Source organism: Anaerobacillus sp. ABA4_114, assembly GCF_056159065.1.
Map to the genome: position 1 here is coordinate 2,988,111 of NZ_JBSWUM010000001.1, position 461,373 is coordinate 3,449,483.

Consider the following 461,373-nt stretch of genomic DNA (forward strand, 5'->3'; position numbering starts at 1 on the left):
TTTTGAAGGCAGCTGAGGCTGCAGGTAAGCAAGTTTCAATAGGTTCCGAGTTTCTAAGTGGTACGCCTGAGCTCGACTGGATCTCTCTATCTTCCTTCACGCGCGCTGAATTAAACGATTACCTGAACAATGCGTACAGCGTTTTTCACACCTATGATAGCTTCAAGCAGTTTAACGTTCATACCTTTGAAGCTTACAAGGAGTATATCGAGACGCACCCTGTCAGTGATCCTGAACCACAGTAAAACCGATTAACAGGACCTTCATTGTGAAGGTTCTTTTTATGTTCTAGACGCCTACGATGTTTTCATAGACAAGTAGACGCTCTCCACTTCATGTTAAACTAGACCTAGAACATAGGTTTTCTTCCATTTTAGAGAGAGAACCTTAGTTTTGATTAGTAAAAAGGAGCTGTTGACTATGAGCGAAAAAGGCTGTATCAAATGCGGAAGTACCGATGCTGGGGAGAAAGAAGTGGCGATGACCGGAGCAGGCGTTGCCAAGTTTCTCGATGTACAAAACAATAAATTCAAGGTCGTATACTGCAAGAACTGTGGATACTCTGAATTCTACTCGAAGGACGCCTCGAAAGCTGGAAATGTGTTAGACTTTTTCTTCGGCGGTTAAGTCTTTGTAATGCCTCACCTAGAGTGCTCTACTAACGACCATAACAAACTGTGAGGTGATTTCTCTGATCGACTTCTTTAAACGGTACATCACTTCAAATACTGCCGGAAGATTACATATTATCTATGAGGTCACGCTTGCTTCACTCGTGATCTATTCCATTATTGTGGATACGAACTACAGCTTAGACTGGTTTATCTGGGGAATCTTTGTGATTGATTACTTCACGCGTCTTATCATTAGTGATAACAAGGTTGAATTCGTGAAATCGAATGTGTTGGAGTTGATCGCTATCATCCCTCTAGGCGAGATCTTCCAATCCGCAAGATTAATTCGCCTCTTCCGAGTGATTAGACTGCTTGCGATCATCAAGAAGCGGAAGTCGTCCTTGAACGAAGTGTTCAGTCGATTGAACATCGACCGCTACATCATACTTCTCATCGCATCGATGTTCATCGCATCACTCCCGATGGTGTGGTTAGAACCTGCCTTCGAACATTACGGGGATGCATTATGGTGGGTGATCGTAACGACCACGACTGTCGGGTATGGTGACCTTTATCCTGTAACAGGCATCGGTCGAATCATCGCGATCTTCTATATGCTTGTCGGAATTTCATTGATAGGGATCGTAACGGGTACCGTCGCTTCCTTAATCACGAAACAGAAGAAGACGACGCTACCGCCTGAACTCGAATACGTTCATAACAAGATCGAGGAGTATCCGGTGCTGACGGATGAAGATTACGATGAGATGGTAAAGCAAATCAAGAAAATGAAAGAAGGACCTTGAAAGGTCCTTCTTTTTTCATTTTCATTATCCTTTTTTAATCCAGAATTTCAGTACGCCGTCTTCTTCGGTATCTTGAAGAAGCTCATGACCACCGGATTTCACCCATGCTGCGATATCACTTTTTGCGCCTTTGTCAGTTGCATGGACTTCAAGTACGTCACCAGAGTTTAGTTCCTGGATGCTTTTCTTTGTCTTCACGATTGGCATCGGGCATGCGAGGCCCTTTGCATCAAGCGTTTTTGTCGCTTCCAGATTCATGCTGAAATCCTCCTTATTTTTCTACGTCTTCTTTCCACTCGAGCATACCGCCCGTCATGTTCTGCACATTGTAGCCCTTCTCTTCAAGGAACTGATATGCTTTTCCGCTTCGTCCTCCAGAACGGCAAACCATGATGTGCTCTCTAGACTGATCGATTTCATCCAAGCGATCTTCTAGTTCTCCTAATGGAATGTGCGTTGCACCAGCTATCTTACCTTGAGCAACCTCTTCGTCCTCACGCACATCGATGATGCTTACGTCCTCATTGTTCTTCACTTTCTTCGCTACTTCTTCTGGTTTAATTTCCTTCATCATTTGTACCTCCTTGAATTCGTATTATTGCCATTTCACTACTACCCTAAGTGGTATTCATTCAACTAAAATTTAACCAACCCTGCGGAAGATTACAGCGCCATTATATACCCTATAGGGTATATTGTCAAACAGAGATACTAGTACTATTTAAGTGATTCATCACTGATTTCAATAATGCGATAACCCGTATAGGTACTGGATAAACGTCATTTATTAAAAAAGCTCAAAGCCTTTTGCTTTGAGCCTTGGTAAAGACGCCATGTCTTAAAAGCAGCTACAAGTAGTGAACATTGGCAGCTGCCTTTATTCATGAACGCTTCTATCCGTTTTTACCTTTTCAAATAAATCACCATAAGACAATCCAGTTATGTTTTCGAAGCTTTGTTCAAAATCACCCGACTCACTCGTTGCGTCGATGATCTCTTTTATCACTTCTTCCCCATTTTCTTCAATCACGTACGTAACGGTGAAGTAGCTCTGCCTGTACACGTCCGTCATTTCTCTGGCCCCTGCTTCCTCCCACTGTTCGTGCGTGATGAGCTGATCGAAGGGGACGAGTTCATAGTCCCACGTCTCCACGTTACTTCCTTTGTTCGCTACATAATCCGCTACGCCTTCTTGGAACCAAAGTGGATAGAAATGCAGCCCAGCGTTCGTCACTTCGACTTTACGATCTAACGCATAATGCGTGTATTCGTGCTTAATCTTACGTTGAAAATGATAAAGCGTTTTTTCATCACCTTCTACTACGCCCTGTTTATTATCAACGAGCACACCAATCATCATCGAAAAGCGATCATAGAAACCTTCCACGTGACTCAATTCACTCAATCCATTAAATTCTTCTTCATTCGTAAACAGAATAAGGTCGACGTTTCTCTCATCCACTTCACCGATTAACGATTTTGTTGTCGTTCTTGCTTGCTTGAGTGTATCTTTTACGAGTGGAAAGAGATCTGTATCTTCACCTTCTACATAAATCGTGACGTCCCGATCCACCATTTCGTCCCTCGACTGCTTTGCTTCCTTCTCCAACTCCCCATCGAAGTTTAACGTAACGATCGCTTCAACGGCATGATAGTAGGACACAGTCTCACCGGCACTCTCTTCAATGAAACTATGAATGAAGAAAACGGCAGCTCCTACGAGTAGCAGCGTGAGTGTAAGAACACTTGAGATAACAATCATCACGATTTTTACTGTTGAATTCATGTGACACCTCACGTCTTTAATACATCTCTAGTAATTCTATCACACTTACAATTTACAATTTGTCCTTATCCTAGGATAACTAATAGATTAGACCTTCACGATAGAGCAATATCGATGGCAAGCCTTTCACCTTTTTCAGCACAATGAATAGTATATACAAGCAGTATTTGAAAATATATGAAGGGGAGAAAAGGATGGCTTCTCGGAAAAAGCATTATAAAGAGGCTTCTACACATAAACACTGTAGTCGCTGTGCACCGAAGAACTGCTGTTGCAAAGATTCCTTGCTTGGTCTTTGCAAATTCTGCGGATGTAAAAGGTGCAGGTGTAAACCAAAGTGCAAAGAGAAATGCGAGTTTGAGTTATTAAACTTAGATGCATCGAAGGATGTTACGGTAACACAAGGAGATTTAGAGCTAGGAATCGAACAGGGGGACGTGTCCCAAAACAACTCACAAGGGCAATCTGGATCGAACCTTGGGCCACAAACCCAAACTAATTCACAAGGTCAAAGTGGATCCACGCTAGGAGATCTTACCCAAAACCCTACTGAATCTCAAACGCAAAACATGGCTGAACAGACGCAAAACCCTACTGAAACGCAGAGTTTAACGATGGAAGGACAAACCTTGACTGGCCCTACTCAAACACATACAAATGGGTCTCAGACGACAGGTGCTCAAACGCTTCAAGCGAATCCAACAAACAACAGTTCCGCCGACGTGACGCAAACAGTTAGTGGTGTAACTGTCAATGTTCCAGTCACGTTAGAAGTTAGCTGTGGATGTGACAAGAAGAAACACGGTCATAAAGGGTGCGGCAAGGATGTCGACTGTTGCGCCAAATCGATGGGAGATATCCTGAACCAAGTCCGAATCTTACAACCAACATTTCTTGAAACAATCGACATTTATTTAACCGACTCACCTTCACTAGAAGAAAATCCAATTCCGAATCAAACCATTACGAATGTGGATGATTGTGCAACTGTTTCATATGCTACAGGCCCAGTCGTGACAACACCTTCTTCAACAGCACAACTTTGCAAGGTCGCAGGTTTTTCTGCAATCGACAACGGCGCAAGTCCGAACTTGTATCAATTCTTAACGAATTACGCTGCGACTTGTACAACCAATACTTCGAGCTCAGACTGTGGATGTTACGAAAAAGACTGCTATAGCTGCAGCCGCTCATCATGTAAATGCAACGCTTGTGCAAATGGGATAGGCGACCAGCTTAGACCACGAATTGGTACAAATGTAAACTTAACCATCGACGGCGCACCAGATGAAATAACAGACGTGACTGTATTAAATATATGCGATTGCCTTGGTTTCTTCACCAGTGAAACAACCAATACGATTTATGTCTTCTCTCTATGTGCAATCACCCAGTTCACTCCTGTTGAGAGTGCAACTCCACCAGCAGCTCCTCCATCAACGAATTTCACACAGCGAACAACCAACATTTGCAATTCACTTTTTGACTAATCAGCTTAGGGTACTCGTTTGAGTGCTCTATTATTTTTTGTCGTGTTTCTTCTGTGCCTTCGCAATTTGTTCCCATACACTTTTCTGAATCTGCTCACTCAGCTTTTTTCCATCGATATCAGAATTGTTTGATTCAGTCCGGTCTGTGACAACCTCTCCATCAACAACTTTGTAATGGTGTGACGTCGTAATGGTCTTATTCGTCGTTTGGTTAAACGTACCATTTGTCATATTTTCTTTGTTTACGGTTAGTAGGTTATCAAGCTCTTTTTTGAAAGATGCTTTCAATTCATTCAGCTCTTCTTCAAATTGGGAAAGCAACTCTTCTCTCAACCTTGCAAACTCCACCTCTAACTCTTTCGCATCCACTCTCATCACCTCAACATCTCATGTATTCACCTACCCTATCGTATGAATGATTAGCTGTAACGTTCATCTTTTCTGGAGGGACATGGGGACAGGTTCCTTGTCCCTCTCACCTGTTACATCAACTGGGACATGGAACCTGTCCCTCCGTCCCTACACACAAAAAGAGGATGCAATCTGCACCCCCTTTCACATTGATTCTATCTATATCCTACTTCGCGTACGTCTCCTTAATCACCGGTACTGACAACGCCCCAAGAACAAGCAAGATTCCTGAGATCAAAATCATGAACGGCATGGAAGAACCGATTAGTGGGAATAAAACGAAGCTTAATAGTGAAGCGATAATTTGCGGCAAGCAAATGCTTCCGTTAAACAGGCCAAGGTATGTACCCATGTTGCTTCCCTTCAAGGCGTTCGTTAAGATCGTGAACGGGAACGTCATCATCGCTGCCCAAGCGATCCCAATCAGTGTGAACGAAATAACCAATGCCCATTGATCTTGAATGAAGAAGACCGAGCCGAATCCGATTCCACCTAACAACAAGCTGATCGAGTAATACGGCTTTCTCTGATTGTTCGGAATGCGAGACAACACGAGTGACCAAACAACTGCGCCGATCGATTGAACCGCTGTCATAATACCGAACCAGTTCCCTGCATCCTGGTAAGCAGGGCTTGACGGATCACTTGTATTCCACACGTTAAGCGCAATAGCGCCTGTTCCATACGTCCATAAATACTGGAATCCCATCCAGCAGAACAATTGAACGAGTGTAACGGTCCAGAATACTTTTGGAGCGCTTCCAAGTAATTTGAAAAAGCTTACTTTTTCCTTCGTCGATTCCTTCGTAATGCCATGATACATCGCATATTCGTCTGGATCATACTCACGCACTTTGATAACCGTAATCAAACTACATACGATGAGAATTACCGCACCAGCGTAAAATGAAATGACAACGGATTGAGGCACGACTCCTTTTGGTGCACTATTCGATACACCAAGGAGCGTTAATCCGAACGGGAAAATACTCGCAAGTACGGCACCACTGTTCGATAGAAAACTTTGAATCGAATACGCAAATCCTTTTTGTTCCTTGTTGACCATGTCTCCAACCATCATCTTAAACGGCTGCATCGCCATGTTTGACGAGAGGTCCATAAACAGGATTGCAATCGCACCGAACGTCATCGCCGTAACAGCACTAAATCCAAAACTACCGGAGTTCGGCAATAAACACATTACGATGACCGCAACTACCGCTCCAACTAAAAGATACGGAATCCGTCGACCGAGCCTCGGCATCCATGTACGATCCGAAAAGTACCCGACTAGCGGTTGAACGATTAATCCAGCCAGCGGTGGCAGGATAAAGAAGATTCCTAAATTATGCGGGTCCGCACCAATCGTTTGGAAGATACGCCCCATGTTGGCACTTTGCAGTGAGAATGCCATCTGTACGCCTAGAAACCCGAAGCTGATCAACCAGATCGTCGTGATCGGGAGAAACGGCAGTTCTTTTTGATACCTTTGGTCATTTGTTTGTTCTACTGTCTCTTGTAGCATGATTTCCTCCTATACGTGCACGAACAGCTGCGAAACGAAATGTGTTTATTATAGATTTGTGCAATCGCTTGCATTAAAGATTAAAAAAGTAGGCTGATTCCACATTGATCGACTGACTGCGTGCAATGAATCTATCCTTTTACGTCACTGGAAAATTATACTTTCACAGTATATACCAAAGTAGTGCAGTTAAGCAACCGTTTGCACAAAATCATAAAAAATTATTTAAAACGATTTCTTTTTAGATGAAAGTGAGGTTTTATAAGCTTTGTGACTTTTGCTTCAATACCTAATACTTAATTTCGCTTCATGTACCTCTTTTCTCATCATTACTTACTTATTATTAGTATTTATGGGTAAAACCATAAACAACACACTAAAAGGAGGTGGAATCATGACAAACTACTATTTAAATCCACAAAAGAAAATTAGTCACTTATTCGAGAGAAAGCGTATAGATTTTTCTAAGCCAAAGAAAAACTTAAAAGCGGGTGATAGAATATTAATCTATATTACTGGGTCTAAAGAAATTGCAGGAGAAATTGTAATTGCAAATACTCCTACCTACCGTCCAGAGTTACAAACATCCCCGGATCATCAGGAATTCGCATGGTTTTCAGAAATAAGTGATGGAGAAATTTTTGAGAACCCTATGAATCTTGGAGATCCTGCTGTTCGAAATGAGCTTGAAGAGTTGAAGGGTAAAAATAAAGATAAGTGGTCGTGGATTGTGGCCTTAGGGACAAAAAGGATTTCGCAAAACGATTACCTTCTTCTTTCCGGTAAATACACCCCTTTAGAATCTGAAACAAAAATGAATGCTAAAGAGATATGCAATCAGCTAGATGAAATGATTTTAGAAGATGTGCTCCAAAAAACAGATTCACATGAATTAGATCAACTCAATCCGGAAGCAACGATTGAAACTAAAAACGCCTTCATTAAGGTTAGAAAAGCTAGCCAAAAAACGATTAAGACACTCAAGAACATGTACACTCATACATGCCAAATCTGCAAAAGCAATTATAACAACCCTTATGGAGTTAACCTCTCAGAAGCCCATCACATAGAGCCGTTCTCAACTTCTCTTAATCATCACCCTTCTAACATCGTCATTCTTTGCCCTAACCATCATAGATTAATGCATCAAGCCAACGCCAAATTTGATCGGGATCGACAATTATTTGTCTATGAGAATGGTTATAAAGAACATCTATCCATTAATTATCATTTATAAAAGAAAAATAAAGTGACCAGGCTGAAAGTTGACCAGCCTGGTCATTAGGTAGTAGTACCTTTTCAATCTCTATAGAATAAGAAATATCCACTAGTTTACATCAGAGCTTATTTCAATCACAGCTCTACTTCTTCCCCATACCCCATAACAAGAACCTTCGTATTCGTTCCCGCCAACTCATGCGCAAGCTCATCATCTCTCCCCATCATGCTTTGAACAACAGGAAATGCATCTAGCAATTTATCTAGTGTTTCAGGTTGAGCAGCTGTTTCTTTCGTAGGAAAGGTATGACTCGGAATAACCGTTTCCACATTCAATAGGTTTTTCACCGCGTACGCCGCTTCCCTAGGTCCCATGGTAAACTGACCGGAAGATGACAGAATTGCGATGTTCGGTTCATACACATCCTGGATTAGCTTCATATCCATCATGAGCGCGGTATCTCCTGAATGATAGACGGTATGGTCATCTGTAAAAGTAAACACATAACCTGCCGACTCCCCCGCATAGATCGGCGTCCCTTCTGTTTCCTTGTAGCTCGAAGTATGCTTCGCCTGTACCATCGTTGCTGCCACATCATCTAGCTGAAGCGTTCCACCGAAATTGAGTGGGTAGGCATTCTGAACACCGTCTTGCATCAAAATCATCGCTAGTTCATACTGCGCGACAACAGTACATTCCGGATTATGTACAAGCAATTTCTCAAGCCCGCTTGCATGATCGAAATGCCCATGCGTCAAAAACACCGTATCGATACTTTTCATAAATTCTTCAGTTTGATAGTCATCCGGACACCCAGGGTTCATATCAAAGAATGGATCGACCAAATACCGCTTTCCACCTTTACTTGTGAACAAGTACATCGCATGACCAAGACGAGTGAGTTTCATACGAATTCCTCCTTTGATTAATACCTTCAGACTGAAAATCCTTTTTTGGACTCGGGGACAGTTTCATTGTCCCTCCCACCTATTGTATCAACCGGGACATGGAAGCTGTCCCTACTTCCAAAGTTAATCAGGCTTTTGTTGAAAGCACCACAAACCCACATCGCAGAAATAACACCGAGGTTACAACTTCTTTTTGAGCACGTCAAACAAGAGTATAAGAAAGTAAGATTGGAGAAGAAGGTAGAGATACAGTGCAAATTTTGTTGAATGGAAGAAAAGGAGAATAAGAGATAAACTAAAATGACCTTCTTATCATAGAGAAGATCATTTTAGTTTCTTTATTTATAAAATTAGTTATTTTCTTGGTCACATGTAGAAAACGTTACACATAATTAATCAGCACAGTTCTAAAACCATTTTATAATGAGGCTTGTAGCAAGTGATTCTTCGTTGCTTTCACTAAATCTTTATTATTATTATTTTTACCTTTTGCAATTCTATCTAATTCTTCCATCTTCCTTTCGTATTGTTCCACTGTCATAATGCCTTCCTGTAAGGCCATTTTTAATGAGATTTTATGCAGGAGTAATTGATCATCTTTAACCACTTTTATCAACTCCTTTTTTATCCTTATATATAATTTAATATAGTATATGATTTATGCGAAACAAACTTTATTAATTTTTAGTGAACCTTATGACTCATCGCTAGATACTGAAACCTCGCTATAAGAAGATGTTCCCATCATTGCTATACCTCTCATGTGAACCTCCATAGCACCTTGTATGAGGGTTGCATATAGCTCCCCAATTGCAATAACTTCTTGCTTCATAGGATTTAATGCATCAATTGTGAGTACTCCCCATTCAGCAATAGGAATACAAATTATTGCCTTACATTCACTCCTACTGTCTTCATTTGGCTTCCAATCATCGTCCTCACTTACATCATCACGGATTATTGTAATCCCTTTTCTAAATGATTTACCCGCTATAGACCAATTCAAATCTAAGCGTCTTGTTCCTATATAATCTTCAGGAAATTCTGATGACCCTTTCAACAATACTAAACCAGATTCATCTTCTATCCATAACCCACACCTATGTCTATCTCCAGGTTTAAATTTAACATCACTAGATAGACCATCAATTATCCTCTGAAGAAAACCATTAATTTTACTATCTATGTCTTGAGTGTCATCAATTCTCATCGAATTTAGATCTAACATATACTTTTTAATATTTTGAAGAGCTGTGGTAACTTGGGATGCTATGTTTCTGGATTGTTCTTCACTTTTTTCCATTTCTCTTAGATTATCTTGTAAACATATTAGCCGGTTCTCTTTTCCCAATGCATCTGAGAACCTTTTTGCACCAAGTACAATCCACCATACCATAATCCCCATACCCACTAGCATGATTAAAGAGGCAGTTGTAAAGAACCATGATGGTAAATTTTCAAAAAGCTCTTTTGGAAACATAAGAATACCTCTCAAACAATACTTATTTTGTTCAAGATATTACTTCTATATAATCCCCCAATCACCTTCCATTATTTTGAAAAAATTTTTTGTTTTTTTAAGCGAAAAGATCCCAAATAAGCCACTTTCTGAAAGATGGATTAGATTATTTTATTAGTTTTTCAGTGAAAAATCCTCTTAACCCTTGCTCTAATTCTATTTCTGCAAAATAAAAACTTACTTCCGATTAGTTGTTCATCTTCAACCTCACTTTAAACCCAACATTTCTAAATAGACATCAAATGTTCCATGAAGTCGTGCTTCCATATGTTCACTTTTACCAGCTTGATTTATTCATTTATAAATAGTCTACATCCCACTGAAAACTTCTCTGAGTTCTTCTTCTGACACCCAAAATTCTTAACAACTCTTTTTAAACCGTTCAAATAGCACTGAATTATTATGCTATGTTCGCACAATTGCTTAATCCGAGGGTAAATTTTAGATTATTTTCTTCATGGAACTAGTGGATGTTGGGACGGGATCATTGTGCCTCACCTATTGTATCAGCTGGGACATGGAACCTGTCCCTACGTCCCACGTTGTACTTCGATCTAACCCTTCCATCAAGTCATAATAAAAAACGCTCAAATGTCTGAGCGTTCCTGGATCGTCCTTTAGTAATTTGTTTGTTCCATTAAGTATGAATATGAACTACCACAACTACTTCTTCTTCCTCCTAAAACTACTGAACGCTAAAAAGAGTACAAAGAAAACAGCAATCCAGAAAGCAGTATCCACGCTACCCCACCTTTTAATCGTTGATTTACTTTATATACGATTGAAAAAGGATTTTGTTTCACCACTTCATCAGCTTCTCAAAAAATCACACCATCTCTACTAATAAGAAGACTTCTTTGATTCTTTTAAGTAAAATAAGTATGACAAGTATTTATAAAAGAAATGAAAAAACCTACTGAAAAGGGGGATTACCATTGCAATACGAGGTAGACACACCAGAACAATATTTCGAAGCGCTAGAAGACGATTGGAGAAAAGACAAGCTGCTGAAGATCAGACAGTTCATTTTACAAAGCGGACCTGAACTTCAAGAAGGCATTCAATACAAAATGCTTTGTTACGGCGATGAGTCATTCAATCTCTTTCATCTAAACGCACAGAAATCTTACGTTAGTCTGTATGTAGGTAATGTAGAGAAAATCGAGAATGCCAAACAGCTCCTTAACGGGTTGGACTATGGTAAGGGCTGTGTGCGTATCAAAAAATCTGTGACGTTAGATGACAGCGGGCTTGAGGATTTTGTGAAGAAAACGATTGAAACATGGAAGGCCGGCAAAGACACTTCTTGTTAATGTGGTAAACGACAAAATCTGAAGAGCCCGGAATGGCACCATGCCTCCAGGCTCTTCTTTTTTCTATCTTCTATTCACTCTCCATCACAACCTCATCCATCACCAACTCATCACCCACTCCGAAATCGTTACCGGCAACTTTCCTTTGTACTCTGGATCGTTCGAGTGATAACGAATCACATCAGAATCCGTCACAGCAGCATAAACATACTGCTCGTTGATCATGATGATTCCGCCATTTGAAGCCGCGATTCCTCTCACAAAGCCTTTTATCACTTTTGTTTCAAGTCCATCGTGATCTTCAACTTCCATATAGACATTGAAATTATTTAAATACAGCTCATAGTCGTTCCCAACCACATCTTTAAAAAGTTGATCTTCTGATTCAGAGAGAACGCCTTGCTCGATGAGATCTGTCTCGATCTTCACATCCCCTCGCTCATACTCTCCGTTGAAGAACGTTCCGACACCACCCCAGATCATGCATTCATCACTTTGTTCGATCGTGATGAGGTCCTCTGAAAAATGAAACGTAAGCTCACAATCGATTTCAGACGTCTTGAATGTTGCACTGTCCCCTGAAATCACCGCCTCCCCTTCCATACCCCCAACATTCGCACCTGCGATGACATTCAGCGTGAATCGAAAACGCTCTTCCGTTACGTCTAGTATGTTGAGATGTCCCGTGTAATGGAGGATGTTCCTAGTCCATTTGCCTGTTAAGTCACCTGGCTTCACTTCAACAGCTGGTTCTAAGGTTTCCTCTTCCACTCGCTCATTTTCCTCGACCTCAGACACCGCAGGTACTGATTCATCATCTAAAAACTGATCAACCACAAACCCTCCCACTCCAACTAGTAAAACAATAAGCAAAACAACGAGCGTTTTTTTCAACGACCACTTCCTCCTTCCACCATAGCTCTATTAAAGCTATGTACCTCACCAACGAAAATGCAGGTCTCATGGATTCCAAGGATAAAATAGTTCTTTATACCTTTCACCTCCATTACCTGTTTTACAAGTACCAGTAGGTTTTGTAAGATGAAAGCTACTTCAATCGCAAAAAAGATGGTCCAGCACAATGCCAGACCATCTAGTTCCTATTCCCTAACTTATGAATTGCTCTCTCTCTAAACGGACGATCTTCCACCATCGCCTTCAAGAAATCATGAAAAACATTCCGAATCCACAACAACTCATACCGCTTCTCATCTTGAACGAACACTGAAAGCGCGACAGAATCTTCACCATCACGTTGATACATCGCCGACGTAAGCGTAAACGCCGTGGATCCTCCCTTAAACCAGCGTCGCTTTCCGCTCTCGCTTGCTCCTCCTAGGATGCGGTCAATTAATCCCTTGTCATCGACCGATAAATCATCCGAATCCCCTACTCGCATCATGAAGGTTGCGTATTGCTCGGTTGTAGAAGAAGGCAACTTGTCCATCAGAACGCGCTGAATGGTCATGTCGTTGATGGTCGATAATTCCTTGAGATAAGGTGCCGCCTTTTCGTTCAACACGTTATGTAACATCGTATTGGCTAAGCTCTCGAATTCATGCTGCTCCATCTCTTTCATTGCCTGGGCAATCTGACCTTTCTTCCATCCATGCTCAACCTTTAAATAAGCAGGAACCAACATCGCTGAACTGATCGCATAGATCGGTGAATGAGGATTGAGCTCGTACTTCGTAAGCGTGTGATTGATACGATTAGCTCCTAACGTATGAAAAAGAAAATCCGTACATGCATTCGAGCTAAACTGCATCATCCCCTGTGCGATTTGAAACAGGGTAACTTCTTCTCCAATGTTATGCTCTTTCTTCCATTTTGGATGAGCTCCTCCATCCGTATTCTCGAAATAGAGGGCGTTTAGATCCTCTACTTTAACCTTCTCATCAAGCATCACTTTCTTTTCTCTTACCGCTTCAACGAACGTTAGAAGGTAGATTAACTTAACGGTACTCGCTAGCGGCATTTCTTTCTTTTCGTTGAAGGTGAGCAGCTTACGCTTGTTTTCTAGTAACGTTACTGAGCAGGCGTCTCTGTGCTCCTCGATGTAGGTGAGGAGGTCTTCTTTTGTTTTTGATGCGTTTTTCTTTTTTACGAAAAGTAGCATGAAAATAGGGGTAATGATCAAGAGGATCAGCACCCCTACAATAAGTGTGAATAGTAGTTTCATAATAAACTCCTTTTTATCTGAGAACATAAATCAGAATGTTATTAGTTTATAGTTGGGTTAGTAACGAAGCCATTCCCTTAAAGACTCGGTGCGCTTTACAAAAAGTGGGTGTCTCGGTGCTCCGCTCTTGGTTGTTCCGAGGCACCACAACCGAGCATCTTCTTGATGAGCTAACCGAATAAAGTGGTCTACTCGTTTCTTCCTTGCATTCACTCCCCAAGCACATATGATATCTTTGTGTTCTAGTAATAGGTTCATTAAGTAGTCATCATTTTCAAGCCCAATCGGGTCATTGTGAACCCATAACTCTCTTGGCTTTGTCGCTCGCAGTGCATATAAATTTGCAACTTTTATTCCAGCATTCCCCAATCTCTACCAAATGTTATACAACGTCGAATCGTTGGGTCATCTTTTTCTGCATCTGCGGTTGAAGAGTTTAACATAATAAAAAGTGCTGGACCGAATTGAGGCTGTTCTACTTCAGAAGGTCTTTCAAGAACATATCGATAACTTCCACACGAACTTATAATTGCTCCCATTTTTAAGCCTCCCTATGAGAATGTACGCAACCTCTTCCATCATGCTTTGCTCACCTTTCCTATTCCCCTCTTTTTCTCTTTGAGTGGCACCCCTCTCTCAGTACTTGATGTTACGTTTCACAATGGATCCTTTTCTCAGTCACATTGTTTAGTAACCCCAACCCAACTCCCACCATTTTACAATCCCTGTCAATATAGTAATTTCACATCTATTTGAAAATCCCTTTGCTCTTTTATGAAATGTCGGTAAACAGTGATAAATAAAAAAAGCCTAGTATGGAAACCTACCACACTAAGCTCCAATCAAGAATCGAATAGCAGGGTGCTAATGGGACTCTTAAAGAAGTTTTTTAAATTGAGCTACAACATTTTCAACTGTGAAACCATATTCTTCGATAAGTTTGTCTCCAGGTGCGGATGCGCCAAATTGATCAATCGCTAACACGGACCCGTTGTCACCGACATAGTGACTCCAGCCTAATGAAGCACCCATCTCAATACCAAGGCGTGCCTGCACATGCTTTGGAATAACGCTTTCTTTATATTCTGGTGATTGCGTTTCAAAACGGTCCCAGGAAGGCATACTCACAACGGAAACATGAATGGATTCTAGTGCCAACATTTTTTGCGCCTCAACCGCTAATGAAACTTCAGATCCAGAAGCTAAAAGAAGACCAGCGATTTCACCTTTCCCTTCCGAAATCACATATGCACCTCTTTTCAAACCTTCATAAGCCTTTTCCTCAGCAGCAAGCGTGGGTAATCCCTGTCTCGTAAGAATGAGAGCAGTTGGCTGATCCTTACTTTCTACAGCAAGCTTCCATGCTGCAGTTGTTTCATTTCCATCCGCTGGTCTGATTGTACATAGTCCCGGCAAGGCACGTAATGATGCTAACTGTTCGATAGGTTCATGCGTTGGGCCATCTTCACCGACCGCAATACTATCATGCGTAAACACATACGTAACAGGCAGTTTCATTAAAGCTGAAAGACGGATCGCTGGACGAAGATAGTCTGAGAATACAAAAAATGTTGCTCCGAAGACTTTTACTCCTCCGTGTAAAGCCATCCCATTGAGCGCTGCACCCATACCGAATTCACGAACGCCAAACCAGATGTTTCGCCCACGATAATTCGCATGAGTAAAATCAACTTCTTCTTTAATAAGCGTCTTATTAGATGAAGCTAAGTCTGCCGAGCCTCCAAATAGCTGAGGAGTATGTTTCGCTATCGCATTCAATGCTTCACCACTTGAAGCGCGCGTAGCCAGCGTATCTTCCCCAACCTTATAAGAAGGAACAGCAGCATCCCATCCCTCTGGAAGCTCACCATTCATAGCGGTTATTAATTCTTTTGCAAGATCTGGATAAGCTTTTTCATAATGAGAAAAGATTTCATTCCACGATTTTTCCTTTGCTTCCTGGGATTTTTTCAATTCTGCAAAAAATGATCTTACTTCTTCTGGAATATAAAACTCTTCCTCATACGGCCATTTGTAATGTTCTTTTACTAATTGAATTTCATCTTTTCCAAGTGGAGCACCATGTGAAGATGACTTTCCGCTTTTATTGGGAGAACCATAGCCGATCATGGTTTTCACTTCAATTAAAGTCGGTTGTTTCGTATTCGCTTTCGCTTCTGTAATCGCATTCTCGATCGCTTCTAAATCATTTCCATCTTCCACTCGGATGACCTGCCAATTATAAGCCTTGAAGCGTTCTTCTACACTTTCACTAAATGACCGATCAAGGTCGCCATCAAGGGAGATATCGTTTGAGTCATACATCACAATCAGTTTGCCTAACTTTAGATGACCTGCCAATGAAGCTGCTTCAGCTGAAACACCTTCCATCAAATCCCCGTCTCCGCAAATGCTGTAGGTATAGTGATCGATCAAATTAAACGCTTCACGATTATATGTTGCTGCGAGGTGTTCTTCTGCCATCGCCATTCCGACTGCCATCGCAATCCCTTGTCCTAATGGTCCCGTTGTTGCATCGACGCCTGGTGTATGATCAAATTCAGGATGTCCAGGCGTCTTGCTTCCCCACTGGCGGAATTCTTTCAAGTCATCCATCGAAACGTCATAACCAGTTAAATGCAGCAAGCTATAGAGGAGCATAGAACCATGGCCAGCTGACAATACAAAGCGATCACGATTAAACCAATTCGGGTTACTAGGATTATAATTCATAAACTTCGTCCAGAGGGTATACGCCATTGGCGCGGCCCCCATCGGCATACCGGGGTGTCCGGAACCTGCATGTTCAATTGCATCGATTGAAAGAGTTCTAATGGTATGAATGGATAGCTGGTCAATAGTTACTGGTGATTCGATCATCATCATTCCTCCTAATAGTCTGGGTTTTATATGATTATCTAGTAAACTGCTAGGGTCTTTTAACTAGTGATCGTTATCACTACAACAAACTTACATTTCGCTTGTAATAAATTGCATGTTCATTTCATTCTTGAAGGATGAAACGAGTGAATGTGTCTCCAATTTCCCATTTGCTTTTTTCTCTACACCTTTTAACAAATGACCATTTGTGATACCTGTTCCAACAAAAAAGCAATTTTCCGTTTTGACGAGATCATCGAGTCTTAGTGCTACTTCTGGATTTGTAATCCCCATTTTTATACAACGATCAATCTCTCCTTGGTTTTGAGGAACGAGCCTCGCTTGAAAATCTCCGCCAAGGCATTTTAACGCAACCGCTGCTATAACCCCTTCTGGTGCTCCGCCAGTGCCAACCAAAAGGTCGACATTCTGATGGTCGATTGCTGTTGAGATAGCACCCGTTATATCTACGTCGGAGAATAATTTTACTCGGGCTCCTGACTCGAATACCTGTTTCATTAAGTACTCATGCCTAGGTCGATCCTGGATCATGACTGTTAGGTCTCTCATATCTTTTCCTAATGCCCTTGCGACTGCTGCCATATTTTCTGTTAACGGAGCATTAATATCGATACAGCCTTTTGCTTTCGGACCTACCGCAATTTTTTCCATATACATATCAGGAGCATGAAGTAAGCTGCCTTTTTCTGCTGCAGCGATAACAACTAATGAATGATCCTGACCGGTTGCCATCAATGTTGTCCCTTCAACAGGATCGACTGCTATATCGATGTCAGGACCATATCCTGTTCCTACGTCTTCCCCGATATACAACATTGGTGCTTCATCCATTTCCCCTTCACCGATTACAATTTGGGCGTTCATCGGAATCGTGTTTAATTGATTCCGCATTGCTTCCGTTGCGGCTCCGTCCGATTCGATTTTATTCCCTCTTCCGATCCACGGATAGCAAGCAACGGCTGCTTTCTGTGTCACGAGAAGAAATTCATCTGTTAAGAGCTGAATCGCATTCACCTTTTGGTTATTCATAATAGCCATCAAAATCCCTCCAGATTTTCAGATTACATGTCACTCTATTTCAATGAATGAAAACACCAACATTGCTCATTTAGGTTAAAAAACTTGATGAGAGGCTGTAGTGGAAATCTAACTTTCGATTATTTTCATTTTATTATATTTAATATTATAATTCTACACTTTTCTTTTAATTATTTTCATTTATTTTTATTTGTTTGCTTTCGATAGTTACAAAATGCTAAAAAAAGCTTTCAGTTGGAATCGCACCAACCTGAAAGCTTTTTATCTTTACCTTTTTTTAGAAACGCTAAGGTTTTCTACATATATTCAATATTGAACTCTTTCAATTTCTCAGCAGCTTCTTTAGGAATATCATCATCTGTAATAATCATGTGTATGTCGTGTAGAGCTGCGAATGAAGCGATAGACTTCTTGTTAAACTTCGTATGATCAAGGAGCGCAACAACACGATTTGAAGCATTCACCATCATTTTCTTCAACTCGACTTCATACATGTTAAAATCCGTAAGTCCATTTTCAAAGTCAAAGCCGCTGGCGGAAGTAAACATCGTATCGATATTAATCTTGTTTAATAGATCTCCGGAGATTGTACTTTCTAACGCACTTGAACCCGCTCTTAAGACTCCGCCGATTACAATGACGATAAAGTCTGGATTATCACGAAGTTCTAATGCTGTATAAATGCCATTCGTTACGATTGTTAAACGTTTTGGCGAATGTTTTATTTTTCTCGCAAGCTCAAGTCCAGTCGAACTTGCATCAATTAAGATGCACTGATTTTCCTCGATTAATTGCTCCGCCTTCGTACTGATGTAATGCTTTTCTGCTTTGTTAACTTTCTCTCTAACTGAAAAATTAACCTTATTATCCTCTAGATCATTTAATACAGCCCCACCGTGCGTCCGCTTTAAGAAACCGCCTTTCTCCATATCCTTTAAATCATTTCTTAGGGTAGCCTCAGATACCTCTAATTCTTTCGATAATTCCTTAACCGTTATTCTTTGTTGATTTCCTAGCAGCTCAAGAATTTTGTTCCGTCTTTCTTCCATAAACAACTTCACCGTAGTACCACCTTCTTAACGTTTTCATTACCTCATAGTACCACAAAGCCATCTGTTTATGAAAGTAAATAAAAACAAACGAAAGAAATTCCGAAAACCCTTCGTTTAAATCCTTATGAATCGATCATGCGCTATCCTTAATGCACGACGTTTAAAAGCACCGTTATAGTAAAGACACTTACCACGGTAGACACCAAGGTAATACTTGAGACCAAATTTGGTTCTGTCTTATATTGTAATGCGAATAACACCGTCGTTGCAGCGGAAGGCATTGCACTAGCAACGATTAGGACCTTTCTTAATAAGGGGTCTAAGTCCATGATAAATACGGTGATCACATAGGCAGCAATCGGTGAAAGGATCATACGCATTGTAATTCCATATGAAATTTCAGACCATTGAAATTCCTTAAGCTTAAGGTTAGCTAGCTGCATTCCCAGTACCACCATAACAAGTGGGATTGCAGCATCCCCCACTAGCGCAATAACAGATAGTAAGTTTTCACCAATCGTGATATTACTTATGTTTAATATTAAAGCAGCGAATAAAGCATACGTCGGCGGCATTTCAAATACTGATTTAATCGCCGTCAAGATTCCCTCTTTCCCTTTAGCCGCATAGTAAACTCCAAAAAAGTTCATGATGATTTGTTGGAGAACCATAAAGATAACCGCTAAGGCAAACGCTTCTTCTCCAAACGCAAAAAGAATGATTGGAGTACCATAATTTCCAGCGTTCATAAATGCCGTTGATAAAATTAAGCCATTTTCCATTGAGGCTGTATGTCTTTTGATACGGGCATAAACTTTATTAATAAGCACGAGTGTTGCTAATAAAATAAATGAAAAAACAACCATTTGAAAATACGTTTTATCCAAGTTCGCTTTATAAATTGTATTAAAAACCAAACATGGAATTAAAACATATAAGGCAACAGTTGAGATCGAGGTAATATCTAAATTTTTCCACTTTTGAATCACATACCCAAACCCAAATATAAGTAAAACCGGTAGCATCACACTAATAAAGATCTGCATATCCTACTCCTTTTCGCGAAAAAGCTTTAAAAAAGCAATGTACAGCAGAAAACGAAGCTGTACATTGCTCGAAATGGCTTGTGGCAATTATGCCTGTTGTGTTTGGAGCATCTTCTTTAACACATTATCTAATTCTTCCTTCTCAAATACATCTTTCCAATCCGATCTGAAAATCTTTTCCTTTCCATAATCAATCGCAATTTGACATGCATCTGAAAATGGATTTGTTCCACGGAAGGCTACCGCTAAGCCAATTTGGATATGGCCTAGAAGAAATGATCTTGCGGCGGGCTCTGGAATACCCATTTTTACTACTTCATCTAGCGTTTCTTTTAAGATAACAGCTGTCGTACATGCTACAACTTCTGCTGCTGTCGGCTCAAGTATCGCCATTTGTTCAACTGTAATACGATGACAAGTTTCAACAGGCGCATACATATCAATTGCAACCTGCTCACCGATGCTGTACTTCTCTTCTTCTCCATGGAATAATGCAGCCACGATATCTTGTTTTGCTGCAACGCCACCAAATGCATCTTCATGCTCTTCCCGAGTGAATTTTTCTACAAATACAGAAGGGTGGCATGGGTGTGCAACTACATAAGTTATCTCGTTTTTCAATTCTAATTCATTCGCGTACGCAGCAGCAGGGTCTAGTGTTAAAAGAACTGCGCCGCTTTTCATATTCGGAACAACATCTCGAGAGATTCTTCCTAATAATACATCAGGAACTGCAAGAATAACGACGTCACTTTGCTTCACTGCTTCTTCTGTATCCGCAACCTCAAAACCCCGTTCTTGAATCGACTGAATTCCAGTTTCGGATTTTTCACAGAACAACAAGTTGTATTCTTTATGTTTTGCAAGGTTATTTGTGACTCTTGTACCCATCTTTCCGCCTGCACCAATTACTGAAACTGTTAAGCTCACTATATATTCCTCCTCAAGTAGTCCATGCTCATTTTTATCCACTCTTTTTCGGTCTGGATCGTCTTCTCAATTGTTTCGTCGAAATTAACCCATAGTTCAATAATCGTATTAAATTCTTTCTTACTCTTACGAAGAACACTACGATACATATAATCGAAATCTAATAAACCTTCTCCTAATGGAGCGCCGCTATAATAAAACCCAACCCATCCCTCGTTACGTTTGAAGGCAAAATCCTTAACATGAAGATTCACTACGTATGAAGCCGTTTTATCAATGACGTCTTTAGGAAGTTCTAATGCAGCTACAGTATTAGCTGGATCTAAGCAAATACCTATGTATGAACTATCAATTCGTTTAATCAAATCAACCAATTGATCTGTTTTGATTTGTTCATACGTTTCAAGCCCAAGCGTCACCCCTGCTGTTTGAAAGTCTTCTAACACTTCTTCAATCCACTGAACAGCTTGATCAAGATTAGCAGGTGTGAAATCCTTACTGAAATACATTGATCGCAGCAATGTAACATTTAATTTTTTGGCAAGGGCAAGGTACTTTTTCAATATAGCCGGATGAATGCCTCGCGTCCCAAGCTCGAGCTCGAGCCCGAGCGACCTTGCATAGGAAGCAATGTCAGCTAACTCTTCATCGTTCATTTCTTCGATCGGTGGATAATCACAGATTTGAAAGACATCTCCACCATACTTCTTTGTTTCTTTCAGCATGTCTTTTAACGACACCTTCTTATCAGCTAACTCTGACCATTGCCAGAAAAAAGCATAAGTACTTAATCCGATTTTCATGAAACTCTCCTCTTCTATTCACAGGTTCGTAATGTCACGACTTATAGAAAAAGCATGGTTAGCTGAGGAATAAAGCTGATCAATAACAAGTCAACAATCAGAACCACAAAGAACCAAATTAATGCTTTCGCGAGCTTTTCTAACTTAACATTTGCAATTTGAGCTGCGATAAATAAGTTAACCCCTACTGGCGGTGTACACATACCTAGTGCAAGGTTCACAACCATGATAATTCCAAAATGGACAGGATCAATTCCCATGCTAATTGCAACTGGTGTTAGGATTGGAGCTAAGATAATAATAGAAGCGCTCGTTTCCATAAACATTCCAACGATAATCAACAACAGGTTAATTAATAGAAGGAATACGATTGGATTACTACTGAGTTCTACGAAGAAATCGGTGACTTGCGCTGGAATTCCTTCTCGACTAAGAATCAACCCAAACAAACCTGCAAACGCAATGATGCTCATCACGATTGATGTTGTTATGGCCGCTTCACTTAATGCCTTCATCAGCACTTTAGGCGTAATTTTCCGATAAACAAAAACACCGATAATAAAAGCATAAACAACAGCCACCGCAGCAGCTTCCGTTGGAGTAAAGATGCCGCCATAGATTCCGCCAAGTATAATCACAGGCATCAATAGGGCTAGCCCAGCACTCTTGAATCCGTCCCATCTTTCTTTAAATGTTGCTTTGTCGTCACTAGGATAGCCTCTGCGTACGGCAATAAAGTAAACCAGTATTAGTAAACTGACGGCTATTAAGACACCCGGTAATATACCGGCTATAAATAAATCGCCAATTGATGTTCCAGTCGCAACACCAAAAACGATTAAAGGAACACTCGGTGGAATAATGACACCTAGTTCGCCTGAAACCGCAGAAATGGATCCAGCAAAGTTACGATCGTAGCCCTTTTTGATCATCGCTGGAATCAAAATTCCACCAATTGCAGCTGTTGTTGCTGCACTCGAACCTGAGATTGCCGAGAAAAACATGGCTGTAACAACAGCGACCATCCCAAGACCGCCTTTAAAATGCCCCGTTAAGGTATTAGCAAACCTTATTAATCTCTCAGAAATGCCTCCGACTTCCATTAATTTACCGGCTAGAACAAAGAATGGTACAGCCATTAACGGAAAGGAGTCAATTGAAGTAAACGCTCTCTGAACCAATATTAATAGTGGAATATCCCCAGTCCACCAAACAGCTGCAGCCGAAGCTAACCCTAAGGCAATCGCAATCGGAACGCCGAGCAGAAAAAATACTAGGAGAGAACCAAATAACAAACTAGCCATTTCGATTCACCCCTTTGAACAATTCGATTACTACGACACCTGCGTTAAGTGCCATTAACAATGCGCCTATTGGAATGGATGCATATGGAATGGACATCGGGATTTGCATGGCAGGTGAATTCTGGATTTGAACTTTATCGATCATCTCCATCCCTACAAAAATTAACATGACAGAGAAAACAATACAGATGAGATTCACGATTATTTTCAGCCACTTTGTTAATGCCCCTGGGATAAATTCATGGATCACTTCAACAGAAATCAACCCTTGATGTCGTAATGCAACTGCTGCACCTAGAAATACCGCATAGATCGATAAATATCTAGCTAACTCTTCAGACCATGATAATGAGGTACTCAAGACAAACCTCGAAAAAACCTGAGCGATAATGACAGCAGCCATGACCCCTGTCAATAATCCGATTATAATTAAGATGACTTTATTAATCTGGTCCATTACTTTAACGAAAGATAGCATACATCACCTTCTTACTAAAGGGTAGAGAAGCTCTACCCTTTCATTGATAGCCAAGATCATTAGTTACTTTCAACAATCTGGTTGTATAAGTCTTCTACATCTTTCTTGTGTTTGTCCACTACTGGTTGAACAGCTTCCTTAAATGGTGCCTTATCTACTTCGTTAAACTTCATTCCAGCTTCTTTAAGTTCCTCGATATATTTCTCTTCGTTTTCATCACCAACCGTATAATTCTCTTCTTGTGCTGCTTTCGCTGCATCAAGAAGAATCTGCTGGTCTTCTTCAGACAGTCCATTCCAAATACCTTGATTGATCATCATGGCTGTTGGAGAATAAACGTGCCCAGTAAGAGATACATAATCTTGTACTTCATTAAGTTTTGAAGAGTAAATGATAGAAGTAGGGTTTTCCTGTCCATCAATCACACCCTGTTGAAGAGATGTGAACACCTCTCCCCATGCCATTGGCGTCGCATCTGCTCCAAGTTTATTAAACGCTTCCTGGTGAGATTTCACTTCCATCGTTCTGATCTTTAGCCCTTCTAAATCCTCAGGTGTTTCAATCGGATGCTGACTGTTCGTAATATGACGGAAACCATTTTCTCCCCATGTAAGAAGTTTAAAGTTTTGATCACTTAACTTATCAGCTAATTCTTCACCAACAAGTCCATTCATCACACTTCGAGCATGCTCTTTATCTTCGAAAATAAATGGTAAGTCGACTACCGATACTTCAGGAACAAAGTTAGCGATGACACCAGTCGAAGTCCAAACACCTTCTAGCGTGCCGATGTTTACTGCCTCAACCATCTCTCGTTCTCCACCCATCTCACTGTTAAAGTGCAGATGTACTTCTACATTGTCTGTATTGGCTTCAACTTCCTCTTTGAATTTATTTAATGCAGCTGCAAATACAGAGTCTTCCGTTTGAGTTGTTCCCATATTTATCGTGGTAGCATCAGAACTGCCGGATCCTGATTCACCTTCATCAGAAGAGGCCTCGTTTGCTCCTCCTCCGCATGCAGCCAATACCATTAAACTGAAAACTATTAAAAACATTAATTTAAAAGATTTAATCATCTGTCTACCCCCTGTAAATTAGTTAGAATACGTTCAAAAGACCGAAAATTAAAACTTTAGTGCTTACGAACAACACTGGTTAACTGTGAAAGACGCTCACAAAAGTGAATCACACGTTTTAAGAATCTTCTCAAATGAAGTCATGTCCCATGCTGCTCGTCCAATAAATAAACCGTTTACATTTTTGTCTTCAAAATAGGAAAGGTAATTGTCTAGATTCACACTGCCCCCATATAAAATCGGTACCTGGCTGCCTGTTTCCTCAAACAAATCCACTAAGATCTTACGGATTTCACCGTGGATGTAGGAGACATAATCGGAATCTGCAGGGATGCCATTTTCCCCTATTGCCCAAACTGGTTCATATGCTAAGAGCACGTGTGATAGTTGTTCTTTGTTTAGACCTTTTAGAGTCAGCTTGATTTGTTTAGACAATGTTTCTACTGAAATGTTATTTTCTTTCTCGTCTAGCTTTTCGCCAATACAGATAAGCGGTTTCATATTTGCATTTAGCGCAGCATGGACTTTCTTATTAATCGCTTCATCCGTTTCATTGAAATACGCTCTTCGTTCAGAATGACCGAGCTCAATGATATCCATGCCGATCTCTTCGAGCATCAATGGTGAAACCTCACCTGTATAAGCTCCTCGTTCCTCCCAGTGCATATTTTGTGCACCGATTTTGATTGGTGAATCTTCAATTTCACTCTTAATCGGGATGAGTGAGGTATGAGAAGGAATAATAAACAATTCTAGCTTCGAATGATCCAGCTGCTCGCTGACCTTTTTCAATTCCCTCGTGTATGACAGTCCTTCTTCTAAGGTTTTGGTCATTTTCCAGTTTGTGCCGATGTAGAACTTCTTCATACTACTGCATACTCCTGAATCCAATCGTGCATTGCGTTAAAAATGATCCAAACTGAAGTAGCGCCAGCGTCTTGATGCCCAATCGCTCGTTCACCAAGTGATTTAGCTCTCCCAAGTCTACCAAGGTAGCCTTTCGTAGCTTCGACTCCTTCTTTCGCGCCTTCAGCCGCATTCGCGAGACCTTTTAAAAGTGTGTGATTTGCATTTGCACTATCTCGTAATCTCTCTACTGCCGGAGTCAGACCATCAACCATTGTTTTATCTCCAAGCTGTGCTTTCCCTCGCTTTTTAATGGCTTCTAACGAGGTCTCAAACGCATCCGCAAGTGTCTCAATCGTTAATTCTGTAACATCTTGGTACTTATTAAAACCGCTTAGGAACATTGTCCCAAATATAACGCCAGAAGCGCCGCCCATCGTCATAATCATCGCTTTACCAGTTTCTGTAAAGACTTGATTCACCGTTTGAAATTCCTGATTATTTAATTCATTGATTGCCGCTTTGAAGCCAATCTCCATCCCAATTCCATGATCGCCGTCACCAATCGCACTATCGATCTCAGTTAAAAATGGTTTGCTATCAATAATTTGCTGTCCAATGTATTTAAGCATGTCGACCGTCTCGTTTACGGTTAAATAATTTTCCATTGTTGCTCCCCTTTCATAGTCAATTTGAACTTATTTCTTCATATAGTAAGGGGAATACGCAGGCTGATCATAATACTCTTTCAATTCATCATCTAAGAGTAAGAGAGAAATCGATACTCCTCCCATTTCCTGTGAGGTACAATAGCTGTTCACATCATTATGATGAATCTTAATTCCCTTTTGTTGTAACACTTCATTCACTCGACGGTTCACAATCATCAGTTCTAATTGGGTAGTAGCCCCCAGCCCATTAACTAACACACAAACTTCGTCGCCTTCTTGATAATGGAAATCGTTCAATAAAGATTCTAGCATACGGTCTGTTAACTCATCCGCTTTCATCATTTTGGTTCGTTCAATTCCAGGCTCACCATGAATTCCCATACCGAATTCGATCTCATCATCAGCCAAATGAAACGTTGGTTTTTCAAGGCCTGGGATCATCCCTGGACTTAACGCAACACCGATTGAACGGGTGTTGTCGGCAGCCTTTTGCGTCACCCTCGCTACCTCATCAAGAGACAAGCCCTGATCTGCTGCGGCTCCAGCAACCTTGATGACGAACACATCTCCCGCAATCCCGCGACGATCTTCATACCGTTCTAACGGAGCAGATGCGACATCATCACGAACCAAAACGGATTTGCATGTGATTCCTTCCATTTCAGCTAATTCACTAGCCATATCAAAGTTCAAAATGTCACCTGCATAATTTCCGTATACATGTAAAACACCCTTACCGGAATCAATTGCTTTCGTCACTTCTAGCACATTGTATGGAGGCGGAGCTGCAAACACATTCCCCACTGCAGCCCCATCAGCAAGACCTTCTCCAACAAAGCCTAGAAAAAGTGGTTCATGTCCACTTCCCCCGCCAATTAGAATGCCAACCTTCTCCTTCTTTTCCTTCAAGACGATGCCGTTTGTCGTTTCTAGCTTCTTGTACATCTCACCGTGCGCATTCATAAATCCTTCAAGCATTTCCTGTATGAGGTTTTCATTATTATTGATAATTTTCTTCAAGCTACTTTCCCCCTAACAACCTGGCATTAGCACTCATGAAACTTAAAAGATCCATTACCTTATAGCTTCGCGTTGTGAATTTCATTTTCTTTATCAATAATTTGCTGAACCTTATGACTCGACTTAAATTGAACATCCAAATAAGCACGGACAATTTTCTTCCCAGCTTCTGGACCAATAACTTGAGAACCCATCGTTAGAATTTGAGCATTGTTACTCAGCTGTGCTCGTTCTGCTGAATACACGTCATGACAAGTTGCTGCGCGAATACCTGGTATTTTATTCGCAGCGATTGCGACACCAAGACCCGTACCGCAAATAATAATGCCACGGTCTACTTCGCCATTGTTGATCGCACTCCCAACTTCAAATGCGACTGCTGGATAATCGACTGCATCACAACTATGACAACCAAAATCTACCACCTCAACTTCAAGGGTGTTTTCAAGATATTTCTTAATTTCTTCCTTGAATTCAAAACCATTATGGTCAGCACCTAATCCAACTTTCATCATTCGTACCCCTCCATTACCTAGTAAAATTTAACGATGGAACCCTAAATTCTAAAAAAAAGAACACCACTTATTGTAGACATTCAAAAATGTAAGGGTTATCATAACGTTAGTATACAACTGGCATGCCACTTTTGGCAATAGGTAATTTTATAATTTTCACACAATACGAGCAGATGACGCTTGCCAGCACATCTTACATTAGGAGGGCTTTATTAGTCGTTGATACCGTTTCTAGAAACATGTTCAGGATTAAACCAAAACATGAGAATACTTCTATAAAAGAGGTAGTTAAGTGTTAAGATGAAGATATCTTAACGTAATAGCAGTCATAAAATCTATAAGCGCAGTTTTAAAAGGAGAGATTGACTTGAGCCAATTAACATTAAAGGAAAGAGCCTATCAGGAAGTACGAAGGCTGATTATAACAGGGGAAATAAAACCCGGTGACTTCTTATCCGAACGTTCCTTGGTGGAAAGGTTGGAAATGAGCCGCACTCCAATTCGTTCAGCATTGGACCGGTTGGAGATTGAGGGGTTTATTAGACAAGCGCCTAAACAAGGAGTAGTTGTACAGGAAATATCAATAAACAGAGCATTTGATATATATGAATTACGTATTGCCATTGAATCTCATGTCGTCAATAAACTATCGCAGCAATCGATTCAGGACGATGAAGAAAAACGAATTGAAGAAATTCTAAAACAGCAAAAAGCATTAATCGATAACGAGATTTATAATAACGCTTCATTTCTTGCATTCCTCTCCCTCGATTTTGAATTCCATAACGAATTAATCAAAATTGTCGATAACAAAGAATTCATTCAAATTATGGATCAGATACAGGACAAACTACTATTGATCGCAAGTAACGTGTTCCGAAAACAAGAGAATCGCATGCTGGTTTCCTATGAAGACCACTTACGAATTTTTAACTATATCATGAGTGGACAAAATAAAGAAGCCGTTGAAGAGATGGTGAAGCACTTAGAGTATGGAAAGCAAATCTTGATGGCATAGTTAATTCCTTTTCACAAACAAAAGGAGCATTCATTACCTAAAAAATGAATGCTCCTTTTAACTAATTATCTTTACCCTGCATCATGAGAACCGTGCCCGCGATTCTTGTTAAGACGATAGCTTCCGAGCTAAGGGTTCTCCTACTTTATCTCCAAAACTCATTCTCCCTACCTTTGGGATATACATCGACAAGAATAATGACCTCCCGAAACTGAACAGAACGAAGCTTAACCAGATCCCCGTATTCCCTAGGATTGGCACCGTCAGCCAGATTGTCGGCAGGAACAGTAGCAAGGCGAGTAGAATCGAGTCTCGAACTGGTGCCGCTTGGGTTGCGCCTGAGAATAGCCCTTCAAGCTGTAGACCCCAAAAGCCGAGAATGGGGAAAATGACGATCCACATAAGCTGGTCATTTGCTGCCGTCTGCACTTCCCCTATCGTTGTAAAGAGGTTCACGATTTCCTGGCCCCATAGCACCATCAAGAGGGAGAGAAAAACAGCAGATCCCATTCCCCATTGTGCTGATAAGTGATAGGCACGCGTGTAAAGCAGTCGATTTCTACTTCCAATCGACCTTCCGACGAGGATGCTTGATGCATTAGCAAAACCTCCAAACAAATAAGCCATCATATAATGGATTTGCAAAAGGATGGCATTGCCCGCGAGGATTACTTCGCCTAAACTCGCTCCTTTTGAGGTGAAGATGATCGTCATCGTCAGGAGGCATACTGTACGGAGAAACAAGTCTCTGTTCACCTTGAACATCTTTTGAAGCGGTTCAAGCTCAGACAGCATCCTCAACCGCATTTCCTTAAGTCCAGGTTTGATCGAGCGATAGATGACAATCGCACCAAACATGACGGCGGTTATTTCAGAAATCAGTGTTGCGGTAGCTACTCCGACTACGCCCATTCCAAATCCGAGTACAAAGACAATGTCCAGAATGATATTTAGAACATTCATCAGCACTTGGGTCGCGAGTGCGAGCCGGACTTTACCCATTCCGATCAGCCAGCCGATGATTACATAGCTTGCGAGAATGAAAGGTGCCCCCCAGATCCTAATGGAAAAGTAAGATGCAGCAATGTCTGAAACGGCTTCACTTCCTCCCATGATCGTTAAGGAGAGATGCAGGATTGGCGCCTGCAGCACGAGAAAAAGGAAACCGAACAGAATGGCAATGATCATCGGTCTGAAAAAGGTTAACAGCATCTCTCTTTGATCCTTAAGTCCTTCTGCCTGTGATGTAAAGCCGCTCGTGCTAACCCTCAAGAATCCTAGTAGCCAGTACATCGTATTAAAGATAACTGCCCCGATCGCTACGCCCCCAATGGAAACCGGATCCGGCATCCGTCCGACAACTGCCGTGTCCACCGCACCGAGTAGCGGCGTCGAGATCCCAGAAATGACGAGCGGAATGGCTAATAGGAGATATTCCTTATGACTGCAGGCTTTTTTTATTTCTACCGATGGTGATAATAGATTCATAGCATGTTCCTTCTTTCACAATTCTTCCCGTCCTGCACCGTCACTCCAACGATGCGGCGTCTAGCAAAGCCTTTGTATAAGGATTTCTTTCTGGTTCATAAAGATCCCCTAGCTCAAACTGGTCAACCTTGGATCCTTCCTTTAGAACGATGATTCTTTCACACAGATAGGTCACCGCTCGAATATCATGCGAGATAAAGAGGATCGTGATGTTTAATTGCTGCTGTAATTCTTTTAACAGAGTAAGAATCTGAACTTGAACCGTAACATCGAGACTCGCAGTTGGTTCATCGCAAATGAGGAGGGAAGGCTGGAGGCTGATCGCCCTTGCGATACTCACCCTTTGCTTTTGACCTCCGCTCAGTTCGCCTGGGTACCGATCGGCTAAGCTACTTTCGAGACCAACCAGTCCTAGTAGTTTCCCTGCTATGTCTTTATCTGAAAGACCCTCGACTTCGATGAAAGAAGGTGTGAATTCTTTGTAATTCTTCAGCGGTTCTAGGAGGCTTTTCCAGATTGGAAGCTTGGGGTTTAAGGCACTAGCGGCGTCCTGGAAAATCATCTGGACATTCTTGCGGTAGTCTCGCTTAGAGGCACGCTTCTTAGGAGCGATCGGACTTCCTTGAAAGGTAACCTCACCCTCCTGATACGCTTCAAGACCAACTAAAATTTTGGCTAATGTACTTTTTCCGCTTCCACTCTCACCGACGATCCCAAGAGACTCGCCTTCTTTTAGCGAAAAAGAAAGCTGCTTCAAAGCCTGCAGATTCTTTGAATACTGTTTTGATAGATTGTCAACTACGAGAATACTCATACGGAATAGACTCCTTCAGCGGTCGATACTTGTCGTTCCTCTGGTAGTGACAATAACGAGGAACATAGCTTTTTTGTGTACGGGTGTTGAGGATGGAAACGAATCTGCTCTGATGGTTGCTCTTCCACAATCACTCCCTCGTACATCACGTGAATTCGGTCAGACCACTTATACGCTTGTGCAAGATCATGAGTGATCATCAGGACGGCACAGTCCGTTTCTCTGCGTGCTTTATCAATATACTTCAGCACCTTTTCACCATTCATCAGATCTAATGCAGTCGTCACTTCATCACAAATGAGAAGGTTCGGCCTAAGAGCGAGTGTCATCGAGATGGCTGCACGCTGCACTTGTCCACCGCTCAATTGAAAGGGATAGCTAGTAAAGACCCGCTCAGCATCCAAACCGGTTTCCTCCAGAACAAGAAGAGCTGCTTCTTTCGCTGCCTTTTTGGAGATGCGCTGATGCGTTCGAATGGTTTCGATCATTTGCTTTCCGATTTTGATATATGGGGTAAAGCTTCCTCGGTAGTCCTGAAATATTAGTCCGATCTCTTTACCAAGGAGTTGGTGATGCTCTTTCGCACTCAGCTTCAACAAGTCTCGTCCCTTATACAAAATCTCTCCGTCCACTTTCATCTCTTCTGGTAGAATTCCGAGGATCGCTCTCGCGGTCAAACTTTTCCCGCTTCCACTTTCCCCGATCAAAGCAGCTACTTCCCCCTCCTCAATTTCCATATTGATGCCTTTCAGTAAGGGTTCGCCGCTTCTTTCAATGGTTAAGTTGTGAACCGTTATGAAACTGTTCCTCACGTTCGGCCCCTCCCTTTACGAATATCAAAATGATCCTTCAGACCATCTCCTAAAAGGTTAAAACAAAGCACTGTTAACATGATCGCAATCCCAGGATACACCATTAACGATGGCTTCACCTGAAAGTAACTTCTGCCGTCATTGAGCATTGCTCCCCATTCTGGAATCGGCGGCTGTGCGCCTAAACCGATATAGGAAAAAGCAGAAACGAGAAGGATTACTTTTCCAACATCAATGGCTGCCATAACAATGATATCGGGGATAACCTGAGGTAGAATGTGCATGCGGATCGTCTTCAACGCACTCGAATTCGACGTTTGCGACACGAGAACATACTCCTTCTGTTTTTCCGAGAGAACAAGTCCACGGACAACACGCGCATACACAATCCATCTGACGAGTACGATTGCAATCAGGAGATTCGTCAGATTTGGTCCAAGGATACCCGCAATCGCAATCGCCAGGATGAAATCAGGAAATGATAAAATTCCATCTACGATTCTCATAAGAATAGCATCCACTTTTCCACCTATGTACCCGGAGATGAGACCAACTGGTACGCCAATCAGAATGGCTACGACGATCGCAACGGTACCTAGTCCGATGGTCAGCTTCGCACCATAGACAATTCGAGCAAGGATATCCCGGCCAAGCTGATCCGTACCAAGCCAATGGGTCGAAGAAGATGATTGCAGTCTATTCCCCATATCGACTAGAAAAGGATCATGAGGGACAAGCGACCCACCGATCAGCGTCACACATGTGATGATGACGGCGAGTCCAATACCAAGGATTAAATTGATGTTTCCAAGAGACCATGACGTTCGGATAGCTGCTGTTTTCATCACACTGACTCCTTTCCTTTCGTTAGTTGAGGGTTGATGATCATGTACATGAAATCCACCACCAAATTGGATAGAACAACAAGAAAGCCAATGATCAGAATATAGCCCTGGATCACAGGATAATCCCGCTGCATCACTGCGTTAACGATCAACTCCCCCATCCCGGGCCATGAGAAGAGGATCTCGATAACGGTGACACCGCCAAGTAGACTTCCGATGCTTAACCCGAACATCGTAACAAGCGGAATTAAACTCCCCCTTAACGCATGAGAAAAAATGATTCGTTTCTTCCCTAACCCCCGTGCTTTAGCGGCTTCAATGTACGGGCTTTGCAAGGTAGCGATTAAACGCTCACGTAACAGCCTGATATAAATCGGAGCCATGGCAATCCCAAGTGTGACAGAAGGAAGAATGAAATGAGCGAGTGTTGCCTTCCCCATAACAGGCAGAATATTGAATTGCACAGAGAAAACGTAAATCAACATGAGGCCAAGCCAAAAACTAGGAATAGAAGCCCCCGTCAAAGCGGTCCACCTGCTTATATGATCCGGCCAACGCCCTTCGTAAATCGCTCCAAGCATCCCCATCGGCACGGCGATGAGAAAGAGCACGACCAAACCCCCGATCGATAAAGAAAGCGTTGCAGGCAGCTTTTCCATAATCAGGTCCAAAACTGGTCGTTTGGAAATCAAGGATTCACCGAGATCCAGCTGAAGAACTCCCATGACCCACTCGCCATACTGCTCAAGGATCGGCCTGTCAAACTTGTATTCCTTCATCAAACGTTCCTCATCTGCTTTTGTCGCAGCAATGTCGTCCACGTTCAACATCGTCCTGATCGGATCACCAGGCGTAATCTTCATTAATAGAAAGGTTATAAAAGAGAGAACCAACACCATAATCATCAATTGAAGCATTCTCGACCCGATAATGAGTAGAAATTGTTTCATACTGTTCACCTCAAAACAATGAATGATCGTTGTACGAGAAAAGTGAAAGCATCAAAAGATACTTTCACTCTTCTTTTATTCAACATCCATTTCATTTGTAATCAAATAATACTCTTCTGATCCCGGCTTCCAATTCTTCACCCGATCATTCACACCGACAATAATATGAGGATGAAGGATAAAGGACTGCGGTACTTCTTCTTGAACGATTTCAACCGCTCGTTTCTGCAAGTCATTTCGTTGTTCAGGATCAGCTTCCTTGTTCAGCTGCTTCGTTAAGTTATTCACCTCAGGGATGTTAATCTGACCTGGATTTAAAGAACCGTCAGGCAAATAAGATACATTTAGAAAATAGCCACCGTCTCCTCGAGGCGCCGTTAAATTGGAATACGTAACCATATCCCATTCTTGCTGCTTCTCCCAAAGGTAACTATCAATGTTTTCAACGGTCATGACGTTGACCTTGATCCCAAGATTAGCAGCCTCTGACTGGAAGTATTGCGCCATCATTGGAAGTTCAGGTCTCCCTTGATACGTTGCTAACGTCAATTCGAGCTGCTTTCCATCCTTCTCAAGTTTTCCTTCCGCATTCTTCTCATAGCCTGCTTCTTTTAACAGCTTCTCTGCTTTCAGAGGATCATGGGCTGCAGGCTCTTTCTCACTCGCAAACTCGAAATCTGGGTTAAATGGTCCACTGGCAGCTGTAGCGTGACCATTCATGATTTCCTCAACAGCGACCGGCCGATTCACTAACAGATCAAGCGCATGTCGCACCTTCACATCCTGCAGCTCAGGTTTGGCTGAATTATAGAGAAAGAAATGAACTCGTAAACTAGCAACCGACTCGACGCGCAAGTCATTCTGACTCTCGATGGGCTCCAATGATTCTGGAGGCAAGTGGTATGCGATATCCGCTTCCCCTGATTGAAGCGCTAGCGCCCGAACGTTTCCATCGGAGTTGAACGTGATGTTGACTTGATTCAAGTTCGCCTCTCCATCCCAATACTCCGGATATTTCGTTAGTTGGATTTTTTCTTCAGAGGAAAAGCTCTCTACTTGGAAAGCACCCGTAGCAATCGGCTTCTCACCGATATTCTCAGCATCTGTCTTTATGATCGATGCATTGGTGTGAACGAGCTCTGATAAGAAAGCAGGATACTCTTCTGTTGTCTTAAACGTGATTTGCTGTCCATCCGCTTCCATCTCCTCGATCTTCAAAGCGGAAGCTAGCGATTCATTCACTTCAATCGCACGCTCAAACGAAGCCTTGACCGCTTCTCCGTCCATTTTGGAGCCATCATGAAACGTCACATCATCTCGTAACGTAAATACCCATGTTGTTTCGTCCTTCTGCTCCCACGATTCTGCAAGCCATGGCTGAATCTCAAGATTCTCATCGATCTTAACAAGCGTTTCCGCGATTCCGGCACGTACCCCCATCCAGTCTTGATGCGGATCGATCGTTTCTGAGGCAAAGCTGTATAGCAGCGTTAATGATTTATCTTCTGGGGTTGACTCACCTTTCTCTTCTCCCTCAGTCCCTACCTCATTGTTGCAAGCTGTGATAACCAATAGCAGAGCCAGTAGCAGGCCCCCTAAAACCTTCTTTTTTTTCATCAATGCACTCTCCTTCAGAATGAACTTCTTATGTAGCACCCGTCACGATTCAGTGAACGAATCAAACCAAAATGATTACGATTTAAAAAACAAAAAAGTCCCCCCACACTTAATGAACAAGTCCCTCTCACAAATCGTAATCTTTACTATTTACATTAAACTACTATACTTCTCTGATACCCTTCCGTCAATAACTAGTTTTGCTTTTCTATTTAAACAGCGGCTTTTTCTTTGTTAGTTGTAATTGAGAAGCGTCTTCTAGATTCGTTAAGTACATGCCGGCACATATAAAAAGCATAGCTTTTGAAGGCTATGCTTTTTAGTAAGTGGTTAAAAACCATCATCTATATAATTCGTTACTTCCTTAAACACATGAGTAGGATTTTGAGTTAACCATTTTAGTTCAATTTTACTAACTCCACTTTGATGTTCAATAACGACCAACTCATTACCCCTATCAATCCGGAGCCTTACATCTTTCATCCGATAACTAGTAATCCCACTAGCACGATCCAAATGAGTACTGTCTAACTCTGTTGAAACCTTATTTGAGAACCTCCGCAACATCCTCCAAAGCGTTACTTCTTCCTTTGTTTTCATAAATAACTCTGGAAGTTCTCTTGCATTTTCTAATGTATTGAGCGAAGTAAGCGTATAAACAGAGATTCCATACCCAACTGGGCGTATCACTTTATCTAGCATGTTCCATGCTTCTACTTCAAACCGAACATATTCTTCTGAACTAGTTTTAGGAAGTTCTCTAATCTCAGATCGTTTCAAAAAGTTTACGTTCACGATCTTCCCATAACAGGTGACACCATTCTCTTTAGCTGCACCTTTTTTTGGATAGAGCGCAACATACTTTGCTTCTTGCCACCCTTTTTTAAGTTGCTTAACAGGGACATGATAAAACCGATGCTGGATATGAGCATTATAATTTTTCTCCCTAGGCACCATGCCAACTAATACTTTCTCGTCTAGAGAAGAATGCCATTCTTCTAATGAGCCACGCGGTAGAATTCCCTCTTGCTGAATTTCTTCAGGACTTTTCTCTATGAGATTTTCAATAAATTGCTCGACCAATTGCGTAGATTGAGGCAAGAATGGCAATCCACCAATGTTTACTTTATTGATACTCTTATAAAAATCGTGCTCTACATAGATCTCCTCATCAAACCATGGGAACAAGACATATGCACCGAATGCATACCGTTCATACGGCCCCTCTTCTTGCACGACAAGCGCATCACGATAACGGTGCATTGTGTTAATATCGTCTTCTAATGGGCCTGGCGACTTATAATTCCGCTCATAGTAGCTTCCATTCACCGCAAAGTCTACTCTATATTTCGCATCAAAAATGTAATGGTACTTGTGATTCTTACCCTTCTTCTCAATCTTAAGAACCGTATCTGGCATTTGCGTTACGGTTGGCAATTTGCCGTCTTTCATTTGAAACTCTAGAATGATCTTCTCGTTCGTTAACGGATGCTTGAATTCTCTACTTGCTGACTTATCTTTCACTAGATTTACAAATAAACCATCACGATTTACTTTAATAATATCTTGTTTAACTGGTATGTACTTCTTACTCAATATCTGCCCAATCTTCAAGAATGTCCAGTATTCATAAAGTAGCGCAACATCTTTTACAGACATTTGATAGAACTTACCATCAAGCGCTAATCCCCGAGATAAGATTAAGAAGATTTTATATGAATCGCGATAACCAGGTGCCATTTGCATGACTAAACTCATAACCGACCGATCTAGCTCTCCTATCTCTCGCCAAAAAAGGGTGCGGAGCTTTCTCTCTAACTCCCTTTTCATCGCATCGACTTGTCCTAATAACTCCTCATCAATCTCAACATTTCTCCAACCTGGGTCAGCAACTTTCTTCCGTAAATCGTCTAACTTGTTTAGTAGACGATTCATCATCCATTTCACAAAACGGTTTTCATGAGTGTCATACGATAGAACCTTCTTAGTGCCTATCCCTTTCGTTGGCATATACGACTTCCTACCAATCTCAATTCCGTTAGGGACTTCCTGCAGGAGATGAGGTCTTTTTCGCAAGTAGCTTCTACCTCTAGAATCAACTCGTCGCAACCGATCCCCTCGAACGTGCTCATGAATCGTCTTCAATTCATGATGAGGCTGAGTTTCAATCCGTTTAAGCGCATGAAGAAAATCTTGAAAATGCGATTGAATTAGGCGATAAAACTCGGCTAACGTAGGCTTTTCCTCTACCTTTGTCACTGCACCCACATACGTCTTTTTTACAAAATGATAAGCAAGATTATAAACTTCATCGTTCACTTCTTTGAGTAACTTTGTATAATCTTCCTTATAATTCAGCTTTGATGGGAAGACTTCAATCGTGACTTCTACTAGCTTATTATCACCATCATAAATCTCAAATGTAGAATACCCTACTTCATTTTTAAACTGGAGGTTCCCCATCAGAATGGGATCTCTACCAGCCTTCACCATACTAATCGCTCGCCTCAAAGCCGGGTGTTCATGATGGAAACGGAGAGACTTTCCATGCTTTGAAAAAGCAACGAGCTGATAAACGACGTTTTCAAAAAATATCGGTGCATGCTCATCCTTTTCAACTAATTCACCGCGCTGAACATCAAACACTTGAACAGACTGAAGGTTCTTTGCCGTTACCTCTAGCTCCATCTTTTCATCTTGATAATAAGAGCGCTTGTGATACTGCATGAGCGTTTCATATCGTTCATGATAAGGTTTTCCTTTTAAATAAAGAGTAAGATAGTCTGTTTCAATGACAACAAGCTCAACTTCTTCACGATTAAGTCCAGAAGGAAGTGAAGCCATCTTCACGGAACCTCCTTATCATTTCAAGCAGCTTTTGTTCTGACTTTGGATAACTAGGCTTTTCTGATCCAACCAACAGATGATCAAGTTGGTCATCAGAAACCCGTTTACCTGAAAGCAAAGTATAAAGATCTTCTAAAACATGAAGGACTCTCGCATCACTACCTGCTAGACGTGGTAGGATCTTCTGAAGCACTTGATAATCAAATGCGTTTTCGAACGACATTAAGCCTCCTTGCTCATTATAAATGCAGTAGAAACAAACCTCATCTCGTACTCGATAACCAACGTGTGCCCCAATTCGCTCTAGGAGTTTGTTAATGTCGACAAGCAGATCTGTCGCTTTATGGACAATGTCTTTATTGTCTTCATAAGCATCCTTCAAATGTAAGTACTTCCCACTAAGCAATTCAGTTTGAACCTCAAGCTGCTCAATCTCTTCTACAGTTTCTAAGAATGAAAAGTTATTTAAATTCACTCGATTAAACTCAATCGTATTTGCCCGATCCAACACTTTCTTACTAAAAGGATGTGTCGTCTCATCCATATTCACCGTACCTACAACAAACAAGTTTTCTGGAATACCTAAATGCTCTCCTAACGTTTCTTCTGGTAGCACAGAAGTGGTAACAAGTCTCCCATTCTCCCACCGTCGACTTTCCATAACGCTAAGAATATCACTGAAATAATACTCGACTCGCGCAAGGTTCATTTCATCTAACAATACAAAGTAAGGCTTTTCTCTATTATTAGCCGCTTCTCGTATCACTCTAGTTAAAGGTCCTTCTTGAAATTCACCCTTAATGTCAACATAACCTAATAGATCTGATCCGTCGCTCCAGTCTGGACGCACAGGAATTAGAGTGAATTGACCATTCTCTTCGGTTGCTCCTACGCTTTCTGCGAACCACTGAACGATTTTTGTTTTACCAGTTCCCGAGATTCCAGATAAGATGACGAATGGCTTAGTTTTTAGAGATAGGAAGAGGTTTTCTACTTCTTCTTTTTCGTAGTGGAAGCCTTTGCTGGATATGTAAGAGTTAATATGTGAAACTAGTTCTTGATTAGTGTAGTTAGGACTATCACCAATTGGCAAGTCACTATCCTTAGTTCCTTTAATATTTATGTAACTCTCGTAGTACCCTACCATCTTTCTTAGATCCTTAGTTAACTTTTCCTCTGATGGTAAATCACTAAATGAGTATGAAATATATGCTGCAGTAGATTCTACATAATCTCTGGCTTTCTTACTTTCACCTAAGTAATAATTATTCCCTTTTGAGACCTCTTCCATTGAAATATGTTTCTGAATCTCCCTATTTATTCTTTGCATGTCTTCTTTTGAAGTTTCTGTTACTCCTTGCGCTAAAGTTAAATAGACATGCTTCATGTCTTCACTAAATAAGTAGACAATGTAATATCCTTTTTGTGTTGTCTTTGTCACTCTGTTATTCATGATGGCTAGCCATGGTACTGTTGCCCAGTTACCTTGTCCCACAGATCCTTTAACCGTATATGTATCCTCATCGAGAAATGGTAGTTTATAGATTGCTTCTACTAAATCATTCCTCACAACCTTACCTAGTGGGTGGTTTGCAAATTTACTACTTCTTGCATCGACATAATTTTGCATAATTTCATTCAAGAGAGGTCTAATGCGCTCTTCCATTACTGTATTCAACTCCTCATCTAGTAGTCCAGCTGTTTCCATCCAAGACAACATGTATCTTGTTCGTGTATCAGCAACCGATTCTACCATCAGATTATCGCCTCTTGAATTTTGAACAATTAGCATCCCTAATTCCTTAATCGCTCTTATTTTCTCATCCTTAGTGACTTGAGAAATATTAGACAGGAGCTTTAGTACCAGATTGAAATAATTATGTTCTTTCATCTGATTTCTCAATATCGCTTTTCTAGCATTGCTATCGCGATATTCTTGGATAAGCTTTTCATTAGCTTTGTAATTATTATTTAGAAAACCTAACAGTTTGAGTCCTTGTCTTGCTCTCGATTTTAATCGTTTCGTTTTATCCTCTGTAAAATGATTGTTAAGCTGTTGGGGATTTACTTCACCAACAGAAATTTCTTTTAGTAGAGTTAAGGATTGATCTAAACTTGCTTCTGGGAGTTGATCTGTAAAGTAATTCTCCAAAGCAATTGCTAGCTTGCCTTCTTTTTTAGTCTTTTTAACGAAAGGCAATTGAGAAAAAAGAGCCATAATGAAAGCAGACCGGCCTTTAGCTTTAATAAAATCATTTGAGGCTGCCACCCTTGCTCTCTTAAATTCCTCCCATGCTTCTAAAATGAAAGCTGTTGATATTAGTTCCCAAGGTTTTTCTTTTATTCCATTTTCGAATTTTTCTTTTGAAGCTCTAGTTTCAATATAAAATCCTTTTTCATCTACTTGTGTGATTCTATTAATTTGTGCTGTTCCTAGAGTTTCAACAACTTTGACTTCGCTTAACTTTTTAAGCACTATTTTTTCAAGCATCTTTTCACCTTCTTATTACTTTTCCATATTGTAACAGACATTTAGAAACTATCCTAAGACCCTAGATTTAATAAGCTTTTTGTAACCTACATTATCCCATAACGATAAAAACTTCGCTTTCCTAATAAAGAAAAGCGAAGTTAAAAAGAAGTTGGTAGTATTGTCCGGCTTAGTAACTGTACCATTATTGATTGATTAGAATTGATTTATTTTCAACACTCTGTTCTTTTTCTCGTTTTTCGATTATTTTATTGAAATACTCTGTATACTCAGAACGACCACTGTAAGAAATCATCAAATACTCAATCGCTCTTGTCATTCCAATATACATCAGAGCTGCTTCTCGATTTTTATCCTCTTCAAGAGCGAAAGGCATATTATCTGCATTGACAATGAACACTGCTTGGAAATCAAGTCCTTTACTACTATCAAAGGTTGATAACTTAACAGTTCCGTCGTCTTTTTGATACAACCGTTTGGATTCTTTACTTTCTGTTATCCATGTATAAGGTATTTCTTGCTCAGAGAAGATACGTTTTAGAGTATCTACTATCTCAACTTTATAAGTGCGCTTCACTCTATACAAAACAAGCATCTCTTCATAAGGAACCTTCTTTTCCACATGTAATTTTCGCATTGTCTTTGCAACATACCTGGCTTCGTCTTGCCAGTTTGATAGTCGAACTAATGCTGGTTCTGGTCCTTTCCTGCGTGTACTTTGAGGTGGAATAATCTCCTGACCTTCTAACTGACCTGAGACAACTTTTTTTGATTCTGCATGTGTTTGAAAGAATTCCCAAGCAAATTGAATAATTTGTGATGTATTTCGATAGTTGATTTGTAGGATCTTTGATCGTCCTCTAAAATCAAGCCCAATATTTTGCAAATAATTGCGCCCCCGTTGATAGATGGTTTGAGCACGATCTTCTACTAATAACATAGAAGAGGTTTCATCATTTAATAAAAGACTAACAAGCTTTAGCCAATCGGCTTCAAAGTCCTGACCTTCATCAATCAAAATAGCATCATATTTAGGTAATATGGATTCTCCCTTTTCAAGTTTCTCAATTATTATCGGGAGCTTAGCTTCAGAGATTCGCAGATCTTTCTTTAACCATTCATGAAAATTCCTTACATTAATTCCTTCAAAGCGATCTTCCGTTTCCATTGCTGCTTCAAATAAATCTGTTGGTTCTTCCATTTTCGCACGAACCATCGCTTCAATTGATCTGGATAGAGAAATATTGTAGCAGAGAATTAGAATCTTCCAGTCTGGATGTTGTTGCTTAATTAATCTAGCTCGACTCGCAAGAATAAGTGTCTTTCCACTACCAGCAACTCCACGTATAAGCCGATTACCTTCACCTATTTGTTTCGCTAGCTTTTCTTGGTGAAGATCCATAGTTTCTAAATTATGTAGAGATAGTAACAACTGATCTCGATATGGAGCAGGTTGTTTAAACTCTCGGCTAATCCGTACTTCTGGAAACAAGTGATAGCGTATTCCTTTTATTTCCTCTTCTGATAGTGGTTCTTTTAATCGAAATGAAATGGTAAACATATTTAATAATTTCTCAACTAATTGCTCTTCATTAAATTCGTCTTGATCTGGATCAATCTCACCTCTTGTTAATAAAAAGGTTGGATCAATCACTTCATATAGATCTGATTTAATACATTGGGTTTGTGTCAAACGAGTAAACACTGTCCCGTAACCGCAAGGGAATTTAAGATTACCTTGATACTTCCCTTCTTGTTGAGTAAGGTTACTATCCTTTTTTAGTAGATTTTGAATTGTAAACATGTAATCTCTCGCCTGTTTTAGGGGAGACTTCACCGTAACCATGCCATCATTACTACTATTAATAACCCATTCATCATGTGTTAGGCGATGAAGAGTACTTAACGTATAATCCTTAACTTCTAATACAAGTAGTCCTAAATAAGGTCCAATTATCAAAAAATCTGGGCGTTTCCCTTTTATTTCAGGTTCATAATAAACAATATAATCATCATCCAAGTATTCCTTTAATGTGTTGAAGAGCACACGTTCTCCTCTAGTGGCAGTTGTCCGTATTGTATCAGGTACAGTGATGGCCAAATCTTTTCTCCCTCCACGAAAGCAATAGGTATAATATGGTATTATACCACTTTTTTCATGAACCTTGACCTAGATAATGGAAAAAGAAGGCAGAGAGTTCTCTGCCTTCTTTTTCTTTTGTATATTAGCTAAGCTGTATGATTCTAATTAAGCTCTGATAGATCTCCGACCACCTTTCATTTAAATGAATACTCTTTATTTCTATTGAGATATTCTCACTCCACTCATAAACTTCATCAACTACTCTACCGTTATAAGGATAAAGCAATATCCCCCGTAACTTTTGGTTCTTAGACTGATGCATTAAATAAGTAAACAACTGATACATATGCCCACTTCTGAATGAGCTTTTATTATAGTAGGTCTGAAAGATCTCTCGATAAAACTTAGCATCGATAATAACCTTCTCTTTTCCATTCTTATGAGTCATTGATACATCTGTCCTCATCCCTGGAAGAAGAGCAGTGTTACCTTTGAGTTTCCATTGCAACTTTTCCGATTGAACATGATATTCATTTTGTTCTAATTGATAAAAGCGAAGCAAGAACTCCTCGAAGATCCGATTCAAATCTGAATCTTGCAAGCTGGCAGTGAATAGAGACCATTCACCACTCTTATGAGATAGCAGCTGTAATTCATATAACATCTTTGCAAGGTGAATCATGGGTTTGTAATACAAGTTATTTCGATTAGATATTAGATTACTAAAGATTTTCTTATTCAAATGAATGGTTGATACTTCAGGTAGCCGCTCCCAAATAAGGTAGCTTTCTTTTCTAGTAGTCTCTTGAACGAGACGGTTCTCAAACAACCCCTGAAGTGTTTGCTTCATTATTTGGTTACTGATGATATCCCTTGAATAATCATCTTTTTCACAAACGACCATCGGCTTCTTTTCCAAAATATTAGCCATGGACTCTGTGAGTAGAAGTCTTCCACCTAGTCGATTTGTTTCTTCGACGTGACTGATATAACCCTTACTTAATCCTCTTCGGATTAGTGCTTTCGCTTCTTTGTTAAATCGCTCTGCCAAAAAGTCATAATTTATGATTTCTTCATCGACATCATTCATACTCTGGATTAATTCTGGCATGTTGTTGGCGTAGCTCAGCATACAGAACAAATTTCTTATTGGAACCTTGAATTCTTTGTTCACTTAAATTCCCTCGATCAATGACTCTACTTCTTCAGGACGATCAAAATAATATTCTTCTAATAGAGGTAGAATCTCAAACTGTATAATTGTTTGGAACCAATGCTCTTCGTCTCTACTATTTAATGTAGAAGTGAAAAAGGAGTGCCCAATTTCATATCCTCTTCCCAGTTGGAAATCACTAGCGATCTTAGCGTTTAATTTCTGTGCAGCTGAAGCGATTCGTTCCACCATTTCTTTAGAAACACCTTTTTTCTCCATATACGTTTTCCACTTTTCATTAAAAGCTGGAGTAAGCGTATAGAACGCAAACCTTCTTCTTAACGCAACCTCTAACTGGGCAAGCGACCGATCAGCTGTATTCATTGTCCCAATTAAATACACATTAGCTGGAACCGTAAATTTCTCTTTGGAGTAACCCATTGTGACATATTCTTCTCGTTTGTCGCGTTCAATCAACATAAACAACTCACCAAATATCTTAGATAAGTTACCTCGATTAATTTCATCAATGATGAAGTAGTAATCTTTCTCAGGATTTTCCTCAGCTCGTTTACAAAAATCATAAAAAACACCGTACTCTAGAGAAAAGCCCTTATCTCCAGGGCGGTACCCCATCACAAAATCTTCGTAAGAATAAGTCTGGTGAAACTGAATCATCTCTACTCTCGAATCATCTTTCTCTTCCATAAGAGAATATGCTAGACGCTTTGACACAAACGTCTTTCCTACACCAGGAGGTCCCTGTAAGATGATGTTCTTCTTGTAATTTAATAAGTTTGCTAGCTTGTCATAAGCCTTCTCTTCCATAAATACTTCATTGAGGAAATCATGCTTCGTATAGGACTCGTCCTCTGTTTCTTCATACTTCATCTCAATCGCCTGCTGAAGCGAATCTTTCAAACTCCACTTGTACTGTTGCAGATCTGTATACTCACCCGTGAAAAGTACTCGTTGGTATTCCTCTTCATTGATATGATCACTAGATATAGGTGTACCCAGTTCTTTAAGAATCCGTTTGCTGAGAGAGACCATCTGAGTAGTAAACGAAGTAGGGTGAATACCAAGAGATAAGGAAAGGTCCTTCGAAGAACCCTCTCCCCCTAATTCATGCATTTTAAAAAGGTAAGTAAAATCGCTTTTCTTAAAAACTTCGTGAACATTCATGAGTTCAATCCATTTTTCTTTATTAAGCTCAATGTCACGAATATTAGATGTTACATCAGATGTCTCTTCATTTAATATAGTAGATACTTCAACTAACTTTTGCTTAAAGTCTTCATACGTAAATTGAGTGACATCTTTAATCGTATCAATCTCATGTTCTCCTGCTCGTGCATGCTCTGATCCAAACATTAAACCATAACTTAACCCTTGGTCTCCGGAGATGCTCAAAAATAACTGAGGAGCTATTTTGTGATTATTGTACTTCTCTTCATAAACTGCAATCCAACAGCGCGAGCCTCCAAAATTTTGATTCCAGCTAAAGTCGTTCAACACTTTTCCAGGAGTAAACGTAAATCCGCTGAGTTCTTCAAAATGAGTAGTACACTCATGAACCTTCCGCAACTCTTCCTTCACCTTTTCTTTTATTTTTATGTTATATAGTTGAAACATGATGGTGAAGTTATTCCAGGAATTAAGAATGTTAGTATCGTATTGCTCATTAACTTCTGTTTTTATTCTTTCTAAATCAGCTATAGTAACATCCTTGTTATTAAGTATTGCTTCAACCAGTAGGTACTTAATTCTATTAATCTTCTCTCCATTAAGGTAAATCTTCCTTAGGCTTTCCATTGACTCTCTATCGAATTGTTTAATCGTCTCTAATAGAGATGCAGGTTCTTTCTTAAAGTGATGGAGATTCTGAGCGACTCCGTAAACATACTCCACAGCAGATTCAAGAACGATTTTGTCATACTGGGTACTACAAAAGAAAAAGTCTTGAACATCAAGCATAGTAAGACTGGAATAGTTTTCTTGTAACTTCTCTAGTACCTCATTACAAAATGTTAGGTATTCTACATAGTTCTTACTAACCGTTCCAAATTTACTTTCAATGCCATAAGCCTTCTTTATGTCTTTAAAAACTTCTTCTTTATAGATGGGGTACATTGTGAAATCATAAGCAGCCAGGAGATAACCGAACAAAGGCGCACCTAATGAAATTGTTGGTTTAAATGCTTTTCCTTTTTCACGAAATTGATCTATTCTGTCTGTTAACGGCATGGAAATATCATAGAGTCCGTTCCAAAGAGTCGCCACTTCTTCAGGCTTTGCGTCAGCATACTCCGTCAGGTCTGCTGTGTTACTCCAGTGGACAAAGCTTCCTGTCGTGGGATTTTCCTTTTGTAATTTTCGTGCGATATCTCCGACCGATTGAGGTGTAATTTCAATGTTTCTGATGTATTCATTTAGTTCTGATAGGATTTCGAATTTATAGGACTCATCATAAGTGGCTGTTTGTTTAAAGGATAAGTATCTTTTGTAAGCTATTTCGGTGTAGTTATTTGTTGAAAATAAGGTTTGGTTTAAATTCATCTCGACTCTCCTTAAACATTTTATATAAATTGACCTTTTCCAAGTTATGTAACTAGTTTAACATGTTTATGGGAATACCAATTCTCTTCATTCAGCCAGTATACTACTATATCTGTTCCCTAAAATGCTGGCATTGCTTTTTTAGATTAATCACAAACACCGTCCCCTTGATTTCCGTGACTATTCAAACAGTACCTGTCACCACCTGGTAGATGTTTGGGGAAGGGCCATTTTACTCTAGAACAGCTTTTCAAAGAACAATGCATCCAGAACCGTAGAGTTTTTTTCAATTCTCTTGATAAAAGTTTCACTCTCCTCCACTATAGAGAAAAAAGATCAACCCGTGGCTGATCTTTTTCCATACTACCTTATGCTCTAATCTGATATTAAAAGACAAAGCGGCTTCGAACTCTCCTTCACGGCTTTTAGAAATCTTCCTTCTTCCCCCAACCGTGATTGCAAACTCAATATAGGCTTAGCTTTCAGTGAATGATCAATCACAAAAGATACATATTTCATTCGCCAAATTTTGAATCTAGACGTCTGATTATGAGTACTCATCATTCACCTCTGTTCATGATAATTCCAATCTAAAAAACTATAAACCTACGATGCTGTAGCTAAACGAGCGCCCAACTGTACTCCGAGTGGAATCGATGCCCTGGTGATTAAAATAGATAAAAACAAATACATCCCACGAGCTTTTCCACGAAAAATGAACAGACCGACTAGAAATCCCAGCGCCCAGATAAGGAGAATCACAAAAAACTCGGGTGCAACCCACGTTTTATCAGTATAGTTCTCGGCAATCGCCCCACCAGCAAAAAAGGTAGAGATCAGCACTGCTATCACGCCGCTAATAATCGAATTGATGATGTAAATGATGTTTATTTTCATCAAGACCACACCCTTTCTTCTTCGGATCGATTTCCAAAAGATGTTACAAAAATATTAACATAAATATCCAGTTAGGATTGCTGGCGATGAGACACAGGGACAGGTGTTTCGTCTATATGCATTGGATCGAATCATGCGCTTCATTTGTAAATAGAATTAACGTGGTAAGCAGGTTAGTAACACTCACCAATAAATTCCATCATTTTTAGACTTTTGAGTGGGACAAGCAACCTGTCCCCATGTCTTTGAGTCGGAATCACAAAAACCGCATTTTCCAGGTGTTTACTAAAGCGGGAAGTTTGCTCTCCCACTTTTTTCATATGGGGAAAGACTTCGTCCTTAACAATCGTAAACATGTCTTCCGCTTTTTCTTCTTTAAAATTTGTCCACCGTAAACGCTCTTGTTCTTTTGTATAAATAAGGTTTTCCACTCGTTTTCCTGTAATTAAGGCTTGTCTTTCTTTCCGTTGTTGGGTATCATCTAACCCTTTGATAAATAGTAAGTAAGTAAACTGTTCAATTACAGTTAAAGGATTAGTTATTCCTCCTGTCCAAAAATGTTCCCATATTTTATCAATTTTATTTTTTTATTTCCCCTGTAATCATCGAGTTGCTCCTCCTAAGATGTATTCAATACACTAACACTAAAAAATACTCTATTAGTTCTATTTTACCATTACATACCAGTTTTCTAGTAGTAGAAAGATTTAACTTTTCACTAACTCAATAAATTACATGAGATAAGGGTTGAATACCACTCCAGTCCTTCCCTTATCTCTTGGCAATCTATAGACTATAATTCCTCTTCCTGTAATCCTCCTAGATTTTCTATCATTGGGATGAGTATAGGAGAAATCATTCGGGTGATTTCCTCCACTTTATTAGTTGGATCCTCATTATCCTCTTCCGTTTCCGTACTATTGATAATTCCTAGCCCAATCAAGACCATCCCATATTTGTATTTATTCTTGATTAATTCAACATCTTGAGACCTTGATTTTAGTTCCGTTGTGAGATGGATATTATCCATGTTGATGTGGAAGTCATAGCCACTTTCTCCATTGTTTTCGACTTTCAGGGCAGATTCGTTATTAAAATTTTTCTTCTCCCACTCTTCACGAGTAATTTCGAAGATATTAGGTAAAGCAAGCTTCGATTGCTCCTCCCTATTCTTTTGGTCATTAGAACCTGACCCCTTCTTTCGTTTACCTTTCCCGCCATTACTTGTGTTTTTCTTATCTTCTTCAGCAACTAGTTTGAATATTTCTCGGAAAGGTTCGTATCTACTTTCATCCGTAACTACCAGGGTGTAGGTGTATTCTTCATTCACCTTTGCATCGTCTGGAAGCCTCACATTCAACGTAGCAACTCCATCGTGCAAATTAATATTATACGTGCCTACTCTCTCGCCATTCAGTAGCAAAGTGGCTTCTCCTGGTTGTCTGCTACGATCAAAATAATCATTAGTTGAATCGGTTTCAAAAGGTATTCTTGCTCTAACATTCTTCGGTACTGTTCTGGTATAAAATTTATTTCCTTTTTGTCTCAGCTTGAAAAAGGTTGGAAATTGTTTTCCCTGGTAGTCTTCCGATTCACCAGTTTTCTCTAAGTTGAAAGGGTTTGATAGTCTTTGACCCGAAATGAAGAGCTTTGATAAGGTCGGAGATTTTTTCATAATATCATCAAGAAGGTTAGTTAATGGTTTGTCATCACTCAGTTTGTTTGCCAAAGCTTCTTTCCTTCTCTCTTCACGAAGTGATTTCAACATCGCATGATTTTTCACTAAATGGCTCAACTCATCTTCAATCAACTTGCGAAGCTCCCCTTCTCTTAATCTATCACGACTATTCATAAACAGGTCTTCTCTGGAACGACCATCCAATTGTGTACAATCCACAATGATCAATAAAGAATTGGCGAGTGCCCCCATTCCGACGGATTTCCTAGTAAAAAACGCTTTTGGAATATCCCCATGCGTTTGACCATTGACTGTAAATATAATGCCTTCACCTTTTTTATACTTCTCTTCCTTACCTTCTTTGAAGGCAATAATTGAAAGTTTCATTTCTTGCCCTTTAATAGTTATTCTAGATGAGAGCGGAAACCCTTCTTCAATGTTGCTTCTCTTATCCTCTGTTAACCGGACATTCAAACCGGATAAAGTGGTTTCCAATGTATGCCCTTTATAATCTCTTCTTTCATAAAAACGAATGGGCATAGCTAGTGTTGGCATTAGCATCGATAACCTGTTGTAAAGGTCAAAGAGAATATTCGTAGTAAGACCTGGAACCTTATATTCAAACAGCTTAATAAATGTTCCATATTCCATCGCTTCTCCAAATGCGCTATCTTTAGAGGGGAGCAGCTCTAATTCGTTTGCTTTAAACCCTAAAATATTACCTCCTGGAGCAAGGTACGTGTAGACAGAGCTCCTTTTCCCCTTAGTAGGAGGTTCCCTTCTAACAACAGTTACTCCCCACTCTTGAGAAGAATCATCTTTATTTAGTTGTGGGTGTCTCTTTGAAATGACCAATTGCAGGTTATTGTCCCCGCAAAACTGCAATACGCCAGAACCACCCATATTGAACTTTCCTTGCACAAATGGGATCCTCAATTTATTAGATTTATTTAGAGAAAGAATAGTATTAGGAAGGCTTTTTGGAGATTGCCCCTCGCCTTTGTCAATAATCGTGTAATTCGGTTTGGATTTCTTACCCGTAGCCACAAAATTGATATTTTCCGCTAGCTTGGTTCTTTCTCTACTATCCAGGTTAGAGAGTTTTCCTTCGGGGATTTCAAAGAAAGTCGATAGAGCTGCGTCCACATCTTTGGGAGCAAAGTCCGATGTAGGGTCTACTACATTAATAAAACATTCTTTCATTAATACAGCATCTACGGAGTTGATCAACTTTTCCACCAAAGCAGCATCCGGAGAGCTCTGTTGGTTCCCTATGACGGAAAAGTTGTTTTCATTATCGCCATAACTCCTCCAGTGTTTGCTACCCCATAAATCCATTTCCTTCAAAAAATCAATTACTTCTTTTTCGGACTCGCATTTCGCTAAATGAATCGCCATAGTCTTAATGTCAGTATCCGTCTTTGTAATCATATTAATTCCTCCCCCTAAATTGCAGATTACTTTTCTTGTTCAAATGCTACAGAAATTTCCATATCCCGATACAATTGATGATAATCCTGCACCCTTTTTTCCTCAGCTTCCTTTAATGCTAGCTTATAGGCCTTATCCGTGTTTTCAAATGATTCCCCAATTTGCTTTTGCTTTTCATAAGGTAGCGCTGGAACCAGTACATCTGCGATTTCTTTTATACTGATCACTTTTACAGCAGTTCCCTTTTGTGAAGAATTCAAGTAGTATTGACCGACCGGGCTCTCCAAGTAAGCCTTCAAAAACTGAGGATGCGTATTGTCCATCGGTCGTAGGCCAATGAAGTTATGAGACAGAATAGCACCCTCTTTTACTACGGAGACTACTGCAATCTTAATCGCCGCACCTCGTGCTGAAACGAGAATATCTCCCTTCTGGACAGAGTATTGTTCGGCTTTTCTTCTATCATTTAAAGGTACTTTTTGTAACTGATCCCACAATATATCTCCATCTTGAACGTCTGTAAGTTGTATCACTTTATATCTTGTGCCTTCTTCCTCTTGTTTTGCCTTCGATGGCATATTCATCCCTCGATAAATTTCAGCTACATCGTGTAATGCTTTCTTTGGCAACTCAGATTTCAGAAAACTTTTCCTATTCACCGTGACTTTTCCGATAAGAGAATCTACATCATCTATATCGAAGTATCTATGAATATTCAAAGAACCTTCTCGGATATCGGAATTACTAACAAACTTACTATATCCCGGGATTTCCTTCCCACTAATAAAAGTTTCTATAATTTTTTTTGTATCTTGATCCCGTAAATAATTGCGGCCTCGCTCTTTCTTGAATTCTGCGGAAGCATCGATAAAGAAAATGTTCTCCTTCCTCTCTTCTGTTTTAGCTTTATTTACAATCAACAAAGCCAGAGGAATGGCCGTAAAGGAAAATAAATTGGAAGGTAAACTGATAACCCCTTCAATCAAATCGTTCCGAATTAATTCTTCTCGAATTTTCCCTTCTGCTCCACCGCGGAATAATACTCCATGAGGAACAATGAACGCTGCTTTACCTTGTTCTTTCAAAGACGCAATAGCATGTAAGATGAACGCCATATCTCCACTTTTTTTAGGAGGAAGCCCATACACGAAACGACCATAAAGTTCGTTTTTTACTAACTCGGGCTTCCAAGTCAAACCGAATGGAAAATTCATGGTTACATAATCAAATGCTTTCAAACCGTACTCATCTGTGAATCTTGGTTCTGTTAATGTGTCTCCTACCTCGTACTCAAAACTCTGAACCTGATGCATAAACAAATTCATTTTACCAATGGCTGCCATATCTTCATTAACATCTTGGGCATACACGGTTACATTTTCTCCAGCTTGTTTTGCCTGTTTATAAGCCTCCAACAGTAACAACCCCGTTCCAGCTGTACCGTCATATACACTCTCTTTTTGTACACCTAACAACTTTGAAAGTAATTCATTGATGGACCGTGGAGCAATCAATTGCTCCGCTTTAGAGCGCTGTTCTTCCAGAAAATGATACAAGAAGTTTTCAGTAATTCGTGCAATACCTTCTGCTTCAGGATCATGGTATTTATTCAGGACACTTACAAACTGAAACAACACCCCTTCATCTAATTTCTGAATAATTTCCATGTTGAAGGTCCCTTGAAGAACAGGAAAAGTGTGCTGGGCAATTTCCATAGCTTTGATTAAACGGGGCTTTATGTTGTAACCACTTCGAGTAACTTGCGACCAGGATTCATGCTCACTGACCTCCTCCCGGTGAAGCTTTTCAATCACAATGAGTGTCAAAGATCCCATTGTCATATGAACACTTTCTTCCAACGTCAACTCTTCATTTTGTAGAATATCCATCCCTTGCCATACAGCCTTTTGAAAATTCATTTCTTTCATGGTTTTTCCTCCAATATTTTTTCGAGTAATTTGATTACCTCTTAATTCAAGACGAAAATTGTCTTTTAATCCCTTTCACCTCGGCAAATGCCTGTTGCAAAGCACCTATGGCAGCTTGACCACGACTATATACAATAGAAGTTTTTTGCTTTTCAGCAAACATTTTGTCTTCCCATGTATTCTTTTGAGAGCAAGCATCTACTGACAAAATAATGCAAATACATATTTTCAAAGAAGGGAAGTATTCGTTTTCTTTCTTAATCTCCAACTGGTGAATCACTTCAATGTTCATTTACTTACTTTTTTTATTCAAAGACTTGTTGTTATTGCCAACTATCAATAATACTTTATTCAATATAAACTCTCACCCTTTCAACAATAAAAGTAATTACATTACTTTAGGTAACAATTTAAAAAATATCACCGACATTTTTTGGTTACTTGAAGTATAATCGAAAACCCTAATAAAGTCAACTACTTTTTAAGGTAATTAAATTACTTTATTTAGGGACCTGTTTGCTAGCCGGAGTTTTCGCTGATTAGTGACATTAGTTTTGCTTATGGAAATATAAATAGCCTGCCATAGTAAGTCACAGGCTTAGCATCAAATAAAACTAAAGCTATGATTACAAAACGTACATAAGGGTCCATAACTTTCAAATTCTACCCCTTCAGAAACGCCGCATTTAGGACACATAAGATGAGACACAGGGACAGGTTCATCGTCCCAATAATTATCTAGAGGGACAAAGGGACAGGTTCATCGTCCCAGCTTTCCTACTTTCCCCCACGCCCCTAACGAACACCATAACCATCCTTCATATCTAGATGTATTGCCCCATCTTGTTGCACCTCTGCATAGAAAACTTCGGATGGTGAAGTAACTCCCGCTCGATCCATTTGTTCAGTCAACCACTTCTCATCCAGATTCAACAGAAATAAGTTCTTAAAGTTAACGACACCATCTGAGATGACTTCCGTCGCAATAGGAAACTGCTTTGGTTTACTTGAAACATTCATGTCGTTTCTCGTTACGAACTGATGAGGATTGGTTTTTAAAACAGACAGCTTTCCATTCGTTTCAAATATCGCAAGATCAACCTCAGATAATTGGAAGACATCTTTTTCTCTTAGAAGCGTTCGTAGTGTATCAATATCCAATCGGGTTTTGCGAAGAGCATGTTCCATGATCTTGCCTTCTCTAATGACGATGATCGGCTCCCCTGTCGTCACCTTACGTGCACCTTTAAATTTGATATCGATAAACCCAATCAGTATCGGGATCGCAAGCCATGCCACAAGCACAATTACCCCTTGGAATAAACTTAGTTCCTTATTCACCACGATATCCGCAGCAAGAGATCCAATTGCGACAGATGATACCCAATTAAAGAACGTCATCTGACTGATTTCTTTCCTGCCGGCTATTCTCGCAAGCGCAAATAGCACAACGAATGTAACTCCTAATCGAAGTAATAACTCTGACATACTCATAGTAAATCACCCTTCTATCGTGAACCGTCCACACCCTGGATAGATTGAATAATATCTATAGGTACTATCTGCTATATTCTAGCTGACTATTCAAACAGTGCCTGTCACTACCCGGTTTGACTTAAACATTGTCGATGAAATGCAATAACATTAAACCAAATAAAAAAACAACAAAAACCCCGCTCCATCTAAATGGAACGGGGCACAAACACTCTATATCCTACACCTTCTCTTCCAACTTCCTAATAGACTCCTCTTTCACATCCTTAAACGCCCTCAACATCACAGAAACCCCAATAATGCCTACATAATCAGCACCTTTATTGAATGCCTTCTGTGCACTTTCCGCATCTCCAGCAACCGTTCCAATTCTATAATTGCTCTCTTTAGCTGTCTCATACAACCGCTCCACAACCTTCTGCACGTCCGGATGCTTTGGTCCTTCTTCTTTATAATTCATATTCACTGAAAGATCCGTCGTCCCGAGGAATGCAAGGTCGATTCCTTCTACATCCATAATCTCCTTGAAGTTCTCTGCAGCTTCCTTCGTTTCGATATGAGGGATTACCAGAATGTTATCGTCGGATTCGTCGAGAAAAGCTTTACCTTTATCCATCCCAAAACGTGCTGCGCGGTGGGAGTAAGCTGCACCTCTTATACCGAGGGGTGGAAACTTTGCCATCTCGACTGCTCGCTCGGCGTCTTCTTTTGTGTTGATCATCGGAACCTGTATGCCAAGAGCACCACGATCCAGTGCTTTTTGTATGCTTGAAGGGTCATAGGAGACTCTGACGATTGGGACGAGATTGACAGAATCAGCTGTTCGAATCATGTTTTCGAGCTCGGAAGTGCTGAACGCGCCGTGTTCGTCGTCAATCACGACAAAGTCATACTCACTGTACCCGATCATTTCAACAATGTTCGGAGCGTACATCCCGATAAAACATCCTATGACACGTTCTCCACGCTTTAGCTTGTCTTTTACCGCATTGGTCATACCATCCCTCCTTTCGTTTCGTCTTTCAGCCAGTCTCTCATCGCTCGAGTTACTTCTTCAGGTGCTTCCATGCTGCTCAAGTGTCCACAGTTTTCAATTGTGACGAGTGATGATTCTTGAATAAGTTCATGCATTTCCTTATGAAAGTCAGGTGGGCATACAGCATCACCTTCACCAACGAGCAAGAGCTTTGGACACGTTACGAGCTTTAGCCGCTCTCTCGCATCCGTTCTCGTTCCAACTGCTTTCAGCTGACGAATATAAGCCTCCGGGCCAATGTCCTCTGCCATCTGAATGATCGTATTTGTTAGTTCACGGTTTGTGAGTGAAGTTGGATGGATCAGGTTAGGGAGTAGATCTTGTACGATCTCCCTAAACGCTCCATCCTCTACTCTTGTGATCAGCTTTTCCCATGACGCTAGTTGAGCTTCCGTTGGTGCGTACGGATTCGAATCTAGCAGTGCGAGTTTTCTAATCCGCTCTGGAGCAATCCGAATAATCTCCATCGCTACGATTCCACCTAGCGAGAGGCCTGCGAGCGCAAATTGTTCTGGGGCTTCCTCTAGTACAGATTCCGCTAGGTCCGTAATCGTTTCATACTGTGTTAGGTCAGGGATCGTGATGCTTGCGGTCACATCGGTAAGGTGCTCCTTCTGATGAGCAAAAAGTCGTTCATCACAAAGCGTTCCTGGTAGGAGAACAAGATGTTCCATCGATTTATTTCTCACCAGCTCGAAGCTTTTCTGCCATCTGTTTTTCGAGCTCTTCATAATGATTAGGCTTGATCATTTTTCCTTTTTCATCAGCGTTGAAGCCATGCTTCGCTGCGTTTTTGATTACCTGCGGGGACCAATATGGGTCTTTCCCATCGAAGACTTCGTGCTGTTCTAGAATTCCCAAGCACCACGCGTCTTCATCGCTTACGTTTTCAAACCCACGCCATAAGCCTGGAGGGAGTGAAATGAGGTCCCATTCTTCAATGATGGTTTCACCTTCGATTTCGTCTTCACTATTTCCCCAGTAGAAGCGCCACTTTCCGTTCAGCGGCATGAACGCCTCGATGTAGTCATGAGAGTGAAACGCTGGTCCATTACCAGGAGGAGCTTTGACCATCCCGATTTGAAAGCCGTGTGGTTCCGTGATTTCAGGCTCATACTTATCGTTTTCACTCGCCGTATCGCCGATGAGCGCATAGTTCAAACGGTTGTGTCCTGGGATAATGCTATCGATAAACATCAGTGGTATCGCTTTTGATTTTAGTTCATCAAACCGTACGATCCAGTTGTTCTCCATGTCTTCATTCGATACGCCTTTCTTCACCTTTGGTTGCTGCGTTTGCATTGTAAAACCATCCTTTCAAGATTTAAGAGTTTTATAGTTTAAACGAGACTAGCTTTAGTTCCGTCATCTCTTCAACAGAGTACTTGATGCCTTCTCTTCCGCTACCGCTGTTTTTCACACCGCCGTAAGGCATTTGATCAACGCGGAACGTTGGGATATCGTTCACCATGACGCCACCGACTTCAATATCCTGCGCTGCCTGGAAGGCTTGCTGGATAGACGTTGTGATGACACCTGCTTGGAGACCATACTCTGAATCATTGACGAGCGCGATTGCGTCATCGAACGACTCGTAAGGCGTGATGTTCACAATCGGTGCGAATGCTTCCTTACAGCTCACGGATAATTTCTCAGAACCATTTACAATAACGGTTGGTTCCATGATGCCGCCATTTCGTGTTCCGCCTAACGCAATTTGTGCGCCTTTTGATTCTGCTTCTTCCAACCAGGAAGAGATGCGTTCTGCTTCACGCTCAGAAATGAGTGCTGATACATCTGTTGCTTCATCCAACGGATCACCGATAAGGAGGGAATTCGCATGAGTGATGAACTTTTCAAGAAACGTCTCGTACAACGCTTCGTTCACATAAATCCGTTGAATAGAGATACACACCTGACCGGCATACGCGAAGGCTCCTTGAACACATCGCTTCACAACGTCATCTAAGTCATCAGTGCTCTCAACGATAACAGCGGAGTTCGATCCAAGTTCAAGTGTGACTTTCTTTAACCCAGCTTTTTCTTTTAGCGATAATCCGACTTCATAGCTTCCGGTGAACGTTACCATCTTGATGCGGTGATCTGTCACGAGGACGTCTCCAATCACGCTACCTTTTCCTGGCACAACGTTAAGTGCTCCAACTGGGAGACCTGCTTCTTCAAATAGCTTTGCGGTAAAAAGTGCGCTGAGTGGCGTTTGGTTTGCAGGTTTTAACACAACCGCGTTTCCAGCCGCAATCGCAGGGCCTAGTTTATGTGCAACAAGGTTAAACGGAAAGTTGAACGGTGTGATTGCAGCGATGACCCCAAGCGGTTCACGGATCGTGAACGCAACGCGCCCCTTCCCGCTTTTCGCCGCATCCATCGGAATTGTTTCGCCACTGATGCGCTTCGCTTCTTCAGCCGCAAATTTATACGTTTCAACCGTTCGCTCGACTTCTGCTCTTGCTGCTTTCAAAGGTTTAGCCGCTTCACTCGCAAGGATGCGAGCGGCTTCTTCGGAACGTTCCTTGAATAAAACGGAGACCTTTTCTAGAATCTCCGCGCGTTCAAGGGACGTGAGCTTCTTCATTCTCTTCGCTCCTCGTTCCGCACTATCGATTGCTTTAAGAACCTCTTCACGGTTCGCTTGGGGAACGGTTGCGATCACCTGTCCGGAATATGGAGATCGAAGCTCAACCGTTTCTTCACTGTCGATCCACTTTCCATCAACGTAAGCCTGCTGAACGGAATAGGTATTAATCACGGTTACTCACTCCTTCGTACGCGTTCATATAGATTGAGAGAATCGCCTCTTCGCTCAAGTTGTAGGGCGTATTTGAGAGAAGGCGATCAATGTTTGATGCTTGATTTGCGAGGTTAGGTAAGTCTTCCTTTGAAATACCAAGCTCAGAAAGCGAGGTTGGTAGATTGAGTTTACCTAGTAATCGGTACAAGTAAGACACGACAGCTTGTAGCGCATCATGAGGGTTCTTGGATAAGTCACCGAGCTGTAAAAAGGACGCCACATCGACTATTTCGTCCATGCACGTTTCTCCCGTGACTTCAAAAACGAACGGCATAAGTAGCGCATTCGCAACGCCATGTTCGATGTGATACTTCCCACCGAGTGGATAGGCGAGTGCATGAACGGCTCCAACCCCAGCATTCGCAAGCGAAACCCCCGCAAGCATACTCACCCAGCTCATGCCAATTCGTCCTTCAAGGTTTTTCCCGTTATGAACGGCGGTTGCGATGTTAGGTGTGAATAGCTTCATCGCTTTTTCGGCATACATCTTCGTGAGTGGTGTAGCATTCACAGCGACGTAGGATTCGATCGCATGTGTGAACGCATCAACCCCTGATGCTGCCGTTACTCTTGAAGGACAGGACAGTGTGAGCGCTGGGTCCACGATCGCCACGTCTGGTAAAAAGCTCGGGCTCACTAATCCGCGCTTCACTTCTTTTTCCGTATCTTCAAAGATCGCGTTCTTCGTAACTTCTGCACCTGTACCAGATGTGGTTGGAAGAAGCACACAGGAAATTGTTCTTTGCTGCACGGTTTTCTCACCGCTGAAATAAGCTGAAAGATCATCTTCATCCGCAAGTGCTGCAGTCGCTTTTGCGACGTCGAGGGCACTACCGCCTCCGATGCCAACAATCGCATCGCACCCTTCTTCTTTTACATGCGCGATCGCTTGTGCGAGAAGATCAAACGTCGGTTCACCTGCTATTTCAGTAAAAGTCGTTGTGCCGACCCCAATCAATCGCACAACCTCGACTGTACGATCCACTAGCCCTACTTTCTCAAGTCCTTTGTCACTGATTACCGCAACCTTCGACACGCCAAGCTTTTCAAGTTCATCACCGAGTGACGCGAACGCATTCACACCGAAGCGTACATTTCCAGGCATCATAAAGTCCTTGTATGCCGCGTTCGCCATCTGTTTCTGGAGTAAGTAAGTCGTCATGAGTTATCCTCCTTTATTTTGAATCCGCATTCAGAAAGTATCGTTGAAGATCTATGCTTCGCACTCTTCCCCTGAGTGGAGATAGATTTGACGAAGAACATCAAGTCCATCGAACGTAATCCATTCTTCTACTACTTCTTCATTTCGTACTTTTAGATGAGAGATGCCTTGAATCGTGACCGGGGCACCACTCGGTTGCCCGAAATACCCAATGCCTTCATGAAGTCCTTGAAGCGTCCACCTTACCGCAACGTCCCACTCACCTTCTAGCTCACCATCGTTACACGTAACCCGCTCAACGATGACCTTCGACGTTGGAAACGAAGCGAATAAGCTGATGAGCATACTTTGGATCTGCTGGTGACCGATTAGGTCCTGATCACAGATTGCATGAACAACCGCGGTTTCACTGTAAAACTGTGTTACTTCATTAAAACGGCGTCGTTCATAGATGCTGTTGAAGAACTTCAGTATGAAATCGCCAATTTCAAATCCTTCTTCATCTGACGTATACACGTTAGGTGAAAACTGCCCATTCATCGCTTCACTTGCACTCGGTAAGGACGTTTTCTTTGATTGAGAAGCGAGCTTCTTCGCGACGTCAACCGGGTCATACCCTAGCTGCTTCACGATCGACAAGTTATCTCGAACGAGCCATTCCTCTACGATGCGATTGGAATGAACAAAACAATCTACCACTGTTCTAAAAAAGACGCGTTTTCCTGTCGCAAGACCAAACGATGAATCACCGAGGTTCGTTGCGTTTGACGCAATGCGATGCGATGATAAAAACCCTTCTCGATCATTCCCTGACCAGATGACGTTCTCCCCAATGAGCTTCCGGTCCGGAAACGCATGAAGCGTTTGAAGGGTACCTGAAACCACAGCATTAATCCCCTGTACTGTCACCGACCCAGTATGCATGGACACGTTGTTGTGATACGTATCATAAATCACCCCGATTCCTTTCTCTTCCCAAATGCGGTGAGTAATTTTAAGGATGTAATCAACAAAATCTCGATAGTCGCTGTCGAACCCTTCCATGCTCTGACTTCGTTTTTCATTCTTAGAAAATTCATTGTAATCGGAGTAGCCAACGCGTGTTACTTCACTTGAATCACCATAGTGAACGATACCTTTAACACCTTTTTGAGGCTTTTCTTTTGTTACGTGATCCACATCATTCATCAATCAAACTCCTTTCTTCCTTCTTTTCTGAATCCGCATTCAAAACAGTCGTTAGATGGCAGTCCATCCTCCGTCCACCTTCAACGTTTCACCTGTTACGAAGTTCGCCATGTCCGATGCGAGATACACGACAGCTCCTGTTACATCGGACGGCTGTGCTAGTTTCCCTAGCGGAATGCGATTCATCACATCTTGATGAAACGCTTCATCTTCAAACATCTTTGAGGTGAGTTCCGTTTCGATAAACGTTGGCGCGACGGCATTGACCTTCACATTATGCGGCGCCCATTCAACCGCAAGAGCTTTCGTCATCTGTACGGCCCCACCTTTACTTGAACAATATGCGGCACGTTTTACGTATCCGACGAAGGCCATTTGCGACACGATCGTGATGATCTTTCCTTGTTTTTTCGGTACCATGTGATGACCTGCTCGCTGTGCACAGAAAAAGCTTCCCTTAAGGTTCGTATCAATCACCGCGTCCCAGTCTTCCTCTGTCACTTCAAGCGCTGGTTTTGCGATATTCACACCCGCATTGTTTATAAGTACATCGATTCCATCCATCATCTCGACCGCTTGATCGACCATATCGCGAGCGTGAGAAGGTTGCTTCACATCCGCAACAACGTAGTGACAATTTGAATGGTACTCACGAAGCTCGTTCACACACTCTTTTAGCGTGTTTTCATTTCTCCCTGTTACGACGACGACGGATCCTAGTTTCGCAAACGTTAGTGCGATATCTTTCCCAATACCCTTGCTTCCACCCGTTACGAGTACCTTCTTACCTTTTAAATCATCTAGCATATAACGCCTCCTCTACGTTTGACATGTACCTGTCGTTTTTCTTGGAATAAGCTCTGGTTCTAATACAATCTGAAATGGAGATGTTACATCAGTACGTTCTTCGATGAGACCCATTAGCTTGTCTAATGTGAGCTTCGCCATCTTTTCCTTTGGCTGGGTGATGGTGGATAACCCGATGTAGCGATTCTTCGCAAGGTCGATATCATCGAACCCGATGACGGATAGCTCTTCAGGAACTTGAATGTTCTCGCTTGCAGCTGCATCCAGAATCGCGAGTGCCATCTGATCAGAAGCAGAGAAAAACGATGTTGGCCGCTTCTTTTTATTCAGCAGCTTTTTCGTAAACTGATACACTTCATCGTACGAGAACTCCTGGGTGTACATATACTCTTCACGAAGCGGTAAACCGTATTGTTTTAGCGCATCTTTAAATCCTTCATTTCGTAAATGGGTTGTCAGGTATTTTGACGGGCCAGCGATATAGCTGATCTCTCTATGGTTAAGGTGATAGAGATGTTCAACCGCGAGCTGTGCCCCGCGGTAGTTGTTCACCGCGATGTAGTTGACGTGATCGTGCTCCATCATACTGTTGTAGAGGACGATCGGAAACCCATTGTCATAAAGCTCTTTGATCTTCACGTTATCTTTGTCGGCTGAAGCGATGATGATGCCATCGACCCTTTTTCCAACGAGCGTTTGAATGTATTTATTCAAGTTTTCTTCATTGTGATTTGTGTTACAAAGAATCACATCGTACTCCATTTCTTGTGCCTTTGTTGTGATGACTTTCGCAGATTCCGAGAAAAACGGATTTGTTATATCACCTACGATGAGTCCGATCGTTCGGGTCTTTTTACTCGCAAGACTTCGAGCGATTTCGTCTCTCGTAAATCCTAGCTCGTTAATGGCAGTCAGGACTTTTTCTTTTGTAGCGCTTTTGATATAGGGATAATTATTTAAAACTCGCGAGACGGTGGACTGCGAGACGCCTGCTTTTTTTGCTACATCGTACGCACTAATTCTACCTTCCATGGCTTCATAACCCTTTCGTCTACAAGGAATAGGCCGTTTCCTATCTCTTGCGTTAGTATGTCTCTTCTTATGATGTTATCTAAATTTTCAAACAAATACAAATGCAAGAATCACAGCTGGATGACGAACAAGATGATTGTTTGAACAACGAAAAATCCAATCAATGCATACGAATAGCGATCCATCGTTCCAGGTAAAATCGATACGCCGTTCTCATCTTTATCTGCACCTTCAGCTAGGAGCTTTGCACGTTGCCCGAAAAGCGTAAATTCCTCAAAGTTTACTTTTTGTTTCCTAAAGAGCAGGCTTGCACCATAGCCGATCACAAGTGTTAACGCACACCCGATCGGATAGTTCCACAGCCAGTTGACGACACCCATTTTTCCGATGTACGCCGTGAGGGCAATACCTAGCACAAACCCAATTGCAACACCTTTGTCAGTCGCCCTTTTCGTTAGCATCGCAAGTAAGAACATCGCTAAGATTGAACCTGAGAAGTAAGAAAGATAGCTTCCTACAACTTTTAAAATGGAAGCTGACGTTCCACCGAATGCGAGAAGCGTAAAGACGATCAGCAAGAGCCCGAACACAAATGTGAAAATCATGGAAACGCGAAGCGAGGCCTCTTCTCCCTTAGTGACGAACTTCTCGTAAATGTCTTTTACAAATACCGTTGTAACCGAGTTTAAAACAGAGTCAATACTCGACATTGCTGCCGCAAAAATTCCTGCCATCAGTAATCCTAATACCCCGACTGGAATTTGACCCGCTATGAACGTGATCATCACATTATTGGAGTTCGCAAATTCTTTTCCGTCGTATGCGATGTAAAGAAGCACACCGACGATCATGAACACGAAGAACATGATGTTCATCACAAACCCACTGATGCAGATCGAACGCTTAACTTCCGTAACGGATTTAGCAGCTAGCATACGTTGCGTTTGTGTCTGATCTGTCGCGTAGTACTTCAGCCAGAGGAAGAAACCACCGATCAGCGCTACCCAAACACCGTTTTCAAGCTGAAGATCAAGGGAAAAATCAAGCGCGTCTAACCTACCATCCGCTTTCGCCTGCCCCATCGCTTCAAAGAAACCAATATCAAGGTTTGCGAGAATGATCCCAATCGTAGCGATTAATCCTCCCCACAGCACGACCATCTGAATTGCATCTGTCCAGATAACGGCTTTAATCCCACCAAGTAGGGTGTACAAAATCGATACCGTTACAACGATTGGCACGACGGTCGTGAGGGACCAACCCGTGAACTTCTGAATGATGAGCGCAGGAATAAATAGAAACGATCCTACTTGAATGATGTTCGAAAGCACAAAACCGATAACAGCAAGTAACCGACTGATTCCTCCGAGACGTAGCTCAATGTATTCGTAAATCGATGTGACATTCAAGTTATAAAAGAATGGTAGAAACACCGAGAGCGCAACGGCGAGCACGAGCGGAATACTAAAGTTCAGCATGAATGCGATCAAACCTGAATCGTATGCCCACCCTGGTCCACCGATAAAACCGTTCGCACTAACGGTGGTTGCTGCGATCGATAGTGCGATCGGCAAGGTTGCTACGGATCTTCCACCAATAAAATAATCTGCCTGTGTGTCAATGTTTCGACTTAATCGAAAACCCATGTAGATCAGACCGAGCATGTAAATAACGACGATCGCTATATCTATGGGATTCATGTATGTACCACCGCTTCCTTAGGTTGATTGTAGTGACTACCGGATGAGATACTGTCTTTTCGTTAAGCGATCAAAGATGTCGATATCGAGCTGCAGTAAATAGTCCACGATGTCGATGAGCACCCAGTTTTCAACAAGGAGATCACCATCTCTCCGCCACCAGTCCATCACACGCATAGAGACTTTCTTATTCGGTGCAGGGATCCCAAGCCAACCTGCCCCTGTATGTGTTGCTTCAACACTCGGCCAGCCTGTTGATGCGACATACGTCTCATCAGCGAATCGTGCTGCGTGATTATGCCCTCCAACGCGGTCGGGTAGTGCTTTTACAAAAGGACCTTGATGAAACTCTTTAAAGCCGCTTATCCCTTTTGTTGAGCCAATTCCCGCAGGTCCATACCACATGAAATCATCTGCCCAGAACGCTTCTAATCCTTGTTTCTCAAGACCTGAGGAAGCTTTCTTAAGACCTTTGAAGATCATATCCTCTACGAGCTGAAGCGACTTCTGACTCTCCTCTTCATCGGACTTTCCTAGTAAAACCCCATCGTACGTCGATGGACCTGGCACTGTGATTTCAGGTGCTAGTGTTGGAATAAACCGGAACCCAGCCTGCCTCATCACATCGAGCATATCGACCAGCATGCGCGTTTCCACAATCTTGCCATCTTTGATTTTGTGAAATTCACCAAATCGGACCCACGTCGCGCCTAAGTGTGGCGGAATGTCCACCCACTCTTTCGTAAACGTGCCGACCATGTTTCCAGTCGTGCTCACCCATGCGTTTCCTTCGTATTCCCCGGCCATGACGATGTACGGCTGCTTTTGTAAATCTGGAAACGCTGTGACTAATGGCTTGTAAAAGACCTCACTGATTTCTTCTATACCTGTGAGTTTGTTGAACGGATGGTTCGTATGCATAACGGCGTCTTCGTGGTAGTAGGTTCTGAGGATGTCTGGGATGGTTTCTGGAGTTGCTTTGTAAAGGTGCTTTGAAAACTCGTGAATCAGCTGTTTGTTTTGTACGTCAGTAACACTCATGCACTCACTCTCCTATAAAACTATTTTGAATGCGCATTCAATAATGATTAGGTTCTTTTCGATTATGGAGGGTCATATCATATTTTACGCTCTTGAACGTTTTGAATGCGGATTCAATATATTGCAAAAAATTAACGCCTTTCATCAAGAGCGATTCATTAATTGGAATTATAAAGGATTCAAATATAGGAGTAAACCTTTTTGTTAGAATTTTTTAAATATTAGGTACAATGGTAGGGACAGAGGGACAGGTTCCATGTCCCATTAGGTTTACAGTTCGTCTTGATCCATAAAATTATGTTACCATCGAATAAATAACAAGATTAAAGCGTATTCATTTTACGTTACATACATAAACTATCATTTAAAACATATTCCTTACGATGTTACTATCACCGGTCAATTTGGAAAGGAGCCTACCCATGTACAACATGTACCGATCAAAGATGACGACCTGGAAATCATATCTCTTCTTAATCATAAGCCTGTTAACAACACTCGCGATGTTCCTGATCGATCCAATCGCAAACAACTCAGGTGAAGCCCTTGCCCTCAATGTCCTCATCTTTATCTTTGTTGGTTGTGCGCTTTCTATTCTGTTCGCTTTTATCGTTTTTCGATCGAGTGATGAGAAAAAAGGACTGGCGAGTATTGCGCTTCTTTTTACAATCTTCAACGTCGTCATCACGCTTTACTTTATATGGGTTGGGATTAGCGCAGCCTAATCCTTCTCTCTTTCTCCCTCCCCATTCTCTACTTCAAGACGCAAAATATCACTTCCAACACATATGCTTTTAGAAAGCAGTGTTTTGGAAGGAGTGGCACATATGCTCGAACAGTTTGTGGATCGCCTCCCCATCATGCCAGTGATTCAACCTCTATCGTTTAAAAATCAGATTCCCTTTTATGAAGTGACGATGAAAGAAAGCTTACTGAAGCTTCATCGTGATTTGCCTCCGACGCGGGTCTGGGGGTATAACGGTCTGTTTCCAGGTCCTACTTTTCATGTATTTCGTGATCATCCTGTACGTGTTCTTTGGAAAAGCGATCTCCCCAAGAAGCACTTTCTTCCAATCGATACGACGGTTCACGGGGCGGATCATGGTGCTCCTGAAGTTCGTACGGTTGTCCACTTACATGGCGGGGTGACGCCTGATACGAGCGACGGGTATCCTGAAGCATGGTTTACGCCGGGATTTCAACAGGTTGGTCCCTATTTCACAAATGTGGTATATGAGTATCCGAACGGTCAGGCTGCGACGAACCTCTGGTACCATGACCATGCGATGGGCATCACACGATTGAACATCTATGCTGGGCTTGCTGGGATGTATATTGTACATGATGAGGTAGAACTCTCTCTCTCGTTTCCACGCGGAAAGTATGATATCCCGCTCGTTATACAAGATCGGTCTTTTCACGATGATGGGTCTTTGTATTACCCTTCAGAACCTACTCCTCCAGTGGAAGGCGTTGATCCGTCTGTTATTCCTGACTTTTTTGGTAAAACGAATCTTGTTAATGGGAAGGTTTGGCCTTATCTTGAAGTGGAACCTCGGAAGTATCGCTTTCGAATATTGAACGGGGCGAATGCAAGGTTTTATGGGTTATCGCTTTCGAACGATCTTCCTTTTGTTCAGGTTGGGACGGATCAAGGGTTGTTGGAACACCCTGTGACAGTTCCCTACTTACTGCTTGCTCCAGCTGAACGTGCGGATGTGGTGATTGATTTTAGTTCGTCTGCTGGTGAAGAAATCGTGATGAAGAATGATGCGGCTTCTCCTTTTCCTCAAGGAAAAAAGCCAAACCCGAAAACAACTGGTGTTGTGATGCAGTTTCGTGTTAAGAAAGAGCTCGCTTCAAAGGACCAGGGCAGTGTTCCTTACGTTTTATCAAACTATCAAGTGATGAGCGAGAAGCAGGCAAACAATGAAAGAAGCCTTACATTAGGCATGAGGCCAGATCAATATGGACGTGAAATCCACCTTTTAAACGATGACCTTTGGATAGATCCGATTACGGAAAAGCCAGGGTTAGGTGATACGGAGATCTGGAGTCTCGTGAATGTATCGAAAGCGACGCACCCGATCCACCTTCATCTCGTGAAGTTTCAAATTCTCGATCGGCAGCCGTTTGATGGGGATGTGTATGAGAAAGAAGGAAGAATCGAAACGACTGGGCCTAGGGTTAAGCCTGATTTAAACGAGCGAGGATGGAAAGATACAGTAAGAGCGAACCCAAAAGAAATTACGCGAATCATTATGAAGTTCACACCCTATGCCGGTTTGTTCGTCTGGCACTGTCATATATTAGAGCATGAAGATTATGAGATGATGCGGCCGTATCAAGTGGTTTTGAAGGGTAACTGATTGGTACCTGATCACGGTGCCTGTCACCACCCGAATGAGCTCATAAAATGCCGAAAAAAATAGATTGACTATTCCATCAAAACCGCATATGATTATCTTACAGTTACCGAGTAAAAACTGTGCTCACTAAGAGCTTATACCACTCCAAAGGGGAGTAGCTTACAGTTATGTCGACATTACGTGATGATACATCACCGGCTTAACTGGCAACAGAAATGTTGTTTGCGAGACCTTTGCCAATTTTGGTAAAGGGATAGATACGTACATCCAAACCTTTACCACATTTGTTGGTGAAGGTTTTTTATTTGGTCAAAATTCGATTAAGGGAGAATGTTAAATGGATTTAGCGCTAGTAATGGAGTACGGATGGGTATTGCTTATCCTGATTGGTTTGGAAGGGATCCTAGCAGCGGATAACGCGCTTGTGATTGCTACAATGGTAAAGCACCTTCCTGAAAACAAGCGTAAAAAAGCTTTATTCTACGGACTCGCTGGTGCTTTTGTTTTTCGATTCGGTTCACTCTTCATCATTTCCTACCTTGTTCACATCTGGCAAGTGCAGGCGATCGGAGCACTTTACCTATTTGGTATCGCTGCGTATCACCTTCTTAAGAAGCACGTATTAAAACCTAAGCTTGAAAAAGCTGTAAAGAAATCAAAGGGTTCTGGCTTCTGGGTAACGGTTATTAAAGTTGAGCTTGCTGACATCGCTTTTGCCATCGACGCAATCCTTGCAGCTGTAGCTCTTGCTGTAACACTATCTCCAACAACTCTTCCTGAAATCGGTGGATTAGATGGAGGTCACTTCGCGATCATCCTTACTGGTGGAATCATCGGCCTTGTGATCATGAGATTCGCTGCTGGTTATTTTGTTGGTATCCTTGATAAAAGACCTGGACTTGAAACGGCTGCATACCTTGTCGTTGCCTGGGTTGGTGTGAAATTAGCAGTCTACACACTCGCTCACCCTGAACTTGCGATTTTATCCGAAAGCTTTCCTAAGAGCGCAACGTGGAAAATCATCTTCTGGACAGTTCTTCTCTCCATCGGTGTAGGTGGTTGGTTGATGTCTAAAGAAAAGAAAGAAGAAGTAAAATCGAATCAAACGGTTGAAGCGAACTAATGAAGAAAAAGGACCGTTCGAGTACTGCTTGATGTACACAACCACAATTGTTCATGTGAATGGCTATCTAATCAGCAATTCAAAAAACTAGAAAACCACCAAACAAAAACGGTTAGCGGCAGTAGCCACTAACCGTTTTTTTATATGGACGTGTTTAATTAACGCTCTCATTCACCCGAGTACCTTTAAAACGGCTTCAGATAGTCTGTGCCTTAATACCTTGTCTAGCTAAACGGATGGCAGACAAAAAAACAGCGCCCCGCATCGCAGGACACTGCTCTCATTTCTTATCCGAATACCTTTGCCAATTCTTTTTTATCCTGATTAAGCCAGAAACGCATAAGGCGCTTAGCACCTTCTAAGTCATGAAGTTTAGCCTGGCCACACTGTTTTTCGTTCGCTGCAGGAATGTCAGTGATTTCGATGGCATCTTTCAGTGTGTCTTCTATAAGATCGATGATTTCTTCAACTTTCGCCTCACCGCTTACTACCAGATAGTAGCCTGTCTGGCAGCCCATTGGCGAAATGTCGATGATCTCAAAGTGATCATACTTTTCTGCATGCGTGCGGATATTGAAGGCAAGCAGATGCTCAAGTGTGTGGATTACGTCTGGCTTCATCGCCTGTTTATTCGGCTGGCAGAAGCGAATATCAAATTTGTTAACAAGTCCGTCTGTTCCAATTTTATGAACGCCGCAATGTCTCACATATGGGGCAACAACTGCATTATGATCAAGCTCAAAACTTTCTACTGATGGCATAGTACCACTCCTTTTATTACGTCTAATTTCATCATACACTCAATTCCGATAAATTTCATCAGTTTTGTCTGAATAAGTGCTTTCGAATTTGCTTTTTCTTACAAAAAAACGCCGTCTGAAAAAGCGCTAATCGTTTTCTTTCTTCAATCGCGTTGCCTAATTTTTCTCCAGAATAACAAGTGAAGAAATCAATGGCACCAATCCAACTGGACTCTGAGAAACAACCTTCCATCCCTCTTGAAGAAGTTGATTTAACTCATCTACGTTATTGTTTTTATCGGATTGATATTTCACAGTGATGGCCTTTTGCATCATACACCTCCAATTTGTAATACGTAATCGTCTAACTCTTTTTGTAGTAATACCACATTGCGTTTTCAGATTAACCTGCTCTTTAACTAATGAATTACTTCCTATATTTCACCATACTCATTTAGTTTCCTTCATTGTCTGGTAGTTTAGATGGTCTCTCATTTAGCACACCAGAAATAGGAGCACCAATTCCAATGGGGTTTGATGCTCCATTTTATACGAGATTTTAGGTTTTGTGCTCAAGAACGCATTTGTTCACGCAGTCCAATTTACGTGGAGGCTGCCTCCCCCACTTCTATTTCACGATCAATACCGGATAATTCGCTCTATACTCTCGCTCACTCCGAACTTGCGATTTTATCCGAGAGCTTTCCTAAGAGCGTAACTTGGAAAATCATCTTCAGGACAGTTCTTCTCTTCATTGGTGTTCTTTATTCTGCTTAGCTTCTAATCCAACCCTTTTAATCTCTTCTGTCTGTTCCTTGATGGTGGTATTGATCTTTAGTAACGCACCGTATATCGCAAAAATCCCAACAATCACTAAAATGATAAACAAAGTCCCCATATCTTCCACTTCCAATCATTTGTCTTTTTTTACACGATCGCCATTATTCCAGAAATTACTGGAAATCTCAAATCAATCTTCTTTTATAGAAAAAGACGGCGCGTTCACGCTGTCTTCCATCACGCACCAGCCCATACGTCCTTCGCATATCGACCTTCACGCTCTAGTTCTTCTAACCACTCAATTGCTTCTTCTTCTGTAGTCCCGTAGAGGGAAGCAAAGCTCATGATAAGCGCTTGTTCTACTTCTGGCGCCATCTTGCTTCCATCACCACAGATGTACAAGCGTCCGCCTTCTTTTAATAGTGGTAAAATTTCAGGAGCATTTTCAGGCAAACGATGCTGCACATACGTTTTTGGCTGATCAGGACAACGCGAAAATGCCGTATGAAGCGTGATAAGTCCTTCATTTTCCGCCTGCTTCAATTCGTCTTCATACAAAAAGTCGTGTTCAGGATTGCGGCAGCCGAAGTAAAGATGAGCTTCACCTAGCGTGGCACCCTCTCTCTTCATTTCTCGTCGTGCTTGCACGAAGCCTCTGAACGGAGCGACACCTGTTCCTGGTCCAATAAGGACGATCGGAGTTTCTGAATTCTCTGGGAGCTGGAAGTTCGACTGCGGTGTGTTGATAAAACACGCGACTTTATCGCCAAACTCTCGCGTTGCAAGGTAGTTAGACGCCACTCCTTTGTACTCACCCTTTCCGTTCCAAGCGTTGTCACGTACGACACTCACCGTGATGCTCGCTTCTCGTTCGCGATGCTTCGGTGAACTTGAAATCGAATAGTAGCGTGCTTTTAGCGGTGGCAGCAGTGCGATGAACCGCTCGAATGGCATTTCACACGCCATGTAGTGCTCCACGAGTTCAAGCATCGTTACACGCTTTTCGAGCACTTCTTTTTTATAGGTTTCATCTTCAAGCAATTGCTCGAGTTCCACAACGTGTGGCGGACACACCGTGTGTTTTGCGAGCGCACGAATTTGCGAGCGTGTCGCAGGTTCTTGAAGCTCGACGTAAGACGATAGCAATTCCTGCAACTTCACCGGTTTATCGGTTGGAAGGTGCGCTGCTTTTCCGAGATCTCCAGTCAACAGCACGTGGTCTTCACCGTTTAAAGAGAAACGATCAAGAACGCGGTTCACCATCTCGTCTCGGTTTTGAGGAAGGATGCCGACATGATCGCCCTCCTCGTAAGATACCCCATCAGGAAGCATGAGTTCGATATGACGCGTGCTGCGACCACTATCGGTATGCTGGAGCTCCACGTTTCGATTGATGATCGCCGTGAACGCATGATGCGTCCTTGCTACCGGCGTATCACTCACACCACTCACGAAGCTCATCGAGATCGCGCTGTTCTCTTCGTTGTTTTCGTGAAGTTCAATGTTCATCGCATCTGCGAGGGGTTCCCACAATGTGGATTCCCATTTCTCAAAGTCGCCTTCAAAGTCATCGCTCGCATCACCGAATCCTGCTTCTGTGATACGCTTCGCTCCTTTTTGTGAGAGCTCTTCATCGATGAGTGAAGGAATACGCTGATACGTGTTCGCCCAGTTCCGATCCCCGCATCCGAACACCGCATATTGAACGCCAGCGAACGCACCTTGTTCAGCTTCATCGAGCCATGTAACGAACTCATCTGCATTATCAGGTGGATTTCCATTGTACGATGCCGACACGATGAGAACCGCGCCTTCTGTTGGAAGCTCGTTCACATAGTCATTCAATGGTGCCACTTCAGAATGAAAGCCAAGCTTCCTGCCGCTTTCAGCTAGGTCGCGTGCGATTCCTTCAGCACTTCCTAAGTTCGAACCATACAAAACGAGAAGTGGCGTGCCGTGTGCGTTTTCAGGCAGCGTTGACGCCTCGTTCTTTTCTTTTTCAGGCTCTGTCGCTTGCACCGCAAAGGAAAGTGATTCTTTTCTCGGATTCACCTTCATCTTAAAGCCGTCCGGTTTTAACGTGAGCGTTTCTTTTACCTCTAGCTCATAGTTCTTGTGATCGATCAGGTCGAAATGCTGAACGACCATTCCGAGTACAAGCGTTGCTTCATGTAAGGAAAACTGCTGACCAATGCAGGCACGCTGGCCGTTTCCAAACGGCTTGTACGCATGCTGCGGGATGGCGGATGGATCTTCAAACCGCTCTGGAACGAAGGATTCTACGTCCTCTCCCCAGATCGATCGGTCGCGGTGAAGTTCAGGAAGAAGCAGCGTAAAGACGTCTCCCTTCTCGACATCATACTCTCCACCAAGAGTTGTATCTTCTTTCGCATAAAGCGAAAATGCTGGTGCTGTCGGCCATAAGCGAAGCGTCTCGTTCAGAATCATGCGCACATACTTTAGCTGCTTCACCTGTTTGTAATCAGGAATGCTGTCCCCTGCAACACGGTCCACTTCTTCCTGCGCTTTCCTGAGCTTATTAGGGTTGTTCATTAAATAATAAAGCGCAAACGATAGCAGCCCACTCGTCGTTTCATGCCCAGCGATCAGGAACGTGATGATTTGGAAGCGGATGTTTTCGTCATCAAGCGCTTCACCCGTTTCAGGGTCTACTCCTTTTAGCATGAGTGAAAGAAGATCGCCTTCGTTTCCATCGCCGTTCTTCTTACGATCTGCGATGAGATCATCAACAAGTGAAAACATATACTGAATGTCATCTCGAAACTGCTTCTTCGACTTCACCATGAGTTTATCTTGAACACCGAGGCGCTGTGATTGCGACATCGCTTCATCCATCGCACGGACCATCGCGTCGATGAATTCATGGTTGTTTTCACGGTAGAAGCTGTTGAAACGGAAATTAAAGCCGCAAAGCCCGATCGTATCGAGCGTTAAGCGCGTCATGTCTTCTGCCACGTCAACTTCCTCATCAGGGTTTAACCGTGCCCACTTTTGAACGAGCTGTGTCGCGAGGTCGACCATCTTCGTATGATAGTTTTTCATCGCCTGCTGGCTGAAGCTAGGCAGAAGGATATTATGCGCCTTCTGCCAGTTCGGCTCTTCGGTTTCACTTGTAAACAAGCCGTCGCCACCGAAGGCACGAACTTTTTGAAGAACTGGGCCTACTTTTTTATCAAAACGCGTTTGATCGCTGATTTCTTCTACAAGCGCTGCGCTCGAAACGAACGTACTCGTACGAGATGGAAACTGAAATTGATAGATTGGTCCAAACTCTTTTGCGAGTTTCATAAACGATTGAATCGGTTTTTCTTTATCAATAAGAGGAAGGCTTCCTAACGGGCCGTATGTCTTCGGTTGTGGAATCGATTTCTTAGCTAACATGAATGGATCACCTCATCTATAAGTTGTGCGGAATGAACGTTCATTCATTCCATATTATGAAGAGCAGCTGCTCTTCAATTATGACGGCGAACGGAATCCCAAAGGCTTTCTTCTACTCCAGATAAAAGTTCAGGAGATGTTTCAAGCTCGCCTGCTCGAATAAGGTTTTGAAGCTCAAGGAATGCGCCATACAAAATGGCGATCAGCGCTTTTGAAGGCAAGTTCCGAATCTCGTTCTTCTCTTTTCCTTCATCAAAAAACGTACTGAATAACTCCAAAAGCTGTGTGAAGTCTTCCCGGCTCTGTTCATCAAGAAAATGGCCGGCACTATGTTTTCGAATAAAATAAAGCGCATGCTCATGTTGATTCGTAAATAGAATCATATTTTTAAAAAGATGATGAAACTGGTCACGAATGGACTCATGGTATGGAAAGCCCTCTTCGATCGTCTTCATAAACGTTACAACGTATTCTTGAAAAAGGGTGTTCACGAGCACCTCTTTGTTTTCAAAATATCTGTAGATCGTTCCGGCTCCAACATTGGCAGAAGTCGCAATCATAGGAACCGTCGTCGCATCAAAGCCACGTTCAGCGAAGAGTTCGAGCGCGCTGCTGACGATCGTATCTCGTTTGTTTAGGGTCGTCACAGTCATCCCCCTTTCATTTCGAAATCATGCGGAATGAACATTCATTCCTATCTTTATTTTACCTACCAAGGAAAACATTAACAATGAAGCAGAAGTACTAGAAAGCGTGAAGAGTTTGTAAACGAATCGGTTTTAGTGGAATAGTTGAAACCTTTCTATCGTACAATCGTACGTGTACATAACAGCGTTCTAAGTCTTTGGGCTTAGGGAAATGGAAAACGTTTGAAGTCCATTTTAAGTGAAGACATCTTGGGGGAGAAAATTGAAAACAGGGGGGAAAATACGATGCAAGCGATCACGAATTGGGCGTTTCGAAACAAAGCTGCGATGGGGTTGTTCATCGTCATTACGATGCTTGTCGGAACCGTGAGCTACTTCATGCTGCCGATGGAGTTTTTGCCTGAAGCAGACAACCCGCAAGTAACCGTCGTCACGTTTGGGCAAGGATACGATGCTGGGTCCATGACGTCATCTGTCACGGAACCGATCGAGCAAGCCGTCGCATCGATCGAAGGAAAAACGAGTGTCCTATCCACCACGGGTGAAGGGTACTCACAGATTGTCATCAACTTTGACTCGAGTACGGTGATGAAAGACGCAAAGAACAATGTGAGCGATGCGATCGCATCAATCTCGCTTCCTGAAGGTGTTTCAGCACCTCAAGTCTCTCAGTTGAACACCTCGATGATTCCAGTCGGTCAAGTGTCGGTCACGTTTGAAGACGGATTGACGAAAGAAAACACGGAGCTTGTAAAAGACGAGATCCGACCGATGTTCGAGAATACCGATGTGATTTCTCAAGCGAGCGTGATGGGCGAAAACACGTCTCGCGTTCAGATCAACCTTGATAATGATAAGATGACCGAACTCGGGATCCCGGTGAATGCGGTGATGGGTGTCCTCCAAGGACAAAGCATCTCAGCATCGGCTGGAACGAGTAACATCGATGGTCAGAAAAGCACGATCAACGTAACGGATGACCTTGATTCATTAGAAGGAATCGAGAACCTTGCACTGCCGCTTCAGATCCCTGATGCGCCTGCCGTTAAGCTTTCGGACGTTGCGTCTGTTGAAAAAGTAAAATCAGACAGCATGGTCACAAGAGTGAACGGAAAAGAAGCTCTCGCCGTTATTCTTTTTAAAGAAACCGACGCGAGTGCGGTGACGGCTGGGAATCAGGTCGTCGATACCGTTGAAGAGATCAACAGCACGTATGGGAACGTAGAAGCACAGACACTTTTTACAACGGGGGATATGGTAAAGAGCTCCGTCAACAGCATGGTGCGTGAAGTTGGACTAGGCGCCCTGTTCGCAACGCTCGTAATCCTGCTCTTTTTACGAAAACTAAAGCCAACGATTGTGACAGCGATCTCGATCCCGCTCTCACTCGGCATCACGCTACTCCTTCTCTGGCTGTCGGGCGTCACGCTCAACATCCTAACGCTTGGTGGGATTGCGGTAGCCGTCGGGCGACTCGTGGATGACAGCATCGTTGTCGTCGAAAACATTTTTAGAAAAAGTCAGAACGAACGATTATCAAAAGCAACCGTCATCGACGCAACAAAAGAAGTATCACGAGCGATCACGTCTTCAACACTGATCACCGTTGCCGTGTTCCTTCCGATGGGACTTGTGAACGGATCGCTAAAAGCCTTCCTCCTTCCGTTCGCGCTAACGGTTTCGTACTCGCTGCTCGCATCACTTCTTGTTGCGCTAACCGTCGTACCGGTCTTAAGCCGCGCGATGCTGAAGAACACGACCCTTCCACCACACAGGAGACCAGAAGGCTACTTGCGCGTATTGAAATGGTCACTGAACCATAAGTTCGTACCGATTCTTGTCGCAGTCGTCGTCCTGTTCGGTTCGATTGGCCTTTACGTAAGCATGCCAAAAGCGGCGACTGGTGCGAGCGACGCTTCTATCGTAGTTGTCGACATGGTCTTCCCGAGCGACACACCGGAGGATGAAATCAAAGAACGCATGTTGTCGTTTGAAGAAGAACTCACGGGCATCGAAGGCTATGAGCATTTCATCACCCAGTATGGCTCGAGTACAGAAGCCGCTCAGTACGGCGAAGTAAGCGACCCTGATACGGTCATGTACACCTTCATCATGGAAGAAGGTGCTGATGCGGAAGCCTTCATTGAAGACGTGAATGAAGCGAAAAAAGATGAAAAGAACGTGGAGATCGAAGCGTACCCGACGTCCATGTTCGGCGGATCTTCCAACTCCTCCATCACGTATGATGTCGTTGGAAACGACACGAAAGACATATTGAACACATCTGAAACACTCATGGAAAAGATCGAAGGCGTTGACGGTGTCCAGAAAGTATCGAGCAACCAGGATAAAACGACTCCTGTCTACACAGTCGAGATCGATACTGAAAAAGCGAACACTCAGCAAGCAGCGATGCAGATCAGAAGCCTCCTGAACCCGCAGCCGCTCGGTACGGTCACTCTCGATGAGCAAACGACACCAGTCTTTCTAAATGCTGGCGTTACTCCGGATACACTAGGCGATCTAGAAGAGCTATCGATCACAACGAACGCTGGAGTCGTACCACTTTCTGACGTCGCATCGATCACGCAAGAAGAAAAGCCAAGTACGGTTCTTCATAAAGATGGTGACCTGTATGCGAGGGTTACTGCAGAAGTGACGCCTGAAGAGCTTTCTGTCGTCTCAAAAGATATTCAGCAAATCATCAATGATCTCGACTTACCAGAAGGCATGAGCATCGATACCGGAGGCGCTTCCCAGCAGCAGGCGAGCGACTTCCAGGATCTTGGACTCACTATGCTTGCGTCCATACTGATCGTATACCTTGTGATGGTGCTGACGTTTAAAACGCTTCGTGCACCGCTCGCAATCCTTGTTACCCTTCCGCTCGCATCGATCGGTGCCGTTCTCGGACTTCTCATCTCAGGAGTTCCAGCGGACGCAACCGCCTTGATCGGAGCGCTGATGCTGATCGGAATCGTCGTCACGAATGCGATCGTCTTGATCGACCGCGTGAAGCAAAACGAAGAAACGATGATCATCCGCGACGCCATCATCGAAGCATGTGGAACGCGCCTTCGCCCGGTTATCATGACCGCGATCGCAACGATCTGTGCGATGATCCCGCTCCTCTTCGGTCACGCAGGAGACGGAAATCTCGTTTCTCAGTCACTCGCTGTAGTAGTCATCGGTGGCCTTGCCGTTGCGACTGTACTGACGCTTGTAATTGTTCCTGTTTTTTATGAGTTGCTTTATTTTAGGAAGTCGAAGAAGCAGCGAATTGCGCAGGTAGATGTGAAACAAGAAACAATCGCGAATTAAAATAAGAGCTTGGACGTGGCGACTGCCGCTCCAGGCTCTTCTTATCTATCAAGCTCGTTCTTCATCCACCCACTCATACAAAAGATCAGGAAGATTCTCCTCGTTCTCATGTCCTCGACCGATGATCCTAAACCCGTGCTTTTCATAAAAACGCTGTGCGTTCGTATTCACTTCAAATGTATAGAGTGTAAGTCTTTCAGACTGTGCTTTCGCTTTATGTAGAAGTGCACTTCCAATCCCGAGCCCTTGGTAATCTTCATGAATATACAGCTGATTGATTTCATTTTGATTGTACGCAATCATTCCAACAACCTTATCATTCAGCAGCGCAATTTCGATCACATACTGCTTATTAAGAACATGATTAAGGAAATGGAGATGGTTCTCAAACGTATGCATTTCTTTCTGACCTAACGCTCGTTCCTTACTTTGCCTCCACATTGAAACCGTTTGTTCGCCGTACGTGGGGTGGTATGGAGCTAGGATGACGTCTTCCTTAAAACGATTTATCATTACCGCTTCCTTTCACAACCCGATGGATTACTGTATAACGTTACATCCATCCTATCATACACCTCTTCAGAAAGAGGCAGCACACTCGCCGCGCAAAACCGATCTAGTTCCCTAATAAATCACACCTTACATTTTCTGGCTAATAACCTTATGATTAATCTATCAACCTATATTTCTGGAGGTGCTCTCACCATTGCTCGTTGAAAATCGAATTAAAGAAGTAAGAAGACAGCACAACGTTTCACAACTAGATTTGGCAGAAGAAATACAAGTGACGAAGAGAACCATCATTGCACTCGAAGAAAATAAGTATCACCCTAGTTTGGAGCTAGCTTTAAAGATCAGTACATATCTCAATACATCAGTTGAAGAATTATTTCATTTTGATGAGAGTAAGCAAAAGGAGAAGAAAAAGAGTAAGGCTGTTCCCTTTACCGTAGTTGGATTTGTCCTTCTGTTAAGTATCGCTTACTTTACTGGAAGCTTAGACTACTTCTTTCCTATATTGGCTGGAATAATTGGTTCACTTATTGGAATAGGAATATCAAACTACAAGACTAAACAGGAAAAACCGAAGCATCCTAGGCGTGATGAACGAGTAGATGCGAGGGTAAGCAAATTCACAACCATTTTCTTAACGGTCGCAATCGGTATCTTTACAATCAATGGAATCACCCTTGATTACTTTGGCCACGAAACAATTTCTGTTCTGTTTTTCTTTCAATTTATGATGGCTGCTATCATTTTGTTGGCAATAGGTTCGAATATTGCCGGAAGGATGTAGAAACTAGCATACACACAAAAAAAGTAGCGCCCCTTCCATAAGAGGCGCTACTTTCTTTATCGTTTAGCCGTGTTTCTTCGCGATCGATGCTAGTTCTTCTTTCGTACGGAAGCCAACTGCGTTATCAACGAGTTCGCCGTCTTTAAAGAATAGTAGCGTCGGGATACTCATTACGTCGTACTTGCGTGCTGTTTCAGGGTTTGAATCGACGTCGAGCTGGACGACTTTTAGGTCTTTTTCTTCTTCATCAAGTTCATCGAGAACGGGTGCGATCATTTTACAAGGGCCACACCAAGGTGCACCTAGATCTGCTAAAACGAGTCCTTCTTTTGTTTCTGCTTCAAAGTTATGGTCTGTTACTTGTTGTACTGCCATGTTATCTCTCCTCTATTTAAAATCTAACTACTAAAAATTTATTTAGTGGTTAGGATAATACATTATGTTATAATCGTTGTCAAAGATAACGCAAAAGGTGTGTCTCACAATGAATCCACAAACGAATTTTCCACATTTCTCAGATCACCTCTTCATCAACTTGATGAACACGATAAAGATGCATGAAAATAGTCCGACAGATCTGTTAGCAACGGAAGCGGATGGATTGGAATGGATCGAGTTGATGAGGGAAAAGGGATTACTAACAACTAGACAGGTAGAGCGGATCAATGAAGGTCCTCTCCATATGAACGATCTTAGAAACTTTCGTGATCAGTGTCGCGCGTACTTTGCTGAGGAAGATGAAAACGTGATCGGCGTGCTGAGCACGATGACGGAAACAGCACCGCTTTCCTTTATCATAGAAGACGGAAGCCTAACTCCACTCCCTTCACAAGGTGGTACGAACGGACTTCTCTCGATCATCGCGCTTTCAATGCTGGAGCTTCAGGAAAGCGGGACATTAACAAAAGTTAAGGCGTGCGAAAATGACGAATGCCTCGCTTTTTTCGTGAATCAAAAAGGAAAGCGAAAATGGTGTTCCATGGAGGTTTGCGGAAACCGAACGAAGGCGAAGAAGCATTATCAAAAAACAAAAATGTCCCAAAACAAAGGATGAGGCCCCTTGGGACCTCATCCTTATTTTCTCTAGAGGAGTGAAACGATGCTCACAATCAAGCAAATCACCCCGTCTGATCTATACCCTTCTATGCTAGACACGTTTAATAGAAACCAAGAAACAACGCGCGTGCTCGCGAACGAGAAAGGAAGTCTCGTCGAAAAAGAAGATCACTTTAAAGACGAATGGTCCCTAACCCGTAAGCGAGAAATCGTCCAGCACTTTCGAGAAGTGACTGAAGGCGGTGGCGCAGTGATCATTGCGAATATGGATACGACCGTTGTCGGATTTGCCGTCATCGAACCGGAAGTATTCGGAGAACGTTACTCCTACCGGGAGCTATCCTACATTCACGTCTCTTCAGAACATCGCGGGAATGGTATTGGCAGGAAGCTTTTCAACGTCGTTACCAACGTCGCAAAGCAGCTAGGTGCTGAGAAATTGTACATAGGCGCACACCCGTCGATCGAAACGCAGCGCTTCTATTTCAGTATGGGGTGTGTGCTCGCGGAAGAAATGAACGAAGAGATTTACAACCGTGAACCGCTGGATATTCAGTTAGAATATATGTTGTGACCATTTTATAAAGCCGATCACTATCTCTAAAAGCTTCAGCTTTTGGATGCTTTATTGATAATTGATATTAAACCTGACGTATAAATCGGCACACTTAACTTTCTTCATTCTTTTTGACATAGAAATTAATAATATAATTTATAATGGACAATAAGTATTATACGATTAAAATGTGGTGTTAAAACAACTAACTTTTTAAGAATTGAATACACTGACCATTTTAGTTGAATCAAAATGCGACATAGGGGTGAAGTGATGAAACGATTTGTTATACCGATTTTAAAGGCAGTTGCAACAGAGCTTTTAGATGCTAAGAAAGAAGAACCTATGTTTAGCATTAAATGCTTAAACTGTGGGTGTATTAGAGAATTAGAATATCGTTTTTCTAAAAGATCTGGGGATATAGAGGTTGCTAATGATGAAGACATTATAAATGCTGATGAAATCATAGTATCAATTAAATGCAACGAATGTGGAAATAGCTTAGATAGCTCAGAATATTAATGCACAGTTCAAAAATGCTGTTTAGCATGGAAAACCGAAAGACTGAATTAAGGTTACCAATCTTCTTCAACTTAAGAATGCTATAGCTCAATAAGACCGGTTAATTTATACCAAAGAAAACTCGCCATTGGGGCGAGTTTTGCTTCTTTTTTATATGCTATTTTGAACGGCGAAAGTTCTGGAATTTCCTACCATGATATCTTGCCTCATAACGGAACCCTTTAAGCATTTACCTGACCGGATTCTTTCCTATGCAGCTACATCCCGTCTCGTGAACAGCAGCCATGACAATGATAAAAACACGATTAAATAGACAAGCAGTGTTACTAACGAGAATCCTAGCGTCATGCTTTCAATGATTGGCGCGCCGTCGAAATAGACGCTCAGATCCGTATTTGCGAACAGAATGTATTTCACCCAGTCATACTGACTAAGAAGGAATGTGATCTGACTTCCGGTAAACATGAGGAAGATCGCTAATCCGATCGCAAGAGATGAGCTGCGGAAGATACTCGATAGCATGAATGCGAACGTCACCATCATCAGCAAGTTTACACTCGCCAGGGCGTACTCGATCATAAAATGAACAGCCATGCTTGTTTCGGAGACTTCTCCACCGTTATACGTTAAGTACGGTTGATCGACTGCATCAAAGCCGAGGAAGATCCCGCCGATAATAAAGGAAGAAATGTATAAGATCACGAGAGATAATAGCGCGAACAACAGCGTTGCGATGAATTTCGAAGCAAGTATCTTCGTACGTGTGGCGGGTCTGATCAAGAGAAGCTTAATCGTCCCCCATGAATATTCACTCGCAATGATCCCTGCACCGATGATGATCGTGAAGATGGAAATCAAACTGACCATACCGGTCGAGTCATCCATTAAACTCCAGATCGATTTTCTTTCTAATGGTGGAATGTCGTTTGCGAGACGATATTCATTTATCGCGATGCTTCGCTTCTCCATGTCTTTAATTGCTTTTGGCATGCCTTCTGAATTCTTTAACGATTCTTCCGACTGCTGAATGGCTGCTTCTGAGTTCGCTCGCCAATCAGTCGTATCCGCTTCTTGAAGGTTCGTAAAGATCGCTGCGAGAAGAACGGCTACCACGATTAGCCCGAGCATCACCCATGTCCCTACTCTTCGATAGATTTTCATATTTTCATTTTGAATCAAGTGAATCATACTAGACAACTTGCTCACCTCCTGTCACTTCAAGGAAAACATCCTCTAATGTTTTCACAGACGATTGTATGCCATAGATGCGAATCCCTTTTTCAACTAACGCCGATGTTACGTCTGGAATGAGCTCATGCTCCAATTTCACCATCACCGTTCGATCGCGTTGCTCGACCTCCGCATCAGGAAAGTTCGCTTTGATGGCGTGAACGGCATGGTTCACTGGGTCTACTTCAAACGACACCATCACGGTTTGGTCCTTCTGAACGAAGTCGTTCACGCGCTGCACATCGACCATTTTCCCAGCTTGAATAATGCCGATGCGATCGCACATGAGCTCGATTTCAGAGAGTAAGTGACTCGAGACCACCACAGCCACGTTTTCCTCTCGTGCAAGCGTTCGGAGATATTGTCTGATCTCACGAATACCCGCTGGATCGAGGCCATTCGTCGGCTCGTCGAGAATGAGGAGCTTCGGGCGATGGAGAAGCGCCTGCGCAAGACCAAGACGCTGCCTCATGCCGAGTGAATAGCCTTTTACTTTCTCATGAATACGCCCTTCGAGTCCTACAAGCTTAACGACTTCTTGGATTCGTTCCTTCGAGATCCCCTTCATCATTCGCGCATAGTGCACGAGGTTTTGGTATCCCGTTAGAAATTTGTACATTTCAGGATTTTCAACGATCGCTCCAACTTTTACGATGGCATCTTCATACTCCGTTGTAATGCTGCTGCCGTCGATGAGGATCTCACCTTCCGTCATCTTCATCAGACCGACCATCATACGGATCGTCGTTGTCTTCCCTGCCCCGTTCGGTCCTAGAAACCCAAACACTTCGCCAGGGTAAACATCGAACGTCAGCTGATCGATGATCGTTTTCTTTCCGATCACCTTTGATACGTCACGTATTTGAACGACTGGTTCTACCGCCATGCTCACACTTCCTCCTGATACTGTTTCTTAAGCCAATCGACGATTCTCATGCGATCGCGCTCGCGAATGGTTTCAACGTCTTCAAGCGCGAGGACTTTCCCATTTCGAATCGCGATGACCATCTCGAGCAACGGCTCAATCTCCGCCACTTCATGCGTCGTGATGATGACGGTTTGTTTTTCTAAATCAATAAAAGAAAGCAACCCTTTTACAATTGAATCTCTTACCATCGGGTCAAGTCCGGATAGCGGCTCATCCATCAGAATGATCGGAACATCTCGTGCAAGCGTGAGGGCGATCTTTACTCTTCCGCGGTTCCCTTTCGAGAGATGCTTTACCTTCTGTTCGCGATCAACTTCCATAAAATCAAGGATCTCGTACGCCTTTTCTGTATCAAAATCAGCGAACTGACTTGCAAAAAAGGAGATCGTTTCTTTCACAGAATAAAAGGAGTAATATTCATCTAACTCTGAGAGGTAAGCAACTTTATCCGCTGTACGCCTCGTGACAGGCACTTCGTCGATCGTTACGTTTCCTTCAGTAGGTCCAACAAGACCTGCGATCATCTTCATAAAAGTCGATTTCCCACTGCCGTTCGATCCAACGAGACCAATGAGCTTTCCTTCTGGTATCGTTACATTCACATCTGACAGGGCACGTTTTGTTAAATACCGTTTCGATACATTCTCAAAAGTAATCATGCGTTATTCTCCTTTTCATTCGTGACGTACGTTCTGATGCCATCTATCATATCTTCTGATGAAAATCCCATCTGCTTCATTTCTTCAATAAAATTCTGGATGTGGTTGAGCTTCAGCTCTTCTCGAAGTTCGCTAAGTCTTCCTTTTTCCTCGGTCACAAACGTTCCCTGCCCTCGTTTTGTCTCCACGATCTCCATCCTCTCCAGTTCATTGTAAGTGCGTGACACTGTATTTGGATTCACACCCGATTGAATCGCCATTTCCCTTACAGAAGGAAGCTTTTCACCGGCTTTTCGTTCGCCTTTAATGATTTCCCAGCTGATCCGATCCACGAGCTGCAAGTAAATCGGCTTTGAGGGATTAAACTCTTCTCCCATTCCTTACACCTCCACTTTTCGATCAAGTAACCAACTTGTTACGAAGAAAATAACGACTAAGAGGATTGTATCGAAAATCACGTTTCCAATTGGAAATGGAACCGTAGACGTGGATATTTCAAACGCTTCCTGCGTCACCTCCATACTCAATGGAGACGGAAATTGAACGTAACCCCAGTCCATCAATACTTCTCCAGCACGCGTTCCGCTAAACCATCCTCCAAACCAGCTGATCAAACCGATGAGCACAAGAACAACAAGCAGCGCCCAGCGCCCGATATACGTTTTCAACACTTGATACGCCGTCCAATAAAAAGTAACCCAAATCCCCATCGTGAGGGCACCTGCCAAAATGACGGCTAAAACGTAAGCTCCTAGCAGCCAAACGTTGTCGACCGGAAGCACAATGTCAGCTGTCTCAAGGTTAAACGCTATTAGAGCGAGAACACTGACAACAACGAGTGAAATCAACAGTGCGAGTAATCCATTCAGCACTTTTGCGCCAATAAGACGCGATCCAGACTGTGGATTATGAAGCCAGAGATGCAGCTTCCGTCCTTCACTGTTCAAACTAATCAATAAGTAAATGGGCAGGAAGAACATGTGCATAAAAGCGAGTACGCCTCCAACTATTGCGGTCAGATAGGGCACTTCCCATCTTTCTGATGCCACAAAGATCCCAATCATCATCACTATGTCAAACGCAATCACGGCAAATAAAAACGTTCTCGTCACACGAAATTCCTTTCGAAACAGCCCGCTCCAATTCATCATTTCACAACTCCCCTTAATGTGTTGGTGTATTAGTTACATAGTACACTGGTATTCTAGAAGAGTCAATCGGTGATTTGTAAAAAATTGTTTTGGAGTTGTCTTAGTAGTTGTAGAAGCGCTGTTTTACTGAGGTTTCTTCTGTAAAAACAAAAAAATCAGGCAGCCTTTTTTGGCTGCCTGATTCTTGAAAGGTGAACAAGCGGGTCACTCACTAGATACCCCAGTGCCTGCTCTTCCCTCAATTTATCTTCTTATAATCACTTTCTATTAACCTTTAACACTCGCGCAACATTCTCCGCAGTCCTCTCCACATTCAGAGCTCCATTCCGAAGCGCCTCATCAAGCGTCACCACACCATTCACCACGCTAAACGCGGCATCGATTCCGTGATCAAAGACCGCTTCATAACCCTCTCCAATACTTCCTGCAATCGCAATAACTGGTAGGTTATGAAGCGCCTTCGCTCGTTTTGCAACACCGACCGGCGCTTTTCCGTGAATCGTCTGTGAATCGATGCGTCCCTCTCCTGTTATTAAAAGGTCAGCACCAGTGATGCGGTTTTCAAATCCAATGACATCGAGCACTAGGTCAATTCCGCTACGTAATTCTCCGTCAAGAAAAGCGAGGATGCCAGCACCAAGTCCTCCGGCCGCTCCAGCACCTTCCTTGTCACTAACGGATTTCCCTAAGTCTCTCTGAATCACTTTTGCATAATGGGCGAGACACGCATCTAGTTCGCTAACCATCTCTTGTGTAGCTCCTTTTTGCGGCCCGAATACAGCAGAAGCACCGCTCTCCCCAGTCAATGGGTTCGTCACATCACACGCAGCTTCGATTGAAACTTCTTTCAAGCGGCTATCGAGTTTAGTCGCATCGATGGAATGAAGTTTCGCTAATGCTTTGCCCCCAAAAGGCATTTCTTCACCTATTGAATCTAGCAACCTAACACCGAGAGCCTGTGCCATGCCTGCGCCACCATCGTTCGTTGCGGAACCTCCGAGACCGAGCACAATCCGTTCGACACCGTGATTCAGTGCGCCTAGAATCAGTTCACCGGTTCCAAACGTCGTCGTCACGAGTGGGTTCCGCTCACCTCTTGGAACGAGATGAAGCCCAGAAGCAGCTGCCATCTCGATGATCGCTGTCTTCCCGTCACCCGTTATTCCGTAGAAGGCTTCTACCTTTTTTCCAAGTGGACCTGTGACTTCTTGCGTAACGATCTTACCCTCTGTCGCGTCGACGACCGATTGAACCGTTCCTTCACCGCCGTCCCCGACAGGAAGATGCGTAAAGGAGGCTTCAGAATACACCTTCAGAAACCCCTTTTGTACAGCGTCGCACACTTCTTTCGCTGTTAAACTCTCTTTAAATGAATCTGGTGCGATGACGATGTTCATTTCATCACCCTTTACGATTTAATCCACATGTATTGATAAGGAGATAGTGTGATAGACTTCTCAACGTTTTTCTGACTAATCACGTCATGCCCGCCATACGGAAGTTCGACCGAAACCTCCTCATTCGCTGCGTTCACAACGAACAGAACCTCATCACCTTCAATTCTACGAATCAATGAAAATACCTTTTCGTCCACGTCGATGATTTCTTGTTCTGCAAAAGGAGAAAATGCTGATTCATTCTGGCGAAGACGAATCAAGTTTTTCATACCATTGAAAACATCATGACGCCTCTTTGACGACTCTAACTCTTCAACAAGTGCATCATACTGAAACTTTTCACGATTGATCCGTCGGTTGATCCCAGAAGACTCCAGTCCCTCATCATCATTCTCAGAACCTAGCAGAGAATGATAGTAAACCGCTGGGACACCCATCACTGAAAAGAGAATCGAGTGCGCAGCAAGCATTTTTTGAATCTGCGTATCTTCATCAGTTTCGTCAGGATTGATGAGCGCATCCATGTAATTGATGTTCAGTTCATATGGTGACTCTGTGCCGTCAGGGTTACTTTTATACGAAACCCGTCCACCGTTCGCTAGCACTTTATCCGCAAGCGCAACCCGCTCTTCTTCTTCTAAGATCCCCTCCGTCGGACGCATGCCGATGCCGTCGTGACTCGCAAGAAAATTGAAGTACGTTGCTTGATCAGACACTTTCTCGATCGTTTTCGCCCAGTCCGTGAGCGTACGCGTGTTATGTGTTGTGAACGTGTGGAGCACGAGTGGCGGCAGCGAGAACTGATACACCATATGCGCTTCGTTTTCTCCGTTACCGAAATAGCTGATGTTCTCTTTGTGCGGAACGTTCGTCTCCGTGATGAGAATCGTGTTGAGCTCAAGCTCTTCTAACAGTTCACGCCACAGCTGAATGATCGCATGCGTCTGCGGCAGGTGAATCGACGTTGTGCCGGATTCCTTCCACATAAATCCGATCGCATCTAAGCGGATGCTCGTCCCGCCGCGATACGCATACTCTAGCAGTATCGTCGTCATCTCAAGTAACGCTGGGAAATGCCTGAAGTTGATGTCGACCTGATCTTCACTGAACGTTGTCCATGCTGTTTTACCATTTTCGTACTGATGGAAAAGTGGCGACGTACGCGGACGAACAACGTTCGACGCATCGAAACCTTCTTCTTCACGGATAAAATAGTTCGCATACGTCGGATCATCGTTCAAGTACCCCTGAAACCACTTGCTTGATTTCGACATGTGGTTCGTCACGAAATCAAACATAAGACGGTAGTTCTCTGAAAGACGCTCGACATCAGACCAGTCGCCTAGATCCGGATGAATCTCACGGTAATCCACAACCGAAAACCCATCGTCAGACGTATACGGAAACATCGGCAGCAGATGAACGTCCGTGATCTCATTTTTTGCATATTCGTTTATAAACGTATTGAGCGTCTGAAGCGTAGGCTCATCACCCTGACGAATCGCGTCTCCATACGTAATGAGGTACACGTTCTTCTCTGTTAATGGAGAAATGTCCTTCCAATCCTTCTTCTTCCATTCCTCGACCATGTTCACGATTTCTTCTTTGTATGACGGAGCATACTCCGCACCATAAATGGTTTGGAGTAAACTCTCGACCTTCTCTTTAAACTTCATCGCACATCCACCTTTACGTTAAGCGTCACATACCCTTTCGGCGCTACTGTTACGTCACCTTTGATCACGTTTCCATCCTTTTCATCGAGCTTCGTTTGCATGATCGACTCGATCGAATCACTCGTTAGCGCAACACGTTGTTCTTCGTTAGTCGGGTTAAACAGGCGAAGAATAAGATTTTGATCATCGTACGCTTGTTTTATCGAGCTAAAGAAAACATTCTCGTTCGAAGCGTTGAGCAAGCTGAATTCTGTTGGCAGCGCATCGACCGGATACGGAATTTCAAAGCGATCCAATCGCTCTTCAAATGTGTTCAGGTTTTGCTTCTGATAGCTCACACCGTGGTCGTTGTACTGATCAACGAGACGGAATAGTGAAGATTCATCGAATCCTTCTGCAAAATGAAGCGCGTATTCGAACGTCATCTCGCCCTGCATCTCGGCGTCAGGTGTATACACGACTTTGTTGTTGATCCCTGATGCGCGACCAGGACGCCATGCGAGGTCGTCTCTTCCAAGCAGGCCAACGCTTCTGAATAGGGTTAGCGCGAGTTCTCCCGTTTCTTTTAAAAGCTGATACTCTTTGATCCCTTTTGTCACGACGGCAGACGTAATTTCTCCATTCGTTGCACCAGCAAGGTTTTCGAGCGGATAGATCGGGACAGGTGCTTCCGCAAACTTCTGCTCTCTCCAGTTCGCCATGTATGGGTTAACCGTCGGGCGCTGAATCAAGCTGAACCCTTGATCACCGAAGGAGTTCTCCGGTTTTTCAAGCGACGTTTTTAGCAGCACGCTTACTCTGTGGTCTTTCACGTCGTTGTCGATGTGATGGTTCACTCGAATGAACGCTTCGTTTTGGTGAAGCTCAAACGTTGAGCGAATCACGAGCTCTTTTGTCGTGATGCCAGCTTTTCGCTCTTCAAGATCAGCTGGTACCATTAGCGAATGCTGAACATCCATCACTTCTACGCGAGCGTGCTTCGTAACAGAAACTCGATCCACTTCAGAAGTGAAGATCGGCTCGTCGCCATCTAACGGGGAGAAGTCATATGAATCACCTGCGTCCGCAACGTCTTCAAAGCGCAGGAAGTTCGGAATCGTCACATCGTTCGCTTTGATGTGAAGCAGAAGCGAACCGTTTTCCTCGCTGATCGAAAACGCCTCGTTCTCAATTTCTTTCCCAGTTTCTACGCTCGCGGTAACTCCTTCACCTTCAACCACTTCATACGTCTGATACCCCATCGCGGGCAGCTCAAGTTCATGAAGGAGCACTTCACTTCTGTAGTAGCCAGGTGCTTCCACCTGCTTTTCACCCTCAGCCGTCACGACGATCGTCTTTCCACCGCTAATATACTCTTGATTCAGCGTATCGAACGGAACGTTTTCCCCATTCATCGTCTTCACTGAAAGCTCCTTCTCTCTTGTGAAAAGAACCGCCTTCTGTGAGCCTTCAAACGGACTCGGCAGCAGGTGGAACAAAACGAGTACGGAGTCTTTCCCGAGCTTACGGCTCACCGCTTCAGTCATCTGCTTTTTCAGTAGGTTCAAGCAACCGTCGGCCATGCGGATGACTTTTGTTAGTCGGTTTACGATCTCCTGATTCGTATCATCAGAGTTACAGCCTCCGATGCTGTCGTGCGCGTGAACGTCGAACAGCATCTTCCACATCTCATCGAGCCATGCTTTCGGATACTTGAAGCCGAGCGTACTCGCGATGCTTCCGAGCGGCTCGAGTTCGTTGATGATCTTCTTCTCAGCGATGTCGTTCAGCTTCTTGATGTCATAGCGCTGTGAGCGGATCGTGTTATGAATCCGTGACTTCTGAGTTGCGATGAGTTCGCCCTGTATTTCGTTTGTAAAATCTCCAACCTTAAACGTTTCTTCCATGAACGTTTCAAAGTCTGACAGCACGTATTCATGCTTGTCGTCTTTCTCGTTCAGTGCCTTCACGGTCTCAGGGAAATGCTCACGAACGAGCACCTGATCACCGCCTGAAGGAAGCAAGAGGTTATCCGTGCTTTTATTCAGCGCTGAAATTTTATCTAAGATCGGTAGCAAACGCTCTTCCATATAGTCATCGTCTGAAGAAAGAAACTTCCCAGGTCCATAGCCGAAGTACATGTTGTTCGTTTTGATGCTCGCACCGTCCGGAGACGTCCAGTGAAAGTTCAGGTCCCCGTTCAGCTGATCTGTGTAGATGCCACGCTGTAGGATGCTGTAGTCGATCCCGAACTCTCTAAATAGGGATGGCAAATACGTGTTTTGCCCGAAAATGTCTGGGAGGTAGCCGATGTTCATGCTGTGACCCATTTTTTCTGCGATTCGCGTTCCGTAAAGCAGATTGCGAATGAGCGACTCTTTGTTTACGAGGAGCGAATCTGCCTGTGTGTACCATGGTCCTACGTAGATGCGCTTTTCTTTGATCAACGTGCTAAGGCGCTCTTTTTCCTCTGGTCGAATGCGTAAATATTCATCGATGATGGAAGACTGGGCGTCGAACACGTAGCCCGTGTAATCCGGGTCGTTTTCCATCACGTCCATCAAGCGATCCATATTTTCAACGAGTAAAAGGTTCGAATCTTCTATTGTGAAATACCACTCACGGTCCCAGTGGGAGTGCGGTACGACGTATACTTTTTTCTGTTTCAATCTGTTTCCCTCCAGTACCTTTTAAAAGAAAAAGGGCACTCTTTTTCAAGATGCGCCCTCTATGTGATTTAGTTTGCTTGAAGCTCTCGTTTTTTGATCATTGCAAAACGGATGAAGATGTTCGCGAATGCGATGAACGATGCACCAACGATCAGGCCTAATAAATATGCCCATAGATTATCGACGAGCGGCCAGCCCCAGAATGCTGGGAGCGGGAGCCACTGAACGGCACCTAGTAGAACCGCCGTACTCGCACCTACGATCGCACCGATGATGTTGATCGGGATCGTGATGAGCGGGTTACGAAGCATGAATGGAATCGCCCCTTCACTGATCGCGATAAATCCAAGAAGTAATGCCGTGTTTCCTGCAACACGAAGGTCTGCTTCAAATACGCGGCGACCGACAACGTATTTATCGATAACCGTTGCAAGTCCAAGTCCGATTGGCGGGATAACGATCGCGAGAACACGTGCTGTTAACGGATATACTTGATCTGCCGCGAGTCCGATCGCAATCGCACCGGCTGCTTTGTTGATCGGTCCGCCAAGGTCAAATGCTGTTGCAGAAGCGATGATCGACGCTAGCACAACGTCCCCTGTTCCTTGAGCGGATTCGATCCAGTTACGAAGAACAACGTTCAGTCCTCCAAATACGGGATCGATTACATAAAAGTTTAAAAAGAAGATCGATAGAACACTGATTGCAGGGATGAGGAACATCGGTTTCATCGCCTGGAAGTTCTTACTGAGCTGAATCTTTTGATTTAAGAAACGGGAGATGTATCCTGCTGCTAGACCGAGGATAAGAGCTCCTAAGAATCCTGATGGAATGCCTTCGATTCCCCAGAACGTATGGTGAAGGCCGCCTGCGAATGCGCCTCCGATAAAGCCTGCCACTAACCCAACGCGGTCAGCGAGTGAGTACGCGACGAATGCTGCAAAGATCGGGTACATGAACTTAAAGATCAAGACGCCAAACTTATCGAGGTGGTGCAGGATCACGAATAGTTCATTTGAGTGTGTTGCATATTTCGCTTCATGAATTTCATTCACAAGACCAAATGGCATCGCGCCAAGCTTTGCGATCCCCATCATAAGACCAGCTGCTACGATGACCGGAATCATGTAAGAGATCCCTGTCATAACCGCTTGTACCGCGTCTTTTAGGAATCCGCCACCGTTTGATCCAGTGGACTTAGATTCTTCCTCTTCCCCGTTCGTTTCGACAACACCGTCCGGTTTCGATAGTGCTCTTTGAAGCATGTCCTTACTATGCTTCAACGGTTCAGCAACGCGCGTTTGAACGTAGTTCTTTCCTTTAAATCGCTCTTTCTGCTTTGGTGCAATATCTGTTGCGAAGATGACCGCGTCAGCTTTTTCGATCACGGGTGCTGTAAGCTCATCTTCAATTCCGTTTGCACCTTGCTTTTCAACGAGTACATTGATACCGAGTTCTCGCCCCGCTTTTTCAAGTGCTTCTGCTGCCATGTACGTATGGGCGATGCCTGTCGCACATGCTGTGATAGCAACGACCGTTTTCGTGTATTCTTTTTCTTCACTAACTTCTTCTTTCTCTTCAATATCTAGTCGAGATAGAAATTCCTCTGCGCTATTTGTCGCCATCAACCCTTCCATATAGCCATCGCGCATTAAGTTCGTACTCAATGTGGACAATACTTCTAGGTGTGTGGAACCCGCTTCACTTTCTGGAATCGCTATCAAAAATACGAGTTGTACCTTGTTCGTAGGATCGATGCTCTCCCAATCTTCAAGCGGCGTCTTCAGTCGCGCTACGGCGAATGTTGCTTTTTTCACCGCGGATGATTTTCCATGTGGGATCGCAAGCCCTCTCTCCATTCCGGTCGGTGATAGCTCTTCACGCTTTAAAACCGCTTCCAAAAATGGCTGTTCCGATTCAACATAGCCTTCCTTTACTAAATTTGAAATAAGCTGTTTGATCACTTGTTCTTTACTCTCTGCTTCAACGTCGAACAAGATTAAATTTTGATTCGTCATCTGTCTTAGTTGCATCTCGTCACTCCTATCTATTCCGATATGAAAACACTTACAAGTTCTTATATTATTGTTTTATCATGAAAACAACGGGTGTTTCTGTACATTGTCTGTACAATTGTACAGACTGACGCGTCAGCATGCTATACTGAAACGAGCATATATCGAAAAAAGGAGCAATCACATGGGCAAGATCATTGATCATTTTGGTAATAGCCTTGCGAACTTAACGCCGACAGAAAAGCAGGTGCTCTATTACATCGATCAGCATTTAACAGAGGCGAAGAATCTCTCACTAACGGAAATCGCTAAAGTGAACAACGTGAGCACTACGACCGTCGTCAGGATGTCACATAAGCTAGGATTAGAAGGATTTTCTGAACTGAAATATAAATTGAAAAGCGCGGATGAAGAGAGCGGAGAGCTTGAAGAAAACCCGATCGAAAGCTACAAAAAGGGCTTCGTTCAAGCGTTTGAAACGATTCAGCTTCATGAGCTCGACCGTCTGAGCGAGCGAATCCATCAAGCGAATCGCGTCATCGTCGTCGGGGTAGGTTTGTCAAAAATGATGGCCGAATACTTCAGTAAGCTGCTCATGCAGACGAACAAGCAGACGCACTATACATACGAATCGCACATGATCGACCTTCTTCCGAACATGGTGAAGGCAGACGACCTCGTATTTTTCATCTCGACAAGCGGCGAAACAAAAACGCTCATCCACGCAGCTGAAAAGCTTTCGTACTTGGTCGCAGACACTGCCGCCATCACGAACTCATCGGACTCTACGCTCGGCAGCATGGTCAACACGAACCTCAGCATGACCGTTGGGAAAGTGAAGTTCGCTGGGTATGATATCACGGCAAGGTCGACGCTCATGCTGCTGATCGATTTATTGTTTGAGAGTTATTTGAAGAAGAGTGTGGAGGGTTAGGAATAAAAAAAGCTCCGCAGTCACGAGCTGACTGCGGAGCTTTCGCAACTCCATTTGATATTCTTCATTATTCTCCGTCAAACTTCGTTTGTAACATACGTACTGGTAATATTTTTTATTTCATTTTTCCTTATTGCGAATATAAAGAAAGGTGTAATTACAGGAAATATTATGGAGAGGATAAGCATGATTAACGATTGGTTTGAAAATTTTTCGTAGATCCAATAAAGTGAAATATAATAAACCACCAGATAAGCAATGATTACAAAGATGCCTAAAATCGGTATCCACCCTAGAAGAGCAGCGCTTAAGAGCATAACAATCAAAATCGTTCCACCATTATTTTTAAGCTTTTCTGATACTACTTCTCCCATCGTGTAGTGATTCAATATTGGAACAAAAGCAAACCATCCATTCTTTATTCCCAATCTCTCAGCCATTCTCATAAGACCAATCCCACAAAATATCTGCCAAACGATTGCACAGAACACAAATAACCCAATCCCGATAACTAGTGCCATTACAAAATAACCTTCCGCTTCTGATGGTGCATAGTAGTTGTTCAATTAGCTCCCCCCTTTTTTAAAAAACAATACTCTATATATAAGCTTCAACACCGTGACTTAGACTATTATTACTCCTTCACATAACCCTTTACTTGTTATTTGTCTTATCTTTAAATTAGTTTTGTATTGTTGTTTTGATGCTACCCCTTATATGCCATGTTCCTCTCTAAATAAACAGACAATTCCAATACCATTTCTCCATAAAAAAAGAGCCAAGGTTTCTCCTCTTCACGAGAAAACCTTAGCTCAATCAAACGCACTATACAGTTATGTGGACTCTTCCTGAGCTGACTCTTTTGTAGGTGAAAACCACCCGATCAGTGCGATCGCGACTAATACTCCATAGAAAATCAGCGTCCAAAGTAGACTATGTGGGAAGTGATGATCGATGACCCCAATATCTTTGTGTGCAAGAGTAATGATCGCAAGTTTGACACCCACCCATGCAACGATCGCATAGGCTGTTGTTTCAAGTGCAGGACGTTTTGTAAGAAGCTTTACGAACCACGTTGCAGCAAACTTAATGAGGATTAGTCCTGCGATACCGCCGATCAAGACAACGGTAAACTGTCCACCGTCCATTCCACCAAAGTCGCCTAGAGGAGAATCTGGTAGACCGAGTGCGATCGCAACCGCAGCTAGGATCGAATCGATTGCGAAAGCGAGGTCAGCGAGTGCAATCTTCCCAACTGTCGGCCAAAAGCCTTTTCCAGCTGCTTTCTCTTCTTCTTCCTTAGAAGGCGGTTCATGCTTAATACGTGCCTTGATAATATGTTTTAACCCTAAGTAAAGAAGATAAGCGGCACCGATTGCTTGTATCTGCCATACGTTTGCGATAAATGAGATCGCAAAGAGTGCACCAAATCGAAATACAAACGCCATGATGATTCCATAATTGATCGCCTTTTTCTTCTCATCTTCTGGTAAGTGCTTGGCGATTACAGCTAGTACGAGCGCATTGTCTGCAGATAGCAGCCCTTCTAATCCGATCAGGATTAATAATGCCCACCCATACTCTAGCCAAATTGTTGATTCCATTTCGTTCTCTCCTTCCACAATCAAAGGTGTGCTGAGTTTAGATTCTCCTATTAAACCATAGACAATTCCATTTAGTCTTCTTTAATGGCTTTAGGGAACGCAAGCATCCTTTTATGTATTGCTTCAACCTTCTTTAAGTTTAAGGTTAAAATTGGAATATGTATCGGTGTCTTACTCCTCTTCCGTAAACAACTCACTCATAATCTTTTCTTCCTGCCGTTCATAAACTTCACTACCATATCTCATGAAATCAAATCCACAGTAAGTTTGCGTCACTTGTAAAATTTCATATTCTGCATTCTCTTCATATGGACCAACATCCCCCGCTATTCCACGATAAATGCATTCTTCATCAATAGCTGTTCGCTCACCTTTTTCATCGGAATAATAGTAAGTATCGGTTACTTCCCCTTCCGTTCTAACAGATGATGTTCTTGCCTCTGCATATTGAACAACATCTCCTACATACGTGTAGACCTGTTCTGCTATATGTAACGAAACTACGTCTCGATCGTTCTCTTTTTTAAGCTCTTCTTCACCAGGCATATTGTATAAAACCACGATCGTCCCTTCGTATCCTTCAGGAATCACGTACGTTCTGTTTGTTTTTTCTGTTGTGTGTAGTTGAGAAACTGGCGTTTTTTCTGCTATTTCGAGTTGCGGAAGCTCCCATATACCAAATAGCAATGCGAGTAATACAAGAGCATTACCTATTGCTATCTTCATTCGAAAAGTTCGAAGCTTCCGATGTTGCCACTCTTCCGCTATGAAGAAAAACACGGCTGCTATAACTGCAAATAAATACAACCCTTGGATTGCCACAAATGTAACAACTGCCATGGACAAATGAATAAATGCCGCTATGATGAAGCGAAACGACGGGACTTTGTTTGAAACCCAATCAGATAAAAAGGAGACAGGGATACCATAGACGAAGTTGCCTATCGCCGTTAGTACCATAACCATCATCACAAATCCAAAATCACCAATACTGGGCATGCGCCCCTCATCAAAGGTTCCAAGGATCAACCATGCCGTTCCTATAAGTAAAGTAGAAAATAACGCTGATAATACCTTAGTCTTTACCCTCATCTTCCTCCCCCATAACCTAGAACTATCATGTGAATTACTTCACATTGATTGTATCATAAATAGAAAAGGTTTCCATTAAAAAATTGGAGCCAAAGAAAGAGGAAAAAAGTCGTTCAGAATAAGTGAAAACTGGAGCGCTTGGATGTAAGCACTCCAGTTTTAGCTTTGAATTTTAGTAAAATCCTTCATGAAATTTTCAGGTCGCCTATCGCATCTGATCCCTTTTGTCGAATTTTAGCGCACCGGATCACAGAGCTCTACGACATCCTCATCTTCCGTCCATTTTGAATACAGTTCCAGCGTCCATTTTTCCGGAACCCTTTTATAACCATTCTCATCGATCCATTCATGTAAATGAGAATAAACTTTAAAAATGTCAGATGCATGCCCTTTAAACGTTAGAACAGCACGTTTTTCTTTCGGAACAGTAAGCGAAACCATGTCTTCCGGAATGTCTTCATGCTCCTCTACTTCAAAACAAACCCAATAACCATCATCTTCTGTAGATTCCGCCGCCTTAAAGGCACCGATGAGCTTCACCGGTTCAACGAGATGCTTGATCTCATTTTTTCGACGAACGAGTAATTGTGAGGCTTCAGGAATGTCTTTCGCATATCCAGCCATATCTTTGCACACAACCCGAAAACCGACCAGCTTCTTTTCACCGATTTCTTCTACACCCTTGATCTTCACCGCATCGAGCTTTTCCATGTGTATCCCACCTCGTAGCGTATTGTATTAACACCTCACGTACTTTCGCTTAAACCCAATCTTCCCACGGTCGACTTGTTTTTGAATCGTTTCAGAAGCATTCAAGATGCTGCTCTTCTTCTTGTCACGCTTCATCTCCACCGGTCCAACTGCTTGCGCAACCTCGACCGCCTTGTCGTGGAGTGGCACGTAGGAGATGCCTACAGTCGAAATAAAATTGTTCATCGATGCCTTTGTCCGTTCTGGCGCGTCATGAATAGATTCTGCGGCTTGATCGAGCATCTTTGAAAGCTTTTCGGTATCGAACTCCTCATCCTTCCGATTTCCAAGCAGCCAGCAGTAGCAGCTCCAGCCGGCAGACATCTTCAGGTCTTCCCCACTCGCGATCCATTTGTCACTAACCTGTTGCGCGATTTCTGTTTCCGCTAAGGTGACGGCAACAACATAGTCTGAAATCATATAAAAATACGCATCGTCGATCCACCGCTCAAAATCTGCTTCCGTCATCGCTTCTGGTTCAGCGATAATTCCTGCAAAATACATCGCATCGTAGTTCCCAGTCGCATAAAGCTGCTCAGCAAGCTCTTGATCTTGCTTAATCTTCTTCGCGATCGGTTTCATTTGCCCAGTAGCCACACCGAAAACAGGCTCGTGTGCACCGCTTGAGATGTACATTTTCTTCGTACGTTCCTTACCAAGCGCTTCTAATTCATGCATGACCGTTTGTGCATCCATGCTTAACACTCCTTTTTTTGACGGTCTAGAAAGCACCATTTTCGTTTGGAGAATCCTCTGGCACTGCTTGACCGATATCCCATGCTTCTACGACAAGACCATCTTGAAAACGGAAGAGATGAACAACAGCGGCACCGAGGTCTTCAGGATGCTGTTTAATATGGGAATGAACGGCAACGACGTCTCCGTCCTCGATCACATGCTTCACGTCAAACACTTTTTCAGGCGCTGCTTCTTCATTCTCTTCCATCGCGGCCATCAATGATTCGCGATCACCTTTAAAATACGGATTATGGTGGATAAAGTCCTCTGCTATGTACTTGTCGAACGCGACTCTGACCTCGCCTGCCACAACGTGTTCTAGTAACGATACTGCTTTTTCTTTATTGGATTGCATTTTCTTCTCATCCTCTCGTTGTTCAATGATGGTCTTTCTTCAACACACCTAAATACGCTTCCCAAGGACCAACATCTTCACGATAGCGTTCTGCCATCACGCGCACGATTTGCGAGATATGCGTTAAATCGTGTACGACCCAAGTGGAAAGCAGTTCTCTTAGCTTTACTTCACCGAATGCAGGATGGTTTCCTGTAAGTTCAAACTGTGCGTCAGATTTAATCAGGCCGATCACGATCAGAACGTTTTGTGCTCTAAGTCGTCTAAACGCTGCGAGCTTTTGATCGATCGAGCTATCCGATGCCTTACTTAAGTGAGCATCACGATCGAAAGGAGGAAAATCTTTATTTTCACTTTCAACAATCGTCCGCAACCTCGGAATCCAGTTCGTTTTCTCACACTCGATCAAATGATCGATCACTTGTGACGTGCTCCACGTGCCTTCTCCTTCATTGCACGTTAACCATCCTTCTGATAATCCAGAAAGAAAGCTCTCCAACGTTTTTGGCGTTCGTTCAAGCATCCCGATCGCTTCTTTAAGATTAAAATCCATCTGCTGTCTCCCCCATCCCGATAAAAAGTGTAGAGAAGCGTTTGCTCCTCTACACCGTTCTTTTTTAAACCCTTACCATCTAGCTGTTAGCATTTTACGTCTTGTATAAAACTCTACCCCGTCAGACCCGTTCGCATGAAGATCTCCGTAGAAGGAATTCTTCCATCCAGAGAACGGGAAGAATGCCATCGGTGCAGGTACGCCGATGTTCACACCAAGCATGCCGACTTCGATTTTCTCACGGAACGTGCGAACATTGCTACCGTTCTGAGTAAACAGACATGCGCCGTTGCCGAAGTCTGATTCATTCGTTAGTGCGATCGCGTCTTCAAGACTCTTCACTCGCACGATTGAAAGCACCGGCGCGAAGATTTCGTCTTTCCAAATTTTCATAGAAGATGTCACGTTATCGAAAATAGTCGGTCCGATGAAGTAGCCGCCATCATGATATGCTTCATCTTTTCTACCGTCGCGCACGAGTGTTGCGCCTTCCTTCTCACCGTGCTCGATGTAGCTTTCCGTTCTCTGTTTATGTTCTTGTCGAATGACTGGACCGAGGAACACGTCGTCTTCAAGTCCATTCCCGATCTTGATCTCGTCCGCTTTTTCATTCAGCTTTTGAATGAGTGGATCTGCTACGTCATCCACTGCAACAACGACAGAGCATGCCATGCAGCGCTCACCTGCTGAGCCGTAAGACGCTGCGATGATTTCTTTTACCGCGCTATCAAGATCCGCATCAGGCATCACGATGGAATGGTTTTTCGCACCTGCGAGTGCCTGGACACGTTTACCGTGAGAAGATGCCGTCTTATACACATACTCCGCAACCGGCTGTGATCCTACAAAGGAAATAGCAGGCACGTCTTTATGCTCAAGAAGTCCGTTCACAACATCATGTGCACCGTGGACGATGTTCAAGACACCATCAGGTAACCCCGCATCTTTGAAAAGCTCCGCGAGTCGGTTCGCGAGCAGCGGCGTGCGTTCTGAAGGCTTTAAGACGAACGTATTCCCCATCGCTATCGCAAGTGGAAACATCCAGCATGGCACCATCATCGGGAAATTGAACGGCGTGATGCCACCGACTACTCCGACTGGGTAGCGATACATCCCCGATTCGAGGTTCGTCGCGATATCAGGAAGCTGTTTTCCCATCATCAAACTCGGCGCGCCAGCAGCGAACTCAACGCACTCGATGCCTCGCTGAACTTCTCCATACGCTTCTTTATAGCTTTTCCCGTTTTCTTCTGTGATCAGTTTCGCTAGCTCATCCCAGTGATCGACGAGAAGTTGCTGGTATTTAAAAAGAATACGCGCTCGTTTTGGAACAGGAACTTGACTCCACGACTTGTAGGCATCCTTCGCTACCTGAACGGCCCACTCTACGTCGGCTTTCGTTGAGATTGGAACTTGAGCGATCTCTTCACCCGTCGCAGGGTTTGGAACAGGCTGAAACTGATCCGTTTTTGCATCTACCCATTCACCGTCTATATAGTTCTTTAGTACGTTTGTCGCTGTCGTCGTCATGTTTCGATCTCCCTTCGTTTTAGCGCGTTATTTTTTCTAATCGATAGTCATAGCACATCGTATACAGATTCTCTAACTCTTCTTGAGAAGGCAGGCGCGGGTTGTTTTGAGGACTGCCGCTATCGAGCGCATCCATCGCCATCTTCGGAATCGCCTTTTTAAACGCCGCTTCATCGATTCCCCACTCTTTCAAGTTCGGAATCTCAAGCGTCGAACAGAGCTCTTTCACGGATTTCACGGCGACCTCGGCTGCTTCGCTGTCTGAACGTGCTTCATCAGGCTTAAAAATACGACCAAGATCAGCCAGTCGATCGGTACAAAGGTCTTTGCTAAATTCGAGCACGGCTGGCAGCAGCATGGCATTCGAATAGCCGTGCGGCACATGAAAAAGCGCTCCGATCGGACGAGACATCCCGTGTACGAGGCAGACGGACGCATTCGTAAATGCCATTCCAGCTTGGAGTGCCCCGAGACTCATCGCTTCACGAGCATCAAGATTGTTTCCATCACGGTAAGCGGTGACGATGTTTTCGACAAGCAGTTTCATAGCCGAAAGCGCGATCGTATCCGTCATTGGGTGCGCACGCTTTGAAAGATACGCTTCAATCGCATGACTGAGTGCATCGACGCCTGTTGCGGCAGTTACGTGTGCTGGGGACGATACCGTTAAGAGCGGATCCACGATTGCAACGTCCGGCATGAAAGCCGGCTGTTTCATCATCATCTTCACATCATCTGATGTGTTCGTGATAACCGTGACGTCCGTTGCTTCTGACCCCGTTCCCGCTGTCGTTGGGATCGCAATATGCGCTAGCGGCGCAATCTTGGCAGATGTGCGATTGGCTCTGTAGTCCCCTATGTATCCTCCGTTCGTCGCAAGAACCGCGATCGCTTTTGCCGTATCGATACAGCTCCCTCCACCGATTGAAAGAACGAGGTCACATGCGGTGTTTTTCAGTTTTTCAAGAGATTCACTCACATAGAGATCTGTCGGCTCAGATTCCACGCCCGTATACGTTTCGCTCTCAATCCCTTCCTTCTTAAGCAGTTCCTGACATTCATCCACATATCCGAGTTTCAGCATAACCTCGTCCGTTACAATGAGAGCTTTCCGTCCTTTTAAGGCAGCTTGTACGCCAACCTGTTGGAAAGACTTCCTCCCATAAAGGATCGTCTGAGGTGTACGAAAAACAGCAAAGTGTTCCACAACATCTCTCCTTTTTTCTACCAAAAGTAAGACCGTTCTGGATGCGCTAGAATCTCTGTAAAGTCTCGCCTTACTATCTTCTTGATAAAGAGAAGTCATTCCTACTTAATCAGAAAATTTAGACGAAAGAAGGAAAGATGTCAACCGTTTCTCTAAAAAAAGACCCGCAGACGTAATCTGCGGGGTATTTTCAATCGATGTAGCGGTATTCCATCAAGCTGTTTAGAATTTGAAGCTCCTGCAGCAACGCTTCTCCAACGTTCGTTTCGAGAACCTTCTTCCGCTCAAGCTCTTTATCGACTAGTCTCCTAACGGATAGAACATCCGCCCCATTTAAGAGGACTTCTTCTTTTGAATTAAAATGCTTATGAGCGACGAGCTGCATGCCGAAGGAGTTATAAAGTAACGTGTATCCAGCGATCCCGGTTGTCGATTGATACGCTTTCGAGAAGCCTCCGTCGATCACGACCATCTTCCCGTTCGCCTTCACCGGATTTTCCCCTTCGATTTCTTTTACCGGCGTATGGCCGTTAATGATATGGCCTTGATCAGGATTAAGATCGAATTCAGCGAGAAGCTTTCGGCACGTTTCTTCTTCTTCTCGTAAATAGTAGTAAGGGTTTTTCTTCTCTTTATGAGATTTTTTATCTTGAATAAAGTAACGCTCGAACGTCGTCATCTCACGTTTTCCAAAGAGTGACGAATACTCGCCTGTCCATAAATACCACACCATGTCTGTTGCGAGGTCATCCGTTTTCTCAGGGTGCGCGTATGCTTCACGAAGATATCGTTCAAATACATCGAGCAAGTCACGCCCTGCGTACGATTCCCCTTCGATCACCATGCTCTCCATGTTTCCTTCTTCATCAAGCGGAATGCAGCCGTGGATCAGAAGGTTGCCGTTGTATTTTAAATAAAGGCTTCCCTTCTTCATAAGAAACTTCATGTGTCGCGCGAGCTTTTCAGAATGCTGAACAGAAAACAAGAGCTTGTCCATTACTTCTTGTTCTTCCTCTAAAAGTTTCTCAGGCTGTTCAGGGTCGATCGTATTAAAACACGTATTTTCAAGGTCGTACGTTTTCCCGTGAATCGTGATCGTACTGTTCTCATGATCGATCTTCTCAAGCAAGAGGCGCTCTGACATATTGAAGTTCGGTCGTCTCTTGATGATTGGGCTTTCGAGCTTAAATTGAATCATTGCGATCGCCTGGTGAATCTTCGTGATTTGCAGCAGCTCATCTTCTGATGTTGTATCGTCTTTGTCGATTTTCGGTCTAAATACCGGGTTGTCACCATAGTACTTCTCCGCAAGGTTCAAGAGCGGACGAAGGTTGATGCCGTACGCGTCCTCGATGATCTCGAGATTGTTGTAACGCGCACAAATTCGGATGATGTTCGCGAGACAAACCTTCGACCCAGCAAATGCCCCTACCCAGAGGACGTCGTGATTTCCCCACTGAATGTCGACGGAATGGTAGTTGATGAGCGTCTCCATGATCTTATCTGGCTCCGGTCCACGGTCATAGATATCGCCAACGACATGAAGGTGATCGACGACAAGTCTTTGGGTCGTGTAAGATAGCCCGATAATGAGCTTGTCCGCCTGACCGAGCGAGATCACCTGTTGAAGAATCTTCTGGTAATACGGTTCCTTATTCGCATCGTCCGATTTATAAAGTAATTCTTCAATCACGTACACGAACTGTGCGGGCAGCGCTTTTCGCAGCTTCGAACGCGTATATTTTGAAGAAGCATAGGAAATCAGCTTGAACATTCTCTGAATCGTATCGTTATACCACTCGTTCAGCTCTTTATCGTTATCGAACGAATTCTTGATGAGTTTAATTTTTTCTTCTGGATAATAAACGAGGGTAGCGAATTCATTTAATTCTTCCTCAGATAGTTCCTCTTTAAAAAGGTCGGAGATTTTCTCCTTCACTTTTCCCGATCCGTTTCGTAACACATGTTGAAAGGCTTGGTACTCCCCATGTAAATCACTCACAAAGTGCTCTGTCCCCTTCGGCAGGTTTAAAATCGCCTTCAGGTTGATGATTTCTGTTACGACTTTTTCTTCACTATCATACTTCTGAGCTAGCAGATCTAAGTATTTCGTGTTCACGATGATGTAACCCCTTTCAAAATCAGTTACGAATGATGTAAGTCCTCTCTCTATTATAAGAGAAAACGTTTTTGAAATTAAACCCTCTTTGCAACAAAAGGGAATCCAACATTCTCCATCATCAAAAATCTCCTAATTTATCGTTCTAGTGAATTCCATTCGATAGGTTTTACAGATATTTACTAGGGGAATAGGGGACTAAATGTGCGATGGAGGTTTATGAGATGAAAACAATAACAGCCAACAAAAGCGTGCGATGCGCTACAGAATACGATGCACTAAACCATGTGCTTGTTGTGAAGCCTTCATTTATGAAGATCACTGAAATCATAAATGAAACGCAGAAACACTATGAAAAAAGCAACATCAACGTGCCGCTCGCACTAAAGCAGCATGAGAACTTCGTCTCGACCTTAAAAGAAAACGGCGTGAACGTAAGCGAACTTCCGACCGACCCTCACCTTCCTGAACAAGTGTTCACGAGAGACATCGGGTTCACGATCAACGATGAACTGTTCGTCGGAACGATGAATGAGCGAGTACGCCGCTCTGAAACAAACATTTTGAAAACATGGCTCAGCGATCGAGGAATCGGTTTTCAAGAAGGACTACCAGGATCAATCGAAGGCGGCGATGTCGTTGTCGATGGTTCGACGGTCTGGATTGGTGTAAGCGGGCGTACGACGAAGGGTGCGATCGATGAGTTACAGCGAAGACTGCCAACGTATCAAATCGAAGCGATTCAACTGACGGAAGACATCCTTCACCTTGATTGTGTCTTTAATATCGTTTCAAAAGATACTGCGCTCGTGTACCGTGAAGCTTTTACAAAAGAAGGATTGAAGAAAATCTCCGCTCGCTTCCCATCACTCATCGAAGTGACAAAAGAGGAGCAGTTCGAGATGGGGCCAAACGTGCTCTCGATCGGAAACGATCATATCGTGAGCCTTCCTCAAAACGAGCGATTGAATGCGATTCTTCGTTCAAAAGGCTTTCACGTCATCACCGTCGATTTTTCAGAAATCATCAAATCAGGCGGTTCATTTCGCTGTTGTACCTTACCGCTTGTCCGTCGTTAATTATACAGCCCAAAGGAGACCGAACGATGTTAAAAACAAAAAGCCCTCATTTACTTACGAAAGAAGACATGGAGAATGGCGAGAACCTGCCTGACTGGCTGATCAACGAATACCAGACGTTCAAAGAAGTGGTGACCGACCCTACCTTCCCATGCTTTTTTGGCAGAACTGGACAGAAAAAAGGAGAGCTAAGATACGCGTATATCGAACATGATCACTGGGCGAACCTGCCTGAAGCGGTCGAAAGCTTCCTCAGCCTGTTCGAGGAACCTACGAAAGTGCGGCACGGCTTATTTATTTTCGTTGAGCCAGAAAGCAGTGAAAAGTCGATCGAGTATTATCGCTCGTATTTCTGGGACATTCTCCAGTATTTACATAGTCAGGACCGCTTCCCATGGCCAAGTGACGCACCGAAAGATCCCGATCACTACTTGTGGGATTTCCACTTCGCCGGACAGCCGATCTTCACTTTTGGAAATGCCCCTGCATATAAGCAGCGAAAAACGAGGAATCTTGGGAACAGCTTGATACTCGGCTTCCAACCACGTGCCATTTTCCAGGGTCTAGAAGGGACCGAGAAAGGCGGCATCATGTCCCGGGAAAAGGTACGCGCTCGCGTTGAGGCTTGGGATCAGTTGCCGAAGCACCCTGATATCAGTCATTTTGGTGACCCTGACCATAACGAGTGGAAGCAATCGTTCATTGGGGACGACATCGAACCGATTGAAGGAAAGTGTCCGTTTCATCATAAAGAGAGTTAATTCAAAGAAAACTTGGAAGCTTCATTCCAAGTTTTTTCTTTTATCTTCGTTACGTTAACGTATCAAATGTCAAAGTTCTCACATAATCGCTAGAATCGCTAAATCCTGTGATAATGTATGAACCAAGGAGTCCCCCCAAACTCCTTCCCCCCTTAAATTATGATATAAAATGGTCCCCCTATACGATGTATAGGGGGATCCGTGTGTTACATCCTTTTACCCGTGGTCGTGCCCATACCCCTCTTCCATTTCGATCGCTTCGGCTTTTGTTCGATGAACCGTACCGAACGGATGGTTTGGAGGTGCGTAGATCGAATAAAGCTTGAGCGCATCTTTTCCTGTATTGATCACATTGTGCCACGTGCCTGCTGGAATGACGATCGCAAAGTCATCGTAAACAGGTACTTCAAACGGCAGCTGATGTTTATTCATTCCCATTCGAACAAGTCCCTGCCCCTGTTCCACTCGCAGAAACTGGTCTACATCCGGGTGCATTTCTAGTCCGATATCTTCCCCTACTCCAATACTCATCAACGTAATTTGAAAATGATCTCCCGTCCATAGTGCTGTACGGAACGTGTTATTTTTTAACGTTGCTTCATTGATATCCACCACAAACGGCTTCGGTCCATAATCTTGAATCTTTACCCTTCCAATTCCTTTTGAAGCTCGATCTTCGCTGAACGAACCTGAATCATAGGACATCCAACTCATTCCCTTCACAGTTTCTAAAACTATGCTATTCAGGGACAAAGGGACAGGTACCTCGTCCCACCAATCATCAACATGAGCGGTTACTCCTTATGAAGAGGGACACGGGACCTGTCCCCATGTCCCAGCAGAAGCCCTCACCCATGAATTTTATACATGTGCTGTGCTAAACTGTTTGAAATAAGCTTCATGTTTTGAAAGAACTCTCATTCATTGAAGGTGCTCCTATATGATAAAACTTTTATTATTGATGATTGCGTTTGGCGTAGGATACTTGTTCGACTTGATGAGCATTCCAGCGGGGTGGTTACTCGGTGCGATGCTTGTCGGCGTGTACTACCGTCTCATGATCGATGAGATCTCCTACCCGAACCTTCTATTCGACCTATCACTCGCAGTAATCGGCGTTAGTATTGGCATAAGTATAAAGGTATCCATGTTTACAGAGGTCGCAAGCTATCTGTTCCCGCTAGCCGTTTCGCTCGTCATCCTTCTTGTTGCGAGCTGGGTTCTAGGAAAAGTGCTCGGGCGATGTTCGAACCTCGATGCGAAGACAGCTCTCTTCTGCTGTCTCCCTGCAGGGGCTTCCGTCATGATGGCACTCAGTCGAGAGTACAAAGCAAACATGGGGATGGTCGCAGCCTTTCAAACAGTGCGAATCATGATGCTCGTTGCGACGATTCCGATCGTCGCTGGGTTTATGACTCCATATTTGAAAACGAAGGAAGTGGAATCGAGCGGGTTAAGTAAAGCTGTAGAAGGGGCGGCACCCATGTGGCTCGCTATGCTCTTTTATCTCCTTCTCATAGTGGTGACGCTCGTACTGGCAAAGAAATGGCGAATTCCGATCGCGCCTTTTCTCTACGCGATCGTTCTCTCCTTCATCTTTCATTCGTTCGTCCAGCCGCTCCCTTCGATGCCGAACCTAGGTGTAGGACTTGGGATGGCGATGCTTGGTGTGATCATCGGCGTTCGGTTCGACCGTAAGTCTCTTTCCGATATCAAACAGATCGGATGGACAAGTCTCTGGATCCTCGTATCCTTTTTCTTTCTTACGTTCGTCGTGACGTTCGTGTTCTATCTCATGACACCGCTCGACTTCATCACGAGCCTGCTCGCGATCGTACCAGCAGGTGCACCGCAGATGGCGTCCGTAGCCGCATCGCTCGACCTCGACGGAAGCGTCGTCGCTGCTATGCAGGTTATTCGACTGCTGATTCTTATTCTATTTATTCCAATGCTTGTTCCGTTTCTTGTGAGGCGGGAAGTGACCAGCGGGACGTAGGGACAGGTACCTTGTCCCATCAATCATTAAAAATCCCACCCTCGGCTTGAGGGTGGGATTTTTTAATTGATACTTATTTAATTCTACGATCTTCCCCGTGAAAATCGATTATGTTTGCCTCCAGCACCTCTCCACTCAGCTGATCAATGTACACTTCTACATAGTTGTTATCAGCAAACTCGATGACGACCGCGACTCTTTCGGATTCCATATTAATAACTTCGATTTGATCCTTCTTCAACTTCCCATCACGATAAGGAGATACCGTTTTTTTCGCTAATGTGATCGCCTCTTCATTAGATAAGTGAGAAGCAGACCACCCAATCTGAAACACACCAACGATCAAGATCGCTAGAACAAGCAAGGATATCACTTTCTTATTAAACAGCTGTTTTCTTAATGTGATGATGAACAACACTCCTAAAACACCAACAATCACACATAAGATATTAATCATGATAGACACGTTAAAAGACAACCATTATTTTTTACACTCAAACGAGTAACTATTCGTAAATTCATTATGAATCTCTAAGCTCACTTCCCCATCGATCTCATAGCACCTAGACGTTAGCAAACTGATCTCTTTACTATTAAAATAGTTTGACGTTAAGATAAGAAACGAAATGGACAGGGCGACTAAACCTGCTAAACTAACTCCTATTATGTATGTACGGTTCACGCTATCAATCCTTTTTAACATTTTCGTTATTTGATCTTCTTTACGATCGACTCTCCAGCTCTTCTAACCACTTTTCTAATGAAGCTCTACTACTTGAATCAGTCAGTGCTAATCCGCGTTTTCCATATTCGATCGCTAAATCAGTATCACCCATGTTAGAAGCATATTCAGAGAGTATTTTCCAATCACTGTATGAAGAAGGTACATAATTCATCCTCTTCAGTCCAACCGAAATAGCAGCTTCCCAATTCTGTTCATCAGTATAGATCGTCTCGAGGGTCGAATAGATGAACGGCGCTTCAAAGTAGTATGGACCTTTCGTTTCCTCAAACTCGAGTAACTCTTTCTTGAGCAGATTACGATCATATCCTTCAGCTAATTTCGCTGGTGTTTCTTCATAAATCTCTTCATTTCGAATTAGCCACTTATGAGTATCAGAAAGTCGTTGCTTAGTAATTTCAGTGAGCTTTTTCTCAAACGATCCTTGCTCCTCAGCAATAAGTTTAGAAACGACTTGCTCACCGTGGTCTTCTAATAGTTTCTCCACGATAAATTGCGCCATCACATACCGCTCGCTGGCACCTGGACCTTTCATGTCCATTTCTGCAACAGGCACAACATCCCAGCTCCCAATCGCTTCATAAAATGGAAGCGGAGCAAACCTGTGCGCGAAAGCTTCGGATACTCCTTCATGAAACCAGTCTGGTAGATCCGTAATCGCCATCTCTTGTCCTAAGCTGTTCATCAAATAGTAGTGAGCATATTCATGCGAAAGTGCGTGTACCCTTTCCTCTTTTGATAATTCCCCGTTAATGAGGATAATGTTGCTATGTGGAAGATAAAGCCCATTACGGTGCAGTAATATAGGATGAGGGAGCTTGCCCTGTTTTGTGAGTATGACTTCTAACTGAGGCAGATCGTTCTCGCCAAACCAGGCAGCACCTAACTCCTGAAACCCTTCGATTTCCTCAGCTAGCTCATTCGCTACTTCTTTTTGCTCACTGTCATACGTTAGCACCATGTTACCTTCTTCAAATGAAGGATCTTTAAAATGGTACAACTGTAATACAGCGTTTGATGTAACGTTGCCTAAGTATCCATTAATCGGTGTGAACTCTATTATTCCTCAAATAACAAAAAATGTGACTGTCACGATAAGGATTTGAACGAAAATCTTTTTCATTTTCTTTCTTTTCAAAACTACCAATCTCCCAGCGCCATCGACAACGTATTTTATTCCAATTATTTCAAACACTTCAAGACATTGCAAGGGACATCAGGGACAGGTACCTCGTCCCACCAACCGTTTACTCCCTAGTATCACTATAGGGACACGGTTCCTGTCCCCTTGTCCCTTTTGTCACGAACGCGTATCATAGAAACTAGCATCTACCGGAAAATTCCATCAAGAAATGAGGGTATGTAATGAGAGAATATCCACTAGAAACTATGGTTGAGATGGTGCTTGAACACTTCGAAATCAATACGATAGAAAACGAACACTTTCGAATGAACACACTCAGGTACATGATTGAAGAAGGGCTTTTCGAAGACCTTCCGCACCTCGCAAAAGAAATCAAACGTCAGCGTGCCGAGATACTTATTGAACCAATGCGTTCTATTGATCCTGAAGCAGCCAAGCAAGTAGAACTATGGCTGCAATTCGTGTAACTCTTTTTACGGAAGAGGTGATCTGCTTGTATTCGAACGCCCTCAGCATGACGGACTTCCTAGCATACATAATAGTCCTAGGTCTTATCTTCACGATTCACATCTATAAAGAAAAAGTAAAAGAAAATAGAGAGCGAATTGCAAGACTTGAAGAAGAGAATTCGAAATTAAGAGAAGCAGTCAGCTTTTACCATGATAAGGTTAGTCGAGAGTTTGATTGATAGTGATAAAAGCGAAAACAAAAACAGGAGCCAAAATAGGCTCCTGTTTTAATTCTTTCTTAAAGGACAGAGAGACTGCTATATAGAAAACTTCTTTTCACCTCTAAAAGAACCTACTTTAATTGAACTGTATTAAAGTCCTATCTCATTAACTGCATGAGTTGCCTGTTCTTGAGTAAACCCTTCAAACAATAATTGGTCGATTAATCCGCTTCTAGAGAATGACGTGTAATCAAGATAGTCTTTCGCTTTCTGGACGGCTTGGGCGTTCCAATCCACTTCAATACTATCAACAGCAAACGATGCATCTCCTTGACTGTACCCTTCAAATACTAATTGTTCAATAAGTCCCTTTTTGCTAAACGCCGTATAATTTAAATAGCTCTCAGCATGCGAGATCGCGTTTTGTTGTGCCAAAGTAGGCTTACTTTTCTTTGCCTCTGCTTCTTTCTTTGCCTCTGCTTCCGCTTTCTTTTTTGCTTCCTCTTCCTCTGCTTTCTTCGCTTTCTCTTCAGCAGCTTTAGCAGCAGCAGCTTCTTCCTCTGCTTTCTTCGCTTCCTCCTCAGCAGCTTTAGCAGCAGCGGCTTCTTCCTCTGCTTTCTTCGCTTCCTCCTCAGCAGCTTTAGCAGCAGCGGCTTCTTCCTCCGCTTTCTTCGCTTCCTCTTCAGCAGCTTTTTCCTTTTCTGCATCTACTTCTTTCGCTGGCTCTGTTGTTGAGGTCATTGTTGTTTCTCCATTATCTAGAACGGTTACACTAAAGATTAAAAGGATGACGAATGCTAGTAAAGTAAGCCCATTTCTCTTTCCTTTTCCGTTTCGCTTCACCAGTCCAATAATTGTCATAATACCTACGATAAGTATTCCTAGCATACTAATGGCAAAAATAAATAAAGTCATTGTAAAACAACTCCATTTCGTTTTATTACTAGTAAATTCCACATAATGGATGATTAGACCTTTTTAACATAAAAATAACCGTAACACTTGTTACGGTTAAAGAACACAGATCTAGTCATTTCACTTCAACTCTTCAAATTCCCGCTTCAATATCCCCATCAGCACAGAATCATGATACTCGCCGTCATAAAACAACTCTTCTCTAACCCTGCCTTCTTCTTGAAATCCTAACTTTTTGTATGATTTTATCGCTCGTTCATTATAAGAAAATACATCTAACCCGATTCGATTTAAATTCAAGATTTCAAATCCATATGTTAAAAGCAGCAACATTGCCTCAGTACCATAGCCCTGCCCCCAATACTTCTTATCGAATATGGAAATTCGAACGACGGCTTTTTTATTATGATGATCGATGTCCATCATCGCTACGTCACCAATGATTTGGTCAGTTTCCTGTAAACAGATGACTAGGTCGATCCTCGATTGATCCATCACAATTCGATCGTACCAACTTTGCACACCCTGACGACTGAACACAACCTGTGTACCTGTAAGCTTTCTGCCTTCAGGATCCCAAAGCGCTTTGGCGTAGAATGTGTCTAAATCTTCCTGCTCGATCGGTCTTAAATAGACGCGATCAGCTTCAAGAAATTTAATGTTCTCCATAACCGTTCCTCCTCATCATGACCTTGGTTCCATTTTAGAGGCAAGGATGAAGAAAATGATATGACGAGTTTTTTTTAGAAAGAAACTACCTAAAAAAGATTACCCAATCAGGTAATCTTTTTCTTAGAATAGATGATCTTCTTTATCGTTTCTACGGAAAGATGATACTTCTCCGCAATACTTTCTACTGAATTTCCGTCCAAGTACTCTTCTTTTATCGAACGATTTCGCTTCGATAGTTCACTACGAATACCAGTCGAAGCTCCCCACTTTTCTCGATTGCGTTGAGGTTTTGGTATATAAAGTGTTTCGCCTTGTATGTATTTTTGAATTTCTTTTAACAACTCATTAGGTAACGCTTTTTCTGCATTTACATATTTCATTCTTGCCAGCCCCTTATTTTTATTCCGATAACTAATAAGGGCAAAGCCTAATGAATGAAGTCGATGGCGATGTTTAGTAGTATGACCTCATGCAAAGAATCGCCATTTCATAGGCTTTGCATGAGTTTCTCTCGTTATCTCGTATTGAGCATCTCGTTTCATCTGGTCCACCTCCGCCTTTTCTTGTTTTCGTTTTCATCATCTCAAACTATTCTGTCTAATTCAATTTAATAAGGTCTACATAACCAGAGGTAGAGATCATGTTAATTTTATTCCCATTCTTATAATAAACGACCGAAGCACCCAGCCTCTCTTCCTCTTTCCATCCCTTTGCCTTCAAAACGAATTTGTATCCAAGTGGAATGCCATTCTCCTCAGAAGCCTTCGACCACTCGTACCTTTCGTGATCTTCACCTTGCTGAATAAGAACTGCCCGTTTTGGAACTGGGAAATCAGATAGTTCATCTGAAGGTGTGAAGGAGGAAAATACGATGGTAGGTGCAATAAAAAGTATGGAAAGAACGAGTGTCGCAATTGCGATTTTCTTCATATCAGCTACCTCTTATCTCATTAGATTGCTTTCTTATCGATATCCTTTTAGTAAAAACAGTCTAAAATAAATCTTCTCACCCTTATTCGTAGTCTTACTTACATTAGCTAATAACGAGCGAAATCCTCTTCCTATGTTCCTTTTTACTCAGAACGCAGTCCTATCACTACCTCCTTGCTGTCTTTCACTTCAATTTCAACATGATTACTTAGTTTAATAGAGAGAGGATGAACAGCAGATCGTTTGTTGGAAAATATCCATCTCCTGCCTGGTTTAGTTAATAAAAGAAAGCTCTCTTTTGAACGATCCCCCATAAAATTAAGCGCACGCTCACTTAGTTCATCGTTATCACGCTCTCTAATGCCTAATTCAATCAATTCTTGGCCAGTCTTAATAGGGTCATCCACTGTAAGACTTATTTCACTCAGATTTATTATGCTATGTTGTGAAAATGGTGCTACATCATACTTGATAACTGACTGTCTTGCGATAAATTCAACAATGTTTCCAGCAGGATCATAAAAGTAAAGCGATTTCGCTGGCAAATGGGTAAAGTGCGCTTCATCTTTTCCATCTTCATGATTTAATTCAACTTTGCTTTTAACCCATGCCTTCGCTTCCCTGAACTTGTTTGAAGGAATATTAAATGCAAAATGATAGAAAGGTTCTCCTTCTACGCCTGACGTGAATATAAAATGACTAGAACCAACTGCTAGTTTAAAATATTCGTTTTTATCCTCTATTAAAGACAACCCGAGAATTTCGGAATAAAAACGTCTCATCTTTTCAAGTTCCTTCGTTCTTAACATTACCTCACTGATTTCCAATGCCAAGCCCCCCATGTCTTTTTATCGATCATAAAGCCTTTACCATTCTTACACCACACCCAAAAGAATGAGACGATCTGCGACTATCGACTGAGTTTTTCTATATAGCCGTTGCAACCTCTACCATTCTATCGGGACACAGAACCTGTCCCTACGTCCCTCTCCTATGATATATTATCCTACGTACTAGATTTGAACGGGGGCACAGGGACAGGGAACCTGTCCCCACGTCCCCCCTCGAACGGAGTTGATACTATGAATCATACAGGAAAAGAAATAACGCTGATCATCATCGGTTCACTGTTCTTTGCGCTTGGTGTAAACTGGTTCGCGATCCCAAACGAACTAGGTGAAGGTGGCGTAACGGGGATCTCGATGGCACTCTATTACGTGCTCGGATGGTCACCAGGTCTTACAAACTTTATTATGAACGGTGTGCTCCTTGCGATCGGATATAAAGTGCTCAACAAACGCGTCACATGGTATACGATGCTCGCGATCTTCTTCACATCTCTATTCATCCATCTAACAGAAGACATGGGTAACCCAGTCGACATCATGCTTGGTACAGTGTTTGCCGGTGTTTTCATCGGGATTGGACTCGGACTCGTTCTTCGTTCAGGTGGAACGACAGGAGGATCGACGATCGTTGCGCGCATGCTGAACCAGCACTTCGGCTGGAGTGTCAGCACGTCGATGTTTGTATTCGATATCTTAGTCGTGATGGGATCATCCTTCATCATCGGAATCGAGAATACGATGTACACAGGGATCTCGATCTATATCAGTACGAAGATACTCGATTACTTGATCGATGGTTTCGATACGAGAAAAGCCGTTACGATCATCTCGCATAACACCGCTGCGATCGCTGAAACCGTGAGCGCGGAGATGGATCGCGGTGTGACGATCATCAATGCACGCGGTCACTACTCGAATGAATCGAAAGACATCTTGTACGTTGTCATCAACAAACAGGAGCTGTTCCTGTTGAAGAAGATGATTCAACAAGCAGATGACAAAGCGTTTGTCGTCGTACACGACGTGCGTGATGTGTTCGGAGAAGGTTTCACCTTCCCAAAAACGTAACGCTCTTCACTAAGGCTCCTCATCAAGAGGAGCTTTTTTCTTTTTATCACAGCTAAAAACTTAAAAAGTAAATTGTTCCAGCCCACTCCCTTTTCGCTTTAATCTATGAAAACGTTCTATCTATTATCCCCTCGCACTTCCCTGATCCTCACCTCGCACAATAGGTCATATTTTGTCGAACGCTTACATATCTCCACTGAATTTTTCTAACATTGTTACTATTAGACTAGGTATTGCTACCCCCTTTTGCATCTGCTAGATTGTTAAAATAACTTCACATCATTTCTCTATATAGTTTTGGAAATACGGTCCGATAAGTTTCTACCCTGCAACCATGAATTGCAGGACTATAGGGAAGGTAAGCTGATTCGTTGTACACAACGCCTAAGCCTTATTCATTCTTCCTGAACCCGGACTTTCCATAAGTGCGGCTTTTTTTATAGATCTGTTTTTGTGAAGCAACACTTCTTTCAGGGGGATTTCATCACCATGAGCATCATTTTTGGTCTATTATCCATTGCGGGGATTCTTGGCATCGCATGGTTACTCAGTAACAACAAGAAATCAATAAACTGGCGAACGATCGGAGTCGGACTCGCGATCGAGGGGGCGTTCGTTCTTTTCGTACTAAAAGTTGAAGCTGGTAAGGCGTTTCTTCAAAAAGCATCTGCAGCCGTCCAGCAGGTCATCAACTATAGTAACGAAGGCATTCAGTTCGTGTTCGGCGGGTTGTACGAGCAAACAGAGTTAACGTTCGTGTTTGCGATCAACGTACTTTCCGTTATCATCTTTATCTCAGCACTCGTCTCAGCTCTTTACTACTTACGCGTCATCCCATTCATCGTCCAGATCGTCGGTGTGACGGTCGGAAAGCTGATGGGCACAACAAAAGTCGAATCATTTAACGCTGTTGGGAACTCGTTCCTCGGCCTTGCAGAAGCACCGCTTCTCGTTAAACCATACTTAAAAATCTTAACGCGTTCAGAGATTTTCGCCGTGATGGTCGGAGGAACGGCTTCTGCGAGTGGAGCGATTCTCGTCGGGTACTCTCTCATGGGTGTCGACATCAAGTACCTCTTGATTTCCGTGTTCAGCGTTCCGTTCGTCTCCCTTGTGATCGCGAAGATCATGGAGCCAGAAACAGAAGTATCCCAAACGAACGATAACGTGAAGATGAAGCGTTCAGATCATGCGAACGTGTTCGAGTCGATCGCAGATGGAACCGTTAGCGGTGTCACGCTAGCCCTAAACATCGGTGGTCTTCTAATCGCGTTCATCAGTATTCTCGCGCTCCTCAACGGACTACTCGGTTTCGTTGGGACCGACTTAAGCACGATCTTTGGCTACGTCTTCTATCCATTCGCACTTCTTGTCGGTATCCCGCTCGACGAAGCGTTCCGTGCTGCGTCGATCATCGGAACGAAGATGTCGATCAACGAGTTTGTAGCGTTTCAGGATTTAACGTCTCAAGAGAGCGAACTTACTGAGAAAACGGTCGCGATGCTGTCTGTCGCACTCTGTAACTTCGCAAACCTTTCTTCGATCGGTCAGCTCATCATCAGCCTAGGTTCACTTGAGCCTTCAAAGCGTCCTCAAGTATCGAGGCTTGGTTTAAAAGCGATCATCGGGGGTTCCCTCGCTTCCTTTATCACTGCGATCTTTGTAGGTATGTTTATGTAGCAAAGAAGCCTGGTCACTCGACCAGGCTTCTTCTCATGCATCTTCCCACGAAATCACCCGAAGATCCCACTTCTTCGTCCACTTCGCAGCTTTCGCTTCATACACTTCTCTCGTAACCATCCTTTTATTTGCTCGAACCGTCATTGTAAAAAGGTCGTTCAAACCGAACGGAGCGTAGATTCTGAAATTCCCTTCGTCATCCTTCCTGACCCCGAGCGCCGTTGCCGTCGTCGGCCAGCTGTTGATGGCGTCCTCAAGCGATTCGTACTGCTCGATCTTCTTCCCGAATTTCTCTTCATACCAAAGATGAACCCTTGCTTCGTTCTTCACGTCAATTTCAAGCGGCACGTCATGAAGTAACGCTTGCAAGTGCTCTTCCATACGCTTTTCCTTCTCTCGACTCAAGTCTTCATCATAATAGATGATGTCGATATCACCGATGCCATGATTCAGCGGATTTCCAGATAAACGATTCCACACCGTTTGAACGATGCTTCCCGCTCCGATGTAATAATGTTCGAATTCTGCATGCGCAACGTTCAATACACGTTCGATCGTTTCATTTTTATGTACGATGTCTTCTAGCATTTCCATTTGACTCTGTAAATCAAGATTCCTACCACTTTGCATGAGACGACCCTCCTCTTCTAGGTTCCACCTCATTATCTCGTACTACCGACAAATTTTCAGCAATTGAGCAGTATTTATCACAGATCATAGCACACATAAACCATGCAACTAGTCCGATTCACCTTTATAATAGAACATATAAGTACCGGAAAATCTTGGAGGGATTCGTTTGGATATCACGATCATCGGGGGCGGAATCGGTGGATTAACTGCCGGGGCGTTACTCACAAAGGACGGGTATAATGTGACGGTGCTAGAAGCGTCGAACGAATGGGGCGGTTCTGCCGGTAAGTTCAGCCGAAAGGATTATCTGTTTCCTGTCGGTGCGACGATGGGGATGGGGTTTGAGGAAGGCGGCGTTCACCACCGCATTTTTGATGAACTTGGACTTTCAATTCCGTTTGTAAAATTAGACGAAATCATGAGAGTGTATAACGGTTCTTCTGTTATGCCTTACTATGCTGATCGAAACCGGCACCTCGCTGAATGTACGTCTCAGTTTCCTGATCATGCGGAAGCAATCGTCTCGTTCTATCAGGAAGTGTGGAAAATAGGTGCTGAAATACGGAAACTAATCAAGCCCCTGCCCGTCCTGCCACCCGTCACCATGACGGAATGGAGAAAACTGCTCTTCTCAGTCAACATTGGAACTCCAAAGCTTCTCCCTTATTTACGGAAAACGATGGGCGATCTTTTAAAGAAACATCACCTTCATGAAGCGCATGCGTTTCGCCATTTTATCGATGGTCAGTTGATCGACAGCATGCAGGCAACGAGCGGTGAATGTTCAGCACTCATGGGAGCGCTCGCACTCGATATTTACCATGAAGGCGCATACTACACGGAGGGCGGTCTCTTCTCTATCGCTGAAAAACTGCAGGCTTATATTGAAGAGCACGGTGGCAAAACGTTTAAACGAAAACACATTCAAACGATTCGCCGCGAAAAGAAAAAGTGGGTCGCGGTCGATCAGCGCGGAGAGAACTGGAGAGCGGATCATCTGATCTGTAATCTCCCTGTACAGAGCTTCGTCCCTCTCCTCTCAGAACCCCTTCAACTTGAGCTTCCGAACAAACTTCAAAAAAGAAGCAGAATTTCGCAGTGGGGAGCGTTCACGATGTACCTTGCGATCGAGGAGTACGTGATTCCAGAATACACAGCTCTTTTCAATCAAGTATTAGTTGAAGGCGGAACCATGACAGAAGGGGACCACCTCTTTCTCTCTCTTTCAAGCTCAAAGGACCGGATCCGTGCACCACAAGGTTACCGCACGCTTACTGTGAGCACACATACAGAGCTTCATCGCTGGGATACGAAAGAAAAATACGATCAGTACAAAGCGTTCTTAACGGAAAAAGTTCTGAGTGGCGTCGAGCGCGTGATCCCTGAAGTAAGAAGCGGCATCGACATGATGATGGCTGGTGCCCCTCGTGCTTGGGAGCGATTCACGAAACGACCGAACGGTATGGTCGGTGGGTTTCCACAAACGAACGAATTCAGCTTGTTCAATAGCCTATCGCATCGAACAGGACTCGATGGATTATGGCTTTGCGGTGATAGCGTATTCCCAGGTGCTGGTACGATCGGCGTGTCGACGAGCGGGTATCATGTGTATCAATCGATCGCAGGGAAGCGATAGGAAAAGCTGCACACCCGCCTTATCGTCTATCTTTCTCATGCAACCAGTTCTCGAGCATGGGCAGGGAATCGGCATACTGCTTGATCTCGTTTAACGTTTGCAGCACTTGGTCTGTTCCCATTTTCTGTTCTTCATCCACTGACCCATCTAGCTTCAGTGAACGCTTCAGGTTGTACTCGAGCCAGCCAAGCTTTCCTGAAAAGCCTGTTGCGAGTACCTTTTTCCAGTCAGCATACGGTTCACACGTTTTCTTATAGCCGTCGATGAATGAGAAAAAGCGCTCTTTGTCGATCTTCCCTTCCCCCGTCATCGCCCAGTAAACAGCCGTTTCAAGAAGATCTTGCATCGGATTGATATACCCAGCCGATTCCCAATCGATGACGATCGGCTCACCGTTTGACCAAAGCACGTTTTTAGGATCAAGGTCTCGATGACTGATCACTACTTCTGAGGAAAGGATTTCGGATGCTTTCTTCGCCATCGCTGTCCACCTGTAAAGGTTCTCTACATACGTATCAAATAGCGGAACCCAAGGCGCATCGGTTTCTTTACCGAGGTGCAAGTAGTACTCCCAGTCCGTCACCTCACTTCCCTCAATGTCATACGGGATGTGTAACGTGGAAAAATCGGTCCGATGAATGTCTGCAAGCAGCGCGCCAACTTTTTTGCTATGGTCACTCGTGATCGACACCGGTTTGAGGCTTTCCCCTTCAATCCAGTCGTAAACAAGAAAGTACAGTCCATCGAGCTGTTGAAGGAACGTACCGTTAAGCCACAGAGCAGGAAGGGCTGGGATCTCGTTTGACACGAGCGTTGCGACTTCTTCTGAGTTCAAGAAGTTTGTTACAGCAGAAGGTCTCGTGATGACCTCCTCGTTCAACACTTTTATCGCGTATTTCCCTTTCGTAGTCAAAACAGCATACATCCGGTGTAAGAGCCCGCCATGAATCCGTTCAGGTAGCGCGGTCTGCATACCGAGCCCACATATCTCACACATCCGTTCTAAATCGGGTTGGCTCATCTGCCGTCCTCCTTTATAAAGAATCTCTATCCTGTAGCATACAACTTTTTTGCTTATAAAACGAGGGCCGTATTTCGTTATAAAAATGAAAAAGCCCAGGAACAAACGTCCCTGGGCTAGCTTAATGCTTATTCTCTTACTGGACTAATCGTGATCGAAGACAGATCGAGCGTGATCGTTCTCCTCGCTCCCGTTTCACTTACATACGAGAACGTTCCACATCCTCTTGATTCATTGATGCTCTCCATCCTGAACAGCGTTGGAACCATCCCTCCATCTAATCGTAAGAACTCTCCTCGATTCGTCGTAATATAATACTCGTCACGAACCGGTGGCGGCACTGGTGACGTTGAGACCAAGCTGATTTCAAGGAGGACTTCCTCATTCGGACGAACGCGAACGGTCGTGCTGAACGGTTCATATCCTGCACTCGTCGCCCTGACTTCATACAGGCCAACAGGAAGACCAGAAAGTGAATAAACACCTTCTTCGTTCGTTCTCACTTCTCGAACCAGCGTCCCATCTTCATTATAAAGTCTGATCAACACACCATCGATCGGTACACCTGTTCCTCGGTCAGTTACCCGGCCAGCGATTCCTCCGTCCTCACCAGGGCGAAGTGCAAAATCAACTCCTTGACGCTCTTCACCAGCTGCTAGCACCACTACCTGCCGATCTTCTAGATAATCGATCGCATCGGCTGCGACCGAAAAGGTTCCTGCGCTAAGGTTCCCAATCGTATACGCACCATTCTCATCAGTGAATGTGTCTCCAACAAGCACACCTTCTTCATCGAAAACACTGATGGTCGCTTCAGTAATCGGCTCCTTCGTCGTAGCTGATCGTACCGTTCCTGAAATGGAAGCTGCAGCCTTTCCAAGCGCAAAATTCTCTACATTCGTATCGTTCACAAACAACGTGGACTGCCTTCCTTCAGAGCCATACCCTTGCGCTGATGCTCGTAGTGCATACGTTTCATCACTTAGTCCTGTGATGGTGTATCTTCCGTTGATGTTTGTTAGCGCAACCGCAACCGGGCGATTGATGAGATCGAACACTTCAACGATCGCACCTACGATCGGAAGACCTGTTTCAGCATCTGTAACGAGTCCTGTAAATCGACTTGGAATCGCTACGAGTGCACTGTTCACGACAGTCGGGGCGTCAGGTTCAGCCTGGAACGATACGACGTTCGCTCGATAATCTGGGTTGATCGTTGAGATGTTGTACTCTCCAGGGTTTAAGCCTTCATACTGGAAGTTCCCGTCAGCATCCGTCTGAACTTCTGCTACAACAACTTTATTTTGATCAGATATTCGAACGAGCGTATTCGCTAAAGGTTCCGTACCCTCTCCTGTCACGCGGCCTACCACACTTGCTTTTGTTACGGAAAGCTGAAGATCCGCAAACGTGGTTTCACCAGACTCAACAGATACTGCATCAGCATCGTCACCGTAGAAGCGACTGCTCGCAACGACCGTATAGTTGCCCACTTCAATGTCTGGAAGTACATACATGCCTTGTGAATCCGTCAACGTGGATGCGATGACTGGACCTGAGGAGCTAATTAGACGCAGCTCCACGTTCGTCCTCGATAAAAGCGCACCTGTTTCTGAATCTGTGACAACACCCTTCACGGATCCTGGTACGGACGGAAGCGAGATACTCGTCGCGGTCGTTTCACCTGAAGAAATATCTGCACTTAACGACTGCTGTTCATATCCTGGACTGTTCACGAGCATCGTATAGATGCCTAGCGCAAGGTCGAACACCTTATACGCTCCATTGCTCTGCGTCAAGACTGTCGTGATGACCGAACGTTTGGAATCAAGGATTTGAATAGTCGCACCAGCGATCGGATTACCGTTCGCATCAGTAATAACACCTGCCAAATCACCGGTTTCAGGAGAAATAACCAAGGTGGCCTCTTTTGTAACACCTGGCTCAATGATCGCTCCCTGCGAGGAATTCGTATAATTTGGTGCGGCAGCTGAAACAATCACTGTCCCTGGTTCTAAATCTTCAACAACAGCTTTCCCTTCCTGGTCAGTGACACCAGATGTGATCGGTATACCTGTTTCATTTTTCACACTTGCCACAACACCTGTTACTGGCGTACTCGTCACCTCATCTACAACAACAATCGTTAATCCGCCGCCTTGTGGACTTAGAGCTACATCGAGCGTGCTTTCTTCACCTGCTTCTACTATGACCGCAAAGCTTCCTGGACTATACCCTTTCGTTGTAGCTGTAAGGAAATAGTTTCCTTCTGCTATATCTGGAATTGTATATGTCCCATCAGTTTGAGCTTGAACGGACGTAATCAAGGCATCGTTCTGGTCAAATAATCTGATAAAAATCGTTCTGTTTGTGAGCAGATCGCCATCAGCATTCGTGATCGTTCCGGTAATCCTTCCAAACGTTGGAGGTGTTTGAACATCAGATGTTGTGGTGTCATTCGGTTCTACAATTCCCCCTACTGATGTCGTTGGTTGATTAGGCTTATCAACAATGATTTGATAGGTCTTAGGCTCGAGATTTTGAATGGTATAAAATCCTTCTTCATCTGTTACAACGGAATCCACAATTGTTCCATCAGGCGACACGACATTCACAACGGTTCCAGGTTGAGGATTACCATCTGCATCCGTTACGATTCCATCGATCGATCCATTGTTTGCTCCAAGTTCAAACGACACCGTCACGACTTCTCCTGGTGAAATCGCTACACCCTGCTTCGCATTTTCATGGTCAGGAGCAGTACAGGAAACAACATAAATTCCCTCCGGCAGATTTCCAATCGAACACGTGCCGTTCGCATCCGTCACACCTGATCCAATAACGCTGCCGTTCGGGGCGACGACTTTTACAGAAGCACCTGCTACTGCTCCGTCTGGTCCTGACACGCTTCCCGTCACAACCCCTGGATCCGGCGTCAGGAAGCCATCGATCGTTGTTGTTTGATTTGCTGTGACCGTAGCACCAGCTGTGAACGTATCGAAGTTTGGTGAAGTGATTATGATCGTATACGCGCCTGGAGCGATTCCTGTTACCGTATATTCTCCAGCAGGATCTGTCACCGCTCGTGCTGATGGCTGGACACTATCACCGTAAATGATTTGAACGATTGCACCACTTACCGGGAAATTTGTTTGTGCATTCAGGACTCTCCCAGTAATGGAACTTGGAAGTGGGACGAGATCAAAATCAACGGTGGTCGACTCTCCCGCTCCTATCGTGAACCCTTGCTTTTCTGATTGATAATCAGCATTGTTCACGACAAGAGTATAGATGCCAGGGTTAATATTTTGAATAAGGTAGCGACCTTCTGCGTCCGTTTGCACTTCAAAGAGATTCGTATCTGTTATATCTAACAGTTTGACAACGGAATTCGGAGCTGGTACACCGTCAGTCGTGACAACGCCTTCTACACTAGAAGGATCCGGTGTAAGTGCAAACTGCTGAATCGTTGGAACACCATCGACGATAAGAACTGAGCCACTTTCAGTTCCGTAATTTTCAGCAGACACCACGAGCGTATACGTTCCGTTCGATATTGTACCGAAATCGTAATTACCGTCACTATCTGTTAAAACGGTACTCACAACAGGACCGAACGGACTGACTGATCTCAGTTCAACCGTTGCACCGACTACGACTTCTCCACTTGTATCTAAGATGGTTCCTTGAATAACAGCACCTGTTGGAATCAAAGTAATATCGACAATGGTCTCTCCATCAGGTGTAACGATACCCGTCACAACATTAGTCCCTGAACTGCTCTCACTAGCCGTTACAACATAATCACCAGGGTCAAGCTGTGGAATCGAGTAGGATCCATCACTATTTGTAATAACGGTTGCAACCGTCGTATTGGTCCCATCTGTCACGTTGACCGTCGCATTGCTAATCGGTGCCCCATCTGTATCGGTTACAACACCAGAAATCGTACCGGTTATTTCTGATAGCGCAAGCTGAACGGTCGACGTTTCAGCAGGTTCAACGATTACTCCGATCGTAGAAGCGCCGTAGTCTGGAGCAGTTGCTTTTACATTAAGCTGCCCTACTTTAATATCTGTAAAGAAGAATTCTCCGTTCTGATCACTTGTGATCGTGGCAACAAGAACACCATTAACATCTGTAAGTTCAACGAAACTACCTGGTAAAGGCGCACCCCCTGTGTCGGTAATCGTTCCTTGAATTGAACCTCCTGCCAGTGAAAGTGGAACCGTTAGCTCGGTGATCTCTCCATTCTCTACGATCGCACCAACTGTAGCTGCTTGATAGCGATCCGCGATCACATTGATACGATATGATCCAGAAGGAAGGTTCAGGACTTCAAACGTTCCATCCGATAAAGCTTGGAGCGTCTGCAGCAGTGCACCGTTGTCGTTTAACACTCTGATGGCAATCGAGGTATTTTCGATCGGATCGCCGTCCACTCCAACAACGGTCCCAAAGATGGTGCCTCCGACTTCTTCAAGTGAAAACTGTACGTCGGCCGATTGATTTGAGACGATGATGACACCTGTTTGATCTTGAACGAAGTACGGTGAGCTTGCGATGACGGTGTACATACCTGGCCGTAAAAGCGGTGATACAAAGTCACCGGTCGTATCCGAGTTCGTAGAAATAATCGGAATTCCCTCAGGTGTACCTACAGAAATCAAAACGCCAGGGATACCCTCACCTGTAGTTGCATTAACGACACTACCTGCAAACGTTCCACCAAGAGGAACCATGACAACATTCAGATCGCTATATTCATCTCCAGGAAGAACAGATACCCCTGTTGTAAAATCAGCATAGTCATCGATACCAGCAATGACTGTAAAGGAACCTGCCGGCAAACTACCAATGGAGAAGTTCCCATCGATATCTGATATTCCATTACCTACCTCTACTTCATACTCATCGATAATTCGAACGCTTACGTTACCAAGCGGCTGACCAGTATCATCCACAACAGACCCTGAAATCGTAACCGGATCAGGGACCAGACGGAATTCTAAATTCGTCGTTTCATTCGCTTCAACTGTGATTCCTTTAATTTCCTGACTATAATTTAGCGTGTACGCGCTGATTGTAAAGGAACCTGGAAACACGCCTGTAATCAAAAAGTCTCCACTCGCGCCAGCGGTACGTCGTGCTACTGGAACGGTTGATCCTGGAGAGTATACTTCCACCTGTGCTCCCACCAATGGAGCATCCGTTTCTGCATCGAGGATAATTCCAGAGATCCCACCTGGCTCAGGTGTGAAAAAGATGTCACTGACTACCGTTTCACCCGGAAGCGGATTGATCGAGATTTGAACGCGCTGGTAATCTGGTGAAATCGCCGAAATCAGATACTGACCCGCAGTAAAGTTTGTAAATCGATAAAAGCCATTCATATCTGAGTTGACCGTTTGAATCGAACTACCGTGGATATCCAATAACCTGACAAAGACATTCGCAACTGGATCACCGGTCGTTTCATCACGAATCGTACCTTCTGCAATCGCTGGGAACGGTTCAAGCTCAAAATCCACAGTTCTTGATCCATTAGCAGGTACTTTAACCGATGCAGTTGAAGAACCGTAGCCACTATCTGCAAAAGCGATCACCGTATACGTTCCTGCGAAAAGTCCTGGTGTCTGATACACGCCTGCTTCATCTGTCAATGTGGTCGCAAACACAGGACCGAGCGGTGTTAAGAAGCGCACTTGAATATTCACACCAGGAATCGGATTTCCCGTTTCAATATCTGTCACCGTTCCGATCAAATCACCTGGCTCAGGGGTTAGAATAAAACTGAGAGATGTTGTTTGATCAGGTAAAACCTCAAACGTAGCAGTCTGACTTGAAAATTCTTCAGCAGCCACAGTTGCACGGTAAGAACCAGGGGATAAATTCGGGAACGTAAATTGTCCAAAGCTATCTGTTACAACTTTCGTCTCTAACGTTTTTCCAAAATTACTGACTGTAACGACGGCATTATTTAATGGTTCGCTCGTAAGCTGGTTCGTCACATACCCCGTCACTGCGCCAGGGTTCTGCTGTAGGGCGATATCCAGTTCAACACCTTCAAGCGGGACGGTAACCGTGATGACTTCATTCCCATATCCCTCTGCATTCACGTTCAATAAATAGGAGCCAGGCAATACAGAATCAAATAGATACACACCATTCTCACTCGGATAGATACTCGACACAAAAACGCCCGTGCTCTTTGTGAGCGATAGAAAAACAGCGGTTCCCGTGATCGGAGCACCTGTATTCGCATCGACGACATTCCCGGCAATCGTTGCAAGAATCGGCGAAAGCTGAACGGTTGCGTTGCTTACTTCACCTGCAGTGATGATCGTAGACACAAGGTTAGCCGTATAACCAACTAATGTTGCGGTAACAAAGTATGTTCCCTCAGATAAACTTGGGATAACGAACGATCCATCTGAATTTGCCAACAGCGCTTGCAGCAGCTCTTTGTTTGCACCGAGTAACTTTAGTTGGATGTTATCGCCACTGATTGGATCACCGTTTTCATCAACAACCTGCCCCCGAATATCTCCAACCGTTGTTTTCAGTCTGACATTCGCACCCGTCGTTTCTCCAGGCGGAACGATAACTCCTGTAATCTCAGTAGAATAATTCGGTGCCGAACACGTAATCGTATAAGAATCTGGACCAATGTTTCGATACAGAAACTTTCCGAACTGATCACTTGTGGTGTACTTGATGAGTATTCCGAGACTGTTTCTAAGAAGAACTGAAGCTCCTGTGATGACTTCGCCTGTTTGAAAATCAGAAACCCCGCCTGAAATCGTCCCGAGCACCCTCGCCATGACAAAATCGATGTTTTGCACCTCTTGCCCTGCTTCAACGGATACTGTTCCTGATGTCGTCGTGTGCATCATGAGCTTTGCGATGAGCGCATAACTTCCTGGTGGCACGTTGCTGATAAAATAGTTCCCATCTACGTCCGTATTTCCATATGCGATTGGCGTTTCATTTTCATCGAGCAGCGATATGGTCACGTTCGCTAATGTCGTACCTTGATCATTCACGATGTTTCCGCTTATTGAACCAGGATTTGGTTTTATCGTCATAGGAACGTTTGATACAATATCTGATTCAACGAATGCACCTGTACAAGCAACCGAGTAATTCGGCGCTGCCGCTTTTAAAATATAGTTACCAGGCGCCAAGTTTTCAAATTGATACGCACCTGTTGGATCAGCTGCCGTTGCATTGACGAGCTGGTTATCGAGCGAATATAGCTGAACGATTAAATTTTCAGCCACAGGCGTAACGGTTCCGATGATCGAACCTGGATTTGCTTTTAATTCGATATCGATGCTCTTCGTAAAGCCCCACGGTACAATCTCTCCGATCAATGCCGTTTCATATCCTTGAGCGACAACAGCCATCGTATAAATTCCTGCAGGCAGCCCTACTGTAAAAAACTCTCCGTCTCCACTCGTAATCAATGAATCTACTTGAAACCCTAGTGCATTGCTGATGTTGATCGTTGCACCGGCAATCGGCAAATTCGTGTCCGCATCACGTAACGTACCGGTAATAAACCCAGGTAATGGGACAAGCCCTACGCTTGTTGTCACCGTTTGACCTGGCTCTGTCTTCACGCTTGCATAAGAACTGCGGTAGGCATCCGTATTCGCGTTGATCGTATACGTATTAACGAGCACATTCTCAAACGTAAATTCCCCTTCATTCGTTGAGAACGTTGTGGACAGCAGCACACCATTCGAATCGATCAGTTGCATCTGGATCGATTCACCTGTAATACGGTCGCCCGTCTCTTCATTGATAATCGTTCCGACGATGGTGGATGGATTAGGTGTTAATGAAAAATTAAGCTCTGATTCATTTCCAGAAGTAATGATCGCCCCGCCTAATAACGATTGATAGTTTGGAAATGAGGCTGTAATTGAGTAACTGCCGGGATTGAGATCGCTAACTGAGTAGTTTCCATTCGAATTCGTTACGCGTCTTGAGACGAGTACATCCGAATCTGAATTATTGACAAGGATGACAGCTCCAGCTAGCGGCACACCACCATCTGTTGTCACTATTCCTGTTAAGGAGCCAAGAAGTTGTTTGAGCTCTGCATTAAGAGTAAACGTACGGTTGTTTTTTATAAGCGCTCCAAGTGTCTCTGTAGAATAGCCATCAGCTGTAAAAATACACGTATACCTTCCAGGTGAAAGACCTCTGATTTTATACGTACCATCATCGTTTGTAACAGTCTTTGCAACAACGACATTGTTTTCAACTACATCGACTTTTGCCCCGCCTATCGGAGTTCCATCTGATTCAACAATCCCTTCAAGGACTCCGGTTCTTCTCCTGAGGAAACAGTCTAAATTAGCTGTTTGACCAGGTCTTACATAGAAGCCGAAGTTCTTAGAACCGTGCCCGTCAGAAGCAAATGTACAGACATAGTTTCCTGGAGCGAGTGATCCAACACTGAAACGCCCGAGTACATCTGTGATTGCATTTGCAATCGTTAATCCGAACGAATTCGTAATCTTGATGTTACACCCTGCTAAATCAGTATCATCATCTTCATCTTTTACACGTCCTTCGACTGAGCCAGGGTTAGGACTAAGATCGATTTCCACATCGACCGTTTGACCGGCAAGTACTGAAAAACCAACGTTAAAAGTCTGATAGGAATTTGCTTTTGCCCTGAAGCGGTAAGTGCCAGGAGCCAATCTATTAATAACGCATCGACCAGCTGCATCGGTCGTTGCTGATGCAACAGTGAGTCCGGTCGAACCAATAATATCTACTGTGGCATTAGCAATAGGCGAACCATTACTCCTAACGAGCCCTTCCACTGTTCCTGGATTTGGAACCAAAACAAAGTTCTCAGTAGATGTACCGTTCGAAATGACGTCTTTACCGATCGACTGTGATTGATAACCATCGGCCGTTACGGTCATGGCATAGTGACCTGGCTGAAGGTTGTTCAGTGTGTATTCACCAGCAGCATTCGTAGTCGCCGAAAGAATTTCTTGCCCGATATTATTTGAAATCGCAACCCTAGCTCCATCGATCGGAGAACCTCCAGCCGTAATGGTCCCGGCAATGTCCCCTAACAAAGGTTCAATAAATAGGTTCACGATCGAAACGTTTCCTGCTGTGACCTCTACAACCCTTGTAACATCGTCGAAATCAGCCTTTGAAAATTCGAGCGTATACGTATCTGCCGGGATATTCGTAAAATTGTAATCCCCAAACACATCGGTTTGCGTTGTGGCTATTTCCGTTGCACCGGAAAGCAAGCGCACCGTCACGTTCTCTTCCGGAAGTCCGTTCACTTGATTGAGCACGTTTCCAGCGACGCCACCCGTTGCCTGAACATCGACGGTAACCGGTGACCGAACAATCGCCAGCTCCTGACCTGTAAACAAATCAAAGCCTATGCCTGTTGCGACATTCAAAACCTGGTTTCCGGATGTATAAAACAGTCCGTTCTCTATAAAATCTAAGGTTGCACTCTCACCTGCTTCAAGATCTCCAACCGTCCATGTGAGCGTTTTGTTTCCTTCGTTATAGGCAGTTGATCCTTGCGAAACAGAAGTTGCTTCAAAGACTGATACAACATCGAGGGCTACCACATCGACGACGTTTAAGATTGTCGCCTGACTTTTACCTATATTCGTTAGCGTGATTCTACCAGTCCACTCATAGTTCTGCCCAGCAACTGGTTCAGTAGGACCTGAAATCATCGTCTTAGTGATTTGCAGGTTCGCTTTTACATTCGCATCGTTCACCGTCGTTGGATCAGAAAGAGCATCCTTGAATTCATAGTCTTCTTTCCTGCGTAATGAATCTTTGTTGTAGTTGTTGTTGTTTGTAGCAGTAAAAGCCACCATTTGGATCGGGTCTGCTGGCTTGATGTCTAGATAAGAGAAAAAAGTGGAAGCTGGGATTAGAAAATCAATAAAGTAGTTCTGTGAATTTCCAAATGTCGTATCCGCCTGTACTACCCTCGCTACATCAAAGTTAATAATCTGTCGTTGAAAATTCGGCTCCCCTTTTCCATTCGTTCCTTCGGCTGAGTCTTTCCATGAGTTAAATTCTTTGTCTACGTTTTGAATTAAATTCACGCGATTTTTCAATCCATTTACTGCAAGCATCCAATCGTATGTTCCAGCTACTCCCGATGTATTGAGCAGCACTCCCCATGCATTTCGTTTAAACGACGTTTTTGACCGGTTACGTGGATCCGCTCTAAGCCTCATGCGAAAATAGACATTGATCGTATCATAGGCGTAGTAAAACGAGGGATTGCTCTCATCCCCCACGATATCAGTCTGAGAGGGACTCATATCTTTAATTAAATCTGCATAAACCTCTCCATTCACCAATATCGGCGTAAACTGATTGTTATTAGGAAACGGCACGCGAACACCTCCAATGGGTTTCAATCTTTTTTACTATACGCACGACTGCCCAATCCGGAAGTAAAAATTTAGAAAAAGTTAAACTTCTACGTAATAACGTTATGACTGAAATAGAATTACATGACATCGTTTTTTCCAATAAAAAGAAGCTCTTCCAGTTAGGAAAAGCTTCTAATGATCATGTCCATATTAAAATTGAAGCGTTAAGGTTTTGAAAGGTAACCTGCACATTTAGGTACTAGTAAACTACTAGTGGCAACGTTGTCGAAGCAACTATTCTATCGACAGCTTCCTTCGCCGTTACTCAAATTCCTCCATCTTCTTTTCTTTTATCTTATCTACTTTCAACTTCACTTTCATCGGGGCAAGGTCGAGGCTTACATTTACTGCAGCGTACGATTCGACGCCGTCAATTTTACCCCAGTAGCCCTTCGTGTCCTTCGTTTCTTGAAACGTTAGCTTAAAGCCTTCACCACGGTCCTCATCCGATAGATCGATTGCTAATCCGATGGCTGTCGTTGCAGTATTATCGATAAGATCATAGGTTAACACCTGCTTTAGCGCATCTTCACCAAAGATCCCTGTGTTCGCAGGATTTGGCTGATAATAAGGATCGGTAATCAAAGGCTTGTCCTCTGTAATCTCATAGGTTTTCGACTCCCAGTTGTAGCGGTCTCCCTTTTCAATATAGCTGATCTTTACATCTTTCATCGCAGTAGGATAGTCTTTCGTCTTCTTTGCGTCAGCGAGGTCGACGATGACGAGTCCACTTTCACCAACCACTTCAATCGTTTCACGTTCAGGGTAAACGACCATCGCGCTGTTCTCATCGATTCCGTACGCCATTTCATGATTAGATTCCCATGCCGCAACCATCAATCGACCAAATCGGCCACGTTTTACGAAATGCTGATCAACGATCCCTTCTTCAAAGAATCCTAGCCCTTCTGTTAAGAAGACACGATTATCCTCAGGGTCACCGTAGTTATCACGATCCGTCACACCGTCGCTTAACGCACCAAGGCTAGAGCCTGCTCCGATCATCGGATCACTCATGATTGCAGCACCAGCGCTCGATCCACCGAGGACCGCTCCTTCTTCACGGATGTCTTTGATCGCCTCAAGGACCGGCGTTTCTTCGTCATTTTTAAGAAGCGTCGTCGTATAGTGAAGTTGATTTCCTCCTACGAACCAGATCGCATCGTACTGTTCCACCTGTTCTGCAAGTTCCTCATCTGATCCGTTATCGATCCACTGCGATTCGTCTTCTTCTGTTGAGCGGTCATCGTTCACCGCGATCGGAAGAATGTCGATATTTCCTTCCGTTGCACCGTACGTCACAAAATCTTTCTTATAAGAGGTTGCACTCTCGATCGGACTTGAGCTTGCCGTTGGCAGGATACCGATTTTAAGGACTTCCTTTTCAACGCCTCTTTTCGCTTGAGCTAGCGCGAGGAACTTGTTGTACACTTCTTCATTGTCCGGGCTAAGCGCACCTCCAACGATCACAAGCGCTCCTTCTTCGCCTCCACCGGAAGCACTCACTTCTGGCTCAGGCTTCTGAATCCCCTGTACAACTAAAAAGATTCCTAAAAAGGCGGCTGCTAATAAAGCAGTCGTTCGTTTCCATCTACTCATGACACTCTCTCCCTTCTTCTATTATCAGACTATTATGCAAGTTCCGTGCCAAGTGGAAAAACCTGCTATATTGGACTTTTTCAATGTACCGTTTTCTAATCTGGTTGTTCTCGACACCCAATAACGACCAATAAAAAAGGCACCGCACAGGTTGTTGTGCGGTACCTTGTTTTATTCGAACGTCCCCTTCACGAGGACTTCTTTGTTTTCTACCATCAGCTGTCCCTTTGCGAACACGGTATCGACTTCAAAATCTTTGTTCACAAGAACTAGGTCAGCATCCTTCTCGACCGCAATTTCGCCCTTATCCTTCAATCTTAGAAGGGAAGCAGGATTCTTCGTAATCACTTTGATAGCGTCAGAGATTGGTACGCCATCTTCCACGATCGCATCTCGCACCTCTTTGTAGAGAGATGCAACCGTGCCGATCTGCAACCCTTCGAATTCTCCGTTTGCATCAAACGCTGGCAGGCTTGCCTGACCATCTGAAGTGAACGTGATCTGTTCCACAGGTACACCTGCTTCTAACGCACGTTTTAACCCAGTGCTGCACTTTACTTCTCCCTCTTCTAAAAATTGCGGGATGGTGCTCGTTGTGAAATCGATGTATCCCCCTTTTTTCGCATAGTCTAGTCCTGAACGAAATAGCTCTTCCGTTCGATTGATATGCGTCGGGTGGAACGTTTTGATCGGAATATCCGTTGTTTCTACCACTTCTTCAAGAAGTGCTAGTTTCGTAGGGGAATCTCCTACGTGGATATTCACGATGCCAGCCTTACCAGAAAGCATACCACCAATGCGTGCTGCTGACGCAATCTTCGCCATTTCCTCCACTGTTGGCTGTGATGAGCGATGGTCGCTGATCGCAATCTCTCCTGCTCCGATCACGCGGTCGATCAAGATGAGGTCATCTTCGATTTTACCTGTTAACGTTTTAACCGGAACTTGATAGCTCCCCGTATGAACGTAGCAGGTGATTCCTTCCTCCTCTAACCCTCTTGCTTTCGCGATAAGATTTGGCATCGTTCTCGTCGTGCCATCCGTTCCGATCACACCGATCAATGTGGTGACGCCTGAAGACGTCGCTTGACTAAGCGTGAGTTCTGGTGTTCGCGTGCGGTAGCTTCCTTCTCCACCTCCGCCCATGATGTGGACGTGTGAATCGATGAAGCCTGGGAAAAGGAGCTTGCCATCTGCTTCAATCACGTTGTGTGGAATGTCTTCAGGAAGCTCGATGCCTTCACCGATCATCGCGATCTTACTGAACGCGATCAGCACATCTTTTTTCCCTAGATGATTAGGATTGTAGATTTCTGCATTTCTTATGATAGTAAACATGTACGATCCTCCAAGCTATTACTGAAAATTCATGAGTGACGCTGTGATGACAAAAATGGATGCTAGCGCAAACAGCACGAGTTGAAACTTGATGATGAATTTAAACCATGTTCCCCAGTCCATTCTCGCAGCACCAAGTGTTCCCATAAGGGCTGCTGACGTTGGAACGATGATGTTCGTTAATCCGTCTCCGAGCTGGAATGCAAGAACGGCAACCTGTCTCGTTACACCAGCGATATCTGCGAGCGGAGCCATGAGTGGCATCGTGAGTGCAGCTTGTCCTGAGCCAGATACAACGAAGAAATTAAAGATAGACTGAAACAGGAACATAAACCATGCTGAAACAGCCTGAGGGAAATCGTCCACAACGTTCCCAGCACTGTAAAGAAGCGTGTTCAGAACGGATGGTTCTCCCGCTGCGTCGCCTCCAAGGATGATGACGATTCCCTTCGCCATCCCAACGACGAGCGCGGCAGGAAGCAAGTCTTTCGCTCCATCTGTGAATCCTTCTGCGATATCATTGACCGTCATGTTGTTCAGTTTGAAGATGACGCCGATAATTCCGGCAACAAGACCAATCGTAAAAAACTGTGTTGCGATTTCTGGAATGTAGTAAGCATCTTTAATAACACCCCAGATGATCCAGCCAACCCCAGCAAACAACGTGATCACAACAAGTCCATGACCGAGGCTGAAACGAGAGTCCAGTTCTTGATTTTTATTGTAATCTTTAAAGTACTGATTCGATTCTGTTGAAAGGGACTTCGATGGGTCCTTTCGGATGCGGTTCGCGTACCACATCGTGTAGAGAACGCCTACAAGTGTGAAGACGATCCACATCACGATTCTGAACGGTGCACCTGACAATACAGGTATTCCTGAAACACCCTGCGCGATCGCAACGCCGAACGGGTTCATCCACGATGTTGCGAATCCTATCTGCGTCGCAACGTATGTAATCATGACACCTGTGATCGCATCATATCCGAGCGCAACAACAAGTGGGATCAGGATCATCGCGAAGGCGATCGCCTCTTCTCCCATTCCAAAAATCGCGCCGCCTAGTGAGAACAAGACGAACATAAGAGGGATGATCAATACTTCTCGCCCTTTTGTTTTATCGATGATCGAGAGAATTCCCTGATCGATCGCTTTCGTTCGCATGATGATCCCGAAGGCACCACCGATAATCAGGATAAAGGCGACGACTCCGACAGCCGATCCCCACTTACTCCCTGATACGAGACCTTCAAATACATAGTTTAGAAACCCTGCTTCACCAAAAGGCTCAAACAGACTCACACCTTCACGTACAGCGTTACCTTCATCGTCCTTTACATAAGAAAAGCTATCAGGAATAAGTACGGTCTTCGTTTGCTCCTGCCCCTGGTGTACGTAGGTAACATCTTTTGTTTCAAACGTTCCCTTTGGGATGAAATACGTAAGAACCGCCGCTGCCAATACGACAAAAAAGACAATAACAAACGTATGAGGCATTTTAATCTCTTTCTTTTCTTTCTTCATGTTTCCCCTTCCTTCCGTTACTACTATTGGTTTTAGACTGCTTACTATATACAATGCAAGTTTCATGCCAAGTTTTGATCTTCCGTAATCGTCAGAAAAATCACGAAACATCACCTTCCTATCGGGTTCATTTGTTACTAATTGGTGATACAATAGAACCAATAAGAAAAAGAAGGTGTTCTATATGAGTCAGCCTACCCTTACGCTCATTGCTGGGAGTAGTCGAACAAAGGAAGTATTACGAGAGCAGCTTGACCAGCTGCTTGGAGATTATATCTCTGTCACATCGTTCGCAGTCGATGAGGGGCTCCCGCTCGAATGGTCTGATAAGATCATACTGTATTCTTCTGAAGCCGCTAAGCTGGAAGCGGAAGCTCTCTCAACAATTCAAAGTCCAAAAATCGTCGTTGGCAACAGAACGATTCGTCACGATTACATCGAAGAACTGTTGACCCTCCCGGATGGCGAAACCGTCCTTATGGTCAATGACGACGATCAAACGACGGTCGACGTGATCGAATCTCTCTACCAGCTTGGCATCAACCACATCAAATTCATCCCTTATAAAAAAGGAAAAATGTTTTATGACGATATCACGATCGCCATATCGCCTGGGGAAACGCACCTATGCCCCGCCTACATCGATACGGTGATCGACATCGGCGTCAGGCCCTTCGATATGGCCACCATCCTTAAGATGATCGATCACTTCGATCTTGATGACGTGATTTCCTCTAAAGTCTCTGAGCGCTACATTCGCAGTATGATCACGTTACATCGAAAGATCCTGTTCGCTGAACAAAAAGCAACGAGGACGACTGAACACTATCAAAACGTCGTAGATACAGTTGATGATGGGATTCTTGCGATCAACCGAAAAGAACGCATCACCCTTTTCAACCATCGACTTGAAGCTCTTTTTCAGCTTTCAGCAAAAGAAGTCGTCGACCAACCACTAAAGGACGTCGTCGATGAAGAACTGTATGAATTCATTCTTCACGATACAGAAGAAAACAAATACCTTTCGATGAACGGCGTCGACGTTGTCGCCTTCAGACAGCACATGGAAGGTGAGCACACCATCGTCGTAACGTTTAAAAGTGTAAACCAGGCGTTTGAAATTGAAAAAACTGCCCAGCGAGAGCAGCATAAGAAAGGATTCGTAGCGAAATACGACTTCGAAGATATATTAGGGGAGCATCCTCATTTAACAGAGTGCAAACGGATTGCGAAGAAGCTCTCGATGTCAGAACACCCCGTTCTCATTCACGGAGAAACAGGCGTCGGGAAAGAACTTTTCGCTCATGCGATCCACCGCCACTCCCTTCGGAAAAACGGTCCTTTCATCGCCATCAACTGTAGTGCATTAACAGAGACATTGCTTGAAAGTGAACTGTTCGGGTACGAGGAAGGAACGTTTACTGGAGCGAAAAAAGGCGGTAAGAAAGGATTGTTTGAACTCGCTGATAACGGCACGATCTTTCTTGATGAAATCGGGGATATCAGTTCGACCGTTCAAGCTCATCTCCTTCGTGTACTCCAGGAGAAAGAAATCAGAAGGATCGGCGGAAGAAAGATCATCCCCGTTAACGTCAGGGTGATCGCCGCCACGAATAAAAACCTTCAGGATAAAATTGCAGAAGGGTCTTTTCGGTCAGATTTATTTTATCGATTGAACGTCCTTCATCTCTCCATCCCACCACTCAGAGAACGTGTGAGTGATATTACGCTTCTGATGAATTATTTTGTTACAAAGAGCGGCAACTGGATGAAGATCGATGATGATGTGATTCAGCGATTTCAAACGTACGACTGGCCAGGGAACATCCGCCAGCTAAAAAGCATCATCGATTATGCACTTGTCGTCGCAAGCGGTTCAACGATTACATTGAACGATCTGCCTCATGACAGGTTGCAAAAAATTTCGACAGAGCCTTCAACACTACCCGAAAGCAGTATGGAAGCAAACGAACATGAGATGATTTTAAAAGGAATTAAAGAGAGAAACGACGCAGGAAAATCTGCAAGCCGAAACCACTTATCCGAGAGTAGTCAAGGTTCCACCACCCCACTCACTCCACAACAAGTTCGTCTCCGCCTAAACGATCTCGAACGAGGCGGATACGTGATCAAAGGACGAGGACGAGCTGGCACTCATATTACGTTAGAAGGGAAACGTTATTTAGCTCAATTACAAGCACAAAGCCGCTAGGGATTCCTAGCGGCTTCGTGTATCAGGACTTACGCGGGTTGCTCCATCGACAGCACTTCAAAGATGTGACCATCAGGGTCTTGAAAGCTCGACGCATACATAAACCCGTGATCTACTGGATCTGAGGACGCTTTTCCTCCAGAATTCAGAGCTTTCTCCACAACGCGGTCGACTTCCTCTCGGCTACTCACCGATATCGCGACGATTGCCTCTGTTCCATCCTTTGCATTCACGACCTCTTTTTTTGTAAAGGTCTTAAAGTACTCCTCTACCAGCAGCATGATGTAAGTGTTTTCGTTGATCACCATGCATGTTGCTTTATCATCCGTATACTCAGCGTTGAATTCAAAGCCTAGTTCATTGAAGAAGGATACCGATCGATCAAGATCTTTAACAGGTAAGTTCAAGTAAACTTGATTAACTTGTAACGCCATGCCATCACCTCATCTTCAAATTTTCAATCCCACCCCAATCACTTTTCTACATGAAGCGTTGGAACCCTTTTTTCAATGATGACTTTTCTTTAGGACATGTTTTTTGTATGCAGCGATCTTTCCATCGAGTATCTCGTCTGTTGCCTTGAGCGTTTCAATCTGATGCTGAATCTTCTTTTGGTGATTCTCTAATAGCATGAGCCTCTCTCGTGCAGTGTGATCACCCTCTTTAAACAGAAGGGCATATTTCTTTAAGTCCGTGATCGGCATCTGGGTTTCTCTTAACTTTTTAATAAACATGAGCCATTTGATAAGGGCGTCATCAAACTCTCTGACACCATTTTCATCCCTAAGCGGCTCGATGATTCCTTCTTTCTCATAATAGCGTATTGTATGTGGCTTTATATTGACCTTTTCTGCAACTTCACTTATCGAATACATAGCAACCTCCAATTTTTTAAAACAAACGGCTTGCCTTAAAGTGAACTTTAACAGTTACGCTATGTTCATAGCAAATAAAGGAGGAATTCACATGACATACACCGTCATTACTGGAACAAGCTCAGGGATAGGCTATGAAACGGCGTTAACGTTTGCAGGAGAGGGTAAGAATCTTATTCTTGTCGCACGAAGAGAAGAAAAGTTAGAAGCACTAAAAAAGGAAATCCAAGACATCAATTCAGAATTGGACGTCGTCGTGCGCGTCGCGGACTTATCGATCAACGAACAAGTGTATAACCTTTACGAAAACCTTAAGGAATATGAAATCGACACGTGGATCAACAATGCCGGGTTCGGGAACTTCGATTCTGTAGGAGATCAAGACTTACCGAAGATCGAAACGATGCTTCGCTTAAATAACGAAGCGCTCACAATTCTGTCGTCTCTTTACGTTCGCGATAATGCGGATAAAGAAGGAACACAGCTGATTAATGTCTCGTCAGGGGGAGGATACACGATTGTCGCCGATGCCGTGACGTACTGTGCAACAAAGTTCTTCGTTAGTGCATTTACAGAAGGGTTAGCGCAAGAGCTAGAAGGAAAAGGGGCGAAGCTAAAAGCCAAAGTCCTGGCACCTGCTGCAACTGAAACAGAATTTGCCGAACGCTCGTTGGATGTCGATGAGTTTAGCTATGAACAAGCTGTTCCGCAGTATCACACAGCAAAAGAAATGGCCGCGTTCATGCTCGATCTCTATAAAAGCGATAAAGTCGTCGGAATCGTTGACGGGTACACGTATGAGTTCTCATTACGTGATCCCATCTATCCTTACGCGTCGAGAGCAGCAAATTCGGATTCATAAAACAAAAAGGGAGTTCGTCAGTACGTTGACGAGCTCCCTTTTTCAAATAACCGATTTAATGGAGAGGACAGAGTGACTTATTTTACCGAGAAATCTCCTGACGTAGTTTCGACCACTAGCTTATTCGTCGCTTCTCCGATCACACCATGAAATTCGTTCTCTTCTTTCTCCTTGTATAACAGACCCTTCAGGCTACTATCAGCTTCTCCCGAGTTTCCATCGAACGTTATCTCAAGATCTGTAGGCTGCTTTGAATAAATCACCTCGACACTGCCGCTCGTTGTTTCGATCTCAAACGATTCGCTTTCTTCTTCCGTTACGAGCGTGACATCTCCAGACGTTGCCTCGATCTCCCCTGTGGTTGCAGTTAGACGATCAACCTCGATACTTCCGCTCGTCGACTCAATCGAAAGATCTTCGATTGTGCTCTCGCCTAGTTCTATGTTTCCGCTTGTAGCTGCTAACGAAACGGTTGCGGCTGTAAATCCTTCAAGCGTATGAGAACCAGAAGTCGACTCGATCATGACGGTATCGGTCGTCAGTGCTTCACCATCAATATCCCCAGACGTGGAACGAACATTCAACGTTTCAAAAGCATTCTCTGGTATTTCGATAATGAGCGTTACATTTTTGCTTACAAGATTAACTCCAAGCTTACTGTCAGGTACATACGCAACTTGAAGCTTTCCATCTTTCTCTGTCACGTCGATCTCCTGGTTATCGCCATCTTTCTTGACTGTTCCTTCCAACGTTACAGAAAGCTTCTCCTCTGTTGTAGAACGAAAAACAATGTCTGCTGACGTTGTTTTGACATCGAGCGAGCTCATTCCTTCTACCGTAACTTCTTCATTTACATTTAACGAAACTTTTTCTGCTCCCACATCGGTAAAGTACATAACCCCCGCTATAAGAAGTAAGATGATTCCCAACAAAAGAACGACTTTTTCACTACCGCACATCCCCCATCCGCTACGTTTTCCTACTTTGTATAATGACCGTTAAAAAGAAGATGACAAGATACCCAACCATTAAATAAACGAGTAAGAACGCTGTCGGGACTGTACTCCAAACGAGCTTCGTGATGAAAAAAGCAACGAGAGCGAAAATCACAGCACCGAGCCATAGCTTAAATCGATTGACATTCATCGTTCACTTCCCCCTTGCTGCTATGAATTTGTCTTTGTATTAAATGAATTGAAACCCATAAACATACCAAAATAATAGAATCGTAAAGATCCCTGCATACACCCATTTTTTCTGTTTGAAATGGATGACGCTGATCAACGCGAGCACAGATAGCATAAAGAAATAATAAAGATAATCGAACCATTTCGCTTCGATCAGAAACCGATCGATCGTGATCAAAATAAAAAATGCGACGACAAATAACACGTACTTTCTAGATTCCTTTGCCTTATTCAATCAACGAACCTTCCAATCATTTTTTGTTATTCTACATCTCTCTTCATGACAATGTCGTCATCCGTTTCGTCCACTCTCTTAAATCCTGCTTTTTCATAGACTCGTATGGCTGCTTTATTTGTTTTCTCCACTTCTAACCTAACCACGTCGATCCTCGAGTCATAGTAATTTAAGCCGAACTGAATTCCCTCGTTCACGTAATCGACGGCGAGTCCTTTCCCAACTAGACGAGGATGAAGAGCAAGTCCGATCTCCACTGTATTACCGCTTACTGTGAACTCAAAAAGTCCAGCAACTTTTTCCCCTTCAAGAGCCACGAACCCATCACACCCACCAGGACCGATCAGCACATCGTCTTTCTCATAAGAAGTAAAGTAAGGTTTCATAAAGAGGTCTTCGAAGCGTCCTTCATAGTCCCATGCGTCAATTTCTTTCAGGTATTCCAATGTGATTGGAACAAATGTATACGTCATCGTCATTTTCCTTTCCTACAACATTTGATCGAGCGATTTATACCCTTCTGCAGTTTGCTTCAATGTATCGAGCGTACTCTCTAAATGATGGCGAATTGCGATTTGCACTTCTTCGACGTCTCCGCTCTTGATCGCTTCAATGATCTTCCGATGTTCATCCAGACTTTTGTTCTTTTCCTCACTCTTCGTATCGACGACATCATAAATTCGCAAGTAAATATCGATTTGATCGATCACCTTACGCAAAAATTCACTTATGTATTTATTATCGCTCCTGTCTGCTAGAAGCATGTGGAATCGTTTGTTAAGCGCGATGTATTCTGGGATATCTTCTGTTTTATAAACGCTCACCTCTTCTTCAAGCGTCTCTTTTAATCTTAAGATATCGTGATCTGTGACCTTTTCGAGTCCAAACTTTACTGCGATACACTCTAGTTCGATCCGCAGTTCAAACGCCTGAATGATCTCCTTTATGTCTGGCTGTACCACATACGCCCCCTTGTTCTGCACAAGCGTCACGTAGCCTTCTTCTTCTAGTTTCCGAAACGCATGACGGATCGGAGTCCTGCTTACGTTCAGCTTTTCCGATATGATTGCTTCCACTAATTTCGTTCCGGGCGCAAGCTCTCTCCTCAAGATAGCCTGTTTTAACTTATCGACAATCCTTTGTTCAGCAGACTTTTTTGTCATAGGTGATCCCCTCTACTTAAAAATATACGGTACTTCTAGCATAAGCGACCCACGCTTCTAAGCCAAGCACTTGCTTGAAAAATTCAGGCTATTCAAATCGAAAGAAATGCCTTACAATAAAATTGTAGTACAATTTTGAACTACATTAATGAACAGAAGTAAGGGGGCACAAGCTCATGTATCATAAATTGGTCGATAAAACGATACCACAGCAAGTAGAAATGCTCACTCGGGCTTTGGTTGAGATCGAAAGCATCAACGGTACATCAGGAGAAGCAGCTGTTGCCGATTTTATTAAAGATACGCTGCTATCCTTTCCATATTTTAAAAAGAACCCTCACCTTGTTTGGGAGCAGGTTGTCGATCAGAAACTAGGCAGAAAGAATATCTTCGCACTCCTTAAAAGTCAAAACGATACGAAGAACACGATACTGTTCCATGGGCATCTCGATACAGTTGGGACGGATGATTATGGCAGCTTGAAAAAAGATGCGCTGAAATCCGATGCGTTAGAGGCCTTTTTCAAAGACTATCAGTTTGATCAAGACGTAAAGAAAGATGCGGAGTCTGGTGATTGGCTGTTTGGTCGAGGGGCACTCGATATGCAGAGCGGTGTAGCGGTGCATCTTGTAAACTTACTCTATTTTTCAATGCATCAAGAAGAGCTCAATGGAAACATCCTCTACATGGGCAATCCTGATGAAGAAAGCCAGCATAAAGGGATCACGACTGCGATATCAGAGTTAAATCGATTGAAGCGACAAGGACTGAACTTTGTTTGTGCGATCAACGCTGACTTTATGACGCCTCAATACGACGGTGACCCGCATCGCTATATTTATACCGGTTCAGCCGGAAAACTTTTACCGAGCTTTTATATTTATGGAAGAGAAACGCACGTTGGTGACACTCTATCTGGAATCGACTCAACGTTGATCTCAGCTGAAATCAATCGAAGAATCAACAACAACATCAACTTAGCTGAAAATATCCCCGGGGAACTCATCCTTCCTCCTTCGTGTTTGTACCAGAAGGACACGAAAGATTTCTATAACGTTCAGACCGCTAAAAGCAGCTACTTGTATTTTAACTATTTTATTTATGAAGCGACGGCGAAGGATGTGATGAGAAAGCTTGAGGAACTGACGGTCGATGCTTGTATAGAGGTCGAAGCAACGCTTTCAGCGAACTATCAAGCGTTCATCAAGCGGACGGGACTTCCGACTCGAAATCTTTCTTGGCACATCGAAGTTACGAGTCTTGAATCATTTATCGATGAGTTGAAGGGAAAAGGCGCAGATGTCGACACAGTGACTGCCCAAGTTATCGAGGAAAACAAAGAGCTCGAGGCGCGAATGCTTTGTTTTAAAATCGTCGAAGCACTTCAACAGCTTGATCCAGATAAGAAACCAAGAGTGATCATCTTCTTCGGTCCTCCTTACCTACCCCACAATTATTTGGGTGAAAGTGAGCGTGACCAGCTGTTGCTTGATGTCGTGAAACGAAATCTTGATGAAACGGCAAAGCGCACAGGGGAAACGTTCGCAGTGAAGAAGTTCTTCCCATACCTTGCAGATGGTAGTTTCTTATCGCTTCATGAGACAGATGATGAAATCGACGCACTCGTGAAGAACTTTCCTGAGCTCTCAAAAACGTATCCGATTCAAATCAAAGATATTCGTGAATTAAACGTTCCGTCTGTGAACATGGGCGTGTATGGGAAGGACGGGCACAAATGGACAGAGCGTGTCTATAAACCTTATTCGTTCGATGTCCTGCCAACACTCATCCGAGATACTACGAAGATGCTGCTCGATCAATCGAATGAAAGGCACGGAAAAAAGGTAGTCACTGAGTAAATGCCACTTCCTTACAAATATTGTTTTTTTCTACCTGAAGAGGGTAATGGATAAAAAACAAGGTGGTGTGCAAATGAGTAAGGCAAAACTGATTGTTTTCATCCTAGCTGCTATCTTCTTCTTAGGGGCGATCATCTTTGACTTCTTCACAGAAGACTTCGACTATACGTTTTTCAAAGCCATCGGCATGGTCATTACAATCGGGATAATTCTTTACAAGTATGCGAATGGGAAAGAGGAAAGTGAAATGTAGGCTAATTCGCTCAACATAAAAACGGTCAGGGGCAGTAGCCGCTGGCCGTACGTTTTTTGGGAGCTATCGTCTACGTTTTATTTCTGAGCCAAGACTTTATCTTCATCGTTTTACGCCAAGCTCGTCAGCAAAACCATGATTCCGTTCGTTATGCCATGAATCATAACGGGTGGCCAGATTGAACCGGTTTTCTCGTAAGCTAAAGCGAATAGGATACCACTACAGAAATTCACCGGCATAGCATTAAAGGTTGGAATATGGATGATTGTAAAAATAAATGAACTAAGAAGGATCGCACCAATAAATCCTACCCTCGTTCGTAACCATCGATATAGAAAGCCACGGTAAAAAATTTCTTCATAAATTGGCGAAATGACAGCAGCAGAGATAAAAGCCATTAGGATCATCGCAACATGATTGTTTTGCTGCATTGCTTCTGTTTTACTATTTTCCCATGTGTTTCCTATTAAACTAGTCATGACTACAATTGCGATAGCACTAAGTAATAAAACAATTGAATAAAGAACAATTATTCTCCAATCTTTCTTATGGAATTTCGTTACTCCTACTTCTTTCCAAGAAAGCCTTTTTGGCCAAAGCGCAATCAAATAAACTCCTAGAAGTAAGGTTATTGCCATCGTTACTCCTACCAACATCCCAGCATATAAATCATGATCTAACCAGTTTGAGTAAAGCGGTCCTACAACAAATTTAATCAATCCAATCACAACTCCAAATTCCAGAAACATCAACAAGATAAATTCTTTCATCCCCCAATGGTCTTGCCTTCTCCAATCATATTGACCTAATTCCAATTGCCATCCCTCTTTCCATGTTTGATATACTCAACATGATATTGGATGACGTAACGTAACCTGCAAGACATTTTTTGGTGGGAGTGAATTTGAATGAACTATTGGACAACAGGAGAAGCTTCCAAGAAGCGAAACATCTCCATCCGAACACTTCGATATTATGATCAGATCAATCTGCTATCGCCAAGTTTTAGAGATGAACATGGAAAGAGGCTTTACTCTGAGGACGATTTGTTTACATTAGAAAAAATATTGATTTTAAAATCACTTTCACTTCCGTTAGAAGATATTCGCGGCATACTAGATCGACTTTCGTATAAACAGATCCTAATCTCTCACTACAATTACCTTCAGGACGAACTTTCGAAGATCCAAACTAGTATCTCAAATACAGCATCACTACTTAATTCCATCGAATTAGAAGAATCATTATCTTGGGAACGGGTGACTCAACTTGTTCAAAATTCACAACAGAGCTCAAAGAAATGGGTGGATTATTTTCAGGAAGATGAAAAACACCTTTTGGAAAAGGCCCTTCCAAACGTAAGCAACAACACCGAAACGACCCAACACTATATTACACTGTTGAAACAAATTGAAAGATGTTTAAAACGCACTATTAAACCTGAATCCGAAGAAGGCGCACGGATTGCTTCTGAGTTAATCGAACTAACAAATGAAGGATTTGAAGGAGATCAAGAATTGATGGATAAATTCTGGGAGGTAAGAAAGCAACCTGCCGAAGAGACAGGATTATATCCCATTTCGGATGAAGTTTTAGAGTTTGTAGAACGAAGCATTGCTTATGTGGAGAAGGGTAGCTGAGGTTCTTAATCATCTAGGAGACCATGCCCTACATAATGTTCAGTAAGTTAAGTCGATAATAAATGTTCTGTTGATTAGATATTACTGTGAGTTAGAAATGACGTTTGGGACAATCATTATGGTAACTCGATTAAGTCCCCATTTTAAAAGCACCTATCTATATCTCACCGTGCACTTTTGATTTCTACTTTTCATAACAAGTATTCATTACACCTTCTATTTCGTTCAACCCTCTCAAATCTGACTCGGCCCCTCAACCTACCAAACATCCTTTTTATTTACACAGCTGCTTTTACTTCTCTAGTGTTTCAACAATCCGTTTCCCTCTTTACTTCTCTCTACCTTTTATCATACCGGTTACGATTCATTCCCTTGACTTACCGTTCTTCAAATACCTGAATGAACTAGATTTGATAAGGAAACATTGGACAGAGAAAGACTACCTTTTCTACAGCACGAAGTACTGTAGAAAAAGCAGACGTCCTGAATGGTACTGAGTTTGCCTGAGGGGCCCACCGTATCACCCGATTTGAACGCTTGAATTCCTTCAACAGAGAGCTTTCTACACATGAAACCAGTCCCATGTGCGTCGTCTTCTCCCTGCTACCCGTACCGTAGTACGCCTGGTTACCTCACCGAACCATTAGGGCTGTTCACGCCATAGTCTCCCGCCGCAGAAATCGGGAACTGCGTGTTCTGCGGGAACGCTAAAGTTATTTCATCGGCTTCAGCTAACCTGTCAAGTTTAGATTTTAAACGTGTTACTAGGGGTTCCACGTTCTGAACAGCTTTCGGAAAAAAGGCATTACGAAAGACACCTCGCACCATTCTGCTATTTTTTGAAAAGGCCGAGGACTTGTTCACTATGAAGTTGGTATTTCAATATGTATAAGCGTGAGGTGGTGAGGGAGCCCTCACCATCCTCCGGTTAGTGATCGTTACGTAACGAGATGTTCTCTGGCAGCTGTAGAATCGTATCGTTCAGCGTGTCGAGCTTCTGTTCGATGCGGTGAAGCAAGTAGAGCGTCACCACGACAGGAAAACCAACATCACTGATGAGTGTCATCCAAGACTCCATAACAATCCCTCCTTTTTTTAGCTACTGGAAAAAGAGAGAGCAAGTGCTCTCTCAGGTAGATTAGATGATCACGTCGCTCGTGTTACGTTCAACGATTCTTGCGCCTCGTTTTGATACAAGATCACCACCGCTAGTAGAGAAGATGTTCTGTTGAAGCAATGTGTCCATCGCAGCAGAAATCGCTGCTGCATCTACCGGCTCCACCGGATCGCTAAGTGAGATCGAGAACGGTTTGTTGTCAGCGTTAAGAAATTGAAGTTCTAGTGTTTTTGCCATGTCGGGTACCTCCTTCCTTATTTAGTTGGATAGCGTACTAGCCTAGTAGATCAGAAGAATCATTGCGCTCAACCGCAAACATCGTGTGCTGTTGAAGTGGAGCTAGCGCTGCTGCAACGGTGAACAATGCGTCCGTCGAAGCTGTGACTTTGATGTTGTTGAAGTTCTTGCTGCGAAAGATCGTCTTACCTTTCTCGTCGACTCCAACGTCAAGTACCATACGAAGCTGCGTGCTATTAAGAGAAGCTGTTGCCATGTGTGTCACCTCCTTTCGCTTTCACCCTATATATCGAAACGAAAGCGCAAAAAGGGGCATGTCCAAAAAAAAAGATTCGGGTGCCTGTCACTCCCCGAATCCTGTCGAACGTAAAAGAGGGTGTTCCGAGACAATCTCATAACACCCTCTTCACCTCATATTTAGTTATTGGCTATGTAACTCATTTTTCTTGGACAAGTGAATATTTCGTAAAGTATGCCCCTACCAACAATAAGATGATGTTTAGGGACCATATGAACACTCCAAGAAAATCAAACCACATTCCGAACAAGTTGATGATTGCGATTGAAAAGAAGCATATAGGTGTTAGCGCACTCTTCAATCCAGTTTGCCCCGCCTTTCTTCGTTTCTTTATGACGAGAACGATTGAAGCAATAAGAACGACCGCGAGTAATAGTGACATGATAGTTGTGAACATAAGCGCTTCCTCCTGATTGACTAAAGATCTTCTACCTTATCTACGTCTTACCCGATCATAAAGTTCCAAACGTAGTGCCTGTCACTCCCCGAATGGTGTCGAACTCACCTTCGTTATCCACTTCCCAAAAATTAGACGCAAGTCATCCAATCCAATAAAAGCCCGTTTGCATATACTTTAAGATAGATTATGAAAGGTGGTTAATTCGGTTGTCTCTTTATTTAGTCGTCAGAAACCCTTCTATCGTCGATACGGATGTACAAAACATCTTGTCTATCTGTGTATTCTCAATCGACTGTAATCCAACATTAAATACAAACGTTCTCGTTTCATTGGGCAATCCCGATCAGGCCCAAAATATTGATTTATTCTTTATGGATGGTACACCGATCACGTTCGATAGCCTCGGTACGTTTGTGTTCGAGGGCGTTAACCCGGATACGTGCGCAACGATCCTCGGTACATTTAGAGAACCTGGCAACTACGAGTTTCACTTCGCTCTGTTAGAAGAAACATCGAACGCACCGATCGATCGGGTATCAGAGACGGTTCGTGTTATTGGCGAGAGTAGTGGAACGATTCGAACACCAGAGCCTCAGGTAGCTCCAAGTACTAGTAACGAACGCACAAAGAACGGTCGAAGCGAGAACGGTCAAACCGATCTGGCTCAGAAGCTCCAAATGAAGCAGCTGCAAAATAGCTCCTCCAAAAAGAGTAAATACAAGAGACCAAAGGTCATCAAGAGTTCAAAGCAATGAACGCTTCCCACGTATAAGAGAGCTTATCCAAGCAGGGTAAGCTCTCTTATAATGAAAGATACAAAGGACAGGAACATAGTTCGCTAGAAACTAGACCCCTAACTAGTCCAAATAAATTTACGTACATATGATAATAGAGAAGTTTGACAAGAAAAGAGGAAATCATATGACGAGTCCCGTTTCAGGGTATATCACCGATAACCGAAATCTAGTCGGTGGAAAAGGTACACCAAATTTGTTTTTTGATATAAACAACAGCGTGTTGTTTGAAAGAGATCCAGAAAACATCGTCTATCTTTTATCTTCCACTCAGATGCCTGCCATGATCGGCGGATCTGTCGCAGAACTAAATATGTCGAAGGGGTTTATTAGAGAACCTCACTGGCATCCGAACGCATGGGAGTTGGACTACCTTATTTCTGGTTCAGCAACCGTTGGCATTCTTGACCCTAACAACAATAAACTACAAACGTACAAGCTGACAAAACCAGGCGAAACGGTTTTCATCCCAATGGGTTACTGGCACTGGATCTCAGCTGATTCTGACGATACAAAACTGATTCTATTCTTTAACAATGATCAGTTTCAAACGCAAGAAGGTTCTACGATGTTAACGCAAACGCCACTTCCTGTTTACGAACAAGCGTACAATATTGAGCCAAAGAAAATGGCTGCAGCACTAGAGCCGATCGAAGGTGCTGGCGCAGTCGTCATCGGACCGCCACCTCCACTCTCAAGAAAGCGAAAATAACAGTAAAACCATAGCGAGCGAGTCCGTTCACTATGGTTTATTTGTTACATAAAACACCTATCGATAAACGCTCGCACACGTGCCGCCTTCTGGCTCGTAGTAACAGTGGTTTTTGTATTGACCAGAGAACGGCTGACCGTACCATGTTGAAGGACATGGCCCGTAAGGATTGAAGTACCAGAGCGCGTATTTCCCTGGATGTTGCCTCCAGTAATCCAAATTTTGTTTCGCTAATCGCTTCTCAGATTCTCGCGCTCGATGGTAGAAAACGTTCCCTTTTTGAACAGCTTCAAATGAATAGTTGCCTCCCTGAACCTGATAGATCACCTGAGGAATGGTTCGTAACCCCTGGAAATCCAAACAATCGGCCTGCGCACGATTGACGATGACGTTTCCTACATAGAGCATCCCCTGTTTCCCTTCTCCTTCGGCTTCAGCTCTCATCATCCTTGCCATCAAGGCAACATCTGAATCTTTGTACTTTACTCTTGGCATTTTCCTCACCCCAAGATAGTGTATGATGAATGCCCATGGTGATGTCACTAATCCATGAAAGAAAAGTAGCGATGGGCTCGTCATCAAAATTCAAACCGCTCTGTATTCTCATCACCCGTTGCCATGTTTTTCACGTTGTACGTTCCGTTTTTCACTTCCTCTTCACCGATGATGATCACGTAAGGAATGCCTTCTCGATTCGCTTTATTCATTGCTTTCCCTACCTTCCGTCCGCTCATATCAACCTCAACACGATTTCCTTTGTCCCTGAGAGCCTTCGCAAGCTTCAACGCCTGCACCCCTGTGTTTATTGGGATGATAACATACTCGATCGCGCTTTCTTTTACCTCAACCTCCTCTTTCATCGCCGTATAAATGACGTCCAGTCCAAAAGAAATTCCGACCGTCGGAAGCGGCTCATCACGGCCGATTAAGCCAGCGACCGCATTGTCATACCTCCCCCCGCTTCCGATGCTCGATGTTACGCTGCCGCTCCTCAAAAACACTTCATAAATCGTTCCCGTGTAAATATCTAACCCTCTCGCTAAAAAGGGATTGAAGATGCATTTTGCATCGATACCGAGATACGTTAAATAAGATTGTAATTCCCTAAGCTCTTCAATCCCTTCTCTCAGTACACTCTCAGACCCACTGAATCGTTCAAAATAAGAAAGCTCCGTATTCCCCTCATCTTCAAGAAACTGTTTGATTGACGTTACACGTTGAGGTGATACTTCTTTGTCTTCTAGCTCTTTCACTACAGCGTCCACACCAATCTTCGGCAGCTTATCAAGTGTTAAAATTACATCGTTCACCCTGTCACGTGGGGTTCCGAGAACGTTCAGCATGCCTATCAACAGCTTCCGATTGTTGTACTGAATCACCACATCGAGGTTTAACCGACGATAGCCTTCTAACCCCATCATCATCAACTCTGCTTCAGCAAGCTGTGTATCGACACCAACGATGTCAACATCGCACTGCGTGAACTCGCGGAATCTCCCCGCTTTGATGGGACCGTCTCGAAACACCTTTCCGATCTCGTACCGTTTAAAAGGCATGCTTAACGATGGATTCATCGCCACCACTTTTGCGAATGGAATCGTCAAGTCATATCGTAACGCAAGGTCTCGTTTCCCCCGATCCGATAATCGATACATCTCCTCCAAAATCTCATCGCCACCTGCGTACTTCGAAGCCATCAAGCTCGTTTCATTCAAAATTGGCGTCTCAAGCGGCTGGCATCCGTATTGAATGAACAAATTTTCAAGCGTTCGGATGATCTCCCTTCTTACCCTCTGATCCTTAGGCAAAAAATCCTGCGTTCCTTTTACATTTTGAAAGCTCTTCATATCCATTCCTCCTAAAAAAGTATAAAAAAACCGCATCGAGTTAAGTTGTTCACTTAATCGATGCGGTTTCATGAAGAATAGCCTTCCTATGTGCGATTTCTTTTTAGAAAATCGAATAGCAAGGCTAGTTGTTATGATGAAGTTGTGTGAATGACAATCGTTCGTTGACCATGTGAACTCACACCTTTTCCTCTATTTCAAATTACATTATCAGAACCGTGCTGGAAAATCAATGCAAAAGTTGTATGTAAAACAGTCTTGCGATCAAGATGGAAAACAAAACGAGCACGATGCCATAAAACAGCTTCACGTTCTTACCTGCTCTTCGGTCCATACGGCTTTTCTTCACGCTTTTTCACCTTTCACAAAATCGGCTTATTGCTGTCGTTACCTCAAACAAGAAGCATGCCAATTCATCGTGTCCCTTCATAAAAAAATTGGTCTGTACACGTATATTTTTATCGAAAATCACCGAACATGGAGGATACTTATTGAATAAAATAAGAAATAATGATTACGGAGATGATCGGTGTGTGGGTGATCACAGTACTCGAAGACAACGGTGCTCGGACCACGTTAGATGTTTGTTTCAGTACGTACAAAGAAGCTGCGTCTTATGCAGAAAGAGCTAACTTTCCATCGTTTACGATCAAGGTTGCAACGCGATAACGACCTTGGAAACCGCACCTTTTTAAAGGCAGTGCGGTTATTTTTATTTTAACCATCTATTCCCCATACAATGTTAAAAGATCATCGAACCTTTCGATCACATCGTCATACTCACTCACTTGACCAAACCCATACTTTGCATAAACAAAAGGAATCCCGGCGAATCTGGCAGCCTTTCTGTCCCCTTCCGTATCGCCTACATAAACAGGATTATGAAGGTTGTTTCGTTCCATGATCAATTTAATGTTTTCACCCTTTGAAAGCCCTGTTCTACCCGGGTTTTCATAATCTAAAAAGTGTTCACCTAGTTGATGATAGTCATAAAACACCTCGATATACCCATCCTGACAGTTGCTTACGATATAAAGCTTGTACGACTGAGCAAGAACCTTGAGAACCTCAGGAACGTTCTCATAAAGAGATCCACCTTTTTCGGCAATCGTACCTAGTTCATTCTTGCCACATGCATCGATGAGCTGTTTTCTTTCTTCTTCACGAACATCTGGAAAAAACATTTTACTGATCTCATCCATCTGCAGTCCCATCGACCGTTCGAAATCTTCACGCGTTAGCTGTTTGTCCGTGTGAGGACTTTGACTGATACTCTCATTCCAAGCATCGATCACCGTATCGATCGGATCCCATATCGTTCCGTCTAGATCAAAAATTATACTATCCATATGTATTTTCTCCCCTCTAAGCTATTGTTGTTCAGTATATAGTAGATGGATTCATTTGGAAATACTCGGGCCATACGATTGATCTCTCACTACAACTGTTTCAGGTACGAAGCGAATCAAAACATTCCCTTCATCCTGGTGCTGAAACCTTTGGTCCCAAACCTCTTTATTTTCACCCAAGTATTTTGACAGTAAGCGCTCTGCTAGTGCTTGATCGAACGGTTCGACCGTCGCTTTTCCTCTAAAACCGGCGTGCCATACTTTCCCCTTGTTGTGATCAAAATCAACGATTCCAATCGCACACTTCGGTTCCTCCTTAAGCCGTAACGGGAAGGAGTTTCCAGGGTTGCCGATCATCCATAAACACTCGTCTTCCCAGTGAAACCACACCGGTGATTCTCTTGGTCCATTTTCAGATGATGTTGAAAGATGAGCGAATAAAGGTTTTTCTAACAACATTCGCAGCTCGAACGTTCGCTTTCCGTTGACAATTCTCATGATACCCTCCTATCTATCGGGTCAGGTACGTACCTGACTCCGCCTTCTAACAATTATTTCAAACCGGCAACCAACCCTCAACAATTGAAAAAAGACATTTCCACATTAACGGAAATGTCTTAACAACATTTTAATGAATCGATGGCTCGAGTGCGACTGCTGGTCCGAAGAATTCATAATGCATATGTTCTTCTTTCACACCGAGCGATTCAAGGGCTTCCCTCACCGCTTTCATAAAAGCTAATGGGCCGCAGAAATAATAATGTGTTTCCTGATCAAGCGTAAGAATTTCTTTTAGCCATTCACCTGTTACATAGCCTTCTTTATTAAACAATCCGAGCCTTCGATCTTCACTCGTAGGCGATTCATAGCACGTATAATAATCAAGAGCAGAGTGATCCAGTGCCCTCACTTCCTTATCGAATGCATGAACATTCCCATTGATCGCCGCATGAATGAACGTCGTGTTTCTGTTCTGTGTTGCACTAGCCTTCACCATACTCATTAGTGGCGTGATCCCTACTCCACCACTTAATAGAACGATTGGATTCGTACCTTCTTCTAAATAAAAGTCTCCTGCTGGTGCAGTAACGCTCAGCGTATCTCCTTCTTTTACCCCTTCATGCAAAAAGTTTGAAACGATGCCATCAGGCTTCGTAGGGTTTTCTTCCTTTTTCACAGAAATGCGGTAGTACGGTTTACCCTGAACATCTGAAAGGCTATATTGACGGATGTGTGTGTAAGTATCTCCAGGGATGTTTACTTTGACACTGATGTATTGTCCTGGTTTGAACGGTGCGAGCGGTCCACCGTCAACAGGTTTTAAATAGAACGAGGTGATCACGTCACTCTCTTGCTCTTTACGCTCAACTACGAAGGTGCGATCGTTACGCCAGCCACCTACCTGTGCCTCTGCTTCTTTATACATTTCTTCCTCAACGTCGATGAACACACTTGCGATGACGCCGTACGCTTCTTCCCATGCGCTCAAAATCTCATCTGTCACCGCATCCCCGAGCACTTCTTTAATCGCTTTTAATAAATACTCCCCGACAATTGGATAATGTTCTGGTTTGACACCAAGACTTCGATGCTTATGCGCAACTTGCTTCACGACAGGAAGGATCGACTCCAACTGATCGATGTGCTTCGCTGCTGCGTAAACGGCATTCGCTAACGCTTGCTGTTGACGTCCTTGCTTTTGATTCGCATGGTTAAAGATGTTTAACAGTTCAGGATGGTTTGTGAAAAGCATGTCATAGAAACGTGTTGTGATGGCATTTCCGTGGACTTCCAACACAGGCACAGTCGATTTGATGGTAGCAATCGTTTTAGGTGATAGCATAAGAAAACCTCCATAATTTTAAAGAAGTATTTTGTTTACATCTTTATGGTAAAGGGAATCTCTTTTTAAAGCAATATAAAAAATACATCTTTACGAAAGTGTTCACATTTCGTTTAAAACCTTACAGAAGTTTTCATAATGGCAGATGTGCTAAAATAAAGGGAAAGTGGACTGAAATGAGGATGAACGATCGTGCGTTTAAGAAATTATACGGATTACTCATTAAGAATGTTGATCTATCTTGGGAGTATGAAGAATGATAAATTAGCGAGCATCCAGGAAATCGCAGATGCTTACAATATCTCGAAAAACCATTTGATGAAAGTCGCTCATGAGCTCGGAAAGAAGAAGTATATCGAAACGATCCGAGGAAGGTACGGCGGACTACGACTCGCAAAACACCCTAAAGACATCAACGTAGGGGAGATCGTACGAAGCATGGAAGAAGATTTTCATCTAGTCGAATGCTTTGACCGAGAAACGAACACGTGTGTCATCACACCTGCGTGTCAATTGAAGCATGTGCTCAACGACGCACTGCAAGCTTATTTTAAGGTTCTAGATGGCTATACGCTCGATGATCTTATCGTGAATGATGACACTCTGCGACAATTGTTCGATCTCAACAAAGGAAGATAGACGAATAGGCAGCTTTAGAGTGTAGAGAAAATCGGTATTGGGAAAAGAGTAGTCGATCAATTCCTTTCCATATAACGTTGATGGTTAAAAGGGAGGTCAGAATTGCCATATTCGTCTGTTAAACCATTGGGACGGAATGTTGACTGTGAATTTATTCCTTCAAGTAGGAGAGACGATCGCGGACTCCTGCGGTAGTACGGGCGGCCGAGACCGGGGTGTGGGTTTCACCTCGGGCTTGGACGTTCGTCCGCGGAAAGCATGCGATCGTCATCGACTACGGCATAGGGAGCACTGAATAATGACATAGGGTTATCGACAAGCTAAAGCTGCCGAATCGGCAGCTTTTTCTATGCCTGCGTATAGATCATCACGAAATGTAAAACGGCCCCAGCTGAGTCTGGATTGATGTAAGCATGCTCTTGATCAGCCTGGAACTTGATCGAATCATACCGTTCTAGCTCATAGATCTCATCTTGGACCCTCACGTTCACACGTCCTTCCATGACAGTGATGTATTCGATCACACCTTGCTGATGGGCATCTGCGCTGTACTCACTGTTCGGCTCCAGAAACGCTCGATGCGTTTCTAATGAACCGTACCCCTTCATGTTGAACATCGGTTCAAGAACTAAAGATTCATTTGCGCTAAGCACTTTCTGCCCTTCATGTTTCTTCGATATCACCACGTCTTGTTTTTCTGCGAGTAGCGATGAAATCGGAATCGCGAGTCCATTCGCAATCTTCCAGATGATCGTTAACGATGGATTCGCTTCCCCTCTTTCAATTTTCCCTAACGTTAAATTGCTAACATCCGTTCGTTCTGCTAGCTCTGATAACGAAAGATTTCGTTCCTTCCTAATCGATCGTAGCGTTGCCCCGACTTGCTTCGATAATTTCTCAGGGTCTCCCCAGTTATTTTTTTCACTCATACGATAACCTCACAATGATTTGATTTTACAAACTACTACATATACTATAATATACATATTATTAACTATACTACACAGAAAAGAGCGATTTTATTGAAAGAGATAGCCCTCGGTATTCTTTCGTCGATGTTTTTTGCCGTTACATTTATCTTGAACCGCTCGATGGAACTTGAAGGTGGAAGCTGGATGTGGAGTTCTTCCCTCCGTTTCCTCTTCATGGTTCCCTTTCTACTCCTCATTGTACTGATGAGAAGCAATCGAAAACAAGTTTTCATCGAACTAAAAAAAGAACCGTGGAAATGGCTGACGTGGAGTTTTGTAGGTTTCGTCCTTTTCTACGCCCCTTTAACATACGCAGCTACGTATGGACCAGGCTGGTTAGTCGCTGGCACATGGCAATTCACGATTATCGGTGGGATCCTCGTCGCTCCTTTCTTTTTCAAAGTAGAACGAACCTCCACTGGCATCGTGAAACGACGACACCGCATCCAAACAAAATCACTCGCCATTTCGCTGATTATCTTGATCGGAGTCCTTTTGATTCAACAGCAAAAAGCGAGTGAGCTCACGATCGTTCAAATTATGATCGGGATCGGTCCTGTCATTTTAGCAGCGTTCGCATACCCACTCGGAAACCGCAAGATGATGGAGCTATGCGAAGGGAAGCTCGATACGTTTCAGAGAATACTAGGCATGACGATCGCTAGTTTACCATTTTGGTTGATTTTAAGCGGGGTTGCGGTCGCCAAAGTCGGCTTACCGAGCACGAGTCAAGTGACACAATCGTTTATCGTCGCGATCTGTTCTGGCGTCATCGCGACAACGCTATTCTTCATCGCAACGAATCGCGTGAAGTATCACCAAGGAAAGCTCGCAACAGTGGAAGCCACGCAGTCGACGCAGATTCTGTTTGTGATCATGGGTGAGACGCTCCTGTTAACAAGTCCGCTCCCAACTGGACTCGCTTTAGTAGGCGTTTTGTTCATCATCTTAGGAATCATTGTTCACACGTTTAATATGAAAAAGATGAGTACGGTTGCGGTGCCGAGGGCGTCGAGGGCACAATAAAAGGAAGAGGGTGTACCCTCTTCCTCTAAGGTTAAGCTCCTAACCACTTCTGGAATTTCGGCATCAGCGGCAATAGGTAGCGATCGAATAAGAACACAACGACGATAGAGATTCCGACTAATGGCATCAGAATTCCAAATACAAGCATGATCGCTAGGACGACGCGCTGTACCTTTTTGCTTTCTGTTTTCTTAGGTGCGCCTAACTTCCCTTCAGGTTTCCTTTTCTTTAGCATAACAAACGAACTCAAAACGATTCCGATCAAACCGATACAGACGATCAACCCGATGATCTGGTTTGCTAGTCCAAATAAGCGCCCTTCATGTAAAGCGATTCCGTATAGTATTCCTTTCGCCATGATGCCATAATCACTGAACCGAACGTCTGTTAACACAGTCCCATCATATTGATCGACGTGAAGCATCGTGTTATCCCCTGGTTTTGTGTGAGAACTTGAAATCGTGTAGACGCCTTCTTCTCCTTCAGGAAACGATATCGTATATGGTTTTACTACGGCATTCTTATCTGCGACCTGACTAACTTCATCAGCGGACAGCGTTCCGCCTTCACTAAGCGTCGAGACTGGTACAGGAATATTTTCAGCTGCCCACGGCACATCCGTTGCAACGTCTTTTGTTACGACCGGCGTCTCTGTTTCAGGGAACCCTGTATCCGTAGCCACTGCTAATTTGTTGATCTGCTCTCCCATGACGCCTGACCACGGAAGTCCAGTCGCAATTAAGATAACGATGAAAATCGATAGCCAGAATGCAGGCACCGCATGAACGTCACGCCAGAACGTTCGTCCTTTCGATCGAAGCCTCGGTATTACCGTGCCGAAGATCGATGAACGATTCCGAGGCCACCACAGGTATAACCCCGTTACTAACAAAATGATCGTCCAGCACGCTGCTAGCTCGATGATCCGGTTGGCTACCGTTCCACCAACGATTAACTCACTATGAAGCCTTTTAAAAACTTCCGTGAACTCATCTTCTGTTTTCATCGTTCCTGCGATACTTCCGTTATACGGATTCACATAGACAGACGTCTGCTCACCGTTTTCGAGAAGCCCCATCTTCGTTGTCCGGTTCGGGTCATCCGAAAAAAGCATCGACGTGATGGTAGCATCCGGAAATTCGTCATAGACGCTTTCTACCTGTTTTGATGCAGATAACGGTGCGGCTTCTGTCGTTTTTACTTCATATAAATCTTTGTACAGAAACGATTCGATCTGTGGTTTAAACAAGTAGACAGCTCCACTAAACGCTAAAATGATCAGAAACGGCGCAAAGACGAGCCCCGCATAAAAATGCCATCGCCAAAGCGTGGCGTAGAAAGAGGGTTTCTTCGGTTTACTAGGTTTGTGTTCGTTTGGCTGATGCACATCGACTTGCTGCTGATTAGAGTATGACATTGTCCCTTCTCCCCTAACATTTATTTTCTTACTAACTATTAAGCTAACGTTCCAACCTCTCAATTGGATGTGTACGAGACACTACATTTAAAAATAATAGCGAAAAACCTCCCTCGCTCAAACATGAATTGTTACAAAAAAAGAACACCCAACCATTCGGGTGTTCCTTGAACTAGAAACGACACAACTTAGTCACCTTTGCGGTATTTTTCCTTCGTCAGTCTCACCTGCGCTAACGGATAAAAGCTCCCTCTCTTTGTTCAAGCGCATCTTCTAACCATCTCGGATGCATCGTTAATAAGTTTTCCGGAAGCTTAGATGCCTGAAAGAACTTCACATCAAGTGATTCGTCTGAATTGCACCTGAGATCTCCACCTATGATTTCAGCTAGAAAGCACGTTGTAATAAAATGAACAACTCTTCCATCTGGGTAATGAAATACTTGTGAGGACGGCTCCGAATAAACGCCGATCAGCTTTTTAACCGCAACATCTAAATTCGTTTCTTCTTTCACTTCTCTTACCGCTGCCTCAGCAACCGTTTCTCCAATCTCGATATGCCCGGAAGGAATACCCCATAGCCCAACATCCTTCCTTTTTTGAAGCAGCACGTCATTGTTCTCATTCAAAATAATCACCGCTACACCTGCTTTTAACGCATCGATCTTCATCTCAATAACCTCCTTACAAAATAAAAAAAGGCCCGAAGAGAAAGTTTTCAGCGCATGCGAAATACGCTGAACCTTTCCCCTCGGACCTTTTATGTCAATAGGTGCCTTTTACTTTCGTAAAAGATGCAGCCCTCGGTCACAGTCCTATCGAATAGCGGAACCCTAGCTGCAGTTTTCCAGTTCACTACTAGTCTACTACGGATGGAGAGGTGATGAAAGTATTTTGCGGAAGGGCGAACGTACATTTTGTCCCTTATAAATTGACTTAGAAATCAGTTCGAGCTATAGTTAAAGTAACAAGGGGAGTAGCGGCCGATACGGTTGGTGGATCACCATTACGGTATTTCGATACCTGGTCCATCACGCTAAACTTTTAGTACGCAAGACCTTGGTACAAAACGTGCCAGGGTCTTTTTTGTATGCACTGGCAGAGAGGAGTTCACCATGCTAATCCTATCCTTTATACTCGCAGCAGCAGTTGTTGTCATTGCCGCTATTTACCTGAATCAGTTCGGTGACGTCATCAGTAAGAAATCGTCATTGAGCGGTGCGGTCGTCGGTACGTTCTTGATCGCAGGAGCAACGTCACTTCCAGAGTTAACGACGAGTTTGACCGCAGTGTACATCGATAATCCGGATATCGCGGTCGGAAACATGCTAGGAAGTAACGGGTTTAACCTACTAATCCTCGCTGTTGTCGACTTGATCTATCGAAGAAGAAGACTGTTTCAACAAATCGATACGAAGGCGAACGTCCCATCAGCGCTCATCGGCTTACTCTTTTTTGCGATCATTATCGCATCGTTCCTAATTCCCGGTTCCATTTCAATTTTTGGAGTTGGAATCGAAATGATCATCGTCGTTCTCGCTTACGTCCTATGTATGAAGTTCATTTCAAGTGATGATGAGAAACAAGAAGAGATTCCTGCGAAGGATGTCTCCCTTCGAACAGCGATGATCGGCTTCATCATCGCAGCGGTTGTTGTTTTTGCTTCTGGTAGTCTTCTATCGATCACAGGTGACCGACTTGCGCAAGCAACCGGCATGAACGCGAGCTTCGTCGGAAGCTTTCTCATCGCTGCTTCTACGTCACTACCAGAGCTCGTGACAGTACTCGCTGCTTTTAAACTAGCAAACTACAACATGGCGATCGGTTCGATTCTAGGAAGCAACCTTTTCAACATCCAACTTCTTGCATTAACGGACATCCTTTACCGAAAAGGACCGATCCTCGCAGCGGTCGATACGTCGAACATGTTCATTGCAGGGCTCGGCCTCGTCATGACGCTCGTGATCATCTACCTACTCGTGCGTCCAGCTCGTACCCTAAGTCAGTGGCGATATGCCGCCCCGTCACTCGTGATGGCTCTGATGTACGTCGTTATTTCATATGTATTGTTCTAATAAAAATCGTGCTGTCCATGTGGGCAGCACGATTTTTCACCGCTCATCACTTCCTACTTCAACGACTTCCTCCTGCATTGACTCGTGTACGTAACCTTGTTCTTCATAGATTCGGTCTTCCTCTAGGTGGTTTTCATAGTAATCAAACTCATCCTCATATTCAGCATTCGATACTTTTCGGATGGGTGAAGTTATCTGTTCATTTGGCATGCCTGATGCTACACGAACCCGACGTGGTAGATGCCGAATCGCAAAGAAAGCTCCGATCATAAAAGTGAGCGCAAACTCGATCCGCGTAAAAAACAACAGCATCAAAAAAACGATGACGTATAAGACCCAATAAATCGTACTCAACCCCTTTAACTTATTGGATGATGCACCTATCTTATTCATCGATCAGGAGAATCATGCCATTTTTATAACAATGAAAAAGACAACAGCGCGCTGTTGTCTTCCTGTTACTTCCTTTTCAAAATGTCATCGACGATACCATACTCTTTCGCTTCTTGTGCACTCATGAAGTAATCACGGTCCGTGTCTTCTGAAACCTTCTTAATCGGCTGACCTGTTCGATCGGCGATGATTTCATTGATGTGCTTTCGAAGCTTGATAATACGTTTTGCGGAGATCTCAAGGTCCGTCGCTTGCCCCCTCGCACCTCCGAGTGGCTGATGAATCATGACCTCACTATTCGGAAGAGCAAACCGCTTCCCTTTTGTCCCTGACAAGAGTAGCATCGCTCCGAATGAAGCTGCCAAACCCGTACAGATCGTTTGGACGTCTGGTTTGATGTATTGCATCGTATCTAAGATCGAGAAGCCCGCTGATGTCGAGCCGCCTGGACTATTGATGTAGAGCGAAATATCTTTCTCAGGATCTTCTGCAGCTAAAAACAAGAGTTGAGCAACGATGCTATTCGCCATATGATCGTTGATCTCTTCACTCACCATGATGATTCGGTCCTTTAACAAACGTGAATAGATGTCGTACGACCGCTCACCTCGATTCGTCTGTTCCACTACATAAGGTATCGCATTCACGTTATTGCCTCCTTCGCTATGCTGCTAATGAGAGGATCATGGAAGGTGACGACGGGCGTGAGGCCCTCGGAATGAGGGTTGGGATCAGGTTGATGAATATGGCAGGGTCTTGAATCGCGATCGCTTTCACTAATGACCGGTACAGCACCTCGTCATAAGCGTTTTGTTCATCAGCGTCCGCCACCTTTTGAACCTTCGATCGAGCCCGGTTCAACAATGCCTTCACACCTGTTTCTGACATCTCTAACAGCTCCGCGATCTCAGAAATTTTATACTGAAACGCTTCTTTTAAAACGAACGTCACAAGCTGTTTCGCGGTTAACGTTAACAGTTTCTCAAGTATTTCAGGATCAACATCGCTTTTTTCAGCGGCCTGCCCCTCAAAACCTTCGCCTGAAACAAGGGTTTCCTTTTCTGCCTTTCTCATGTGATCGATCCAACCATGGTAGGCAATTTTCTTCAAAAGGGCTGGTGTAATCTCGCTTCCATACGTCTTAAAAGCCTTCACTACCGCATCGTGAGCGAGGTCCTCTCCAAGCCATTTGTCTTTTGTGAGAAAGGTGCAGTACGCATACAGCTTCGGCAGCATGGCCTCTAGCTGCTTTTCCTTACCGTTCTTCATCGAAGGGAATGTTTTTTCCACCATCATCACTCCTTTATCCTCTCACTTCTATAACGGATGAACCTTACTAAAAGATATGGGTAAGGAAAAAACTTTTTCTACCTTATTCTAGAATACACATTCGAATCAATCTCTCCTCATCGTACCCTATAGCCCTATGCCAACCAACTTATATGGTTCTTACAAAGCCAATATCTCATAACCGCATTACTTTATTCATATGTATAGGTGGGAAGGTAGGTGGGTGTGGTGACAGAATCGTTTTCTTCATTAAAGTACCCTGATGATTTACTATCCATTATTCGAAACGGTTTGCCGAATTCCTGTCCTACTCGACACATCATCATTATCGGGGCGGGTTTGTCAGGATTAGTCTCGGCTTCATTATTAAAAAGGGCTGGTCATCGCGTCACGATTCTTGAAGCAAACAACAGAATTGGTGGAAGAGTGTACACGATTCGAGAGCCTTTTTCAGAGAACAAATACATGGATGCTGGGGCGATGAGAATCCCTGATAATCATGCCCTCGTGTTTGAATACATCAAGCGTTTCCAGCTACCTGTTAATCCGTTTAAGAACGCTTCTCTAAATGATTTGATCTATGTGAACAATGTTCTTACGACTCGGAAAGAATACGAGGAAAACCCAGATATTTTAAAATTCCCAGTGAATGAAGATGAAAAAGGAAAAACGGCAACAGAGCTTTTTCTAGAGGCCACACAGCCTTTTATCGACCTTTATCAAAACAGCTCTGACGAAGAAAAGGAGAACTTGATCAAGGAGTATGGGTCCTACTCAATGGGAAGGTTTTTAAGGAGCAACCCCTTCGGACGCCCTCTTTCTCTCAATGCGATAAGAAGCATTGCTGTAATGCTTGGCATCGAAGGATTCCCTAATTTTGCTTTTACTGACATTTTAACTGACATCATCTATCCGATCTTCAGTAATGACATAAAGTTTTATGAGATAAAAGGTGGGAATGATCGTTTGCCTTACTCCTTCTTCAATGAACTGCGATCAGATATTTACTTCAATCGTAAAGTTGAGAAGATTGTCCAGAACGATAAGGGGGTACGCGTTCAAGCGGAAAACCCACTAACTGGGCAACGGTTCAGCTATATAGGTGATGCGGCCATCATTACGTTGCCGTTTCCTCTAATTCAATTCATCGATGTATATCCATACGATTCGATTTCGTTCAAAAAATGGCAGGCAATCCGAGAACTGGTCAACGTACCAGCTGTAAAGATCGGAATCGAATTCGGGAGGAGGTTCTGGGAGGATGACGGAGTTGGGAATGCGCTCAGTGATTTGCCAACCCGTTTCACCTATGTCCCAAGCCATGCCATCGGTTCGCCTGGTTCTGGTGTGTTGTTGGCGAGCTATAGCTGGGGAAATGACGCTGTCCTTTGGGGCAGTTTATCCGAAGAAGAACGGATTCAGATGGTACTGAAAGACTTAGCGAAAATTTACGGAAGCAAAGTCTACACAGAATATAAGAATTCGGTTACGTTCAATTGGAGCGAGAACCCATACTCCGCCGGTTGCTTTACACTCTTTGTCCCTGGACAGGAAGCAAATTTAGGGCAAATCATCAGACAGCCAGAAGGAAAGCTTTACTTTGCTGGCGAACACACCTCCTCTTTCCACGGCTGGATGGAGGGCGCCATCCAATCCGGGGTAAGAGCAGCGTATGAAGTGAATAACAGCTGTTGAAATACGGTGCCTGGTACCACCCGGTTTCTGTCGAAACAAGGGTTCCGAGTCAGCGCTGACTCGGAACCCTTTGCTTACTTCCTTACTCACATGACCTGCATCCATACCACACCAACCGTTCCGATACAGAGTAAGAAGAAGGCTGGCATACTGATAAGCTTCACTACTTTCCCCTCCGCATCCCTTCGAACATTTTCATTCCATCGAAACAATTTTCCGTATTGATGTTCACTGAACTCTTTCCAATCTGAACGAGATAAACTCGTAAGCGCGTACAGAGCAAAACCAAGTACGATGAATTTGACCACGAGTGGCAACAGATAGATCGCTACGTTGCTCCACCCTACAACCTGCAGGTAGAACTGAAGTTTATCAAACGATCGAACTAGCCACTTCAAGTAGAGATCGAGAATACGTGAGACCGGATCATCTTTTTTAATCCATTTCCCCTTAACAAGTAACGGTCTTCTTCTCTCGATAAGCGGCTTAGAAACACTTCCGCTCGGTCCTAGGAATAGCTTTGTAAAGTGCTGTTTATAGCCTCTCTCAAGAATGACATCTTGAAAAAACGTTCCCTTCAATGTAAGGCGCATACGAATGAGGAGAGAGAGGATAACGGCGAGAACAGCACATACGAATACTAGAATACCTTCACGATGGATTACGGTATGTAAGATGAGAACCGTTCCAACGCCAAGGATGGTTAGTAATCCAATCATCACCCACTTAACCCAAACGATTGAGATGGTGACTTGAAGAAGATGCTTTCCTAACGTCACGATGACACTCATCAAAAGAATATAGAAAGCAAGACTCGCAACCTCAGAGACTGACCATCCCCATCCTACGATTAATAATGGGAGGAGAACTCCTAACCCAATGATCCCCCATCCGACAGTCCTTACTAGTGAAAACAGCGTATACCACTTTTGGTAAGTGACCATCAGCTCAGTATTGCCCATAATGAACACTTGGTCTGCCTCTTCTACATATGTTCTGAAGGAAAGTGTCGTTGCAAAGAAAAATAAGCCGATCAATGCGACTTCCTCAGGCACACTCGCTGTCCACTCGGGTGCTTCGATCCACCATGATCGATACATCGCAATGAAGATCACGATTGCTGGGATGAGGATATACAGAAGGACCGTCCAGTCAATCGCAGTACGAAGATCTCGATATTTATAGTCAAAATCGCTTTTGATCCGTTTCCTTAACAGCGGAAGAGCTTTCATCGCTCTTGCTCCAGCAAGGTATCTACGCAGTCAAGCAACGAGCCCGTTGATTCTCCAGACTTCAACTGAAAATCATGCAGCGATCCTTGCGCCAACAGCGTTCCATCATTCAAAAGGATGAACCGATCGCAGATTCGCTCAGCCGTATCCAAGACGTGGGTACACATTAAAACACCTGCGCCCCTCTCTCTTTCCATCTCGATAAGCGTAAGAAAATCTTTCGTCGCACGAGGATCAAGTCCAAGAAAAGGCTCATCGATAATATAGAGATCTGCCTTTAACATAAACGCTGTGATCAACATGACTTTTTGCTTCATCCCTTTTGAAAAACTCGACGGATAGTCATCCACCACCTTCTCCATACGGAAATATGCGATCAGCTCTTTCGCCCTTCTTTCCCACTCTTCCCCTCCTAGAGAGGAAGCAGCGGCAAGTTCAAGATGCTCATAAAATGTTAAGTAATCATATAGAACGGGTTGTTCTGGTATGTATGCATAGCGAGCACCGTCTTTTATCTGAACAATACCTTTCCACCCTTTCAATAGACCAAGTAATGCCTTTATCGTTGTACTTTTCCCTGCTCCGTTACCACCAAGAAGACCGACGAGCTCCCCTGCACCTACGTCAAATGCAATGTTTCGAACCGCCTTCCGATTATCCTGATATCCTGCACTCTCAATCGCTACGTTCAGCATGGTATCACCTCACTTACTAGTACGACTGTCGACAGCTGGAGGTTTCGCGTTTCTAGTACCCTTTCTATTCTAGTGCCTGGTACCACCCGGTTTCTGTCGAAACAAAAAAAGAGCCTGATACAACAGGCTCTTTCGCTAAACTATCGATTTAACCAACCTTCTTTTCTTCCTGCTTCGTCTCCCATGCTTCTGTATCCTTAATACCGAGTGCTGTAGGATTGAACACTGGATTTCTTCCTGCTTTACGCTGTAACTCGTAATCTTTCAGTACCTTCATCGCTACTTTTGCTAGCATGCCGATTGCGATCAAGTTGATGATCGTCATCAGTGCCATGAACAAGTCCGCCATCTTCCATACAAGGGATAGACTTGAAATCGATCCGATCATCACGAATGCCATCGTAAGGATACGGTAGCCAAGAATCGCTGACTTACTTTCTTTAATAAACTCGATGTTCGTTTCGCCGTAGTAGTAAGAACCGATGATCGAGCTGAATGCAAAAAGGAAGATTGCGACTGAGATGAAGATTGCTGCCCATCCACCGATATGAGAGCTTAGTGAGTTTTGCAGCAACTCGATTCCAGATACTTCTCCTGTACGGAACTGAGGAGCAAGTAAGATGATGAAAGCTGTTGCGGAACACACAAGAATCGTATCGACGAATACACCTAGAGACTGGATAAGACCTTGCTTCGCTGGGTGTGACGTTGTTGCAGTAGCTGCAGCGTTTGGCGCACTACCCATACCAGCTTCGTTCGAGAACAAGCCACGTTTTACACCGTTCATGATCGCTGCACCGATCGCACCACCGACAGCTTGCTCAAATCCAAATGCACTTTGTACGATTAATCCGATGACGGCAGGAAGTTCAGTAATGTTGATCAGCATCACAATGATCGCAATCGTAAGATAAAGAACTGCCATTACTGGAACGATGATACTCGATAAGTTCGCGATACGGTGTACCCCGCCGAAGATAACGAGACCTGTCACAACCGTAATCACAACTCCTACCATAATACGGTTCATGCCGAACGCATTCTCAAACGCTAATGCGATCGTATTACTTTGAACGGAGTTAAAAATGAGTCCGAACGTAATCGCGATTAAGACTGCGAATATGATTCCTAACCATCTTTTCTTCAACCCTTTTTCTATGTAATACGCTGGTCCTCCTCGGAACGCTTTTGAATCTTTGATCTTATAAACCTGAGCTAATGTACTTTCAATAAACGCTGTTGCTCCTCCGAGTAAAGCGACGATCCACATCCAGAAGATTGCACCTGGTCCACCAAGCGTGATTGCTACTGCTACACCCGCTAAGTTACCAGTACCGATACGAGTCGCTGCTCCAACACAGAAAGATTTAAATGGTGAGATATTTTTCGATCCATCTTTGTATTCCGGTTTCTCAGACATCACCCGGATCATTTCTCCGAAGAAACGAAATTGCACAAAACGAGAAGCCACTGTAAAGTAAATGCCTATACCGAGTAACCCTGCAATGAGTACGTAACCCCAAAGAATGCCATTCGATGCATCGATAATCCCATTCAAAAACCCTTCCATTTACACATTCGCCCCTTTTTGTTAATTCTTTTTAAATTTTCAGAAATTTGTATATTTTTATTATACAAGTAATCCCGGGGAATGCAATACATTTTTCGACGAATTGTGAGGGGTGCCTGTCACCACGACAAGCACCCCTCTCATTCAGGCTTTTCGATCCGCATAAACGTCCATCGCATCGCGCATAAACACCGCTAACCCTTCACCGTATTTATCGATATTCTTCGTGAACCGCTCATCATCCACGTACATCTGCCCTAGGCCGCGGAACGCTTCATAAGAATAATCTCCAAAATTCTTCAAGAACTCATACCATTCATGAATCGCTTCCTGCGCCTCAGCCGAATCAGGTGCACCGTGACGCAGCTTAGCAAGTCTCGTATAAATCCGATCCCAGCCCTCCGATAGATTCTGCTGCTCTTCCTTAGACAATCCTCGTATCTTCTTATTCGATTCATCGATCTTCTTATCACCCCAGCGCCTGCGCGCCTCCTCTTCATACGGGTTATGATCAAAGTTCATCCCCTCAAACTTTTCCTCATTTGTCATTTCGACCTCTCCCATCATTTGTTTTATCGTTTTATCGATTGTCGTAATCATCCGATCCACATGACTGCGCTTTTCAACAAGCATCCTCCGCTGTAACTCCAGCGCCTCCTTCCGATCAAAGGCTGGGTCTTCAAGAATTCGCTGAACTTCCTTCAAAGAAAACCCAAGTTCCTTAAAAAACAAAATCTGCTGCAGCGTCTCTAAATCATGTTCAGAATAAATCCGGTAGCCTGCTTCAGTCGTCTCTGGCGTTAACAACCCTATTTCATCATAATGATGAAGCGTACGAACACTGATTCCTACAATGTCCGCTACCTCTTTCACTTTCATTTCGACCAGCACCTCCTTACTCATCACTATAGGGTATAACGTAACGTGAGGGTCAATGGGTTTTATCACTATATTCTCCTATTAGTAAAAAACATAAGAAAGCCGTATTCGACTCCCGAATACGGCTTCACCAGTTCATTTAAAAAGGAACTGAACAAACGCTACGATCAAAGCAACTAGAAAAAAACAGACGATACCTGCCATAATAACAGATCGAAAAAACTTTTTTCCTTCCGCGAACGCTTTTATTATTTTCACGTGCACCCTCCTATAAATGAGTTCTCACTGTCTAATTCCCAATTATTTCAAAACGAAACAGTAAAAATTGCTCATTACGAGAGTCGCATACTTATTTAAAACGTCATGGCCATCGGTCGCTAAATATCATCTTCCCCATTCTCATACTCCCCGCGCAACATTGAATACATATAGAGATCATCAAATTTTCCACACGTATATTCATAGTGTCTCAATAACCCTTCTCGCATAAAGCCTTGCTTCTCAACTAACTTTTGAGATGAACGATTCTCAAGTTCTATCAACGCTTCGATCCGTTCCAATTCGAGCTCTCGAAAGCCGAACGCCATAACGGCATGCAGCGCTTCACTCGCTAACCCTTTTCCCCAGTAACTCTTATTTAGCTCAAATCCTATCTCCGCCCGCCTGTGTCTCGGTCTACGATTTAAAAAACCACAGCTGCCAATCATTTCATCCGATTCCTTCAGTACCAGTCCCCATCGCATTCCTGAACCTTCTTTATGTATGGATTTGTACCAGTTAATCTCATCTAACGCATCGTCGATCGTCCGAAACGGCTCTAGCCCCATGTGCTTCACAACATCTGGGTCAGATAAATAACCCAACATAGCTTCAGCATCCTCCGTTCTCACTTCTCTCAGCATCAACCGTTTCGTTTCGAGTGTTTGTAACTCGTTGTTCATCACTTCACCTCAGCTCTACCATTCATTCTTTATCCGCTGGATCACCGCTTGATAAAAAGAAACCTCGTGTGGCACGAACTTTTCTTTCCCAACTCTTTCATTGATCAACCGTTTACGTCCCTCTTGATCGATTTCAAATCCTTCCACTAAAATCGTCTCAGCAGTGTCCTCCCAAAGCGCCGCAAACTCATCGAGTTCCACTTTCACCATCCCGGCCACTTCTTCCTTTTGAAGCGTAAAGTCTTCGAACCTAAGCGACGCGAGGTGGAGAAACACGTGAGCAATCTCCTTATCTATGAAATCGCCCCGATGAACGGAATAATTCAGGACACCAAGCGGTAACAGCGACTGAAACGCCACATCGATCCCGATCTCTTCCTTCACCTCTCTCACGCCATCTTTCACCGTTTCATTCGATAAAAGGTGACCCGCAGCCGTGATATCTAGCAAATAAGGGTAGTCCTTCTTCTCTCGACTACGAAGCTGTAAGTAAACGAACGGCCGCCCATCTTCTATACTCACAATCCAGCAATGAAACGCCTCATGCCAATAGCCTTTTTCATGTACTTCTTTTCGTGAGGCCACACCGATATGGTTATATTTTTCGTCAAAAATGTTCAGTTGTTCTTGTTCCATATGTAAACACCTTCTTCTCTATAAAAACTTCCGATACACGTGCGTGGTTTGCACATGTTTATACCCGAGCGAGTCATATAGTTTCTCTGCAGATGTGTTGCCTTCCATGTAGCAGATGCCGATCTTCTCATACCCTCTATCGAGCAATGTGTTCATACCAAATTGGAGCGCTTGTTTCCCGAGTCCCTTCCCTTGATGATGAGGCGCTACCATCAAATTCTCAATTGTTCCATCTCCAATCGTGACAGATGCTCGCATTTCATTTTTATCTACTAGTAAAAATACATTCTCTTTTTCTCGCAATTGATACCTTCGAACACTCTCTTCTGTAGCGAGATAAGGTTTTAAGTCATTTTGCTTATGTATGTCATAGTAAGCATCTTGCACCATTTTAGCGAACTGATCGAAATAGACGTCATCATATCGCTCAAATTCCGTACCTCCGCCTGGAACACGTTCTCCATCATAAACGAGTTCAGGAGATCCCCACCATTTATGAAAACCTACCTTTTTACAAAAACGTTCTGGATTATGGATATCTACCCTTGTGTAAGCACTGATCACATCAGGTTTCAGGTCGATCAAGTAACCTTCCAATGCTCGATATAACGCCGAACCGATTCCCTGATTCCTATATGCTGGATCAACGAAAACGTTGACCTGAGCTTCTGTTTCATCAGCATCGTTTCGAGAGAGCGTTGCGTAAGCGATCCCTTTTATTCCGTCCTGTTCGAATACGAGAAACGCATCGGATTGTGAGCATATTTCTTTTGCGGTGCCCATTTCAAAACTTCCTTTATTCGTTCCGATCACTCTATTTACTTCATCTAGGTCTTCTATCATAAAATTCCGTATCACTTAAAAGCTCCTTTCTGCTTAGCTGGCTAACAATCACTTCATAAATGTAATGACGAATGATAAGTAGAAAAGTTCCATAAATGCGTTAACTCTTCAAATCACCTTACATTTTTTGGTTTATCTTTCATAAATAAAAGGTAAGAAGATAGTAACAAGATAGAGAACCTTTTGTTCTTTTTGGTGACCAGTTTATCGGCTGTTTTTATCACTTTAGAGGGTAGAGAGGAGTTACGATCATGAAAGAAATTGTGCTGAACCTTGTTTTATTTCTCTTCTTATTTCCTGCAGCCATCATCGTTTACGTGGATTCCCTTCAACATGGGAACGTAGCGATGTCACCATTCGTTTCGATTTCAATCGCCATCGCAGTTGGATACATGCTGCTAAATATGAACAGACGTACACCTAAAAAACGATGAAATCTGGAGGCTAGTAGATGTCAAACAAAAGCGGCTTATCTTTTGGGCAACAGCTACTTCTATTAATCGGGCTTGTTTTATTATTAATAGGCAGCGTTACGACTGCCTTTTATTTTTTTGGACTTTCAGTTGGCTTTCCCACGTTTCTCATTATGATCGTCATCATCGGTTTGATCGGCAGACGATACTTTGACGTCACGAATGAACATTACCTTGCACCTCTAGACCGGAAGTTGAACATAACAATCCTTTTTTGGTTTTTCGTTATCCCTCTTTTTATCTTTATCGTACTATGGGATACATTCACGGTCGGATCGAGTGTCGTACTTGGCGCTATTTTAGGGTTGATTCGGGCCACCATATTACTCGGGATACCAACAGTGCTTCACTTCCGCAAAATGAAGAAACTCGGCTATCACCTGAATAACGGAAAATGGGACAAAGAAGGAGTAGAAACAGATGCGTAAGGCTCAAATTAGAGCCTTCTTTTTTTGTGATTCTATCTACACAATCTGGTTCTTTTCATTAGGTTTGAACAAGGAGACATACTCCTCTCCTTCTTTTTTTGCTAGTCATTTAATTCTTAAAATAATACATCCGTTTTCGAGACCTGGGCTATGAGTTGAAGAACGGTAAATGGAGAAAAAAAGACCATATACACACGTAAAGAGGGGGCAGCGAGCCCCCTCTTTCACATTTCCTCCGTCGCATTAGACTTTTCTTTCACCTTCAAGATGAAAAACACCAGTACACCGATCACCCCGACTATCGCAGCTATAAGATGATCAACATACAAGTCGCCATCCCTAAAATACCTGATCGCAAATCCTCCGCCAAAAATAGTAATGATCGTAACCGACACATACAGTAAAAAGAATTTCCCTTTCATCGTGATTCACCTCTATATCTTATCCATCTTCTACTAGTTACTACGTATATCCCCTACCAAAAGTTTCTTTTTTAAGGAAAAATCCAGACTGCGGATCATCTCCTCTCCTCATATCAGCGAAAATTTCATTTTATCGGCGAAATATCATTTTTATCAGCGATTTCAACCTATATATCAGCGAAAATCACTCTTTTATCAGCGAATTCCAACATATATCAGCGAAACCGTATTTCTCTACCAATTCACTCATGATTTGGAAGAAAGCTGGACAAAATACATCACAATACGACAAAATTCTTGCATCCTCAATATTCAGGTGGTAGAGTAAATCTTTGTGCCTAAAGCATTTCTAGAAAATTTAAAGGAGTACGATATGAAAAATAAAGAATCAGGCCGGATCGACTGGCCGGTATTTGGTATAAGCGGAGGAATTCTCGTTCTCTTCGTTGTTCTCGCACTATTCGATATCAGTCTTGTAGAAGCAATCGTTAGCAATAGTTTCTCATGGTCAGCAACCTACTTTGGGGCTTTCTGGCAAGTCCTTATGTTAGCGACGTTCTTCGTTGGAATCGGACTCGCTTTCTCGCGATACGGTAAAATCAAAATGGGTAATTTAGACAAACCCGAACTTAGTTTATACAAGTGGCTCTCCATCATCATGGCGACACTTCTCGCAGGTGGCGGTGTATTCTGGGCAGCGGCTGAGCCGATGTACCACTTCTTAACCGTTCCACCTTCTCAATCTGGGATCGAAGCAGGCACGAACGCTGCCATCGACCCAGCACTCGCACAAAGCTTTATGCACTGGGGTTTTCTCGCATGGGCAATCCTAGGTACGATCAGTGCTGTCGTGATGATGTACGGTCACTATCATAAAGGCATGCCGATGAAGCCTCGTACGCTTCTTTATCCGATCTTCGGCGAACGACTTCGACACAGCTGGATCGGAACGGTGATCGACGCGTTTTCAGTTATCGCTGTTGCAGCTGGAACGATCGGACCGATCGGATTCTTAGGTCTTCAAGCAAGCTATGGCCTGCAGGAGATCTTCGGCATTCCGAATCAGTTCAGCACACAGTTTTCGATCATTTTAGCAGTTGTTGTGATCGCTACGATTTCTGCGGTAACCGGGTTATACAAAGGAATTCAGATCCTAAGTAGCTTCAACGTACAGCTCGCGATTGTATTGATGGTCTTCATCGTGATCTTCGGACCAGGTGGCTTTATTATCGACCACTTCATCTCAGGATTCGGTTACTATGTTGATCAGTTTATTACGATGTCAACGTTCCGTGGCGACACGGGTTGGCTCTCGTTCTGGACAGTGTTTTTCTGGGGCTGGTTCATCGGATACGGTCCAATGATGGCGATACTTGTTTCTCGTATTTCTCGCGGTCGTACGATCCGAGACATCATCGTCGCAGTATCGATATTTGCACCTGTTATCTCAACGTTCTGGTTCACCGTTCTTGGTGGGTCAGGCATTCACTTTGAACTGACAAACCCTGGCTCGATCTCTGAAGCGTTGAACGCAGCTGGTAATCCAGCCGCAATGTTTGCGATCACGGAGCAGTTCCCGCTCGCAGCGATCGTTTCACCACTGTTCTTGATCCTCACGATCCTATTCGTAGTGACGACGACGGACTCGATGTCCTACACGATCGCGATGGCCGTTACAGGTGAAGGAAATCCGAAGAGTTGGTTACGTATATTCTGGGCAGTGCTTCTCGGCGCTATTGCCGTCATCCTATTGATCACGGGTGACAGTGGCATCACGCAGCTTCAGAACTTTATCGTTGTAACAGCTGTTCCGGTTTCACTCCTTCTCCTTCCGATGGTTTGGCTCGCACCGAGAGTCGCTCGAAAGATGGCGAAGGAACAAGGGATCAATAAATAACACCATTCCATCTACACAAAAATAAGCATGACCCGCAGATACATCTGCGGGTCATTTTTCATATTCTCCTACTATTCCCAGTGGTGTTGCATAGTGATGGTCGTTATAGAAAATGCTACATAACAAAGAACCCTAATAGGAGGAGTGTGACGATGCGTAGAGCAAAAAATAGAAAACGGATCAGAAACTTAAAAACTTCGCAAACAGTTCATGCTCAGGGTACGCAAGTTAACGATGTACTTCATACTAATATTGATCTTATCAACAATAAACTTGGACATAGCATGGATATGGTAACGAGAGAATTTAAAATACAAGGTAACGTGAACGCTGCGATACTTTATACAAAAGGATTAACCGATCGCATTATTATCCAAGAATTATTAGAATCGCTGATGTTAGATGAACGGAAGCCAACACTTACTCAAATAGACGAGATAAAAAAGTCACTACTGACCGTTTCTCAAGTTGAAGAACTAACAGATTTTAACTCGATCTTCACAGGGCTGCTTTCAGGTGATGCCATTATTTTTGTCGAGGGAGAAACCGTTGCTCTTTCAATCAACATCAGGAAATGGCAAGCGAGAAATGTTGGTGAACCTACTTCGCAGGCAGTGGTTAGAGGACCTCAGGAAGCCTTTACTGAAACAATCATTACAAACTTAGCTCTTATTCGTAGAAAAATTCGTGACGAAAACTTATGGATTGAAAATATGCAACTAGGTAAGAGAACGAAAACGGATGTTTCGATTGCGTATATCAATGGTCTTGTAGATGACAAGATCGTACAAGAAGTTCGAGAGAGGTTAGATCAGATTTCGATCGACGGTATATTAGAGAGTGGTTATATTGAAGAATTTATACAAGACTCCACTTATTCCCCATTCCCTACGGTTTATAATTCAGAACGTCCTGATACAGTAGCAGCTGCTTTATTAGAAGGACGTGTCGCAATCATTACAGACGGCACTCCGTTCGTATTGATCGTACCGACCGTGTTCATTCAATTTTTTCAGGCTTCAGAAGACTATTATCTACGGTCAGATTTTGGTTTCATCCGTATCATTCGGCTTCTTTCTTTCTTTATATCCTTACTCGCTCCATCATTATATATTGCCATCACAACGTTTCATCAAGAGATGCTTCAAACCTCATTATTGATTAGTCTTGCAGCTCAGCTTGAGGGAATACCCTTTCCTGCTTTTATTGAAGCGATCATCATGGCCGTTATCTTTGAAATTCTTAGAGAAGCAAGTGTTCGCATGCCGAAAACAATCGGTTCTGCCATCTCCATCGTTGGTGCGATCGTGCTAGGTGAAGCTGCTTATACAGCTGGACTCGTGTCTCCAGCTATGGTGATCATCATTTCGTTAACTGCAATTTCGAGTTTTGTAACCCCAGCATTCAACATGTCACTGTCGATTCGCATTCTACGGTTTGGGATGATGATACTAGCAGCTACATTTGGTCTTTATGGCATTATCTTGGGACTTTTCGGTCTAACACTTCACTTATGCAGCCTTAAATCATTCGGGATTCCGTATTTAGCTCCTGTTGGCCCGTTTCATCTGAGAGACCAACAAGATACTCTTTTTCGGTTACCTTGGCCTTGGATGAAGAGTCGTCCTAAATTCCTTAACGAACAAGATCAACAAAGACAGCCTGGTCAGAAAAATTAACTCATGTATAAAGATGGTGGAAATATGAAAAAAGTGCTTATTTTCCCTCTGATGATCTTACTGCTTTCAGGGTGCTGGGATTCAAGAGAACTTGGTGACCTTGCTATCACTGTGGCTTTAGGACTCGATAAACAAGGTGATGAATTCAAAGTTACCGCTCAAGTCGTAAACCCAGCTGTGATCTCAACAACATCTGGGAACAATAGTGCGATTAAACCAGTGACCATTTTTGAAGAGACTGGGGAAACTTTAAGTGAAGCATTGCGCAAAATACTAAACACTTCTCCTAATACCATCTACTTGTCACATGTCAGGGTTATCGTTATAGGAGAAGAATTGGCGAAAGACCGCTTAAAGTTCGTGCTAGATTTTATCTCTAGGTATCATGAATTTCGGACAGACTTTTTCATGATTGTTGCAAAAGACGATACCGCTGATACGATGCTTAAAGTTTTCACTTCGCTCGAGAGAGTTCCAGCAAACAAACTCTACGAGTCATTAGAAAAATCTGAGGAACTATATGCCCCAACGAAAGCTGTAACGCTGGATGATTTGAAAATCGATCTATTAAACAAAGGAAAACAACCCGTTTTGACAGGCATTACGTTAAATGGAGATAAAGAACGTGCAGCTTCTGAAGAAAATGTAAAAAACTTAGAAAAGAACTCGAAATTAACCTATGAAAATCTAGCTGCTTTTAAAAAAGATCGCTTAGTTGGGTGGCTATCTGAAGAAGAAAGTAAAGGCTATAACTTTATTACGAACAATGTTGTCAAAACGAATGGTGTCGTTCCTTGTCCTGATGGTGGGAAAGTTGGAATGCGGCTTCTTAATACGAAAACAAAGCTCACGAGTCAATTCAAAGCGAACACCCCTGTGATAAATGTATCGATAAAAGGAGAAGGTAATATAGATGAGATCGCTTGCGCACTAGATTTATCAAAACCAGAAAACGTGAAAGAATTCCAAAAGAATTGGAATGACCTTCTAAAGTCTTTCTGTGAAGCTGCACTACAAAAAGCGCAGCATGACTTTAAATCTGATATTTTCGGGTTTGGACACGTCTTTCATCAACAACACCCGAAAAAGTGGAGCCATCTGAAAGAAAGGTGGGATGACGAATTCGAGAATCTAGAAGTGACTGTCACAACTGACTTTAAAATCCGTCAACTCGGCACAACTACGGATTCTATTGTAAACGAATTGGAGTAATCGATTATGGTGAAGGTATTAGGAGTGTTAATCATTGCAGTCATTATTTGGTTTATCGATTATCCCATATTAAAGAAAGGCAAACGTAGGGATTTTATGATATTCGCTTTGCTTTTAAGTTTAGCTCTGAGTGCTAATATACTTGAAATATTTGAAGTGAAGATTTGGAATCCAATGGATGTTATAAAAAATATCTATAAACCGCTGTATGAACGTATATTCTAGTTGATTGTTTATAAGAGGTGACCATGCATGCTTGAAAAAGGAAGAATATCAGTTGTTCAATTTTCCATATTAGTCTTTCTGGTAACGACCGGTGATTCGATTCTAGTTCTTCCTTCAAGCGTTGCAACTCAAGCAAAAAATGATGCGTGGATTTCTGGAATACTTTCATTAGCAATCGGGATGTGCCTCGTTCTTCTAGTGTATCAAGTATATAAACTTGTACCCGATCGAACATTTGTAGAATACAGTGAAGATCTATTTGGATCCTTCATCGGTAAAGTGTTATCGTTGTTTTTTCTATTATATCCACTTCTATCTGTTGCTCTGTTACTACGAGAGCTCGGTGATTTCCTCACTACTCAAATCTTGCCCAACACTCCTATTGAGGTTATGACCGTATTATTTATGCTTGTTGTTATTTATGGAACACGACTAGGGTTAGAAACATGGGTTAGAGCTGGACAGGTATTCGTTCCATTCTTTTTAGCCTTAACCTTCTTATTCTTTATTTTCCTTAAACCACAAATACAATTTGAGTATATTAAACCGGTCTTTGGTGAGGGGATGAAGGCGATTCTTGCCGGTACGCTTACATTTACCGCATTTCCATTCATGGAAACCCTTATTGTGATCATCATGATTTTCCCCTATGTTCAGGTAAAAAACAAAAAAAACATTCGAAATGCGATGTTATTAGGACAGCTCTCCGGTGGTACATTATTAGTATTATTAATGTTAACATCGTTACTCGTGTTCGGCGGAGAACTCGTAGCCCACCAGCAGTACCCTAGTTATTCTTTAGCTAAAAAAATCACTGTCGGTAAATTCTTAGAACGGATCGAGGCCATCATTGCTATTCTATGGTTAATTACAATCTTCATCAAAACATCCTTCTATTTTTACTCAGCCTCGTTAGGGCTTGCTCAGCTCTTTAAATTAACTGATTATCGCCCTCTTACCTTTCCACTAGGAATGCTTTTAGTCGCTATGTCGGTCGTCGTATCACCTAACATCGTGTATTACAATGAAGTTATCTCACAATATTGGCCCCTTTTCGACTTTACGATGACTCTTGTTTTCATTCCTATGATCTTAATATTTGGAATGATTCAAAAAAAGAAGCATAACTTATAAATCAGGCCGAACGACCACATTCGACAAATAATGAGTGGTGCCTGTGGTCGACCCCCTTATTGTGGACACATGAGGTATCATAAAGATACGACACAAGTGAGTTTAAGGGGGAAAGAATTGATGGCGAGAAAACCACATTCTACATTCGAATTAAGAAAAAGAGCTGTTGATGAAGTTCTAAAAGAAAATAAACCTGTCAGAGTTGTGGCAGAAGAGATTGGTTTCAACCCAGATTCAATTTATAACTGGCTCCATCGCTATAAAAAATGGGGAGACGAAGGACTCAAGGATTCCTCCAGAACGATACGATCTAAAGTGGAAGGTCAGGGTAGTTTAGCTGACGCCAAACGGATTAAAGAACTAGAGAAGAAATTGAAAGAAAAAGAGTTGGAGAATGAAATCCTAAAAAAGTTCCAGGCCTTTCTCAAAGAGAACGAGTAAGCAATAAGTACGCAGCGATTTCCTACTTGAGGAAGGATTCAGCCAATTATCCTGTTCGATTGCTTTGCCAAGTACTAAACGTATCGCGTAGTGGTTACTATGCTTCTTTGAAGCGACCGAAAAAAGTCGCCAACGATTCAGATAAAACGCTTCTCACTCGTATTAGACGGATTTATGCCATTCGGCGCGGTACGTATGGGGCCAAGCGCATAGCCAAGCATATGAAAACAGGAAAGAAGGCTAGAATCGTAAACCACAAGAAAGTAGCTCGTTTAATGCGTGAAGCAAATCTTAAGGCTACAGTCCGTAAAAAGAAAGCGACCAAACAAGTGAAGGTATTGGCAGGTGGCTACGTTTATGAGAACCTATTAAACCGCCAGTTTGAAGCGTTGCATCCAAACCAAAAGTGGGTAACGGATATGACAGAAGTGGTCATTGAAAATAAGAAATGGTACATCTCAACGATGATGGACCTATTTAATCGCGAAGTGATTGCTTTCCAATTAAGTGATAGTCCGAACCAGGATCTAATTGAGGCAACATTAAAAGAAGCACAAAAGAAACGAAAACTCAAAAGCTTATCTGGTGTTCTTCTTCATAGTGATCAAGGCAGTGTTTATCGCTCTCTACGCTACAATCAGTTAAGTAAAACAATGGGCTTCACACCAAGTATGTCACGTAAAGCAAACTGTTGGGATAATGCCGTTATAGAGAGCTTTTTCTCTCAACTTAAGGTGGAATTCCCGTGCTTCTATCCCAAGATTGATGGTGTCACGTTTCGAAGAAACAGCCTATCATATATTCGTTATTACAACACAAAGCGAATCCAAGAAAAACTTGGATTCGCTTCACCGTCAGAATTCTATAAGAGCTATAAAAATGCGAGTTGAAATTTCGGAATTTGCCCGTGTCCATATTTAGGGGGTTAAATCACTGTCACCAGAAAACCAGAAACTAGAAAGAGCAAGGAGCTAGCAGTCTCCTTGCTCATTTTTTATTACGCTGCAACTCCTCTTTCTTCTCCTCCAAAGCGTTTCTCTTTCAGTTTAAGAAGAAAGTAATCGAGTCCAATCTTTCCTGCATTCCATCCTCCAACTAATAGTAAAAACTCCATGATCATAAGGTTTGGATTCGTGCTAATCGCACCTGCAAGTAAAAAGTTGACGTTCATGATTAATCCCATAAACGCTGAAAAAGTTGTTAATAACCCTAGGATTAATGCAATTCCTACTAACAACTCTCCCCAGGGAACCAATACGTTAAAGATCGATACGTTCGGCAAAGCAACGTTCTCAAGGAAGTTCGCATACCATCCTTGCACAGCTGGATGCTCTCCTGTCGATTTCTCGATTCCTCCTTGTAGGAATCCTGAAGCATCAAATTTCTCCTCACCTGAAATTTTTCCCCACCCTGCCGTCAAAAACGTATATCCGACATAAACGCGAATCACTGTTAGTAACGAGGCGGCAACAACGTTATTTCGAAACCAGCTCATTATCAAAGTTTATCTACTCCTCTCTTTTTTACCTCAAGACAAAAAGTTGACCTAAGGAAACATTTCTTATCTTTAAAATAACGACTGTAGAATAGTTCGTCAATAAAACCTTTTATAGTTAATCAAAAAGTCCCCGTTCTTCTATCGGGCGATAGGACAATACTCCTGATAAAATGGTTTTCTTCTTCCAATAGAAAAGAAGCATTTCGCTACGCCTATGCGTAAACCTAGCGAAATGCTTCTCACGAAGAACATTCTCAGCCTTCTTCTGCAAGCTGCGTTTTCTCTCCTCCTCGTTTTCTTAAGCGAAACTTTTCATACAAAACCTGCAATCCGTACAGCAAGTACGCTTTATAGTGGATATAGAGAAAGAACTGAAAGTACGTTAACTTATGCAACCGAGCGATCTTTATCTTTTTCAAAAAGGGAAGGAACAGAAAAGCGAATAGTGCATTCGCAAGAACATTTAATCCCACGAACTTTTTAAAATTACCGTAAGAATGCTTTAAGATCCACATCGATATGGGCATATATGGACCAATGTCGAATGGAAATTCGTCTCTTAAGAAGGACTTCGGCTTATCATAAAATTTCCACCATTTCCGCTTTCGACCGTAGAGATGATTGACCACTTCAAATAGGAAAATGATAAAGCTCGCAAAGAAAAACCGCTTGATATGTCTCTTTCCGATAAATCGTAAAGAGAACCACGGGATCAGGATCATCGCAAAATTGAATACAACGTGCCGTTTTGATGTCATAAGGGCATCGACCTCGATAGTAATTATTTCAATCACTCTTACTATCTCCTCATGAATAAAAAAAATTCGTATCGAGCCCTCACTCGAAGCGTTCTATCCCTGTTCACACGAAGGCATACCTGGCACAGTGCCACTCGACGGCTCCAGCCTCTTCTGTTTACACTGTTCCTTGAGTGCAATCATCAAGAGGTTCATAACCTCGATCGACTCAGGCGTTTGAAACGCAGGATCCGCTAAGTTCTTTTCTTCAAGAGGATCTGTCGTCAAATTATACAGCTCAAACTCGTCTGGCAGGGGATTTACTTTTGTTGTCGTGATACAGAGCGAGACTTCGACGTTCTCAGAGGTAGGAACTGATTTTTGCTCATGCACGACCACATCCGATACACCAGGGTTGCTCCAGAACTGAGGGTTGTCATAGTACCTTGAAAACTTCCATAGCTCTTTAGCTCGGTTGGCTCCAGTCGGAAGCTTCGTGATGATCGCTTCGATGTGGTTCGGCTGAATGACCGATTCGTACGGCTCGCCGGTTACCGTAACCTGGTTCAACCCTCTCGTCACATCATCATCCGTCATAAAATAAAGCGGTTCGTCGGCTCGATAAAAGGCTTTTTTTCCTTCTAACAATGGGGTGAGATCACGCCCAACGAGAGGATGAACTTCGTTATGACTTTTGTTTAGCTTTTCCTGAGCTTCTCCTGCATCGATGCCTGCAAGCCCGAGCATAGTTGGAAGAATATCCACATGACTCGTCAACATCTCTGTACTCGCTCGTCCTGAGAACAGCTTCGGACTATGAATGATGAAGGGCACATGAATCGATTCCTCATACGTGTTGTACCATTTTTGAAACAGTCCACCGTGCGCCCCCAGCATATCCCCATGATCTGAGAAAAACAACACGATCGTATCGTCATAAAAAGAGGAGTTCCGAAGCGCATCGAAAACCTTGAACATTTCATTGTCGACTTGCTTCTGAAGAGAATAATAAAGCTGACGATAAAATAGCGTGTCTGCGAGCGGTTGTATCGCTTTTGGATAGGTGAGTTGATAGCTTTCTTGCGCTCTCGGCTTCGTAGCTAGCGATTCGTTTGCAGTAGGAGCTGGCGGGATATCAGGGAGTGATGGATCGACTTCAAAATTATACATCGGATTGTTTCTTGTAAACGCCCCGAACAGCGCGATGTCATGTGGATTGATAAAGGATGTCATGATCATCCAAGGAGAGGTTTCGCAAGCTGAATTTCGCTCGAGCGACCTAATAAGATGTACCGCTTCTTCAGCATAGATGACGTCACGGCCACTGATACCGATTCCAGCAGAAGAACCGGAATTCCGAGGAGCGGTTCCATGAGGTTCCGGTCCTACCCAGCCATTAAAGCCAAAGTCATTCAACCGGTTTGCGTTAAGGTATTCATTCACGTTCTCTGGATCTGGCAGCCCTGTATTCGTATAGCTCGGCAAAGCATTCTTCGTACCAGGTATGAGGATGTCCTCGTCCGACGCATGCCACTTCCCTTTCCAAAACGTTCGGTATCCAGCCGTTCTAAGGTAATCGCCAATCGTTGGTACCGTATTCCGGTCAAGCCAAAACATATCAGGATCAAAAGCTCCTTTGGCTGCACCACTTGTTTGTGAAACACCGTGAAGAGATGGATACTGCCCAGTATATAGCGTCGTTCGGCTCGGACTACATGCAGTACTGCCAACATAATGCTTGTTGAATTCAAATCCGTTTTCCTTCAAAAGTTCCTGCGTGATTAGATTCTTTCTCTGCCACTCTCGAAGCTCCTCATCCTCATATACCGATGGATACCGCTCCTCATCGACCATCAAGATGAGAAAGTTCGGTTTCTTCCCGTTCTCGATCAAAGAAGAAAACCGTTTCCCCTCACTTCCCATGATGTAGCTCCCCCTTCTTTTGATGGTGCCTGTCACCCCTCGAACAAGCTCGAAGAATGTAGAATGATGCTCAAAAAAATTCCAGCCTACTTTAGTGAAATCAATGCGATTGGGTAATATAAGAAAGTATATCTGAAATAAAGGAGGTTCATGACAATGTTAGACGGTAAAGTAGCATTGATCACAGGGTCAGGTCAGGGAATTGGACTTGAAATTGCAACGGAATTCGCAAAAGCTGGCGCGAAAGTAATGTTAAACGACATCAACGAGGATACGTTAAACGAGTCGATCAAAGCATTAACAGATGAAGGTCTTACCGTGGATGGAGTGATAGCGAACGTTGCGAAGGAAGAAGACGTGAAGAATGCGATCGAAAAGACGGTCGAGAAATTCGGACGCCTCGACATTCTTGTTAACAACGCTGGTATCCAACACGTTGCACCCGTCGAAGAATTCCCAAGCGAGAAGTTTGACCTTATTCTCGACATCATGTTGAAAGGTCCTTTCTACGGAATCAAGTACGCTTTCCCGATTATGAAGGAACAAGGGTACGGACGCATCTTAAACATGGCTTCCATCAATGGACTCATCGGGTTCGCTGGAAAAGCGGGCTACAACAGTGCTAAGCATGGCGTCATCGGTCTAACAAAGGTTGCAGCTCTAGAAGGTGCTGACTCAGGCGTTAACGTGAACGCGATCTGCCCGGGGTATGTGGACACACCTCTTGTTCAAAACCAGCTTGAAGACATTGCAAAAACGCGAAATATCGAAAAAGACAAAGCACTAGACGAAGCGATCTTATCGAATGTTCCACAAAAACGACTCATTCAAGTACAAGAAGTAGCAGATTACTCGATCTTTCTCTGTAGTGATAAAGCAAAGAGTATCACTGGACAAGCCGCAGTTATTGACGGCGGATATACTGCACAATAATACTCCAACCAAAAAAACCATCGTAACCCGATGGTTTTTTCGTATTTACATCTATTAAATAATTTACTTCACATACCCAACATGCTTCTTCTGTTCACTGATCTCAAGCCCAGGATGATGGTACTCTACTAGCTCAAATACCTCTTCAACCAATCGCTCTAACTCGTCGATTCCCTTTTCTGGGTCTCCGATCAAACAGTAGGTCAACCGTTCATGGAGGTCGTCAGGCTTGATCTTCATCTCTTCGATCGACACGTGCATCCACTTAAATGCAGGGTGGTGAACATACATCTGATTAAGACCGAACAGCACCCCTAACAGATTCTTCTCCACACCACACATCACATTATACAGCATCAGCCAGTCTTTTCGTTTCAACAGCGCTTTTCGATTGTTCCACCGATTACTGAGCCATAGGTTTTCTGAAATCATGCTTTCAGAGAGCGCTTCTGGATATGCAGCAGCTTTCGTTTTCAAACCCTTAACTTTCACTTCCCCATATAACCCAACTCCATATTGAACGGAAGCAACGATACACTGCTTATCATAGTCCGTTTCGTACCGCTCGACGACATCTGAAAGAAACCGTTCGATCGTTTCATCTAAAAAGCTGCTGATCTCAAACTTAACCCCGTCTGGATCCAAGTAAGCCTCAGACCACTCCTCGTCTTCATAAGGGTGAAACGATAAAAGAGTGCCACCGATCTGTTCGATAGGATTTTTTCGATCATCATCTGTCGGAGGGCAAGACCATAGGATATGGAGTTCAATATCTGAGTGCTCATCATGTAAATTCTTCGATACCGACCCAGCAAGGATTACTGCTTCCACGTTCTTATTTTCATGATAAATAGCTGCCATTTCTTTTGCTCTATTCTCTAGATTCATTTCTTCCTCCTAATGTCTATTCTTACGTCAATTCTTCCTTCAACCATCCTGCGTCTTTCGGAAAATCTCCTCGCGACAAACGCTGCCCAGTAATCAACTCCCGATACGATGTGATCGTTCCGTCATGTGACACAACGAAGATTCTCCCCTTCTTACGTGACTTGCACCAATCCAAAAATGCCTCCCCTAACTCTTTGAACGTTTCGGGTGATGTCTTGTTTATCCCATCACTCCAAACCACTTCAGAAGCATGATCGTCCAGTCTGAATGTAGGATACTCTCCTTTAATTACTGAGCGATCCAGTATCACATCACATGGGAGGGTGTGCCAGCTGGATTTTTGAGGAAACATCCGCGGGGCTACAAGAGGACTGGCAATCCTCTCGCATAAAATGCGTTCGCTCCAAATCGACGCAGTTTCAAGCGTTCTCCTAACGGGACTACATACGATCATATCGTTATCCGTCAAAGGAATGCTCTGCCTTAATTTCTTTGCCTGTTCAATACCATTCTTAGTGAGCGATGGGTCATTTAGCTCCAAACTAGCCGGTGTGTTTAGCGTGTGCTCACCCTGACCATGTCGTACAAAAAATAGTTCCATGATTGACTCCTTTCGCTTTCCCATTACGTATGAAATGAGCGTTCTACCGTTGCATCACGTTCTGATTCTCTCTTAGAACGAGTATTCCATATAACATTTTGAAAAAGAACCCCGATCACCCCAATAAGCGTCAAGCCTATCCCGATCACTTTAAATGCAGCCAACACACCAACCTGCTCGATCAACATGCCGCCAAGTAACGGCCCAGCGATAAACAGAATACTCAGCGTTGAATCCACAATACCCGAAACTCTTCCGATCGCTTCCTTCGGTGGCTCCTTCTGAATAAGGTAATGAACTGCGGTGAAGATGATGCCGTTCCCGATTCCTCCAACTAGCGCAAGTGAAATCGCTAGGACGAGCACCTGATACTCTCCGAGAAAGCCCATCCCGAACGTCATCAGACCGATCAAGAGGCTCCCCACACCAAAATACCAGCCATACCTTTTGATTCCATCCATTTTATTCAGAAGGAGCACGACAAGTAAGGAGCCGCCTCCGATCGCTGCAATGACGAAGCCCGTAATCTCTTCATCATCTGGAAACACCTCGCTAAAAAGCGTCACAAATTGAGCATCGATCATTTGAATCACGAGCGTGCTCACAACTCCAAACGAGATACTCGCCGTGAGGATCCTACTTTGAAAAACGATGTGCCACCCTTCTTTCCATGACTCGAAAAACCCTGCACCTTTCATCGAACGAAATCCCTCTTCGATCAAAGCCTCCTCTTTTTTCACCGTGATCTTCATCAATATAACCCCTGATAGCGCAAAGGAAAAAGCGTTAAGAGCAATCGACGCATTTGCAGATAAAACTCCTGCAACCGCTCCACCTAGAAGCGGACCGACCACCTTCACGAGCTGAAACAAACTTCCGTTGATCGTGACCGCCTTCATGATATCTTCTTCATCAACGATCCTTCTCATCAACCCTTGCTGCGCCGGTAAGCTGACGACTCCTACCGTGTTCCGGAGTAACAGGACCGGCAATGCAAAGAGTGGAGATGTCGTCAAAATCAGCGCAATCGTCAAGATCGCCCGGATCCAATCTGAATAGATGAGCACCTTCACTTTGTCTCTCCTGTCGACAAACACCCCAGCGAACTGTCCTAGCAGAATACTAGGAATCGCGTACATCACAGGAATGAGGGCAATCACGATTGGATCCGCCTTCCACGTATACCGAAACAAAATAAGGACTGCGACAAAATCAAACCAGTTCCCAAAGTTCGAAAGCATATTCGCAGTAAAAAACCTTACAAAATTTCCGTCTTTCCATAGCGATTTCTTCATATAAAAACCTCCTAAGTAACGTTCACTTAGGAGTATAACGAGTGATTATCAGAGGAATATCAGAGGGACGAAAGATGGTCATCCAACAGCTTTCTGATTTTCGGTTCAAGATCAGAAAGCTTGTATTCTTCCGCATACGCTTCCCACATGTTCTCGAATTGCTCTAACGCTTCAACTTTAAAAACATCTCTAAAATACCGAATCGTCATCAAGCTGATAAAGATTCCAGGCACATATTTCGCCTCTTTAAAAAGCTGAATACCCTCAAGAAAATGACTTTCTGCTTCCTCACCAAAAGCAAGACACTGAACCCCTCTTAAGATCGAAAAGCTCGCTCGTTCTCTTGAAAAAGGATACCGAAGAAGGAGCTCCTCCATCTCATGGATCTTCTTCTGTATTACTGAACGTTCTTGCTTTTTTACAAGAGCGAGATAGCTTTCCGTTAACGCAATCAACGGAATGAACCCTTCTAGCTTCTTTTCATGCACTTCTTTTTTCGATGTGATGAGCAGTTCTGCGGCTTCATCATGTTGTCCTGTAAAAAGAAGGAGTGACAGACGGTTCAAGAGTCGAATTTCTAAACGGTGATGCTCAGGTAAAGCTTTTGCCTTCAACGCTTTTGTAAAGAACTCGAGGCTCTTCTTTTTATCACGCGTCGTGTAAGAATAAATATGTAGAAGGTAATAACACTTTTCCCAGAATGGATCTTCCTGCGTTTGGAACGACTGAAACTCCCCCTTCATAAACCGAAGATACAGCTTGCTTTGAAGATCGAGTTCGAAGCCGAACACCGCCTGATTTTCCTCAAGCAGCTTCAGCGCATCTCCCTGTCCATAAAGATGGTACTTATGAAAAAGCGTCTTCACATTCGAAGACACTTCTTCATCCTTAAGCAAAGGGCTATGCATTTCTTTATGAACCTTCAGCCGGTATCCCTGTCCCCTAACCGTTTCAATGGTGAAAACGGAGGACAGCGGAGAAAGTTTTTTTCTCAACCGATACACGTGATCATCGACGGTCCGGTCTGTTGGTGCTTCCATCGCCCACACCGCATCAAGGAGTTCGTCTCTACTAAACACACGGTTCTCACGTTCGTATAAGTAGCGGAATAACTGATACTCTTTTGGCAGCAGGGTAACCTCTTCAGACCCATACCTCACTTTCAGATCACCTTTTTGTAATTGAATGTTTCCCATCCTCTCACCTTCGCTTAGTTGTTTTCACTCCACATATAATAAACGAAATTCATCGTTTCTCCGTTCATGCTAAAGCTTTCATCGTCGAAACCAACACATCTGAACCCATTCTTCTCTAACACTTTTTGTGATGCAATGTTGTTTGACGTCGTTTTCGCATGAATTTGTTCTACACCCGTCCCTTTCACTTCTTCCATCAATGCTTTCAACGCTTGTTTTGCTACTCCCTTGCCAGCGTGATCACGACCAATTCGGTATCCAAGATCGCCATGCATCTTTTCATCAACCGAAATGTTCATTCGCCCTACAATGTGTCCCTCTTGATTTCTTACTAAGTAAAAAGCAGAATTCCCTCTACTTTGTTCCGATAGGAGCGATTCATGCCTTGTTAGAAAACCATCAAACTTGTAATAATCCTCTCCTCGAGTCGGGACCATCTCTTCAAAATAAGCTCTGTTTTCCATTTCAAAGCGAAACAAATCCTCTGCATCCGTTTCGCTCAATTTCGTTAGAGCAATTTCCATTACTCTTCTACACCTTCATAGAAAATAATCCGGTTCGAAAATGGATCGACGATCGTCATCTCGATTGTGCCCCACGGTTTCTTCTCTACCTTTGGGTTAGAGAATGGATAGTCCTTGCTATGGAGCAGCGCATGATAGCTTTCAAGATCACTCTTTTTCACCCGGACGGCTCCACCCGGCGAAGCGTCTCCGTAATGCTCGGATAAATGAATCGCAGCATCATCCATCGACACCTGCACGTACAGAGGCATGTTGTCCGCAAATCGATGCTCCCAGTCTACTTGAAAACCTAGAAAGTCTACATAGAAGGCATACGCTTTTTCACTATCAAAAATTCGAAAGATCGGTGTGATCATATTGAATCATCCTTTCTACCAATTTTTTATACAGCCTGCTTCATCTCGGCTATCTCCCTACGCTTATCGAGAGCTGGGGTAATGAGATGATAGATTAGTGTTCCTAGTAATCCGATACCAAGTATGGTCCAAGCCATCACAACGGATGGGAGGATTGCCCCGATTGTCACGGTCAATGAAGCGATCAACATCGATAGGTTAAATTTCAACCCGTTGAACGCCATGTATGAGCTCCTCGCATCGTCTGGTGGGATGGAAGCCATATACGACTGTTCCACAGGCACTCGAAACACTTCCCCAATTGTCAAAATCGCCATCATCACAAACAAGATTACGAGGTTGTTTGAATAAGCGAGTGCACCGTACCCCGCCGTAAACATCAAGCAGCTCAATACGAGAACGGATTTGTCTTGAAGTTTGTGAGGAATACGCGTGACGAACAACATCAACACGACGACGAGGATCGTATTTTCACTTCGAAGAAATCCCATCGTTTTTACACCGTCAACTTCCCATAGAAGAAACTGCTGCGTCTCCATTTCTTCACTGAGTCGAATGCCGATATAGTTCGTAAGTTGAAATTCTAGCGAGAGGATTAAAACTCCTGCAATCGTGAAGAGGACGAACAACTTATCGCTCAGTACACTTTTATAAGTAGCGAACAGCTGAAGGATATGCTGATGCGGCTTCACGCTAGAAGCCGTCGGGACGTAACTTTCATCGATGAAAAATGCGATCATGATGACGACGATCGCCGCTGAAACGCTCAGTCCCATGAATAACTGAAACAAGTAATCTTTGAAAAGGAACGCTCCAATAATCCCGCCGATCGCGATGGACAAGTTGTTTGCCCAGTACGTGATGGAATACATTAATTTTCGTTGCGGCGGCGTACTCACATCGATCAGCATCGCCTGGTTAGCAGGACCTGCTAGTCCCCAGCTGATGCTGTTTACCGTCATCATCGCAAACGTGATCGTAGGTGACTCAAACCATGGTGAATTACAAACCATCATCGTTGTAAACGCAAAGAACCTGAGCGTTTCCGCAATGAGCATGATCCTCTTCCGACCGAATTGATCGCCGAAATAGCCCCCTACGAACGTGATGCCAATTCCGACGAACACGTTGATGAGTAGCAGCATTCCCGCAATCTTCGCACCGAAGTGTACGGCCAAATAGATCGACATAAACGGAAAGATCATACTGCCGATAAAGCGACTAATAAACGATTCGATGATCCGAATCTTAATGTTCTTATGAAAATCTCTAAACCTCATCTTAACCTTCTTTCTACTTCTTCAAATCTTGCGGTCTTTCCACTGGAAAAAGTTGATAATTGTAGTTTACCAAACTTTTAGACTATTAAAAGTAGTAAAAAATAAAAAGAGCTTCGAAGCACACTGCTTCAAAGCTCTTTCACCTTACCCAACTGAAGGCATAGGCTCAATGAATTTCTTCCCTTTTTCATAGATAACACTCTTAGGGTGTTCGGAGACCGCCCGCTTCATCGGTTTGTTTCCGTTCGTTACTTGTACGAGGATCTCTTCGTCCGCTTCTAGCTCTTCACAAACCCGTTCGATAAACGCGCTTCGTTTTCTATTCGTGAGATAAGATTCTTCTAGCTCAATCGTTAACACGTACACTTTTTGATCAGGGAAGTGCGTGACTACTTTTTCAAGTAAGTGAGCGACTTTTACCTGTGGAAACATTCGAAGGTACTGTGAGAGCATTCGGATGACCTCACTTTTCACAACTGGCAGACGATACGCATCATCAGGTCTCACTTCGCTCCGTTCCTCGTCCGCTTTCTCGACGAGGTCGCTCCATTCCGCTGCACGTTGATCAAGTGCTTCGATCTCACTATAAAGCCCTTTCGATTCATAGTACCTAGCCATGAGGGAAAGCGCATCAAAGCCGACACGATAGTCTCGTTTGATCGCTTCCTCTAACCATTCTAAGCATTTCACGTTTTCATCTTCGCAGTAAGCGTTCCCTAACCCCATCAAAACCGATACGTTCGACTTCGTCTCAGGGAACTTTTCCAACAATTGTTCATAGATCGGTACAGCCTTTTTCGTTCCATACACATCTTCAAATAGCGTCGCTCGTTTGATCGCGTCGTCTACTGAGAGTGTCGGGTTAGACCCTAACTCTTCTAACTCAAGCTTGAGCTGCTGTTTCTCATACTTACGCTCTTTCCAATCTTCTTTCTCCACTCGAACGAAAACATCATCAAAGTACTCAATAAAATGGTCCTTATCTTCTAAATAAAGCTCAGCTGCCGGATAGGTGACGATCGGAACCTGACTCACCTCGACTTCTAACTTGTTGAGCCGCTCAGAAAGGGATGGATGCGTATCATTGATCGAGGCCACACGCTTCATCGCCTTCATCAACACACTCTCTTGCCGAACCGGATCGTGATGATCCAACACGTCTTGCACCCGAGCGAACGGACGTGGACACTCTTTTTCTTCTAAGCCTTTGTCATATAACGTCTCCCAGAACTCATCGTATCGCTCTGCTTTGATTTCTGTGATCACTAACGCTTCAGCAACGGCATGTGGATCCGTATAGTGACTCGAAAAGCAGTCGGCTTCATGCTCTTCTTGTTTCGCTAATGCATGAGAGTAAGCATCGAACCGTGGGACAAACCAGCGAAAGAACCATCTGAACAAAAAGCCGCCCCACACTTCGGATTCTTCGAACTTATCCAAAAGGGTGATCCACGTTTCACGGACCCGATACAACCATGTTCCGAACTGTCCATCCTTATTCGCCAGATGGCCCATCTCATGAGCGATGATGGCATCGAGATGTTCGCGTGACAGTGCTTGCATGAGCGGTAGTCCGAGGACGAGATAATTCTTGTACCAGCCGAAAATACCGAGACGCGGATGCTGCACAACGCTTGCGTTATAGTGATTGGTCAACAGCACTTCATGAACCTGTTTCGTTTTGTATTTGTATTGAATCTCATTAATCGTCTTAAATAGTTCAGGCGCATCTTCCTCTGATAGCGTGACGCCTTCAGGATGATCGAATCGAACCCACAGCGCGCGGGACATGATGATACCTACAACCAATGTGATGATGCCAACTTTTATTCCGCCAAACGTAAAAGAGCCGCTAATAAAATTCACGATCGCAATCGAAAACAAGCTAAGGATGATTCCAAGCACTAAGAGCAGGTACCCATATCCAACTAATGAAAACGCTGCTACCTTCCTCCTGTATGCACTCGGATTTTGCTTCGCTTCGATCTCCTTCTCTTTAACGAGCTTTTCAAATTCCACATTCGTCATTCCGCTATCTCCCTCACCTTAATTGAGCTAATTATAGCAGGAGATTTCAGGAAAAAGATGGGCACTTTTACCCAACTCTATCGGGCGAAAACGAACTTTTTTAATCCTCGTCTTCAAGCGTCAGTCCCTCAACAAACTTACGATTCATCACCTTCTTCGTTTTTCGATATTCCTTGGACTTAAAGATGATATCAAAGTCATAATCCTCTGGGTAAAGATCGTTTGCCGAGATGTGCAGACGAAGCCGTTTATGATTATACGTTTTTTTCTCCCCTTGAACCTGTACGATGTAGTTGCCTAGATCATCAGGACCTTTATACACAATTCCCATTTCATCTGTTGCTTGAATGATCACGTTGTCTCCTTGCTCAAACAACGTCACTTCCGCTTTTTCTTCTTTTTTCACCGTTTTCCTACCATATCGATTCACCGTTACCTGCTGCTTGTAATCACTCGTCGAAAGCACATCTTTTTCTACTGTAAAATCCTGTTCTTCGTTATACGTGATCTTGCTCGCATGCTTTAAGATATCAGGATGAAGCCCGAGCTTATGCGCGATCGCGAAGGCCTGGCTCTTTCCAGTCGTGTCGAGGAGTAATTGATACGTCGGCTTCAAGGTTTCGAGATCGAATTCCATTGCACCGTTGATAAACCCTTCCTTCTCTTTCGCATACTGCTTCATCTCACTATAGTGCGTCGTCGCAAAAATCGTTGCACCTTTGGCTGCGAGCTGATCAAGGATTGCAGTTGCGAGTCCCATTCCTTCACCAGGGTCCGTACCAGAGCCGATTTCGTCTAGTAATAGAAGCGAATGGTCATTTGCTTTTCGTAAGATATCGATCAAGTTCACCATGCGCGAACTGAACGTGCTCAAGTTCTCTTCAAGACTCTGACCATCTCCAATATCAACGAAGATCTGCTGGTAAATTGGCAGCGTAGACGGTGCTTTCGTCGGAATCGGAATTCCGCACTGTGCCATCATGCAGAGCAGGCCGACCGTTTTCAACGTGACCGTCTTTCCACCCGTATTTGGTCCTGTAATGAGAAGCGCTTGTTCACCTTCAGTCATTTTTAGCGATAGTGGGACAGCTTTTTCACCTAAAAGCGGATGTTTTGCTGCTTTGATATCGATTGTGAAATCACTTGAGAAAACTGGGGTCTTCCCATCGATTCTCCGGCTATATTTTGCTTTTGCAAAAATGATGTCGTACTGATGCATCGTTTCTAACGCGATATTGATCTCACGCTCATATGCGAGCACTTCGCCCGTCAATCCGTAAAGGATCTGTTCGACTTCCTGCTCCTCCTGCAGAGCTAAGAGCTGCAGTTCATCATGGATCGCAGAAAGCTCATTCGGCTCGATGAAAAGCGTTGCACCTGATGATGATTGATCGATCACGCTACCCGCTACCTTCTTACGATACTCCCGTTTGATCGGTAACGTCTGGCGACCATTTTTCTCAACAGGACGTGCTTCTTGCATCCACTTCGCATATTTTTTCGCAAGCGTTTCAAGCCGCTCCTTCAGCTTCTCTTTCTTCACACTATGCTGCTTCCTGATCTTCAACAAATTTTTAGAGGCATGATCATCGACCTGGCCATGCTTGATCACCGCATGAATTTGATCCTCTAGTGAACTTAGATCCTCGATCGAATCAGCATACAAGCTTATTGTAGGTGCGACCGTACCTTTATCCTTCATGAATCGCTTCAGCTTCGTACAGTGCTCTAGAAATGAAACGACTTCTGTGAATTGAATCGCTCGAATGAAAAGTCCTTTTTTCCCCTGCTCGATCAAGAGCCCTATGTCGTTCAAGCTATGAAGCGGCACACTTCCACTCACGTTTAAAATCGCGACGCCTTCTTCAACCTCTTCTAGCCATCGTTCGATGATGCTCTGGTTAATTGATGGCTTCAAGTGTCGGATCGATTCTTTTCCTCTATTCGTTAAGGCGAATGTGCTGATCGCTTCGATGATTTCGTTGAATTCTAATGTTTCATATGTTTGTGTATTCATGTTCTCCTCCTATAAAAAAAGCCACGACAAGCTTATTAGCTCATCGTGGCTTATGATAAACAGATGGATTCCATACGAATCCCCTTTTTACCGCCCCGAGACATCAAAAAAGCTATGACTGAATAAGCCAGTCATAGCGTTCTATGATGAAGTTCAGCTATGCTTATGCTTGTTCTTAACTGCCCTGTTGATTCCATAACGAAGTAAACGTCCCTCAGGCACGTTTTTTCTTCATTACAACAGGTGCTATCCAATTTGTGGATTAGTTAAGAACAACCACACTCATACATCATTCTCCTATTCTTGTTTAGGCGGTAAAAAGTTCTGTTACTGACAATCATATGCGACACCAGCTCGTTTGTCAATTTGACGAGAGGAAGTAAACCTCTGCCAAATGCCACACGAACTGAATCCCAAGCATTAAGAAAAGAATAACGCCTGAAAAAAGAAAGATGTTGAACGCCCTCTTCCCTTCTTCTCTTTTCAAGGCATGTTCGATTCCAAACATCGTAAACAAAGAGGCTAACAACAGCGTCTTAATGGTCATACTTATGTTTAGTCTATCAATAAACAAATCATACATCCCCGCACTCATTGCAACGATTGCGAGAATGAGATTAACGGTTTTTAATACTAGAATGATGATTCCCCCTCGGTAATCGGACTAACGCATCCTTACCTCAATTACTTCTCTCGTCTCAACATTTAACGTGAATTCCATCGTGTGAGGCGCCTCTCCATACGCATGCTCAACCGTTACGTGCCAAATGGATTCATCTCTTTCAATCTCGACCCTCGGATTTTCTTTTAACGCTTCAACATATTCCCTTTCTGACACCTCTATTGTCTCACCGTCTCTTTTTAAAAAGTACTCCCCGTTTGTTTCGTGGGCGATCTGAAATCCACGATGCGCATTCAACCATTCATGAACATCAGAGGACGTTTCTCTCGCGACGCCAAGGACCGTTTCTTCCGTGACATCATGGTATCTTTCTAACACGTCAAAAAGGTAATGTTCATAAACGTCGCAATTAACTGTACAAACTTCAACGACGATCGCTTCAAAAGGTAAATCATCGTTCTCCACCTTATGTTTTCCAGCCGTATCGATGATGTATTTCTCCGCGTTTTCGACTGCGTACCCTTCGCGCTGACCTGATGAATGGAAGGTGTAGGAATGAGTATCTTCTCCCAGCATTCCCTTCTCAACCAGGTCGAGCTGAGCAAGAAAGAACTCCGCTTCCGTCAAAGCCGCTGCATTTGATACGACGTATGCTTCTTGTTCAAATCGTTTCCGTTTTACAATAAATTCTTCATCATCTTCAGATAGCGAAACATCGTAGTGGACCTCTTCAGGACCATACCCATCTATCATTTGCATGTCGAAGTCTTCAAGATCACCTTCACTACTAATCGTCATATCAAAACTTGTGATCTTCCCGTTAAACTGGCCGTCATCTAGTTCCTTTTGAATGTTCTTGAACTCGTCTACCAAACTACCACTATAAAAATTCGTATCCTGTACGGCTATGTTCCGCGGCCATTCATAGTAGGTTGTTTGAAGAAACGGCAGGAGAAGCGATAAACAAAAAACGAGGAGTCCAAAGAACGCAGCTCCTCTTTTTGCTTTAGCATTTGTTTTTAACGTTCTCATAAACAACAAGAAAATAATAAAACCGATCGGAAGGATAACACTTCCGATTTCTAACCTGAATTCACCTAATAACACGAGACCGACGATCTTCAAGAACAAATACGGCTCAGGTTCCTCCGCTTTACGATAAAATACGATCATCCCTACGATCGTCATGATAACTAACAACAAGTCGATCATTCTTTTTGCCTCTTCCCCCTTAAATGCCCTTCACAAGTATTCTATTGATAAATGGTTCTTTTTCTTTTGTATATGTAGGCCGATCATCTTTATATTTAAATGCCAGATGCTGTTTCAATGCTTCATATTCCTGTGCCGCATCTGGGTGAGCACGCAAATAATCGCGAAAAGCTAGCTTTTCTTTCCATTGAGATCCTTCGTATTCACATACGTGCACGTGTACCGTTCCTTTCCCCCACTCGCCTTTCCGGAAAAACCGTCTGTCGTCCAGTTCAGGTTTATGAACGTAAGCAAAACCAGCGCGTTCTAGCGGGTCCTTCATCGACTCGACCGCTTTCAAATCATGAACGCCGACCGCTATGTCGATGATCGGTTTTGCGGAAAGGCCCTCCACCGAAGTACTTCCGATATGTTCGATTGCGACAACCTCCACCGCCTGAAGGATAGTCTGCTTTTCCTTCTCATACTGTTTCGGCCAATTTTCATCGTATTCAACTAAATGAACAGTAGGTTTTATCATCGCGAGCCTCCTCTTTTAACTACAGGCGCCTACATAGATAGCAATATTTTACATAGTTCTTCCACTTATTTACCATAACACAAAAGAAGTTTACGTTACTGCGAAAAAGATAATTAAAAAGAGAACGGAGGTGAAATCATGTCGACATTTTTAATCGGAGCTACAATCGTTTTTATTGCAATCAATCTCTACTATTTCTTCACAAACAAAGCCTACCGTAAGAGCACGTTCAGTTCAGCTTTATTTCTTAAACTCGTTCTCGTTATGTTCAGTTTGCTGGTAGGTTTTGCGCTGATTTATTATCTTCTTTCGCTTCAAAGCGTCATCTTAGTGCAAAATTTATCTTCTATGAAGCCAATCGATATTACCTTTCTGAACTTGCTGTATTTCAGTGGTGAAACACTCGTTTCCGTTGGTTACGGTGACATGCTACCGGTCGGGCCAGCACGCTTCTTTGCTATTCTCGAATCGATGCTCGGCATCCTGCTCCCAACCGCCTACTTCATGAAGTCCCTGGACCTCTCGAAGAAATAGGGTGCCTTGGTGACAGTGCCTTGGTGACAGTGCCTGTGATTTAACCCCCTAAATATGGACACGGGCAAATTCCGAAATTTCAACTCGCATTTTTATAGCTCTTATAGAATTCTGACGGTGAAGCGAATCCAAGTTTTTCTTGGATTCGCTTTGTGTTGTAATAACGAATATATGATAGGCTGTTTCTTCGAAACGTGACACCATCAATCTTGGGATAGAAGCACGGGAATTCCACCTTAAGTTGAGAGAAAAAGCTCTCTATAACGGCATTATCCCAACAGTTTGCTTTACGTGACATACTTGGTGTGAAGCCCATTGTTTTACTTAACTGATTGTAGCGTAGAGAGCGATAAACACTGCCTTGATCACTATGAAGAAGAACACCAGATAAGCTTTTGAGTTTTCGTTTCTTTTGTGCTTCTTTTAATGTTGCCTCAATTAGATCCTGGTTCGGACTATCACTTAATTGGAAAGCAATCACTTCGCGATTAAATAGGTCCATCATCGTTGAGATGTACCATTTCTTATTTTCAATGACCACTTCTGTCATATCCGTTACCCACTTTTGGTTTGGATGCAACGCTTCAAACTGGCGGTTTAATAGGTTCTCATAAACGTAGCCACCTGCCAATACCTTCACTTGTTTGGTCGCTTTCTTTTTACGGACTGTAGCCTTAAGATTTGCTTCACGCATTAAACGAGCTACTTTCTTGTGGTTTACGATTCTAGCCTTCTTTCCTGTTTTCATATGCTTGGCTATGCGCTTGGCCCCATACGTACCGCGCCGAATGGCATAAATCCGTCTAATACGAGTGAGAAGCGTTTTATCTGAATCGTTGGCGACTTTTTTCGGTCGCTTCAAAGAAGCATAGTAACCACTACGCGATACGTTTAGTACTTGGCAAAGCAATCGAACAGGATAATTGGCTGAATCCTTCCTCAAGTAGGAAATCGCTGCGTACTTATTGCTTACTCGTTCTCTTTGAGAAAGGCCTGGAACTTTTTTAGGATTTCATTCTCCAACTCTTTTTCTTTCAATTTCTTCTCTAGTTCTTTAATCCGTTTGGCGTCAGCTAAACTACCCTGACCTTCCACTTTAGATCGTATCGTTCTGGAGGAATCCTTGAGTCCTTCGTCTCCCCATTTTTTATAGCGATGGAGCCAGTTATAAATTGAATCTGGGTTGAAACCAATCTCTTCTGCCACAACTCTGACAGGTTTATTTTCTTTTAGAACTTCATCAACAGCTCTTTTTCTTAATTCGAATGTAGAATGTGGTTTTCTCGCCATCAATTCTTTCCCCCTTAAACTCACTTGTGTCGTATCTTTATGATACCTCATGTGTCCACAATAAGGGGGTCGACCACTGGCACCACCCGCTTTTTGTCGTACACCTCGTTATAAGCGAAACGATTTACAAATCTGGTAAATCGTATTATGATACGTAAAGATTAATTCATACTAAACTTATAAGGATTGAGGTGTTTACTCAATGGAAGCAGCTGCAAACGTAAAGAAAAGACTATCAACAACGGTAGTAACACCGTTGAATCCTATACAGAAGCCGTTCGTTTCTTTAGGTATACTAGTTTCGATCATCCTGTTCACTGTAATCGTGATGACTGTTTCTTGGACACAAGGAGCGCTCTTTGTCATCGGGTTAGCGTTAGGGCTAACATTGTTACACGCACGGTTCGGCTTCACATCAGCATTTAGAAGATTAACATCTGTCGGAAACGTACAAGGGTTACAGGCACATCTATCGATGCTTGCCGTTGCGACGATACTATTTGGTATCATCCTTGCAACAGGATTTAGCTTCTCAGGAAACACACCAGCTGGGTATGTGTTCCCTGTTGGTGTCAGCGTTGTATTCGGTTCTTTCATTTTCGGAATCGGCATGCAGCTTGGAAATGGCTGTGCTTCAGGAACCCTTTATAATGTTGGCGGCGGAAACGCACCGCTCTTCCTAACACTAATCGGTTTTATTGTCGGTTCAACAATTGGCGCACTACACTTTCCATGGTGGACGAGTGAAGCGATGCCGAGTCTCGGTGCGATTTCACTCGCTGAAACTACCGGATTTGGCTATGTTGGAGGTGTGCTATTTCAACTTGCGATCTTTGCAGGTCTCTACGGCATCACTGTTCAAATTGCAAGGAAGAAGAACCCTCCTAGCATGAAGCCACTTCCTACGACGACAGGTATCAAAAAGCTCTTCCGAGGCTCATGGCCGCTACTTGTTGCGGCGATCGTGTTAGCAGTACTAAATGCGTTAACACTAGCGGTTCGCGGAAACCCATGGGGCATCACATCAGCATTCGCTCTCTGGGGATCAAAAGTACTCATGTTCTTTGGCGTCGATGTAAGCAGCTGGGGATACTGGGCTGGACGTACGCAGCAGCTAACGGATTCTGTGCTGTTCGACTCTACAAGCGTGATGAACTTCGGTATCATCCTTGGCGCATTTATCGCAGCAACGTCGCAAGGAACGTTCAAGCTAAAAGCGTTCACCCCTGGCGTGACGATGGCGGCATTGATCGGTGGTGTTATGATGGGATATGGCGCTCGCCTTGCATTCGGTTGTAACATCGGAGCTTACTTCGGAGGTATCGCATCGATGAGCCTACACGGATGGGTATGGATGATCATGGCACTTGCCGGGACTTACCTTGCCCTCTTCATAAGGCCGTTGTTTGGGTTGTCGAATCCAAGTCCAAAAGATTCGATCTGTTAACTTCACGGTGCTCTTCACAGTGCCTGTCACCACCCGGTTTTTGTCACAATTTGCGTATGTTCATCTCATCTTGGGTCATCCTAATCTTTAGAGGTGATCCTTGTGAAATTGAATAAGAAAAAATACGCAAATCAACCAGGTGCGATGAAAAAGTCTTACACGAACGAAGTTGACTTAGTCGACAACACGAATGAACATAAAAACCAAGAAGGTCGACTTGCAAAAACTAAAAAAAACAACTAACAAACGAAAGGCATAGCCAAACGAAGGCTATGCCTTTTCTATGTAAATCGATTCAAATTGATCTATACCATAAACTAAAAAAGCTATCACAATAATATAAACTTCTAGGCGATTCCTATGTTAGAATGAATGGATTAAAGATTGGAGGGATGTTGATGGAACAAAAATCAGCTTGGTTATTGATCGCAATCGGTGCTTCACTTTGGGGGATTATCGGCGTATTCGTTACATATCTTTATGAACTTGGCTTTACGCCGATTCAGGTGGTTGCGATCAGGGTGTTAACAGCTGCCATCTTCATGTCCTCTTACGTTTTATTTAAAAATCGGAAGTTATTCAGCATAAGGTTGAAGGATAGTCGATACTTCATCGGAACCGGAATCATCAGCATCGTGCTCTTCAACTGGTGCTTGTTCAGTTCGATGGAAGAATCATCGATCTCGATCGCGTTCATCTTACTTTATACTGCACCAGCATTCGTTACGATTTTATCACGCTTGCTATTCAAAGAAGCACTGACGTCTCGGAAGATGACGGCACTCTTGATTACGCTTGTCGGATGCTCACTCGTCATCGGAATCTTCTCAAGTTCATCTTCATCCATCTCACTCTACGGACTCATCCTTGGACTTGGCTCAGGCTTCTTCTATGCCCTATACAGCATATTCGGTAAGTTCGCTCTGAATAAATATGACTCGTTAACCGTAACAGTGTACACGTTTCTTTTTGCTACGATCGCCATCGTGCCTTTTAGCGGATTAGGATCAAAAATCGCTATGTTCACCAATCTAAACGTACTAGGCCTTATTATCGGACTTGGCTTTCTCTCAACGATGCTTCCGTTCATCTTTTATACGAAAGGCTTACAGCACGTGGAATCGAGCCGTGCTTCCATCATCGCGACGGTTGAACCAGTCGTCGCTTCGCTCGTCGGCTTCTTTATCTTCAACGAAACACTCTCGATGTGGCAATACATTGGGATGATCATGGTCATTAGCTCTGTCATTATCGTGCAGGAATCAAAGAAACAAAGCGCACCTCTCTATCACAACGCAGCTCAATAAAAAAAGAGCTTGAATGCATACCTGCATATCAAGCTCTTTTTTTATCATACGTTTACGTTTGACCGAAAGTAACCACGAGAAACAAAAGTCCCATCGTAATCAACACTAATAAACTCACAATAAACGTAACAACAGAAGCGAACATATACTTTCTTTTATTCGAATAATAAATCGCACTCGTGATCGCCACTAGAAAAAAGATTGGCGAAATCATAAAACCATACGAAAACATAGTTAACAAGGCGATTAATAAAAACAATAAAGGCACACCGTCTCAACTCCTATAACCCCACTTCCACCTAAGTCTAGCATAAATTAAGAGCGCCACCTTTTCAGGGAGGATCTTATTCGTTAAATGAGACGTCTACTTACTCAGAGCCGAACTAAAGCGTTGCTTACGATTCTCCACTCCGGATTCTTTGGAATAAAGAATTAATATCCCGATCCCTACTAATAAGAAAGAGATGCCCAGCCATGACGTTAGAGCAAGGCTTTCTCCAAGAACGAAGACGCCCAACAAGGCAGCCGTGAGGGGTTCACCCAATGCCAGGGTAACGGCCGTTGATGATGGGACGTTTACCATTCCCCTCGCAAACAAGAAATAAGCAAGGCCTGTTGCGATGATGCCGAGATGAAGGCTAACAGCCATCCCATTTCCTTCCGTGATCCACGATAGGTCATAAAGAAACAATAGTGGTGATAGGAAAATCGCGCTAAGCGAAAAGACTACGGCGACGATGGATAATGACGACTGGTTTTCGACTAGTTTTCTGCTAAAATGCGTATAACTCGCAAAAGAGAGCCCTGCCACCAACGCCATCACGATCCCGTATGGGTCAACCACGACTGCTTCTTTGTTGATAAAAAGCATACAGCACCCGACGATCGAAAGGATCGTCGAATACCACCATACTCGTGCAGGGCTTTTTTTCAAAAAGAGCCACTCGATTAACCCGGACAAAATTGGCGCACTCCCAATCGCAATGACCGTTCCGATCGCGACACCCGTCAACGTTACAGCGGAGAAAAAGAATGGTTGATAGCAGGCCATACAAAGGGATGCGAGCACCGTTTCTTTTATAGGCCAATTCTTTAATCTTAACTTACCTAAAAGAAGAACAATCAAAAGTAATGGGAGCCCGCCTAACGCTAAGCGGACGGCACCAATTACAACAGGATGAGCCGTTTCAGGAGCAAACGACTGTGCCGTTCCCGTTGTTCCCCACAAGATAGCCGCTAATAAAACTAAAAAAGGTGCGACCTTTTTTTCCATAACAATCACCTCAATAAAAAGACCTTAAACCCATTTTAGATGAATCAGTCTCGCTCATCTTTACTGAGTTTAAGGTTCTTTTTATCCATTCTTCATACTTCTGTACGTTTGCGGCGTAATGCCTTCTTGCTTTACGAACCATCGTGTAAAAGAAGAAGCGTTCTCAAAACCGATCTCTTGGCTCACATATGTGATCGTCCAGGACGTGTTCATTAATAATTTCTTCGCTTCCTTCAAACGTAACTCCGCTATATAGCGCTTCGGGCTCTTCCCCGTTTTCTGTTTGAACCACGCTGAATAATAAGTGGGGTGATAGCGTTCGATTGCAGCTAACGTTTCTAAGCTGATGGACTCTTTGTAATGCCGATGAATATAGTCGACCGATGGAGGGGTAGCGCTCTTCAATTTATTAGCAACATATCTCGTTAGATCTCTTAGTGCTGCTGAATCGTTTTGTTTATTTCGGATTTCCTCTAATAACAAGAAACGAATCGACGTCCACTGCTCATCCATTGGAACATACATGCTTTCTGTCTCCCACAGTAAAAAGTCCGTCGGGATATCTAAAATTAAAAATTCATTTCTCACCGATGAACGAAATTCATGATTATACGACGGTGGAAGGTAAAAACAATGATCAGGAGTGAGGTGTAGACCTTGGTGTTTTGTCGAGATGTCTAAAGAGCCACTCAAAGGAAATAGAAATTGACCAAAGTCATGTTTGTGAGATGTCATATCACTAGAATACGACCGTTTATCACAGACCACCTTGTTCGCTCTCTGCACCTGCATCCCCTCCTCTCTTCGCTTCTGGTCAGAACAAATCTCTCAGTTAAGATTCATTGTAAAGAAAGAACAGAGCCTTTGACAACTAGTATTTCTTCCGGCACGGTGCCTGTCACTCCCCGTTTTTTGTCGCTAACTGTCACATCCTTCTCAACGCAAAAAAGCCACCATCTCTCTTGTACAGAGTGAGGTGTGACTTTTTTCGTTCATTCTTGATGTGAATTCCTCTTTCTAAGGTAGAAGCTGTTCTTCTAATGCTTCGGCTTCAGCTTTTAATTCTACTTCCTCTTTCAACAGTTGAAACAAGCCTTTCATCACAAGCTCATCCGTTTTTGATTTTCTTGATTCCTCCGAGATCCGATCGATCACATCTAGATAGTAATCTCCGTTCAACGAATGGACCTTATCGTATACCGCTTTCCACGCTTCCTCTCTTTTCCCGAACGATGTGAACGCACCTTCACGATCCATTCCAACTGAGAACGGTCGCATCATCTCATCATCAAGAAGAGGGTGACTGTTTCTTGAAAGAAAATCGTTCGCAAGAATATCGATCTGACGGACGATGTGCTGCCCAAGCTCCTCTGGACCGATTGGGCTTTCAGTAGAAATCATCAATCCTGTATAAGAGGTATAGATCGACTGCGTCATCCACATCAAGTCCCATTTATAAGGTGAAATCTGATCACCATATAAGTCGAGCAAATTTCTCTCAAGCCAGCTGAACAGCCTTCCTCTCATGCGGTGCGCCATGCTCTCTAACTTTTCACTACTCTGAGCGGTTTCCCCTCGCATGTGCATTTTCATATAAGACTTGTATTCGAGTATCCCTTCGAACTGCACTTGAAATTGTTTCGCAAACCGCTCATATGGAGGGAGATCATTAAGCCCAATCACAAACGCTCGCTCGAAGACAAGTTGCTGATAATGCTCGTAAATCGAAATGATCAAATCTTCCTTCGATGGAAAAAATGAATACAGTGAGCCTTTCGAAATTCCAACGCTATCAGCAATTTGCTGCATGGATGTATGTGTATAGCCCTTCGCTCCGATGAGCTCAACGGCTGCTTCTAGAATCGCTTTCCTTTTATCCAATTGTTTCACCTCGTTGTTCTCTTTCACGCCACGACATTGACCTAAATTATAACGTCTCTTCCCTGAAAGAGCGAATTCAAATCTGTTATTCCCTTTTCGAGGAGCACATTCATTTCTTGACATCTCCTATTATCTAAGTAAAATGACTAGTGAGTCAAGAAGTTCAAAAGTTTATTTGTAGGTATAAAAAGGGTATACACAACACCATATTGACCAATCGGTCGGAACAAATTAGAGGAGGCCCCAAATGCTAAAGTGGATTCTACAACGATCAAAGCTATTCATCATATTCATCCTATTATTCGTTATCGTTGGTGTATTTACATTTATTCAACTGCCCCAGCGTGAAATCCCAGAAACGACTATCAACATCGGCACGGTGAACACCGTCTACCCAGGTGCCACAGTCGATACGGTGGAACGCTCGATTACAAACCCGATCGAATCATCGATCAGTTCGATCGATGGCATCGCTGAAATCACCTCATCATCAGCAGCCGGTTTTTCTACCATCGTGGTAGAAGTGGCAGAGGGTGAAAGCAAGAAAGAAGTGTTTAGCGATGTTCGACAAGCAGTCTCAGACGCATCCACCTCTTTTCCTGAAGATGCTTTTGAGCCAGAAGTAAACGAATCAACGGCGAAGATGCCGATCGTTTCCTATCATCTAACAAGTGATGATCGAGAAAACCTCCTTTCCATGCAGGAAGAGTTGAACCGCTGGAAAGATGAAGTAAGTGAACTTTCAGGTGTGTCTGGCGTAACGATCAAAGGGCTGCCTGAAGAACAAATCGAAATCGAATTAAGACAGGACGATTTGAAAGAATCAGGACTCACTGTCATCGATGTTCAAAACGCCATCAATAATGAATACTACCCTACCCCTCTTGGTAAACAGGAAATGGACGATGAACTCGTTCAACTTTCTGTCGAAAACTATAATTCTCTTGACCAAATGGAAGAACTTTTCGTAGGGAAAAATCCTGCTGGCGATTCTATCTTTCTAAAAGACATCGCCAGCGTCGAAGTAAAACCAAAAGAACTGACAGATATCATCACATATGAAGGAAAACCTTCTGTCTCGTTCACAGCGTATGTCGAGCAAGGCGAAGACATACCGACTGTCGATGAACGCGTGAGCGAAAAAGTAGACGAGCTTGCGAATGGGTTACCCTCTAACGTTGAATTAGAACCCTATTATTCTCAGGCATCGATCGTGAACGACATTTTTGATGGGCTCTTCCTATCACTTGCGATTTCGGTACTTGCCGTTATCGTCGCGACATCATTAGGTCTATCAGGATCAGGCGCACTTGTTGTCGCACTTGCTGTTCCGATCTCTGTCTTGATGGGCTTCATACCGCTGCCATTTGCTGAAGTTGACCTTAACCAGATCTCAGTGATCGGGTTGATCATCGCACTCGGTATCATCGTAGATGACTCGATCGTAATCAACGACAACATTCAGCGAAGGTACAAGCTAGGTGATAAAGGGATGATGGGTGCTGTTAACGGCGTAAAAGAAATCTGGGTGTCGATCGTGACATCTTCCCTTGCGATCGTGTTTACGTTCTTACCACTCATTTTCTTATCAGGCGGAAACGGTGCATTCATTCGCGCATTGCCGACCGTTCTGATTACAACAATTATCGCATCAACAATCGTCGCGCTTGTTTTCGTACCGATCCTCAGGTACTTCTTAAGCCGCAGGTCCAAGAAGCCGATGTCAGATGCACCAGGTCTTTTAGGGAAACCACTTAACAAACTAGCTGACGTGTATGCAGATAAATTGCTTAAGAAGTTTTCTAAAAAACCGATTCTCGTTTCGATCTTAGGGCTCTTGTTCACGACAGCGATCTTCGGGTTAGTTGTATTAACACCGTTCGAATTCTTCCCTGCAGCAGATAAGGAAGAAGTAACGGTCGACATCACGCTGCCAATCGGAACACCGATTGAAGAAACGCATGAAACACTTCAGGAAATCGAGGAACGCCTAAAAACAGATGATGGCGTTTATGAAACGAGCGTCTTCACAGGGACAGGAACGCCGGGACTTTTCAATAGCTCCCTAAGCAACACTGGAGAAAACACCGGTCAGATCGTAGCGCGGGTCGATCGTGAAAACCAAACGACCCAGGGACTAATCGACGATTGGACTGATACCCTTCGAGAGGAGTTCCCTGATGCTGAAATTTTCATGGAGACGATTCAACAAGGACCACCAGTTGGTGCGCCAGTTACCGTCACCGTTTCAGGTCCTGAAATTGAGAAACTCATCGACCTTAGAGATACATTAACGACCGAAATCGAGAACCTTGAAACTGACCTTGTGGTAGACAATGTTGGCGAATTCGAACCTTCACTCGACTATGTGCCAGATCGTGACGCTCTTGAAGAGAACGGCATATCGGTCAATCAGATCAGCCAGCAGCTGCGACTTGTAACGGCAGGTATTCCGTTAAAAGCGTTCGATAATGGGGTTGTAAAACGAGATATGACGATCGTCCTTGAAGGGGATGAAATCGATCTAACAGAGTTAGAGGTTCCAGCCGCTTCTACAGGCGGTCCACCTGAACTCATCGCACTCGATGAACTCGTAACAACGGAACGAACTGAAAAGCTTCAAGTTATCCCTCATAAAGATGGAGAACGCGCGATCACGCTTCGAGCGTTTCCAGAGAATGAAGAAAATTATGAAGCGAATGTGAAGGAAATCGTAGAGGAGCAGCGTGATGGGCTAGGAGCTGACTACAGCATCACACTCGGTGGAGAAAATGAAGCACAAAGTGATTTCTTCTCAGAAATTACCGTTCTCTTCATTATCGTTCTATTCCTTGTGTATCTGTTGATCGCTCTTCAATTCAACTCACTTTCACTACCGTTCCTAGTACTCGTTGCGGTGTATCTCGCCATTGCAGGTGCGATTCTAGGACTATTTGTTACACAGACTCCGATCAGTTTCCTCGGTGTCATGGGGATGGTATCCCTCACAGGAATCGTTGTACGGAATTCGGTCGTATTGATTGAATTTATCGAGCAAGCATTGAAGAAAGGCATGGATGTAAAAGAAGCTGTCATCGAATCCGGACGCGTTCGCTTACGACCGATCTTACTTACAGCGATCACGTCGATCGTTGCACTGATTCCAGTTGCCGTATCTGGTGACGCACTCTTTACACCACTTGCCGTTACCATCATTTCCGGTATCCTGTTCTCAGCTATCCTTACGCTGATCATGGTGCCGATGCTCTACCTCGTTTTTTATCGTTTGAGAAGAAGGAAAACGGCGCGAGAGATGTAAACTGATTATCATAGAAAAGCCTGAGGAGATGATCCTCAGGCTTTTAAGTATGTACGTATCTATTCACGATCCATACTAAGATTTCTTCGATGATTGGAGTGAATAACTAGATCTCCTACGCCCATCGCGATCAGTCCATTCAACACGCCAAACGAAGGTGCAACCATCAGACCACTTCCACTAAAAAAGCTTAGTAGCAGCATGATTGCACATCCAACGGTAACAACGATCCCTAAACAATATAAGAGTTGTCCTACAAACATATGACTTCCTCCTTTAACAAAAACCTTTCTTTCCAACTCCACTATTGTTCCAAATTTTCCTGAAGAAAACCAGTTGAATTTTGAATTTTATTAACACTTTTATCCATAAATCACTCACGCCAAACCTCACACCCATAAACGATACAGTTGTAGCCCTATCGAACCACAGACTCATTACTTTGAACTACAAAGTTTCCATAACTTTGATGATGAACTAGTTATTAATCATCATCTTCTTCGAACACGGAAGGGCTTTGTAGAAATTTGTTGAATCCTCTCCCTAACCCGAGTGAACCTTCCGGGAATCATTTAGAGGAGTGATCGAAACATGTTAAAGCAAGTCGCTGCACTCGCAACATCTGCAACTCTACTCTTTTCAGTAGCACTACCAGCATCAGCTGCGGAAACGGAAGGAAAAGAAAAACCGTTTACGTATTCGAGCAAACAACAAGTTGCGTCACAAGAATTGATCGTCCATTTTAATGAATCAGTCAATTCTACATATGCGAAGGAAATCGTTAAAAAGGCGGGCGGAAATGTTATCGAAACAACCGATGACTTCTTTGTTGTAAAAGTGAACGGAAACGCAGCTCAAGCAATTAAAGCGCTAGAAAAGAACCCTCACGTTGACTATGCTGAAGAGAACTCCATGTTCCATGTGAGCTATACACCTAACGATCCATTCTTTAGTTCAGAACAATATGCACCACAAAAAGTAAAAGCACCCGCAGCATGGGACGTTTCTCAAAGCTCATCTTCAGTCAAAATTGCGGTCATCGATACTGGGGTTGATTACAACCACCCTGATCTAGCGGGAAAAGTCATCAAAGGATATGACTTTGCAGACAACGACAATGACCCGATGGATGAGCACTACCACGGAACGCACGTATCCGGAATTGCCGCAGCAAACACAAATAACGGCATAGGAATCGCTGGTTTAGCTCCAAAAGCTTCTATCCTAGCTGTGCGTGTTTTAGATGAAAGTGGAAGCGGCTCTCTCGATGACGTTGCACAGGGAATCCGCTATTCAGCAGATCAAGGTGCACAGGTTATCAACTTAAGCCTCGGTGGAATCCTTGGATCTCAAACGCTTAAGGACGCAGTGAACTACGCTTGGAACAAGGGCTCTGTCGTGGTAGCAGCAGCTGGTAACGAAAGTACGCCGAAACCAAGCTATCCTGCTTACTACTCGAATGCGATCGCCGTAGCAGCGACCGACCAAAACGATATGATCGCATACTACTCAAACTACGGAACATGGGTGGATATCGCTGCACCTGGTTCTAGCGTTTACTCTACTATGCCTGGCAATAGCTATGACAACCTTTCTGGTACGTCGATGGCATCACCAGTCGTGGCAGGTGTCGCTGGACTCCTCGCATCTCAAGGACGCAGCGCCTCAGAAATTCGCACTGCTCTTGAAGAAACAGCTGATACCGTGACTGGAACGGGTACTTTATTCCAAAACGGACGCGTTAATGCTGAAGGTGCGGTCAATTACTAATTGGTAAAACTTCGAGGGTGCCATCGTCTGGCACCCTTTTTCTTTATTAGGATCGTCATTTCTTTAGCAACCATAAAAAAGCAAGTCCCCAGAAGAGGACTTGCTTTACCTTAATTATCTTAAGAACACATGGTTCCCAATAACTGTCGTAACTTCTTTGCCTTCTAAATAGCTACTCTGAGCTTTATCAGGGTTATAAAAGAAAAGTGATTCTCTATCATATCCTTGATAAGCGAGCGCTTCTTTTACTGCGCGCTTTGACTCATCGCCTGCTGGTTGCTTGATCGTACCGTTCAATACCGGTGAAAACTGAATGCCATCATGGATGACTCCATGAAGAGTATCTGGGAACTCATCGCTTTGAACACGGTTCAACACGACAGTCGCTACGGCGACTTTCCCTGCGTAGCTCTCTCCTTTAGCCTCAGCTTCTACGAGTCTAGCAAGAAGATCTGTTTCGTAGTCACTTGGCACGACTGGAAGCTCAAGCTTTTCTCCTGGATGAATCTCGTGGGTTGATTTATCGTTCATCGCCTGCAATTGCTTTGCAGGTACTCCGTAATTTGTTGCAATTTTATATAGTGATTCGCCCTTTTGGACGGTGTGTGTGTTTTCTTCGGCAGAACTTTGCGTTGGTAATGAGAATGCTAGAACGCAAGTTGCTGCGATTCCTGAGATCCACATTTTCTTAAACATGCGAAATCTACCTCCTAAAATCAGTCTAGTACCAAAGTAACACAGGAGGCGATCTCGTTTCATTATTAATTCTTTCCAGTCCTTCCAATGTAAAGAATAGTACGTGAAATGGGGCAATTAATCCAATTGCTACCAAGTCACGCCTGTTCTTTCGTTTTGCCTAGCAATCCTTTTACTAATAAAAACAAAACGACCAGTATCGCTAAAAATGAGACGGTGCAAACGATCGTTAAAAACGGTGAGTACCGTAATGCGTAAAGATAATAGTCGATGAGGTAGATATCGGAATGGTCCGTAACAGCGTCAGGCGTAAACACCACTTCCTCCCGCCATTGATCCGAAAACGGTAAGTAACTCGCCGTCCATGATGAAAGCCAAAAAGTATATCCGAAAATCACTACTAGCGGAAACAAAAGTAGAATATGAAATGTCTTTCTCATCACATCCATCTCCCATTCATCTTTTTTTCATATAAAATAGCCACCAAAACAAGATGTAGCAATAGATCGAAACAAGGACAAACGCCCATACTGCGCCATTATGTAACGAGTCAATCAAGTACTCTAATTCAGTTCCTTCCTTTCGTGCGATCATATTGATCGAAAGCAGCAGCGCTAACACAACCAGTATGATTGCAATTGAAGAAAGTGCTACTAATCTCCCCTTAAAAATCATTCTCACTGACATTGTGATGGTCCCAATCAGCGTTAAATAATAGATGATCCAGAACCAGACGGGTAATGTTTCCCCACTCACAATCGACCACCTCCTTGTATGAACGAATAACCGGACTACCCGCTGCTAAGTTCTTCTAACCGCTTCAATCCTTCTTCATGGTCAAATGAGCTAAACCAGCGAAAATGATCATCATCAAGAATTCGAAAGTGCTTACTGATTAGATTCTGCTGCAGAACATATCTCCCTTTCCTCTCCACATCTTTCCACCACACCTTACCACCCATCGTTTTGTCTACTGGATGTTCGATCTTCTTATGAGCGATGAGCTTGATGACTTCAAGAGGCTCATCTCCTAACACGTGCTGCAGTACCTCACTCTGATGAAAGAGTGAGCAAACGGCAACCGTCACCGTCCAGCTTGCGAGCACCCGGTTTTTCTCGATTTGAACGAGCGTTTTCTTCGACGTTCCTAGAACCTCTGCCATCACGTCTTGAGAGTACCCCTGCTCTTGCCTGATCAATCGTAACCTGTCAGAAACCAACTTCATTACTTCTTCTTTCGTCATCTTTACCACCCCGTTCCTTTTTTCACCTTTAGTGTAATATTACACCATTCGTGCGGTGCCTGTCACCACCCGAATTCAGATTGCGGTGCCTGTCACCACCCGGTTTCGCTCGACCATTGTCGAAAGATGCAAAAAAGCTGCTCCACAAGGGAACAGCTTCACAACATTAGATGTTCTTCTCTATCACGATTATTGACTACCAGCCAACCTTCCGCTTCATTTATCATCCAGCCCCCGAACGTATTCAGAAACGAAAGGATCTCTTCTACCTCTTCCGTTGGGTTCACAGCGAAATGCAACGCTTTTCTCATCTCAGGCTCTTTTTCTGGATAATGCTTTGAGAACAGTTCATATGCAGGGTACAAGTCTCTTGAATAAGTACCTTCCTGTTCGATGACGAAAGCGAACCCAACCCACAGCGAATGATCATTTTCATAACCCACACACAGCAATCTTTTACATCCTCAGGATCATCGTTTCCGACTAATTCTTCTTTCGCTTGGAGAATGATCGCCTTTATATGATAGATATGATCGTTCGCGAGCGCTTTGTCCGCCTTATACCGCGGTAACTGCTTCTGGAGGTTTTCTCCGTAGATGCAGATACTATGCGTTTTGATCATGAACGGAATGATTGCGAATCGACTCGTTTCTAATACATCATTTAACGAAAACACGCTCATCTCCACTCCGTTTACAAATGGAAAACGATCGACTACATCCTGTTCAATTTTGTTAACTAGACTCGAACTGAGCTTCTCTCCATCTGACACGGTAATGATGATCGTATCAAGATCTGACACACTTTCGATTCCAAGGCCTCTTGGAACTGAACCTCTTACATAGATGCTGTGAACCTCACTACTCAAACTCGCTAAAACAGCTTCTCGATAATAGGATATCGCTTCCTTAAATGCTGGACTTACGTTTGCTAGTGATGAGGTATTGATGATCCTTCCTTCTTCATCAACACGGCATACATCACCGATCCTTCTCACTTCTTTCACTGAAGCACTCCTTTCTACCAACTTAAACTATGTAAACGATTTACTTAACAAATTCCCCTTGCATTTTTTATCTTCTTTAACACAAAAAAACTCCTAACGATTCGAATTCCTACTATAGTGGTAGTGAAGACTAGTATAGTAAAGAGTAGCTTGTATTCATTATACGATTCAAAAACGGGTATCGTTTCATAACCTTTTCTACCCAAGGAGGACAGTCATGCGGCGCAACATTATGAATGAACTTATACAGATGAAAGAACGTGACCTTGAAGTAAGAGAGCAGCTCTTGCGAGAAGGAGTTCTTTTCGAGGGATACCATATTGAAATGGAGAAAGTGCATATCGAAAACGGCCTTCGATTAACCAACATCATGGAAGAAATCGGCTGGCCGAACGAGGAGAAAGTTGGAAAGGAAGCCGCTGATGCTGCGTGGCTTATTCTTCAACACGCCATCAGCTTACCTCAGCTGCAGCGAAACGCACTTCCCATTCTTGAAAAAGAAATGAACGAAGGATACATCGAACCATTTCGCTTTGCTTATCTCTATGATCGGATTTTATTCTTCGAGGGAAAGCCTCAGCGATACGGCACACAATTCGATTGGGATGAAGAGGGCAACATGCGCCCATGGAAAATAGAGGATGAAGAAAGCATCGAACAAAGGCGAGCGGAAATCGGCCTTCCTCCGATGCAAGAAGAACTCGAACGGATTCAGCATGAGCTAAAAGAAAACAACGTGTCACCCCCTTCTTCCATGAAGAAGCGCATGGCAGAAGTCCATGAATGGCGCGAACGAGTGGGTTGGCTTTAAACGATTAGAGTCCAAGCGAGGTACAGAGAAATAAACGAGACAGCAAACATAACCATGGACACGAGTCGACTGTGCCTCAGCTTTATGCCATACGTAATAAAGAAAATCGCTGCAGCAAGCTTTGCGATGCTCTGCAACGTACTAGAGAAAGCTGAACTGCTGAATACAATCGCCGTAAGGAACGTCACGATGATCACCACTTTAAACCAAAGAGGTTCTCTCATAAAAGATTTAAAAAACCATGTGATCCTTCCCATCATAACCTCCTCTTTAGGTTCACTTGTCTTATCCCATTATAGTCGAAAGAAACTGAAAGAATGTGAAACATCCGAATGAAGCGAGACTAAAGGACAGGACAGCAAGTGAAAGAAGCGGGTGCTGACTTCTTGGTTGAGAAAGATAGATAATGGAAAGTAAGATTCCAACGATAAACGATAGGACGAAAAGTCCATCGATCGCGAAAGAAAACTGAATGGTAGATCCAAACAATAAATTTAATAAGTAGATACTGTTTACGAGCAGTAAAAGAGTCAACACTGTTCGTTTCATCATAACCTCCTCAAACACGTCTTACTAATAAGGACGGATATAAGAAGATAAAGTTTCATCAAATACAATATGGTAATATCAGGGTAGGACACGATTGAGGTGAGGAGCTATGAAGAAAAAAGGATTTCTACTACTACGAAAATTATTGGTCGGAATAATTACGACAATTACCGCAACAGCACTTTTTGCAGGACTCAGTCAAACCGCTTTCTCGTTAGGAGAGTTCACCTCTGACTTTAAAAACTGGTTTCCATATTTCTTTTTGGGAATATTCCTTTATGGTGTGTGGGCGTCCATCCTTAGCGATTCCCTAGCAAGGTCCATGGCTTATACGACAAAAAATCCTGAGTGGATTCTCTCGTTCATCATTCACTTTTTAGCAGGTACCGTTCTCGGGGCAGCCAGCCTCATTTCTGCAATCCTCTTTTTTATCATCGATCGCGTTGTTCAACGAAAATGGCACGCCAAATTCGCGAAATAAGAAAAAAGGGGCTCTTCCTAAAGTGGAAGTGCCCCTCTATTGTATATCCCGTTCTATTCTAAAACATCGCAGCCATTCTTCTTAATGTAGCCATCTCCCCATGCGCACATCGCATCGAGGATCGGTTTTAAAGACCAGCCGTAATCTGTTAACGAATAGATCACTTTTGGCGGGACTTGATCAAAAACTTTGCGATTCACAACGCCGTCTTCCTCTAGTTCACGCAGCTGCTGTGTGAGCATTTTCTGCGTGATCTTTGGCATAAGTTTCTTCAATTCACTCGTACGTCGCTCTTTCTCGATCAAATGACACATAATAACGACTTTCCACTTCCCTCCGATGACATCGAGAGTCGCTTCTACCGAATTGTTATATGGCATGATGGTTCCTCCTAAGGTACTTTTTTGCACCTATGATCTATTTAGGTTTGTACACGTCTAATTAACGTTAACTAAACTAACATACCGGTAGTATATCCGAAAAGCAAAATGGTTTCTACAGGTACTTACAGGTACCTATAGCACCTCGAGGTTCCTTTATAACAATAAAGTGCGTACTTCACGGCAAGAAGCGTATGTCGCATAATAGTTTTTGCAGAGAGGACGTGGCTTCATTTCGGCGCCGAACCACGTTCACTCAAGAACTTATTTTGCTTTTAGGAGGACGATCCATGAGTTCACATACATTAGAAAAGAAGAAAGGAGGAATCGCAGCGCTACTCGCACTCGCGATTTCTGCATTTGGAATTGGGACGACGGAGTTCGTTCCAGTAGGCCTACTAACTACGATCTCTGATGACTTAGGCATCTCGATCACGTTAGCAGGGTTATTGATTTCCGGCTATGCGCTCGGGGTTGCTTTCGGTGCACCTATTTTAACCGCATTAACAGACCGGATGAATCGAAAAACATTGCTCATGTCACTTATGGTTATTTTTATTCTAGGAAACGTCGTTGCTGGTATGGCAACCTCTTTTACACTTTTATTAATCGCACGAATCATCACCGCTTTCTCACACGGAATCTTCTTCTCGATCGGCTCAACGATCGCAGCGGACTTAGTACCTGAAGATAAGCGTGCGAGCGCAATTGCATTTATGTTCACAGGGTTAACGGTCGCAACCGTTACGGGTGTTCCACTCGGTACGTTTATTGGGCAAACGTTCGGCTGGCGCGCAACGTTCCTAGGTGTCGCGATGCTTGGAGTGATCGGCATCATCGCGAGCGCGATCCTGGTACCAAAGAACTTAAAAGAAGCACCACCTTCAACATTTGTCGATCAACTAAAAATCGTAAGCTCTGGCCGTTTGCTTCTTGCGTTCGCGATCACCGCACTAGGCTATGGAGGAACGTTCGTTGCATTCACCTATTTAACACCACTATTAGAAAACGTGACTGGTTTTAGTTCCAAATGGGTCAGCGTGATCTTACTCGTATACGGTCTAGCCGTTGCGGTCGGAAACGTGGTCGGCGGGAAGGCGTCCAACAAGAGTCCGATCAAAGCACTCTTCTGGATGTTCATTCTTCAAGCGATCGTACTGGTGGCACTAAGCTTCACTGCACCGTTCAAAGTGATCGGTCTTACCACGATCGCTCTCATGGGTCTATTCGCGTTCATGAGCGTACCAGGCCTACAGCTGCTCGTTGTAAACCTGTCAGAAAAATATGTGCCATCTGCAGTGAATGTGGCTTCAGCCATGAACATCGCAGCATTTAACATCGGTATCGCGATCGGCTCATTCGTAGGCGGACTCATCGTTGATTCAATCGGCTTGATCCACACCTCATGGATCGGCGGCGTCATGGTAGCCGGAGCCGTACTCTTAACAGCTTGGCTTGGTAGATTAGAAAAAAACTTACAAAGTCAACTTTACAAAGCAAGTGCCTAACATCGAAAGGAAAGTTCCTCGTGGAACTTTCCTTTCTTTTTACTTTCCAACACAAACTTTCTTACTACAACCATTTATAGTACAATCACAACGAATGGTATGAAACAACGAAAACACATCCAGAGGAGTTAATCATGAAACCAGCTATTCTAGCACTTTTTCTAGTACTGATCGTTCCAATAATCGTTGTTTATAAGAAGATAAATGAACACGATGCGATTTTAGAAAATAGACTGAAGGATCGTACAGGGATTAGGTAAAATTTGAACGTAGTGAACGTTATACTGAACATCATTCCGATTAAAACGGTCAGTGGCGAGTGCCTCTGACCGTTTATTATTTTATGGTGTTTTTTTAGTAACCTTTCTAAATTTATACTCTCCATGAAACCAGGTGCCCGTTCCATAAGTAGTCCCAAATATTAGTCCAGTTGTTGTATAATCTGTGAAATGATTGAGTCCTCCATGAAAGTAAAGGTCTATGCCCGCTTCCACTAATGCAATACCCATTCCGCCTAAAATGATTCCGTAAAAAAGGATATACTTCCACATACCCAACTTTCGAGTCTCACTCCATTCATTCAAGAACGCTTCTTCCTTAAAAATAATCGTCACCCGCTTTTCAGGGAATTGTACTGTTTATAACTGTTAACCAGAGAGCACCCATCGTCATTGAAATTTGATGCTTTCCATTGTTGTTAGGACAAATCTATTCACTACGAACTCTCCAACTGAAACTGCTGCTGCGCGAGCTTGAAATAAAGAGCATGGTTCTGCATTAATTCGTCATGCGTTCCGGTCTCAATCACCTTGCCCTCTTCCATCACTAGGATTTGGTCAGCGTGAACGACGGTGGAAAGCCTGTGGGCGATGACGATCGTCGTACGGTCTTTCATCAAGTTGTTGAGTGCCTTCTGCACCTGCACTTCTGACGTACTATCTAGACTCGATGTTGCTTCATCCAAAAGAAGAATGGAAGGATCTCTAACGATGGCCCGCGCGATGGCGATTCGCTGCCGTTGACCACCTGATAGCTTTATGCCCCGCTCTCCAATTTCCGTATCGAACCCATTCGGCAGCTCCATGATAAACGGAAGTGCATAAGCCTGTTCAGCCGCTTGTTTTAACACGTCATCTGAAATCTCAAGTTCCATTCCATATAAAATATTTTCTCGGATCGTTCCCGCGATAAGTGGACTCTCCTGGGAAACATAACCGATCTGATTTCGCCATGATTGGAGGGAGAATTCCGAGATTTCCGTATCTCCAAGTGTGATCGACCCTGTTTGCGGTACGTAGAATCGTTCGATTAGTGAAAAGGTCGTTGTTTTTCCACTTCCACTCGGACCGACGATCGCCGTGATTTTACCAGGCGGAACACTGAACGATGCTCCTTTTAAAATCACTTCTTTTCCATATGAGAACTCCACATCGTTGAATGCTAAATGTTGAGATGGATTCGTAACTTCCTTTCCGATCAAGCGCTCTTCCCCTTCATGGTCGAGTAAAAACTGCAGACGTTCCGTCGCTCCCATCGCCTTCTGGATCGCTGTTAAAAATCTTGCCATCGAGCTGAACGGAATGATGATCTGAAAGAGGTATAGCAAAAAGGCAACGAGCTCACCTGCACTAAGTTCCCCTGTTGAAACACGAACGCCTCCATACCCTACGATAACGACCAACACACCCATAAGGAGTAACGTCATGATCGGCATGAGGAGCGCGTAGATCTTCGCTTCCTTCATACTATAAGAGAAAACGTTCTTAATGCCATCTTCCCCATTCTTCTCTTCGATGTTTTCAGCTAGCGAGAATTTCACGAGACGTATTTCTGAGAGAACTTGTGTGATCGTCGCTGTAAATTTCGCCGTTTCTTCTTGAAGTCCCTTCGACACTTTGTACATTCGTTTTCCGATAAAACGAATCCCAATCATCATGATCGGAACGACCGTAAGAAGTATCACCGTCAATCGCCAATCAAGATAAAGCAGGATTGCGATTGATCCTACGATCGACAATGTACTCGTCAGCAAGTTGATGAGATGATTCGAGACGAGATCTTTGATCACACCTGTATCATTTACGATCCGGCTCGTTGTATCACCGACCCTGTTGCTGTCAAAGAACGTCACCTTCATGGAAAGTACTTTTTTCATCAGTCTTTCGCGAAGACGCGCGACGACGGATTCTCCTATGTAAAGCAATAAATACATCGATAGCCCTGAGAAGATCGCTTGAAGCACAAACGCTGCGATCAAGAGACCGATGATTCCGTTCGATAATGTCCCTGACGAGAGCTGGTCGACTAAATTTTTCGTAAAAAACGGTACGATTAATCCAGCAACTGTCCCGATCAAACTCATCGTTACCGCGATCGTGACGAGTAATTTCGAAGGATTCGTATCTTTTATTAAGGTGGCAAGGCCACTCCAGTTCATTCGTTTTTTGGAGGATTCTATTTGTTCACTCATAACGATCAGCCCCTTTCCTATCAGTATAGCTGGAAAAGTTTAAAAATCATAAAAATCGAGAATCCGACACAAAAAAGACTCTGCTAAAAACAGAGTCATGATGGTTTATTGATCCTTTTTTAGAAGATCCCATATCTTATCGCCATTCCACATCTCACTCGGGGCGTCTTCATAATTGATTTCAAAAGCTGCATGCCCACCAACAGCGTGACTAGCGCCGAAATTAATTCCCATACTACTCTCGGTAAAATACGTAAACGTTTCAGAATGTTGATCGGTTCCAATCCCATCAAGCGAATCCGCATTTTGAAGATCAGTAACAGTAGCGTTATCTTTCAGCTCTTTTTCGAACTCTTTATGGTGTGGATTAACAGGCTTGAATGCATCTGTTTTAAACAATTCAATAAATGATTCATCTGCATGAATGACATCTTTCAGTCTAATTTGTTGCATGTTCTCAAGATCAATATTGGTTGTATAGAAAAGGTTGTTAGGATGCGCTGCTCCTTCTACGTAGCCAGTGCCTGCATACTGAACACTTAAGAAATAAGGACTTTCATACGAAACAGCATAATCGACTTCAAGGGTTAACCCTTCTGTACCGTCGTAAAAGTTCATCACCTTATATGCTTCGTTAAAAAGAAGGTCATTTACTTCATCCTGCTTTGCTGAATCTGATGCGTTCGTAAGCTGAGGATACGAAATCGTTACACCATTCTCCGTATACACTTCTTCTTTAAGTGTGTAAGAAAGTTCCGATGCATCAGGTTCAACTTCACTAGAGGCTTCCTCCCCAACTTCCTCAGAGGTTGTGTCGTCGTTTTTCGCTTCGCTAGGTTCCGCATTGCTATCGTTTGTTTCATCTGATTGGGTTTCCTCAGTCTTAGAATCGTTCGTTTCACTCTTCTCATCAGCGGTCACTTCAACTTTCTTTTCTGGCTCTGAGCTAGCGCTTTCGTTTGCTTGACCACATGCAGAAAGAATGAGACTAAAAGACAAAAGGCTAACACCAAGGATCGTCGTTTTTTTCAATGAGTTATCTCCTTTAGAAGTTGTATAACCTAATCATACTCGAAGACGACGATAAAAATCATCCTTATTTGTGAAAATTTTCTACAAGAAAAACAAAAACTCAACCCGTATGGGATTGAGTTTCTTACCTTAAATAATACCCATCATCGCTAAGAAGATGATGGCGATCGTGGCGATCATCGGGATGATGAGTCCGACGACGAACACGTCTTTGTACGAATCTTTATGAGTAAGACCCGTTACTGTAAATAGCGTTAGAAGGGCACCGTTGTGTGGGAGGATCGAGGCACCAGAAGCAACGGATGTAATTCTGTGGAACGCCTCAAGACTCAGTCCGTTTTCAACAGCGATATTGTAATACTCCTCTCCAAGCGCCTCAAGCGCGATTCCCATACCTCCCGATGCTGATCCTGTGATCATTGCGAGAAGCTGAACCGCAAAAGCTTCTGAAAAATATGGGCTGAGCGGAATTGAGAAGATCAAGTCTTTTACAGCCTCGAAACCTGGAGACGCGGTAACAACTGACCCAAATCCAACAGCTGCGCTCGTATTGATCGTCGCCATAACCGACCCTGATGCACCCTTGTTGATGGAACCGATGAAGTTTTTGAATTCTTTCCAGTTAAACGCCATGATTAGAAGAATCCCGATTAATAGGGCAACGAGGATACTAAGATCCTCGAATGCATTTAGCGTAACAACAACTGCGATGAGAGGGATGATGGAAAGAAGCCAGTTCGGTAAATCTTCCTCATCGATCGTATTCACTTCATTATCGCCTTCAGGCTCTGTAAACTTTTCATCCTTTTTAAGGAGCTGTTTCTCTCGGAATTTTAAATAGAAATAGCCTCCGACTGCCATGATCAATCCAGCCACGATACCCATGATCGGTGCTGCCATCGTGTTCGTTTTGAACGTATTGATCGGAATGATGTTCTGAATCTGAGGTGTTCCTGGGATTGCCGTCATCGTGAAGGTGAAAGCCCCTAAAACAAACGTCGATGGAATCAGCTTACGCGATACGTTTGCGCGGCGAAACATCGCGACTGCAAGAGGATAAACTGCAAATACCACAACGAATAGACTTACTCCGCCGTATGTCAGCACTGCTGCTGATAACAGCATTCCTAGAATCGCGCGTTTTTCACCGATAAGATTTGAGATCTTATACGCAACAGACTGAGCGGCACCCGTGTCTTCCATCAACTTCCCAAAGATGGCACCGAATAAGAAGATCGGAAAGTATGATTTCGCAAATCCAACGAAACCTTCCATGTAAGTAGATGTGTACGTATCGAGTATATTCATCCCGCTTAGTAATGCAACGATTCCGGATACGAGCGGTGCGATCCAGATAATCGACCAGCCAAGATAAGCTAGAAGCATCAACAGTGCAAGGCCAATAATAATACTAATCATGATGTCATGTCCTCCTACCTAAAGATCAACTGTTTGCTCTTACTATGTCCAGCGGTGCCTGTCACTACCCGTTTTTTATCATTAATTGTCGATAGCATAAAAAACGCGCAAAACTGTTAGCCAGTTTTACGCGTTTCCCTTAACTATTTACTTTCGTTGATCAATGATTGAATTTGCAACATTGACAAGCTCTTCCTTTGTCATCGGCTCATCATTACCATTGCGTGGAACGACTGAACGGAGACCAAACATGACGTTACCATTTTCGCTCATCCACGTTAATTCACTGATACTTTCCCAATCGTTGAAGGAAGCACGAATGTCATTCTCAAGCTCCACATCCGTTTTTCCGAAGCTAACTTCTTTCCCTTTTACGTCCCGCTGCATCAAAGAAAGCTGCTCATTTCCTTTCGAATAAATTAACGTTACATCATTCGGTTCTAACTTTGTCTGCGCAGTCGCAGTAACTTCTTCAGCCTCGAACGGAATGCTTTCCATGTCTGGTGCTGATAATTCATCTCGAAATTCTTTAGATAGCTTTTCAACTTCACTCTTCACTTCTGGATTGGCCTCCACAAGCGAGTTGAGGTGATTTTCTGAGCTCGAACTGCCTGAATTACACGCAGCAAGTACTAAAAGAGCTGATAATAACATGCCGAATTTTAGTTTCATTGTAAAAACCTCCTCTTAGACAGACGAAAGAAACAAAAGAAATGTTTCACTAAGGCTAAAAGAAATGGTTACGAGACGTTTCTTCAAACACTTTCCAATGTCCATTCATCATCGAGATGTACTCTCTCATCACAATGTAGTTCACTTGTTTTCCGTCTTCATTCTCCGTCAAAACAAAATATGTATCAGAACCTCGATAATCGACAAAAGAAATGTTTCACTAAGGCTAAAAGAAATGGTTACGAGACGTTTCTTCAAACACTTTCCAATGTCCATTCATCATCGAGATGTACTCTCTCATCACAATGTAGTTCACTTGTTTTCCGTCTTCATTCTCCGTCAAAACAAAATATGTATCAGAACCTCGATAATCGATCGTAATCACGTCGTTTCCTTGAAACGTTCCCTCTTCCGTGATGATTTCTTTTAACGCGTTTTTCTCATTAATCTCTAGAAAGAAGTTGTAAGGACCTAGAAAATTTATAACCAACAATACAACGACGACTCCTGAAATGACGAGCAGTTTCTTCATTACAATTCCCCCAACCACTTTTTTTAGCACACTTATCTTAACATAATATTCCATATTTCATTTCACTTCACCCAAATAGACGGGTCTTTCCTCACTTCCTCCAATAATGTTTATTTAAGAAGGAGTCCACTGAAACAAAGTTGAATAACACAGTACAATAAAAAAGGAGGTAACCCTTAATGTCTAGTTTCATCTCTCATATTGCTACTGTTGAAATACCCGTCAGTAACCTTCCATCGTCTATTTCATTTTATCAAGAAATACTAGGCGTCCATATTCATTTTCAAGGAGAACGAAACGCCATGCTGACGTTCAATCAACAAGGAGTTCCGACAATCTTTTTGGTCGAAACGGAATCAACGGAAAAACTCTCTTTTCAAAACTCCCATACCGAAGTCGTACATAGCATCCTCGATTTTTACACAAACGACTTAGAAGGCTTTTACCACTGGTTGAAGGAGAAAGAAATCGAAGTGGGTCCATACAACGTGAATCCTGATAACGGATTTGGCGGGTTCGGTTTTAAAGATCCAGACGGGAATTTACTTAGTGCTACGAACGTTCTTCATCCTGGGCAATAATAAAACAATCCCCGGCATGGGGATTGTTCTCACTTCATCATTTCCTTTAATTCACTGGCAGAGCTTTCGTTCGCTTCGATCGGGCCATCCGCTTTTACAGAAGGCAGAATGTAGTTTTCTAAAAGTGGATCAACGTCCATCCCACTTGAGGTTTGCACAACTAAGAGATTTAAGTCTGGCACCATTACGAGGTACTGCCCATATAGTCCCATTCCTCTATAGGTGTCATGGCCATTCACTTCTTTTAACCACAAGTAATAACCGTAATCATCACCATCAAAATTCCCTCCGGTCGAAACGTGCGCTTTCGTACTTTCTTCTACCCATCCTTTAGGAAACAGCTGCTCACCTTCACATTCCCCATCGTTCAAGTACAGATAACCTAGTCTCGCCATGTCGCGAGGTGTCATTAAGACGCCAGTGCCTCCGAAAGACGTGCCTGAACGATCCGTCGGCCATTCAACGTTCTCGATTCCAAGTGGCTCGAATAAACTCTCTTCTGCAAAGTCAGATAGTGGTTTCCCTGTTGCTTCTTGCACAACACGTGAAACAACTCTTGCGTCACCTGTGCTGTAGTTCCATTCGTTTATGTTTTCACGTAAAGGCCGATTCAAGATGTAGATTGCAGGGTCATTCCCTTTCATGAACGCTTCCCACGTTTCCGATTCATAGAAACCTTTTTGCGTTTGCTCGGGAAAATCAAGTCCAGAGCTCATCGTCAAAAAGTGCTTGATCGTCACGTTTTCTTTATGAGGGTTCATTGATTCGATGTTTTCTTTCGGTATGTACGTCATCACTTTTTCTTCGACACTGTTGAGCGCGCCCTTTTGAATCGCCACTCCTGTAAGGGCAGATGTTAAGCTTTTCGTTACTGAGTAAATCGGATGCGGCTTATCTTGATCAAACTCCCCACCATAGTTTTCAGCTACGATATACCCATCTCTAATGACCAGAAACCCTTCCATTGGAATGTTTTCAGAATCAACATGCTCAAACATCTCAACTAGCTTAGATGAATCCATTCCAACACTTTCAGCTGAAGTCGTACGCCACTCTTCAGTTGGCCAATACGAATCAACAGGTTCTGATTGCTTCCCTGAACTTTCTTCCACCACTCCTACAGAATTTGAGTTCGAACATCCTGTAAAAAGTAAGCAGAACCCTATAAGCCAAAAGTAAATCGACTTTTTTGTAACTCTTACCACTCGCATCCCTCCTCTTAGCCTTTACCTTCTCCTAATGATTCTCCTTTCCTTCCGATACATAAAAAAGACACCCTCATATAAGGGTGTCTTGCATACTTCAATTAAAACGTTTGTGCTGCATCCTTCGCACGCGCAATACCGTTTTCTTTAATTTCTTCTGCTTTTTCAGGCATCAATGCATGTCCTTCAATAGCCACGTGCTCAAGCGTTGGCACACCGTAGAACTGCATCATAACGCCAAGGTAGCGATGACCCATTTCCATCTCTGCGGCTGGTCCTTCTGAATAGATTCCACCGCGAGCTTGGATGTGCATTGCTTTTTTGTCCGTTAGAAGACCAACAGGGCCTTCAGCCGTATATTTGAACGATTTACCAGCAACAGATACCGCATCGATATACGCTTTTAATACCGGTGGGAAGAAGAAGTTCCAAAACGGCGTAACGAATACATATTTATCTGCATCGATAAACTGTTCACATAGCTCTGAAAGACGGTTTACCTTTGACTTTTCTTCCTCTGAAAGCTCCTCAAACCCACTTCCTTTTTGAAGCTTACCCCATCCGCTGAATACATCGGCGTCAATTTGAGGAATGTGCTCTTTATATAAATCCATGTGGATGATTTCGTGATCAGGGTTTACCTCTTTGTATTGGTCGATAAAAGCCTTTCCAGCTGCCATGCTGTAAGAATACGTCTCATCATGAGGATGAGCAGTGATATACATTACTTTCGTCATGTTTAACTTCCTTTCTGTTTTTCTTTAAGGCTCGCCATAGTATGTGTTAATCGGATTACTCCCAATCCCTCGAGCCAAAGAGTTTTTAATTAAGATATCTTGAAACAAAGATAATGATAATAGAAAGTAATTCAAGAATCAACTAATTTGATTCACTCATATAAAAAAGGTGAGAATCTCTTAACGAATTAAGAAACTCTCACCTTTATATTAGGAATTACGCTTTTCGATACGCACGTCGCTCCGCGTAGGAAACACACTTATAACAAACGGGTCTGCGGTTATCTTCTTCGTCCAGATAGTACTGCGGACGCACCGGTTTTTGTTTACAGATCATGCATTTCTCTAAACCGAACATTTTTCGAAAGAAGCTCTTCATATGATCAGCTCTCTTCTTAAGATGATAAGACCTTACCCTATAGTATACATCCCTATGCGGTTTAAGTGCGAAAATGTAGCTCATCACTACCAGCGAGTGCAAGTGCTCTTTCCCTCAGTTTAACTTGCGCACGAAGCGTTTAAAATTTTGGTAAAATCACATATAAAAACATGACGTGCGGAAGTCCACACGTCATGCTTGACCTTCTATGCCTTCTTTGGCTTTTTCTGAAACTTGCTCAACATTTCGTACACAACCGGTACGATCAGTAGTGTCAGGAGCGTCGAGCTCGCAAGACCACCGATTACGGTTAGTCCGAGACCTTTACTGATGATCGAGCCACCTTCAAAACCGAGTGCGAGTGGTAGCAGCGCACCGATCGTTGCAAGAGCTGTCATCAAGATCGGACGTAATCGCGTCATCCCAGCATCGAGCAATGCTTCACGCGTTGAGTATCCTTCTTTTTCTTTCTGGATAACGCGGTCGATCAGGACGATCCCGTTCGTAACAACGATTCCGATCAGCATCAGTGCACCGATCATAGCGGATATACTCAATGTTTCTCCACCAACTAGCAGCCCTAGAACTGCTCCGATAATCGTAAACGGCAGGGAGAACAGGATTGCAAATGGCGCAAGTGCTCCTCCGAAGAAGATGACGAGCACAACATAGACGATCGCAATCGCCGCAAGCATCGCAAGACCTAGCTGACTGAACGATTCATTGATATCTTCTGTAACCCCGCCGATCGAAATGTCGATCGTATCAGGATGGTCAATCTTATCCAACTCCTCTTTTACAGAAGCAGAGACCGATCCGATATCATCCGTTGTTGCTTTCGCTGAAACGCTGCCGTACACTTTTCCATCACGGCGCGTGATCGTGTCTTCTGTTGTTCCTTCTTCAACTGTAAACAGCTCGTTGATTGGAACGGATACACCCATTGGCGACTGAATTTCCTTATCTGTTAACTCTTCAAATGTTTCATAGTCATCTTTCTCTACTTCAATGAAGACTTGAAGCTCTTCTCCATCTTCTTTTACCGTTGTAATTTCTGAACGCTGCCCGTTCTGACCAAGCTCCATACCGACTTGACCGGCGGTTAGCCCTAGCTGACTGAGCTTCTCTTGATCTGCGACGAGCGTGTATTCTTCATACGACTCTGCGAGACTGGATTCAGCTTCATTTAAATCGTCTTGCTCATTGAGGACGCCTTCCACCTCTTCTACATACGGCTTAATATCATCCATCGTATCACCAAATACTTGAACCTGAATATCGTTACTAGAACCTGTAGAAGAGAATTCCTGGTTGTTCCATTCCCCTTTGTCCGTCATGTTTTTCAAATCTTTGATCACTTGTTCTTTTTCTTCCGTGAAGTTCTCCGTATCATCCGCATACATCACAAAGAATGCCGCCTGGTTGGATGCACCAGGATTCATCGGATTTTCTCCACCAACAGAGTATTGAATGATCTCAACATCGTCTCGACCTTCAAAATACTTCTCTGCTTCAAGTGCGATCGACTCGACATCTTCAAGCGTTTGTCCAGGTGCAGGACTGAACGTCGGCATCACCATCTTCTCTTCTTCACCTGGTAAAAAGCTAACGCCAACTAGCGGAATCATCGCGATACTCCCTACAAGGACACCGATTGCAACGATCGAAGAGATAATCTTATGATTTAGAACGCTGTTTAAAATCGAACGGTACCACGTAGCGAGCTTCCCTGGACCATCCTTATGGCTTTTCATTGCCTGTTCTTTATTTAAAAGCGAGTGCGACATCATCGGTACGATTGTAACCGCAACGATTAATGAAGCGAGTAGTGCAAATACTACCGTCAATGCGAATGGCAGGAACACTTGACCTACGACACCTTCAACGAGGCCGAGCGGTAGGAAAACCGCGATCGTCACGATCGTTGATGATAGGATCGGCATGAACATTTCCTTCGTCGCGGATCGAATCAGTTCCTTACCTTCTAACTTCTCTTCTTTTAATGACATCCGCCTATATATGTTCTCAACCACAACAATCGAATCATCGACAACACGTCCGATCGCAACGGTCATCGCACCGAGCGTCATGATGTTAAGCGTGATTCCCATTTGATTCAATACCAGTAACGCGATGAATAGAGATAGCGGGATCGATACGACCGAAATCAACGTTGTTCGAATGTTACGCAGGAACAACAGAATGACGATGATCGCAAACAGTCCGCCGAATAATGCTTTGTTCAACATCGTACTTACGGATTCTTCGATCGGCTCGCCTTGGTCGAACGTAAAGATGAAGTCGATACCGTCTAGTTCATCTTCAAACTCAGCAGCTTGTTCCTTCACTTGATCGACAACGTCGACCGTATTCGCTTCTTGCGATTTGATTACTTGAACCGTAATCGATTCTTCCCCGTTCGTACGTGAGATCGACTCGGCTTCTGCAACGATTTCAAAATCAGCGATCTCACCTAACGCAACGGTTGGAATGCCTTGCTGTGCTTGAACAGCTTCAGCACCTCCCTGAGCTCCTTGACCTGACGGCGTTCCAGGAGCACCTTGTTGCGGAGCGGTTCCTTGCGGCGCACTCTGCGATGGAATCATTGGAATTTGGAGTTTTTCTAAATCATCGATCGTTGTGATGTTTCCATCGATCACAACGGATTTCTGTGTATCATCAAACGTGTATAGTCCAAGCGGGAACGTCACTTTTGAACCTTTTATCAAGTTCGTAACCGTTTCTTGGTCCATACCTCGTTCAGCGAGCGCTTCGTCATCAAACTGAAGCTGAACTTCTCTCACTTCTTGACCAGCAACCTGAACATCGCCAACTCCATCTAACCCTTCGAGTGCAGGTGCGATCGTATCTTCAACAGTCGAAGTGAGCTCAGCAAGATCACCATTTTCATTCGTAACACTCATACTGATAACAGGGAACGCATTAAAGTTCACTCGCGACACATCAGGCGTCTCAGCGCCATCAGGTAACGCTACTTCATTTACTGCTTCTTGAAGTTCGTCCTCTGCTTCATCTAAATCTTTGCTAAAATTATATTCGAGCTGTAAACTCGAAGCATTTTGGAACGAGCTTGAACTTACGGATTTCATTCCGCTTAAATTCTGCACTTTCTGCTCGATCGGTTCTGATATCTCATCAGCCACCTCTGCAGGTGTCGCACCTGGATACACGGTCGTAACCGTGATGATCGGTGGATCGATATTTGGAATCGTTTCTAATTTCATATTCAATCCGGAATATAGACCAGCAGCTGTAATGATGATGGTCATAAGCCAGACAGCAAATTTATTATTCATCGAAAAATTTATAATCTTGCTCATACGTTCTCTCCTTCCCCTTTTTGACCAAGTAGTCATTCTGTTATAAAATATACATGACCACTCGGTCAAAGGTCAAGGAAGAAATGTTCATTAACGTGATAGAAGGTGGTCAATAAATGGAACCAAAAAAAATAATGATTATAGAGAATGCCATCAAGCTTTTTGCGAAAAAAGGATTCAGCGCAACGTCTGTTCAAGAGATCGCAAAGGAATGCGATATCTCGAAAGGCGCATTCTACCTTCACTTTAAATCGAAAGACGAATTGCTATTCGAAGTCCTCATGTACTATTGGAACAGAATGCAGCGTAAAGTGAATGAAGTCGCAACCGAGCCGATGTCACCGAAGGAAAAATTTACGTACCAGCTCAAAGTCTTTATGGAAGAAATCGCAGATCACCGCGAGTTCATCATCATGCAATTCCGTGAGCAGGCGATTCCGTTCAACGAGTCGATCGAAGAACTCATCAGAAAGATGCGCTTCAATTCGTACCTTTTTTACAAAAATCATCTCCTTGCGATTTATGGAAAAGAGTGCGAACCATACGTGTGGGAAGCGAGTCTTGCTGTTCAGAGTTTAATGAAAAACTACATCGACCTTATCATTCTAGATAATATTGAGTTCGATTATTTCGAAGTGGCATCTGCAGTTACGAGGAAAACCGACTATTTGATGACCGGATTCTTAAAAAGTGATGACCAACCAGTCATAACAGAGGAAATCATCGAGCAAATCATGCCTGAAGGATTTAATCTGCATGACCTCGAAGAAATTAAAAATGTCCTTACACTCATTTTAGAAAAAGAAAGTGATGAAAATCTGATCGATACTGCAACGATCCTTTTAGATGAGCTAGCGAGAACATCCCCAAGACAAGCGGTCATAAAGGGCATGGCGTCCAATCTCGATAAATACGATCGCTACTTGGATTTCGCATCACGTTTACGAAACTACTTTCTATAACGTAACGAAGGGGGTTTAGTCATGATCACCATTACGAACCTTACGCGCCAGTTTTCAAATGGAAAAGGGATTTTCGATGTGTCGTTCGATGTGAAAAAAGGCGAAGTATTCGGCTTCCTCGGTCCAAACGGTTCCGGAAAGTCGACGACGATCAGACACCTGATGGGTTACATGAAGCCGCAAAAAGGAAGCGCGACGGTGTTCGAGTACGATGCGTGGAGCGAGCAGGCAAAAGCGCGCGAACATGTTGGCTATTTACCTGGGGAAATAGCCTTTTTAGACGGTATGAAGGGGACAGAATTCCTCGACATGATCGCAGGTATGCAGGGAAAACAGGATAAGGAAAAGCGAGATGAATTGATCCGTCGCCTCCAATTCGATCCGAAAACCCCGATTCGTAAGATGTCTAAAGGCATGAAGCAAAAAGTTGGGATCGTAGCGACGTTCATGCACGACCCGGACATCTACATTCTCGATGAGCCGACATCTGGACTCGATCCTTTGATGCAGCGCGTCTTCGTCGAGCTTGTGCTTGAAGAAAAGGATAAAGGGAAAACGTTCCTCATGTCATCCCACAGCTTTTCAGAAATCGAGCGAACGTGTGACCGAGCCGCCATCATTAAAGACGGGCGAATCGTCACCGTGAAGGATATCCATGAGCTGCAATCGATGCAGAGAAAACGATTCGATATTACCTTCTTCAATACTGAAGATGTAGAAGCATTGAAATCTTCTACTCTATCGATTGAGAAGACAGATGGAAACATGGTACGGATTGAAGTGCAAGGAAACTATGACGCGTTTTTCAAAGAACTTGCAAACTATCCTATTAAAAACGTAAGCGCTACAAGCCAGAGCCTCGAGCAGATCTTCATGGACTATTACAATGCTGAGGAGGTGAACGGATGAGCGCTTCACTCTATAAACAGATGATGAAATCAAACTTAAAAAGCATCATGAGCTTCGGCATCGCTTCTGCTGTCTACGTCATCTTGATGACATCCCTCTTTCCGATGATTTCCGACAACATCGATAAAATTCAAGAGCTAACAGCCATTTATCCTGATAGCTTGAAGAATGCGTTCGGACTCGAATCGTTCGGCACTTACGGAGAGTTCATTTCAGCAGAGTACTACGGACTATTCTTTTTATTCATCTTAGGAATCTTCAGCGTGATGACCGCAATTCAACTGATCGCAAAGCTAGTCGACCGAGGATCGATGGCTTACTTACTTTCTACCAAAGTATCCCGCGCTGAGGTCGCGATCACGCAAATCGCCGTTCTCATCACTGGTCTTGTTATTATTATTTTTCTAAACTTTGCAGGCGGGTTTGCCGCTGGAGAACTCCTGATCGACGACCAATACGCGATCGGGATGGGCGACTTTTTCCAGATCAACTTTGTAGGATTCCTTCTTTTCTTTGCGGTAGGAGGCTACTCCATCCTCATCTCTTCCCTTTTTAACGATGAGAAAATGGCGTTTGCAGCAGCTGGCGGGGTAACGTTTTTATTCTACGCATTAGATATGGCGGGAAAGATCGTTCCAGACTTAGATTGGCTTCGGAACCTTACGCTCTTCTCCCTCTTTGAACCAGCGAAGATCGCGAACGGCGATGTGAACGTCGCGTTCGTCTCTTTCACCCTCTTCGGTTTAGGATTACTCGCATACGTCGCAACCGTATTCGTGTTTCGAAAACGAAATTTACCTTTGTAGGTGTATAAAAAAAGAGCTTGGAGGCGATGCTTCCAAGCTCTTTCCGTTATCACTTCGAACTTGTGGAGATAAACATTGATGCGTCCTGCTTCATAAAAATACCACTTCCATGATGAAACGTTTTGATTTCATTCGATTGAAAACCAACCTCAGAAAACCTCTCCTTGAGCTCTTCATGCGAAAAACCGTTATGCACATTCGGATGATTGATCTTCTCATTTTTGTCAAAATCGACGATGATTAGCTTCCCTCCATCATTTAGGGTGGTGAATAGCTTCTGTAAAATAGTCGTCGTATCGGGGATATGAAGTAGCACGAGTGACATGATGACGATGTCTGACTTTATTTTTGGCGTTTGTTCCATAAAGTCTGAATGAAGAACCTTCGCGTTACTTATACCATTCCGAGTAATCTTACCTTCCGCAACGTCGAGCATCTGTTTTGAGGAATCCACTAACAAAACGGAATCTACTAAATCCACGAGAGCTAAACCAACAAGACCAGTTCCGCTTCCATAATCCAGCAGCGATTTTGATTTGCTGTTGTGTAAGTGTTCACTGACTTCATTTACAATGACATCCGCAAGTCCCTTCCGTTCTTCCGTATCGTAGCGCTTCGCCAATTGTTCAAAAACGTTTTCTTCCATCATGCAACCTCCTAGTGTCATGCTTTCTTCCAACCATTTTATCAAAAGACAGCCGATTCTACCTTTTCGGGACTTCTATCATGAACCATTCCGACTGTTCGGACGTCTCTCTTTTCTCTTCCAATCTTTAATGAATAGAAAGCATGATGCGATCTCTGTGCGTTTTATTCACATCGTTAGCCCTATAGGTAAAATGCCATCCCCTTAAACCGTTGTAAACATCTCTGGGTCCTTTTACATGAAATCCTTTAAACCTCGTCACTACACTCTAACCTCTCCTTTATCTTCACTTAACAATCTTTCAGTAGATTGATAGTGAACAACAACAAAAGGAGCTGTTTTACTTGAAAAAACTTATGATGACTACGGTAACTGCCATGGTCGCACTCGGTCTCATCATTCAACCTGCCAATGCTTTTGCAAAAAAAGAAGAGATCGTCAACGTTGCACACAGAGGAGCGTCTGGCTATGCGCCTGAAAATACGATGGCAGCTTTCGAGAAAGCAGTAGACATGAAGTCCGACATGTTTGAACTCGATGTACAGCTTAGTAAAGATGGCGAACTCGTGGTGATTCACGATACATCCGTTGATCGTACGACAGATGGTTCTGGAAAAGTGAAGGATCTTACACTCGAAGAGCTTCGCTCTCTTGATGCTGGCAGTTGGTTCGATGAAGCTTTTACAGGTGAGAAAATTCCAACTCTAGGAGAAGTGCTTGATGAGTACCGCGGTAAAATCGGGATATTGATCGAGATCAAGTCACCATCCCTTTACCCAGGAATCGAACAAAAAGTAGCGGATGCACTAACAGAAAGAAACATGCATAAGCCAAACAACAATAAAATTATCGTCCAATCGTTTGATCACGACTCCGTTCAAACGTTTCATAGCATCCTGCCTTCTGTTCCATTAGGCGTCCTCGTTTACAACCCGGATCATCTAACAGATCAACGTTTAGAAGCATTCTCAGAGTATGCTTCCTACGTAAACCCATCGAAGAGCTTAGTCGATCGTGAACTCGTAACAAGAATTCATGACTACGACATGGACGTTCACCCTTGGACAGCAAGAGACCGTGAATCTGTACAAGCCCTCAAAGAAGCTGGCGTCGATGGCATCATCACCGACTACCCTGATTACGTAGATTAAGTACGGTGCCTGTCACCACTCACATTTTGTCGAATAAATTACTTGCCGCTCTGTTTACTTTCTAATGGAAATGGGAACCAATAGAGGAAAAGGAAGGAGTTGTTGAATATGAGTAAGAATACTTCTTTATTACTTGCGATTGGACTAGCTGCCGGCACGCTGCTTGCGGGCTGTGGAGATAATTCTACAGGGGAAGAAGACGGTAATACGAATACGTCAGAAGAATCCTCTATGAATGATGATGCGGTAACAGAAGATAGTTCAGGTCAAGGTGGTGCTGGAGACAGCAACACTGCTGGTGAAGGAAGTGAGGTTGACCTCCAAACTGGTGTCGATCAAGTTCTATCTGACCTTGACTCTCTTAGCACAGTACTAGAAGAATCACCTGATGATGTTGCGAAGATGAACGAACTTGGAAACCAGATCGACTCACACTGGGATCTTTTTGAAGAGAAGCTTGAAAAGGAATATCCCGATGAATATAAGGATATTGAAAGCGACCTCTATCCATTGATCGACGAAACAAAGAAAGACGAGCCCGATGTTGAGAAAGTGAAAGAGCTGTTAGATGCAACAAAAACGAAGATCACGTCCTTTAAAGATAGCATGACGATGGAATAACGAGTACAAAGAAGCTGTCCTCCACATTCGGAGAACAGCTTTTTATTATACGTTACCTTTATCACGAACAGAAACATCCTCTGCACAATCAAAACAATACAGTTCCTTATCTTCACCAACTACGCCATCCAAAAACCCCTCTCTACAAAACAGCTCTTTCCCGCACTCGGTACATGTTCCTACACGTTCATTCATATGAATCCTCCTATGCTTACTTCTCCCAGAGCTCAATGCGCCTGCCGTCTGGGTCATCAATCCATATGAACGAACCATATTCACTCTTTTCAAGATCTTTCACTAACGGCACACCGACTTTCTCAAGGTGCATCATACACGATTCGATGCTTTCGACCTGAAAGTTTACCATCACTTGTTGATCCGCAGGAAAATACCCATCGTCTTCTGTAAAAAATGAAAAGATCGTTTCGTTTCCTTCTTGCGGCTTAATGACCGTTCCATTCCAGGATTCCATATCGATCCCCAGCACGTCTTTGTACCACTTTGAAAGTGCAGCTACATCACCTGTTCGCCAGAACACGCCTCCAAATCCTTTTATCTTCATGTCATCACCTCAGCAACTTGATTTATTTCTCCCTCACACTTTCGCTCCCAAAAGGCGTTATACCTTTTTAACCAAAACAAACTCCCCTGTCACTTAGACAAAGGAGTTCCTTCATAAAGCTTAATATAGTTTTCCGTGACGATAGAGCGTATTACAAAGTTTTGTCACCGCATGCATGTAGCAATTTTGACGAAGCGGGAACGGATCATTAAAGAATTGAGGCAACACTTGATCCATTGTTTCCTTCATCTTTTTAACAAGCATCGTGTTCACTTCTTCTTCACTATAGAACTGCGTTTCTCTTCCTTGTAACCATTCGAAGTAAGAAACGATTACACCACCTGCGTTCGCGAGGATATCTGGAATGATCAATACGCCGTTCTGACTCAAATAATCATCCGCCTTCATCGTGATCGGACCGTTCGCACCTTCAACGATCAAGCGTGCTTTCACATCTTTCATGTTATCTTCATGAATTTGTTCTTCAAGAGCAGCGAGAATCAGAACGTCGGTATCAAGGTAAAGAACGTCTTCGCGGTCTCTGATATCCGCCTCGATTCCGTAATTGTTCAGCGCTTCATCCGTTGTAGGTAGATCTCCTTCATTTTCAGAAGTAAAAGCAACGAGCGCATTGATGTCGAGTCCTTCTTCATTATAAAGGGTTACGTTTCGGTCGCTCACGGCCACAACTTTTGTTTTGATGTAATTGCAATTGTAGGCTTCGAGTGCAGCAACAGAACCTACATTACCAAACCCTTGAATGCCAACGGTCAAATCGCGATCCGCATGCTCCATCGCTGTTTTCGCAAACAAGTTCTGGTTTCTCTCAAACCAATCTTTATTGTCATTCAAAAAGTCGTGCATCAAATAGCGGAACGTATAGTAAACGCCTTTACCGGTCGCTTCTCTACGGCCTAGCGAACCCCCGTTCAAGTGGCTTTTCCCAGTAAAACTGCCTCGATACGCTTGACCAGGATGGATCGATTTGAATTCACCCATCATCCAATCCATCTCGCGCTCTCCTGTACCAACGTCTGGAGCTGGGATGTCTTTGTCTGGACCAAGGATATCACTGAAATAGTGAACGTATTTCTTTGAAATCGTATGTAGTTCCTTTTCAGAGTACTCCCTCGGATTGATCACAACTCCGCCTTTTCCTCCACCGAACGGCACTTCGTGAAGCGCATTCTTCAGCGTCATCAGTGTAGCGAGGTTAACGACTTCATCTTCATCGACCGATTCATGAAAACGAATTCCCCCTTTATAAGGACCAAGCGCGTTGTTATGCTGAACACGGAACGCTGGGATCCTCAAAATCTTCCCATTCTCCATCGGTACACGTAGAAATGATTTCTGAATTTGGTTTGGTGTAGAAAGAATTGCTTCAAGAGAATCAAACGCCTTCTCTCTCTCTTCCCCGGTAAAGTTCGGCATAAATGTTTCATCTTCTAATAATGCATCCAATGATTCTTGAACTACTGCTCCATATTTACTAGCCAATGTTCATCACCCCTCCAATTTACCTATTCATTTATAAGTTACCCGACTGTATATAGTTCAAACGGGGTATGGTGCCTGTCACTCTCCGAATTTTGTCAAATTTTGACGAAACTAATAGCCCCAAGTCTCATAAGGACTGGAGGCTATTAGTTTCACCTTATCTTGTAGAAAGTACACCTCACCCGATCAACCTTACCCCAAACTTCTCTTCCAACCATTTCGGCACAACAAACCTCACTGTCATGAGTGGATCGACAACCTGGCACACTTCGACTTGCCCCACCGCACTCATCAGCATCGTCACGTCACTCACCGACAAGCCTGTTTTTCCACATATTCGATCGATCATTAGCTCAGTTGCAACCTTAACAGCTTCATCAAGCGTTTCTGCTGAAGCGATTTGCGTTACGACTTCATCGTTTTCTAACATTGGCTGTGTAACGCCTTCATCCTTCATCACTTCAAACGTCACCGTCGCTTTTCCTTCTACTTCGATCCCAGAAACGCTCACTTCTCCATCACCCATCGCCGCGTGAAAATCACCAAGTCCGAACAATGCTCCTTCCACGGCAACAGGGAAATACAGCGTTGCTCCTTCCGTGACCATCTTATTGTCCATGTTTCCTCCATGGGCACCCGGCGTTCCGCATGACACGCCTTCCCCTTCAGGTGCGACCCCAATCACGCCGATCATGGGATTTAGCGGAAGTTCGATCTCGCTAAAAATCGCTTTCCCATCCTTTATCGGAATCATCTTCGCTTTCATTTCCTCAAGCCGATGCCCCATGACACCGAGATCAGGACCCACGACCATCACACCGCGGTCACCGACCTCGAGCTTCTCAATTTTCACTTTCAAAACGTCACCGGGCTCTACACCCTCTATATAAATAGGACCTGTCGCTGGGTTAACACGGTTCCAATCGATTCCCGTAATCTCAGTGTCTTCCGACTGAATTTGATTTTCAAAACAATCGTATGTACTGATTTCGATCGTATCTCCTACCTTTACCTTTTTCACTGGAGCATGAGCTTTATTAAAGTCATAAATAACAGAATCAGTCGAGAGCGTGTGCATTATTTTACCTCCTCAAAGTGATAAGTGTACGTTTTCCTATAGTAAAAATTCCCCGCAACAAATGGTACAAATACAATGCGCGCGGGTTCCTCCTTCCCTTCCTTTCATACTAATTCGTTCGAAAACGCTTGCAAACCTCCTCGTTCCTTCTCTATCATTCTAAAAAAGTACAATTCTATCTTAGCCGAGAAATCATCCAGGTCATTAACTAAACATCGTTAAGATTCTTTTATTTTCGTAATTTTCCGTTTGTTTCCGACTGTAACAATCGACCCAAAAACCTTAACACTTCTCTAACAATCTATTAATAGATCCTTAACCGTTATCTAGTAAAGTACACATTGTGAGAAAAAAGAAACACGGGAGGTACTCAAATGAATTTTAAAAACTTCAAGAAAAAAGCAATCCCATTCGCAGTTGTTTCAACGCTCGCATTCAGCAGCTTTGCTGGTGGCGCTCTTGAAACAGAGGCGAAATCAGATAAAGATCTAAAAGTTAATGGTGAAATCAAAAACGTTATCTTCTTAATCGGTGACGGAATGGGTCCTGTGTATAACACGGCATACCGTTCATTCATGGATGACAAATCAACGCCTTATATGGAAGAAGTAGCATTCGATAAGCAGCTACTTGGGCAGCAGCAAACGTACTCTTGGGATCATGAAGAAAGCGTAACGGACTCAGCTGCAGCAGGTACTTCCATGGCTGCTGGTATCAAAACATACAACGGCGCAATCTCTGTTGATATGGAAAAGCAAGAAGTTGAAACTGTGCTAGAGCGCGCAAAGAAAGAAGATAAAGCGACAGGTCTTGTTTCAACATCTCAAGTAAACCACGCTACTCCAGCATCATTCGGTGCTCACGATGAGTCCCGCCACAACTACAATGCGATCGCTGATGATTATTTCGATGAAAAAGTCGATGGCGAGCATAAAGTAGATGTCATTCTAGGTGGTGGTACAAAGTACTTCGAACGTGAAGATCGTGACCTTGCCGGTGAGTTTGAAAAAGCTGGATACAGCTACGTAACAAATAAAGAAGATCTTATGAGTGACGATAATGAACAGATCCTTGGCCTTTTCGGTGAAAAAGGAATGGACAAGATGATCGACCGCGACGAAGAAACGCCTTCACTAGCTGACATGACAACAACTGCACTCGATCGCCTTAGCAAAGACAAAGACGGCTTCTTCCTAATGGTAGAAGGAAGCCAAATCGACTGGGCTGGTCACGACAATGATGTTGTTGCAGCGATGAGTGAAATGGAAGACTTTGAACAAGCGTATAAAGAAGCAATCGAATTCGCGAAAAAAGACAAGCACACGCTAGTCGTTACAACTGCTGACCACTCAACTGGCGGTTTCGCAATGGGTCGCGACGGTGAATATAAGTGGGATCCAGCTCCACTAAAAGCTGCTAAACGTACGCCTGACTTTATGGCAGAGCAAATCGCTGAAGGTGCTGACGTAGAAGAAACGCTTAACAAGTATATCGACCTAGAGCTTACTGAAGAAGAAATCAACTGGGTAAAAGAAGCTACGAAAGCTGAAAAAGACAAGACAACTGAAATCGACAATGCGATCGAAAAAATCTTCGACCTGCGTTCAGGTACTGGCTGGACAACTGGCGGCCACACTGGTGAAGACGTAAACGTGTATGCTTACGGTCCTGGAGCAGAAAACTTCATCGGTCTTCATGACAACACGGAAACGGGTCAAATGGTGAACGACCTTCTTATGAAGCAGAAGAACGAAGACGATGATGAAGAAGATGACGACAACGAGCGTGACGACGATTAATTAAGGGCATACTAAGAAAAACGTTCCCGCTGCTCATACGGCAGCGGGAATTTTATAAGCAGGAGGTCTTTCTCAATGAAAACTATCGGATTCTTTCTAACAGCTTCCCTACTCCTTGCCGGATGTGCGACTGATGCTGAGCAAGGCGCAGACAATACGCAATCTGAAACAACGCAAGAAGACAATCAGCAAAAAGATGAAAACAAAAAGGAAAACAAATCAGCCAAAGCTCCCGATAATCCACAAGCACCGGATGACAGCTCACTAACGAAGGTTGGCGATTTCCATGAGGATGAAGATGGATCCGTTACGTTAAAAGCACTCTCAAACTATAACGAAACGACGAAAATCGGAGACGTTGAACTTACTATTTCAGACGTTAAAGTGATGAACTATTCGCCTTCGATGGACTTGATTGACTTCTTCCATCCGTATTCCGATGACGAAAAGAACTTCAATTATGTAAAACTGCACGTAACAGTGAAGAACACTTCAGATGAACCAGTTGATTTTGCTCCTGTCTCGGTGCTCGAAACGAGTGAAGGAGAGAAAAAAGGGTTTGAGGAAGACTTTTACCTTGAAGAACTTTATGGGGTATACGAAGGTAACGAAGAACGTACTGGCGAATTGGGATTTGTGCTTAACGAAACAGATATCGCTGAGCTTTCATCCCTAACGGTAAAAACAAGTGACGTGTTTGATGAAGATAAGAATTCCAAAGCTAAGGCAAAAACAATTGACATTCCGATTGAAGACTCCTGATACCAGGGGTCTTTTTTTAGCGTGTTAAAGCACGTTTCGCAGATAAATTCCTTTTTTCGCGGATATCTACTCGATTATCGCGGATAAAATAAAATTTCCGCGGAAATAATGAGAATTTCGCGGATAACCCCCTCAAAATCGCGGATATCCACTATTAACACTCATCCATCCCCACAAGAAACGATCGATTAAACGCTTAAACAGCTCGATATCCCTTCGTTACGTACCAGATCAGATAGCTAATAAACGAAAATCCTAACGTAGCGAACAAAATGACCGACTGAAGCTTGTACCCTTTATTTGCGACCATCCACTCTGTAGCCATATGAAAAACCGCTGCCAAATCTAGCATCTCTATCTCCTCCTGAGTTAGGTGATACTAGATTATAAGCAAGCGGTTCGTCTTTTATGCCTATCAATTATGGAAAGTTTTCAATCGCTCTGTCAGTTCCATGAAAGTCTCGCGGTCACGCTCGTCTAATGCTTTATCTATTTCTTTCATAAGTAGCTCTTCTCTATGTTTAATAGCGTTATTATGGACATGTTCTAGTAGCTCTGCGATTACTTCCTGACTCTGCTCCGACACTTGGTTTGAATAGATTTTTCGATGATCCATTGTTTCATCCTCCATTCTATTATTAGAAACGCAGCTACAATTGTTATCGCTGTTACTAGTAATCTAACCGATTTTACAAAACTTTAAACTTCACAATGCAGATTCTTTTAACTTTTCTGACTTTAAGGAGATTTTACTAGACCTTCACTTCTTTTACAACGGCTTGAAACGCTTGTTCTAAATCATCGATAAGGTCTTCTACATCTTCTATACCCGCTGAGTAGCGAATTAATCCTTCTGGTATGCCCATGGCCGCTCTCTCTTCAGGTGTGCATTCGACATGACTCGTCGTTCGTGACGGTCCCACCGTTGTCTCCACGGCTCCAAGATTTGCGGCTCGGTTTGCAAACGTCAGCTTCGGTAAAAGATGCTTCACCGTTTCCACACCGCCTTTCACCGCAAAGCTGAACATCCCGCCGTAATCCTTCATCTGCTGTTTCGCGATCTCATGCCCCGGATGATCCTCGAGTCCAGGATAATATACCTCTTCGACAAGTGCCTGTGACGTTAAGTACGTCGCGACCTTCATTGCGTTATCGCACTGCTTCTGTACACGAAGCTTGAGCGTTTTCATCCCTCGCAGCAAGAGATAGGCACTCATCGGATCCATTGTCGCTCCGTTGATTTCCCGGTAATGATAGATTTTTTCGACCAAGTTTTCATTTCCACAGACGACCCCGCCGAGTGCATCTGCATGACCACCGAGAAACTTCGTAGCACTATGGATCACGAGATCCGCTCCGAGTGCGAGTGGGTTCTGATTGATCGGTGTAGCAAACGTGTTATCGACAACAACGAGCGCCCCCACTCGGTGAGCGGCTTTTACCATCCGCTTGATATCCGTAATCTTTACCGTTGGATTCGTCGGTGTCTCGAGATATAGGATGCGGCATCCCTTCTCGACCTCTTCCTCAATGAGCTCATGATTTCCCGTTTCACAAAGCATCACATCGACGTTTAACATCGGCAGAAATTCCGTGAAGATTTTATTCGTGCCACCATACGTATCTTTGATCGACACGATCCGATCTCCTGGAAATAGAAACGTTGCGAGCGTATTGCTGATCGCCGCCATCCCTGTCGAGAAACTCGTCGCCGCTTCCGCTCCTTCAAGCGCCTTCACTTTATCTTCGAACGCCTGAACAGTCGGGTTCGTATTCCTACCATAGATATGACCCTTCTTATTTCCAACCGCGACCTCATACCACTCGTCCATGTCATCATATCCATACGCAACGCTATGGACGACCGGAACTTGCGTCGCACCATGAGAGAGGTATTCTTTCTCCCCTGCCCAGACGGACGATGTCCCCATTCCTGGTTTTTTCACAATCGATCTCCTCCTTTTTCAGACTGCATCGTTCCCCATCATCGACACGCCTTTTGCATCGATTAGCTTTCTTGAAAAATTCGCAAGAACTTCGCTTCCACTCTCCGTGACTCTGATCGATTCGCTGATTTCAATCCCAAAATCGTGATACCAGATTCCAGGAATAAGATGAAACGTCATATTCGGTTGTAAAATTGTTTGATCACCTTGTCGAACGCTCGCCGTATGTTCACCCCAATCAGGTGGATAGTTTAGTCCGATCGAATAGCCGAGGCGTGAATCCTTCATGATGCCATGCCGAGCGATCGACTTCCGCCAAACTTCTTCAACCTCTTCGCACGTTACGCCAGGTTTTACGAACGCGAGCGTCTCATCGAGCCCTTCTACCACGACTTTTCCAATGTCTCGAACTCTCTCATCTTGCGTCCCAACTGAGACCGTTCGCGCCATCGGACAATGGTATCGTTTGTAGCAGCCAGCAATTTCGATAATGACGAGGTCATTGTTTCGATACCGTTTATCAGACCATGTGAGATGCGGTGTACACGTATGTTCCCCCGATGGTAACATCGGAACAATCGCTGGATAATCTCCGCCAAATTCAGGTGTTCCACTGATGAGACTGCTATAAATATCAGCCACGACGTCACATTCTCGAACGCCCTCAGAGATCGTATCGACCGCTTTTTGCATTCCGAGTTCAACGAGCCTGGCTGCATTTTTCATATATAGAATCTCTTGATTCGATTTCACCATCCGAACACGGTTCACAAGGAGGGTGGCATCTTTCCACTTCGCGTCAGGAAGGTTTCTTTTCAACGATTCAAACGCTAAGGCGGTGAAGTAGTACGCCCCCATCTCTACCCCGATGTGACGCGTACTTTGATCAAGTTCTTCAAGTGTTTTCGCAACAAAATCCATCGGATGCTTCACGTTCGAATGAACGTAATCATCGGTATACGTTACGAGGTTCTCATGGTGAAGCCATGTCGTTGCCTTCGCACCATTGCCGTCCATCTTTCTTCCGATCCAAAGCGGCTGCTCTTCATCGATGATCACGACGACCATTTGATCCACGTAAAATGACCAGCCGTCATACCCCGTTAAATAATTCATGTTCGCAGGGTCCGTTATAAGCAGAACTTCAAGACCTTCATCGAGCATCCTTCTCTTCGTCAGCTGAATGCGTTCCTGGTACTCTCGCAACTCGAATGGCATCATTGGGACGTCGCCTCCCTACAACTATTGTTTAAATTTTCAGTTAACTCATACTACCATCATCCCGCCTTACGACACAACTCCCTTTTTACAAAAAATTATAAGGTCACGCATTAAAAAAGCAGACCCATTCATCATGGATCTGCCTTAACCTTTTTACATTACCTTTCGATTCATCCCCAACCTATAAAACCTTTTATCCACAGCCAGGACAGGAAAAGATTTCGGGAGGTCTTCCAACTCCACCCGAACAAAACCATTTTTCTCATAAAATCGATGTGCCGCTAAAAATTGCGGCGTTGTACCAAGGTATATGGCATGAACTTCTTTCTCCCTCGACCACTTTATCGCTTCTTGTAGCAATCTATTTGCGACAAAAAGAGGCTTCCCTCGATAATCCTTATGTACAAACATCTTACGTAGTGCGAGCTGGTTGTTATCGATGTCGAGTAGGCTAATCGTACCCACTACACGTCCATTATAGATCGCAAGCCAGAAGTTCCCTTTCCCTGTTTGATAAAACGACGCGATCGCATATAGATCAGGCTGTTCTTCTACTGTAATTGGGATTTGAAATTCATCTTGTTGGATCGTAGAAATCAAATCCACCACTTGTTCTTGATAGTCTTGATCATACTGCTGTACGACTAGATTCTTTTCCATTACGTCACCTTTTCACTCTAAATAGTTCCCTACTCTCTCTACCTCAACCAAACCGCTTTCTTCTAAAAACTGTGAAACGAGGTGAACGTGAGCAGACCCTATGATGAGCAACGTTCGAGCACCAGGCTCACACAGCTCTGCTAGATTGTGATAGATAATCAAGTTCCTCTGATACCACCATCGGACCCAATCGATGCCAACGTATTGCTCATCTTTTCCGATACGAGCGATGTTCATATACATCTCGTGACTCTTCATCACTTCTTCAGGAGAATTCATCTCATGTAAAAGCTCGAGTATCGTTCTGTTTTCCAGACTTTTATGAGAATGCGAGGGATACGTTTTGTTGATATATTCATAAAGCTCAGGCTGCTCTTCTTTTGCCCAATCATATACCTCACTTAGCGCTCGATTTCCGACCGTATCCATCCAATCGACCGCATATACTTTTTTATGCTCTAATTGAGACGCGATACGAAAGCCAAGTTGATGCACTTCATCGACCCTGAGCTCTCCATTACCATTCACGTAATCCTGATACTCTTGATTAAGCCCAGCATTCTCACTCTTTACAATTTCGAATGCTAGCTTTGTAGGCTCAAACCGTTTTAATCGGTCAACAATGTCGATCATTTCTGCTTGTCTCTTTTCCGTTTCCAAATCATCCGTATCCACCTTATAAAGGTCTTTCGTATACTTCATATGAAACGTTCCGAACACCAGAACTTTTGGCTTACCCAACACACATGCTCCTCCCTATTCTAAAGAATCGGCATCACTAACCTTTTCATAATAATGTCTACAACCTCTTCAATTCGTCGGTTCTCAGTTGAAATATATTCCCCGAATCCTCCAGAAGAAAAAGCCTCTATACACAGATCGGTTTGGTAAAAACACCAACTTCCATAAGCTTCTCCCCTATTCAGGAGTCTTGTGGTAATCGTTTCCTTACTAGCTGTTAAGCAAAAATGAAACGTCTCAGGATCGATTCGTTTAAATCCATCGAAGATAGAATGAAAATAATCAGGTTTTCGAATCGTCATCGGGACGATGAGGTGTTTCTGATAGTGCTTTGCCGTCCGCTTTGCAATGGAGACGGTGAACTCTTTCCATAATTCCAAGTCTTGAAAATCACCCGTAAGTGCCTCTTCTTCTTTGATCGATGAAGGAAGCAACGCACTGAGCATCCCTCCGACCACTTCTGGATCAAAAAGCATACTGTTATCGATTTTGTTTAGAAGCTCATTGGCAACAGTCGTTTTTCCAACTCCAAACGCGCCATTGATCATGATGATCATCGCTTAACTCAACGCCTTTCCGGAAAAGATATTTTCCGTCTCTTTGACGACTTGAACAGCAGTATTTCCACTCAACACTTCATCACAATAAAAATCAGTCACGCTCATTCACTCCTGTTTGGTTTTCAAAAAATTGATTGACTTGCTCCGAGTCTTCAAGCTTTGGCTGAGCAAGATCGATCAGTTCATCTTCTGAAGCAGCTTCAAAAAGATTCTCACCATACCAAGCTTGAAACTCATCTCTCGTAACCGATAATACCTCGCCATCGTAATCAGCAGAAACGACCTCAGCATTTTGAATCAACGTGAAAAGAAACGTTGCATTGAATAGAAACGCTTCTCTTTGCTCTTCTTCTGGTAGCGCTTTTGAATAATAAGCTGTTAAGCCATATGGCTCGCTTTTTGTTTGCAGCGATAAACTTTTTAACTCCGTGCTACCAGGCAGCATTCGTAAGATCGCACCAACCGCTCCGTTGTCTCCTATGTATGAATCTTTGTACTGAAAAAGCGTTTCCTCGGCTGGTTCAGCAGAACGACAGCCGCTGACGATGATTAGCAATACTATAAAAACAAGCTTAATTCCCTTCATCTGTTATTTCCTGTAAACCACTGAACGGCTTTAGCTTGTCACATTCTATAACGATTGCGGTCATGCCATCTTCCGTCGACGTCTCATGCCATTCCCCTCTTTCCCACATCGCGAGCTCTCCTTTTTGTATACGAGCAGTTTGATCGCCGCCCTTCACGATTCCTTCTCCTTCTAGCACGAGGAACATTTGTGGCACCACAGCTTCATGACCTCCGAGTAATCCATCACGACCAAGATGCATACAAGCGATCTGTATCACATCGACCTCTTCTTCTATCATTCTCGTAATAGGCGAAATCACCACATGCTTACTATCAAACTTCGTAATCTCTTTACCTCGACCAAATCGGTAGCGCTTCATACTTACCCTCCTACATTATGCCCCATACATACTTCGATTCTTAAGGCGCTCTCCCTTTTAATCTGGCAAAAATAAACAAACCCCTCAGGAATTCGTTACCTGAGGGACCCTCCATTATTACCTTAACCTTGAACGATTCTGACGATGTTCCTTCCTTGAAGGCGCAGTGTCGTACAGCCTCTTCTCTTCATCCGTTTCAGGTAGGATGCCTGGCACGGCTTTCGGTTTCCCTTCTGAGTCGACCGCAACCATCGTTAAGAACGATTCTGTCGTCATCACTTTTCTCCCGTGAAGAAGATCATCTGCATACACCTTCACATACACTTCCATCGATGTTCGACCGGACCTCGTGACACAAGCCTCGAGCGTTAACGCATCTCCAACTTTCGCGGATGATAGAAAATCAACAGAGTCGATCGATGCCGTCACGACCACACAATTTGAGTGTTTCATAGCCGTTAATGCTGCGATTTCATCGATGTATGCTAACACTTTTCCTCCAAAAATCGTATCCAAATGATTCGTATCTGGCGGTAACACTAACCTTGTTTGTGTCATTTTCGAATAGCTTACTGGTAAAGATTCCATGATTGCGTTCCTCCTTCACTTTTTCAACAAAAAAACACATCTCCAAGTTGAAGATGCGCAGGATATAAACGTCACGAAATCACGGAACCACCAAACAGTATCCGTTAGTACTTTCCACGTAACACCCTCCTATCTCCCGTAGGAATCAATGCTCTTCCTTATGGCAGGTCTCCTGACTTCGATTCTTCAGCACATCGCCCTTCCCGTTAAACAACAGTGGTATTGCGATATGCCTCCTCTTCACAGTGGCGGGACCGCGCTGGATTTTCACCAAACTTCCCTTTTCAGCTTTTAATAAAGCCACCATAAGGCCTATTCAGTTAGTAAGGAAAATCCTTACCTGAAAATTACTATCTCCTATCGTTGAAGATCTGTCAAACTCGTTCACTGAAACAAATGATGCAGCAACCGATCTTTATCATCAAAAAACTCTTTCATCACCTTAAAGTGTTCCGTCTCCTCTAATGTTGTCTCAGTCATTCCATCTTCACTCAGCACAATCATTTTCGAATCTGGGTATGCCATAAGGATCGGCGAGTGTGTGGCGATAATAAACTGAGACCCCTGTCCGACCAGTTCGTGGATGCGGGCAAGCATCGACAGCTGTCTGATGGGAGAAAGTGCTGCCTCAGGTTCATCTAAAATATATAACCCTTCTCCCCTAAAACGATTGGTAAAAGCCGCGAAAAAGGATTCTCCGTGAGATTGTTGATGGAGCGATTTGCCTCCAAACCCATCGACGACTTTTGCCCCCGCAAACGGATCAGCATCTAACTCTTCAATATTTGTAGCGAGATTATAATACGTTTCCGCTCTGAAGAAGAAATGATCCTTCGCCCTATAAACGCCTTTTGCCAGTCGCAAATAGTGATCTAAGTTTGAGTGAGAATCATAGCTCGAAAAATTAAAGTTAAGCGTCCCGCCTTCAGGATTGAACCCATACTTAATCGCCATCCCTTCAAGCAGCGTCGATTTCCCCATCCCATTCTCACCAACGATGTACGTCACGTTCGGGTGAAACAAAAGCTCCTTAAAATGCTTAATTACCGGGAGATCAAATGGAAAGAAATCATATGAAGGGATCTCATCTTCCTTTACATTGAGACGTTTCACATACTGGGTTTCTTGCGTTAACTTCATTGCTAATTGCCCCCTAACTTACAAACATAAGTTCTACTCATCATACCACTCACACGCGAAGCGCATAATATAAAATGAAAAAAAGACGCATATTCACTGGAATTCACCCATATGTATAGTAATGAATTTCATTTTTTAAGGAGGAGATCTTATTTCTGATCAAAAGAAACAAGACGAAAACCTGGTGAAGAAAACCTCCAAACAAGCAAACGATCTTGTGAATAAATCTGCGGATACAGTTAATGATATGGTGAAGTCTGTTAGCGGAAAAGGCGGTCTCGTTGGCAAGGTCTCTGATACGTCTACTGATTTTGTGAAGAATGTGAGTAAAGCTGGCACAGATGCTGTAGGAAAAACGGCAGATAAGGCTGAGAAAATGATCAAAGGTGCTTCGAAGAAAGTGTTTGGGAAGAAGAGAGAGGAATAGTTGTCAGAACTTACTAAAACTCAATACCCTTAGAGAACCTATTCATCAGGTTCTCTTTTTTTTTGCCTATAAAAAACCACTCGACTACAGATTTCGTTTCATTTGTATTAGAATAGAGTCAGCGAAAGATAGGAGTGGATGAGATGAAAAAAGAGATAAAGTTAATCGCGTTAGATATGGATGGCACGCTCGTTAATCATGACGGCGAAGTGTCGAAGGAAAATGAGGACGCAGTGCGCCGTGCGAAAGAAGCTGGGTATCATGTTGTGATCAGCACTGGGCGCTCTCTCCCTTTCTGTCGTGAGATTGCAGAACAATTAGGCGAATCAGCTTACTTGATCACGGTAAACGGGGGTCAAATTTATGATCAGCATTTCAACCTTGTTGACAGTACGCACCTCGATAGTGAGATTGTCGCGAACCTTTGGGATCTTAAGAAAAAGCATGATGTTTGGTTCTGGTCTTCCACAACTGAAGGAGTATTTAATTCGAATACTCCGTTCGAGAAAGATCTTCATGAATATGACTGGTTGAAATTCGGTTTCGATGTGAAAGACGACGACGTGCGCCAAGTTATTTTAGATGAAGTGATGAGCAACGATGCACTAGAAGTCACAAACTCTAGTTTAACTAACATGGAAATCAACCCTGCAGGTGTAAACAAAGCAGCTGCGCTACGCAAAGTAACGAAATGGCTTGATCTTTCCATGGACGAAGTGATGTCTGTTGGAGATAGTATGAACGATATCGCGATGATTCGTGAAGCTGGCTTCGGTGTTGCGATGGGCAACGCACAGGAGCCCGTAAAAGAAGCAGCAGACTGGATTACGAAATCTTATACAGAGCACGGTGTCGCACACGCAATCGACCATATAATGAAGGGCGAGTGACAGGCACCACCCGCTTTATGTCGAAAGGCTGAGTGAATGGAACATTCACTCAGCCTTTTTGATTTCTCCCTTTCCCTCTCTATCCTGCAAATCAAAAAAAGAAGCTGAACTGTCAGCTTCTTTCTTCACAAGTTATTTTCTAATCTTACTGATCGACAGTTTCTCTTGAACGATGCGGATTGCTTCTGCAAGCAATGGTGCGATCGAAAGGACTGTGATCTTATCGATGTCACCGCTCTTCGGTAGAGGTAGCGTGTTCGTCACAACGATTTCTTTAATGTTCGATTGTGCAATTTCTTGTGTAGCCGTGCCTGAAAGGACTGGATGCGTGAATGTCGCGTACACTTCTTTCGCACCGTGCTCTTCTAATATTTGAGAAGTGAACGTCACGTTTTTCGCTGTATCGATCATATCATCGATAATGATCGCTGTTTTACCTACTACATCTCCGATTACGTTGATTGTAGAAGGCTCACCTGTATCGTATGAACGACGATCGATCAATGCGATCGGAGCATCAAGCAGGGATCCGAGTTTACGGGCACGCAGTGCACTGCTGTTGTCTGGGGCAACGATTACGATATCCTCAAGCTGTTTCTTCTCAAAGTATTCGGCTAGTACAGGAATACCAGAAACCTGGTCAACCGGAATGTTGAAGAAGCCTTCGATCTGGTTCGCATGTAGGTCGACCGTTAGGACTCTTGTTGCACCAGATCGTTCGAGCATGTTTGCGATCAGTTTCGCTGTGATCGGCTGTCTTGGACCGGTTTTTCTGTCCTGACGTGCATAGCCATAATAAGGCAGCACAACATTGATCGTTTTTGCAGAAGCTCGCTTCAATGCATCGATCATGATGAGGAGCTCCATCAAATAGTCGTTTCCTAATCCAGCCCCACCGATGGACTGAACTAGATATGTATCGCATCCGCGAATACTTTCTTCAACGTTCATATTGATCTCACCGTCTGCGAAGCGCTTAACGGAAGACTTACCTGACTCGATTCCAAGAAGTTTTACAACTTCTTCTGTAAGTTCAGGGTTTGAATTCAAACCAAATACTTTCACGTCTTTTTCTTGGCGTAGCATAGCGTAGCTCCTTTATGGTTCATTTCGATAGGAAGTTTCCAATCAAAACGTAATGTAAGGGAATCATTCTCTCTTCAACTATAACACAGCGCCCGTACAACTTTCTTCAAAAAATTAAAGGAAATCTTGCCCTGTTCCTTATCGCCACCGTATGGATTTCACGAGATAAATGATGATTGTACCAAATAGGATAACAAGGAATACCGGAACGATCCAAAACTCGAGGGTTTCTTTCGTACTCGACATCTCAACGATTTTCTGGCTCAATAACGCAAAGAAGATTGCGATTTCATTTTTTAGAAGGCGAATCATCGTAACGGCATAATAATACTGTCTTTCAGCGTTTCCTTCCGTTATCTTAACAACATAATTGTAAGAGTCAGGGATACGCTCAAGGAACGAAAGCCCAATCCACATGAGTACCCCAATCGAAGGTAAAAGGAAAACCGACCACTTGTCTCCCCACCGATCAGGTTCACCCGCAGCGTTGAAATGGTGCGGCACCACCTCAGGAATGCTTGACCAGTTGAGCACAACATAAGCGATTGAAAGGAGTAATGCTGAGATCCCTATGATGTCTAGGATGTTATGTAGAAATGGTTTTTCGATAGTAATGTTCGGTCTATTTCGAGTCCCCATCGTCATCCCTCCTTTTCGTGTCTACTATACTATACGAATGGAAGGTGAGGAAGTTTCCTTTTTAGAGTTCCTTTTTAAAGACATAGCTCACTTTATCGTAAGCCATCTTTTCTTCATAAAATCGATGCGCATCATGCCTTTGTAGACCTGAGGAAAGTGCGATGGAACGATAGCCATGGTCTTTAGCCCACTTCTCCACAAAGGAAAGGAGCGACTTGCCGTACCCTTTCGAGCGATCTTCCTTTCGAGTCACAAGATCATAAACCCATACACTTCTTCCATAGTATAAGGTGATCATCGGTGTAAAACCGATGACGGCTACGATTTCCCCTTCCTCATAGAGTGCATACAGGTGGTACATGTCTTTTTTACGTGCTTCGTCTACATACTCTAAATACGATTCTTCATCTAAATTCGTGCGCAGCTCACTCATTACGAGAAATGCTTCCCTTATTTCTTCAACCGACTTCATTTCTTTAATCATGTGACTTCCCTCCAGGATACAGCATGCCATACGAATACCCTAATCGTTCAAATCCACACTTTTGTAAAATTGGTTCACTCATCGGACTTGCATCGACCATTAAAATAGGATGCCCCATTTCTTTCGCTTTTTTCGCACGTGCAGCTAAAAGTGCCGTGTAATGTCCCTTTTTCCTATGCTGTGGTAACGTCGATCCACCCCACATGCTCGCAAAATTCTCTCCCTCCAAGTACATCCAGGCAGCACTTACCAAATCGCCAGCTTCATAAATCCCATATAAGGAGAGTGAATTCGTATTTCTAAAATCACGCCACAACCGTTCTCCTAAGCTTGCGAAAGAGTGATTCCATATGCTTTCTTCAAGCTTCATGATGGCATTGATTCCTTCCAAATCGGTTATTTCCTTCACATGTGATGTATCGTGACTTAACAAAAAGTGGTCATCAGAAAGCGGGATGACCATAAGCGCTTCTTTTTCACCTTTCTTAAACCCTTCATCTTCTAAAAGATCCACAAGGTTTGAAGGCTCGTCATAACTATAAACTTTCCACTCAAACTCCTGTTTTAATGTAGCAAAGCGGTCCTTTTCACCCGTAATAACCTTTTTAGCGTCAGCATTCGTCAAGTTAGAAAAGATGATGAAACCATGCTCATCTTGATGGACTGAAACATGACGAATAACATGATCGGTTTCTTCCCTTCGGAAGCCTGGAGGCGTAACGTTTTTTCTCATTTCTTCATCAAACAACGCTTTTAATTCATGCTTCTGCATACGACACCTCAATGAATAAAATTTTTGATACAAATTTCAAATCTTTTTACACATACTATCATTGTCTTGCAAAGTGAAGCATTTGGAAACCATTTCTATCATGGATTGTTATTTGAGCGGTTTACGTGAACAAAATAAGGGTATTTATTTCTATAGCTGATAGACAAAGTGAAATTTTATGTCAGGATTCCTAACATAAATCCACACTTATACGTTGTTATCGGTAAAATAGTGAATAGTTAAAAAACTTTCTAAAGGTGAGGTAATGTATGACGATTACAAAAGAAGGCATTAAACAAGTTATTTTGGATGAAGTTCATGAAAAGAATGTAGAATTTATTCGCCTAGAATTCACTGACATGCTTGGTGAAACGAAGAACGTAGAGCTTCCTGTTGAAGAGATCGAAAGTGTAATGAACAATGAAGCAATGTTCGACAGCTCTTCAATCGCAGGCTTTTCAGATATTCAAGAAAGTGATATGTACTTGTTCCCAGATCTTGAAACATTCAAAGTACTTCCTGAAGCGGTCGACACGGACTGCATTGCACGCTTCATTTGTGATATTCACACTCCCGACGGTGAACCGTTCGAAGGGGACCCTCGATTTATTTTAAAAAGAGCGATGAAAGAAGCGTCTGATCTTGGCTATACCGTAAACGTTGGACCTGAACCAGAATTCTTCTTATTCCAGTTGGACAAAGATGGCTATCCAATTCGCAAAATGAATGACCGCGGTGGATACTTTGATGCATCACCTAAAGACAAAGGTGACCAAGTACGACGCGATATCGTTCGCACGTTGAAGAAATATGGTTTTGAGATGGAAGCTTCTCACCATGAGGTAGCAAAAGGACAGCACGAAATCAATTTCCGTTTTGACAGTGTATTGAAAGCTGCAGACAACATCCAAACGTTCAAGAGCGTTGTAAAAGACGTTGCGACTGGACATGATTATCACGCGACATTCATGCCTAAGCCATTCGCAGGTGAGAACGGTTCTGGTATGCACTGCCACCTTTCTCTATTCAAAGATGGCGAGAGTGCATTCTTTGACGAAAACAAAGAAGACGGAATTTCTGATACGATGAAACACTTCATGGCTGGTATTCTTCACCATGCGAATGGTCTTGCGGCAATTACTAACCCGAACGTTAACTCATATAAGCGTCTTGTACCAGGCTATGAAGCACCGGTAAGTGTTGCTTGGTCTCACTCTAACCGCAGCTGTATGATCCGCGTTCCAACAACACGTGGAATGGGTACACGTTTTGAGATTCGTAATCCAGACCCTACAGCGAACCCTTACTTGACGCTAGCTGCAGTACTACATGCAGGTCTTGAAGGAATTCGTGACGAGCTTGACCCGGGTGAACCAGAGTCTCGTAACCTTTACGAAGTGTCTACAGATGATGTTCCTACACTTCCAACAAACCTAAAAGAAGCGATCAAAGCACTTAAAGAAGACCAAGTCGTAATCGACGCTCTAGGTGAGCATACGTCTAGATGCTACATCGAAGACAAAGAAAAAGAATGGATCGACTACTCCCTGAACGTAAGTCAGTGGGAAGTTGAACGTTATATGAATAAGTAAAAGTAAAATCCGCTCAAACTTTGAGCGGATTTTTTTATCCTCCGAAAGACCATATAAACATGAAAAAAAATGTGCCGATTAATGAGAAAAAACTTATGACTAATGAAAGTACAGGAACAAATTTTTTATAGAACATTTCTTTTCTAACCGCGAAGATTGAAATGATGAAGATAGGTAAACCCGCAAAGATCCCAACCTTCATCACTAGTGTGATTGCTCCAAGTGGAGCATCTTGATAGATCCCTACGACAACAGCGATCAACACACCCAAATAAAAGAAAAGAGATACTGCACAAACTCTACCTAGTACTGAAGTTGGCAACCGCATACTCCTTTCATCTACATTTACTCTTCCTTCTCTATTTGAAGTTTCACTAATTTCTCATCCAGCTTTTGACTTAGTTCTATGACTTCTTCACTTGAAAAAGTATCCGCTTCAAACGCCACTTCGTAAAGCGCCATCCGCAGCTCATGTATTTCTTCCTCCAACTTTTTCACCTACCGAACCCCTTATGTTATTTGGTTACTATCATTAGGGTAACATAAAAAATCCTTTTTCTGTTAAATTTTAGAAGAAGTACTTTTAAGATCATGTACGTATTTCACTCACTACGTCAAACTTCTCAATAAAAAAGGAAGCTGATTCTATCAGCTTCCTTTTCTAAACAGCTCTTCAACTCGCTTTATTCGTACGCATATTTGTCTTATTCTCTTTCACTTCCGCATTTGCGGCTTTAAAGAATGAGTATCCCATCATGAGGATCACGACGGAGAACGGAAATGCTGCGATGATAAGCATGTTCTGGAGTCCCTGAGTCCCCCCGAAGTAGATGATGATCGCTGCCATTGCAGAAAGACTAAGTCCCCAGAGAATCTTCACAGGTGCGGCTGGATTCAGGCTACCTGTCGTACTGAGCATCCCAAGCACAAACGTCGCAGAGTCTGCTGACGTGATAAAGAAAATCGCGATCACAAAGAGTGTGATAATCGTCATGAGCGTCCCTAGTGAATACTGCTCAAGCACGGCGAACGTCGCCGTTTCAAGAGAATAATCTGAGATCATTGCGATCCCCTGCTGCTGAAGATCGAGTGCTGATACCCCGAACACTGAGAAAAAGATGAAGCAGACGACCGATGGAACGAAGAGTACGCCAAGCATAAATTCTTTGATCGTACGGCCTCGTGAAATTCTCGCAATAAAGATTCCGACGAACGGAGACCATGAGATCCACCATGCCCAGTAGAACACCGTCCATCCTTTCACCCATGACTGACGGTCTTCGTTGTTTGGATTCATATTGAAACTCATATCGAAGAAGTTTGTAAAATAACCTCCGATCGTATTTGTAAACATGTTCATGATATAAAGCGTTGGTCCAACGATAAGCAGCATTAGAAGTAATACAAAGCCTAACCCTAAGTTGATATTACTTAAATACTTTATTCCTTTACTAATTCCAGACCATGCAGATGCGATGAAAAGAATCGTTGACACAACTAAGATCAAAAGCTGCATTCCAAAGTTACTCGGAGTACCAAAGAGAAACGCTAACCCTTCATTAATCTGAGCCGTTCCAAATCCAAGCGTTGCAGCGACTCCTACAACTGTCGCGACGACCGCAAGCGTATCGATCAACGTCCCTGCTATTCCCTCCATTCTTTTCTTCCCGAACAGCGGAATGAGCGTGGCACTGATCAATCCCGGGTACCCTTTATGGAATTTAAAGTATGCCAGCACGAGGGCAACTAACGAGTACACTGCCCACGCATGGACGCCCCAATGAAAAAATGAATACTCGAGAGATTGCTGAATGGCTTCAGGCGTTCCTTCTTGTCCGTTCGGACTACTTTTAAATGCGTGAGAAATTGGCTCAGCAGTAGTCCAAAACACCATGCCCATTCCCATGCCTGCACTAAAGAGCATCGCAAACCATGTTGCAAGCGGAAACTCGGGCTTTTCATTGTTTCCACCAAGCTTAATATTTTTAAATGGCGAAAAGATTAAGTAGATACAAAATCCTAGAATGATCATAACGATTAAGAGATAATACCATCCGAACTGTGTTGATATGTATCCTGTCACAGCTGATGTGACGCTTTCTAAATTAGATGGAGCTACTGCTCCCCATAGGACTACTAATCCACAAATCAATAATCCGTACCAAAAAACCGACGTAACGTTCTTCAATCCTTTCACCTCATCATAACGATTTGAATGCTGCTGTATAAAACCTATGCGAATAAGGTCCCTCCCCCTTATTACCCTAAAAACTGACGATGTAAGACAAAAATCGCGAAAAATTTTCTAAAGTTTTAACGCTTTGCAATATTACATAAAGACACAAAAAATTGATGATTCTTCTGACGGAAAAATGCAAGTCACTGCATCAAACCTTTCGACGATGATACTGATTAGTAGTGGCACAGTGTTAGTAGCTATAAGACTCATAGACGTTTCAGAAAATTAACTGTGGTCAGGCACGTGCCTGACCACAGTTTTCTATGATATTAAGAAAAGCCCATTGATTATAATAAGAAAGGTAAGAAGGAATAAGAGATGTTCTCTTGAATTGTAATTATGGGATGTACAACAATCTTTTCATGGGGGCTATTATGAACGGACAAGCGATTAAGAATGAAGAAGTCATTGATTTTAAAAAACTGACGCTCGTGGAAGTGGAAGGAAAGATTGAGGAGTTGCAAGTGAATAGACCTCAATCCAGTAAATTAGTAGTCGTTACTGACTCGATGTTTATAGAAGGAGAGTTTGCTAAAGAACTAGCTGAAGATATTGAAAAAGAACCAATTCTAGGCGCTGCGCTTCAAGACTATGAGCTGAACCCTGCAATTGATGTCACTGATAAGCAATTATTCAATGTTGCCGCAAATGTGTATATGAAGAACGTTACGATTACTCAAATTGGGTCTCCTGACTCAAAAATTCACCTAGAAGAGTTTGTTGTATTTTCTGACCACATTCTTGGCTATACAGTCAAATAAAACCTGGAAATCAACAGCCTTCCACAACCTGCATAAAACTTACACTACGCGTGACCTCGGTTTTGAACCGGGGTCTGTTTTTATTAGAAACGAGTTTATCTCTAGAAAAAACAAAAAAATGGACACCATCTTATAAGTGTCCATTTTTCAGGTTAGTTCAATCCCAAAACCCACCATCAGAATGAATGATCTGACCGGTTACCCACCTTGCTTCTTCACTTGTGAGAAATGAAATCAAACGCGCTGCATCCTCTGGTGTCCCGATTCGTCCCGTTGGAAACTTAGGTTTTAAAAACTCTTGCGTTGCTTGATCCATCCAACCAGAATCGGTCGGGCCAGGATCAACCGCATTCACCGTGATTTCTTCAGATGCAACCTCTGTCGCTAGTGACCTTGTAAAAGCAGAGATAGCCCCTTTTGATGTGATGTAGGCCAGGTTTCCTGCTACCGGACTTTTGTCTTGCCCAGATACTAGATTTACGATCCGTCCGCCTAACCGCGTCCCTTCTAACCGCTTCGCGAATTCCACCGTCAGCATACACGCTCCCTGAACGTTAACTTCAAAGTGTTTTGCTAGTATTTCAGCTGTTAATTCTTTATAGCTTACTTCTTCGCAGTGTGCTGCGTTGTTTACGAGAATGGTAGGTTTCCCAAGCTCTCGTTCAACGTTATCAAGTAGTTGGTCCGGCGCGTCTTTATCTGCTAGATCCAAGTTCATGTGACCAACGTTTACGCCTTTTCTTCTAAGCTCACTCGCAAATGTCTCTGCCCACTGATGATCTGCATCATCATATCCAGTCGTCTCATCAAAGGGAGTGAAATGAGTAAAAAAGACATGAACCCCTTTTGAAGCTAGCTCACGACAAATCGCGGCACCAATGCCTTTAGGACGGCTTGCCCCGGTAATAATCGCTATTCGTTCAATCATATTGTGATCTCCTTACATTCTATTGAACTGCCAAAATATGCCCAAGCTCTCCATAGTGCTGAATCCTTAGGTATTCTCCCCAAACGCGTTTTCTACCTTCCTCTGTATCCATCCAATTATCCCTTCCAACGCGTACAGCGTTATAGGTACAATCAAACGTGTACGAAGTGTACTCGATTGAACTCGGAAGTTGTTTTGCTAGCGTTCGATACTGGCGTCCTGCTGCATGACTTTTACATATGTACATAACAGATTTCGTACGGCTAAAATCGTACACTTCCTTCGCATAGATCACGTTTTCTAGTGTATTGGTCGATTTCTTTTCGTACGTGATACATTCTTTAGGCACCCCATTATCGAGAAGGTGGGAGAGTATCACGTCCGCTTCTGAAGCGACTTCATCATCCCAATCAGGGTGAGGAACGCCCGTTAAACTCTTTCCGCCTGTGACGATTATGTCTTTCGCATATCCATTGTGATAGGCTTCAATCGCTTTTTCCCAGTGTCCTGGATGTGTGCCGCTATAGATAAATAGAACATCACACCGCCGAGGCGTCTTCACTTCTCCAAATACGACCTCTTCGATTTCGTTCCATTCATGCTGCGCTAGTTCTGGCATCGTTGGTGCTTTCGGTATGACTGGCTTCAATGTCTTCGCTCCTTCTCTGGCTCCAGTTTATCGAGTAAACGTGGAAGCTCCATCAGATCATTAATCACCGCATCAGCATCCGGTGTTTCCCAATGATCATCTTTCTTCCAGACTCCCTTCATCCCGATTCGCTTTGCAGCGTGTACGTCATTCTCAGGATGATCACCGATAAATAAGCTCTCTTCCGGCAATACACCGAGCTTACTCAGTGCCCGATAAAACAAGTTCGCCTCTGGCTTCTTTAATCCTTCCCACTCAGAGATGAAAATCGCATCAAAATAACCGTGAATGCCTAGCGCTTTTATATTATCCATCTGAAACTGTCCGAATCCATTAGAAATAATCCCTAACGTAAGGTTACGAGACGTTAGCTCTTCAAGCATCGCTACGAGATTTGGAAACGGGACACAGTGATGCTTAAATTCGCTTACGTAGTCGTGTAATAGTTCCTCAGGGGTCACACCTTTCAACTTGAATTCTGAAATCATTCGTTGATACACCTTATCTTTCCAAACATAACCGCGCTGATCAAACTTGATAAACGAGTCACAATATACGTCCTTCGGAATGTGACCCACTACCTGTGGAAAGCGGTCGTATTGGTCACGAATGAATGCTTCGAGCGAAGCATCTCGATTTAATAAGGTTCCATCTAGGTCAAAAAGAACTGCCTTCATGAACGTTTCCCTCCTTCTCAATAAAAAAAGTGAAGACTACTGTCTTCACCTTATTCCCAAACATCCTTATCATCTGGCAAGATTAGTGCTGCTACCACATAGATGAGGACCATCGGGAGTCCTACTAATAAAACGGTCAACACCGCGAAAACAATTCGTAACATGCTTGCATCCATGTTCCAAACTTCACTCAGTCCACCTAACACACCTGATAATTTCCGATCTTGCGTCGATTTGTATAGCTTTTTCATACGAACATCCACCTTTCTTAATGGGTACTTGTCTATCTATACGATTCCCCCTATGAGAAGGTTTCAAAAGTTTCATTAAGAGATTCCTTTCTTAGACTGTACTGCAAAACCTGTTGTAGAGGATTCTTTCACTTCAAGAAAGATCGTAACGGTCGTGCCCTTACCAGGCTTGCTTTCAAATGACAGATGACCGTTCATCGCAGAAATGATACTATGAGTCACCATCATGCCGAGGCCCGTCCCTTTTTCTTTCGTAGTAAAAAACGGTTCACCGATGCGTGAAAGCTGTTCAGGAGTCATGCCGACACCCGTATCAGAAATCGTGATGATCACTTTGCTGCCCTTTTTAGTCGCCTGAACGGTCAATGTGCCTCCTTCAGGCATCGCCTCGATACTATTTTTTAAGATGTTCATAATACACTGCTGGAACTTTTTCTTTTCATATTCGATAATCGTTGATGGGAGTTCGATATGCGAAGTGATCGTCACATCGTTCATCGTGGCGAGTGGTTGAATGACGTTTAGACTCGTGTAGAGTTCCCTTTCAATTTCAATCACATCGTACTTCTCTGGATACGGCTTCGCAAACGTGAGATAGTCGTTGATGATATCCGTTGCTCGGTCAATTTCTTTTATCGCAAGATCCATATAGCCCTTTGTTTTTGGGTCTTTCACATCGCTGTCGATGAGCTGAAGGAAACCTCTGCTGACAGTAAGCGGATTTCTTACTTCATGAGAAATACTTGCCGCAAGATGGCTAGCGACCTTCAGCTTTTGACCTTCCATAACCGAATTCAATAAGTTAAACTGACTGATGAATACTTCATACACGAGGATGGCGACGATGATTCCAATTGACGAAGTGATATTGAAGACAACCCACACATTCGTAGGTAAACCAGTATCATAGAATGCTAAACTAAACCCTGCCGAAAACCATCCAACAACGCTATCGAGCGCCAGGGCTAATAGGAGCTTATGCTTCAGATCGAGTTTTTTAAACATAGGAGACAAGAATGAAATGATGATCGCAAGCCCACCGAAGAAGATAAGCGTCGTGATAAATCCAGAACCACCGATGGAATAGCGGAACCCAAGTGTGACGATCAGGTATCCGAACGCAACCCAATGACCACCATACAGCCCACCCAATATAAAAGGAATTCTTCTGAAATCTAGAATAAATTCATCGTTAAATACAAAGGGATACATCATACAAAAGACTATTGAAATACCGGGAAAAATAGTAAGGATCCATTTAGAGGAACGTTTCAAAAAGTTCGTATGCTGGAGAAGATAGAAAACCTGAATGATACTTAATGGGGCAAAAACCACCAGAAGGTTTAATAGCACACTCTTAGCCGTCAATATCATGGTTTCACCACACATCTAGATTTTTGTGAGTACACCACTATACATTCTGCCCCAAAAGTCCTATTCCTCTTTTACTAACGCCCGCTTCGTAAATGTTCACAAAAAGGTAAAATAGTCCTGAATCTATCTTTAGTACAATCGAATCCCAACTTATACAGCACCTTCTATTTATTCCTTAATCTGGGTGAAATCACTACGATAAGATGAGTAGAGATCTAGTTCCTTTTCCCATTTCCTAATACGCTTTTCATACTTCATCCCAATTCGAGCTGCGAGTTTTGCCGATCGATCGTTAAGAGGATCGATAAGAGAAATCACTCTCTCTGCAGTCATCTTTTCATACCAATAGTGTTTACAAGCATGTGCAGCTTCAAGTGCGATCCCCTTTCCCCATTGGCACCTCTTCAATAAATATCCTAGTTCGATCTCCATGTTGCCATCGACTTTCTGTAAAACCAGACCGCACTGTCCTAGGAATTCACCAGTGCTCTTACCTTCGACGATCCATAACCCAACACCATACTTACCATAGTTTTCGCGCGTCCATTCGATCCATTTCCTCGTCTCTTCTCGATTTTTCAAACCAGAGTAATACTTCATCACTTCAGGATCCTGAAACATTTCTAAAAGGTGATCAACATCTTCTCGGTACATTTCCCGAAGAACGAGTCGATCAGTCGTTAGGATGATCTTCTTCATACCGTCACTCTCCATCTGAGAAAGCCTTTCTCTATACTATGTGTTGAATGCAAGAAAATCATGAAGCACACAAAAAGAGGAACTTCGTATGAAGTCCCTCCCTAGATTGTAGAGAAAGTCTCAGTGTTATGATGAATTCCATTTTCAATTTACCGTTAATGGGTAAAAGGAAGAGCAGAATTCCAATATTCGTCTGTTAAACCATTGTGACGGAATGTTTTTTTGGGATTTATTCTCTTCAAGTAGGAGAGACGATCGCGGACTCCTGCGGTAGAACGGGCGGCCGAGACCGGGGTGTGGGCTTCACCTCGGGCTTGGACGTTCGTCCGCGGAAAGCATGCGATCGTCATCGACTACGGCGTTGGGAGAACCGAATATGTGCATAGGTTTCTCGACAAGCTGAGGAACTTCGTATGAAACCCCTCTTCATTGTTCTTGGATCACCCTGTACAAACCATCACGATATTTCCATCAGGATCTTCAATATTGAAGAAAGAAAAGTCATCGAAATGCACGATTTCAGAGTCAACTGTATATCCGAGTTCTTTTACATATTCATAAGCCTTTTGAATATCATCTGTATGAAAATTAAAGATCGGATGCTTTGATGGGTCAACTCTCTTCGTCTCTCCCTCAGGACCAGCATCGAGGACAACTCCTGTATGATGATCGATCTTCAAATTGTAGACGGGATCCGCCACTTCGTCTAAACTGACTTCTTGACCAAGTAACGTTGTATACCAACGCACAGAGCGTTCTAAATCAGTAACATGAACAAAAATGGTATGTACTTTGTTTGCGATCGGACTTACCATTCTATACCCCCTCCTAATCATGTGTTGAAAACACGCACTTTGGGGCTTCTACATCGTTAAAGTTGCTCTTTTAAACTATCTAAAGAAAACCCCTACCAAGACGCCTACCCTCGGCAAGCGCCTCTTTCGATTATTTGTTTTCTAGTTTCGCCGAAAAGAACCCTAGTACGGCACCGAGAAGCGCACCGCCGAGCACCTCAACAGGCTGGTGACCTAAGAGCTCTTTTAATTCTTTTTCGCGTTCTACGAATTCAAAACTTGCAAATTGACCAGAATTTGAAATCTCAGCGATATTGTCTTCGAGATCGTTCACGAGTTGTGCGATTTCCCCTGTATGACGGCGGATCCCTTGGGCATCGTACATGACGATCACACCGAATATTGCAGCCAGAGCTGTTTCCGTATGACGCGAGCCTTTGTTTGCAGCGATATACGTCGCAAGAGCGGATACCCCTGCTGAATGGGAGCTCGGCATTCCGCCCGTTGTTGCTACCTGCTTGAAATCCCAATTCCCTGTTAACTGCTTGTACGTTAAAATCTTCAATCCTTGTGCGATTGCGATCGAGGACACTGCTGTAAGGATTCCTCTATTCATTTTCTGCATCTTTTCACCCTCCACTTAAGCTAGTAATCTTTTATTCCCATTACCCTAAATAGAGCGTTTTTATTCGAGTGAATCGAGATTACTTCACATTTTCAAATTACGGCATCAAACCGCTGTTTTCATCTTCCTAGGCTTTTTGGCTTTGTATCGTTGTCCTACCATTCTGATGATAGGCGTTCCAATAATCGTAGGTAAAAACCAATAGTAGATCGTTGGCAGTTCGTTCAAAACTGGAATCTTAGAAACATTGACTACGAGCGTTGCCGTTACAATGCCAATATAAGAACCGAGCATGCCACCGATATGGAGCGTTAACCATCTCTTCGATTTTTTCTTTTTAACCGATAGAAATCCGACTAAGGCGAGACCATATGAAAACAATGCGATATAGAAAAGGTATTGACTCTCTTGCCAGTGAACGATCGCCATGAGTACGGCTGTGATGAATACGAGGACATAAGATGCATGGTAAACTTGTCCAACGTTCGTGTGCTTCCCTTTGCGCTTCTTAAACACCATCGCACCAATACCGGTGATCAAGCAGATCGTTCCTGCAAGAATATGTACAGCTAATAAAATCTCCATTAAAAACCTCCTGCGTTTTTACGCTCCCCCTCACTCTTCCGCCAATATGTTTTCATCCCGTTGTTTCGTAACGTAGCGTTCGCTGGCACTTGTTTTGTAATAAGGAACACATTCAACATATCAACGGAAGATGAGGCTGCGTTTAATAAAATCAACATCTTTATCATCGGTGTTAACAGGCCGATTAAACTTAGAACGAGCGGCAATAGAACCGATAGGATAAGAAAAGGGGCTGCCGTGACCCACAAGTATCGTGTTTTCGATAGCTTCTCTTCTGTTACCACATACCCTCCGAACCACGTTAACCCGATATACGTTTTATCTGACTTTAAAAATTGTGGTACGAATATAAGATGAAGGAGTTCATGAACGACAAGCAGAAGGAAGATGCCGATAAGGGACCCAACGTGAATACTCAGTGTTAGGGAATCCGTGCTCGAGGTGATTCCAAAATCTTTTAGCGTAAGTGAGGAAGTTACTATGATGATCCATGCACTTAGAAGTGTCGTCAGAATCATGAAAGGGATCGAGCGAAAAGTGGCACTCATCACACTCTGGGGTTCGATTAACGGCGTCCATCCTTCATTTAACAGCTTACTATGCTCACGCTCATCGACCTTTGGCAAGTTACTTTGATATTTCATTGCTACCCTTTTTAACCAGCGACTTGTTTAAAAATAGTGATGATAGAATCAAAGCTAAGCCAAGAGCTGCAAATGCAATGATGAGAGACCTCGAGCCATCTAAGAAAACGAGCGAAATCCCAACAGTTAGAAACACCAGCCCAAGAACTAAATTGATCTTCCCTAGAACAGATACTCTTCTCATATTGCTCCCCTTCCTTTTTATTCGCCACATCACTCTTTCGATTCCGCTCCCCTATTTCCTTTTTTTGGTTTTAAAAAAGACATTTCCACGTAGGAAATGCCTTACTTCACTCAGTTTACTAATCTATTTTTATCTTTCCAGAACGATTTTCGAATCACGACCTTCTGTATTTTACCTGATGCTGTTTTTGGCAGTTCGTCCATGAACGACACGCTTTTCGGGGCTTTAAAATTGGCAAGCTTTTCTCGGCAAAATGAGATCAGCTCCTCTTCTGTCAGCGTTTCGCCATCACGAAGAACGACCACTGCGTGTGGAGACTCTCCCCACTTTTCATCTGGTTTTGAAACAACGGCGACTTCCAAGATAGATGGATGTTCGTAAAGCGTCGCTTCTACTTCGATAGAAGAAATGTTTTCTCCGCCGCTAATGATCACATCTTTTTTTCGGTCCACGATTTCAATTGTTCCGCCCTCATCCACGACAGCCATGTCTCCTGTATAAAGCCACCCGTTACGGATCGTCGCATTCGTCGCTTCAGGATTTTTATAGTACCCTTCCATCACGCCGTTCGTACGCGTGATGATTTCACCGATCGCTCTTCCATCGTGTGGAACCTCATCGCCAAGTTCATCTACGACTTTTACTTTGCTTCCAATCATCGCATACCCTGCTTTTGCTTGTAGCTTATACCTTTCTTCAGATGGAAGATCGATGTCCATCGAGCGTAGTTCTGACGTCGTGATCAATGGTGAGATTTCAGTCATCCCATATACCTGGATGAATTTCCACCTCAGGTCCTCTTCAACTTTTCGAACAAAAGCAGGAGGCGGCGCAGACCCAGCGATCACCACTCGTACATCTTGATCGATCGCAGGCTTTTCTTCTTCAAACGCTTCAATGACCATGTTGAGTACGGTTGGCGCCATATGGAGAATAGAAACACCGTGTTTCTTAATTTTATCTAAAATGAGAGTCGGATCTGTTTTTCTTAGCATCACTTGCGTAGCACCGTTCGCTGTATAGTAAAAGGGGGAACCCCATCCATTCACATGAAACATAGGCAGCACGTGAAGCAGCGTATCTTGATCACTTACACGAAGATGGTGCATCGTGGATAGAGCATGAAGATAGTTCGAGCGATGGCTCAGCAGTACTCCCTTCGGATCCCCCGTCGTTCCACTCGTGTATAACAGGGATGCGATATCATTTTCATCGAGTTCCGTTCGCTCAAACGCTTCATCTGAGAAGGTACGTAGCCACGGCTCGTAAGCTCGTCCACCGTCTTGATCGTTTCCGTGAACAAACACATGCTTAAGCTCAGGCAGGAGAGGGAGTACATTTTCCACGAGAGGAAAAAGCTCTTCGTCTACAAAAAGCGCCTTACTTTCACTATGCTCCAGTATAAATTGGTAGTCAGTCTGTTTGAGTCGTGTATTCAGCGGCGTCATGACACCTCCGACTTGATACACCCCATAGAATCCTTCTAACATTTCAGTCGTATTCGGTGCAAGGTAAGCGACTTTATCACCTTTTTCGATTCCAAGTGCTTTTAGTCCACGTGAAAGCTGGTTTACACGGCTATTCAGCTCGTTGTATGTTAACACACGCTCATCATCGATAATCGCGGGCTTTTCTCCATACAGGTCGACAGCTCGATCAAGAAAATCAGTTAGCACTAATGGTACGTTCAACACATCCACTCTCCCTTTTGAGAATTTAAAGCGTTTACATACTATTCTAAATATTCAACTGTACTACATCAACCCAAAAAGAGTAAAACAGAAACTATAACAACAAAAGCGGCTCTCTAAAGAGCCGCTCGCCTTCACCTATTTTTCAATCTCATAAATTAGCGTATCGAACAAGGAATCACCCGTATATACCAGCATGGCCCACTCACCCTTTTTCGGAACGATTACAGAAGAAGGGGCGTGTGAATCCGCTCCATTGTTTTCTCCCCCTAAAGGAATCGTCCACGCACCAGCAAGAATCTGGTGAACCGTACCACTCTCACGGTGATAACCGACTACCGTTAATTCTGTATCCTCCACCCCCCATAGATGCCACATCCATTTCTGACCCTCTAAACTAGGTTGATCCATACCGATGACGCCAGTCTTATTTTCATTTCCAATCATGTTTCCATCAGCAAACGGCTCCGCTTTTCTCTCCCAATCAATTTCTTCAAAATCTTTTTCTGACACATGTTCTGGAATATTATCAGGGAGCGTCACAGCTTCTTTATTCGATGTACAGCCTGCCAACACAAAGAAGAGCGTTCCTATGATTATCATCCAATTTCTCATACTTAACCCCTCTCTACATACACTTCCATTACTACTGCTCTCATCTTCTACTACACGGCATCCAAAACCTTCCATACACATCCATTTTATTTTCTTCTTGAACTGATTTTCATTATACTTTTACTAGAACGTTTGGAGAGGGGTCAATAGAATGGAAGCCATTCTTATCGAAACACAGAAGCAGTTAGATACAGCATTTGAAATTAGAAAGAACGTTTTTATCGATGAGCAAGGAACGCCTGAAGAAGAAGAATACGATGAATTTGACAGTCTAAAAGCGGATGCCGAGCATATTCTTATTCTGGACGGCGAACATGCGGTTGGCACTGGCAGATGGCGCGTTCATGACGGGTATGGAAAACTCGAACGCATATGCATCCTTCCATCTTATCGAAAGCAAGGCATCGGCAATATGATCGTCCACAAACTTGAAGAGCTAGCTGCAAAGCAAGGGGTTACGAAGGTAAAGCTTCACGGTCAAGTTCAAGCCGAAACCTTTTACCATAAGTTAGGGTATAAAACGGTCTCTGACGTATTCATGGAAGATGGGATCCCACACATTCTCATGAAAAAAGCACTCTCTGAAACGTTTGGAACCTCGCATTCGTAGAACAAGAGAAACCTTCTTAATAGAAAGGAAGACTAAAATGAGAAGCGGAAATCCAGTATTAAAGAACGATATATTTCTCAATACGGGTGAACAAGGCGAAACGATGACACTCGGTGGTACGGTTGGAAAGACGTTTGTACTCTTTCTCTTTTTACTTGGAACGGCGGTCTACACATGGTATCGCTTTACGCAAGGGGAAGACGTCATTTTCATGATGATGATCGGAGGAATCGGAGCGCTCGTGGTCGCTCTATTCACGGTGTTCGTAAAGAAAGCAGCACCAATCACAGCACCGATCTATGCAGCGCTTGAAGGTTTTGCGATAGGCGGCATATCTGCCATTCTCGAAAACCAGTTTCCTGGAATCGTGATTCAAGCAGCAGCACTAACGTTTTCAGTTATGGGCGTCCTGTTGTTCCTTTATGCGGCAAGAATTATAAAAGTAACGAAGAACATTCGCCTGATGGTCGTCTCTGCGACGCTCGCTATTTTTGTCGTCTATCTACTCGATTTTGTACTGAACATGTTTACAACGATGACCGTGCCATACTTGCATTCAAACGGCGTGATCGGCATCGGCATCTCCGTTTTCATCGTCGCCATCGCCGCGCTTAACCTCGTGTTAGACTTTGACTTCATCGAAAGAGGTGTCGACGCTCGCGCACCTAAATACCTCGAATGGTACGGCGCGTTTGGACTCATGGTCACACTAGTATGGTTATATATCGAGATTCTAAGACTTCTACAAAAAATACGAAGATAACGAACGCCCTGCGGAATGCAGGGCGTTTCTTCTATCCTATAACATTTTGCTTTTTGTCTTTTTTCCACATGAAGAATAGGTAGATCGCCATCCCGAGCATGATCAGCATGCTGGATGTAATGATTTTTGTACTTTCCTCGAGCTCGGTAACGTTCATGATCAAGTCAGGAACAAATACGATCGCAGCAATGATGATCATGACCCAGGTTCTCGTCCAAAGTGATAAGCCGATGATAAGGAGAACGGCGACAGTTGCGGCAATGATGTTCCAAGTTGAATGAAATGTGACTGTAGGTGTCTCAACGGCAACATTTAAGAAAAGTAAAGCTAGTATGAGAACGGTTGGAACCACTCCTACGATGCCTAGAAGCGTCCACACCAGCATCTTATTTCCACTAGTAGCAATACGGCGGAACGTGACTGAAATCAATCCAATATAAAAGAGAATGATGAGTGGATAACTGATGAGCTCGAGGACAGACGCTTCGATTCCGCCGCGAACAACGTTTCCTAACACAATGAATGCAATGGCTCCAATCATGACCATCAAACTATACTTCAACACATCCTTACGATCGATCGGCATTTCTTTCGATAATTGTTTCATATAATCCTTTGGCGATTTTCCTATGATGTCACTTACATCTTTTCCTGCTTTTTCTGCTTGAAGCAAATGATCGTTGAGTTCACTAATGATACTTTCGATTTCGTCTTCGTTCTTTCCACTCGAGATCAAATAGAGTCGTAGATTCGCTAGGAACTCTTGACTTTGAACAGATAATCCCATTATCCTTCCTCCTCTAACAAGCGATCAACGCTTTTTGATAGTGACTCCCACTTCTCCTTAAATGCCGCTAATTCTTCTTCCCCTTTACGAGTTAGCGAATAATACTTTCGCTTCGGCCCACCAGAGGGTAACTGCTTTTGTGACGTTACGACGAGCCCTTCTTTTTTCATGCGTAGCAACAGAGGATAAATACTTCCTTCTCTTACCATGTTGAACCCATACTCATTCAGTTTTTCGATCATCTCATACCCGTACGTTTCGCCTTTTCCGATAATGGATAACAAGCAGCCTTCTAGTATCCCTTTTAAAATCTGACTCGAAGACATCTTCCATCTCTCCGTTTCCTGTTTCAACTATGTTGTATTACAAGATAGTTAAATAAAAAATAACTACATTGCATTGCAATGTAGTTACAGTATACCTAACATTTCCAGTAAATCAAAGACCTTTTTCAATAAATTTCCTTTAAGAGTTCAGGACGACCGAACTGAGCTTGGTGAAGCTTTTTATAGAGGCCACCTTGACGAAGAAGTTCGTCATGAGAACCTTCTTCAGAAATGCCGTCTTTCGTAACGACCATAATCCGGTCCGCATTCTTGATCGTCGCTAAGCGGTGTGCGATGACGAGTGTCGTCCTGCCAACCGTCAATTCATCCAGCGACTTTTGAATCGCTTCTTCTGTTTCCGTATCCAATGCGGAAGTCGCTTCATCCAAAATAAGAATAGGAGGGTTCTTCAGGAAGATTCTCGCGATCGCAAGCCGCTGTTTTTGTCCTCCAGACAGCTTCACACCACGCTCTCCAATAACCGTATCGAGTCCCTCTGGTTGATCAGCGATGAACTCCTCAAGCCTCGCTCGTTTCGCTGCTTCTAGAATTTCTTCATCCGATGCGCCAAGCTTTCCGTATTCAATATTTTCACGAATCGTTCCTGAAAATAAAAAGACGTCCTGCTGAACAATACCGATTTGACTGCGCAGTGATTCGAGTTTCAGATCACGAATATTCGTGCCATCGATTGTGATGTCTCCGCTATGAACTTCGTAAAAACGAGGCAGAAGACTGCAAAGCGTTGTCTTCCCGGCACCTGAAGGACCAACGAACGCCACCGTCTCCCCAGGAGAGATGTGTAAACTCACGCCTTTAAGAATCGGATTCCACGATTCATAGCCAAACCTCACATCGTGATACTCAATGTCACCTTGTAGTTCTTTATGAACAGCTTGCGGTGTATCTTCAATATCCGGAGCAGTATCCATAATTTCTGTATATCGCTTAAATCCTGCGATCCCCTTCGGATAGCTTTCAATAACCGCATTGATCTTCTGAATTGGGCCAATGAGAATATTTGCAAGAAGGATAAAGGCCACAAACTCACCGTATGTTAACTGATTTTGAATAACAAAATACGTGCCGAACAGTAGTGTCGTTAACGTCACGAGGCGCATCGTCATGTAGTTTGCCGTCACGTTTTGTGCCATGATCTTGTATGATTGCAGTTTCGTTCCTTTATAGCGATTGTTTTCTTCTAGAAATTTTTCTTGTTCATGCTTTTCATTGGCGAACGCCTGCACAACACGAATGCCACCGATGCTATCTTCGACTCTAGTATTGATTTCTGCGACGCGATGGAACATTTTACGAAACGTTCTCGTCATCTTTTTATTAAAGTAAACAGCAAGAATGATGAGGAACGGAATTACGATGAAAGAGATGACGGCAAGCTGCCAATTGATCGTGAGCATAAGAACGAACGAACCGACTAGCGTCATCAAGGCAACAAAAACATCCTCTGGTCCATGGTGGGCAACTTCTCCAATTTCCTCTAAGTCTTTCGTCAGACGTGAAATACTATGCCCTGTTTTATTCCCATCATAATAAGAGAAAGATAGCTTCTGCATGTGCGTAAATAACTTCTGTCTCATATCTGTTTCGATGTTGATTCCAAGCATGTGCCCCCAGTACGTCACGACATAGTGCAGTCCTGTATTCAACAGGTACACGAGAAGCAATCCTAGACAAGCGAACATGATGAGCGACCAATTTTGTTCAGGCAGCAACCGATCGATTACCTGATTGACTGCGAGTGGGAAGGCCAGCTCCAATATACCGACAAACACGGCACAAGAGAAATCTAAGATAAACAGCCACTTGTATGGACGGTAATAAGAAAAGAAACGTTTGAGCATGAAACCATCCCTTTGTTATCAAATTTTCGAATACTATGTAAGTGGTTTAATTGAAAACCATTATCAACTAACTATGCTAATCGATTTAGACGTAGTAGTCAATCTTTTATTCTATGACGATAAGCTAGTTATGAAAAATTCAAATAATGTGATGGCCCTTTGGTAAACTCCTTGCATATAAGGATTGGCTTCATTCTCTAGAATCTGTCGCAATCTTAATTCAAACCCAACCCAGTTATAAAATAACGGTGGTTGCAACTCTAAATTAGCACCATGTCTCTTCATTTGTCACATTGCAACAAGTGGAGCGCTAAACGAGCTCCACTTGTTGGGTGAGCCACGTTAATAATATAAAACTTCTACCTTATGACACTTCGAGCATTTTTCGAAGTATTGATCTCCTTCAAAGTGATGATCACACTTTTCTTGAAACGCCTTTAATTGGTTCTCCAGTAATGCAAGGTGTTGTTTCGTAACTTTCATTTCCTCTTCTAGTTGATGAACGTTCACAATGCCGCCCCCTAACGTTATCGGTAAATTGACGATCCTGATTCTTTAAACTCTGTCGCTTTCTCCTTCATCCCTTTTTCAATATCCTCTTTCGTAAAATGGTCATTTTCTTTCGCCAAATCACGGATATCTTGAGAAATTCTCATACTGCAGAATTTAGGTCCACACATCGAACAAAAGTGTGCTGTTTTTGCTCCCTCAGCAGGTAAGGTTTCATCATGATACTCTACTGCACGTTCTGGATCTAACGACAAGTTGAATTGATCTCTCCACCTGAATTCAAACCGGGCTTTCGAAAGGGCATCATCTCGTAGTTGAGCTCCTGGATGTCCTTTCGCTAAATCAGCTGCATGTGCCGCAATCTTATACGTGATTACCCCTTCTCGCACATCTTCCTTGTTTGGCAATCCTAGATGTTCTTTTGGCGTAACATAACAAAGCATCGCCGTACCGTACCAACCGATCATGGCTGCACCAATTGCAGACGTAATGTGATCATACCCAGGAGCGATATCTGTTGTAAGCGGTCCTAATGTATAAAATGGCGCTTCATCACATAGCTCAATTTGTTTGTCCATGTTTTCTTTAATCAGATGCATAGGCACATGTCCAGGCCCTTCCACCATGACTTGAACATCATATTTCCACGCCAATTTCGTTAGTTCCCCAAGGGTTTCTAATTCAGCAAACTGTGCGTCATCATTGGCGTCAGCAATGGACCCAGGACGTAAGCCATCTCCGAGTGATAAGGAAATGTCATAGGTGTTTAAAATCTCACATATTTCTTCAAAATGCGTATATAAAAAGCTTTCTTGATGGTGATACAAGCACCACTGTGCCATGATTGAGCCGCCCCTAGATACGATACCCGTTAACCGCTTAGCCGTAAGCGGCACATATCGTAATCGAACACCGGCATGAATCGTGAAGTAATCGACACCCTGCTCTGCTTGCTCGATCAATGTATCTTTGTAAACCTCCCAATGATCGCACGACCTTTTGCCACTTCATCTCGAACAAATTCTGGATCCATCTTTTCTCTAAGTGCGATGAATTCCATTTCAGGAGTGATGACTCCTTTTCTTGCATAATGCAGCTGCGAAACGTTCCTTCCCTTCTTAGCTCTGAGTGGTTTTCGATTTAACCGAGGGAAATGTTTCATACGGGAATCATTTTCATCTTTGTATCCATTATCTTCAGGCTTCATTTTACGCCTTTCATACTCTTCTACGTCTCCACGTTCAGAAATCCAGGTTTCACGAAGTGCTGGAAGCCCTTTTTCTAGATCTACAGAATAATGTTGATCTGTATATGGACCGCTTGGGTCGTACACACGGACCGGAGGGTTCTCCTCATCCCCGAATGTTCCAGAAGTTGGACTCAAAGCGATTTCACGCATCGGCACCTTGATATCCTCTCTCGAACCTGAGATATACACTTTTCGACTACCTGAAAAACTAGACATAATGGAAATGCTCTCATTGCTTGGTGTAGATGTTGACATCATAAACTCTCCCTTTTTTTGAAATAAAGGACGAGATGAATCAACCATGTGCAGAAGCCTATCAAAACATAAAAAAGCCGGGTCCATTGTACTTCATCGGACCCGGCTCATATGTAAACAGACGTTGCGTTACAGTGATGATCGTTCTAACTTCCCTACGCTGGTATGATCCAGATCAGGTCCAAAGAGTCAAGAAACTTTAAAGCGTTTCCTTCTCAGCCCAGCTCATTGGGCTCCCCTAGTTAACTCTATTGTATTTGCTTCTAGTATATAGGAGTCTTCTAAAAATACAATAGCTACCGTTATAGAACGATTCTATTTACCTATGCCTAACGATTACCTCTTCTATCAAATTTCCTACGATGTTCATGCTATGATTGAGAGGACGATACGTTTATAAAAATGGAGGCGACAACAATGAATTACGAAAAACTACACTGGAACGAAGATCGTTATTATGTTGGCCTAAGCTATCCAGGTTCCCTTTCCCTTAACTCCTTAGAAGAAGTGGATCTACCGTCTTTCTGGACAACGTTCTCGGAGCAATTCATGAACCGTCACGTGAGTCACCTTGTCGAAAAGGAAGAAGCGATCGGCTATATGAAAGAAATCGAGCACGGAAGTTATGCATACACAGCAGCTTGTGAAGTCACAGCATTCGGTGAAACGAGTGATTTTGAGAGAATCATCATTCCAAAAGGAACGTATTTATCCTTTGAAATCAGCTTTCGTAATAAAGACCGTGACATTAAATCAGTCTATGATTTCATACAAAAAGAAAGACCGTCGGAAATCGACCTTTCTTATTGCTTCGAATATTATCCAGAATCCTTTAACCATGAAGATGAAGAAACATCGCTTTATTTCATCGTTCCTCGTAGTGAGAAGTAGCTAGAGCTAGAAGATGTACGTGGCAAACTAGAACTTTTCCCTTTCACCTGCTTTAACGTCGCTACGATCAGAAAGCTGACGATCACTAAGAGAAGCCACGAGCTTACTTTTCCAAGGTGAACAAGACTCCAGGCATCTCTCTGGTTCGGGTATTCCCAGGCGCTGAAGAAAGTCGCGATGTTCTCTGCGATCCATATGAAAAATCCGATAAGCACAAATGAAAGCGCGATCGGCATACGGTATAGCTTTCCTCCAACCTCATACGTGACCCATGATTGAAAGAAGACGATGATGACGAGCGCTGATAACCACCAGCGAACATCAATCCAATAATGATGAGTGAAGAAGTTTAGGTAGATTGCAGCCGCAAGTGGAACGACGAGCCACAAAGATGGCCAATTGACGAGCTTTACGTTTAACCTTCTCCATGCCTGACAAAGGTAGCTCGCAACGCTCGCATACATAAATCCGCTGTACAACGGTACCCCAAAAACCTTTGAGTAACCCTCTGCCGGATATGACCATGAGCCCATGTGCACTTTAAAGAGCTCTAGGGCGAGACCGATGAGGTGAAACATCGTGATCACCTTCAATTCATCCCGCGTCTCAAGACCAGAACGAATCATCCACCACTGCATTACTAAACAGATTAAGAGTAGCCAGTCATATCTCGGCAATAGGGGGAGCGGAACGAATTTCGTAAGAGCTAAGGAAGCAAAGATAACGACCGGAAACAAGCAGGATAGCGCTTGCTCCCACCCGAACCTGACGAGCTGCTTAAGTGGCCCCATCACTTACCGCTCTCGTTTTTATATTCCAAAATATCGCCAGGCTGGCATTCCAATGCCTCACATATCGCTTCCAACGTTGAAAATCGAACAGCCTTCGCTTTTCCATTCTTCAAGATCGAAAGGTTCGCCATCGTGATGCCCACCCTTTCCGAAAGTTCCGTCACACTCATTTTTCTTTTTGCTAACATCACGTCGATATTAATAATAATCGCCATGTTCTTCACCTCAAACCGTTAGATCATTTTCAGATTTGATTTCGATCGCACTCTTCAATAACTTCTGAAGAACAGCCGCAAATACTGCGATCACAAGAGAAGCAAAGATGATGACTAATCCGATCGCAATCACGCCTGGAGCATCATCCCTCTCTCCAACTATATAAAAGAACGGCATAACGAGCATATACAACACACTGATGGTTGCTGCAGAAAACTTGATCGTTCGTAGCGACTTCACAGAGGAATCAGAAAACGCTTCTTCTTTATCGATGAAGCTTAACAGTTTTAGAGCTTGATACAACGCAACATAGAACGGAATGGCAGCAGCATACATTCCAATTAAAATAGGATAAAGAAATGTTTGACCCTCAGCTGCTTCAGACGCAATCGCTGGTAACGCAAAGATACACAGCGCAAGTACCGCAACCCCAATGACGACTACAACGATTCTTAAAAAATTCGTTGAACCTAGTTTCAATGTAAACACCTCGCTTGCTTGATATGTTGAATATAACTCATAATTTATTGTTTTTCAATAAATAATTATTAAATATAGATATGTTTTTATTGTTAATGTATTCTCTTGATACTAGATTTTCAGAGGAATTCACACAAAAAAAACTTACCCCCATTGGGATAAGTTTTTCATTCCTCACTTAAAGACATATTCTAGCCCTCTAGGAAACGTTTCACGCCACCATAGTACGTCATGTCCACCGTTAAACACATCATACTTTACATCATAGCCATTTCGTTTGAGCGCTGAATACGTTTGGTTATTGGCTTCTTGTAACGCTGGCACTTCCAACTTGCCTGCATTCATGTAGATCCGTACAGGATGTTGCTTCGACTCATTTCCCATGTGATGAACAGGCCAATCCACCCACTTCTTATGATTGAATGAACCCGATTGTGATAGAACCCCACGGAATAGGTCAGGACGTGAAATTGCACTATAAAATGCGGCTAATCCTCCTAAGCTAGCTCCTCCTAAAACGATTTTGTTTTGATTCACTCTGAACGTATTGTGAATCCACGGTAAAAGTTCATCTGTTAAAAATTGAGTGAACACATCGTTTCCAACAAACTCCGTAAAGCGGTCTGGGCTATCCACCCCGATCATAACCGTTGCAGGAATTTTTCCATCATCATATAAATGATCGATCATAGCAGGTGCCGGGATGGCATCTGTATACTGGAAACCATCGAATAGAATCAACACGTTCTTAGGCGTGTCAACTTCAATAGGATCATAGATCCAGAGATTTCGTTCATTATGTAAGACGCTGCTATTGAACACTTCCTTGTAGACGGTCCCCTTCTGCGTCACATTCATAGCGGCTAGCTCCTCATCAACTTCAACGTATGAGATTGCCGTATGAGGGTCACCGGGTACTTCAGAAAATTCCATTGTGTTTGGGTTTAATGGGTCTAAGATCATGTGCTTGAACCTTCCACCCCAATCATCACCATAGTCATCATTGATTGAGAAATAGTACGTGCTTGCGAATGCACGATCTATAAGAAAGGATTTTACCCAGATGTCGCTTTCTTCAAGCCTCGTCATGTCTCCTCCTTGTAACTCCCACCCTGGAAAACTACCTAAAACGTGAACGCTCGAAGTGTCTTCATTTCCAAAGTAGATAAAGTGAATTTCGATCCCATCATCTACGTGTTTCACAATCGGTGTCTCGAGTTGTTTCATGATAGAAATCTCGTTATAACTAAAAGGGCTTCGTATTTCTTGTATATTCATACCTTTCCTCCCACGCTCAATAACCGCACTCGATTCGAGTGCGGTTCCTTTTATCTTCGTTTATTTTCATCTTGCTTCAACCAATAGCGAACGCCTTTCCCAGCAAGCGGCTCATCCATATGCCTCGGAATCACGTGAAGGTGACTATGTGGAATGAATTGACCTGACACTTCACCAACATTCCAGCCGACTGTATAGCCATCAGGTGAAAACCGTTCGTCGAGGTAGGCTTTCGCTCGATTTAAGAGCGTATATGTATCGAGCCATTCCTCTTCAGTTAAATCAAAAGGGTCGCTCCTATGCTTTTTTGGAACGATCACGCCAGAACCCTTCAACACTCGTTGTTCATTGTCATGCTGAAGAAAATAACATGTTTCACTTTCAAACACGATCGTTTGGTTTACATCGCTGTATGGATTGCAAAATGGACAATCTTTTTTGTACATCAGCATCCCCCTCCACTTCTAAAAATTCGATAGGACATGATAAAAGTCCTCTAAAAATACCGGGATAGCCCTCTTATAGGTATCGTATACCATCCCGCTCCAATGTCTGCAATCATAAAAAAAAAGACCAGGGTCATCATAAGATTTCCCTGGTCTTTCAGGTCAAGCACTTTTTAACTCATTTTTCTTTTCGGTACGGTCGATCACTGAAGAACCGACAAGGTCTCCAGTAACGTTGAGTGCTGTTGCACCCATACCAACAAGCGCATCAACAGCAGTTAGCAATGCTACTGTTTCCATCGGTAAGCCTACCTGAGAAAACACTGTAGCGATCATGATGATTCCTGCACCAGGAACACCTGCAGTACCGATCGATGCGAGCGTTCCTACGAGCACGATCGCAAGCATATCCGGGAAGCTTAGCGGTGTGCCGACAACGTTAGCGGCGAAAACAGCGGATACCGCAATTCGTATCGCAGCTCCATCCATATTGATCGTAGCACCTAACGGTAAACTAAAACTATATAAGCTCTTTGAAAGGCCAAGTCCTCTTGCCGCATTTAACGTCACCGGTAGCGTGCCTGAACTACTCTGCGTAACAAAAGCCGTGATCATCGGCGTACGTGCATTTTTGAAAAACTCACCGGGTTTCACTTTGAAGAACAGCATCGCAATCACATAGATTCCGATTTGTACAGCGAGTGCAATATATAACACCACGATCATGTTTCCTAGTGAAAGAATGGTGTCGATCCCCTGGTTACCAATCGTCTTCGCGATGATCGCAAAGATTCCGATCGGAACGTATTGTAGCACGACGTTCATGATCTTGAACGTGGCTTCGTTCAGTCCGTTAACAACTTTATAAAGATGCTCTCCAAGCTCAGCTGTTTCAATTGAACTTCTAAGAGCAGAAATCGCGATTCCGAAAACGAGCGCTGTAAAGATGATTCCAAGAAGGTTCATCTCACTAAACGCCGTCACGATATTCGTTGGAACGATGTTTAGTAAGACGCTCACCACGCCTGGATTTTCTGGCACTTCAACGCTTTCGTTCGGAGTGAGGTTTAATCCTTCTCCAGGATTGAAGAGGCTCGCAACCGTGATTCCGACGATCATCGCAACCGCACTGGAAATCACATAAAAGCTGAACACCTTTCCGCCCTTACGCCCTAAATCTCCAAGCTTCGTTTGGTTTACCCCAACGATCAGTGTGAAGAGAACGAGCGGTATGATGAGAAACTTTAATAGATTAAGTAATAGATCACCGAACGGCGCAAGCACAGCCGCATCTTCACCAAAAACAAAACCTACGACAATCCCTAATAGAAGTGCTATCGTAATTTTTAATATTAATGAGGCATCAAGATAGCCTCGAAATAGTTTCTTCATTCCCTTTCTCCCCTTGCAAATAAACTAATATTAGTCCTATGAATTTACTAGGAAATAAAGATACCTTACATTTTACCGAAAGTCAACGGGTATGCCTGAGGTAAAATGCACCTGTCGTAGCACGAGCGATCATCTCGGGCTAAACAGCATGACAGATACACCGACCAAACAGATTCCCGCTCCCAACCAATCATAAACATCAGGTGTCTTCTGATCGACACCCCATCCCCATAATACTGAAAGAATGATGAACACCCCTCCGTATGCCGCGTACACACGACCGAAAGATGGGAATGCTTGAAAGGTTGCGATCACGCCATACAGCGCAAGCGTTATCCCACCGATCACGCCGTAATATGAAGGATAGCCATCCCGTAACCAAAGCCAGATGAGATAGCCTCCACCTATTTCAGCTAGTCCCGCAAGAACAAACAATAATAAAGAACTGACCATACTATCACGTCCTTCTTCCAACATGCGCTTGATTATAAATCATTACCATTGTTTTCTTAAAATATGAAACTATTCTCTTCCTCCATCGTCTAAGATTAAATTACCGATACAGCTTTTAAGAAAGGAGCTGATAATTCTTGGAAAATGTACACTCGATTGAAGACGCAACGCGTGAAGAAACGATCGTTCACCTTATGGATGAATACGGTGACATGGTCAAGAAGCTTGCTTTTACATATGTAAAAGACTTGAGCACAGCAGAAGACATCACACAGGATGTGTTTATAAGCTGCTATCACCATCTCAATACGTTCGAAAAGCGATCAAGCTTCAAAACTTGGCTTTACCGCATTACGGTCAATCGTTCATTAGATACGTTAAAAACACATGCTTTCAAAAAATGGCTGCCTTACAGTAAAACTTACCACCCATCGAATGAACTCACACCAGAAATTAAGCTGATTCAAAAAGACGACCAACATGCTGTCACCGAGTCGTTGCTACAAGTACCACATAAATACCGAGGCATCCTCTATCTGTATTATTATGAAGAATTAAGAATCAGAGAAATTAGCGAAATAACGAAACTGAACGAAAGCACAATCAAAACACGACTAAGGAGAGGAAAGCAAATTCTTAAATTAGAACTCGAAAGGAGAGGTTTACAGCCATGAATCATGACCTAAAACAAAAACTTCATGAAGAAACGTATGAAACCATCTCATTTTCTAATGCAGGAAAACAGGCGGTCCTCCATCATATCTCATCTAAGAAGAAGAGGAACCCATTACAGTTCTTACTCTACACGGCTTCAACAGTGGTAGTATTAGCGGTCTTTGGAGCGATTATCTTAACAGGTGGGCTAGAAAAGACCGATCCATCAGCTGTGGATGAACCAAATCCCCAAGAACAATCTGTTTCTGTTAGCGAAGGGAATTCTACCAGCTCTTCTGGACTCGATAAAGAATGGACTGATGTGACCGTCCCGAGCGACGTCGTCGAAACTCATCCTACAAGTGCAAAAGAGATGATCGCTTTCTATGCTGAAACGTTAAATGCCCCCGTCCCTGAGCAGCATGACGATGATCACATGTATTACAAAACCATAGGAGCAACATCGATTCGAGTCTCTCTTGTTGGCATAACCGTTCAAGGAGAAGCGATTGAAAAAGACTTTGAAAATCTAAAAAACCTCTCGATCCTTCTCAATAACGAAGAGCGCAAACGATATGAACACTTAAACTTAGATGGAACAGTAGCTCCTACTCGATATCTTGATCAATGGAAGGAACCGAGTGAACGAATGAAAGTCGGCATGACGTATTTAATAGGGTTAGTGAATGACCTTAATATCACCATGAATGAAGCAGAAGGTTCACCATCTGGTTATTCATACATGCTCGATGGAGACAGCGTGTCTGAAGTTGAAGCACTGATCGCGGAAGAAGAACTCGTAGATTACTGGCGAGATGAATAAGTTCTTACACAAAAAGGAAGCTGCCTCATAAATGAGACAGCTTCCTTTACTCGTTGTTATCCTTCTTTATGCTTCCCTCTTCCGAAATAAAAGATTCCGAAGAAGATGCCAAGTGCGGTCATGGCAAGGGATAAAATCAATCCTGCCCACGGTCCAACACCTGCGATAAACGGAACCGAAAGCGCCGTGACGAGACCACCACCTAGGAACGGTTCATACACGAGCTGTTTGTAACCGAACGCTTCGAACGCAGGTGATTCGTTATCAGGGTCAACGATTCGCATCAAGAGAAGCCCTGTTGCCGTAACACCCATCGACTGACCAAAGTCTCCGATTCCTCGTTCGAACCAATAATTCGGTATGATCTTTGGCGCGAGGAATAGGAATCCGAATAAGTTCCAGGAGATCCCGGCTACAGCTAGAATCAAGAATGGAACGAGGTAGTCACCGATTACTTCGAGTGATACCGTCGCAATTGCTGAAATGATCAAGATGTCTAATGCAAGTCCTTGAATACGGTTGATCATGCGGCGATCGACCAGGTTGTACTTATCATTTTTATTAAAGAAGATTTGTAGAATGATTCCGCCGAACATTGCGATCGGAAACAGCGGGATGTACGTCATGAAGCTTGAGCCTGTCCACTGAGAGATCGTAATCGCTTCTAGTCCGATCAACCCTTGTAAAATCAACCAACCTATCAAAATGGCAACCATAATGATCGAGAGATGGAACGATAGCGGCTCGATCGACTCAGGTCGGAGCGTCATCTTTCCAGCTGGCTCTCGGTTTTGATACTCCATGATCCCACTCTTTCGGAGGTCAGAGAAACCATCAACGTCTTTGATCACTTCTGTTTTGTTATTTCTTACTGCCCAGTTGATCAGAATGATTCCGAAGATCACACCTGACAGCACACCGACTGTCGCAAGTCCAATCGCTAAGTCGAACGCTTCCGAGAAGCCTAGCTCTTCGAACGTACTCGCCATACCTGCTGCCGTACCGTGACCGCCCTCAAAGGCGACCTCGATCAGTGCCCCCGCCATCGCTGGAATATCGAAGAACGGTGTAAGGATGAGTAAGACGACTAATAGACCGATCACATATTGTCCCCAGCCGATTGCCCAACCGAAGGCGAGCTGCGGCCCGCCGTACGTCCACACGTCTTTAAGCTTCGGCATCGTCGCGCCAAGGAATAACGATGCGAACACCACGTTGATCATAAGTCCTGGGAGCGCCGCCCACACCTCGATGATCGTATCTGTCATAATGCCGTTCGCTAAGAAATGCCCTTCCGAGACGAAAGGAGCGACAAGCTTACCAAGAACCTGAGGACCTAGGAGCAACGCGATAAAGCCCCCTATTATGGATGCAGGTAAAAAAAGATCTTGCAAAATTTTCACTTTCACACGTATGAGTTTTCCGATAAGAAGAAAGACACCTATATATAATAGCGCAAACCCTATTTGATCCGGACTCAAAATGAACCACCTCGTTACATCAAATTTCTAGCTGCTTCGAATCACATCATAACAACCTTTACTTTTCGTTCCCTCGTAAAAAAAGGTGTTAAACGTGTTTCAAAAAAAAAAGACTTTTCAATTTTTTCAATTGAAAAGTCTACTCTAGAAATGTGATAGGTGAAGCGCTAGTTCTTTAATTCTGTCATCTGTTTTCGCTTCGATTTCATCTCTTTCAAGATTATCCGAGTAGAGGGTATCTCCTTTAATGATATGGTCAGATAAGTTAAGAAGGCTGATCGCCTTTCTGCAGTATTTCTTTGCGACAGCAAACGTCGTTGCCGTCTCCATATCGACTCCAATATACCCGTCATCCGCCCAGGAGGCGACGAGTTCGCTCGTTTCAGCATGGATCGCACCCGTTGTGAAAATGGGTCCTTTTACGTAAGAATAATTTTTTTCCTCACAAAACCTGATTGCTTCTTGAACAAGTCCTTCGTCTGCTTCGACCGTTTTTCTCTCAGGTAAGTACCAGTGTGATACCCCATCTTCCATCGCTGCCGACGTCGCTATAAAGATATCACCATACTGCACATCATGAGACAACCCGCCAAAATAGCCCGTTTGAATGAACGTCTCAGTTCCTAGCACGGAGAACCGATGGGCAACTGACGCTGCGATCGGGCCTCCAAACACATTTGCAAACCCAATCCGTCTGTCGCCGTATGTCCCTACGATCGCATTCCAATCCGGGAGCCATTGATCGTGATGAAGAAGCTCCTTCCAACTCGCTAAATTCCATTCATGTTCCCATTCTCCGTGTAAGATAAAAGCGTCAGGTACATCCTCAGGCTTTATTTTCATCGCGTTCAACCAATCTTCTTTTTCAAAATCTCCATAAAGCTTCATTTGATCCCCCTAACTATGAGAGCGTTCCTAATAAACGTTCGAGTTCATTCACCATATCTGGAACCCAGTCCTTCGCTTCTGGAATCGCGTCCACACCATAATCGATCAGCCATCTAAGCATATAAATCGTCCAGCAGATGCCGCCCATCGTAATCTGCCAATCTAGATCAACTGCTAATTCCTCCGTGACGTTATTTCGATACGCATCGATCACTTCTTTTTGACTTACTCCGTACTCTTCGGCAGAGGTAATCAAGCAGTATAGATCGCCAAGGTGCGGGCTAAGATTGGCATTGGCCCAGTCGATGATCTTGAGCGTTTTGTTTATGCCTACCATATTTTTTGGATAGTAATCATTGTGAGTAATGGTAACTGGGAAGCGTTTATACAATTGTTCCAAGTGTTGTGGAAGAACGTCTAACGCACGTTGAAGAATAACGTCCTGGTTAATTTCTAACAGCTGATGCTGCTTTTTCAAATGTACAAGATCGTTGATCAACTTATCTTTTTTTAAGTAAAAAACATCTTTGATGCCAGTGCCCTTATTCGCTAGCCTCGATCGGACTTCAGTCCTCATCGCTGCTAATTTTCTGGCTGCTTCTATAAAATAACGTCCATCAGGGTTTTCTTCGACACTTTTCCCTTTTACATCTTCCATCAGTAAAATGCCAACTGAGCCTTCTGAAATCGCATTATAAATAATTGGTGAATCAACTTTAAGGGGACGAAGCAGATGTTCATAAACGGCTGCCTCGCGGGAATTCTCTCCCATTCCTTTTTTTGCAATCATCGTGTTTCCACCTGGCATCGTGACTCTCCAAACTTCTGAAAGTGACCATTGTCGTAGAGACTTCCATACGACAGCATTCTTTAAAGCAGGAACAAGATGAATATACTCCGTCCAAGCTTGTGGCGTGTTCATCGCTTCACCCCTTTTTTGGTGGTTAGTATAAGAGGAATGATGAAGCTCTAGCACCTTCATCAATTTTCCTCAGCGTCTTAACCAATATATGTCATCGCTTCTTTCAACATCTCTTCAAATCTCTCAGGATATTCGTGGTCAAGACCTGATATGATCTTCAACTTGTGCTGAATATTTCGCTTCACTAAAAGCTCTCCAAATCTGTTTGCACTTTCAATACAGTCTTCATCCTGGTCTCCGCATATGATGTAGCCTTTTACATCTGTACCGATGTTGTCGAGCAACTCATCCCACTCTTCTACTTCTGGCAGCCACGGAGCAACAAAGATAAACCCTTTAACAGGTAAGTTTTTTGTCACCATGGCGTGAAGGGCTACTCGACATCCAGCTGAAAAGCCTCCGATCGTGATCTCATTAAATTGATCGACCAATCGCTCCGTATGATTGACGACTTCATCTGAGCCTTTTTCAAGATCTTCCCATTCGTATGCATCCGTAAACTGAATTTGAGACGACTGTGGAAGAGCGAGAGCCATTCCCTCTGTAACGACCGAACGCCAATATTCTTTCGTTAAAGCAGCATTTTCCTGATCACCGTGTAACGCGATGAGTAGTGGTTTTTCTGCTCCATCTTCACCGATGAGCGTTAACTCAGGTTTAGCCGTTGCTTTCGCTTCTTCTTCCCTTTTCTTACAAATCTCCGCGAGTTCCTGAAACTCGCCTGTATCTTTAATGGAGTCTAAATCTTCATCTGCCATGAGATAATCATAGGAATACCAATACCCATGGTCGATGACAGCTTCTCTCATCAATGTTAATGCTTCATCTTTTAGGTCAGAAGCTGCAGCGAGCGCATATTGAAAATTATAAATCTGCGTTCGATTCCCTTCGACTTCATCAGCATGCTCTTGAATATAGCGGAAAGCTTCTAAGCTTCCATCGTTTTCATATGTTTCGATCGTCTTGTTCAGTAATTGTGTATATGTCATGTCTCTCATCTCCCAATGTTTCACTCGCCACCGCTCGGAGCGTATGACTGATCTCGTACGACGACAGTTTCGGGGACGAATTTAATGAGAACGTTGCTGTCTCCCAATCCCTGAAAGTTTGGGGACCACTCTGCTTCCTCTGGCCCAAGATACCTTCTGAGCAGGCGATAGGCGATCCCTTTATCAAATGGGACGACCGTTGCCTCACCTCTAAACCCTGCATGAAAAACTTCACCAGTGCTGCGATCAAAATCCACGATGCCGATCGCACACTTCGGATACTGCTCAATTCTTGCTGGAAACGTATCAGAAGGTGGTGTACCAATGATCCAAATACACTCATCTTCCCAGTAAAACCAAACAGGAGACTCCCTTGGCCCCTCATCTGCCATCGTAGATAGATGTGCGAACAGAGGCTTTTTCATAAATTCGTCCAAGTCAAAACTTCGCTTTCCTCTTAATACTTTCATTATGTATCACCCTTCATTTAAAAGTATGGAAGGCAATCTGTAAATGCCTAAATTCATGTTGCAAATCGGACTATTTCCGCGAATTCAATGAGATATCCGCGGAATATTGAATATATCTGCGAAATCTCCTCTTTTATCCGCGATATCAAGAAAATATCCGCGAAATACCTTAAGCCACACCTTCCCCACATCACACCAAATATTTAACAGCACAGCAAACGCATATTCTTTCCAACATTGAAAAAGCTAACAGATGTGCAGATGAAAAGGGGCAATGGACTATGTACATATTAGGAGCGCTATGTTGGATCATTGCCGCTAGACTTTTTGGAGACTGGCGGCATTGGGAGAAATACCATCACACCATCCTTTATTTTATAGCATGTGATCTTCTCTATAATTTCCTAACTTACAAATACCCGCTGTGGGAGTATACGGAAAGCAATTTTTTACCGAACCATACATCGATAAACTTAATCATCATGTTCATCGTCTACCCATGTTCGGTTTTAATCTATATCCCTTATATGGATAGGTTGAAAAGAACATCTACAAAGCTCCTCTTTCTACTCTCATGGGTCGTGTTATACGGATTCTTCGAATGGCTTTTCACAGTTTTGGATTTATTTCACTATCACCACGGCTGGACGTTAATCAGTTCGATCGTCTTCGATTTCATCATGTTTACCATGCTCTATTTACATTACAAACGCCCTCTAATCGCTTATGTAATTTCCATTCCAATCATCATCGTCTTGCTCATTCTGTACGATGTTCCCGTAAGCAATTGGAGATAGTCAAGGAGGATGAACGTGGCACTTGCGATCGCAATGACCATTTCCTTATTCCTGATTCAGATAACGATCTTCCATAGAAAAATGCGAAGCTTTCTCGAAAACTCCATCGTGTTCTTCGGTGTTTCCATCTTTATCATGAATTACTTGACAATTATTACATGGAACATGAAATTCATCTCCACATCAGATGACAACACGTTATTTCTAACCTTCTTACTGCATCGGAACCTCATCGCACCGTTAATCATTATTCTTTTTATCAATACAGTTAGCATGTTAACGAGTCGAAAAGCAAAGTTTGGCCTTTTTGCTTGTACCTTGCTAATCATGCATACCTTTAACGTAGGGTCCGTCTATTTTAAAGTTGAGGTATACAACGAATGGAACTTCTTTTTTGCGATCATGATGGACTGTATCCTTCTACTCATCGGCCTTGCTATGCTCAAATTCGTTATGATGCTGCGAAGGAGAGAGCACTATGAAGGTTTATGAACGGGCTTTTGACCTAAACGAATGGTTCGTTATTCTTAGCGTACTTGTTTTGTTTTCACTTATATTTATACTCCCAAAACTTTTCTCTACTTTAGAGACGGTCGGCTATAGTTTATTTGGATTGTTCATCGGAATGTTTAGTGACCAAACGCTAAGCGTTAGTGCATGGGACTTTTATGATGTAAATGATACTGCCGCCTATCAGGGAATCGATTTCTTAAGCTATGTGATGTACTGTCCATATAGCTACTTCTTTGTTTACATTTATGTAAAACTAAACATCAAAGGCTTTTACTCGATTCTCTACATCGTCATTTGGACGGTCGTGTCGATGATGATGGAGTGGATCGGGACGAAAATAGGCCTCTATCATTTTGACAAGGGCTACTCGATGGTTTGGTCTGTGCCGATCTATCTATTGTTTCAATCGATGCTGCTGACTTACTATCACTTAGTAAAATCAAACTAACGCTATCGATACTCACAGATTCCGCTCTCAAACGCCTCAACATCATTGTGTTCGATACCATGAAGAGCTTCCTGCAATGCGAACGTGTTTTTATAAAACGTCACGCGTTCTAGAAGGTCCTCCCCTTCAGAATAAAATGCAAGACACCTCTCTACGAATTCGTTTCCGTAGCTAGCTAAAAGCCCTGCAAAATCATAGGCTGGATCTCCGATTTCCGTTTCCCCAAAGTCGATGATTCCCGTTATCTCACGTTTCTCAGGGTCCCACAAAATATTTGAAGCGCCAAAATCACCGTGAATCCGCTTCTTATGTACATGGGTCTCTTTCACGTTTTCAAGAAAGGATTCGAAAAGGTTGGAAACATCCTTTCTCGCATCTTCCCTCATATGTTGGAATAACAGGTTCTGTATCCTTACATATAAACTCTCAACCTCATGATGAATCGCTGCGTTGCTTTGTTCGATTGGAACCGAATGAAGCTTTGAAAGAAATGAACCGAGCTGATTCGCAATTCTCTCTTTATCTTCCACAGTGATTTTCTGAAATTCTTCTTTCCAAAATGGTTCCCCTTCTATCAACTCGTACCCCGCGAAAACCTTCCCAACCTCCTGCGTCTGTAACGACTGATACGTAGGGAATGGAACGGGGAGCGTCACATGTTTTCTAACTTCTTCAAGGACCGCCGTTTCATTCTTCAGCGCTAGAATCCCTTCATCATACTTCGGAAACCTGAAGACAAGATTCTCGTTCACAATGACGACATCATTGTTTTGACCAATGGTGTTTTGTTCTAGCTTCCTGATGGTTAACTCGGGATAAACCGTATTGATTTGACGCTCAAAATCACATGTCATAGCCTTTCTCCTTTTCTTTATATAGTAAGATCATACCTATTCTGAGCCCACAGGTTTACATTCAGTCCCGCTCGGTTATATATCCTGTGTGGTTAACATTACCAAATCAACAACGCATCGGAAAACACTCTCATGTTTTTAACACTTCCATACGTGGAAGAAGAAACATGAAAACAAGTTGAAGGAGAGGATTAAAATGAGTAGAGATCCAAAAAGTGCAGCAGCAGAAATGAATCAAGACAAGAAAGATGATATTCTAGAGAACTTCCAGCAATTCAAAGACTATCTTGGTGATCAAGTTCAAAAAGGTGAAAAACTTGGTCTTGGTGAAGAAGGGTTAACAAAAGGTGCTAAGCGTGTTGGTGACTACTTAGCAAAGCATGAAGATCCTCGAAACCGTGAGCAAAAAGTATTGAACGAGCTATGGAACGTAGCGAATGAAGAAGAACGTAAGCACATCGCTCATGTTCTCGTTAAGCTTACTGATGAAACAAACAAGTAAGTTGATTTCTAAACGATTAGCACGTTATTGTGTGAAATAGAGTGTTACCATTTAAGGATGGTTTTACGAGCCCTGGCTCTCACTGGAGATGTGAGTCAGGGCTTTTTTATGCTAGCCATAAGTCTTTTGCTTGGGATTCAGATAAGCCAAGCACATTTGTAAAATAACCATGGAGCGGTGTAGATTGATCCCACATTCTATAGCACGCGATCAGACTTGAAATGCGATTATCAAAATGGTCTTCCACTAACGACTTCACAACTTTTTTGCTTCGCCAGTAGTCATAAAAAGCCCCCGCGCACCCATTTTTCTCGCCATATCGATAGCCCGCTTTACCAAACTCACTCAAACAATACTCACCGAACTCTTCTTTGTAGCTCTCGATCAACATTTCCTCAACTTCTGAAGTTTCCTGAAACTTTTGTTCAGAGAACATGAGCTTACTTGGGATATATTCACAAAGCCCCTCTTCAAACCACATGTTCACGTCGTCACCCTCAAAATCATCGTGAAAGAAATCCGCGTGATGGGTCAATTCATGGGCAGCGATGGCTGCTACATCAAGATGATTAGTCGAAGAGTAGTACGCTTCGGCATGCTCCATCCCTTCTTTAACCGTTGATAAAAAGAGTTCCTTCCAAACCGCCGGATCAGGACTGAGATGGATGAGGTCTCGAGACGTATACGCTGGGATAGGGATATCAGAATATAGCTCGGTAGCTGACTTCAAATCGTGAAAGACGATTCCACGCGGTGCTTCGAACGATGTGATGTCTTTAAGTGCTTCTGAAAACTCCTTCAACACCTCGATCACTTGTAAGCCTTGTGCTTCAATCGTTTCTACATATAAGGTGTCGGTGACAGATATCGCATATTGCATGTCCTCTTCTCCTAACGCAGTGTTTTTCCAATTTTGGAAATAATAGTATAACCATAACATAAGAGGTGCGAACAAAAAAAGACACATCTCAAATTCCTCAGATGTGTAGATGGTGCTATGTGCAATTTAATCCACGAAGCGCATGCTGAACACTCGCCACAGTCTTTAAGTTGCCAATTTCTAACCCTTTATCCACTGCTTTATATACGAGCTCTGGCCGAAACCCTGTATATGTGATAGACACACCGAGAAGTTCGATCACATCGTTCATTTTAAATAAAAACTCGGCGACCCGCTCGTTGATCGTATAGACACCAGATACATCGATGATCAGATGATCTAACTTTTTTTGGTGTACTTTGCTTGGGATATGATCTAAAACGTGGGCGATTCGCTCTTCATCGATCGACCCGATAAGTGGGAGCACAGCGATGCCATCGAACACCGGAACGATTGGCATGCCGATTTCGTTGTATATTCTTTTATACTTCCGCTCAGCATCTTTACGTGTCGTGATGTTTCGGATGATCGTTTGAATTGCTGCAACATCCCCATATACGACCGAGTGACAGTATAACTCAACTTCGACAACCGTTCCGTCCTGCTTGAAGATCTCAGTTTCGATGGTTTCACTGATCTGCTTATCAATGGTCAATTTACGTATCTGGTCTTTTACAAACCCTCTTTGATCTGGCTTAAAGAATTCCACGATATCTAGACCGATGATCGAATCTCTCGTGCCATTGAGTAAGTCTATTCCTGACTGATTAATATAAAGTATTTCGTGATTTGAATGAATGACAGTCGCTTCGTTCGAGTACTCCAAGATTTGATTATAAACGAGTTCTTTTTGGACACCTGTTATGTTCCGAATGGCAGAATGTTGTTCCATATACCTCCTCCTTCTACAAGATCTCGCGAACGGCTACGGCTAAGAAGGTATCTAAATTGATTCATACAAGCAGACCGGTAACAAACCTTATTAACAACTCATTCGTCTTTGCTCGTCAAAAATCCTTTATTCTACAAAAATCTAGCGCTTTTTCCTGATGAGAAGTGAAATTCAGTCGAATGTTTGAATAACTTTTCCCTTTCCATTACGTGCGGTCACTTTTGCAAGAGCACCGTTTATCAATGTGAGCTGTGGAGGAACATGACCACAGTCGATATCGTAAACCACAGGCACTCCGATTTCTTCCGCAAGCTGTTCATACACATCTTCAATGACATACCCATTCACTTGTTGATTCGCTGCACTCCTCCCAAACAAAATACCTGAGCAATGATCGAACCACCCTACTAGTTTCATTTGAACTAGCGACCGTCTTACACTCGTTGTATTCAAATCACAGTTTTCGAAATACCAGAGGATTGGCTCATCTGAATGCGTTTCTCTAAATGACGCTACATCGCCATATGGCGTGCCGACGAGATGTGTGAGGATGTCGAGGCACCCTCCAAGCAACCGTCCTTCTATCGAAACATTGTCTTCCGTTGATTTCCATTCAGTCTGTTCAGTCAAATGAAAGACACATGGAGATGGATTTTCGTGGTCCCATTCCTTCTGGTAGGCTTCAGAAGAATGTTGGTCGACCGTTTCACCTTTTTTCGTTTTTAAAACGGATTCCCACATTGCAGTTGTCGCGTCTTGATAGTCACCTCTTAAATCGATCAAGTTTGTTCCATGAGCTGTCGCAATACCTGTTTTCAACGTGATGGAAAACAACAGCGCACTAACGTCTGAATAGCCGAGAATCCATTTCGGTTTGATGTTTTCAAATTCAATATGCTCGAGAATTTCGATCAATAGCTCTCCGCCCCAAGGCGGCACGATGAGGTCGATCTCCTCATCCTGCATCAGTCTATTAAATTCATCCGCTCGCACCTTCGCACTTGCTGACTTTGCCTTTTTCTGAGTCCAGACTGTCTCGCCACAGGAAATGTCATACCCTTTTGCTTCTACTTTATCAATAGCTTCACGAAGAATCTTATGTAAGCTTTCTGGTACTCCAGAAGATGGAGCGGTCACTCCAATCTTTGCGCTATTTTTTAAGGTTGGATACTGAATCATGATGCATCTTCCTCACTATTTGGTTTTGTGCATTCAATCATCTTCTATAAACAGCACTCGTTTCCTTCCGCTACATAAAAAGAGTGTGGACGCATCCACACTCTAAGCGATTACTTTTCTTCAATCATCGTTAAATATTCTTTCACGACTTCATAAACATATTCCTGATTTGCTTCTGCGGTTTCAGGGTTATACGCACCGTCGTTTACTTTGTTGTTGGAAAGTACGCGGATGCCAAGAAAAGGAACATCATACGCTTTTGCAATCTGTGCGCCAGCCGCACCTTCCATCTCTTCTACTGAAGATCCGAAATTCTCATGAAACCAATTGATGCGATCCACTTCATTGTTCCATACATCTGCTGAACCGATCGTACCATCGACAATCTTTCCTTTTGTGTAGGTATCTTTTACCGCATGAGCAGCCTTTAGTAACGTTTTGTCACCTTCAAAATAACGGATGTTTTCTGCATCAGGATCTTCTCCCGCACTTCCTTCTGATGCCATCAAGTCCATCGGAATCCACTCTTTCGGTGAAATGCCTTCCCCTTCATCTTTGTTCGGTGTTTTCAATGAACCGAGATTGACAGTTCGTTCACCTAGAACGATATCGAAGACGTGAAGATCTGGATCATGCCCACCCGAAGTACCTTGGTTGATAATAGCGATCGGGTCATACTTTTCGATCGCTACAGCCGTTGCAGCCGCAGTATTCTCCATTCCTTTACCTGTCTTCGTGACGATCACAGGGTAACCGTCCAATGTTCCTTTATAAAACACAAATGAACCAGACTTTTCTTCTTTCACATCACTTAACTTACTAGCAAACTTCTCAGCTTCAATCGGCATTGGCCCTTGAACGATGAGAGGCTGCTTTTCATTCTCCTTAGCTGCTTCAGCCTCACTTTTCGTGGAAGAACTGCATCCTGCCATTACAGAAAGTACTAGTAAGGAAACCATTGCGATCGCCATGTATCTTGCTTCTATTCTACGTTTCAATTGAAAACTCCCCTTTGTTGTTCGAATGATATTGTCTTCTCCACTACTTCTACTGTGCTCCCCTCTAAGATGTTTGATGCACCGTTTTCTCCACAGAAAAAGGCCTAGAAATGTAGAGTGACATCTACCTTCTAGACCAACAAAGTCAAAGTATCAACAATAGAAATAACCATAGCAAAAAGAAACGGCTAGTACCGGCATATACTTTAACTCGTAGTCTAGTTCGTTTACGGGAACCAGGTAGAGACACTCAGACCATATTACTGAGGATATACGAGCAATGCTTTTAAGTTGTTTACTGTGTAACTATATCAAAGGAACGATAGGAACACAACCAAAAAACGAACATTAAATGAAAATAATCATTTAATGTTCGTTTAAATAACGATAGACAATTCTCATTCTTCTAGCCTATCAAGGACTAATTCTTTTATTTCAAGCATTTCTTCATCCTCTGGCCTGATCTCTAAATAAGCATTTACTTCTTCTAAAACTTTTTCATCCTGACCTTTATCGGAGTATATGTACATCTTGTTTAAATGAATTTCTGCTACAGGTATATTGTCATTTTCTATCGACTCATACACCTCTAGTGCTTCATCAAGCTGACCCGCTTCTTGTAATTCATATGCTTCAGTGAACTTTGGCTCCATGTAGGAAAAGTACACTTCTTCTTCTACAAACACGATTGAGAAAGAATAGATGAAGACGATTAGTACAAAAAGAATAGCTCTAAGCCAACTTACGCCCCCCTGCTTCCTTATGGCTGCCAAGCGTTCTTCACGATCAGGGTATTTTTCTTTCAATTTCTTTACTTGTTTAAGTACAAAATCAAAATACACTTTATTTGATAAGAGAGCGAACGCTATAAATATAGGTCCCATACTTGTACCCGAAATCGTCTTCTTAAAGTAAAGGATGGACAAAACATCGATCAAGACGATAACACCTAGTAACGAATAGGCATAAATGTTCATCTTACGGAATGCAAACCAAAACAGATTAAAAAGGAACGACGCCCAGTTCCATGAAATCTGCGACTTTTTGTTTGATAATTTGCTCCACTTCTTTTCGTAAACGTCTGATCTCTTTCCCGTATACTCAAGCACTTCTTCACGTAATTCTTCATCAAGGCTTTCAAACTTTATGTCTTTATCCTTTTTCTTCAACACACTTTTCCCCCGATCCAACTAGTTAACATACTTAAGGATACGTTAACAATTAGGAAGGGACAACCAATTTTACAAAAGTAAGTGAATCAAAAAGCCCATCACTTACTTTCATCACACCTTAAAAAAACAGTGACCACCATCATGGTGATCATTACCAATCGAAATCTTTCATCTTCTTTTTTATTCATAAATGACTTCCTAAGATTCGGAAGTCACTTGTTTCGTATGCTTTTTCTTATGAAATAGATTCCAAGTATCGCGATTCCAAGTATAGGAAGAATTGCGATGAGAAAAATACTTACTGCCCCCATCCCCAACTTCATTACCTCCTCTCAACCGACCGTTGCTTGTTGTAAATCTCTAATACTTCTAGTACGAACAATTCATCATACCCTGTCCGTTTATGTATTCTAGCAGTCCATTCTTCGATACTAGTTAGGTCTCGCTCGTTATATAACCCCTCTGTCGTACTCATAAAACTACTCCAGTTATAAAACTCCCAATGAGCTGTCTCTTCTTTAAACGGGACCCTACACTCAAGTAATGGTTCAGGTTTTATGAGGTGTTGGGAATGCTCTGCTGCACGTTTAAACTCTCCCATCTCTACCACCCTCGTATCATAAACCTGTTTTGAAACCTTGCCATTCGGTCTCTCGTAAAGAACAGTAAGCTGCTCATCATGAGAGCTCACCTGAATGCGCGCCCCTGGAAAAAAGCCATCAAGCTTTTCATTTGAATAATCCTCACATTCCGAGTCGATTAAGACTGGCTGTATCCATTGATCCCCAAGGTCACATAAATAGCGCCTCCCTCTTTCATCTACCGAAACGACAGCAACATGAGCATCTTCTGTATGTAAATCGTGTCCGATCGGATAGGCTTTCACACCACTACTTTTGAACTCATCGAGCAACCAGTACGCGAGATCAAAGCAATTACCTGTAATGCCATATTGCGCTCGATGTTCTTTCATCAAAGCGACTTCTCGCTGCTTTTTCTGCGCTTTATCGAAATACCACGCTTTTGTAAGTGTCTCCATTGGAAAGTCATCAAACGTTTCCCAGACGGTCATAATCTGTTCTGGCGCAATCATCGTTATCCCCCTTATTTTGTGCTAATCCATTATTTCCATAAAAGAGCGTGTTCACCTCTTTTGTCGGTCACGGTCATACGTTTCTGCTTCGTCGAGATGATCGTCCGTCAGGTCATACCCGAGTTCATCGGAGTGACGATCAGGATGCCCAAGCCGATAAGAGTATCGATGGTAACGGATCTGCCTGCATACCAGGGCGATAAAACAACCTATTAGCGCGATGATTGTTACAGGTTCATAGCTTACTAAAAGCGATATCATTAAGATGAGAGCTGACGGCAAACCTATCATGTATTGGATCTTTTTTAAGTACCCCACTGGTAAAAACACCCTTTCTTATTACTTGTACGTTTTTCCCATTTAAATGTTTCACAAGGTGTCTTCATTTCCAACCAACTGAAAGCTATACTAATAGGTAGAAAACGCTTTTAGCAGTCAGGAGAGAATGCCAATGAATCTAACATATGACGAGATCAGTCCTGAAGAAATCGAGTGCTGTCGAGAAATTTGTAACGAGCTGATGGTTTTCCAAAAATCAAAAGCGCACATCACCCCGGAATTATTCGATGACATGAGCTTTGAAACACGATTGGTTCCATCTGTGGAGAAAGCGGAGAAAAATTACATTGTCGTTGTAAAAGACGAAGAGGAGATCATAGGATATGTGTACTCAAACATTTCACGTAAAGAAGCGTATGATAATGACTTTGCAACTTTCTTTGATCTATCGTCAGTACGTGGAGAATTTGTAGGTTGCTTATCTCAATTTTACATAAAAGATGGTTACCGACAGTATGGGGTTGGTTCTAAGCTTTTCAACATGTCGATGGAATGGCTGCGGAATGAAAAAGATGTTCAAGATCATTTTATCTTCGTATCGAACGGCAATCAAAATGCGCTAGACTTTTATCAGCGAAAAGGCTTTTTCATCAGTCACGATATCCTCGATGGATTTATTACCGTGTTACGGAATAATAAGACGGCAGTATAAAAATGATAGAGAAAAGCCACGCTTCGATCCATAGCTGCGCGGCTTTTTCATTCTAAACGATTTCGTTATCGTGTCACTCTACCTATTCTTCAACCACTTTCGCTACAATTTTCCCAGTAACGTGACGTTCTGAGAGCTTTACGAGTGCTTCTGGTACTTCCTCTAATGAGATGACATGCTTAACCGTTGGATCAACATGGCCACCGAGTACGAGGTTCACCATTTCGTCTCCCATTCTAGCGAGATCTGCTTGTTCTTTCTTATTGTTTGAAGCATATACACCACCGAGTGCAATCTGGTGGAACGAGAGAGGGCGTGTAAAGGAAACGCCTCGAGAAAACTCAGGTACACCTGCGATATAGGCGATTTGCCCGTTGAACGTAAGAGCATCGAGAGATTTCGTTGCATTGTCTGCGCTCACCGCGTCGAGCACAGCGTCGATCCCAACACCGTCAGTAAGCTCCAAGCATTTTTCCACGAAATCTTCTTCCTTATAATCGATCACATAGTCCGCGCCTAGCTGCCTCACATACTCATGGTTGCTTTTTGAAGCAGTTGTGATGACGGTTAATCCCATATACTTCGCCATTTGAATTGCAAATCCGCCTACGCCACCAGCTCCAGCATGAATGAGGATGCTTTGACCTTTTTCAATGTGAAGCTTCCTGAAAATGGATTGATACGCTGTGTATCCAGCGGTAGGAAGCGCTGCTGCGTCTTCAAACGAGATCGCATCAGGAAGTCTTGAGATCGTATGAGCAGTCGTAATGGCATATTCTGCGAAGACACCCTTCTTCGTCAGATCACCATGGTAAACCACACGGTCTCCTTTCTTCCACTCCGTCACATCTTCACCTACTTCGTCGATGACCCCAGCACCATCAAGACCTAAGATATGTGGATATTCCCAGTTTGGATTCCCGTTCGTTGCAGTTTTATAATCCACTGGATTCAATCCAGCAGCATGAATCTTGACGAGGACTTCACCTTTTCCCGGTTTTGGTGTTTGGATCTCCTCCTCCACCGTCATGCTATCCCACTCGCCTTTTTCTTGAAGCAGTAACGCTTTCATGTATGAATCCTCCTTTTAGTAACATGCCTTTTTATTTCAGCTTAAAGTATAGGCTTTATAGAAGGTTTTTAAAAATATCTTGCTTCGAGCACGCGGGAACCTTAGCGCATAAAAAAGCGAGGAATCGATTACCGATTCCCCTTCTCTAACGAACGTTTTTATTGAACGATCTTCAACCCATTTGATCTGTGATCAGCATGTGGCCAGGCGCGTGCGTGATCATAATCTCAGGTTTTGCGTTTAAGCCGACATACTGCGGTGTTACTCCACATGCCCAGAACACCGGGATTCGCTCTTCCGAATCAAAAGGCGTATACTCCCCGTAGTCTGGATTTTCAAAATCATGAATACCAATTTCAGAAGGGTCGCCGATATGAACCGGAGCACCGTGTGCATCAGGAAATTCTGCCGTGATGCGCACCGCTTCGTCGAGCTCTTCCTTCTTGATCGCTCTCATGCTGACGACCATTCCTCCAGAGAAACGGCCTGCCTCTTTACATGCGATCGAGGTCTGGTACATTGGAACAACTTTCTTCATCTCTTGATGCAATAAGCTGATTCCTGCTTCCGCCAGAGCTTTCTCGAACGTAAAACTACATCCGAGTAAAAATGTTACGAAGTCGTCACTCCAGTACTCCTTTAAGTTTAGCGTCTCCTCTTTCAATGTTCCATTTTGATAGACTCGGTATTTTGGAAGGTCAGTCCGAATATCTGCATCAGCAACATTCGGTTTTACCTGACCTGCTTCTAGCACATCTACTAATGGACAAGGCTTCGGATTTCGTTCGCAAAACTTAAGAAAGTCCGATGCGTATTCCTTAGGAAGTGTGATCATGTTTGCTTGTAAATACCCATCACACATGCCTGAAGTCGTCCCTTGATCCGTTTGATCTCTAAATCTTAGACGTTGTTCACTTGGTTTTAACATCGAGCTCACCTTCCTTTAAAGCTCATGAATTTCAAGAAACTTTGTATTAAAGTCACCTTCTACAAACTTTTCATGGTTTAATAGCTTCTGATGAAATGGAATCGTCGTCTTGATTCCTTTAATTTTAAATTCACTTAGTGCTCGCTTCATCCGCTGCATCGCTTCTTCACGTGTTGCACCATATGTGATAAGCTTCGCAACCATCGAATCGTAAAAAGGCGGGATGACATAGCCTGAATACATAGCTGAGTCAACGCGAACCCCAAAACCGCCAGGAGGCAAATAGGTCTCTACCTTTCCTGCAGAAGGCATAAAGTCACGATCTGGATCTTCTGCATTGATTCTACACTCCATCGACCAGCCTGTAAGGGCGATATCATCCTGCGTAATCGGTAACACTTCGCCGTTCGCAACCTTGATCATTTCTTTGATCAAGTCCACTCCCGTGACCATTTCCGTTACCGGATGCTCCACCTGAATACGTGTGTTCATTTCCATAAAGTAATACTTGCCGTCTTCATCATAAATAAATTCGACGGTGCCTGCACCTGAATAATTTACTGCCTTGGCAGCGCGAACGGCTGCTTCACCCATCTCGTTTCGAATCGACTTATCAAGCGCTGGGGACGGCGTTTCTTCTACAAGCTTTTGCATACGCCTTTGGATTGAACAATCACGCTCACCGAGATGAACGACGTTCCCGTGGTTATCTGCAAGAATTTGAATTTCAATATGACGGAAGTTTTCGATGAACTTCTCTATGTAGACACCCGGGTTTCCAAACGCTTTTGCCGCTTCCTGCTGGGTCACATTGATGGCTTTAAGTAACTCCGCTTCCTCTCTTACGACACGGATGCCCTTTCCGCCACCACCTGCAGTTGCTTTAATAATAACGGGATAGCCCATCTCAGCTGCAAGGTCAACGGCTTGTTCGTTGTTTTCAATAATGCCGTTCGAACCTGGTACGACAGGGACACCTGCTGATCTCATCGTTTCTCTCGCAACATCTTTTGTTCCCATCTGATTGATCGCTTTACTACTCGGTCCAATAAACGTGATGTTATTGTCTTCGCAGATTTCTGCGAACGCTGCATTCTCCGATAAAAATCCGTAACCTGGGTGAATGGCGTCAACACCGCCGTTGATCGCTGCGGTCATGATGTTTGCCATATTCAAGTAGCTATCTTTCGAATAAGTCGGACCGATACAATAGCTTTCATCCGCTAGTTCCACATGAAGAGCGTCACGATCAGCCTCTGAATAGACTGCAACCGCTTCTAGGTCAAGTTCGTGACACGCACGTATGATCCGTACAGCAATTTCTCCACGATTTGCGACTAGTACTTTTTTAATCCCCATCTATGCTCTCTCCTATTCTGGTTTTACTTTGAATAGTGGCTGTCCGAACTCCACAAGGTCGCCATTGTTCGCAATGATCTCAACAACTTCGCCATCCACATCAGCGTGAACATCGTTGAACATCTTCATCGCTTCTAACACACATACGACCGTATCTTCTCGTACGGTATCTCCTACTTGAACAAACACATCTTCTTCAGGAGAAGGAGACGTGTAGAACATACCGACCATTGGAGCCGTTACGGTATGAACATCGCTATCTGACTGTGCCTGAACTCGTTCTTCATTACGATCGGATGACGGTTCTTTCCTTGTCGTTGGCTTTTCTTCTTTCTTTTCCACTACACCGCTCTCTGACGTACCATAAGGATTTTGATTTTTCACTTTTACAACGAGCCCATCTTGCTCGTAGTGCACTTCATCTACGGTTGTTCCGTCCATGTTTTTAATAATATCGATGATTTCTTTTGACTGTAGCATCTAGCATTCTCCTTTATCCCGACACTTTTTCTAACGTTCTCGTAAATCGATCGTGACGTTCATAGATTTCCTGTGCTTCCTCTACTGAGACTTTCTTAAATCGAATCTTGCATCCTGGCATCGCCTGAGCAAGGGTAGGAATATCGCTCGAAATGACCGTCGCGATCCTCGTATACCCTCCTGTTGTTTGGCGATCGGACATCAGGATGATCGGTTCACCGTTTGCAGGAACTTGGATGCCACCGAGTGGGATCGCTTCTGAAATGATATCTGCAGACGTCTTATGTTCAAGCTGAGGTCCCGTGACTCTGTAGCCCATCCGGTCTGATTTCGGTGAAACTTCGTAGGCTGAAGATAAAAAGGTTTCTAAGGCTTCATCCGTAAACGCCTGCTCATGAGGACCCATCACGACGCGAATCTCCATTTCTTTTTCATAAGAAGGGATTTCATCGTAGTGGAGTGTACGTCCACTTTTTCCTTCCATGGTATCAGCTCCCCTTAGAACATCTCCTTTTTCAAGAGATCGTCCTTCAAAGCCGCCGATTCCCGCTTTCAGATACGTTGATTTACTTTCCATCACGAGTGGGACATCGAATCCGCCAGCGACACTTATATACGCTCGTGCTCCTTCCACAGGCTGTCCGAACTGCAGCTTGTCTCCTTCTTTCACTTCAAAGCTCTTCCACATCGCCACTTTCTTACCGTTTACTGTCGGTGAAAGGTTTCCACCACAGATTGCGATCACAGCGTCACTTAAAACATCGAACTTCGGTCCCATAACCGTTACTTCTAGCACACCTTCGTCACCCGAGTTGCCGACTAGAAAATTAGCAATCTTCATTGAAAAAGAATCCATCGCGCCGGCTGCTACGATTCCGTACTGCTGGTAACCAGTTCGACCGTCGTCCTGAATCGTTGTTAGTAGACCAGGCTTTGTTACTTTAAAAAGGTCTTTAGGCATCTGCACTCACTCCAACGGGTTGTATTGTGATTCCTTCACTTTCTAATCGCTGTCTCAACAATTGTACGAAGCGAAGGGCTTCTGGTTCATCACCGTGTACACAGATCGTATCCGCTTCGATCGAAATATCTTCCCCATTCACCGCCTCTACTTTCTGCTCCTTCACCATCCGAATGACACGCTGAACAGCAAGGTCTGCATCGTGTATCATCGCGTTCGGTTCTGATCTAGGAGTTAACGAGCCATCAGGCTTATACGTACGATCCGCGAACACCTCTTGTGCGACCGTTAAACCAGCTTCTTTCCCTGCTTTTGCAAGCTCACTTCCTGCTAATCCAAACAGAATAAGTTCTGGATCGACCGCTTTGACAGCGTTTGCAATCGCTTTGGCAATAGAAGGGTCTTTTCCTGCTTTATTATAAAGTGCACCGTGCGGCTTCACGTGCTGAACGCGTGCTCCGTGTACATTTGCGATACCTTTGATCGCACCGATCTGATACGCAACAAGGTTAAACACTTCATCCGCTGACATGTTCATATCTCGGCGACCGAAACCTCCAAGATCAGGAAAGCCTGGATGTGCGCCGATCCCGACTTCGAGTAGATGAGCAAGTTCAATGGTTCTCATCATGACGTTGTGATCTCCTGCATGGTAGCCGCATGCGATGTTCGCTGAAGAGATAAATTTCAGCACATTCTCATCGTTCCCAATCGTATATGCTCCAAAGCTTTCGCCTAAATCACTATTCAAATCAACTGTCCTCATGATGTGACCCCCACCTTCTTTTCCTCTGTTTCTACTACATACTCTCCACGTTGTACGGCTTCTTCTATTTCCTCGTATTCTTCTTTAGTGATCGACACGAAGCGTAAGTAGTGCCCTGACTCTAGTAAGATTGGAGACTCACTTTCAGGGTCATAGAGTTTCACTGGCGTTCTCCCGATGATCTGCCATCCTCCTGGAGACTGAAGCGGATAAATACCCGTTTGAGATCCTGCGATTCCTACAGACCCTGGTGCGATAGCAGCACGAGGATTTTCTCGTCTAGGCGTTGCGATCTCTCCAGGCATACCGCCTAAATAAGGGAAGCCTGGCACAAATCCCATCATGTAGATGAGATAATCTTTTCCTGAATGACTTTCGATGACTTCTTCTTCTGTTCGACCATTGTGTTCTGCAACGAATGAGAGATCTTCACCCCCGTAATACGTTGGGATGATATAAACAAGAGAAGCAGATTCTGCTTCTCTTCCTTGTTGTTTTTCACTGATCTCTTCTAGCTTCATTCGTAATGAACCGTATGAAAGTTTCGTAGGAAGATAATAAACCGTTAATGTTGTGTAGGCTGGCACCCACTCAACAACACCGTCGATCGGATGATCTGTTAAATAATCCGCAAACATTCTTATCTTCTGATTCGTTTCTTCCGTTATTTCGGAACCGAATACAAGCTGAATGCCCGTATCCCCGAGTGGATGATAATCAAGTTTCACGCATGTTCCTCCTATCGATTAAGCAAAGAGTTGTGGAATTTTATCAATAAGCGTCACGATCGCTAAATATGCTGTGATCAAGAAGACAAAGCCTCCGAAGATCGTTAACCATAGTGGATGCTTGTAATCACCTACGATCGATTTCTTGTACGCTGCGATGAGAAGTGTTCCAAGTGCTACAGGTAAAATCAATCCGTTGAATGCACCTGCAAGAATGAGTAATAGAACTGGCTTTCCGATGAATGCAAAGATAATCGTCGAAACGGCGATAAATCCGATCGTTACGCCTGAATGATGCTTATCGACTTTTTTAGAAAGTGTTCTTAAGAATGACACGGACGTGTATGCTGCACCAACAACTGACGTGATTCCAGCTGCCCAAAGGACGATACCAAACATCTTATACCCGATTGCGCCCGCTGCATGTTGGAAAACAGAAGCAGGTGGGTTCGCTGGATCAAGTGCAAAACCAGCTGTTACGACGCCTAGTACGGCGAGGAATAGAAATACTCGCATGATCGATGCGATCAAGATACCTGAGACAGAGCTTTTCGTTACCTGGTGAAGGTTTTCTTTCCCCGAAATCCCAGCATCAAGAAGTCTGTGACCACCAGCAAACGTAATATAACCACCGACCGTTCCACCTACTAACGTGATGATGGCAAACACATCGATCGTGGTCGGCGCGAACGTATGAACAACAGCGTCGCCAACCGGTGGATTACTTTGGAACGCGACATAAAGTGTAAGCAGAATCATAACGCCACCTAGTAGACGTGCGATCTTATCCATCGCGATTCCCGCTTCTTTCGATAAGAAGATTCCGATCGTGATGACACCCGTGATCGCTGCTCCGATACGTGGATCGATTCCGAACAAGACGTTCATTCCGAGTCCAGCACCACCAACGTTACCGATATTAAAAGCAAGTCCTCCTAGCGCAACTGCAAATGCTAAGAAGTAACCGAGTCCCGGTAGAACCATATTCGCAATATCTTGTCCTTTTCGTTTCGATACTGCGATGATTCGCCAGATGTTCGCCTGAACACCAATATCAAGAATGATCGACATTAAGATAACAAAGCCAAAGCTTGCGAGTAGCTGTTCTGTAAACACAGCCGTTTGTGTTAGAAATCCTGGACCGATTGCTGATGAACCCATCAGGAATGCGGCACCAAGAATGACTCCCCACTTGCTTTTCGTTGGACGATTTTGTTCTAAATCTACTGTTTCAAGGGGCTGTTCTTTTTTAATACCCATCGTCTTCCTCCTTCAAAAACACGAATCATCTGTCGAATGAATCGCTACGATTTTTCTCTTATCTCTACCTTATCACGTAATTTTCTGATAGTTTTATAAGATTCCGCACAAAAAAACCGCCCGATGTGGGCGGTTTCGCTCATGTGATTTCGTATTTTTCAATTCGTCTTTGAAGGGCATAACGACTGATCCCTAGTAGTTTCGCTGCTTGCGTAATATTCCATTTCGAATCCTGAATTGCTTTTTCGATATACTTCTTTTCGATGCTCTCGATGTGATCCTCAAGTGAAAAGGCGTCTTCAAACACAACATCATCGATCGTTTTTGATCCCTCTACATGACCTTCAACAGGATTTAAGAAATCGAAATGTGTGGCAGCTAGCTCCTTTTCCTGATGTAAGATCGCAATTCGCTCGATCGTATTCTTAAGTTCTCTCACGTTTCCAGGCCAATCATAGTTTAACAACCGCTTTTTTGCATCTGCCCGTAATGTTGGGGTATCCTTCCTCATCTGCTGACAAAACTCATTCAAGAAATGGTCAGTCAGCATAATGACGTCCTCATCTCGCTCACGAAGCGGAGTTAATTTGATCGGCACCACGTTCAACCGATAATAGAGATCAGACCGGAACTCTTTCTCTTGAATCATTTCTTCAAGAGAGCGGTTCGTAGCAGCAATAATCCTAACATCTACCTCAAGGTCATGCACACTACCGACGCGCTTAATTCGTTTATCCTCTAGAAATCGTAAAAGCTTTACTTGTATATCGAGCGAAAGATCTCCGATTTCATCTAAAAATAACGTACCACCATCAGCCCACTCGACTAAACCGACTTTACCATTCGACTGGTCTCTGACACTGTTTTCTTCTCGGCCAAAAAGTTCGATTTCGATAAGATCAGCAGGAATACTTGCGCAGTTCACGGCGACAAACGGGCCATCGTGGCGTTTACTCTGCTGGTGGATGCTCCTCGCAACGAGTTCTTTTCCCGTTCCCGTCTCACCTCTTATTAAAACCGTCGTATCGTTGCTTTCTGCAATCAACGAAATCTTCCCTTTCAACTCGTTCATCTGATCACTTTCACCGATCATTTGAACGAGCTTCGTACGCCGCTCTTCTTCACGGTAACGCTCGACTTCTTTCTCAAGATGCTGCTGCTTGCTCCACTTCTCCAGCGTAATTTTCAACTCTTCTAACTCAAATGGCTTCGTTAAGTAATCGAACGCGCCTTCCTTAATTGCTCTTACAGCCGTTTTCGCATCACCATAAGCAGTCAGCATCATAACCGCCATCAGCGGATACCGCTCTTTGAATTCATGCAGCGCGTCGAGTCCGTTTCCATCAGGCAAGCGTATATCTAACAGCAGCACCTGTGGGTTAAACGCTTCGAGCAGCTCCCAGCCGTCTTCAAGTGAAGATGCTGAACGAACTTCATAGCCTTCATCTTCAAGAAACATTTGCAGCGTAAGCCTAAGCGTTGTCTCGTCATCAACGATTCCAATCTTCACTGCCATTTACTCTTCCTCCTTCCTTGTCGGGAATGTTATGGAAAAAGTCGTTCCTTTCCCTGGCGTACTTCTTACATCGATCTCGCCGTTGTTTTGCACAACAAGCTGGTGTACGATCGATAGCCCGAGTCCAGTCCCTTCAGACCTCGTTGTATAAAATGGATCGAAAATTTTATCCAGCATGCTATCTTCCATGCCAACTCCTGTATCTGATACGTAAATCGTCCGCTTATCCCCAGTTGTTCCACTAGAAAGCGTTAATTCTCCACCTTCTGGCATCGCATTAATTCCATTAATGATCAAGTTGAGTAGGATTTGACGAAGATGGTCTCGATCGACCAAAATACTATATCCATTTTCACTATGATGCAATGTTACGTTTTTCTCACTCGCCATTCCTTCCATCAATAACACGAGTGAGCGCATTGTTTCATCCACCTTGATAAATGACGGGTTAGAATCAAGCGGTCTTGAGAACTGAAGGATATTCGTTATAATCTTGTTCACCCGGTCGATGTCGATCAGCATGTTTTCAGTTAACGCTAGCTCATCCTTGCCAAGCTCCAACCTGCGAATAAGGAGCTGGGTCGTTGTTCTGATCCCTGCGAGTGGATTACGAATCTCGTGTGCTATTCCTGATGCCATTTCACCTAACGATGCTAAGCGGGACATCCGTTCAACGCGTTGTTCAAGCTTTCTTCGATTCGTAATATCTTCGAACGTAATGATCGAGCGATTTCGCTCAGTTCCTTTAATCACTCTATAGTTTACCGCATAATACACCTTTTCTTCATTATATTTATGATTCCATATTTCTTCTTTTCTCTTCGTCGTCTCATGAACAGTAAGACGTCTAACACGCTGTTCCAATGAAGGATCATCATCCATCATCCGCTGTGCAGCCTCATTATAAACGGAATCTGATCCTTCGACGAGAAGAACCATTCCCACATGCACACTATTTAAGATCGTTTCGTTCAGCTTTTTAATCTTCTCGATCTGTCCATTTCGTTTATCTAGCGTTTGGACCATATCTTGTAACGAATTTGAGAGAACGCCGATTTCATCTTTACGATTCGTTTTAATATCCGGCTCTTTCCCTCTATCTCCCATTGCAATCCGCTTACAATAAGCAGCAAGGTTTTTGATGGGCTTTGAGAGGTGATAAGAAAAAATGATCGTAAACTGCACGGCGATCACACCCATGAAGATGATGATGAGCAGCGTATATTTTTGAATATCAGGAAGTGAACCTGAATAGAACGAGAACTCGATCGGGAAATAAAGCTTCCACCCCCATTGTTCGAGCTCTTCAGTTATCACCGTTTTTTCGATAACAAAGCTTGATGGCTCACTGTTGCCGTTTAACCACTCTAATTCCTCTGCTTGATAGTCCTTTCCACCTGAGTAGAAATTCCCCTCTTCATCCTCAACATACAATCCTACTTTTTCATCGATCATAACCTTGACTAACGATTTGGCATCACGTTCACTCATGTCGCCATTTTGCACACGTTCATCAAAGATACCAACGTAGCGATCGATGCTCGTTAACGTTTCACTAACCGTTGCCTCTTTCAGCTGTTTCTCTGACTGGTAGCTCGCCCACATCGAGACCGCTCCGATAATAAAACTTGGAAGGAGTACGATGATTAGAAAAGGAACGAGGATCTTCCGTTCAATCGAATTTCTCATCATGCGTACCTCCCTTCCAGAAATAAAGGATACCAGCGATTAAAATCGACGGCAGGACAGGATGATAAACAGGATGAACGTGATCTGGGATTAGGAAAAACGCAAGTACATATGCGAGTGTCCCACCGAATGTGGACAGGACAGCGTTTTGTTTTGATCTAGCCGTATAGAGACCTCCGTACAACGGAAAGAACATCGAGACCGCTATGATCCCCCATACGTGTCCACTAAAGGGAACGATACCTTCAGGAGGTTGAAACGCAATCAACAAGGAAAACGTCGCAAACATGAAAATAACCCAGCGCGTCCATGAAATAACCTGTTGATCGACACTCTTCTTTTTTCGTAGTGGAAGCGTAATATCATATACAAAGCTGCTCGCCATGATTAGAAGCTGTGAGTTAGCCGTTGAAATGGCAGCCGCCACAACGCTGATCAGCAAGATCCCCTTCCATGGTGTTTGCAGCAAGTATGAAATAACGTGAGGGTAGATTTCGTCAGTACTTTCGAATATGACTCCCGGATTTATCATCCGTGAACCGATGCCGATCACAAAGATCGCAAAATAGATGAGCACAAGAAAAATCGCACTCGTTGCGATCATCTTCCACGCAATTTGCTTCGAACGAGCTGATAAGATCCGAACCGCATACTGTGGATTCGCAGCAACGCCTATCCCTAATGCAAAAAATGCGCTCAGAAGCGTCCAAAACGGTAGCCCTTCTTCAGGAAACAGCGCTAAATAGGAATCCCCTCTGGTCGCTCTCACGACGAGATCACTCGTAAATACCTCTAGCCCTCCGATCTCGTTCACCACAAAAAGAGAGCCAAGGATCGTTCCGCCAAGGATGAGATAAAAGTGAAAAATATCCGTACGCGCCACAGAATGCAGCCCTCCGAACGTGGTGTACAACACGAAAAGATAAACAAGAAAGACGCTGACAATATACGGTACTTCCAGCATTTCACTCACAACGATTCCGAATCCTCGGATCTGAATCACGACGTACAATAAATAACTGACGCTCAAGATGATTCCAATCCAAACTTGAAGTAATTTCGAATCGTACCTTACAAGGAAAAACTCAGGTACCGTGACAACGTTATATGTATAAAGTTTTGATGAAATAAAGAGAAGCCCAATAATCCCTAACAACCACGCAACCGCTGTCGTCCATATTACGGAAACGCCACCTTCATAGATCAACCCTGGCAAACCAAGGAGTGACGCTGCACTGAACCAGGTCGCACAAAAGGATGCGACGCTTGGAAATAACGAAAGGTTTCTTCCTGCCAGGAAGTACCCTCTCAGTTCATCCGTTTTATCAAACCCGTGTTTTCCAAGGATTAAAATCGCAATCGTATAAATCAGGAATACACCTAAGTAAAGGAGTTCATCCATCAGAACCCTCCTTTCCATTCTTACCTAAAGCACTTGCTTCATTATATACAAATTCACGTCCTCAAACCATGACGTAACCCACATCCCAAGTATATCCAAACGTATAGCTTCCTCACTTTGTGTTTTCTTCCATAAAAAAAGAGCCACAGATGAAGCGGCTCACAATCTATTGGTCCTTTCTCAATTCTTTTAGGACAGTATTCTCTCTGTGAATCCATCCGTTCGCACTATTAATCTCAAACGCTTCTTCGTTCTGCATGATCGCTTCTTCAAGCGTGACCCAAACTGGGGTGAATTCTTGTTCGGACTCGTAGTCATCTAACCGTTGGGGTGCCAATTCTCCGGGAACTTCGCAAAAATAATAGTGAGAGGTCATTTCGAAAATCGCTCCCTCTTCATAGAGGTCTTCGTTCCGTTCCACAATCGTTCCCGCCTTCTCTCCGATCAAACCGTTCACATATCCTGTTTCCTCTGCAATTTCACGCACGATTGCCTCTGCATGCGTCTCACCCTCTTCAATCCCACCGCCTGGAAACTTATAATCTCCTAAATTTGAATACACGAGGAGAATCCGATCATCTTCTATTAAAATAGCGCGCACGGCCTCTCTGTAGACCATTCGCTCGCCTTTCTCACACCCTAAAACGATACTAAACACGTTCTTCACTCCCTATATTCGTTAAGAATCTGGCAATCGCTTTCTTTGAAGTAAGGTGATAAACCTTCTTCTCCTCAGGAAGACGATTCAGCCTTCGTAAAATCTCTGGACGCTTCTCTTTCGGGTAATTCCAAACCCATTTCAAGAACGTAAGAGAAACCCTTTCCTTACACCCTTCCCCCATATCAGGTCTCGTTCGGTTACGGTATTGAACCGCTCGTTTAAAGACTCGATACGTACAAAGCGCCCTAGGAAGGTCAAGAAAGATGACCGTATCCGCAGCATCAAGACGAATCTCCATCGTCCCTCCGTAGTTCCCATCGCAAATCCATTCGTCTTTTGAAACGATGTTGAGCTGCACATCTCGTTGTTCTTCCTTTGGTACTCCTTCCCAATTCGGCTTCCAAAACAACGCATCCAGATGATAGACATCGATTTGTAGTCGTTCTCCTAATGCTCTTGCTAGCGTCGACTTTCCTGAGCCTCCTGAACCGATTATCGCGATTTTTCTCAAGCTACTCCCCCCAGCACTCTTACCAATTATTTCATAGTACAATAGCTTACTCGTTTAGCCAACCCAACACTCACCTGTTTGAAAGCCTTTATGAGAAGGGTAATGAACCTTACCAACTTATTTACAAAAGGAGCAACCATCGTGATATTTAAGAACATTCATCCATCAAACTATTCAAAAGTCTCCATCGCTCTCATATTAGGTGGTTTTATCACCATAGGAGCAGCATTTTTCTTTTTCTTCTCATTAGCTGAAGATGTTGCGGAGAACGAACAGTTTATGATCGATAAACTTGCGACGCGACTCATCAGTTCGATCGATACCCCCGCACTCAGCGGGATCATGGGAAAGATAACGGAAGCGGGTTCAGTGACCTGGATAACGATCGGGACTGTTCTAACCCTCATTTATTTGCTGTTTATCTCTGATAAAAGCAAGTGGGTTTCATTCTTCTTGTTAGTCAATATGCTTGGAATCAGCGGACTCACAAAAGGTTTAAAGTTATTATTCGAGCGACAAAGACCAGATGTACTCGAGAAGTTTGACGGAACAGGCTTCAGCTTTCCGAGCGGTCACTCGACTGGCGCGATCACGTTTTATGGATTCTTATTTTACTTAATCGTGATTAGCAATCTAAAAAGAAGATGGAAGATTACGATCAACACCATCCTCGGCGTGCTAACCGTTACAGTCGCGCTTAGCCGGATCTTTATCGGCGTTCATTACCTAACCGACATCTTAGCGGGTCTCACACTCGGCCTAGCGTGGTTACTGATCTGTATCATGGCACTCGAACTCATGCTGTGGCGTCAGCGAAGGCATCGAAAAGCAAGACAAAAAAGTAGTTCTGAATTTACGGCATGAAAAAGAGCTTGGGAATCGTCCCAAGCTCTTTATTTTATTTAGCCACTTTTTCCATGTGATATAAGCATTACATAAAAGAAGATGAACCACTATACGATACATCATCCTTTACCTGATATAAACCAGACCATTCATTACATACACCTGCTCAGGATGCGGATGACTCAAGAAGTCATGATGCGAAATCGTCCAGCCGTAGGCTCCGGCATATTCGAACACCATGATGTCGCCTGCACGAAGCTCTGATACAAATTCCTTTCGAACAAGAACATCATTAGGGGTACACAGTTCACCCGCTACCGTTACTTCGGCATCCTTAATCCCAGGCCGCTCAAACGGGTACTTCCACCCTTCAACAGAATGAACTCTGAACGGGTGGCTCATCTTCCATGCCGCCGGTAGGCGCAAGTGATGTGAGCCGCCTCGTAGAACAGCAAAATGTTCACCATGATTCGTTTTCACATCGAGCACTTCTGACACATATGAGCCGCATCCTGCCGTCATGTATCTTCCGATTTCTAAAAATAGCGTGAGATTTTCATCGATCGTTTCCTGCTCAAACTCCTTTAGTCCTTCAGCAAGGGTATCCCAATCGAATGGATGACTCGTATCCCAATAGTTGATTCCGATGCCGCCGCCAATATCGATAATGGGAGCTTCCAACGCAAATTCTTTTCGCCAAGATCGTGCCTTTTTCATACACATCTCAACAAAACGAAGATGTGCTGCTGCATCTAAGTTATTGGACATCGCATGAAAATGAAATCCTTTGATCTCGATTTGCTCATACGTGAGAGCTTTCACGATTACGTCAGGGACATCTCGTTCATCGATGCCAAACTGAGTTGGAACGCCAGACATGCGAATGTGGCTGTCCGATACGTTCGTGCTCAAGTTTACCCGAAGCAAGACTGGAATCTTCACTTGTTCTTGTTTTGCTAAATACGCCATACGGTTCAATTCGTGCAGGCTCTCTACATTTACATAATCAACATTTCGCTCCATCGCTTCAAGCATTTCATGATCTTTTTTAGCTGGCCCACCGAAAAGCATCGGCTTCTTCGAGATATCGTCGATCTTGTTGATCTCACCGATGGATGCGACTTCAAACCCATCGACGATCGGCTCTAACGTACTCAGTAGTTCAAGATCTGGATTCGCTTTAACAGCGTAATAAAGCTCACAGAAAGCTGGCAGGCTTTGTTTGATCGTTTCTGCATGCTGCTTGAGATGGTCTAGGTCGTACACATACGCACAGACTGGACCACTTTCCTTTCTATGCTCAAGGTAAGCCTCTACTGCATTTTTACTAATTGTAATCATGGTGTCCCTCCAACATAATGCGCGATCTCTTTTAGCTTACTCCCTAGCTCCTTATCTAGTCATGTTGAGAGGATTTGAAACCTCACAGTACGCATCACCTTTTTTATTCGACAATCTCATTTTCGTAAGAGATTTATGCATAACTGTCGACTGGTAAAGAAAACTGCGGTCTTGTGCTACGTTTTCTTCACACTGATCGGAGAGTTTATTGAATGTATCGTCACAAACTTTTTTAACTTGTTTCCAGAATTCCTCTTCTTTTATTCCAGAATATTGAACCAGCTGTCTTATCACTTCTCCGAGATGGTTTTGGAAAACGGTATAATAAAGTTTATTATGCATATCGGACACCTTATCCGTGACTGAAACAGATCCAGGTGCAAATGATACATCGATCCCTTGCTGTTCAAGTCGTGCTTGATAAATACGTGATCCTCCCCAATCTCTGAAGAAGAAACGTGACAGTCTGCCGTTCTTAAATACAGGAATGCTGTTTTGCAAGTGGCCCTCGAGTGCAATCCCATACTTCACCATAAGTGTGAGATACCCAGGAATGACTTTTTCAATGTATTCATTGAAAAACGGGAATGCTGCCTGACGCTTAGGGATGTTATTCACCTTAGCAAATTCATCGACGAGTTCAGCGAGAATACTTGCATCACTTAGTGGAGACCGAGCATACAGAGCTGGTCCAGCAATCGCAACTTCCCCATCCATAAGCTTCTCATCGATACTTTCGCGTAAGAGCATCGTTAAGTTACGGCTTTTTAATTCTTCCTCAGATTTAAAAGCCATTCCCGCTATCTCGTTCAAAGGAACAAAGTTTTCCAGCTGTTTTTCTTCGTTCATGATGGTCGTCATCATGATTGTAAACAATGTTGAGTTCATCGCAGTCTGCGTTGAAATCGAACGAACGGTCGACGTCATCTGACTGTTAACAGCGAGCTTTAACGAGGGTGCCTTTTTATTCTTCACATGAACGGTTCGGAACGAAGACGTTGCCTGCGCTTCTAACATCACACCTTTAATTAAACGAACCGTACCATTCTTTATTTCTTTCTCATACAAGTCCGGAACCACGTGTTCAAACTGCCACTCATGAACTGGAATGATATCGTACGTGTTAGGCTCTAATCCAATTTCCTCTAACTCCTCAAGACATTGCTTCCATTCGTCATAAAAATGTTCTTCAAGCATCCTTTTTGTTTGTGCCGTCGTCATGACAAATGCGCGATCAACAGCAACGAAACGAACGCCAAAGGATTGATGAAACTCTGGTGAAAATCGAAAAACATCACTTTGTGTCAAGCCGATCTTCGTTTTTGCCCCAGGGTGGAGATGATGCCCTTCAAGAATGAGCTGTTCAAAAAAGAGTGTTGGTGAAACCTCGCTTTTTTTACCGAGATAGTCAAGTGTTGACGTAGCACCTAATGCTTTTGCCTCTTCTTGTATGGCTCCCCTCCAACTATCGTCGAACATATAGGCAAGCGTGAGGTTTGCAGTACCGTTATCAAGCTCCTTTTTGAACGTTTCAACTTGCGGCCCCTTTTCAAAAAGCACGTCGATGAGTTCTGAAGCGACCTTGATCTCCGTCACCTGATGCTCATCGATGTATAAGATCGTATCTGTCGTTTCAATACGCTGAAAGGCATATTCGTGTTTGATCGGAAAGATCAGGACACCACTTTTTACCGACACAAGCTTATACGTCACATCTTCACGAAACGTCGCCTTCTGTAGGTATGCCGAAATGTCAGTTCTATCACCGTTCTTAACCACAAAGCTAGAACCTACTACCTTAAAGTCCGTTGCACTCTTGTATAAATCGTTTATGTTCTCTCTTAAAATGGATGAAGCTAATTTGTGAAGAATGCCTTTTCGGCTATTTTCTAAATTCGCGATAAAATCATTAAGATACGATGGCATCTGCTTCATGATAAAACGCATGCAGTTCACTTCTGCTTCGAGCATGAATCCTTTACTATCATAATTGGGTCTTTTGATCATTTGTATCGTCATTTCTCAAACACCTCATTGTGTAAAGGATTAACGACATCGACATACATATTTTCTGTGTACTTGTTTGTCAGCCGCATCTTCACTAACGCCTTCATCCTTGAACGCGTTGCTTTCAATAGCTCATAATCATGTTCAGTGTCAGACTTTAGCGACTCATAAACATCCCTTACGACCTTTCTTACTGGATTCCATAGACTTTGTTCATCAAGATCTAAACGACGAGATAGGGCGACGTTCATTTCTCCGATATGGTTATGAATAATCGCATGGAAAAAGATATCGTGGAGCTCTTCCGGTTTTGTCGTTAATAAATTTGTACTGTTGTCTAATGCCCCTAACGCTACGAACGTCTCCAAGCGTTCTGTCAGGATACGAATTCCTCCATTATCACGGAGGATCACACGCTCTGGTACCCCATCCTTAAAGACACAAACAGTATTCTGCAAATGCGCTTCTAAACTCACACCATATTTTACGATCAATCTCATGATGCCTGGCAGCAGCACCTCACAGTATCGCTTTATAAATGCTTCAGCAGCGACCTGTAGCGATGGGTGATTCATCTTCTCTTTGTAGCGTTCGACAAGCTCTTGTAGAATCAGCTTTTGTGAAACTGGTGAATCTGCGATAAAAGCAGCTGCAGGAATCGCCACTTCATCTTTAGTTAACGTTGCCTCCGGATTTTCACGAATGATGGAAGCAAGGTTTTTCTGTAGGAAATGACGGTCATCACCGTCTGAGTCGGGTTCAAAATGAATTCCTGCGTCTTCTCCCATAAAGCTTAACGAATTCGAGATGAACGGATCCCGCGCTCCGATTTCCTTCAGAACCGATGAGATCAACGGTCCGTTGTAGGTCGACGCAGCAGAAACCGTCCGAACTGCGCTCGTCATCTGGACATTGATGGCGGTTTTTATGTGGTGCTTCGACCTATTCTCGAACGGAGCTAACGAGCGAAACGATATGAGTGCCATCGTCTTGATCCTCTCACTCAACGGAAAGATCATGTTACGTTCGATCAACCGACGATAGTGCTTTGAAATCGTATGTTCGAACTGCCATGGGTGTACAGGGATGAGCTCATACTCACGATGCTCAATTCCTTTTTCAGATGCGACCCTCTCCAGATCCTCTTGCAGTTCTGGATACTCTTCCAATAAAATACGCGTCGCGCTCTTTTTCTTATGTGTTGATCGACAGTAAGACTTATGAACTAAAACTGGTATCACATCTGGCTGCCCACCCCACTCAGGTGCATAGCGACTCACATCCATTGGTGAAAGACCTAATCGTGTACGTGAACATGGATGAATCGTATGGCCTTGAACCACCCATTGCTCGAAGAACGTAAGCGGGCTAAATGTGGCATCGCCTCGCTTCTTCTCTACATATGAAAAAGAATCTCGTGCATCCAGCTGTTCCGCCTCTTCCTGAACAGTCTTCATGCGCTTCTCAGCCGCCGTTAGAGCTAGCCCATAATTTAAGCTGCTATTTGATATCTCTTCACAGAATTGTTCGAAGTTATCGGAAATCAATTTGGGTTCATTATGAACTAGAATCGAAAGAAACTGATCCGCGTTTGATAATACAGTTTCATTCCCATCTGCGTCGCGATGCAAAACATCTCCAACGATGTCGATCTGTCCAAGTGTATAAGTATTGCCTACGTTTATATCGATCTGTTCTTTCGATAAACGAAACGTTATATATGTTAACTCCGTGCCTTCCCTTGAATCGAACGGAAGGATTTCCTCACGGATGATGCCTTGAATCAACTGATGCAGAATGGTTTTTCGTGCAACGATGAGGTTCTCACGAAACCTTTCGACAAGGGTTTCATAATTATTTCTCATATGGTGGAACACTTGGATTTCGTAGTTATCTTCTCTATCACTTACTCTAAGCGTTGACTCCAAACGTCATTCCTCCTGTTAGCCTGCTAAACACTTTTATTGAAAATCATTATCAATTACCACTTCCTAAGGTTATTGAAGATCGTTTTCAATGTCAACTTTTCGCTGTCATAAATGTTACTATCGATTTCGCTAACAAGCGAGCCTTAAGAGAATTTGATTTGAAAGTCGTCACAACTGATCTTCTTTATTATAATCAACCGAAAGGACGTACAATGCTACATTTCGAATAAAAAAAGCCGCTCGTCTGCGGCTGTGCTCATCTTTAATAAAGGTATCACCGTCGATTTAACGAAGTGACTAGGTAGATTAAAAACATGGAGGTTTCCGATGAACCAATATTTATACAAGCTTAAACTCATTCCAAGACTCGTCGATGAAAACAACTGGACTGAAAAAGAAAACGCAATCGTGATGGAGCATTTCAACGCTTTGAAGGAGCTATTGAACGAGAACACGCTGATCATGGCTGGCAGAACCGTGAACGATGATGATTCAGCGTTCGGAATCGTTGTCATTCAGACGAATTCTGAACAAGAAGCAACGTCAATCATGAAAAAAGACCCTGCTGTCCGTGAGGGAATCATGACAGCAGAGCTCTATCCATACCATGTTGCACTATTTAACGATGCTTTCACTGTGAACCAGACGTCCTAACGTCTGGTTTACTAGAGAAACAATACCATGTGTTCTTCATCCAGAAACTCACCGTTCACATAAAGAGCTTTCTCTTCATTTGCGTACGTTTTGAATCCCATATTATGATAAAGCTGTTTTGCGGTCTTGTTTACGGAAGAAACGGAGATATTGACTTTAACGAGTCCATCCACATGCTTCACATAATCGATCGCTTCCTTCAGAAGTGCTTTACCAGCACCTTTACCTCTATAGCTCGGCGTTACATAAACTGCAAAAAAGTCACCTTTGTGCTTCGTTTTCAAACCGCTTCCTCGAACGAACGTGATGACTCCGACCAATCCGCCGTCGTATGCTCCTAGCGTAACAGCTCTTTCTAAATTAGCTGCAACGCCTTCGAGTGGATCCTTTCTCTCTACTGCTTCTTCATAGCTCGACGCGAACGCTTCGGGATTGTTCTGAAGAGCTTCTAATCTTAACTCCCAATACTCTTTTGCATCATCTGCTTTCATTCTTCTTATTTCCATTGTGATCTGCTCCAATCCGTTTTCAACATGCCATAAACGACGTGATCAACATAGGTACCGTTCACCTTTTCAACCTGACGGATCAACCCTTCTTTCGTGAAACCGAGTCGCTCAGGAACACCGCGACTCTTTTTATTCTCAGAAGCCGCACGTATTTCGATTCGATTGAGACCGATCGTATCGAAGCCATACGTAAGAATCGCCTTACAAGCCTGCGTGACGATGCCCTTCTTCTGATGCTTTTCACTAAGCCAGTACCCAATGGTCGCATAATCATGAGTTCGGTTAAGTTCATTGAAACCGATCGTCCCAGCGATTTCCCCTTTATAAACCATTGCGAGCGTCTTAGGATAGCCACCCGTTTCAGAAAGACTTTTGATCGTACCTTCTATAAACGCCTTCGAGCCTTCAACATCCGTATTGTAATCGACCCATGCGAGCCACTCTCTTAAATAGCTTTTCGATTCATCGATCAGATGAAAAAGCTCTTCTGCATCATCTACTGTGTACATTCTTAGATAAAGATCTTCATTTACTGGGTATGTAAACATGTTGTCTGTTCCTCTCTGTCTATTAGCTGATAAATTTTTTTATGACGTTTGCGAAATGTTCAGGTTCTTCATCATGTGGTGTGTGACCACTATCTTCAAAATGATAGGTTTCACCAAGTTCCACATCCGTTCGAAATGCTTGAACCTGGAGATCTGACGTTACTGGATCGTATTTTCCTGTCAGCAAGAGAGTAGGTGATTTGATCTCGTTTAATAGAGGCAGTAGTGAGTCAAAGATTCTTCCTTCTTCTCTCAACAGGTTGTAATGAACCTCAGACTTATCATAGAGTTCATCCCATTTCTCGTCACTATAATAGCTGTAGTCTGTTGGATGGTCGTGATTATGAATATAGATCTCCATCCGGTTCTCACCGAGTAAATCACTGTAATCACTATATAACTCTGCGAGTTCCCGACCCTTTAACTCGTCATTTGTTACGATGGCTAAACTTTCGATGGCCGCTCTCGATTACCCGTGTTTTTCAAGAAGCGAAGCGGTCTTCCTCATTAAACTCCTAGAGGTTAAATCGAAATCAAATGTCGGGCATTCAAGAACGACTTTCTCTATTGAATCAGGATAAGTGGCAGCGTAAAGCACACTTAGAAATCCACCAAAAGAATGTCCGATCAAAGACCACTTCTCAACGGAAAAATGTTCTCGCAGTGTCTCACAGTCTTCAATCAAATCCTGTAGTTTAAAGTCTTCGTTCTCTGTTACACCCTCTGATCGACATACGCCTCTCTGATCGAATGCAATCACCATAAAATCTTTTTCCAATCGGGCTGATTGGTGGTGCGAAAAATCAAAACAGCTCTCCCCTGGACCACCATGTAAATAAAGAAGCGGTGGATTATCGGGAGAACCGTGCACTTCCACATAAAGCTCTTTTCCACGTATTGGTATCAACTTACCATTATGCAACTCTTTCACCTCAATGCTTCGTAATCCTTTTACGAATCAACCTGATCTGTCCCCGGTGATTCAACTCATCTTCCATTACATGAAACCATTTGAAATAGTGGTTCGCTTTCTCATCCCAACCATACGGGGTAACGATTTCGAGCCAGTCATCGTCTTTCTTCTTTAATTCTTGAAGCGTGTATTCACGCGCTAAACTCATTTCACTCCAATAGTAGTCAAGGTCACGACCGCGTATCTCGCTTCTCGCACGTTCACCTAACTCGATTGCGGTACCAAGCACATCCCACTCAGCATCCGTAAGCTCTCGCTGTTCAAACGTCATGATTTGAAATGCCTTTTCAAGCGAGACCATGTGCTGCAGCAGCATCCCAATTGAATTGCTTTCATCATCAAGTTGAAAATCAAGCTGATCAGCGGTTAACCCAGCGATCGCTTCTTCCGTCGTATGCCTCGCATAGTTCATCATCGATACGAGTCTTGAAATGTGAGGAGTGAACCCCTCAACGTCTTCAATCATGGTAAGATTCTGTACACTCTTCACCTAGAACGCCCCTTTCCTTACCCGTTGCCCCTCAACTACCTTCTACAAAATGGGGCAAATTCCTTTTTATTGAAACTTCTTCAACGACGATCCGTAGAAAAAGGTAACAACCGTTAGGAGGAGTACGTTGAAAAAATTATATAAATCAACAACTGATAAGGTGGCGCTTGGTGTCATCGGTGGAATAAGTGCTGCCTTAAACATTCAAGCAGAAACAATGCGATTCGTATTCATTGTACTTACCGTTTTCTTTACCGAAGTATCTTTACTTCTATATTTTGCTTTAGCTTTGTTGTTGCCAACAGATGAAGAAATTCTTTTGAATGATTGAACATAGAAAACCCCCTGGCTAGAAGCCAAGGAGTTTACATCTTATCTTCACCTCAAATTCATCCTATCTTCTTTAAATCGGAAAACACCGTATCTTCCTTTTCGCCCTTTGAGCCTAACGTTAACGTCACTACCGTAACCACGGATAAAGGTAGGCCAATGAAAACAGGATGAAGACCAAAAGGATGGCCTGCAACTTGCCATATGACTGCGATGATCAGTCCAGCCCACATTGCGGTGAAGCCTGCGAACTTGGTTGTTCGACTCCAGAATAACCCGAACAATACAGGAGCTAATAGCCCAGACACAAGCATGGCCGTTCCAGTTATCCAAAGGGTGACGAGCTGAGGAATATAAAGGGCAAGCAAGAGAGCGATGATCGAAACGAATACAACCGACATCCGGCTGTACGTGAGCATCTTTTTATCCCCAACTTCACCGACCCTCGGTTTTACAACATCATTCACGATCGATGATGCCGCTGCGAGGAAGAACGAATCGGCACAAGAGATAACCGTTGCTAGCAATGCAATCAGCATCACGACAACGAGTGAGAATGGCAGTACTTGTCCGATGATTTCATAATAGATCAAGGCTGGATCGATATTCGTTAAGTTAAGCCCGAACTTTCCTAGGAATCCTATGAAAATAGTAACCGCAGCCGTTAAAAAGCCAAGGACGATCGCTGACCAGAACCCAACGCTTGCAGTTCGATCATCTTTCGCTGCCCAAAAACGTTGCCATAAATCTTGTCTCACAAACTGGTAGGCTCCGATCGTAAGCATATACACGAAGAATTCAGAAGCACTGATATTAAAGATGCTCAGCGCATTTCCACCTTCAGCATTTCTCGCCTGATCAGCAAGTGCTCCCCAGTCACCAACAAGAAACATGATGACAACGAGTAAAAAGAAGATTCCTGCTGTTTGAATCGTTCCATGAATCGCATCCTGAATCATAACCGACTTGAGGCCGCCAAAATAGGTTTTCAACGTCATAAGTGCCCAACTAATGATGATCCCAGTCGTCATGCTGAGTCCTATCGTCAACTTCAATATCGTAGCGATCGCAACGAACTGCATACCCGTAACGGCTGCATATGCACAAAGAACGCTTAAAACAGTAGGAATTCTCGCGCCCTCTCCGAACCGCAGCGCCGTGAAATCACCTAGCGTGACCATATTGTACTTTTTTCCTAGAAAACGAATCCGTTTCAATAGAAAAGCCGCAATAACGATCGAGGTTAGTGTAAAACCGATCGCGAGCCATTGCTGCCCCATTCCAAAAAGATACCCTTTTGTCATATAGCCGAGTAAGATCGAGCCTCCAATCGCTGTACCAACAAACGTAAGGATAAGCGGCATCAGTCTCGTCGACCGCCCTGCAACATTATAATCTTCATACGTCTTAACGTTTCGATTCACATAAAGCGATAGACCAAATAAAAATACAAAGTAGACGGCAATGATCGTAATCAACAACGTTTCTTGCTGGCTACTAAACAATAGGTTCACCTTCCTTCTTTGAACTATAAACCATTGTTCCTTCTAAATACGTGTTTTCCGTTTTAATGTCTAACAGTTCTTCGTGATCGATTTCTAATGGATTGTGAGAAATCACCATGACGTCGGCTTTTGAACCCGGCTTGATCACGCCAAGAGTTTCTTCTTCAAAAGAGCTATAAGCGGCATCCACCGTAAACGCTTTTAAAGCATCCCAGACCCGTATACCTTCTTCTAACCCGATCACTTGTCCACTCGACGTTTTTCTAGTAACAGCTCCATAAATTCCAGTCCACGGATTTCCATCTGTTACAGGCAGATCAGAGTTTCCCGGTGCAGGAACACCTGCTTGTTTAAACGATCGGTGAGGAAAAGCAGACGACATCCGCTCATCTCCTAATTTCGCTAAATAATTATCACCGATATGATAGAGGAAACCGATCGATGAACCTGCTAGCAGTCCGAGGTTCTTCATCTGTAAAATCTGATTTGAGTGTGGAAAGATACAGTGTTCGATTCTGTTTCGCATATGGTCGATCGAATGATGCTTAGTTACTTTTTCAAATGAATCAAGAGCTACCTCAATGGCGCGATCACCGATCGCGTGGATGGCGACTCTTAATCCTCCTTCGATCCCTCTTTGCATAAGAGGCGCAATTTCCTCAGCGTCGTTATAAAGAATACCTGTTTCTTTTGTTCCAATGTATGGCTTTAAAAAAGCAGCAGTCTTTCCACCAACACTTCCATCCAACATAAATTTCAACCCCTGAACGTTAAGCATGTCGTTCCCAAAACCACTTCGTAAGCCTGTGCCTAGCACCTCCTCTAGCGCACCGTCGAAACCATTTTGATCGATCGCCCAAATCCATGGCCGAATCCTAACCTTCAGCTCTTCATTCTCCAGCATGGTTTGATACAACTGCATATCATCTTTTTGAGTCGACATACAATGGACGGTCGTAATCCCCCACGACGCAAATTTTTCTTGCGCTTCTTTCATGCCCTTCACTCGTTCTTCGAGACGATATTCCGGGATGTGAAGGAGCCCTTGAGCCTTTTCTTGAAGCAAACCTGTTAGCTCTCCATTCTCATCCTTCTCGATCTTTCCTCCAGATACAGGCGTTTCTTCAGTTATGCTGCTTTCTTCGAGCGCCTTCGTATTTGCTACTGCCATATGGGCACACGCTCGTTCTAACACAACCGGATTATTTGGTGCCACTCGATCGAGTTCCCATCGGGTAGGGTGCCGCTTCTCTTTCATTTTGCTATCATCATAGCCCCATCCTATAATCCAGTGTCCTTCAGGAGTCTTCGCTACTTCCTCTTCGATCTTTGTTAAGATCGCTTCGATCGAAGGCGTAACTTCTGGCGTACAATTGAGCTTTAACATGCTTAAGCCATAAATCGCTGGGTGAATGTGGCTTTCGATAAAACTCGGCATCAATGTCTTGCCATTTAAGTCTGTAACGGTGGTTTCTTTCCCCTTCCAGTTTAGGACTTCTTCTGTTTCTCCTATGTACGCGATCACGCCGTCTCGTACGGCCACTCCACTCGCAAAAGGCTTTTCATCATCCATCGTTAGTACATTTCCATTCACAAAAATCAAATCCGCTTCCGTCATCTTCACTCACCTTTCATTTTAGTAGACTTTGAATGTCTCCCTCCCCAACTCCATAAAAAAACCAGTTTTATGCACACGAGTAGTATGTTGGCTATACTTGTCTCCTGGCATAAAACTGGTTTCTTTCTAACGGACCGCTTCACTTTGAGCCAGTGAAGTCGATTAGAATAGACAGTTTCTCTTATTTTTCTATTTATTATTTTGAATTTTATCAATATTCTTTATAAATATCAAATTACCATTATGTAACAGCGCTGATCGTGAAGCAAAACAATAAGCCTGATTAAAACTCAATCAGGCTTTCAATGAATCGTGCTAGAATGCTAGTTTCATCACTAACGAGAACAACTTTTCCTACTCCAGGACGAGCTCTTCACTCAGTTTATCCCTGAGCGCCCTCTTCAAAAACTTCCCGACAGACGTTTTCGGAATTTCATCCATAAATACGATATCGTCAGGGAGCCACCATTTAACAAATTGAGTAGAGAGATAGTTTATGAGTTCATCTTTTGATATGTCGGCATATCCTTCCTGTAGGACGACACATGCGACGGGTCGCTCCTGCCATTTTTGGTGCGGAATTGCGATCACAGCAGCTTCATAAACAGCATCATGCGTCATAAGAGCATTCTCAAGGTCAACGGATGAAATCCATTCCCCACCACTTTTAATTAAATCCTTCGATCGGTCAGTAATCTGGATGTACCCATCGTCATTGATCTTCGCGATATCCCCAGTGTATAGCCAACCGTCACGGAACGATTCCTGCGTTCGTTCATCTTTGTAGTATTCACTTGCAACCCAAGGTCCACGTACGATCAGTTCTCCCATCGTTTTTCCATCCCACGGGACGTCACCATTTTCATTGATCACGCGAACATCGAGCCCCGGAATCACCATTCCTTGCGTAGCTCTGGTGTCGATTCTTTCTTCCATTGTAAGGTTGTCCATTTCACTAGATAGCGTTGAAAGAGAGACGATTGGACTCGTTTCTGTCATCCCGTACCCTTGAATAAACGGAATGTTATGCTTTTCTTCAAATGCACGAATAATGTTCTTCGGTGCTGCTGAGCCTCCGCACACGACAGCTCGTAAACTACTGATCTCATAGCTTTCTTTCTCAAGTAGATTCACAAAAGCTAGCCAAATCGTCGGCACGCCTGCTGTCACGGTCACTTTTTCCTCTTGTATAAGTGAGGCGATGACTTGAGGTGTCATGTTTGGACCAGGGAGGACGAGCTTCGTTCCAAACCATACTGAAGCGAACGGCAGCCCCCAAGCATTCGCATGGAACATCGGCACGATTGGTAAGCACACATCGCGTTCAGAAAGTCCTAGAGAATCGGCTAACCCTGTAGCCATGCTATGGAGAACGATTCCGCGATGAGAGTAGACGACTCCCTTCGGATTACCAGTCGTCGCAGACGTATAGCACATCCCAGCAGGAGCGTTTTCGTCGAGATCTTCTCGAAGCTGGAAATTTTCGTCTCCTTCTTGTAACAGTTCTTCATAAGAGTACACTGGTGAAAGAGTTGTCTCAGGCAGCGTCTCTTTATCACTCATGATGATGTACGTTTCTACCGTCGTCAGTTTATCCTGAACTTTTTCGATCAGAGGAACGAGATCTTCATCGACCATAAGAATTTTGTCTTCTGCGTGGTTAACGACGTAAGCGATATGTTCAGGTGATAAACGAATGTTAACCATATGAAGGACAGCTCCCGAACAAGGTACCGCAAAATAGGCTTCTAAATGACGATGGTGATTCCATGCGAATGTAGCGATTCGGTCTCCTTCCTTCATCGAAAGCTTTGTCAATGCACTAGCGAGTCGCCTCGTTCGCTTCGCATACTCTTTATACGTAAACCTCTGTGTACCACTTAATGTCCGTGACACAATTTCCTTATCCGGGAAATAACGCTCTGCTCGATTAATCAATCCTGTCAGAATCAAAGGTGTGTTCATCATTATTGATCACGCTCCTTTTTAAATGTGTCGATCTTATCCTGTCCTAAAAGTGGTGCAGATTGGCCAACAGCATTGGGGTTCGTCACGATATGTACCTGCTCACCTCTCCTTACTAGTCCTCGCTCCGGACCATACGAATGAGCCATCACCTCCTTTACGTTTAATACAGGGAATAAACAGCAATCATGCGATTCACCGAACGAAGTCCATTCTGCCATCGTTCTCTCTTTGAAAAGCACGTTGATCTCTTCATGAAGATCACTCTTAACAGGCGAAAAAGCGTGCGGCAACCATTCGACTTTTCCAACTCCATAGCAAAAGTTCTTCCAGAAATGCGGCTCTAGTGCTGCGAGCGATACGAACCGACAATCCTTCGTTTCGTACAGTCCGTAGCACACTACGCTTCCATCTATAAAATCAGGGCCATCTTGCTTGTTCTTTTTCAAGTGATACAAAGCATGCGTGCCTAACATCGTTAGCGGGACATCATTCAAAGCAAGATCGAGGTAACACCCATTTCCTGTTCGCTCCCTTTGAAAAAGTGCAGCTGAAATACGCTCTGAGGCAACGATTCCTCCACCATAATCCACAGTTGTAAACGTTGGCTGTACAGGTCTTCCATTTCCATCTAGATGTTGAGAAAGCAGCCCGCTTAATCCTTGATAGTTCAAATCATGGCTCCCAAGGTGAGCATGTGTCCCTGATTGCCCGAATCCAGAAAGGGAACAGTAGACGATATCAGGCTTGATCTTCTTTACTTCATCATAATGAAGCCCGATACGCTTCATCACGCCTGGGCGAAAGCTTTCGATCACAACATCGACCGTTTGAAGAATCTCACTTAATTCGTTCACTTTCGCTGTATCTTTTAAATCGACCGCAATGCTTTTCTTTCCACGATTGTTTGCTTCATAGACGAGCCCATCTGCCATCTGCCTTGCCGGATCGCCGTTCGGAGGCTCCACCTTGATGACCTCAGCTCCGAGATCAGCTAGCCGCTGCGTAGCATAAGGTCCTGGTAAGTACTGCGTAAAATCCAGTACCCTGACGCCCTCAAGCATCACGTATACCAACCGCCGTTAATATGAAGAACTTGTCCATTCGTATAATTTGATAACGGAGATGCCAAATAGAAGATTCCCTCAGCCGCTTCTTCAGCCGTTCCCGCACGCTGCTGTGGAATCGATTGTTCGAACATCTTCTTCACTTTCTCTGGAATCCCGACCGGAACGCCGTTTACCGTTTCGCCTTTTTCCTTCGATTGCGTCAGGCGCGTATCGATCAGACCGAACGCTACAGCATTACAGTTGATGTTAAACGCTCCCCATTCCCGTGCTACGGTTTTTGTGAGGCCGATCATGCCCGCTTTTGCAGAGGAATAGTTCGCCTGTCCAACATTCCCCATCACACCTGCTACGGAGGACACATTGACGATCTTCCGGTACTTCGCTTCACCCGTTTCCATCTCTTTCTTCGCGGCTTCCCTCATATAAGGCGCTGCAGCCCTCGTAAGCTTGAACGGTGCGATAAGATGAATATCGAGCATGGCTTGGAACTGTTCATCGGTCATTTTATGAAGCAAGCCATCCCACGTGTAGCCTGCGTTATTCACGAGAATATCGACGCCCCCAAACTCGGATGCGGCCTTCTCCATAATCGAAGTCGCAAAGTCACCAGCTGTGACGTCACCAGCGAATCCGATTGCCGTTCCACCACGTTCTTTTATTTCGTTCACGACCTCTTCTGTTGGTGCTTCATCTTTATCCGATACAACGACTTTTGCTCCAGCGTCAGCCATCTTTAATGCAACAGCTCGTCCAACGCCTCGGCCAGACCCTGTGATAATGGCAACTTGATCATTTAACATAGCTCATTCCTCCTACATCTGTACGTGAAATGTACCCGATAGTTTTTTCTCATCCTTTTCATTCACAACGACAATGTCACCGATCAACACGTTCTCATCGGTTTCTTCTTTTATAAATCCTTTTACGGTTAAAGCTTCACCTGGAAGCGTCATTTTTTTGAACCTCACCTGAAATGCCTTTAACTGTTCTGGTTTAAACCACGTCGTCAACGCTTGCCCTGCCATCCCCATGACGAGCATGCCATGTGCGATCACATCAGGTAAGCCTGCTTCTTTCGCCACGGGTACGACCGTATGAATCGGATTAAAATCACCAGACGCACCTGCATACTTCACAAGCTGTGAATGCGTGATCGGCTTCTTCTTAACTGGTTGTAGTGCTGACACGTTATCCCTCCTATCGTTCGATTACAACAGACCTTGCGAGTAGTACGTTCTCGTTTCTCTCATTTCGATAGAGCGTTTCGAGTGTGAACAGGGTTAGCCCGCCCTTTTCTTTCTGATCGACCACCTTCATCATTGCGGTGATTGTATCGCCTGCAAAAACCGGATTCATATACTCATAGCTTTGTTCTCCGTGTAAGACTTTCAATGGATCGACCTCTAGCATCTCAATCAAATCTTCAAAACTCGCACCGCCCCACATATCGATAACAGTCGCGAATGTTGGAGGTACCGGCAGATCACGGTACCCCTGTTTCTTCGCGAACGCAACATCGTGGTAAATCGGATTATCATCCCCTATGGCATTTGCAAACTCCCGCACCTTCCCTCTTTCAACTGTAAACGTGAATGGTTTTGTTTCGATGCCGACCTTGTTTTGAATTGCGCTCATGTTATCCCCCTTTCTACAATCCTATATTTTTAGCGATGATTGTTTTCATAATCTCATTCGTTCCGGCATAGATCGCCGACACAGGAATGTCACGAAACCTTCTCGCAATCTTGTATTCTTCCATATAGCCATAGCCGCCATGAAGCTGTAGGCAGCGCTGTGAAACGCTTTTTGCCATATCCGTGTGCCAGTATTTCGACATCGACACTTTCGTAACGATGTCTTCCCCCTCCATATGTTCAGCGATCAGTGAATCGAGAAACGTCCTGCCGATCTCGATTTCTGTTTTCATTTCGACCATCTCAAACTGAATATGCTGAAACTTTGAGATGCTTTGACCGAATGCCTTCCGCTCTTGAATATACTGCATCGTCATCTCAAACATATCTTCAGCCGCTACCTGAGCAGCGATCGCGACAAGTAAGCGCTCCTGCTGAAGCTTTTCCATCAAATAAAGAAACCCTTTGCCTTCTTCACCGATCAGGTTTTCTTTCGGAACACGACAATCTTCAAAAAACAGCTCTGCCGTATCCTGACAGTGAAGACCTACTTTATTAAGCTTTCTTCCTCTTGAAAAGCCCGGATGATCGCCCTCAACCGCAAGTAAGCTCACACCTTTATACGCAGGCTTCGCATTGGGATCCGTTTTCACCGCTACAACCACAAGATCTGAATGGATGCCGTTCGTAATAAACGTCTTTGACCCATTCACAACGTAGTGGTCACCTTCTAGAACAGCCGTCGTTTTGATGTTCGCGAGATCTGAACCTGCACCAGGCTCCGTCATGGCGATCGCAGTAATGATTTCACTCGACACGCACTTTGGCAGCCATCGCCTCTTTTGTTCTTCTGTTCCATACGATTCAATGTACGGTACAACGATGTCGTTATGAAGCCCAACGCCAACGAGCCCTGATCCGATTCGCTCCAACTCTTCATTGATGATGACCGCATAGCCCCAGTCAGCATCAAAACCGCCATACGCTTCTGGAAGTGTCGGACAAAGGTACCCTTGCGCCGCTAACTTCTCCCAGAAGCTCCGCGGAATTAGGCGATCTTCTTCCCATTTTTCATAAAACGGTTCTGCTTCCTTAGCGAGAAACTTACGCAGTGACTTACGGAACGCTTCATGATCGTTTGTTAAATACGGATGTTTCATCTTTTTAGCTCCTTCTTAAGAGAGGTTTTTCCCTACAATCGAGATAAACGAGACACACTGCCACGGATAGCCGCCAAGGTTATGGGTCAACCCGATCTTCGGATCATCTAACTGACGCTTATCCGCTTTTCCTTGAAACTGAAGGTACATTTCATACAACATCCGAAGCCCGCTTGCACCGATCGGATGACCGAACGATTTCAATCCCCCGTCTGGATTCACCGGAAGATCTCCTTTTAGATCGAAGCGTCCGTTTTGGACATCCTTCCACCCTTCTCCTCGCTCACTAAAACCGAGGTCTTCATAAATCACAAGCTCAGTCGGTGTAAAACAATCGTGCACTTCTGCCATATCGATCTCTTTCCTTGGGTTCTTAATCCCTGCCTGCTTATACGCATCTTCTGCAGCCCGAACGTTTTCTTGAATGCTAGTAAAATCAAAGTCCTGCGTCAGCATGCCCTCACCGGGTCCAGCCGCGATACTGAGCGCTTTAACGAGCATCGGATCGTTTCGATATTTTTTACTATCCTCTGTTCGAACAATCACGGCAGCCGCCGCCCCATCTGCGACGCCAGAGCAATCGAGTACGCCGAGGGGAGCTGCGATCATCGGCGAATTGATGATCCGCTCCATCGGAATCTCTTTTTGATACTGAGCCTTCTTATTCAACGCTCCGTTCGCATGATTCTTCCATGCGATTCGGGCCAAAACTTCTTTCCCTTGTTTTGCTTCGAGCCCATATCGATTAAAATATGCCGGAGCGAGCAACGAGAACGATGCCGGAGCAGTAATATTCGGGGACGTTCCATCTCCAGGAGATGAGTTCATAACGAGTCCGCTATATCCAGAGTCCTTTAACTTCTCAACACCAACGACGAGCGCCACATCATACGCCCCGGCTGCGACCGCATAACACGCGTTTCGAAACGCTTCAGACCCCGTCGCGCACATGTTCTCGACCCTCGTAACCGGGATATAGTCGCTCTTAAGTGGACCTGAAAGCGTCATGCCCGCATAGCCTGAATCCATCGTCCCGATCCAAGCCGCTTCAACATCCTTAAGCTCGATTCCCGCATCGTTCAAGGCCTCGTGCGCTGCTTCGATAATCAAATCATCCGTACTTTTATCCCAGTGCTCTGAAAACTTCGTACACCCCATCCCAACGACCGAAACCTTATCGTGAATTCCTTTACGACTCATGATGAACACCTCTCTTTGGAACGACTTTCCAAAAGTAATTATTGATTCCTCCTGCTTCATATAACTTACGGAAGCTGAACTCCACCTCAGTACCGATCGAAATCTCTTCAGGACCGCAGTCCGTGGCTTGAGCAAGCAACCTGCTTCCACCTTCGATATCGACCACCGCAAAAATCGTCGGAGGCGACACAGAAGTGGCAAGGTAATCGACCGTATAGGTTGCAACCTTCGCTCGTTTACCCTGGAGTGAGAACGGCTTCATCTCATCTTTCACATGACACTTCACACACACGCGCTGCTTCGGATAATAGCTCTGCCCACAATTCATGCACTCTGATCCAAAAAGACCTAGGATCTGATCTAAGTTTCGCTTCAAAGCCGGCGCTGAAGGTGTAGCTGCTCCAGGGCGCCTTCCTTCGTCCACCTCTAACAATTCGTACCAGCGCAAGTAATCGCTGTAACTGACGGTTGTTCCGTGTGAAAGCGTTTTCTTTTGTTTGTAAGAAGAAACCGCTTCTGTTGTCTGAAATAGCATTCCTTCGCATCCATCTCCTGCCTGAAGCCATAGGATCGTCTGCCCGGGAGTGCTTTCTGAAAGTGCCTTTGTAAGCATATAAGGACCGTTTGCCGTACCAAGATGCCCAATACTCGCATCACCAATATAGTTTATTTGCTCTTCCTTCGCGCCGATCTGTTTTGCCAATGTGATCGAAAGCTTTTCGGTTGGTCCCGCTACGATGACGGTGTCGATGCTCTCGAGCGACCTGCTCGTGCTGTTCAGAAGCTCATGAGCACATTGAAGAACTGCATCTGAAACGGAATGCGCGATGAACCGATCTTCCCACTGTCTTAGAAATTGATCTTGTGCGGTTCGCCACTGACTCATTTGTTCCCCAGCCACTTGTGATGACCCGATCAACTCTGCGAGTACATCTTCCCCTTCTCCGAGAAGAAAAGATACGGCCCCTGCCCCCATTTCAGCTTCGAGTGGGCTTTTTGGCTTTGCGAGCCTTCGATCGGCCAAACTCACAAGAATGGATCCTTTCCTCGCTTCGACTGCGTTCATACCTGCTCGTATGGCGTTCGTAGCAGCACGAAGACTATTTCCATAGTCGATCGTTCCAGTATTCGCAGGAAGGTGGAGCGCTTTAGCGAGCGTCACGCTGCACAATTTCTCTTGATACGGTGACGTTGTCGATGCAAAGTACACCGCTCCAGGCTGGTTCTTCTCTAGTACGTCACCTAACGCTTGCGATGCGTTTACCGCCATCGTTAGACTATCTTCATCATAATGAGCGACAGATTTTGTCCCTTTTCCAGCATAGCCGCCATGAAAGCCAGCGACTTCCTTTTTTGAAATGCGGTGATGAGGAAGGTACACTTCATATGCGATAATCCCTTGCATGGTTAGCCTCCTGTTCTTTGCTTATCCGCTGGTTCACCATCTATAAACCCAGACGAATTTTTCGAGTATAATAATTATAACAATATTCAGAAATCAAGCATGTAACAACATTTCGGTAAAAATCGTCAAATTCCTTTCGACTCATCATTATTGCAGTATATTTCTTTAAAATAAAAAAGGTACCTTCCTGATTGGGAAGGTACCTTAGAGTGTAGAGAAAGTCTCGGTATTTAAATGAAAGTAGTTGATCATTCCCATTCTAATTATTGTTAATGGATAGTGTAATATCTGTCTGTTAACCATTGGATGGAACGTTCGTTTTATATAATTTCTCATCAAGTAAGAGAGACGATCGCGGACTCCTGCGGTAGAACGGGCGGCCGAGACCGGGGTGTGGGTTTCACCTCGGGCTTGGACGTTCGTCCGCGGAAAGCATGCGATCGTCATCGACTACGGTATTGGGAGCACCGAATATTGACATAGGTTTCTCGACAAACTGAGGTACCTTCCTGTATCGGAAGGCACCTACTTGTTTATAGTACGAATGGATTTTTAAGATCGACCCATTGATACGTTTGTCCCCAGCTGTTTTTAGCAAGCTCGGTAACTTTCTCGACTAGACTCAGATCGACATCCTCTAGACTGCCCATCTCATTCGGATTATAGTGGAACGCATACACCCGGGAAAGGAATTGATCAAACGGTAGGGATGCTTCTCCTTCTTCTTCTCCATTGTTTCGAACCGTTGACCTGATTCCCTGTCCCCAGTTTTGGCCACTGTCGTTATTCGGATTGTAAAAGTACACCCTCATCTGACCTGAAGGATCAGGTGCGATTCTTTGAATTGAGATCGCATGCAGTCCAAGAAGATCAGCATTCGCAGTCGTAACAAAAATCCCGACCGGGTTCGGATAGATGAGCTGATGCCCGCCGTTGAAATCTGGATGGTGAGTCGCATAAAATAGCTTTGCGAACTCGTCATAATCCGCTACGGCACCTGTGACCGGCTGAATACAGGATGAAAATTCTTTTGAAATCCATTGTCCATAAAAAGATGGGTTCACCCATTTGTGTCCATCTTCTCCTCTTAACGCACAACGCTTCATCATATCATCGTAGATGCGATCTAAGTGTGGCACTAACACTAGTGAAACGGGATCGAGCTCCGTATGAAGATCCGGTGCAAGTCCTCCTGAAAGAAGCGATGAGTTGATCTCGATTCCTTCAAACATCATATCCACTTCGCCATCGCGACACGCTCTCGTTAACAGTTCTAATAAATAACCCGGATCATGCTGTGACCAAAGACTGATTCCCCGCGCAGACTGACACGTTGGGTTCAGACCTTGCCCAATTCCAAGCGGCTGTCCTAGAACGCTCACAACACCAGACAGTAAAAGACCAACTGCCGTAACGTCCTCAGAAAGGTTACGAGAAGCTAACAGATCTTTTTCAACTCCCGGAAGAAGCTCAAGCTCCACGATCCGTTCGAGTGCTGGAATAACGGGCGGGGATGATAGAACGCCTCGCTCGAGCATCCTCGCAAGCCCGTAAAGAGCCTGACACGTTGACCGATGAATCGCGAGGGTGATGATTTGTTTCACGATCTCAAAATGCTCGTTTAAATTTGCTTCACCTTTTTCCGTAAGATCAAGCGCAATCGTCAGGAGTTCTGTCTCATCGTGCTGAGCTAACTCCCTCACAAGGTCTGCATGAATAGGTGACACGATACCCGTATCACGCATGATGTTCGCAAACGCATCGGCCTCAGACACCTTTTCTGCTTTTGAAAGTGCCATGAACTTTTTCACATATTCTTGCTGATACGTTTTACTCAACGATGTCGGTCCATTCAAGCTATCGATATACCGCTGAATACTCGCTTTCCCTTCAGGCGTGAGATCTGGCTCATCCAATAAGTTTTCAGCGTAGCTGATCATCTCCACGATGCGGTTGACCATGATCGGTCGCTGTGACGTCAGCCGATCGATTTCATTCACGAACGTTGGAGCGAGAGAAGCTAATGATAGTTTGTTCGCGAGATATTGAAATAATAAGATCCCGCGCTTGTTTTCTTCTGTTTGACTGATGCGAGCTTCCTCTGTTTCAGGAGGGAAAATGAGTTCTAAGTTCAACGCCATAATCGTCGTAAGCAAATCCTTCGCTTCTTCCGCTTTCAGCTTCGAATGCTGAAGATCGCCTTTCGCAATCGCCAATAACCTTAACTCACTCAACACTTCAAATATAGAATAGTTACCATCTATTTTAAATGAACCAGAAACGAGCTTAGGCTGGAGCTTTCGTGGATTCTCCCACGGACCATCCTGAAAAATGCCTGCATTCTCATACTCCTCTACAAGCTCATACAGCTCATCAAACATATTGCTATCGATCAAAACAGCCGCATGTCTAAGAACATCATCTACTACAGCTGGATTTGAACCTGTTGACAACGTTTGCAGACTTCTCGCAAACTGCTCTTGATCATGATTTGAATATGAAGTTTTCATACTCACACATCCCCCAATTAGTTTAAGATAGCAATTTGTACCCGCTTCTTGATGAATAGAAACCTTTTTTTGTAAAATGTTTTTATATTTTTACAAAATCAGCCGTATGAAGAGTTCTCTTCGGATAAGCTTGCTCACACTACCTTTTCCGCTTGATAACGACTGAATGCGAGAAAACCTATCATTCTAACTACCATCATTTTTGTCTACACATGCGCCGTCTATTATAATAGAAGGACTGATAGCCTGAAGGAGGTTCTAGCAATGAAAGAAACCATCGCACTACATAAAGAATCATTTCTCGATGAACTAAAAGAGTTCTTGAAGATCCCTAGTATTTCTGCCGATCCTGCCTACAAAGAGGATGTACAAAAAGGAGCTGGCTTTATTGCAGACGCGCTCAAAAAAGCTAGCATGGAAAACATCGAAATCATCGAAACAGAAGGCCATCCAATCGTATACGCCGACTGGCTTCATGCAGAAGGAAAACCAACTGTGCTCATTTATGGTCACTACGACGTGCAGCCCGCAGATCCACTCGAACTGTGGGAAACCCCTCCTTTCGAACCCGTCATCCGGGACGATAAGCTATTCGCCCGCGGTGCGACTGATGATAAAGGGCAGCTTTTCATCCACATCAAAGCGATGGAGCTTTTAATGAACGAACACGGCAAGCTCCCTGTTAATGTGAAGTTCTGCATCGAAGGCGAAGAGGAAATCGCGAGCCCTAACCTCGATCCTTTTATTAATGAAGAAAGTGAAAAGCTAAGCTGTGACACGGTGCTCATTTCAGATACGTCATTCATTGAAAAAGGCTTACCCGCGATCTGCACGTCGCTTCGCGGCGCACTTGCCATGGAAGTAAACGTGAAAACAGCAAACACCGATCTTCACTCAGGCGTGTACGGTGGCGGCGTTCCGAATGCTGTTCACTCACTCGTCCGCCTTCTCGACTCTCTTCATGATGAGAATGGCAAAATTGCCGTAGAAGGCTTTTACGAAGGCGTCCCTGAACTAACCGATACGCTTCGAAAAGAAATCGCAGAAATTCCGTCTGACGAGGAAGCGATGAAAAAAGAACTCGGCCTATCTGCTCTACATGGAGAAGAAGGCTTCTCATTCAAAGAACGAACTGGCATCCGTCCGACCCTTGAAATCAACGGCATCACAGGAGGCTACCAGGGAGACGGCATCAAAACGATCGTTCCGTCTGAAGCGAGCGGAAAGATCAGCTGCCGTCTTGTTGGCGATCAAGATCCACAGCACATCTATGAGCTGATCGAAAAACACCTTGAAGCACAATGCCCAGAAGGCACAACGCTTTCCGTTAAACAGTTCATCAAGGCAAGACCGGTTGCTCTCGATTCTCGAAACCCGATGATTCAAAAAGCAGCCGACGCCTATGAAAACGTGTACGGAACGCGCGCCCTCTTCCCGAAAGAAGGCGGTTCAATCCCAATCGTCGAAGTCTTCGCAAGAGTGCTCGACGCACCCGTAGTCCTCATGGGCTTCGGTCTTCCATCTGAAAATCTTCACGCGCCAAACGAGCATTTTCATTTAGAGAACTTTACGAAGGGGATCGAGACGGTTGTGGCTTACTTGGAGTCGTTGTAGGAGGTATGCGGGGAGTTGTTTACCCGGGGCGATAGTTTCGCCGATATAAATGGATTTTCGCTGATATATTCTTAATTTCGCTGATATATCCAGATTTTCGCCGATATATTCTCAATTTCGCTGATATATCCAGATTGTCGCTGATATCCAGCTCTCTCCCCCCTCTTTTACCCATACAAAACGCCAGCGATGCCGTGCACCGCTGGCGTTTTCCTTCTTTTATTAGACTAGTATGCTTTTAATTAGCTAATAAACTCTCAATTTGGCTAATAAATTCGGATTTTGGACAATAAATCTCAGTTTTAGCTAATAAATCTTGATTTTAGACAATAAACAGAACAGGAGCCAGCTCGAAGATACCCCAACGAGTGTAATCTCCTTCAAAACGCTCCCTTCTCCCACACCTCATCCAACTTATCCGCATAAAATTCAATCGCTCTACGGTAGCTCAAGATCGCGTCATCATTCGTCGTCTCTACTAAATTCGTAAGCAAGAGTTCCATCGCCTCACCGTGTTCCCCGAGGTTATGTAGCGTCATCGAATAGAACACCTGGATCGCCCTGTTCTTAGGAAAGGTCTCCATCCCTTTTAAAAAGACAGCTTTCGATTTCTCGTAGTCTCCTAACGTTCGATATGTACTTCCTAAACCTAGCAGCGCTCCCTCTAACTCTTCAGTGGGAAGTCCTAGCTCGATCGCTTTTTCATAATATGGCACCGCTTCGGACTCTTTTCCTAATACATCAAAGCTCCAGGCGCACTGATAATGAACCGAAGCATCCTCTGGAAGCTCTTTTACTAGTTGAACGAACATTTCGTTCGCTTCTTGATGGTTGCCTTCCTGACGGTACCGAATCGCTCTCTCTACTTCTTTCTTCATCTTCTTCCACCTCTTACCATTTAGTCAGTTAATAATAGCTTATCATAGTTCCACATGGCGATTGCCCTTCTCCTATTTGACGCAACCAACAAATTAGACTATCATCTAATTAGATACTCATCTAACTATAAGAAAGGAGGATAACGTTTTGCAGTTAAATAGACTCGTAAATTTTCATAAGACACTCGGAGATCCAACACGTATACGCATACTTACTTTACTCGCTACTGGTCCCCTTCATGGACAAGCGATCGCTGGCAAGCTTGGTTTAAAAGCGCCTACCATCACACATCATATGATGAAATTAAGAGATACCGGCATCGTCTATCAGCGACGAGACAAGAACACCATCTACTACTACATAGATGAAAAGAAGTTCCGTTCCTATTCTGAAGCCCTGTCTAACATGCTTTATCATCCTGAACAAACGAAGGAGGACGATGCAATGAAAACACAAGCAGTGGTCAATAACTTTATGGCAAAAGACGGAACGTTAAAGCAGCTCCCTTCTCAGCGCAAAAAGAAAATCATTATACTCAAGCACTTGATCAACGGATTAGAACGTGGGAAAAAGTATCCTGAAAAAGAGATCAATGAGTATATTAAAAAGTTCCATCCTGACTTTGCGACGATTCGAAGAGAATTTATCATCAATCATTTCATGTACCGGGAAAATAACATTTATGAACTAAACCCAGAAGAAATGTGGGCGACGATCGATTGAGAGCACGGAATGTGCTCTCTTCTTTTTTTAGCGGTTATTTATAGGCAATTTTTAAATATAACAATAGAAAGAGATATAATAGGGTTAAACGAAGGAGCCATTTTATCTAGGGGGGATACGTGTGGATCTATTTGTCTTTATTATCATCATAGTTGGGATGTCTTTTCTTTTTTTATACTTTGTCATCAAATACGACTTAAAAAAGAAAGAATTAGAGCTAGAAAATAAGAAACTAGATTTAGAGAATAGAAAGTTAGAACTTCACAGCGAGAATCAACCAGAGGAAAGGAATTAGCGATCAAAAAAAGCACTGCAACTTGCAGTGCTTCTTAATTCACTTCTTACTTCTCAATCACACCACATGCGATGCGATCTCCCGCGTCACCAGATGGCTGTGATTCCATATCGTCAGCACCAGCGTGAATGACGAGTGCTGTGCCGCCTTCTTTAAGAAGAGAGTTATCTTCTCCTTCAGCAAGCGTTACTTTTTCGTTCATGATTTCTTTTTCAACCATGCCGTCCGGACTTACTTCAAGGTTTTCCATATCACCTGCATGCGGACCATCTTCTGATTCTGTTCCATGACTAACGTCCGCTGGATTAAAGTGGCCGCCTGCAGACTTGAAATCAGGTGCTTCGCACTTTCCTGTTTCATGAATGTGGAAGCCGTGCTCTCCTTCAGGTAAATCGGAAGCTTGAAGGTTGATCGTGACTCCTTTGTTCTCTTCAGTAATTTCAGCTGTGCCTACTTCATTTCCTTCAGCATCCTTCATCGTCACCATCACAGATTGGGAAGCTTCCTCTTCTTTTGTGCCTTCATCCGTTGCGCCTTCATCGGAACCTTCATCGTCCATCGTCGAATCATTCTCCGAGCCAGATTCCTCCTGGTTTGACGTATTTCCTCCACAGGCTGTTAGTACAAGAGCTAACGCCAACACCACCATGACGGTATACCATTTTTTCATACGAACCTCTCCCTCCTAAGCAGTTGTTATAACCATCTTTACACACTCAAGAACGTGGTAAACCTTCCAGATGGGAATTGCATCCATGTTCCTATGATCTTTTTTTATCATGACGTTCTTTCGTCTCTAATTTGGATAGCGTATCTGTTCTTCAAGAGACTTGAGACATAGTCGAACAATTTTATTCATCAAAAAAAGTTGATTAATTAGTTGTAATCCAAAATGATATCGTTTACACTATACTTAATCAAGAAAATTTGATGATTAGAGGTGAGAGGAAAATGGCCTTAGACCTTCCTTTATACGATGAAAAGCTCAACAACACGTTTACTAAGTACGAAAAGAAGTTCAAAGCACTTTCAGATCAGAAGAGACTTCACATCATGCACGAACTTACACAAGCTGGAGAACTGTGCGTATGTGACCTTACCGACAAGCTAAACCTACCACAATCGAAGCTATCCTATCATCTGAAGATACTTACCGATGCAGAGCTGATCACAAAGGAATTAAGAGGAACATGGAGCTACTATCGCTTGAACAAAAAAGAAGTGAACCATTTATTATCAGAGGAACTTTGCTGCTTGTTCCGCACAAATGACGGATGTTAATTTTTTTATCCAATACATCAAAAAAAATTGATTAAGGAGAGGATTTAGATGAGAACACATATTGGACTTAACGTAACAGACCTTAAGGCTTCGATCGAATTTTATACAAAGGTATTCAACAGTGAACCTGTAAAAGTGAAAGATGACTACGCGAAGTTCCTACCTGAAGAGCCTTCCGTAAACTTCACTCTTAATCTAAAAAATGAGGTAACGGGCAATCAGGTTGGACACTTCGGACTACAGGTCGAGAGTCATGAAGATGTGATGCGACATAAAGAAAGACTTGAGAAGCTAGGCTTTTTCGCTCGAGAAGAAATGAACACGAACTGCTGCTATGCCCTTCAAGATAAATTCTGGGTGACAGATCCCGATGGCAACGAGTGGGAGTATTTCTATACGAAGCAAGATAGCGAGGAACCTGAGGAAGCTGTTTCAAGCAGCTGTTGTTAAACCAACACGAACTAAAAAAGCGACCAGAGTTGGTCGCTTTTTCTTATTTCTCTACCATCAGACTTCTCAAGAAATCCAACACCATCTCATTATAGAGATGAGGGTTCTCGATGTTCGCAATGTGGCCCGCTCCAGGGAGAAGACCGATGTTTATATGCTCATTCTTACTCTTCACATAAGCTGCTGCTTCTACTTCATACAGCTCGTTGCTGCCGTTTAACAATAGTGTAGGCGTTTCGAGCGATGCAAGCGTTTCTTCTTGAATCACCGGATAGCTAAACGTCATCAGATCGTTTACCTTCGTCAACGTATCATACCACTTCGCACCGTGAATCTCTTTAAAATAATCCGCCGTATCAGGATCTGTTTCTTCCAAGTTAGAGAAATGCTTATGCTGCTCATCTAGCTTTCCTTTTAGATGCTCTGGCACAAACGGCGTATAGCCTGTTAAAATCAGTCCTTTTACTAAGTCAGGTCGTTTGATCGCAGTATGTATGGATAAGGTTGCACCAAGAGAAAGACCAAGTAAATACGCCGGCCCGTTCGCTTCTAAGTCTTCCACCAGCCACTCGACGGCCATCTCAATGTAATCCTGATTCGCTTCGATCGATGATACGCCGTGACCTGGAAGATCAGGTGTGATCACCTCATAATGCGTAGAGAAAAATTCCTTCTGTGTTTGAAAATGAAGGTCTCCTGTTCCCATGAAACCATGTAGCATATAAATTCGTTCCATTACCATTCACCGCCACTTCTAATTTTCTTACCTCTTCACTTTAACATAAACAAAAGCAGCGGAATAAAGCCGCTGCTCGAACTTACACAGTTGTTGTTTCTTCTTGCACAGACCAATCGAACTGATCACTCTTAAGCCACTTCCAAAGCGCTTCGATATCCTTCGAGAAGACGCGATCTTCTTTTATCGTAGGGACGACATCTCTTCCTTCCTCATGAAGCTTCTGGACAGATGTTGAAGCGTGTTTCAGTTCTCGATACTCGAGCGCTTGCATCGCACAGATCAATTCGATCGCAACGACCTTTTGAGCGTTGATTACGATTTGATAAGCGTGACGCGCCCCGATTGTACCCATGCTCACGTGATCCTCCTGATTCGCAGAGGAAGGAATGCTATCGACACTTGCCGGGTGTGCGAGAGTTTTATTTTCAGATACAAGTGAGGCTGCAGCGTATTGCATAATCATCGCACCGGACTGAAGGCCAGGGTTCGGACTTAAGAACCCAGGAAGATCGTTAAGCTGCGGATTCACCAGTCTTTCGATCCGTCGCTCTGAGATATTCGCCATCTCAGCCACTGCTATCTTCAAAAAGTCCATCGCTAAGGCAATCGGCTGACCATGAAAGTTTCCGCCTGAAACGATCGTTTCTCCGTCGTCGAAAATAAGCGGGTTATCAGTTGCTGCGTTCATTTCGATCTCAAGCTTTTCTTTTACATACGAAAGACTCTGTCTCGAAGCGCCGTGAACCTGTGGAATACATCTTAGAGAATAAGCATCTTGTACCCGCTTCTCTCCCTGATGGGTGATGAGCTTACTATCACTCGTAATCGTGCGAATGCGTTTCGCAACAGCTATTTGCTCACAATACCCACGGGCTTCGTGGATAGCAGGATGAAACGCATCGATGATTCCTTCGAGTGCTTCAAGCGTCATCGAAGCGATCCAATCGCTCTGGTCGAAAAGTCGTTCCGCTTCGATATAGTTGATCACACCCATCGCCGTCATCGCCTGTGTCCCATTTATCAGGGCTAGACCCTCTTTTGCTTTCAAAGTAAGAGGTTTATAGCCAAGTTCATCATACACTTCTGATGTTGGACGAATGTCCCCTTTGTAGTGAACCTCTCCTTCTCCAACTAACACGAGCGCAAGATGTGAAAGCGGTGCGAGATCACCCGAAGCTCCAAGTGACCCTTGACTCGGAATAACGGGAATCATTCCCTCGTTCGCTAGATCACGTAAACGCTCAACGACACATGGCCTCACACCAGAGAAACCTTTGATCAACGCGTTGAGCCTAAGAACGACCATCGCTTTACTAACATCGACTGGAAAATGCTCCCCAACTCCGCAAGCATGTGAGCGGATGAGGTGAAGCTGCAGCTCGTCGACATTTTTATCTGGAATAAGAACGTCGCTGAACTTTCCAAATCCTGTGTTGATTCCATAAACGGTCTTCCCTGTCGCAACGATCTTCTCAACCGCTTTGCGACTTTTCTTCACCTTCTCCATACTCGACGGGTGAATCGAGACATCTTCGTCTCCGTATATGATCTTCTTCATCTCTTTTAACGTTAAATCAGATCCGGTTAACAATATCATGGTTCATTCTCCTCCCAGTTTTTCAAGGCTATACAAAAAGGAGACGACAATGGTACATAGCGTACCATCGCCGTCTCCTGATCACTCATCACTATAGACAGCTTTATCCTATATGGTTGATACCTAGACCGAACGTTTCGTGTTCAAGTCCTTTTACGGGAGCGCCGATCGTTCCGTAGAACGCGACTGCGATCCACTCTCCCTCATCAAAATGCTCATACGGTGTGCCTCTGACGACCGCAAACCTCAACCCTACTGTGCGCATCATGTTTCCTGCTCCGATTTGTCCGCGCATCACACCTTCTAAAGCTTCTAAAATGGCGTGATAAAGCGCATGGGTCTCACGGTAAAGTTCATCTGAGATGATGCTATTTCGTTTCGCAGCTGTTTCAACAGCTGAGATCACTTTCTCCATGTTCATCGAACCAGCTTTGCCCTGACAGTACTCAACATCTTTCAGTTGCGCTGAAAAAGGCTCTAATTCCTCTGGTGTCAAACTCGCCACCAGCATTGCTAGTTTTCCAATCTTAATTTGCGGCATATGCGTCACCTATCCAGTACTCCACTAATCACTAGTATCTTATTAAATTGTATGCGTTTTCAGAATCATATGTCAATAGAATTGAGGTAAGTTTTACCCTGTTATCATGCTAGATAACTAGCGTAGTAAAGGGATTTCTGGCCCTCTTTTTGCTTGCGGTAACGATTTCCAATAACTTGATAAAAATTGCAATTTGTCGAATAGTGTTGAAATTCGCGCGATTACTTGTATAATAAAAGTTGTGACAAAATTGTCAGAAATATTGAAATAAACTAAAAGAGGAGCGACTCACATGGAAAGTTTTTTATCGAGCATCATTGATTATTCAAACAACATCCTCTGGGGTTACGTACTGATCGCAGGGTTACTCGGGCTCGGCGTTTACTTCACGATCGCGTCCCGCTTTGTACAATTTCGTTTTTTTGGAGAAATGATTCGTGTACTTGGAGAAAAACCTGATTTTAAAGATGGAAAGAGAAATATTTCACCGTTTAAATCCTTCTGTGTCGGCGCTGCCACACGAATCGGTACCGGTAACCTCGCAGGTGTTGCCGTGGCGATTACGCTTGGTGGCCCAGGGGCAGTCTTCTGGATGTGGATCGTTGCCCTTCTCGGCGGTGCAACCGCATTCATCGAAAGCACGTTAGCTCAAGTTTATAAGGTGAAAGACTCAAAAGCCTTCCGCGGCGGACCTGCTTACTATATTGAAAAAGGACTTAAGAAAAGATGGTTAGGTGTTCTTTTCGCAGTCATCATCACGATCACGTTTGGACTCATTTTCAATTCTGTTCAAAGTAATACGATTGCGCTTGCGTTTGAAAATGCATTTGGTATGAACCGTCTAGCAATGGGATTAATCATTACGGCACTAACAGGACTCGTTATCTTTGGTGGCGTACATCGAATCGCAAATTTATCGAGTGTGATCGTCCCTGTTATGGCCGTGCTTTATATCGCGATCGCTATGGTCGTACTGTTTATTAACATTTCAGAACTGCCAGCTGTCATTTCTCTTATCGTAGGACATGCCTTTGGTCTCGAGCAGGCATTCGGTGGTGCAGTTGGTGCTGCGATCATGAACGGTGTGAAACGTGGATTATTCTCAAACGAAGCCGGAATGGGTAGTGCACCGAACGCGGCAGCGACGTCAACAACGTCACACCCGGCAAAACAAGGTCTTATCCAGTCATTAGGTGTTTTTGTCGATACGATTCTAGTATGTTCTTCAACAGCATTCATCATCTTGCTAGCACCCGTGTTTCAAGCGGGAGATGTATCTGGTATCGAATTGCTTCAGAATTCACTAAATGCGCATATCGGCGGTTGGGCTGGAATCTTCATTTCGGTTTCGATCCTACTATTCGCATTCAGTTCGATCATCGGGTCTTATTATTACGGTGAGACGAACATCGAATTCATTAAAGAAAGCAAGACCGCTCTATTCATTTTCCGTATCGCAACGATGGCATTCGTACTGATCGGATCTGTCTCAAGCTTAAGCCTCGTATGGAAGATGGCCGACCTCTTCATGGCACTTATGACGATCATCAACTTGATTGCAATCGCAATGCTAGGTAAAGTAGCTGCTAAAGTGTTAAAAGACTATGAGACACAGCGTAAAGCAGGTAAAAACCCAACATTTACGCCTAAAGAGCTCGGTATCGAAGGTGCTGAAGCTTGGGAGGATGAAGAAGATCAAGAGGAAAAGAAGAAAGCAGCGATGTAAAGAGAGAGCCTGGGTTCCCAGGCTCTTTTCGAATGAAAAGATTACTAGCTCTGCTGCAACTAAATTTCACTACCCTTTCCTTTTGAAAAATAGGTTTGTCTTAAGTATGATGGTAGTAGGAAAACCCGCAATAGTGGATGTATTGAATACTAGAACCTGAAGGAGTGGAAAACATGAACAACAGTCAATTCGATAAGATCAAAAACGGAAATGGATTTATCGCTGCGCTCGACCAGAGTGGCGGAAGTACCCCAAAGGCACTAGCAGCATATGGTGTTCCAGAAGATGCTTATTCTAACGAAGACGAAATGTTTGATCGTGTGCACCAAATGCGTACTAGAATCATTACCTCCCCAGCGTTTAATGGTGACAAAATCATTGGAGCAATCCTGTTTGAACAAACGATGGATCGTGAAATTGAAGGAAAGTACACCGCAGACTATCTTGCAGACAAAGGCATCGCTCCTTTCCTAAAAGTAGACAAAGGTCTCGCTGAACAAGAAAATGGCGTTCAGCTTATGAAGCCAATCCATGATTTAGACGAGACGCTTAGACGAGCAAATGAACGAAAGATTTTTGGTACGAAGATGCGCTCCGTTATTCATGAGCCAAATACGAGCGGTATTAAAGCTGTTGTCGACCAGCAGTTTGAAGTCGGTAAACAGATCATCAACGCGGACCTTGTTCCAATTATCGAACCAGAAGTGAACATTCACAGTAACGACAAGGAAAAATCCGAAGAAATTCTACGTGATGAAATTCTAAAGCACTTGAACAACTTATCTGAAAACGAAAACGTGATGCTCAAGCTGACGATTCCAACGAAAGCGAAGGCGTACAAAGAATTGATCGACCACCCTCGCGTCGTTCGTGTCGTTGCACTATCTGGCGGTTACTCTCGCGATGAAGCAAATGAGAAGCTAAAAGAAAACGACGGATTGATCGCAAGCTTTTCTAGAGCATTAGCTGGTGATCTAAACGCAAACCAAACTGATGATGAGTTTAACGCAGCACTACAAAACGCTGTCGACTCTATTTACGACGCTTCGGTCAATAAAAAATAAAACTCTCGAAAAGGTGCGTTCCCCCATGGGTAACGCACCTTTTTTCCTTTTAGTAAACGGTAAACTTGTGCCGCTCCAATAACTACAATGAAACCAACGAAAAGTACTCCTGCTCCTTTAATCTAAACACACAGGATGCTGAGAGAAAAGTAGGTTTCCTTATCAATACTGCTTAGTAAAAAGAAGGTAATGAACATGGTCAATAAATAAGTGAATGGGTTATAAAGCTGTTAGACTATGACTTAGGTCTACTAGATAGTGAAAATGACACTCCGCTCGTCACACCGATCGAAAGACCGATCACTAATCCGATCACCGTATCCTCTACTATTGGAATAAAAACAAAATACCCTATGCTCATTCCAATGATGATCCACATTAATAACAGCAGCGCCTCTTTCCTCCCCAATCTGATCGTCCTCCTTAAACTGTTTTTCCAACATACCATTCTTACTATGTAGGACGTTTCAGCATTCAAAAAGTTTCCAATTTTTACAGGAGAACATAAAAAAAGCACCCTATTCAAGTTGAATAGGTGCTTAATTGCTGCTCTAATTAGATTTTCTCGTATTCCTACTCCAGGCTAAATCGTTATCCATCATTTTTTTCGCTGCATAAATAAGAATGAACTGAATGACGATGATCGGTAGCCCCATCAATCCTGAGACAACGGAGAGTGGGGGTAATCCACCGATGCGCATGAGGATGAGTGCAAATGCGGTAATGATCATTGCGATAATGATCCGTAACATTTTCGGAGGTTCATACTTACTCATATCTCTCGTACTCGTATATGCTGCAACCGTGTAAGTTGTTGAATCGAGCGTTGTTGTTAAAAAGATAAGTGCAACAACCATAAAGATCATAATCGATACTTCTCCTAGCGGAAGCGTTTGGAGAATTTCTGGAATGGCAGCCATCCGTTCATCCTCTTGAACGAGTTTTAATATTGAAAGGTCTCCTTCAAGGTATCGCTGAACGCCAAGTCCACCCAATACACCTGTAGCAATCCAAGAAATCATTGTTGGTGCCAGGAGATACGTAAGAATCATTTCTTTGATCGTTCTTCCTCTCGAAATCTTTGCAGCGAACACACTATGTAACATCGCCCATGTTGCACTGTAAGCGAACCAGAACACCGTGTTGCTTTGGATGTGAGAAGCTTTGCCTTCGTAAACTGACTCAGTGTTTAGTGAAAGGTTAAGATAATTTGTTAATAAAAACGCGACGCTATCAGAAAAATAGTTTAATATGAAGACCCCGGGACCCGCGATCAAAACAAATACAGCAAATATTCCTGCGAGATACATGTTCATCGTGCTGAGGCGTTTGATTCCTTTTTCAATTCCTAAATAAGCGCTGAGTGAGAATAAGAACACCCATACGATCGTCACGAGAATCGTCATCCCGAACGTCACTTCCGTATTGAGTAAGTTCGATAGATTATGCGTGATGATTGGCGCTCCAAGACCCAAAGTCACAGATGCACCGGCAAGTATACTAATAAGGAAAAGGATATCGAGGGCTCTTCCTCCCCATCCATCTGTGAACTTATCTCCAAATAAAACGCGGCATGCTTCAGAAATCCTCATCAAAGGCCGCTTTTTTACATGTAGAATGTACCCCATTGCAGGAGCACTCATAACGAAAATAGCAAATACTTGGAACCCCCATAGAAACATGCTATATGCGTTCCCCCATAAAAGGGCTTCAGCTGATCCAGCACTCACTCCTGCTGGTGGATCGTTCGCGACTGATGTCCACTGAAGCATCCCGGTCCTCATAATCGTTGAACCAACGCCCATTGCGATTAAAATTGAAGCGTATTCAAAAAGCGTGAAGCGAGGTTTTTCTGTAGGGTCTCCTAGTACGACTTGGCCGTATTTTGAAAAAGCGAAGTACAATCCTGCTACGACTAGAATGATGCCGTACCATAGATACCCCCAGCTAAACACATCCACTATGGTATCAAAGATTGAATTAAGTAAGCTTAAAGACTCTGCTTCATACATAGCAAAAGGTATACTGATCGCAATCATGATCAGTACAGATGGAACAAAAATCTTGTAATCGATTAACTTCTCCGAACTCATGATATCCCTCTCTATCTCTATCCTATTTTCTCTCAACTTGTCATTACCCGGAAATGGAAATGAGATAACAGATTCAGAAAGGGTTTTTCATCCAATTCTTACTTAAAAAGGATATTAGTAGATTTAGGAACGCTCCCCCTTTTGATATGAAAAATGCATAATAAATTAAAAAGTCCGGTCTCATAAAGAGATCGGACCTTTGAATGGTTTATAAAAACAAATAAGCAAGTGGCGTTACAATGATAATCGTCAAAATCGTCCGCTCTACCCAGATCACGAGCAGTTTTGGAATACTCACTGGAATATTCGTTGACAGGATACAAGGAATGAGCGCTGAGAAAAACAGAATCGCAGAAACGGAGACCGTTCCGATCACGAACTTCGTAATCAATGGAGCATCCACTACGAGAAGTGCTGGCAAAAACATTTCTGCGATTTCCATCGCGGAAGCTTTAGCTGCGAGAAGCGGCTCAGGAACTTGCATGATCCACGTGAACGGATAGAAAATATACCCTAGAATGTCGAACACCGGGGTGAATTCAGCAAGCACAAGACCAAGCAAGCCTACAGACAAGATGGAAGGTAGAATAGCAGCCGTCATAATGAAGCCATCCTTCAAGTTCATCCATACGTTTTTTCCAAGTGATGGAGACTTTTCTGCTGCAGCCATCGCTTGACTCCATGCTGCCTTCACGCGGTTTTCTTTAATAACTTCTTCTGGACTTCCTTCCCCGTCATAGTACGCTTCACTCATTTTATTCAATGGCCAAATCCGAACCGTGATAGCGGTTACAAGAAACGTCGTAAAGAGCGTGAGCCAGAAATAGATGTTCCACACTTCCATCAGTCCGAGCGTTTTTGCGACAACGATCATAAATGTCGCAGATACGGTCGAGAACCCTGTTGCGATGATCGTCGCTTCCTTAATCGTGTACTTTCCTTCTTTAAACACACGGTTCGTAATCAGCAACCCGATCGAATAACTGCCTACGAACGATGCGACCGCATCGATCGCAGAACGACCAGGCGTTTTCCAAATCGGTCTCATGACAGGTTGAAGGATGACGCCGATAAACTCTAATAGACCATACCCAACGAGCAACGCAAGAAAAACCGACCCGATCGGAACGAGTAGTCCTACTGGAATCACGAGTTTCTCGAATAAAAACGGTCCCATCCCTGGGCTGAATAACCACGCCGGCCCGAATTCAAACATCAGCATGAGTGCAACGAGGACACCTAATACTTTAAAAAGGGATAGTCCTATGTTGACTGCGTCTTTATTCCACGTCTTATTGATAAACGGATAGATCGCTCCGATCACAATGACAAGGAGTGCGTAATAAGGAACAACTGAAGTGAACGTCGTCGTGATATACGTTACGATGTGATCGAGTGGGATCGATGACTTTCCTCCGATTGTAATCGGGACGAAAAAAGTAAAGATTCCGATCAAACTAAAGCCGAAAAATTTCAGCAGCTGAGAAAATGAGGGTCTAGCGGGCTGAACATGAACCTCTTGTTTCACTGTTTCCATGTCATTCCTCCAATTGATTGAATGTTCTGATAGTTATAGGTAGAGGGTTGCCCCTCTTATCTGCTGCAATAACCAGTCAAAAACGACAGCATTACATGAACCGCACTTTTTACCGCCATGTCACCAACGTCTTTCCTCGGATCGAGGCAAACGATATCCATCGCTTTTACCTTCGGATGCTCACCAGCGAGTTGTACCGCATCGAACAGTTCATTCGTAAACATTCCGCCAGGCGTCGCAGCAGGTGCCGCAGGATTGTGGGTGATATCGAGAACGTCCATATCGACTGTTAAATAGATCGTATCAACTGTTTTGTTCAGCTCAGCAAGTGCTTCCTGAACAACAGAGGTGATCCCCCTCTTTCGCGCCTGCTTCATCGTCGTGTAATGGACACCATGTTCATCCGCATAGTCCTTCAGCTCCCTCGCATTGAAAAAGCCGTGAAGTCCGATATTATGAACATGCTTTCCTTCGATCGTTCCACTTTCGAGCAAGTTTCGAATCGGCGTTCCGTTTGCTGGACCGATGTCTGTAAGGTCTCGTAAGTCAAAGTGCGTATCGAACTGCAAGATCCCGATCGTCTCATTCGGATTCGCTCTCTTTAACCCTTTTACAAGCATGGCTGTGATCGAATGATCCCCACCCATCGTGACTTGCATCGTATGAGGATGATGGCGTTTCATCGCCATCATCGCCTCCTCAATGTTTTGATGCGTTTGTGCAATATCTGTAATGTGTTGTTTCACATCACCTAAATCGACTGCTTTAAGTGAAGCGAGGTCAACGTCTTCATCAAGGTTATACGTACCGAATGACTTCCACATCCCGCGCATCGCATCTGGATTTTCACTCGCAGCAGAAGTGGAAATCGATGATTTGGAAAGTGGAATGCCAAGAATCGTAACATCGACATCCTCCCAGTTTGGCGGTGACTCCCCAATCGCTTCGATCCACTCATGCACCTTTAGGTCACTCGTCTTATCGGTTTGCTTCGACCAAATTCTACTGGGGCGATCTAACAATGGGTATGGATAACTCATACGAGCTGCCCTCCAACTACGCGTGGAACACCTGCTTTTACTACTGTATCGACGTGGTTCATTCCATACTGATACGAAAGGAAAAGATAGTTCGGTACGTTAAAAATCGTGACATCTGCTTTCTTTCCAGATTCAAGACTTCCTGTCTGATCCGCACAGCCAATCGCATGTGCGGCGTTAACAGTGGTAGCCGTTAATACTTCTTCAGGCGTCATCCCCATGTTTAAACAGCCAAGGTTCATGATGAACGGAAGGGAAATTGTTGGAGAAGACCCTGGATTCGCATCTGTTGAAAGTGCTACAGCTACTCCCGCATCGATCATCTTCCGTGCTTCCGCAAATTCAGCCATAAGGAAGAAAGCTGTTCCAGGAAGAAGTACTCCAACGACCCCTGTTTCCGCCATATCCTTAATACCTTGATCAGATGCACGAAGCAGGTGATCCGCAGAAATCGCACCAACAGATGCAGCGAGTTCTGCTCCAGCGTATGGCTCGATTTCATCAGCATGAATCTTAGGAATCAATCCATACTCTTTCCCCGCCTGTAAAATTCGTCTCGACTGCTCTGGTGTAAACACGCCGCGCTCACAGAACACATCGTTGAACGTTGCTAGGTTACGCTTTGCAACTTCTGGAATCATTTCATTAATCACGCGATCAACGAACACGTCAGGATTTTCTTTTTCATCCATCGGAATCGCATGAGCACCCATAAATGTCGACACAAGATCGACCGGATGATCTTTTCCAAGCTGATCCGCGACTTCTAGCTGCTTCATTTCATGCTCGAGCGTTAACCCATAGCCGCTCTTCGCTTCGACTGTCGTTACGCCATGAAGCAAAAATTGATCGAGGCGTTTTTTCGATTGTTCGTAAAGCTCCTCATGACTCGCTGCTTGAGTTGCGCGTGTTGTTGCATGGATGCCGCCGCCCGCTTCCATGATGTCCATGTAGGCTTTTCCTTCTAATCTCATCGCATATTCGTTCTCTCTCGTTCCTGCATGAACAAGGTGCGTATGAGGATCGATCAAACCAGGGGTAACGACCTTCCCTGTTGCATCGATGTGTTCATCGTTCTTCACAGACTTCCCGTACTTCTCGAGAAGAGCCTCCGTCGTCCCTACTTCTACAATCTTGCCGTCTTCCATATAAACGGCACCATTTTCAATGATGTCAAGCTTCGACATCGCTTCTTTAACAGCTGGTTTCTCTGTATGTCCAGCCATTGTGATAAGCTGTGCTGCATGTGTGATTAGTAATTTCATACGTCTCTCCCTCCTACTGCTTATTCATCATCGGAATGTTAATGTTTTTGTCTTTCGCAGTCTTTTCAGCAAGTTCATAACCTGCATCGACATGACGTGCGACACCCATACCAGGATCTGTTGTAAGCACACGCTCAAGACGTGCCTCCGCATCTTTCGTTCCATCCGCTACGATGACCATACCAGCATGTAAGGAATACCCCATTCCTACGCCGCCACCATGATGGACGCTCACCCAGCTTGCGCCTCCAACACTATTGATCATCGCGTTCAAGATCGGCCAATCTGCAACCGCATCACTGCCGTCTTTCATCGATTCTGTTTCACGGTTTGGTGAAGCGACTGATCCTGAATCCAGGTGATCACGACCGATTACGATTGGTGCGCTAAGCTCTCCGCTTGCAACCATATCGTTGATAATCTTTCCGAAACGAGCGCGCTCGCCGTAACCAAGCCAGCAAATACGAGATGGAAGCCCCTGGAAGCTGATTTTCTTTCTCGCCATCTTGATCCAATTGCAAAGGTGCTCATTGTCACTGAACTCTTTTAAAATCACTTCATCCGTTTTGTAAATATCTTCAGGGTCACCGGATAGTGCTACCCAGCGGAAAGGCCCCTTTCCTTCACAGAACTGAGGTCGAATATACGCTGGAACAAACCCAGGAAAATCAAACGCGTTCTCGATTCCTTCGTCCTTTGCAACCTGGCGAATGTTATTTCCGTAATCAAACGTCACGGCACCTTTCTTCTGCATATCGAGCATTGCCTGAACGTGTGTCGCAATGCTTTTCTTTGAAAGCGTTGTATACTGTTCGGCATTACTCTTTCGAAGCTCATCAGCTTCTTTCAAACTCATGGAAACAGGAACATACCCATTCAATGGATCATGTGAAGACGTTTGGTCTGTCAAGACATCTGGAATAAATCCTCGCTTGATCATCTCTGGCAGCAACTCTGCTGCATTCCCTAGTAGACCGATCGATAACGCCTCACCTTTCTGCTTCGCATCTTCTGCAAGCTTGATCGTCTCATCAAGACTTTCTGTAGATGTATCGAGGTACTTCGTATCAAGTCGACGCTGAATGCGATGCTGATCGATTTCGATCGCGATACAAACACCACCGTTTAACGTGACAGCGAGTGGCTGAGCTCCACCCATACCCCCAAGGCCAGCAGTTAACGTAATCGTTCCTTTTAAGCTACCGTCATAATGCTGCTTCGCAAGCTCACCAAACGTTTCATAGGTTCCTTGCACGATTCCCTGACTTCCGATATAAATCCAGCTTCCTGCTGTCATTTGACCATACATCATGAGTCCTTTTCGATCGAGCTCCTGGAAATGCTCCCAGTTTGCCCACGCAGGCACGAGGTTCGAGTTCGCAATCAATACTTTCGGCGCGTCTTTGTGCGATTTAAAAACGGCCACAGGCTTTCCGGATTGAATCAGTAACGTTTCATCTTCTTCAAGTTTCTTAAGTGAATCGACGATCGCTTCGTAACATTCCCAGTTACGTGCCGCTTTTCCAATCCCACCGTACACAACGAGCTCATCAGGATTTTCCGCCACATCTGGATGGAGGTTATTGTTCAGCATCCTTAGCGCAGCTTCCTGAATCCATCCTTTCGTATTCAACGTCGTTCCTCTATATTGTTCAACTTTACCTGTTTTCGTTTCTGACATCATCTTCACTCCTCTAACCTTCTTTGATACTTTTATGCTAGCATTCAAAAAGTTCAGAAAATAGATGATGCTCTTTTGAATAATAGAAATCACTTCACATTGTGATAATTCAATTATGTAAAATACCGTCACTTAATAGCATTTATTTTAGTTTTTATAAAAATATTAGTTAAAAACCAAAAAAGACTGCGCAAAGTGCGCAGCCTTAATGACGCTTTCGATACTCACCAGGCGTTTCACCTGATTCTTCTTTAAATACTCTGCTAAAGTAATTCGCGTTCGTAAATCCTGTTTCGTGTGCGATCGCTTGGATCGTTTCTTTTGTTCCCGTTAGCATCTCTTTTGCTTTTTGAATCCGAATGCCGTTCACGATTTCTCGAAACGCCTGACCGTATTTTGTAGATAACGTATGACTCAAATACGAAGGATTGCGATTCACGTGTGAAGCAACTTCTTTTAGGGAGAGCGCGGGGTCATAAAAGTGCTCTTCTATATACGCGATCGCTTCTTCAACAACATTCATCTTCGCGTGCTTCCCTTCATCTATGGCTTGAAGCAGATCATTAATGAAGAGAATGAAATCTTGAACGATTCTGTAAAGCACGGGACTGTATAGAATCGTGTCGAAAACCTTTTTATACGCTTCTTCTTTTTCCTTGATCCCTTTTCGGATCATAAAACGACGAACTTGTGCGAGAACACTCGTTAATCTCGTTCTGAGTAAACCAGGGTCTGGGTAGGGACGTTCAATATGATAAAACTGTTCATACAGCCACTTTTTAATGTCGCTCGAACGCCCTTCATCCAGCATATACACCCAATCCCGCTGCTCAACTAGCGTTAAAAATGGATCCATATCGCGCCACTCAGTGTGAGCACTTGAAGTCAGCACCTGCTGATAGCCTGTAAAAAAAGTGGTCTCCATCACTTTGCGGAGCTTCTTGTACATACCATGAAGGGACTCTTCGCCATCACCGCGGTCGACCGCAATCACGAGCGGCTTTCCTGTCGCCCGCTCCCATTCCTCAAGGAAACGCTGTGCCTGTGCGATCGCATCTGGCAGTTGCTCCTCAAAAATTAGCACAACGCGATCACTTGTAGAAAAGACGAGAGGCTCATGATAAAAGTCAAACTGGTCGATGAACGAGCGTAAATCGCTTAAGTCCCTTGACGACTCCGTTTTCAGCAAATAGACAGGATGATGATAAGGGATATGCTCGTCGATGAAGAGAGATTCATACCATACCGACTGCTTCGAATCCTCTTCTTTCCCCGTTCTATGCGATAGCTTTCTAAACGCTAGTTGAAGCGAATTCTTCACCCTCGATGGTGATAACGGCTTGACCCAGAGGTCGATCGCGCCTATCTCGATCGCTTGCGTTGCCTTTTCAAACGTCGGTTCTGCTGTAACCGCAACAACTTCTCCCACATACCGATCGATGAACTTTTTCACCATCGACCACTTCTCGTCAGGTATCAGATCGAGCTCTAGACAGAGTATATGCGGTAAATTGTTCTCGAGCGTTCCGAACATATCCGAAAGTTGATCAACAAGCATCACATCAGATATCGGAAACGAATATTTGGAAATCAACCACTCGAGTCCAGCAAGCTCCTGTTTATCACGATCGACGATCACCACTTTGTACAAACCGTTCACCTCCGTTTCACACCTTCTACTTTTATCTTACTATAATGGGCGCACTTATGCGCTGAGCCGTTCTTGGCTCGTTACCTTTTCTAAGCCTCCATAATGCTTTGTGAATGGGAAGACCACGCTGACGATGACAAGTAAAACGCCACCAGCGACGACGGTCGGAATACCTCCCCAAAAAGATCCAACCCATCCTCCGATCAGTAGCCCTCCAAGGAAACTTGCATGTAAAACCGCACTGATGATGCCACTCACCCTCCCAAGAATCGTTTCATCGACTGATTGGATGAACATGCTATTTAATGGCACGTTGATAAACGGGTTCGAAAGCCCAAGCATGCTCATCCAGATAAAGATCGGAATGATTGGATAAGCTTCTTGCAACCAGTTTACAGTCAGGATCAGCACACACAGTGCACCAGATAACCCAATCGTTACTAAGATCAGCTAGTTCGATTTCACTTTTTTCATGACGTATGGAATGAACAACGCACCTAACACCCCGAATACGCCTTCCGTCGATTCCAACAATCCAAATTGAAACTCTTTTATTTCAAATACATTCAAGATGATGTGATACATGTTGGCTCCGACGACACTCATCACAAAAGCTGACACGATCAATAACCATGTGTACCCTTTTAAGAACGCATCCTCCTTCATCGAACCTAATCCCTCTTTCAATGAAGTGAGGTAATCCTTTTCTGAACCTGATTCCTCTGACTTCTCCCGCTTCACCACAATCAAGCCGATAAGAAAAGCTGAAATGAGAAAAGTCGACGCATCCAGGATGAAGATTAACGACACATCGTTTACTAGAAGAAGCGCTCCTCCAATAGACGGGGCAATGATGTTCATCGTCATAAATGTGGACTGTGATAACCCAACCGCCTCAGGCATTTTCTTCTTCTCAATAATTTGAGGAATGGTCGCTGTCTTCGCCGGCTCGAAGAATACAGTCCCAATTCCTTGTAAAAATATTAAAACCAAAAGTCCTGCCAAAGAATCATGTGCAGGGATCATGAGAAGCAGAATGATGAGTCGATAAAGGTCAGCGAGCACCATAATTGCCTTTTTCGAATAGCGATCGATAATTGGTCCAACAAAAACACCAAATAACAAACTCGGTATGTATCTCGCCATCAACATAAAACTGAAAACGAGCGGATTATCCGAGAGCTTTGAAACAAGAAAGATCACGACGATATGCGTGATGCCATCTCCGAGTTCTGATACAACTTGCGCCACCCACAGTTTCAAAAATGCGGGGTTTTTCAGTAAACCGATCATGAAAAGAACGCCTCCCATTAAAATAAATTTTAACGATATAAATAATTTAATTGTTGAGAGAATTCTTGTAAAGAGCCCTAGATTAGTTCATTAGCGAGAAACCCTTTCAAACCAAGGTCTTACCTCGTTAAAATTTTTTTGAACGGTAAAGGGATTTTTGCTAATATGATTGGTGAGGTGATCAACATGATCAATAGTGTGGAAGTGGCCAAAGCTCTCTTCGACCCCAAGTTAAATCGCTTGATTAAAAGCGTGGAGAGTACGCCCAAAACCGTAAAAGAACTTGCTGAAGAACAAAACGAAAAACCATCAAGACTCTATTATCCGATACAGAAATTAGTGAAATTAGAATTATTGCAAGTCGAGCGCGAAGAGACGATTGGAAACTTAATCGAGAAGTACTACACGTCAAAACACTTGATCGGAGAAAACATGAGCATGGAAGGAGCCTTCGCGCAAGAAAACAAAGAGTTCCTCCTCGCTCAAGTCATGGCTTCCATCCAACAAGGAGTAGAAGTGTTACGGGATGATCTAGAAGCCGACCCAACGCCGAATCACTCAAGCGCAACGTTCCGACAAGTGACCGCTTCTTTGACTCTTGAGGAGTGGAACGAATTAAACAACGACATCATCAAACTGATTGAAAATCGGAAAAGTACATCCAAAGACGCCAAGACATATACGTTTGACCTTCTATCTTATGACGCTGATAAAAAGTAGCACGATCTCAGTCTAAAGTATTACGGATGTCTCATTAGGAATGACGATGGCATGCCCTCCTTTCTACGATACGATGTAAAAAAAGGAGGCATTTCGATGATAAAAGGATTATACGAAGCTCATCTTCCTGTCAGTGATATCGAAGAATCGATCGCTTTTTATGAAAAGCTTGGGTTGAAAGTTGCACACAGAGGAGAACGCGTGTCTTTTCTGTGGATCGTAAAAGGTGAAAGCTGGCTTGGACTGTGGGATTCAGAACAAGTGAACACTCCATATCACCCATCGATCCGTCACATTGCATTTCACGTCGATCCGGAAGAGATCTTCTCAGCAAAATCCTGGCTTGAAAGTAAAAACATACGCGTCCGAGAAGCATTCGGCTTCTCACCTGAAGAACAGCCCCTCGTTCTTCCGAATAACCCGCAAGCCCACGCAGCGATCTATTTCAATGACCCTGATGGGAATTCGATCGAGCTCATCTCTCCGTTGAGGATCGATGTGAATGAAGGATTTGAGATGGTGTCGTTGAGCGATTGGGTGAAGAGGTAAGTTTTACTTGTTCTTGGGAGTGTGGCTTGCATTTCGCGGATATAATTGAAGTTTCGCGGATATCCACAAGGGTTTCGCGGATAAAATAGGAAAATCGCGGATATATTCTGTTTTTCGCGGATATCCGTGGGGATTTCGCGGATTTAGGGTGTACTCGCTATAGGGAAAGGCAGTGCTCTCTTTGCTAGCAGACCCTGTTCGCTGATAAATACTGAATTTCGCCGATAAATCCTCTCTTTTCGCTGATAAAATTGAATTCTCGCCGATATATTCAGATTTCCGCTGATATCGAGCACAAATCCAACAAAAGAAAGGTGCTGTCCCACTCCGGACAGCACCTTTTCTACTCAATTCATTAATTTCTCTAGCACCTTCTCCGACATCTCAACACTTTTCTTCGTCCAAGGCGGAATTTCTGTGGAATCTTGCACCTCATCAAAGGCCATCCACGTAATCTCTGCTATTTCATCTTCACTTTTTATGTACGGACTTGATTTCCGCTGATATCGAGCACAAATCCAACAAAAGAAAGGTGCTGTCCCACTCCGGACAGCACCTTTTCTACTCAATTCATTAATTTCTCTAGCACCTTCTCCGACATCTCAACACTTTTCTTCGTCCAAGGCGGAATTTCTGTGGAATCTTGCACCTCATCAAAGGCCATCCACGTAATCTCTGCTATTTCATCTTCACTTTTTATGTACGGACTTCCCTCAAAGCTCCTGCTTAGAAACACAACATCGAGCACCTGAACCTCACCCGCTCTGAACGTAGTGCTATGCACATACTCTAGATCACTACCAAGCTCAATTCCGATTTCTTCAAACACTTCTCTCTTAATCGTCTCCTCTAACACACTTAGCGAGCTTTCGTCGAAATCAACCTTTCCTCCGACTAAGGAATAGAGACCACCAGCGTGTTCTTCCTTTTCACTTCTTTTGATAATTAGATACTTTCCTTCATGATAGACTGCTGCTTCGACGTTTACGATAAAAAAGTTAGACATAATCTCATCCTTCCCCCCTACTAAACTAGCATTCTACTCCAATCATATACTTAACCGTTGTACATTCTCATCCTTGATCGCTACCCTCTTCTCCTCTATCCTTTTATCCACCTTCAAAAACAACAGCATCCCTACCCCGCCGAAAAGAACGTACTTCAACCCCATCATCCAAGGAGGCACAAACCCACCGATTATGATATCGACCGCTGCGACCAGCATCGCGATGTAGAATACCATTTGATGAATAGCGAGATAAGAACTCCTCGCATGATCTGGCGCTAAGTCTCCTAACATCGCCTGGCGAACAGGGATGTACATGAGCTCGCCAATTGTGACGACCACCATGACAGCGATCAACACCCACGGCAGTTGAAACATCGTGAAGAGCGCATAGCCGATCGAATAAATCGAGAGGCCGACCAGAAGCACCGTCCTGTTGCTCCATCTCTTTACAAGCCACGTAATCAACCCAGCCGCAAACACAACTAGAAACGTATTTTCTGAGCGTAAGATCCCAAGCATCAAGACGCCGTCTACATCGACATTCCACTCTCTGAAGGAAATAAGAGATTGAGAGGTTATTTCATCTGCAAAATGAATCGCAAGGAAATTTGTCAGCTGTTCTTCTAATGAAAGAACGAGAATGCCAGCGATAAAAAACATCATGAATACACGATCACGGAAGACGATTTTATAGTTGTTTAAGATCGAACCTTTATCTGTTGTTTCTGCTTTAGATGAGTCGACGATGTAGGATTCTGTGATGAAGAGCTGTGTGATTAGAGCTGAGAGGAATGAAACGAGCGCAATCACAAGAAACAGGTGAAATAAATAGTCATAGAAGAAGATCGCACCGATTATACCAGCGATACCTGAGGACATGTTTCCGATCCAATAGAGGAGGGTGAATACATAGCGGCGATTATCTGAATTCGTGACATCGAGTACCATCGCTTGTGATACAGGTCCGAGAATTCCGCCGAAGAACATCGAAAAAATGAACACAGCATACGTCAAATAGGGTGCATCAAGCCATGGAGAGTTTAGAAATGCGATGATAAAAAACGCGATACCCGTTCCAAGTTCAGAACCGACCATCAGTCGTTTTCGACCGATGCGATCGGAGAAGTATCCCCCGATCATCCCACCTGCTACACCGATGAAAACAAGACTTACAAGCATAAATCCTGTCACAGTTTGACCTACTTTTTGCGCAAAGTATACGGTCAAGAACGGCATGACCATCATCGTCGCAAACGTCGTGAAAAACTGGGTGACGATTCGAATTTTGATATTGTAATGAAGATTCTTAAATGACAATTCCGTTCACCTCCTTACTGTTTTGGTCCAAATAGCAAGAGTGCATGTTGAATGTACATATCCCACCGGTTTCTTTCTTCGTAGCTATCGATTCGCGTCAACCGAACACCGTTTAAAAAAGCAAGATACGTATCCGCGCAATCATCTGGATGAAGTTCGATGAGCTCGCCTACTTCCTGCCCCTTCAAAATAAGAGGACGTAGTGCATCTCTTAGCTCCAAAGAAAATCGGTCCAATTCGAGGAAGAGCTCGTGAAAACGGTCTGGCTGTCCGATCACGTACTGAATCATGCGTGAATACGTCGCCTGCTGAGCGAAGAATTGAAAGTGAGCGGAGATGAGTTCTTTTAATTGCTCCACCGGTTCTTCTGTTGGCTCTGGTGATACTAACATCACTCGTTTGATCTCATCTAACGGTTCAAGCACCGCCGCTTTAAAGAGTTCGTCTTTATTTTCAAAGTATGTAAAAACGGTTCCAAAACTAACCCCGGCTTCTTTTGCGATGTCCTTTATCGTTGCCTTCGAATAACCGCTCTGAGAAAACATTTGGATCGCAGCTTCTAAAATACGTGCACGCTTTTCTTCCGATTTTGGTAAGGCCATAACATCCCCCTCTTTCAACTACTTTTATTGATTGATTAATCAATCATTATTATACCGAACATAAATTCACATGTAAACAATTTACATGGAATTCGTTTCCACAACGTGGATCGCGATCTCCCCCACTCCTCTAGAGACGCACGTAAGCATCTTATTCTCCTTTTCTTTCTCCGTTAAAAAAGTATCGCTGTGGATGACTTCCCCTCCACATACAGTAACTTCGCATGATCCACATATCCCCATTCTACAGGCATAAGAAACGTGATAGCCTTCGTCTAGAAGCCTCTCTAACAAACTTTCATTTTCATTCACAAGAATCTTATCTCCTCCATTAACCGTCACGCGAAACGGCTTAGGATTTCTAATCTTAGCTGCAGGTCTAAATCGCTCTTCATGTACAACGCGAGATGGATAACAGAGCTCTCTCGTCGTATCCACTACCATTTCCATAAAGGTTTCAGGACCACACACATATACATGAGTCCCAACCTTCCTGTACTCTAACGATTCTCTTACCTGCTTCTTTTTTACCTCACGAGAACCACTGTAAAAGAAAACTTGTTCAGTGTACTTCGAAAGTTCCTCATAAAATGGACACCTTTCAACATTTTTCACCGCATAGTGAAGCTCAAACGTTTTCCCCAGTGTGGATAAGTAAGGCATCATCGAAAGAAAAGGGGTGATGCCGATTCCTGCAGCGAAAAAAATAACGTGCTGTGCTTCTAGATGAACAGGAAAGTAATTGTCAGGCCCTGAAACTAGAAAGGTATCACCTACTTCAAGGTGTTCATGAAGATAATGAGAACCACCGTTAGCACTTACTTTTTTTACAGCGATCTGATAGTCATTTGTCATTTCCAGAGGATTATTGATGAGAGAATACTGACGATCGCCCATGGGAAGATGCAGCGTGAGGTGAGCACCAGCACCAAACGGATCCACAGCTGTTTCAGAAGAAAGTGTGAATGCTTTTATATGAGATGTTACTTCTTTGATTTTCTCCACTTTTACTTGATACCGATCCTTCATTTTCTTCATCCTTTAATCGTCTGATTCTGTGAATACAGGATAAGCGAGATTTGCTCTATGATACGATGAATAATGCTCTGAAGGCTCAAGCTTGTTATGACAGTTTTCACAAACAAATCTATCATCATTCACTAGACTCGTAATGTGATGACACTGCGAACAAAAAGCCCTCATCTGTTGATGTGTTTCTATGTATATATCATTCCTTGCATAGCCCAACGAAACCGCCACTCGCTCCGTTTCTAGCGCTCCTTCCCCGTAAAGGATGAGCGCGCTCCCTATAGGTTGTTCAGATAACAACGCTTCTACTGTCCCATCACCAAGCTGAATGATTACCTTAAGCTGAACAAATCTATCTCCATTTTGTAATTCCTGCTGCTTGCACTTTGCTCTTTCCCTATGAACAAGATCTGTAATTATCAACACATGACGATACGTTTTCAGCGCTTTCTTCATCGTTCAATCTTCCTTCTTTTCAAAGCCTTCTCAAGGAACCCCAACAACTCAGGCTTATACAGAGAAATGCCTTTATAGTCAGCGAGTTCCTGGGGAAGTGTCTTTACGTTCGTATAAAACTTCTCCAGCCATTCATCGTTCGCCACTAATTCGTTTAGTGGAAGCAGGTACGTATGAATCGAAAACAAGATGTCGTTCGTTACTGGTAATCGAAATAATCGCTGTACCTCGACACGTAAATTCACCAATTCACCTGCATTTTCTTCCGTTACGTGATATCGAAGCTTTCCCCAGTCGGAATACGTTTCAAGTGGCGTATCGAGCTTATGTGAAATGGTAATGGACCAATTCTTACGTTCCCATGCTGTGTTTGGACGTATCCTCGTGATGAACCGTTCTACTTTTTCTATGAATTCCGCTATCGCTGGAACTGGCGTATGGATCGCCTGAAACTCCATTCCAAGCACGAACGTTAACGACCAATTCGAAGGAAAGCATAGCTGTCCTGCTTCTAAAAACAACCCATCATGCCTGTCACCCATCACGATAAGATCCTCCTGTACGTGGCGACCTACTAGATCTAGGGGCTCGAAGTCTATTGAAGAGTGATCTCGATAAACAAACGTTTCTTCCTCTTGAAGCAAGTGATTAGTAAATACGTATGTGTTCCCTCTCCGTTTCAAGGAAAAGTGCTCAGGTTCGTACGTAGCTAATTCTCTGAAAACGAGCAACAGGGTTTCCCACTGTGACTCTAGCGAAATAGGTAAGGAGCGATAGCAACGCTCGTGACTTTCTTCAAGAAGTTTTCGTTTCAACCGAACTTCTTCTACATAATTACTCGAAACTGTCAGGGTTCGCGCTGGAATGAGAGGTGAGGAATTATTTGTGTATTCATAGTGATCAGACGTAAATGGGAACGGAAATTCTACCTTACTAGACATTCTGAACACCTGCCATTTTTGTAGATAGTGACTAACTTCCATAATGACGAGCTGTTTTCCTCCATTAGCGGTATGCAAAAAAGCCGTAGCATCGCTACGACCGTTCTTCCCACTTCATGACCACATTTCCCTTCTTGTGCCCCCGCTCTACATATTCATGTGCTTCAGCAATTTGATGGATTGGGTAACATCGATCGATGACCACTTTTAGTTTCCCTTTTTCAATTAATTTCTTCAAAAAACGTAAATCATCCACGTTTTCGTCCGTTATCCCGCCGATCACTTTCTTGCTGCCTATTTTTGAAGTCCAGATCATCTGAAAGATTTCTCGATAGTGAAACACAGCTAATACATATAAACCATTCTGTTTAAGAGCGTCCTTAACCCGTGAGAAAGTTGTTTTTCCTACGGTATCAAAGATGATATCATACCTCTCTCCACGCTCAACAAAGTCTTCTTTCGTATAATCGATTACTGCATCTGCACCAAGAGACTTCACCAACTCAACGTTCGTAGAGCTGCAGACCGCTGTCACGTCTGCACCAAAATACTTTGCAAGCTGAACAGCATACGTTCCTAAACTACCAGATGCACCGTAGATTAAAACATTTTGTCCGCTAGTAATCTTCCCTTTCCTTAGAAAATCTAGCGCAGAACATCCTCCAAACGGAATAGACGCAGCTTCTTCAAAGGTCATGCTGGGTGGTTTGTGTGTGAGCGGACCTTCCTCAGATAAACGAATATATTCAGCATACGTTCCCTGTCCACAAAATCCGAAGACATGGTCACCGATCTTAAACCGCTTCACTTCATTTCCCACCTCGACGATTTCTCCCGCAAAGTCCATCCCTAATATTGGTTTCCTTGGTTTATGAAATCCGATGGCCATTTTTGAAATTGGCCAGAATGGTAACGACTCCCTCGTTCCACGACGGATTCGTGCATCGCCTGAAGAAACAGTTGTTGAATAGACTTTCACCAACACGTCCTTATCTTTAATAGCTGGTTTCTCAATTTCTTTCATCTGTAGAACGTTTGGACCGCCATAATTTTCACAAATAACAGCTTTCATCGTTTCCCTCCATTCCAAAACTGGACGGAACTAGTTTATTGGCGATACTAACGTATTATGTATGTAAATTAGTCCATTTCATCTCACAAAAAAAGATCAGCTGCAAACAGCAGCTGATCATAACTATTTCACAATTTCTTAAGCTGGGTATCCTAAGATTGCTTTTTTCTCTAGATATTCTTCGATACCATAATCGCCCCACTCGCGGCCGATTCCAGACTGCTTGTAGCCGCCAAACGGTGCGGAAGGATCTAGTTCAGCTTTATTGACAGTAATGCGTCCAGCGCGGATGCTAGAAGCTACTTTTCGAAGCGTTTCTTTGTCTTCACCAACGACATAGCCTGCTAGACCATATACAGTTTCGTTCGCGATTTCGATTGCTTCATCAAGCGTCTCATAAGTGATGATTGACATCACAGGACCAAAGATTTCTTCCTGTGCGATGACCATATCGTTCTTCACATCCGTAAAGATAGTAGGTTTCGCATAAAACCCTTTGTCGAGTCCTTCTGGTTTCCCGGTACCTCCAGCGATTAAGTTAGCACCTTCGTCGATCCCTTTTTGGATGTAGGATTGAACAGTATCCCATTGCTTGCCTGATACGAGTGGTCCGATGTAGTTCTCGCCTTGTGGATCACCGACTGGGAACTTCGGCAATGCATTGACCACCGCTTCTTCAAAAGCATCTTTCATCGAAGAAGGAATAAGAATTCTTGTTGCGGCAGAGCAAACTTGTCCAGTATTCGTTGCGATGTGACTGACCGCAACTTTCGCTGCCTTCTTCACGTCTGCATCATCGAGCACGATCAGTGGAGACTTGCCACCAAGCTCAAGCGCAACGTTCTTGATTGTTTCTGATGCGTTCTTCATGACTTTCTCTCCGACTGCTGCGGAACCTGTAAATGAAACAAAGTCGATATCAGGATGTGAACTGATGCCATCACCAATTGTTTCACCTGTTCCGTTCACTAAGTTGAAGGCCCCTTTAGGAACACCTACTTTATCAAAGATCTCAGTAAGAATAATCGCAGCAAATGGTGTTATTTCAGCAGGCTTTAATACAACTGGACTTCCCGCAGCAAATGCACTCGCGATTTTAGTTGACGTTTGATTCGTTGGGAAATTCCACGGAGTGATCAATCCACTGACGCCTACTGATTCCTTCAATACGGTATGATCCCCTCGATCTTCTTTAAAAGAAAAGTCTTTCAGCACTTTCGCCGCTTCAGAAAAATGGTTGTACCCCATCTTATAGTGAACGTTCTCTGATATCTTACGGGGTGATCCAAGTTCCTCTGTAATCACGTCGATGATTTCTTCTTTTCGATTCGCATATTCTTCTGCTATTTTTTCTAACATCTCAACACGTTCTTCTCTACTTGTTTGAGAGAATGTTGGAAATGCTGCTCGTGCGGCAGCTACCGCTTTATCAAGGTCTTCCTTTGTTCCTAAGCTGATCTTTCCGATCACTTCTTCCGTTGCAGGGTTGATCACCTCGTGTGTTTCTGAACCGGTTGATTCGACCCATTCACCGTTAATGTAATGTTTTAAATGGTTACGCATGATGTAAAAACTCCTTTGGTCAATTTTAATTCTTTTCATTTCCATATTTTCTCTTTTCCGTGTACATAGTGACTGTTTCCGCTAACAGCTGACTTCAAACATCATGATGGTTTTCAATCTAATGAAACCCTTTTCTTTGCTTCTCTCCGTTTCTAACTTTACACTTAAAGGTAGGCAAACATTGAGAGGATGGTGTATGAAATGGGACAACAGATCAAAGGAAAAACGGCAATCGTAACTGGTGCAGGAAGTGGTATCGGACGTTCGACTGCACTTGAACTCGCAAAAGAGGGCGTAAACCTTGGACTGATCGCTCGTACAGAAAGTAAGCTTAACGAAGTAGCAAAAGAAGCTGCATCTTACGGGGTAAAAGCAGTGGTCGCACCTGCTGATATCGCGAACCTTGAGGAAGTCGAATATGCGGTAAAGAAATTACACGATGAATTAGGCTTCACTGACATCCTGATTAACAATGCTGGGATCGGTGTGTACGGCTCATTTTTAGAACTTGAACCAGAAGAATGGAAGCGTGCGATCGAAGTAAACGTGTACGGTACATATCACGTTACTCGAGCAGTCCTGCCGCAGATGATTGAAAAGGACGCTGGAGACATCATCAACATCTCATCGAGTAGTGGATTAAAAGGGACGGCAGGTTCGAGTGCTTATAATGCATCCAAATTTGCGATCCAGGGTATGACGGAAGCACTTATGCAGGAAGTGAGACGAAACAACATTCGTGTCTTCACCTTAAACCCAAGCCTTGTCGCAACGGAGCTTGCCTTTGGAGGCGATTCTGATAAAAATGATAAAGAAAAGTATATGCAGCCTGAAGACCTTGCTGAGTATATGGTTGGTCAATTGAAACTGCATCCTCGTATGTTTATTAAACAGTCTCTGCAATGGGCGACAAATCCATTTTAAAAAGAGAAAGGAACCTTTAATAAGGATGAAGGTTCCTTTTTTGTATGTTCGGATTTCATAATTACTAAAGAAAGAAAATTCCATAACCGTTCAAAAATTACTGCAACGTTCATTCTCAACATATGTTATCTTTATAGAGATGCAAAACACGCAGGAGGAAGAGCGTACATGTTTGATAATGAATTCGATGTTGATATGGATAAGGTTGTCTCGTTTCTAAGAGAATATGGCGGCCATCACTTATCACACCTGATTTTATTACAGGATAAACAGATTTTCTGGGCTCAGGAAAGTAAAGTGTTAATCGCATACAGACGAACCGGAAGCAAATTGATGGTATTAGGTGACCCGATCGGTGAGGAGTCTTTGCTAAAAGATGCCATCGACGAATTTTGCGACTACAGCAGAGAGCTTGGATTAACGCCGATCTTCTATCAGGCATCTCCACGCTACATGCACCATTACCATGAGCATGGGTACCGGTTTACGAAAATCGGTGAGGAAGCGATCGTAAACCTCGAGAACCTTACGTTTGCTGGGAAGCAGTGGGCGAAGCTTCGAACAAGGTGTAATAAATTTGAGCGGAACGGATTCACGTTCTCCGTCATGCACCCTCCTTATTCCAGTCGACTTCTCCGAGAAGTAGCAGAGGTTTCGAAGTCATGGCTTGGGTCTCAGAAGGAGAAAGGCTTTTCTGTCGTCTCGTTCAGCGAAGATTACGTTTTATCTTTTCCAATCGCTTTACTGAAAAATCCTGAGGGTCAGATCATCGCGTTTGCCACCATCGCGACTTCTAGTTACAGCTGTATCGATTTGATGAGGAAGGGTGCAAACAGTCCACACGGAACGATGGATGTGTTGTTTATTCATATATTCAAATGGTTAAAAGAACAAAACGTTGAGAAGTGCAGCCTCGGAATGGCCCCGCTCTCGAATGTTGGAAATCACAAAGATTCGCCGATGTGTGAGCGCCTGATGCGCCTTGCCTTTTGTCACGGAAACAGCCGCTATAATTTTAAAGGACTACAAGAATTTAAAGCCAAGTTCGCGGACTCATGGGAACCGAAATATATTTGCCACAAAAAATCATTCTTTCCAACGTTAATTGTTCAACTGATCGCGTTGATCAATCATCCACCAGTAGCGAAAACAAAAGCTTTTTCCCGCATAAGGGAATTACTGCAAAATACAGGTTAAAGAAAAGGAGACGGGAATGCCCGTCTCCTTTTTATGCTTATGCCTTTACTAGATTCGTATCTTTTTTAATCAGGATGACAAACAGACTCGCAAGCAAACAAAACATTCCAGCGTAAAGAAATGCCCACGTATAAGAAAAGAAAACCTTATAGATGAGTCCGCCTCCGTATGCTGCAACGGCAGCGCCTGCTTGATGAGAGGCGAAGATCCAGCCGTAGATCATGCCGCTTTTCTCCAAACCAAAGATTTGCCGCGATATGTTGATCGTCGGTGGCACTGTTGCAATCCAGTCCAATCCATAGAAAACTGAGAAGATTACGAGTAACGTGACTGAGCCCTCAGTCAGTGCGTATGGCAACAGTAACAGCGAGACGCCTCTTAGCGAATAATACCAGAATAATAGCCACCTGTTATCGAACCGATCAGACAACCATCCTGATAGCGTTGTTCCGATCAAATCAAATACTCCCATAAAAGAAAGTAGTGCTGCAGACGTCACTACAGTAATTCCAAAACTTATGCAGTAAGAGATAAAATGTGTGCCGATCAAGCCACTCGTTGAGAGGCCACAAATAAAGAAGCTTCCGGCAAGCAGCCAAAAAGCCTTAACTTTTACAGCTTCAAGAAGAGCACCGAACGCCATCTTAATCGGATTCTTATTCCCGAACGCTTCACTCTCTTCGCGCTCCTCCTCAAGTCCATATGGAAGAACACCCACATCCCGAGGTGAACTTTTCATAAATAACAAAACGACGACAAACATCACGACACTGAGAAGGAAGATGAGTCCTACCGCCCATCGCCACGAATAGTGATCGATGATGATCGCAAGAAGTGGCAAAAGGATTAACTGGCCCGTTGCCGTGCTTGCAGTTAAGATTCCAATCGCTAGTCCTCTTCTTTTCTCAAACCATCGGTTCGCCACATACGGACTCAGAACTGTAAGAAATAGACCTGATCCAAGACCGATGATTACGCCCCAAATTAAGATGAGCTGCCATGATTCCTGCATCACGTATGTTAACCCTAAACCAGAGAGCAGCGTCATCATGGCGAACACCATCATTTTCTTCAGTCCGACGACCTCGATAAGAGCTGCCATGAAAGGACCAGAAAAACCATATAGAAACAAGCTGATTCCAAATGCCAACGAAATGACCGAGCGATCCCAGCCGAACTCATTTTCAAACGGAATGATAAAAACCCCTGAAGATGAACGGATGATACCTGCTACAATGATTGTGAAAAAGGTAATGACTAAGATGATCCAGCTATAATGGATTCGTTTCACAGTTGCACCGCTCTACTGCTCTGGGTACGTTTCACGTAGAAATGTGATCGACTCATGAATCAATTCTTTCAGTACATCAACATCGATATCGTCTACTTTATTGATGTACACACATGCTTTCCCAGTTGTATGCTTTCCGAAGCGTTCAAGTATTTCTTCTCGTTTCGGTTCCCCTGTTGCAAAATATAAACTGATCTTCGCTTTACGAGGCGAGAATCCAACAAGCATCATATCTCCTTCATGACCGCTTTTGTATTTATAATGATAGGAGCCAAATCCTATGATGCTTTCTCCCCACATCTTTGCGTCGTATCCTGTTTCTTCAGTAAAAATGTCGAGCAATCGATACGCATCTTCACGTTTCTTTTTGCTTTCAACATTTTCAATAAACTCGATAACGCTTTTGTCGTTTTCTTTCGTCTTTAACTCATAAGCCATCTCAAACTCTCCTTTAGACTATGAATACATTCGATCCGTTTTATTCAAAAGTTTCTTTTCTTTCTCAGGGTCAAGGCCAGCTTTCCAATCGAGCGATGGGTCTCTCGTTTTCAGCCACGCTAACGTGTCTTTAACGGTCTCTTCGATCGGACGGTACGTTAGCCCCTTCGCAATCGCTCTATCAACGCTGATGTCAGCAGCTGCGTTATTCGATTCCGGTAACCATAGTGGCAGATCGCTCCATGGTGTAACCCCTTGGCTGATCAAAAACTCTTCATCTAACCAGTGAAGGAGTGCTTTACTTCCACTTATGCGCATACAGGTATCAAGCAGCTCTCCCATCGTCAGATGACGTTCTGGACCCGTGACATTATAAACGCTTGTCACCTTCTTTTCCGTCATTTTTACGATGCAATCTGCTAGGTCTCTTACATCGATGAATTGAATCGGACGCTGTGGTCTTCCTGGCGCGAGCACATCGCCACCCTCTTCTAATCGTTTCACCCAATAGCTGAAGCGATCTGAATAATCGTGCGGTCCAACAACTAAACCAGGCCGTATATGTAGCACTCTCCCCGGCATGTGCTTTTCCGCTTCTTTCTCGGCAAGTGCCTTCAACGCTCCATAATGTTCCCCAGGAACAGCACCTTCAGCCGTTACTCTCTCTGCTTCTTCTTCAGAAATAACTTGAACAGGCGACTCCTCGGTACAAGGCTTTTCGCCAAACTCTTTATACACCGAAATCGTCGATATAAATGTATAATGATCGACAACTTCTGCTAATCGTGCAGTGGAATTGGAAACGGTTCTCGGAAAATAACCGCTCGTATCGATGACCGCATCGAACGATCGTCCGTTAAGAGCTGACAGATCACCGTCTCGATCTCCAATCAATGTTTCGACTTCAGGAAAAGCGTGATTTCCTCGGTTGAAATGAGTAACTTCATGTCCATTCTTTAATGCTCGTTCAGTAATATACCTTCCGATGAACCGCGTACCGCCTAGGATAAGAAGTTTCATTCGTACGCCTCCCCTTTTAGTTAAAGTCAGACATGATATGATTTCTTCTTCGAGCTTGAAATTCCTTTATTCTTGTCGGAATAAGAATAATTGTGCCACTTCAAAAAAAAAGGATGTGCTCATCGGCACACCCTTATTTCCTGAAGAAAGTTCGTTTAGATTTCTACTTCCACCTTTCTCCCTGGTCCTTACCAAGTTCAATCGCACCCTCTGGGATAAGGATTTCACCCGTCTCTTCTGAGGATAACGCTTTGATGACTGACCTTGATAGGTCTTGCGGCGGATACGGTTTGATGAGATAATCCTTCACACCGAGATCCAGTCCTTTTTGTTTGTCTTCTGTTACCGTTGAAACGACAATCGGAACATCCTTCGTCCGCTCCGTTTCTTTTACTACCTTCAAAACATCCCAACCGCTCAGTTCTCCATCTAACAAAATGTCGAGAACGATGCCACGCGGCGTCATTTTTTCAATCATGTGGATGGCAGATTCACCGCTTCTGCAATGATATACATCGAACCCACTCGCTTTTAGTTCTTCCATCAATAAAAGCGCCAGACTATCATCGTCTTCTACAATGAGAACTCCACCATCTTTAGGCGTGTCCATCTCTTTACCTAGAATAGGCAAAGAAATAGTAAATGTACTCCCTTGTCCTAAGCTCGATGTCACAGTCAGATCTCCTCCGTGCGCTGTGGCAATTTCTTTTGAAATCGCTAGGCCTAGGCCTGTTCCACCAATCTGACGTCGATCACTGTTATCCACCCGATAAAACTTCTCAAACAAGTGAGACATCGCTTCATCTGGAATGCCTAGCCCTTCATCTTCTATGTGCAGGTGGATCATGCCGTTCTTTTCTTCAAAACGAAGTGTGATCTCACCACCTTCAGGAGAATATTTCACAGCATTGCTAATCAAATTATTAAGCAATTGCGTGACTTTATCCGTATCTCCTAATATCTCATGATGGTCACTCGTATCCTCAATATTAAAACGATGCGTTTTGTACGTTTCTATATAACTCTCCAGCACGTCAGAAACGATTGGTTTTAGGTTGATCGCCGTCTTCTCATACATTTGTTTCCCTGATTCCATGCGCTGAATATCGAGAAAGTCGTTGATCAAAACCGTTAGACGACTCGCTTCTTTATGAATCGTCTTCAAATACCTCTTCTGCTTTTCAGGCTTTAGATCTTTTGAAATCATGAGCTCTGTAAACCCTAGCACGCTTGAGAGTGGTGTACGGAGTTCATGGCTCACTGTACTAACAAACTCGTTCTTCATCTCATCCACTTCATATTCTCTCGTAATATCTCGATGAACAAAGATTGAACCGATAAATTTATCCGCATTATGCAGGTGCTCATAATACATCCGAATAAATCGGGGAACTTCATGGTTTGTTTGATAGACGAGTTCACTTTCCTGCGGTTTGATTCCTTTTATCACACGGTTGATATATGTTCTTACCACGTCCCGATATCCTTCATCCACTTTTCCTAAAAACGTGCTGCTCCACACATCGAAGTCTTTTTTTCGGTTTTCATCTGAGATACACGCGTCCAACATCGAACACATTTGGTTATTCACTGAAATCGTGTCACCTTTTCGGTCGACTAACTGAATGCCTTCTCTAACCGTATTCAAAACTTCCATCGTAACTTTACGTTCATTTTCCGTAGTTTCATATAAACGCAGCTTGTCGAGAGACAGTGAGATCTGCCTGCATAAGTCGTCTACTTCGTTCACTTCTTTTTCTGTAAATACGTTTCCGATCCGTGTGAGACACATAAGTGCAACAGGCGTACCCTCAGAAATAATCGGTAAGTATAGATCATATGAAAGAGAACGCTCGAGAGCATGGTAACCAGCTTCTCCCTCAGTCGCTTGTCTGCTAACGATGTGATAGTTCTTTTGTGTGATGGCTTTTAATGCTGGCCCGTCATCGATATGATGAATCCAGCGTTGTACCATCTCGTTTTTTAAGCCAACCGATGCATAGTCCTTATTTTGATTGAGGAGAACGATCAATCCTCTATCAGCATTGAGAATTTCGATCAAGTTCGAAATGATGCTTTGCAGAAGATCTGTTTTACTCAAGGTTGACGCTAATGCGCGGTTCAACTGATTGCGATGCTGAAGAACTTTTGTTTGATAATTCATCGTCTTGACGCTCTGCTCAAGTTCTTCCTTGTTAACTTTTAATTCCTCACGCTGCTTGAGAAGCGCTTCGTTTGTACTGATCAGTTTACTTTCATTGCTTTGGATGCTCATCACCATCGAGTTGAAAGCTCTCGCTAGTTCACCTAATTCATCAAACCTTTTTTCATGAGGCACCTCAACACGCTCGCCGGCTGAAACTTGACTCGAGGCGATCGCCAGTTCATGTAGAGGACGACCAACTTTTCGAGCCATCACACCGACAAGCACGGTAGCGATCAAGAGTAGGAAAACAACGAACGCTATGAAAAGGTCTTGTATCGTCGAAAGACGGTTGATGAGCTCTTCATCAGTCTCTTTAATATCCGTTCTGATTGAGTTGACGAGTTCTCTGATTGAATCTTTGGCTGTATATACGAGGTCACTCCCACCCATGTCTCGAGAAAGTCGTTGAAGTCCTTCTGTATTATCAGCCGACACTAAATCTAGCGCTTCTTCAAACAACCGATTATAGCGAACGAGATAATTTTCAAGATCCTTTATTTTTTGCCGTTCTTCGTCTGTGCTTAACTTTGGTTCTAGGTTCGAGATGTTTTCTTCTATCTTAGCTTTTTCTTGTTCATAAGATGCGAGGAAAGGGGAATCAAGTCTAAACCCTAAGTACCCTCTAGCTTCAAAAAACATCTGGTTCAAACTATCTTCAAGCTCAATCGCAGCTTCATATTTACTTCTGAGATCGTTTATCTTCTTCTCATACGTTCTCTCGATTTGATGTGTGTATAACCCAAGCGCTATCGTCACAAGTACGATAACGACTAGAAACCCTCCCATAATTCTTACAAACTGATGAGAAAGACTATTCTTCCAGCGTTTATTCATCTAAGATTGCCTCGACTGTTTCTAATAGATTGATAGGGCTAAAAGGTTTTGAAAGAAAATAATTTGCTCCTGCTTCTTTCGCAAGGTCTTCATCTTTCTTTTGTGCCTTAGCTGTTAACATCATGATCTTTACGTCATGATTCCCTTTGGCTCTGATCGTTTCGATAACTTCTAAGCCTGTCATCTCGGGCATCATGTAATCGAGCAGCACAAGGTCATAAGGATTTGAATTGATGAGATCGAGCGCTTCAGCCCCATCCTCTGCTTCATCGATTTCATAGTCATTGTCTTCAAGTGTATCTACGATCAACATGCGCAAAATTTCTTCATCGTCTGCTACTAGTATTCTCGCATTCATATTCACTACACATCCTTTTTCTATACTCACTAGCCTAAAAAGAAAGAAGTAGAATCTCTCTACTTCTTATATCGGCCAAAAGCTTCTTGAATAATATAGTAGGATTGTTTTAATCGTTCATGATAAGTTGGTTCATCCCACTCGTCCCATTCAAATTGAGCAAATTCTGAAACGGTAAGGGTTTCGTCATCAAGCTTCGGTTCTGTTTGTGAGATTGTTTGTATCTTTAAACCTTCATTTTCAACTTCACCTTCGTACGTAACGACCCCGATTTCAAACCCTTCTGAAACCTTCGATGACTTCAGTCCTTTCTCAAAGATGTCGCCAAAAATTTCTTTCTTACTAGGATCCTTCACGTTGAACAAAGCCCATGGCAGTCGAATTTCAATACGATTGTCTTTCATGATGAAATCTGACACTGAGTTATACTTCTTGTCCTCTGGATCACCATTACCGTATGTGAGTAAACCTGCTTCATAGTCTTCAAAAGGATAGACTTTATCCTCTGTTGGAATGTAGAGTTCTTTATTCAAAGCAAGACGCAGAGGGTGGAACACTTCGTTGTTCGGATCACTTGCATACTCGTTCTTATCGATTAATCCGAGCGACTCGCCGTATTGATAATAGAACGTATCATAGTAGCTGTGGACAAGCAGACGTGAATTTGTCTTTCCGTTTAAATTCAATACATAATCGATCCCCTCGCTTGCTGCAAGAGAATCTGACAAGGCTGTGCTCCCTTGTTGACCGATCGTATTGAAAAGAAGTGCTGTATGTTCTTCTTCTAGCAATTCTGGCGTCATATTCTCATAATCTAGCCTAAAATAGATATACTTCTCATCACTTGTCATATACAATTTCTCAAAGTTGCCGTTATCTGATGTTACGAGCGGCTTGATACCTGCGTCTTCCCAGTCAGTCACGTCTCCATCAACTTTTACTTTAAGAGTTTCACCTGGATCAAAGCTAAGCAAACCAAACTGCTGCTCGTTTGTTTGATCATTTGACCAGAATGGACGTCGGTCCGGATTATCGTAATCCATCGTGTTCCACGTTCGTTTAAACCATTCATCCTGCCAGGAGAAAATGAGCCCTCCTGCATAATCTTCTTCAACGATCGATTCGAACAACTTCGCATCGATCTCTCCTTGCTCTGATTCAGAATGTCCGCCTTGGTCCATCCCGTACACATTCCGATGTGTGATTCCCCTAGAAGCTGGCACACCGAACTCCGCTACGAGGACAGGCATCGAATGTTCACCACGCAAGTCATTCAAATAACCTGCATAATTGTTTTTCTTGCCATTGTGATCCTTGTAGTTCACATACTTCTCTTCAAAGTTCAGGAAGTCAGGATAATAAGGATAAATATGATAAGAAGCAAATTGACCGGCTTGATACGTCTCCTTCAGCTCGATCGCATTTGGATTCACCGAGACAAGGTCTTCTTTTTCAAGCGGCTCAGCAGGATGCTCGATAAGATCCGTCGTTACCCAGTTTGTAAAACTAACCGGACGCTGCCACTGGTAATTCTCCATTTCATACCGCATCGTCTTCTCCATCATGTTCGCAAGCCAGATTTCAAACGGACTAGCGTTCGAAGTTGAAACATAGTCACCATCATATTGCGCTAGTGATGCGTTTTTCTCGTTCGTAGAAACGACAACTTCAGGATCCCACTCGACTCCAAGAATCCAACCGATCACATAAGGCGAGACATCGGCAGAATAAATTCCACCAGCATGCCCCTTCCGATTCTCGATGCGAGCATTTCCATGAATAATGTCTATCGTGTCTTCGATCGCTCGGTCTAGAAGTTCGAGATTCTCCTCAGCGAATGCATTCTGAGACTCAAGCATCGGTTCTTCTTCAACCCAAACGCCGTGGAAGAGATAGAGCGGCTCTTCAGTTTCTTTGTTATGCTCGAGAAGCGCTTCATAAAACCCGGGAGGATGGATCGTATAGACCCTTACCGCATTCGCATTCATGTCAGAGATCTGTCTGAACCATCGCTTGTATTCCCGCTTTGTAATCGCCGTTTCTCCCGGGAAATAGCCAGGTTTTGCGATTCCCATATTCACGCCTTTGATCAACATGTCTTCCCATTTTCCATCTCGATAGAGTTGGATGTGATCGTCGCTTACTTGACCAGCTACGCGGACTCCACCAGAGGTATACACCTCGCTCTTATGCTGGACTTCTTCCTTATCACTTGTTTTCTCTTCGAATTCTTCGAGTACAGACTTCATCATCGGAACATACATTTTCCAGTAAAACGCATCGATTGAGGAGTTGTCTCCAAAAGTGAGTAAGCGATTGATCGACGGGATCCCTTTGTACTGATAAAAGTCAAATGTAGATGAGCGATCAGCATAATCTCCAGCAAAATAATATGTATCTTGATGGTTGATCACTGCAGGAAACGTTACGGGAACGCCACTTTGCGATAACGTTTTTTCCACTTTTTCCGTAACATCGAGAGAATAAGTAGCTAATATCTCCTCATCGTTTTCAGGCGTGACGATATCAAACCAGTAATGATAAGAACTTGATTCCTGAACAAGATGATCACTCACATGATCCTTTCCGTTTTCTGTGAATGAGAATGTGACGGTATCCTCCCCGATCTCTTCACCCTCGATGACGATCAACTGATCATCCTCATCTACGAGAAGTAAACCATCACCCTCAAACTTCCATTTCTCTCCCGTTTGTTTCTCATAGTTTTTCACTGCCCAAGCAGGAACCTCTCCTCCGACTTCGAGCTCTTCAAAGTATCGTCCGATCCATCCTGACCATTCCAGGTTAAGAACAGAGTAGAGCCGCTCTCTCGCAGCCTGTTCAGTCGGACTTCCGAATGCGTTGAATTCAGCGATGAAAGTCGATCCTTTTTGCACTGCCTCAGCGATCTTATTCACTTCATCCACTTGCATTCCCCCATAAAGGGAGGCTGATCGGTCGCCGTTCGTTGTTCCACCATAGTATTCATCTTCATAAACGCCGTATGAGTCGGCGAGATAGATCAATTCATAATCCTTTAACGTATCGGGGAAAGAGGAAATGTCATATTCGCGCTCCTCGCCCGGATGGAAGCCAGTGTAGTCTTTTGAAGCATCGTATGCTCCATCTTCTTTCACCCATTTCTCATAATTGAGCAGCCATGTTAATCCCTGGTGTTCGCGATACGATTTATCTGGTACTGTTTTATCAATAATGTAAACGTCTTGTTGATGTTCTCCTTGAGAGTGCCAGATGATGACCGGAATGCTGATGATCACAAGTAACGTTAGGATTCCTGCTACAACACCTGCGTATGACGTTAATTTCTTGTGAGTAAACACTTACTTCGAAACTCCTTTTCTACTCATTTCTCCCCAGCCTTGGTTTCCTTTAAATAGTTGAAAGATTCCTTCTACACGCCACAATACTGTCATCGGTCTGAACCAGAATGCTTCTGATAGAGAATAGAAAAAGAGTCTCACGAGGTCGGTTACCTTAGGGTAGCGGCGAAGACTCCATTCCTCTAGCAGTACCGCACTCATCGATAGAAGCGATCCATAGATGACGGCTAACAAAAACAGCATGAATGCGAACGGTGTGTAGAAACCACTAATGAATGGTGCGAGAATCATCAGAATATATCCGATGAGCTCAATGACTGGTCCAATAAATTCAACGATAAAGAAATATGGCATCGAGATAGTGCCGACTAACCCGTACCGAGGGTTAAATAACATTTTTTTGCTGTACCAAAGACTTTCGAAAAGTCCTCTGTGCCACCTGCTTCTCTGTCTTCTGAGAATTTTCATGCTTTCAGGGGCTTCAGTCCAGCAAACAGGATCAGGTACATAGACGATGCGTTTGCCTGAACCTTCTTCTTTTGCTAAGCGGTGTAATCTCACAACAAGATCCATATCTTCTCCAACCGTGTTCGTTCGATAACCGTTTACCTTCACGACACTTTCACGATGAAAAACACCGAATGCGCCAGAGATGATCAGCAGGAGATTATGACGTGATAAGCCGATTCTTCCCATGAGGAACGCTCGCAAATATTCGATTACTTGCATGACCACGAGTGGACTTCTGGATAGTGCGACCTTCATCACTTCACCTCGCTCGATCTCACATCCATTCGCGATTCGGACACTTCCTCCAACAGCGATAACCTGCTGCTTAGAATCGATGATCGGTTTCATCACCTTTGCAAACGCATCTCTCTCAATGATCGAATCACCATCGAGTGAGCAGAAATAAGGATAGTGGGCAACATTCATTCCAGCGTTAAGAGCATCTGCTTTCCCACCGTTCATTTTGTCTACTAGAAATAAATTCTCATATAACGTAGATTGATAAACGTGCTTGATGTCTTTTGAGTCCACTAATTTACGAACCGTTTTTTCAACCTTTACCATACTAAAAGCTTCTACTACCGCCTGCAGTGTCCCATCCTTTGATCCATCGTTTATGACGACAACTTCAAACTCCGGGTAGTTGATGCTGAGTAACGACCGTACACTTGGCACGATGCCCGTTTCTTCGTTATATGCTGGCACTAAAATCGACACGGGCGGCGAGAATGATGAGTCGATGATCTCTTCGTATTGCTCGAACTGATCGATGTTGTGTTCTTTTCTCAACTGAATCGCAGAGATAATGAACAGTATGAAATAAAACAAGATGATCCCCACAAGATAGACTGCTACAAAGCTTGTGAAAATAATTAATAACGTTGTGAAGATGTTAGCGAGGGTCACGTAGATGCTCCTTCCTCAAAAGCCACTCGAGGGCAATGTCTCTAGCGAAACGATCTTCATGTTCACTAGAGATCTCTCTTAATAACGCCTTACCATTTGATTGATAGGAAAGGGATTCGGCTGCTGCTGTTCTTACCCACCAGAACTGATCCGAGAGAAGGGGCAGCAGCAGATGTACGAAGCGGTCATCACGCTGCATCTTAGCAACCTTTGCCGCCATCATTCTCTCTTGCCAGCTCTCAGACGTTAACGATGGGATAATGAGATCGATCTTCGTCATGTATCCCATCTTAGAGATGGCTTTTAACGCTCGTATTCTGAATTCTGTATTGGAAGAGCTTAAGAACGGTTCGATGTAAGGTAAGTAATCATGTTCTTTTCTTTCTCCCATTGCTTCGATCAACGTCTGTTGAATCCATAGCGGAAACTCATCGATCGACATGATCAACGCTTCAAACAAAGGTCTTTCAAGTCGTGAATAAATATCTAGATAATAAAACCCTGAGTACTCTTTCGTTTCTTTTAAAAGGATGGAATAGACTCGATCATCCTGTATGTTTGCTAAAACTCGCAGTACTTGAATGGCTTCCATTTCAGTTACATGTTTGGTTTCATAAATCGCTATGCACTCATCACTCAACGCAGCCATGCGAAACTTTTCTATGCGATAAAGCGTGTTCATCCGCACACTCCAACTGTTACTTTTCAGTTGAGTTTTATAATGTGTTAAAAAATACTTTTCAGCGATCATCTCGATCTCCGCCATCATGGAGGTATTTCCTTTCATCAAGGAGTAGTACCTTGTCAGCACGTCCTCTAACGCTTCCATCATCGCTTTCGATTCTGGCGGTGCAAGCTCCCGCGTTCCTTTAAGCGCCTCCATGATGCTTTCTAAATAATACTTCTTCCAATACGCTTTCTTCTCATCAAAGCGATTGCTGAGGTATTTTCTTATAAGAAGAAAACAAAACAGCAGTGTTAAAACCACAAGCAGAACAACAAAAAGCTGAAATACTACAAATACAGCGTTCATATCATCGACCGTCCTATTAAACGACCTTCTCAATAAGTCTACGGATACGAGCTTCTAGCTCAAGCATATTGAAAGGCTTCGTAATATAATCATCAGCGCCAAGTTCTAGCGCTCTAACGATGTCTCTCTCTGTTTTTCTACCGGTCAACATCATTACGGTGTAGCGGCTTTGTTCCCTCTCATGACGAAGACGATGCAATACCTCTATACCATCCATCCGAGGCATGATGCCATCGAGTAATACAAGACAAGGCGCGCTCGTTCGATGCCATGAATCTTCAAAGAACGCCTCTCCTTCTCGATAGGCTTTCACTTCGATGTGATAATTTCCATCCATCTGAAGGTCCATAAGGTGTGATGAAAGCATCGTTCTTAGTATTTCATCGTCATCGACAATGGCGATTTGTATCGTTTTGATATTCTTTTCATTGGAAGGAACATTGTCATAGAACACAACTTGGTTTCGACCATTTGACTTAGCTCGATAAAGCGCCTCATCAGCTAGATTCAATAGTTCTCGGTTGGTTGAACTTGTATCGAGCTCCACGATGCCAGCTGAAAATGTAACTGAAAACTGTTCCGTTTGCGGGCCGAACACTTCTTTTTGAAAATCTGTGAGAAGTTCATTTATGAAGTCGATCGCATCAGAAGTACTTCTTCCTGGAAGCACAACCACAAACTCTTCCCCGCCATACCGAATCAGCGTATCCCTTCTTTTCTTACGATTCATAATAAAGTGGGAGAGCTTCCTTAACACTTGATCTCCTATCAAATGACCATATTGATCATTTATCGATTTAAAATGGTCGATGTCTAGAATGGTGATGCTGACATTTTCGTTCGTTCTAATCATTTCCGAACGCAGATGATTCAGATGGTTTTCTAGGAACTTTCGATTATAAGCTCCCGTCAACTCATCTGTTAATACGGAGGTCATGACCATTCTGCGCTTCTTCACTTTATCGTTCATTCTAATAAAGTACTCGTCCATGGATATGTCCGATTCAAAATAGTCGCTCGCACCTAGTTTGTAGCTATTCAACCGATTCACTGCAGAACTGTTCTCATCCGTAATGACTAATGGGATAAACTGCACTTCTGCTTTTTCTCTAATTTCATCAGCGATCTCTTTATCCTGATCCATCAGTGAATGCTCTAAAATGATACAGTCAGGATTCATATCATAGATCACTGTACGTGCTTTCGAAAGCTGCAAAGAAGCAAAGACGATATACCCTTGTTTCTCTATGTAACTTTTCATTTCGATCAACGTCATTGGTTTCGGATGGATGAGGATGACCACTTCTTCTTCATCAGACGTTGCCTCGGCAGCATTGCCCTCATCTATTCCCTCAACGATACCCTCAAGCACTTTTACCGTATACTCGTTGGAGAACGTTTTCTCACTCTCTTCATCAAACTGTGAGATGACTGCCTCTGCCTGTTCTCCCACATGCTGGTATCCGACTGTACCAGCTGTTCCCTTTATCGTGTGCAGAAGCTGATAGATTTCTTTCTCAGGAACGCTCTCATTCTTCTTTTTTATCGCGTTGATTTGATCTCTAATTTTACTAGCAAATTTCTTTTTATACTTCTCCAATATGATGCCTCCTATGAATCTAGGGCGAATTTAAACTATCCTCAAATAGTTTAATAATATAAGACTTATGCAAACACTACAATGTCAAAATTAGCAATTTTTCCTATGGAGGAAAATTAATCCATTAGAAGCAGAACTAAAAAACCGATAGGAGTATTTTCCTATCGGTTCTTACATTAAAAATCAAAGTTGTCCGGGTCTGGTCCAACTCGTTTGTCTTCATTCAGCGCGTTGATACGATCCATCTCTTCATTTGAAAGTTCGAAGTCGAATAGATCAGCATTTTCCTTAATACGATGTTCTTTCGTAGACTTCGGAATGATGATGATATCGTTCTGCAAGTGCCATCTTAGGATGACTTGAGCAGTTGATTTGTTGTGTTTTTCAGCGATGTCTTTCAGCTCTTCATTCTCTAATAGTTCACCTTGCATAAGAGGTGACCATGCTTCCACCTTAATCTCATGCTTCTCACAGAAATCGCGGATTTCTTTCTGGTTTAGCTTTGGATGTAGCTCGATTTGGTTAACTACCGGTTTAACGGTCGTTTCCTTAAACAGTGTTTCAAGGTGGTGAATGTGGAAGTTACTCACACCGATCGCTTTGATCTTCCCTTCATGATAAAGGTGCTCCATCGCTTTCCATGTGTCGACGAACTTCCCTTCCACTGGCCAGTGGATAAGGTATAGATCTAAGTATTCGAGATCCATTCTTTCAAGCGACGCTTCAAAAGCCTGGATCGTTTCATTATAACCTTGATCCGAATTCCATACTTTAGAAGTGATGAAGAGTTCTTCTCTAGGTACACCAGCTTCTTTGACCGCTTTGCCTACCCACTCTTCGTTTCCGTAGATCGCAGCAGTATCTATGCTTTTGTATCCATTTTTGATCGCAGCAGTAACGGCACCGATAAGCTGTTCCTCTTCTTTTACTTGAAATACACCTAGACCAACTTGCGGCATCTCAACGCCGTTATTTAGCTTAACTGTTTTTGATAAGGTCATCTTACTCAACTCATTTCACTCCTCTATATCTAAATTGGATCATTTCACTACTATTTTTTCTAATTCCCACCGTAAAGTCAATTAAACGAACTCGGATCGATTGAAATAAGTAAAAAGGTGTTGTTCTCTTCTCTGACCTATCGATAACTAGTCTAAAAGACCCTTCCCTATAAAGAAACCGCTCGATGTTATCCGAGCGGTCCCTTTTTTACCAATTAAATCGTTCGATTTTGGTGATGTTTTCTTGAGGAACACCTGCTTCAATGTAACTTCTTACAAGCTTCCATTCTCCTTGTACACCTTTTCGGAACGTATTGAAGAACAAATTGCCCGTTTCACTACGTTTTCCACCAGAAGAGATTGAAGCCCAAATAACTGCAAGCATTTCATTTCTTCTTAGCGGTGTGACCGATACCTTTTTCAAGTCCCACTGTGTACCATCCTTTTTAAATGCAGTAAAAGCCTGTTCCCAACCTTTTACAGATTCGGTATAACCAAAATCATAAATTTCTGATTGGCTCGTGATTTCTCTAGCCTGATAGCTATCACTGATCTTGTACTTCACACCATCGATGGATGATTGCCTCCAGCTTTCTAGAAACTCGTCTAAAAACTCATCAAAATTTTTCATTCGATTCCCTCCCCCTCCACTCTATTTCAACAAGCATCGACAGAATCCTTTCATCTCTACAATAGGAAGAGAGATGGGATTATGTTATATTACATAAGAAGTGATATTTGAAAGGATAAATCGCCTTATGAGCAACCAATTACAAGAAGAAATAAATAAAAGAAGAACGTTTGCGATCATTTCCCACCCCGATGCTGGTAAAACGACGCTAACAGAGAAACTTCTGTTTCTTGGTGGACAAATTCGTTCGACTGGTACAGTTAAATCACGAAAGTCCTCAAAGTTTGCGACATCTGACTGGATGGAAATCGAAAAGCAACGCGGAATTTCCGTTACGTCTTCAGTGATGAACTTCAACTATAAAGGACATACGATCAATATTCTCGATACGCCTGGTCACGAAGATTTCAGTGAAGATACGTACCGAACGCTTCTCGCTGTTGATAGTGTCGTTATGATCATCGATGCCGCTAAAGGGGTCGAGTCCCAAACGAAAAAGCTATTCAAAGTTGTTAGTGAGCACGGTATCCCGATCTTCACGTTCGTGAATAAGATGGATCGTCAAGGACGTGAACCGCTAGAACTACTTGAAGAGATCGAAGAAGTTCTTGGAATTGAATCTTATCCGATGAACTGGCCGATTGGAATGGGGCAGGATTTCCACGGCGTATACGACCGCCACAAAAAAGCGGTTGAATTCTATGATACAGAAGGCGATAACAAGGAGAAAGAAGCTGTCTACATCTCTGATCTAGATGATCCTGTCCTAAAAGAAACGGCTGGCGAAGATCTTGTGAATCAGCTTCAAGAAGACGTGATGTTACTTGATGAAGCAGGTTCAACGTACAGTGAGGAAGCATTGCAGGCAGGAAAACAAACGCCTGTCTTCTTCGGAAGTGCGATTTCAAGCTTCGGAGTGCCAACATTCTTAAACCACTTTCTAGACCTTGCTCCACCTCCAGCACCAAGACAAAGCTCTGAAGGAGAAGTGAAGCCTGAAGATGAAACATTCTCTGGCTTTATCTTCAAAATCCAGGCAAACATGAACCCTGCCCACCGCGATCGCGTTGCATTCCTTCGTATCGTATCAGGCACGTTCGAAAGAGGAATGGAAGCTTGGCTTGAAAGAACGAATAAGAGTATGAAGCTTTCTCAAGGACAGCTTTTCTTCGCATCGTCTCGAGGCAATGTCGATAAAGCCTATCCAGGAGATATCGTCGGGCTCTATGATTCCGGAACGTATCAGATCGGTGATACGCTCGTCGGCTCTAAAAACGTTTATTCGTTCGGTGCACTACCAACCTTCCCACCTGAGCATTTTGCCAAAGTGCGAGCTCAAAAAGCGTTGAAGCAAAAGCACTTCTACAAAGGCGTACAGCAGCTTTCAGAGGAAGGTGCGATTCAGGTTTACAAAACCGCGCACTGGGATGAAATCGTCATCGGCGTTGTCGGAAGACTTCAGTTTGAAATCTTCGAACACCGCATGAAGGGTGAATACAACACTGACATTCAATTCGACACGATGCCTCATCAGCACGCGCGATGGATTGAAGCCGATAAGCCAGAAAACCTTGTCGACAACTCGAGAAACCTTCTCGTTTACGATCAGCAGCAGCGTCCAGTCCTCTTATTCACAAACGACTTTGCGCTTCGCTGGTTCCAGGAGAAAAATCCTAATGTACCGTTGAAGGAATCTAAATAAAAGAAAGCCACATCTCGATCTTTTTTGGATCAAGATGTGGCTTTTTCGTTTTTACGGCTGCATTTGAGCGAATACACTCTTAACTTTACCGATGACGTCGTGACTCGAAGCGTTCTCCACCATCATCGCGATGAGTAAGTCTTTCTGGTCCGTATTATATGCTACGAACAAACCGTTTTCCTGACCGGTTTCTTCACCTGCACCTTTTAATTCAGCGGTTCCAGTTTTCCCTGCGATCGAGATTCCTTCTACCTTAGGCTCATATGCAGTTCCCTCAGGGTTTGAAACGACTTCTGAAAGAGCACCATCAACGACTGAAGCAATTTCAGAAGAAACAACTTCCACTGCTTCACCACCCTGATCCATGATTAACGTAGGCTTCACCATCTTCCCATCGTTCGCAAACGTCGTATACGTCATGGCAAGATGATATGGCGAAATCAATAGTTCTCCCTGTCCATAGCCTGAGTCAGCTAACAGGATGTCATTTTCTAAACCGTTGTTTGACACAGAAGAATCTGCAGTTGGAAACGGAAAGTCGGTTTCCTTTCCGATCAGAAATGATTCAAGACCTTGCTGAAACTTTTCCGCTCCTAGATCAAGCGCTTTTCTCGCAAAGTAAATATTATCAGAATGCATGAACGCTTCTTCAAGCGTCACTTGAGGATCTGCTGGTTTTACGCGCGTAACCTTATAACTACCCCAGCTAGAGTCTGCTCCCCATTTCAACCCATCAATTTCTTCAACCTCATTAGGATCGAGTCCGTCTTTTAAAGCAATCGCAGCAGTAAGCGGTTTGATCGTAGATCCTGGCGAATACGTTTTATTAAACTTTGCTGAAAACGGCTGATCTTTATTAGCAGCTAGCGCATCATACTCACCTTCATCGAATCCAAGGGTGAAATCGTTCGGGTCATACGCAGGAGAACTCGCTAACGCTAGTGTTTCTCCCGTTGTCGGATGAAGTGCTACCGCTGTACCAGCTTTCCCAGAAAGTTCGTTGTACAGCTTCTCCTGGACGGTTGAATCGATCGTTACTTGTATGTTCTCACCATCCACTTTCGGTGTACTCGCGATTACTTTCTCAGTCCCCTTCACTAAAATCGTCCAACCGGTTTCACCGTGAAGCTTGTCTTCATAAATTTCTTCAAGTCCTGCGACACCGATCTTTTCATAGCTTGAGTAGCCTTTTTCGGCATATTCTTCTAAGTCTTCTTTTAATAGATTACGGATATACCCAGTTAAGTGTGCGGCGCTTTCACCGAGTGGATAAATACGTTTTGTCGTATTGTTAATTTGCACGCCGGTAATCTTTATTGCTTCATCAATGAGGTCCTCTTCTTTAACCATGACACTTTTTATCGGAACAAATTGAGCAGGGTTTGATTGGACCCACCCTTGACTTAATTCTTTCTCAATATCTCCAATGCTTACTTTCAAGACTTCACTTAACTGTGACAGAATCGCTTCTTTATCAGATTCAATTTCTTCAGGTACGACTCCGATCTGTTTGACCGTTCCATTCACGGCAAGCTCTACACCGTTTCGATCCGTTATTTCTCCACGAGTTGGGACTGCTGAAGAAATGGCGACTTCTTCACCCTCTTCTAACTCCTTAAAAATAAATGAAGGATTCCAGTTCACTTTGTATGTCTCTGTCTCCTCATCTTCTGTTAGGACGAGCGTTGCCTCGTTTTCGAAAGCAACTTCTCCTGCTAGCGTCTGCATCGAAACTGAAAAAGGAAACGTCACTTCTCCTTCTTCATTCGCCTCTGGTTCTTCCTCAGGCTTCTTAAATGTTACCTTCAAATCCTTAACTTTAACATCGGAATAAATCGATTCATAGCGCTCGACAAAATCTTCTTTTGTAATCGACTCCTGTGCAGCCGGCGACAGCTGCGTGTACAAACTACTAAACTCTTGTTCATTCCACTTCTTTACATATGTATCGAACGCATCGATGGCTGAAGGTGGCGTTGAACAGCTAGCAAGTATGATGAGTACCCCCATCAATAAGAACATTTTCAGTTTCAAGATCAACTCTCCTTCATTCCTTTATTTTCCTATAGTATAAAAGAACGGATCGCTAGTTGAAAGGGATACTTCACGGATCACCCTAGATTATCTAGTAACCTTGCAAAATCAATGTGCTCTTCAAAAACAGTCGCAAGGGTGTGTTCATCGATATAATGTATTCTTGGAATGACGCCAAGTACCGGAACGTTACAGAATTGTTCGATCAATCCTGGATTCGTTTCTTCAGCAACACTTCTCTCTTCTTCCAACCCATTTACGATAACGCCTAAAACATTTAAGCCGCACATTCTAGCATATTCGACCGTCAAATAGGTATGGTTCAACGTGCCTAAGTTTGGGCGTGCAACAATGATTATAGGAAAGCCGATCTCTTCTGCAACATCACTGACACGATAATCATGACCTAAAGGAACCGTAATTCCTCCAGCGCCTTCTACGATAAAAAAGTCGTGATGTCCTTTCACATCGTTCCAATGATCTATCAATTCAGAGAAGGGCACCTCACAGCCTTGCCGCTTTGCTGCAAGGTAAGGCGCTAACGGTTCATCAAACTGAAAGGGCGTGATAGCCTCGATCTCGCTATCATCACCAGAAAACGTTTTTAACAGCATCGTATCACTCGCTGGATCTTCCCTTTTCACGCCACTTAACATCGGTTTAAATACTCCTACGTCGTGCGCTCTCCTCTTTAATACAGCTGCGATACCCGATGAGACAACCGTCTTTCCTACATCCGTATCCGTACCAGTCACAAAGATTCCTTTACTCAATCAAATCACCTCAAATGCCTTTCCAACTTTCAAAAATGCACGAAGAATACCATCGATTTGTTTCTTTTGATGCGTCGCCATCAACGTTAAACGTATACGGCTTGACCCTTCTGGAACAGATGGAGGTCTGATTGCCGGCGCGAAGACCCCTTCCTTTTCAAGCGCACTTGAAAACTGTACGGCTTTTGTAGCGTCTCCGATTACAACGGGGATAATCGGCGTTCCCTCTCCCAAAACGGAATAGCCTAAATCCCTCAGTCCTTCTCGACATTGTTTGATCGAGCGATGAAGTTGGTCGCGAAGTGCGGAATCATGCTGGATCAATTCTAATGCGCGAATGCTTGCAGCGACGATACCTGGTGAGAGTGCAGTTTGGAAAATGAACGACCGAGCACGGTTACGTAAAAACGTGATCACATCCTTAGAGCCGACAACGAACCCGCCTTCCGTACCGATCGCTTTACTAAATGTTCCAATCGTTACATCAACTGAAACGCCATAATATGATGCTGTACCTCTGCCGTTTTCTCCGATCACACCTGTTGCATGGGCGTCATCAACGATGACATACGCATCAAATTCTTCAGCGAGCAATACAATATCACGTAGAGGGGCGATGTTTCCATCCATACTGAATACCCCATCCGTCACGATAAATCGGCGCCTTTTATTTTGACTGCGTACTAAATGCTCTTTAAGGTCTGCCATATCTACATGGTTATATACTCTTGTTGCTGCTTTACTCAGCCGACAGCCATCGATAATACTCGCATGGTTCAATTCGTCGCTAAGAATAACATCCCCTTCACCAGCAATCGAAGAGAGAACCCCGATATTCGCTAAATAGCCGCTCGAAAAAAGCAAGGCATCTTCACACTTTTTAAAGCGTGCAATCCTTTTTTCGAGAAGCTCGTGCAGCGTTGTATTTCCCGTTGTTAAACGCGAACCCGTGCTGCCAACTCCAAACGTTCTCATTCCCTCGATCGCAACACCTATCAAGCTTTCATCCGAACTTAATCCAAGATAATTGTTCGAGGCTGCCATCACTTTCGCTTCTCCGTCGATTTGAACAAGAGGTTGATAAGAAGATTCCACCGATCGTAAGCCACGGGACAACCCTTTTTCTTCAATCATATGTAACTCTTTTTGTATCCAATCATTCTTTAAACTGTGCAAGACGGTCAGCCTCCTTCTTCGTAACTTCGCTAATCGCTTTTTCCATGATGCGGACCATCTCTTCCAATTCAGTCTCTGTACTCACAAGAGGCGGCATGAAGACGACAACATCTCCAGTAGGTCTTGTTAATAAACCAAGCTCTCTCATTTTCAGGGAAGCTTTATAGCCGACACGACTCTCAAACGGAAATGACCTCTTCGTTTTCTTATCTAAAACGAGTTCAATCCCACACATGAACCCTAGCTGTCTAACGTCCCCTACATGATCGAGGTCATTTAATTCCGCCAACCGTTTCTTCAGTTGTGCAGAACGTTGCGAAACACCTTCTACGATCTTTTCACTCTCAAATAAACGGAGGTTTTCAATCGCAACCGCACACCCCAGCTGATTACCAGTGTAAGAGTGACCGTGGAAAAACGTTTTTAGCTTTTCGTAATCGTCATAGAACGCATCGTAAATTTCTTCCGTTGCGTAGGTGATTGCAATCGGGAGATAGCCACCAGTAATACCTTTTCCTGCAGCCATCAAGTCTGGCTCGACGCCTTCATGTTCACACGCAAACATGGTACCCGTTCGACCAAACCCTGTCGCAACCTCATCTACGATCATGAGAACATCGTATTTGGTACATAGTTCACGCACACCCGATAGAAATCCTTCTGGCATGACGATCATACCGCCAGCTCCTTGAACCATCGATTCGATGGTTAGCCCCGCAATCTCAGCATGATGTTCTTTCAATACGTTTTCCAGCCCTTTGAGGCATTCATCTCGACACGTTTCCGGATCTCTTGTTTCATGGCGATAGACGTTGGGAACGGGCATTTTGAAACCTTTAAACATCAGCGGTCCATACACTTGATGAAATAGATCGATCGAGCCCACACTAACAGCTCCAATCGTATCACCATGGTAGCCGTTTTTAACTGAAATGAATTTCTGTTTATCCTTTCTCCCTCTATTCTGCCAATATTGATAAGCCATCTTAACTGCTATTTCCACAGCTTCAGCGCCGCTATCTGAATAAAAGACTCTTGTTAAAGGACCAGGAGCAAGATTTACAAGTTTCTCAGCTAGTTCAGTTGCAGGGACGTTCGTCATTCCTAATAACGTAGAATGGGCGATCTTATCGAGTTGCGCTCGGATCGCATCATCTAGCTCCTTCTTTCGGTGTCCATGAACGTTTAACCATACGGAAGAAAAGGCATCATAATACTCTTTTCCATGGATATCTTTCACCTTAATTCCTTCTCCACTTTCAATAATCAAAGGGTCTTCATCATAATCCTTCATCTGTGTAAATGGTAGCCAGAGATGCTTCTTACTTTTCTCGATTAAATTCATAGATTAAACTCCTTTTAATAGAATTGGCTCTTTTTCTAAATAGTCGATATACGATGACACATGACACTGTGGATTCACAAAGAATAATCTTCCACCGTTTTCATCGCCTCGTTCCTTCATTTGAGAGATGCGATGGTAGCCTACCTTCTTTGAAGCTACATAGCCTGTTATGTAATCCGGATCATCACTAAAGCAAAACTCTGCAACCGTATCTGGATGTGAAGCTACTTTAGTAGCGAGAGGTAACGCCTCCCTCAACCTCTGATTCTTTTCCATCTGAAAATGTTCAAGCCAACAGGTATAGTCTGCTTCATTCCAATCCAGCCGGGATACCCGGATGCCCTTATCGTGACGACCATCTATTCGGTCGCCTGTAGAAGAATCGATTATGATTGCTCCTCTTACTCCATAGCATGTCTCTAAGACAGACATGGCTTTAAAGATTACCGCCTCCGTTAAACCTGTTTGCTTTAACAAATCTTCTGCAACAAGTCTTCCTTGTGATGCGTTTGATACTTGCGTATAAGAAACAGGTAGGGGCGTTAGACCCTGAACAGGTTCACTTACCTTTTCAATCGTAAGCCTTAGAAAATCGGGTTCTCCTCTTTGATGAGAAAAAGCTCGTCGTACTAGCGATGCGGCGCGATCGATCAACTCATTTTTAGTTGAGAGTTGTTCTCCTCCAGAAACGTGTTTACCACCGTCTTCATGTGCTCCACCTTCCGAAGCTCGCATTCGTATACTGTATAATTCTTTATCTCGCATACTGTTTATTCCCCTCGACCTTAATTCGTTTTAATAGCGATGTAACTGGTAAAACGGTGATGGCAGTGAAGAGTATGCCCGGTAATGCAGCTGCCAAAAGCGGCCATACGCTTACTTGTAATGTTTCAGCAAGGACAAATCTGGCCGCGATCGATCCAAGTGGACCAGCTAAGACCACGACTGGAATCGAAGGACCGAACAATGCCACAGCTCCCCCCGCTACAATCCTAAAAACCATAGATATTTCCACGTTCAGTATCGTATGGAAGCCAAGCATCAGTAGAATCGAGCTTGCTAGAATACCAGCTATGATGTACTTTCGAAAACCATACACGACCGCGATTCCAACAGCTAGTGGTGCGGATAGTTGAAAATCCGATCCAGGAATCGGTGACGGGACCTTAATCATCCCTGTCACGATGATTAAGCTCGCTAATACACTTATCGTTGTCATTTCTCTTATTCGTTCTCGCTTCAATCTATTTTGTTCACCTCCACCTAAAATGTTAACCTATTTATAATTTAAGTTAACTTATTTAAGACATTTTATCATTCTCGTAAAACGATTCATAGTCTAACGAGAAACTTATCGACGACCGTTTTTTTAAAATTGGCATTTCAAATGCAGAAAAAAAAGCCAGCAGCCTGTATAGGCGCTGACTACGTTTTATTCGTTCATTCCCCATTCCTCTTCAAGTGTTTTCAAAAGTTTATAAGGACCTTTTTCCTTATTTGACGGAATGGCAACCATGAAATCTGTTGAAGGATAATAAGCAGATTCAAAGCTTACTCCAGGATCATAGCCCATTACGTAATACTTCATAACCTCACCCTCATTCATCTCTATCCAAATTCCGTATCCGTAGTAGGTATTATTCTTCACATGCACATGGCTTGTTAGCAAACGATGAACGATCGCTTTACTGACCAACTTTCCATTAATAAGGCCTTCCCAAAACTTAATCATGTCAGGAGCCGTCACATACGCCCCGCCATCCGGTCCTCCGACCTTAGGAATGGAATAGACATTCGTCTTCCACGATCCATCTTCAAAGTCGATATAGCCTTTAGCCGTATTTTTAGGAAGCGCATCTAGTGGAAAATAACCAGAATCATGCATGCCGCATGGACTGAAGATGTTTGCCGCTACATAGTCAGTGAACGATTCCCCCGTAATCTCCTCCACGATTAAGCCAAGTACAATAAAGCCTGCGTTGTTATACGCAAACCTTTCACCAGGAGCAAACTTCATCTTCCCATCCTGGAACAATGGTAAAAAATCTTTCGGTTCAGTTACTGTGTAGGCCGGTGTGTCGATCCATAATGCTTCATAATCATCCATTGTCTCTTCATCAAAATAGTCCTGTATCCCAGATGTATGTGTTAAAAGCTGATGAACTGTTACTTCGCTATCGAAGTGTGGAAATGGAACCTTGAAACATTCCCCTATTGTAGATTGAAACGATAATAGTCCTCTCTCAACAAGCTGGCAGATCGCGATCGCTGTGAACACCTTGCATCCAGAAGCAATTCCAAAGCTCGTATGAATGTTGTTCTTGATTTCTTCCGCTCGGTTCGCAAAACCAGCAGCCGACTTGATCACAACGTCATCTTCACTCCGCGCATAAACAACGCCAGAAAACCCCACTTCCTTTATACGCTCCTCGATTTGTTCGATTACTTGCTCCATCTTCTCTCTCCCCTTTCTCTTTCGAAATCATTTTTCCATTTAAATCGTTAAAGAACACAAAAAAGCTGACATAAGTCAGCTCCTCTTACTGTGCACCTTTGATTGCACGGTGAAGCCCTTTGATACAGCCACCATGCTCACTCTCATGAAAGAGAGCGAAAAGAACAAGCTCACCAACTGTATGCAGCTCTACTGGTCCAGCCTTAAATGTTTCTTCAATCTTCTCATCAAGACGATTTTCAAACGTCTCTTTGAAGCGACCCATCTGTTCAGATAATCGTTCTTTGAGTTCTGCTACTTTTGGAGGGTCAACAGTCCAATCTTTCGGACTCGTACCTCTTGTAAACAATTCAGTATAGCCTTCAGGCAGGTTAACCTCTTCCCCAGCCATATGGAATACGATGTACTCAAACGAGACAAGCACGTGACCTAACTGCCATCGCAGTGAATTTGGGAATCCTTCTGGAATGACATCTGCATTATCTTCCGTGATCTTCTCAGCACCCATCAATAAAAAAGTACGGGTCATATCCATCTGCTTTATTATATTTTCCATCCTAAACACACCTTTCATTATGTAGATCCATCTAACCTATTCTTTCATAACGTACTAGTTCAATACAGTTGGACTGGAACCTTTATTTAACAGTCACTTTTTTAAAAAATAGTGTTAACACCTTACTAAAAAGGGGTAACACCTCTAACATTGCACAAAAATTCTCTTTGCATCCAGGAGGAATAAATTGTTTACCTTAAGCGACATCCCAATGTTTTTAATAAATTTTTTCTTGATTCTCCCGATCGTAACGCTTGTTCATGAAGCAGGTCACGTTCTTACGGCAAGACTGTTCGGCGGGAAAATTAAGTTTTGCATAGGTACTGGCGAAACGCTGTTCCATCTCGGGGCTCTCGAAGTGAAGAAGAAGTATTTCATGGAAGGATGGTGTCAGTATGAAAAACTAACCTACAATAAAACGTGGGCACATGTTGCCATCTATGCCGCAGGTAGTTTATTCAATCTAGGTGTTATCTTGATTCTTAATCTACTTATGAATTTAGATGTCCTACCTGTGACACTTTTCTTTTATCAGTATTCCTATTTCTCTGTTTACTTTATTTTCTTTTCGCTTATGCCATATCGAAACGATGCTGGAAAGCCTAGTGATGGCCTCGCGATATTCGATGTGATTCGCTACGGAAAAGCGGAAGATCCGATCGACTAACTAGCAAAAAGCTGCCATCATGGCAGCTTTTTTTATAGCTTATAAAGCGCACTCTTCAATCTCAAATCCTAAATCTTCTATCATTCTATGGTCAGCTGAAGACTCAGCTCCGTCAGTCGTTAAGTAATCTCCGACAAAGATGGAGTTCGCAGCGTATAATCCCATCACTTGTAGAGAGCGAAGGTTCACCTCACGCCCACCTGAGATACGGATTTCTTTTGTTGGATTCATTAACCTAAATAGCGCGAGCACTTTTAAGCAGTATCTTGGATCAAGCTCATCCATCTTTTCCATCTTCGTACCGGGCACAGAGTAAAGAAAGTTAACCGGAATCGAGTCGGCATCGATTCGACGAAGCTCTGCTGCCATATCATACACATCTTCGTGTGATTCTCCCATTCCAACGATTACGCCTGAACAAGGTGAAATACCAGACTCCTTTACATTTTCAACCGTCTTCACACGGTGATCATACGAGTGCGTTGTCGTGACGTTGTCATGGTGACCTTTACTCGTATTGATATTATGATTGTAGCGATCAACGCCGGCTTCTTTCAGACGGTTCGTCTGCTCAGAAGAAAGAATTCCGAGACAAGCACAGATTTTAAGAGGCATTTCAGATTTAATTTCTTCAACAGCATCGATTACTTTATCAAGTTCTCTGTTTGTTGCACCGCGTCCACTCATCACGATACAGTATGTACCAGCTTTACGATTCATCGCTTCCCGTGCCCCACTCACAAGGGTATCCTTGTCTAGAAGTGCATATTTATCTACGTTCGTATCCGCATAGGCGGATTGAGCACAGTACCCACAGTTTTCAGGACATAACCCGCTCTTCGCGTTGATGATCATGTTCAGCTTTACTTTTTTCCCGAAATAATGCTTTCTCACGCGGTATACCGCGTTCAATAAAGGTAATAACGATTCATCAGAGGATGAAAGTACTGTAATAGCTTGTTCTTTTGTCAGCTGTTTCCCTTCAAGTGCAAGATCCGCAAATTTTTCCCAATTCGCTGTTGTTTCTTCGACTTTAAGCATCCAATTGCCTCCCATTTAAATGTTAACTTATTATTTATTTAAGTTAACATTAACCTACCACCAAGTGGAAACGTCTGTCAATCTGATCTTTTTTTGAAAATATTTGAAATAATGGTTTACATCTTACCTCCTGAGGAAGACAATTAGTAGAGACTGTTTTTATAGGAGGAGTTCGAATGACAAACCTTTTAATGAGCGTTAAGCATCTATGAAAAAGGTTGGAATTCTGCTGTTATTCGTAGGTCTTTTGATCGTTTTATGGAGTGGCTATTCCTTTTGGGATCAAAGCAAAGCTGTTACCCATGAGCCAGAAGTCGTCCAAAAAAACCATCCAGGTTGGGATTCGACCGTGGAGAAAAAGACGATTGCTGTTGAGGAAGAAGAATCAAAATCCACATATGAGTATGGTGAAAAAGCAGCTATGCTATCGATTCCAAGGATAGGCAGCACATACAGCGTTTACTATGGAACGGATGAGGATTCATTGAAGAAAGGTGTCGGTCTACACGAAAGTAAGTGGACTGTCACGCCTGATGAAAATGGCCACGTGGTTCTCTCTGGGCATCGAGACACCGTTTTTCACAACCTTGATCAAGTAAAAGAAGGCGACCACTTGTATGTAGAATTCAATGGAACTGTATACGATTATCAAGTAAGAAAGATTTTGATCACAGATGAAGATGACCGTTCCGTTATCGTAAACAAGGAAGAGCCTACTTTAACGTTAACAACTTGCTATCCGTTTGATTATATTGGGTTCGCACCAGAACGATATATCATTCAATCAGAGCTCGTTTCAAAAGAAACACCACTCCGTAAGTAAAAGAGCTGCCATTTCGGCAGCTCTTTCTTAATCTTTCTCCCAAATATTAAACGTCATTCCATAAGGATCTTGGATATAGCAATCTTTCCCTTTTCCTTCCCAGCGAATGATTTTACAACCATTCTTCAATAAATCATTCCTTGCTTCTTCTAATGATTCCACTTCTAACTCTAAGACTGGCCCGAGATTTTCCTCTCCATCGATCAAAAAGATGTGATTGTGATCGCTTTTGAATTCTACCTCATTGACTGTACTGTGCTCCTGGTGCTTAAAACCAAATACTTTCTCATAAAATCTTTTCGCTTCAGCGACATTTTTTACTTGTAAGCCAATATTTTTAGACAGCTCATATTTCATTCACTACACCTCACTTCATTCATCTTTCCCATTCTTCCCATTTCTCTTTCATTTCGAGCGTTCCTTCAATCGATTCATGCTTTTATTCCGATCTTCTGCTTCACTTCATTCAAGAGAGGTTTCGCTTTAGCTCTAGCTTTTCCTGCCCCTTCAGTAAGTATCCGATCAAGCTCTTCTCGATTTTCCATGTAATACTTATATTTTCTTCTAGGCTCTTCAAGCACATGGTTCATCGCTTCGAACAGTTCTTTTTTCGCCTCTCCCCATCCAATTCCATTTTCAAATCGATCTCTCATTTTACTAACCTCATCTTGACTTGCAAATTCACGATAAAGTGCAAATACGGTCGAATCGTCTGGATCCTTCGCTTCATGAGGTTTTGTCGAATCCGTCTTGATTTTGTTGATCAACTTCTTAAGTTTCTCAGGCTCTTCAAAAATCGGAATCGTGTTATGGTAGCTCTTACTCATCTTCCGACCATCGAGACCCGGTATGACAGCAGATTCTTCCTTCACAACATAATCTGGAAGTTTGAACGTTTCACCGAATTGTCGATTGAACGTATCTGCAAGGTCACGAGCGATTTCAACATGCTGGATTTGATCTTTTCCAACTGGAACAAGATCAGACTGGAAGAGTAAAATATCAGAAGCCATTAAAATCGGATATGTGAACAGTCCCATGTTGACTCCATCATCGATTTCGCGCCCTGTTTCTCTATTTTGATCGACGATCGCCTTGTATGCATGCGCACGATTCATCAACCCTTTTGAGCTAAAACATGCAAGAATCCATGAAAGTTCAAATATTTCAGGAACATCAGACTGGCGATAAAAAATGGATGTGGATGGATCAAGTCCTAAAGCAAGCCATGTCGCAGCAATCCCGTACGAGAGTTCTTTCATCTGTTCAGCATCTTGTATTTTCGTAAGTCCATGATAATCTGCTACGAAATAAACAGGATCCTCTTCTGCTGCAAGCTCTAACGCTGGTTTGATCGCACCGATATAGTTCCCAAGGTGAATCCTTCCTGTTGGTTTAATACCCGTCAATACCGTTTTCTTCATCACTCATCCTCCATTCTAATCAACACAAAAAGGGCTTCTCATCCTATGAAAAGGACGAGAAACCCGTGGTGCCACCTTTATTCGTTTGCTTCACACAAACGCTCTTAACTCCTACAGAAAAGAAAGCTTTTCTATAAGGTGTCTCTTTTATCGGTAAGACCTTCCGCCGCAACCTACTCCTTCGTTCAGTCCGGAAGCTCAGAAGCCCATTCCCCTTCAGCACACACTGATTCACACCACCCATCAGCTCTCTGACGTGTTACTAAAGACTACTCTTCTTCATCATCGCTCGTGTATTTTTTATTATTCTAAACATTACAGGTAGTCAAGTCAAGAAAATATTTCCACAATTCTGCTTTACGCTTCTTAAAATTATCTTATTCTTTCCAGAAGCGTTATACTAGAAAGGTAAGAAATAACTTCCACTCATCCTCTAATTTACACAAAACAGGATCCCATTTTTAAAGTATTTAAAGAATTTCTACATGTTGATTACATGTATGACTAAAAATAATTTTGTTTAAAATGTTTTTACAATCGTGTTTGTTGTTATGCTTTTTAGTCTGGCATAATAGCGTTATTATTTTTCAAATGACTATTTTTAGTACCTGGTCATAACTTTTGGTCATAAATTCCATTGACTTGCCTTTATCGTGCTGTTAAAGTTAACTGCGAATCATAGATAAGAAAATTGAAAATTCTGCCCAAATGACTATTGGAAGGTGATTTAGTGAAAGATCTACACTCATTCAGTTGGTATGCGGCACGTGTGAAGAAACACATGCCAAAGGATGCCTTTAAACCCGTACCTAGCCGATTATTCGGCGGTCTCATATACTTGTTGATTACAGTTGCCAGCTTCCTGATCATAGCACTGTTTAACTTACATCCACTCATCAACTTAGTTTTCTCAGTTGTAATCGGTGCAAGCTTTGCTGGACTTGGGTTTCTCGGTCACGAAATTTTGCACGGAACAGTTGTACGTAAGCCTTGGCTTCGAGACACCCTTGGTGCAATCGCCTTCTTTCCGTTAAGTACTGGACCAAAATTATGGCGTAAATGGCACAATATGAACCACCATGTGCACACACAACATGATGAGAATGATCCTGATGCATGGCCAACGCTCGAGAAGATCTCAAAGATGAAGATCTTCCGTTGGATCTATAGACTGCCATTATTCATCAGAGCATTCTTTAGCTTTGCATCGCTTACTATTCAGTTCACTGCACATTCAATGAAAATGTTCTTTGTTTATATTAAAGAATTCAAATCAGGGAAGCAGACAGAAGTATGGCTACAAGTTGTTCTTCCATGGGTAACATGGATTGGTCTCTTATTCATCATGGGATTCGAAAAATGGATCTTTGCATTCTTTATTCCATTGTTGATCGCAAACTTTATCGTAATGGCTTATATTTCAACAAATCATCGTTTGAATCCATTGACGCCTGTGAACGACCCACTTGCTAACAGCTTGACGGTTACCGTTCCAAAATGGGTAGATAAGATTCACTTTAACTTCTCATACCATACGGAACATCACTTGTTCCCTGGCATGAGTCCGAAATATTATCCGCTCGTTAAACAGCACATTAAAGACATGTGGCCTGAACGCTATCATGAAATGCCGATGACGAGAGCGCTCATTGCACTTTGGAAAACGCCTCGTGTTTATTTCGAACACAATGAACTTGTTGATCCAAACAGTGGAAATGGCTTCGGATCACTAGGAAACAAACTCAATCCTCAATCGATCTTACCACGCAAACTCTTTAAAAAATAAGTAGAAAGCAGCCCAAGAAGGGCTGCTTTTTCTCGTTATCAGAGGAGGCCAAATTAGCCTTCCCTGCATCCTTGTTCTCATTACATGCAATTTAGCAGGATTAACCCGCTACATGCAGCTTTAGAAATTGAGTATTAGTACCCGCCTCCAACAAAAGCTGCACCTACGATGATAAGGAGAATAAACAGCACAACAATTAGAGCGAACCCGCTGCCGTAACCATATCCCATGGAGTTGGCCTCCCTTCCATCATGGATTACTATATCCTATGCTATAGTTACCATGTTGGATAGGCATTCGTTTAGTAAGGCATGGATTGTTTGATTTATCCCTCCCGCTGCTCTAACGAAACCCCTAGACCTTCTGCCATTCGGTTCACAAAGTTGAAGTAAGAAGCAATCTGACATACATCGAGAATTTCTCGATCGATACACCCTATTTCTTTTAATCCTGCCACATCCTCGTCCGTCACACTGTTTGGCTTTCTCGTAAGCTTAACAGCGTAATCCAGTATAGCTAGCTCCTTCATTTCTAAATCTAGCTCTCGATAATTCTTCTTTATCCCATCTACTAGTTCACGATCTTTCGTAATGAAATGGAGCGCCGCCCCATGATGTTCCATTCAGTAAAAACACTCATTCTCTACTGAGACGACCGTTGCGATCATTTCTCTTACTCTTCGTGATAATGGCGACTCAGCAAACATAATGACTTTGTAGTACTTCAAATGTGCTTCAAGAGAACGAGGATTTAAGGAATGCACGCGCAATATATTGGCCATTTCATTGTTGAATGCCTCATAAAGGTCCTTTAATTTCCCTTCTGCTTCGTCATAGGGTACCATTTTTATTCTTGCCTCCATGTTACATCTCTCCTTTCACGTCATACCCTTTCTTTTCTAGCAGGAAGAGCTCTTCACCTTCAAAATCGTGAGCTGAAGGATTAAATCATTGCATATATAAGTACATGCTTATATACTAATGACTGGAGGTGATGCAATGAATAGAACGGCGATCGAAATGGAATTAGCTGCTAGCGTTCTTAAACTGTTAGGAGATAAAACAAGACTGACAATCATCAGTTTGTTAAAAGACGGCGAATGCTGCGTATGTGAATTTGTGGACTTACTAAACATGAGCCAGCCTTCCATCAGCCAGCATCTTCGTAAGCTTCGCGATGCTGGGTTAGTGAAAGAGCGAAGAAATAGCCAGTGGATCTTTTACTCACTCAACCGAGACCATGAAGCTTTTTCTATCATCGAAAGTATCATTCAGCTCGTTCCGGATCAACGAGACAAGCTTCACCAACTAGAACTAAGCGGACGACGCATACGCTGTGATTAATGGAGGAATCGATTTGACTTCTGTAATGCTTGCAATCATGATTTTTATACTTACATTGATTCTCGTCATCTGGCAGCCGAAAAACCTCGGAATCGGGTGGTCGGCATGCGGTGGCGCCATTCTAGCCCTTCTTGTAGGTGTCGTTGATTTTCAAGATGTGATAACCGTAACCGAAATCGTATGGAACGCCACATTCGCGTTTATTGCGATCATCTTGATCTCACTCATCCTAGATGAAATCGGGTTCTTTGAATGGGCTGCTCTTCATATGGCAAGAGTAGCAAAAGGGAACGGACTCCGAATGTTTATTTACGTAACGCTACTCGGAGCTGTTGTAGCTGCACTTTTCGCAAATGATGGCGCAGCACTTATCCTGACACCAATCGTACTTGCGATGGTGCGAAATCTTAAATTTCAAGAAAGAATGATCTTCCCTTTTATTATGGCGAGTGGTTTTATTGCAGATACGACATCACTGCCACTTGTTGTTAGTAACCTCGTGAATATCGTTTCAGCGGACTTTTTCGATATCGGATTCGTTGAATATGCTTCAAGAATGGTCGTTCCGAACTTCTTTGCGCTTGGCGCAAGTATCCTTGTGCTCTACCTTTTCTTTAGAAAAGATATTCCAGGGAACTATGATTTGAAGATGCTTAGAGCACCGAAAGAAGCAATCCGTGATGAGAAGATGTTCAAACTATCCTGGCTCGTACTTGCTGTCTTGCTCGTAGGGTATTTTGCAAGTGAATTTATCGGCGTTCCCGTTTCGATCATCGCAGGAATCGTTGCAATCTTCTTCCTTCTGATGGCTAGAAGAAGTTCAGCGGTCGAAACGCGTAAAGTTGTAAATGGAGCACCATGGGCGATCGTGTTCTTCTCGATCGGTATGTACGTTGTTGTTTACGGACTCCGGAATGTTGGCTTAACGGACATACTCGCAAACCTGATTCAGGGTGCAGCTGACCAAGGATTACTAGCAGCAACCGTTTCGATGGGCTTCATCGCTGCCATCTTATCTTCCATTATGAACAACATGCCTACGGTTATGATCGATGCGCTTGCAATTGAAGCAACATCTACAACAGGCACGCTAAAAGAAGCACTGATTTACGCGAACATCATCGGTTCTGATTTAGGTCCTAAGATCACCCCGATCGGTTCTCTCGCTACACTATTATGGCTTCACGTACTGTCCCTAAAAGGTGTGAAGATTTCTTGGGGATACTACTTTAAAATAGGAATTATATTAACTGTTCCTACACTATTGATTACACTCTTTGGCCTCTATCTGTGGCTATTGATCATTTAACTTATAAAAAAGAGGAGACGATTGATCATGTCTAACAAAAAAACGATTTATTTCCTATGTACGGGTAACTCTTGCAGAAGTCAAATGGCTGAAGGATTTGCAAAAAAACACCTTAGCGATCGCTACGACGTTTACTCTGCTGGAATCGAAGCGCATGGATTGAATCCTAATGCGGTGAAAGCAATGAAAGAAGTCGACATCGACATCACGAACCAAACATCTGACACGATCGATTCAGAGCTTTTGAACAATGCTGACATGGTCGTAACACTTTGTGGAGATGCGAACGACAAATGTCCGATGACGCCTCCACATGTAACACGTGAGCACTGGGGCTTTGACGACCCTGCAAAAGCTGAAGGAACTGAAGAAGAAAAATGGGCATTCTTCCAACGTGTCCGTGATGAAATCGATGCACGGATTGAACGCTTTGCAAAAGAAGAGCAGTAAACAGAAAAAGGCATTCCCAATCGATTAGGGATGCCTTTTTGTTTGCTTATTTTCTTTTAATACCGATTGTTCGGCCGGCCTGCTTCGGTGTTTCGTATTCTTTATCTGCCACATACATTTGCTCTAATTCGACAACCACAGCTTCTGGAAATGCTCCAGGTCTTCCCTCTGTCGTATCCATTCCCATTAGCATCTGTTCGCTTGTTGCCACGACATCACCTTGATCGTTTTCCATATTGAAGAAAATATGAATGCGTTTTTGGTCAAGATCAAGGATTTGGCTCCTTACAATTAACGTTTCACCTTCATGAGCTTCCTTCAAGTAACAAAGGTGCGTTTCCAAAGTGAAGATCGAGTAATTGTATTGTTCGCGTCCTTCCTCGTTCAGGCCGATATGGTTCATAAATTCGTCCACAGCAATGCTGAAAACTTTCGCATATTCAGCATCATTCATATGACCGTTGTAATCGACCCATTCTTTGAGAACATGCTGTTCGAGTTTGAAAGTAGACATGTTGCCCCTCCTATTCGTTAGACTTCTTAACTTGCTGCGCTTCTGGCCAATAGTCCTTCACAAGATCAAGAAGTTTAACAAGAAATTCGTTTCGGTTCTTATCAAGCTCCGATAAGCTGCAGTCACGAGACTGATCTTCACAACCCTCAACAACCCGATCGTGAAGCTCATCTGTTAGCTCCGGTGCTTCAAGCTTTGTCCACGGCTTCTTAAGTGCAGGTCCGAACTGTTTCAACATGTGACGCATACCGCCTTCTCCCCCTGCAAGATGGAACGTAAGGAAAGGACCGTACTGCGCATAACGAAGTCCTGCACCATAAATAAACGCGTTGTCCACTTCTTCTGTCGTTGCGATCCCTTCATTTACAATATGAAGCGATTCACGCCAAATTGCCTCGAGTAGTCGGTCTGCAATGTGACCTTCAATTTCATGACGAACAAGTAATGCCTTCATATTCATGCCTTCAAAGAACGCCATCGCACGATCAGTGTACGTTTTTGTAGTCGCTTGTCCAGGGACAACTTCTACTAATGGCAAGATATAAACAGGGTGAAAGGGATGCGCTACAACAAAACGCTCAGGGTGTGAAAGTCCGCGCTGTAAATAGGATGGCTTGATTCCTGAAGTACTTGATCCGATGATCGCATCCTCTTTCGCATGAGAATCAATATTCTTTAGTACAGACTCCTTCAAATCTTCAACTTCAGGAACGTTTTCCTGGATAAAATCAGCATCTGAAACTGCTGTTGCAAGATCTTTCTCAAACGACAGTCGATCTTTTGATGCGCCTTCCACTAGCCCAAGTTCCTCTACGTAAGGCCATGCATGATCCACCGCTTTACGCATTCTCTCCTCAGCGCCGTCTGCTGGATCAGTTGCGACAACATCGTATCCATTAGCAAGAAAACGTGTAATCCATCCATTACCAATTACGCCTGTCCCTACGACTGCTACTTTTTTGATATCTGCCATTTTATTTCCCTCCGTGCGGGATTCTAAGTTGTAGATACTCTCTTGCTTCTTGAGGAGTCATTGGTTCTAGACCATGACCATGAAGCATCGTAACGGCTTTATCAACCAGTTGTTCGTTCGTTGCAGGAACGCCTTTACTCAAGTAGATGTTATCTTCAAGCCCTACTCGAACGTTTCCTCCAAGCAAAGCGGATTGAGCTGCGATCGGCATCTGCATTCTACCGATTCCAAACGCTGACCAGTGCGCATTCTCTGGAAGACGATTTCTCATATAAAGCATCGTTTCAGCATCTGCTTCTGCTCCCCATGGAATACCGAGACAAAACTGAAACATTGGGTCACCATCGATTAATCCTTCATCGATCAATTGTTTTGCAAAGCGAACGTGACCTGTATCAAAACACTCAAGTTCAGGCTTCACACCACTTTCTTGTATAAGCTTTGCTTGTTCACGCAACCAATCAGTTGGACTCATATAGATCATGTTACCGAAATTCGTACTTCCGCAATCCAGCGTGCACATTTCAGGTAGTAACTGACCTACAGGTTCATGGCGCTCTTTCGGTGTTTGCATATCTGTACCTTCTCCACCCGCAGATGGTGTGGATAAGCTAGGGATGAAATCTCCCCCGCCTCCAGATGTAATGTTGATAATGACATCCGTCTCCGATTCACGAATGCGTTCCACGATTTCACGGTAATGGTCTACGTTGTGACTGATCCCACCTGTTTCAGGATCGCGAGCATGAACGTGGGCGATTGTTGCCCCTGCTTTTGCTGATTCGATTGCAGACTCTGCAATTTCTTTAGGTGTGACAGGAACATTTGGGTTTTTCTTTATCGTATCTCCTGCACCCGTTACTGCTGCTGTTAACAATACTTTTCCTTTCATCAAAATGTCCTCCTTTATCTGTTATCGATTATTATTTTTGTCTTTCCAAGCCAGTTGAAACTATACCATCTGGACTGTTTATTTTCAAGCCGTTATTTCTACAGAATTGAATCATTATAGAAATAAAAGGAACATCCCGTACTTCCACTACTCTAACCGTTACAATCACCTATAGATATTGTAAAACCTCATTTTTGCTCAAAACATGCCAAATCTACTACTCTTTCCAACTTAAATACACTATACTCTTCTTTTCTTTTGTATGCTTACCTTTCAACACTTTGAAACATTACCGTCCGGATAGTACATTTTACAATTGTGTTCACAAATCGGAGAAATAAATAAGAAAGAAGGAGAGTTTTCATGTCAACAAACATCATGGACTGGAAGACGTTTTTGGGGGCATTAGCCTTACTCATCTTTGTATCATTACCCTTACTCATCTTTCCTCAGCAAGGGAAAAACATTGTTTTAACACTGAATGATGTTGTCACAGGACACATGGGGGTAGTATTCCTTACCATTGGATTATTATTATTGCTTTTTCTTTTATATATAGGCATTAGTAAATATGGAAACATTAAATTAGGAAGTACTGAAACGAAGCCTGAATTCTCAACAGGATCTTGGGCTGCCATGTTATTTACAAGTGGAATAGGCACCGGAATTCTATATTGGGGCGTTATCGAATGGGCTTATTATTATCAAAGCCCACCTTTTGGAATCGAAGCTGGAACCGAGGAAGCAGCGAGATGGGCGGCAACGTACGGCTTCTTCCACTGGGGACCAATCGCGTGGAGCATGTTTGCAATCCCTGCATTACCGATCGGCTATTTGTTTTATGTAAAAAAAGTAAATGTATTTAAAGTTAGTGAAGCATGCCGTCCACTTCTTGGAAAGCACACGGATGGTTTTCTTGGGAGACTGGTCGATATCCTATTTATGTTTGGACTTATTGGCGGTGGTGGAACAGGACTTGCTTTATCAGCACCAATCATCTCTGCAGGGTTAAATCATCTCATTGGTGTACCCGATACATTTGTTACAAAATCCATCATTTTGGTATTCTGTACGATGATTTTTGGTTTAAGTGCATACTCAGGTCTTAAAAAAGGGATTCGCCTTTTAAGTGATATCAACCTGTGGCTAGCATTTATTCTATTAGCCTTCATTTTCACGGTTGGACCAACCACGTTTATGACTGAATCTACCGTTACTGGGCTTGGTCGAATGTTAGACAACTTCTTCCTTATGAGTACATGGACCGAACCTTTTAATGACCTTGGCGTATTCACAAAAACAGCTTTTCCAGAATCATGGACTGTCTTTTATTGGGCATGGTGGATTGTCTATGCACCATTCGTCGGTCTTTTCATCGCAAGAATTTCCAAAGGACGTACGATCCGTCAGGTCGTTTTTGGTACGATTCTATACGGAAGTCTTGGAACAGTCCTATTCTTCGGGATCTTAGGGAACTATTCAATGTACCTTGAGCTAAGTGGACAATATGCTGTCATTGAAACACTAAACCAACAGGGGGCGCCTGCGGCAATTATCGGCACACTTACAAACTTGCCTTTTGCAAGTCTTGCCATCATTGTGTTCGTCCTTCTCGCGACCATTTTCTTAGCGACTACGTATGACTCTGGATCTTATGTCATCGCTTCAGTGACTCAAAAACGCGTTGAGGGAGAACCGGTCCGTTGGAACAGATTGTTCTGGGCACTTTCACTATCGATTTTGCCGATGATCTTTATGTATCTAGGAGGATTAAAAACGCTCCAAACGATCAGTATTATAGGAGGATTTCCGCTATTGATCATCCTTCCTATGCTTGGCTGGTCTTTTATTAAGCTAGTCAAAGAAGATACGGAAAATCATATACAAAAGGAAAAACAAGCAAGCTGATAACGCGAGTCACGATGATAGCTATATATTGAACTAGAATTCTGCTAGTGATACGATATGGTAAGATTTGAAAATATAGTTGAGAGGAACAGATCGATGCCTAGAGAATCAAAACGGCACAAAATATTAGAAGCTGCTGCTCTAATTGTTCATAAGCGTGGGATCGACGCTCTAACGTTGGATGCTGTTGCAGAAGAGGCAAAGGTAAGTAAGGGTGGACTTCTCTATCACTTTCGGAGCAAGGAAGCTCTAGTGGAAGGGCTTGTCCTCCATATGAACAACCTCTATCGATCTAATGTTGAGAATGCCGTACAAGAAGATATAAACCAAAGTGGCAAATGGACAAGAGCTTTTGTCAAAGCGACGTACGATCAAAGTCTTAAAAATACAGAAACAAGTGCTGGTATGCTTGCTGCTCAAGGGATTAATCCTGACCTTCTAAAACCTTTGCAACAAACATATGCGAACTGGCAAGAAAACATCGAGGCAGACGGATTAGATCCTGTGAAAGCAACTATTTTAAGACTTGCTGTCGATGGATTGTGGTTCTCTGAAATCTTCAGCCTTGCACCGTTAGATGAGAAACTACGGAAGCAAGTCGTAGATGCACTCTTAGAACAAACCTATCCAAATAAAGAAAACAAATAAAAAAAGCACTCGCTTCTATGTTGAGCGAGTGCTTTTTTAAGCTCGAATTCCAATAACTACCACATTCAAAGTATTTTCTTCATCTTAAACACTTCTCTCAAACTAACAAAATCAGGGATACTTTCCCTATACTTCTGATAATGAGGCGAGTTTATATGTGCTTCTACCGCTTCTTCATTTTCCCACACTTCAATCAGAATGTAATTTGAATCCTGCATAGACTGGTGAACATCATACTGGATACAACCCGCTTCTTTCCTTGATGCTTCCGTTACAGTCTTGAGTACATTGTACACTTCTTCCTCATGGCCTTCGATTGGCTTTAAGATAGCTGTGATGACGATTTGCTCCACTATTATTCACCTCGTTATTGTTAACGTTCATAGTGTGAACAAATCGGTAGCGTTTTAAACGGTTCACCCTTATCGAGCAGGCTTAAGAATCGTTCGCTGTAACGGCACTCCCCCAATGCTGACGTTTCGTTCAATAAAAACGTATTCTTTTCCATCGATTTTAAATGTTCGGTAGCCCGTATACTCCACCTTACGTCCTTCGGCTTTTAGCTTATTCGTAATTGCTTTTACATACTCATTGAAGTCCGTATATCGCTCATCAAAATCTATTTGAATATGTTCTTTTCGGTAACCCATGAGAAAATTAAATCCCATCAACACTAAAATGAAGACAGGAATCATTAGTACGATCATCCAAAGCTCCATACGACGTCCCTCCTCTTCACTTACTTTATTTACGTATTACGAAGGGGAGACGTTTCACCTTCCGTTCAGAATCAACGGTCTTTACATGCTTTGACGATAAGAAAATGAGGGTTCGTCATGAGATATTCATATGATTTTGGTTCTTTTTCCTGCATGATTTTTGCTGGCTTCGGTTCGATGAGCTTCTTAAGAGTGAAGTATCTTGTCACGACGTTTACAATATCCTGCATCGCTCTACGATAAAACGTTACGTCGATCGTAACTTCTGGCTTTTTCCATGTATCGGTAAGAAGCGTCGTCTCAAAATAATCGTTCACGTTAAATCTGGTAAAGTCCATAAAGGGATGATGGACGGAAAAAATGAGTTCTCCTCCTGGTTTTAACACTCTTTTAAATTCAGCAAAAACAGTGTCCCAGTCTTTTAAGTAATGAAGGGTTAACGAACTCACAATAAGATCGAACGACTCGTCTTTAAATGGAAGGCTTTTCGTAAGATCATGTTGAATAAAATCAGCGTTTTCTCCCACTCTCCGTTTGGCTGCTTGGATCATTTCTTCACTAATATCGATCCCCGTAACGGTAGCTCCACTTCCAACAAACTGTTCTGAATACCACCCTGCTGAACATCCTGCATCAAGTACGTTCATTCCGGTAAGATTTTCTCTGATCTCGCTCATTACTCCTGGTCGTTCGTAATACGCATTGTATGAAGACCCCTCATCTGTACTCTTTTCATATGTACGAGCTAATTTGTTATATGTCTCTTCAATCGATTGATTCATGGACGTAATCCCCTTTTTATCATCGTTTGTTAGTACTTTAGAATGGAATATGTTCAGCGATGTTTCGTTTTCCTTCAATTCGTCAATGTCATATATATACCTCAGAATAAGGAGGAGATGGAACATGGCATTATTAGAAATAAGCGTAACACCAGTCGGCACAGGTCAAACAAGTATGAGTCAATTTGTAACTGATGCAGTAAGGTTAGCTGAAAAGGAAGGCTTTACTTACCATCTTAGCCCAACCTCCACAGTTTTTGAAGGGAATGTTGATGAGCTATTTGAGCTAGCAAGAGACATCCACACGCAGGCTCTAAAAAGTGGCTCCGATAGAGTCATCACCAACATTAAGATCGAGGATCGCGAGGATAAACCCCTTAACATCGATAGTCAAATCAATGAAGTGAAAACTGAATTAGGATCATAATAAGAGAGAGCTGGGTGAGCCAGCTCTCTTCTTCATTACCTAAGAATTTGCCTTTCTTACAAACCAAAAAAGGATGAAAGCTTTAGAAGCGATCATCCTTTTGAATTGCTATATTGGATCTTTCCAGACTCTTTATACTGAGCAAGTTCGAGTTTAAGCTGTTTCTGTGTACGTTTCTTATCTACATTTAAGAAAATAGCTGATACAGTAATAAAGCCTACTGTTAATAATAAAATTTGCAATGTTAATTCGATTGTCATGATCTATTTCTCTCCTTCAATCGTTATCTAATTATACCGCCGTTGTGCTGGTAATCATATCTTTACCCGCTTTTCACACTCCCTAAACACCAGCGAATTTTATTGACTAGTTTTCATCGATCTACGAAAGGAAACAGAAAAGGAGAAGCGAATAGTGATAGTGATGAACGAATTTTAAGAAAGCAGCACCTTTAAGGGTGTAAGGTAGCTTACAGTAATTGAAGGAATGAATGATGTACGCTGTACACAGATCAATGTATAAATCCATTATGGAGGTTAATCACATGATCACACTTTATACATCGCCAAGCTGCACCTCGTGCAGAAAAGCGAAAGCGTGGCTAGAAGAGCACGATCTTCCTTATGAACAGCGCAATATTTTCTCTAAGCCGCTTAGCGAGGAAGAAATCAAGGCGATCATCAGAATGACAGAAAAGGGAACAGAAGAAATTATATCCAAACGTTCAAAAGCGTATGTTGCTCTAGAACAAGAACTCGATGAGCTCTCTCTACAAGAGCTATACAACTTGATAAAAGAAAACCCTGGTATATTAAAACGACCAATTTTACTCGATAAAAAACGTCTTCAAGTAGGGTTTCATGAAGATGAGATTAGAAGTTTCCTTCCTAGGAAGATACGAGCATTTCAGCTAGAGCAAATCCTTCAGCAAGCATAAAAGCAGGCGCACTCCGCCTGTTTTTTTGTATGGTTAAGTCAAGGTTCAAAAGGGTATAAGAATGAGATGGAATAAACCTTTTAACTGGAGGCAGTATCGCTATGTACAAAAAGATTATGCTCGCATCCGATGGATCTGAAGACTCTGTTACAGCAGCAGAGGAAGCGATCAAGTTAGCAAAGCTAACGGATGCACAGGTCGACGTCATCTATGTGGTTGACGGAGACACATCCAAACATGATGTTCTACGAAACTGGGATTCTCTCGGTATAAAAGAAGATCGTAAAGATAAACTTCGTGCCGTCGAACAAAAAGCCGTAGAAGCGAAGTTAACATATGAAATCAACATGCTTAGAGGAGATCCTTCTGTGACACTCGTTAAATATGCGGATGAAAACGAAGTCGATCTCATCGTGATGGGAACAAGGGGCTTGAACGTCTTACAAGAAATGGTGCTAGGAAGTGTCAGTCATCAAGTCATTCAAAAAGCAAGCTGCCCTGTTCTCGTCGTAAAATAAACCTTTGCTATAACAAGAACAGCCTAGAGGCGTGATGCCATTACAGGCTGTTTTTTTATTCGCAACACACCCCCTCATTCCTGCAACTTATCCGTACATACCTACCTCTTATCTTATAACTGATGACTTCCAGTATTTCCAGTTTTATACTAACCTTAAGAAAGCCACAAACCAAAGGATGAGTTACAAATGAAAGTCTTACTCGACGTCGACCGTAAGCACGAAGAAACGACTGTTACCATTCACTGCAGTGAGATGGACGATTCTATTAAAGATATTCTGGATTTTCTTAACGAAAAGAAAACAGATCTTCTTGTTGGGAAAAAGGGAGAACAACAGCACTTAATTAAACCAAAAGACATTCATACCTTTCATTCTGAAGGTGATGCTGTCATTGCCACAACTTCAGATGGTCAATTCAAATTAAAAGAAAAGTTATACGAGTTAGAAGAACTTCTCCCATCGAACAAATTCATCCGGCTTTCTAAATCGGTACTCGCTAATCTTTACAAAATCAGTCATTTTGAACCTTCGTTCAACGGTACACTCTCAGTCCACTTTCACTCTGGCGGAAAAGAATACGCTTCAAGACATTATGTAGGCAAGATTAAAGAAGTTTTAAAAATGAACAGGAGGAACAACTAAATGAAAACATTTTTATTCAGAAGTTGTATCGGACTATTCTTTGGAGGATTTCTAGCCATCTTATTCACGTACGCTATGATCTTCTTCGGTGACCAAACAACGCTCGACGCTAGTCTTTTTGTAAAAAACTCTTTAGGCTCCATCTTCTGTGGTTGGCTATTTACTGTCTCCCCCCTCTATTTTGAATGGCACTCACTAAAGCTCTCACAGCAAACAGCGCTACACTTTTTGACCGTTATGATCTTCTATTTTATCCTTGCCTATGGAATCGGCTGGATTCCACAAGGTTTAGCGAATACCGTACTCTTCATCGCAATCGCACTCGTGATCTATGCAATCGCATGGGTTGGATTTTATCTATACTTTAAGAACGAGTCGAAAAAAATGAATGATGACTTGCAGCATATTAAGTAATAGAAACGCTGCGACCGTCTTATTCGGAAGGTTTTCTTATGAAAAGTAAAATATGGATACCCCTTTAGTCGAAATAGAAGGGTTTGTTAGGATAAGGTAAAAGGTCAACTATATTTGTTTAATCAACTTAGAGGTGAACACATGAATCTGATATTTGGAACGCTAGTTATACTCATCGTCCTCTTATCGTTATCGATCCTTCTATTCAAGTTTAACAAAGAAGATTTTATCAATCGGTACGAAAGTGGAGGCGGGAGCCTTTATACAGATACCATCGTCTACGTATTAAAATTCCTACCTTGGCCAATTGTCCAGACGTTCTTTATTCTTTCTGGCATCGCCATTATAGCGGGGGTATTGGTAACACTTTAGGTTATAAACTAAGAAGGGGGACCCATTCCGTTGTGGGTCCCCCTTCTTTATAGAATAGCCTAAGTATCCATTTGTGACCTTACTATCAAAAAAAGCTAGTTTTGAAACATGCGAATCAGCACACCATTTTCTTCAACATCCGGCATAAAGAATGTCACACCATAGCTTGTGCCTACAGCCATAACCGCTGTCCAAAAAACTAAACTGATCATCATCCAGCTTGTTACTTTCCTCCTATTTGAACCGAAGCTCATCCCCATAAACGCTGAGATGTGAGACCCGACAAAAAAAGGACCGATCAGTGTTAATCCAGGTAAACCATACTTATCAAAAAGCATTTTTGCTCGCTTCCCTTTTTTCGACTCTTCCATTCCTTCACCATTCGCTTCTATGGACTCGTCTTGTGTACCTTCTCTCATGCGTTTTTGTTTTCGCTTCCCCATCCAACTCTTTACTTTATCGACAAAGACAATCAACAAAACGACTGTCATTGCATTTCCTAAAAGAGCAAGTATCGCTGTTGGGATCGGAGACAAACCTCCGATGATCGCTAGTGGAATGACCGCAACAAGTTCAAACAGCGGAACCGCTGCCAGGATAAACACCAATAGATACGAAATAAACATTGTTTCCATTCTCCTTTTTTATCATTTGTGAAACTAGATCGCTCGTTCTCTAACGCACTCACCAACTTAGAGAATCTTCGTATCCAGGTATACCTGTGCTTTCCGCGAGCGTTATCTCAGCCTTTCGTTCCTTCGCATTGACGAACGATTACATCAACAACGTGCTCGATCGGTGCGGTTGCGTTTATCATCACTCCGTTTTTTGGAATGTCTTCTTTCATACTATGCAGCCGCATAATCAGCTCTCGCTCCGCTTTCTTGCCACCAAACTCCTGCTCAGAACGTTCAAGAAGTCGTTCCTTCAGTGTAATGCTGTCGATCTCTAGGATAAACACCTCGTCAAACAAGTCGATGAATTTCATGAAGTTCCTAGATCCACCGCAGAAAAATGTTGCTTCCTCATCCTTGTTTTCGATCAGTGCTTTTACTCGATCAATATCCCAAATGTGGTTCTCGTGCCCGGCAGTATCCGTTCGTTCACCTGAATCAGGATCCCCTTGATAAGCCAGTTCACGATCACCATGAATCGCATGGTATCCTCTTCGCTGCAACTCGTTACACACGGTCGTTTTACCTGTGCAGGAAACGCCTTCGATCAGATAATTCCTAACACCCATAACAACACTCTCCGTTTATACCGGCGGACCGTTACCGTCACTAGCTCGATCAAGAATATGAGCACTTTCACTCGTCTGCCTGTCTGACTTGGTAGGTTTCTTCATTCCAAAGATCTTCTCGAGTGCAAAGCCTAGAATGACTAATAATGCGATTGAACCCCACATGATGATTCCTATTAATGTCATGGTACCGCCTCCTGTAAAAAACTCTCTACCTACTGTACGATTGGAGGACTAAAAAGTTTCAAAGGTAGCATAAAGAAAGAAGCTGGAGAATGATTGCCAGCTTCTACTTTTTCAGAAACCTAGAATATTCTGGTCCTTATGACGTAGGAGCTATCCTAACCAATTATATCGCGTTAATTTCATTCGTTTATTTGAATTAAAAAACTTAGTAAAGCGAGCATCCATAGCTCTTAAAGTTTTCTCGGCAGTCTGAAGCTCTCGATCATTCGCCAGCTTCTTCTTTTCTCACACATGAAAATAAGAGGAACAATGGAATCTTCCTTCTTCTCTCATACTCTTCATCGTCTGAAAAGTTTTCTTTAATTGGCGTTGCTTCCCTCAAGTTTTCTACGACGAATCCAGCATGTTGCAATATCATAAAATACTCTTCAATCGTACGATGATATTTCACAACATGTTCACCGATCCATGGTTCTACCCTTTTTCCACTTACAAAATAGTCATCAACGATCCAACTCGACCGCTTTCCATTCTTCATGCTTTCAAACGATGCGGTAAGGAGCGGATGCTGTACGCTAAATACGAACTTCCCATCCTCTTTTAACGTACGCTTTACCTTTTTAAGTACATCTTCTAAATCTTCTATATAGTGAAGAACTAACTGAGAAACAACGGTATCATAAGCAGCTATAGGATAATCAAAGTCTTGAAGACTAGTATGAATTGCTTTGCCCTTCGTCCCGTTCAGGTATTGTGAAGCACGTTGGATCATATTGGCAGAACCATCTATGCCCGTGTAGTCATGGCACTCGCTAAGTAGGTTACCAAGAGATGCATCTCCACACCCGAGGTCCAAGATTCGTTTTCCTTTTACAGATCCCAGAAGCTTCAATAAAACAGGTGTCTCGATCAAGTCATTCGGACTTTCTTTACGATGTCTTCTTTTCATATAGTTGTCGTAAAATGTTTGATTATCGTAAACTGATGAATTTGTATATTCCATTTCTTCCTCCGATGTTAGGTAGATTGTTTGATCGCCTTCGTAGCGATAAACGTTTTGATATAGTTATCGATCAACCTTGTTCCTCCAAAGTCATCTTCATAAAATCCTGCGATCATAAGCCCAGCATCGATCTGTCCTTGAATTTGATCTTCTAGCGTATGACCGAACTCTAGTGTTTCATTTCCTGCATCTCGCTCTTTCGTTTTCATTTCTTCGATCGATGAAAATGGTATTGAATTTTGAACATCAAGAATCCCTTTCTCCTCTTGTTCATCATCAAAAAGATATAACACAGGATTTGTAAAGCCTGAGATCAGCGTTCCGTTCGTTTTTAACACTCTCGCAGCTTCTTTCCAAACAGGTAACACATCTTCCACGAACACATTTGAAACGGGATGAACGATGATGTCGAACGTTTCACCATCGAAAAAGTGAAGATCTGACATGTCCCCTTTTATTGTCTTGATCGATAGATCGTCCCTTTCTGCTACAAAGCGATCCTGCTCAAGCTGCTTTTCAGACATATCGACCACAGTAACTTCTGCGCCAGCAGCTGCAAGTAGTGGTGCTTGTTGACCTCCGCCTCCAGCGAGGCACAGAACGCTTAGTCCTTTAAGTGTAGGTGGAAACCAATGTCTAGGTACAGGTTTTTCAGTTGTAACGCTGATCGCCCAGTCACCACGTCGAGCGTTCTCAACTTGGTCATGGCTCACGTATTTCGTGTACCGACTACCCTGTTTTACTTTTTCATCCCATGCTTTACTGTTGTGTTGACTAATTTTCATAAGTGCCATCCCTCGTTTTCTAGTAATACGAATTTCCACCCTACTTCTTCTAGATTCCCTCAACAATTCCCTTTTACAAAGACGCTCTTCCATCCTACCTATCTCCTATACTCCTTTCGTTGTATTCCCTTCTAGTGCCAACAAACCAACCTTATAGGCTCTTGTCAGTAAAGCGCACATTTTGTAGAGGGAACCTTGATAGACTGATAGAAATTCGTATCCATGCTACTAAAATAGGGAGGAAATTGAAGTTATGAACAAACGCAAATTAGTTTCAATGCTAGGGGTAGGGGTAATGGCTGGCTCTCTTTTTACGACGAGTGGAGCAAGTGCTTCTAACGTTACAGGTCCGATCGTTGAGAGAAGTGTAACGGATCATGAACACCATTCCTCTCTGATGGACGTTCGAAATGTACTGAACGATGTGATGCCAACTGCTGAACAGCTGAGTGCTGCTGACTCGTTCATCAATACAGCGGGGACGGGAACAAAAATAAAATGGAACTCACTTTTTGGGACACCATCCATGATCATGAAGGAACAAGGCTACCTAACAGAGGCTTCGAACAAAAATGCTGAAACGATCGCGCGTGATTGGTTAAAAGAAAACGCAGCGATGTTCGGGCTTTCTTCTTCTGACATCGATCGTTTAAACGTAACGCGCAACTATGCGATGAAAGGAACAGGACTGCAGCCTGTCACCTTTCAGCAAACCTTTGACGGCATCGAGTCCGTGTATGGAGGACGTGTGATCGTCGCAGTGAACAAAGAAGGAAAGATCCTTTCCGTAACTGGCAACATGAGCCGTGCAAAAACGTTAGCAGATACGTTTGAGCTATCTTCAGCAGAAGCGCTGAGCAAAGCGATCTCGTTTGAAAATGCCTCCCTTTCTTTCACACCGGAATTAACTGAAACAAAAAACGGCTGGGATGTGTTTGACGGAGCTGGGATCCTTCCTACCGTTCAACGTGTGAAGAAAGCAACGTTCATTACTGAAGATGGCGTTCGTCCTGCCTACCGCGTCCTTTTCATCGAGGAACTCGACAAAGGCCATGAGATCGTCGTAGACGCATCGACGGGAGAACAGCTCTACAAACGTTCGCTTGTTGATCATGTAGCAGATCCCGAAGGACTCATCTTCGAAAATTATCCAGGCTCTGCGAAAGGCGGCTCACAGGTCGTTAAATCATTTAAAGGTGATCCAAAAGCTTCTCCAAATGGCTGGTTGATTCCAGGAAGCCCTCTTGGCGTTACGACATTTGGTAACAATGCAAACTCCTATGCTAACTGGAGTAACTTTCTAGTCCCTGCCGATCAGGCCGTTCGCCCTGTTGCTCCGTTAGGTGAATTCAGTTTTACGTTCAAAGATTCGTGGCGTGAGACGAATGGACAGACCGTTCCTCCTTCGTATGCGGACGATGTGAACAGCGCGTCAACAAACTTGTTCTACCACCATAATCTTTTTCATGATTACTTTTATAACCTTGGGTGGGTAGAAGAAGCAGGTAACCTGCAGGCTTCAAACTTCGGGAAAGGTGGACTTGGCGGCGATGCGATTCTTGGCCTCGTTCAAGCTGGAGCTGCATCAGGCGGCGCACCAACTTATACTGGTCGTGACAATGCGTACATGCTGACGCTTCCTGACGGCATACCTGCATGGAGCGGTATGTTCCTGTGGGAGCCAATCCCAGGGGCGTTTGAAGGAAACTATGCTGACGGCGACTTCGACGCTGGAATCATCTATCACGAATACTCGCACGCGTTATCAAATCGTCTCGTCGCTGGTGGAGAAGCACTCGGCAGTCACCAATCAGGCTCGATGGGTGAAGGCTGGGGTGACTGGTACGGCATGCACTACCTCATCAAAAACGGACTTCAAGAAAAGCCAGTCGTCGGTGCTTACGTAACTGGAAATGAAGAACGCGGAATCCGGAGCTATGCACTTGATGATGCCCCTTATAACTATGGTGATATCGGCTATGATATCGTTGGTCCTGAAGTACACTCTGATGGCGACATCTGGGCAGCGATTCTTTGGCATATGAGGGAAGAATTGATCGATCAGTACGGAAAACAAGAAGGAGAATCGATCGCTGAACACCTTGTCATGGATGCGATGCCGATATCTGTACCTGAGCCTTCCATGGAGGAGATGCGTTCAGCCATTATCGCTGCAGACTTCGAACGCTATGATGGAAAGCATTATGATGCACTTTGGACTGCTTTCTCTCAGCGTGGACTCGGCTCTGACGCTTTCTCTAACGGAGGTGACGACACAGATCCGATCGCTGCATTCAATCATCCTGATGGAGACAGAAACGGTCAGCTCGTTGGTCAAGTTATCAATGCGTCTACAAAACAGCCGATCGAGGATGCTCGCATTATGATTGGAGAATTTGAAGCAAGAACGACCCCTGTATCTGTTACAGAAAGTACAGGCGGTTTCGCAGAGTATGTAGTGGAAGGAACGTATGACATCACCATCCAGGCACGCGGATACGGCTCACGTACGATTCGAGACGTAAAGATCGAACCAGGTAAGACCAATAATTTAAAATTCAAGCTGGCACCAAACGTTGCTTCGTCCTTTAACGGCGCTACTGTTACGGACGTATCCGGTGAATCTGATAGCAATCCTGTTAAACTAGCGATCGATGATACAGAAGCAAGCGTCTATGCATCCGACACCCAGGAAAATGGTTTCAAAGGCTCAGACTTTATTGTAGACCTTGCTGGTGACGAAGCGGTCGATGTTTCTCATATTCAGGTGAGCGCAGCTAAGGATGTTTCAAAAGGACGCTTTGCCACACTGAAAAACTTCTCCGTTCAAACATCGATGGACGGTAAGAACTGGACGACTGTTGTAAAAGAGAAATTTAAAGCTCAAGATCCTAGACCGACGATCGCTGACCTACACTACAAAGGATTTGACCTTGATCAGCCGGTTAAAGCCAAATACCTAAAGTTTATCGCGCATGATTCTCAAGATAACTCGAATGGGTATGTTCAAGTTGCTGAGATCCAAGCGTTTGCTACGAAAAAAGCAAAGATCGAACCTGTAACGGTTGCACCTGAAGAACCTTTTGTTGCGGAAGGTACCGTACAAGCTGGTAACGCTGGAACAGGAATCGGCAGCCTTGCCGGCGTCCCTGCTACCCTTGCAGTTACAGAAAACGAGTTTGTTACTACCCAGAATCCAGAACCAGCTTCTCAAGGTTCAGATGGTTACGTTGTTACCCTTCCAGAGCAGTATGGTGATGGCATTCATAACTTTACGTTAGAAGGTGGAAGCACTGCTGCTGACTATGATTTTGATGTATTCTTCTACAACAAGAACTTCGAACAAATCGGTGGAGTAGCAACATCAGGTGCCAACGAATCTGGCGTCATCCCCGGTGGCACAAAGTATGTTTATGTAGGACTCTATTCAGGCGCTAACGTCCCGTTTACGTTAACTGCTTCTAGTCCTTATTAATGAAAAAAGCGAGCTCGTATTTTCGAGCTCGCTTTTTTTTATTTAATTTGAAAAATATAAACTCATTCCAAGATATATCATATAAAATGAGCTTAAGAAAGGAGTCTAGGAAATGCATAAAAAAGACATATACGTATCATTGATCCTATCATCACTTTGCTTAGTCGCAGGTTTTTTTGTGGTCCCTTATCAACTTGAGACGTTAAAAACAACTATGCCTGAACAACATGCTGAACTAATAAGCACGCTTCCATTTCCAATAAGCGTTTTATCATTGATCACAGCCATTCAACTTTTCATCGTATCCTTCATCTTAGCTTTTCTAGGAATGAAACTTGCGAAACGAACCGGTTTATCGCTCAAGCTTCTGCCTGAATTGGTTACTAAGCAAAAGGTCAGCCTCCATAAAAGGTCGCTGCTACTGTCATTGCTATTTGGTTTGATCACTGCATTTGTAATTTCAACAGGAGATCGATTCTTTTTTCAATCTCATATCCCTCCACTGAGTGCCTACACACCTTCTTTTTCACCACTTGGTTTATTTGTTGGCGTAATGTATGGCGGAGTTTTTGAAGAGATTTTAATGAGATTATTCCTGATGTCTTTCCTAGTTTGGATCATCAACAAAGCTTTCAATCGTAAGAAGGAGATCATCCCTGCCACCACTTACGTCATTTCAATCATAATCGCATCTGCTTTGTTTGCAGCAGGACATCTCCCTGCAACCCAGCTGATGCTAGGCGATTTAACACCACTTTTAACGATTAGAAGCTTCTTACTCAACGGAATCGGTGGCCTTTTCTTTGGATATTTGTATTGGAAGAAAGGATTTGAATATGCGGTGTTCGGACATATGTTCAGTCATATCGCCCTTCAATTGTTATTCATTCCGATCTATTACTAAGTGTGATGAATGGCAAAGGCTTAACGATGCATAAGCCTTTGCTTTCCCCTTAATACGGGTAAACATATGGATCTTTTGGTGCATCAATTCTCTCCATTTGATCTGGTTTTAGGAGCATCATCTTTTGGCCATTAAAGGAAGTCTCTTCAATCGTGCCAGTCACCTCTACCCATGTATCTGTTTCAAGCGAAGCGATCTTATCGCCCTCAACCATCGTTCCATACACATTGGCATCAGCAACACAGCAGTTCATCCCAAACCTTGCTAAAACAACTTGATTATCTTCAAAACCTGGTTCTCGATAGATAAACCCTTTAATGGTCAATGTTTTTCCAATAAATTGCTCGAGGTTAAGATCGATCGTTGTAATGACATCGAGATAATTTTTATCGGTCACGTTAATGTGTGTCTTCTTCGAATATTTTTCTGCAAGCTCATCATACTTACTATGATCCATCGAATAGCCGACCATCTCGTCTGACGGTTCATTCTCTTCATTCTTCACTCGCTCATCCATTTCTTCCAAATAGCCTTCAGGATCTTCAAGAAACGCATCGACATCTTGTGTATTCTCGGAATCTTCAGCAGCAGCTGAGCTATCAGGTGGCTTCGTGTATAAACCTCCACCGTATTGAATCCCTCTATTTGCAGCGACGGAGCTATCGATTACTTTCTGAGGTAGTCCTAACCCCCCTACGATTGGTAGGATGAATAACAAATAGATGATCGTCTTCCGAACGAACGACCCTTTCATTTGATGATCAGCACCACAGTTACATTCAATTTCTTCTGCAAGATTTGATGACAAGCTTTTAAAGAACTGAAAGATTCCGATAAGAAAGAAACATGCCCCACCAAAATACACAAACGGAAGCATCTTCGGGGCGATATACAACTGAATGGTTTCATTCAAAATGAACTTCATAATGAGTAAAGAAAATCCTATCATTATGATCGCTCTTAAAAACATATGAAACTGTAATGATGCATTATTCTCTCGTTCCAAACCTCATTCTCCTCTCTCTTATAGTAGAAATTTATCGACCAGCATGACTGAACAAAACGTTACGATTGAAATCGTGATTACTAGGGCTAAAACAAATTTTGTTTTAAAATATGCTAAGTACATAAATAGATTCTTTAAATCTAGCATGGGTCCATAAACAAGAAATGCAAGTAAGGACGTACTAGAAAACTGATTTGAGAATGAGGAAGCTACAAATGCATCTGCTTCTGAACATAGAGATAGGATGAACGCGAATCCCATCATGATCGCAGTTGAACCACCTTCACTAGACGTAAGCGATGCAATCACATTCCGATCAAGAAACCCGTTTACAACACTCGCTAAAAACGCACCAACGATCAGATATTTGCCCATATCGAAGAATTCGTCACTAGCATGATAAAGAGTTTGTTTCCACTTGCTCCTCTTCATCGTCGTTGTATAGCTTGTCCTTCCAATAAGCTCTTCTTTCGTCCATCTTAATTGATTTGTATTCGTAAAAAGTTGATACATTACAAACCCAATCACAATCGACAGAACAAAGCCAAGGCCCATTCGCAAGTAAAGAATCGTAAGGTCATTCTGAAAAGCGTAATACGTAGATGCGGCTACAATTGGGTTTAGAATCGGAGCAGCCATAAGCAGAACAACACCGAATTGAAGCGGCATCCCCTTTTTGATCAATCTTCTTACTACGGGAATAATCGCACATTCACAAACTGGGAATACTGCTCCAAGTAGTGCTGCAGGCACCAAGCCTAAGTAAGCATGTTTAGGCAGCACCTTTTGTAGAAGTTCTTCAGATACAAACGATTGGATAAGTGCCGATACGAATACACCTAGTAAAACGAATGGAATGGCCTCCAACAGAATACTGAGAAATAAAACATTCACGTTTAACCAAGTGTCAGATACGACGATATCGAAGTAGTCGAGCACCTGGGTATTGAAGAGAAATAACGTGACAAATATGACAAACAGAAGTATCCCAACAAGATCTTTTATACCATTAACAATCCAGCTATTCACAAGCTCAGCTCCCTGTTGCTAACTCTTGTAAACTAGTGTTCAATTGTTCTACGTCCAACCCGTCACCAATCAAGATGATCACGTTCGACTCTTCTCTACTCTTTATTCGTTCAAAACGTAATTTACCTGAAGAAAACTGAATTAGAAATTGTCCAGGAGTCTCTTTAAATTCTACGATTCCTTTTCCTCTTAAGACCTCTTTCGGTAAATTTTCTACCCATTTATTTAGCTGAATACGATTCAAGGTAGGGACATCTTCTATTTTGATCGAGCGAATCGTAGAGTGGTTATGGCGATGGGGATCCGTTTGTCGTGAATTCAAGTTCGAACGCATATAGCGTTTCTCGAATAGTTCCTCACTATCAATTTCTCCAAAGGATGTTTGGAATACCGGTACATCTTGTTTCAAAATGCCGTTGATCTTCTTCTCTACTTTTGAAAGCGCTCCGGGTTTCGTAAGATCAACTTTGTTAAGGATAACCATGGTCGCACAAGAGATTTGTTCATGTAACAGTTTACGTACTTCTTTGTTACTTGAGAAGATGTTTTGGAATTCAAGAAAGCTACTCCCGTCTACTACGCTGATCATTGAATAAAGATCAAAACACTCGATGAACTCTGGACTTAGTAAAGCATCTTCTATATCTCTTGGATTCGCAACGCCCGTCCCTTCTATTAACAGTAAATCAATATCTTCATCTTTAAACGATCTGAGTGTTTCCTTTAAGTCGTCTTGGATCGAACAGCATATACAGCCATTAAGTAACTGCTTGATGTGTTGTCCCTCAAAGTAATCAGCTTCAACATTTTTTTCTCCCAACTCGTTTAAGATGATTCCTGTTTTTAACCCTCTCCTTTTACTCTCTTTAATCATATGTAGAAGAGTCGTGGTCTTCCCGCTCCCCAGGAAACCACTGATCATATACACTGGTAATGTCATTTTATGTATTCCTTTCATTTCATTAATTTTTAACTTTTAACATCATAACATGAATCGTAACGATTTTGATTTGCAAATCGAAATTGTTACGATATTATAACATACAGCACGATCAAGAGGATCTTTATTTATGACATCGGAAACTAGGTAATTGCTAGGATTACTAATGTTCATAGTTGCTTTAACAGCTAGTGGTGGGTAAGAAAACGGTACTTATGACACTGAGAAAACTGAAAAGATTACGATTTATACAACGCTGTTTCACATTGAAAGATTTTACAAGTAAATCAAAGTAAGGTTTATTCCTGTAAGGAAATGCTAGGTTTTTTAAACAAACTAAAAGCTAGTGTTCATAAGAAACACTAGCTTAATAACAGTGATCCATTTACCGCTGTCCTTCATTTTCTAAAAAGCTAAGTGAAGGCAGGTCAGCTGCGCTCTTCGTACTCACTCGCTGCAACATATATTCAAGGAGGAAAAGATAATCTTGTTGATGATCCGTGTTCTTCGCAACCTCAGATAATTGCTCGAGAATATACAAGCAGTCATTTTCATACAAGCTATAATTATCGAATCCTAATATCGTCTGGCGGGCAAATTCCCACAAATCATGATGCACTTCTTTATCCATCGTTTTACTCATGAGAGCGATCATCGTTAACAGCTCCGTCATAACTGTCGAGTTCTGATTAGCGTACTCACGAATGGAAGCGAAGCCTTTATGAAGGAAATATGGAAAGTTCTTCTGGTTTAACATGATTCGAAGATCCTCATCCTCATCAAAAAGATAAGGAGAGAAGTTTCTCGTCTGCCCGATTGTCTTCAACAAATCAGCGATCTGATGAATTGTATTCGTTGCTGTTAAAGGATCATTATGACCCAACGCCTTGATCGCTACTTCAGCAAGCTTAGTCAATCCATACTCTAAGTCTTGTATTTCAGTTTGCTTGACGCCTACTTCCACATACTTTAAATACCGCTCTGGATGAATACGTTGTCCATATTCCCAATAAGTAAAGAGCGGTGTACCTTCTAATACGAACTCCCCAATTCTTACGTTGAACTTTAATAACACATCATCTTTTTTCGTGTGTTTGATCAGTCTTGAAAAGTCCGCAACTTGCAGGTAGCCAGATTGATTCGCTTTGATTATCTTGCCATCCGTTTCAGATGGAAGAGATTCTGGTTCCTTCTCAAGATGGTATGAACGTAACTCTTTTTCAAGAGATGCCTGAACGGATTTTGACTTGGCATTCATATTAAAGCTAATGTTATGAACCTGCATCCAAGTTGTTGTATGGTTAATAAAATAAATGAATGTCACTGCAGCCGTAATCGCAGTTAAAATAGACAGAACAGGTGTCGCAACAATAAACTCCTCTTCTCCGTGTGTAACGTATAAGAAGTTTAAAAGCACATAGATAAAGCTTCCATTAAAAATACCTAGCACGTGTTGTGTCGCTCGATCGCTAACAAAGTTTACAAGCATTTTGGAAGAAAACTGTCCGCTGAACGTCGTCAGTGCGACGAGTAAGGAGTTGATTGTAAACGCACTTAAGGTCAGTACGCCGCCTACTAGCGCACTTAGAAGCACTTGCAAGGTCTGTCCGCTAAAACCGATTGCGGGTGGCAGATATAAGCTAATATCAATTACATAATCAAGATAAAAGGTGAAGACAGATAAACCGATCGCTCCAAGAATATACCAAAGGGGCATAAACCATAGCGTCGATTTCAACTCAATTTTCCGTTGACGCCTCGACATCTTAAAGTATTTCTTAATGTAGTATAACAACCCCATATAATCACCAATCTACCCTTCAAAGTTTTAAATACTTCTATTTCTACCCTGCACAAAAGTGAATTAACCTGATTTTTTCATATTTCTTTATGAAAAATGAGTAAAATAATAAAACACGACCCCGTTATCCGGAGTCGTGTTTTCGGTATGTTATGGCATGAGATACGTTGCATAGAAACGGGTCATCGCTACTGCAAAGTCACCTTTCGTAACCTCCTTCGTTGGTGCAAAGGAAGCCGTTACAGTTGGCTCTAAATCATATGGACCCTGAGTCACATCAAAATATGCGTTAAGGATGTTTAGATCGAGCGCTAGCTGAACATAGCCTTTTAATTCAGTCGGTACTTCTGAAGCGTCTTCAAGCTGAATTCGCTCACCGTTATACTGAACCGTTATCTGCTCGTTCGTTGATGCCGCTTCTTTTTCTAGACCAAGGCTTTGTACGAGAGAATAAGCAAGCTCTGCTCTTGAAACCGTGCCTTTAGGATTAAAAGCTCCATCCGCTCCAAGCATGATACCTGCGTCATCTTGATTTATGTCTTTCAGTGCCGCACCTGTCGCAGTCACAGCTTCTACATAAGCAAGGTCTGTTGAATTCACATCGCTGAAATTATTTCCTGAAGAAGGCAGTGATTGCACAACGCCAGCGCCCATCGTTAAGAATTTCGCAAGGTCGATTCTCTTAAGTTTACTGTCTGGTTTGTAGTTCCCTCTTTTATCAGTGTCTAATAGTCTTTCAGACACACCCGCTTTGATCGCTGATTCTGCAGGGTGTCCACTAACATCATTCAACCCTTTGAATCCATTCGCTTTCTTAAAGGTTAATTCCCCATCGATCGATTCCGGAAGAGCTAATCCATTTAATCCTTGCAGTTCAACTGTCCATGTTCCAGCTTCAGGTGCTGTTACTTGAACAGTGCGATTTGTGTAGAGTGTGAACAAAGCTGAAATTCCTGAGCTATACTCCGTTCCGTCTGGAGACGTGAGCACAAGATTGATCGTATTTCCTGTTTCACCGAGTAATCCCTTTGCATTTGCACGAGCCACAACTTCTGTTGTTCCTTCTTCAACTTTGAACTCATACGTATTGTCATTTGCTGCACTGTAATCAATTGTGAAAGGCTCTCGTTTCACTTCCATATCTACTGATGCGTTAAACGTATTCGTAGCATTTAGTGTTTGGCCGTATTCTTTCGATTGATGAAACGCCTTATCTACCGCTGCGTAAGCGTTAGCGTAGCCTGCGCCAACTTCCCAAGCTTCATATCCTGGCATGTTCGTTGCTGTATCTTGAACGATTTGTTTTACTTCGAGTGGAGATAGTTCTGGGTTCGCATCCAATATAAGGGCTACAATCCCTGCCATATGTGGTGCAGCCATCGATGTCCCGCTCATCGTCGTATAATACGGGAGGTATGCTGGCTCAATCATTTCTGCATCTTTATCGGCTGAAAGCCCAGTCGTTGGTGAAATCACACGAGTCGAGATGATGTCTTTTCCTGGGGTCGTGATCGTTGGCTCATCCACCCATTCGAACGTCTCGCCATCTACTGTAACTGTACCGCCTTTCCCTTTCACGCCTCTTGATGAAAAGTCAGCCAAATTACCTTGCTTATCCCCAGCTGCGACCGTGATTACCCATGGTGCTTTTTTGTAATTACCAGTGATCGTTGACTCAGCGGGCCCTGAGTTACCAGCAGAAAAGACTGTTACGATACCACGATCATATAACTTTTTCGTTGCAATGTTGATTGGATCTTCAGGGTCAAAATCTGTTCCTGAATCACTCGTCGCTCCCCATGAATTTGTGATTACTCGAATGTTGTATTGTGCTTGATGGGTTAACGCGTAGTCAAAACCACCGATCGTATCTAGAATTGCTAAACCAGCTCCAGAGCCATACCCTATCAAGTTCGCCCCAGGTGCCACTCCTTCATGCTTACCTGCTGATTTTGCTCCGTTTCCTCCTACGATACCTGCTACGTGAGTCCCATGCCCCGAATTATTATCTGTGTTTGGTACATCTTCAACGTATGTAACGGGAGCTAGTTCATTTAGAGAATGTAAATTCGTTGAAGCTAGTACATTTTGTACAAGATGATCACCGAACTTAATATCACTATGCGTACCATCAACGCCACTATCGTTTACGACGACGCCAATGTCCTTACCTGATACAGGCAACCCGCCATTCGCTTGCCTCATCGCATCGTCGACTCGGACACGATCGACTCCTGTAAGTGCAGTTGATTCAGCATTCTCATATTCTAGTTTTTCATTAAAATAGATCGAACGCACTTCAGGTTGTTTCGCTAGTTCCGTAATTTGATCTGCAGTTGCGATTATCCCTGCAATCGGTAAGCTTTTAAACGATAACCCTTTTGCAATCCCCAATTGGGTAAGTACATCTAACTGTGATGAAGTGGGTCCCCCGTCGCCGTGAAAGGTGACGATTACTTCCAATCCTGTTAGCTGCTTCTTCATCATCTCTTGAAGCGTTGAGCCGATTGTTGCGTTAGAATCCGTTCCTGTCGCAGACGTTTGTAGCGTCGTGCCAAAAAGCGTAGAAACTACTAATAGGATCGCTAGTAATAGTGACTTTATTTTCATTTTGTTTCCTCCCATTCAGAATATTCTCTTTCTTTTATTATCCTGAATGGGGGACGATTTAGCTATTCCACTTAAGATGTAATTTCCGACCTATAAGGACTATATCCCCATAGTACCAATGGCGTAGTCAAAAAAAAGCCGGGTTCTCCTTAAGGAAACCTGGCTTTCATGACCGTTGTTATGGTAATGGCACGAGTTGATTTTGCACCGCATGGATAATCGCCTGAGAACGACTTTTCACATTGAGCTTCTTATAGATTTTACTAACATGGATTTTGACGGTTTTATCACTGATAAAAAGCTTTTCACCTATTTCTTTATTGCTCATCCCACTGACGAGACAAATCAATACTTCTTTCTCACGCTCGGTTAGCTCCGTTTGACTTTTAGATTCTTGCTTTTGATTATAGTACCCTAGTAGTTTTTTTGTTAAAGAAGGGTCGATGATGGATTCGCCCTTTGCAACCGTTCGTATTGCTTCTACTACTTGTTCAGAAGGTAGATCCTTAAGCAGATACCCATCCGCTCCTTCTCGAATGGCTGCCATAAAGTACTCGTCATGACTATGCATCGTTAAGACGAGTACTTTTACATCCGGGTAATCCTTTTTTAAGATGGCAGTCAGTTCGATGCCATTTTTGTCTGGGATGTTGATATCCATAAGAACGACATCAGGATTGCACGCCGAGAGTTGAGTCATCACTTCGTTTCCGTTCACCGCTTCACCGACTACTTTAATATCATCTTCCATTTCGAGAATGTTTTTCATACCATCCCTTAATACAGCGTGATCATCCACTAACAACACGTTGATCATGTTCCATTCCCCCCTCAAGACCTAGCTTCGGTATCGTTAATGTAATTTCCGTTCCTTCATTCTCTTTACTATCGATTTGTAACGAAGCTTCGATCTTCTCTGCTTGTTCATTCATGCTGAGTATACCGAAATGTGGATCCTTCTTTGCTTTGACCATCGCATCTAGAAGAGAAAAGCCTACACCGTTGTCTGTCATCTTCAACAATACATGTTCTTTTTGATAGCTAAGAAGGATCGTTACTTTTGTAGCTGCGGCATGTTTGATCGTATTCTGTACACTTTCCTGAAACGTATCGAACATTACCTTTTCCACCATAGGGCTAAGTGAGATCGGTTTCCCTCTCTCTTCAAACGTAATATCGAGCTTGAAGTCTCTCTTAATCACGTCGATCCTTTTAATAATCGCCTGTTTCAAACCGACTCTCTCTGTCTCGTAAGGTCTTAAGGCATAGATCGATTCCCGGATATCCCTTAAGCTAAATCGCAATTTATCAAGGCTATCGAGAATGATCGAATGTGCTTCAGCTGGCTTTTGATAAAATTTTCGGTGAGCTGTCTCAAGCTTCATCACGGCTCCTGCGAGCGACTGTGCTACGCCATCATGGATATCTCGTGCAATCCGGTTTCGTTCTTCAAGCACAGTCCGCTTTTCTTGTTCAAAAATCAACATCCTCGTTTTGATGACTACAGCAAGCTGGTTCGCAAGCGTTGCGACAGATTGGATGTCTTCTTGCCTGAAACTTTTCGTTCTGCTCCGTGCTACAGCAAACATCCCGAGGGAATTTCCTTCTAGAATGATCGGAGCAAAAACGAACGAATTCAATCCGCTATTAAAACAGGACGGTAGCAACCCTGATTCTTGTTTTTTATTTTGATAGACGACAAGATCTTCAATCGATTCAAATTCGGCTACTTCCTGAGCAGTTAGAGGATGATCATGTTGAACCTGTCCATTTTGAAATCGAACGATCCATTCTCCTTCTTCCTTTACCCAAAGAACACTTGCATCGACTTCAATAAATTCATTCAAACTCGTTTTAATAGAATGAACCCAATCCTTTGTTGGCAGCCATTTATTTAATTCCGTAGAGATTGCGAAAAGCGCAGTCATCCGATTTCGCTCAGCCTGAAGTCTTACGATGATCGAGCTTAGTAATGCTAATCCAACTAGCGGAGAGAAAAAGAAGAAGTAAGAAAAAACATCGATTACACCTCGGTTTTGGTTCCCGATGTAAAACATGATTGCAATATAAACAATTGAAATAACAGCACTGATGGATTCAGATGTGAATTTTTTTCGCCATAGCTGCACGGTATACGGCTGAGGACGGATAAGCAAGACAAGATCAACAAGAACGTTATTGATGAAGTAGAAGAACAATGTTAACGCTAAAATATAGCTAAAAGAATAAGGCTCAAACTGAAACTGTTCCAATGCGACCTGAGCAAGAAAAACTGCTCCGATTAAGCTGATGATCAATTGTGAAGGGTTAAAAAATATGATACGAAGCGGCCTTCGTTGGATGATGTTGACGACGATAATACTTAAAGCGTATGTAACGACCACAAGTGGAAGGCCTTCAAGAAGAAAGAGGGTATAGAGGAGTGGAAAACTAAGGGACGTGAACCCCTTCCATATCGCAATTGGAAAATACTCTGTAACAACTATGAAACTAGCAAGTAGGAAAAACACCCACCAATTACTTGGCGGTGACAGTTGAAACACCATCCAACCAAACGCTGCTAATCCAACAACTGATACAAAGTACATAAACCACTTTGCGTTTTTTTCTTTTTTCTGAAGATGAGACGTCTGACCCATACCATTCTCCCCACTCTTTAATCTGAATTTTCTATCATATTATGATTTTACACGATTCTCACGACTTAATAAAGAAAACCTTGCTTTACTTCATAAAAGAATAGGAACATAAAATAAACCCGGAACTGGTCAAATGGAGAGACACCACTAACCAATCCCGGGCCAACCCGTATAGAACGGGTTTGTTAATTTCCATTATGTCAGAATGAGGCAAACCAACCTATTCGACAAAGGATATAAATCTGTTAGTACTTAAGTAGTACGGAAGACTTTGTTTGCAGGATTTTTCTTTCACCGCGGATTCCTTTACAATAAGGGTATTACAGTTCGCAAGGAAAGAGGATTATTATGAGCCATCCTACACACTACATCGAGACATCTAAATATAAATGCAGGCATGTGTACGCACTAGATCCTACAACGATTCCTGTTCTAACAAACTCTCTTTCTTCAAAACAACTTAAAGAAAGACAACTAGAGTACGGACAGTCACTGTCAACGATACGAGAATTCATGCAGAAGCTGATCAGTTTCTTATCGGGGACGCCGACTTATATCGTAACGACAGATGCAGAGGGGCACGTGCTGGATTCATATGGAGATGATAGCATTCAAAGGATGGTCACTACCCTCGGAATAAGGAACGGAATTCAATTTCATGAGGAAGAAGCAGGAACCAACTCTATCATTCTCGCACTGAAGTATGGAGAACCCATCCAGTTGATCGGTGATGATCATTACCATGATTGTTTCCGGAACGTTGCTTGTTTTTCTGTTCCTTTTACAATAAAAAAGGGTGAAACGGCTGGAACGGTCTCGTTGATGACGAGTAAAGATCATGCGTCCGAATTTCACTTAGGGCTCCTCTCATCAGCCGTTGATTCGATCGAAAGAGAAATCAACACACAGAAACAAAACCAAGAACTTCATATAAATAACCAGGTGCTGATGGATACTACTCCACTTGGTATCGTGATTACAAACAAAGACGGCGTCATCAGCAGCTTTAATAAAAGCGCAGAGATGATTACTGGACGAGAGAAAGCATCGGCAGTAGGGGAAATGATTACGATCTTACCAGATATTTCGCCATGCTTCTTGCATGTGCTTAAAGAGCAGGAACCTGTTGAGAATGTCGAAATCACTTTTTCAGAATATCATAAAACCGTATTGTTCGATATTCTCCCTCTCTTTAATGAGGGCATCTTGATCGGTGCTTTCGGACAGTTCAAAGACGTCACTTCTTATATCGAACTTCAAAACCAAGTCGTTCAATCTGAGAAGCTTTCAGCGATTGGGAAGCTGAGTGCGGGATTCGCTCATGAGATTCGAAACCCTCTGACCTCTATCATCGGACTTACAAAGATCCTTGATGTTGATGTACGACAAGCGAAACATATGGAAATCATTAAATCTGAGCTAGAACGAATCGATGATCTAGTGAATGAGTTTGTTCTATATGGAAAGCCAGGTGGAAGTCAGAAGAAAAATTGTGACCTTGTCACGATTATCAGTGACACCGTTAAGCTAATGAGGTGCACTGCTAAGAAACAAAAAGTAAACCTCTACTTTAAGGATCCAGGTGACCATGTTCCTTTATATATAGATCAATCACAGTTCAAACAAGTATTGATCAATCTCATCAATAACTCCATCGACGCGATGTCTGAAGGCGGAGATATTGAGATCGGTCTCACATTCCATGACTCGGAAGTTGTGATTACGATCAATGATGAAGGAAGTGGCATGTCTCAAGAAGAGATCGAAAACTTCGGTATTCCATTTTATAGTACAAAAGATAAAGGCCTAGGGATCGGTCTTTCGATCTGTTCTGATATCGTAAAATCTCACAACGGGACCATTTCCGTTGGTTCTTCTGATGAGACCGGCACTTCCATTCACATTTCAATCCCATACGATGCAAAAAGAAGACCCAACATCAGTTGAGTCTTCTTTCTCTTTATAGAGCTTTTACTAGTCCGCCATCGACAACGAACGATTGCCCCGTTACATACGTGTTGGCGTCTGATCCAAGAAAGACGAGCATCTTAGCAAATTCATCAGGCTCCCCATAACGCTTGATCGGAATCGACTGTTCTGTTTGTGCTTTTAATTCTTCTACCGCTACTCCTAGTTTGTCAGCACGTATGCCATCAAGCTGCTCCACTCGTTCAGTCGCAATTCTCCCAGGACCGACAGTGTTTACAAGGATGTTATCCTCTGCATATTCCTGTGATAAGCTTTTCGCTAACCCTACGATTCCTGCTCGAAACGTGTTTGAAAGAATCAAGTTATCCAATGACTGTTTGATAGAAGAAGACGCGATGTTCACGATTCGCCCTCCTCCTGCCTTCTGCATGTGTGGGATTGCTGCTCGAGATGTTCTTACGAAACTCAACAGATTCAATTCGAATGCACTCTGCCAGTCCTCATCCGAAAACTGCTCGAACCCACCAGCTGGAGGGCCTCCAGCATTGTTGATCAGAACATCGATCGAACCGTTTTTCTCAACAGCAACGTTCATGAGGTCTGTAATGTCTTCTGCTTTTTTCACATCACACACGTGATAAGAAACATTTTCATTATGAGTCACTGCAATAATGTCTTCACATGCTTTTTGTAGTTCTTCGCTGTTCCGACTCGATATGATGACACGAGCACCTTCTCTCGCAAAAGCTAGTGCAGTTGCTTTTCCAAGCCCCTTACTAGCAGCCGTAACGACAACCGATTTTCCCTTTAATCCTAAATCCATCGAATCAGTCCTTTCTTAAGCAGATATCGTTTCTTCATTCGCTTTGTTTCTACTAATATTCGTGACCATGACTAAAATAAAGACGATCGCTCCAACCGCATCCGTAATCAAACCAGGGTAGATCAAGAGGATGGCTCCGATTCCTGTAATGAGTCTCATCCAGCCAGAAAGTGATGTGAGGAAATACCCTTCTGCTGTAACTGATAATAAAAACACACCGATCAGTGATGTGATTGCGATCAACAAGATGTTCATCACAGTTGCATCGACCATCAACATTTCATGAGAGAAAACAAACATAAACGGAACGATAAACCCTGCAATCGCTAGCTTCATCGCTTGGAAACCAGTCCTGTTCGGATCTCCTCCACTTATACCAGCCCCTGCAAATGCTGCGAGTGCAACAGGAGGGGTGATGTTCGCAAAGATTCCAAAGTAAAACACAAACATATGCGCAACAAAAATTGCTGTTTCTGGTGATCCAGCCAACTCTCTGAAGAGCGGTAGCTGCAATAAGATCGGTGCGGCCATCGTACTTGTGATGATATATGTTGGAATACTAGGTAGACCCATACCTAGTATGATCGATGTCACCATAGCAAGAAGAAGCGTAATAACAAGCTGGATCAATGGACTATTGACCATCGAACCGATACTTACGATACTATTTGCGATTTCAAGCGCAACTCCTGTAAGGGATGCGATCCCAACGACGATTCCGACAGCACCACACGCAATCGCGACAGGAACGGTCGTTTTCGCACCTTCTTCTAACGCCTGAACACTATCTACGATGCCAATCTCTTCAGCTTGCAAATTCAGCATTCGTCTCCACACATTGATGACAAATGGAACCGCAATGATCAACAACAGCTCCCACCAGTCGCCTCGTAAATTCGGGCTAGCACTTCCTGAAAGAAGCGCTGTAATCTGTGGTTGGAAGATCAAGAATAATCCTAGTAACGAAATGACCGGAAGCATCCGCTTTGATGCGGAAATCACGACTGTCGCAATGATCGCCCAAAACGCTGCAAAGAACGGTGTTTTTCCTGAGAAAAGCAAGTAAAGCAAGATGAGCATTGGAATGATTAGATGCCCACGTTCTGCGAGCACTTCCTTAACAGTAGGTAATTCTGTCTTCGGTAACCCTTTTAAGCCGCGTTTTGCTGCGCGGAAATGAACTTGAAGCAGTATTCCGATATAGAAAAGAAGCGCGGGGATGATCCCTGCAAGAATGATCTTTGTATAAGGCACATTCAAGTTTTCCGCCATGATGAATGCTGCCGCTCCCATGATCGGAGGTAAGATTTGCCCACCAACACTCGCTGCAGACTCAACAGCTCCAGCAAAGTTCCGGTGATAGCCGATTTTTTTCATCAATGGAATGGTGAAGGCACCTGTCGTTACGACGTTCGCGATCGCTGAACCATTGATCGAACCTAAGAATCCACTCGCAATAACAGCGACTTTTGCTGGGCCACCCTTTGTGTGACCTGCTACAGCTAGCGCAAGATCATTGAAAAGCTGTCCCATCCCAGATCGGCTCAAAAATGCGCCGAACAGAATAAAGAGAATGATGTAGCTCGCTGATACGCCGATCGCAGTCCCAAGTATTCCTTCTGTTATAAATACAATCTGAGAGATGATTTGCTTCGATACACTGAAGACGACCTGCTCAGTCAACTGTGGATAGATCGATAGCTTTACATAAAACCCGTACACAAGAAACGCGGCACCTAGTAAAGTAAGTCCCCATCCGGTCACCCTTCTCGTAATATCGAATAAAAGAACGATGATCACGATCCCTACGATGAAATCAGTCGTGTTGATCTGTCCTCCGGATTGAATGATTCTTTCCGCGGTAAACAACATGTACACACCAGCAGCCATCGCAAGTCCAAACAATATGTAATCGTAGATCGGCGTACCTTTTCCGGCCTTTTTCTTAAGGAAAGGATACATGAGGAACCCGAGAGCTATCAACGTATATAAATGAATGCTTCGCTGTTGAATATCAACGAGCGACCCTGCATAAGCGGTATAGAGATGAAACAATGCTAAACCAGCTGCTAACACGGTAATCACGACTTTTAGAATTCCATTATCAGTCGACCGGACGTTGCTCTCGCGGTCGTATTCTTCTACATTTTTCTTATTCACGATCATGCACCTCACCTAACATGTAAGTTTTACTAGCAAAGCTCTTAGTAGATTAAGTTTTTTAACAGTTATGTGAAAGGAACTGTTTGCCTTAAGCTTCTCGCTTTGTCCAGCTACTGTTAATCGGTGTTTCGTCTCGTCACCGGTTCGAATAAACAGGCTATCATCGACCGACTGATCGAGTCCTGTCATGTACACCCAGCCATCTTTGATATACGTCTTTTTACCAGCATGACTGGGTACACCAGCTCCGAACGTTTTAAACCGAGTATGAGTCACTATAAGTTCTGATCCTTCGACTTTAAAAAATTCCTCCCATTCTTCCTTCTCAACAGAATGCTCCCACCTCACAGAAAAGGTATCTGCAGTGAGAAACACATCGATCACCTCGTTCTCTTCCTCTACTAACAGCACATCTTTTTGAATAGCGAGTAACAGAACGAGAGCTAAAAGGAAGAACAACGTTAGAAAAAGGGGAGCACCTTGACGATGCCCCCGTTTCGTTCTATTCAAGTATTCCTTGTTCCTCATAGAATGCTTTTGCACCTGGATGGAGCGGTGCGATGAGACCTTTGGCGATTTCATCTCGGTCGAGCTGCTTTAGCGCTCCTACAGCGACTTCATCGGTACCAAGGTAGTCATAGTAACGTTTTGTTAGATCTTTTACTGTCTCTTCATCGAGGTCTTTTGAAACGACAATCATATTTTGAATTCCAACAGTGACAACTTCATTATCAAGGTTATATTTTGCTTCGTCACCAGCCGGAATCGTGTAGTCTTTGTAGAACGGATATTTTTCTTTCAGCGCTTCTGCAGTTTCACCTTTGATCTCAACGAACGTGATATCGTTTTGCTGCATAAGATCCGTGATATTACTGTTAGGAACGCCAGAAGTAAAGAATGCTGCATCTAAATTTCCATTCTTCATTTCTTGAACGCTATCCGCATATCCTGTATGCGTTACTTTCGACATATCGTCATACGTTAGGTTCACTGCTTCAAGTACTTTCTTTGCACTTTGTTCAACGCCTGAACCGACCTTACCAACACCAACTTTTTTCCCTTTCAAATCTTCGACAGATTCGATACCGCTATCTTCTGTCGCTACGATTTGTACGACGTTCTGGTACATGCCTGCTAGTGCTTGTACATCTACTTTATTGCCTTCAAACTGCCCTTTTCCTTCAACAGCGTCATATGCTACATCACTCATTACGATCGCCATCTGGTTCAATCCATCCTGGATGTTCTGAATGTTTGCTACTGAAGCTCCAGTCGATTCCACGGTAATGTTTCCGATCGAATCACTTTGTTCAAAAATTGGCTTGAGCGCTCCACCAATCGGATAATATGTACCAGACGTGCCTCCTGTACCAAATACGAGAGATTGAGATGAACCAGAACTTTCACCATTATCTCCACCTGCTGAATTACTGCCACCGCCACAAGCAGAAATAATCATCGCGAGTGCAAGTAACACAATCCCTAAAACTTTTGTTTTCAACATGTACCCCTCCGCTTCTTATATTCTTCATTTATGGTAACGTTTACATTATTAATTTTGAATATTTAGAACATATTGGACATTTTGGTCTTTTTGGTCATAAACTTTGCGACTAAAAAAGGGAACTCCCAATTTTGGAAGCTCCCTTTAAGTTACTATCACGCTCTCTCTTAACTTTATACCAATGTTAAGGTTTGTTTTACAGTTTCAGCAGAGCGATCAAGTGCCTCTTTTTCGCTAGAATGTAGAGGAAGTTCAATGACACTTTCTATTCCATTTCCGCCAAGTATTGTTGGAACACCAAGATAGATGTTCTCATATCCATACTCACCTTCTAGATAAGCGATAGATGGTAATATTCTTTTCTTGTCTTTTACAATTGCTTCGGCCATTTCCACGAGAGAGGCTGCTGGAGCGTAATAGGCACTTCCTTGTCCAAGCAAGGATACTATTTCTCCTCCTCCTTTTCGTGTTCTTTCTACGATGGCATCTATTTTATCTTCAGCTAGCAGCTTTTCTAAAGGAATACCACCTGCATGAGAATAACGAACCAATGGCACCATACTGTCACCATGTCCACCTAAGACAAATCCTGTAACATCTTCAACCGAGACACCTAGTTCTTGTGCAACAAACGTATTAAATCGTGCCGTATCTAACACACCAGATTGTCCAATCACTCGGTTTTTTGGGAATCCAGTCGTTTTATAACAAACATAAGTCATCGCATCGACTGGGTTACTTAATACTAAAATATAACTTTCAGGTGCATACTGAACGATTTTCTCAGAAACATCCTTCATTATCTTTGAGTTAGTAGCGATTAAGTCATCTCTACTCATACCTGGTTTTCTAGGTATACCTGCAGTTATGATTACCATATCTGCGTCTTTAATATCTTTATATTCTGATGTACCCGTTATAGTAGAATTGAATTTCTGAACAGGACTCGCTTCTAACATATCTAATGCCTTGCCTTTTGTAGGATTGTCCATTGAAGGAATATCTACTAGAACGACATCACCAAGCTCTTTTTGTGCAAGCATTAGTGCTGTTGTTGTTCCTGTGAATCCCGCCCCAATAACTGCAAATTTTTTTCTATTAAAAGTCATTTAATCACCTCCATACAACGAATAGAATCACTATGACGTTTTACTTGTTTCCTTTTTAGGTTCTTGAGTTGCTTTTGAAGTTCTACCAGAAGATTTAGATTTAGCTTTCGTAGCTTGTTCTTCGATATCATCTTCTTTTTCTCGATCCTCTTTTTTGTTTTCATCTGTTTTCTTAAGTATGTTACTTGTTCCTTCATCAGGATGAGGAATCACATAATGAGCAACAAGCTCTCCCACCCGTTGAGCAGCTTCTTTTCCTGCATCTACAGCTGCTTGAACTGCACTAACATCACCTTCTACAAAAACGGTGACTAATGCTGCGTCTATCTTTTCTTGGTTGATCAGCTTAACATCTGCTACTTTAACCATGACATCTGCAGCTTCAATTGAGCCAATCAGACCTCTTGTTTCAATCATGCCTAAAGCTTTAGCCATTCTCTTCACCTCTTTCAACTTCTACAGCATCTACAATGCCAATGATGATAGCGTCTATCGGTATCGGATTGTCTACCTCTATATTGGAGGCCGAACTCCCTCTTGTAACCATGACTTTATCACCTACACCTGCACCAATTCGGTCAACAGCAACTAGGTTTGATTGACTAGAATTCTGTATAGATGAAACTGGCCGAACAACTAAAAACTTCAGCCCAGTAAGTCCCTCTTCTTTTCGCGTCGCCCATAGATTCCCTATCACTTCGCCTAAGATCATTATTCGCCCCCCTGTGACTCTTGTTTTCGAATCAATATACTTCGTTCTCTTGCTGCATCTCGGGCCATAGGAGTAACGATCGTTTCACTGGAAATGATGATTTCTTCATTATCCCAGGATTCTATTATCGATTGTGTTAAAAGTTTTTCATTATATCGTCTCATATCCTCATGAGCAGGTGAGTGATATGGTGAATTCATTGGTTTTATGTCCTCTAGCTTTGTAAAAGAAACGCCATATTTCACTACTTTTTCGTAGTATTGTTTCAGTTGCTCTTTGTAAGATGAATTTACTGTTCCAACATTTCTATCATTAATGAAACGATTCAATAACGTGTCTAATTCAAAGTAGATTTTACTACCTTTCATCATCAACTCTGAAAAAATAAGACTCACATTTGTATCTGTAATCCCTATTGCGCTCTTAACTAAAAGGTCTTGATCAACGTTTAGAAAAACAGCTTCATCTACTGTACTAGGAAGATCATCTGTATCTGGATTCAGGATCTTCGGCTCCCATAGATACTGAAGGATTTCCATTATTTTTGCTTCGGGTTCTTTTGAACAAATCACGAGTAAGGTCGGTTTGGCCTCCCTACTCGTGAATCCCTTTTCCTTTAAGATATCTACAACGATTTTTTCTATAGTAGTTCTATCAATCATTTATCAAGATCCCTTTTTGACCTGATTTGATAGAACCTGCATTTGCTTCATCGGTATCGATATGCATTTCCAATCGATATTTCGACGAGACTCTAATTAATACATTCTCAAACTGTATCGGCCTTTTTCCTTCATCTACACGGACTTTCACATAATTCCCATCCTGTAATCCCATATCTTCTGCATCTTCAGTGCCCATATGAATATGGGACTGGGCGATGATAAGTCCTTCATTCAAATAAATGCTCCCACTTGGTCCTACGAGTGTTATGGGGCAAGAACCTTCAATATTACCAGACTCACGGATAGGTGGGGCTAAACCTAGCTTGACTGCATCAGTCTGACTTACTTCTACCTGAGTAGCTCTTCTTAACGGACCTAATACTCTCACTCTTTCAATACTTCCTGACGGTCCAACAATAGTGATGGTTTCATTCGCTGCGAATTGACCCGGTTGAGATAAGTCTGCTTTCTTGGTCAACTCACTTCCCTTTCCAAACAAAGCGTCCATTGCGTTTTTATCCAAATGGCAGTGTCTCGCTGACACCGCCATAGGAATTTCTGAACTTTGTTTTTTGCGAAGTTGAGTGATCACTTCATCTACAATTTTATCTATGTTCTGTACATCCATACCGCTTTCCTCACTTTCCATTAAAGCGCTTTCTCAGAAAGTAATTGCAAACTAATAAGTTTATTGATTGATTCCTTCAAGTTTTGGTAGAATACCATCTAATTCATTGTGTGGGCGTGGGATTACGTGAACAGAAAGCAATTCTCCTACTCGTTGAGCTGCAGCACTACCTGATTCCGTAGCTGCTTTTACCGCACCAACGTCTCCACTTACTAAGATCGTTACAATTCCTCCACCAACATGTACTTTACCAACCAAATTAACATTTGCAGCCTTTACCATTGCATCTGCCGCCTCTACTGATGCTACTAACCCTTTAGTCTCGATCATTCCTAGTGCGCCATTAATTGCCATTATAAATTCCTCCTAATTTTTATTGGTATTGACTTACAACTCTATTTACAATGGAAGATACTTTTTCTGCATCTACCTCTTGAGTATCAATATTCTTAAGTACTCTCTCAACAATCTTTTCAAGGTCTTCAGATTTTGGGTTCATTGAATCTGTTTCTTTTGACGATCTATTTGAAGATGGTTTTGGGACAGTAACATCTTTTATTCCATATGCTAAACGCTTTGTATTCATCAAGTGACGAGCGGTAATATTATCAGAGGTAATGTTTCCTCCATACGACCCACAACCCAATGTCAAAGAAGGTTTTAGGCCTGTTGTTCCACCAACCGCACCGATACTTGATAATGTATTAACGACCAACCTTGATACTGGCATTTCTTTTCCAAACCTCTTTGCTACACGATCATCTGTTGTATGCAATGAAAGGGTATGCCCTCTACCTCCTAAATTCAGCAATTCTAAACAAATCCGCTTTGCATCATCTTCGTCTTTGGAAGTGTACAGAGGAAAGATAGGAGAAAGCTTCTCTATTGAAAAAGGTACATCTTTTCCAACCTTATCTTCCTCTGCTATAAGGACACTAGTATCCGAAGGAACATCAATACCTGCCATTTTCGCAATCCTTGAAGCAGAACGACCTACAATCTTTGGATTCAATTTTCCTTTGATAGGAGAAATTGTATTTTCTAATTTTTGTTTTTCTTCACTATTCAAAAAGTATGCTCTGTTATTCTTAAGCTCACGGATGGTCATTTCTTTAACATTTTGGTCGACTACGATCGCCTGTTCTGTAGCACAAATCGTGCCATTATCAAACGTTTTACTAGTTACCACCAATTCTGCAGCTCTCTTTACATCGCAAGATTTTTCTAAATAAACCGGAACATTCCCCGGACCAACTCCATAGGCTGGTTTTCCAGAACTATAGGCAGCTTTTACAAGACCACCTCCCCCCGTAGCCAGAATCACGTTAATCCCTTTATGGCTCATTAATTCTGTGGTTGCAGCCATTGAAGGCTTTGAAATCCAACCAATAATTCCCTCTGGAGCCCCTGCTTCAATAGCTGCCTCATAACAAACCTTAAGCGCTTCAACTGTACAGTTGACTGCAGAAGGATGAGGACTTACTACAATTCCATTTCGTGATTTTAACGAGATTAACGTTTTAAAAAAAGCTGTAGATGTGGGATTGGTAGTTGGTATAATCGCTGCTACAACTCCGAATGGATAAGCAAATTCAGTCACTTGATTCACTTTATCTTCATGGATGATTCCGACTGTTTTTTCATCTTTTATCGACTCATATACATCCCTAGAACCAACTTGGTTTTTAATCTCCTTATGTTCTACAACCCCCATATCTGTTTCGGAAACCGCCAATTCTGCAAGTCTATAGGATTGTTGAAATGCAGCATCCGCAACTTTTTTCACAATATGGTCAACTTGTTCTTGCGTAAATTCTTCAAACTTCTTCTGTGCTTCGTTCGCTCGCTTAACTGCATTTCTCATCTCTTGAATCGATTGCAAGTCGTGATCAAAGTTCAATACTGTACTCTCCCTTCTTGGTATATCTAATAGTGCTTAGGTGCATTGGCCACCTCTATTACAGCTTCTCGAAAAGCATCAGCCGCTGCTTGGCAGGACGCTTGAGAACCAGTTACTAGCCCCCCGCCAAAATTAGTCTCAGTTGGGGGACCATAATAGGTTGAAAGCTTAACATCAGACGACTTCAGAGCAGCATCTATTCCATATGTTGATTCCAAAGGTGGAGCAATAAGATAAGCGAGTGATTGTCCTGGCTCAATGTCAGCTTCCTTTGACAAAAACGATCCAGTTCTTGAGATAACATGAGCATATAAAGCATGTGTTTTCTCTTCGTTGAGCGCTTCGAAATGTGCCCCGCTTTCAACCACATGTTCAACAGCTTGTATTCCGCTTTTCACTTCGTCTGGATTGGGACCTGAAAGAATACCAATGAATTCACCTGAAAGCGGACCAGATGCATGGTCTGCACCTGCGTAGAATGATTGAGCGTATACAACCTCCACGTCAGCCCGTTTCGTTGCTTCATCCAAAGCGGTTACACCTATGTCATCCATATCCACTGTAAAAACACCAAGACTCCGATGACGATCTTTGACCTTCAATTTTCTAGCTAAAAGAGGCTCAACATTTGGAATAATTCGTACTGACAAGACCTTCGCAAAAATAGGTACTAATTTAATGAGGTTCACCTACCCTTCCTTCTTCACAAGGGCGACACCACTTGCTTCATATTTCAATACCTTCTCAATCACACTTCCTAGATAAGCGCCCGCTTCAACTGGAGGAATACCACCACTGTGAATATTGGAAATCACCATTCGATCTGATTCAATTGTGTTTAGTCTAGGCTTATAACATAAATAAGCGCTGAGTGATTCTGCACTTATCAATCCCGGTCGTTCCCCTATAAGTAAAATTGCTACTTCTGGCTCTAACGCCTCTCCAACATCGTCCATCACTGCAACTCTGCCTTTTTCAATGAAAAATGGGGTCCCAACATCAAAACCTAGATTATCCAAAGATTGCTGCAGGGAAAGGTAAACGTCCTCAAGATTTTCATCGATTGCTTTCGAACTTAATCCATCAGAAACAATGACCTGAACTTGCGGAGAATGCATACACTTACTTTTAATCGTCTTTTTTGCTTCATCTGATAATCTTCTGCCGTAATCTGGCCGCCTGATATACGTCTCTTTATCCGTTACTTTCGTATTCACTGAAAATAGATCTAGAGCATCTAAGAGATTTTTATCCACCCTTCCATAGACAGCATCAACTGCGGCTGCATGGTCATATCTAAATCGTAACCAAGCATCTGTCTTTGGCCTCACGCCAGCACGTCCTACCCCAATGCGCGCAGGCGTACTGTTCGTCAAATGTTTGAGATCATCATTGTTTTTACTTTTCTTTTCTTTTTGCTTTTTTGTGCTGACAGGAGATGTCTTCACTACTGACTTCGTCCCTTTATCCTCTTCCTTGTTTGTTGAAGGAAAAGAAGAAAAGGTTACTCTTCCTCCAGTTTCTTCATGTGATGGAGGCGAAGATACAATAGACTTTGCTTTCGGATTCGAAGTCGTATGGTCCCAAATATTCACTCGTTCTTCATTGGTTTTTGAACGAGACTCTTCCTGTATCCTCGATAGAACTAGTTTTGTGACTTTCTCTATCATTTTAGTATCCATTTAGACCCTCCTATCTTGTAAAGATCGTAGGGTCACCAGCTAAATGCGTCAGTTCCCCATTTCTTACTATTTCCATCTTCTCAAGCCACTCTTCAAATAATGGAGAAGGGCGTTTGTTAAAGGTTTGACGTAGCGTTGCGACGTCATGGAAACTCATAGACTGATAGTTCAGCATACAGTCATCTCCCATGGGTGTAGCGATAATAAAATTCACACCAGACGTAGTGAGAAGAACACCTAGATCTTCTATATCATTTTGATCCGCTTTCGTATGGTTTGTATAACAAATATCAACGCCCATCGGAATGAGGTGCATCTTACCCATAAAATGATCTTCAAGTCCTGCCCTTATCACCTGTTTGTTGTTATAGAGATACTCAGGACCTATAAAACCGACAACGGTATTTACAATGAACGGATCATAGTAACGCGCAAAACCATAATTTCTTGACTCTAGCGTCATCTGGTCAATTCCATGATGAGCTTCTGCCGACAGCTCAGATCCTTGTCCTGTCTCAAAATACAACCGTTGCGGCCCCGTTCCAGTCCCTTCAACCTTCGCCAGTTCATTTGCTTCTTCTAAAAGCTTCGCATCGATCCCAAAGGACCGATTTGCCGTTTCAGTCCCAGCTATACTCTGGAAAATCATATCAGCAGGGGCTCCCTGTTGAATGGCTTTCATTTGTGCGGTTACATGAGCCAACACACAATTCTGAGTGGGAATTTTCCACTCTTCTATAAAATCATGTGTGGCATGAAGAAGACGTTTCACACTCTCTACTGATTCTTCAACTGGGTTTATTCCGATTACCGCATCTCCAATTCCATATGATAAGCCTTCCTTGAGCGATGCAATCATGCCATCAACATTGTCAGTAGGATGGTTCGGTTGTAAGCGTGAAGAGAGTACACCTTTTTGCCCGATTGTCGTGTTACATTTTGTTTGAACTTCGAGCTTATTCGCAGCATGGATCAGGTCTAAATTAGACATGATTTTGCCAACAGCTGCAATCATTTCGCTGTTCATACCTCGACTAATTCTTTTAAGATCCTCACCTGATGTTTCAGTGGCCAGTATATATTCTCTAAGTTCGGCTACTGACCAGTTTTTGATAGAGTTATAGATTTTTTCATTGACTTCCGATTCTATTATTCTAGATACTTCATCCTCCTCTGGAGAAAGAAGAGGGTGATTTCGAATATCTTGGAGCGTCAATTCACTGAGAATTTCCTTAGCTGCAATACGCTCCTGAACCGTTTCGGCTCCAATACCTGCTAACCGGTCACCTGATTTCTCCTCATTTGCTTTCGCAAGAAGACTTTTTAAGGATGAGAACTGATAGGTATGTCCTAAATAAGTGGTTGCTAAATTCAACATTCTGCCTCCTTCCTATTTCTGAAACGTCAATGTTTTAATCACTACTGGAACGACGCCAGATTCTAGTAATCTTCCTATATCCAAATAGTCACCATGCTCGATATTTATTTGATCGATACATACTGTTGGTTGCTCATCATTTAAGGTGCGTAAGGTTTGGCCAAGAGATTTTGCAAGATCACGCTCTAAAACGATGATTAGGGGTTGCGTTGAAACTTTCTTTTTAACAGCTTTTATGAGTGCATCTGATAACTGCTGCATGTCCTTGAATCCTAATAGAGGTAATTCCGTTAAATATAATGCAAAATTTTGACCTTCCTCTTTAGGATCAAAGATTTGAATGCCTTCTTCTATCAATCGAGGGAGAAGTGATAAATTTGATTGAAAGTCCCCACTAAATGAAATTCTGTACACTGGAAGATTTCTAATGGGTAACGCATCATTATCAACCTGAATTGTTGCACCGCTAATTTCTGTAGTTTGTGTTCCAGCTCCTAGTACCGTTGCTCTGACTGTTTCGTTCGGTTCTAACCACTCCCATGATGAAAGTTCAGAGTGACTTGTTAATGATTTAGCTAGTAAGACGCCAATGTCATCATATATCCCTGTAGTGCTGCATTGATCAGGATGATAGATGCATTCAGAAACGCCTCCTGAGAACATGATGGCATCGACTTTGCCTTCCCAATTCGGTTTATGCCCCAATAGCAATTCATCAGATTCATTCAACTTCTGTTCCAGCATATTCGCGATTGTTTGTGCCATATAATCTGTCAACATTTTAAGCTCTTTTTCAGAATAGCTCTTACTCACTTCTACCTGCAGGTTCAGTTGATCTTCAATCCTTTTTATAGGCGGTGCAATATAGTTAACTACTCCATTCTTGAATTCAATTAACTTGCCACCAATATGAAGCGTACAAGTGCCAAGGAGCTTTCCGTATTTGTATACCGCTACATTCGCTGTTCCACCACCAATGTCGATATTGGCAATCGTTCGATTCGTTTGTTTTGAATAAGCATGTGCCCCTGATCCTTTTCCAGCTATAATACTTTCTAAATCAGGACCAGCAGTTGCGACCAGAAATTCACCAGCATGGTTGGATAGATGATTGATCATCTCTTCAGCATTTGTTTTTGTAGCCGTTTCACCGGTGATGATAACTGCTCCAGTCTGAATATCATCTACAGAAACTCCTGCCTCTTGGTATTGAGATAAGACGATACGTTCTACTTCATCCATGTCAATTTCATTCCCTGACTTTAGAGGAGTTCTGAAAATCGGACTTCTGTAAATGACTTCAGTATCGGTTATTTCGATACGGGGCATATGTGTACTTCCCGCTGTATTCGTTAAAGAGAACTTACTTATTACGAGCTTCGTTGTGCTTGTTCCAATATCGATTCCTGCACTCAGCAGTTCTTCTCTTTTTTTACGGTCCATACGATTCCTCCGTTGCAACAAAAAAAGACACCTCATACATGCTATCCGGATGGGATAGAAGTATAAGGCGTCTTTGCCTGAATTTCATTCATTTTTTGACTTCATCTATTCTGAATATTAAATTAAATCATGCTACTTGTAAAGGGTTTCATTAAAAATGAGATGATTGCTGCCCTGACTTTCTACATACCTTCTCATTTCCTCGTTGTTATTCAGATTAACTAATTCGCGTAAGAACTTTACCCCTGTCCCTTGCTCAGCAGAAGTAATGACAATCGGCCCTTTCGGTATCACACGTTTAAGTTGTTCGATCGCCTTATTTACATCCGCCTTCTCGGAGTCAGCTTTGGTCACAACACCTATAGGTAGCTTATTTATTCCTGTGCTGAACCCTGGTGGAAAAATCGTTTTCTTCTTCGTGGCATCTTGGATATACATCACATGTGTGACTTCTAGTGAAGTAGCCATTATATTTTTATAGTACATTGGATTTTCAGTGTACTCACCTGGCGTATCAACAATCCAGTCATCATAATGAAGACTCTGTGTTTTTAAAGCTTTTCCTTCTTTTCCTAATAGTGCTTTTGTTAGAGTAGACTTCCCAGCTCCAATAGATCCTAAAATCATGCAACGATTTTGATTAGTCATTCTATCCAACTCCCTTCTACGATTCACTATGATTTCGTTATATTAGAAGGAGTGTAACCAAGGGTTTCTGATAAAAATCTGTTCACCTCTTGCATAGCCATATCCACTTCTGAAACACTTCCTAGCAATACCAGGCTGCCAGTGAAACGGTCAAGAAAGCCTATCTGGACGTGAGCCGCTTTTGTCGCATAATCCCCTGCTATAATGGCTGTTTCACTCGGTGTTAAGGTAAGTATTCCAAGGGCACCAGACTCTTCAATCCCTAATTTCTCGAACATGTCTTGATCTGGGTTCGCAATCAAGTGACTTAACGTAATTTGTTTTCCTGGAACGAACTCTTGGATAAATCGCTTTTTTTCTTCATTCATGTTATTTTCCCTCCGATGCAACTGCAACTTCATTTTCCACTTCTTTTTCTAGATATTCATCTTCTCCAATGATGCCTTTTTCCCGGTCCAGACGTTCAAGTTCCCTTGCTTTTGGAACCGATATCCAATTTGCTATGGCAATTGCGATGATACCTGCAGAAAGTTTACCAACAATTATTGGTAGAATTAACGTCGGCTGAAAGTTTGCAGTGAACGAAAGGTGATCACCTAATAAAAATGCCGCACAAACACCAAAGGAAATGTTAATTACTTTATCTTTAGGAGGCATAGAGCGAATCAGCTTAAACATAGCAAGTATATTCGCAATTGTTGCGACAAGCCCTGCACTTCCTACAGTACTCAATCCAAGTTTTCTTCCCAAGGATTCTAGTGGTTTCGCTGCAAATTTCCTCAATAAATAAACCATTGGGAACGCACCTGCTAACATAATTCCAATATATCCAGCGGTTTCCAAAGCTCTAAATTGATCATCTGCATCCGCCATGATTGGATCGAAACCCCATCCTCCAAAAACATTTGTGAAAACACCTGTAAATATCTCTACGATGGAAAATACAAGTACTAGCTTAATAGCCGCATCTAATATTCTACCGAACCACATAAATCCTTTGATCATTAAATCTGGAAGGAAATATAATCCTACCGCAATCGCTATAACAAAAATAAGTAGTGGGGTAAGATTCGCAAATATTTTAAGATAACTTATTGTGAATTCATAGGTTGATTCAGTGTTCGTCGAAATCACATCTCTTACTTTGGAATTCGTCATCGTTATGATGACACTAGATATGAATACACCAATTGGAATCGTCAGTACTCCCGACATAATTCCAAGAGCCATATATTTGTGATCTCGTTTATCAAGCATTGCTAATCCCATTGGTATAGAGAACACTATGGTTGCCCCTGCCATAAAACCGACGATCAAGGCCATGATCCACCCTTCATAAGATTGCTGAAGCGCTTCTGCTAACTGGTATCCTCCCATATCTGAAGCTAAGATTGCCGTTGCAGCAATTGCAGGATCAGCACCTATTCTTTCGAAAAAAGGGCCAACAAATGTATTAACTAACCAAGAAAGGTAAGGGATTGAAGCCATGATACCAGCAGCTGGTACGAAAATATGCCCAATAGAATGGATTCCTTCCATGAATTGGCCTCCGATACCCTCCTCACTATTTTTTATCGAAGCAATCGCTCCCGCTATCGCACAAATCATTATGATGTAAATAACAATGTTACCGATTAGAACCATATTACTTCCCCGCTTCCAATATATTTTCTAACCTAGGCAGAAAAAGACAAAAAGGTGCCAAAGAAGGCATTTTCTCCCTTCCTTTAGCACCTTTGCTCCATTTATTCACTTATGGCTTGTACTTCTGTTGCGCTAGAATATTTCTTAATGATATACTTCGCAACTTTCTCAAGAGTAACCTGCTTATTCATACTTGTATTTCTCATTTTCTTAAAAGAAACCTCTTCACTATATCCAAATCGTTCCATTAGTATTCCTTTTGCTTTTTCAATTAATTTCCTCTCTTGTAATCGCCTATCTGCCTCGGCTACTTTCTGTTCATATTGTTTTGAAACTTCAGCCTGATGTAAAGCAATTTCGATAGCTGGTATCAATCGATCACTTGAAACTGGTTTAACAATGTACCCTACAATATTTGCTTCCTTTGCTTTATCAACAAAGTCTTTCTGACTATAAGCAGTCAGTAACAATATTGGAGTCTTAAACTTTTGAGAGATTATTTTACTAGCTTTTAACCCATTCATCTTTGGCATTTTAATGTCCATAATAATAAGATCTGGTTTTACTTGGTCGACAACCTCCATTGCTTTTTCGCCATTGCCTGCTTCTCCTACCACATCGTATCCTGCATCTTTTAGAATCATTTTCACGTCCATCCGTACAATGGACTCATCCTCTACGAGTACGATTCTTTTACTCACCTACATCATCCCCTTAAATGGAAATGCAATACTTGCCTCTGTACCCTGATCGACTTTTTGTAATTGAAATTCACCTGAAAGATCGTTCTCAACCATCATATTAACAATTTCTAATCCTAAAGAAGCTTTTGTATGAGGAACATAACCTATACCGTCATCTTTCACGCTAATCTTTATATCGTCATCCTCATGTCGAAATGACACTAAGATCTTACCTGATTTCCGTCCTTTAAACGCGTGATTCATACAATTTTGAATTAATTCATTGATTACTAATGCGACAGACACCGCTCTTTTTGATTCAATAGTGAGGTTATTTCCCTCAAATGAGATTCCGACTTTCGTTTCTGCTGATGATTCCATGTATACCAGCATCGTTCCGATTTTTTCAATTAGTTCAAATATGTCTACTTCATCGATACTACTGTTGGAAAGAATCACCTCATACACTGAAGCAATACTGAGTATGCGGTTCAAACTTTCCAGAAAGTATACTTTACTTTCTTCCGGGATTCCACGACGCATCTGTAAACGCAATAAACTAGCAACAGTTTGTAAGTTGTTTTTAACCCTATGATGAATCTCTTGAATTGCCACAGATTTCATAATTAATTCTTTTTCTTTATCCCTTAAATCCGTTAAATCTCTTAATACAATAAACTTACCATTGTATTTTTCATTTTGAGATAATAAAATTTTCTTGACTTTAAAGATTTTATTAGAAATTTCAATTTCAGTTACAAATAAGTCATCAGGGTGTAATATAATTCCTTCTAAAAAGGGTAAACAGTGAATTAAGTTCTCCCCGCTTTTGCATACCTTCCCTGTTAAACTATGAACTAAATTGATTGCTGCAGGATTCGAATACAGCAAATTCCCTTCCTCTTCTACAAAGAAAAATGCTTCTTCTATTAAATCCGGAATCATAGGTTGTTTCTCTGAAACTCCCAATAGAACATCACTCAACGACTCAGCCGTTTTTGACAACGCTTTCAATTCAGCACGTTCTTTAAGCTGATCGCTTATATCTTTCTCCATTACCAAAGCTCCAATAACTCGATTGGAACCGTGGATAGGAACAACACTTTGTTCCACTTGAGTTCTTTCTTGTGTGATTGCTCTATTTGAAGTCATAGCATTTCCAGACCGAAGACAGTAATAAACTCCTGGCTCGAACGTTTCGTATGCCTTCTTTCCTACGACCGTATTTTCATAGATTGGTTTAGTTGTAGTCGGAGCAGCTTCTGCAACAACAATTGCATGTTTGTTATCTTTCATTAGACAGTCGATAAAAATATTCGCTTTTGATAAATCTGCAGTGTATTGTAGCGTCTTACTTACATCAATAATCGTTTGAATCTCTTCAGATGAGAGGCTCGTGTGTTCCTCACAGATTGACTTAATCGATACTGCGTCATTCATTAGGTATAAATCACCAACTTTTCCATTTATTAAATGGTATGTTCAGCCTATAAACTACCTGACATTATAATGAGCAATATTAATTTTGTCAATTTTACATATATTCCGTCGAATTACTTAAGCTGCGAATATTTTACTCCGCTCGCTTGGTAGTTTAGCATCTCTCCAATAACATCTGAAAGGTACGCTCCAGCCTCAATTGGTGGGACACCTCCACTATGAATATTGGAAAAGACTGTCCGATCAGCTTCTACGCTATTCTCATTAGGTCTATAAATTAAATAAGCACTTATGCTTTTAGATGTTGCCAACCCAGGTCTCTCACCAATCAATGAAACGACAAGGTCACAATCTACTAATGCTGCTACTTCATCTTGAATCCATACTCTACTTTTTCTAATAAAAACTGGATCACCCAAGGTAATGCCTTTACCTTCAAGCCCTTGTATTAGAGCTGGAAGTAAATCAGGTACCGTCTCTTCGATTCCTGTAGAACTTAAACCATCTGAAACGATGATTTGTACTTGTTTACCTTTGACCCCATTCTCCTTTAGCCACTTGACCGAACTTTCATCTAATGATCTTCCGACATCTAAATTCATCAAGTATTCTTCCATACTAGTCGCCTTAGACTTTAAAATCGGAAGCTTCATTTCCTCTAGAACAGAAGTAGACACATCTTTCATAACGGCATCTTGTGCTGCTGCATGATCGATTCTAAAGTCTAAATAATTTTTCGTCTTCATTCTAGTACCACTATGTCCGATACCAATTCTAGCTGGCGTTTGACTCTGTGCTAGTTCAATAGAATCCTTATTTACTGGAGAATCAACTGTTACACGTTTCTCCACACTATAAACAAACTCTCTTGTATCATCATTGGATCGTTTCTTTGTTTCACTTTTTGCTTCTACTTCCATTTCTTTTATAACTTCTTTTACGATTTGTTCAATATTCACATGCTCACTTCCCTTCTTTTTTAACGCTTCACATCACCCCTATGGATGATTCAATCAAAGATGGAAAGGTCTCCTGCTGCTTTAGTCAAGCGACCTTTTTCCATAATCCCCATTGTTTCTAACCATTTTTCAAAATCTCGGAGTGGTCGCAATCCTAACATTTCTCTTAAGCTTGCATCATCATGATAACTTGTATCCTGGTAACTCAGCATGACATCGTCTCCACCTGGAACACCCATATAAAAATTAGCACCTGCTACGGTTGTCAACATCCCTGCAATTTCTTGATCATTTTGGTCTGAGTTCATGTGGTTCGTATAGGTTGGAGCTATTCCCATAGGAAGGTTATGAAGCTTTCCCATAAATAAATCTTCCAAATCGCAACGAATCATTTGTTTCCCATCATAAAGAGTTTCAGGACCGATAAAACCTGACACGTTGTTAACCATAAAGGGATTCCAATGTCTCGCATATCCATATGTTCGTGCTTCCAGTGTTTGCATGTCCACACCCAAATGTGCGTCCAAAGAGACTTCTGATCCTTGTCCTGTTTCAAAATAAAAAAAGTTAGGACCTGCCGATGTACCTTGTTCCTTCATAAGGATATATGCTTCATCTAATATCTTCTTAGACACACCGAAGTCTTCGTTCGCTAATTGCGTACCAGCTAAACTCTGAAACATTAAATCGATAGGAGCATTTTTTTCGAGAGCATTCATTTGTGTCGTTATATGTGCAAGAACACAATTTTGGGTGGGCACCCCCCATTTCTGAATGAATTCATGACTCATAGAAAGAATTTCACGAACTGACTCAACCGATTCGTTGTTCGGATTTATACCGATAACAGCGTCTCCCGATCCATATGACAAGCCTTCTTTCATTGAAGCTAAGATGCCCGCTGGGTTATCGATCGGATGGTTTGGCTGGCATCGAAACGCTAGTCTTCCAGGCTCTCCGATCGTCGTATTGCAGTGTGCTTGATGTTTCATTTTTTGTGATGCAAGAACCAAGTCGATACTTGACATCAGCTTTGCTACTCCCGAAATCATTTCACTTGTTAACCCTCTGCTTAATCGTTTAAGAGCAGTACTGCTAGTATTATGGGAAAGTATGAATTCCCTTAATTCTCCTACAGTCCAGCTTGAAATTTCACGATAGATCGATTGACTCATGTCATCATAAGTCAACTTGGTTATTTCATCCGTCTCATATGGAATTACTGGATTCTCATAAATATCTTTTAATTGAAGTTCACTTAATACATATTTTGCAGCCATCCGTTCTAAGGAAGAGCTGGCCCCTATACCACTCATTGTGTCTCCCGATTTCTCTTCACTTGCTTTTGCTAAAACCTCCTTTACTGAATCAAATTGATAAACCTCATTTTTTAACTTGCAAGAGAAATTCACTCCACTCACCTACTTTTCTAAAATACTTTTACATACAAAAAGGTGCCTAAAACATCAGACTCTCTCCAATGTATTAGGCACCATTACCTACAGACTTATTTACTTATAGCAATAATAACAATCATTTATCAGAAAATAAAGATATTTCTTTTTTGATATTTTATAAACAGGACTTTTTTCACACCAAACCTTATTAAATCTCTGTTTTATTCTTTTTTTCAAACGAGTATCTATTAAGCGGTCTTCCAACACCACCATATTGAATCTCAAGGTTCACTTGCCCTGACTTTTGAAGATAATCTAAATACCTTCTTGCTGTTACTCTTGCAAGACCGATTCCATCAGCTGTTTCTTCAGCTGTAATCGGTTCAGTTTGTTTGCTTAGGAACTTAATAATCTGTTCAAGAGTTTGCCGGTTTAGGCCTTTAGGTAATGAAGATTCTATAAGATTGCTCTTACTAGAGCTTTTTTTGATAAAGTCCAGTTCATTTTGTGATATTGTGCCCTCACCACTTAAACCGTCGTAATAGATCTTATAATCTTTTAACGCTTGCTGAAACCTTTCAAATTTGAAAGGCTTGATCAAATAGTCTCGCGCACCATTATGAAGCATGGTTCGAATCGTATCGCGGTCGTTCGCTGCTGTGATGGCGATCACGTCGACACGGCTTCCTTCGTTTCTTAGCTTATTCAACATATCGAGTCCATTTTGCTCAGGCATGTAGACATCGAGCAGGATGAGATCCGGTTTCAAGTCCTTAACAAGTTTCAGGCCTTCCTCACCCGTGCTTGCAACTCCTATGATTGTGAAACCTTCGATCTTTTTAATAAATTGCTTATTCACCTCTTGCACCATCGGATCGTCTTCTATTAATAAAACGCTAATCGTCATCATGCTCACTCCCCTCAGTGCTCATTGGAATAACAATTTCGATACTCGTTCCTTCATCCTCATAAGAAACGAGCTTCATTGTCCCATTTGCCCTCTCAATTGTTCGATTAATAAGGTATAGGCCAAGTCCATTTCCGTCTTTTCCTTTCGTCGAGAACCCTTTTTCCAAAACCCTTGCTTGTATATCGTCTTTCATGCCACACCCATTATCTTCTACTGATAGATAAAGACCATCATCATCACCGATGATACTAAGATGGATCAGTTTATCCTCCCGACTCACTTCATGAAAAGAATAAAAGGCATTTTCGATCAAGTTACCTAAAATCAGGACAAGATCATGACTATCTAATAAAATCGGATTCTTCTTATACACACTATCACGGTCGATTGTGACGTTGATACCGAGCTCTTTCCCTCTTCTAACTTTACTAAGAATCAACCCTGAAATACGAAAGTCATTGATTCTCTTGCTTAGAAAGTTTGAAAGATCTTCATCTTGCTGTGACACATCAAAAACATAGTCGAGTGCTTTTTCCTTTTCATCAAGCTGAATCAAACCTGCAATCGTATGGAGACGGTTCAGGGACTCGTGATTTTGCACTCGCAATGCCTCAACGAAATTCTTAACACCCGTTAACTCTTCTGCCATCGCCGCCACTTCCGTTCGATCTTGAAAAACGGCTACGCCACCAACTTCAATACCCTCTACAATGATCGGTACCTTACTGATCAACAACACTTTCTGACCAACCGTCGTCTCTTCATTTTCAAAGCGATCCTTGCTTTTTAAGATCGAAAGGAGCTTTCCCTTTGTAACTTCCTCCACTGGCAGGTCAGTCACTTCCTCAGCGACGTCTAAAATCCTCTTTGCTTTATCATTGAAGATCATAATCTTTCCATTTAAATCGATCGCGATGACGCCTTCGTTCATCGCCTCAAACGTTGCCGTCCGCTCAACGAGAAGCCTCGATATCTCATGTGGCTCAAGCTGAAAGGTTTCTTGCTTAATTCTTCTTGCCAAAAGCCAAGAACCGACACTTCCAAACCCAAGTGCGAGTAAGGCGATAAGTGCAAGTTCAGATTTTATACTAGAAAGGACCGTTACGAGATTCGGCATGATGTTACCGACAATCACAACACCGATCTGTTCATGTTCGGCATTCATGATCGGTACGAACGATCGTATGGAAACACCGAGTTCACCTTTTGCTTTTGAAACATAACTGTGTTCAGCAAACGCCGCACCTTCATCTTTTCCAGAAGATACGGTTCCAAGCTTTTCTTCAACTGGATGGGAATATCGGATACGGTTCAAATTAAGCACCACGATATAGTCTGAGCCATTGATCGTCCTGACTCTATTCACGATCGGGTTGAGTGTTTCCCATCCTTCACTTTGTACGAGAGATTGCTGCACTTCTGGGAGATTCGCAACCGTACGTCCTGTGATCAGACCTCTTTCTCCCAGTCTCTCTTCTGTCTGGTCGTACAACTTTCCAGCTGCAATCACTCCTGCAATAATGATCGAAAAGAAAACGACGCCAAACGAAAAGATCATGATTTTCCACTTTATCGATAGTACCCTTCTCATAACTGAACGTCCTTCCAAAGTCTCTAGCTCAAATGCTAGTAACACCTCGTTTCATTCTCGCTATCTATGATAAACTATTGGAAACGCTTGCGAAACAGGGGATACTATGAAGACAGTTGCAATCATCACAACATTTGTTTTGGCTGGCATACTCACTGCGTTTTACCTTGGATTTAGTCCGGGTGAAACGACAAGAATACTAGAGTACGATGATGAACAAGAAGGTTTAGAAGAACAGTTGGTTATTCGATTTAGCCATGTAGCTGCCGAGAACACGCCAAAAGGGATGGCAGCACGTGATTTTGCCAACCGCATTCAAGCCAAAACAAATAATGAGATAAAAGTTGAAATCTACTCAAATGGAGAACTCTATCAAGATCAAAATGAGTGGGAAGCTGTTACGAATGGGAATGTAGAAATGATCGCCCCAGCCACTTCTAAACTCTCAACTCGTTTTCCAAACTGGCAAGTGCTCGACTTACCCTACGCTTTTCAAGGGTATGATGCTGTCCAAGATGCCTACGAAGGTAAGATTGGGCAAGCACTACTTGACGACCTAAAGGGAACGAATGTGAAGGGACTAGGCTTCTGGTATAACGGCTTCAAACAGTTTACAAACAACAAGCACCCGATTCGTTTACCGAGTGATATGGATCAGCTTCATTTCAGAGTGATGCCTGGACCTGTTATCAAATCTCAGTTTGAAGCATTGAACGCAAGTACGAGTGAACTTTCTTTTAATAAAACATACCGAAACCTCGAAGTCGGCTTCGTAGATGGTCAGGAAAATACCATTTCGAACATCTATTCTAAGAAATTTTATAAGAAACAAGCATACATGACACTAAGCAACCATGCTTATCTCGGCTATGCTGTCGTCATCAATGAAGACTTCTGGGAAAAGCTATCGAAAAGTCAGCAGGGATCTTTTGAAGAAGCTATGGAAGAAACGACTGACTGGGTCAGAAGACATTCGATCGAAATCAATGACGCGCATATTCGAGAAATCAAGCGCTCTTCAGATATAGAACTCGATGTATTGACGACAGAGGAAGTAAAAAGGTGGCAAGGCGTATTTAAACCCGTTTATAACGAGGCTGAACAGGAAATCTCGAGCAACATAATAGAAGAGCTCGAGCGCATTCAAAGCAACTATTCACACCAGTAAGGAGGGAACTTAATGAATACGATTTTCGTCGCAGGTCATTCGAAGCTTCCGGGGGGAATGGCCGCTAACAATATATCAGATACGTTAACGCTCACACTCGAAGTAGATAAACATTACGGGGTGATCGTGGATGCTTCCTGTACGCTGATGACCGAGCACAGCAAACAATTTGTAAGGCAGCTGTTAAAAGGTTTCAGTTTAAAAGATGGCATCGAAGAACCATTAACTCAGTTGAGAGAAGGGTACCTTGGCAAAGCGGGAAATGCCCTTTCAGCAGCATTGAAGGATGCACATAAACAGTATGAAATGTATCCTGAAGCGTTAAATAAATGATGGATGATACGGCAGATTAGTCTAACGACTATCTGCCGTTTTTCTTAGAGAATAAAGGGATCTTACAATTTCAGCTGGCTTTACATCGAGACCATTGAGCTCATTAAGTTCGATCCACACCGGTTCATACGTGCCTCGATCCGTTTCTTTGAGCTGATATTCTTCGCCCATTCCTGTTCCAAACTCTCCACCAACAAGCTGAGCAAGATAATAGTATTGCTTTCCATTAAAATCAACTTCTGCATAAAGGTCTGTTAACGATACAGTAACACCTAACTCTTCATGAACCTCTCGAATCGCAGCTTGTTCTTTCGATTCTCCTTTTTCTACTCCTCCACCAGGAAAAACGTAATAGACGTCTCCATTCCTCACCCTTTTAATTAACGCTACCCGATCGTTTCCGATGATAATAGCAGCAGATCTCGTTCTCATATTCTTCCCTCGCGATCATTCGTTTTTCGCATACGATTTCTCAGGTCGATGGCCTCTCTTCAATTCTCGGATCGTAAGACCAAAATCCATTTGTAAATGAGGATAATCTTTGAAAGACGACCAGTCTCCACCCCATTCAAAGCCAAGGTCTTTCCCGATTGCTACAACTTCCATCCAATCAGACTCTCCATTGTCATTATCATCTCGCTGCATATCCCAGACTACATCACCGTTATCAAGCTTCAGGGCAAAATCGATTGCTAAACCGTAGTTGTGGTATGACCCGCCTCCAGCCACATTCGTTACAATGTTACCTTCGGTGGATCTCCCTTTCTCATACAGTTTATTTTGCTCTTCACTCGAACGATGACCGTCAGTGATTACGACCTCAATCCCCTTTTTCATAGACCTCGCAATCAGCTCATTTTTCGCTTCCTCGACTTCTGGATGCAGTTCGTCCGGAAGTGGAACATCCTTATTAACTAGTACTCTACTAGTATCAACATAATTAGATAGTAGATAGTTACCGACTAATCCTATACATAACAACACGAGAAACGTGCTGGTAAATTTCGATAATAGTTTCACGCTTCCACCCGCTCCTCTTTTATACCCTCGTCTCTCTATTTTAGCAGGAAAGCGCATAAGAAGAGGAGCGTTTGCTCACATGTACCACATTCGTCACTTCTTCTCTACGAACCGTGTAAGCAACTGATCAGTCGTCATCACCGTTGCAAATTCTTCATGAATCGTAGCGAGCGAAACAGAATGAACGGTTTCTGGATCAACATAGTTTTCATCTTGATCATAGATTCCATAGGCAGCCGTTGCATCTGAAACAACAGACGTGTGGAATCCAAGATTACCGCTCATACGTGCCGTTGTCGAAACGCAGTGAGGTGTCGTTAAACCAACGATCACCACTTCACTGATCTTCCTATCATGAAGGTACTCTTCTAAACCTGTTCCTATAAAAGCACTGTTCACTGTCTTCGTAAAGATTTGTTCATCTCTTAACGGTTTAACGGACTCTTTTATCTCGAACCCTTCTTGTTTGTGATAAAAAACAGACTGCGGGTCATTGGATAAATGTTGTATGAAGATGACCTCCTCCCCTTGCTTTCGCCAATGATCGATGATCGTACCCATCTTTTCCTCTGCATCATGATTGTTTCGTTCTCCCCATTTTTCGTTAAAAAATGCTTTCTGAACATCTACGACTAGTAATGCTTTCATCACGAACGCCTCCTTATACCCTAATTTACTAAAAATGAAATGACACGACCGACCCTTTTACTAAAAGCTTCATATGTATGTGCCCCACCCTCGACTGGATGGAATTCAACTTGTATTCCCTTCTCCTTTAGCAGCGTACTCACCTTTTGATTAGTCTCAAAAAATACGGAATTGAGCTGCTCATCACTCGATTCATCCGTCCCACAATCGAGGTATAGTTTCTCTACCTTCGATAAGTCTGTCGTTTCGATGAATCGTTCGATCTCCTCCTGATTCCGAAAGAAAGCAGAAGAGATCGCTGCACCTCTAGAGAAAACATGTGGATATCGACAAACGGCATACACTGTCAACAACCCTCCAAGAGATATACCTGCCATGGCGGAACGGTCGAGCGTTCGATACGTTCGATCGATATATGGCTTCAACTCGTTTACGATAAAATCAATATACTCAATGCCTTTAACATCCGAGATAGGCTCTCTAGCAGTCACCTGCCTACTCAACTCTCCAGTAGGAAACGGACAATATTCTCTCATACGCTCTTCACCAGAATCGATCGCAACAACGATAATAGGTAGCTTTTCCTTATCGAGATATTCTCTTAATCGGAGCGACCTCCCTCCTACTGCGTCACGATCATGAAAAACGTTCTGACCATCATGCATATAGATGACAGGGTAACGAATATCTGTCTCATCGTAGTCGTTTGGTATATAGAGTCTTACCCTTCTTTTTTCATTAAACACGGGGATGAATAGACTGAATTCCCTCATCATGCTTTACCACTCGCTTCCAACAAGTTTTACACTTTATAGCTTTTCGGTAAGTCGTCCATATTTCCTTTTTTCGTAAAGAAAAACTGCTGAGCCTCACTCAGCAGTTTCACACTTACGTATATACTGTTGTATTTACGACACTCGGAATTTTGTTCGCAATAACCTTACCAATTTCGAGTGAAGCGGTCGCAGCCGGTGATGGGGCATTGCACACATGAATCGAGCGCTTGCCTGGAAAGACGAAAAAATCATCGACGAGTTTTCCATCTTTTAAGAGGGCTTGAGCTCGAACACCAGAATGGGTCGGAACCACATCATCTTCCCCGATTTCTGGAACGAGTCGCTGTAGGCTCTTCACAAATGATTTCTTGTGAAAGGAGCGCTTCATCTCTTTCATTCCTTCTTTAAGATTACTAGCTGCCATTCTCCAAAACCCTTCGAACGACAGGACGTCAACCGTATCTTTCATATCGAAAGCCAATTTGTGATAGCCTTCTCTCTTTAAACTAAGAACTGCGTTCGGGCCTGCGTGAATGCCACCGCCCATCATTCTTGTCAGATGTACGCCGAGAAACGGAAACTCTGGATTTGGCACAGGGTAGATCAAATTTTTCACGAGATAGCTTTTCTCTTTTTTCACTTCGTAGTATTCTCCTCTGAACGGCACAATCTTAACATCCGTATACATGCCTGCGAGTTTCGCCATTCGGTCACTATGAAGTCCCGCGCAGTTCACAAGATAACGAGTTTTTAAGGTACCTCGAGTAGTATCTACCACTGCTTCGTTCTCATCTTCCTCGATGCTTGTCACCTTCGTACTTGAAAGGAGGTCGACACCTCGATCTCCTAATAGGTTGGCTAGCTTTTCAGTCACCTTCTGATAATCAACGATCCCTGTAGAAGGAACCCGGATTCCTTCTACACCGTTAACGTGAGGTTCTATTTCTAGTAATTCACTTTTCGATAGTTTCCTAACAGCTAAATCATTCTCAAGGCCGCGCTTGTAAAGGTTGGTTAAGTTTTTTCTCTCCGTATCATCTACTGCGACGATTACTTTACCGCAAACCTCATGCGGAATCCCATACTCCTGGCAAAAATGAACCATCGACTGGCTGCCTTTTCTCGCAAGCTCTGCTTTCAAACTACCTGGCTTATAATAGATTCCAGAATGAATCACACCACTGTTCCTGCCCGTCTGATGGCTTGCCCACTGTTTTTCCTTCTCTACAACTGCCATCCTGGCTTGTGGATACTTTTGATGAAGAGAAAGAGCTGTCGATAATCCGACGATGCCCCCTCCTATAACGAGATAATCATACATCCTCATGTCCCCTTCTTTTATGCAAATCGACCTCGCTGGCGAAGAAGTTCACGATGAAGCGCAGGATTCTCTTCGAACGCTTCTCTTCCGTGAAGCCAGAAATGGTTGTTCAACATCACGAGCTTTCCTTCAGGCAGATCGACACCTTTTGTTTCTGAAGACTTCTCCATCGAGGAAGAAAGATCCTTCAAATAAGTCGCTTCTTCAATGCTTGAAGGATGAACAAATTGATCGATGAAACACATGCAAGGCTCATTGTTCCTTTCATAAAACGTTGTTCGAAATACCTCTTTAATAACGTTTTTACTAGGCGGTGCCTTGTAGACGAGCTTCTGAGTCGCAAGTGGATGATTGTAGAAATGGTCAAGATCTTCCCAGTCATCAAGGTGGAGCAAACGGGATCTTCCTCCGACTGCATGTTCTTCTCCAAACTTCATCATCAGAAGCCAGTCTGTCGCTTCATCAACATACGTGCCATCCGTATGAAGCGTGAACAGACGGTACGCCTGACGCAGGTAAGAATCGCTATCATCCGTATGCTTCACTGAAAATCGAGCATAGTAATTTCCAGACATCGCGTCGAAGTTCGGAATTCCGACAAGGTGGGAAAAAGCAGTAGAGAACTTCACATACTCTTCCGTGTCTTCCGTATACCCACCGACGCCAACCGTAAAGCCACCGGTGGATCGATCGTGAAGGATGCCCCTCACTGTTTTCTGGAAGTTTTCATCAAGCAGCTTAACGAGCTTATCAGTCATAATAAACCGCATATAAGGAATATAATCGAGCTGTTGACTACTGATCGTTTTCACTTCTTCAAAGAACCGCGCCAGCACCTCTCGATCGAGTTCGATCTCGTACATTCGCCCATGATCTAAAGAGGGCTTAATTTCATACCCATTCCCTTTGATCGTCTTTCGTTTCAATTTCGTCTCAATCATTTCGAACCTCTCCCTTTTTAGAAATTAAAAAAAGCCAGCATACGTCTCCCGATAATTCGAGATCGATACACTGGCTTGTAATCACGAGATAGCTCATGTAGGAGCTTTAGTAATTTAAGCAGTATTGTTCTTTTTTCACATTCGCTTTCCTCCGGATTTTGAAAGGGGGATACCTTTCTAAATGGAGGCTTCTCTTTCAGATTACAACAGTTAGAATTTTCCGTCAATGAAAAAGTATTAAGGTTGGTTTTACAACAAGCTAAAAACGCAAAGCTTCTCGCTTTGCGTTCTCAACATGATTATTTCTCTACTCTGTCTCCTTCTTTCTCCCATGCAGCAAAACCACCGCTATAGTTCAAGATATCCTTAAACCCAAGTGATTGTAACAAGCTCGTTCCAATCGCAGAACGTGTACCTGATTGACAATGTACAACGAGCGTTTTATCTTCAGGAATGTCTTCAACTTGATCTTCGATATAACCAAGCATATGATGGCCTGCTCCAGGAATATGGCCTTGGTTATACTCGTTTTCTTTTCGGATATCGACCACATAGACATCTTCTTTTTCATATACATCCTTCAACTCTTCAGTTGAGATGAACGTGTATCCTTCAAGATCATTCCATTGAGATAGAATGTCCGGACTTGCGTACGCTTTGATCTTATCGATTCCGATCGAATGAAGCGATGTTACAACGTCTTCTTTCATATCATCGTTAGCGATCAATACGAGGTCTTTATCGTAGTCGAGCACCCAGCCGGACCAGTTCGTAAATGCTTTATTGTATGGTAAATTGACTGCACCTTCAATATGACCTTCTGCAAAGTCTTTTGCTGGACGAGTATCAACGATCGTTGTGTTTTCTTGCTCAGCAAATGCTTTAAACTCCTCGGCATTGTTGACCTTCTGAAGCTCCTCACCAGATAACACTGCAGGACCTTCCTTATTTACTTTCTTCATGACAGAAAAATACGTCGGTGGTTCTGGCTGTTCATTCAAGAGTTCTTTTCGGAATGTTTCCTCATTCTCTTCCTTCAATGCCCAGTTATTTCGAAGCTCATAGCCGACTGTTGATTGTGGCACCGCACCGAGTGATTTACCGCATGCACTTCCAGCACCGTGTCCTGGCCATACCATAAGAAACTCAGGTAGCTCTTTAAACGTTTGAAGTGATTTGAACATCTCCTTTGCACCGTTTTCAGCTGTTCCTTCTTGTCCAGCTGATTTTTCAAGCAAGTCAGGACGTCCAATATCACCAACAAAGACAAAGTCTCCTGTGAATACACCCATCGGTACGTCTGAGCCTCCGCCACGATCTGTCAGCATGAACGAAATACTTTCAGGAGTATGGCCTGGAGTATGCATTACCTTAAGTTCGATATTTCCTACATTAATGATGGATCCATCTTTCACTAAATCCACATTTAATCCTTGAAGATACTCATACTTTGCGTTTTGATCACCTTCATCAGATAAATACAATTTCACATCATGTTTCTCTGCAAGCTGACGTGCACCAGATACGAAATCAGCATGAATGTGTGTTTCGGCTGCAGCGGCTAAATGGAAGCCTTCTTTTTTTGCTACTTCTATATAAGAGGTCACATCTCGAGCCGGGTCGATCACAAGTGCTTCGCCTGTTCGTTGACAACCGATCAAATAAGAATATTGTGCTAGCTTTTCATCAAAGAATGTGCGTAGATACATTTCGTAACCCTCCAAATACAATGAATAAATTACCCCTATGGGTATGTAAAACCATCATATCTACTCTTTATCTTTTTATCAAGTATATTGTTTTATACCCCCTACACCATTCTCTATAACGTGTCTATATCCTTCTAGGATTACTCATTCTCTATCTATCCGCTCATAACTTAATTGGTTCACGAAACCCTACTAAATAATCGCGAAAACAAAGTAAAAGCATCTTGATTTTAATGCAATTTTACAACTTCTCTTCTCACCATCGTCAAAACAAAGATAAAATTCGCAATAATAGCTCTTTTTTCACCGTGGAAACAAATATCAAATTAGTACTTTAGTCTTACTTAAATACCATATAAAAGAACAATAAAGGTTATTTTTCCATAAAAAGGTGATATAAGTATTACTTTCTTGGCGCATTCTAATGAAAGTTAGAAATCGTTTCCAACCAAGATGAGAGGCTTTTTTTATAATCCACTCTTCTTATGATAGGATACGAATCGGTGCGCACCCTAGAAAATTACACAACAAGGAAGTGACGTTTACGTAATGGAAATTACACACAATCCAAACCTCCTCTGGTTTGTCATCGCGTATGGCATCTTGATGGTCGGTTTAGGAATTTATTTCTCTAAGAAAGTTTCGAGTAGTGAGGACTTTATTCTTGCAGGAAAAGGACTCGGTGCTCTCGTACTAACAGGTACGCTTTTAGCAACATGGACAGGTAGTGGAAGTATTTCAGGTGGAGAAACGTCTATGGCGTATAGCTATGGAATCATCCCAGCCTTCTTAATGGCGGTCCCAACACTTATCGGGATCGGAACGCTATACCTCATCGCTCCACGAATTCGAGCATTCGGTAAATATACTGTTTCTTCTATCCTTGAAGAAAAGTATGGCCAATTCGCTCGTATGCTTGCAGGTATCATTATTATTCTTGCCTATGTAGGTATCGTTTCTTATCAAATGAAAGGCTTTGGATTTATCCTTAATTTAACGACTGGTATTTCAGTTGAACTTGGAACGATCATCGGAGCTGCACTTATCATATTTCTTGCTACGATCGGTGGACTTCGTTCCGTCGCTCCAACAGATGCGATCAGCGCAATCTTAATGGTAGTCGGTCTTGGTGTTACGTTACCGACCATCTTTGTTATTGCTGGTGGTTGGGATGAAATTATTGCAAATGTACCGAGTGACCACCTAACGTTTAGTGGACAACTATCGAATATTCAACTGCTTGGATATTTGCTTCCGTCCCTATTCTTATTACTTGCAGACCAGAACATGTATCAGCGTCTGGCCTCTTCAAGTGGAGATAAATCGTCTAAACGAGCGCAAATCGGATGGCTTGTTGCGATGTTACTCATTTCACCTACAATTGCATTAATTGCATTCGCTTCTCGATCGATCTTCCCTGATATCGATCCGGGAATGGCACTTATGGCCACAACGGTTGCCATGCCGACTGTAGTAGGAGGAATTCTTCTCACAGCAGCTACAGCCTTTATCATTACAACTGGGAACTCGTATCTATTGTCAGCTGCAACAAACGTAACGTATGATATTGTTGGGAAGTACGTGAAAAAGGACGCAACAGATCGTCAGCTGTTAAACATGACTAAATGGTTCATCGTTATTCTCGGTGCTCTAGCTTATGTTATCATCAGCTTTTTCCCAACAGTGCTTTCTGTTCAAATGTATGCTTACACAGTATACGGAGCCGGAATAACTCCTGCTGTACTAGCAGTGTTCTTCTGGAAACGAGTGAATTACTACGGTGGTATTTCTTCCATGATTGCTGGTGTTGCGACAACGCTTGTATGGGAAATCCCACTAGCAAAACCATTTGATCTGAACAGCGTTCTTTTCGCCGTACCGGTCGCAGTAATCGTACTCATCGTCGTTACACTTGCGACTACGAAAAAGAATAAGTAAGAAACAGAAAAGGTTGTGGTCCGAATGAATCAACGTCTAGAAAATTTCTCGAACTGGCTGAAGGAAACAGGACAAACATTCGCATTTGTTCATACGCCATCAAACGTCTTTTATTTATCTGGTTTCCATACAGACCCACATGAACGTTTATTAGGTCTGTTTGTGTTCCCTGATCAGGATCCATTCCTCGTGACACCAGGCATGGAAGTTTCCCAAGCAAGAGATGCAGGTTGGAAGCATGACATCATTGGACATGGAGATGCTGACAACCCTTGGGAGCTCATCCATACTGCACTTAAAGAACGCGGAATAGAAGAAGCTGATCACGTAGCGATTGAAAAAGTGACGCTTGCATATGAGCGTGCTGAGCAAATCATGCAGCGCTATTCTGGAGTAACGTTCACAAGTGCTGAAGAGAAGCTAAATGAGCTTCGTTTAATTAAAGACGATCAAGAATTAAAAGTCCTTCGTGAAGCTGCAGAGCTTGCTGACTTCGGTGTTGAAACTGGGATTAAAGCACTTCGTGAAGGCGTGACTGAGATGGAAGTCCTCGCAACGATCGAATATGAATTAAAGAAGAAAGGCATTCGCGAAATGTCATTCTCCACAATGGTTCTATTCGGTGAAAAAGCTGGACAACCACATGGTAACCCTGGAGATCGGAAGCTTAAAAAAGGCGACCTCGTTTTATTTGATCTTGGTGTTGTTCATAACGGCTATTGCTCTGACATCACTCGAACAGTCGCTTTCCAAGAAGTGAATGAAAAGCAAAAAGAAATCTATGATATCGTGCTTAATGCTCAGCTTGAAACGCTAAACATCTCAAAACCAGGCACTCGCCTAGGTGACCTTGATAAAAAGGCTCGCGAAATTATCACGAACGGTGGATATGGCGATCACTTCCCTCACCGAATCGGACATGGAATCGGAATTGAAGTACACGAGTATCCTTCAATGAGTGAAAACAACGATAATGTTCTTCAAGAAGGCATGACGTACACGATTGAACCTGGTATCTATGTACCAGAAATCGGCGGAGTACGCATCGAGGATGATGTTCTTGTTACACCGAATGGTTATGAAACATTAACGAAATTCCCGAAAGAACTTCAGATCGTAGGTTAATTACACTAAATCCCGTGCTAAAAGTAGCACGGGATTTTCTTATGAAAGTGTATATCCACCATCGATCACTAAGTTGTGACCGTTAATATAGCTTGACGCATCACTTGAAAGAAAGTAGATTGCTTCTGCAATCTCTTCCGGAGTTCCGAAAGCTCCTCTTGGGTGCTTCTTATAAGCCTTTTGAAACGCCTCTTCTGATCCATAAAGCTTTCTCGCAAGTGGTGTATCGATTGGACCTGGTGAGATCGCATTTACTCTTATTTTCCGTCTCGCATACCTGCTAGCCATTGATTTTGTTAACGCGACAACCCCTGCTTTAGCTGCACTATAAGCTGGTAGAGCTGAAGGGTATTTCACACTTCCTACGATTGCAGCGTTGTTGATTATGCTCGATTCTTTTTCAAACAACCGTTCAGCATTGTTCACCATATAGTAAATCGATTTTAAATTAATGTGAAAAAGACGATCCCAGTCTTCATCTGACACACGACTGAGTGGACCGATAGCAACGTCTGCTACACCAGCATTGTTCACTAACACATCTACCTTCTCATACGTCGATTTAAAGTCATCAAAAAACGCTTTAACTTCCGACTCGGCACCAACATCAACTTGATAGTAATCGATCGAGCCTGAAAGTGATTCTGCTTCTTGTTCTAACGAATTTCCACGTTCATCTGATTGCCCTATCCCTACTACTCTAGCTCCTTTTTCTGCAAAGTGGAGTGCGGTTGCTCTCCCTATGCCAGATGTAGCTCCAGTTACGATAACGACTTTATTCATATGATCATCCCTTCCGCTTTACATCAATCATAGAGAGTGAAGTGAAGGGTTACTAGTTTAAAGCGTTTTTCGATGTGCTAAAAACTAGAAAGGGCACGACTCATCATCGAGTCGTGCCTTCATCATAAATAAATTATTTTGTTGCAGCCTGCTGTACTGCTTTGTATGCATCCACATAACCGGCACCAACCTCATGATACTCATAACCAGACATTGGCTCAGCTGTTTGTTCGAGAAGACTAAGTGCTTCATCTGGTGAAAGATCTGATGCAGCTTCTTCCATAAGCGCAATGATTCCAGAAATGTGTGGTGTTGCCATGCTCGTACCACTAGACGTCGTGTAGAACGGAATGTATTCAGGGTCGATATAATTAACGTCTTTTGTAGTACCAAGTGCGTTGATCACAACACCTGTAGAAGATTTCGTTGCAACGATATCAACGCCTGGCGCAGTAATATCAGGATGTAGAAGATTGTCACCAGGTACCCCTCTTGAAGAGAAATCAGCAAGCTGCTTGTCTTTCGTACCAGCGGCTACTGAAATAACCCAAGGTGCAGCTGAGTAAGGATTTAGCGTATCATTTTCTGGCCCTTCATTTCCTGCTGCAAAAGTAACTGTGATCCCATTATCATGAGCCGTTTTACTTGCTACGTTGATCGGAGAATTCGGGTCATACTCACCTGTCGTACCCCAGCTATTACTTACAACATCGATGCCATACTCTTCTTGATGCTCGATTACATAGTTAAAGCTTTCAAGAGCCCATAGAATGCTGATTGCTTCACCAGCACCAATCCCCACTAGTTTCGCATCAGGAGCAACGCCACTGTACAGACCGTCACTCGCTGTGCCATTACCAGCAATCGTTCCAGCTACGTGAGTACCGTGACCAGAGGTCGTATCTGTGTTCGGTACATTTTCAAGATAGAGAGATTCCCCACCGAAAATGCTTCCTCCAACTAACATCTTCACGTTTTGGACCACTTTATCTCCCATCGGAAGATCAGGGTGCGTTGCATCGATTCCGCTATC

General features: G+C 43.2%; 465 protein-coding genes, 5 pseudogenes, 4 riboswitches and 1 other annotated feature (2 of these 475 running past the window's edge). Of the genes and pseudogenes, 114 read left to right on the forward strand and 356 right to left on the reverse strand.

Going from position 1 to position 461,373, the window contains the following annotated elements:
- The 3 genes from ACXAEY_RS15440 to ACXAEY_RS15450 all read left to right on the forward strand — a co-directional run.
- Positions 1–245 carry the 3' portion of a hypothetical protein gene (locus tag ACXAEY_RS15440; protein ID WP_474813110.1) on the forward strand. It extends 691 nt beyond the left edge of the window, so only the last 245 of its 936 coding nucleotides appear in the window; its start codon lies beyond the left edge, outside the window; it ends in the stop codon at positions 243–245.
- A 175-nt stretch (positions 246–420) separates the two neighbouring features.
- Positions 421–627 carry a zinc ribbon domain-containing protein gene (locus ACXAEY_RS15445; protein WP_270181149.1) on the forward strand — a complete coding sequence of 69 codons (207 nt, stop codon included), beginning with the start codon at positions 421–423 and terminating at the stop codon, positions 625–627.
- 55 nt (positions 628–682) lie between these two features.
- Positions 683–1,420: a potassium channel family protein gene (locus ACXAEY_RS15450; protein WP_474813113.1), complete on the forward strand. Its 738-nt coding sequence runs from the start codon at positions 683–685 to the stop codon at positions 1,418–1,420.
- Between the two features lie 24 nt (positions 1,421–1,444).
- Here the strand turns inward: ACXAEY_RS15450 and ACXAEY_RS15455 are convergent, their stop codons facing one another.
- The 3 genes from ACXAEY_RS15455 to ACXAEY_RS15465 form a co-directional block, all read right to left on the reverse strand.
- The gene (locus ACXAEY_RS15455; protein WP_474813115.1) at positions 1,445–1,678 is read right to left on the reverse strand and encodes a sulfurtransferase TusA family protein; all 234 of its coding nucleotides are present in this window, start codon (positions 1,676–1,678) and stop codon (positions 1,445–1,447) included.
- Positions 1,679–1,691: 13 nt separating this feature from the next.
- Positions 1,692–1,991 (reverse strand): rhodanese-like domain-containing protein, encoded by a 300-nt coding sequence (locus ACXAEY_RS15460; protein WP_474813116.1) that lies wholly within the window; start codon positions 1,989–1,991, stop codon positions 1,692–1,694.
- 306 nt (positions 1,992–2,297) lie between these two features.
- Entirely contained in the window at positions 2,298–3,206 is a 909-nt protein-coding gene (locus ACXAEY_RS15465; protein ID WP_474813118.1) for a collagenase, read from the reverse strand.
- Positions 3,207–3,400: 194 nt separating this feature from the next.
- Between ACXAEY_RS15465 and ACXAEY_RS15470 the strand changes: the two genes are divergently transcribed.
- Positions 3,401–4,696 (forward strand): hypothetical protein, encoded by a 1,296-nt coding sequence (locus ACXAEY_RS15470; protein WP_474813120.1) that lies wholly within the window; start codon positions 3,401–3,403, stop codon positions 4,694–4,696.
- A gap of 30 nt (positions 4,697–4,726) precedes the next feature.
- On the opposite strand, the gene ACXAEY_RS15475 is transcribed toward ACXAEY_RS15470, so the two are convergent.
- A complete protein-coding gene (locus ACXAEY_RS15475) occupies positions 4,727–5,074 on the reverse strand; it encodes a hypothetical protein (RefSeq protein ID WP_474813122.1) in 348 nt (115 codons plus the stop codon).
- Positions 5,075–5,273: 199 nt separating this feature from the next.
- Positions 5,274–6,632: an SLC45 family MFS transporter gene (locus tag ACXAEY_RS15480; protein WP_474813123.1), complete on the reverse strand. Its 1,359-nt coding sequence runs from the start codon at positions 6,630–6,632 to the stop codon at positions 5,274–5,276.
- Positions 6,633–7,026: 394 nt separating this feature from the next.
- On the opposite strand from ACXAEY_RS15480, the gene ACXAEY_RS15485 reads away from it, so the two are divergent.
- Entirely contained in the window at positions 7,027–7,869 is an 843-nt protein-coding gene (locus ACXAEY_RS15485) for an HNH endonuclease (protein WP_474813125.1), read from the forward strand.
- A gap of 116 nt (positions 7,870–7,985) precedes the next feature.
- On the opposite strand, the gene ACXAEY_RS15490 is transcribed toward ACXAEY_RS15485, so the two are convergent.
- The 3 genes from ACXAEY_RS15490 to ACXAEY_RS15500 form a co-directional block, all read right to left on the reverse strand.
- Entirely contained in the window at positions 7,986–8,759 is a 774-nt protein-coding gene (locus ACXAEY_RS15490) for a metal-dependent hydrolase (protein ID WP_474813128.1), read from the reverse strand.
- Between the two features lie 418 nt (positions 8,760–9,177).
- Positions 9,178–9,366: a hypothetical protein gene (locus ACXAEY_RS15495; RefSeq protein WP_474813130.1), complete on the reverse strand. Its 189-nt coding sequence runs from the start codon at positions 9,364–9,366 to the stop codon at positions 9,178–9,180.
- Positions 9,367–9,453: 87 nt separating this feature from the next.
- Positions 9,454–10,239 carry a GAF domain-containing protein gene (locus ACXAEY_RS15500; RefSeq protein ID WP_474813132.1) on the reverse strand — a complete coding sequence of 262 codons (786 nt, stop codon included), beginning with the start codon at positions 10,237–10,239 and terminating at the stop codon, positions 9,454–9,456.
- Positions 10,240–11,213: 974 nt separating this feature from the next.
- On the opposite strand from ACXAEY_RS15500, the gene ACXAEY_RS15505 reads away from it, so the two are divergent.
- Positions 11,214–11,591, forward strand: a complete 378-nt coding sequence (locus ACXAEY_RS15505; RefSeq protein WP_474813134.1) for an iron chaperone — start codon at positions 11,214–11,216, stop codon at positions 11,589–11,591.
- A gap of 99 nt (positions 11,592–11,690) precedes the next feature.
- Here the strand turns inward: ACXAEY_RS15505 and ACXAEY_RS15510 are convergent, their stop codons facing one another.
- From ACXAEY_RS15510 to rpiB, 16 genes and pseudogenes are all read right to left on the reverse strand, one after another.
- Positions 11,691–12,485 carry a hypothetical protein gene (locus ACXAEY_RS15510; RefSeq protein WP_474813136.1) on the reverse strand — a complete coding sequence of 265 codons (795 nt, stop codon included), beginning with the start codon at positions 12,483–12,485 and terminating at the stop codon, positions 11,691–11,693.
- Between the two features lie 199 nt (positions 12,486–12,684).
- The gene (locus ACXAEY_RS15515; protein WP_474813139.1) at positions 12,685–13,773 is read right to left on the reverse strand and encodes a serine hydrolase; all 1,089 of its coding nucleotides are present in this window, start codon (positions 13,771–13,773) and stop codon (positions 12,685–12,687) included.
- A gap of 57 nt (positions 13,774–13,830) precedes the next feature.
- Positions 13,831–14,312, reverse strand: a pseudogene (locus ACXAEY_RS15520) (DUF1643 domain-containing protein).
- Positions 14,313–14,649: 337 nt separating this feature from the next.
- A complete protein-coding gene (gene tkt, locus ACXAEY_RS15525; protein WP_474813141.1) occupies positions 14,650–16,653 on the reverse strand; it encodes a transketolase in 2,004 nt (667 codons plus the stop codon).
- A gap of 90 nt (positions 16,654–16,743) precedes the next feature.
- A complete protein-coding gene (gene glpX, locus ACXAEY_RS15530; protein ID WP_474813143.1) occupies positions 16,744–17,712 on the reverse strand; it encodes a class II fructose-bisphosphatase in 969 nt (322 codons plus the stop codon).
- A 296-nt stretch (positions 17,713–18,008) separates the two neighbouring features.
- Positions 18,009–18,773, reverse strand: coding sequence for a DeoR/GlpR family DNA-binding transcription regulator (locus ACXAEY_RS15535; RefSeq protein WP_474813145.1), 765 nt, complete (start codon positions 18,771–18,773; stop codon positions 18,009–18,011).
- Positions 18,774–18,910: 137 nt separating this feature from the next.
- The gene (locus ACXAEY_RS15540) at positions 18,911–19,810 is read right to left on the reverse strand and encodes an AEC family transporter (RefSeq protein ID WP_474813147.1); all 900 of its coding nucleotides are present in this window, start codon (positions 19,808–19,810) and stop codon (positions 18,911–18,913) included.
- A gap of 87 nt (positions 19,811–19,897) precedes the next feature.
- Positions 19,898–20,740: a phosphogluconate dehydrogenase C-terminal domain-containing protein gene (locus ACXAEY_RS15545; RefSeq protein WP_474813149.1), complete on the reverse strand. Its 843-nt coding sequence runs from the start codon at positions 20,738–20,740 to the stop codon at positions 19,898–19,900.
- The gene (locus ACXAEY_RS15550; RefSeq protein ID WP_474813150.1) at positions 20,740–21,543 is read right to left on the reverse strand and encodes a sugar phosphate isomerase/epimerase family protein; all 804 of its coding nucleotides are present in this window, start codon (positions 21,541–21,543) and stop codon (positions 20,740–20,742) included. Before ACXAEY_RS15550 ends, ACXAEY_RS15545 begins: the two co-directional genes overlap by 1 nt.
- A 41-nt stretch (positions 21,544–21,584) precedes the next feature.
- Positions 21,585–22,847 carry a TRAP transporter large permease gene (locus tag ACXAEY_RS15555; RefSeq protein ID WP_474813152.1) on the reverse strand — a complete coding sequence of 421 codons (1,263 nt, stop codon included), beginning with the start codon at positions 22,845–22,847 and terminating at the stop codon, positions 21,585–21,587.
- Positions 22,840–23,325 carry a TRAP transporter small permease gene (locus ACXAEY_RS15560; RefSeq protein WP_474813154.1) on the reverse strand — a complete coding sequence of 162 codons (486 nt, stop codon included), beginning with the start codon at positions 23,323–23,325 and terminating at the stop codon, positions 22,840–22,842. The genes ACXAEY_RS15555 and ACXAEY_RS15560 overlap by 8 nt, the downstream gene beginning before the upstream one ends.
- A gap of 59 nt (positions 23,326–23,384) precedes the next feature.
- Positions 23,385–24,404: a TRAP transporter substrate-binding protein gene (locus tag ACXAEY_RS15565; protein ID WP_474813156.1), complete on the reverse strand. Its 1,020-nt coding sequence runs from the start codon at positions 24,402–24,404 to the stop codon at positions 23,385–23,387.
- Between the two features lie 96 nt (positions 24,405–24,500).
- Positions 24,501–25,271, reverse strand: coding sequence for a triose-phosphate isomerase (locus ACXAEY_RS15570; protein WP_474813158.1), 771 nt, complete (start codon positions 25,269–25,271; stop codon positions 24,501–24,503).
- On the reverse strand, positions 25,268–25,918 hold the full coding sequence (gene dhaL, locus ACXAEY_RS15575; RefSeq protein WP_474813160.1) for a dihydroxyacetone kinase subunit DhaL: 651 nt from the start codon (positions 25,916–25,918) through the stop codon (positions 25,268–25,270). Before dhaL ends, ACXAEY_RS15570 begins: the two co-directional genes overlap by 4 nt.
- A 30-nt stretch (positions 25,919–25,948) precedes the next feature.
- Complete coding sequence (locus ACXAEY_RS15580; RefSeq protein ID WP_474813161.1) at positions 25,949–26,941, reverse strand: dihydroxyacetone kinase subunit DhaK; 993 nt, start codon at positions 26,939–26,941, stop codon at positions 25,949–25,951.
- Between the two features lie 59 nt (positions 26,942–27,000).
- The gene (gene rpiB, locus ACXAEY_RS15585) at positions 27,001–27,453 is read right to left on the reverse strand and encodes a ribose 5-phosphate isomerase B (RefSeq protein WP_474814852.1); all 453 of its coding nucleotides are present in this window, start codon (positions 27,451–27,453) and stop codon (positions 27,001–27,003) included.
- Positions 27,454–27,823: 370 nt separating this feature from the next.
- Between rpiB and ACXAEY_RS15590 the strand changes: the two genes are divergently transcribed.
- The gene (locus ACXAEY_RS15590) at positions 27,824–28,474 is read left to right on the forward strand and encodes a GntR family transcriptional regulator (protein ID WP_474813163.1); all 651 of its coding nucleotides are present in this window, start codon (positions 27,824–27,826) and stop codon (positions 28,472–28,474) included.
- Between the two features lie 108 nt (positions 28,475–28,582).
- Here ACXAEY_RS15590 and ACXAEY_RS15595 read toward each other — a convergent pair whose 3' ends face one another.
- From ACXAEY_RS15595 to ACXAEY_RS15725, 27 genes are all read right to left on the reverse strand, one after another.
- On the reverse strand, positions 28,583–29,962 hold the full coding sequence (locus ACXAEY_RS15595; protein WP_474813165.1) for an MATE family efflux transporter: 1,380 nt from the start codon (positions 29,960–29,962) through the stop codon (positions 28,583–28,585).
- Between the two features lie 40 nt (positions 29,963–30,002).
- Positions 30,003–30,776 carry an ABC transporter ATP-binding protein gene (locus ACXAEY_RS15600; protein WP_474813167.1) on the reverse strand — a complete coding sequence of 258 codons (774 nt, stop codon included), beginning with the start codon at positions 30,774–30,776 and terminating at the stop codon, positions 30,003–30,005.
- Entirely contained in the window at positions 30,773–31,588 is an 816-nt protein-coding gene (locus ACXAEY_RS15605; protein WP_474813169.1) for an ABC transporter ATP-binding protein, read from the reverse strand. Before ACXAEY_RS15605 ends, ACXAEY_RS15600 begins: the two co-directional genes overlap by 4 nt.
- Complete coding sequence (gene nikC / locus ACXAEY_RS15610; RefSeq protein WP_474813171.1) at positions 31,585–32,433, reverse strand: nickel transporter permease; 849 nt, start codon at positions 32,431–32,433, stop codon at positions 31,585–31,587. Before nikC ends, ACXAEY_RS15605 begins: the two co-directional genes overlap by 4 nt.
- Positions 32,433–33,383: a nickel ABC transporter permease gene (nikB, locus tag ACXAEY_RS15615; protein ID WP_474813172.1), complete on the reverse strand. Its 951-nt coding sequence runs from the start codon at positions 33,381–33,383 to the stop codon at positions 32,433–32,435. Before nikB ends, nikC begins: the two co-directional genes overlap by 1 nt.
- 75 nt (positions 33,384–33,458) lie before the next feature.
- The gene (gene nikA / locus ACXAEY_RS15620; RefSeq protein ID WP_474813174.1) at positions 33,459–35,000 is read right to left on the reverse strand and encodes a nickel ABC transporter substrate-binding protein; all 1,542 of its coding nucleotides are present in this window, start codon (positions 34,998–35,000) and stop codon (positions 33,459–33,461) included.
- Between the two features lie 330 nt (positions 35,001–35,330).
- Complete coding sequence (locus ACXAEY_RS15625; protein ID WP_474813176.1) at positions 35,331–37,844, reverse strand: DUF2357 domain-containing protein; 2,514 nt, start codon at positions 37,842–37,844, stop codon at positions 35,331–35,333.
- Positions 37,819–40,338, reverse strand: coding sequence for an MrcB family domain-containing protein (locus tag ACXAEY_RS15630; RefSeq protein ID WP_474813177.1), 2,520 nt, complete (start codon positions 40,336–40,338; stop codon positions 37,819–37,821). The genes ACXAEY_RS15625 and ACXAEY_RS15630 overlap by 26 nt, the downstream gene beginning before the upstream one ends.
- Positions 40,339–40,522: 184 nt before the next feature.
- The gene (locus tag ACXAEY_RS15635; RefSeq protein ID WP_474813179.1) at positions 40,523–42,439 is read right to left on the reverse strand and encodes a 3'-5' exonuclease; all 1,917 of its coding nucleotides are present in this window, start codon (positions 42,437–42,439) and stop codon (positions 40,523–40,525) included.
- A gap of 124 nt (positions 42,440–42,563) precedes the next feature.
- On the reverse strand, positions 42,564–43,595 hold the full coding sequence (locus tag ACXAEY_RS15640) for an McrC family protein (protein WP_474813181.1): 1,032 nt from the start codon (positions 43,593–43,595) through the stop codon (positions 42,564–42,566).
- Positions 43,596–46,133, reverse strand: coding sequence for an AAA family ATPase (locus tag ACXAEY_RS15645; RefSeq protein WP_474813183.1), 2,538 nt, complete (start codon positions 46,131–46,133; stop codon positions 43,596–43,598).
- Positions 46,134–46,739: 606 nt separating this feature from the next.
- Positions 46,740–47,030, reverse strand: coding sequence for a hypothetical protein (locus tag ACXAEY_RS15650; protein ID WP_474813185.1), 291 nt, complete (start codon positions 47,028–47,030; stop codon positions 46,740–46,742).
- A gap of 173 nt (positions 47,031–47,203) precedes the next feature.
- Entirely contained in the window at positions 47,204–47,608 is a 405-nt protein-coding gene (locus ACXAEY_RS15655; RefSeq protein ID WP_474814854.1) for a type I restriction-modification system subunit M N-terminal domain-containing protein, read from the reverse strand.
- A gap of 215 nt (positions 47,609–47,823) precedes the next feature.
- Positions 47,824–50,139, reverse strand: a complete 2,316-nt coding sequence (locus ACXAEY_RS15660; protein ID WP_474813187.1) for a hypothetical protein — start codon at positions 50,137–50,139, stop codon at positions 47,824–47,826.
- 26 nt (positions 50,140–50,165) lie between these two features.
- Entirely contained in the window at positions 50,166–52,067 is a 1,902-nt protein-coding gene (locus ACXAEY_RS15665) for an N-6 DNA methylase (RefSeq protein WP_474813189.1), read from the reverse strand.
- Positions 52,068–52,113: 46 nt separating this feature from the next.
- Positions 52,114–52,359, reverse strand: a complete 246-nt coding sequence (locus ACXAEY_RS15670) for a hypothetical protein (RefSeq protein ID WP_474813190.1) — start codon at positions 52,357–52,359, stop codon at positions 52,114–52,116.
- A gap of 503 nt (positions 52,360–52,862) precedes the next feature.
- On the reverse strand, positions 52,863–53,561 hold the full coding sequence (locus tag ACXAEY_RS15675) for a DUF421 domain-containing protein (RefSeq protein WP_474813192.1): 699 nt from the start codon (positions 53,559–53,561) through the stop codon (positions 52,863–52,865).
- Between the two features lie 220 nt (positions 53,562–53,781).
- Entirely contained in the window at positions 53,782–54,558 is a 777-nt protein-coding gene (locus ACXAEY_RS15680; protein ID WP_474813194.1) for an HpcH/HpaI aldolase family protein, read from the reverse strand.
- A complete protein-coding gene (locus ACXAEY_RS15685; protein ID WP_474813195.1) occupies positions 54,555–55,271 on the reverse strand; it encodes an alpha/beta fold hydrolase in 717 nt (238 codons plus the stop codon). Before ACXAEY_RS15685 ends, ACXAEY_RS15680 begins: the two co-directional genes overlap by 4 nt.
- 4 nt (positions 55,272–55,275) lie before the next feature.
- Complete coding sequence (locus ACXAEY_RS15690) at positions 55,276–55,899, reverse strand: cupin domain-containing protein (protein WP_474813197.1); 624 nt, start codon at positions 55,897–55,899, stop codon at positions 55,276–55,278.
- A 31-nt stretch (positions 55,900–55,930) separates the two neighbouring features.
- The gene (locus ACXAEY_RS15695) at positions 55,931–57,364 is read right to left on the reverse strand and encodes an aldehyde dehydrogenase family protein (protein WP_474813199.1); all 1,434 of its coding nucleotides are present in this window, start codon (positions 57,362–57,364) and stop codon (positions 55,931–55,933) included.
- Positions 57,357–58,568 carry an iron-containing alcohol dehydrogenase gene (locus ACXAEY_RS15700; RefSeq protein WP_474813201.1) on the reverse strand — a complete coding sequence of 404 codons (1,212 nt, stop codon included), beginning with the start codon at positions 58,566–58,568 and terminating at the stop codon, positions 57,357–57,359. Before ACXAEY_RS15700 ends, ACXAEY_RS15695 begins: the two co-directional genes overlap by 8 nt.
- A gap of 51 nt (positions 58,569–58,619) precedes the next feature.
- Complete coding sequence (locus tag ACXAEY_RS15705) at positions 58,620–59,756, reverse strand: ester cyclase (RefSeq protein WP_474813202.1); 1,137 nt, start codon at positions 59,754–59,756, stop codon at positions 58,620–58,622.
- A gap of 51 nt (positions 59,757–59,807) precedes the next feature.
- Positions 59,808–60,563 carry an SDR family NAD(P)-dependent oxidoreductase gene (locus tag ACXAEY_RS15710; protein WP_474813203.1) on the reverse strand — a complete coding sequence of 252 codons (756 nt, stop codon included), beginning with the start codon at positions 60,561–60,563 and terminating at the stop codon, positions 59,808–59,810.
- A 12-nt stretch (positions 60,564–60,575) separates the two neighbouring features.
- Positions 60,576–61,595, reverse strand: a complete 1,020-nt coding sequence (locus tag ACXAEY_RS15715; RefSeq protein ID WP_474813205.1) for a LacI family DNA-binding transcriptional regulator — start codon at positions 61,593–61,595, stop codon at positions 60,576–60,578.
- Positions 61,596–61,705: 110 nt separating this feature from the next.
- Positions 61,706–63,295 carry a sodium:solute symporter family transporter gene (locus ACXAEY_RS15720; RefSeq protein WP_474813207.1) on the reverse strand — a complete coding sequence of 530 codons (1,590 nt, stop codon included), beginning with the start codon at positions 63,293–63,295 and terminating at the stop codon, positions 61,706–61,708.
- Positions 63,296–63,331: 36 nt separating this feature from the next.
- Positions 63,332–64,336 carry an ester cyclase gene (locus ACXAEY_RS15725; RefSeq protein ID WP_474813209.1) on the reverse strand — a complete coding sequence of 335 codons (1,005 nt, stop codon included), beginning with the start codon at positions 64,334–64,336 and terminating at the stop codon, positions 63,332–63,334.
- Between the two features lie 422 nt (positions 64,337–64,758).
- On the opposite strand from ACXAEY_RS15725, the gene ACXAEY_RS15730 reads away from it, so the two are divergent.
- The 3 genes from ACXAEY_RS15730 (at position 64,759) to ACXAEY_RS15740 (ending at position 67,828) form a co-directional block, all read left to right on the forward strand.
- Positions 64,759–65,061 (forward strand): hypothetical protein, encoded by a 303-nt coding sequence (locus ACXAEY_RS15730; protein ID WP_270181108.1) that lies wholly within the window; start codon positions 64,759–64,761, stop codon positions 65,059–65,061.
- A gap of 102 nt (positions 65,062–65,163) precedes the next feature.
- Positions 65,164–66,705, forward strand: a complete 1,542-nt coding sequence (locus tag ACXAEY_RS15735) for a multicopper oxidase family protein (RefSeq protein ID WP_474813211.1) — start codon at positions 65,164–65,166, stop codon at positions 66,703–66,705.
- 337 nt (positions 66,706–67,042) lie between these two features.
- Positions 67,043–67,828, forward strand: coding sequence for a TerC family protein (locus tag ACXAEY_RS15740; RefSeq protein WP_474813213.1), 786 nt, complete (start codon positions 67,043–67,045; stop codon positions 67,826–67,828).
- A 287-nt stretch (positions 67,829–68,115) separates the two neighbouring features.
- On the opposite strand, the gene ACXAEY_RS15745 is transcribed toward ACXAEY_RS15740, so the two are convergent.
- From ACXAEY_RS15745 to ACXAEY_RS15765, 5 genes are all read right to left on the reverse strand, one after another.
- On the reverse strand, positions 68,116–68,589 hold the full coding sequence (locus ACXAEY_RS15745) for an S-ribosylhomocysteine lyase (protein WP_270181105.1): 474 nt from the start codon (positions 68,587–68,589) through the stop codon (positions 68,116–68,118).
- A gap of 156 nt (positions 68,590–68,745) precedes the next feature.
- Positions 68,746–68,901 carry a hypothetical protein gene (locus tag ACXAEY_RS15750; protein WP_474813215.1) on the reverse strand — a complete coding sequence of 52 codons (156 nt, stop codon included), beginning with the start codon at positions 68,899–68,901 and terminating at the stop codon, positions 68,746–68,748.
- Positions 68,902–69,319: 418 nt separating this feature from the next.
- Positions 69,320–69,466, reverse strand: coding sequence for a hypothetical protein (locus tag ACXAEY_RS15755; protein ID WP_474813216.1), 147 nt, complete (start codon positions 69,464–69,466; stop codon positions 69,320–69,322).
- Positions 69,467–69,585: 119 nt separating this feature from the next.
- Positions 69,586–72,750, reverse strand: coding sequence for a bifunctional cytochrome P450/NADPH--P450 reductase (locus ACXAEY_RS15760; protein WP_474813218.1), 3,165 nt, complete (start codon positions 72,748–72,750; stop codon positions 69,586–69,588).
- Between the two features lie 74 nt (positions 72,751–72,824).
- Positions 72,825–73,403: a TetR/AcrR family transcriptional regulator gene (locus tag ACXAEY_RS15765; protein ID WP_474813220.1), complete on the reverse strand. Its 579-nt coding sequence runs from the start codon at positions 73,401–73,403 to the stop codon at positions 72,825–72,827.
- A 279-nt stretch (positions 73,404–73,682) separates the two neighbouring features.
- Here ACXAEY_RS15765 and ACXAEY_RS15770 point away from each other — a divergent pair, with 279 nt between their 5' ends.
- Complete coding sequence (locus ACXAEY_RS15770) at positions 73,683–76,718, forward strand: efflux RND transporter permease subunit (protein ID WP_474813221.1); 3,036 nt, start codon at positions 73,683–73,685, stop codon at positions 76,716–76,718.
- A gap of 48 nt (positions 76,719–76,766) precedes the next feature.
- Here the strand turns inward: ACXAEY_RS15770 and ACXAEY_RS15775 are convergent, their stop codons facing one another.
- Positions 76,767–77,231 carry an N-acetyltransferase family protein gene (locus ACXAEY_RS15775; RefSeq protein WP_474813223.1) on the reverse strand — a complete coding sequence of 155 codons (465 nt, stop codon included), beginning with the start codon at positions 77,229–77,231 and terminating at the stop codon, positions 76,767–76,769.
- A 193-nt stretch (positions 77,232–77,424) separates the two neighbouring features.
- On the opposite strand from ACXAEY_RS15775, the gene ACXAEY_RS15780 reads away from it, so the two are divergent.
- Positions 77,425–78,015, forward strand: a complete 591-nt coding sequence (locus ACXAEY_RS15780) for a helix-turn-helix transcriptional regulator (RefSeq protein ID WP_474813226.1) — start codon at positions 77,425–77,427, stop codon at positions 78,013–78,015.
- A 63-nt stretch (positions 78,016–78,078) separates the two neighbouring features.
- Here the strand turns inward: ACXAEY_RS15780 and trxA are convergent, their stop codons facing one another.
- Positions 78,079–78,390, reverse strand: coding sequence for a thioredoxin (trxA, locus tag ACXAEY_RS15785; protein WP_474813227.1), 312 nt, complete (start codon positions 78,388–78,390; stop codon positions 78,079–78,081).
- Positions 78,391–78,499: 109 nt separating this feature from the next.
- Here trxA and ACXAEY_RS15790 point away from each other — a divergent pair, with 109 nt between their 5' ends.
- The 3 genes from ACXAEY_RS15790 to ACXAEY_RS15800 all read left to right on the forward strand — a co-directional run bounded on the left by ACXAEY_RS15790 (position 78,500) and on the right by ACXAEY_RS15800 (position 80,149).
- Positions 78,500–79,069: a CGNR zinc finger domain-containing protein gene (locus tag ACXAEY_RS15790; RefSeq protein WP_474813229.1), complete on the forward strand. Its 570-nt coding sequence runs from the start codon at positions 78,500–78,502 to the stop codon at positions 79,067–79,069.
- Positions 79,070–79,114: 45 nt separating this feature from the next.
- Positions 79,115–79,645 carry a GNAT family N-acetyltransferase gene (locus ACXAEY_RS15795; protein ID WP_474813231.1) on the forward strand — a complete coding sequence of 177 codons (531 nt, stop codon included), beginning with the start codon at positions 79,115–79,117 and terminating at the stop codon, positions 79,643–79,645.
- 255 nt (positions 79,646–79,900) lie between these two features.
- A complete protein-coding gene (locus tag ACXAEY_RS15800) occupies positions 79,901–80,149 on the forward strand; it encodes a hypothetical protein (RefSeq protein WP_474813233.1) in 249 nt (82 codons plus the stop codon).
- Positions 80,150–80,398: 249 nt separating this feature from the next.
- Here ACXAEY_RS15800 and ACXAEY_RS15805 read toward each other — a convergent pair whose 3' ends face one another.
- From ACXAEY_RS15805 to ACXAEY_RS15845, 9 genes are all read right to left on the reverse strand, one after another.
- Positions 80,399–81,337, reverse strand: a complete 939-nt coding sequence (locus tag ACXAEY_RS15805) for an ABC transporter permease (protein ID WP_474814856.1) — start codon at positions 81,335–81,337, stop codon at positions 80,399–80,401.
- A gap of 1 nt (position 81,338) precedes the next feature.
- A complete protein-coding gene (locus ACXAEY_RS15810) occupies positions 81,339–82,265 on the reverse strand; it encodes an ABC transporter ATP-binding protein (protein ID WP_474813235.1) in 927 nt (308 codons plus the stop codon).
- Between the two features lie 2 nt (positions 82,266–82,267).
- The gene (locus ACXAEY_RS15815; protein ID WP_474813237.1) at positions 82,268–82,966 is read right to left on the reverse strand and encodes an ABC transporter ATP-binding protein; all 699 of its coding nucleotides are present in this window, start codon (positions 82,964–82,966) and stop codon (positions 82,268–82,270) included.
- Complete coding sequence (locus ACXAEY_RS15820; protein ID WP_474813239.1) at positions 82,963–83,343, reverse strand: GntR family transcriptional regulator; 381 nt, start codon at positions 83,341–83,343, stop codon at positions 82,963–82,965. Before ACXAEY_RS15820 ends, ACXAEY_RS15815 begins: the two co-directional genes overlap by 4 nt.
- A gap of 3 nt (positions 83,344–83,346) precedes the next feature.
- A complete protein-coding gene (locus tag ACXAEY_RS15825; RefSeq protein WP_474813240.1) occupies positions 83,347–84,117 on the reverse strand; it encodes a hypothetical protein in 771 nt (256 codons plus the stop codon).
- Between the two features lie 257 nt (positions 84,118–84,374).
- On the reverse strand, positions 84,375–85,514 hold the full coding sequence (locus tag ACXAEY_RS15830; RefSeq protein WP_474813242.1) for a glycerate kinase: 1,140 nt from the start codon (positions 85,512–85,514) through the stop codon (positions 84,375–84,377).
- Between the two features lie 11 nt (positions 85,515–85,525).
- On the reverse strand, positions 85,526–87,190 hold the full coding sequence (locus tag ACXAEY_RS15835; RefSeq protein WP_474813244.1) for an alpha-amylase family glycosyl hydrolase: 1,665 nt from the start codon (positions 87,188–87,190) through the stop codon (positions 85,526–85,528).
- Entirely contained in the window at positions 87,187–89,838 is a 2,652-nt protein-coding gene (locus ACXAEY_RS15840; RefSeq protein ID WP_474813246.1) for a glycoside hydrolase family 38 N-terminal domain-containing protein, read from the reverse strand. Before ACXAEY_RS15840 ends, ACXAEY_RS15835 begins: the two co-directional genes overlap by 4 nt.
- A 68-nt stretch (positions 89,839–89,906) precedes the next feature.
- Positions 89,907–91,871: a fructose-specific PTS transporter subunit EIIC gene (locus ACXAEY_RS15845; protein WP_474813248.1), complete on the reverse strand. Its 1,965-nt coding sequence runs from the start codon at positions 91,869–91,871 to the stop codon at positions 89,907–89,909.
- A 166-nt stretch (positions 91,872–92,037) separates the two neighbouring features.
- Here ACXAEY_RS15845 and ACXAEY_RS15850 point away from each other — a divergent pair, with 166 nt between their 5' ends.
- Complete coding sequence (locus tag ACXAEY_RS15850) at positions 92,038–92,787, forward strand: MurR/RpiR family transcriptional regulator (protein WP_474813250.1); 750 nt, start codon at positions 92,038–92,040, stop codon at positions 92,785–92,787.
- 77 nt (positions 92,788–92,864) lie between these two features.
- Here ACXAEY_RS15850 and ACXAEY_RS15855 read toward each other — a convergent pair whose 3' ends face one another.
- The 10 genes from ACXAEY_RS15855 to fbp all read right to left on the reverse strand — a co-directional run bounded on the left by ACXAEY_RS15855 (position 92,865) and on the right by fbp (position 102,735).
- Complete coding sequence (locus ACXAEY_RS15855; protein ID WP_474813252.1) at positions 92,865–93,353, reverse strand: hypothetical protein; 489 nt, start codon at positions 93,351–93,353, stop codon at positions 92,865–92,867.
- Between the two features lie 267 nt (positions 93,354–93,620).
- Positions 93,621–94,391, reverse strand: a complete 771-nt coding sequence (locus tag ACXAEY_RS15860; RefSeq protein WP_474813253.1) for a TerC family protein — start codon at positions 94,389–94,391, stop codon at positions 93,621–93,623.
- 171 nt (positions 94,392–94,562) lie between these two features.
- Positions 94,563–95,483, reverse strand: a complete 921-nt coding sequence (locus tag ACXAEY_RS15865) for a DUF6843 domain-containing protein (RefSeq protein WP_474813255.1) — start codon at positions 95,481–95,483, stop codon at positions 94,563–94,565.
- 234 nt (positions 95,484–95,717) lie between these two features.
- Complete coding sequence (locus ACXAEY_RS15870) at positions 95,718–96,194, reverse strand: GyrI-like domain-containing protein (protein WP_474813257.1); 477 nt, start codon at positions 96,192–96,194, stop codon at positions 95,718–95,720.
- A gap of 27 nt (positions 96,195–96,221) precedes the next feature.
- On the reverse strand, positions 96,222–96,929 hold the full coding sequence (locus tag ACXAEY_RS15875; protein WP_474813259.1) for a DNA alkylation repair protein: 708 nt from the start codon (positions 96,927–96,929) through the stop codon (positions 96,222–96,224).
- 25 nt (positions 96,930–96,954) lie between these two features.
- Positions 96,955–97,326: a nuclear transport factor 2 family protein gene (locus ACXAEY_RS15880; RefSeq protein ID WP_474813261.1), complete on the reverse strand. Its 372-nt coding sequence runs from the start codon at positions 97,324–97,326 to the stop codon at positions 96,955–96,957.
- 22 nt (positions 97,327–97,348) lie between these two features.
- Positions 97,349–97,879, reverse strand: coding sequence for a DinB family protein (locus ACXAEY_RS15885; RefSeq protein WP_474813263.1), 531 nt, complete (start codon positions 97,877–97,879; stop codon positions 97,349–97,351).
- A gap of 72 nt (positions 97,880–97,951) precedes the next feature.
- On the reverse strand, positions 97,952–99,409 hold the full coding sequence (locus ACXAEY_RS15890) for a CoA-acylating methylmalonate-semialdehyde dehydrogenase (RefSeq protein ID WP_474813265.1): 1,458 nt from the start codon (positions 99,407–99,409) through the stop codon (positions 97,952–97,954).
- Between the two features lie 19 nt (positions 99,410–99,428).
- Entirely contained in the window at positions 99,429–100,616 is a 1,188-nt protein-coding gene (locus ACXAEY_RS15895) for an iron-containing alcohol dehydrogenase (protein WP_474813267.1), read from the reverse strand.
- 190 nt (positions 100,617–100,806) lie between these two features.
- Positions 100,807–102,735 carry a fructose-1,6-bisphosphatase gene (gene fbp / locus ACXAEY_RS15900; protein WP_474813268.1) on the reverse strand — a complete coding sequence of 643 codons (1,929 nt, stop codon included), beginning with the start codon at positions 102,733–102,735 and terminating at the stop codon, positions 100,807–100,809.
- Between the two features lie 224 nt (positions 102,736–102,959).
- On the opposite strand from fbp, the gene ACXAEY_RS15905 reads away from it, so the two are divergent.
- Together ACXAEY_RS15905 and ACXAEY_RS15910 are read left to right on the forward strand one after the other, a co-directional pair.
- Positions 102,960–103,814: a dimethylarginine dimethylaminohydrolase family protein gene (locus ACXAEY_RS15905; protein ID WP_474813270.1), complete on the forward strand. Its 855-nt coding sequence runs from the start codon at positions 102,960–102,962 to the stop codon at positions 103,812–103,814.
- Positions 103,815–103,840: 26 nt separating this feature from the next.
- Positions 103,841–104,575, forward strand: a complete 735-nt coding sequence (locus ACXAEY_RS15910; protein ID WP_474813271.1) for a YqcI/YcgG family protein — start codon at positions 103,841–103,843, stop codon at positions 104,573–104,575.
- A gap of 216 nt (positions 104,576–104,791) precedes the next feature.
- On the opposite strand, the gene ACXAEY_RS15915 is transcribed toward ACXAEY_RS15910, so the two are convergent.
- Positions 104,792–105,280 carry a cupin domain-containing protein gene (locus tag ACXAEY_RS15915; RefSeq protein ID WP_474813273.1) on the reverse strand — a complete coding sequence of 163 codons (489 nt, stop codon included), beginning with the start codon at positions 105,278–105,280 and terminating at the stop codon, positions 104,792–104,794.
- 235 nt (positions 105,281–105,515) lie between these two features.
- On the opposite strand from ACXAEY_RS15915, the gene ACXAEY_RS15920 reads away from it, so the two are divergent.
- A complete protein-coding gene (locus ACXAEY_RS15920) occupies positions 105,516–106,571 on the forward strand; it encodes an AbrB family transcriptional regulator (RefSeq protein WP_474813276.1) in 1,056 nt (351 codons plus the stop codon).
- Positions 106,572–106,644: 73 nt separating this feature from the next.
- Here the strand turns inward: ACXAEY_RS15920 and ACXAEY_RS15925 are convergent, their stop codons facing one another.
- The 3 genes from ACXAEY_RS15925 to ACXAEY_RS15935 are packed head-to-tail and all read right to left on the reverse strand — an operon-like array spanning position 106,645 to position 108,271.
- A complete protein-coding gene (locus ACXAEY_RS15925; RefSeq protein WP_474813278.1) occupies positions 106,645–107,028 on the reverse strand; it encodes a PepSY domain-containing protein in 384 nt (127 codons plus the stop codon).
- Positions 107,029–107,052: 24 nt separating this feature from the next.
- Positions 107,053–107,253, reverse strand: coding sequence for a hypothetical protein (locus ACXAEY_RS15930; protein ID WP_474813280.1), 201 nt, complete (start codon positions 107,251–107,253; stop codon positions 107,053–107,055).
- Positions 107,254–107,293: 40 nt separating this feature from the next.
- Positions 107,294–108,271, reverse strand: coding sequence for a tetratricopeptide repeat protein (locus ACXAEY_RS15935; RefSeq protein WP_474813282.1), 978 nt, complete (start codon positions 108,269–108,271; stop codon positions 107,294–107,296).
- A 407-nt stretch (positions 108,272–108,678) separates the two neighbouring features.
- On the opposite strand from ACXAEY_RS15935, the gene ACXAEY_RS15940 reads away from it, so the two are divergent.
- Complete coding sequence (locus tag ACXAEY_RS15940; protein WP_474813284.1) at positions 108,679–108,924, forward strand: hypothetical protein; 246 nt, start codon at positions 108,679–108,681, stop codon at positions 108,922–108,924.
- The gene (locus ACXAEY_RS15945; RefSeq protein WP_474813286.1) at positions 108,906–109,145 is read left to right on the forward strand and encodes a hypothetical protein; all 240 of its coding nucleotides are present in this window, start codon (positions 108,906–108,908) and stop codon (positions 109,143–109,145) included. Before ACXAEY_RS15940 ends, ACXAEY_RS15945 begins: the two co-directional genes overlap by 19 nt.
- Before the next feature lie 132 nt (positions 109,146–109,277).
- On the opposite strand, the gene ACXAEY_RS15950 is transcribed toward ACXAEY_RS15945, so the two are convergent.
- The 5 genes from ACXAEY_RS15950 to ACXAEY_RS15970 form a co-directional block, all read right to left on the reverse strand.
- A complete protein-coding gene (locus tag ACXAEY_RS15950) occupies positions 109,278–110,042 on the reverse strand; it encodes an Ltp family lipoprotein (protein ID WP_474813288.1) in 765 nt (254 codons plus the stop codon).
- A gap of 120 nt (positions 110,043–110,162) precedes the next feature.
- The gene (locus ACXAEY_RS15955; protein ID WP_474813290.1) at positions 110,163–110,711 is read right to left on the reverse strand and encodes a GNAT family N-acetyltransferase; all 549 of its coding nucleotides are present in this window, start codon (positions 110,709–110,711) and stop codon (positions 110,163–110,165) included.
- A 107-nt stretch (positions 110,712–110,818) separates the two neighbouring features.
- Positions 110,819–111,094 carry a CD3324 family protein gene (locus ACXAEY_RS15960; RefSeq protein ID WP_474813292.1) on the reverse strand — a complete coding sequence of 92 codons (276 nt, stop codon included), beginning with the start codon at positions 111,092–111,094 and terminating at the stop codon, positions 110,819–110,821.
- A 217-nt stretch (positions 111,095–111,311) separates the two neighbouring features.
- Positions 111,312–111,644 carry a hypothetical protein gene (locus ACXAEY_RS15965; protein WP_474813294.1) on the reverse strand — a complete coding sequence of 111 codons (333 nt, stop codon included), beginning with the start codon at positions 111,642–111,644 and terminating at the stop codon, positions 111,312–111,314.
- 143 nt (positions 111,645–111,787) lie between these two features.
- Positions 111,788–112,471, reverse strand: a complete 684-nt coding sequence (locus ACXAEY_RS15970; RefSeq protein WP_474813297.1) for a VOC family protein — start codon at positions 112,469–112,471, stop codon at positions 111,788–111,790.
- 255 nt (positions 112,472–112,726) lie between these two features.
- Here ACXAEY_RS15970 and ACXAEY_RS15975 point away from each other — a divergent pair, with 255 nt between their 5' ends.
- Together ACXAEY_RS15975 and ACXAEY_RS15980 are read left to right on the forward strand one after the other, a co-directional pair.
- A complete protein-coding gene (locus ACXAEY_RS15975; protein WP_270181057.1) occupies positions 112,727–113,560 on the forward strand; it encodes a YitT family protein in 834 nt (277 codons plus the stop codon).
- 267 nt (positions 113,561–113,827) lie between these two features.
- Positions 113,828–113,930, forward strand: a riboswitch (purine riboswitch).
- Between the two features lie 119 nt (positions 113,931–114,049).
- Positions 114,050–115,240, forward strand: a complete 1,191-nt coding sequence (locus ACXAEY_RS15980; RefSeq protein ID WP_474813299.1) for a NupC/NupG family nucleoside CNT transporter — start codon at positions 114,050–114,052, stop codon at positions 115,238–115,240.
- Positions 115,241–115,273: 33 nt separating this feature from the next.
- On the opposite strand, the gene ACXAEY_RS15985 is transcribed toward ACXAEY_RS15980, so the two are convergent.
- Entirely contained in the window at positions 115,274–115,870 is a 597-nt protein-coding gene (locus ACXAEY_RS15985) for a nucleotidyltransferase family protein (protein ID WP_474813301.1), read from the reverse strand.
- A gap of 169 nt (positions 115,871–116,039) precedes the next feature.
- Here ACXAEY_RS15985 and ACXAEY_RS15990 point away from each other — a divergent pair, with 169 nt between their 5' ends.
- Positions 116,040–117,509, forward strand: coding sequence for an FAD-dependent oxidoreductase (locus ACXAEY_RS15990; RefSeq protein ID WP_474813303.1), 1,470 nt, complete (start codon positions 116,040–116,042; stop codon positions 117,507–117,509).
- 19 nt (positions 117,510–117,528) lie between these two features.
- Here ACXAEY_RS15990 and ACXAEY_RS15995 read toward each other — a convergent pair whose 3' ends face one another.
- The 5 genes from ACXAEY_RS15995 to yfcC all read right to left on the reverse strand — a co-directional run bounded on the left by ACXAEY_RS15995 (position 117,529) and on the right by yfcC (position 133,445).
- Positions 117,529–118,530, reverse strand: a complete 1,002-nt coding sequence (locus ACXAEY_RS15995) for an aminoglycoside phosphotransferase family protein (RefSeq protein ID WP_474813305.1) — start codon at positions 118,528–118,530, stop codon at positions 117,529–117,531.
- A 128-nt stretch (positions 118,531–118,658) separates the two neighbouring features.
- Positions 118,659–128,945, reverse strand: a complete 10,287-nt coding sequence (locus ACXAEY_RS16000; RefSeq protein ID WP_474813307.1) for a carboxypeptidase regulatory-like domain-containing protein — start codon at positions 128,943–128,945, stop codon at positions 118,659–118,661.
- A gap of 300 nt (positions 128,946–129,245) precedes the next feature.
- Complete coding sequence (locus ACXAEY_RS16005) at positions 129,246–130,583, reverse strand: cyanophycinase (protein WP_474813308.1); 1,338 nt, start codon at positions 130,581–130,583, stop codon at positions 129,246–129,248.
- 171 nt (positions 130,584–130,754) lie between these two features.
- Positions 130,755–131,921 carry a beta-aspartyl-peptidase gene (iadA, locus tag ACXAEY_RS16010; protein WP_474813310.1) on the reverse strand — a complete coding sequence of 389 codons (1,167 nt, stop codon included), beginning with the start codon at positions 131,919–131,921 and terminating at the stop codon, positions 130,755–130,757.
- 18 nt (positions 131,922–131,939) lie between these two features.
- Positions 131,940–133,445: a putative basic amino acid antiporter YfcC gene (gene yfcC, locus ACXAEY_RS16015; RefSeq protein WP_474813312.1), complete on the reverse strand. Its 1,506-nt coding sequence runs from the start codon at positions 133,443–133,445 to the stop codon at positions 131,940–131,942.
- Between the two features lie 184 nt (positions 133,446–133,629).
- Between yfcC and ACXAEY_RS16020 the strand changes: the two genes are divergently transcribed.
- Positions 133,630–135,657 carry a sigma-54 interaction domain-containing protein gene (locus tag ACXAEY_RS16020; RefSeq protein WP_474813314.1) on the forward strand — a complete coding sequence of 676 codons (2,028 nt, stop codon included), beginning with the start codon at positions 133,630–133,632 and terminating at the stop codon, positions 135,655–135,657.
- Positions 135,658–135,686: 29 nt separating this feature from the next.
- On the opposite strand, the gene ACXAEY_RS16025 is transcribed toward ACXAEY_RS16020, so the two are convergent.
- Together ACXAEY_RS16025 and ACXAEY_RS16030 are read right to left on the reverse strand one after the other, a co-directional pair.
- Complete coding sequence (locus ACXAEY_RS16025) at positions 135,687–136,091, reverse strand: VOC family protein (protein WP_474813316.1); 405 nt, start codon at positions 136,089–136,091, stop codon at positions 135,687–135,689.
- Between the two features lie 72 nt (positions 136,092–136,163).
- Positions 136,164–136,532, reverse strand: coding sequence for a MerR family transcriptional regulator (locus ACXAEY_RS16030; protein WP_474813318.1), 369 nt, complete (start codon positions 136,530–136,532; stop codon positions 136,164–136,166).
- Positions 136,533–136,623: 91 nt separating this feature from the next.
- On the opposite strand from ACXAEY_RS16030, the gene ACXAEY_RS16035 reads away from it, so the two are divergent.
- Positions 136,624–137,394, forward strand: a complete 771-nt coding sequence (locus tag ACXAEY_RS16035; protein WP_474813320.1) for an SDR family NAD(P)-dependent oxidoreductase — start codon at positions 136,624–136,626, stop codon at positions 137,392–137,394.
- A 77-nt stretch (positions 137,395–137,471) separates the two neighbouring features.
- On the opposite strand, the gene ACXAEY_RS16040 is transcribed toward ACXAEY_RS16035, so the two are convergent.
- The 5 genes from ACXAEY_RS16040 to ACXAEY_RS16060 are packed head-to-tail and all read right to left on the reverse strand — an operon-like array spanning position 137,472 to position 139,979.
- On the reverse strand, positions 137,472–138,353 hold the full coding sequence (locus tag ACXAEY_RS16040; RefSeq protein ID WP_474813322.1) for a DUF4097 family beta strand repeat-containing protein: 882 nt from the start codon (positions 138,351–138,353) through the stop codon (positions 137,472–137,474).
- A 10-nt stretch (positions 138,354–138,363) separates the two neighbouring features.
- Positions 138,364–138,540, reverse strand: coding sequence for a hypothetical protein (locus tag ACXAEY_RS16045; RefSeq protein WP_270181041.1), 177 nt, complete (start codon positions 138,538–138,540; stop codon positions 138,364–138,366).
- A 39-nt stretch (positions 138,541–138,579) separates the two neighbouring features.
- Positions 138,580–138,816 carry a hypothetical protein gene (locus tag ACXAEY_RS16050; protein ID WP_270181040.1) on the reverse strand — a complete coding sequence of 79 codons (237 nt, stop codon included), beginning with the start codon at positions 138,814–138,816 and terminating at the stop codon, positions 138,580–138,582.
- Positions 138,817–138,842: 26 nt separating this feature from the next.
- A complete protein-coding gene (locus ACXAEY_RS16055; protein ID WP_474813325.1) occupies positions 138,843–139,289 on the reverse strand; it encodes a GNAT family N-acetyltransferase in 447 nt (148 codons plus the stop codon).
- A 15-nt stretch (positions 139,290–139,304) separates the two neighbouring features.
- A complete protein-coding gene (locus ACXAEY_RS16060) occupies positions 139,305–139,979 on the reverse strand; it encodes a GntR family transcriptional regulator (RefSeq protein ID WP_474813327.1) in 675 nt (224 codons plus the stop codon).
- 176 nt (positions 139,980–140,155) lie between these two features.
- Here ACXAEY_RS16060 and ACXAEY_RS16065 point away from each other — a divergent pair, with 176 nt between their 5' ends.
- Positions 140,156–141,838: a M20/M25/M40 family metallo-hydrolase gene (locus ACXAEY_RS16065; protein WP_474813328.1), complete on the forward strand. Its 1,683-nt coding sequence runs from the start codon at positions 140,156–140,158 to the stop codon at positions 141,836–141,838.
- A 73-nt stretch (positions 141,839–141,911) separates the two neighbouring features.
- The gene (locus ACXAEY_RS16070; protein ID WP_474813330.1) at positions 141,912–142,091 is read left to right on the forward strand and encodes a hypothetical protein; all 180 of its coding nucleotides are present in this window, start codon (positions 141,912–141,914) and stop codon (positions 142,089–142,091) included.
- A gap of 110 nt (positions 142,092–142,201) precedes the next feature.
- Here the strand turns inward: ACXAEY_RS16070 and ACXAEY_RS16075 are convergent, their stop codons facing one another.
- A complete protein-coding gene (locus tag ACXAEY_RS16075) occupies positions 142,202–142,906 on the reverse strand; it encodes a lysostaphin resistance A-like protein (protein WP_474813332.1) in 705 nt (234 codons plus the stop codon).
- A 93-nt stretch (positions 142,907–142,999) separates the two neighbouring features.
- Between ACXAEY_RS16075 and ACXAEY_RS16080 the strand changes: the two genes are divergently transcribed.
- Positions 143,000–143,731: a MerR family transcriptional regulator gene (locus tag ACXAEY_RS16080; RefSeq protein WP_474813333.1), complete on the forward strand. Its 732-nt coding sequence runs from the start codon at positions 143,000–143,002 to the stop codon at positions 143,729–143,731.
- A 928-nt stretch (positions 143,732–144,659) separates the two neighbouring features.
- On the opposite strand, the gene ACXAEY_RS16085 is transcribed toward ACXAEY_RS16080, so the two are convergent.
- From ACXAEY_RS16085 to ACXAEY_RS16100, 4 genes are all read right to left on the reverse strand, one after another.
- Positions 144,660–144,809 carry a YvrJ family protein gene (locus ACXAEY_RS16085; protein WP_270181032.1) on the reverse strand — a complete coding sequence of 50 codons (150 nt, stop codon included), beginning with the start codon at positions 144,807–144,809 and terminating at the stop codon, positions 144,660–144,662.
- A 60-nt stretch (positions 144,810–144,869) separates the two neighbouring features.
- Complete coding sequence (locus tag ACXAEY_RS16090; RefSeq protein WP_474813335.1) at positions 144,870–145,085, reverse strand: DUF2922 domain-containing protein; 216 nt, start codon at positions 145,083–145,085, stop codon at positions 144,870–144,872.
- 37 nt (positions 145,086–145,122) lie between these two features.
- Positions 145,123–145,341: a DUF1659 domain-containing protein gene (locus tag ACXAEY_RS16095; protein WP_270181030.1), complete on the reverse strand. Its 219-nt coding sequence runs from the start codon at positions 145,339–145,341 to the stop codon at positions 145,123–145,125.
- Positions 145,342–145,522: 181 nt separating this feature from the next.
- Positions 145,523–145,780, reverse strand: coding sequence for a hypothetical protein (locus ACXAEY_RS16100; protein ID WP_474813337.1), 258 nt, complete (start codon positions 145,778–145,780; stop codon positions 145,523–145,525).
- 209 nt (positions 145,781–145,989) lie between these two features.
- Here ACXAEY_RS16100 and ACXAEY_RS16105 point away from each other — a divergent pair, with 209 nt between their 5' ends.
- Positions 145,990–146,538, forward strand: a complete 549-nt coding sequence (locus ACXAEY_RS16105) for a hypothetical protein (RefSeq protein ID WP_474813339.1) — start codon at positions 145,990–145,992, stop codon at positions 146,536–146,538.
- Between the two features lie 166 nt (positions 146,539–146,704).
- Entirely contained in the window at positions 146,705–147,289 is a 585-nt protein-coding gene (locus ACXAEY_RS16110; protein WP_474813340.1) for a cupin domain-containing protein, read from the forward strand.
- A gap of 57 nt (positions 147,290–147,346) precedes the next feature.
- On the opposite strand, the gene ACXAEY_RS16115 is transcribed toward ACXAEY_RS16110, so the two are convergent.
- Both ACXAEY_RS16115 and ACXAEY_RS16120 read right to left on the reverse strand, forming a co-directional pair.
- On the reverse strand, positions 147,347–147,784 hold the full coding sequence (locus ACXAEY_RS16115) for a cell wall hydrolase (protein ID WP_270181026.1): 438 nt from the start codon (positions 147,782–147,784) through the stop codon (positions 147,347–147,349).
- Between the two features lie 83 nt (positions 147,785–147,867).
- Positions 147,868–149,142, reverse strand: a complete 1,275-nt coding sequence (locus tag ACXAEY_RS16120) for a histidine--tRNA ligase (protein ID WP_474814858.1) — start codon at positions 149,140–149,142, stop codon at positions 147,868–147,870.
- 516 nt (positions 149,143–149,658) lie between these two features.
- On the opposite strand from ACXAEY_RS16120, the gene ACXAEY_RS16125 reads away from it, so the two are divergent.
- Positions 149,659–149,805 carry a hypothetical protein gene (locus ACXAEY_RS16125; RefSeq protein WP_474813342.1) on the forward strand — a complete coding sequence of 49 codons (147 nt, stop codon included), beginning with the start codon at positions 149,659–149,661 and terminating at the stop codon, positions 149,803–149,805.
- A gap of 56 nt (positions 149,806–149,861) precedes the next feature.
- Here the strand turns inward: ACXAEY_RS16125 and ACXAEY_RS16130 are convergent, their stop codons facing one another.
- The 3 genes from ACXAEY_RS16130 to hmpA all read right to left on the reverse strand — a co-directional run bounded on the left by ACXAEY_RS16130 (position 149,862) and on the right by hmpA (position 152,328).
- Positions 149,862–150,485 carry an HAD family hydrolase gene (locus ACXAEY_RS16130; RefSeq protein ID WP_474813343.1) on the reverse strand — a complete coding sequence of 208 codons (624 nt, stop codon included), beginning with the start codon at positions 150,483–150,485 and terminating at the stop codon, positions 149,862–149,864.
- A 51-nt stretch (positions 150,486–150,536) separates the two neighbouring features.
- Complete coding sequence (locus tag ACXAEY_RS16135; RefSeq protein ID WP_474813345.1) at positions 150,537–150,983, reverse strand: pyridoxamine 5'-phosphate oxidase family protein; 447 nt, start codon at positions 150,981–150,983, stop codon at positions 150,537–150,539.
- 130 nt (positions 150,984–151,113) lie between these two features.
- Positions 151,114–152,328: an NO-inducible flavohemoprotein gene (gene hmpA / locus ACXAEY_RS16140; protein WP_474813347.1), complete on the reverse strand. Its 1,215-nt coding sequence runs from the start codon at positions 152,326–152,328 to the stop codon at positions 151,114–151,116.
- A 192-nt stretch (positions 152,329–152,520) separates the two neighbouring features.
- Here hmpA and ACXAEY_RS16145 point away from each other — a divergent pair, with 192 nt between their 5' ends.
- Positions 152,521–152,967, forward strand: a complete 447-nt coding sequence (locus ACXAEY_RS16145) for an RrF2 family transcriptional regulator (protein ID WP_474813349.1) — start codon at positions 152,521–152,523, stop codon at positions 152,965–152,967.
- Between the two features lie 347 nt (positions 152,968–153,314).
- Here the strand turns inward: ACXAEY_RS16145 and ACXAEY_RS16150 are convergent, their stop codons facing one another.
- Complete coding sequence (locus tag ACXAEY_RS16150; RefSeq protein WP_474813351.1) at positions 153,315–153,896, reverse strand: helix-turn-helix domain-containing protein; 582 nt, start codon at positions 153,894–153,896, stop codon at positions 153,315–153,317.
- Between the two features lie 93 nt (positions 153,897–153,989).
- On the opposite strand from ACXAEY_RS16150, the gene ACXAEY_RS16155 reads away from it, so the two are divergent.
- Positions 153,990–154,964 (forward strand): DMT family transporter, encoded by a 975-nt coding sequence (locus ACXAEY_RS16155; protein WP_474813353.1) that lies wholly within the window; start codon positions 153,990–153,992, stop codon positions 154,962–154,964.
- A gap of 31 nt (positions 154,965–154,995) precedes the next feature.
- Here the strand turns inward: ACXAEY_RS16155 and ACXAEY_RS16160 are convergent, their stop codons facing one another.
- Both ACXAEY_RS16160 and ACXAEY_RS16165 read right to left on the reverse strand, forming a co-directional pair.
- Positions 154,996–156,381, reverse strand: a complete 1,386-nt coding sequence (locus ACXAEY_RS16160) for a PepSY-associated TM helix domain-containing protein (protein ID WP_474813355.1) — start codon at positions 156,379–156,381, stop codon at positions 154,996–154,998.
- A gap of 232 nt (positions 156,382–156,613) precedes the next feature.
- Positions 156,614–157,051: an NUDIX domain-containing protein gene (locus tag ACXAEY_RS16165; protein WP_474813357.1), complete on the reverse strand. Its 438-nt coding sequence runs from the start codon at positions 157,049–157,051 to the stop codon at positions 156,614–156,616.
- 444 nt (positions 157,052–157,495) lie between these two features.
- On the opposite strand from ACXAEY_RS16165, the gene ACXAEY_RS16170 reads away from it, so the two are divergent.
- Positions 157,496–158,455: a sodium:calcium antiporter gene (locus ACXAEY_RS16170; protein WP_474813359.1), complete on the forward strand. Its 960-nt coding sequence runs from the start codon at positions 157,496–157,498 to the stop codon at positions 158,453–158,455.
- Positions 158,456–158,491: 36 nt separating this feature from the next.
- On the opposite strand, the gene ACXAEY_RS16175 is transcribed toward ACXAEY_RS16170, so the two are convergent.
- From ACXAEY_RS16175 to ACXAEY_RS16185, 3 genes are all read right to left on the reverse strand, one after another.
- A complete protein-coding gene (locus ACXAEY_RS16175; RefSeq protein ID WP_474813361.1) occupies positions 158,492–158,848 on the reverse strand; it encodes a hypothetical protein in 357 nt (118 codons plus the stop codon).
- 65 nt (positions 158,849–158,913) lie between these two features.
- Positions 158,914–159,495, reverse strand: coding sequence for an ATP-dependent Clp endopeptidase proteolytic subunit ClpP (gene clpP / locus ACXAEY_RS16180; protein WP_474813363.1), 582 nt, complete (start codon positions 159,493–159,495; stop codon positions 158,914–158,916).
- Positions 159,496–159,511: 16 nt separating this feature from the next.
- Entirely contained in the window at positions 159,512–160,138 is a 627-nt protein-coding gene (locus ACXAEY_RS16185) for a sigma factor-like helix-turn-helix DNA-binding protein (protein ID WP_474813365.1), read from the reverse strand.
- 219 nt (positions 160,139–160,357) lie between these two features.
- Here ACXAEY_RS16185 and ACXAEY_RS16190 point away from each other — a divergent pair, with 219 nt between their 5' ends.
- Positions 160,358–161,833, forward strand: coding sequence for a flavin monoamine oxidase family protein (locus ACXAEY_RS16190; protein WP_474813366.1), 1,476 nt, complete (start codon positions 160,358–160,360; stop codon positions 161,831–161,833).
- Between the two features lie 86 nt (positions 161,834–161,919).
- On the opposite strand, the gene ACXAEY_RS16195 is transcribed toward ACXAEY_RS16190, so the two are convergent.
- The 8 genes from ACXAEY_RS16195 to ACXAEY_RS16230 form a co-directional block, all read right to left on the reverse strand.
- On the reverse strand, positions 161,920–163,065 hold the full coding sequence (locus tag ACXAEY_RS16195) for an ABC transporter permease (protein WP_474813368.1): 1,146 nt from the start codon (positions 163,063–163,065) through the stop codon (positions 161,920–161,922).
- Positions 163,062–163,760: an ABC transporter ATP-binding protein gene (locus ACXAEY_RS16200; RefSeq protein ID WP_474813370.1), complete on the reverse strand. Its 699-nt coding sequence runs from the start codon at positions 163,758–163,760 to the stop codon at positions 163,062–163,064. The genes ACXAEY_RS16195 and ACXAEY_RS16200 overlap by 4 nt, the downstream gene beginning before the upstream one ends.
- A gap of 148 nt (positions 163,761–163,908) precedes the next feature.
- Positions 163,909–165,330, reverse strand: coding sequence for an alanine/glycine:cation symporter family protein (locus ACXAEY_RS16205; protein WP_474813372.1), 1,422 nt, complete (start codon positions 165,328–165,330; stop codon positions 163,909–163,911).
- A 144-nt stretch (positions 165,331–165,474) separates the two neighbouring features.
- Positions 165,475–166,233 (reverse strand): MerR family transcriptional regulator, encoded by a 759-nt coding sequence (locus ACXAEY_RS16210; RefSeq protein ID WP_474814860.1) that lies wholly within the window; start codon positions 166,231–166,233, stop codon positions 165,475–165,477.
- Positions 166,234–166,344: 111 nt separating this feature from the next.
- Positions 166,345–166,467 (reverse strand): hypothetical protein, encoded by a 123-nt coding sequence (locus ACXAEY_RS16215; RefSeq protein WP_270181008.1) that lies wholly within the window; start codon positions 166,465–166,467, stop codon positions 166,345–166,347.
- 119 nt (positions 166,468–166,586) lie between these two features.
- On the reverse strand, positions 166,587–167,150 hold the full coding sequence (locus ACXAEY_RS16220; RefSeq protein WP_474813374.1) for a GNAT family N-acetyltransferase: 564 nt from the start codon (positions 167,148–167,150) through the stop codon (positions 166,587–166,589).
- 15 nt (positions 167,151–167,165) lie between these two features.
- Positions 167,166–167,786 (reverse strand): NUDIX hydrolase, encoded by a 621-nt coding sequence (locus ACXAEY_RS16225; RefSeq protein WP_474813375.1) that lies wholly within the window; start codon positions 167,784–167,786, stop codon positions 167,166–167,168.
- 18 nt (positions 167,787–167,804) lie between these two features.
- Positions 167,805–168,644 (reverse strand): GNAT family N-acetyltransferase, encoded by an 840-nt coding sequence (locus tag ACXAEY_RS16230; protein WP_474813377.1) that lies wholly within the window; start codon positions 168,642–168,644, stop codon positions 167,805–167,807.
- Between the two features lie 236 nt (positions 168,645–168,880).
- Here ACXAEY_RS16230 and ACXAEY_RS16235 point away from each other — a divergent pair, with 236 nt between their 5' ends.
- On the forward strand, positions 168,881–169,063 hold the full coding sequence (locus tag ACXAEY_RS16235) for a hypothetical protein (protein ID WP_474813379.1): 183 nt from the start codon (positions 168,881–168,883) through the stop codon (positions 169,061–169,063).
- A gap of 17 nt (positions 169,064–169,080) precedes the next feature.
- Positions 169,081–169,530 (forward strand): hypothetical protein, encoded by a 450-nt coding sequence (locus tag ACXAEY_RS16240; protein WP_474813381.1) that lies wholly within the window; start codon positions 169,081–169,083, stop codon positions 169,528–169,530.
- A 224-nt stretch (positions 169,531–169,754) separates the two neighbouring features.
- On the opposite strand, the gene ACXAEY_RS16245 is transcribed toward ACXAEY_RS16240, so the two are convergent.
- Positions 169,755–169,952 (reverse strand): hypothetical protein, encoded by a 198-nt coding sequence (locus ACXAEY_RS16245; RefSeq protein ID WP_474813383.1) that lies wholly within the window; start codon positions 169,950–169,952, stop codon positions 169,755–169,757.
- Between the two features lie 373 nt (positions 169,953–170,325).
- Here ACXAEY_RS16245 and ACXAEY_RS16250 point away from each other — a divergent pair, with 373 nt between their 5' ends.
- The 7 genes and pseudogenes from ACXAEY_RS16250 to ACXAEY_RS16280 all read left to right on the forward strand — a co-directional run.
- Positions 170,326–171,849 (forward strand): BCCT family transporter, encoded by a 1,524-nt coding sequence (locus ACXAEY_RS16250; RefSeq protein ID WP_474813385.1) that lies wholly within the window; start codon positions 170,326–170,328, stop codon positions 171,847–171,849.
- A 152-nt stretch (positions 171,850–172,001) separates the two neighbouring features.
- Positions 172,002–173,528, forward strand: coding sequence for a spore germination protein (locus ACXAEY_RS16255; protein ID WP_474813387.1), 1,527 nt, complete (start codon positions 172,002–172,004; stop codon positions 173,526–173,528).
- A gap of 24 nt (positions 173,529–173,552) precedes the next feature.
- Positions 173,553–174,740, forward strand: a complete 1,188-nt coding sequence (locus ACXAEY_RS16260) for a Ger(x)C family spore germination protein (RefSeq protein WP_474813389.1) — start codon at positions 173,553–173,555, stop codon at positions 174,738–174,740.
- Between the two features lie 6 nt (positions 174,741–174,746).
- Entirely contained in the window at positions 174,747–174,965 is a 219-nt protein-coding gene (locus tag ACXAEY_RS16265) for a hypothetical protein (protein ID WP_474813391.1), read from the forward strand.
- 27 nt (positions 174,966–174,992) lie between these two features.
- Complete coding sequence (locus tag ACXAEY_RS16270) at positions 174,993–176,099, forward strand: GerAB/ArcD/ProY family transporter (RefSeq protein ID WP_474813393.1); 1,107 nt, start codon at positions 174,993–174,995, stop codon at positions 176,097–176,099.
- A gap of 120 nt (positions 176,100–176,219) precedes the next feature.
- Complete coding sequence (locus tag ACXAEY_RS16275; protein WP_474813394.1) at positions 176,220–176,540, forward strand: transposase; 321 nt, start codon at positions 176,220–176,222, stop codon at positions 176,538–176,540.
- Positions 176,541–176,551: 11 nt separating this feature from the next.
- Positions 176,552–177,430 (forward strand): annotated as a pseudogene (locus ACXAEY_RS16280) (IS3 family transposase); the annotation flags it as partial.
- Between the two features lie 107 nt (positions 177,431–177,537).
- Here ACXAEY_RS16280 and ACXAEY_RS16285 read toward each other — a convergent pair.
- From ACXAEY_RS16285 to ACXAEY_RS16295, 3 genes are all read right to left on the reverse strand, one after another.
- Positions 177,538–178,035, reverse strand: coding sequence for a DoxX family protein (locus tag ACXAEY_RS16285; RefSeq protein WP_474814862.1), 498 nt, complete (start codon positions 178,033–178,035; stop codon positions 177,538–177,540).
- Positions 178,036–178,292: 257 nt separating this feature from the next.
- Positions 178,293–178,796, reverse strand: coding sequence for a hypothetical protein (locus ACXAEY_RS16290; protein ID WP_474814864.1), 504 nt, complete (start codon positions 178,794–178,796; stop codon positions 178,293–178,295).
- Between the two features lie 93 nt (positions 178,797–178,889).
- Positions 178,890–180,698 carry a sulfatase family protein gene (locus ACXAEY_RS16295; RefSeq protein WP_474813397.1) on the reverse strand — a complete coding sequence of 603 codons (1,809 nt, stop codon included), beginning with the start codon at positions 180,696–180,698 and terminating at the stop codon, positions 178,890–178,892.
- A gap of 156 nt (positions 180,699–180,854) precedes the next feature.
- On the opposite strand from ACXAEY_RS16295, the gene ACXAEY_RS16300 reads away from it, so the two are divergent.
- Entirely contained in the window at positions 180,855–181,631 is a 777-nt protein-coding gene (locus ACXAEY_RS16300) for a 3-hydroxybutyrate dehydrogenase (RefSeq protein WP_474813399.1), read from the forward strand.
- Between the two features lie 63 nt (positions 181,632–181,694).
- On the opposite strand, the gene ACXAEY_RS16305 is transcribed toward ACXAEY_RS16300, so the two are convergent.
- From ACXAEY_RS16305 to ACXAEY_RS16360, 12 genes are all read right to left on the reverse strand, one after another.
- On the reverse strand, positions 181,695–182,519 hold the full coding sequence (locus ACXAEY_RS16305) for a DUF4037 domain-containing protein (protein WP_474813401.1): 825 nt from the start codon (positions 182,517–182,519) through the stop codon (positions 181,695–181,697).
- A 22-nt stretch (positions 182,520–182,541) separates the two neighbouring features.
- On the reverse strand, positions 182,542–183,120 hold the full coding sequence (locus ACXAEY_RS16310; RefSeq protein WP_474813403.1) for a histidine phosphatase family protein: 579 nt from the start codon (positions 183,118–183,120) through the stop codon (positions 182,542–182,544).
- Positions 183,121–183,143: 23 nt separating this feature from the next.
- Entirely contained in the window at positions 183,144–184,415 is a 1,272-nt protein-coding gene (locus tag ACXAEY_RS16315; protein WP_474813406.1) for an MFS transporter, read from the reverse strand.
- Positions 184,416–184,474: 59 nt separating this feature from the next.
- The gene (locus tag ACXAEY_RS16320) at positions 184,475–185,611 is read right to left on the reverse strand and encodes a winged helix-turn-helix domain-containing protein (protein WP_474813408.1); all 1,137 of its coding nucleotides are present in this window, start codon (positions 185,609–185,611) and stop codon (positions 184,475–184,477) included.
- A gap of 14 nt (positions 185,612–185,625) precedes the next feature.
- A complete protein-coding gene (locus ACXAEY_RS16325) occupies positions 185,626–186,135 on the reverse strand; it encodes a GNAT family N-acetyltransferase (protein ID WP_474813410.1) in 510 nt (169 codons plus the stop codon).
- Positions 186,135–186,491: a glyoxalase superfamily protein gene (locus ACXAEY_RS16330; RefSeq protein WP_474813413.1), complete on the reverse strand. Its 357-nt coding sequence runs from the start codon at positions 186,489–186,491 to the stop codon at positions 186,135–186,137. Before ACXAEY_RS16330 ends, ACXAEY_RS16325 begins: the two co-directional genes overlap by 1 nt.
- Before the next feature lie 26 nt (positions 186,492–186,517).
- Positions 186,518–187,771, reverse strand: coding sequence for an MDR family MFS transporter (locus ACXAEY_RS16335; RefSeq protein WP_474813414.1), 1,254 nt, complete (start codon positions 187,769–187,771; stop codon positions 186,518–186,520).
- Positions 187,772–187,915: 144 nt separating this feature from the next.
- On the reverse strand, positions 187,916–189,799 hold the full coding sequence (locus ACXAEY_RS16340; RefSeq protein ID WP_474813417.1) for a M48 family metallopeptidase: 1,884 nt from the start codon (positions 189,797–189,799) through the stop codon (positions 187,916–187,918).
- Between the two features lie 100 nt (positions 189,800–189,899).
- Entirely contained in the window at positions 189,900–191,816 is a 1,917-nt protein-coding gene (locus tag ACXAEY_RS16345; protein WP_474813420.1) for an endonuclease MutS2, read from the reverse strand.
- 361 nt (positions 191,817–192,177) lie between these two features.
- Positions 192,178–192,390 (reverse strand): hypothetical protein, encoded by a 213-nt coding sequence (locus ACXAEY_RS16350; RefSeq protein ID WP_474813423.1) that lies wholly within the window; start codon positions 192,388–192,390, stop codon positions 192,178–192,180.
- Between the two features lie 90 nt (positions 192,391–192,480).
- Positions 192,481–193,650, reverse strand: a complete 1,170-nt coding sequence (locus ACXAEY_RS16355; protein ID WP_474813425.1) for a hypothetical protein — start codon at positions 193,648–193,650, stop codon at positions 192,481–192,483.
- A gap of 19 nt (positions 193,651–193,669) precedes the next feature.
- Positions 193,670–194,170, reverse strand: a complete 501-nt coding sequence (locus ACXAEY_RS16360) for a GrpB family protein (protein WP_474813426.1) — start codon at positions 194,168–194,170, stop codon at positions 193,670–193,672.
- A gap of 138 nt (positions 194,171–194,308) precedes the next feature.
- On the opposite strand from ACXAEY_RS16360, the gene ACXAEY_RS16365 reads away from it, so the two are divergent.
- Positions 194,309–194,704, forward strand: a complete 396-nt coding sequence (locus ACXAEY_RS16365) for an ion channel (protein ID WP_474813428.1) — start codon at positions 194,309–194,311, stop codon at positions 194,702–194,704.
- Between the two features lie 79 nt (positions 194,705–194,783).
- Here ACXAEY_RS16365 and ACXAEY_RS16370 read toward each other — a convergent pair.
- Both ACXAEY_RS16370 and ACXAEY_RS16375 read right to left on the reverse strand, forming a co-directional pair.
- A pseudogene (locus ACXAEY_RS16370) lies at positions 194,784–195,662 on the reverse strand (IS3 family transposase); the annotation flags it as partial.
- A gap of 11 nt (positions 195,663–195,673) precedes the next feature.
- Positions 195,674–195,994: a transposase gene (locus ACXAEY_RS16375; RefSeq protein ID WP_474813394.1), complete on the reverse strand. Its 321-nt coding sequence runs from the start codon at positions 195,992–195,994 to the stop codon at positions 195,674–195,676.
- 202 nt (positions 195,995–196,196) lie between these two features.
- Between ACXAEY_RS16375 and ACXAEY_RS16380 the strand changes: the two genes are divergently transcribed.
- From ACXAEY_RS16380 to ACXAEY_RS16390, 3 genes are all read left to right on the forward strand, one after another.
- Positions 196,197–197,441 carry a YeeE/YedE family protein gene (locus ACXAEY_RS16380; RefSeq protein WP_474813429.1) on the forward strand — a complete coding sequence of 415 codons (1,245 nt, stop codon included), beginning with the start codon at positions 196,197–196,199 and terminating at the stop codon, positions 197,439–197,441.
- Between the two features lie 108 nt (positions 197,442–197,549).
- Positions 197,550–197,684, forward strand: coding sequence for a hypothetical protein (locus tag ACXAEY_RS16385; protein ID WP_474813431.1), 135 nt, complete (start codon positions 197,550–197,552; stop codon positions 197,682–197,684).
- A 155-nt stretch (positions 197,685–197,839) separates the two neighbouring features.
- Positions 197,840–198,748 (forward strand): DMT family transporter, encoded by a 909-nt coding sequence (locus tag ACXAEY_RS16390; protein ID WP_474813433.1) that lies wholly within the window; start codon positions 197,840–197,842, stop codon positions 198,746–198,748.
- 52 nt (positions 198,749–198,800) lie between these two features.
- Here ACXAEY_RS16390 and ACXAEY_RS16395 read toward each other — a convergent pair whose 3' ends face one another.
- From ACXAEY_RS16395 to ACXAEY_RS16410, 4 genes are all read right to left on the reverse strand, one after another.
- The gene (locus tag ACXAEY_RS16395) at positions 198,801–199,016 is read right to left on the reverse strand and encodes a hypothetical protein (protein WP_474813434.1); all 216 of its coding nucleotides are present in this window, start codon (positions 199,014–199,016) and stop codon (positions 198,801–198,803) included.
- Between the two features lie 96 nt (positions 199,017–199,112).
- The gene (locus ACXAEY_RS16400) at positions 199,113–200,021 is read right to left on the reverse strand and encodes an EamA family transporter (RefSeq protein ID WP_474813436.1); all 909 of its coding nucleotides are present in this window, start codon (positions 200,019–200,021) and stop codon (positions 199,113–199,115) included.
- A gap of 81 nt (positions 200,022–200,102) precedes the next feature.
- The gene (locus tag ACXAEY_RS16405) at positions 200,103–200,807 is read right to left on the reverse strand and encodes a helix-turn-helix domain-containing protein (protein WP_474813438.1); all 705 of its coding nucleotides are present in this window, start codon (positions 200,805–200,807) and stop codon (positions 200,103–200,105) included.
- Between the two features lie 231 nt (positions 200,808–201,038).
- On the reverse strand, positions 201,039–201,911 hold the full coding sequence (locus ACXAEY_RS16410; protein ID WP_474813439.1) for a TetR/AcrR family transcriptional regulator: 873 nt from the start codon (positions 201,909–201,911) through the stop codon (positions 201,039–201,041).
- 238 nt (positions 201,912–202,149) lie between these two features.
- On the opposite strand from ACXAEY_RS16410, the gene ACXAEY_RS16415 reads away from it, so the two are divergent.
- On the forward strand, positions 202,150–205,200 hold the full coding sequence (locus ACXAEY_RS16415; protein ID WP_474813441.1) for an efflux RND transporter permease subunit: 3,051 nt from the start codon (positions 202,150–202,152) through the stop codon (positions 205,198–205,200).
- A 59-nt stretch (positions 205,201–205,259) separates the two neighbouring features.
- Here the strand turns inward: ACXAEY_RS16415 and ACXAEY_RS16420 are convergent, their stop codons facing one another.
- A complete protein-coding gene (locus tag ACXAEY_RS16420) occupies positions 205,260–205,463 on the reverse strand; it encodes a hypothetical protein (RefSeq protein WP_270180974.1) in 204 nt (67 codons plus the stop codon).
- A 328-nt stretch (positions 205,464–205,791) separates the two neighbouring features.
- Between ACXAEY_RS16420 and ACXAEY_RS16425 the strand changes: the two genes are divergently transcribed.
- A complete protein-coding gene (locus tag ACXAEY_RS16425; protein WP_474813445.1) occupies positions 205,792–206,970 on the forward strand; it encodes a S8 family peptidase in 1,179 nt (392 codons plus the stop codon).
- Positions 206,971–207,084: 114 nt separating this feature from the next.
- On the opposite strand, the gene ACXAEY_RS16430 is transcribed toward ACXAEY_RS16425, so the two are convergent.
- From ACXAEY_RS16430 to ACXAEY_RS16455, 6 genes are all read right to left on the reverse strand, one after another.
- Positions 207,085–207,666, reverse strand: coding sequence for a cell wall hydrolase (locus ACXAEY_RS16430; RefSeq protein WP_474813447.1), 582 nt, complete (start codon positions 207,664–207,666; stop codon positions 207,085–207,087).
- 137 nt (positions 207,667–207,803) lie between these two features.
- Positions 207,804–208,106, reverse strand: coding sequence for a DUF4306 domain-containing protein (locus ACXAEY_RS16435; RefSeq protein WP_474813448.1), 303 nt, complete (start codon positions 208,104–208,106; stop codon positions 207,804–207,806).
- A 16-nt stretch (positions 208,107–208,122) separates the two neighbouring features.
- On the reverse strand, positions 208,123–208,422 hold the full coding sequence (locus ACXAEY_RS16440; protein ID WP_474813450.1) for a hypothetical protein: 300 nt from the start codon (positions 208,420–208,422) through the stop codon (positions 208,123–208,125).
- Between the two features lie 35 nt (positions 208,423–208,457).
- Positions 208,458–208,910, reverse strand: coding sequence for a helix-turn-helix domain-containing protein (locus ACXAEY_RS16445; protein ID WP_474813452.1), 453 nt, complete (start codon positions 208,908–208,910; stop codon positions 208,458–208,460).
- Between the two features lie 158 nt (positions 208,911–209,068).
- On the reverse strand, positions 209,069–209,221 hold the full coding sequence (locus ACXAEY_RS16450) for a hypothetical protein (protein WP_474813454.1): 153 nt from the start codon (positions 209,219–209,221) through the stop codon (positions 209,069–209,071).
- Complete coding sequence (locus ACXAEY_RS16455) at positions 209,218–209,916, reverse strand: nucleotidyltransferase (RefSeq protein WP_474813456.1); 699 nt, start codon at positions 209,914–209,916, stop codon at positions 209,218–209,220. The genes ACXAEY_RS16450 and ACXAEY_RS16455 overlap by 4 nt, the downstream gene beginning before the upstream one ends.
- Positions 209,917–210,133: 217 nt before the next feature.
- On the opposite strand from ACXAEY_RS16455, the gene ACXAEY_RS16460 reads away from it, so the two are divergent.
- Positions 210,134–210,727, forward strand: coding sequence for a DUF6624 domain-containing protein (locus ACXAEY_RS16460; protein ID WP_474813458.1), 594 nt, complete (start codon positions 210,134–210,136; stop codon positions 210,725–210,727).
- Here ACXAEY_RS16460 and ACXAEY_RS16465 read toward each other — a convergent pair.
- Positions 210,724–210,984 carry a hypothetical protein gene (locus tag ACXAEY_RS16465; protein WP_474813460.1) on the reverse strand — a complete coding sequence of 87 codons (261 nt, stop codon included), beginning with the start codon at positions 210,982–210,984 and terminating at the stop codon, positions 210,724–210,726. The two genes, ACXAEY_RS16460 and ACXAEY_RS16465, sit on opposite strands and share 4 nt — an antisense overlap.
- A gap of 28 nt (positions 210,985–211,012) precedes the next feature.
- Positions 211,013–211,276 (reverse strand): hypothetical protein, encoded by a 264-nt coding sequence (locus ACXAEY_RS16470; protein WP_474813461.1) that lies wholly within the window; start codon positions 211,274–211,276, stop codon positions 211,013–211,015.
- A gap of 109 nt (positions 211,277–211,385) precedes the next feature.
- On the opposite strand from ACXAEY_RS16470, the gene ACXAEY_RS16475 reads away from it, so the two are divergent.
- Complete coding sequence (locus ACXAEY_RS16475) at positions 211,386–211,757, forward strand: hypothetical protein (protein ID WP_474813463.1); 372 nt, start codon at positions 211,386–211,388, stop codon at positions 211,755–211,757.
- A gap of 53 nt (positions 211,758–211,810) precedes the next feature.
- On the opposite strand, the gene ACXAEY_RS16480 is transcribed toward ACXAEY_RS16475, so the two are convergent.
- Positions 211,811–212,140 carry a winged helix-turn-helix transcriptional regulator gene (locus ACXAEY_RS16480; protein ID WP_474814866.1) on the reverse strand — a complete coding sequence of 110 codons (330 nt, stop codon included), beginning with the start codon at positions 212,138–212,140 and terminating at the stop codon, positions 211,811–211,813.
- A 287-nt stretch (positions 212,141–212,427) separates the two neighbouring features.
- Here ACXAEY_RS16480 and ACXAEY_RS16485 point away from each other — a divergent pair, with 287 nt between their 5' ends.
- Together ACXAEY_RS16485 and ACXAEY_RS16490 are read left to right on the forward strand one after the other, a co-directional pair.
- Positions 212,428–213,645 carry an MFS transporter gene (locus tag ACXAEY_RS16485; protein ID WP_474813466.1) on the forward strand — a complete coding sequence of 406 codons (1,218 nt, stop codon included), beginning with the start codon at positions 212,428–212,430 and terminating at the stop codon, positions 213,643–213,645.
- A gap of 134 nt (positions 213,646–213,779) precedes the next feature.
- On the forward strand, positions 213,780–213,905 hold the full coding sequence (locus tag ACXAEY_RS16490; RefSeq protein ID WP_270180962.1) for a hypothetical protein: 126 nt from the start codon (positions 213,780–213,782) through the stop codon (positions 213,903–213,905).
- Positions 213,906–213,986: 81 nt separating this feature from the next.
- On the opposite strand, the gene ACXAEY_RS16495 is transcribed toward ACXAEY_RS16490, so the two are convergent.
- From ACXAEY_RS16495 to ACXAEY_RS16520, 6 genes are all read right to left on the reverse strand, one after another.
- Positions 213,987–214,229 carry a hypothetical protein gene (locus ACXAEY_RS16495; RefSeq protein ID WP_270180961.1) on the reverse strand — a complete coding sequence of 81 codons (243 nt, stop codon included), beginning with the start codon at positions 214,227–214,229 and terminating at the stop codon, positions 213,987–213,989.
- Between the two features lie 131 nt (positions 214,230–214,360).
- Complete coding sequence (locus ACXAEY_RS16500; RefSeq protein ID WP_474813469.1) at positions 214,361–216,115, reverse strand: ABC transporter ATP-binding protein; 1,755 nt, start codon at positions 216,113–216,115, stop codon at positions 214,361–214,363.
- A gap of 105 nt (positions 216,116–216,220) precedes the next feature.
- Positions 216,221–217,147 (reverse strand): polysaccharide deacetylase family protein, encoded by a 927-nt coding sequence (locus tag ACXAEY_RS16505; RefSeq protein ID WP_474813470.1) that lies wholly within the window; start codon positions 217,145–217,147, stop codon positions 216,221–216,223.
- A gap of 129 nt (positions 217,148–217,276) precedes the next feature.
- Positions 217,277–218,566, reverse strand: coding sequence for a GntP family permease (locus tag ACXAEY_RS16510; RefSeq protein WP_270180958.1), 1,290 nt, complete (start codon positions 218,564–218,566; stop codon positions 217,277–217,279).
- Between the two features lie 147 nt (positions 218,567–218,713).
- Positions 218,714–219,238 carry a hypothetical protein gene (locus tag ACXAEY_RS16515; protein WP_474813472.1) on the reverse strand — a complete coding sequence of 175 codons (525 nt, stop codon included), beginning with the start codon at positions 219,236–219,238 and terminating at the stop codon, positions 218,714–218,716.
- A gap of 226 nt (positions 219,239–219,464) precedes the next feature.
- On the reverse strand, positions 219,465–219,770 hold the full coding sequence (locus ACXAEY_RS16520; RefSeq protein WP_270180956.1) for a hypothetical protein: 306 nt from the start codon (positions 219,768–219,770) through the stop codon (positions 219,465–219,467).
- Positions 219,771–219,949: 179 nt separating this feature from the next.
- Here ACXAEY_RS16520 and ACXAEY_RS16525 point away from each other — a divergent pair, with 179 nt between their 5' ends.
- Positions 219,950–220,351: a VOC family protein gene (locus ACXAEY_RS16525; RefSeq protein WP_474813475.1), complete on the forward strand. Its 402-nt coding sequence runs from the start codon at positions 219,950–219,952 to the stop codon at positions 220,349–220,351.
- A gap of 29 nt (positions 220,352–220,380) precedes the next feature.
- Here ACXAEY_RS16525 and ACXAEY_RS16530 read toward each other — a convergent pair whose 3' ends face one another.
- The 3 genes from ACXAEY_RS16530 to ACXAEY_RS16540 form a co-directional block, all read right to left on the reverse strand.
- Positions 220,381–221,556, reverse strand: a complete 1,176-nt coding sequence (locus ACXAEY_RS16530; protein WP_474813477.1) for a serine hydrolase domain-containing protein — start codon at positions 221,554–221,556, stop codon at positions 220,381–220,383.
- Positions 221,557–221,657: 101 nt separating this feature from the next.
- Complete coding sequence (locus tag ACXAEY_RS16535) at positions 221,658–222,293, reverse strand: FMN-dependent NADH-azoreductase (RefSeq protein ID WP_474813479.1); 636 nt, start codon at positions 222,291–222,293, stop codon at positions 221,658–221,660.
- Positions 222,294–222,878: 585 nt separating this feature from the next.
- Positions 222,879–226,013 (reverse strand): efflux RND transporter permease subunit, encoded by a 3,135-nt coding sequence (locus ACXAEY_RS16540; protein WP_474813481.1) that lies wholly within the window; start codon positions 226,011–226,013, stop codon positions 222,879–222,881.
- Positions 226,014–226,129: 116 nt separating this feature from the next.
- Here ACXAEY_RS16540 and ACXAEY_RS16545 point away from each other — a divergent pair, with 116 nt between their 5' ends.
- The 3 genes from ACXAEY_RS16545 to ACXAEY_RS16555 are packed head-to-tail and all read left to right on the forward strand — an operon-like array spanning position 226,130 to position 228,690.
- The gene (locus tag ACXAEY_RS16545; protein WP_474813482.1) at positions 226,130–226,975 is read left to right on the forward strand and encodes a TetR/AcrR family transcriptional regulator; all 846 of its coding nucleotides are present in this window, start codon (positions 226,130–226,132) and stop codon (positions 226,973–226,975) included.
- 21 nt (positions 226,976–226,996) lie between these two features.
- Positions 226,997–227,884: an ABC transporter ATP-binding protein gene (locus ACXAEY_RS16550; RefSeq protein ID WP_474813484.1), complete on the forward strand. Its 888-nt coding sequence runs from the start codon at positions 226,997–226,999 to the stop codon at positions 227,882–227,884.
- The gene (locus tag ACXAEY_RS16555) at positions 227,881–228,690 is read left to right on the forward strand and encodes an ABC transporter permease subunit (protein ID WP_474813486.1); all 810 of its coding nucleotides are present in this window, start codon (positions 227,881–227,883) and stop codon (positions 228,688–228,690) included. Before ACXAEY_RS16550 ends, ACXAEY_RS16555 begins: the two co-directional genes overlap by 4 nt.
- A gap of 49 nt (positions 228,691–228,739) precedes the next feature.
- Here ACXAEY_RS16555 and ACXAEY_RS16560 read toward each other — a convergent pair whose 3' ends face one another.
- On the reverse strand, positions 228,740–229,336 hold the full coding sequence (locus ACXAEY_RS16560) for a class I SAM-dependent DNA methyltransferase (protein ID WP_474813487.1): 597 nt from the start codon (positions 229,334–229,336) through the stop codon (positions 228,740–228,742).
- Positions 229,337–229,680: 344 nt separating this feature from the next.
- Between ACXAEY_RS16560 and ACXAEY_RS16565 the strand changes: the two genes are divergently transcribed.
- Positions 229,681–230,487, forward strand: a complete 807-nt coding sequence (locus ACXAEY_RS16565; RefSeq protein ID WP_270180946.1) for a glycerophosphodiester phosphodiesterase — start codon at positions 229,681–229,683, stop codon at positions 230,485–230,487.
- 108 nt (positions 230,488–230,595) lie between these two features.
- Positions 230,596–231,108, forward strand: coding sequence for a hypothetical protein (locus ACXAEY_RS16570; protein ID WP_474813488.1), 513 nt, complete (start codon positions 230,596–230,598; stop codon positions 231,106–231,108).
- 45 nt (positions 231,109–231,153) lie between these two features.
- Here the strand turns inward: ACXAEY_RS16570 and ACXAEY_RS16575 are convergent, their stop codons facing one another.
- The 4 genes from ACXAEY_RS16575 to ACXAEY_RS16590 all read right to left on the reverse strand — a co-directional run bounded on the left by ACXAEY_RS16575 (position 231,154) and on the right by ACXAEY_RS16590 (position 234,248).
- Complete coding sequence (locus tag ACXAEY_RS16575) at positions 231,154–231,303, reverse strand: hypothetical protein (protein WP_474813489.1); 150 nt, start codon at positions 231,301–231,303, stop codon at positions 231,154–231,156.
- Between the two features lie 16 nt (positions 231,304–231,319).
- Positions 231,320–231,670: a VOC family protein gene (locus ACXAEY_RS16580; RefSeq protein WP_474813491.1), complete on the reverse strand. Its 351-nt coding sequence runs from the start codon at positions 231,668–231,670 to the stop codon at positions 231,320–231,322.
- Positions 231,671–231,790: 120 nt separating this feature from the next.
- On the reverse strand, positions 231,791–233,170 hold the full coding sequence (locus tag ACXAEY_RS16585; RefSeq protein WP_474813493.1) for a Glu/Leu/Phe/Val family dehydrogenase: 1,380 nt from the start codon (positions 233,168–233,170) through the stop codon (positions 231,791–231,793).
- Positions 233,171–233,348: 178 nt separating this feature from the next.
- Positions 233,349–234,248 carry an acetamidase/formamidase family protein gene (locus ACXAEY_RS16590; protein ID WP_474813495.1) on the reverse strand — a complete coding sequence of 300 codons (900 nt, stop codon included), beginning with the start codon at positions 234,246–234,248 and terminating at the stop codon, positions 233,349–233,351.
- Between the two features lie 374 nt (positions 234,249–234,622).
- Between ACXAEY_RS16590 and ACXAEY_RS16595 the strand changes: the two genes are divergently transcribed.
- Positions 234,623–236,047, forward strand: coding sequence for an alkaline phosphatase (locus tag ACXAEY_RS16595; protein WP_474813497.1), 1,425 nt, complete (start codon positions 234,623–234,625; stop codon positions 236,045–236,047).
- A 75-nt stretch (positions 236,048–236,122) separates the two neighbouring features.
- Complete coding sequence (locus tag ACXAEY_RS16600; protein WP_474813499.1) at positions 236,123–236,809, forward strand: DUF4352 domain-containing protein; 687 nt, start codon at positions 236,123–236,125, stop codon at positions 236,807–236,809.
- Between the two features lie 196 nt (positions 236,810–237,005).
- Here ACXAEY_RS16600 and ACXAEY_RS16605 read toward each other — a convergent pair whose 3' ends face one another.
- The 11 genes from ACXAEY_RS16605 to ACXAEY_RS16655 all read right to left on the reverse strand — a co-directional run bounded on the left by ACXAEY_RS16605 (position 237,006) and on the right by ACXAEY_RS16655 (position 244,612).
- Entirely contained in the window at positions 237,006–237,161 is a 156-nt protein-coding gene (locus ACXAEY_RS16605) for a hypothetical protein (RefSeq protein ID WP_474813501.1), read from the reverse strand.
- Between the two features lie 63 nt (positions 237,162–237,224).
- Positions 237,225–237,425 (reverse strand): IDEAL domain-containing protein, encoded by a 201-nt coding sequence (locus tag ACXAEY_RS16610; RefSeq protein WP_270180937.1) that lies wholly within the window; start codon positions 237,423–237,425, stop codon positions 237,225–237,227.
- A gap of 136 nt (positions 237,426–237,561) precedes the next feature.
- Positions 237,562–238,755: a cystathionine gamma-synthase family protein gene (locus tag ACXAEY_RS16615; protein ID WP_474813504.1), complete on the reverse strand. Its 1,194-nt coding sequence runs from the start codon at positions 238,753–238,755 to the stop codon at positions 237,562–237,564.
- 18 nt (positions 238,756–238,773) lie between these two features.
- Positions 238,774–239,973, reverse strand: a complete 1,200-nt coding sequence (locus tag ACXAEY_RS16620) for a M24 family metallopeptidase (RefSeq protein ID WP_442865178.1) — start codon at positions 239,971–239,973, stop codon at positions 238,774–238,776.
- 156 nt (positions 239,974–240,129) lie between these two features.
- Entirely contained in the window at positions 240,130–240,636 is a 507-nt protein-coding gene (locus ACXAEY_RS16625) for a GNAT family N-acetyltransferase (RefSeq protein WP_474813505.1), read from the reverse strand.
- 12 nt (positions 240,637–240,648) lie between these two features.
- A complete protein-coding gene (locus ACXAEY_RS16630; RefSeq protein WP_474813507.1) occupies positions 240,649–241,377 on the reverse strand; it encodes a DUF5694 domain-containing protein in 729 nt (242 codons plus the stop codon).
- Positions 241,378–241,397: 20 nt separating this feature from the next.
- The gene (locus ACXAEY_RS16635; protein WP_474813509.1) at positions 241,398–241,934 is read right to left on the reverse strand and encodes an AAA family ATPase; all 537 of its coding nucleotides are present in this window, start codon (positions 241,932–241,934) and stop codon (positions 241,398–241,400) included.
- A gap of 94 nt (positions 241,935–242,028) precedes the next feature.
- Complete coding sequence (locus tag ACXAEY_RS16640; protein ID WP_474813511.1) at positions 242,029–242,523, reverse strand: DUF4825 domain-containing protein; 495 nt, start codon at positions 242,521–242,523, stop codon at positions 242,029–242,031.
- Positions 242,510–242,884 (reverse strand): cupin domain-containing protein, encoded by a 375-nt coding sequence (locus ACXAEY_RS16645; RefSeq protein ID WP_474813513.1) that lies wholly within the window; start codon positions 242,882–242,884, stop codon positions 242,510–242,512. Before ACXAEY_RS16645 ends, ACXAEY_RS16640 begins: the two co-directional genes overlap by 14 nt.
- Before the next feature lie 117 nt (positions 242,885–243,001).
- Positions 243,002–243,472, reverse strand: coding sequence for an acyl-CoA thioesterase (locus ACXAEY_RS16650; RefSeq protein ID WP_270180930.1), 471 nt, complete (start codon positions 243,470–243,472; stop codon positions 243,002–243,004).
- Between the two features lie 145 nt (positions 243,473–243,617).
- Positions 243,618–243,795, reverse strand: a riboswitch (cobalamin riboswitch).
- Positions 243,796–243,856: 61 nt separating this feature from the next.
- Positions 243,857–244,612: an AAA family ATPase gene (locus tag ACXAEY_RS16655; protein ID WP_474813516.1), complete on the reverse strand. Its 756-nt coding sequence runs from the start codon at positions 244,610–244,612 to the stop codon at positions 243,857–243,859.
- A 184-nt stretch (positions 244,613–244,796) separates the two neighbouring features.
- Between ACXAEY_RS16655 and ACXAEY_RS16660 the strand changes: the two genes are divergently transcribed.
- Together ACXAEY_RS16660 and ACXAEY_RS16665 are read left to right on the forward strand one after the other, a co-directional pair.
- Positions 244,797–245,039, forward strand: coding sequence for a hypothetical protein (locus ACXAEY_RS16660; protein ID WP_270180928.1), 243 nt, complete (start codon positions 244,797–244,799; stop codon positions 245,037–245,039).
- 143 nt (positions 245,040–245,182) lie between these two features.
- The gene (locus ACXAEY_RS16665; protein WP_474813518.1) at positions 245,183–245,929 is read left to right on the forward strand and encodes a Cof-type HAD-IIB family hydrolase; all 747 of its coding nucleotides are present in this window, start codon (positions 245,183–245,185) and stop codon (positions 245,927–245,929) included.
- Positions 245,930–246,061: 132 nt separating this feature from the next.
- Here the strand turns inward: ACXAEY_RS16665 and ACXAEY_RS16670 are convergent, their stop codons facing one another.
- The 4 genes from ACXAEY_RS16670 to ACXAEY_RS16685 form a co-directional block, all read right to left on the reverse strand.
- Entirely contained in the window at positions 246,062–247,015 is a 954-nt protein-coding gene (locus ACXAEY_RS16670) for a ribose-phosphate diphosphokinase (RefSeq protein WP_270180925.1), read from the reverse strand.
- A 138-nt stretch (positions 247,016–247,153) separates the two neighbouring features.
- Positions 247,154–247,654 carry a DUF1648 domain-containing protein gene (locus ACXAEY_RS16675; RefSeq protein ID WP_474813520.1) on the reverse strand — a complete coding sequence of 167 codons (501 nt, stop codon included), beginning with the start codon at positions 247,652–247,654 and terminating at the stop codon, positions 247,154–247,156.
- 61 nt (positions 247,655–247,715) lie between these two features.
- Positions 247,716–248,138 (reverse strand): GNAT family N-acetyltransferase, encoded by a 423-nt coding sequence (locus ACXAEY_RS16680; RefSeq protein WP_474813522.1) that lies wholly within the window; start codon positions 248,136–248,138, stop codon positions 247,716–247,718.
- Positions 248,131–248,910 carry a GNAT family N-acetyltransferase gene (locus ACXAEY_RS16685; protein ID WP_474813523.1) on the reverse strand — a complete coding sequence of 260 codons (780 nt, stop codon included), beginning with the start codon at positions 248,908–248,910 and terminating at the stop codon, positions 248,131–248,133. The genes ACXAEY_RS16680 and ACXAEY_RS16685 overlap by 8 nt, the downstream gene beginning before the upstream one ends.
- Positions 248,911–249,179: 269 nt before the next feature.
- On the opposite strand from ACXAEY_RS16685, the gene glnA reads away from it, so the two are divergent.
- On the forward strand, positions 249,180–250,502 hold the full coding sequence (gene glnA / locus ACXAEY_RS16690; protein WP_474813525.1) for a type I glutamate--ammonia ligase: 1,323 nt from the start codon (positions 249,180–249,182) through the stop codon (positions 250,500–250,502).
- Positions 250,503–250,536: 34 nt separating this feature from the next.
- On the opposite strand, the gene ACXAEY_RS16695 is transcribed toward glnA, so the two are convergent.
- From ACXAEY_RS16695 to ACXAEY_RS16705, 3 genes are all read right to left on the reverse strand, one after another.
- A complete protein-coding gene (locus tag ACXAEY_RS16695) occupies positions 250,537–250,824 on the reverse strand; it encodes a hypothetical protein (protein ID WP_474813527.1) in 288 nt (95 codons plus the stop codon).
- A gap of 23 nt (positions 250,825–250,847) precedes the next feature.
- Positions 250,848–251,000, reverse strand: coding sequence for an aspartyl-phosphate phosphatase Spo0E family protein (locus ACXAEY_RS16700; RefSeq protein ID WP_474813529.1), 153 nt, complete (start codon positions 250,998–251,000; stop codon positions 250,848–250,850).
- Between the two features lie 175 nt (positions 251,001–251,175).
- On the reverse strand, positions 251,176–252,690 hold the full coding sequence (locus ACXAEY_RS16705) for a BCCT family transporter (protein WP_474813532.1): 1,515 nt from the start codon (positions 252,688–252,690) through the stop codon (positions 251,176–251,178).
- 425 nt (positions 252,691–253,115) lie between these two features.
- Here ACXAEY_RS16705 and ACXAEY_RS16710 point away from each other — a divergent pair, with 425 nt between their 5' ends.
- Positions 253,116–253,502, forward strand: a complete 387-nt coding sequence (locus ACXAEY_RS16710; protein ID WP_474813534.1) for a hypothetical protein — start codon at positions 253,116–253,118, stop codon at positions 253,500–253,502.
- Positions 253,503–253,659: 157 nt separating this feature from the next.
- Here the strand turns inward: ACXAEY_RS16710 and ACXAEY_RS16715 are convergent, their stop codons facing one another.
- The 13 genes from ACXAEY_RS16715 to ACXAEY_RS16775 all read right to left on the reverse strand — a co-directional run bounded on the left by ACXAEY_RS16715 (position 253,660) and on the right by ACXAEY_RS16775 (position 263,218).
- Positions 253,660–254,430 (reverse strand): SDR family oxidoreductase, encoded by a 771-nt coding sequence (locus tag ACXAEY_RS16715; RefSeq protein ID WP_270180913.1) that lies wholly within the window; start codon positions 254,428–254,430, stop codon positions 253,660–253,662.
- A gap of 19 nt (positions 254,431–254,449) precedes the next feature.
- A complete protein-coding gene (locus ACXAEY_RS16720; protein ID WP_474813537.1) occupies positions 254,450–255,079 on the reverse strand; it encodes a YdcF family protein in 630 nt (209 codons plus the stop codon).
- Positions 255,076–255,756, reverse strand: coding sequence for an HAD family hydrolase (locus ACXAEY_RS16725; protein WP_474813539.1), 681 nt, complete (start codon positions 255,754–255,756; stop codon positions 255,076–255,078). Before ACXAEY_RS16725 ends, ACXAEY_RS16720 begins: the two co-directional genes overlap by 4 nt.
- A gap of 50 nt (positions 255,757–255,806) precedes the next feature.
- On the reverse strand, positions 255,807–256,007 hold the full coding sequence (locus ACXAEY_RS16730) for a PspC domain-containing protein (protein WP_270180910.1): 201 nt from the start codon (positions 256,005–256,007) through the stop codon (positions 255,807–255,809).
- A 75-nt stretch (positions 256,008–256,082) separates the two neighbouring features.
- A complete protein-coding gene (locus ACXAEY_RS16735) occupies positions 256,083–257,396 on the reverse strand; it encodes an ATP-binding protein (RefSeq protein WP_474813541.1) in 1,314 nt (437 codons plus the stop codon).
- A 153-nt stretch (positions 257,397–257,549) separates the two neighbouring features.
- A complete protein-coding gene (locus ACXAEY_RS16740) occupies positions 257,550–258,080 on the reverse strand; it encodes a GNAT family N-acetyltransferase (protein WP_474813543.1) in 531 nt (176 codons plus the stop codon).
- Positions 258,081–258,520: 440 nt separating this feature from the next.
- The gene (locus ACXAEY_RS16745; protein WP_474813545.1) at positions 258,521–258,895 is read right to left on the reverse strand and encodes a VOC family protein; all 375 of its coding nucleotides are present in this window, start codon (positions 258,893–258,895) and stop codon (positions 258,521–258,523) included.
- A 130-nt stretch (positions 258,896–259,025) separates the two neighbouring features.
- Complete coding sequence (locus ACXAEY_RS16750; RefSeq protein ID WP_474813547.1) at positions 259,026–259,499, reverse strand: divergent PAP2 family protein; 474 nt, start codon at positions 259,497–259,499, stop codon at positions 259,026–259,028.
- Between the two features lie 105 nt (positions 259,500–259,604).
- The gene (locus ACXAEY_RS16755) at positions 259,605–260,084 is read right to left on the reverse strand and encodes a DUF2306 domain-containing protein (RefSeq protein WP_474813549.1); all 480 of its coding nucleotides are present in this window, start codon (positions 260,082–260,084) and stop codon (positions 259,605–259,607) included.
- Positions 260,084–260,728 carry a DUF3267 domain-containing protein gene (locus ACXAEY_RS16760; RefSeq protein ID WP_474813550.1) on the reverse strand — a complete coding sequence of 215 codons (645 nt, stop codon included), beginning with the start codon at positions 260,726–260,728 and terminating at the stop codon, positions 260,084–260,086. The genes ACXAEY_RS16755 and ACXAEY_RS16760 overlap by 1 nt, the downstream gene beginning before the upstream one ends.
- Entirely contained in the window at positions 260,712–260,912 is a 201-nt protein-coding gene (locus tag ACXAEY_RS16765) for a hypothetical protein (protein ID WP_270180903.1), read from the reverse strand. The genes ACXAEY_RS16760 and ACXAEY_RS16765 overlap by 17 nt, the downstream gene beginning before the upstream one ends.
- 110 nt (positions 260,913–261,022) lie before the next feature.
- Positions 261,023–262,603: a long-chain-fatty-acid--CoA ligase gene (locus tag ACXAEY_RS16770; RefSeq protein ID WP_474813552.1), complete on the reverse strand. Its 1,581-nt coding sequence runs from the start codon at positions 262,601–262,603 to the stop codon at positions 261,023–261,025.
- 138 nt (positions 262,604–262,741) lie between these two features.
- Complete coding sequence (locus tag ACXAEY_RS16775) at positions 262,742–263,218, reverse strand: hypothetical protein (protein WP_474813554.1); 477 nt, start codon at positions 263,216–263,218, stop codon at positions 262,742–262,744.
- 151 nt (positions 263,219–263,369) lie between these two features.
- On the opposite strand from ACXAEY_RS16775, the gene ACXAEY_RS16780 reads away from it, so the two are divergent.
- Both ACXAEY_RS16780 and ACXAEY_RS16785 read left to right on the forward strand, forming a co-directional pair.
- A complete protein-coding gene (locus ACXAEY_RS16780; protein WP_474813556.1) occupies positions 263,370–263,828 on the forward strand; it encodes a GNAT family N-acetyltransferase in 459 nt (152 codons plus the stop codon).
- Positions 263,829–263,865: 37 nt separating this feature from the next.
- On the forward strand, positions 263,866–264,591 hold the full coding sequence (locus ACXAEY_RS16785) for a Bax inhibitor-1/YccA family protein (RefSeq protein WP_474813558.1): 726 nt from the start codon (positions 263,866–263,868) through the stop codon (positions 264,589–264,591).
- Positions 264,592–264,622: 31 nt separating this feature from the next.
- Here the strand turns inward: ACXAEY_RS16785 and ACXAEY_RS16790 are convergent, their stop codons facing one another.
- The 6 genes and pseudogenes from ACXAEY_RS16790 to thiC all read right to left on the reverse strand — a co-directional run bounded on the left by ACXAEY_RS16790 (position 264,623) and on the right by thiC (position 269,580).
- The gene (locus tag ACXAEY_RS16790) at positions 264,623–265,378 is read right to left on the reverse strand and encodes a DUF1129 family protein (RefSeq protein WP_474813559.1); all 756 of its coding nucleotides are present in this window, start codon (positions 265,376–265,378) and stop codon (positions 264,623–264,625) included.
- The gene (locus ACXAEY_RS16795) at positions 265,378–265,704 is read right to left on the reverse strand and encodes a PadR family transcriptional regulator (RefSeq protein WP_474813561.1); all 327 of its coding nucleotides are present in this window, start codon (positions 265,702–265,704) and stop codon (positions 265,378–265,380) included. The genes ACXAEY_RS16790 and ACXAEY_RS16795 overlap by 1 nt, the downstream gene beginning before the upstream one ends.
- Positions 265,705–265,829: 125 nt before the next feature.
- A complete protein-coding gene (locus tag ACXAEY_RS16800; RefSeq protein WP_474813563.1) occupies positions 265,830–267,566 on the reverse strand; it encodes an ABC transporter ATP-binding protein in 1,737 nt (578 codons plus the stop codon).
- Between the two features lie 111 nt (positions 267,567–267,677).
- Positions 267,678–267,851 (reverse strand): hypothetical protein, encoded by a 174-nt coding sequence (locus ACXAEY_RS16805; RefSeq protein ID WP_474813565.1) that lies wholly within the window; start codon positions 267,849–267,851, stop codon positions 267,678–267,680.
- A gap of 57 nt (positions 267,852–267,908) precedes the next feature.
- Positions 267,909–268,076 (reverse strand): serine protease, encoded by a 168-nt coding sequence (locus ACXAEY_RS16810; RefSeq protein WP_474813567.1) that lies wholly within the window; start codon positions 268,074–268,076, stop codon positions 267,909–267,911.
- Positions 268,077–268,093: 17 nt separating this feature from the next.
- Positions 268,094–269,580, reverse strand: a pseudogene (gene thiC, locus ACXAEY_RS16815) (phosphomethylpyrimidine synthase).
- 135 nt (positions 269,581–269,715) lie between these two features.
- Positions 269,716–269,830: riboswitch (TPP riboswitch) on the reverse strand.
- 167 nt (positions 269,831–269,997) lie between these two features.
- On the opposite strand from thiC, the gene ACXAEY_RS16820 reads away from it, so the two are divergent.
- Complete coding sequence (locus tag ACXAEY_RS16820) at positions 269,998–270,471, forward strand: GyrI-like domain-containing protein (protein WP_474813569.1); 474 nt, start codon at positions 269,998–270,000, stop codon at positions 270,469–270,471.
- Here the strand turns inward: ACXAEY_RS16820 and ACXAEY_RS16825 are convergent.
- The 7 genes from ACXAEY_RS16825 to ACXAEY_RS16855 all read right to left on the reverse strand — a co-directional run bounded on the left by ACXAEY_RS16825 (position 270,441) and on the right by ACXAEY_RS16855 (position 275,527).
- Positions 270,441–271,262 (reverse strand): DUF817 domain-containing protein, encoded by an 822-nt coding sequence (locus ACXAEY_RS16825; protein WP_474814868.1) that lies wholly within the window; start codon positions 271,260–271,262, stop codon positions 270,441–270,443. The two genes, ACXAEY_RS16820 and ACXAEY_RS16825, sit on opposite strands and share 31 nt — an antisense overlap.
- Positions 271,262–271,486, reverse strand: a complete 225-nt coding sequence (locus ACXAEY_RS16830) for a helix-turn-helix domain-containing protein (RefSeq protein WP_474813571.1) — start codon at positions 271,484–271,486, stop codon at positions 271,262–271,264. The genes ACXAEY_RS16825 and ACXAEY_RS16830 overlap by 1 nt, the downstream gene beginning before the upstream one ends.
- 1 nt (position 271,487) lies before the next feature.
- Complete coding sequence (locus tag ACXAEY_RS16835) at positions 271,488–271,958, reverse strand: DUF2975 domain-containing protein (RefSeq protein WP_474813572.1); 471 nt, start codon at positions 271,956–271,958, stop codon at positions 271,488–271,490.
- 174 nt (positions 271,959–272,132) lie between these two features.
- Positions 272,133–273,236 carry an alpha/beta hydrolase-fold protein gene (locus ACXAEY_RS16840; RefSeq protein WP_474813574.1) on the reverse strand — a complete coding sequence of 368 codons (1,104 nt, stop codon included), beginning with the start codon at positions 273,234–273,236 and terminating at the stop codon, positions 272,133–272,135.
- 50 nt (positions 273,237–273,286) lie between these two features.
- Positions 273,287–273,682 carry an HIT family protein gene (locus ACXAEY_RS16845; RefSeq protein ID WP_442865142.1) on the reverse strand — a complete coding sequence of 132 codons (396 nt, stop codon included), beginning with the start codon at positions 273,680–273,682 and terminating at the stop codon, positions 273,287–273,289.
- Between the two features lie 162 nt (positions 273,683–273,844).
- The gene (locus ACXAEY_RS16850; protein WP_474813576.1) at positions 273,845–275,074 is read right to left on the reverse strand and encodes a dicarboxylate/amino acid:cation symporter; all 1,230 of its coding nucleotides are present in this window, start codon (positions 275,072–275,074) and stop codon (positions 273,845–273,847) included.
- Positions 275,075–275,203: 129 nt separating this feature from the next.
- Positions 275,204–275,527, reverse strand: coding sequence for a YnfA family protein (locus ACXAEY_RS16855; protein ID WP_474813578.1), 324 nt, complete (start codon positions 275,525–275,527; stop codon positions 275,204–275,206).
- A gap of 137 nt (positions 275,528–275,664) precedes the next feature.
- Here ACXAEY_RS16855 and ACXAEY_RS16860 point away from each other — a divergent pair, with 137 nt between their 5' ends.
- Positions 275,665–276,201: a sigma-70 family RNA polymerase sigma factor gene (locus tag ACXAEY_RS16860; RefSeq protein ID WP_474813580.1), complete on the forward strand. Its 537-nt coding sequence runs from the start codon at positions 275,665–275,667 to the stop codon at positions 276,199–276,201.
- Positions 276,198–277,004: a hypothetical protein gene (locus tag ACXAEY_RS16865; protein ID WP_474813582.1), complete on the forward strand. Its 807-nt coding sequence runs from the start codon at positions 276,198–276,200 to the stop codon at positions 277,002–277,004. Before ACXAEY_RS16860 ends, ACXAEY_RS16865 begins: the two co-directional genes overlap by 4 nt.
- 56 nt (positions 277,005–277,060) lie before the next feature.
- Here the strand turns inward: ACXAEY_RS16865 and ACXAEY_RS16870 are convergent, their stop codons facing one another.
- From ACXAEY_RS16870 to ACXAEY_RS16890, 5 genes are all read right to left on the reverse strand, one after another.
- Positions 277,061–278,485 carry a sodium/glutamate symporter gene (locus ACXAEY_RS16870; RefSeq protein WP_270180886.1) on the reverse strand — a complete coding sequence of 475 codons (1,425 nt, stop codon included), beginning with the start codon at positions 278,483–278,485 and terminating at the stop codon, positions 277,061–277,063.
- A gap of 144 nt (positions 278,486–278,629) precedes the next feature.
- Positions 278,630–279,373 (reverse strand): nucleoside phosphorylase, encoded by a 744-nt coding sequence (locus ACXAEY_RS16875; RefSeq protein ID WP_474813584.1) that lies wholly within the window; start codon positions 279,371–279,373, stop codon positions 278,630–278,632.
- Between the two features lie 13 nt (positions 279,374–279,386).
- Positions 279,387–280,295, reverse strand: coding sequence for a phosphotransferase (locus ACXAEY_RS16880; protein ID WP_474813586.1), 909 nt, complete (start codon positions 280,293–280,295; stop codon positions 279,387–279,389).
- 77 nt (positions 280,296–280,372) lie between these two features.
- Complete coding sequence (locus ACXAEY_RS16885) at positions 280,373–281,293, reverse strand: alpha/beta hydrolase (protein WP_474814871.1); 921 nt, start codon at positions 281,291–281,293, stop codon at positions 280,373–280,375.
- Positions 281,294–281,304: 11 nt separating this feature from the next.
- On the reverse strand, positions 281,305–281,754 hold the full coding sequence (locus ACXAEY_RS16890; protein WP_474813588.1) for a pyridoxamine 5'-phosphate oxidase family protein: 450 nt from the start codon (positions 281,752–281,754) through the stop codon (positions 281,305–281,307).
- 281 nt (positions 281,755–282,035) lie between these two features.
- Between ACXAEY_RS16890 and ACXAEY_RS16895 the strand changes: the two genes are divergently transcribed.
- The 3 genes from ACXAEY_RS16895 to ACXAEY_RS16905 are packed head-to-tail and all read left to right on the forward strand — an operon-like array spanning position 282,036 to position 283,512.
- Positions 282,036–282,551 (forward strand): CBO0543 family protein, encoded by a 516-nt coding sequence (locus tag ACXAEY_RS16895; protein WP_270180881.1) that lies wholly within the window; start codon positions 282,036–282,038, stop codon positions 282,549–282,551.
- A 15-nt stretch (positions 282,552–282,566) separates the two neighbouring features.
- On the forward strand, positions 282,567–283,043 hold the full coding sequence (locus ACXAEY_RS16900; RefSeq protein WP_474813590.1) for a hypothetical protein: 477 nt from the start codon (positions 282,567–282,569) through the stop codon (positions 283,041–283,043).
- The gene (locus tag ACXAEY_RS16905; RefSeq protein WP_474813592.1) at positions 283,030–283,512 is read left to right on the forward strand and encodes a hypothetical protein; all 483 of its coding nucleotides are present in this window, start codon (positions 283,030–283,032) and stop codon (positions 283,510–283,512) included. The genes ACXAEY_RS16900 and ACXAEY_RS16905 overlap by 14 nt, the downstream gene beginning before the upstream one ends.
- Positions 283,513–283,514: 2 nt before the next feature.
- Here the strand turns inward: ACXAEY_RS16905 and ACXAEY_RS16910 are convergent, their stop codons facing one another.
- The gene (locus ACXAEY_RS16910; RefSeq protein ID WP_474813594.1) at positions 283,515–284,366 is read right to left on the reverse strand and encodes a phosphotransferase family protein; all 852 of its coding nucleotides are present in this window, start codon (positions 284,364–284,366) and stop codon (positions 283,515–283,517) included.
- Positions 284,367–284,562: 196 nt separating this feature from the next.
- Here ACXAEY_RS16910 and ACXAEY_RS16915 point away from each other — a divergent pair, with 196 nt between their 5' ends.
- The gene (locus ACXAEY_RS16915; RefSeq protein WP_474813596.1) at positions 284,563–284,868 is read left to right on the forward strand and encodes a DUF3243 family protein; all 306 of its coding nucleotides are present in this window, start codon (positions 284,563–284,565) and stop codon (positions 284,866–284,868) included.
- A gap of 106 nt (positions 284,869–284,974) precedes the next feature.
- On the opposite strand, the gene ACXAEY_RS16920 is transcribed toward ACXAEY_RS16915, so the two are convergent.
- The 7 genes from ACXAEY_RS16920 to ACXAEY_RS16950 form a co-directional block, all read right to left on the reverse strand.
- On the reverse strand, positions 284,975–285,748 hold the full coding sequence (locus ACXAEY_RS16920) for a hypothetical protein (protein WP_474813598.1): 774 nt from the start codon (positions 285,746–285,748) through the stop codon (positions 284,975–284,977).
- A gap of 115 nt (positions 285,749–285,863) precedes the next feature.
- Complete coding sequence (locus ACXAEY_RS16925; protein WP_474813600.1) at positions 285,864–286,640, reverse strand: PAS domain S-box protein; 777 nt, start codon at positions 286,638–286,640, stop codon at positions 285,864–285,866.
- Between the two features lie 171 nt (positions 286,641–286,811).
- Complete coding sequence (locus tag ACXAEY_RS16930) at positions 286,812–287,819, reverse strand: S66 family peptidase (RefSeq protein ID WP_474813602.1); 1,008 nt, start codon at positions 287,817–287,819, stop codon at positions 286,812–286,814.
- A gap of 110 nt (positions 287,820–287,929) precedes the next feature.
- On the reverse strand, positions 287,930–288,790 hold the full coding sequence (locus ACXAEY_RS16935) for a 5'-methylthioadenosine/S-adenosylhomocysteine nucleosidase (RefSeq protein WP_442865177.1): 861 nt from the start codon (positions 288,788–288,790) through the stop codon (positions 287,930–287,932).
- Between the two features lie 221 nt (positions 288,791–289,011).
- Positions 289,012–289,114: riboswitch (purine riboswitch) on the reverse strand.
- Positions 289,115–289,215: 101 nt separating this feature from the next.
- Positions 289,216–289,986 (reverse strand): DUF2628 domain-containing protein, encoded by a 771-nt coding sequence (locus ACXAEY_RS16940; RefSeq protein WP_474813604.1) that lies wholly within the window; start codon positions 289,984–289,986, stop codon positions 289,216–289,218.
- 325 nt (positions 289,987–290,311) lie between these two features.
- On the reverse strand, positions 290,312–291,082 hold the full coding sequence (locus ACXAEY_RS16945) for a hypothetical protein (RefSeq protein ID WP_474813606.1): 771 nt from the start codon (positions 291,080–291,082) through the stop codon (positions 290,312–290,314).
- A 51-nt stretch (positions 291,083–291,133) separates the two neighbouring features.
- On the reverse strand, positions 291,134–291,400 hold the full coding sequence (locus ACXAEY_RS16950; protein WP_270180868.1) for a hypothetical protein: 267 nt from the start codon (positions 291,398–291,400) through the stop codon (positions 291,134–291,136).
- A gap of 133 nt (positions 291,401–291,533) precedes the next feature.
- Here ACXAEY_RS16950 and ACXAEY_RS16955 point away from each other — a divergent pair, with 133 nt between their 5' ends.
- Positions 291,534–292,073 carry a GNAT family N-acetyltransferase gene (locus ACXAEY_RS16955; RefSeq protein ID WP_474813608.1) on the forward strand — a complete coding sequence of 180 codons (540 nt, stop codon included), beginning with the start codon at positions 291,534–291,536 and terminating at the stop codon, positions 292,071–292,073.
- An 82-nt stretch (positions 292,074–292,155) separates the two neighbouring features.
- Here ACXAEY_RS16955 and ACXAEY_RS16960 read toward each other — a convergent pair whose 3' ends face one another.
- The 13 genes from ACXAEY_RS16960 to ACXAEY_RS17020 all read right to left on the reverse strand — a co-directional run bounded on the left by ACXAEY_RS16960 (position 292,156) and on the right by ACXAEY_RS17020 (position 305,406).
- Positions 292,156–293,145, reverse strand: coding sequence for a zinc-binding dehydrogenase (locus ACXAEY_RS16960; protein ID WP_474813610.1), 990 nt, complete (start codon positions 293,143–293,145; stop codon positions 292,156–292,158).
- A 172-nt stretch (positions 293,146–293,317) separates the two neighbouring features.
- Positions 293,318–294,073: a putative hydro-lyase gene (locus ACXAEY_RS16965; protein WP_474813612.1), complete on the reverse strand. Its 756-nt coding sequence runs from the start codon at positions 294,071–294,073 to the stop codon at positions 293,318–293,320.
- A gap of 15 nt (positions 294,074–294,088) precedes the next feature.
- A complete protein-coding gene (accC, locus tag ACXAEY_RS16970) occupies positions 294,089–295,432 on the reverse strand; it encodes an acetyl-CoA carboxylase biotin carboxylase subunit (RefSeq protein ID WP_474813614.1) in 1,344 nt (447 codons plus the stop codon).
- A 12-nt stretch (positions 295,433–295,444) separates the two neighbouring features.
- Positions 295,445–295,912, reverse strand: a complete 468-nt coding sequence (gene accB / locus ACXAEY_RS16975; protein ID WP_474813616.1) for an acetyl-CoA carboxylase biotin carboxyl carrier protein — start codon at positions 295,910–295,912, stop codon at positions 295,445–295,447.
- Positions 295,913–295,925: 13 nt separating this feature from the next.
- Positions 295,926–296,873, reverse strand: coding sequence for a 5-oxoprolinase subunit C family protein (locus ACXAEY_RS16980; RefSeq protein ID WP_474813618.1), 948 nt, complete (start codon positions 296,871–296,873; stop codon positions 295,926–295,928).
- Positions 296,866–297,639, reverse strand: coding sequence for a LamB/YcsF family protein (locus ACXAEY_RS16985; protein WP_474813620.1), 774 nt, complete (start codon positions 297,637–297,639; stop codon positions 296,866–296,868). The genes ACXAEY_RS16980 and ACXAEY_RS16985 overlap by 8 nt, the downstream gene beginning before the upstream one ends.
- Positions 297,636–298,367 carry a 5-oxoprolinase subunit PxpB gene (gene pxpB, locus ACXAEY_RS16990; protein ID WP_474813622.1) on the reverse strand — a complete coding sequence of 244 codons (732 nt, stop codon included), beginning with the start codon at positions 298,365–298,367 and terminating at the stop codon, positions 297,636–297,638. Before pxpB ends, ACXAEY_RS16985 begins: the two co-directional genes overlap by 4 nt.
- 18 nt (positions 298,368–298,385) lie before the next feature.
- Positions 298,386–299,627: an NRAMP family divalent metal transporter gene (locus ACXAEY_RS16995; protein ID WP_474813624.1), complete on the reverse strand. Its 1,242-nt coding sequence runs from the start codon at positions 299,625–299,627 to the stop codon at positions 298,386–298,388.
- Positions 299,628–299,766: 139 nt separating this feature from the next.
- On the reverse strand, positions 299,767–301,143 hold the full coding sequence (locus ACXAEY_RS17000) for a sigma-54-dependent transcriptional regulator (protein WP_474813626.1): 1,377 nt from the start codon (positions 301,141–301,143) through the stop codon (positions 299,767–299,769).
- Positions 301,144–302,832 carry a sensor histidine kinase gene (locus ACXAEY_RS17005; RefSeq protein WP_474813628.1) on the reverse strand — a complete coding sequence of 563 codons (1,689 nt, stop codon included), beginning with the start codon at positions 302,830–302,832 and terminating at the stop codon, positions 301,144–301,146.
- Positions 302,816–304,234 carry a sodium:solute symporter family protein gene (locus ACXAEY_RS17010; protein ID WP_474813630.1) on the reverse strand — a complete coding sequence of 473 codons (1,419 nt, stop codon included), beginning with the start codon at positions 304,232–304,234 and terminating at the stop codon, positions 302,816–302,818. Before ACXAEY_RS17010 ends, ACXAEY_RS17005 begins: the two co-directional genes overlap by 17 nt.
- 166 nt (positions 304,235–304,400) lie before the next feature.
- Entirely contained in the window at positions 304,401–304,892 is a 492-nt protein-coding gene (locus tag ACXAEY_RS17015; RefSeq protein ID WP_474813632.1) for an NUDIX hydrolase, read from the reverse strand.
- The gene (locus tag ACXAEY_RS17020) at positions 304,885–305,406 is read right to left on the reverse strand and encodes a DNA topology modulation protein (protein ID WP_270180855.1); all 522 of its coding nucleotides are present in this window, start codon (positions 305,404–305,406) and stop codon (positions 304,885–304,887) included. Before ACXAEY_RS17020 ends, ACXAEY_RS17015 begins: the two co-directional genes overlap by 8 nt.
- Positions 305,407–305,508: 102 nt before the next feature.
- Between ACXAEY_RS17020 and ACXAEY_RS17025 the strand changes: the two genes are divergently transcribed.
- Positions 305,509–306,270 (forward strand): phosphatase PAP2 family protein, encoded by a 762-nt coding sequence (locus ACXAEY_RS17025; RefSeq protein WP_474813634.1) that lies wholly within the window; start codon positions 305,509–305,511, stop codon positions 306,268–306,270.
- A 108-nt stretch (positions 306,271–306,378) separates the two neighbouring features.
- On the opposite strand, the gene ACXAEY_RS17030 is transcribed toward ACXAEY_RS17025, so the two are convergent.
- The 3 genes from ACXAEY_RS17030 to ACXAEY_RS17040 are packed head-to-tail and all read right to left on the reverse strand — an operon-like array spanning position 306,379 to position 311,528.
- Positions 306,379–307,593: a type III PLP-dependent enzyme gene (locus ACXAEY_RS17030; protein ID WP_474813636.1), complete on the reverse strand. Its 1,215-nt coding sequence runs from the start codon at positions 307,591–307,593 to the stop codon at positions 306,379–306,381.
- A 51-nt stretch (positions 307,594–307,644) separates the two neighbouring features.
- Positions 307,645–309,612 carry an IucA/IucC family protein gene (locus tag ACXAEY_RS17035; protein ID WP_474813639.1) on the reverse strand — a complete coding sequence of 656 codons (1,968 nt, stop codon included), beginning with the start codon at positions 309,610–309,612 and terminating at the stop codon, positions 307,645–307,647.
- Complete coding sequence (locus ACXAEY_RS17040; protein ID WP_474813641.1) at positions 309,609–311,528, reverse strand: IucA/IucC family protein; 1,920 nt, start codon at positions 311,526–311,528, stop codon at positions 309,609–309,611. Before ACXAEY_RS17040 ends, ACXAEY_RS17035 begins: the two co-directional genes overlap by 4 nt.
- Before the next feature lie 327 nt (positions 311,529–311,855).
- Between ACXAEY_RS17040 and ACXAEY_RS17045 the strand changes: the two genes are divergently transcribed.
- A complete protein-coding gene (locus ACXAEY_RS17045; protein ID WP_474813644.1) occupies positions 311,856–312,182 on the forward strand; it encodes a YciI family protein in 327 nt (108 codons plus the stop codon).
- A gap of 11 nt (positions 312,183–312,193) precedes the next feature.
- Here the strand turns inward: ACXAEY_RS17045 and ACXAEY_RS17050 are convergent, their stop codons facing one another.
- From ACXAEY_RS17050 to ACXAEY_RS17065, 4 genes and pseudogenes are all read right to left on the reverse strand, one after another.
- Positions 312,194–312,688: an N-acetyltransferase family protein gene (locus tag ACXAEY_RS17050; RefSeq protein WP_474813646.1), complete on the reverse strand. Its 495-nt coding sequence runs from the start codon at positions 312,686–312,688 to the stop codon at positions 312,194–312,196.
- Positions 312,679–313,239, reverse strand: a complete 561-nt coding sequence (locus tag ACXAEY_RS17055; RefSeq protein WP_474813649.1) for a GNAT family N-acetyltransferase — start codon at positions 313,237–313,239, stop codon at positions 312,679–312,681. Before ACXAEY_RS17055 ends, ACXAEY_RS17050 begins: the two co-directional genes overlap by 10 nt.
- A gap of 22 nt (positions 313,240–313,261) precedes the next feature.
- Positions 313,262–314,143 (reverse strand): annotated as a pseudogene (locus ACXAEY_RS17060) (alpha/beta fold hydrolase).
- Positions 314,144–314,171: 28 nt separating this feature from the next.
- Positions 314,172–314,702 carry a DinB family protein gene (locus tag ACXAEY_RS17065; RefSeq protein ID WP_474813651.1) on the reverse strand — a complete coding sequence of 177 codons (531 nt, stop codon included), beginning with the start codon at positions 314,700–314,702 and terminating at the stop codon, positions 314,172–314,174.
- A gap of 127 nt (positions 314,703–314,829) precedes the next feature.
- Between ACXAEY_RS17065 and ACXAEY_RS17070 the strand changes: the two genes are divergently transcribed.
- Entirely contained in the window at positions 314,830–315,033 is a 204-nt protein-coding gene (locus tag ACXAEY_RS17070; protein ID WP_474813654.1) for a PspC domain-containing protein, read from the forward strand.
- A gap of 58 nt (positions 315,034–315,091) precedes the next feature.
- On the opposite strand, the gene ACXAEY_RS17075 is transcribed toward ACXAEY_RS17070, so the two are convergent.
- The 11 genes from ACXAEY_RS17075 to ACXAEY_RS17125 form a co-directional block, all read right to left on the reverse strand.
- Entirely contained in the window at positions 315,092–316,537 is a 1,446-nt protein-coding gene (locus ACXAEY_RS17075) for a sodium:solute symporter family protein (RefSeq protein WP_474813656.1), read from the reverse strand.
- Positions 316,530–318,155, reverse strand: coding sequence for an amidohydrolase (locus ACXAEY_RS17080; RefSeq protein WP_474813658.1), 1,626 nt, complete (start codon positions 318,153–318,155; stop codon positions 316,530–316,532). Before ACXAEY_RS17080 ends, ACXAEY_RS17075 begins: the two co-directional genes overlap by 8 nt.
- Before the next feature lie 354 nt (positions 318,156–318,509).
- On the reverse strand, positions 318,510–320,123 hold the full coding sequence (locus tag ACXAEY_RS17085) for a long-chain fatty acid--CoA ligase (RefSeq protein ID WP_474813661.1): 1,614 nt from the start codon (positions 320,121–320,123) through the stop codon (positions 318,510–318,512).
- Entirely contained in the window at positions 320,123–321,184 is a 1,062-nt protein-coding gene (locus tag ACXAEY_RS17090) for a CaiB/BaiF CoA transferase family protein (RefSeq protein WP_474813664.1), read from the reverse strand. The genes ACXAEY_RS17085 and ACXAEY_RS17090 overlap by 1 nt, the downstream gene beginning before the upstream one ends.
- Positions 321,184–321,990: an SDR family oxidoreductase gene (locus ACXAEY_RS17095; RefSeq protein WP_270180839.1), complete on the reverse strand. Its 807-nt coding sequence runs from the start codon at positions 321,988–321,990 to the stop codon at positions 321,184–321,186. Before ACXAEY_RS17095 ends, ACXAEY_RS17090 begins: the two co-directional genes overlap by 1 nt.
- Positions 321,991–322,002: 12 nt before the next feature.
- Positions 322,003–322,377, reverse strand: a complete 375-nt coding sequence (locus ACXAEY_RS17100) for a MaoC/PaaZ C-terminal domain-containing protein (RefSeq protein ID WP_474813669.1) — start codon at positions 322,375–322,377, stop codon at positions 322,003–322,005.
- 10 nt (positions 322,378–322,387) lie between these two features.
- The gene (locus ACXAEY_RS17105) at positions 322,388–322,825 is read right to left on the reverse strand and encodes a MaoC family dehydratase N-terminal domain-containing protein (protein WP_474813672.1); all 438 of its coding nucleotides are present in this window, start codon (positions 322,823–322,825) and stop codon (positions 322,388–322,390) included.
- A gap of 13 nt (positions 322,826–322,838) precedes the next feature.
- Positions 322,839–323,984: an acyl-CoA dehydrogenase family protein gene (locus tag ACXAEY_RS17110; RefSeq protein WP_474813675.1), complete on the reverse strand. Its 1,146-nt coding sequence runs from the start codon at positions 323,982–323,984 to the stop codon at positions 322,839–322,841.
- Between the two features lie 15 nt (positions 323,985–323,999).
- Positions 324,000–325,184 (reverse strand): acetyl-CoA acetyltransferase, encoded by a 1,185-nt coding sequence (locus ACXAEY_RS17115; protein ID WP_270180835.1) that lies wholly within the window; start codon positions 325,182–325,184, stop codon positions 324,000–324,002.
- Complete coding sequence (locus ACXAEY_RS17120; RefSeq protein ID WP_474813678.1) at positions 325,174–326,589, reverse strand: OB-fold domain-containing protein; 1,416 nt, start codon at positions 326,587–326,589, stop codon at positions 325,174–325,176. The genes ACXAEY_RS17115 and ACXAEY_RS17120 overlap by 11 nt, the downstream gene beginning before the upstream one ends.
- Before the next feature lie 533 nt (positions 326,590–327,122).
- A complete protein-coding gene (locus tag ACXAEY_RS17125) occupies positions 327,123–329,099 on the reverse strand; it encodes a hypothetical protein (protein WP_474813681.1) in 1,977 nt (658 codons plus the stop codon).
- Positions 329,100–329,363: 264 nt separating this feature from the next.
- Between ACXAEY_RS17125 and ACXAEY_RS17130 the strand changes: the two genes are divergently transcribed.
- Entirely contained in the window at positions 329,364–330,713 is a 1,350-nt protein-coding gene (locus ACXAEY_RS17130) for a dipeptidase (RefSeq protein WP_474813682.1), read from the forward strand.
- A 380-nt stretch (positions 330,714–331,093) separates the two neighbouring features.
- Here the strand turns inward: ACXAEY_RS17130 and ACXAEY_RS17135 are convergent, their stop codons facing one another.
- The gene (locus tag ACXAEY_RS17135) at positions 331,094–331,591 is read right to left on the reverse strand and encodes a tetratricopeptide repeat protein (RefSeq protein WP_474813685.1); all 498 of its coding nucleotides are present in this window, start codon (positions 331,589–331,591) and stop codon (positions 331,094–331,096) included.
- Between the two features lie 148 nt (positions 331,592–331,739).
- Between ACXAEY_RS17135 and ACXAEY_RS17140 the strand changes: the two genes are divergently transcribed.
- Positions 331,740–332,315 carry a DUF2087 domain-containing protein gene (locus ACXAEY_RS17140; RefSeq protein ID WP_474813687.1) on the forward strand — a complete coding sequence of 192 codons (576 nt, stop codon included), beginning with the start codon at positions 331,740–331,742 and terminating at the stop codon, positions 332,313–332,315.
- Between the two features lie 121 nt (positions 332,316–332,436).
- The gene (locus tag ACXAEY_RS17145) at positions 332,437–332,610 is read left to right on the forward strand and encodes a hypothetical protein (protein WP_270180830.1); all 174 of its coding nucleotides are present in this window, start codon (positions 332,437–332,439) and stop codon (positions 332,608–332,610) included.
- Between the two features lie 46 nt (positions 332,611–332,656).
- Here ACXAEY_RS17145 and ACXAEY_RS17150 read toward each other — a convergent pair whose 3' ends face one another.
- The gene (locus tag ACXAEY_RS17150) at positions 332,657–333,280 is read right to left on the reverse strand and encodes a superoxide dismutase family protein (RefSeq protein WP_474813691.1); all 624 of its coding nucleotides are present in this window, start codon (positions 333,278–333,280) and stop codon (positions 332,657–332,659) included.
- Between the two features lie 281 nt (positions 333,281–333,561).
- Here ACXAEY_RS17150 and ACXAEY_RS17155 point away from each other — a divergent pair, with 281 nt between their 5' ends.
- The gene (locus tag ACXAEY_RS17155; protein WP_474813693.1) at positions 333,562–333,891 is read left to right on the forward strand and encodes an ArsR/SmtB family transcription factor; all 330 of its coding nucleotides are present in this window, start codon (positions 333,562–333,564) and stop codon (positions 333,889–333,891) included.
- 48 nt (positions 333,892–333,939) lie between these two features.
- Positions 333,940–334,341 (forward strand): ArsI/CadI family heavy metal resistance metalloenzyme, encoded by a 402-nt coding sequence (locus tag ACXAEY_RS17160; RefSeq protein WP_474813696.1) that lies wholly within the window; start codon positions 333,940–333,942, stop codon positions 334,339–334,341.
- A 43-nt stretch (positions 334,342–334,384) separates the two neighbouring features.
- On the opposite strand, the gene ACXAEY_RS17165 is transcribed toward ACXAEY_RS17160, so the two are convergent.
- The 3 genes from ACXAEY_RS17165 to hutP all read right to left on the reverse strand — a co-directional run bounded on the left by ACXAEY_RS17165 (position 334,385) and on the right by hutP (position 337,218).
- Entirely contained in the window at positions 334,385–335,077 is a 693-nt protein-coding gene (locus tag ACXAEY_RS17165) for an alpha/beta fold hydrolase (protein ID WP_474813698.1), read from the reverse strand.
- A gap of 82 nt (positions 335,078–335,159) precedes the next feature.
- Positions 335,160–336,677 carry a histidine ammonia-lyase gene (gene hutH, locus ACXAEY_RS17170; protein WP_474813700.1) on the reverse strand — a complete coding sequence of 506 codons (1,518 nt, stop codon included), beginning with the start codon at positions 336,675–336,677 and terminating at the stop codon, positions 335,160–335,162.
- Positions 336,678–336,780: 103 nt separating this feature from the next.
- Positions 336,781–337,218: a hut operon transcriptional regulator HutP gene (hutP, locus tag ACXAEY_RS17175; protein ID WP_270180824.1), complete on the reverse strand. Its 438-nt coding sequence runs from the start codon at positions 337,216–337,218 to the stop codon at positions 336,781–336,783.
- Positions 337,219–337,510: 292 nt separating this feature from the next.
- Between hutP and ACXAEY_RS17180 the strand changes: the two genes are divergently transcribed.
- Positions 337,511–338,944, forward strand: a complete 1,434-nt coding sequence (locus ACXAEY_RS17180; protein ID WP_270180823.1) for an alanine/glycine:cation symporter family protein — start codon at positions 337,511–337,513, stop codon at positions 338,942–338,944.
- Between the two features lie 173 nt (positions 338,945–339,117).
- Positions 339,118–340,008 carry a fructose bisphosphate aldolase gene (locus ACXAEY_RS17185; RefSeq protein ID WP_474813702.1) on the forward strand — a complete coding sequence of 297 codons (891 nt, stop codon included), beginning with the start codon at positions 339,118–339,120 and terminating at the stop codon, positions 340,006–340,008.
- A 235-nt stretch (positions 340,009–340,243) separates the two neighbouring features.
- On the opposite strand, the gene ACXAEY_RS17190 is transcribed toward ACXAEY_RS17185, so the two are convergent.
- From ACXAEY_RS17190 to ACXAEY_RS17230, 9 genes are all read right to left on the reverse strand, one after another.
- Positions 340,244–340,417: a hypothetical protein gene (locus tag ACXAEY_RS17190; RefSeq protein ID WP_474813704.1), complete on the reverse strand. Its 174-nt coding sequence runs from the start codon at positions 340,415–340,417 to the stop codon at positions 340,244–340,246.
- Positions 340,418–340,559: 142 nt separating this feature from the next.
- Positions 340,560–342,101, reverse strand: a complete 1,542-nt coding sequence (locus ACXAEY_RS17195) for a BCCT family transporter (RefSeq protein WP_474813706.1) — start codon at positions 342,099–342,101, stop codon at positions 340,560–340,562.
- A 208-nt stretch (positions 342,102–342,309) separates the two neighbouring features.
- The gene (locus ACXAEY_RS17200) at positions 342,310–343,638 is read right to left on the reverse strand and encodes a YjiH family protein (protein WP_474813708.1); all 1,329 of its coding nucleotides are present in this window, start codon (positions 343,636–343,638) and stop codon (positions 342,310–342,312) included.
- 56 nt (positions 343,639–343,694) lie between these two features.
- Positions 343,695–344,678, reverse strand: coding sequence for an agmatinase family protein (locus tag ACXAEY_RS17205; protein ID WP_474813709.1), 984 nt, complete (start codon positions 344,676–344,678; stop codon positions 343,695–343,697).
- Positions 344,675–345,943, reverse strand: a complete 1,269-nt coding sequence (gene hutI, locus ACXAEY_RS17210; RefSeq protein ID WP_474813711.1) for an imidazolonepropionase — start codon at positions 345,941–345,943, stop codon at positions 344,675–344,677. The genes ACXAEY_RS17205 and hutI overlap by 4 nt, the downstream gene beginning before the upstream one ends.
- 13 nt (positions 345,944–345,956) lie before the next feature.
- A complete protein-coding gene (hutU, locus tag ACXAEY_RS17215; RefSeq protein ID WP_474814873.1) occupies positions 345,957–347,627 on the reverse strand; it encodes a urocanate hydratase in 1,671 nt (556 codons plus the stop codon).
- Positions 347,628–347,829: 202 nt separating this feature from the next.
- Positions 347,830–349,266, reverse strand: a complete 1,437-nt coding sequence (locus tag ACXAEY_RS17220; protein ID WP_474814874.1) for a helix-turn-helix domain-containing protein — start codon at positions 349,264–349,266, stop codon at positions 347,830–347,832.
- A 63-nt stretch (positions 349,267–349,329) separates the two neighbouring features.
- Positions 349,330–349,686, reverse strand: coding sequence for a hypothetical protein (locus ACXAEY_RS17225; RefSeq protein WP_474813713.1), 357 nt, complete (start codon positions 349,684–349,686; stop codon positions 349,330–349,332).
- Between the two features lie 39 nt (positions 349,687–349,725).
- A complete protein-coding gene (locus ACXAEY_RS17230; RefSeq protein WP_474813716.1) occupies positions 349,726–350,568 on the reverse strand; it encodes an MFS transporter in 843 nt (280 codons plus the stop codon).
- Positions 350,569–350,754: 186 nt separating this feature from the next.
- Between ACXAEY_RS17230 and ACXAEY_RS17235 the strand changes: the two genes are divergently transcribed.
- Both ACXAEY_RS17235 and ACXAEY_RS17240 read left to right on the forward strand, forming a co-directional pair.
- A complete protein-coding gene (locus ACXAEY_RS17235; protein WP_474813718.1) occupies positions 350,755–351,288 on the forward strand; it encodes an ArsR family transcriptional regulator in 534 nt (177 codons plus the stop codon).
- Between the two features lie 96 nt (positions 351,289–351,384).
- A complete protein-coding gene (locus ACXAEY_RS17240; protein WP_474813720.1) occupies positions 351,385–351,837 on the forward strand; it encodes a VOC family protein in 453 nt (150 codons plus the stop codon).
- Positions 351,838–352,402: 565 nt separating this feature from the next.
- Here the strand turns inward: ACXAEY_RS17240 and ACXAEY_RS17245 are convergent.
- From ACXAEY_RS17245 to ACXAEY_RS17280, 8 genes are all read right to left on the reverse strand, one after another.
- A complete protein-coding gene (locus tag ACXAEY_RS17245; protein ID WP_474813722.1) occupies positions 352,403–352,843 on the reverse strand; it encodes an NUDIX hydrolase in 441 nt (146 codons plus the stop codon).
- Positions 352,844–352,885: 42 nt separating this feature from the next.
- Positions 352,886–354,163 (reverse strand): MFS transporter, encoded by a 1,278-nt coding sequence (locus tag ACXAEY_RS17250; protein ID WP_474813724.1) that lies wholly within the window; start codon positions 354,161–354,163, stop codon positions 352,886–352,888.
- 14 nt (positions 354,164–354,177) lie between these two features.
- Positions 354,178–354,765, reverse strand: coding sequence for a TetR/AcrR family transcriptional regulator (locus ACXAEY_RS17255; RefSeq protein ID WP_474813726.1), 588 nt, complete (start codon positions 354,763–354,765; stop codon positions 354,178–354,180).
- 81 nt (positions 354,766–354,846) lie between these two features.
- Positions 354,847–355,794 (reverse strand): PDR/VanB family oxidoreductase, encoded by a 948-nt coding sequence (locus ACXAEY_RS17260; protein WP_474813727.1) that lies wholly within the window; start codon positions 355,792–355,794, stop codon positions 354,847–354,849.
- Positions 355,795–355,806: 12 nt separating this feature from the next.
- Positions 355,807–356,250 carry a hypothetical protein gene (locus ACXAEY_RS17265; RefSeq protein ID WP_474813729.1) on the reverse strand — a complete coding sequence of 148 codons (444 nt, stop codon included), beginning with the start codon at positions 356,248–356,250 and terminating at the stop codon, positions 355,807–355,809.
- Positions 356,247–357,191, reverse strand: a complete 945-nt coding sequence (locus ACXAEY_RS17270) for a heme-dependent oxidative N-demethylase family protein (RefSeq protein WP_474813731.1) — start codon at positions 357,189–357,191, stop codon at positions 356,247–356,249. The genes ACXAEY_RS17265 and ACXAEY_RS17270 overlap by 4 nt, the downstream gene beginning before the upstream one ends.
- 94 nt (positions 357,192–357,285) lie before the next feature.
- Positions 357,286–358,263, reverse strand: a complete 978-nt coding sequence (locus ACXAEY_RS17275; RefSeq protein ID WP_474813733.1) for an NAD(P)-dependent alcohol dehydrogenase — start codon at positions 358,261–358,263, stop codon at positions 357,286–357,288.
- Between the two features lie 138 nt (positions 358,264–358,401).
- Complete coding sequence (locus tag ACXAEY_RS17280) at positions 358,402–359,826, reverse strand: aldehyde dehydrogenase family protein (RefSeq protein WP_474813735.1); 1,425 nt, start codon at positions 359,824–359,826, stop codon at positions 358,402–358,404.
- Between the two features lie 201 nt (positions 359,827–360,027).
- On the opposite strand from ACXAEY_RS17280, the gene ACXAEY_RS17285 reads away from it, so the two are divergent.
- Together ACXAEY_RS17285 and ACXAEY_RS17290 are read left to right on the forward strand one after the other, a co-directional pair.
- Positions 360,028–360,750, forward strand: a complete 723-nt coding sequence (locus ACXAEY_RS17285) for a 3-ketoacyl-ACP reductase (protein WP_474813737.1) — start codon at positions 360,028–360,030, stop codon at positions 360,748–360,750.
- A gap of 168 nt (positions 360,751–360,918) precedes the next feature.
- Positions 360,919–361,947 carry a phosphatidylglycerol lysyltransferase domain-containing protein gene (locus ACXAEY_RS17290; protein WP_474813740.1) on the forward strand — a complete coding sequence of 343 codons (1,029 nt, stop codon included), beginning with the start codon at positions 360,919–360,921 and terminating at the stop codon, positions 361,945–361,947.
- A gap of 37 nt (positions 361,948–361,984) precedes the next feature.
- Here ACXAEY_RS17290 and ACXAEY_RS17295 read toward each other — a convergent pair whose 3' ends face one another.
- The 11 genes from ACXAEY_RS17295 to ACXAEY_RS17345 all read right to left on the reverse strand — a co-directional run bounded on the left by ACXAEY_RS17295 (position 361,985) and on the right by ACXAEY_RS17345 (position 377,116).
- Complete coding sequence (locus ACXAEY_RS17295; RefSeq protein ID WP_474813742.1) at positions 361,985–363,238, reverse strand: MFS transporter; 1,254 nt, start codon at positions 363,236–363,238, stop codon at positions 361,985–361,987.
- A 12-nt stretch (positions 363,239–363,250) separates the two neighbouring features.
- Positions 363,251–363,676 (reverse strand): DUF1801 domain-containing protein, encoded by a 426-nt coding sequence (locus ACXAEY_RS17300; RefSeq protein WP_270180799.1) that lies wholly within the window; start codon positions 363,674–363,676, stop codon positions 363,251–363,253.
- A gap of 18 nt (positions 363,677–363,694) precedes the next feature.
- A complete protein-coding gene (locus tag ACXAEY_RS17305) occupies positions 363,695–364,696 on the reverse strand; it encodes an NAD-dependent epimerase/dehydratase family protein (RefSeq protein ID WP_474813745.1) in 1,002 nt (333 codons plus the stop codon).
- 163 nt (positions 364,697–364,859) lie between these two features.
- The gene (locus ACXAEY_RS17310; protein WP_474813746.1) at positions 364,860–367,736 is read right to left on the reverse strand and encodes an ATP-binding protein; all 2,877 of its coding nucleotides are present in this window, start codon (positions 367,734–367,736) and stop codon (positions 364,860–364,862) included.
- On the reverse strand, positions 367,729–368,094 hold the full coding sequence (locus tag ACXAEY_RS17315) for a response regulator (protein ID WP_270180796.1): 366 nt from the start codon (positions 368,092–368,094) through the stop codon (positions 367,729–367,731). Before ACXAEY_RS17315 ends, ACXAEY_RS17310 begins: the two co-directional genes overlap by 8 nt.
- 59 nt (positions 368,095–368,153) lie before the next feature.
- Positions 368,154–371,435: a hypothetical protein gene (locus ACXAEY_RS17320; RefSeq protein WP_474813748.1), complete on the reverse strand. Its 3,282-nt coding sequence runs from the start codon at positions 371,433–371,435 to the stop codon at positions 368,154–368,156.
- Complete coding sequence (locus tag ACXAEY_RS17325) at positions 371,436–372,851, reverse strand: glycosyltransferase family 2 protein (protein ID WP_474813750.1); 1,416 nt, start codon at positions 372,849–372,851, stop codon at positions 371,436–371,438.
- Positions 372,838–373,884, reverse strand: coding sequence for a HEAT repeat domain-containing protein (locus tag ACXAEY_RS17330; RefSeq protein WP_474813753.1), 1,047 nt, complete (start codon positions 373,882–373,884; stop codon positions 372,838–372,840). Before ACXAEY_RS17330 ends, ACXAEY_RS17325 begins: the two co-directional genes overlap by 14 nt.
- 16 nt (positions 373,885–373,900) lie before the next feature.
- Positions 373,901–375,484 (reverse strand): diguanylate cyclase, encoded by a 1,584-nt coding sequence (locus tag ACXAEY_RS17335; RefSeq protein WP_474813755.1) that lies wholly within the window; start codon positions 375,482–375,484, stop codon positions 373,901–373,903.
- 176 nt (positions 375,485–375,660) lie between these two features.
- On the reverse strand, positions 375,661–376,494 hold the full coding sequence (locus ACXAEY_RS17340; RefSeq protein WP_474813757.1) for an aldo/keto reductase: 834 nt from the start codon (positions 376,492–376,494) through the stop codon (positions 375,661–375,663).
- Between the two features lie 199 nt (positions 376,495–376,693).
- A complete protein-coding gene (locus ACXAEY_RS17345; RefSeq protein WP_474813760.1) occupies positions 376,694–377,116 on the reverse strand; it encodes a flavoprotein in 423 nt (140 codons plus the stop codon).
- 127 nt (positions 377,117–377,243) lie between these two features.
- Between ACXAEY_RS17345 and ACXAEY_RS17350 the strand changes: the two genes are divergently transcribed.
- Positions 377,244–378,818, forward strand: coding sequence for a peptide chain release factor 3 (locus tag ACXAEY_RS17350; RefSeq protein ID WP_474813762.1), 1,575 nt, complete (start codon positions 377,244–377,246; stop codon positions 378,816–378,818).
- Between the two features lie 51 nt (positions 378,819–378,869).
- Here ACXAEY_RS17350 and ACXAEY_RS17355 read toward each other — a convergent pair whose 3' ends face one another.
- The 8 genes from ACXAEY_RS17355 to ACXAEY_RS17390 form a co-directional block, all read right to left on the reverse strand.
- Positions 378,870–380,852, reverse strand: a complete 1,983-nt coding sequence (locus ACXAEY_RS17355; protein WP_474813764.1) for a penicillin-binding transpeptidase domain-containing protein — start codon at positions 380,850–380,852, stop codon at positions 378,870–378,872.
- A gap of 77 nt (positions 380,853–380,929) precedes the next feature.
- Positions 380,930–381,625 (reverse strand): dethiobiotin synthase, encoded by a 696-nt coding sequence (bioD, locus tag ACXAEY_RS17360; protein ID WP_270180788.1) that lies wholly within the window; start codon positions 381,623–381,625, stop codon positions 380,930–380,932.
- Positions 381,626–382,759 (reverse strand): 8-amino-7-oxononanoate synthase, encoded by a 1,134-nt coding sequence (bioF, locus tag ACXAEY_RS17365; RefSeq protein WP_474814876.1) that lies wholly within the window; start codon positions 382,757–382,759, stop codon positions 381,626–381,628.
- Positions 382,760–382,781: 22 nt separating this feature from the next.
- Complete coding sequence (bioA, locus tag ACXAEY_RS17370; protein WP_474813767.1) at positions 382,782–384,146, reverse strand: adenosylmethionine--8-amino-7-oxononanoate transaminase; 1,365 nt, start codon at positions 384,144–384,146, stop codon at positions 382,782–382,784.
- A 3-nt stretch (positions 384,147–384,149) separates the two neighbouring features.
- Positions 384,150–384,911: a 6-carboxyhexanoate--CoA ligase gene (locus tag ACXAEY_RS17375; protein ID WP_474813770.1), complete on the reverse strand. Its 762-nt coding sequence runs from the start codon at positions 384,909–384,911 to the stop codon at positions 384,150–384,152.
- Positions 384,901–385,389: a hypothetical protein gene (locus tag ACXAEY_RS17380; protein WP_474813772.1), complete on the reverse strand. Its 489-nt coding sequence runs from the start codon at positions 385,387–385,389 to the stop codon at positions 384,901–384,903. The genes ACXAEY_RS17375 and ACXAEY_RS17380 overlap by 11 nt, the downstream gene beginning before the upstream one ends.
- A gap of 189 nt (positions 385,390–385,578) precedes the next feature.
- Positions 385,579–386,601, reverse strand: coding sequence for a serine hydrolase domain-containing protein (locus ACXAEY_RS17385; RefSeq protein ID WP_474813775.1), 1,023 nt, complete (start codon positions 386,599–386,601; stop codon positions 385,579–385,581).
- A gap of 85 nt (positions 386,602–386,686) precedes the next feature.
- The gene (locus tag ACXAEY_RS17390; protein WP_474813778.1) at positions 386,687–387,157 is read right to left on the reverse strand and encodes a DinB family protein; all 471 of its coding nucleotides are present in this window, start codon (positions 387,155–387,157) and stop codon (positions 386,687–386,689) included.
- A 187-nt stretch (positions 387,158–387,344) separates the two neighbouring features.
- Between ACXAEY_RS17390 and ACXAEY_RS17395 the strand changes: the two genes are divergently transcribed.
- Entirely contained in the window at positions 387,345–387,824 is a 480-nt protein-coding gene (locus tag ACXAEY_RS17395) for a site-2 protease family protein (protein ID WP_474813781.1), read from the forward strand.
- 39 nt (positions 387,825–387,863) lie between these two features.
- Here the strand turns inward: ACXAEY_RS17395 and bioB are convergent, their stop codons facing one another.
- Complete coding sequence (gene bioB / locus ACXAEY_RS17400; RefSeq protein WP_474813783.1) at positions 387,864–388,865, reverse strand: biotin synthase BioB; 1,002 nt, start codon at positions 388,863–388,865, stop codon at positions 387,864–387,866.
- A gap of 208 nt (positions 388,866–389,073) precedes the next feature.
- Here bioB and ACXAEY_RS17405 point away from each other — a divergent pair, with 208 nt between their 5' ends.
- Positions 389,074–389,688: a class D sortase gene (locus ACXAEY_RS17405; RefSeq protein WP_474813785.1), complete on the forward strand. Its 615-nt coding sequence runs from the start codon at positions 389,074–389,076 to the stop codon at positions 389,686–389,688.
- Positions 389,689–389,715: 27 nt separating this feature from the next.
- Here the strand turns inward: ACXAEY_RS17405 and ACXAEY_RS17410 are convergent, their stop codons facing one another.
- Positions 389,716–390,045 (reverse strand): VOC family protein, encoded by a 330-nt coding sequence (locus ACXAEY_RS17410; RefSeq protein ID WP_474813787.1) that lies wholly within the window; start codon positions 390,043–390,045, stop codon positions 389,716–389,718.
- Between the two features lie 74 nt (positions 390,046–390,119).
- The gene (locus ACXAEY_RS17415; protein WP_474813789.1) at positions 390,120–391,112 is read right to left on the reverse strand and encodes a tryptophan--tRNA ligase; all 993 of its coding nucleotides are present in this window, start codon (positions 391,110–391,112) and stop codon (positions 390,120–390,122) included.
- Between the two features lie 47 nt (positions 391,113–391,159).
- Positions 391,160–391,407 (reverse strand) — a binding site (T-box leader).
- 435 nt (positions 391,408–391,842) lie between these two features.
- On the opposite strand from ACXAEY_RS17415, the gene desB reads away from it, so the two are divergent.
- The gene (gene desB, locus ACXAEY_RS17420; protein WP_474813791.1) at positions 391,843–392,898 is read left to right on the forward strand and encodes a Delta(10) desaturase DesB; all 1,056 of its coding nucleotides are present in this window, start codon (positions 391,843–391,845) and stop codon (positions 392,896–392,898) included.
- 134 nt (positions 392,899–393,032) lie between these two features.
- Here desB and ACXAEY_RS17425 read toward each other — a convergent pair whose 3' ends face one another.
- From ACXAEY_RS17425 to ACXAEY_RS17435, 3 genes are all read right to left on the reverse strand, one after another.
- Complete coding sequence (locus ACXAEY_RS17425; RefSeq protein ID WP_142329528.1) at positions 393,033–393,128, reverse strand: YjcZ family sporulation protein; 96 nt, start codon at positions 393,126–393,128, stop codon at positions 393,033–393,035.
- Positions 393,129–393,223: 95 nt separating this feature from the next.
- Complete coding sequence (locus ACXAEY_RS17430; RefSeq protein ID WP_474813793.1) at positions 393,224–393,520, reverse strand: carboxymuconolactone decarboxylase family protein; 297 nt, start codon at positions 393,518–393,520, stop codon at positions 393,224–393,226.
- Positions 393,521–393,760, reverse strand: coding sequence for a carboxymuconolactone decarboxylase family protein (locus ACXAEY_RS17435; protein WP_474813795.1), 240 nt, complete (start codon positions 393,758–393,760; stop codon positions 393,521–393,523).
- Between the two features lie 136 nt (positions 393,761–393,896).
- Between ACXAEY_RS17435 and ACXAEY_RS17440 the strand changes: the two genes are divergently transcribed.
- The 3 genes from ACXAEY_RS17440 to arsC are packed head-to-tail and all read left to right on the forward strand — an operon-like array spanning position 393,897 to position 396,000.
- Positions 393,897–394,241, forward strand: a complete 345-nt coding sequence (locus tag ACXAEY_RS17440; protein ID WP_270180774.1) for an ArsR/SmtB family transcription factor — start codon at positions 393,897–393,899, stop codon at positions 394,239–394,241.
- Positions 394,242–394,254: 13 nt separating this feature from the next.
- Complete coding sequence (locus ACXAEY_RS17445; RefSeq protein WP_474813797.1) at positions 394,255–395,550, forward strand: arsenic transporter; 1,296 nt, start codon at positions 394,255–394,257, stop codon at positions 395,548–395,550.
- A gap of 27 nt (positions 395,551–395,577) precedes the next feature.
- On the forward strand, positions 395,578–396,000 hold the full coding sequence (gene arsC / locus ACXAEY_RS17450; RefSeq protein WP_270180772.1) for an arsenate reductase (thioredoxin): 423 nt from the start codon (positions 395,578–395,580) through the stop codon (positions 395,998–396,000).
- A gap of 46 nt (positions 396,001–396,046) precedes the next feature.
- Here arsC and ACXAEY_RS17455 read toward each other — a convergent pair whose 3' ends face one another.
- Genes ACXAEY_RS17455 through ACXAEY_RS17465 form a run of 3 tightly spaced genes read right to left on the reverse strand, consistent with a single transcriptional unit; the run spans position 396,047 to position 398,379 of the window.
- Positions 396,047–396,514: a thioesterase family protein gene (locus tag ACXAEY_RS17455; RefSeq protein ID WP_474813799.1), complete on the reverse strand. Its 468-nt coding sequence runs from the start codon at positions 396,512–396,514 to the stop codon at positions 396,047–396,049.
- A 10-nt stretch (positions 396,515–396,524) separates the two neighbouring features.
- On the reverse strand, positions 396,525–397,487 hold the full coding sequence (locus ACXAEY_RS17460; RefSeq protein ID WP_474813801.1) for a 3-hydroxyacyl-CoA dehydrogenase NAD-binding domain-containing protein: 963 nt from the start codon (positions 397,485–397,487) through the stop codon (positions 396,525–396,527).
- 1 nt (position 397,488) lies between these two features.
- Complete coding sequence (locus tag ACXAEY_RS17465) at positions 397,489–398,379, reverse strand: beta-keto acid cleavage family enzyme (RefSeq protein ID WP_474813803.1); 891 nt, start codon at positions 398,377–398,379, stop codon at positions 397,489–397,491.
- Between the two features lie 363 nt (positions 398,380–398,742).
- On the opposite strand from ACXAEY_RS17465, the gene ACXAEY_RS17470 reads away from it, so the two are divergent.
- Together ACXAEY_RS17470 and ACXAEY_RS17475 are read left to right on the forward strand one after the other, a co-directional pair.
- Positions 398,743–400,287, forward strand: a complete 1,545-nt coding sequence (locus tag ACXAEY_RS17470; protein ID WP_474813806.1) for a BCCT family transporter — start codon at positions 398,743–398,745, stop codon at positions 400,285–400,287.
- A gap of 96 nt (positions 400,288–400,383) precedes the next feature.
- Positions 400,384–400,935: a TetR/AcrR family transcriptional regulator gene (locus tag ACXAEY_RS17475; RefSeq protein ID WP_474813808.1), complete on the forward strand. Its 552-nt coding sequence runs from the start codon at positions 400,384–400,386 to the stop codon at positions 400,933–400,935.
- Positions 400,936–401,000: 65 nt separating this feature from the next.
- On the opposite strand, the gene ACXAEY_RS17480 is transcribed toward ACXAEY_RS17475, so the two are convergent.
- The 3 genes from ACXAEY_RS17480 to ACXAEY_RS17490 form a co-directional block, all read right to left on the reverse strand.
- The gene (locus tag ACXAEY_RS17480) at positions 401,001–401,288 is read right to left on the reverse strand and encodes a putative quinol monooxygenase (RefSeq protein ID WP_474813810.1); all 288 of its coding nucleotides are present in this window, start codon (positions 401,286–401,288) and stop codon (positions 401,001–401,003) included.
- 69 nt (positions 401,289–401,357) lie between these two features.
- Positions 401,358–401,654, reverse strand: a complete 297-nt coding sequence (locus ACXAEY_RS17485; protein WP_474813811.1) for a hypothetical protein — start codon at positions 401,652–401,654, stop codon at positions 401,358–401,360.
- Positions 401,655–401,725: 71 nt separating this feature from the next.
- Positions 401,726–402,436: a class I SAM-dependent methyltransferase gene (locus ACXAEY_RS17490; RefSeq protein ID WP_474813813.1), complete on the reverse strand. Its 711-nt coding sequence runs from the start codon at positions 402,434–402,436 to the stop codon at positions 401,726–401,728.
- A 124-nt stretch (positions 402,437–402,560) separates the two neighbouring features.
- Between ACXAEY_RS17490 and ACXAEY_RS17495 the strand changes: the two genes are divergently transcribed.
- Complete coding sequence (locus ACXAEY_RS17495; RefSeq protein ID WP_270180763.1) at positions 402,561–402,863, forward strand: MTH1187 family thiamine-binding protein; 303 nt, start codon at positions 402,561–402,563, stop codon at positions 402,861–402,863.
- A gap of 92 nt (positions 402,864–402,955) precedes the next feature.
- Here the strand turns inward: ACXAEY_RS17495 and ACXAEY_RS17500 are convergent, their stop codons facing one another.
- Positions 402,956–403,123, reverse strand: coding sequence for a hypothetical protein (locus ACXAEY_RS17500; RefSeq protein ID WP_270180761.1), 168 nt, complete (start codon positions 403,121–403,123; stop codon positions 402,956–402,958).
- Between the two features lie 284 nt (positions 403,124–403,407).
- On the opposite strand from ACXAEY_RS17500, the gene spxA reads away from it, so the two are divergent.
- The 5 genes from spxA (at position 403,408) to ACXAEY_RS17525 (ending at position 405,749) form a co-directional block, all read left to right on the forward strand.
- Positions 403,408–403,800, forward strand: a complete 393-nt coding sequence (spxA, locus tag ACXAEY_RS17505) for a transcriptional regulator SpxA (protein ID WP_474813815.1) — start codon at positions 403,408–403,410, stop codon at positions 403,798–403,800.
- Positions 403,801–403,901: 101 nt separating this feature from the next.
- Positions 403,902–404,318 carry a universal stress protein gene (locus ACXAEY_RS17510; protein ID WP_474813816.1) on the forward strand — a complete coding sequence of 139 codons (417 nt, stop codon included), beginning with the start codon at positions 403,902–403,904 and terminating at the stop codon, positions 404,316–404,318.
- Positions 404,319–404,507: 189 nt separating this feature from the next.
- The gene (locus ACXAEY_RS17515) at positions 404,508–404,963 is read left to right on the forward strand and encodes a LytTR family DNA-binding domain-containing protein (protein ID WP_474813818.1); all 456 of its coding nucleotides are present in this window, start codon (positions 404,508–404,510) and stop codon (positions 404,961–404,963) included.
- Positions 404,964–405,377, forward strand: a complete 414-nt coding sequence (locus tag ACXAEY_RS17520) for a DUF3021 domain-containing protein (RefSeq protein ID WP_474813820.1) — start codon at positions 404,964–404,966, stop codon at positions 405,375–405,377.
- A gap of 141 nt (positions 405,378–405,518) precedes the next feature.
- Positions 405,519–405,749: a hypothetical protein gene (locus tag ACXAEY_RS17525; RefSeq protein ID WP_474813822.1), complete on the forward strand. Its 231-nt coding sequence runs from the start codon at positions 405,519–405,521 to the stop codon at positions 405,747–405,749.
- A 95-nt stretch (positions 405,750–405,844) separates the two neighbouring features.
- Here ACXAEY_RS17525 and ACXAEY_RS17530 read toward each other — a convergent pair whose 3' ends face one another.
- The 5 genes from ACXAEY_RS17530 to ACXAEY_RS17550 all read right to left on the reverse strand — a co-directional run bounded on the left by ACXAEY_RS17530 (position 405,845) and on the right by ACXAEY_RS17550 (position 408,966).
- Positions 405,845–406,375, reverse strand: coding sequence for a small multi-drug export protein (locus ACXAEY_RS17530; RefSeq protein ID WP_474813823.1), 531 nt, complete (start codon positions 406,373–406,375; stop codon positions 405,845–405,847).
- Positions 406,376–406,491: 116 nt separating this feature from the next.
- Positions 406,492–406,992 carry an AAA family ATPase gene (locus tag ACXAEY_RS17535; protein ID WP_474813825.1) on the reverse strand — a complete coding sequence of 167 codons (501 nt, stop codon included), beginning with the start codon at positions 406,990–406,992 and terminating at the stop codon, positions 406,492–406,494.
- Between the two features lie 15 nt (positions 406,993–407,007).
- Positions 407,008–407,178, reverse strand: a complete 171-nt coding sequence (locus tag ACXAEY_RS17540; protein WP_474813827.1) for a hypothetical protein — start codon at positions 407,176–407,178, stop codon at positions 407,008–407,010.
- A 262-nt stretch (positions 407,179–407,440) separates the two neighbouring features.
- Complete coding sequence (locus ACXAEY_RS17545; protein ID WP_474813830.1) at positions 407,441–408,181, reverse strand: class I SAM-dependent DNA methyltransferase; 741 nt, start codon at positions 408,179–408,181, stop codon at positions 407,441–407,443.
- A gap of 14 nt (positions 408,182–408,195) precedes the next feature.
- A complete protein-coding gene (locus ACXAEY_RS17550; protein WP_474814877.1) occupies positions 408,196–408,966 on the reverse strand; it encodes a class I SAM-dependent methyltransferase in 771 nt (256 codons plus the stop codon).
- Between the two features lie 253 nt (positions 408,967–409,219).
- On the opposite strand from ACXAEY_RS17550, the gene ACXAEY_RS17555 reads away from it, so the two are divergent.
- Positions 409,220–412,441, forward strand: coding sequence for a M36 family metallopeptidase (locus ACXAEY_RS17555; RefSeq protein ID WP_474813831.1), 3,222 nt, complete (start codon positions 409,220–409,222; stop codon positions 412,439–412,441).
- Between the two features lie 112 nt (positions 412,442–412,553).
- Positions 412,554–413,345: a CPBP family intramembrane glutamic endopeptidase gene (locus ACXAEY_RS17560; RefSeq protein WP_474813833.1), complete on the forward strand. Its 792-nt coding sequence runs from the start codon at positions 412,554–412,556 to the stop codon at positions 413,343–413,345.
- 49 nt (positions 413,346–413,394) lie between these two features.
- Here the strand turns inward: ACXAEY_RS17560 and ACXAEY_RS17565 are convergent, their stop codons facing one another.
- From ACXAEY_RS17565 to ACXAEY_RS17595, 7 genes are all read right to left on the reverse strand, one after another.
- Positions 413,395–414,351: a TIGR03943 family putative permease subunit gene (locus tag ACXAEY_RS17565; protein WP_474813835.1), complete on the reverse strand. Its 957-nt coding sequence runs from the start codon at positions 414,349–414,351 to the stop codon at positions 413,395–413,397.
- Between the two features lie 18 nt (positions 414,352–414,369).
- On the reverse strand, positions 414,370–415,380 hold the full coding sequence (locus ACXAEY_RS17570; protein WP_474813836.1) for a permease: 1,011 nt from the start codon (positions 415,378–415,380) through the stop codon (positions 414,370–414,372).
- Between the two features lie 4 nt (positions 415,381–415,384).
- Positions 415,385–416,320 carry a CobW family GTP-binding protein gene (locus tag ACXAEY_RS17575; RefSeq protein WP_474813838.1) on the reverse strand — a complete coding sequence of 312 codons (936 nt, stop codon included), beginning with the start codon at positions 416,318–416,320 and terminating at the stop codon, positions 415,385–415,387.
- Between the two features lie 385 nt (positions 416,321–416,705).
- Positions 416,706–418,121, reverse strand: a complete 1,416-nt coding sequence (locus tag ACXAEY_RS17580) for a DUF2254 domain-containing protein (RefSeq protein ID WP_270180747.1) — start codon at positions 418,119–418,121, stop codon at positions 416,706–416,708.
- A gap of 150 nt (positions 418,122–418,271) precedes the next feature.
- A complete protein-coding gene (locus ACXAEY_RS17585; protein ID WP_474813840.1) occupies positions 418,272–420,731 on the reverse strand; it encodes a S8 family serine peptidase in 2,460 nt (819 codons plus the stop codon).
- Positions 420,732–420,909: 178 nt separating this feature from the next.
- The gene (locus ACXAEY_RS17590) at positions 420,910–421,548 is read right to left on the reverse strand and encodes a response regulator (RefSeq protein WP_474813842.1); all 639 of its coding nucleotides are present in this window, start codon (positions 421,546–421,548) and stop codon (positions 420,910–420,912) included.
- Positions 421,523–423,370: a GAF domain-containing sensor histidine kinase gene (locus ACXAEY_RS17595; protein ID WP_474813844.1), complete on the reverse strand. Its 1,848-nt coding sequence runs from the start codon at positions 423,368–423,370 to the stop codon at positions 421,523–421,525. The genes ACXAEY_RS17590 and ACXAEY_RS17595 overlap by 26 nt, the downstream gene beginning before the upstream one ends.
- Positions 423,371–423,718: 348 nt before the next feature.
- Here ACXAEY_RS17595 and ACXAEY_RS17600 point away from each other — a divergent pair, with 348 nt between their 5' ends.
- Positions 423,719–425,317, forward strand: coding sequence for an ATP-binding protein (locus ACXAEY_RS17600; protein WP_474813846.1), 1,599 nt, complete (start codon positions 423,719–423,721; stop codon positions 425,315–425,317).
- Between the two features lie 13 nt (positions 425,318–425,330).
- Here ACXAEY_RS17600 and ACXAEY_RS17605 read toward each other — a convergent pair whose 3' ends face one another.
- The 24 genes from ACXAEY_RS17605 to ACXAEY_RS17720 form a co-directional block, all read right to left on the reverse strand.
- Positions 425,331–426,122: an SDR family oxidoreductase gene (locus ACXAEY_RS17605; RefSeq protein WP_270180742.1), complete on the reverse strand. Its 792-nt coding sequence runs from the start codon at positions 426,120–426,122 to the stop codon at positions 425,331–425,333.
- Between the two features lie 15 nt (positions 426,123–426,137).
- On the reverse strand, positions 426,138–428,282 hold the full coding sequence (locus tag ACXAEY_RS17610) for a TRAP transporter permease (RefSeq protein ID WP_474813848.1): 2,145 nt from the start codon (positions 428,280–428,282) through the stop codon (positions 426,138–426,140).
- A gap of 15 nt (positions 428,283–428,297) precedes the next feature.
- Positions 428,298–428,813: a DUF1850 domain-containing protein gene (locus ACXAEY_RS17615; RefSeq protein ID WP_474813850.1), complete on the reverse strand. Its 516-nt coding sequence runs from the start codon at positions 428,811–428,813 to the stop codon at positions 428,298–428,300.
- A complete protein-coding gene (locus ACXAEY_RS17620; protein ID WP_474813852.1) occupies positions 428,788–429,789 on the reverse strand; it encodes a TAXI family TRAP transporter solute-binding subunit in 1,002 nt (333 codons plus the stop codon). Before ACXAEY_RS17620 ends, ACXAEY_RS17615 begins: the two co-directional genes overlap by 26 nt.
- 173 nt (positions 429,790–429,962) lie before the next feature.
- Positions 429,963–430,898, reverse strand: a complete 936-nt coding sequence (gene mdh / locus ACXAEY_RS17625; protein WP_474813854.1) for a malate dehydrogenase — start codon at positions 430,896–430,898, stop codon at positions 429,963–429,965.
- 30 nt (positions 430,899–430,928) lie between these two features.
- A complete protein-coding gene (locus tag ACXAEY_RS17630) occupies positions 430,929–431,333 on the reverse strand; it encodes a BMC domain-containing protein (RefSeq protein WP_474813856.1) in 405 nt (134 codons plus the stop codon).
- Positions 431,326–431,610: a EutN/CcmL family microcompartment protein gene (locus ACXAEY_RS17635; protein WP_474813859.1), complete on the reverse strand. Its 285-nt coding sequence runs from the start codon at positions 431,608–431,610 to the stop codon at positions 431,326–431,328. Before ACXAEY_RS17635 ends, ACXAEY_RS17630 begins: the two co-directional genes overlap by 8 nt.
- Positions 431,610–432,272: a hypothetical protein gene (locus tag ACXAEY_RS17640; protein ID WP_474813861.1), complete on the reverse strand. Its 663-nt coding sequence runs from the start codon at positions 432,270–432,272 to the stop codon at positions 431,610–431,612. Before ACXAEY_RS17640 ends, ACXAEY_RS17635 begins: the two co-directional genes overlap by 1 nt.
- Positions 432,265–432,903 carry a phosphate propanoyltransferase gene (locus ACXAEY_RS17645; RefSeq protein WP_474813863.1) on the reverse strand — a complete coding sequence of 213 codons (639 nt, stop codon included), beginning with the start codon at positions 432,901–432,903 and terminating at the stop codon, positions 432,265–432,267. The genes ACXAEY_RS17640 and ACXAEY_RS17645 overlap by 8 nt, the downstream gene beginning before the upstream one ends.
- 60 nt (positions 432,904–432,963) lie before the next feature.
- The gene (locus ACXAEY_RS17650) at positions 432,964–433,257 is read right to left on the reverse strand and encodes a BMC domain-containing protein (protein ID WP_224883658.1); all 294 of its coding nucleotides are present in this window, start codon (positions 433,255–433,257) and stop codon (positions 432,964–432,966) included.
- A gap of 19 nt (positions 433,258–433,276) precedes the next feature.
- Entirely contained in the window at positions 433,277–434,803 is a 1,527-nt protein-coding gene (locus tag ACXAEY_RS17655) for an aldehyde dehydrogenase family protein (protein WP_474813865.1), read from the reverse strand.
- Positions 434,804–434,829: 26 nt separating this feature from the next.
- Positions 434,830–435,483, reverse strand: coding sequence for an ethanolamine utilization microcompartment protein EutL (gene eutL / locus ACXAEY_RS17660; protein WP_474814879.1), 654 nt, complete (start codon positions 435,481–435,483; stop codon positions 434,830–434,832).
- 9 nt (positions 435,484–435,492) lie between these two features.
- Positions 435,493–436,485 (reverse strand): ethanolamine ammonia-lyase subunit EutC, encoded by a 993-nt coding sequence (gene eutC, locus ACXAEY_RS17665; RefSeq protein ID WP_474813867.1) that lies wholly within the window; start codon positions 436,483–436,485, stop codon positions 435,493–435,495.
- A gap of 10 nt (positions 436,486–436,495) precedes the next feature.
- Complete coding sequence (locus ACXAEY_RS17670) at positions 436,496–437,860, reverse strand: ethanolamine ammonia-lyase subunit EutB (protein ID WP_474813869.1); 1,365 nt, start codon at positions 437,858–437,860, stop codon at positions 436,496–436,498.
- 15 nt (positions 437,861–437,875) lie between these two features.
- On the reverse strand, positions 437,876–439,306 hold the full coding sequence (locus tag ACXAEY_RS17675) for an ethanolamine ammonia-lyase reactivating factor EutA (RefSeq protein ID WP_474813871.1): 1,431 nt from the start codon (positions 439,304–439,306) through the stop codon (positions 437,876–437,878).
- Between the two features lie 132 nt (positions 439,307–439,438).
- Positions 439,439–439,954, reverse strand: a complete 516-nt coding sequence (locus ACXAEY_RS17680) for a EutP/PduV family microcompartment system protein (protein WP_474813873.1) — start codon at positions 439,952–439,954, stop codon at positions 439,439–439,441.
- A 26-nt stretch (positions 439,955–439,980) separates the two neighbouring features.
- Complete coding sequence (gene eutS / locus ACXAEY_RS17685; RefSeq protein ID WP_474813875.1) at positions 439,981–440,322, reverse strand: ethanolamine utilization microcompartment protein EutS; 342 nt, start codon at positions 440,320–440,322, stop codon at positions 439,981–439,983.
- A gap of 1 nt (position 440,323) precedes the next feature.
- Positions 440,324–441,598, reverse strand: a complete 1,275-nt coding sequence (gene eutH, locus ACXAEY_RS17690; protein ID WP_474813877.1) for an ethanolamine utilization protein EutH — start codon at positions 441,596–441,598, stop codon at positions 440,324–440,326.
- Between the two features lie 101 nt (positions 441,599–441,699).
- Positions 441,700–442,299 carry an ANTAR domain-containing response regulator gene (locus ACXAEY_RS17695; RefSeq protein ID WP_474813879.1) on the reverse strand — a complete coding sequence of 200 codons (600 nt, stop codon included), beginning with the start codon at positions 442,297–442,299 and terminating at the stop codon, positions 441,700–441,702.
- A complete protein-coding gene (locus tag ACXAEY_RS17700; protein WP_474813881.1) occupies positions 442,300–443,721 on the reverse strand; it encodes a sensor histidine kinase in 1,422 nt (473 codons plus the stop codon). It abuts the gene before it with no gap.
- A 113-nt stretch (positions 443,722–443,834) separates the two neighbouring features.
- The gene (gene eutC / locus ACXAEY_RS17705) at positions 443,835–444,680 is read right to left on the reverse strand and encodes an ethanolamine ammonia-lyase subunit EutC (RefSeq protein WP_474813882.1); all 846 of its coding nucleotides are present in this window, start codon (positions 444,678–444,680) and stop codon (positions 443,835–443,837) included.
- Positions 444,681–444,730: 50 nt separating this feature from the next.
- Positions 444,731–446,092 carry an ethanolamine ammonia-lyase subunit EutB gene (locus ACXAEY_RS17710; protein WP_474813884.1) on the reverse strand — a complete coding sequence of 454 codons (1,362 nt, stop codon included), beginning with the start codon at positions 446,090–446,092 and terminating at the stop codon, positions 444,731–444,733.
- Positions 446,093–446,285: 193 nt separating this feature from the next.
- Entirely contained in the window at positions 446,286–446,984 is a 699-nt protein-coding gene (locus ACXAEY_RS17715; protein WP_474813886.1) for a response regulator, read from the reverse strand.
- Positions 446,974–448,578, reverse strand: a complete 1,605-nt coding sequence (locus ACXAEY_RS17720; RefSeq protein WP_474813888.1) for an ATP-binding protein — start codon at positions 448,576–448,578, stop codon at positions 446,974–446,976. The genes ACXAEY_RS17715 and ACXAEY_RS17720 overlap by 11 nt, the downstream gene beginning before the upstream one ends.
- 106 nt (positions 448,579–448,684) lie before the next feature.
- Here ACXAEY_RS17720 and ACXAEY_RS17725 point away from each other — a divergent pair, with 106 nt between their 5' ends.
- Together ACXAEY_RS17725 and ACXAEY_RS17730 are read left to right on the forward strand one after the other, a co-directional pair.
- Positions 448,685–449,746, forward strand: a complete 1,062-nt coding sequence (locus ACXAEY_RS17725; protein ID WP_474813890.1) for a DctP family TRAP transporter solute-binding subunit — start codon at positions 448,685–448,687, stop codon at positions 449,744–449,746.
- Between the two features lie 12 nt (positions 449,747–449,758).
- Entirely contained in the window at positions 449,759–450,079 is a 321-nt protein-coding gene (locus ACXAEY_RS17730) for a DUF3870 domain-containing protein (RefSeq protein ID WP_270180736.1), read from the forward strand.
- Positions 450,080–450,100: 21 nt separating this feature from the next.
- On the opposite strand, the gene ACXAEY_RS17735 is transcribed toward ACXAEY_RS17730, so the two are convergent.
- The 7 genes from ACXAEY_RS17735 to ACXAEY_RS17765 form a co-directional block, all read right to left on the reverse strand.
- Positions 450,101–450,511 carry an NUDIX hydrolase gene (locus ACXAEY_RS17735; protein WP_474813892.1) on the reverse strand — a complete coding sequence of 137 codons (411 nt, stop codon included), beginning with the start codon at positions 450,509–450,511 and terminating at the stop codon, positions 450,101–450,103.
- Positions 450,512–450,526: 15 nt separating this feature from the next.
- Positions 450,527–451,099, reverse strand: coding sequence for a M15 family metallopeptidase (locus ACXAEY_RS17740; protein ID WP_474813894.1), 573 nt, complete (start codon positions 451,097–451,099; stop codon positions 450,527–450,529).
- Positions 451,100–451,192: 93 nt separating this feature from the next.
- Positions 451,193–451,747, reverse strand: coding sequence for a cysteine hydrolase family protein (locus ACXAEY_RS17745; protein ID WP_474813896.1), 555 nt, complete (start codon positions 451,745–451,747; stop codon positions 451,193–451,195).
- 20 nt (positions 451,748–451,767) lie between these two features.
- Positions 451,768–452,520, reverse strand: a complete 753-nt coding sequence (locus tag ACXAEY_RS17750; RefSeq protein ID WP_474813898.1) for an alpha/beta hydrolase — start codon at positions 452,518–452,520, stop codon at positions 451,768–451,770.
- 115 nt (positions 452,521–452,635) lie between these two features.
- Positions 452,636–453,844 carry an L-2-hydroxyglutarate oxidase gene (gene lhgO, locus ACXAEY_RS17755; RefSeq protein WP_474813900.1) on the reverse strand — a complete coding sequence of 403 codons (1,209 nt, stop codon included), beginning with the start codon at positions 453,842–453,844 and terminating at the stop codon, positions 452,636–452,638.
- 17 nt (positions 453,845–453,861) lie between these two features.
- Complete coding sequence (gene glaH, locus ACXAEY_RS17760; RefSeq protein WP_474813903.1) at positions 453,862–454,785, reverse strand: glutarate dioxygenase GlaH; 924 nt, start codon at positions 454,783–454,785, stop codon at positions 453,862–453,864.
- A gap of 299 nt (positions 454,786–455,084) precedes the next feature.
- Entirely contained in the window at positions 455,085–456,494 is a 1,410-nt protein-coding gene (locus tag ACXAEY_RS17765; protein WP_474813905.1) for a rhodanese-like domain-containing protein, read from the reverse strand.
- Positions 456,495–457,043: 549 nt separating this feature from the next.
- Here ACXAEY_RS17765 and ACXAEY_RS17770 point away from each other — a divergent pair.
- Together ACXAEY_RS17770 and ACXAEY_RS17775 are read left to right on the forward strand one after the other, a co-directional pair.
- Entirely contained in the window at positions 457,044–458,432 is a 1,389-nt protein-coding gene (locus tag ACXAEY_RS17770) for a sodium:solute symporter family protein (protein WP_474813907.1), read from the forward strand.
- Between the two features lie 24 nt (positions 458,433–458,456).
- On the forward strand, positions 458,457–459,557 hold the full coding sequence (locus tag ACXAEY_RS17775; protein ID WP_270180727.1) for a M24 family metallopeptidase: 1,101 nt from the start codon (positions 458,457–458,459) through the stop codon (positions 459,555–459,557).
- 39 nt (positions 459,558–459,596) lie between these two features.
- Here the strand turns inward: ACXAEY_RS17775 and ACXAEY_RS17780 are convergent, their stop codons facing one another.
- Complete coding sequence (locus ACXAEY_RS17780; RefSeq protein WP_474813909.1) at positions 459,597–460,340, reverse strand: SDR family NAD(P)-dependent oxidoreductase; 744 nt, start codon at positions 460,338–460,340, stop codon at positions 459,597–459,599.
- 133 nt (positions 460,341–460,473) lie between these two features.
- Positions 460,474–461,373, reverse strand: partial view of a S8 family serine peptidase gene (locus ACXAEY_RS17785; RefSeq protein WP_474813911.1) — the 3' portion only. 432 nt of this gene lie beyond the right edge of the window; only the last 900 of its 1,332 coding nucleotides appear in the window; its start codon lies beyond the right edge, outside the window; its stop codon occupies positions 460,474–460,476.

Bases quoted from the DNA above. Each gene is read 5' to 3' on its own strand.
- ACXAEY_RS15445 (WP_270181149.1), top strand. From the start codon at position 421: ATGAGCGAAAAAGGCTGTATCAAATGCGGAAGTACCGATGCTGGGGAG.
- ACXAEY_RS15455 (WP_474813115.1), bottom strand. From the start codon at position 1,678: ATGAATCTGGAAGCGACAAAAACGCTTGATGCAAAGGGCCTCGCATGC.
- ACXAEY_RS15460 (WP_474813116.1), bottom strand. From the start codon at position 1,991: ATGAAGGAAATTAAACCAGAAGAAGTAGCGAAGAAAGTGAAGAACAAT.
- ACXAEY_RS15465 (WP_474813118.1), bottom strand. From the start codon at position 3,206: ATGAATTCAACAGTAAAAATCGTGATGATTGTTATCTCAAGTGTTCTT.
- ACXAEY_RS15470 (WP_474813120.1), top strand. From the start codon at position 3,401: ATGGCTTCTCGGAAAAAGCATTATAAAGAGGCTTCTACACATAAACAC.
- ACXAEY_RS15480 (WP_474813123.1), bottom strand. From the start codon at position 6,632: ATGCTACAAGAGACAGTAGAACAAACAAATGACCAAAGGTATCAAAAA.
- ACXAEY_RS15485 (WP_474813125.1), top strand. From the start codon at position 7,027: ATGACAAACTACTATTTAAATCCACAAAAGAAAATTAGTCACTTATTC.
- ACXAEY_RS15490 (WP_474813128.1), bottom strand. From the start codon at position 8,759: ATGAAACTCACTCGTCTTGGTCATGCGATGTACTTGTTCACAAGTAAA.
- ACXAEY_RS15500 (WP_474813132.1), bottom strand. From the start codon at position 10,239: ATGTTTCCAAAAGAGCTTTTTGAAAATTTACCATCATGGTTCTTTACA.
- ACXAEY_RS15515 (WP_474813139.1), bottom strand. From the start codon at position 13,773: ATGAAACTACTATTCACACTTATTGTAGGGGTGCTGATCCTCTTGATC.
- tkt (WP_474813141.1), bottom strand. From the start codon at position 16,653: ATGATCGAATCACCAGTAACTATTGACCAGCTATCCATTCATACCATT.
- glpX (WP_474813143.1), bottom strand. From the start codon at position 17,712: ATGGCTATTATGAATAACCAAAAGGTGAATGCGATTCAGCTCTTAACA.
- ACXAEY_RS15540 (WP_474813147.1), bottom strand. From the start codon at position 19,810: ATGCAGATCTTTATTAGTGTGATGCTACCGGTTTTACTTATATTTGGG.
- ACXAEY_RS15550 (WP_474813150.1), bottom strand. From the start codon at position 21,543: ATGAAAATCGGATTAAGTACTTATGCTTTTTTCTGGCAATGGTCAGAG.
- ACXAEY_RS15555 (WP_474813152.1), bottom strand. From the start codon at position 22,847: ATGGCTAGTTTGTTATTTGGTTCTCTCCTAGTATTTTTTCTGCTCGGC.
- ACXAEY_RS15560 (WP_474813154.1), bottom strand. From the start codon at position 23,325: ATGCTATCTTTCGTTAAAGTAATGGACCAGATTAATAAAGTCATCTTA.
- ACXAEY_RS15565 (WP_474813156.1), bottom strand. From the start codon at position 24,404: ATGATTAAATCTTTTAAATTAATGTTTTTAATAGTTTTCAGTTTAATG.
- ACXAEY_RS15570 (WP_474813158.1), bottom strand. From the start codon at position 25,271: ATGAAGAAGTTCTACATCGGCACAAACTGGAAAATGACCAAAACCTTA.
- dhaL (WP_474813160.1), bottom strand. From the start codon at position 25,918: ATGGAAAATTATTTAACCGTAAACGAGACGGTCGACATGCTTAAATAC.
- rpiB (WP_474814852.1), bottom strand. From the start codon at position 27,453: ATGAAAGTTGGATTAGGTGCTGACCATAATGGTTTTGAATTCAAGGAA.
- ACXAEY_RS15595 (WP_474813165.1), bottom strand. From the start codon at position 29,962: ATGAATCTATTATCACCATCGGTAGAAATAAAAAAAGCCTGCAGTCAT.
- ACXAEY_RS15600 (WP_474813167.1), bottom strand. From the start codon at position 30,776: ATGAGTATTCTCGTAGTTGACAATCTATCAAAACAGTATTCAAAGAAT.
- nikC (WP_474813171.1), bottom strand. From the start codon at position 32,433: ATGAAAACAGCAGCTATCCGAACGTCATGGTCTCTTGGAAACATCAAT.
- nikB (WP_474813172.1), bottom strand. From the start codon at position 33,383: ATGAAACAATTTCTACTCATTATCGGGTCGAGAATGCTTCAATTGATG.
- nikA (WP_474813174.1), bottom strand. From the start codon at position 35,000: ATGAAAAAAAAGAAGGTTTTAGGGGGCCTGCTACTGGCTCTGCTATTG.
- ACXAEY_RS15625 (WP_474813176.1), bottom strand. From the start codon at position 37,844: ATGGCTTCACTTCCTTCTGGACTTAATCGTGAAGAAGTTGAGCTTGTT.
- ACXAEY_RS15630 (WP_474813177.1), bottom strand. From the start codon at position 40,338: ATGCTTGAAAAAATAGTGCTTAAAAAGTTAAGCGAAGTCAAAGTTGTT.
- ACXAEY_RS15645 (WP_474813183.1), bottom strand. From the start codon at position 46,133: ATGAATTTAAACCAAACCTTATTTTCAACAAATAACTACACCGAAATA.
- ACXAEY_RS15650 (WP_474813185.1), bottom strand. From the start codon at position 47,030: ATGAAAATAAACATCATTTACATCATCAATTCGATTATTAGCGGCGTG.
- ACXAEY_RS15660 (WP_474813187.1), bottom strand. From the start codon at position 50,139: ATGATTACAAAGACGGATACTGACATTAAGACTATGGCGATTCATTTA.
- ACXAEY_RS15665 (WP_474813189.1), bottom strand. From the start codon at position 52,067: ATGAAAGAAATGAATTTTCAAAAGGCTGTATGGCAAGGGATGGATATT.
- ACXAEY_RS15670 (WP_474813190.1), bottom strand. From the start codon at position 52,359: ATGAACATTGAAGTGATTCACCAGTTGGAGATTAAGAAAGAAAACGAA.
- ACXAEY_RS15675 (WP_474813192.1), bottom strand. From the start codon at position 53,561: ATGAGTATGTCAGAGTTATTACTTCGATTAGGAGTTACATTCGTTGTG.
- ACXAEY_RS15680 (WP_474813194.1), bottom strand. From the start codon at position 54,558: ATGACCAATGCGGTAAAAGACAAGCTAAAGCGTGGAGAACGTGTCATA.
- ACXAEY_RS15685 (WP_474813195.1), bottom strand. From the start codon at position 55,271: ATGGAACATCTTGTTCTCCTACCAGGAACGCTTTGTGATGAACGACTT.
- ACXAEY_RS15690 (WP_474813197.1), bottom strand. From the start codon at position 55,899: ATGCAAACGCAGCAACCAAAGGTGAAGAAAGGCGTATCGAATGAAGAC.
- ACXAEY_RS15700 (WP_474813201.1), bottom strand. From the start codon at position 58,568: ATGACGACTTACTTACTCCAGAAACAGATGGCGAACGCGGCATACAAG.
- ACXAEY_RS15705 (WP_474813202.1), bottom strand. From the start codon at position 59,756: ATGAATGATGTGGATCACGTAACAAAAGAAAAGCCTCAAAAAGGTGTT.
- ACXAEY_RS15710 (WP_474813203.1), bottom strand. From the start codon at position 60,563: ATGCTAGATGATTTAAAAGGTAAGAAGGTACTCGTAACGGGTGGAAGC.
- ACXAEY_RS15715 (WP_474813205.1), bottom strand. From the start codon at position 61,595: ATGGAAGGTAGAATTAGTGCGTACGATGTAGCAAAAAAAGCAGGCGTC.
- ACXAEY_RS15720 (WP_474813207.1), bottom strand. From the start codon at position 63,295: ATGAATCCCATAGATATAGCGATCGTCGTTATTTACATGCTCGGTCTG.
- ACXAEY_RS15725 (WP_474813209.1), bottom strand. From the start codon at position 64,336: ATGAGTGTTACTGACGTACAAAACAAACAGCTGATTCACGAGTTTTCA.
- ACXAEY_RS15730 (WP_270181108.1), top strand. From the start codon at position 64,759: ATGTACAACATGTACCGATCAAAGATGACGACCTGGAAATCATATCTC.
- ACXAEY_RS15735 (WP_474813211.1), top strand. From the start codon at position 65,164: ATGCTCGAACAGTTTGTGGATCGCCTCCCCATCATGCCAGTGATTCAA.
- ACXAEY_RS15740 (WP_474813213.1), top strand. From the start codon at position 67,043: ATGGATTTAGCGCTAGTAATGGAGTACGGATGGGTATTGCTTATCCTG.
- ACXAEY_RS15745 (WP_270181105.1), bottom strand. From the start codon at position 68,589: ATGCCATCAGTAGAAAGTTTTGAGCTTGATCATAATGCAGTTGTTGCC.
- ACXAEY_RS15750 (WP_474813215.1), bottom strand. From the start codon at position 68,901: ATGCAAAAGGCCATCACTGTGAAATATCAATCCGATAAAAACAATAAC.
- ACXAEY_RS15755 (WP_474813216.1), bottom strand. From the start codon at position 69,466: ATGGGGACTTTGTTTATCATTTTAGTGATTGTTGGGATTTTTGCGATA.
- ACXAEY_RS15760 (WP_474813218.1), bottom strand. From the start codon at position 72,750: ATGTTAGCTAAGAAATCGATTCCACAACCGAAGACATACGGCCCGTTA.
- ACXAEY_RS15765 (WP_474813220.1), bottom strand. From the start codon at position 73,403: ATGACTGTGACGACCCTAAACAAACGAGATACGATCGTCAGCAGCGCG.
- ACXAEY_RS15770 (WP_474813221.1), top strand. From the start codon at position 73,683: ATGCAAGCGATCACGAATTGGGCGTTTCGAAACAAAGCTGCGATGGGG.
- ACXAEY_RS15775 (WP_474813223.1), bottom strand. From the start codon at position 77,231: ATGATAAATCGTTTTAAGGAAGACGTCATCCTAGCTCCATACCACCCC.
- trxA (WP_474813227.1), bottom strand. From the start codon at position 78,390: ATGGCAGTACAACAAGTAACAGACCATAACTTTGAAGCAGAAACAAAA.
- ACXAEY_RS15790 (WP_474813229.1), top strand. From the start codon at position 78,500: ATGAATCCACAAACGAATTTTCCACATTTCTCAGATCACCTCTTCATC.
- ACXAEY_RS15795 (WP_474813231.1), top strand. From the start codon at position 79,115: ATGCTCACAATCAAGCAAATCACCCCGTCTGATCTATACCCTTCTATG.
- ACXAEY_RS15800 (WP_474813233.1), top strand. From the start codon at position 79,901: ATGAAACGATTTGTTATACCGATTTTAAAGGCAGTTGCAACAGAGCTT.
- ACXAEY_RS15805 (WP_474814856.1), bottom strand. From the start codon at position 81,337: ATGATTCACTTGATTCAAAATGAAAATATGAAAATCTATCGAAGAGTA.
- ACXAEY_RS15810 (WP_474813235.1), bottom strand. From the start codon at position 82,265: ATGGCGGTAGAACCAGTCGTTCAAATACGTGACGTATCAAAGGTGATC.
- ACXAEY_RS15815 (WP_474813237.1), bottom strand. From the start codon at position 82,966: ATGATTACTTTTGAGAATGTATCGAAACGGTATTTAACAAAACGTGCC.
- ACXAEY_RS15820 (WP_474813239.1), bottom strand. From the start codon at position 83,343: ATGGGAGAAGAGTTTAATCCCTCAAAGCCGATTTACTTGCAGCTCGTG.
- ACXAEY_RS15825 (WP_474813240.1), bottom strand. From the start codon at position 84,117: ATGATGAATTGGAGCGGGCTGTTTCGAAAGGAATTTCGTGTGACGAGA.
- ACXAEY_RS15830 (WP_474813242.1), bottom strand. From the start codon at position 85,514: ATGAACATCGTCATCGCACCAGATTCATTTAAAGAGAGTTTAACAGCG.
- ACXAEY_RS15835 (WP_474813244.1), bottom strand. From the start codon at position 87,190: ATGAAGTTTAAAGAGAAGGTCGAGAGTTTACTCCAAACCATTTATGGT.
- ACXAEY_RS15845 (WP_474813248.1), bottom strand. From the start codon at position 91,871: ATGCAACTAAGACAGATGACGAATCAAAATTTAATCTTGTTCGACGTT.
- ACXAEY_RS15850 (WP_474813250.1), top strand. From the start codon at position 92,038: ATGGGCAAGATCATTGATCATTTTGGTAATAGCCTTGCGAACTTAACG.
- ACXAEY_RS15860 (WP_474813253.1), bottom strand. From the start codon at position 94,391: ATGGAATCAACAATTTGGCTAGAGTATGGGTGGGCATTATTAATCCTG.
- ACXAEY_RS15865 (WP_474813255.1), bottom strand. From the start codon at position 95,483: ATGAGGGTAAAGACTAAGGTATTATCAGCGTTATTTTCTACTTTACTT.
- ACXAEY_RS15870 (WP_474813257.1), bottom strand. From the start codon at position 96,194: ATGGAAAAGCTCGATGCGGTGAAGATCAAGGGTGTAGAAGAAATCGGT.
- ACXAEY_RS15875 (WP_474813259.1), bottom strand. From the start codon at position 96,929: ATGGATGCACAAACGGTCATGCATGAATTAGAAGCGCTTGGTAAGGAA.
- ACXAEY_RS15880 (WP_474813261.1), bottom strand. From the start codon at position 97,326: ATGCAATCCAATAAAGAAAAAGCAGTATCGTTACTAGAACACGTTGTG.
- ACXAEY_RS15885 (WP_474813263.1), bottom strand. From the start codon at position 97,879: ATGGATTTTAATCTTAAAGAAGCGATCGGGATGCTTGAACGAACGCCA.
- ACXAEY_RS15890 (WP_474813265.1), bottom strand. From the start codon at position 99,409: ATGACGACGACAGCGACAAACGTACTAAAGAACTATATAGACGGTGAA.
- ACXAEY_RS15905 (WP_474813270.1), top strand. From the start codon at position 102,960: ATGAAAACAATAACAGCCAACAAAAGCGTGCGATGCGCTACAGAATAC.
- ACXAEY_RS15910 (WP_474813271.1), top strand. From the start codon at position 103,841: ATGTTAAAAACAAAAAGCCCTCATTTACTTACGAAAGAAGACATGGAG.
- ACXAEY_RS15915 (WP_474813273.1), bottom strand. From the start codon at position 105,280: ATGTCCTATGATTCAGGTTCGTTCAGCGAAGATCGAGCTTCAAAAGGA.
- ACXAEY_RS15920 (WP_474813276.1), top strand. From the start codon at position 105,516: ATGATAAAACTTTTATTATTGATGATTGCGTTTGGCGTAGGATACTTG.
- ACXAEY_RS15925 (WP_474813278.1), bottom strand. From the start codon at position 107,028: ATGATTAATATCTTATGTGTGATTGTTGGTGTTTTAGGAGTGTTGTTC.
- ACXAEY_RS15940 (WP_474813284.1), top strand. From the start codon at position 108,679: ATGAGAGAATATCCACTAGAAACTATGGTTGAGATGGTGCTTGAACAC.
- ACXAEY_RS15945 (WP_474813286.1), top strand. From the start codon at position 108,906: ATGGCTGCAATTCGTGTAACTCTTTTTACGGAAGAGGTGATCTGCTTG.
- ACXAEY_RS15950 (WP_474813288.1), bottom strand. From the start codon at position 110,042: ATGACTTTATTTATTTTTGCCATTAGTATGCTAGGAATACTTATCGTA.
- ACXAEY_RS15955 (WP_474813290.1), bottom strand. From the start codon at position 110,711: ATGGAGAACATTAAATTTCTTGAAGCTGATCGCGTCTATTTAAGACCG.
- ACXAEY_RS15960 (WP_474813292.1), bottom strand. From the start codon at position 111,094: ATGAAATATGTAAATGCAGAAAAAGCGTTACCTAATGAGTTGTTAAAA.
- ACXAEY_RS15965 (WP_474813294.1), bottom strand. From the start codon at position 111,644: ATGAAGAAAATCGCAATTGCGACACTCGTTCTTTCCATACTTTTTATT.
- ACXAEY_RS15975 (WP_270181057.1), top strand. From the start codon at position 112,727: ATGAATCATACAGGAAAAGAAATAACGCTGATCATCATCGGTTCACTG.
- ACXAEY_RS15980 (WP_474813299.1), top strand. From the start codon at position 114,050: ATGAGCATCATTTTTGGTCTATTATCCATTGCGGGGATTCTTGGCATC.
- ACXAEY_RS15985 (WP_474813301.1), bottom strand. From the start codon at position 115,870: ATGCAAAGTGGTAGGAATCTTGATTTACAGAGTCAAATGGAAATGCTA.
- ACXAEY_RS15995 (WP_474813305.1), bottom strand. From the start codon at position 118,530: ATGAGCCAACCCGATTTAGAACGGATGTGTGAGATATGTGGGCTCGGT.
- ACXAEY_RS16005 (WP_474813308.1), bottom strand. From the start codon at position 130,583: ATGAGTAGATGGAAACGAACGACTGCTTTATTAGCAGCCGCCTTTTTA.
- iadA (WP_474813310.1), bottom strand. From the start codon at position 131,921: ATGTTTACTATCATAAGAAATGCAGAAATCTACAATCCTAATCATCTA.
- yfcC (WP_474813312.1), bottom strand. From the start codon at position 133,445: ATGAAGAAAGAAAAGAAAGAGATTAAAATGCCTCATACGTTTGTTATT.
- ACXAEY_RS16020 (WP_474813314.1), top strand. From the start codon at position 133,630: ATGAGTCAGCCTACCCTTACGCTCATTGCTGGGAGTAGTCGAACAAAG.
- ACXAEY_RS16025 (WP_474813316.1), bottom strand. From the start codon at position 136,091: ATGGCGTTACAAGTTAATCAAGTTTACTTGAACTTACCTGTTAAAGAT.
- ACXAEY_RS16030 (WP_474813318.1), bottom strand. From the start codon at position 136,532: ATGTATTCGATAAGTGAAGTTGCAGAAAAGGTCAATATAAAGCCACAT.
- ACXAEY_RS16035 (WP_474813320.1), top strand. From the start codon at position 136,624: ATGACATACACCGTCATTACTGGAACAAGCTCAGGGATAGGCTATGAA.
- ACXAEY_RS16040 (WP_474813322.1), bottom strand. From the start codon at position 138,353: ATGTGCGGTAGTGAAAAAGTCGTTCTTTTGTTGGGAATCATCTTACTT.
- ACXAEY_RS16045 (WP_270181041.1), bottom strand. From the start codon at position 138,540: ATGAATGTCAATCGATTTAAGCTATGGCTCGGTGCTGTGATTTTCGCT.
- ACXAEY_RS16055 (WP_474813325.1), bottom strand. From the start codon at position 139,289: ATGACGTATACATTTGTTCCAATCACATTGGAATACCTGAAAGAAATT.
- ACXAEY_RS16060 (WP_474813327.1), bottom strand. From the start codon at position 139,979: ATGACAAAAAAGTCTGCTGAACAAAGGATTGTCGATAAGTTAAAACAG.
- ACXAEY_RS16065 (WP_474813328.1), top strand. From the start codon at position 140,156: ATGTATCATAAATTGGTCGATAAAACGATACCACAGCAAGTAGAAATG.
- ACXAEY_RS16070 (WP_474813330.1), top strand. From the start codon at position 141,912: ATGAGTAAGGCAAAACTGATTGTTTTCATCCTAGCTGCTATCTTCTTC.
- ACXAEY_RS16080 (WP_474813333.1), top strand. From the start codon at position 143,000: ATGAACTATTGGACAACAGGAGAAGCTTCCAAGAAGCGAAACATCTCC.
- ACXAEY_RS16085 (WP_270181032.1), bottom strand. From the start codon at position 144,809: ATGGAGTCTTGGATGACACTCATCAGTGATGTTGGTTTTCCTGTCGTG.
- ACXAEY_RS16090 (WP_474813335.1), bottom strand. From the start codon at position 145,085: ATGGCAAAAACACTAGAACTTCAATTTCTTAACGCTGACAACAAACCG.
- ACXAEY_RS16095 (WP_270181030.1), bottom strand. From the start codon at position 145,341: ATGGCAACAGCTTCTCTTAATAGCACGCAGCTTCGTATGGTACTTGAC.
- ACXAEY_RS16100 (WP_474813337.1), bottom strand. From the start codon at position 145,780: ATGTTCACAACTATCATGTCACTATTACTCGCGGTCGTTCTTATTGCT.
- ACXAEY_RS16110 (WP_474813340.1), top strand. From the start codon at position 146,705: ATGACGAGTCCCGTTTCAGGGTATATCACCGATAACCGAAATCTAGTC.
- ACXAEY_RS16115 (WP_270181026.1), bottom strand. From the start codon at position 147,784: ATGCCAAGAGTAAAGTACAAAGATTCAGATGTTGCCTTGATGGCAAGG.
- ACXAEY_RS16120 (WP_474814858.1), bottom strand. From the start codon at position 149,142: ATGGATATGAAGAGCTTTCAAAATGTAAAAGGAACGCAGGATTTTTTG.
- ACXAEY_RS16125 (WP_474813342.1), top strand. From the start codon at position 149,659: ATGATCGGTGTGTGGGTGATCACAGTACTCGAAGACAACGGTGCTCGG.
- ACXAEY_RS16130 (WP_474813343.1), bottom strand. From the start codon at position 150,485: ATGGATAGTATAATTTTTGATCTAGACGGAACGATATGGGATCCGATC.
- ACXAEY_RS16135 (WP_474813345.1), bottom strand. From the start codon at position 150,983: ATGAGAATTGTCAACGGAAAGCGAACGTTCGAGCTGCGAATGTTGTTA.
- hmpA (WP_474813347.1), bottom strand. From the start codon at position 152,328: ATGCTATCACCTAAAACGATTGCTACCATCAAATCGACTGTGCCTGTG.
- ACXAEY_RS16150 (WP_474813351.1), bottom strand. From the start codon at position 153,896: ATGAGTGAAAAAAATAACTGGGGAGACCCTGAGAAATTATCGAAGCAA.
- ACXAEY_RS16160 (WP_474813355.1), bottom strand. From the start codon at position 156,381: ATGTCATACTCTAATCAGCAGCAAGTCGATGTGCATCAGCCAAACGAA.
- ACXAEY_RS16165 (WP_474813357.1), bottom strand. From the start codon at position 157,051: ATGAAGATCGATGCGTTAAAAGCAGGTGTAGCGGTGATTATTTTGAAT.
- ACXAEY_RS16170 (WP_474813359.1), top strand. From the start codon at position 157,496: ATGCTAATCCTATCCTTTATACTCGCAGCAGCAGTTGTTGTCATTGCC.
- ACXAEY_RS16175 (WP_474813361.1), bottom strand. From the start codon at position 158,848: ATGAATAAGATAGGTGCATCATCCAATAAGTTAAAGGGGTTGAGTACG.
- ACXAEY_RS16195 (WP_474813368.1), bottom strand. From the start codon at position 163,065: ATGAAAGCTCTTCCGCTGTTAAGGAAACGGATCAAAAGCGATTTTGAC.
- ACXAEY_RS16200 (WP_474813370.1), bottom strand. From the start codon at position 163,760: ATGCTGAACGTAGCGATTGAGAGTGCAGGATATCAGGATAATCGGAAG.
- ACXAEY_RS16205 (WP_474813372.1), bottom strand. From the start codon at position 165,330: ATGGAAGGGTTTTTGAATGGGATTATCGATGCATCGAATGGCATTCTT.
- ACXAEY_RS16210 (WP_474814860.1), bottom strand. From the start codon at position 166,233: ATGAGTAAGGAGGTGCTGGTCGAAATGAAAGTGAAAGAGGTAGCGGAC.
- ACXAEY_RS16220 (WP_474813374.1), bottom strand. From the start codon at position 167,150: ATGAACAACGAGTTACAAACACTCGAAACGAAACGGTTGATGCTGAGA.
- ACXAEY_RS16225 (WP_474813375.1), bottom strand. From the start codon at position 167,786: ATGGAACAAGAACAACTGAACATTTTTGACGAAAAATATAACCATATC.
- ACXAEY_RS16235 (WP_474813379.1), top strand. From the start codon at position 168,881: ATGAAAGAAATTGTGCTGAACCTTGTTTTATTTCTCTTCTTATTTCCT.
- ACXAEY_RS16240 (WP_474813381.1), top strand. From the start codon at position 169,081: ATGTCAAACAAAAGCGGCTTATCTTTTGGGCAACAGCTACTTCTATTA.
- ACXAEY_RS16245 (WP_474813383.1), bottom strand. From the start codon at position 169,952: ATGAAAGGGAAATTCTTTTTACTGTATGTGTCGGTTACGATCATTACT.
- ACXAEY_RS16250 (WP_474813385.1), top strand. From the start codon at position 170,326: ATGAAAAATAAAGAATCAGGCCGGATCGACTGGCCGGTATTTGGTATA.
- ACXAEY_RS16255 (WP_474813387.1), top strand. From the start codon at position 172,002: ATGCGTAGAGCAAAAAATAGAAAACGGATCAGAAACTTAAAAACTTCG.
- ACXAEY_RS16260 (WP_474813389.1), top strand. From the start codon at position 173,553: ATGAAAAAAGTGCTTATTTTCCCTCTGATGATCTTACTGCTTTCAGGG.
- ACXAEY_RS16265 (WP_474813391.1), top strand. From the start codon at position 174,747: ATGGTGAAGGTATTAGGAGTGTTAATCATTGCAGTCATTATTTGGTTT.
- ACXAEY_RS16270 (WP_474813393.1), top strand. From the start codon at position 174,993: ATGCTTGAAAAAGGAAGAATATCAGTTGTTCAATTTTCCATATTAGTC.
- ACXAEY_RS16275 (WP_474813394.1), top strand. From the start codon at position 176,220: ATGGCGAGAAAACCACATTCTACATTCGAATTAAGAAAAAGAGCTGTT.
- ACXAEY_RS16285 (WP_474814862.1), bottom strand. From the start codon at position 178,035: ATGAGCTGGTTTCGAAATAACGTTGTTGCCGCCTCGTTACTAACAGTG.
- ACXAEY_RS16290 (WP_474814864.1), bottom strand. From the start codon at position 178,796: ATGACATCAAAACGGCACGTTGTATTCAATTTTGCGATGATCCTGATC.
- ACXAEY_RS16295 (WP_474813397.1), bottom strand. From the start codon at position 180,698: ATGGGAAGTGAGGGGAAACGGTTTTCTTCTTTGATCGAGAACGGGAAG.
- ACXAEY_RS16300 (WP_474813399.1), top strand. From the start codon at position 180,855: ATGTTAGACGGTAAAGTAGCATTGATCACAGGGTCAGGTCAGGGAATT.
- ACXAEY_RS16305 (WP_474813401.1), bottom strand. From the start codon at position 182,519: ATGAATCTAGAGAATAGAGCAAAAGAAATGGCAGCTATTTATCATGAA.
- ACXAEY_RS16310 (WP_474813403.1), bottom strand. From the start codon at position 183,120: ATGGAACTATTTTTTGTACGACATGGTCAGGGTGAGCACACGCTAAAC.
- ACXAEY_RS16315 (WP_474813406.1), bottom strand. From the start codon at position 184,415: ATGAAGAAATCGCTATGGAAAGACGGAAATTTTGTAAGGTTTTTTACT.
- ACXAEY_RS16320 (WP_474813408.1), bottom strand. From the start codon at position 185,611: ATGGGAAACATTCAATTACAAAAAGGTGATCTGAAAGTGAGGTATGGG.
- ACXAEY_RS16325 (WP_474813410.1), bottom strand. From the start codon at position 186,135: ATGGAAATTGCTCTAACGAAATTGAGCGAAACGGATGCAGAGGATTTG.
- ACXAEY_RS16330 (WP_474813413.1), bottom strand. From the start codon at position 186,491: ATGATCACACCGATCTTTCGAATTTTTGATAGTGAAAAAGCGTATGCC.
- ACXAEY_RS16335 (WP_474813414.1), bottom strand. From the start codon at position 187,771: ATGAGGTTTAGAGATTTTCATAAGAACATTAAGATTCGGATCATCGAA.
- ACXAEY_RS16340 (WP_474813417.1), bottom strand. From the start codon at position 189,799: ATGACGAATGTGGAATTTGAAAAGCTCGTTAAAGAGAAGGAGATCGAA.
- ACXAEY_RS16345 (WP_474813420.1), bottom strand. From the start codon at position 191,816: ATGAATACACAAACATATGAAACATTAGAATTCAACGAAATCATCGAA.
- ACXAEY_RS16355 (WP_474813425.1), bottom strand. From the start codon at position 193,650: ATGATCGACTTGTTGTTAGTTATCATGACGATCGTAGGGATGATCGTA.
- ACXAEY_RS16360 (WP_474813426.1), bottom strand. From the start codon at position 194,170: ATGATAAAACCTACTGTTCATTTAGTTGAATACGATGAAAATTGGCCG.
- ACXAEY_RS16365 (WP_474813428.1), top strand. From the start codon at position 194,309: ATGTCGACATTTTTAATCGGAGCTACAATCGTTTTTATTGCAATCAAT.
- ACXAEY_RS16375 (WP_474813394.1), bottom strand. From the start codon at position 195,994: ATGGCGAGAAAACCACATTCTACATTCGAATTAAGAAAAAGAGCTGTT.
- ACXAEY_RS16380 (WP_474813429.1), top strand. From the start codon at position 196,197: ATGGAAGCAGCTGCAAACGTAAAGAAAAGACTATCAACAACGGTAGTA.
- ACXAEY_RS16390 (WP_474813433.1), top strand. From the start codon at position 197,840: ATGGAACAAAAATCAGCTTGGTTATTGATCGCAATCGGTGCTTCACTT.
- ACXAEY_RS16400 (WP_474813436.1), bottom strand. From the start codon at position 200,021: ATGGAAAAAAAGGTCGCACCTTTTTTAGTTTTATTAGCGGCTATCTTG.
- ACXAEY_RS16415 (WP_474813441.1), top strand. From the start codon at position 202,150: ATGCTAAAGTGGATTCTACAACGATCAAAGCTATTCATCATATTCATC.
- ACXAEY_RS16420 (WP_270180974.1), bottom strand. From the start codon at position 205,463: ATGTTTGTAGGACAACTCTTATATTGTTTAGGGATCGTTGTTACCGTT.
- ACXAEY_RS16425 (WP_474813445.1), top strand. From the start codon at position 205,792: ATGTTAAAGCAAGTCGCTGCACTCGCAACATCTGCAACTCTACTCTTT.
- ACXAEY_RS16430 (WP_474813447.1), bottom strand. From the start codon at position 207,666: ATGTTTAAGAAAATGTGGATCTCAGGAATCGCAGCAACTTGCGTTCTA.
- ACXAEY_RS16435 (WP_474813448.1), bottom strand. From the start codon at position 208,106: ATGAGAAAGACATTTCATATTCTACTTTTGTTTCCGCTAGTAGTGATT.
- ACXAEY_RS16445 (WP_474813452.1), bottom strand. From the start codon at position 208,910: ATGACGAAAGAAGAAGTAATGAAGTTGGTTTCTGACAGGTTACGATTG.
- ACXAEY_RS16450 (WP_474813454.1), bottom strand. From the start codon at position 209,221: ATGAGAAAAGCGTTGCATTTCGCTGTGAACCCAACGGAAGAGGTAGAA.
- ACXAEY_RS16460 (WP_474813458.1), top strand. From the start codon at position 210,134: ATGCGGCGCAACATTATGAATGAACTTATACAGATGAAAGAACGTGAC.
- ACXAEY_RS16465 (WP_474813460.1), bottom strand. From the start codon at position 210,984: ATGGGAAGGATCACATGGTTTTTTAAATCTTTTATGAGAGAACCTCTT.
- ACXAEY_RS16470 (WP_474813461.1), bottom strand. From the start codon at position 211,276: ATGAAACGAACAGTGTTGACTCTTTTACTGCTCGTAAACAGTATCTAC.
- ACXAEY_RS16475 (WP_474813463.1), top strand. From the start codon at position 211,386: ATGAAGAAAAAAGGATTTCTACTACTACGAAAATTATTGGTCGGAATA.
- ACXAEY_RS16485 (WP_474813466.1), top strand. From the start codon at position 212,428: ATGAGTTCACATACATTAGAAAAGAAGAAAGGAGGAATCGCAGCGCTA.
- ACXAEY_RS16490 (WP_270180962.1), top strand. From the start codon at position 213,780: ATGAAACCAGCTATTCTAGCACTTTTTCTAGTACTGATCGTTCCAATA.
- ACXAEY_RS16500 (WP_474813469.1), bottom strand. From the start codon at position 216,115: ATGAGTGAACAAATAGAATCCTCCAAAAAACGAATGAACTGGAGTGGC.
- ACXAEY_RS16510 (WP_270180958.1), bottom strand. From the start codon at position 218,566: ATGATTAGTATTATTATTGGCCTTGCACTGTTGATGCTTCTAGCTTAT.
- ACXAEY_RS16515 (WP_474813472.1), bottom strand. From the start codon at position 219,238: ATGAAACTAAAATTCGGCATGTTATTATCAGCTCTTTTAGTACTTGCT.
- ACXAEY_RS16520 (WP_270180956.1), bottom strand. From the start codon at position 219,770: ATGAAGAAACTGCTCGTCATTTCAGGAGTCGTCGTTGTATTGTTGGTT.
- ACXAEY_RS16525 (WP_474813475.1), top strand. From the start codon at position 219,950: ATGTCTAGTTTCATCTCTCATATTGCTACTGTTGAAATACCCGTCAGT.
- ACXAEY_RS16535 (WP_474813479.1), bottom strand. From the start codon at position 222,293: ATGACGAAAGTAATGTATATCACTGCTCATCCTCATGATGAGACGTAT.
- ACXAEY_RS16540 (WP_474813481.1), bottom strand. From the start codon at position 226,013: ATGAGCAAGATTATAAATTTTTCGATGAATAATAAATTTGCTGTCTGG.
- ACXAEY_RS16545 (WP_474813482.1), top strand. From the start codon at position 226,130: ATGGAACCAAAAAAAATAATGATTATAGAGAATGCCATCAAGCTTTTT.
- ACXAEY_RS16550 (WP_474813484.1), top strand. From the start codon at position 226,997: ATGATCACCATTACGAACCTTACGCGCCAGTTTTCAAATGGAAAAGGG.
- ACXAEY_RS16555 (WP_474813486.1), top strand. From the start codon at position 227,881: ATGAGCGCTTCACTCTATAAACAGATGATGAAATCAAACTTAAAAAGC.
- ACXAEY_RS16560 (WP_474813487.1), bottom strand. From the start codon at position 229,336: ATGGAAGAAAACGTTTTTGAACAATTGGCGAAGCGCTACGATACGGAA.
- ACXAEY_RS16570 (WP_474813488.1), top strand. From the start codon at position 230,596: ATGAGTAAGAATACTTCTTTATTACTTGCGATTGGACTAGCTGCCGGC.
- ACXAEY_RS16575 (WP_474813489.1), bottom strand. From the start codon at position 231,303: ATGAATGAACGTGTAGGAACATGTACCGAGTGCGGGAAAGAGCTGTTT.
- ACXAEY_RS16580 (WP_474813491.1), bottom strand. From the start codon at position 231,670: ATGAAGATAAAAGGATTTGGAGGCGTGTTCTGGCGAACAGGTGATGTA.
- ACXAEY_RS16590 (WP_474813495.1), bottom strand. From the start codon at position 234,248: ATGCACACGCTCTCGACTGATTCTGTTATTTATGACTTTAATAAAGCT.
- ACXAEY_RS16595 (WP_474813497.1), top strand. From the start codon at position 234,623: ATGAATTTTAAAAACTTCAAGAAAAAAGCAATCCCATTCGCAGTTGTT.
- ACXAEY_RS16600 (WP_474813499.1), top strand. From the start codon at position 236,123: ATGAAAACTATCGGATTCTTTCTAACAGCTTCCCTACTCCTTGCCGGA.
- ACXAEY_RS16605 (WP_474813501.1), bottom strand. From the start codon at position 237,161: ATGCTAGATTTGGCAGCGGTTTTTCATATGGCTACAGAGTGGATGGTC.
- ACXAEY_RS16610 (WP_270180937.1), bottom strand. From the start codon at position 237,425: ATGGATCATCGAAAAATCTATTCAAACCAAGTGTCGGAGCAGAGTCAG.
- ACXAEY_RS16620 (WP_442865178.1), bottom strand. From the start codon at position 239,973: ATGCCATTCGAGTTGCGAGAGTACCAGGAACGCATTCAGCTGACGAAG.
- ACXAEY_RS16625 (WP_474813505.1), bottom strand. From the start codon at position 240,636: ATGGAAAAGAATCTAGTCGTACAGCAGTATGATCAAGACTATCAAGAA.
- ACXAEY_RS16635 (WP_474813509.1), bottom strand. From the start codon at position 241,934: ATGATCATCATGATCAATGGCGCGTTTGGAGTTGGAAAAACGACTGTT.
- ACXAEY_RS16640 (WP_474813511.1), bottom strand. From the start codon at position 242,523: ATGAAGGGAATTAAGCTTGTTTTTATAGTATTGCTAATCATCGTCAGC.
- ACXAEY_RS16645 (WP_474813513.1), bottom strand. From the start codon at position 242,884: ATGAAGCGCTACCGATTTGGTCGAGGTAAAGAGATTACGAAGTTTGAT.
- ACXAEY_RS16650 (WP_270180930.1), bottom strand. From the start codon at position 243,472: ATGGAATCTTTACCAGTAAGCTATTCGAAAATGACACAAACAAGGTTA.
- ACXAEY_RS16655 (WP_474813516.1), bottom strand. From the start codon at position 244,612: ATGAAGTTAACGCAAGAAACCCAGTATGTGAAACGTCTCAATGTAAAG.
- ACXAEY_RS16665 (WP_474813518.1), top strand. From the start codon at position 245,183: ATGAAAAAAGAGATAAAGTTAATCGCGTTAGATATGGATGGCACGCTC.
- ACXAEY_RS16670 (WP_270180925.1), bottom strand. From the start codon at position 247,015: ATGCTACGCCAAGAAAAAGACGTGAAAGTATTTGGTTTGAATTCAAAC.
- ACXAEY_RS16675 (WP_474813520.1), bottom strand. From the start codon at position 247,654: ATGGGGACTCGAAATAGACCGAACATTACTATCGAAAAACCATTTCTA.
- ACXAEY_RS16680 (WP_474813522.1), bottom strand. From the start codon at position 248,138: ATGATTAAAGAAATGAAGTCGGTTGAAGAAATAAGGGAAGCATTTCTC.
- ACXAEY_RS16685 (WP_474813523.1), bottom strand. From the start codon at position 248,910: ATGCAGAAGCATGAATTAAAAGCGTTGTTTGATGAAGAAATGAGAAAA.
- glnA (WP_474813525.1), top strand. From the start codon at position 249,180: ATGACGATTACAAAAGAAGGCATTAAACAAGTTATTTTGGATGAAGTT.
- ACXAEY_RS16710 (WP_474813534.1), top strand. From the start codon at position 253,116: ATGAACGGACAAGCGATTAAGAATGAAGAAGTCATTGATTTTAAAAAA.
- ACXAEY_RS16715 (WP_270180913.1), bottom strand. From the start codon at position 254,430: ATGATTGAACGAATAGCGATTATTACCGGGGCAAGCCGTCCTAAAGGC.
- ACXAEY_RS16725 (WP_474813539.1), bottom strand. From the start codon at position 255,756: ATGAAGGCAGTTCTTTTTGACCTAGATGGAACCTTATTAAATCGAGAT.
- ACXAEY_RS16730 (WP_270180910.1), bottom strand. From the start codon at position 256,007: ATGAAAAAGCTATACAAATCGACGCAAGATCGGAAATTATCAGGTGTG.
- ACXAEY_RS16735 (WP_474813541.1), bottom strand. From the start codon at position 257,396: ATGTGTGGTGAAACCATGATATTGACGGCTAAGAGTGTGCTATTAAAC.
- ACXAEY_RS16740 (WP_474813543.1), bottom strand. From the start codon at position 258,080: ATGAAGAAGATCATCCTAACGACTGATCGACTCGTTCTTCGGGAAATG.
- ACXAEY_RS16745 (WP_474813545.1), bottom strand. From the start codon at position 258,895: ATGGTAAGTCCGATCGCAAACAAAGTACATACCATTTTTGTTCATGTT.
- ACXAEY_RS16750 (WP_474813547.1), bottom strand. From the start codon at position 259,499: ATGCAGAAAATGAATAGAGGAATCCTTACAGCAGTGTCCTCGATCGCA.
- ACXAEY_RS16755 (WP_474813549.1), bottom strand. From the start codon at position 260,084: ATGGAGATTTTATTAGCTGTACATATTCTTGCAGGAACGATCTGCTTG.
- ACXAEY_RS16760 (WP_474813550.1), bottom strand. From the start codon at position 260,728: ATGAAATATCAAAGTAACTTGCCAAAGGTCGATGAGCGTGAGCATAGT.
- ACXAEY_RS16765 (WP_270180903.1), bottom strand. From the start codon at position 260,912: ATGAGAAGAGTATCTGTTCTAGGGAAGATCAATTTAGTTCTTGGGCTG.
- ACXAEY_RS16775 (WP_474813554.1), bottom strand. From the start codon at position 263,218: ATGAGAAATTGGATGATAATCATAGGAACGCTCTTCTTTGTGTTGGCA.
- ACXAEY_RS16780 (WP_474813556.1), top strand. From the start codon at position 263,370: ATGGAAGCCATTCTTATCGAAACACAGAAGCAGTTAGATACAGCATTT.
- ACXAEY_RS16785 (WP_474813558.1), top strand. From the start codon at position 263,866: ATGAGAAGCGGAAATCCAGTATTAAAGAACGATATATTTCTCAATACG.
- ACXAEY_RS16790 (WP_474813559.1), bottom strand. From the start codon at position 265,378: ATGGGATTATCTGTTCAAAGTCAAGAGTTCCTAGCGAATCTACGACTC.
- ACXAEY_RS16795 (WP_474813561.1), bottom strand. From the start codon at position 265,704: ATGTCTTCGAGTCAGATTTTAAAAGGGATACTAGAAGGCTGCTTGTTA.
- ACXAEY_RS16800 (WP_474813563.1), bottom strand. From the start codon at position 267,566: ATGCTCAAACGTTTCTTTTCTTATTACCGTCCATACAAGTGGCTGTTT.
- ACXAEY_RS16805 (WP_474813565.1), bottom strand. From the start codon at position 267,851: ATGAAGAGACATGGTGCTAATTTAGAGTTGCAACCACCGTTATTTTAT.
- ACXAEY_RS16820 (WP_474813569.1), top strand. From the start codon at position 269,998: ATGAATTACGAAAAACTACACTGGAACGAAGATCGTTATTATGTTGGC.
- ACXAEY_RS16825 (WP_474814868.1), bottom strand. From the start codon at position 271,262: ATGGGGCCACTTAAGCAGCTCGTCAGGTTCGGGTGGGAGCAAGCGCTA.
- ACXAEY_RS16840 (WP_474813574.1), bottom strand. From the start codon at position 273,236: ATGAATATACAAGAAATACGAAGCCCTTTTAGTTATAACGAGATTTCT.
- ACXAEY_RS16845 (WP_442865142.1), bottom strand. From the start codon at position 273,682: ATGTACAAAAAAGATTGTCCATTTTGCAATCCATACAGCGATGTAAAC.
- ACXAEY_RS16850 (WP_474813576.1), bottom strand. From the start codon at position 275,074: ATGAAGAAACTATTTCGAGGCTATCTTGATGCCTCATTAATATTAAAA.
- ACXAEY_RS16855 (WP_474813578.1), bottom strand. From the start codon at position 275,527: ATGGTCAGTTCTTTATTATTGTTTGTTCTTGCGGGACTAGCTGAAATA.
- ACXAEY_RS16865 (WP_474813582.1), top strand. From the start codon at position 276,198: ATGAATCATGACCTAAAACAAAAACTTCATGAAGAAACGTATGAAACC.
- ACXAEY_RS16875 (WP_474813584.1), bottom strand. From the start codon at position 279,373: ATGAAGCTTTATGGAGATTTTGAAAAAGAAGATTGGTTGAACGCGATG.
- ACXAEY_RS16880 (WP_474813586.1), bottom strand. From the start codon at position 280,295: ATGAACACGCCACAAGCTTGGACGGAGTATATTCATCTTGTTCCTGCT.
- ACXAEY_RS16885 (WP_474814871.1), bottom strand. From the start codon at position 281,293: ATGAGAGACATGACATATACACAATTACTGAACAAGACGATCGAAACA.
- ACXAEY_RS16890 (WP_474813588.1), bottom strand. From the start codon at position 281,754: ATGAAAGTATTAAGAGGAAAGCGAAGTTTTGACTTGGACGAATTTATG.
- ACXAEY_RS16895 (WP_270180881.1), top strand. From the start codon at position 282,036: ATGTACATATTAGGAGCGCTATGTTGGATCATTGCCGCTAGACTTTTT.
- ACXAEY_RS16905 (WP_474813592.1), top strand. From the start codon at position 283,030: ATGAAGGTTTATGAACGGGCTTTTGACCTAAACGAATGGTTCGTTATT.
- ACXAEY_RS16910 (WP_474813594.1), bottom strand. From the start codon at position 284,366: ATGACATGTGATTTTGAGCGTCAAATCAATACGGTTTATCCCGAGTTA.
- ACXAEY_RS16915 (WP_474813596.1), top strand. From the start codon at position 284,563: ATGAGTAGAGATCCAAAAAGTGCAGCAGCAGAAATGAATCAAGACAAG.
- ACXAEY_RS16920 (WP_474813598.1), bottom strand. From the start codon at position 285,748: ATGCAATATGCGATATCTGTCACCGACACCTTATATGTAGAAACGATT.
- ACXAEY_RS16925 (WP_474813600.1), bottom strand. From the start codon at position 286,640: ATGGAACAACATTCTGCCATTCGGAACATAACAGGTGTCCAAAAAGAA.
- ACXAEY_RS16930 (WP_474813602.1), bottom strand. From the start codon at position 287,819: ATGATTCAGTATCCAACCTTAAAAAATAGCGCAAAGATTGGAGTGACC.
- ACXAEY_RS16935 (WP_442865177.1), bottom strand. From the start codon at position 288,790: ATGGCGATCGCAATGGTTTCCTTACTAGTACTTTCTGTAATGGCAGGA.
- ACXAEY_RS16945 (WP_474813606.1), bottom strand. From the start codon at position 291,082: ATGATTGCGCCAGAACAGATTATGACCGTCTGGGAAACGTTTGATGAC.
- ACXAEY_RS16955 (WP_474813608.1), top strand. From the start codon at position 291,534: ATGAATCTAACATATGACGAGATCAGTCCTGAAGAAATCGAGTGCTGT.
- ACXAEY_RS16960 (WP_474813610.1), bottom strand. From the start codon at position 293,145: ATGAAAGCGTTACTGCTTCAAGAAAAAGGCGAGTGGGATAGCATGACG.
- ACXAEY_RS16965 (WP_474813612.1), bottom strand. From the start codon at position 294,073: ATGTTAAAACCAAGTGAACAACGTCTAAGATTTAGAGATCAAACGGAT.
- accC (WP_474813614.1), bottom strand. From the start codon at position 295,432: ATGGGGATTAAAAAAGTACTAGTCGCAAATCGTGGAGAAATTGCTGTA.
- accB (WP_474813616.1), bottom strand. From the start codon at position 295,912: ATGCTACAGTCAAAAGAAATCATCGATATTATTAAAAACATGGACGGA.
- ACXAEY_RS16980 (WP_474813618.1), bottom strand. From the start codon at position 296,873: ATGCCTAAAGACCTTTTTAAAGTAACAAAGCCTGGTCTACTAACAACG.
- ACXAEY_RS16985 (WP_474813620.1), bottom strand. From the start codon at position 297,639: ATGAGGACAGTTGATTTGAATAGTGATTTAGGCGAAAGCTTTGGAGCA.
- ACXAEY_RS16995 (WP_474813624.1), bottom strand. From the start codon at position 299,627: ATGGGTATTAAAAAAGAACAGCCCCTTGAAACAGTAGATTTAGAACAA.
- ACXAEY_RS17000 (WP_474813626.1), bottom strand. From the start codon at position 301,143: ATGGCAGTGAAGATTGGAATCGTTGATGACGAGACAACGCTTAGGCTT.
- ACXAEY_RS17005 (WP_474813628.1), bottom strand. From the start codon at position 302,832: ATGAGAAATTCGATTGAACGGAAGATCCTCGTTCCTTTTCTAATCATC.
- ACXAEY_RS17010 (WP_474813630.1), bottom strand. From the start codon at position 304,234: ATGGATGAACTCCTTTACTTAGGTGTATTCCTGATTTATACGATTGCG.
- ACXAEY_RS17025 (WP_474813634.1), top strand. From the start codon at position 305,509: ATGAACCTTACCAACTTATTTACAAAAGGAGCAACCATCGTGATATTT.
- ACXAEY_RS17030 (WP_474813636.1), bottom strand. From the start codon at position 307,593: ATGATTACAATTAGTAAAAATGCAGTAGAGGCTTACCTTGAGCATAGA.
- ACXAEY_RS17035 (WP_474813639.1), bottom strand. From the start codon at position 309,612: ATGACGATACAAATGATCAAAAGACCCAATTATGATAGTAAAGGATTC.
- ACXAEY_RS17045 (WP_474813644.1), top strand. From the start codon at position 311,856: ATGAACCAATATTTATACAAGCTTAAACTCATTCCAAGACTCGTCGAT.
- ACXAEY_RS17050 (WP_474813646.1), bottom strand. From the start codon at position 312,688: ATGGAAATAAGAAGAATGAAAGCAGATGATGCAAAAGAGTATTGGGAG.
- ACXAEY_RS17055 (WP_474813649.1), bottom strand. From the start codon at position 313,239: ATGTTTACATACCCAGTAAATGAAGATCTTTATCTAAGAATGTACACA.
- ACXAEY_RS17080 (WP_474813658.1), bottom strand. From the start codon at position 318,155: ATGACGGAAGCGGATTTGATTTTTGTGAATGGAAATGTACTAACGATG.
- ACXAEY_RS17085 (WP_474813661.1), bottom strand. From the start codon at position 320,123: ATGATGAACACACCTTTGATTCTGACAGGATTGATTAATCGAGCAGAG.
- ACXAEY_RS17090 (WP_474813664.1), bottom strand. From the start codon at position 321,184: ATGCTTGAGGGCGTCAGGGTACTGGATTTTACGCAGTACTTACCAGGA.
- ACXAEY_RS17095 (WP_270180839.1), bottom strand. From the start codon at position 321,990: ATGTTAAATGATCAAGTTGCCATTATCACAGGGTCTGGCCGAGGCGTT.
- ACXAEY_RS17105 (WP_474813672.1), bottom strand. From the start codon at position 322,825: ATGAGCGCAATTCAAAACAAGGTCGGCATCGAAACAAAACCATTCACG.
- ACXAEY_RS17110 (WP_474813675.1), bottom strand. From the start codon at position 323,984: ATGAAACATCCGTATTTAACAAACGATCATGAAGCGTTCCGTAAGTCA.
- ACXAEY_RS17115 (WP_270180835.1), bottom strand. From the start codon at position 325,184: ATGAGTCGTAAAGGAATTCACGATAAGGTTTCGGTCGTTGGGATGGGG.
- ACXAEY_RS17120 (WP_474813678.1), bottom strand. From the start codon at position 326,589: ATGCAAGGGATTATCGCATATGAAGTGTACCTTCCTCATCACCGCATT.
- ACXAEY_RS17125 (WP_474813681.1), bottom strand. From the start codon at position 329,099: ATGAAAACTTCATATTCAAATCATGATCAAGAGCAGTTTGCGAGAAGT.
- ACXAEY_RS17130 (WP_474813682.1), top strand. From the start codon at position 329,364: ATGAAAGAAACCATCGCACTACATAAAGAATCATTTCTCGATGAACTA.
- ACXAEY_RS17135 (WP_474813685.1), bottom strand. From the start codon at position 331,591: ATGAAGAAAGAAGTAGAGAGAGCGATTCGGTACCGTCAGGAAGGCAAC.
- ACXAEY_RS17150 (WP_474813691.1), bottom strand. From the start codon at position 333,280: ATGAAAAAATGGTATACCGTCATGGTGGTGTTGGCGTTAGCTCTTGTA.
- ACXAEY_RS17155 (WP_474813693.1), top strand. From the start codon at position 333,562: ATGGCCTTAGACCTTCCTTTATACGATGAAAAGCTCAACAACACGTTT.
- ACXAEY_RS17160 (WP_474813696.1), top strand. From the start codon at position 333,940: ATGAGAACACATATTGGACTTAACGTAACAGACCTTAAGGCTTCGATC.
- ACXAEY_RS17165 (WP_474813698.1), bottom strand. From the start codon at position 335,077: ATGGAACGAATTTATATGCTACATGGTTTCATGGGAACAGGAGACCTT.
- hutH (WP_474813700.1), bottom strand. From the start codon at position 336,677: ATGATATTGTTAACCGGATCTGATTTAACGTTAAAAGAGATGAAGAAG.
- hutP (WP_270180824.1), bottom strand. From the start codon at position 337,218: ATGCCGCAAATTAAGATTGGAAAACTAGCAATGCTGGTGGCGAGTTTG.
- ACXAEY_RS17180 (WP_270180823.1), top strand. From the start codon at position 337,511: ATGGAAAGTTTTTTATCGAGCATCATTGATTATTCAAACAACATCCTC.
- ACXAEY_RS17185 (WP_474813702.1), top strand. From the start codon at position 339,118: ATGAACAACAGTCAATTCGATAAGATCAAAAACGGAAATGGATTTATC.
- ACXAEY_RS17195 (WP_474813706.1), bottom strand. From the start codon at position 342,101: ATGAGTTCGGAGAAGTTAATCGATTACAAGATTTTTGTTCCATCTGTA.
- ACXAEY_RS17200 (WP_474813708.1), bottom strand. From the start codon at position 343,638: ATGGAAACAGTGAAACAAGAGGTTCATGTTCAGCCCGCTAGACCCTCA.
- ACXAEY_RS17205 (WP_474813709.1), bottom strand. From the start codon at position 344,678: ATGAGTTATCCATACCCATTGTTAGATCGCCCCAGTAGAATTTGGTCG.
- hutI (WP_474813711.1), bottom strand. From the start codon at position 345,943: ATGAAATTACTAATCACACATGCAGCACAGCTTATCACAATGGCTGGA.
- hutU (WP_474814873.1), bottom strand. From the start codon at position 347,627: ATGATGTCAGAAACGAAAACAGGTAAAGTTGAACAATATAGAGGAACG.
- ACXAEY_RS17230 (WP_474813716.1), bottom strand. From the start codon at position 350,568: ATGATCGGTTTACTGAAAAACCCCGCATTTTTGAAACTGTGGGTGGCG.
- ACXAEY_RS17235 (WP_474813718.1), top strand. From the start codon at position 350,755: ATGATCAATAGTGTGGAAGTGGCCAAAGCTCTCTTCGACCCCAAGTTA.
- ACXAEY_RS17240 (WP_474813720.1), top strand. From the start codon at position 351,385: ATGATAAAAGGATTATACGAAGCTCATCTTCCTGTCAGTGATATCGAA.
- ACXAEY_RS17245 (WP_474813722.1), bottom strand. From the start codon at position 352,843: ATGTCTAACTTTTTTATCGTAAACGTCGAAGCAGCAGTCTATCATGAA.
- ACXAEY_RS17255 (WP_474813726.1), bottom strand. From the start codon at position 354,765: ATGGCCTTACCAAAATCGGAAGAAAAGCGTGCACGTATTTTAGAAGCT.
- ACXAEY_RS17260 (WP_474813727.1), bottom strand. From the start codon at position 355,794: ATGAAGGATCGGTATCAAGTAAAAGTGGAGAAAATCAAAGAAGTAACA.
- ACXAEY_RS17265 (WP_474813729.1), bottom strand. From the start codon at position 356,250: ATGAAGAAAGCGCTGAAAACGTATCGTCATGTGTTGATAATTACAGAT.
- ACXAEY_RS17270 (WP_474813731.1), bottom strand. From the start codon at position 357,191: ATGTCTAGTAAGGTAGAATTTCCGTTCCCATTTACGTCTGATCACTAT.
- ACXAEY_RS17275 (WP_474813733.1), bottom strand. From the start codon at position 358,263: ATGAAAGCTGTTATTTGTGAAAATTATGGCGGTCCAAACGTTCTACAG.
- ACXAEY_RS17280 (WP_474813735.1), bottom strand. From the start codon at position 359,826: ATGCGTAACCATTTAAAACATTACATTAACGGTGAATGGGTCGAATCA.
- ACXAEY_RS17285 (WP_474813737.1), top strand. From the start codon at position 360,028: ATGGGACAACAGATCAAAGGAAAAACGGCAATCGTAACTGGTGCAGGA.
- ACXAEY_RS17290 (WP_474813740.1), top strand. From the start codon at position 360,919: ATGTTTGATAATGAATTCGATGTTGATATGGATAAGGTTGTCTCGTTT.
- ACXAEY_RS17300 (WP_270180799.1), bottom strand. From the start codon at position 363,676: ATGGCTTATGAGTTAAAGACGAAAGAAAACGACAAAAGCGTTATCGAG.
- ACXAEY_RS17305 (WP_474813745.1), bottom strand. From the start codon at position 364,696: ATGAAACTTCTTATCCTAGGCGGTACGCGGTTCATCGGAAGGTATATT.
- ACXAEY_RS17310 (WP_474813746.1), bottom strand. From the start codon at position 367,736: ATGAATAAACGCTGGAAGAATAGTCTTTCTCATCAGTTTGTAAGAATT.
- ACXAEY_RS17315 (WP_270180796.1), bottom strand. From the start codon at position 368,094: ATGAATGCGAGAATACTAGTAGCAGACGATGAAGAAATTTTGCGCATG.
- ACXAEY_RS17330 (WP_474813753.1), bottom strand. From the start codon at position 373,884: ATGAACGCTGTATTTGTAGTATTTCAGCTTTTTGTTGTTCTGCTTGTG.
- ACXAEY_RS17345 (WP_474813760.1), bottom strand. From the start codon at position 377,116: ATGAAAAATTTTGATGAGTTTTTAGACGAGTTTCTAGAAAGCTGGAGG.
- ACXAEY_RS17350 (WP_474813762.1), top strand. From the start codon at position 377,244: ATGAGCAACCAATTACAAGAAGAAATAAATAAAAGAAGAACGTTTGCG.
- bioF (WP_474814876.1), bottom strand. From the start codon at position 382,759: ATGATTGAAGAAAAAGGGTTGTCCCGTGGCTTACGATCGGTGGAATCT.
- bioA (WP_474813767.1), bottom strand. From the start codon at position 384,146: ATGAATTTAATCGAGAAAAGTAAGAAGCATCTCTGGCTACCATTTACA.
- ACXAEY_RS17375 (WP_474813770.1), bottom strand. From the start codon at position 384,911: ATGCGAGATAAAGAATTATACAGTATACGAATGCGAGCTTCGGAAGGT.
- ACXAEY_RS17385 (WP_474813775.1), bottom strand. From the start codon at position 386,601: ATGGAGCAAGTAATCGAACAAATCGAGGAGCGTATAAAGGAAGTGGGG.
- ACXAEY_RS17390 (WP_474813778.1), bottom strand. From the start codon at position 387,157: ATGGAAAATATAATAAAGCAGATGGATATGACCCGTACTTTTTTATTG.
- bioB (WP_474813783.1), bottom strand. From the start codon at position 388,865: ATGCTTAAAGTCGAAGAAACAACAGCGAATTGGGAAAAATTTGCGGAT.
- ACXAEY_RS17405 (WP_474813785.1), top strand. From the start codon at position 389,074: ATGAAAAAGGTTGGAATTCTGCTGTTATTCGTAGGTCTTTTGATCGTT.
- ACXAEY_RS17410 (WP_474813787.1), bottom strand. From the start codon at position 390,045: ATGAAATATGAGCTGTCTAAAAATATTGGCTTACAAGTAAAAAATGTC.
- ACXAEY_RS17415 (WP_474813789.1), bottom strand. From the start codon at position 391,112: ATGAAGAAAACGGTATTGACGGGTATTAAACCAACAGGAAGGATTCAC.
- ACXAEY_RS17425 (WP_142329528.1), bottom strand. From the start codon at position 393,128: ATGGGATATGGTTACGGCAGCGGGTTCGCTCTAATTGTTGTGCTGTTT.
- ACXAEY_RS17430 (WP_474813793.1), bottom strand. From the start codon at position 393,520: ATGGAACATCATGGGGCGGCGCTCCATTTCATTACGAAAGATCGTGAA.
- ACXAEY_RS17435 (WP_474813795.1), bottom strand. From the start codon at position 393,760: ATGGAGGCAAGAATAAAAATGGTACCCTATGACGAAGCAGAAGGGAAA.
- ACXAEY_RS17440 (WP_270180774.1), top strand. From the start codon at position 393,897: ATGAATAGAACGGCGATCGAAATGGAATTAGCTGCTAGCGTTCTTAAA.
- arsC (WP_270180772.1), top strand. From the start codon at position 395,578: ATGTCTAACAAAAAAACGATTTATTTCCTATGTACGGGTAACTCTTGC.
- ACXAEY_RS17455 (WP_474813799.1), bottom strand. From the start codon at position 396,514: ATGTCTACTTTCAAACTCGAACAGCATGTTCTCAAAGAATGGGTCGAT.
- ACXAEY_RS17460 (WP_474813801.1), bottom strand. From the start codon at position 397,487: ATGGCAGATATCAAAAAAGTAGCAGTCGTAGGGACAGGCGTAATTGGT.
- ACXAEY_RS17465 (WP_474813803.1), bottom strand. From the start codon at position 398,379: ATGAAAGGAAAAGTATTGTTAACAGCAGCAGTAACGGGTGCAGGAGAT.
- ACXAEY_RS17470 (WP_474813806.1), top strand. From the start codon at position 398,743: ATGTCAACAAACATCATGGACTGGAAGACGTTTTTGGGGGCATTAGCC.
- ACXAEY_RS17475 (WP_474813808.1), top strand. From the start codon at position 400,384: ATGCCTAGAGAATCAAAACGGCACAAAATATTAGAAGCTGCTGCTCTA.
- ACXAEY_RS17485 (WP_474813811.1), bottom strand. From the start codon at position 401,654: ATGGAGCTTTGGATGATCGTACTAATGATTCCTGTCTTCATTTTAGTG.
- ACXAEY_RS17490 (WP_474813813.1), bottom strand. From the start codon at position 402,436: ATGAATCAATCGATTGAAGAGACATATAACAAATTAGCTCGTACATAT.
- ACXAEY_RS17495 (WP_270180763.1), top strand. From the start codon at position 402,561: ATGGCATTATTAGAAATAAGCGTAACACCAGTCGGCACAGGTCAAACA.
- ACXAEY_RS17500 (WP_270180761.1), bottom strand. From the start codon at position 403,123: ATGACAATCGAATTAACATTGCAAATTTTATTATTAACAGTAGGCTTT.
- spxA (WP_474813815.1), top strand. From the start codon at position 403,408: ATGATCACACTTTATACATCGCCAAGCTGCACCTCGTGCAGAAAAGCG.
- ACXAEY_RS17510 (WP_474813816.1), top strand. From the start codon at position 403,902: ATGTACAAAAAGATTATGCTCGCATCCGATGGATCTGAAGACTCTGTT.
- ACXAEY_RS17515 (WP_474813818.1), top strand. From the start codon at position 404,508: ATGAAAGTCTTACTCGACGTCGACCGTAAGCACGAAGAAACGACTGTT.
- ACXAEY_RS17520 (WP_474813820.1), top strand. From the start codon at position 404,964: ATGAAAACATTTTTATTCAGAAGTTGTATCGGACTATTCTTTGGAGGA.
- ACXAEY_RS17525 (WP_474813822.1), top strand. From the start codon at position 405,519: ATGAATCTGATATTTGGAACGCTAGTTATACTCATCGTCCTCTTATCG.
- ACXAEY_RS17530 (WP_474813823.1), bottom strand. From the start codon at position 406,375: ATGTTTATTTCGTATCTATTGGTGTTTATCCTGGCAGCGGTTCCGCTG.
- ACXAEY_RS17535 (WP_474813825.1), bottom strand. From the start codon at position 406,992: ATGGGTGTTAGGAATTATCTGATCGAAGGCGTTTCCTGCACAGGTAAA.
- ACXAEY_RS17540 (WP_474813827.1), bottom strand. From the start codon at position 407,178: ATGACATTAATAGGAATCATCATGTGGGGTTCAATCGCATTATTAGTC.
- ACXAEY_RS17545 (WP_474813830.1), bottom strand. From the start codon at position 408,181: ATGGAATATACAAATTCATCAGTTTACGATAATCAAACATTTTACGAC.
- ACXAEY_RS17550 (WP_474814877.1), bottom strand. From the start codon at position 408,966: ATGAAAATTAGTCAACACAACAGTAAAGCATGGGATGAAAAAGTAAAA.
- ACXAEY_RS17555 (WP_474813831.1), top strand. From the start codon at position 409,220: ATGAACAAACGCAAATTAGTTTCAATGCTAGGGGTAGGGGTAATGGCT.
- ACXAEY_RS17560 (WP_474813833.1), top strand. From the start codon at position 412,554: ATGCATAAAAAAGACATATACGTATCATTGATCCTATCATCACTTTGC.
- ACXAEY_RS17575 (WP_474813838.1), bottom strand. From the start codon at position 416,320: ATGACATTACCAGTGTATATGATCAGTGGTTTCCTGGGGAGCGGGAAG.
- ACXAEY_RS17580 (WP_270180747.1), bottom strand. From the start codon at position 418,121: ATGGGGTTGTTATACTACATTAAGAAATACTTTAAGATGTCGAGGCGT.
- ACXAEY_RS17585 (WP_474813840.1), bottom strand. From the start codon at position 420,731: ATGAAAATAAAGTCACTATTACTAGCGATCCTATTAGTAGTTTCTACG.
- ACXAEY_RS17590 (WP_474813842.1), bottom strand. From the start codon at position 421,548: ATGATCAACGTGTTGTTAGTGGATGATCACGCTGTATTAAGGGATGGT.
- ACXAEY_RS17595 (WP_474813844.1), bottom strand. From the start codon at position 423,370: ATGGGTCAGACGTCTCATCTTCAGAAAAAAGAAAAAAACGCAAAGTGG.
- ACXAEY_RS17600 (WP_474813846.1), top strand. From the start codon at position 423,719: ATGAGCCATCCTACACACTACATCGAGACATCTAAATATAAATGCAGG.
- ACXAEY_RS17605 (WP_270180742.1), bottom strand. From the start codon at position 426,122: ATGGATTTAGGATTAAAGGGAAAATCGGTTGTCGTTACGGCTGCTAGT.
- ACXAEY_RS17615 (WP_474813850.1), bottom strand. From the start codon at position 428,813: ATGAGGAACAAGGAATACTTGAATAGAACGAAACGGGGGCATCGTCAA.
- ACXAEY_RS17620 (WP_474813852.1), bottom strand. From the start codon at position 429,789: ATGTTGAAAACAAAAGTTTTAGGGATTGTGTTACTTGCACTCGCGATG.
- mdh (WP_474813854.1), bottom strand. From the start codon at position 430,898: ATGACTTTTAATAGAAAAAAATTTGCAGTTATTGGGGCGGGATTCACA.
- ACXAEY_RS17630 (WP_474813856.1), bottom strand. From the start codon at position 431,333: ATGGCTAAAGCTTTAGGCATGATTGAAACAAGAGGTCTGATTGGCTCA.
- ACXAEY_RS17635 (WP_474813859.1), bottom strand. From the start codon at position 431,610: ATGATCTTAGGCGAAGTGATAGGGAATCTATGGGCGACGCGAAAAGAA.
- ACXAEY_RS17640 (WP_474813861.1), bottom strand. From the start codon at position 432,272: ATGATTGATAGAACTACTATAGAAAAAATCGTTGTAGATATCTTAAAG.
- ACXAEY_RS17645 (WP_474813863.1), bottom strand. From the start codon at position 432,903: ATGGATGTACAGAACATAGATAAAATTGTAGATGAAGTGATCACTCAA.
- ACXAEY_RS17650 (WP_224883658.1), bottom strand. From the start codon at position 433,257: ATGGCAATTAATGGCGCACTAGGAATGATCGAGACTAAAGGGTTAGTA.
- eutC (WP_474813867.1), bottom strand. From the start codon at position 436,485: ATGGATACTAAAATGATAGAGAAAGTCACAAAACTAGTTCTATCGAGG.
- ACXAEY_RS17675 (WP_474813871.1), bottom strand. From the start codon at position 439,306: ATGGACCGTAAAAAAAGAGAAGAACTGCTGAGTGCAGGAATCGATATT.
- ACXAEY_RS17680 (WP_474813873.1), bottom strand. From the start codon at position 439,954: ATGACTAATCAAAATCGTTGCATGATTTTAGGATCTATTGGAGCTGGG.
- eutS (WP_474813875.1), bottom strand. From the start codon at position 440,322: ATGAATGAAGAAAAAAAGCGATTTATCCAAGAGTTCGTTCCAGGAAAA.
- eutH (WP_474813877.1), bottom strand. From the start codon at position 441,598: ATGGTTCTAATCGGTAACATTGTTATTTACATCATAATGATTTGTGCG.
- ACXAEY_RS17700 (WP_474813881.1), bottom strand. From the start codon at position 443,721: ATGAATGACGCAGTATCGATTAAGTCAATCTGTGAGGAACACACGAGC.
- ACXAEY_RS17715 (WP_474813886.1), bottom strand. From the start codon at position 446,984: ATGACGATTAGCGTTTTATTAATAGAAGACGATCCGATGGTGCAAGAG.
- ACXAEY_RS17720 (WP_474813888.1), bottom strand. From the start codon at position 448,578: ATGAGAAGGGTACTATCGATAAAGTGGAAAATCATGATCTTTTCGTTT.
- ACXAEY_RS17725 (WP_474813890.1), top strand. From the start codon at position 448,685: ATGAAGACAGTTGCAATCATCACAACATTTGTTTTGGCTGGCATACTC.
- ACXAEY_RS17730 (WP_270180736.1), top strand. From the start codon at position 449,759: ATGAATACGATTTTCGTCGCAGGTCATTCGAAGCTTCCGGGGGGAATG.
- ACXAEY_RS17735 (WP_474813892.1), bottom strand. From the start codon at position 450,511: ATGAGAACGAGATCTGCTGCTATTATCATCGGAAACGATCGGGTAGCG.
- ACXAEY_RS17745 (WP_474813896.1), bottom strand. From the start codon at position 451,747: ATGAAAGCATTACTAGTCGTAGATGTTCAGAAAGCATTTTTTAACGAA.
- ACXAEY_RS17750 (WP_474813898.1), bottom strand. From the start codon at position 452,520: ATGAGGGAATTCAGTCTATTCATCCCCGTGTTTAATGAAAAAAGAAGG.
- lhgO (WP_474813900.1), bottom strand. From the start codon at position 453,844: ATGTATGATTATCTCGTTATAGGAGGGGGCATCGTCGGATTATCGACA.
- glaH (WP_474813903.1), bottom strand. From the start codon at position 454,785: ATGATTGAGACGAAATTGAAACGAAAGACGATCAAAGGGAATGGGTAT.
- ACXAEY_RS17765 (WP_474813905.1), bottom strand. From the start codon at position 456,494: ATGTATCTACGCACATTCTTTGATGAAAAGCTAGCACAATATTCTTAT.
- ACXAEY_RS17770 (WP_474813907.1), top strand. From the start codon at position 457,044: ATGGAAATTACACACAATCCAAACCTCCTCTGGTTTGTCATCGCGTAT.
- ACXAEY_RS17775 (WP_270180727.1), top strand. From the start codon at position 458,457: ATGAATCAACGTCTAGAAAATTTCTCGAACTGGCTGAAGGAAACAGGA.
- ACXAEY_RS17780 (WP_474813909.1), bottom strand. From the start codon at position 460,340: ATGAATAAAGTCGTTATCGTAACTGGAGCTACATCTGGCATAGGGAGA.